This is a genomic window from Bradyrhizobium sediminis (assembly GCF_018736105.1).
Lineage (GTDB): Bacteria > Pseudomonadota > Alphaproteobacteria > Rhizobiales > Xanthobacteraceae > Bradyrhizobium.
In genome coordinates this window covers 990,001-1,442,502 of record NZ_CP076135.1, presented here as the reverse complement: position 1 = coordinate 1,442,502, position 452,502 = coordinate 990,001, and the positions used below count along the sequence as shown (strand labels likewise).

433 protein-coding genes, 6 tRNA genes and 2 pseudogenes (2 of these 441 cut by a window edge) are annotated in these 452,502 nt (G+C 64.1%); 213 read left to right on the top strand and 228 right to left on the bottom strand.

The features are described from left to right. Positions 1-1,129 carry the 5' portion of an LLM class flavin-dependent oxidoreductase gene (locus tag KMZ68_RS06960; protein WP_215615088.1) on the bottom strand. Its footprint begins 77 nt before the window's first position, so 1,129 of the gene's 1,206 nt are visible here — the first part of the coding sequence; its start codon is at positions 1,127-1,129; its stop codon lies off the left edge, out of view. Positions 1,130-1,376: 247 nt separating this feature from the next. Here KMZ68_RS06960 and napE point away from each other — a divergent pair, with 247 nt between their 5' ends. The 8 genes from napE to msrB all read left to right on the top strand — a co-directional run bounded on the left by napE (position 1,377) and on the right by msrB (position 8,150). Continuing rightward, positions 1,377-1,559 (top strand): periplasmic nitrate reductase, NapE protein, encoded by a 183-nt coding sequence (gene napE / locus KMZ68_RS06955; protein WP_215615087.1) that lies wholly within the window; start codon positions 1,377-1,379, stop codon positions 1,557-1,559. Between the two features lie 26 nt (positions 1,560-1,585). After that, positions 1,586-1,906 carry a chaperone NapD gene (locus KMZ68_RS06950; protein ID WP_215615086.1) on the top strand — a complete coding sequence of 107 codons (321 nt, stop codon included), beginning with the start codon at positions 1,586-1,588 and terminating at the stop codon, positions 1,904-1,906. An 84-nt stretch (positions 1,907-1,990) separates the two neighbouring features. Further along, positions 1,991-4,495, top strand: coding sequence for a nitrate reductase catalytic subunit NapA (gene napA, locus KMZ68_RS06945; protein WP_215615085.1), 2,505 nt, complete (start codon positions 1,991-1,993; stop codon positions 4,493-4,495). Positions 4,496-4,500: 5 nt separating this feature from the next. Beyond that, on the top strand, positions 4,501-4,971 hold the full coding sequence (locus KMZ68_RS06940; RefSeq protein ID WP_215615084.1) for a nitrate reductase cytochrome c-type subunit: 471 nt from the start codon (positions 4,501-4,503) through the stop codon (positions 4,969-4,971). Beyond that, positions 4,968-5,606, top strand: coding sequence for a NapC/NirT family cytochrome c (locus KMZ68_RS06935; RefSeq protein ID WP_215615083.1), 639 nt, complete (start codon positions 4,968-4,970; stop codon positions 5,604-5,606). The genes KMZ68_RS06940 and KMZ68_RS06935 overlap by 4 nt, the downstream gene beginning before the upstream one ends. Positions 5,607-5,735: 129 nt before the next feature. Then, complete coding sequence (locus KMZ68_RS06930) at positions 5,736-6,845, top strand: ATP-dependent DNA helicase (RefSeq protein ID WP_215615082.1); 1,110 nt, start codon at positions 5,736-5,738, stop codon at positions 6,843-6,845. A gap of 146 nt (positions 6,846-6,991) precedes the next feature. Further along, positions 6,992-7,708, top strand: a complete 717-nt coding sequence (gene msrA, locus KMZ68_RS06925; protein WP_215615081.1) for a peptide-methionine (S)-S-oxide reductase MsrA — start codon at positions 6,992-6,994, stop codon at positions 7,706-7,708. A 28-nt stretch (positions 7,709-7,736) separates the two neighbouring features. Continuing rightward, positions 7,737-8,150, top strand: a complete 414-nt coding sequence (msrB, locus tag KMZ68_RS06920) for a peptide-methionine (R)-S-oxide reductase MsrB (RefSeq protein WP_215615080.1) — start codon at positions 7,737-7,739, stop codon at positions 8,148-8,150. 139 nt (positions 8,151-8,289) lie between these two features. On the opposite strand, the gene KMZ68_RS26265 is transcribed toward msrB, so the two are convergent. After that, complete coding sequence (locus KMZ68_RS26265) at positions 8,290-9,198, bottom strand: outer membrane protein (RefSeq protein WP_442780723.1); 909 nt, start codon at positions 9,196-9,198, stop codon at positions 8,290-8,292. 17 nt (positions 9,199-9,215) lie between these two features. On the opposite strand from KMZ68_RS26265, the gene KMZ68_RS06910 reads away from it, so the two are divergent. From KMZ68_RS06910 to KMZ68_RS06900, 3 genes are all read left to right on the top strand, one after another. Further along, entirely contained in the window at positions 9,216-9,593 is a 378-nt protein-coding gene (locus KMZ68_RS06910) for a hypothetical protein (RefSeq protein ID WP_249779548.1), read from the top strand. Positions 9,594-9,998: 405 nt separating this feature from the next. Next, entirely contained in the window at positions 9,999-10,163 is a 165-nt protein-coding gene (locus tag KMZ68_RS06905) for a DUF3309 family protein (RefSeq protein WP_215615079.1), read from the top strand. Positions 10,164-10,380: 217 nt separating this feature from the next. After that, on the top strand, positions 10,381-10,677 hold the full coding sequence (locus KMZ68_RS06900; RefSeq protein WP_215603303.1) for a hypothetical protein: 297 nt from the start codon (positions 10,381-10,383) through the stop codon (positions 10,675-10,677). A gap of 86 nt (positions 10,678-10,763) precedes the next feature. Here KMZ68_RS06900 and KMZ68_RS06895 read toward each other — a convergent pair whose 3' ends face one another. The 4 genes from KMZ68_RS06895 to KMZ68_RS06880 form a co-directional block, all read right to left on the bottom strand. Continuing rightward, complete coding sequence (locus tag KMZ68_RS06895) at positions 10,764-11,306, bottom strand: DUF4112 domain-containing protein (protein ID WP_215615078.1); 543 nt, start codon at positions 11,304-11,306, stop codon at positions 10,764-10,766. Positions 11,307-11,393: 87 nt separating this feature from the next. Further along, complete coding sequence (locus KMZ68_RS06890; RefSeq protein WP_215615077.1) at positions 11,394-11,813, bottom strand: DUF5413 family protein; 420 nt, start codon at positions 11,811-11,813, stop codon at positions 11,394-11,396. A gap of 995 nt (positions 11,814-12,808) precedes the next feature. Continuing rightward, complete coding sequence (locus tag KMZ68_RS06885; protein WP_215615076.1) at positions 12,809-13,249, bottom strand: hypothetical protein; 441 nt, start codon at positions 13,247-13,249, stop codon at positions 12,809-12,811. Positions 13,250-13,675: 426 nt separating this feature from the next. Next, a complete protein-coding gene (locus tag KMZ68_RS06880) occupies positions 13,676-14,149 on the bottom strand; it encodes a DnaJ domain-containing protein (RefSeq protein WP_215615075.1) in 474 nt (157 codons plus the stop codon). 125 nt (positions 14,150-14,274) lie between these two features. On the opposite strand from KMZ68_RS06880, the gene KMZ68_RS06875 reads away from it, so the two are divergent. From KMZ68_RS06875 to KMZ68_RS06860, 4 genes are all read left to right on the top strand, one after another. Continuing rightward, positions 14,275-15,042 (top strand): SDR family NAD(P)-dependent oxidoreductase, encoded by a 768-nt coding sequence (locus KMZ68_RS06875; protein WP_215615074.1) that lies wholly within the window; start codon positions 14,275-14,277, stop codon positions 15,040-15,042. A gap of 187 nt (positions 15,043-15,229) precedes the next feature. Further along, a complete protein-coding gene (locus KMZ68_RS06870; protein ID WP_215615073.1) occupies positions 15,230-15,475 on the top strand; it encodes a helix-turn-helix domain-containing protein in 246 nt (81 codons plus the stop codon). A 120-nt stretch (positions 15,476-15,595) separates the two neighbouring features. Continuing rightward, the gene (locus tag KMZ68_RS06865; protein WP_215615072.1) at positions 15,596-16,768 is read left to right on the top strand and encodes a cytochrome P450; all 1,173 of its coding nucleotides are present in this window, start codon (positions 15,596-15,598) and stop codon (positions 16,766-16,768) included. Positions 16,769-16,930: 162 nt separating this feature from the next. Next, positions 16,931-17,137, top strand: a complete 207-nt coding sequence (locus KMZ68_RS06860) for a hypothetical protein (protein WP_215605321.1) — start codon at positions 16,931-16,933, stop codon at positions 17,135-17,137. A 7-nt stretch (positions 17,138-17,144) separates the two neighbouring features. On the opposite strand, the gene KMZ68_RS06855 is transcribed toward KMZ68_RS06860, so the two are convergent. After that, a complete protein-coding gene (locus tag KMZ68_RS06855; protein ID WP_215615071.1) occupies positions 17,145-17,372 on the bottom strand; it encodes a hypothetical protein in 228 nt (75 codons plus the stop codon). Between the two features lie 93 nt (positions 17,373-17,465). Then, positions 17,466-17,732, bottom strand: a complete 267-nt coding sequence (locus KMZ68_RS06850; RefSeq protein ID WP_215615070.1) for a DUF2277 domain-containing protein — start codon at positions 17,730-17,732, stop codon at positions 17,466-17,468. Between the two features lie 157 nt (positions 17,733-17,889). Here KMZ68_RS06850 and KMZ68_RS06845 point away from each other — a divergent pair, with 157 nt between their 5' ends. The 4 genes from KMZ68_RS06845 to KMZ68_RS06830 all read left to right on the top strand — a co-directional run bounded on the left by KMZ68_RS06845 (position 17,890) and on the right by KMZ68_RS06830 (position 19,979). Beyond that, positions 17,890-18,135, top strand: coding sequence for a DUF2188 domain-containing protein (locus tag KMZ68_RS06845; RefSeq protein WP_215615069.1), 246 nt, complete (start codon positions 17,890-17,892; stop codon positions 18,133-18,135). 81 nt (positions 18,136-18,216) lie between these two features. Next, complete coding sequence (locus KMZ68_RS06840; RefSeq protein ID WP_215615068.1) at positions 18,217-18,825, top strand: hypothetical protein; 609 nt, start codon at positions 18,217-18,219, stop codon at positions 18,823-18,825. Positions 18,826-18,878: 53 nt separating this feature from the next. Next, entirely contained in the window at positions 18,879-19,226 is a 348-nt protein-coding gene (locus KMZ68_RS06835) for an MmcQ/YjbR family DNA-binding protein (RefSeq protein ID WP_215615067.1), read from the top strand. 147 nt (positions 19,227-19,373) lie between these two features. Further along, a complete protein-coding gene (locus KMZ68_RS06830; RefSeq protein ID WP_215615066.1) occupies positions 19,374-19,979 on the top strand; it encodes a pyridoxamine 5'-phosphate oxidase family protein in 606 nt (201 codons plus the stop codon). Positions 19,980-20,091: 112 nt separating this feature from the next. Here KMZ68_RS06830 and bfr read toward each other — a convergent pair whose 3' ends face one another. The 3 genes from bfr to KMZ68_RS06815 form a co-directional block, all read right to left on the bottom strand. Further along, entirely contained in the window at positions 20,092-20,577 is a 486-nt protein-coding gene (gene bfr, locus KMZ68_RS06825) for a bacterioferritin (protein WP_215615065.1), read from the bottom strand. Between the two features lie 159 nt (positions 20,578-20,736). Further along, positions 20,737-21,000 (bottom strand): (2Fe-2S)-binding protein, encoded by a 264-nt coding sequence (locus KMZ68_RS06820; protein WP_215615064.1) that lies wholly within the window; start codon positions 20,998-21,000, stop codon positions 20,737-20,739. A 180-nt stretch (positions 21,001-21,180) separates the two neighbouring features. Continuing rightward, on the bottom strand, positions 21,181-21,459 hold the full coding sequence (locus KMZ68_RS06815; protein WP_215615063.1) for a hypothetical protein: 279 nt from the start codon (positions 21,457-21,459) through the stop codon (positions 21,181-21,183). A 169-nt stretch (positions 21,460-21,628) separates the two neighbouring features. Here KMZ68_RS06815 and KMZ68_RS06810 point away from each other — a divergent pair, with 169 nt between their 5' ends. Both KMZ68_RS06810 and KMZ68_RS06805 read left to right on the top strand, forming a co-directional pair. Next, positions 21,629-21,937, top strand: a complete 309-nt coding sequence (locus tag KMZ68_RS06810; RefSeq protein ID WP_215615062.1) for a hypothetical protein — start codon at positions 21,629-21,631, stop codon at positions 21,935-21,937. 232 nt (positions 21,938-22,169) lie between these two features. Then, positions 22,170-22,442 carry a hypothetical protein gene (locus KMZ68_RS06805; RefSeq protein ID WP_215615061.1) on the top strand — a complete coding sequence of 91 codons (273 nt, stop codon included), beginning with the start codon at positions 22,170-22,172 and terminating at the stop codon, positions 22,440-22,442. Positions 22,443-22,654: 212 nt separating this feature from the next. On the opposite strand, the gene KMZ68_RS06800 is transcribed toward KMZ68_RS06805, so the two are convergent. Further along, the gene (locus tag KMZ68_RS06800; protein ID WP_215616228.1) at positions 22,655-23,845 is read right to left on the bottom strand and encodes a lytic murein transglycosylase; all 1,191 of its coding nucleotides are present in this window, start codon (positions 23,843-23,845) and stop codon (positions 22,655-22,657) included. A gap of 80 nt (positions 23,846-23,925) precedes the next feature. Further along, positions 23,926-24,516 carry a TIGR00645 family protein gene (locus tag KMZ68_RS06795; RefSeq protein WP_215615060.1) on the bottom strand — a complete coding sequence of 197 codons (591 nt, stop codon included), beginning with the start codon at positions 24,514-24,516 and terminating at the stop codon, positions 23,926-23,928. A gap of 222 nt (positions 24,517-24,738) precedes the next feature. On the opposite strand from KMZ68_RS06795, the gene KMZ68_RS06790 reads away from it, so the two are divergent. Beyond that, positions 24,739-24,999 (top strand): BrnA antitoxin family protein, encoded by a 261-nt coding sequence (locus KMZ68_RS06790; RefSeq protein WP_215615059.1) that lies wholly within the window; start codon positions 24,739-24,741, stop codon positions 24,997-24,999. A 72-nt stretch (positions 25,000-25,071) separates the two neighbouring features. Here the strand turns inward: KMZ68_RS06790 and ettA are convergent, their stop codons facing one another. Then, positions 25,072-26,721, bottom strand: coding sequence for an energy-dependent translational throttle protein EttA (gene ettA, locus KMZ68_RS06785; protein ID WP_215615058.1), 1,650 nt, complete (start codon positions 26,719-26,721; stop codon positions 25,072-25,074). Positions 26,722-26,978: 257 nt separating this feature from the next. On the opposite strand from ettA, the gene KMZ68_RS06780 reads away from it, so the two are divergent. Beyond that, on the top strand, positions 26,979-27,185 hold the full coding sequence (locus KMZ68_RS06780) for a hypothetical protein (RefSeq protein ID WP_215615057.1): 207 nt from the start codon (positions 26,979-26,981) through the stop codon (positions 27,183-27,185). A 168-nt stretch (positions 27,186-27,353) separates the two neighbouring features. After that, complete coding sequence (locus KMZ68_RS06775; RefSeq protein ID WP_215616227.1) at positions 27,354-28,313, top strand: D-2-hydroxyacid dehydrogenase family protein; 960 nt, start codon at positions 27,354-27,356, stop codon at positions 28,311-28,313. Between the two features lie 110 nt (positions 28,314-28,423). On the opposite strand, the gene KMZ68_RS06770 is transcribed toward KMZ68_RS06775, so the two are convergent. Continuing rightward, on the bottom strand, positions 28,424-29,614 hold the full coding sequence (locus tag KMZ68_RS06770) for a L,D-transpeptidase family protein (RefSeq protein ID WP_215615056.1): 1,191 nt from the start codon (positions 29,612-29,614) through the stop codon (positions 28,424-28,426). 345 nt (positions 29,615-29,959) lie between these two features. Between KMZ68_RS06770 and KMZ68_RS06765 the strand changes: the two genes are divergently transcribed. After that, positions 29,960-30,694 (top strand): hypothetical protein, encoded by a 735-nt coding sequence (locus KMZ68_RS06765; protein ID WP_215615055.1) that lies wholly within the window; start codon positions 29,960-29,962, stop codon positions 30,692-30,694. A gap of 10 nt (positions 30,695-30,704) precedes the next feature. On the opposite strand, the gene sseA is transcribed toward KMZ68_RS06765, so the two are convergent. The 3 genes from sseA to KMZ68_RS06750 form a co-directional block, all read right to left on the bottom strand. Then, a complete protein-coding gene (gene sseA, locus KMZ68_RS06760) occupies positions 30,705-31,562 on the bottom strand; it encodes a 3-mercaptopyruvate sulfurtransferase (protein ID WP_215615054.1) in 858 nt (285 codons plus the stop codon). A 102-nt stretch (positions 31,563-31,664) separates the two neighbouring features. Next, on the bottom strand, positions 31,665-32,081 hold the full coding sequence (locus tag KMZ68_RS06755) for a rhodanese-like domain-containing protein (protein WP_215615053.1): 417 nt from the start codon (positions 32,079-32,081) through the stop codon (positions 31,665-31,667). Positions 32,082-32,205: 124 nt separating this feature from the next. Beyond that, positions 32,206-33,381: a vWA domain-containing protein gene (locus KMZ68_RS06750; protein ID WP_215615052.1), complete on the bottom strand. Its 1,176-nt coding sequence runs from the start codon at positions 33,379-33,381 to the stop codon at positions 32,206-32,208. 121 nt (positions 33,382-33,502) lie between these two features. Between KMZ68_RS06750 and KMZ68_RS06745 the strand changes: the two genes are divergently transcribed. After that, positions 33,503-33,748, top strand: a complete 246-nt coding sequence (locus KMZ68_RS06745) for a GlsB/YeaQ/YmgE family stress response membrane protein (RefSeq protein WP_215605300.1) — start codon at positions 33,503-33,505, stop codon at positions 33,746-33,748. 103 nt (positions 33,749-33,851) lie between these two features. Continuing rightward, the gene (locus KMZ68_RS06740) at positions 33,852-34,694 is read left to right on the top strand and encodes an AAA family ATPase (protein WP_215605299.1); all 843 of its coding nucleotides are present in this window, start codon (positions 33,852-33,854) and stop codon (positions 34,692-34,694) included. A gap of 118 nt (positions 34,695-34,812) precedes the next feature. Here the strand turns inward: KMZ68_RS06740 and KMZ68_RS06735 are convergent, their stop codons facing one another. The 5 genes from KMZ68_RS06735 to KMZ68_RS06715 all read right to left on the bottom strand — a co-directional run bounded on the left by KMZ68_RS06735 (position 34,813) and on the right by KMZ68_RS06715 (position 40,066). Continuing rightward, on the bottom strand, positions 34,813-36,447 hold the full coding sequence (locus KMZ68_RS06735) for a GMC family oxidoreductase (RefSeq protein WP_215615051.1): 1,635 nt from the start codon (positions 36,445-36,447) through the stop codon (positions 34,813-34,815). A gap of 18 nt (positions 36,448-36,465) precedes the next feature. After that, on the bottom strand, positions 36,466-37,059 hold the full coding sequence (locus KMZ68_RS06730; protein WP_215615050.1) for a GNAT family N-acetyltransferase: 594 nt from the start codon (positions 37,057-37,059) through the stop codon (positions 36,466-36,468). A gap of 147 nt (positions 37,060-37,206) precedes the next feature. Then, positions 37,207-38,133, bottom strand: a complete 927-nt coding sequence (locus KMZ68_RS06725; protein WP_215615049.1) for an SMP-30/gluconolactonase/LRE family protein — start codon at positions 38,131-38,133, stop codon at positions 37,207-37,209. Between the two features lie 654 nt (positions 38,134-38,787). Continuing rightward, a complete protein-coding gene (locus KMZ68_RS06720; RefSeq protein ID WP_215615048.1) occupies positions 38,788-39,621 on the bottom strand; it encodes an AraC family transcriptional regulator in 834 nt (277 codons plus the stop codon). A 142-nt stretch (positions 39,622-39,763) separates the two neighbouring features. Continuing rightward, a complete protein-coding gene (locus tag KMZ68_RS06715; RefSeq protein WP_249779617.1) occupies positions 39,764-40,066 on the bottom strand; it encodes a hypothetical protein in 303 nt (100 codons plus the stop codon). A gap of 247 nt (positions 40,067-40,313) precedes the next feature. Between KMZ68_RS06715 and KMZ68_RS06710 the strand changes: the two genes are divergently transcribed. Then, positions 40,314-40,538 carry a hypothetical protein gene (locus tag KMZ68_RS06710; RefSeq protein WP_215615047.1) on the top strand — a complete coding sequence of 75 codons (225 nt, stop codon included), beginning with the start codon at positions 40,314-40,316 and terminating at the stop codon, positions 40,536-40,538. Between the two features lie 224 nt (positions 40,539-40,762). Here KMZ68_RS06710 and KMZ68_RS06705 read toward each other — a convergent pair whose 3' ends face one another. Continuing rightward, positions 40,763-41,197, bottom strand: a complete 435-nt coding sequence (locus KMZ68_RS06705) for a cupin domain-containing protein (RefSeq protein WP_215615046.1) — start codon at positions 41,195-41,197, stop codon at positions 40,763-40,765. Positions 41,198-41,520: 323 nt separating this feature from the next. Continuing rightward, on the bottom strand, positions 41,521-42,174 hold the full coding sequence (locus KMZ68_RS06700; protein WP_215615045.1) for a glutathione S-transferase family protein: 654 nt from the start codon (positions 42,172-42,174) through the stop codon (positions 41,521-41,523). A gap of 186 nt (positions 42,175-42,360) precedes the next feature. Here KMZ68_RS06700 and KMZ68_RS06695 point away from each other — a divergent pair, with 186 nt between their 5' ends. Beyond that, on the top strand, positions 42,361-43,584 hold the full coding sequence (locus KMZ68_RS06695) for a polyhydroxyalkanoate depolymerase (RefSeq protein ID WP_215615044.1): 1,224 nt from the start codon (positions 42,361-42,363) through the stop codon (positions 43,582-43,584). A 93-nt stretch (positions 43,585-43,677) separates the two neighbouring features. Here the strand turns inward: KMZ68_RS06695 and KMZ68_RS06690 are convergent, their stop codons facing one another. From KMZ68_RS06690 to KMZ68_RS06680, 3 genes are all read right to left on the bottom strand, one after another. After that, positions 43,678-46,155: a putative bifunctional diguanylate cyclase/phosphodiesterase gene (locus KMZ68_RS06690; RefSeq protein WP_215615043.1), complete on the bottom strand. Its 2,478-nt coding sequence runs from the start codon at positions 46,153-46,155 to the stop codon at positions 43,678-43,680. 10 nt (positions 46,156-46,165) lie between these two features. Continuing rightward, positions 46,166-46,957: a substrate-binding domain-containing protein gene (locus KMZ68_RS06685; RefSeq protein ID WP_215615042.1), complete on the bottom strand. Its 792-nt coding sequence runs from the start codon at positions 46,955-46,957 to the stop codon at positions 46,166-46,168. 171 nt (positions 46,958-47,128) lie between these two features. Continuing rightward, the gene (locus KMZ68_RS06680) at positions 47,129-48,445 is read right to left on the bottom strand and encodes an O-antigen ligase family protein (protein WP_215615041.1); all 1,317 of its coding nucleotides are present in this window, start codon (positions 48,443-48,445) and stop codon (positions 47,129-47,131) included. Between the two features lie 279 nt (positions 48,446-48,724). On the opposite strand from KMZ68_RS06680, the gene KMZ68_RS06675 reads away from it, so the two are divergent. From KMZ68_RS06675 to KMZ68_RS06660, 4 genes are read left to right on the top strand one after another with little or no spacing between them, the layout of a single operon-like run. Next, entirely contained in the window at positions 48,725-48,940 is a 216-nt protein-coding gene (locus KMZ68_RS06675) for a hypothetical protein (RefSeq protein WP_215615040.1), read from the top strand. Continuing rightward, complete coding sequence (locus tag KMZ68_RS06670; protein ID WP_215615039.1) at positions 48,940-50,838, top strand: acyltransferase family protein; 1,899 nt, start codon at positions 48,940-48,942, stop codon at positions 50,836-50,838. The genes KMZ68_RS06675 and KMZ68_RS06670 overlap by 1 nt, the downstream gene beginning before the upstream one ends. Then, positions 50,825-51,808 carry a glycoside hydrolase family 26 protein gene (locus KMZ68_RS06665; protein WP_215615038.1) on the top strand — a complete coding sequence of 328 codons (984 nt, stop codon included), beginning with the start codon at positions 50,825-50,827 and terminating at the stop codon, positions 51,806-51,808. Before KMZ68_RS06670 ends, KMZ68_RS06665 begins: the two co-directional genes overlap by 14 nt. A gap of 24 nt (positions 51,809-51,832) precedes the next feature. Next, entirely contained in the window at positions 51,833-52,201 is a 369-nt protein-coding gene (locus KMZ68_RS06660) for a VanZ family protein (RefSeq protein ID WP_371737154.1), read from the top strand. Here the strand turns inward: KMZ68_RS06660 and KMZ68_RS06655 are convergent. Next, positions 52,173-53,351, bottom strand: coding sequence for an MFS transporter (locus KMZ68_RS06655; protein WP_215615037.1), 1,179 nt, complete (start codon positions 53,349-53,351; stop codon positions 52,173-52,175). The two genes, KMZ68_RS06660 and KMZ68_RS06655, sit on opposite strands and share 29 nt — an antisense overlap. A 61-nt stretch (positions 53,352-53,412) precedes the next feature. Here KMZ68_RS06655 and KMZ68_RS06650 point away from each other — a divergent pair, with 61 nt between their 5' ends. Continuing rightward, positions 53,413-54,213 (top strand): AraC family transcriptional regulator, encoded by an 801-nt coding sequence (locus tag KMZ68_RS06650; protein ID WP_249779547.1) that lies wholly within the window; start codon positions 53,413-53,415, stop codon positions 54,211-54,213. A 158-nt stretch (positions 54,214-54,371) separates the two neighbouring features. Here the strand turns inward: KMZ68_RS06650 and greA (KMZ68_RS06645) are convergent, their stop codons facing one another. Next, positions 54,372-54,854: a transcription elongation factor GreA gene (gene greA, locus KMZ68_RS06645; RefSeq protein ID WP_215615035.1), complete on the bottom strand. Its 483-nt coding sequence runs from the start codon at positions 54,852-54,854 to the stop codon at positions 54,372-54,374. Between the two features lie 261 nt (positions 54,855-55,115). On the opposite strand from greA (KMZ68_RS06645), the gene KMZ68_RS06640 reads away from it, so the two are divergent. Next, positions 55,116-56,471: a malonyl-CoA decarboxylase gene (locus KMZ68_RS06640; RefSeq protein WP_215615034.1), complete on the top strand. Its 1,356-nt coding sequence runs from the start codon at positions 55,116-55,118 to the stop codon at positions 56,469-56,471. Positions 56,472-56,484: 13 nt separating this feature from the next. Here KMZ68_RS06640 and KMZ68_RS06635 read toward each other — a convergent pair whose 3' ends face one another. From KMZ68_RS06635 to KMZ68_RS06615, 5 genes are all read right to left on the bottom strand, one after another. Beyond that, positions 56,485-57,372, bottom strand: a complete 888-nt coding sequence (locus KMZ68_RS06635; RefSeq protein ID WP_371741420.1) for an ABC transporter ATP-binding protein — start codon at positions 57,370-57,372, stop codon at positions 56,485-56,487. Then, on the bottom strand, positions 57,357-58,196 hold the full coding sequence (locus KMZ68_RS06630; protein ID WP_215616225.1) for an ABC transporter permease: 840 nt from the start codon (positions 58,194-58,196) through the stop codon (positions 57,357-57,359). Before KMZ68_RS06630 ends, KMZ68_RS06635 begins: the two co-directional genes overlap by 16 nt. Before the next feature lie 65 nt (positions 58,197-58,261). Continuing rightward, positions 58,262-59,680 (bottom strand): ABC transporter substrate-binding protein, encoded by a 1,419-nt coding sequence (locus tag KMZ68_RS06625; protein WP_215615032.1) that lies wholly within the window; start codon positions 59,678-59,680, stop codon positions 58,262-58,264. Between the two features lie 181 nt (positions 59,681-59,861). Then, entirely contained in the window at positions 59,862-60,647 is a 786-nt protein-coding gene (locus KMZ68_RS06620) for a Crp/Fnr family transcriptional regulator (RefSeq protein WP_215615031.1), read from the bottom strand. A gap of 122 nt (positions 60,648-60,769) precedes the next feature. Further along, a complete protein-coding gene (locus KMZ68_RS06615) occupies positions 60,770-61,150 on the bottom strand; it encodes a DUF971 domain-containing protein (RefSeq protein ID WP_249779546.1) in 381 nt (126 codons plus the stop codon). Positions 61,151-61,294: 144 nt separating this feature from the next. Between KMZ68_RS06615 and KMZ68_RS06610 the strand changes: the two genes are divergently transcribed. The 8 genes from KMZ68_RS06610 to KMZ68_RS06575 all read left to right on the top strand — a co-directional run bounded on the left by KMZ68_RS06610 (position 61,295) and on the right by KMZ68_RS06575 (position 67,576). Further along, entirely contained in the window at positions 61,295-62,068 is a 774-nt protein-coding gene (locus KMZ68_RS06610) for a ferredoxin--NADP reductase (protein ID WP_215615030.1), read from the top strand. A 212-nt stretch (positions 62,069-62,280) separates the two neighbouring features. Beyond that, positions 62,281-64,023 carry a fumarate reductase/succinate dehydrogenase flavoprotein subunit gene (locus KMZ68_RS06605; RefSeq protein ID WP_215615029.1) on the top strand — a complete coding sequence of 581 codons (1,743 nt, stop codon included), beginning with the start codon at positions 62,281-62,283 and terminating at the stop codon, positions 64,021-64,023. 34 nt (positions 64,024-64,057) lie between these two features. Next, positions 64,058-64,291 carry a 4Fe-4S dicluster domain-containing protein gene (locus KMZ68_RS06600; protein WP_215615028.1) on the top strand — a complete coding sequence of 78 codons (234 nt, stop codon included), beginning with the start codon at positions 64,058-64,060 and terminating at the stop codon, positions 64,289-64,291. A 3-nt stretch (positions 64,292-64,294) separates the two neighbouring features. Further along, positions 64,295-65,272, top strand: a complete 978-nt coding sequence (locus KMZ68_RS06595) for a HEAT repeat domain-containing protein (protein WP_215615027.1) — start codon at positions 64,295-64,297, stop codon at positions 65,270-65,272. A 96-nt stretch (positions 65,273-65,368) separates the two neighbouring features. Continuing rightward, entirely contained in the window at positions 65,369-65,962 is a 594-nt protein-coding gene (locus KMZ68_RS06590; RefSeq protein WP_215615026.1) for a TetR/AcrR family transcriptional regulator, read from the top strand. After that, positions 65,959-66,876 (top strand): haloalkane dehalogenase, encoded by a 918-nt coding sequence (locus KMZ68_RS06585; RefSeq protein WP_215615025.1) that lies wholly within the window; start codon positions 65,959-65,961, stop codon positions 66,874-66,876. Before KMZ68_RS06590 ends, KMZ68_RS06585 begins: the two co-directional genes overlap by 4 nt. Positions 66,877-66,904: 28 nt before the next feature. Then, a complete protein-coding gene (locus KMZ68_RS06580) occupies positions 66,905-67,135 on the top strand; it encodes a SelT/SelW/SelH family protein (RefSeq protein WP_215615024.1) in 231 nt (76 codons plus the stop codon). A gap of 9 nt (positions 67,136-67,144) precedes the next feature. Then, positions 67,145-67,576, top strand: a complete 432-nt coding sequence (locus KMZ68_RS06575; RefSeq protein ID WP_215615023.1) for a GNAT family N-acetyltransferase — start codon at positions 67,145-67,147, stop codon at positions 67,574-67,576. Between the two features lie 42 nt (positions 67,577-67,618). On the opposite strand, the gene KMZ68_RS06570 is transcribed toward KMZ68_RS06575, so the two are convergent. From KMZ68_RS06570 to KMZ68_RS06550, 5 genes are all read right to left on the bottom strand, one after another. Continuing rightward, positions 67,619-68,788: a mandelate racemase/muconate lactonizing enzyme family protein gene (locus KMZ68_RS06570; RefSeq protein ID WP_215615022.1), complete on the bottom strand. Its 1,170-nt coding sequence runs from the start codon at positions 68,786-68,788 to the stop codon at positions 67,619-67,621. A gap of 141 nt (positions 68,789-68,929) precedes the next feature. Beyond that, the gene (locus tag KMZ68_RS06565) at positions 68,930-69,178 is read right to left on the bottom strand and encodes a DUF3297 family protein (protein WP_371737109.1); all 249 of its coding nucleotides are present in this window, start codon (positions 69,176-69,178) and stop codon (positions 68,930-68,932) included. A 14-nt stretch (positions 69,179-69,192) separates the two neighbouring features. After that, complete coding sequence (locus KMZ68_RS06560) at positions 69,193-69,669, bottom strand: glutathione peroxidase (RefSeq protein ID WP_215615021.1); 477 nt, start codon at positions 69,667-69,669, stop codon at positions 69,193-69,195. 25 nt (positions 69,670-69,694) lie between these two features. Continuing rightward, positions 69,695-71,095 carry an amidase family protein gene (locus tag KMZ68_RS06555; RefSeq protein WP_215615020.1) on the bottom strand — a complete coding sequence of 467 codons (1,401 nt, stop codon included), beginning with the start codon at positions 71,093-71,095 and terminating at the stop codon, positions 69,695-69,697. Between the two features lie 115 nt (positions 71,096-71,210). Beyond that, positions 71,211-71,468: a DUF6894 family protein gene (locus KMZ68_RS06550; protein ID WP_215615019.1), complete on the bottom strand. Its 258-nt coding sequence runs from the start codon at positions 71,466-71,468 to the stop codon at positions 71,211-71,213. 302 nt (positions 71,469-71,770) lie between these two features. On the opposite strand from KMZ68_RS06550, the gene pqqA reads away from it, so the two are divergent. From pqqA to KMZ68_RS06490, 12 genes are all read left to right on the top strand, one after another. Beyond that, complete coding sequence (pqqA, locus tag KMZ68_RS06545) at positions 71,771-71,851, top strand: pyrroloquinoline quinone precursor peptide PqqA (RefSeq protein ID WP_215616223.1); 81 nt, start codon at positions 71,771-71,773, stop codon at positions 71,849-71,851. 131 nt (positions 71,852-71,982) lie between these two features. Then, positions 71,983-72,912 (top strand): pyrroloquinoline quinone biosynthesis protein PqqB, encoded by a 930-nt coding sequence (gene pqqB / locus KMZ68_RS06540; RefSeq protein WP_215615018.1) that lies wholly within the window; start codon positions 71,983-71,985, stop codon positions 72,910-72,912. An 11-nt stretch (positions 72,913-72,923) separates the two neighbouring features. Then, complete coding sequence (pqqC, locus tag KMZ68_RS06535) at positions 72,924-73,688, top strand: pyrroloquinoline-quinone synthase PqqC (RefSeq protein WP_215616222.1); 765 nt, start codon at positions 72,924-72,926, stop codon at positions 73,686-73,688. A gap of 12 nt (positions 73,689-73,700) precedes the next feature. Further along, positions 73,701-74,015 (top strand): pyrroloquinoline quinone biosynthesis peptide chaperone PqqD, encoded by a 315-nt coding sequence (pqqD, locus tag KMZ68_RS06530; RefSeq protein ID WP_215615017.1) that lies wholly within the window; start codon positions 73,701-73,703, stop codon positions 74,013-74,015. Then, positions 74,012-75,220, top strand: a complete 1,209-nt coding sequence (gene pqqE / locus KMZ68_RS06525; RefSeq protein ID WP_215615016.1) for a pyrroloquinoline quinone biosynthesis protein PqqE — start codon at positions 74,012-74,014, stop codon at positions 75,218-75,220. The genes pqqD and pqqE overlap by 4 nt, the downstream gene beginning before the upstream one ends. Continuing rightward, positions 75,210-76,199 carry a prolyl aminopeptidase gene (pip, locus tag KMZ68_RS06520; protein WP_215615015.1) on the top strand — a complete coding sequence of 330 codons (990 nt, stop codon included), beginning with the start codon at positions 75,210-75,212 and terminating at the stop codon, positions 76,197-76,199. The genes pqqE and pip overlap by 11 nt, the downstream gene beginning before the upstream one ends. A 13-nt stretch (positions 76,200-76,212) precedes the next feature. Further along, positions 76,213-76,872, top strand: coding sequence for a DUF4286 family protein (locus KMZ68_RS06515; protein WP_215615014.1), 660 nt, complete (start codon positions 76,213-76,215; stop codon positions 76,870-76,872). A 223-nt stretch (positions 76,873-77,095) separates the two neighbouring features. Then, on the top strand, positions 77,096-78,895 hold the full coding sequence (locus KMZ68_RS06510; RefSeq protein ID WP_215615013.1) for an FAD-dependent oxidoreductase: 1,800 nt from the start codon (positions 77,096-77,098) through the stop codon (positions 78,893-78,895). Beyond that, positions 78,865-80,712 carry a 2-oxoacid:acceptor oxidoreductase subunit alpha gene (locus KMZ68_RS06505; protein WP_215615012.1) on the top strand — a complete coding sequence of 616 codons (1,848 nt, stop codon included), beginning with the start codon at positions 78,865-78,867 and terminating at the stop codon, positions 80,710-80,712. The genes KMZ68_RS06510 and KMZ68_RS06505 overlap by 31 nt, the downstream gene beginning before the upstream one ends. Continuing rightward, positions 80,709-81,764, top strand: a complete 1,056-nt coding sequence (locus KMZ68_RS06500) for a 2-oxoacid:ferredoxin oxidoreductase subunit beta (protein WP_215615011.1) — start codon at positions 80,709-80,711, stop codon at positions 81,762-81,764. Before KMZ68_RS06505 ends, KMZ68_RS06500 begins: the two co-directional genes overlap by 4 nt. Before the next feature lie 190 nt (positions 81,765-81,954). Then, a complete protein-coding gene (locus KMZ68_RS06495) occupies positions 81,955-82,587 on the top strand; it encodes a hypothetical protein (protein ID WP_215615010.1) in 633 nt (210 codons plus the stop codon). A 46-nt stretch (positions 82,588-82,633) separates the two neighbouring features. Further along, entirely contained in the window at positions 82,634-83,083 is a 450-nt protein-coding gene (locus KMZ68_RS06490) for a DsrE family protein (protein WP_215615009.1), read from the top strand. 46 nt (positions 83,084-83,129) lie between these two features. Here the strand turns inward: KMZ68_RS06490 and KMZ68_RS06485 are convergent, their stop codons facing one another. Genes KMZ68_RS06485 through KMZ68_RS06470 form a run of 4 tightly spaced genes read right to left on the bottom strand, consistent with a single transcriptional unit; the run spans position 83,130 to position 87,225 of the window. Then, positions 83,130-84,152: an HlyD family secretion protein gene (locus KMZ68_RS06485; RefSeq protein ID WP_215615008.1), complete on the bottom strand. Its 1,023-nt coding sequence runs from the start codon at positions 84,150-84,152 to the stop codon at positions 83,130-83,132. A gap of 32 nt (positions 84,153-84,184) precedes the next feature. Continuing rightward, on the bottom strand, positions 84,185-84,889 hold the full coding sequence (locus KMZ68_RS06480; RefSeq protein ID WP_215605246.1) for an ABC transporter ATP-binding protein: 705 nt from the start codon (positions 84,887-84,889) through the stop codon (positions 84,185-84,187). Continuing rightward, positions 84,886-86,019, bottom strand: coding sequence for an ABC transporter permease (locus KMZ68_RS06475; RefSeq protein WP_215615007.1), 1,134 nt, complete (start codon positions 86,017-86,019; stop codon positions 84,886-84,888). Before KMZ68_RS06475 ends, KMZ68_RS06480 begins: the two co-directional genes overlap by 4 nt. A 45-nt stretch (positions 86,020-86,064) precedes the next feature. Further along, complete coding sequence (locus KMZ68_RS06470; protein WP_215615006.1) at positions 86,065-87,225, bottom strand: acyltransferase family protein; 1,161 nt, start codon at positions 87,223-87,225, stop codon at positions 86,065-86,067. Between the two features lie 384 nt (positions 87,226-87,609). On the opposite strand from KMZ68_RS06470, the gene KMZ68_RS06465 reads away from it, so the two are divergent. The 6 genes from KMZ68_RS06465 (at position 87,610) to KMZ68_RS06440 (ending at position 95,473) form a co-directional block, all read left to right on the top strand. Further along, positions 87,610-88,428, top strand: a complete 819-nt coding sequence (locus KMZ68_RS06465) for an RMD1 family protein (protein WP_215615005.1) — start codon at positions 87,610-87,612, stop codon at positions 88,426-88,428. Positions 88,429-88,664: 236 nt separating this feature from the next. After that, positions 88,665-91,511 (top strand): bifunctional transaldolase/phosoglucose isomerase, encoded by a 2,847-nt coding sequence (locus KMZ68_RS06460; RefSeq protein WP_215615004.1) that lies wholly within the window; start codon positions 88,665-88,667, stop codon positions 91,509-91,511. Between the two features lie 11 nt (positions 91,512-91,522). Beyond that, on the top strand, positions 91,523-92,560 hold the full coding sequence (gene gnd / locus KMZ68_RS06455; RefSeq protein WP_215615003.1) for a phosphogluconate dehydrogenase (NAD(+)-dependent, decarboxylating): 1,038 nt from the start codon (positions 91,523-91,525) through the stop codon (positions 92,558-92,560). Positions 92,561-92,566: 6 nt separating this feature from the next. Continuing rightward, positions 92,567-94,081: a glucose-6-phosphate dehydrogenase gene (gene zwf, locus KMZ68_RS06450; RefSeq protein ID WP_215615002.1), complete on the top strand. Its 1,515-nt coding sequence runs from the start codon at positions 92,567-92,569 to the stop codon at positions 94,079-94,081. Positions 94,082-94,145: 64 nt separating this feature from the next. Beyond that, a complete protein-coding gene (locus KMZ68_RS06445; protein ID WP_215616221.1) occupies positions 94,146-94,664 on the top strand; it encodes a gluconokinase in 519 nt (172 codons plus the stop codon). Beyond that, complete coding sequence (locus KMZ68_RS06440) at positions 94,661-95,473, top strand: Cof-type HAD-IIB family hydrolase (protein ID WP_215615001.1); 813 nt, start codon at positions 94,661-94,663, stop codon at positions 95,471-95,473. The genes KMZ68_RS06445 and KMZ68_RS06440 overlap by 4 nt, the downstream gene beginning before the upstream one ends. Positions 95,474-95,494: 21 nt before the next feature. Here the strand turns inward: KMZ68_RS06440 and malQ are convergent, their stop codons facing one another. Then, positions 95,495-97,453 carry a 4-alpha-glucanotransferase gene (malQ, locus tag KMZ68_RS06435; protein ID WP_215616220.1) on the bottom strand — a complete coding sequence of 653 codons (1,959 nt, stop codon included), beginning with the start codon at positions 97,451-97,453 and terminating at the stop codon, positions 95,495-95,497. Beyond that, positions 97,378-97,803 carry a hypothetical protein gene (locus KMZ68_RS25980; protein WP_249779683.1) on the bottom strand — a complete coding sequence of 142 codons (426 nt, stop codon included), beginning with the start codon at positions 97,801-97,803 and terminating at the stop codon, positions 97,378-97,380. The genes malQ and KMZ68_RS25980 overlap by 76 nt, the downstream gene beginning before the upstream one ends. Between KMZ68_RS25980 and KMZ68_RS06430 the strand changes: the two genes are divergently transcribed. Genes KMZ68_RS06430 through treZ form a run of 5 tightly spaced genes read left to right on the top strand, consistent with a single transcriptional unit; the run spans position 97,702 to position 108,901 of the window. After that, positions 97,702-99,603, top strand: coding sequence for an alpha-1,4-glucan--maltose-1-phosphate maltosyltransferase (locus KMZ68_RS06430; RefSeq protein WP_249779615.1), 1,902 nt, complete (start codon positions 97,702-97,704; stop codon positions 99,601-99,603). The genes KMZ68_RS25980 and KMZ68_RS06430 overlap by 102 nt on opposite strands. A 9-nt stretch (positions 99,604-99,612) precedes the next feature. Further along, entirely contained in the window at positions 99,613-102,915 is a 3,303-nt protein-coding gene (treS, locus tag KMZ68_RS06425) for a maltose alpha-D-glucosyltransferase (RefSeq protein WP_215614999.1), read from the top strand. After that, positions 102,912-105,059: a 1,4-alpha-glucan branching protein GlgB gene (gene glgB, locus KMZ68_RS06420; protein WP_215614998.1), complete on the top strand. Its 2,148-nt coding sequence runs from the start codon at positions 102,912-102,914 to the stop codon at positions 105,057-105,059. Before treS ends, glgB begins: the two co-directional genes overlap by 4 nt. A gap of 3 nt (positions 105,060-105,062) precedes the next feature. After that, on the top strand, positions 105,063-107,138 hold the full coding sequence (glgX, locus tag KMZ68_RS06415) for a glycogen debranching protein GlgX (RefSeq protein WP_215614997.1): 2,076 nt from the start codon (positions 105,063-105,065) through the stop codon (positions 107,136-107,138). Further along, complete coding sequence (treZ, locus tag KMZ68_RS06410) at positions 107,135-108,901, top strand: malto-oligosyltrehalose trehalohydrolase (protein WP_215614996.1); 1,767 nt, start codon at positions 107,135-107,137, stop codon at positions 108,899-108,901. Before glgX ends, treZ begins: the two co-directional genes overlap by 4 nt. Before the next feature lie 11 nt (positions 108,902-108,912). Here treZ and KMZ68_RS06405 read toward each other — a convergent pair whose 3' ends face one another. From KMZ68_RS06405 to KMZ68_RS26100, 10 genes are all read right to left on the bottom strand, one after another. Further along, complete coding sequence (locus KMZ68_RS06405) at positions 108,913-109,224, bottom strand: polyhydroxyalkanoic acid system family protein (RefSeq protein WP_215614995.1); 312 nt, start codon at positions 109,222-109,224, stop codon at positions 108,913-108,915. Positions 109,225-109,295: 71 nt separating this feature from the next. Next, the gene (gene ligD, locus KMZ68_RS06400; protein WP_249779545.1) at positions 109,296-111,941 is read right to left on the bottom strand and encodes a DNA ligase D; all 2,646 of its coding nucleotides are present in this window, start codon (positions 111,939-111,941) and stop codon (positions 109,296-109,298) included. Positions 111,942-112,703: 762 nt separating this feature from the next. Continuing rightward, the gene (locus KMZ68_RS06395; protein ID WP_215614993.1) at positions 112,704-113,144 is read right to left on the bottom strand and encodes a PTS sugar transporter subunit IIA; all 441 of its coding nucleotides are present in this window, start codon (positions 113,142-113,144) and stop codon (positions 112,704-112,706) included. A 62-nt stretch (positions 113,145-113,206) separates the two neighbouring features. Continuing rightward, positions 113,207-113,896: a response regulator gene (locus KMZ68_RS06390; RefSeq protein WP_215605229.1), complete on the bottom strand. Its 690-nt coding sequence runs from the start codon at positions 113,894-113,896 to the stop codon at positions 113,207-113,209. After that, positions 113,893-116,616: a sensor histidine kinase gene (locus KMZ68_RS06385; protein ID WP_215614992.1), complete on the bottom strand. Its 2,724-nt coding sequence runs from the start codon at positions 116,614-116,616 to the stop codon at positions 113,893-113,895. The genes KMZ68_RS06390 and KMZ68_RS06385 overlap by 4 nt, the downstream gene beginning before the upstream one ends. Before the next feature lie 44 nt (positions 116,617-116,660). Continuing rightward, entirely contained in the window at positions 116,661-117,266 is a 606-nt protein-coding gene (locus KMZ68_RS06380) for a K(+)-transporting ATPase subunit C (RefSeq protein WP_215614991.1), read from the bottom strand. 111 nt (positions 117,267-117,377) lie between these two features. Next, entirely contained in the window at positions 117,378-119,498 is a 2,121-nt protein-coding gene (kdpB, locus tag KMZ68_RS06375) for a potassium-transporting ATPase subunit KdpB (RefSeq protein ID WP_215614990.1), read from the bottom strand. Between the two features lie 25 nt (positions 119,499-119,523). Further along, positions 119,524-121,227 (bottom strand): potassium-transporting ATPase subunit KdpA, encoded by a 1,704-nt coding sequence (gene kdpA, locus KMZ68_RS06370; protein WP_215614989.1) that lies wholly within the window; start codon positions 121,225-121,227, stop codon positions 119,524-119,526. Between the two features lie 42 nt (positions 121,228-121,269). After that, the gene (locus tag KMZ68_RS06365) at positions 121,270-121,359 is read right to left on the bottom strand and encodes a K(+)-transporting ATPase subunit F (RefSeq protein ID WP_215614988.1); all 90 of its coding nucleotides are present in this window, start codon (positions 121,357-121,359) and stop codon (positions 121,270-121,272) included. A 13-nt stretch (positions 121,360-121,372) separates the two neighbouring features. Then, positions 121,373-121,498 (bottom strand): hypothetical protein, encoded by a 126-nt coding sequence (locus KMZ68_RS26100; protein ID WP_256443697.1) that lies wholly within the window; start codon positions 121,496-121,498, stop codon positions 121,373-121,375. Between the two features lie 327 nt (positions 121,499-121,825). Between KMZ68_RS26100 and KMZ68_RS06360 the strand changes: the two genes are divergently transcribed. From KMZ68_RS06360 to KMZ68_RS06335, 6 genes are all read left to right on the top strand, one after another. Continuing rightward, positions 121,826-122,293 (top strand): hypothetical protein, encoded by a 468-nt coding sequence (locus KMZ68_RS06360; RefSeq protein ID WP_215614987.1) that lies wholly within the window; start codon positions 121,826-121,828, stop codon positions 122,291-122,293. A gap of 72 nt (positions 122,294-122,365) precedes the next feature. Continuing rightward, a complete protein-coding gene (locus tag KMZ68_RS06355; RefSeq protein ID WP_249779544.1) occupies positions 122,366-122,650 on the top strand; it encodes a hypothetical protein in 285 nt (94 codons plus the stop codon). A 154-nt stretch (positions 122,651-122,804) separates the two neighbouring features. After that, on the top strand, positions 122,805-123,080 hold the full coding sequence (locus KMZ68_RS06350) for a hypothetical protein (RefSeq protein ID WP_215614986.1): 276 nt from the start codon (positions 122,805-122,807) through the stop codon (positions 123,078-123,080). Between the two features lie 44 nt (positions 123,081-123,124). After that, complete coding sequence (locus KMZ68_RS06345) at positions 123,125-123,568, top strand: hypothetical protein (RefSeq protein ID WP_215614985.1); 444 nt, start codon at positions 123,125-123,127, stop codon at positions 123,566-123,568. Positions 123,569-123,574: 6 nt separating this feature from the next. Further along, positions 123,575-124,540, top strand: a complete 966-nt coding sequence (gene dapA / locus KMZ68_RS06340) for a 4-hydroxy-tetrahydrodipicolinate synthase (protein WP_215614984.1) — start codon at positions 123,575-123,577, stop codon at positions 124,538-124,540. An 84-nt stretch (positions 124,541-124,624) separates the two neighbouring features. Then, the gene (locus KMZ68_RS06335) at positions 124,625-124,951 is read left to right on the top strand and encodes a hypothetical protein (protein WP_215614983.1); all 327 of its coding nucleotides are present in this window, start codon (positions 124,625-124,627) and stop codon (positions 124,949-124,951) included. Positions 124,952-124,978: 27 nt separating this feature from the next. On the opposite strand, the gene KMZ68_RS06330 is transcribed toward KMZ68_RS06335, so the two are convergent. Both KMZ68_RS06330 and KMZ68_RS06325 read right to left on the bottom strand, forming a co-directional pair. Beyond that, positions 124,979-125,227: a hypothetical protein gene (locus tag KMZ68_RS06330; RefSeq protein WP_249779543.1), complete on the bottom strand. Its 249-nt coding sequence runs from the start codon at positions 125,225-125,227 to the stop codon at positions 124,979-124,981. Next, entirely contained in the window at positions 125,224-125,535 is a 312-nt protein-coding gene (locus KMZ68_RS06325) for a hypothetical protein (RefSeq protein WP_215614982.1), read from the bottom strand. Before KMZ68_RS06325 ends, KMZ68_RS06330 begins: the two co-directional genes overlap by 4 nt. A 245-nt stretch (positions 125,536-125,780) precedes the next feature. On the opposite strand from KMZ68_RS06325, the gene KMZ68_RS06320 reads away from it, so the two are divergent. The 3 genes from KMZ68_RS06320 (at position 125,781) to KMZ68_RS06310 (ending at position 126,632) form a co-directional block, all read left to right on the top strand. Further along, positions 125,781-125,960, top strand: coding sequence for a hypothetical protein (locus tag KMZ68_RS06320; RefSeq protein WP_215614981.1), 180 nt, complete (start codon positions 125,781-125,783; stop codon positions 125,958-125,960). An 89-nt stretch (positions 125,961-126,049) separates the two neighbouring features. Beyond that, positions 126,050-126,418 (top strand): hypothetical protein, encoded by a 369-nt coding sequence (locus KMZ68_RS06315; RefSeq protein WP_215614980.1) that lies wholly within the window; start codon positions 126,050-126,052, stop codon positions 126,416-126,418. A gap of 1 nt (position 126,419) precedes the next feature. Beyond that, on the top strand, positions 126,420-126,632 hold the full coding sequence (locus KMZ68_RS06310) for a hypothetical protein (protein ID WP_215614979.1): 213 nt from the start codon (positions 126,420-126,422) through the stop codon (positions 126,630-126,632). A gap of 15 nt (positions 126,633-126,647) precedes the next feature. Here KMZ68_RS06310 and KMZ68_RS06305 read toward each other — a convergent pair whose 3' ends face one another. Further along, on the bottom strand, positions 126,648-126,905 hold the full coding sequence (locus KMZ68_RS06305; RefSeq protein WP_215614978.1) for a hypothetical protein: 258 nt from the start codon (positions 126,903-126,905) through the stop codon (positions 126,648-126,650). 231 nt (positions 126,906-127,136) lie between these two features. On the opposite strand from KMZ68_RS06305, the gene KMZ68_RS06300 reads away from it, so the two are divergent. Further along, positions 127,137-128,150, top strand: coding sequence for a magnesium and cobalt transport protein CorA (locus tag KMZ68_RS06300; protein ID WP_215614977.1), 1,014 nt, complete (start codon positions 127,137-127,139; stop codon positions 128,148-128,150). Between the two features lie 51 nt (positions 128,151-128,201). Here KMZ68_RS06300 and fdhF read toward each other — a convergent pair whose 3' ends face one another. The 6 genes from fdhF to mobB all read right to left on the bottom strand — a co-directional run bounded on the left by fdhF (position 128,202) and on the right by mobB (position 136,520). Continuing rightward, positions 128,202-130,967, bottom strand: a complete 2,766-nt coding sequence (gene fdhF, locus KMZ68_RS06295; protein ID WP_215614976.1) for a formate dehydrogenase subunit alpha — start codon at positions 130,965-130,967, stop codon at positions 128,202-128,204. Further along, the gene (locus KMZ68_RS06290) at positions 130,964-132,667 is read right to left on the bottom strand and encodes an NADH-ubiquinone oxidoreductase-F iron-sulfur binding region domain-containing protein (protein ID WP_215614975.1); all 1,704 of its coding nucleotides are present in this window, start codon (positions 132,665-132,667) and stop codon (positions 130,964-130,966) included. The genes fdhF and KMZ68_RS06290 overlap by 4 nt, the downstream gene beginning before the upstream one ends. 98 nt (positions 132,668-132,765) lie before the next feature. Next, positions 132,766-134,421, bottom strand: coding sequence for an OFA family MFS transporter (locus tag KMZ68_RS06285; protein ID WP_215614974.1), 1,656 nt, complete (start codon positions 134,419-134,421; stop codon positions 132,766-132,768). Continuing rightward, complete coding sequence (locus KMZ68_RS06280; RefSeq protein ID WP_215614973.1) at positions 134,418-134,666, bottom strand: sulfurtransferase TusA family protein; 249 nt, start codon at positions 134,664-134,666, stop codon at positions 134,418-134,420. The genes KMZ68_RS06285 and KMZ68_RS06280 overlap by 4 nt, the downstream gene beginning before the upstream one ends. A 60-nt stretch (positions 134,667-134,726) precedes the next feature. Then, positions 134,727-135,983 (bottom strand): molybdopterin molybdotransferase MoeA, encoded by a 1,257-nt coding sequence (locus tag KMZ68_RS06275; RefSeq protein WP_215614972.1) that lies wholly within the window; start codon positions 135,981-135,983, stop codon positions 134,727-134,729. A gap of 9 nt (positions 135,984-135,992) precedes the next feature. Next, positions 135,993-136,520, bottom strand: coding sequence for a molybdopterin-guanine dinucleotide biosynthesis protein B (gene mobB, locus KMZ68_RS06270; RefSeq protein ID WP_215614971.1), 528 nt, complete (start codon positions 136,518-136,520; stop codon positions 135,993-135,995). Positions 136,521-136,614: 94 nt separating this feature from the next. On the opposite strand from mobB, the gene fdhD reads away from it, so the two are divergent. The 3 genes from fdhD (at position 136,615) to KMZ68_RS06255 (ending at position 138,908) form a co-directional block, all read left to right on the top strand. Further along, a complete protein-coding gene (fdhD, locus tag KMZ68_RS06265) occupies positions 136,615-137,505 on the top strand; it encodes a formate dehydrogenase accessory sulfurtransferase FdhD (RefSeq protein ID WP_215606580.1) in 891 nt (296 codons plus the stop codon). 70 nt (positions 137,506-137,575) lie between these two features. Beyond that, complete coding sequence (gene mobA / locus KMZ68_RS06260) at positions 137,576-138,145, top strand: molybdenum cofactor guanylyltransferase MobA (protein WP_249779614.1); 570 nt, start codon at positions 137,576-137,578, stop codon at positions 138,143-138,145. A 25-nt stretch (positions 138,146-138,170) separates the two neighbouring features. After that, positions 138,171-138,908: an SDR family NAD(P)-dependent oxidoreductase gene (locus tag KMZ68_RS06255; RefSeq protein ID WP_371741419.1), complete on the top strand. Its 738-nt coding sequence runs from the start codon at positions 138,171-138,173 to the stop codon at positions 138,906-138,908. Positions 138,909-139,078: 170 nt separating this feature from the next. Here KMZ68_RS06255 and KMZ68_RS06250 read toward each other — a convergent pair whose 3' ends face one another. From KMZ68_RS06250 to KMZ68_RS06230, 5 genes are all read right to left on the bottom strand, one after another. Then, on the bottom strand, positions 139,079-141,034 hold the full coding sequence (locus KMZ68_RS06250) for a molybdopterin biosynthesis protein (protein ID WP_215614969.1): 1,956 nt from the start codon (positions 141,032-141,034) through the stop codon (positions 139,079-139,081). A gap of 13 nt (positions 141,035-141,047) precedes the next feature. Next, on the bottom strand, positions 141,048-142,169 hold the full coding sequence (locus KMZ68_RS06245) for a molybdopterin-binding protein (RefSeq protein WP_215614968.1): 1,122 nt from the start codon (positions 142,167-142,169) through the stop codon (positions 141,048-141,050). Between the two features lie 108 nt (positions 142,170-142,277). Then, a complete protein-coding gene (locus KMZ68_RS06240; protein WP_215614967.1) occupies positions 142,278-143,114 on the bottom strand; it encodes a substrate-binding domain-containing protein in 837 nt (278 codons plus the stop codon). 22 nt (positions 143,115-143,136) lie between these two features. Then, positions 143,137-143,859, bottom strand: coding sequence for an energy-coupling factor ABC transporter ATP-binding protein (locus tag KMZ68_RS06235; protein ID WP_215614966.1), 723 nt, complete (start codon positions 143,857-143,859; stop codon positions 143,137-143,139). Between the two features lie 2 nt (positions 143,860-143,861). Then, the gene (locus KMZ68_RS06230; protein WP_215614965.1) at positions 143,862-144,554 is read right to left on the bottom strand and encodes an ABC transporter permease; all 693 of its coding nucleotides are present in this window, start codon (positions 144,552-144,554) and stop codon (positions 143,862-143,864) included. A gap of 85 nt (positions 144,555-144,639) precedes the next feature. Here KMZ68_RS06230 and KMZ68_RS06225 point away from each other — a divergent pair, with 85 nt between their 5' ends. From KMZ68_RS06225 to KMZ68_RS06180, 10 genes are all read left to right on the top strand, one after another. After that, positions 144,640-145,524: a helix-turn-helix transcriptional regulator gene (locus KMZ68_RS06225; protein WP_215614964.1), complete on the top strand. Its 885-nt coding sequence runs from the start codon at positions 144,640-144,642 to the stop codon at positions 145,522-145,524. Positions 145,525-145,661: 137 nt separating this feature from the next. Then, positions 145,662-146,852, top strand: a complete 1,191-nt coding sequence (locus tag KMZ68_RS06220) for an ABC transporter substrate-binding protein (protein ID WP_215614963.1) — start codon at positions 145,662-145,664, stop codon at positions 146,850-146,852. Between the two features lie 169 nt (positions 146,853-147,021). Beyond that, positions 147,022-147,097, top strand: a tRNA-Ile gene (locus KMZ68_RS06215). A 443-nt stretch (positions 147,098-147,540) separates the two neighbouring features. Continuing rightward, complete coding sequence (locus tag KMZ68_RS06210) at positions 147,541-147,777, top strand: hypothetical protein (protein WP_215614962.1); 237 nt, start codon at positions 147,541-147,543, stop codon at positions 147,775-147,777. Between the two features lie 609 nt (positions 147,778-148,386). Next, positions 148,387-149,010 carry a hypothetical protein gene (locus tag KMZ68_RS06205; protein ID WP_215614961.1) on the top strand — a complete coding sequence of 208 codons (624 nt, stop codon included), beginning with the start codon at positions 148,387-148,389 and terminating at the stop codon, positions 149,008-149,010. A gap of 237 nt (positions 149,011-149,247) precedes the next feature. Beyond that, positions 149,248-149,457: a hypothetical protein gene (locus tag KMZ68_RS06200; protein ID WP_215614960.1), complete on the top strand. Its 210-nt coding sequence runs from the start codon at positions 149,248-149,250 to the stop codon at positions 149,455-149,457. Between the two features lie 146 nt (positions 149,458-149,603). Continuing rightward, positions 149,604-152,087, top strand: a complete 2,484-nt coding sequence (locus KMZ68_RS06195; RefSeq protein ID WP_215614959.1) for an arylsulfatase — start codon at positions 149,604-149,606, stop codon at positions 152,085-152,087. A gap of 172 nt (positions 152,088-152,259) precedes the next feature. Continuing rightward, entirely contained in the window at positions 152,260-153,741 is a 1,482-nt protein-coding gene (locus tag KMZ68_RS06190; RefSeq protein ID WP_215614958.1) for a DUF1254 domain-containing protein, read from the top strand. Between the two features lie 20 nt (positions 153,742-153,761). Then, entirely contained in the window at positions 153,762-154,214 is a 453-nt protein-coding gene (locus KMZ68_RS06185) for a DUF2721 domain-containing protein (RefSeq protein ID WP_249779542.1), read from the top strand. 36 nt (positions 154,215-154,250) lie between these two features. Continuing rightward, positions 154,251-154,553: a GNAT family N-acetyltransferase gene (locus KMZ68_RS06180; protein WP_249779541.1), complete on the top strand. Its 303-nt coding sequence runs from the start codon at positions 154,251-154,253 to the stop codon at positions 154,551-154,553. Between the two features lie 201 nt (positions 154,554-154,754). Here KMZ68_RS06180 and KMZ68_RS06175 read toward each other — a convergent pair whose 3' ends face one another. Together KMZ68_RS06175 and KMZ68_RS06170 are read right to left on the bottom strand one after the other, a co-directional pair. Continuing rightward, the gene (locus KMZ68_RS06175; protein ID WP_215614957.1) at positions 154,755-155,885 is read right to left on the bottom strand and encodes a Fic family protein; all 1,131 of its coding nucleotides are present in this window, start codon (positions 155,883-155,885) and stop codon (positions 154,755-154,757) included. A 165-nt stretch (positions 155,886-156,050) separates the two neighbouring features. Further along, complete coding sequence (locus KMZ68_RS06170; protein WP_215614956.1) at positions 156,051-156,824, bottom strand: enoyl-CoA hydratase-related protein; 774 nt, start codon at positions 156,822-156,824, stop codon at positions 156,051-156,053. Positions 156,825-156,923: 99 nt separating this feature from the next. Between KMZ68_RS06170 and KMZ68_RS06165 the strand changes: the two genes are divergently transcribed. Next, positions 156,924-158,516, top strand: coding sequence for a gamma-glutamyltransferase (locus KMZ68_RS06165; RefSeq protein WP_215614955.1), 1,593 nt, complete (start codon positions 156,924-156,926; stop codon positions 158,514-158,516). Between the two features lie 249 nt (positions 158,517-158,765). Here the strand turns inward: KMZ68_RS06165 and KMZ68_RS06160 are convergent, their stop codons facing one another. The 5 genes from KMZ68_RS06160 to KMZ68_RS06140 all read right to left on the bottom strand — a co-directional run bounded on the left by KMZ68_RS06160 (position 158,766) and on the right by KMZ68_RS06140 (position 165,588). Continuing rightward, positions 158,766-160,445 carry a flavin-containing monooxygenase gene (locus KMZ68_RS06160; RefSeq protein ID WP_215614954.1) on the bottom strand — a complete coding sequence of 560 codons (1,680 nt, stop codon included), beginning with the start codon at positions 160,443-160,445 and terminating at the stop codon, positions 158,766-158,768. A 211-nt stretch (positions 160,446-160,656) separates the two neighbouring features. Then, positions 160,657-161,709 (bottom strand): AI-2E family transporter, encoded by a 1,053-nt coding sequence (locus KMZ68_RS06155; RefSeq protein WP_215614953.1) that lies wholly within the window; start codon positions 161,707-161,709, stop codon positions 160,657-160,659. Between the two features lie 61 nt (positions 161,710-161,770). After that, the gene (locus KMZ68_RS06150; protein ID WP_215614952.1) at positions 161,771-162,346 is read right to left on the bottom strand and encodes a cytochrome b; all 576 of its coding nucleotides are present in this window, start codon (positions 162,344-162,346) and stop codon (positions 161,771-161,773) included. Positions 162,347-162,406: 60 nt separating this feature from the next. Beyond that, complete coding sequence (locus KMZ68_RS06145) at positions 162,407-163,009, bottom strand: hypothetical protein (protein ID WP_249779540.1); 603 nt, start codon at positions 163,007-163,009, stop codon at positions 162,407-162,409. A gap of 2 nt (positions 163,010-163,011) precedes the next feature. Continuing rightward, positions 163,012-165,588, bottom strand: coding sequence for a cation-translocating P-type ATPase (locus tag KMZ68_RS06140; RefSeq protein WP_215614951.1), 2,577 nt, complete (start codon positions 165,586-165,588; stop codon positions 163,012-163,014). 298 nt (positions 165,589-165,886) lie between these two features. Between KMZ68_RS06140 and KMZ68_RS06135 the strand changes: the two genes are divergently transcribed. Continuing rightward, positions 165,887-166,294, top strand: a complete 408-nt coding sequence (locus KMZ68_RS06135; protein WP_215614950.1) for a DUF4864 domain-containing protein — start codon at positions 165,887-165,889, stop codon at positions 166,292-166,294. Between the two features lie 103 nt (positions 166,295-166,397). Continuing rightward, positions 166,398-166,775 (top strand): rhodanese-like domain-containing protein, encoded by a 378-nt coding sequence (locus KMZ68_RS06130; protein ID WP_215605195.1) that lies wholly within the window; start codon positions 166,398-166,400, stop codon positions 166,773-166,775. A 13-nt stretch (positions 166,776-166,788) separates the two neighbouring features. On the opposite strand, the gene KMZ68_RS06125 is transcribed toward KMZ68_RS06130, so the two are convergent. Next, positions 166,789-168,081, bottom strand: a complete 1,293-nt coding sequence (locus KMZ68_RS06125; protein ID WP_215614949.1) for an MFS transporter — start codon at positions 168,079-168,081, stop codon at positions 166,789-166,791. 229 nt (positions 168,082-168,310) lie between these two features. On the opposite strand from KMZ68_RS06125, the gene flhA reads away from it, so the two are divergent. From flhA to KMZ68_RS06095, 6 genes are all read left to right on the top strand, one after another. Continuing rightward, positions 168,311-170,539: a flagellar biosynthesis protein FlhA gene (gene flhA / locus KMZ68_RS06120; protein WP_215614948.1), complete on the top strand. Its 2,229-nt coding sequence runs from the start codon at positions 168,311-168,313 to the stop codon at positions 170,537-170,539. A gap of 180 nt (positions 170,540-170,719) precedes the next feature. Further along, positions 170,720-171,187 (top strand): ubiquinone anaerobic biosynthesis accessory factor UbiT, encoded by a 468-nt coding sequence (gene ubiT, locus KMZ68_RS06115; protein WP_215614947.1) that lies wholly within the window; start codon positions 170,720-170,722, stop codon positions 171,185-171,187. Continuing rightward, the gene (ubiU, locus tag KMZ68_RS06110; protein ID WP_215614946.1) at positions 171,180-172,196 is read left to right on the top strand and encodes a ubiquinone anaerobic biosynthesis protein UbiU; all 1,017 of its coding nucleotides are present in this window, start codon (positions 171,180-171,182) and stop codon (positions 172,194-172,196) included. Before ubiT ends, ubiU begins: the two co-directional genes overlap by 8 nt. 6 nt (positions 172,197-172,202) lie before the next feature. Then, a complete protein-coding gene (gene ubiV, locus KMZ68_RS06105) occupies positions 172,203-173,132 on the top strand; it encodes a ubiquinone anaerobic biosynthesis protein UbiV (protein ID WP_215614945.1) in 930 nt (309 codons plus the stop codon). Between the two features lie 313 nt (positions 173,133-173,445). Further along, entirely contained in the window at positions 173,446-173,646 is a 201-nt protein-coding gene (locus tag KMZ68_RS06100; protein ID WP_215614944.1) for a hypothetical protein, read from the top strand. A 1,304-nt stretch (positions 173,647-174,950) separates the two neighbouring features. Then, positions 174,951-176,174: an ABC transporter substrate-binding protein gene (locus tag KMZ68_RS06095; RefSeq protein WP_215614943.1), complete on the top strand. Its 1,224-nt coding sequence runs from the start codon at positions 174,951-174,953 to the stop codon at positions 176,172-176,174. Between the two features lie 119 nt (positions 176,175-176,293). Here KMZ68_RS06095 and KMZ68_RS06090 read toward each other — a convergent pair whose 3' ends face one another. The 6 genes from KMZ68_RS06090 to fliI all read right to left on the bottom strand — a co-directional run bounded on the left by KMZ68_RS06090 (position 176,294) and on the right by fliI (position 182,457). Further along, the gene (locus KMZ68_RS06090) at positions 176,294-177,013 is read right to left on the bottom strand and encodes an outer membrane protein (RefSeq protein WP_215614942.1); all 720 of its coding nucleotides are present in this window, start codon (positions 177,011-177,013) and stop codon (positions 176,294-176,296) included. 166 nt (positions 177,014-177,179) lie between these two features. Further along, positions 177,180-178,601 carry a class I adenylate-forming enzyme family protein gene (locus tag KMZ68_RS06085; RefSeq protein ID WP_215614941.1) on the bottom strand — a complete coding sequence of 474 codons (1,422 nt, stop codon included), beginning with the start codon at positions 178,599-178,601 and terminating at the stop codon, positions 177,180-177,182. 337 nt (positions 178,602-178,938) lie between these two features. After that, the gene (locus tag KMZ68_RS06080; RefSeq protein ID WP_215616215.1) at positions 178,939-179,814 is read right to left on the bottom strand and encodes an anti-sigma factor; all 876 of its coding nucleotides are present in this window, start codon (positions 179,812-179,814) and stop codon (positions 178,939-178,941) included. A 36-nt stretch (positions 179,815-179,850) separates the two neighbouring features. Continuing rightward, positions 179,851-180,396, bottom strand: a complete 546-nt coding sequence (locus tag KMZ68_RS06075; RefSeq protein ID WP_215614940.1) for a sigma-70 family RNA polymerase sigma factor — start codon at positions 180,394-180,396, stop codon at positions 179,851-179,853. 206 nt (positions 180,397-180,602) lie between these two features. After that, positions 180,603-181,022: a flagellar export protein FliJ gene (gene fliJ / locus KMZ68_RS06070; RefSeq protein WP_215614939.1), complete on the bottom strand. Its 420-nt coding sequence runs from the start codon at positions 181,020-181,022 to the stop codon at positions 180,603-180,605. A 109-nt stretch (positions 181,023-181,131) separates the two neighbouring features. After that, on the bottom strand, positions 181,132-182,457 hold the full coding sequence (fliI, locus tag KMZ68_RS06065; protein WP_215614938.1) for a flagellar protein export ATPase FliI: 1,326 nt from the start codon (positions 182,455-182,457) through the stop codon (positions 181,132-181,134). A gap of 365 nt (positions 182,458-182,822) precedes the next feature. Between fliI and ctrA the strand changes: the two genes are divergently transcribed. Further along, entirely contained in the window at positions 182,823-183,524 is a 702-nt protein-coding gene (gene ctrA, locus KMZ68_RS06060) for a response regulator transcription factor CtrA (protein WP_007600544.1), read from the top strand. 122 nt (positions 183,525-183,646) lie between these two features. Here ctrA and KMZ68_RS06055 read toward each other — a convergent pair whose 3' ends face one another. The 3 genes from KMZ68_RS06055 to KMZ68_RS06045 form a co-directional block, all read right to left on the bottom strand. After that, complete coding sequence (locus KMZ68_RS06055) at positions 183,647-186,454, bottom strand: di-heme-cytochrome C peroxidase (RefSeq protein ID WP_215614937.1); 2,808 nt, start codon at positions 186,452-186,454, stop codon at positions 183,647-183,649. A 254-nt stretch (positions 186,455-186,708) separates the two neighbouring features. Further along, on the bottom strand, positions 186,709-188,508 hold the full coding sequence (locus KMZ68_RS06050) for an adenylate/guanylate cyclase domain-containing protein (RefSeq protein WP_215614936.1): 1,800 nt from the start codon (positions 188,506-188,508) through the stop codon (positions 186,709-186,711). A gap of 272 nt (positions 188,509-188,780) precedes the next feature. After that, positions 188,781-190,403 (bottom strand): ABC-F family ATP-binding cassette domain-containing protein, encoded by a 1,623-nt coding sequence (locus KMZ68_RS06045; protein ID WP_215614935.1) that lies wholly within the window; start codon positions 190,401-190,403, stop codon positions 188,781-188,783. A 236-nt stretch (positions 190,404-190,639) separates the two neighbouring features. Here KMZ68_RS06045 and KMZ68_RS06040 point away from each other — a divergent pair, with 236 nt between their 5' ends. After that, positions 190,640-191,044, top strand: a complete 405-nt coding sequence (locus KMZ68_RS06040) for a DUF350 domain-containing protein (RefSeq protein ID WP_215614934.1) — start codon at positions 190,640-190,642, stop codon at positions 191,042-191,044. A 130-nt stretch (positions 191,045-191,174) separates the two neighbouring features. Here KMZ68_RS06040 and KMZ68_RS26210 read toward each other — a convergent pair whose 3' ends face one another. After that, a complete protein-coding gene (locus KMZ68_RS26210) occupies positions 191,175-191,360 on the bottom strand; it encodes a hypothetical protein (protein WP_215614933.1) in 186 nt (61 codons plus the stop codon). Between the two features lie 103 nt (positions 191,361-191,463). Between KMZ68_RS26210 and KMZ68_RS06030 the strand changes: the two genes are divergently transcribed. After that, complete coding sequence (locus KMZ68_RS06030; protein ID WP_215614932.1) at positions 191,464-192,621, top strand: glutathionylspermidine synthase family protein; 1,158 nt, start codon at positions 191,464-191,466, stop codon at positions 192,619-192,621. A gap of 206 nt (positions 192,622-192,827) precedes the next feature. On the opposite strand, the gene KMZ68_RS06025 is transcribed toward KMZ68_RS06030, so the two are convergent. The 6 genes from KMZ68_RS06025 to chpT all read right to left on the bottom strand — a co-directional run bounded on the left by KMZ68_RS06025 (position 192,828) and on the right by chpT (position 199,480). Next, the gene (locus KMZ68_RS06025; RefSeq protein WP_215614931.1) at positions 192,828-193,697 is read right to left on the bottom strand and encodes a CheR family methyltransferase; all 870 of its coding nucleotides are present in this window, start codon (positions 193,695-193,697) and stop codon (positions 192,828-192,830) included. After that, on the bottom strand, positions 193,694-194,872 hold the full coding sequence (locus KMZ68_RS06020) for a protein-glutamate methylesterase/protein-glutamine glutaminase (protein ID WP_215614930.1): 1,179 nt from the start codon (positions 194,870-194,872) through the stop codon (positions 193,694-193,696). Before KMZ68_RS06020 ends, KMZ68_RS06025 begins: the two co-directional genes overlap by 4 nt. Before the next feature lie 76 nt (positions 194,873-194,948). Beyond that, positions 194,949-195,314, bottom strand: a complete 366-nt coding sequence (locus tag KMZ68_RS06015) for a response regulator (RefSeq protein WP_215614929.1) — start codon at positions 195,312-195,314, stop codon at positions 194,949-194,951. A 72-nt stretch (positions 195,315-195,386) separates the two neighbouring features. Further along, complete coding sequence (locus tag KMZ68_RS06010) at positions 195,387-195,857, bottom strand: chemotaxis protein CheW (RefSeq protein WP_215614928.1); 471 nt, start codon at positions 195,855-195,857, stop codon at positions 195,387-195,389. Between the two features lie 12 nt (positions 195,858-195,869). Further along, on the bottom strand, positions 195,870-198,641 hold the full coding sequence (locus KMZ68_RS06005; RefSeq protein ID WP_215614927.1) for a hybrid sensor histidine kinase/response regulator: 2,772 nt from the start codon (positions 198,639-198,641) through the stop codon (positions 195,870-195,872). A gap of 191 nt (positions 198,642-198,832) precedes the next feature. Continuing rightward, a complete protein-coding gene (chpT, locus tag KMZ68_RS06000; protein WP_215614926.1) occupies positions 198,833-199,480 on the bottom strand; it encodes a histidine phosphotransferase ChpT in 648 nt (215 codons plus the stop codon). 135 nt (positions 199,481-199,615) lie between these two features. Between chpT and KMZ68_RS05995 the strand changes: the two genes are divergently transcribed. After that, positions 199,616-200,455 (top strand): 3'(2'),5'-bisphosphate nucleotidase CysQ family protein, encoded by an 840-nt coding sequence (locus KMZ68_RS05995; RefSeq protein ID WP_215614925.1) that lies wholly within the window; start codon positions 199,616-199,618, stop codon positions 200,453-200,455. Between the two features lie 142 nt (positions 200,456-200,597). Here KMZ68_RS05995 and KMZ68_RS05990 read toward each other — a convergent pair whose 3' ends face one another. Then, positions 200,598-201,131 carry a YHS domain-containing (seleno)protein gene (locus KMZ68_RS05990; RefSeq protein ID WP_215614924.1) on the bottom strand — a complete coding sequence of 178 codons (534 nt, stop codon included), beginning with the start codon at positions 201,129-201,131 and terminating at the stop codon, positions 200,598-200,600. Positions 201,132-201,241: 110 nt separating this feature from the next. Here KMZ68_RS05990 and KMZ68_RS05985 point away from each other — a divergent pair, with 110 nt between their 5' ends. The 4 genes from KMZ68_RS05985 (at position 201,242) to KMZ68_RS05970 (ending at position 203,772) form a co-directional block, all read left to right on the top strand. Beyond that, positions 201,242-201,847, top strand: coding sequence for a DUF1134 domain-containing protein (locus KMZ68_RS05985; RefSeq protein WP_215614923.1), 606 nt, complete (start codon positions 201,242-201,244; stop codon positions 201,845-201,847). A gap of 135 nt (positions 201,848-201,982) precedes the next feature. Next, entirely contained in the window at positions 201,983-203,266 is a 1,284-nt protein-coding gene (locus KMZ68_RS05980; RefSeq protein WP_215614922.1) for a hypothetical protein, read from the top strand. A 140-nt stretch (positions 203,267-203,406) separates the two neighbouring features. Continuing rightward, positions 203,407-203,481 (top strand) — tRNA-Val (locus KMZ68_RS05975). A 60-nt stretch (positions 203,482-203,541) separates the two neighbouring features. Further along, positions 203,542-203,772: a hypothetical protein gene (locus KMZ68_RS05970; protein ID WP_215614921.1), complete on the top strand. Its 231-nt coding sequence runs from the start codon at positions 203,542-203,544 to the stop codon at positions 203,770-203,772. Between the two features lie 21 nt (positions 203,773-203,793). Here KMZ68_RS05970 and KMZ68_RS26095 read toward each other — a convergent pair whose 3' ends face one another. Further along, positions 203,794-203,922 carry a hypothetical protein gene (locus tag KMZ68_RS26095; protein ID WP_256443696.1) on the bottom strand — a complete coding sequence of 43 codons (129 nt, stop codon included), beginning with the start codon at positions 203,920-203,922 and terminating at the stop codon, positions 203,794-203,796. A 272-nt stretch (positions 203,923-204,194) separates the two neighbouring features. Here KMZ68_RS26095 and KMZ68_RS05965 point away from each other — a divergent pair, with 272 nt between their 5' ends. Next, the gene (locus KMZ68_RS05965; protein ID WP_215614920.1) at positions 204,195-204,941 is read left to right on the top strand and encodes an endonuclease/exonuclease/phosphatase family protein; all 747 of its coding nucleotides are present in this window, start codon (positions 204,195-204,197) and stop codon (positions 204,939-204,941) included. A gap of 35 nt (positions 204,942-204,976) precedes the next feature. Here KMZ68_RS05965 and KMZ68_RS05960 read toward each other — a convergent pair whose 3' ends face one another. Together KMZ68_RS05960 and KMZ68_RS05955 are read right to left on the bottom strand one after the other, a co-directional pair. Beyond that, positions 204,977-205,699 carry an HAD family hydrolase gene (locus tag KMZ68_RS05960; protein WP_215614919.1) on the bottom strand — a complete coding sequence of 241 codons (723 nt, stop codon included), beginning with the start codon at positions 205,697-205,699 and terminating at the stop codon, positions 204,977-204,979. 43 nt (positions 205,700-205,742) lie between these two features. Continuing rightward, the gene (locus KMZ68_RS05955; RefSeq protein WP_215614918.1) at positions 205,743-205,988 is read right to left on the bottom strand and encodes a PilZ domain-containing protein; all 246 of its coding nucleotides are present in this window, start codon (positions 205,986-205,988) and stop codon (positions 205,743-205,745) included. A gap of 525 nt (positions 205,989-206,513) precedes the next feature. On the opposite strand from KMZ68_RS05955, the gene KMZ68_RS05950 reads away from it, so the two are divergent. After that, positions 206,514-207,047, top strand: a complete 534-nt coding sequence (locus KMZ68_RS05950) for a hypothetical protein (RefSeq protein ID WP_215614917.1) — start codon at positions 206,514-206,516, stop codon at positions 207,045-207,047. Between the two features lie 87 nt (positions 207,048-207,134). On the opposite strand, the gene KMZ68_RS05945 is transcribed toward KMZ68_RS05950, so the two are convergent. From KMZ68_RS05945 to KMZ68_RS05935, 3 genes are all read right to left on the bottom strand, one after another. Further along, positions 207,135-208,394, bottom strand: a complete 1,260-nt coding sequence (locus KMZ68_RS05945; protein ID WP_215614916.1) for a sensor domain-containing diguanylate cyclase — start codon at positions 208,392-208,394, stop codon at positions 207,135-207,137. Positions 208,395-208,541: 147 nt separating this feature from the next. After that, positions 208,542-209,048, bottom strand: a complete 507-nt coding sequence (locus tag KMZ68_RS05940; RefSeq protein WP_215614915.1) for a hypothetical protein — start codon at positions 209,046-209,048, stop codon at positions 208,542-208,544. Between the two features lie 96 nt (positions 209,049-209,144). Next, complete coding sequence (locus tag KMZ68_RS05935; protein ID WP_215614914.1) at positions 209,145-210,689, bottom strand: acetolactate synthase large subunit; 1,545 nt, start codon at positions 210,687-210,689, stop codon at positions 209,145-209,147. A gap of 224 nt (positions 210,690-210,913) precedes the next feature. Between KMZ68_RS05935 and KMZ68_RS05930 the strand changes: the two genes are divergently transcribed. Both KMZ68_RS05930 and KMZ68_RS05925 read left to right on the top strand, forming a co-directional pair. Next, the gene (locus tag KMZ68_RS05930; RefSeq protein WP_215614913.1) at positions 210,914-211,486 is read left to right on the top strand and encodes a L,D-transpeptidase; all 573 of its coding nucleotides are present in this window, start codon (positions 210,914-210,916) and stop codon (positions 211,484-211,486) included. 81 nt (positions 211,487-211,567) lie between these two features. Continuing rightward, positions 211,568-212,383: a DUF2927 domain-containing protein gene (locus KMZ68_RS05925; protein WP_215614912.1), complete on the top strand. Its 816-nt coding sequence runs from the start codon at positions 211,568-211,570 to the stop codon at positions 212,381-212,383. A 66-nt stretch (positions 212,384-212,449) separates the two neighbouring features. Here KMZ68_RS05925 and KMZ68_RS05920 read toward each other — a convergent pair whose 3' ends face one another. Further along, the gene (locus tag KMZ68_RS05920; protein WP_215614911.1) at positions 212,450-213,622 is read right to left on the bottom strand and encodes an isovaleryl-CoA dehydrogenase; all 1,173 of its coding nucleotides are present in this window, start codon (positions 213,620-213,622) and stop codon (positions 212,450-212,452) included. Positions 213,623-213,867: 245 nt separating this feature from the next. On the opposite strand from KMZ68_RS05920, the gene KMZ68_RS05915 reads away from it, so the two are divergent. The 6 genes from KMZ68_RS05915 to mdlC all read left to right on the top strand — a co-directional run bounded on the left by KMZ68_RS05915 (position 213,868) and on the right by mdlC (position 221,487). Continuing rightward, the gene (locus KMZ68_RS05915) at positions 213,868-215,139 is read left to right on the top strand and encodes a cytochrome P450 (protein WP_215614910.1); all 1,272 of its coding nucleotides are present in this window, start codon (positions 213,868-213,870) and stop codon (positions 215,137-215,139) included. Positions 215,140-215,171: 32 nt separating this feature from the next. Continuing rightward, entirely contained in the window at positions 215,172-216,446 is a 1,275-nt protein-coding gene (locus KMZ68_RS05910) for a cytochrome P450 (RefSeq protein ID WP_215614909.1), read from the top strand. A gap of 103 nt (positions 216,447-216,549) precedes the next feature. Next, a complete protein-coding gene (locus KMZ68_RS05905; RefSeq protein ID WP_215614908.1) occupies positions 216,550-217,719 on the top strand; it encodes an acyl-CoA dehydrogenase family protein in 1,170 nt (389 codons plus the stop codon). A 9-nt stretch (positions 217,720-217,728) separates the two neighbouring features. Continuing rightward, a complete protein-coding gene (locus KMZ68_RS05900) occupies positions 217,729-218,859 on the top strand; it encodes a CaiB/BaiF CoA transferase family protein (protein WP_215614907.1) in 1,131 nt (376 codons plus the stop codon). Positions 218,860-218,867: 8 nt separating this feature from the next. Further along, positions 218,868-219,722, top strand: coding sequence for an FAS1-like dehydratase domain-containing protein (locus KMZ68_RS05895; RefSeq protein WP_215616214.1), 855 nt, complete (start codon positions 218,868-218,870; stop codon positions 219,720-219,722). 139 nt (positions 219,723-219,861) lie between these two features. Next, positions 219,862-221,487 carry a benzoylformate decarboxylase gene (gene mdlC / locus KMZ68_RS05890; RefSeq protein WP_215614906.1) on the top strand — a complete coding sequence of 542 codons (1,626 nt, stop codon included), beginning with the start codon at positions 219,862-219,864 and terminating at the stop codon, positions 221,485-221,487. A 9-nt stretch (positions 221,488-221,496) separates the two neighbouring features. Here mdlC and KMZ68_RS05885 read toward each other — a convergent pair whose 3' ends face one another. Beyond that, a complete protein-coding gene (locus KMZ68_RS05885; RefSeq protein ID WP_215614905.1) occupies positions 221,497-222,291 on the bottom strand; it encodes an SDR family oxidoreductase in 795 nt (264 codons plus the stop codon). Positions 222,292-222,316: 25 nt separating this feature from the next. After that, a complete protein-coding gene (trhA, locus tag KMZ68_RS05880) occupies positions 222,317-223,009 on the bottom strand; it encodes a PAQR family membrane homeostasis protein TrhA (protein WP_215614904.1) in 693 nt (230 codons plus the stop codon). A 180-nt stretch (positions 223,010-223,189) separates the two neighbouring features. Here trhA and KMZ68_RS05875 point away from each other — a divergent pair, with 180 nt between their 5' ends. Both KMZ68_RS05875 and KMZ68_RS05870 read left to right on the top strand, forming a co-directional pair. Next, on the top strand, positions 223,190-224,659 hold the full coding sequence (locus KMZ68_RS05875; RefSeq protein ID WP_215614903.1) for a YcjX family protein: 1,470 nt from the start codon (positions 223,190-223,192) through the stop codon (positions 224,657-224,659). Continuing rightward, positions 224,656-225,687, top strand: coding sequence for a YcjF family protein (locus KMZ68_RS05870; protein ID WP_215614902.1), 1,032 nt, complete (start codon positions 224,656-224,658; stop codon positions 225,685-225,687). The genes KMZ68_RS05875 and KMZ68_RS05870 overlap by 4 nt, the downstream gene beginning before the upstream one ends. An 87-nt stretch (positions 225,688-225,774) precedes the next feature. Here KMZ68_RS05870 and KMZ68_RS05865 read toward each other — a convergent pair whose 3' ends face one another. Both KMZ68_RS05865 and KMZ68_RS05860 read right to left on the bottom strand, forming a co-directional pair. Continuing rightward, a complete protein-coding gene (locus KMZ68_RS05865) occupies positions 225,775-228,414 on the bottom strand; it encodes a caspase family protein (protein WP_215614901.1) in 2,640 nt (879 codons plus the stop codon). Then, positions 228,411-229,991, bottom strand: a complete 1,581-nt coding sequence (locus KMZ68_RS05860; RefSeq protein ID WP_249779613.1) for a glycosyltransferase family 39 protein — start codon at positions 229,989-229,991, stop codon at positions 228,411-228,413. The genes KMZ68_RS05865 and KMZ68_RS05860 overlap by 4 nt, the downstream gene beginning before the upstream one ends. A gap of 224 nt (positions 229,992-230,215) precedes the next feature. On the opposite strand from KMZ68_RS05860, the gene KMZ68_RS05855 reads away from it, so the two are divergent. From KMZ68_RS05855 to KMZ68_RS05845, 3 genes are all read left to right on the top strand, one after another. Next, the gene (locus KMZ68_RS05855) at positions 230,216-231,952 is read left to right on the top strand and encodes an adenylate/guanylate cyclase domain-containing protein (RefSeq protein WP_215614900.1); all 1,737 of its coding nucleotides are present in this window, start codon (positions 230,216-230,218) and stop codon (positions 231,950-231,952) included. A gap of 181 nt (positions 231,953-232,133) precedes the next feature. Next, positions 232,134-232,388, top strand: coding sequence for a hypothetical protein (locus tag KMZ68_RS05850; RefSeq protein ID WP_215614899.1), 255 nt, complete (start codon positions 232,134-232,136; stop codon positions 232,386-232,388). Positions 232,389-232,695: 307 nt separating this feature from the next. Beyond that, positions 232,696-232,896 carry a cold-shock protein gene (locus tag KMZ68_RS05845; protein WP_029584170.1) on the top strand — a complete coding sequence of 67 codons (201 nt, stop codon included), beginning with the start codon at positions 232,696-232,698 and terminating at the stop codon, positions 232,894-232,896. Positions 232,897-233,044: 148 nt separating this feature from the next. On the opposite strand, the gene KMZ68_RS05840 is transcribed toward KMZ68_RS05845, so the two are convergent. Next, on the bottom strand, positions 233,045-233,629 hold the full coding sequence (locus KMZ68_RS05840; RefSeq protein WP_249779535.1) for a hypothetical protein: 585 nt from the start codon (positions 233,627-233,629) through the stop codon (positions 233,045-233,047). Positions 233,630-233,820: 191 nt separating this feature from the next. Between KMZ68_RS05840 and putA the strand changes: the two genes are divergently transcribed. Continuing rightward, complete coding sequence (gene putA, locus KMZ68_RS05835) at positions 233,821-236,826, top strand: bifunctional proline dehydrogenase/L-glutamate gamma-semialdehyde dehydrogenase PutA (protein WP_371741417.1); 3,006 nt, start codon at positions 233,821-233,823, stop codon at positions 236,824-236,826. A 272-nt stretch (positions 236,827-237,098) separates the two neighbouring features. Beyond that, a complete protein-coding gene (locus KMZ68_RS05830; RefSeq protein ID WP_215614898.1) occupies positions 237,099-238,304 on the top strand; it encodes a CaiB/BaiF CoA transferase family protein in 1,206 nt (401 codons plus the stop codon). A 90-nt stretch (positions 238,305-238,394) separates the two neighbouring features. On the opposite strand, the gene KMZ68_RS05825 is transcribed toward KMZ68_RS05830, so the two are convergent. Together KMZ68_RS05825 and KMZ68_RS05820 are read right to left on the bottom strand one after the other, a co-directional pair. After that, the gene (locus KMZ68_RS05825) at positions 238,395-240,005 is read right to left on the bottom strand and encodes a hypothetical protein (RefSeq protein ID WP_215614897.1); all 1,611 of its coding nucleotides are present in this window, start codon (positions 240,003-240,005) and stop codon (positions 238,395-238,397) included. A 160-nt stretch (positions 240,006-240,165) separates the two neighbouring features. Beyond that, positions 240,166-241,158 (bottom strand): hypothetical protein, encoded by a 993-nt coding sequence (locus KMZ68_RS05820; protein ID WP_215614896.1) that lies wholly within the window; start codon positions 241,156-241,158, stop codon positions 240,166-240,168. A gap of 252 nt (positions 241,159-241,410) precedes the next feature. On the opposite strand from KMZ68_RS05820, the gene KMZ68_RS05815 reads away from it, so the two are divergent. From KMZ68_RS05815 to KMZ68_RS05805, 3 genes are all read left to right on the top strand, one after another. Continuing rightward, the gene (locus tag KMZ68_RS05815) at positions 241,411-241,782 is read left to right on the top strand and encodes a Crp/Fnr family transcriptional regulator (RefSeq protein ID WP_215614895.1); all 372 of its coding nucleotides are present in this window, start codon (positions 241,411-241,413) and stop codon (positions 241,780-241,782) included. Next, positions 241,779-242,591 (top strand): MBL fold metallo-hydrolase, encoded by an 813-nt coding sequence (locus KMZ68_RS05810; RefSeq protein WP_215614894.1) that lies wholly within the window; start codon positions 241,779-241,781, stop codon positions 242,589-242,591. Before KMZ68_RS05815 ends, KMZ68_RS05810 begins: the two co-directional genes overlap by 4 nt. A 93-nt stretch (positions 242,592-242,684) precedes the next feature. Beyond that, the gene (locus KMZ68_RS05805) at positions 242,685-243,296 is read left to right on the top strand and encodes a glutathione S-transferase family protein (RefSeq protein WP_215605134.1); all 612 of its coding nucleotides are present in this window, start codon (positions 242,685-242,687) and stop codon (positions 243,294-243,296) included. Positions 243,297-243,420: 124 nt separating this feature from the next. Here the strand turns inward: KMZ68_RS05805 and KMZ68_RS05800 are convergent, their stop codons facing one another. The 3 genes from KMZ68_RS05800 to KMZ68_RS05790 form a co-directional block, all read right to left on the bottom strand. Beyond that, positions 243,421-243,918, bottom strand: coding sequence for a TPM domain-containing protein (locus tag KMZ68_RS05800; RefSeq protein WP_215605133.1), 498 nt, complete (start codon positions 243,916-243,918; stop codon positions 243,421-243,423). Between the two features lie 21 nt (positions 243,919-243,939). Next, the gene (locus tag KMZ68_RS05795) at positions 243,940-244,794 is read right to left on the bottom strand and encodes a TPM domain-containing protein (RefSeq protein ID WP_215614893.1); all 855 of its coding nucleotides are present in this window, start codon (positions 244,792-244,794) and stop codon (positions 243,940-243,942) included. 129 nt (positions 244,795-244,923) lie between these two features. Further along, on the bottom strand, positions 244,924-245,529 hold the full coding sequence (locus KMZ68_RS05790; RefSeq protein ID WP_215614892.1) for a LemA family protein: 606 nt from the start codon (positions 245,527-245,529) through the stop codon (positions 244,924-244,926). 226 nt (positions 245,530-245,755) lie between these two features. Here KMZ68_RS05790 and KMZ68_RS05785 point away from each other — a divergent pair, with 226 nt between their 5' ends. From KMZ68_RS05785 to KMZ68_RS05775, 3 genes are read left to right on the top strand one after another with little or no spacing between them, the layout of a single operon-like run. Next, positions 245,756-246,604: an enoyl-CoA hydratase gene (locus KMZ68_RS05785; RefSeq protein ID WP_215614891.1), complete on the top strand. Its 849-nt coding sequence runs from the start codon at positions 245,756-245,758 to the stop codon at positions 246,602-246,604. Between the two features lie 22 nt (positions 246,605-246,626). After that, on the top strand, positions 246,627-247,772 hold the full coding sequence (locus KMZ68_RS05780; RefSeq protein WP_215614890.1) for an acyl-CoA dehydrogenase family protein: 1,146 nt from the start codon (positions 246,627-246,629) through the stop codon (positions 247,770-247,772). A 13-nt stretch (positions 247,773-247,785) separates the two neighbouring features. After that, on the top strand, positions 247,786-248,982 hold the full coding sequence (locus KMZ68_RS05775; protein WP_215614889.1) for an acyl-CoA dehydrogenase family protein: 1,197 nt from the start codon (positions 247,786-247,788) through the stop codon (positions 248,980-248,982). Between the two features lie 52 nt (positions 248,983-249,034). Here the strand turns inward: KMZ68_RS05775 and KMZ68_RS05770 are convergent, their stop codons facing one another. The 3 genes from KMZ68_RS05770 to KMZ68_RS05760 all read right to left on the bottom strand — a co-directional run bounded on the left by KMZ68_RS05770 (position 249,035) and on the right by KMZ68_RS05760 (position 253,251). Further along, positions 249,035-251,362 carry a xanthine dehydrogenase family protein molybdopterin-binding subunit gene (locus KMZ68_RS05770; RefSeq protein WP_215614888.1) on the bottom strand — a complete coding sequence of 776 codons (2,328 nt, stop codon included), beginning with the start codon at positions 251,360-251,362 and terminating at the stop codon, positions 249,035-249,037. Between the two features lie 201 nt (positions 251,363-251,563). Next, positions 251,564-252,439, bottom strand: coding sequence for a dihydrodipicolinate synthase family protein (locus tag KMZ68_RS05765; RefSeq protein WP_215614887.1), 876 nt, complete (start codon positions 252,437-252,439; stop codon positions 251,564-251,566). 59 nt (positions 252,440-252,498) lie between these two features. Beyond that, complete coding sequence (locus KMZ68_RS05760) at positions 252,499-253,251, bottom strand: hypothetical protein (protein ID WP_215614886.1); 753 nt, start codon at positions 253,249-253,251, stop codon at positions 252,499-252,501. A gap of 300 nt (positions 253,252-253,551) precedes the next feature. Between KMZ68_RS05760 and KMZ68_RS05755 the strand changes: the two genes are divergently transcribed. Next, complete coding sequence (locus tag KMZ68_RS05755) at positions 253,552-255,024, top strand: GH1 family beta-glucosidase (RefSeq protein ID WP_215616210.1); 1,473 nt, start codon at positions 253,552-253,554, stop codon at positions 255,022-255,024. A 197-nt stretch (positions 255,025-255,221) separates the two neighbouring features. Then, positions 255,222-256,148: a J domain-containing protein gene (locus tag KMZ68_RS05750; protein WP_215614885.1), complete on the top strand. Its 927-nt coding sequence runs from the start codon at positions 255,222-255,224 to the stop codon at positions 256,146-256,148. Between the two features lie 21 nt (positions 256,149-256,169). Here KMZ68_RS05750 and KMZ68_RS05745 read toward each other — a convergent pair whose 3' ends face one another. From KMZ68_RS05745 to KMZ68_RS05735, 3 genes are all read right to left on the bottom strand, one after another. Continuing rightward, on the bottom strand, positions 256,170-257,135 hold the full coding sequence (locus tag KMZ68_RS05745; RefSeq protein ID WP_215614884.1) for a VOC family protein: 966 nt from the start codon (positions 257,133-257,135) through the stop codon (positions 256,170-256,172). Between the two features lie 114 nt (positions 257,136-257,249). After that, complete coding sequence (locus KMZ68_RS05740; protein ID WP_249779534.1) at positions 257,250-258,614, bottom strand: serine hydrolase domain-containing protein; 1,365 nt, start codon at positions 258,612-258,614, stop codon at positions 257,250-257,252. Positions 258,615-258,684: 70 nt separating this feature from the next. Then, positions 258,685-261,471 (bottom strand): UPF0182 family membrane protein, encoded by a 2,787-nt coding sequence (locus tag KMZ68_RS05735; protein WP_215614883.1) that lies wholly within the window; start codon positions 261,469-261,471, stop codon positions 258,685-258,687. A gap of 263 nt (positions 261,472-261,734) precedes the next feature. Here KMZ68_RS05735 and KMZ68_RS05730 point away from each other — a divergent pair, with 263 nt between their 5' ends. From KMZ68_RS05730 to KMZ68_RS05720, 3 genes are all read left to right on the top strand, one after another. After that, a complete protein-coding gene (locus KMZ68_RS05730; protein ID WP_215614882.1) occupies positions 261,735-262,154 on the top strand; it encodes a CBS domain-containing protein in 420 nt (139 codons plus the stop codon). 421 nt (positions 262,155-262,575) lie between these two features. Beyond that, positions 262,576-263,238 (top strand): hypothetical protein, encoded by a 663-nt coding sequence (locus KMZ68_RS05725; protein WP_215614881.1) that lies wholly within the window; start codon positions 262,576-262,578, stop codon positions 263,236-263,238. Further along, positions 263,235-263,501, top strand: coding sequence for an HGGxSTG domain-containing protein (locus tag KMZ68_RS05720; protein ID WP_215614880.1), 267 nt, complete (start codon positions 263,235-263,237; stop codon positions 263,499-263,501). The genes KMZ68_RS05725 and KMZ68_RS05720 overlap by 4 nt, the downstream gene beginning before the upstream one ends. Here the strand turns inward: KMZ68_RS05720 and KMZ68_RS26205 are convergent. The 5 genes from KMZ68_RS26205 to KMZ68_RS25965 all read right to left on the bottom strand — a co-directional run bounded on the left by KMZ68_RS26205 (position 263,453) and on the right by KMZ68_RS25965 (position 265,595). Beyond that, positions 263,453-264,040, bottom strand: a complete 588-nt coding sequence (locus KMZ68_RS26205) for a type II toxin-antitoxin system RelE/ParE family toxin (RefSeq protein ID WP_371741416.1) — start codon at positions 264,038-264,040, stop codon at positions 263,453-263,455. The genes KMZ68_RS05720 and KMZ68_RS26205 overlap by 49 nt on opposite strands. Next, on the bottom strand, positions 264,037-264,267 hold the full coding sequence (locus KMZ68_RS05710; RefSeq protein WP_215614879.1) for a hypothetical protein: 231 nt from the start codon (positions 264,265-264,267) through the stop codon (positions 264,037-264,039). Before KMZ68_RS05710 ends, KMZ68_RS26205 begins: the two co-directional genes overlap by 4 nt. 117 nt (positions 264,268-264,384) lie before the next feature. Continuing rightward, a tRNA-Glu gene (locus KMZ68_RS05705) sits at positions 264,385-264,459 on the bottom strand. A 140-nt stretch (positions 264,460-264,599) separates the two neighbouring features. Next, entirely contained in the window at positions 264,600-265,118 is a 519-nt protein-coding gene (locus KMZ68_RS05700) for a DUF2846 domain-containing protein (protein WP_215614878.1), read from the bottom strand. A gap of 138 nt (positions 265,119-265,256) precedes the next feature. Further along, on the bottom strand, positions 265,257-265,595 hold the full coding sequence (locus tag KMZ68_RS25965; RefSeq protein WP_249779533.1) for a hypothetical protein: 339 nt from the start codon (positions 265,593-265,595) through the stop codon (positions 265,257-265,259). Here KMZ68_RS25965 and KMZ68_RS05690 point away from each other — a divergent pair. Further along, complete coding sequence (locus KMZ68_RS05690; RefSeq protein ID WP_249779532.1) at positions 265,594-266,607, top strand: RluA family pseudouridine synthase; 1,014 nt, start codon at positions 265,594-265,596, stop codon at positions 266,605-266,607. The genes KMZ68_RS25965 and KMZ68_RS05690 overlap by 2 nt on opposite strands. Positions 266,608-266,823: 216 nt before the next feature. Next, positions 266,824-267,723: an RNA polymerase sigma factor RpoH gene (gene rpoH, locus KMZ68_RS05685; RefSeq protein ID WP_215614875.1), complete on the top strand. Its 900-nt coding sequence runs from the start codon at positions 266,824-266,826 to the stop codon at positions 267,721-267,723. Positions 267,724-267,877: 154 nt separating this feature from the next. Here the strand turns inward: rpoH and KMZ68_RS05680 are convergent, their stop codons facing one another. The 3 genes from KMZ68_RS05680 to KMZ68_RS05670 form a co-directional block, all read right to left on the bottom strand. Continuing rightward, a complete protein-coding gene (locus tag KMZ68_RS05680) occupies positions 267,878-268,501 on the bottom strand; it encodes a peptidoglycan recognition protein family protein (protein WP_215614874.1) in 624 nt (207 codons plus the stop codon). Positions 268,502-268,522: 21 nt separating this feature from the next. Beyond that, complete coding sequence (locus tag KMZ68_RS05675; protein WP_215614873.1) at positions 268,523-269,749, bottom strand: GGDEF domain-containing protein; 1,227 nt, start codon at positions 269,747-269,749, stop codon at positions 268,523-268,525. Positions 269,750-269,855: 106 nt separating this feature from the next. Then, on the bottom strand, positions 269,856-270,407 hold the full coding sequence (locus KMZ68_RS05670; protein ID WP_215614872.1) for a hypothetical protein: 552 nt from the start codon (positions 270,405-270,407) through the stop codon (positions 269,856-269,858). A 3-nt stretch (positions 270,408-270,410) separates the two neighbouring features. Here KMZ68_RS05670 and KMZ68_RS05665 point away from each other — a divergent pair, with 3 nt between their 5' ends. Then, positions 270,411-271,256 carry an SDR family NAD(P)-dependent oxidoreductase gene (locus tag KMZ68_RS05665; protein ID WP_215614871.1) on the top strand — a complete coding sequence of 282 codons (846 nt, stop codon included), beginning with the start codon at positions 270,411-270,413 and terminating at the stop codon, positions 271,254-271,256. 180 nt (positions 271,257-271,436) lie between these two features. On the opposite strand, the gene KMZ68_RS05660 is transcribed toward KMZ68_RS05665, so the two are convergent. Both KMZ68_RS05660 and KMZ68_RS05655 read right to left on the bottom strand, forming a co-directional pair. Next, positions 271,437-272,243 (bottom strand): lytic murein transglycosylase, encoded by an 807-nt coding sequence (locus KMZ68_RS05660; protein ID WP_215614870.1) that lies wholly within the window; start codon positions 272,241-272,243, stop codon positions 271,437-271,439. Between the two features lie 281 nt (positions 272,244-272,524). After that, complete coding sequence (locus KMZ68_RS05655) at positions 272,525-273,325, bottom strand: lytic murein transglycosylase (RefSeq protein ID WP_215614869.1); 801 nt, start codon at positions 273,323-273,325, stop codon at positions 272,525-272,527. A 265-nt stretch (positions 273,326-273,590) separates the two neighbouring features. On the opposite strand from KMZ68_RS05655, the gene KMZ68_RS05650 reads away from it, so the two are divergent. After that, entirely contained in the window at positions 273,591-273,947 is a 357-nt protein-coding gene (locus KMZ68_RS05650; protein ID WP_215616208.1) for a hypothetical protein, read from the top strand. 106 nt (positions 273,948-274,053) lie between these two features. Beyond that, the gene (locus tag KMZ68_RS05645) at positions 274,054-274,485 is read left to right on the top strand and encodes a VOC family protein (RefSeq protein ID WP_215614868.1); all 432 of its coding nucleotides are present in this window, start codon (positions 274,054-274,056) and stop codon (positions 274,483-274,485) included. 205 nt (positions 274,486-274,690) lie between these two features. Here KMZ68_RS05645 and KMZ68_RS05640 read toward each other — a convergent pair whose 3' ends face one another. From KMZ68_RS05640 to dnaG, 8 genes are all read right to left on the bottom strand, one after another. Continuing rightward, entirely contained in the window at positions 274,691-275,302 is a 612-nt protein-coding gene (locus KMZ68_RS05640; protein WP_215614867.1) for an HNH endonuclease signature motif containing protein, read from the bottom strand. Between the two features lie 15 nt (positions 275,303-275,317). Next, complete coding sequence (locus KMZ68_RS05635) at positions 275,318-275,716, bottom strand: hypothetical protein (RefSeq protein ID WP_215614866.1); 399 nt, start codon at positions 275,714-275,716, stop codon at positions 275,318-275,320. Further along, on the bottom strand, positions 275,713-276,054 hold the full coding sequence (locus tag KMZ68_RS05630) for a hypothetical protein (RefSeq protein WP_215614865.1): 342 nt from the start codon (positions 276,052-276,054) through the stop codon (positions 275,713-275,715). The genes KMZ68_RS05635 and KMZ68_RS05630 overlap by 4 nt, the downstream gene beginning before the upstream one ends. Continuing rightward, entirely contained in the window at positions 276,047-276,379 is a 333-nt protein-coding gene (locus tag KMZ68_RS05625) for a hypothetical protein (protein WP_215614864.1), read from the bottom strand. The genes KMZ68_RS05630 and KMZ68_RS05625 overlap by 8 nt, the downstream gene beginning before the upstream one ends. 8 nt (positions 276,380-276,387) lie before the next feature. Then, a complete protein-coding gene (locus tag KMZ68_RS05620) occupies positions 276,388-276,714 on the bottom strand; it encodes a MarR family transcriptional regulator (RefSeq protein WP_215614863.1) in 327 nt (108 codons plus the stop codon). A gap of 13 nt (positions 276,715-276,727) precedes the next feature. Next, positions 276,728-277,042, bottom strand: a complete 315-nt coding sequence (locus KMZ68_RS05615) for a hypothetical protein (protein ID WP_215614862.1) — start codon at positions 277,040-277,042, stop codon at positions 276,728-276,730. Positions 277,043-277,201: 159 nt separating this feature from the next. Continuing rightward, positions 277,202-279,337, bottom strand: coding sequence for an RNA polymerase sigma factor RpoD (rpoD, locus tag KMZ68_RS05610; protein WP_215614861.1), 2,136 nt, complete (start codon positions 279,335-279,337; stop codon positions 277,202-277,204). Between the two features lie 347 nt (positions 279,338-279,684). Next, entirely contained in the window at positions 279,685-281,715 is a 2,031-nt protein-coding gene (gene dnaG, locus KMZ68_RS05605; protein WP_215614860.1) for a DNA primase, read from the bottom strand. Between the two features lie 177 nt (positions 281,716-281,892). Between dnaG and KMZ68_RS05600 the strand changes: the two genes are divergently transcribed. Then, a complete protein-coding gene (locus tag KMZ68_RS05600; protein ID WP_215614859.1) occupies positions 281,893-282,447 on the top strand; it encodes a chlorite dismutase family protein in 555 nt (184 codons plus the stop codon). Between the two features lie 85 nt (positions 282,448-282,532). Here the strand turns inward: KMZ68_RS05600 and KMZ68_RS05595 are convergent, their stop codons facing one another. Beyond that, the gene (locus tag KMZ68_RS05595; protein WP_215614858.1) at positions 282,533-282,931 is read right to left on the bottom strand and encodes a gamma-glutamylcyclotransferase family protein; all 399 of its coding nucleotides are present in this window, start codon (positions 282,929-282,931) and stop codon (positions 282,533-282,535) included. 241 nt (positions 282,932-283,172) lie between these two features. Here KMZ68_RS05595 and KMZ68_RS05590 point away from each other — a divergent pair, with 241 nt between their 5' ends. The 3 genes from KMZ68_RS05590 to KMZ68_RS05580 all read left to right on the top strand — a co-directional run bounded on the left by KMZ68_RS05590 (position 283,173) and on the right by KMZ68_RS05580 (position 285,862). Further along, positions 283,173-283,982 (top strand): N-formylglutamate amidohydrolase, encoded by an 810-nt coding sequence (locus KMZ68_RS05590; protein WP_215614857.1) that lies wholly within the window; start codon positions 283,173-283,175, stop codon positions 283,980-283,982. Positions 283,983-284,168: 186 nt separating this feature from the next. Next, positions 284,169-284,927 (top strand): SDR family NAD(P)-dependent oxidoreductase, encoded by a 759-nt coding sequence (locus KMZ68_RS05585; RefSeq protein ID WP_215614856.1) that lies wholly within the window; start codon positions 284,169-284,171, stop codon positions 284,925-284,927. Continuing rightward, a complete protein-coding gene (locus KMZ68_RS05580; RefSeq protein ID WP_215614855.1) occupies positions 284,924-285,862 on the top strand; it encodes a sigma-70 family RNA polymerase sigma factor in 939 nt (312 codons plus the stop codon). Before KMZ68_RS05585 ends, KMZ68_RS05580 begins: the two co-directional genes overlap by 4 nt. Before the next feature lie 52 nt (positions 285,863-285,914). Here KMZ68_RS05580 and KMZ68_RS05575 read toward each other — a convergent pair whose 3' ends face one another. Further along, positions 285,915-286,889, bottom strand: a complete 975-nt coding sequence (locus tag KMZ68_RS05575; protein ID WP_249779531.1) for a DUF3592 domain-containing protein — start codon at positions 286,887-286,889, stop codon at positions 285,915-285,917. 112 nt (positions 286,890-287,001) lie between these two features. Next, on the bottom strand, positions 287,002-287,619 hold the full coding sequence (locus KMZ68_RS05570; RefSeq protein WP_215614854.1) for a LysE family translocator: 618 nt from the start codon (positions 287,617-287,619) through the stop codon (positions 287,002-287,004). A 285-nt stretch (positions 287,620-287,904) separates the two neighbouring features. Here KMZ68_RS05570 and KMZ68_RS05565 point away from each other — a divergent pair, with 285 nt between their 5' ends. The 3 genes from KMZ68_RS05565 to KMZ68_RS05555 are packed head-to-tail and all read left to right on the top strand — an operon-like array spanning position 287,905 to position 289,197. Next, positions 287,905-288,219 carry an ArsR/SmtB family transcription factor gene (locus KMZ68_RS05565; protein ID WP_215614853.1) on the top strand — a complete coding sequence of 105 codons (315 nt, stop codon included), beginning with the start codon at positions 287,905-287,907 and terminating at the stop codon, positions 288,217-288,219. Continuing rightward, a complete protein-coding gene (locus KMZ68_RS05560) occupies positions 288,212-288,688 on the top strand; it encodes an SRPBCC family protein (protein WP_215614852.1) in 477 nt (158 codons plus the stop codon). Before KMZ68_RS05565 ends, KMZ68_RS05560 begins: the two co-directional genes overlap by 8 nt. Then, the gene (locus KMZ68_RS05555) at positions 288,685-289,197 is read left to right on the top strand and encodes an SRPBCC family protein (protein ID WP_215614851.1); all 513 of its coding nucleotides are present in this window, start codon (positions 288,685-288,687) and stop codon (positions 289,195-289,197) included. The genes KMZ68_RS05560 and KMZ68_RS05555 overlap by 4 nt, the downstream gene beginning before the upstream one ends. A gap of 24 nt (positions 289,198-289,221) precedes the next feature. Here KMZ68_RS05555 and KMZ68_RS05550 read toward each other — a convergent pair whose 3' ends face one another. After that, complete coding sequence (locus KMZ68_RS05550) at positions 289,222-290,001, bottom strand: DUF2189 domain-containing protein (RefSeq protein ID WP_215614850.1); 780 nt, start codon at positions 289,999-290,001, stop codon at positions 289,222-289,224. A 221-nt stretch (positions 290,002-290,222) separates the two neighbouring features. Further along, positions 290,223-291,833 (bottom strand): acyl-CoA synthetase, encoded by a 1,611-nt coding sequence (locus KMZ68_RS05545; RefSeq protein WP_215614849.1) that lies wholly within the window; start codon positions 291,831-291,833, stop codon positions 290,223-290,225. Between KMZ68_RS05545 and KMZ68_RS26200 the strand changes: the two genes are divergently transcribed. Next, on the top strand, positions 291,832-291,924 hold the full coding sequence (locus tag KMZ68_RS26200) for a hypothetical protein (protein ID WP_371741462.1): 93 nt from the start codon (positions 291,832-291,834) through the stop codon (positions 291,922-291,924). The two genes, KMZ68_RS05545 and KMZ68_RS26200, sit on opposite strands and share 2 nt — an antisense overlap. Positions 291,925-292,010: 86 nt before the next feature. Here KMZ68_RS26200 and KMZ68_RS05535 read toward each other — a convergent pair whose 3' ends face one another. Beyond that, complete coding sequence (locus KMZ68_RS05535) at positions 292,011-292,466, bottom strand: GatB/YqeY domain-containing protein (protein ID WP_215605092.1); 456 nt, start codon at positions 292,464-292,466, stop codon at positions 292,011-292,013. A gap of 59 nt (positions 292,467-292,525) precedes the next feature. Beyond that, entirely contained in the window at positions 292,526-293,227 is a 702-nt protein-coding gene (locus KMZ68_RS05530; RefSeq protein WP_215614847.1) for an alpha/beta fold hydrolase, read from the bottom strand. Between the two features lie 160 nt (positions 293,228-293,387). Between KMZ68_RS05530 and carA the strand changes: the two genes are divergently transcribed. The 10 genes from carA to KMZ68_RS05480 all read left to right on the top strand — a co-directional run bounded on the left by carA (position 293,388) and on the right by KMZ68_RS05480 (position 305,375). Beyond that, positions 293,388-294,578, top strand: coding sequence for a glutamine-hydrolyzing carbamoyl-phosphate synthase small subunit (gene carA / locus KMZ68_RS05525; protein WP_215614846.1), 1,191 nt, complete (start codon positions 293,388-293,390; stop codon positions 294,576-294,578). Between the two features lie 160 nt (positions 294,579-294,738). Beyond that, a complete protein-coding gene (locus KMZ68_RS05520; RefSeq protein WP_215614845.1) occupies positions 294,739-295,248 on the top strand; it encodes a PaaI family thioesterase in 510 nt (169 codons plus the stop codon). Between the two features lie 484 nt (positions 295,249-295,732). Next, positions 295,733-296,410 carry a hypothetical protein gene (locus tag KMZ68_RS05515; protein WP_249779530.1) on the top strand — a complete coding sequence of 226 codons (678 nt, stop codon included), beginning with the start codon at positions 295,733-295,735 and terminating at the stop codon, positions 296,408-296,410. 126 nt (positions 296,411-296,536) lie between these two features. Then, positions 296,537-297,967: a DUF1254 domain-containing protein gene (locus KMZ68_RS05510; protein WP_215614844.1), complete on the top strand. Its 1,431-nt coding sequence runs from the start codon at positions 296,537-296,539 to the stop codon at positions 297,965-297,967. A 54-nt stretch (positions 297,968-298,021) separates the two neighbouring features. Next, on the top strand, positions 298,022-299,464 hold the full coding sequence (locus KMZ68_RS05505; RefSeq protein ID WP_215614843.1) for a DUF1254 domain-containing protein: 1,443 nt from the start codon (positions 298,022-298,024) through the stop codon (positions 299,462-299,464). Positions 299,465-299,636: 172 nt separating this feature from the next. Then, complete coding sequence (locus tag KMZ68_RS05500) at positions 299,637-300,332, top strand: class I SAM-dependent methyltransferase (RefSeq protein ID WP_215614842.1); 696 nt, start codon at positions 299,637-299,639, stop codon at positions 300,330-300,332. A 99-nt stretch (positions 300,333-300,431) separates the two neighbouring features. Then, positions 300,432-300,508, top strand: a tRNA-Ala gene (locus tag KMZ68_RS05495). Positions 300,509-300,747: 239 nt separating this feature from the next. Beyond that, on the top strand, positions 300,748-304,077 hold the full coding sequence (gene carB, locus KMZ68_RS05490; RefSeq protein ID WP_215614841.1) for a carbamoyl-phosphate synthase large subunit: 3,330 nt from the start codon (positions 300,748-300,750) through the stop codon (positions 304,075-304,077). 142 nt (positions 304,078-304,219) lie between these two features. Beyond that, positions 304,220-304,693, top strand: a complete 474-nt coding sequence (greA, locus tag KMZ68_RS05485) for a transcription elongation factor GreA (RefSeq protein ID WP_215605085.1) — start codon at positions 304,220-304,222, stop codon at positions 304,691-304,693. A gap of 262 nt (positions 304,694-304,955) precedes the next feature. Continuing rightward, positions 304,956-305,375, top strand: a complete 420-nt coding sequence (locus KMZ68_RS05480) for a DoxX family protein (RefSeq protein WP_215616205.1) — start codon at positions 304,956-304,958, stop codon at positions 305,373-305,375. Between the two features lie 70 nt (positions 305,376-305,445). Here KMZ68_RS05480 and KMZ68_RS05475 read toward each other — a convergent pair whose 3' ends face one another. Next, positions 305,446-305,925, bottom strand: coding sequence for an Lrp/AsnC family transcriptional regulator (locus tag KMZ68_RS05475; RefSeq protein ID WP_215605083.1), 480 nt, complete (start codon positions 305,923-305,925; stop codon positions 305,446-305,448). A 266-nt stretch (positions 305,926-306,191) separates the two neighbouring features. Here KMZ68_RS05475 and trxB point away from each other — a divergent pair, with 266 nt between their 5' ends. The 5 genes from trxB to KMZ68_RS26090 all read left to right on the top strand — a co-directional run bounded on the left by trxB (position 306,192) and on the right by KMZ68_RS26090 (position 310,183). Beyond that, positions 306,192-307,157 (top strand): thioredoxin-disulfide reductase, encoded by a 966-nt coding sequence (gene trxB, locus KMZ68_RS05470; protein WP_215614840.1) that lies wholly within the window; start codon positions 306,192-306,194, stop codon positions 307,155-307,157. Between the two features lie 2 nt (positions 307,158-307,159). After that, on the top strand, positions 307,160-308,083 hold the full coding sequence (locus tag KMZ68_RS05465) for a LysR family transcriptional regulator (protein ID WP_215614839.1): 924 nt from the start codon (positions 307,160-307,162) through the stop codon (positions 308,081-308,083). A 497-nt stretch (positions 308,084-308,580) separates the two neighbouring features. Further along, positions 308,581-309,498, top strand: a complete 918-nt coding sequence (locus tag KMZ68_RS05460) for a 4-hydroxy-tetrahydrodipicolinate synthase family protein (protein ID WP_215614838.1) — start codon at positions 308,581-308,583, stop codon at positions 309,496-309,498. A gap of 248 nt (positions 309,499-309,746) precedes the next feature. Further along, the gene (locus KMZ68_RS05455; RefSeq protein ID WP_215614837.1) at positions 309,747-309,896 is read left to right on the top strand and encodes a hypothetical protein; all 150 of its coding nucleotides are present in this window, start codon (positions 309,747-309,749) and stop codon (positions 309,894-309,896) included. Between the two features lie 152 nt (positions 309,897-310,048). Next, a complete protein-coding gene (locus tag KMZ68_RS26090) occupies positions 310,049-310,183 on the top strand; it encodes a hypothetical protein (protein ID WP_256443695.1) in 135 nt (44 codons plus the stop codon). Positions 310,184-310,267: 84 nt separating this feature from the next. Here the strand turns inward: KMZ68_RS26090 and KMZ68_RS05450 are convergent, their stop codons facing one another. The 3 genes from KMZ68_RS05450 to KMZ68_RS05440 all read right to left on the bottom strand — a co-directional run bounded on the left by KMZ68_RS05450 (position 310,268) and on the right by KMZ68_RS05440 (position 311,951). Next, positions 310,268-310,948 (bottom strand): ParA family protein, encoded by a 681-nt coding sequence (locus KMZ68_RS05450; RefSeq protein WP_215614836.1) that lies wholly within the window; start codon positions 310,946-310,948, stop codon positions 310,268-310,270. Between the two features lie 177 nt (positions 310,949-311,125). Continuing rightward, positions 311,126-311,437, bottom strand: a complete 312-nt coding sequence (locus KMZ68_RS05445; RefSeq protein ID WP_215605077.1) for a hypothetical protein — start codon at positions 311,435-311,437, stop codon at positions 311,126-311,128. Positions 311,438-311,621: 184 nt separating this feature from the next. After that, positions 311,622-311,951 carry a hypothetical protein gene (locus KMZ68_RS05440; RefSeq protein WP_215614835.1) on the bottom strand — a complete coding sequence of 110 codons (330 nt, stop codon included), beginning with the start codon at positions 311,949-311,951 and terminating at the stop codon, positions 311,622-311,624. Positions 311,952-312,123: 172 nt separating this feature from the next. Between KMZ68_RS05440 and KMZ68_RS05435 the strand changes: the two genes are divergently transcribed. Further along, complete coding sequence (locus tag KMZ68_RS05435) at positions 312,124-312,894, top strand: hypothetical protein (protein ID WP_215614834.1); 771 nt, start codon at positions 312,124-312,126, stop codon at positions 312,892-312,894. A gap of 35 nt (positions 312,895-312,929) precedes the next feature. Here KMZ68_RS05435 and KMZ68_RS05430 read toward each other — a convergent pair. The 3 genes from KMZ68_RS05430 to KMZ68_RS05420 form a co-directional block, all read right to left on the bottom strand. Then, positions 312,930-313,006 (bottom strand) — tRNA-His (locus KMZ68_RS05430). A 229-nt stretch (positions 313,007-313,235) separates the two neighbouring features. After that, positions 313,236-313,667, bottom strand: a complete 432-nt coding sequence (locus KMZ68_RS05425; protein WP_215614833.1) for a phasin — start codon at positions 313,665-313,667, stop codon at positions 313,236-313,238. Between the two features lie 263 nt (positions 313,668-313,930). Beyond that, a complete protein-coding gene (locus KMZ68_RS05420) occupies positions 313,931-314,335 on the bottom strand; it encodes a phasin family protein (RefSeq protein WP_215614832.1) in 405 nt (134 codons plus the stop codon). A gap of 245 nt (positions 314,336-314,580) precedes the next feature. On the opposite strand from KMZ68_RS05420, the gene KMZ68_RS05415 reads away from it, so the two are divergent. After that, the gene (locus KMZ68_RS05415) at positions 314,581-318,240 is read left to right on the top strand and encodes a PAS domain-containing protein (RefSeq protein ID WP_215616204.1); all 3,660 of its coding nucleotides are present in this window, start codon (positions 314,581-314,583) and stop codon (positions 318,238-318,240) included. A 76-nt stretch (positions 318,241-318,316) separates the two neighbouring features. Here the strand turns inward: KMZ68_RS05415 and KMZ68_RS05410 are convergent, their stop codons facing one another. The 3 genes from KMZ68_RS05410 to KMZ68_RS05400 form a co-directional block, all read right to left on the bottom strand. After that, positions 318,317-319,045 carry a CBS domain-containing protein gene (locus tag KMZ68_RS05410; RefSeq protein ID WP_215614831.1) on the bottom strand — a complete coding sequence of 243 codons (729 nt, stop codon included), beginning with the start codon at positions 319,043-319,045 and terminating at the stop codon, positions 318,317-318,319. An 80-nt stretch (positions 319,046-319,125) separates the two neighbouring features. Further along, entirely contained in the window at positions 319,126-320,004 is an 879-nt protein-coding gene (locus tag KMZ68_RS05405; RefSeq protein ID WP_249779529.1) for a transglutaminase-like domain-containing protein, read from the bottom strand. A 9-nt stretch (positions 320,005-320,013) separates the two neighbouring features. Beyond that, positions 320,014-322,245: a heavy metal translocating P-type ATPase gene (locus tag KMZ68_RS05400; RefSeq protein WP_215614830.1), complete on the bottom strand. Its 2,232-nt coding sequence runs from the start codon at positions 322,243-322,245 to the stop codon at positions 320,014-320,016. Between the two features lie 197 nt (positions 322,246-322,442). On the opposite strand from KMZ68_RS05400, the pseudogene KMZ68_RS05395 reads away from it, so the two are divergent. Beyond that, positions 322,443-322,769 (top strand): annotated as a pseudogene (locus KMZ68_RS05395) (sensor histidine kinase); the annotation flags it as partial. A gap of 12 nt (positions 322,770-322,781) precedes the next feature. On the opposite strand, the gene KMZ68_RS05390 reads toward KMZ68_RS05395, so the two are convergent. The 4 genes from KMZ68_RS05390 to KMZ68_RS05375 all read right to left on the bottom strand — a co-directional run bounded on the left by KMZ68_RS05390 (position 322,782) and on the right by KMZ68_RS05375 (position 328,207). After that, complete coding sequence (locus KMZ68_RS05390; RefSeq protein ID WP_215614829.1) at positions 322,782-325,925, bottom strand: efflux RND transporter permease subunit; 3,144 nt, start codon at positions 325,923-325,925, stop codon at positions 322,782-322,784. After that, positions 325,922-327,325 carry an efflux RND transporter periplasmic adaptor subunit gene (locus tag KMZ68_RS05385; RefSeq protein ID WP_215614828.1) on the bottom strand — a complete coding sequence of 468 codons (1,404 nt, stop codon included), beginning with the start codon at positions 327,323-327,325 and terminating at the stop codon, positions 325,922-325,924. The genes KMZ68_RS05390 and KMZ68_RS05385 overlap by 4 nt, the downstream gene beginning before the upstream one ends. Then, positions 327,322-327,729: a FixH family protein gene (locus tag KMZ68_RS05380; protein WP_215614827.1), complete on the bottom strand. Its 408-nt coding sequence runs from the start codon at positions 327,727-327,729 to the stop codon at positions 327,322-327,324. The genes KMZ68_RS05385 and KMZ68_RS05380 overlap by 4 nt, the downstream gene beginning before the upstream one ends. 97 nt (positions 327,730-327,826) lie before the next feature. Further along, positions 327,827-328,207: a hypothetical protein gene (locus KMZ68_RS05375; RefSeq protein ID WP_215614826.1), complete on the bottom strand. Its 381-nt coding sequence runs from the start codon at positions 328,205-328,207 to the stop codon at positions 327,827-327,829. Positions 328,208-328,452: 245 nt separating this feature from the next. Here KMZ68_RS05375 and KMZ68_RS05370 point away from each other — a divergent pair, with 245 nt between their 5' ends. After that, positions 328,453-329,280, top strand: coding sequence for a metallophosphoesterase family protein (locus KMZ68_RS05370; RefSeq protein WP_215614825.1), 828 nt, complete (start codon positions 328,453-328,455; stop codon positions 329,278-329,280). On the opposite strand, the gene KMZ68_RS05365 is transcribed toward KMZ68_RS05370, so the two are convergent. From KMZ68_RS05365 to KMZ68_RS05345, 5 genes are all read right to left on the bottom strand, one after another. Next, entirely contained in the window at positions 329,219-329,704 is a 486-nt protein-coding gene (locus KMZ68_RS05365) for a Crp/Fnr family transcriptional regulator (protein WP_215614824.1), read from the bottom strand. The two genes, KMZ68_RS05370 and KMZ68_RS05365, sit on opposite strands and share 62 nt — an antisense overlap. Before the next feature lie 136 nt (positions 329,705-329,840). Then, positions 329,841-330,827, bottom strand: a complete 987-nt coding sequence (locus tag KMZ68_RS05360; RefSeq protein ID WP_215614823.1) for a carbon-nitrogen hydrolase family protein — start codon at positions 330,825-330,827, stop codon at positions 329,841-329,843. A 47-nt stretch (positions 330,828-330,874) separates the two neighbouring features. Continuing rightward, positions 330,875-331,408 (bottom strand): tautomerase family protein, encoded by a 534-nt coding sequence (locus KMZ68_RS05355; protein WP_215614822.1) that lies wholly within the window; start codon positions 331,406-331,408, stop codon positions 330,875-330,877. Positions 331,409-331,582: 174 nt separating this feature from the next. Next, positions 331,583-332,626, bottom strand: coding sequence for a GlxA family transcriptional regulator (locus KMZ68_RS05350; protein WP_215614821.1), 1,044 nt, complete (start codon positions 332,624-332,626; stop codon positions 331,583-331,585). Between the two features lie 65 nt (positions 332,627-332,691). Next, on the bottom strand, positions 332,692-333,903 hold the full coding sequence (locus tag KMZ68_RS05345; protein WP_249779528.1) for an NnrS family protein: 1,212 nt from the start codon (positions 333,901-333,903) through the stop codon (positions 332,692-332,694). Between the two features lie 171 nt (positions 333,904-334,074). Between KMZ68_RS05345 and KMZ68_RS05340 the strand changes: the two genes are divergently transcribed. After that, entirely contained in the window at positions 334,075-334,797 is a 723-nt protein-coding gene (locus KMZ68_RS05340) for a Crp/Fnr family transcriptional regulator (protein WP_215614820.1), read from the top strand. Positions 334,798-334,821: 24 nt separating this feature from the next. Here the strand turns inward: KMZ68_RS05340 and hemN are convergent, their stop codons facing one another. Continuing rightward, complete coding sequence (gene hemN / locus KMZ68_RS05335) at positions 334,822-336,174, bottom strand: oxygen-independent coproporphyrinogen III oxidase (protein ID WP_215614819.1); 1,353 nt, start codon at positions 336,172-336,174, stop codon at positions 334,822-334,824. Positions 336,175-336,396: 222 nt separating this feature from the next. Between hemN and KMZ68_RS05330 the strand changes: the two genes are divergently transcribed. The 5 genes from KMZ68_RS05330 (at position 336,397) to KMZ68_RS05310 (ending at position 341,925) form a co-directional block, all read left to right on the top strand. After that, entirely contained in the window at positions 336,397-336,609 is a 213-nt protein-coding gene (locus tag KMZ68_RS05330) for a hypothetical protein (protein WP_215614818.1), read from the top strand. Between the two features lie 336 nt (positions 336,610-336,945). Beyond that, positions 336,946-338,040: a copper-containing nitrite reductase gene (nirK, locus tag KMZ68_RS05325; protein ID WP_215614817.1), complete on the top strand. Its 1,095-nt coding sequence runs from the start codon at positions 336,946-336,948 to the stop codon at positions 338,038-338,040. A 97-nt stretch (positions 338,041-338,137) separates the two neighbouring features. Further along, positions 338,138-339,028: an SUMF1/EgtB/PvdO family nonheme iron enzyme gene (locus KMZ68_RS05320; RefSeq protein ID WP_215614816.1), complete on the top strand. Its 891-nt coding sequence runs from the start codon at positions 338,138-338,140 to the stop codon at positions 339,026-339,028. Positions 339,029-339,198: 170 nt separating this feature from the next. Continuing rightward, positions 339,199-340,227 carry a Fe(3+) ABC transporter substrate-binding protein gene (locus tag KMZ68_RS05315; protein ID WP_215614815.1) on the top strand — a complete coding sequence of 343 codons (1,029 nt, stop codon included), beginning with the start codon at positions 339,199-339,201 and terminating at the stop codon, positions 340,225-340,227. A 99-nt stretch (positions 340,228-340,326) separates the two neighbouring features. Beyond that, a complete protein-coding gene (locus KMZ68_RS05310; protein WP_215616201.1) occupies positions 340,327-341,925 on the top strand; it encodes an ABC transporter permease in 1,599 nt (532 codons plus the stop codon). A gap of 135 nt (positions 341,926-342,060) precedes the next feature. Here KMZ68_RS05310 and KMZ68_RS05305 read toward each other — a convergent pair whose 3' ends face one another. Continuing rightward, positions 342,061-342,711 (bottom strand): 3-oxoacid CoA-transferase subunit B, encoded by a 651-nt coding sequence (locus KMZ68_RS05305; protein ID WP_215614814.1) that lies wholly within the window; start codon positions 342,709-342,711, stop codon positions 342,061-342,063. An 11-nt stretch (positions 342,712-342,722) separates the two neighbouring features. Further along, on the bottom strand, positions 342,723-343,442 hold the full coding sequence (locus tag KMZ68_RS05300) for a CoA transferase subunit A (RefSeq protein ID WP_215605062.1): 720 nt from the start codon (positions 343,440-343,442) through the stop codon (positions 342,723-342,725). A 295-nt stretch (positions 343,443-343,737) separates the two neighbouring features. Between KMZ68_RS05300 and KMZ68_RS05295 the strand changes: the two genes are divergently transcribed. Then, the gene (locus KMZ68_RS05295) at positions 343,738-345,693 is read left to right on the top strand and encodes an AsmA family protein (protein WP_215614813.1); all 1,956 of its coding nucleotides are present in this window, start codon (positions 343,738-343,740) and stop codon (positions 345,691-345,693) included. A 340-nt stretch (positions 345,694-346,033) separates the two neighbouring features. Here the strand turns inward: KMZ68_RS05295 and KMZ68_RS05290 are convergent, their stop codons facing one another. The 11 genes from KMZ68_RS05290 to KMZ68_RS05240 form a co-directional block, all read right to left on the bottom strand. Further along, positions 346,034-346,849, bottom strand: a complete 816-nt coding sequence (locus KMZ68_RS05290; RefSeq protein WP_215614812.1) for an ABC transporter permease — start codon at positions 346,847-346,849, stop codon at positions 346,034-346,036. Next, the gene (locus KMZ68_RS05285; protein ID WP_215614811.1) at positions 346,849-347,763 is read right to left on the bottom strand and encodes an ABC transporter permease; all 915 of its coding nucleotides are present in this window, start codon (positions 347,761-347,763) and stop codon (positions 346,849-346,851) included. Before KMZ68_RS05285 ends, KMZ68_RS05290 begins: the two co-directional genes overlap by 1 nt. Next, complete coding sequence (locus tag KMZ68_RS05280; RefSeq protein WP_215614810.1) at positions 347,760-348,935, bottom strand: ABC transporter ATP-binding protein; 1,176 nt, start codon at positions 348,933-348,935, stop codon at positions 347,760-347,762. The genes KMZ68_RS05285 and KMZ68_RS05280 overlap by 4 nt, the downstream gene beginning before the upstream one ends. Before the next feature lie 137 nt (positions 348,936-349,072). Next, on the bottom strand, positions 349,073-349,723 hold the full coding sequence (locus tag KMZ68_RS05275; protein WP_215614809.1) for a class I SAM-dependent methyltransferase: 651 nt from the start codon (positions 349,721-349,723) through the stop codon (positions 349,073-349,075). Beyond that, positions 349,720-350,610 carry a sterol desaturase family protein gene (locus KMZ68_RS05270; protein WP_215614808.1) on the bottom strand — a complete coding sequence of 297 codons (891 nt, stop codon included), beginning with the start codon at positions 350,608-350,610 and terminating at the stop codon, positions 349,720-349,722. The genes KMZ68_RS05275 and KMZ68_RS05270 overlap by 4 nt, the downstream gene beginning before the upstream one ends. A gap of 113 nt (positions 350,611-350,723) precedes the next feature. After that, positions 350,724-351,815 (bottom strand): helix-turn-helix transcriptional regulator, encoded by a 1,092-nt coding sequence (locus KMZ68_RS05265; protein WP_215614807.1) that lies wholly within the window; start codon positions 351,813-351,815, stop codon positions 350,724-350,726. 167 nt (positions 351,816-351,982) lie between these two features. Then, positions 351,983-353,104: a cysteine desulfurase family protein gene (locus KMZ68_RS05260; protein WP_215614806.1), complete on the bottom strand. Its 1,122-nt coding sequence runs from the start codon at positions 353,102-353,104 to the stop codon at positions 351,983-351,985. After that, positions 353,101-353,460 carry a DsrE/DsrF/TusD sulfur relay family protein gene (locus tag KMZ68_RS05255; RefSeq protein ID WP_249779527.1) on the bottom strand — a complete coding sequence of 120 codons (360 nt, stop codon included), beginning with the start codon at positions 353,458-353,460 and terminating at the stop codon, positions 353,101-353,103. Before KMZ68_RS05255 ends, KMZ68_RS05260 begins: the two co-directional genes overlap by 4 nt. A 74-nt stretch (positions 353,461-353,534) precedes the next feature. Continuing rightward, entirely contained in the window at positions 353,535-353,900 is a 366-nt protein-coding gene (locus KMZ68_RS05250) for an SHOCT domain-containing protein (RefSeq protein ID WP_215614805.1), read from the bottom strand. Between the two features lie 32 nt (positions 353,901-353,932). Next, a complete protein-coding gene (locus KMZ68_RS05245; RefSeq protein WP_215614804.1) occupies positions 353,933-355,234 on the bottom strand; it encodes an MFS transporter in 1,302 nt (433 codons plus the stop codon). Between the two features lie 3 nt (positions 355,235-355,237). After that, positions 355,238-355,978 carry an MBL fold metallo-hydrolase gene (locus tag KMZ68_RS05240; protein ID WP_215614803.1) on the bottom strand — a complete coding sequence of 247 codons (741 nt, stop codon included), beginning with the start codon at positions 355,976-355,978 and terminating at the stop codon, positions 355,238-355,240. Between the two features lie 72 nt (positions 355,979-356,050). Here KMZ68_RS05240 and KMZ68_RS05235 point away from each other — a divergent pair, with 72 nt between their 5' ends. From KMZ68_RS05235 to KMZ68_RS05225, 3 genes are all read left to right on the top strand, one after another. Next, on the top strand, positions 356,051-356,719 hold the full coding sequence (locus KMZ68_RS05235) for an ArsR/SmtB family transcription factor (protein WP_215614802.1): 669 nt from the start codon (positions 356,051-356,053) through the stop codon (positions 356,717-356,719). A gap of 96 nt (positions 356,720-356,815) precedes the next feature. Continuing rightward, positions 356,816-357,241, top strand: a complete 426-nt coding sequence (locus KMZ68_RS05230) for a rhodanese-like domain-containing protein (protein WP_215614801.1) — start codon at positions 356,816-356,818, stop codon at positions 357,239-357,241. 142 nt (positions 357,242-357,383) lie between these two features. Then, a complete protein-coding gene (locus tag KMZ68_RS05225; protein WP_249779526.1) occupies positions 357,384-358,703 on the top strand; it encodes a tetratricopeptide repeat protein in 1,320 nt (439 codons plus the stop codon). Between the two features lie 16 nt (positions 358,704-358,719). Here the strand turns inward: KMZ68_RS05225 and KMZ68_RS05220 are convergent, their stop codons facing one another. Then, a complete protein-coding gene (locus KMZ68_RS05220) occupies positions 358,720-360,201 on the bottom strand; it encodes a glycerol-3-phosphate dehydrogenase (protein WP_215614800.1) in 1,482 nt (493 codons plus the stop codon). Positions 360,202-360,330: 129 nt separating this feature from the next. Further along, positions 360,331-363,021 carry a sensor domain-containing protein gene (locus KMZ68_RS05215; protein WP_215614799.1) on the bottom strand — a complete coding sequence of 897 codons (2,691 nt, stop codon included), beginning with the start codon at positions 363,019-363,021 and terminating at the stop codon, positions 360,331-360,333. 296 nt (positions 363,022-363,317) lie between these two features. Here KMZ68_RS05215 and KMZ68_RS05210 point away from each other — a divergent pair, with 296 nt between their 5' ends. Then, a complete protein-coding gene (locus tag KMZ68_RS05210; protein ID WP_215614798.1) occupies positions 363,318-364,421 on the top strand; it encodes an NAD(P)/FAD-dependent oxidoreductase in 1,104 nt (367 codons plus the stop codon). 141 nt (positions 364,422-364,562) lie between these two features. On the opposite strand, the gene KMZ68_RS05205 is transcribed toward KMZ68_RS05210, so the two are convergent. Then, entirely contained in the window at positions 364,563-364,748 is a 186-nt protein-coding gene (locus KMZ68_RS05205) for a YdcH family protein (protein ID WP_215605039.1), read from the bottom strand. A gap of 236 nt (positions 364,749-364,984) precedes the next feature. On the opposite strand from KMZ68_RS05205, the gene KMZ68_RS05200 reads away from it, so the two are divergent. Next, positions 364,985-365,191: a YdcH family protein gene (locus KMZ68_RS05200; protein ID WP_029581811.1), complete on the top strand. Its 207-nt coding sequence runs from the start codon at positions 364,985-364,987 to the stop codon at positions 365,189-365,191. 63 nt (positions 365,192-365,254) lie between these two features. On the opposite strand, the gene KMZ68_RS05195 is transcribed toward KMZ68_RS05200, so the two are convergent. Next, positions 365,255-365,632 (bottom strand): response regulator, encoded by a 378-nt coding sequence (locus KMZ68_RS05195; RefSeq protein ID WP_215614797.1) that lies wholly within the window; start codon positions 365,630-365,632, stop codon positions 365,255-365,257. A gap of 217 nt (positions 365,633-365,849) precedes the next feature. Here KMZ68_RS05195 and KMZ68_RS05190 point away from each other — a divergent pair, with 217 nt between their 5' ends. Continuing rightward, positions 365,850-366,050: a hypothetical protein gene (locus tag KMZ68_RS05190; RefSeq protein ID WP_215614796.1), complete on the top strand. Its 201-nt coding sequence runs from the start codon at positions 365,850-365,852 to the stop codon at positions 366,048-366,050. A 28-nt stretch (positions 366,051-366,078) separates the two neighbouring features. Continuing rightward, positions 366,079-366,330 (top strand): hypothetical protein, encoded by a 252-nt coding sequence (locus KMZ68_RS05185; RefSeq protein WP_215605036.1) that lies wholly within the window; start codon positions 366,079-366,081, stop codon positions 366,328-366,330. Between the two features lie 77 nt (positions 366,331-366,407). Here KMZ68_RS05185 and KMZ68_RS05180 read toward each other — a convergent pair whose 3' ends face one another. Next, the gene (locus KMZ68_RS05180; RefSeq protein WP_215614795.1) at positions 366,408-367,103 is read right to left on the bottom strand and encodes a GGDEF domain-containing protein; all 696 of its coding nucleotides are present in this window, start codon (positions 367,101-367,103) and stop codon (positions 366,408-366,410) included. A gap of 235 nt (positions 367,104-367,338) precedes the next feature. Here KMZ68_RS05180 and purE point away from each other — a divergent pair, with 235 nt between their 5' ends. The 4 genes from purE (at position 367,339) to KMZ68_RS05160 (ending at position 370,170) form a co-directional block, all read left to right on the top strand. After that, the gene (gene purE, locus KMZ68_RS05175; RefSeq protein ID WP_215614794.1) at positions 367,339-367,827 is read left to right on the top strand and encodes a 5-(carboxyamino)imidazole ribonucleotide mutase; all 489 of its coding nucleotides are present in this window, start codon (positions 367,339-367,341) and stop codon (positions 367,825-367,827) included. After that, a complete protein-coding gene (locus tag KMZ68_RS05170) occupies positions 367,824-368,933 on the top strand; it encodes a 5-(carboxyamino)imidazole ribonucleotide synthase (RefSeq protein ID WP_215614793.1) in 1,110 nt (369 codons plus the stop codon). Before purE ends, KMZ68_RS05170 begins: the two co-directional genes overlap by 4 nt. A 174-nt stretch (positions 368,934-369,107) precedes the next feature. Continuing rightward, entirely contained in the window at positions 369,108-369,413 is a 306-nt protein-coding gene (gene rpsU, locus KMZ68_RS05165; protein WP_079564913.1) for a 30S ribosomal protein S21, read from the top strand. 241 nt (positions 369,414-369,654) lie between these two features. Continuing rightward, complete coding sequence (locus KMZ68_RS05160; RefSeq protein WP_249779525.1) at positions 369,655-370,170, top strand: tetratricopeptide repeat protein; 516 nt, start codon at positions 369,655-369,657, stop codon at positions 370,168-370,170. 7 nt (positions 370,171-370,177) lie between these two features. Here the strand turns inward: KMZ68_RS05160 and KMZ68_RS05155 are convergent, their stop codons facing one another. The 12 genes from KMZ68_RS05155 to KMZ68_RS05100 form a co-directional block, all read right to left on the bottom strand. Beyond that, the gene (locus tag KMZ68_RS05155) at positions 370,178-371,086 is read right to left on the bottom strand and encodes a hypothetical protein (RefSeq protein ID WP_371741414.1); all 909 of its coding nucleotides are present in this window, start codon (positions 371,084-371,086) and stop codon (positions 370,178-370,180) included. Positions 371,087-371,276: 190 nt separating this feature from the next. Continuing rightward, positions 371,277-371,561, bottom strand: coding sequence for a cupin domain-containing protein (locus tag KMZ68_RS05150; RefSeq protein WP_215614791.1), 285 nt, complete (start codon positions 371,559-371,561; stop codon positions 371,277-371,279). Between the two features lie 52 nt (positions 371,562-371,613). Beyond that, on the bottom strand, positions 371,614-373,035 hold the full coding sequence (locus KMZ68_RS05145; RefSeq protein ID WP_249779524.1) for a sodium:proton antiporter: 1,422 nt from the start codon (positions 373,033-373,035) through the stop codon (positions 371,614-371,616). Between the two features lie 43 nt (positions 373,036-373,078). Next, positions 373,079-373,885: an alpha/beta hydrolase gene (locus KMZ68_RS05140; RefSeq protein WP_215614790.1), complete on the bottom strand. Its 807-nt coding sequence runs from the start codon at positions 373,883-373,885 to the stop codon at positions 373,079-373,081. Between the two features lie 19 nt (positions 373,886-373,904). Next, on the bottom strand, positions 373,905-375,302 hold the full coding sequence (locus tag KMZ68_RS05135) for an NAD(P)(+) transhydrogenase (Re/Si-specific) subunit beta (protein ID WP_215614789.1): 1,398 nt from the start codon (positions 375,300-375,302) through the stop codon (positions 373,905-373,907). 43 nt (positions 375,303-375,345) lie between these two features. Further along, on the bottom strand, positions 375,346-375,663 hold the full coding sequence (locus tag KMZ68_RS05130) for a proton-translocating transhydrogenase family protein (RefSeq protein WP_215605028.1): 318 nt from the start codon (positions 375,661-375,663) through the stop codon (positions 375,346-375,348). Between the two features lie 145 nt (positions 375,664-375,808). Then, positions 375,809-376,939: a Re/Si-specific NAD(P)(+) transhydrogenase subunit alpha gene (locus KMZ68_RS05125; protein ID WP_215614788.1), complete on the bottom strand. Its 1,131-nt coding sequence runs from the start codon at positions 376,937-376,939 to the stop codon at positions 375,809-375,811. Between the two features lie 135 nt (positions 376,940-377,074). Further along, positions 377,075-377,227, bottom strand: coding sequence for an aa3-type cytochrome c oxidase subunit IV (locus KMZ68_RS05120; protein ID WP_215614787.1), 153 nt, complete (start codon positions 377,225-377,227; stop codon positions 377,075-377,077). Positions 377,228-377,324: 97 nt separating this feature from the next. Continuing rightward, complete coding sequence (locus KMZ68_RS05115; RefSeq protein WP_215614786.1) at positions 377,325-377,729, bottom strand: type II toxin-antitoxin system death-on-curing family toxin; 405 nt, start codon at positions 377,727-377,729, stop codon at positions 377,325-377,327. Between the two features lie 13 nt (positions 377,730-377,742). Continuing rightward, entirely contained in the window at positions 377,743-377,967 is a 225-nt protein-coding gene (locus tag KMZ68_RS05110; protein ID WP_215605024.1) for an AbrB/MazE/SpoVT family DNA-binding domain-containing protein, read from the bottom strand. Positions 377,968-378,244: 277 nt separating this feature from the next. Further along, entirely contained in the window at positions 378,245-378,832 is a 588-nt protein-coding gene (locus tag KMZ68_RS05105; RefSeq protein ID WP_215614785.1) for a dioxygenase family protein, read from the bottom strand. Positions 378,833-378,845: 13 nt separating this feature from the next. After that, positions 378,846-380,729, bottom strand: coding sequence for a M3 family oligoendopeptidase (locus tag KMZ68_RS05100; protein ID WP_215614784.1), 1,884 nt, complete (start codon positions 380,727-380,729; stop codon positions 378,846-378,848). Positions 380,730-380,868: 139 nt separating this feature from the next. Here KMZ68_RS05100 and KMZ68_RS05095 point away from each other — a divergent pair, with 139 nt between their 5' ends. The 3 genes from KMZ68_RS05095 (at position 380,869) to KMZ68_RS05085 (ending at position 386,729) form a co-directional block, all read left to right on the top strand. Further along, positions 380,869-382,380, top strand: coding sequence for a sigma-54-dependent transcriptional regulator (locus KMZ68_RS05095; protein WP_215614783.1), 1,512 nt, complete (start codon positions 380,869-380,871; stop codon positions 382,378-382,380). Positions 382,381-382,784: 404 nt separating this feature from the next. Then, entirely contained in the window at positions 382,785-384,872 is a 2,088-nt protein-coding gene (locus KMZ68_RS05090) for a L,D-transpeptidase family protein (protein ID WP_215614782.1), read from the top strand. A 258-nt stretch (positions 384,873-385,130) separates the two neighbouring features. Next, the gene (locus KMZ68_RS05085; protein ID WP_215614781.1) at positions 385,131-386,729 is read left to right on the top strand and encodes a DUF882 domain-containing protein; all 1,599 of its coding nucleotides are present in this window, start codon (positions 385,131-385,133) and stop codon (positions 386,727-386,729) included. Positions 386,730-386,928: 199 nt separating this feature from the next. On the opposite strand, the gene KMZ68_RS05080 is transcribed toward KMZ68_RS05085, so the two are convergent. Both KMZ68_RS05080 and KMZ68_RS05075 read right to left on the bottom strand, forming a co-directional pair. Further along, positions 386,929-387,201: a DUF2312 domain-containing protein gene (locus KMZ68_RS05080; RefSeq protein WP_215605018.1), complete on the bottom strand. Its 273-nt coding sequence runs from the start codon at positions 387,199-387,201 to the stop codon at positions 386,929-386,931. Positions 387,202-387,498: 297 nt separating this feature from the next. Then, entirely contained in the window at positions 387,499-387,807 is a 309-nt protein-coding gene (locus KMZ68_RS05075; protein WP_215614780.1) for a DUF1244 domain-containing protein, read from the bottom strand. Positions 387,808-388,012: 205 nt separating this feature from the next. Between KMZ68_RS05075 and KMZ68_RS05070 the strand changes: the two genes are divergently transcribed. Further along, positions 388,013-388,609 carry a DUF1036 domain-containing protein gene (locus tag KMZ68_RS05070; protein ID WP_215614779.1) on the top strand — a complete coding sequence of 199 codons (597 nt, stop codon included), beginning with the start codon at positions 388,013-388,015 and terminating at the stop codon, positions 388,607-388,609. After that, on the top strand, positions 388,606-390,042 hold the full coding sequence (gene pyk / locus KMZ68_RS05065) for a pyruvate kinase (protein WP_215614778.1): 1,437 nt from the start codon (positions 388,606-388,608) through the stop codon (positions 390,040-390,042). The genes KMZ68_RS05070 and pyk overlap by 4 nt, the downstream gene beginning before the upstream one ends. A gap of 19 nt (positions 390,043-390,061) precedes the next feature. On the opposite strand, the pseudogene KMZ68_RS05060 reads toward pyk, so the two are convergent. From KMZ68_RS05060 to KMZ68_RS04965, 20 genes and pseudogenes are all read right to left on the bottom strand, one after another. Next, positions 390,062-390,339: pseudogene (locus KMZ68_RS05060) on the bottom strand (OsmC family peroxiredoxin); the annotation flags it as partial. Positions 390,340-390,483: 144 nt separating this feature from the next. Continuing rightward, complete coding sequence (locus KMZ68_RS05055) at positions 390,484-391,953, bottom strand: hypothetical protein (protein WP_371741413.1); 1,470 nt, start codon at positions 391,951-391,953, stop codon at positions 390,484-390,486. Positions 391,954-392,205: 252 nt separating this feature from the next. Continuing rightward, entirely contained in the window at positions 392,206-392,880 is a 675-nt protein-coding gene (locus KMZ68_RS05050; RefSeq protein WP_215614777.1) for a TetR/AcrR family transcriptional regulator, read from the bottom strand. A 206-nt stretch (positions 392,881-393,086) separates the two neighbouring features. Continuing rightward, positions 393,087-394,325 (bottom strand): glycosyltransferase family 87 protein, encoded by a 1,239-nt coding sequence (locus tag KMZ68_RS05045; protein ID WP_215614776.1) that lies wholly within the window; start codon positions 394,323-394,325, stop codon positions 393,087-393,089. A 180-nt stretch (positions 394,326-394,505) separates the two neighbouring features. Then, complete coding sequence (gene ftsH / locus KMZ68_RS05040; RefSeq protein ID WP_215614775.1) at positions 394,506-396,422, bottom strand: ATP-dependent zinc metalloprotease FtsH; 1,917 nt, start codon at positions 396,420-396,422, stop codon at positions 394,506-394,508. Positions 396,423-396,635: 213 nt separating this feature from the next. After that, positions 396,636-397,757, bottom strand: a complete 1,122-nt coding sequence (gene tilS / locus KMZ68_RS05035) for a tRNA lysidine(34) synthetase TilS (RefSeq protein WP_215614774.1) — start codon at positions 397,755-397,757, stop codon at positions 396,636-396,638. A 93-nt stretch (positions 397,758-397,850) separates the two neighbouring features. Further along, a complete protein-coding gene (ybgF, locus tag KMZ68_RS05030; RefSeq protein WP_215614773.1) occupies positions 397,851-398,864 on the bottom strand; it encodes a tol-pal system protein YbgF in 1,014 nt (337 codons plus the stop codon). 164 nt (positions 398,865-399,028) lie between these two features. Further along, the gene (gene pal, locus KMZ68_RS05025) at positions 399,029-399,520 is read right to left on the bottom strand and encodes a peptidoglycan-associated lipoprotein Pal (RefSeq protein ID WP_215614772.1); all 492 of its coding nucleotides are present in this window, start codon (positions 399,518-399,520) and stop codon (positions 399,029-399,031) included. Positions 399,521-399,831: 311 nt separating this feature from the next. Then, positions 399,832-400,572, bottom strand: a complete 741-nt coding sequence (locus KMZ68_RS05020) for an N-acyl amino acid synthase FeeM domain-containing protein (RefSeq protein ID WP_249779523.1) — start codon at positions 400,570-400,572, stop codon at positions 399,832-399,834. Between the two features lie 170 nt (positions 400,573-400,742). Continuing rightward, on the bottom strand, positions 400,743-403,079 hold the full coding sequence (locus KMZ68_RS05015; protein ID WP_215614771.1) for a putative bifunctional diguanylate cyclase/phosphodiesterase: 2,337 nt from the start codon (positions 403,077-403,079) through the stop codon (positions 400,743-400,745). A gap of 195 nt (positions 403,080-403,274) precedes the next feature. Beyond that, positions 403,275-404,612, bottom strand: coding sequence for a Tol-Pal system beta propeller repeat protein TolB (gene tolB, locus KMZ68_RS05010; protein WP_215616196.1), 1,338 nt, complete (start codon positions 404,610-404,612; stop codon positions 403,275-403,277). 78 nt (positions 404,613-404,690) lie between these two features. After that, positions 404,691-405,623: a cell envelope integrity protein TolA gene (locus KMZ68_RS05005; RefSeq protein WP_215614770.1), complete on the bottom strand. Its 933-nt coding sequence runs from the start codon at positions 405,621-405,623 to the stop codon at positions 404,691-404,693. A gap of 54 nt (positions 405,624-405,677) precedes the next feature. Then, the gene (locus tag KMZ68_RS05000) at positions 405,678-406,148 is read right to left on the bottom strand and encodes a biopolymer transporter ExbD (protein WP_215614769.1); all 471 of its coding nucleotides are present in this window, start codon (positions 406,146-406,148) and stop codon (positions 405,678-405,680) included. A 96-nt stretch (positions 406,149-406,244) separates the two neighbouring features. Continuing rightward, positions 406,245-406,958, bottom strand: a complete 714-nt coding sequence (tolQ, locus tag KMZ68_RS04995; protein WP_215605005.1) for a protein TolQ — start codon at positions 406,956-406,958, stop codon at positions 406,245-406,247. 413 nt (positions 406,959-407,371) lie between these two features. Beyond that, positions 407,372-408,130, bottom strand: a complete 759-nt coding sequence (locus tag KMZ68_RS04990) for a serine O-acetyltransferase (RefSeq protein ID WP_215614768.1) — start codon at positions 408,128-408,130, stop codon at positions 407,372-407,374. 171 nt (positions 408,131-408,301) lie between these two features. Continuing rightward, positions 408,302-408,778, bottom strand: a complete 477-nt coding sequence (locus tag KMZ68_RS04985) for a DUF2852 domain-containing protein (RefSeq protein WP_215614767.1) — start codon at positions 408,776-408,778, stop codon at positions 408,302-408,304. A 105-nt stretch (positions 408,779-408,883) separates the two neighbouring features. Beyond that, positions 408,884-409,618 (bottom strand): TetR/AcrR family transcriptional regulator, encoded by a 735-nt coding sequence (locus tag KMZ68_RS04980; protein ID WP_215614766.1) that lies wholly within the window; start codon positions 409,616-409,618, stop codon positions 408,884-408,886. A 72-nt stretch (positions 409,619-409,690) separates the two neighbouring features. Continuing rightward, positions 409,691-410,107: a YciI family protein gene (locus tag KMZ68_RS04975; protein WP_215614765.1), complete on the bottom strand. Its 417-nt coding sequence runs from the start codon at positions 410,105-410,107 to the stop codon at positions 409,691-409,693. Positions 410,108-410,139: 32 nt separating this feature from the next. Beyond that, positions 410,140-410,556, bottom strand: coding sequence for a YciI family protein (locus tag KMZ68_RS04970; protein ID WP_215616195.1), 417 nt, complete (start codon positions 410,554-410,556; stop codon positions 410,140-410,142). Between the two features lie 207 nt (positions 410,557-410,763). Further along, entirely contained in the window at positions 410,764-411,309 is a 546-nt protein-coding gene (locus KMZ68_RS04965; protein WP_215614764.1) for a dihydrofolate reductase family protein, read from the bottom strand. A gap of 115 nt (positions 411,310-411,424) precedes the next feature. Here KMZ68_RS04965 and KMZ68_RS04960 point away from each other — a divergent pair, with 115 nt between their 5' ends. The 3 genes from KMZ68_RS04960 to KMZ68_RS04950 all read left to right on the top strand — a co-directional run bounded on the left by KMZ68_RS04960 (position 411,425) and on the right by KMZ68_RS04950 (position 413,534). Further along, positions 411,425-411,934, top strand: a complete 510-nt coding sequence (locus KMZ68_RS04960) for a winged helix-turn-helix transcriptional regulator (protein WP_215614763.1) — start codon at positions 411,425-411,427, stop codon at positions 411,932-411,934. 80 nt (positions 411,935-412,014) lie between these two features. Continuing rightward, entirely contained in the window at positions 412,015-412,803 is a 789-nt protein-coding gene (locus tag KMZ68_RS04955; RefSeq protein WP_215614762.1) for an SDR family NAD(P)-dependent oxidoreductase, read from the top strand. Positions 412,804-413,108: 305 nt separating this feature from the next. Continuing rightward, entirely contained in the window at positions 413,109-413,534 is a 426-nt protein-coding gene (locus tag KMZ68_RS04950; protein ID WP_371741412.1) for a hypothetical protein, read from the top strand. A gap of 339 nt (positions 413,535-413,873) precedes the next feature. On the opposite strand, the gene KMZ68_RS04945 is transcribed toward KMZ68_RS04950, so the two are convergent. Continuing rightward, positions 413,874-415,028 (bottom strand): DUF3095 domain-containing protein, encoded by a 1,155-nt coding sequence (locus tag KMZ68_RS04945; protein WP_215614760.1) that lies wholly within the window; start codon positions 415,026-415,028, stop codon positions 413,874-413,876. A gap of 92 nt (positions 415,029-415,120) precedes the next feature. After that, positions 415,121-416,995 (bottom strand): molecular chaperone HtpG, encoded by a 1,875-nt coding sequence (gene htpG, locus KMZ68_RS04940; RefSeq protein ID WP_215614759.1) that lies wholly within the window; start codon positions 416,993-416,995, stop codon positions 415,121-415,123. A 157-nt stretch (positions 416,996-417,152) separates the two neighbouring features. Between htpG and KMZ68_RS04935 the strand changes: the two genes are divergently transcribed. Further along, positions 417,153-418,367: a mandelate racemase/muconate lactonizing enzyme family protein gene (locus tag KMZ68_RS04935; RefSeq protein ID WP_215614758.1), complete on the top strand. Its 1,215-nt coding sequence runs from the start codon at positions 417,153-417,155 to the stop codon at positions 418,365-418,367. A 252-nt stretch (positions 418,368-418,619) separates the two neighbouring features. Here the strand turns inward: KMZ68_RS04935 and KMZ68_RS04930 are convergent, their stop codons facing one another. From KMZ68_RS04930 to KMZ68_RS04920, 3 genes are read right to left on the bottom strand one after another with little or no spacing between them, the layout of a single operon-like run. Beyond that, positions 418,620-420,662 carry a hydantoinase/oxoprolinase family protein gene (locus KMZ68_RS04930; protein WP_215614757.1) on the bottom strand — a complete coding sequence of 681 codons (2,043 nt, stop codon included), beginning with the start codon at positions 420,660-420,662 and terminating at the stop codon, positions 418,620-418,622. A gap of 2 nt (positions 420,663-420,664) precedes the next feature. Continuing rightward, entirely contained in the window at positions 420,665-422,329 is a 1,665-nt protein-coding gene (locus tag KMZ68_RS04925) for a hydantoinase B/oxoprolinase family protein (protein ID WP_215614756.1), read from the bottom strand. Between the two features lie 57 nt (positions 422,330-422,386). Continuing rightward, on the bottom strand, positions 422,387-423,718 hold the full coding sequence (locus KMZ68_RS04920) for an aspartate aminotransferase family protein (RefSeq protein WP_249779522.1): 1,332 nt from the start codon (positions 423,716-423,718) through the stop codon (positions 422,387-422,389). A gap of 428 nt (positions 423,719-424,146) precedes the next feature. Between KMZ68_RS04920 and KMZ68_RS04915 the strand changes: the two genes are divergently transcribed. The 4 genes from KMZ68_RS04915 (at position 424,147) to KMZ68_RS04900 (ending at position 428,038) form a co-directional block, all read left to right on the top strand. Further along, on the top strand, positions 424,147-424,584 hold the full coding sequence (locus KMZ68_RS04915) for a GNAT family N-acetyltransferase (protein ID WP_215614755.1): 438 nt from the start codon (positions 424,147-424,149) through the stop codon (positions 424,582-424,584). 438 nt (positions 424,585-425,022) lie between these two features. After that, complete coding sequence (locus KMZ68_RS04910) at positions 425,023-425,589, top strand: MOSC domain-containing protein (RefSeq protein WP_215614754.1); 567 nt, start codon at positions 425,023-425,025, stop codon at positions 425,587-425,589. A 328-nt stretch (positions 425,590-425,917) separates the two neighbouring features. Next, positions 425,918-426,802 (top strand): ABC transporter substrate-binding protein, encoded by an 885-nt coding sequence (locus tag KMZ68_RS04905; protein ID WP_215614753.1) that lies wholly within the window; start codon positions 425,918-425,920, stop codon positions 426,800-426,802. Between the two features lie 252 nt (positions 426,803-427,054). Further along, a complete protein-coding gene (locus KMZ68_RS04900) occupies positions 427,055-428,038 on the top strand; it encodes an ABC transporter substrate-binding protein (protein WP_215614752.1) in 984 nt (327 codons plus the stop codon). A 111-nt stretch (positions 428,039-428,149) separates the two neighbouring features. Here the strand turns inward: KMZ68_RS04900 and KMZ68_RS04895 are convergent, their stop codons facing one another. Genes KMZ68_RS04895 through KMZ68_RS04885 form a run of 3 tightly spaced genes read right to left on the bottom strand, consistent with a single transcriptional unit; the run spans position 428,150 to position 432,362 of the window. Continuing rightward, positions 428,150-429,400 carry an adenylate/guanylate cyclase domain-containing protein gene (locus tag KMZ68_RS04895; RefSeq protein WP_215614751.1) on the bottom strand — a complete coding sequence of 417 codons (1,251 nt, stop codon included), beginning with the start codon at positions 429,398-429,400 and terminating at the stop codon, positions 428,150-428,152. Beyond that, entirely contained in the window at positions 429,397-429,786 is a 390-nt protein-coding gene (locus tag KMZ68_RS04890) for a response regulator (protein WP_215614750.1), read from the bottom strand. Before KMZ68_RS04890 ends, KMZ68_RS04895 begins: the two co-directional genes overlap by 4 nt. Continuing rightward, positions 429,783-432,362, bottom strand: a complete 2,580-nt coding sequence (locus tag KMZ68_RS04885) for a sensor histidine kinase (RefSeq protein ID WP_215616193.1) — start codon at positions 432,360-432,362, stop codon at positions 429,783-429,785. The genes KMZ68_RS04890 and KMZ68_RS04885 overlap by 4 nt, the downstream gene beginning before the upstream one ends. A 414-nt stretch (positions 432,363-432,776) precedes the next feature. Here KMZ68_RS04885 and KMZ68_RS04880 point away from each other — a divergent pair, with 414 nt between their 5' ends. Continuing rightward, positions 432,777-434,534, top strand: coding sequence for a caspase family protein (locus KMZ68_RS04880; protein ID WP_215614749.1), 1,758 nt, complete (start codon positions 432,777-432,779; stop codon positions 434,532-434,534). A 153-nt stretch (positions 434,535-434,687) separates the two neighbouring features. Here the strand turns inward: KMZ68_RS04880 and KMZ68_RS04875 are convergent. Then, positions 434,688-434,764 (bottom strand) — tRNA-Met (locus tag KMZ68_RS04875). A gap of 297 nt (positions 434,765-435,061) precedes the next feature. Here KMZ68_RS04875 and KMZ68_RS04870 point away from each other — a divergent pair. Both KMZ68_RS04870 and KMZ68_RS04865 read left to right on the top strand, forming a co-directional pair. Continuing rightward, on the top strand, positions 435,062-436,495 hold the full coding sequence (locus KMZ68_RS04870) for a coniferyl aldehyde dehydrogenase (protein ID WP_215614748.1): 1,434 nt from the start codon (positions 435,062-435,064) through the stop codon (positions 436,493-436,495). Between the two features lie 121 nt (positions 436,496-436,616). Further along, positions 436,617-438,218, top strand: coding sequence for a GMC family oxidoreductase (locus KMZ68_RS04865; RefSeq protein WP_215614747.1), 1,602 nt, complete (start codon positions 436,617-436,619; stop codon positions 438,216-438,218). 148 nt (positions 438,219-438,366) lie between these two features. On the opposite strand, the gene KMZ68_RS04860 is transcribed toward KMZ68_RS04865, so the two are convergent. Continuing rightward, the gene (locus KMZ68_RS04860) at positions 438,367-439,128 is read right to left on the bottom strand and encodes an SDR family NAD(P)-dependent oxidoreductase (RefSeq protein WP_215614746.1); all 762 of its coding nucleotides are present in this window, start codon (positions 439,126-439,128) and stop codon (positions 438,367-438,369) included. A gap of 146 nt (positions 439,129-439,274) precedes the next feature. Between KMZ68_RS04860 and KMZ68_RS04855 the strand changes: the two genes are divergently transcribed. Both KMZ68_RS04855 and KMZ68_RS04850 read left to right on the top strand, forming a co-directional pair. After that, positions 439,275-440,060 (top strand): SDR family oxidoreductase, encoded by a 786-nt coding sequence (locus KMZ68_RS04855; protein ID WP_215604982.1) that lies wholly within the window; start codon positions 439,275-439,277, stop codon positions 440,058-440,060. Next, positions 440,061-441,050, top strand: a complete 990-nt coding sequence (locus KMZ68_RS04850; RefSeq protein WP_215614745.1) for an NADPH:quinone reductase — start codon at positions 440,061-440,063, stop codon at positions 441,048-441,050. It begins immediately after the preceding gene. A gap of 3 nt (positions 441,051-441,053) precedes the next feature. Here KMZ68_RS04850 and KMZ68_RS04845 read toward each other — a convergent pair whose 3' ends face one another. After that, a complete protein-coding gene (locus tag KMZ68_RS04845; RefSeq protein WP_215614744.1) occupies positions 441,054-441,464 on the bottom strand; it encodes a DUF3775 domain-containing protein in 411 nt (136 codons plus the stop codon). Positions 441,465-441,580: 116 nt separating this feature from the next. Here KMZ68_RS04845 and KMZ68_RS04840 point away from each other — a divergent pair, with 116 nt between their 5' ends. The 4 genes from KMZ68_RS04840 (at position 441,581) to KMZ68_RS04825 (ending at position 445,105) form a co-directional block, all read left to right on the top strand. Next, a complete protein-coding gene (locus KMZ68_RS04840) occupies positions 441,581-442,429 on the top strand; it encodes an MBL fold metallo-hydrolase (protein WP_215614743.1) in 849 nt (282 codons plus the stop codon). 118 nt (positions 442,430-442,547) lie between these two features. Further along, complete coding sequence (locus KMZ68_RS04835) at positions 442,548-443,390, top strand: fumarylacetoacetate hydrolase family protein (RefSeq protein ID WP_215614742.1); 843 nt, start codon at positions 442,548-442,550, stop codon at positions 443,388-443,390. Positions 443,391-443,582: 192 nt separating this feature from the next. Continuing rightward, the gene (locus KMZ68_RS04830; protein ID WP_215614741.1) at positions 443,583-444,197 is read left to right on the top strand and encodes a glutathione S-transferase family protein; all 615 of its coding nucleotides are present in this window, start codon (positions 443,583-443,585) and stop codon (positions 444,195-444,197) included. Between the two features lie 26 nt (positions 444,198-444,223). After that, entirely contained in the window at positions 444,224-445,105 is an 882-nt protein-coding gene (locus KMZ68_RS04825) for an MBL fold metallo-hydrolase (RefSeq protein WP_215614740.1), read from the top strand. Positions 445,106-445,327: 222 nt separating this feature from the next. Here KMZ68_RS04825 and KMZ68_RS04820 read toward each other — a convergent pair whose 3' ends face one another. Then, positions 445,328-445,870, bottom strand: a complete 543-nt coding sequence (locus tag KMZ68_RS04820) for a methylated-DNA--[protein]-cysteine S-methyltransferase (RefSeq protein ID WP_215614739.1) — start codon at positions 445,868-445,870, stop codon at positions 445,328-445,330. Positions 445,871-446,127: 257 nt separating this feature from the next. Here KMZ68_RS04820 and KMZ68_RS04815 point away from each other — a divergent pair, with 257 nt between their 5' ends. The 4 genes from KMZ68_RS04815 to KMZ68_RS04800 all read left to right on the top strand — a co-directional run bounded on the left by KMZ68_RS04815 (position 446,128) and on the right by KMZ68_RS04800 (position 448,462). Next, entirely contained in the window at positions 446,128-446,940 is an 813-nt protein-coding gene (locus KMZ68_RS04815) for an alpha/beta fold hydrolase (RefSeq protein WP_215614738.1), read from the top strand. 61 nt (positions 446,941-447,001) lie between these two features. After that, on the top strand, positions 447,002-447,574 hold the full coding sequence (locus KMZ68_RS04810; RefSeq protein WP_215614737.1) for a helix-turn-helix domain-containing protein: 573 nt from the start codon (positions 447,002-447,004) through the stop codon (positions 447,572-447,574). Positions 447,575-447,577: 3 nt separating this feature from the next. Further along, positions 447,578-447,892 carry a hypothetical protein gene (locus KMZ68_RS04805; protein ID WP_215614736.1) on the top strand — a complete coding sequence of 105 codons (315 nt, stop codon included), beginning with the start codon at positions 447,578-447,580 and terminating at the stop codon, positions 447,890-447,892. Positions 447,893-447,940: 48 nt separating this feature from the next. Beyond that, complete coding sequence (locus KMZ68_RS04800) at positions 447,941-448,462, top strand: GNAT family N-acetyltransferase (protein ID WP_215614735.1); 522 nt, start codon at positions 447,941-447,943, stop codon at positions 448,460-448,462. A gap of 28 nt (positions 448,463-448,490) precedes the next feature. Here KMZ68_RS04800 and KMZ68_RS04795 read toward each other — a convergent pair whose 3' ends face one another. Further along, positions 448,491-449,300: a class I SAM-dependent methyltransferase gene (locus KMZ68_RS04795; RefSeq protein WP_215614734.1), complete on the bottom strand. Its 810-nt coding sequence runs from the start codon at positions 449,298-449,300 to the stop codon at positions 448,491-448,493. A gap of 168 nt (positions 449,301-449,468) precedes the next feature. Between KMZ68_RS04795 and KMZ68_RS04790 the strand changes: the two genes are divergently transcribed. From KMZ68_RS04790 to KMZ68_RS04780, 3 genes are all read left to right on the top strand, one after another. Further along, the gene (locus tag KMZ68_RS04790) at positions 449,469-450,143 is read left to right on the top strand and encodes a GntR family transcriptional regulator (RefSeq protein WP_215614733.1); all 675 of its coding nucleotides are present in this window, start codon (positions 449,469-449,471) and stop codon (positions 450,141-450,143) included. A 172-nt stretch (positions 450,144-450,315) separates the two neighbouring features. Next, positions 450,316-451,116: a phytanoyl-CoA dioxygenase family protein gene (locus tag KMZ68_RS04785; RefSeq protein WP_215614732.1), complete on the top strand. Its 801-nt coding sequence runs from the start codon at positions 450,316-450,318 to the stop codon at positions 451,114-451,116. Between the two features lie 153 nt (positions 451,117-451,269). Then, positions 451,270-452,502, top strand: partial view of an NAD(P)H-dependent oxidoreductase gene (locus KMZ68_RS04780; RefSeq protein ID WP_215614731.1) — the 5' portion only. 75 nt of this gene lie beyond the right edge of the window; 1,233 of the gene's 1,308 nt are visible here — the first part of the coding sequence; it begins with the start codon at positions 451,270-451,272; the stop codon falls past the right edge of the window.

The window sequence follows — 452,502 nt, the reverse complement described above, 5'->3', positions numbered from 1 at the left end:
TCTCCTCGAGTTGGATCGCGCCGCTCATCACGCCTTTCTTCCAGGCGTCGTGCTCGGGATCTTCGCGGAATTCCGGCATCACTTCGCGGGCGAACAATTCGAGGGATTCGCAGATGTGCTCGTGGCTGTTCTTGCCGGCCTGGTTGAGCAGGATCACCTGGTCGATGTGCGAGCTGCGGAACCGGCGCAGTTTCTTCCGGAGAGTTTCGGGCGATCCGATCAGGCCGCCGCGCAATGCCGCCTCCTGCGCTTCCGGATTGTCGCGCTTCCACTTGTTGTATTCGTCCCACATGTTGACGGTGCCGGGATCGGGGCGCTGCCGGTTCTGCGACACGCCATAAAAGCGCAGCGCAAACTGGAAGAAGGTGGCGCCGTCGGCGCGCGCACGGGCCTCCTCGTCGGTTTTCGCGCACATGAAGAACGACACCAGCGCCATGTTCGGATTTATCTCGTAATCGGCGAGCTTCTTCAGCCGCTTGGTGATCGCGTTGTAATAGGCGTGCACCCAGGCGTGCGCGGCGTCGGCGCTGACGAACTGGAAGCCGAGCGCGCCGAATCCATTCTGGCCGGCGCGCTCGATGGTCGGCAACTGCGAACACGCCATCCACAATGGCGGGTGCGGCTTCTGAACGGGTTTGGGCACCACGTTGCGCAAGGGAATGTCGAAATACTTGCCGTGATGCTCGCTGCCGCCGTCCCTGAACATCGGGAAGATGGCGCGGACGGCCTCCTCGAACACTTCCTTCTTGGTCTCCATGTCGCGGCCGAACGGTGTCAGTTCGGTGATCGAGGCGCTCTCGCCCATGCCGAATTCGACGCGGCCGTTGCTGAGGAGGTCGAGCACCGCGACGCGTTCGGCGACGCGCGCGGGATGATTGGTGGTGAGCTGGAAGATGCCGTGGCCGAGCCGGATGTTCCTGGTGCGCTGGGAGGCGGCGGCGAGAAACGATTCCGGCGACGGCGAATGCGAATATTCTTCGAGGAAATGATGTTCGACCACCCAGGCATGGTCGTAGCCGAGCCGGTCGGCGGTCTCCAGCTGCGTCAGCGCGTCCTGGTAGAGCCTGAGTTCGTCGCCGGCTTGCCACGGGCGCGGCAATTGCAGCTCATAGAAGATGCCGAATTTCATGGCGTCGCTCCCGGGACCGGCTTGTTGTTAATCGTATTGTAATAGCCGCGGGAGCCGAGTCCACCGTCGCGCCAATTCCGCATGGCGGAAGCAAGTGTGGAAGGGACGTTAGGTCGCGCCGGGAGGCGGGCAAGGCGTGCTAGGATTGATTGAGATCAAGGCGCGCTATCTGATTCGAGGCTCAACATTGATCTAAAGGTACGGCCCGGATGCCGCCAATCATCATCATTTTCAAGTGAGACAGAGCATGTCGGCCACAGGCGACGACACGAGTGGACGGCTGCGCCGCAGGCGCATGGAAATCTTCGCATTTCTGTTCCTGACCGCGGTGCTGATGCCGGCCGGTGCGGTCGCGACCGTCGGCGGCTACGGGCTCGCGGTCTGGGTCTATCAGATGCTGGCCGGTCCGCCCGGCCCGCCCGCACGCTAAATCCAGCTTTTTCAGGGAATATCATCGTGGCCGGACCTCACACCGCAATCGATCGTCGGGCCCTCATCACGGGCCGTCTGCTCAGGGCGGACCAGGTGGTGGCGCCGCCCGGCGGCGAGATTGCCAGCATTCTGGTCCAGGCCCGGCCGGATAGCCTCGCCAGCGTCGAAGCCGCCATCGTGGCGCTGGCCGGATGCGAGATCTACGGCCGCGATCCCAAGGGCAAACTGGTCGTCGTGGTCGATGCGCCCGATGCCGGCGCGCTCGGATCGACCCTCAACACCATCGCGCTGCTGCCCGACGTCTACACCGCCTCACTCGTCTTTCACGCCATCGACGCAAGCTGACACAGCGCATGATCCCGAACAGCGGGAACCGGTTTTCGGAAACGATCATGCTCACACGAAAAATCTGACGTCGGGAGAACCGCCATGACCTCACCCAAACTCGATCGCCGCCAGGTTCTGAAGCTGGAGGCCGCCGCGATGGCGGCGCTGGCGGGAGGAATGAGCACGCCGGCGGTGGCGGCGAATCTGGCCACCGAACGCGCCGTGAGCGAGCTGAAGTGGGACAAGGCGGCGTGCCGGTTCTGCGGCACCGGATGCAGCGTCATGGTGGCGACCAAGGACAACCGCGTGGTCGCAACCCACGGCGACATCAAGTCGGAGGTCAACCGCGGGCTGAACTGCGTGAAGGGCTATTTCCTTTCCAAGATCATGTACGGCCACGACCGCCTCACCAAGCCGATGCTGCGCAAGACCAACGGCAAATACGACAAGAACGGCGAGTTCACGCCGGTGTCGTGGGACGAAGCCTTCGACATCATGGCGGAGAAATACAAGGCGGCGCTGAAGAAGCGCGGCCCCAGCGGAGTCGGCATTTTCGGCTCCGGCCAGTGGACGATCTGGGAAGGCTATGCCGCCTCGAAACTGTTCAAGGCCGGCTTCCGCTCCAACAACATCGATCCCAATGCGCGGCACTGCATGGCCTCGGCGGTTGCCGGCATGATGCGCACCTTCGGCATCGACGAGCCGATGGGCTGCTACGACGACATCGAACAGGCGGACGCGTTCGTGCTGTGGGGCTCGAACATGGCGGAGATGCATCCGATCCTGTGGACCCGGGTGACCGATCGCCGGCTCTCGGCGCCGCATGTCCGCGTCGCCGTGCTGTCGACCTTCGAGCACCGCTCGTTCGACCTTGCCGACATCGGCATGGTGTTCAAGCCGCAGACCGATCTCTACATCCTCAACGCCATCGCCAACCACATCATCAGGACCGGCCGGGTCAACAAGGACTTCGTCGCGGCGCACACCACGTTCAAGCGCGGCCAGACCGACATCGGCTACGGGCTTCGCCCCGAGCATCCGCTGCAGAAGAAGGCGACGGGCGCGGCCAAGGCCAACGACTCCACCGACATGAGCTTCGACGAATATGCGAAGTTCGTCTCCGACTACACGCTGCAGAAGGCGGCGGAGATGTCCGGCGTGCCGCTCAACCGCCTCGAGGCGCTGGCCGATCTCTATGCCGACCCGAAGACCAAGGTCACCAGTTTCTGGACCATGGGTTTCAACCAGCACACCCGCGGCGTCTGGTGCAACAATCTCGTGTACAACATCCACCTGCTGACCGGAAAAATCTCCGAGCCCGGCAACAGCCCGTTCTCGCTGACCGGCCAGCCCTCGGCCTGCGGCACCGCGCGCGAGGTCGGCACTTTCTCGCACCGCCTGCCCGCCGACATGGTGGTGACCAACAAGGCGCACCGCGACATCGCCGAGAAGATCTGGCTGCTGCCGGAGGGCACCATTCCCGACAAGCCGGGCTATCACGCGGTGCTGCAGAGCCGGATGCTGAAGGACGGGCTGCTCAACGCCTACTGGGTTCAGGTCAACAACAATCTGCAGGCCGGACCCAACGCCAACGAAGAGACCTATCCGGGCTTCCGCAATCCGGACAATTTCATCGTCGTCTCCGACGCCTATCCCTCGGTCACCGCGCTCGCCGCCGACCTGATCCTGCCGACCGCGATGTGGGTGGAAAAGGAAGGCGCCTACGGCAATGCCGAGCGGCGCACCCAGTTCTGGCATCAGTTGGTCCCTGCCCCCGGCGAGTCCCGCTCGGATCTCTGGCAGCTGATGGAATTCTCCAAGCGCTTCAAGATGGAGGAAGTCTGGTCGGAGGAGCTGCTCGCCAGGAAGCCGGACTACCGCGGCAAGACGCTGTTCGACGTGCTCTACAAGAACGGCCAGGTCGACAAGTTCCCGCTGTCCGACATCGAAGCCGGCTACGCCAATGACGAATCGAAGGCGTTCGGCTTCTACGTCCACAAGGGTCTGTTCGAGGAATATGCCGCCTTCGGCCGCGGCCATGGCCACGACCTCGCGCCGTTCGATACCTATCACCGCGAGCGCGGGCTGCGCTGGCCGGTCGTCAACGGGCAGGAAACCAAATGGCGTTTCCGCGAGGGCATGGACCCCTATGTAAGGCAGGGCGTCGGCGTGCAGTTCTACGGCTTCCCCGACGGCAAGGCGCGCATCTTCGCCCTGCCCTTCGAGCCGGCGGCCGAGTCCCCCGACAGCGAATATCCGTTCTGGCTGTCGACGGGGCGCGTGCTCGAGCACTGGCATTCCGGCACCATGACGCGCCGCGTCCCCGAGCTCTACAAGGCGTTCCCCGAAGCGGTGTGCTTCATGCATCCCGACGACGCCGCCGAGCTGAAGCTGCGGCGCGGCGACGAGATCAAGGTGCAGTCCCGCCGCGGCTATATCCGCACCCGGGTCGAAACCCGCGGCCGCAACAAGACGCCGCGCGGGCTGGTGTTCGTACCGTGGTTCGACGAGGCGCAGCTCATCAACAAGGTGACGCTGGACGCCACCGATCCGATTTCGCTGCAGACCGATTTCAAGAAATGCGCCGTGCGCATCGAGCGGGTGTGAATGCCATGATCAGAAAACCCGGAATCTTCCTGCTGGTGATCGCGATTGCGGCCGGATCCAGCTCGCTGCTGGCGCAAGGGCTCAATTCGGGCCTGCGCGGCTCGACCCCGCTCAACGAAGAGGGGCCTGCCGCCCCGATGACGCCGATGCGCAATACCTCGGAGAAGGAAACGCGGAACTATCCCGAGCAGCCGCCGGTGATTCCGCATTCGGTCGAAGGCTACCAGATCGACATGGACGGCAACAAATGCCTGTCCTGTCATGCCCGCGCCCGCACCGGCGAGTCGCAGGCCCCGATGGTCTCGATCACCCACTTCATGGATCGCGACGGCCAGTTCCTCGCCTCGGTGTCGCCGCGCCGGTTCTTCTGCAATTCGTGCCACGTCCCGCAGAACGTGGTGAAGGCGCCGATCACCAATGACTTCGTCGACGTCGACACCATGATCAGCCGGGCGACGCCGGGAGGACGCCGATGAGCGCGGTCGACCCGGCCGCGCCGCGCCGATCCTGGCTGGCACGTCTCTGGAATTTCATCGTCGAATTGTGGGGCGTGCTGCGCCGGCCGAGTTCGGTGTTCGGGCTCGGCCTGCTGGTGTTCGCCGGCTTCGTTGCCGGCGTGATCTTCTGGGGCGGCTTCAATACCGCGCTGGAGCTGACCAATACCGAGAAGTTCTGCACCGGCTGTCACGAAATGCGCGACAACGTGTTCGCGGAGCTGAAGACCACCATCCACTTCTCCAACCGCTCCGGCGTCCGCGCCAGCTGCCCGGATTGCCACGTCCCGCACAACTGGACCGACAAGATCGCGCGCAAGATGCAGGCGTCCAAGGAAGTCTGGGGCAAGATCTTCGGCACCATCGATACCCGCGAGAAGTTCGTCGACCATCGGCTGGAAATGGCGCTGCGCGAATGGGCGCGATTCAAGGCCAACGACTCGCTGGAATGCCGCAACTGCCACAGCACGGAGTCGATGGACATCACCAAGCAGTCGCCGCGCGCTTCGGTTGCGCATAAGCGCTTCCTGTTCACGGGCGAGAAGACCTGCATCGATTGCCACAAGGGTATCGCCCACCATTTGCCCGACATGCGCGGCGTCCCGGGCTGGCAATAGGCCCGGTTTACCCACGAATTCGCGGGCGCCTGGCTGGCCGCCGGCGGCTTGCGCCTTCGGCATGAATGGTTAGCTTGCGGGTAGTTGAGTCGCGGTCCACGGCCGCGCGACCGCCCCATTCGAGACCCCATGCCCACTTTCACGCCGCATCAGGACTCCGCGCTGAAGGCCGTCGCCGACTGGCTGAAGGCAAAGCCGGGCCGGAACGGTACGCCGCCGGTGTTCCGGCTGTTCGGCTTTGCCGGCACCGGCAAGACCACGCTGGCGCGGCACATCGCCGAAGGCGTCGAGGGCGAAGTGAAATTCGCCGCCTTCACCGGCAAGGCGGCGCTGGTGATGCGCAACAAGGGCTGCGACAACGCTTCCACCATTCACTCGCTGATCTACCGCGCCCGCGAATCCGGCGTCGAGCAGCCGAGTTTCGAACTTTGGGACGACGCGCCCGCCTCGAAAGCCAAGCTGATCGTGATCGACGAATGCTCGATGGTGGACGCCGAACTGGGGCGTGACCTGATGTCGTTCGATTGCCCGCTATTGGTGCTCGGCGACCCCGCGCAGCTGCCGCCGATCCAGGGCGGCGGCTTCTTCACCGACTGCGAGCCCGACGTGATGCTGACCGAGGTGCATCGCCAGGCGCAGGACGACCCGATCATCCGGATGTCGATGGACGTGCGCGAGGGCCGCGAACTCGACATCGGCCGCTACGGCGAAAGCCAGGTGGTGTCGCGCAACGAACTCGATCCCGACCGGGTGATGAGCGCCGACCAGGTGCTGGTCGGGCGCAACAATACAAGGCGCGCCTACAACATGCGGGTGCGGCAGAAGCAGAACATCGAGGATCCGATGCCGGTGGCCGGCGACAAGCTGGTGTGCCTGCGCAACAACCGCAAGAAGGGCCTGTTCAACGGCGGGCTGTGGCGGGTGAAGTCGCGCGCGGCGTCGAAATCCAGGATCATCACCATGCGCTTGTCGCCCGACGAGGACTTCGGCCACAAGGTGACCAAGGTCTCGGTGCGCGGCGACTGTTTCGGCGGCGCCATCGAGACCATTCCCTGGGAACAGCGCAAGCCCTACGACGAGTTCGACTACGGCTACGTGCTCACGGTGCACAAATCCCAGGGCTCGCAATGGGACGACGTGGTGCTGTTCGACGAGAGCTTCGCGTTCCAGGACAGCCGCGCGCGCTGGCTCTACACCGGCATCACCCGGGCGGCGAAGCGGCTCTCCGTGGTGGTGTAGGCTTTCATTCACGAACTCGTGTGCTTGCCGCCGTAACAAGCCCCGCCCCGTCGCGTATCTTGGGGCGTCGGGTGGAGCTACAGATTGCAAATTGCGGCTCCCGCCCCAGACTGCCCACCAATCCGCTGACACCCAGAGGAAACCCCATGTCCCGCAGCCTCAACCGCCTTTCGCTCTGCGCCGCCGCCATCGGCGCGCTGGCGATTTCAGCGTTGTCGATCGCGCCCTCGCGCGCCGCCGAAGACGCCGTGGTCATCCCCGCTCCGGCAGTTGACGTCCAGTCGGCCGACGGCATCCAGACTGCTGTGATTGCCGGCGGCTGTTTCTGGGGCGTGCAGGGCGTGTTCCAGCACACAGCCGGCGTCGTCAACGCCGTCTCCGGCTATGCCGGCGGCAGCAAGGCGACCGCCAACTACACCCTGGTCAGTTCAGGGGCGACCGGCCATGCCGAAGTCGTCGAGATCAAATACGACCCGAAGAAGATCAGCTACGGCAAGATCCTGCAGATCTTCTTCTCGGTGGTGCACGATCCGACCCAGCTGAACCGGCAGGGACCGGACTCCGGCACGCAGTATCGCTCGGCGATCTTCACCACTTCCGACCAGCAGAAGAAGGTCGCGGAGGCCTATGTCGCCCAGCTCAACGCCGCCAAGGTCTACAGGAAGCCGATCGTGACGAAGATCGGGCCGCTGGAGGCGTTCTATCCGGCAGAGGCCTATCATCAGGACTACCTGACGCTGCACCCGAACCAGCCCTATATTGCGTATAATGACATTCCCAAGGTCGAAAACCTGAAGAAGATTTTCGCCGAGAACTACATCGAGAAGCCGACGCTGGTGAGCAGCGTCAAGGTCACCAATTGACGGTCGTTTTCCATTCCAAGGAGACTCCATGCCCGACACCAAATCGATGACCGGCAAGATCGAGAAGAGCGAGGCCGAGTGGCGCAAGGAGCTGACGCCGATGCAGTATGCGGTGCTGCGCGAGAAGGCCACCGAGCGGCCGTTCTCCGGCGAGTACGAGCATGAGCGGCGCGCCGGCACCTATACCTGCGCCGGCTGCGGCCAGACGCTGTTCGAATCGGATGCCAAGTTCGATTCCGGCTGCGGCTGGCCGAGCTTCACCGCGCCGGCGGCGGAGAGCCATGTCGACGAGGAGCGCGACATCAGCCACGGCATGATCCGGACCGAAGTGCTGTGCTCGAAGTGCAACGGCCATCTCGGCCACGTCTTCGACGACGGCCCCGGCCCGACCGGGCTGCGCTACTGCATCAATTCGGCGGCGCTGAAGCTGCAGCCGAAATAGGCGCGTCGCCAGGATCGAGGACGTTGTCCGTGCGCGCGGCGCGGGACAGTTGAGCGGTAGTTCATATCTGTAGATCGCTCGCGATGAAAAAAGCCCCGGACCAACGGTCCGGGGCTTCGGCGATTCCACGGTCTAACGATCAGAACCGGTAGTTTACGCCCACGCGCGCCGTGTGGATGTCAGTGGCCGAGAAGATGTACGTCGCGCTACAGTCTGCGACCTGGCAGGCTGCCGCCGGAGTCCCGGCCGCGGACGCCGTTGTTCCACCGAAGCTGTAGTAGAGATACTCGGCGCGAAGGCTCCAATTGGCGGTGATCATCGCCTCATAGCCGGCGCCGACCGCCCAGCCCGTCTTCGTGCTGTCGAAGGATGCCGGATAGGAGCAACCGGCGCCGCCGCCGCCGCCACCGTTGCAGACCCAGGTAGCATCGGCCGAGTCGGCCCTGTAGCTGATGTTGGCCCAAGCCGCGCCGCCGGTGACGTAGAACAGGCTGGAGCCCCAACTGTAGCCGAGGCGGCCGCGCAGCGATGCCAGCCAGTTGATATCCTGCGCCATGTACTGGCTGGCGCCCGGAACGGGAGCGCTAGGATTGCAGAATGGTGTCATACACATCGGAGTTCCAGTGGCTGAGCTTTTCAGTCCGGTGCCGGTGATGTCGCCTTCAGCGCTGCGCTCAATCAGGGCATCACATCGCGCTATGTACGCAAGCTGTTCGAAAGCGAAGACACCAGCTTCTCCGATTTCGTCCGCGAGCAGCGCCTGTCGCGCGCCTATCGTATCCTGATCGACCGGCACCACCTCGTACGCACCATCAGTTCGATCGCGTTCGACTGCGGTTTTGGCGACCTGTCCTATTTCAACCGCAGCTTCCGCCAACGTTACGGATTGACGCCCTCCGGCGTGCGCGAGCTGGCGCAGCGCGGCGAATGAAAGCGTGCCAAAACATGCAAATCGCTTCGAACTTGTTTTCCGCTCCATGCGACCAAAGACCGGTCGCGCGGGGCTCTTGTTTCCCTGGTCAAGGTCTTTCGGCTTGTCCGCGCCCAAGCCCGGGAAAGTCTGAAATGTCGAAAACGTCCACGCGCCTGTTGCTTGGAATTGGCCTCGCCGGCCTCATCATGGAGAGCACTGTGATCCAGCCCGCCTTTGCCGCCGACAAGGTCTCCCTGTTCAAGGTCATCACCTCGAAGGATGAAATCGTGATCGGGATGACCGACGACGAACTGGCCAAGCTCGAAGGCAACAACGCCGGCGGGATCGCCAAGATGCTGGTCGCCAAGGGCTCGATGAGCGTGTGGCAATATGCGGTGCGCAAGGCGCCGACCGGCGACCTCGAGCAGGCGCCGCTGCGCCAGGTCGGGCTGATCGCCAGCGAGTCGCTCCGCGTCGAACCCTACGCCTCGCCGCTGAAGATCGTGCCGATCGAGGACGGCAAGAAGTAGCAAGTCGGGAATTCGACGCCCCCTTCGCTCCTGGGCAGAAACTGGGGCTTGGCAGGACGTCCGCCACAACAAGACTGTCGTCGCCCGGCATAGCCGTCCGAAGGACGGCGTCGCTTCCGCTCGCCTACAACCGGGCGATCCAGTACGCCGCGACTTCACGGCACTATGGCTGGCGTCTCTGGAATACTGGGCGGATTCAACCGGGACGTCGCCCTGGGTCGCCCGGTCAAGCCGGGCGACGACAGCAGTGTTAGTTTCAACCATCAGGGTCGCCCCAAAAGGCCGGTAGCGAGCTCACATGAGCGGCATGGTTCCCCGAGGTGGAACCATCGGCCGGGATATGCTTTGCTTGGGGTAGGCGGGGCGGCAGATTTCGTTCGCCGGCCGCCTCTCGGGGAGAGTGCCATGTCGCTCGGAACGATACTCATCATCATCCTGATTATAATCCTGCTCGGCGGCTACAGCGGCCGGTTCGGCGGTTACGGCTTCGGCATGGGCCATTCCGGAATGGGCCTCGGCGGCGTCATTCTGGTCGTGCTGGTCGTCCTGGTGCTGCTCCGCAAGCTCTGACCACGACAAAGCATTGAAATAACAGGGTTTATTTCGGAACTGGTATCGGGGTGCCCGGATTCATCATCCCGCCCGTCAGGAGTCGCATTTCTGGCAAACGGGCTTATATTATAGACTGTCCTGAAATGACGTGTGCCGGCGCGGCCTTGAACCCACCCGCACGATACGTTCGCGATTGCGAATCGCGTTCCCACGAAAAGATTAGAGGTCACTGACCATGGCTGCCTTCAGTTACAATACTGCCGCCGAGTTGTTCCCCGCCGCGATCCGCAAGAAGAAGCGGGCCGGATTCGCCTATCGGCGATTTGGCACCGCGGCCGAAGCGGTGCGCTTCGCGATCGAGGAATTGCCGGCGGATTCGCTGAACGGCGCCTATCTGCAGGTCGACGAGGCCCGCTTCGACCAGAGCGGCATCCGCACGCTCTATGAGAGCCAGGATTTCCCGCTGCCGCGCCGTCCGCGTGCGCCCGAGCCCGCGCCTGCCAGCAACGACGCCGACGCCGACGCCGCGTAACCTCACGCCTCAAAGCGCCCATGCCCTCGGATCGGCTCCGGGGGCATTGCTTTTTGCGGGTCCCGCGTTCGGTTGAGCGGCGCGGGCTAGCGCGGCTGCTTGTCCATCCAGCGCTTCAGCATCCGCACGTTACGCACATTGGCGCGGAACATGACGTCGAAGGCGTCGCCGGCGACCGGCACCAGTCCGACCACGCCGTCGAGCGCGACATTGCCGAGCATCCTTGCCGTAACATGCCAGGGCGCGCCGAGCGCGCGCGCCTCGCGCACCAGCCACAGCGAGATCGCCGTGGTGATGAGATCGCCGATCACCGGGATCAATCCGATCAGCCCGTCGATGCCGTAGCGGATATTGGTGCCGGGCACGATGAAGGCGACGTCGAGCAGCTTCGCCAGCGCATCGAGCCGCGCCATCCGCTGCTCGCGGGTGAGATCGGCAAACGGATTGGCGCTTGAATGGCCGAATTCGAAATGGAAGCCGCTGCCCTGCGGGCCGAGCGCCTCGGAGCGGATCTCGCGCCCCTCCTGATCGATGACCGGGCCGCGCGCCTGCGCGCCGCGGAACGTGGCGCCGGAGGTTCGCCCACGCCCGAGCCGCGGGGATATGATCTCTTCGTTCGACATCGCCATCACATGGTATCGCGCCGGGCGAGCGCAAGTTGCGTCACGCGGTCGCGCCTGCCGATGGCGACGGTTGCGCGGATCTCGCCGCCCGCGCTATGCCGCCGGCTGCGGTTGCGGCTCGGCGTATTTGTGCGCCAGCCATGACGCGATCGTCGCCGGGACCAGGCCCGGCAGGCCGTAAAGGATGAACTGCACGGCGCCGGAGTCCGGCCCGCGCGAGCCGAAGAGCAATTCCGACGCGACGAAGGCGAGCACGCCGATGATCAGTATCCGCACTCCCGAGCCCAGCCGTTTGACGTGGAACAGGATATCGTCCACCGCCGCCATCATCAGCGCCGGCACGATGCCGAATAGATAGGCATATTGCAGGGTTCTCGCGAACACCACGAGCAGCTTCTTGACTTCCCCGATGTTGGTCTGGGTCCAATAGCCCGAGGTGTAGGTGGTCGCCAGCAGCAGCAGAAATCCGCCGAGGAGGGGGCCGAGTGCTGCGAAGATCAGATAGCGTTTCATGATTTACCCTTGTGGATTCTGGCCAGCATAACGATTTCCGCTACGGTGCAAACCCATTTAAGCCGATCCCGGCCGCACAGGGTAGAGATTCCCTCCTCGCCCGCGCGCCCCGTCGGTGGGGCCTTGACGGCCAGCGCCGACAGCGGCGTGCCGCGGGCCTGCTCAAAGCGCGAACTGCTTCGCCGCGCGCGCAAGCGAAATCTCACGACCGCCTGCGACAAATCAACCCGACGGGCAAATTTCCGCTTAACCCGTCGGGCAAATCAGCACTACGACTTCGCGTGTCTCACCCGATGAGAGGGGCGGGTCGCGATCGTCACGAACGCGCGGTGGGATGCGGTGGACGCGGAAGTTGCGACTGACGAGCGTGACTCGAGCGGACGGCGAAGCCGTGTGGTCCTGACGCCCCGACGCTGGCGTCAAGTTCGCGGGAGGCAAAACTTCCCGTGGATGATGGTGGCAAGAAAGCCCGGTCACCAGGGAGAGCGCGCTATAAGCCGTAAACCACTGCGCAGGGAAGGCCGGATTGCCTCCGCTGAACCTGTATGCTCGTGTGCGTTCTACCCAATAACAATTGCACACGGGACCGCGGGTGCAGCGCGCACCCGGTCTTCCCTGCGCCCTCTTCTTTCAGAGGGTGACCATCGACGCAAAGCTCGGGCGCATCGCGCCGCGACAATGCGGACGCATGTCCTCTCGCTGTTTGAAATTTCGAATCCTGAAATTTGAGCGATGATCCCGCATATCGCTCACCCGAGCCGGGAGCTCACTTCACCTCTCCCGCTTGCGGGGGAGCATAGGCCGCCTTCGGCGACCATTCGTAGATAGGCACGCCGAAGCAAAGCATCGGCTATGGGCTCGAAGAGCGCGGCGGGTGGGGGAACTTCCTCCACGCGAACAGTGCGAATCGCGGCGACACCCCCACCCCAGCCCTCCCCCGCAAGCGGGAGAGGGAGCTCAGAGTCGCGTCATCGTCTGACGGCCGGCATGGCGAACTACTTTAACGTGATCGCCAGTCCGCTCAGGTCCGCGTTCGCCATCAGGCCGACCTGGCGGCCGGACAGTTCCAGTACCGCGCCCTTCTGGTTGGTCAGCACGATCGCGCGCGCGCCGCGGCCGACCGCGAGGCCCGCGCCGGCCGCGCCGTAGACGCCGGCAACGTCGGAGGGCCGGTAGATGTTGCTGACGCGGCCGCGCAGCACCGTCTTCGAGCCGCCGAACACCAGGCCGTAGTCGAGCCCGCCGGTGGACAGCGGATAGACCCGGCCGCGGAAGGTCAGCGTGCCGCTGCCGCCGGAGCCGCCGATGATCCAGCCCGCCTTGTAGATCACGAGCGACACCGAGCCCTCGTCGGCGCGCGAGGCGGAGGACAGCGTGGCGCCGGCGAAAGCGGTCAGCGCGACCAGCGCAACGCGAATGGCGGATGAGATCTTCATGGGGACGGTCTCCTTGGGATTTTGTCAGGCAGGCGCCGACGACGCAGATTGAGTCGCGTTTTGGCAAGTGTAGCCGATGGGCTGGATCGGCAAAGCGCATTCGTGTGTCCGCACTGTGATGGCCGCACGGAATTCGCCGGCGGGCGCGCGACCATGTGGCTTTGCCTACACTATGCGCATGATCGCTTGAACCTTGGCGCCGGTTCCCAACACTCACTCCATGTCCGGGCATCCCGCCCGTCATTGACCTTCATCAATGCCTGACGTCCCCGGCAGGTGTATTCGCGATGCTCGGGCCTTAGGGACGGCATGCTGAAAAAAGGTGCATCCCTGAGCCCCTGAAACTGTTCGATCGGCGGAAAGGATGGGCACGTGCGCCAACTGGCGCCGTGCCCATTCCCTTTCGGCGCGCGCCGCTCGGCACCCTCACTGCTCCTTCATCAGCGCCTCGCGCGCCGCCGACAGCGCCTGGAACTCATGCGCGCTGCCGCCGGCATCGGGGTGCGCGGTCTTGGCGACGCGCTTGTAGGCGCGGTGGATTTCGGCCGCCGTCAGGCGGCGGTCGAGCGGCAATCCGAGCAGTTGCCGGTAACGTTCGGCCGGCGTCAGCGTCTTCACCGGGATGTCGCGGCGGCCGAACCGCGGGGCGGTCAGGGTATGCAGCACTTCGCGGACGATGCCGAGACGGCGCCGCGCGGCCTCGGCGATTTCATTGTCGCAGGTTTCAGCCGCGGCATGGCGCAGGATCGGCAGCGCCTGCGCCGCCGCGTGCCGCAGCAGCACCTCGGGACTGGTCCGCGCCAGCACGTCGGCGAGGCGCGCGGCCTCGCGCCAGTCGGGCGCGGCGGCCTGCCAGATCCGCTCGATATCGAGCTGCCATTGCCTGAGCTTGCTATCCATGGCGCAACACCGGGCAAGACGAATACAACTCTCCCGGTAAAGCTTTCCGTTTGCGACCGCTCAAACTTGAATTAGCTTGTCCGAATTCAAAAACCAAAAACACCAAGAACACAGAGGAAACGCCAATGCCCCTTCTCCAAAACCACATCGCGGTCGTCACCGGTGCTGCTTCCGGCATCGGGCGCGCGATCGCGGCAGGCTACGCCCGCGAGGGCGCGCAGGTGGTGCTGCTCGACATGAACGAGAAGGCGCTCGCCGAGGCCGCGCAGGAAATTCGCAGCGCGGGCGGCAGAGCCGAGAGCTTCGTGCTCAACGTCACCAAACGCGAGGACTGCGTCGCGGTGGCGAAGAAGATCGCCGACAAGGTCGGGCAGGTCTCGATCCTGGTCAACAATGCCGGCATCGCGCGGCGCAACGGCATGCTGGGCGCGCCCGAGGCCGTGATCAACGACTGGGAAGACATCATCGCCATCAACCTCACCGGCGTGTTCAACGTGACCAACGCGTTTCTCGCGCCGTTGCGCGCCGCCAAGGGGCGCATCGTCAATATCGGCTCGATCCAGTCCTTCGTGCATCTGCGCACGCCGAGTTCGCCCGCCTACACCGCCTCCAAGCACGGCGTGCTCGGCTTCACCAAGGCGATCGCCGCCGAACTCGGCAAGGACGGCGTCCGCGTCAATGCGATCGGCCCGGGCTTCATCGAAACGCCGCTCAACGAAAAGGTGCGCGCCAGCAATCCGGAACTGGCGAAAGTGTTCATCGAGCACACGCCGCTCGGCCGCGCCGGCAAGCCGGAGGATATCGTCGGACCGGCGGTGTTCCTCGCCTCGGACCTGTCGGCCTATGTCAGCGGCACCATCGTGATGGTCGATGGCGGCTACCGGACGATCTGAGCGAGGGGGATAGGCCGGCGCCCGCCCGCAAGATATGGAACCGGATGGAACCTGGCCTCGTCCGGTTCCATGCCGCCGGCGTTAGCAATTTGTTAACCGACTCCGCGCACGTTCTGGTTGTTGGGGGTAGTTCGTTCTCGATGTTTCCGCTCCGCGATTCGGACGGGCGTTGAATCGGGAGGTGTCGATGACCCATACTGTTTCCGCGCCGCCTGTGCCGGCGCCCGCACTCGCTCCGAATGAAATCGTGCCGCTGCTGATCGGGTCCACCGTCGGCGAGGTCGAACGCGAACTGGTGCTGCAGACCCTTGGCCGCTGCGGCGGCAACCGCACCCGCGCCGCGCGCGTGCTCGGGATGTCGGTGCGCACCCTGCGCAACAAGATCCGGCAATACGTGGCCGAAGGCATCGACGTGCCCGAGCATCGGGACTAGGGCGACCGCATCCGGCTTGCCACGGAGGGCGCAACTCAGGCTTGGTATTCACTCCTGCGGGATTCGCGCTAGAGTTCCCTATAGCCGGGCGGAAAGCCCCGGGGTGGGGAGCCGAACGCCATGTCCAACGCGCCGCATTTCGATATCGACGTTGCCCGATTCTGGGCCGATCCCTATCCCGATCTGGCTGTGATGCGAAAACAGGCGCCGATCGCGTTCGTGCCGCAGCTCGGCTCCACCGTGTTCACCCGGCGCGACGACATCTTCACCCAGGAAAAGCGCATCGACGTGTTCTCGTCGCATCAGCCGGCCGGGCTGATGAACACGCTGATGGGCCACAACATGATGCGCAAGGACGGCGACGCGCACATGGCCGAGCGCGCGGCGATGTTTCCGTCGGTGTCGCCGCGCACCGTGCGCGACACCTGGAGCCGGCAGTTCCAGGCCCATGCCGACCGCATCCTCGACGAGCTGGCGCCGGCAGGGCGCGCCGACCTCTGCAAGGCGTTCGCGCTGCCGCTGTCGGCCGAGTGCCTGAAGGACATCACCGGGCTCACCAACGTGCGTTTTGCGGACATGGACGCGTGGTCGCAGGCGATGATCGACGGCATCGCCAATTACACCGGCAACAAGGAAGTGGAGGCGCGCTGCCATGCCGCCACCGCCGGCATCGACGCCGCGATCGACGACATGATCCCGGTCGTGACCAAACACCCCAACACCTCGATCCTCAGCGTGCTATTGGCGGCCGGCCAGCCGATGCCGAGCATCCGCGCCAACATCAAGCTGGCGATCTCGGGCGGGCAGAACGAGCCGCGCGACGCCATCTCCGGCACGGTCTGGGCGCTGCTGACCCATCCCGATCAGCTTGCGCTGGTGCGCGAAGGCAAGGCGAAGTGGCTCGACGTGTTCGAGGAATATGCCCGCTGGATTGCGCCGATCGGAATGTCACCGCGGCGGGTGGCAAAGCCGTGGTCCTATGGCGGCGTCGATTTCGAGCCGGAGGACCGCGTGTTCTTCATGTTCGGTTCGGCCAATCGCGACGAGGCCTGCTTTGAAGACCCCGACCGATTCGACCTCACCCGCGATACCCAGAAGAGCATCGCCTTCGGCGCCGGCCCGCATTATTGCGCCGGCGCCTTCGCCTCCCGCGCGATGGTCGCCGACGTCGCGCTGCCGAGCGTGTTTGCGCGGCTGAAAGGCCTGCGGCTCGACGAAAGCGAGGCGGTACGGATCGGCGGCTGGGCATTTCGCGGGCTGTTCAATCTGCCGGTCGCGTGGGACGCGGGCTAGCCAGCCGGTTGAGCCGGCCAGCAGCAGGCCGCCTCCGGCAAACTACGTAGGTAACTCGCCTTAAGGCATCGAGCGAAATGGCGGTCTCCGGCGTCAGCGGTTACCAAGCATCATAAGGAGCATACGGGCAGTTCTGCATCGGCCGAAGGGCGGAGGCTTGGAATGAATCACTCATTTTACAGCATCGACAGAACCACACATTTGAAGGTCGTGACCGTGGCGCTGATCGGCGCGATTGCCGTCGCCGGCATCAGCATCGCCGCCCATACCAGCGGCAGCAACGGCATCGCCCAGGGCGAACATGTCCGTGTCGTCAAGGCCGGCCAGCCCGTGATGATGACGTCGAATATTCAACTCGCCGTGCAGTAGGAACCGCTCACCGCTTCGCCGTCGGATCGGCCGGACCTTCGCGTCGTGGCAGCATGCCGATGCGCTGGAATTGCCAGCGCATGGCGCGGTACCACACATAACCGGCCACGATACCGCAGATCGTAAGCAGGATGACGTTGGCGCGCTCGAACGATCCACCCCACCACAGCATCCAGCCGGTCCATAGAACCGTGAAAGCAATGGCGCTGAGTTTCAACGAGGTTACCGGGTTCATGGTTCTCTCCGACGGCTGAATGGCTTTAGGCCATCATGAGCGCCGCCGTCCCGCCGCACCGTGAGGCGGATCACGTAACCGCCGAACCGCCGTTCAGCCAAACCGCAGCCGCGACCGCTCCTTCGCCTTCTCGGCCTCGGTCTCGCGGTCGCGCGCCGGGGCATGGGTATGCAGCGACGTCAATAGCCGCCGGGCCGAGGCCGCGACCTCGGCGACGGCGCGGTCGAAGGCCTCCGCGTTGGCCTGTGACGGCTTGTTGAAACCCGACAGCTTCCGCACGAATTGCAGCGCGGAGGCCTCGATCTCCTCCTCGGTCGCCGGCGGCTCAAAATTGAACAGCGTCTTGATGTTACGGCACATTTGTCTTCTCCCTTGCCCGCCGGCCCTGATCCCGCGTCCCCGGCAAGGACGAACGGCCGGAAGCAACCCCTACATCGCGCCCCATTTTGTCATAGAATAGGCCGGTCGTTCACCCCCCGGGTCACCGTGCCCGCGCCAGCAAAACAGCGAGTTCCCGATGAGCCACGTCATCTACCGGATCGTTCAGCACGACGACGGCTGGGCCTACACCGTCAATGGCGTGTTTTCGGAAGCCTTCAGGACCCATGCCGCAGCGCTTGCCGCCGCCAAGCGCGCCGCCGCCGAACAGCGCGTGCCCGGGCGCACCGAGGTGATCGAATACGAGACCCCCGACGGCATCTGGCACACCGAAACCGCCGCCGGCATCGACCGTCCCAACACCGATGTCGAGGACAAGGCCTAGCTTGCGCGAACGCCCCGGCCCTCCCGTGGAACGCGTCAGCCGCCACGTCGATCATCCGATGACGCGGCGAAGGAACAGCCGATGACCGAATTGATCCGCCATGGCCTTCGCCTTGCCGCAGCTTTGCTTGTCCTGGTCGGCGCCGCCTCGTCCGCCTTCGCCTGTGCCTGCTGCACCAATGCAGGCCAGCGCAACGTCGCGACGGTGGCGCTGGATTCCGGCAAGCGCCAGGAGATCGAGAGCCTGCGCTTTTCCGGCAAGGCGACGCTGTTCACCGGCGAAGGCGACGTCGAGGGGATCGAAGGCATCGCCACGCCTTCGGGAAGTTACGAAGTCACGGCCAAATGGCTGGACGACCGGCTGGTGCTGTCGTTCCGCGACAATACCGGTCACACCGGCACCTTGGCGCTGGCCCGTCCCAACACGGTGTCGGTGTTCGAGGTCGACCCGCGCGACCGCCCCGACCGCGGGCACGGGCCCGCGCTTTACAAGGAATGGAAGCTCACCGCGCCGGCCGCGGGCAGCGGCGTGTTCCGGCCCGGCATCGCGCCGCGCCAGCTGCTGACGCTGATTCTGCAAGGCGCCGGCAACAGCTGCACCAGCGCCAACGATTTTTCGCACTGGACGCTGGTGATGCAGGGACCGAAAGCCAACTACACGCTGTTCGGCGATCTCATGACGACGCAATAGCCGCCATATGCCAGGCCCGCTGCCAAGCGGCCGTATTTCGGGAGAGAGCACAGATGCCGTCGAGCCGATTTCGCCGTGTCGCGCTTTCGCTGCCTGCAGCGATTGAGGGATCGCATCAGGGGCGCACGGACTTCCGCGCCGGCAAGCGCATCTTCGCGACGCTCGGCTATCCCGACGACAAATGGGGCATGGTGAAGCTCACGCCCGAGCAGCAGTCGGTTCTGGTCGAAGCAGAGCCCGAAATCTTCCGTCCCGTCCCCGGAGCATGGGGCAAGCAAGGCTACACCAATGTGCGGCTCGCCAAAGCCGACCAAACGACGCTCAGGAGCGCCCTCACGATGGCGTGGCGCAACGTCGCGCCGAAGACGCTGCTCAAACTGCAACCAACGGCGAAGTCCTAATTCCGCGCCGCATAACATGCATCATCGCGGCAGCATCGTGATCAGCTGCTTCTTTCCCGCGGATGCCGTTCGAATGAGGCCGCGCTCGCTTTGCGGACGCGCTTCATCATGATACTTTTCGAACGCACTTCCAGCCGGAGAAATACCGTGACCGAGCTTGCCGCCAGCGACCTCAAGACGATCTATCCAGATCCATCGCCGCGCGTGATCGCGAAAGCGCGTCCGGAAATCGACGCGCATTCGGAAAAATTCATCGCGATGTCGCCGTTCTGCGTGCTTGCCACCTCCGGCTGCGACGGCAGCGTCGATGCCTCGCCGCGCGGCGGCAATCCCGGATTCGTCCACGTTGCCGGGCCGAACCGGCTGTTGATGCCCGACCGCTCCGGCAACAACCGGATCGACAGTCTCAGGAACATCGTCGAGGGCTCGGGCTTCGTGCAGCTGATCTTCTTCGTGCCCGGCATCGACGAGACGCTGCGCGTCGGCGGCAGGGGCAAGGTGTCGATGGATCCGGAGCTGATGGCGTCGATGGTGGAATTCGGCAAGCCGCCGCGCGCGGTGCTGAGCATCGACGTGCACGAGGCCTATTTCCATTGCGGCAAGGCGCTGATGCGATCGAAGCTGTGGTCGCCGGACACCCGGGTCGAACGCGCGGTCATGCCCAGCATCAGCGAGGTGATCCACGACCAGACCAGGCTGGGCGAACCGGAGCCGCAGGACATGGTCGAGGCGCGCTACAAGACGCAGCTGTAAGACAATCGAACTAACCTACGTCATGGCCGGACAAAAGTGCGAAGCACGTCTTCGCGCTTTTTGCCGGGCATGACGAGCGCAAACAAAGTCTGACGGGAACAAGAGCGTTGCCCTAGCCGCCGCTCTCGAGCCCGCCGACATGCTTCTGGGTGTAGAGCTCGAGCCCGATGCGATTGATCAGATCAAGCTGGGTTTCGAGGAAATCGATGTGGTGTTCCTCGTCCTTCATCAGGCTCTCGAACAGGTCGCGCGAGACGTAATCCTTGACGCCATGGCAATAGGTCGCCGCTTCCTGATAGAGCGTGCGGGCGCTGATCTCGGCGGCGAGATCGCACTCGATGATCTCCTTGACGTTCTGGCCGATCCGCAAGGGATCGAGCACCTGCATGTTGGGAAAGCCGTCGAGGAACAGGATCCGGTCGGTGAACTTGTCGGCGTGCTCCATCTCCTCGATGGATTCCTTGCGCCAGACCTTGGCCATTTCCAGCAGGCCCCAGTTGGCGAGCAACCGGTAATGCAGCCAGTACTGGTTGATGGCGGTGAGTTCGCTGCGCAGACCCTTGTTGAGATATTCGATGACCTTTGCGTCGCCCTGCATGATGCACTCCCGCTGCCGAGGTAAGGTGGATTTAGAAGCCTACTAGCGCAAGATCCGCTATAGTGTAAGCGGTTTGGCGACAAGATCATGCGCTATTAAGCGGCAACTGCCCGTGCCGAACGGGCCCGGATGGTGCAGGCGGGAGAATCTTTGCAGGTTTCAGGAGGCCGCGAGCGCGAACTCGGCATGGGCATGCGGCTCGGCGGCGGCCACGCTGTGCGGGCATCCGGCGCCGCAGGACTTGGCGCAGGCGCCCAGGGCATCGTCGATGATGGTCTTGATGGTGCGCGCGCACCGGCCGCATTCGGCGCTGCAGCCGAGGCAGTCATAGACCTGCTTGGGACTGCGTGGAAGATCGTCCGCGGCGTTGACGGCGTTACGGACATCGTGGTCGCTGATGACGTTGCAGGAACAAACAATCATGAAACGGCAGGGCTCATCGGTGATGCGTAAGCCTATCGATATGTAACGGCGCGGCGGGATGCAAAAAGAAAAACCGTCTTTTCAAGCGATTCCAAAGTGATCGCACATGCAGCTAGAACCGATCTAAAGAGATGCGGTTGCGCCAGATCAAATGGCGCCATTCTTGCGGGCTTTGCAGGCTCAATCGCCACCGCCGCCTCCCCCGCCATCGCCTCCCCCGCCATCGCCGCCGCTATCGCCGCCGCCTGGATTGCCCGAACTGTCGGACGTGGAACTGTCGCCGCCGAACCAGCCCGCAAGGCTCCAGCCGTCACCCCCGGCCATGCCGCCATCAGTGCCCGAACTGGCGTCGGACGAGCCGCCGACGGCCCGGCGTTTCGGCTTTCGCGTCATCAGCAGGTAGCAGATCAGGGAGGTGCCGCCGGCCGCAATTCCGAATGCCGCCATTGCGTTTGTCATTGGGTTCCCTTCCTGCAAAAAACCGGCCTTTGCGCCGCAAAAACACCGCGTCAGCCCCGATTTCGTCGCCTGTTCGGGCATGTCCGTTCATTGATCATTCAAGCAAAATGTGGAACTTTTGTCCGGACAGACGATTTGACGGTCCCGTTCAATGAGAAAGGTGAAGGCCATGAGGAAGACATTGATGGCGCTCGCTGCCGCCGCCACCCTGGCTGTTTCGGCCGTTGCCGCGCCGCAGGCCGCCGAGGCTCGCAATGGCCGGATTGCCGCGGGCGTGGCAGCCGGACTGATCGGCGGCGCCATTGTCGGCGGCGCGATTGCGTCCCAGAACGGCTATTACGGGCCGGGCTATTATGGCCCGGGATACGGCTATTACGGCGGTCCGGCCTATGTCGCCGAGCCAAGCTGCTTCTGGCAACGCCAGCGGTTCTGGGACGGTTATGGCTGGCGGGTTCGCAACGTTCGGATCTGCGATTAAGCCGTTCATCTTCATCAAGAGCATCTGCGACGCCCCGGAAACACGGCGTTTTCCGGGGCGATTTTCGTTGATGGCCTGAAAAAACCGTTTTTCCCGGCCACTGCTTCGCCAGCGTTTACCTTCGATTGACTGTTGTGCGCTCTCTAGCGAGACGGACAGTTTCGAACGCGGCGTGTGAGTCAATCTAAACCCGGCGCCGGCGCAAGGCGCCATCTCCAGGAGAGTCCAGGACATGAAGAAGACATTTGCTGCCTTCGTCGCGGTCGCAACGATCGCAGGCTCGCTCGCCGCGACGCCCGCCAGCGCGCAGCGCGGCGTGGCCGCAGGCGTGGCGGCCGGCCTGATCGGCGGCGCGATCATCGGCGGCGCCATCGCCTCCAGCCGCCCGGCATACGCCGCCCCGGCCCCGGTGTATGTGGACGACTACCCGGCCTGCCGTATGGTGCGCGAGCGCTTCTGGGACGGTTACGGCTGGCGCTATCGCCGCGTCGAGGTCTGCGACTGAGCTGACCGGCACTTCGATTACCGCATTGTGATTTTGAAACCCGGCCCCTGCGGCCGGGTTTTTCTTTTCTCGATCCTCATCCCCGCGTGAGCGCACTTGCGCTCATCGCTGGAGGAGCGGCCTCTTGGCCGCGTCTCGAAGGATGAGCGACCTCATGGTTCGAGACGCCGCGCAAGCGCACGGCTCCTCACCATGAGGGGAGATAGTTGCGCCTAGCGCACCGTGCCGATCGAACGCAGCACGGCTTCGCTCGGCCAGCAGTCCACCTTGAGCCCGGCCGATTTCTGGTAGGCACCGAGCGCCGCGCGGGTTTTCATGCCCGCCTTGCCGTCCACCTTGTCGCCGTAGAGGCCGATGCGCGTGAGGTGACGCTGCATCGCCTCGACCGCTGATGTGCGCAGTTGGGTCGAGGCCGACCACGGCGTCGCGAACGGCTGCGGGCTCAGCATGCGATCGGCGAGATGGCCGACGAACAGCACGTAGAGATCCGAAAAATTGTATTCCTTGATGACGAAGTAGTTTTTCGTGGTCAGGAACGCCGGGCCGTAGATGCCTTCGGGCTGCAGCAGCGAGGCCGGCTGCGCCTGCTCGGCGGCACTGAGCTTTTGTCCGCGCACCGGCACGAAGCCTTCGCGCTGCCATTCGCGGATCGGCTTCGTCACCTCGGGCACGCCGATGGTGCAATCGGCGCCGGCCGGCGCCCGCACTTCGTAGGCCCAGCGGACACCCGGCTGCCAGCCCTTGTTGACGAGCTGCCGGGCGGCGGAGGCGAGCGCGTCCGGGACCGAATGCCAGATGTCGACCCGGCCGTCGCCATCGAGATCGACGCCGTGCTTGTAGAGCTCGGAGGGAAGGAATTGCGTCAGCCCGGTGGCGCCGGCCCAGGACGAGCGCAGATCCTTGCGCGTCACCACGCCCTCGCCGATCAGCTTCAGCGCCAGGATGAACTCGCTGCGATACTGATCCTTGCGCCGGCCGACATAGGCCTGCGTCGCCAGCACGCGCAAACCGTCATAGGGCAGCGCGTAGCGGCCGTAATCGGTTTCGCGGCCCCAGATCGCCAGCACGATGGCGCCGGGCACGCCGAAGCGCGTTTCGATCGCGCCGAGCGCCGAGCGATGCTTCGCCATCAGCTTCTGCCCCTCCGCCGCCAGCCGCGCGATGCTCGATTCCTTTACATAGTCGGCCGGCACCTGCACGAACTCAGCCTGCGACGGCGCGCCGGTGGCGGGCCGTCCCGGCAGGATCAGATCCGGCAGTTTGTAATCCGGCGCAAGGCCGCGGGTTTCGGCGTCGAAGGTCGCGCGCGGCACGCCTTGCGCCTGCGCTTCCGGCCAAAGCGAAGCGATGAACCGGGTGAATCCGGCATCGGCGGCGCGAGCGGAATGCGGCACGCCGATCATCACCGTGGCCACCGTCAGAACAAGCGTGGCGAGTACGCCGTTGCGCAGAACCGGAACCCGATCGAATGCCATGTCGCCCATCAGTGCGAAGCGGAGTGCTTCGCCTCTTCGGAGGCAATATTCGACAGCCGGTCGACAAAGGCGATGCCGATCGCAGACAGGATGAAAATCGTGTGAATGATGGTCTGCCACATCACGCCGGTTTCGGTGTAACCGGTCTTCCCCGACGCCAGTCCGCCGGCCTCGATGAAGGTTCGCAGCAGGTGGATCGACGAGATGCCGATGATCGCCATCGCGAGCTTGATCTTGAGCACGCTGGCGTTGACATGGCTGAGCCATTCCGGCTCGTCGGGATGACCCTGCAGGTTGAGACGGGAAACGAACGTCTCGTAGCCGCCGACGATCACCATCACCAGCAGGTTGGAAATCATCACCACGTCGATCAGGCCGAGCACCGCCAGCATGATCTGCTGCTCGCTGAAATCGAATGAGTGGGCGAACAGGTGCCACAACTCCTTCAGAAACAGCACCACATAGACGCCCTGCGCGACGATCAGGCCGACATAAAGCGGCAATTGCAGCCAGCGGGAGCCGAAGATCAGCATCGGGATCGGACGTAACTCGATCCCCTTGCCTTTGGGCGGCAGGGGCGTTTCCGGCGTCATGGACATGGGGCGGGGTCTTTCCGTGCGGGAATCAGTGTGGCAATCGCGGTCATTCTAGCATCCGGATATGGCACATTCCGGACGGCCGGGGCCGAGCGGCCATTTGGCGCAGGCGGGGTGTGAGCGCAGGTCAGGGTAGCGCTTCTTTGAAGCCCATATTGCATCGATGCGCAGCTCTGTTGCGGATTATTTCAGTACGTCCGGTGAGCGCGAAGGAGCGTGCACGCTATGCCGAAGAAACTTAAACAAGTCCCCAAATTTGCCAACGAATCCCAGGAACGTTCTTTTTGGGAGTCGCACGATACTGCGGACTATTTTGACCTGAGCAAGGCCGTGCGGGTGCGCTTCCCAAACCTGATGCCATCGACCACAGCCATCTCATTGCGACTGCCTGTGAGCCTGCTGGAGCAGATCAAGATCGCCGCCAACAAGCGCGACGTGCCGTATCAATCGCTGATCAAGATGTGGCGGGCGGAGAAGGTGGGATAATAACGCCTGCCAACGACGCGTTGCCGCGAGCCCGCAACTTTCTCGACAAGTTCGGCGACATCAAACGCCAGCTCACCGCGTCAGCTTCTTGTACTTCAGCCGATGTGGGATGACGGAGTCCTGCCCCAGCCGGCGCATCTTGTCCTTTTCGTAGTCCTGGAAGTTGCCCTCGAACCATTCGACATGGCTGTCGCCCTCGAAGGCGAGCATGTGGGTGGCGATACGGTCGAGGAACCAGCGGTCATGGCTGATGATCACGGCGCAGCCGGCGAAATCCTCCAGCGCCTCCTCCAGCGCGCGCAGCGTGTCGACGTCGAGATCGTTGGTCGGTTCGTCGAGCAGCAGCACGTTGGCGCCGGACTTCAGCATCTTGGCCAGATGCACGCGGTTGCGCTCGCCGCCCGACAGGGAACCCACCTTCTTCTGCTGGTCGGCGCCCTTGAAGTTGAACGACGAGCAATAGCCGCGCGAATTGACTTCGCGCTTGCCGAGCAGGATCAGCTCGTTGCCGCCGGAAATCTCCTCCCACACGCTCTTCTTGCCGTCGAGACTGTCGCGCGACTGGTCGACATAGCCGAGGTGCACGCTCTCGCCGATCGTGATGGTGCCCTTGTCCGGCTTTTCCTGCCCGGTGATCATCCGGAACAGCGTGGTCTTGCCGGCGCCGTTGGGGCCGATCACGCCGACGATGCCGCCCGGCGGCAGCTTGAAGGTGAGGTTGTCGATCAGGAGGCGGTCGCCGAAGCCCTTGGTCAGCCCGTCGAAATCGATCACGTTCTGGCCGAGCCGCTCGGCCACGGGGATGGTGATCTGCGCGGTCTGGGTCTGCTTCTCGCTGGCCTGCTTCAGGAGTTCCTCGTAGCGCTGGTAGCGCGCCTTGGACTTGGCCTGGCGGGCCTTGGGCGAGGCCGCGATCCATTCCTTTTCGCGCTCCAGCGTGCGCTGATGCGCGGCGTCCTCGCGGCCTTCCTGCGCGAGCCGTTTTTGTTTCTGCGACAGCCAGGCGGTGTAGTTGCCCTCGTAGGGAATGCCCTTGCCGCGATCGAGCTCGAGAATCCATGACGTGACGTTGTCGAGGAAGTAGCGGTCATGGGTCACGATCAGGATCGCGCCGGGATAGTTGCGCAGATGGCCTTCCAGCCATGATACCGACTCGGCGTCGAGATGGTTGGTCGGCTCGTCCAAGAGCAGCAGGTCGGGCTGGTCGAGCAGCAGCTTGCACAGCGCGACGCGGCGGCGCTCGCCGCCGGAGAGTTTCGAAACGTCGGCATCGTCGGGCGGGCAGCGCAGCGCGTCCATCGCCTGATCGACCTTGCTGTCGAGATCCCAGAGACCCGCGGCCTCGATCTGGTCCTGCAGCTTGGTCATCTCATCGGCGGTCTCGTCGGAATAATTCATCGCCAGTTCGTTGTAGCGATCGAGGATCGCCTTCTGCTTGGCGACGCCCATCATGACGTTTTCGCGCACCGATTTGGCGGGATCGAGCTGCGGTTCCTGTTCGAGGTAGCCGACCCGCGCGCCCTCGGCGACCCAGGCCTCGCCGGTATATTCCTTGTCGATGCCGGCCATGATCCGCAGCAGCGTCGACTTGCCGGAGCCGTTGACGCCGAGCACGCCGATCTTGGCGTCGGGATAAAATGACAGATGGACGTTATCGAGCACCTTGCGGGTGGGGTAGGTCTTCGACAGACCCTGCATGAAATAGACGAACTGGCGGGCCATCGTGATCCCTTGGAAACCGTTGCATTTGTCGGAAATTTGCTGCCGCTGATGTAGCGGCGCAGCCCGCAAAGGGCAACCGCGCGCCCGGCCTTTTCCATCCGTTCACCATGGATCATTACGGGATCGACACCATGGGGCGCCTGATCCGGACAATTGAAACCTTCTTTTAACAAATCGGGCGAAAACTGGTTTTCGGCGCCCCAAAAGGGGCTCTCTCGCGGCAAAAGCCGCGCACGAAAAACGGCGGGGCCCGCGTCATGGCAACCAGCAACTCAGCCTCCCTGTCCTCCCCGGCAGCCAGCCGCCACGAGCAGGCAAGCGCTCTCGCCGAAATCCGTGACTTCTGGCGCCAGTTCTTCGCCCGGGCCTTCAACCCCTACCGGCCGGAACTGCATTATATGCGTGGCCCCGGCCCGGCCTGCCGCGCCAAGCAGAAGGCCTCGTCGAACCGCCACTCCAGCTGACCATCCCCGACCGCTGACACGGCGGCGCCGATCGGGCTGCGAGCGCTCTTGCGGCTGCGGGCGCTTTTGCGGCCGCCGGCGCTTGCACGCTGAAAGATTGCGCGCGACCATGGCAGCTCCCGGACGGCGCGTTTCCGCCCCGTCATCATCGCCATGAACGGACCTCCCATGACGCGGCTGCGCTGTGCAATTCTCGACGACTATCTCAATCTGGCCCTTGATATCGCGGACTGGTCGAAGGTCACAGATCGCGTCGACGTCACCGTATTCAACCAGCCCTTCGCCTCGCAGGAGGCCGCCGCCGCCGCGCTGAAGGATTTCGAGATCATCTGCGCGATGCGCGAACGCACGCCGTTTCCGCGGGCCCTGTTCGCGAGCCTGCCCAAGCTGAAACTCATGATCACCTCGGGCATGCGAAATGCCGCGCTCGATCTGGAGGCCGCCAAGGACCACAATGTGGTGCTGTGCGGGACGCAATGGGGCCGCGACCCCACCGCCCCCCTGACCATGGGGCTGATCCTGGAATTGACCCGCAAAATCGGCCGCGAGAACGCCCGCATGCACGCCGGCGAACCCTTGCAGAAATTCGTCGGCCTCGAGATCGAGGGCAAGACGCTCGGCGTCGTCGGCCTCGGCAAATTAGGGGCCAAGGTGTCGAAACTCGCACAGGCGTTCGGCATGAACGTGATCGCCTGGAGCCCGAACCTGACGCCGGAGCGATGCAAGGAAGTCGGCGTCGGCTACGCCAGCAAGGAGGAATTGTTCGCCAGCGCCGACATCGTCACCATCCATGTGGTGCTGAGCCAGCGCTCGCGCGGGCTGGTGGGATCGGCCGATCTGGCGCGTATGAAGCCGACCGCCTTCATCGTCAACACCGCGCGCGGGCCGATCATCGACGAGGCCGCATTGCTGCAAACCCTGCAGCAGAAAAAGATCGCGGGTGCCGCGATCGACGTGTTTTCGGTCGAGCCGCTGCCGGTCGACCACCCCTTCCGCAAGCTCGACAACCTCGTGCTGACGCCGCATCTCGGCTACGTCACCGAGGAGACCTTTCGCGCCCATTACAGCCAGATGGTCGAGGGCATCGACGCCTGGTTCAAGGGCGAGCCGGTGCGACGGCTGGCGTAGCCATCCGGTGATGAGCCCTTGCCGTCACGGCGAGAAACGGGTTGCGAGGACGAAATGAAAAAGGCCCGCTTCGGCGGGCCTTTCTTGATAGCGGTTTTCGATCCCTGACTTTACCGCACCGTCACCGGCGCCGGCAGCGGCGGCACCACGGTGGGCGCCATGCCTGGAACGGGAGCGTTCGACGCTTGCGCCGAGCCCGGCGCGGGCGCCGGCTGCGCCGAGGCGGTTGCGGTTCCCGGCGGCGGGCCGCCCGGGAGCACCACCACGCGGGTGCCGACCTTGACGCGCTCGAACAGGTCGGAGACGTCCTCGTTCAGCATGCCGATGCAGCCCGAGGAGACGAACTTGCCGATCGTCGAGGGCTGGTTGGTGCCGTGGATGCGATAGACGGTGGAGCCGAGATACATCGCGCGCGCACCGAGCGGATTGCCCGGTCCGCCCGCCATGAAGCGCGGCAGATAAGGCTGGCGCTCGATCATCTCGGTCGGCGGATGCCAGTCCGGCCACTCGGCCTTGCGGGTGATTTTCTGCACGCCGGTCCAGGTAAAGCCGTCGCGGCCGACGCGGACGCCGTAGCGGACCGCGCGGCCGCCACCCAGCACGTAGTAGAGGTAGGTGTTCGGGGTGTCGACGACCAGCGTGCCCGGCGGCTCCTTGGTGACGAAATGGACTTCCTGGCGGCGCAGGTTCGGCGGCAATTGCGCGGGCGCGACTTCAGGCTGTTCTTCCGGCGGCAGCGCGGACAGCACCAGCGGCTTGCCGTCGGCCCCCTGGCTCTGCTGAGGCTGTACCGCTCCGGTGACGCCGGCCGGGGCGCCGACCGCTTCGGGCGGGCGCAGCGTGTCGTTACCGCGGTCCGAATAAGTCTGCTGCGGCGGACCGGCGGGGCGGTCCGAATAGATCACCGGCGGCGGTCCGGCCGGCCGGCCGTAGCGCGGATCGTCAGGCGACAGGACCGGGCCGGTGGGCGCGCCACGGTCGGAATAAAGCGGCCGGGCAGGATCGGGGCGGCCATAGCGCGGATCGGCGGGCGAAAGCACCGGACCGGGGGGCAAGAGCGCCGTCGAACCCTGCGCGTTCGGCCCATCATCGTCCTCCAGCGCGTCGAAATCCGGCGCGCCCGGGAGGCGGCGCTCATCGACCACATAACCGCCGGGCGGATAGGGTGCCGGCGACGCCGAATAGACCTGGCCGGGGGTCTGCGAATAGCCCTGCGCCAAGGCAAGCGAGGATCCGAGCGAGGTTCCCGCTGCGCCCGCCGCCAAGGCAGCACAAATCGTCAGAGTGCGTTTGATCATCATCGTTCTTGTATAGTCCCCAAGCCGACACCGGACCGTTAACGGCAGATGGCCGAAGATAGCGGCGCATTCAAGACAAATCCGCGAAATCAGGCCCGATTCCGGCATTTTGTGATGAGCCGCGAGCGTCGTGGCAACGATGCCTCACCCCCGCGGAAAACGCCATCCGGCGGTGCCCGGGTCGCTGATTTGTAACAAACGTGAACGGGGCGGTTGCGATATCCTCATATCAGCCTGATTCGCTGCGTGTTGGCGGTATTTTGCGCCGCGAACCCGGCCATAGCTGTGGTCACCGCGTTCCCGCTGGCTCAAGAGCCTTCCAGACCCCTGCGAAGGCGGATTGCTTCCATGCTCCCCGGCTTTCGTTTTCTGTTCGCCGCGATCGTGCTGACGATGTCGATACTGGTGTTCGGGCTCGGAGCCGCGGCCCTGCTCCGCACCGCCCACGAGGAATTTGCCGCCAACCCCTCATGGCGCGTGCCCGAACCAAGGTTTGCCCAGCAGGACGAGGCGCCCGTCCCGGTACTGGCGATGCTGCGCCTCGAGCCGGACCCGTTCGAGCAGAAGCCATCGGACGGCGCTACGGTGGCAGGACCGGCCGAGCCTCCGGCGATTGCCGCCGTCGCCACTGAGCCTGAGAAGGTCGCCGCGCTGAACCCGCAGAATTCCAGTCCGCCGCAGGCGGCGAAGCCGGAAATCCCGGCGGCGGAACCCCCGGCGCAAGGCGCATCCGCGCCGGCCGAAGCGCCCGCCTCCGCCGACGAGACCAGGATCGCAGCCCTAGCGCGGGCCTTGCCGCCAACCGATGAAACTCCGGCACCTGAACGGGCAGCCGCGGCGGAAACCGATGTCGCCGCGACGAAAATCGCCACGTTGGGCGATCCGCCCGTCGCCATCGAGGCCGAGGCGAAGGCCGCCAGCGCCAAGCCGGACTCCAGCGTCGTCAAGAAAAGGCAGCAGGCGCGGCGGGCGGCCCAGCGCCGCCGGGCCGCGCAGCGCGCGCGGCTGGCGCGACAGCTCGCGGCTCAACAGCAGGCCGCCGATCCGTTCGCGCAGCCCGCAACGAATATTCGCAGCCGCTGAGGCTCCTTGATTATGCCGGACCGGTGGCGACCGGCGGGCCGTCCGCAGCACCCCATTCCGTCCACGAGCCGTCATAGAGCGCCGGGTTCTCGACGCCGAGGCGGTAAAGCGCGAGCGTCAGCACCGCAGCGCTGACGCCGGAGCCGCAGCTCGTCACGATCGGCGCATCGAGCTTGACGCCGGCCCCGAGAAACACGGAACGCAACTCGTCCAGCGATTTCATCTCGCCAGTCGCCGCATTGAACAGGTTGTTGTAGGGCAGGCTGAGGCTGCCGGGGATATGGCCCGAGCGCAGGCCTGGCCGCGGCTCGGCGACCTTGCCCTGATAGCGCTCATTGGCGCGGGCATCGATCACCTGCTCGGCCCGGCTCGAAAGATTGGCGACCAGCTGCTGCATGCTGCGCACGCGCCGCGCATCGAATGACGCCTTGAAGGTCGAAGGCTTCGGTGTCACCGGGCCGCTCTCGACCTTGCGGCCTTCCGCGGCCCATTTCTTCAGACCGCCATCGAGCACGCGGACCTTGCGATGGCCGAAGGAGAGCAACATCCACCACGCGCGCGGGGCCGCAACCCAGCCGCCTGCGTCGTAGACCACGACCGTGTCGTCATTGCCGATCCCGAGCGCTCCGACATCGCGGCCGAACTGGTCGGCGTCCGGAAACATGTGCGGCAGCGGATTCGAATGATCCGACACCGCGTCCACGTCGAAAAACGCGGCGCCCGGGATATGCGAGGCGAGGTAATCGTCGATCGGCAGCGGCACGACGCCCGGCATCTTGAACGACGCGTCGATGACCCTGACCTTGGGATCCCCGAGATGCGCGGCGAGCCAGTCGGTGGAGACGAGCGGATCGTGTGGCGATGTCATGTGTTTCCCGGCATCCTTATGAGCGTCATTGCCGGGCTTGACCCGGCAATCCATCACTCGAAGAAGATGGACCCGCGGGTCAAGCCCGCGGGTGACGACCTTTTAGCCCTTTGGCTTCTTCGGCTCGTACTTCTCGACCGGGCCGCCGGCGTCGCGCCAGGCGGCGAAACCGCCGGCGACATGCGCGACCGGCTTCAGTCCCATGTCCTGCGCGGTCTTGGCCGCCAACGCCGAACGCAGGCCGCCGGCGCAATGGAAGATGAACTTCTTGTCTTCCTGGAAGATCGCCTTGGCATAGGGGCTCGCCGGATCGATCCAGAATTCCAGCATGCCGCGGGTGCAGGAGAATGCGCCCGGGATCCGGCCGTCGCGCTCGATCTCGCGGGGGTCGCGGATATCGACGATCACGACGCCGTCGTCCTGCGCGGCCTGGATCGCCTCCGCGGCACTCAGGGTCTCGATCTCGGCATTGGCCTCGTCGATCAGCGCCTTGATGCCGGTGTGGATGTCCTGGGGCATTGATGGTCCCTCTCTCAATTCCGTCATTCCGGGGCGCCCGCAACGGGCGAACCCGGAATCCCGATCGGTTCATTTCCAAATTGCATCGAGATTCCGGAGCTGTCCGGAATGACGATGCTGGCGTCTAGCGCACCAGTTCCTTCATCGCGCCTTCGAGGCCCTCGATCGTGATCGGGAACATGCGCTCCGAAAACAGCCGGCGGATGATGGTGGTGGATTCCGAATAGTCCCAGTGCTTCTGCGCCACCGGATTGAGCCACACCGCGTGCGGATAGGTGCGGGTGATGCGATCGAGCCAGACCGATCCGGCCTCTTCGTTGACATGCTCGACCGAGCCGCCGGGGACCATGATCTCGTAAGGCGACATCGAGGCGTCGCCGACGAACACCACCTTGTAGTCGTGCGGATATTTATGCAGCACGTCCCAGGTCGGGGTGCGGTCGGTGAACCGCCGCTTGTTCTGCTTCCAGACGCCTTCATAGAGGCAGTTGTGGAAGTAGAAATATTCCATGTGCTTGAATTCGCTCTTCGCCGCCGAGAACAGCTCCTCGACCTGCTCGATATGCGAATCCATCGACCCGCCGATGTCGAAGAATACCAGCACCTTGACCGCGTTGCGCCGTTCGGGGCGCATGTGGACGTCGAGATAGCCGTGGTTGGCGGTCTCCTTGATGGTGGTGTCGAGGTCGAGTTCGTCGGGCGCGCCGGTGCGGGCGAATTTACGCAACCGCCGCAGCGCGATCTTGATGTTGCGGATGCCGAGTTCGACGTTGCCGTCGAGATCCCTGAATTCGCGCTTGTCCCACACCTTGACCGCGCGGTTGTTGCGGTTCTTTTCCTGGCCGATCCGCACGCCTTCCGGATTGTAGCCATGGGCGCCGAACGGCGAGGTCCCGGCGGTGCCGATCCACTTGTTGCCGCCCTGGTGCCGGCCCTGCTGCTCCTTGAGGCGCTGGCGCAACGTCTCCATGAGCTTGTCCCAGCCCATCGCCTCGATCTGCTTCTTCTCTTCCTCGGTGAGGTATTTTTCCGCCAGCTTCTTCAGCCATTCGGCGGGAATGTCCGCCTTCTCCATGGCGTCGAGCAGGCTTTCCAGCCCCTTGAACACGGTGCCGAACACGCGGTCGAACTTGTCGAGATTGCGCTCGTCCTTCACCAGCGCGGCGCGCGACAGATAGTAGAAATTCTCCACCGTCTGACCGGCGAGGTCGGCGTCGAGCGCCTCCATCAGCGTCAGATATTCACGCAAGGTCACCGGAACCTGGGCATCGCGCAGCGATGTGAAGAACTGCAAAAACATGGGCCACAGATTGCCCGCCGGACCGTGGACGTCAAGGGGCTTCCGTGCATGGAAGAGGTCTGGACCTGCCGGGTTTTTCAACTAGAATTACATCAACAGGGCTTTCAACGGGGCATCATAAATGACCATTTTGGCGGTACTCGTGATCGGCGCGATCGCCGGCTGGCTCGCCGGCCTGATCGTGCGCGGCGCCGGCTTCGGGCTGATCGGCAACATCGTGATCGGCATCATCGGCGCGTTCGTCGCAAGCTGGATATTGCCGCAACTCGGCGTCAGCCTCGGCGGCAGCGCGTTTCGCGATATCGTCAACGCCACCATCGGCGCGGTGATCGTGCTCGTCATCCTGTCGCTGGTCAGACGCGCCTGACACATCCCCTCACCCCGATGACGACCGCCGGACCGGCGGTCGTTATCCGTTCAGACCGTGGCGCGCTGGTGCGCTCAAGAACAAACAACAAGGCAAGTGTTCGATGAAATTTACCGGTACCAAGGACTACGTCGCCACCGATGACCTCAAGGTCGCGGTCAACGCCTCGATCGTGCTCGAGCGCCCGCTGCTGGTGAAGGGCGAGCCCGGCACCGGCAAGACCGTGCTGGCCGAGGAAGTCGCCAAGGCGCTCGGCGCCCCGCTCCTGACCTGGCACATCAAGTCGACCACCAAGGCGCAGCAGGGCCTCTATGAATACGACGCGGTGTCGCGCCTGCGCGACAGCCAGCTCGGCGACTCCAAAGTTTCCGACATCAGCAATTACATCAAGCGCGGCAAATTGTGGGAAGCCTTCACCCACGAGAAGCGTCCGGTGCTCCTGATCGACGAAATCGACAAGGCCGACATCGAATTCCCCAACGATCTCCTGCTCGAACTCGATCGCATGGAATTCTTCGTCTACGAGACCGGCGAGAACATCAAGGCGTCACTACGCCCGATCGTGATGATCACCTCGAACAACGAGAAGGAATTGCCCGACGCGTTCCTGCGTCGCTGCTTCTTCCACTACATCAAGTTCCCCGATGCCGACACCATGGAGCGGATCGTCGACGTGCATTTCCCCGGCATCAAGAAGCGCCTGGTTGAAGAAGCGTTGCGGATCTTCTTCGAGGTGCGCGAGGTGCCCGGGCTGAAGAAGAAGCCGTCGACCTCGGAGCTGTTGGACTGGCTCAAGCTGCTGCTCAACGAGGACATGACGCCGGAAATGCTCAGGGAACGCGACCCGCGCAAGCTGATCCCGCCGCTGCACGGCGCGCTGTTGAAGAACGAGCAGGACGTGCATCTGTTCGAGCGGCTGGCGTTCTTGAGCCGGCGCGAGGTTTAGGCGGGAGCTCTAAGCCCCGTCATTGCGAGGAGCAATGCGACGAAGCAATTCACACTTTCATCGCGGCTATGGATTGCTTCGCTTCGCTCGCAATGACGGTAAACCAGCTGCCGGCTGACTAGACGACCGCCGCTTCCGGCGCGGCCTTGCCGCGGATCATGTCCGAGGCCTTGTCGGCGATCATCAGGGTCGAGGCGTTGAGGTTGGCCGAGATCATCCGCGGCATGATCGAGGCGTCGACCACGCGCAGGCCCTGCAGCCCGTGCACGCGCAGCTGATCGTCGACCACTGCCCATTTGGCGTCGGCAGGTCCCATCCGGCAGGTGCAGCCGGGGTGGAACGTGGTGGTGCCGCGCTCCGTGGCCGCCGCCAGAAACTCATCGTCGGACTGCACGTTGGGTCCCGGGAAATCTTCGTAGGCGAAGTACGGCGCCAGCGGCGCCGACGACAGCAGCCGCCGCGCCAGCTTCATGCCGGCAACCACGGTGCGGCGGTCGAGTTCCTCGACCAGGTAATTGGTCTGGATGATCGGCGGCTGAAAAGGATCGGCCGAACGGGCGCGAACATAGCCGCGGCTTTCCGGCCGCTGCTGCCAGGAGGCCACCGTCATGCCGGGCTCGTCCTCGAGCTGGCCCTGCACGCCCTCCTTGTAGCTCGCGGGCGTGAAGGTCAGTTGCAGGTCGGAGCTCTCGGTGCTCTCGCCGGAGTGCCAGAAGCAGTAGACCATGGTCGGCGACAGCGACAGCAGGCCGCGCCGCGTGGTCGCCCATTTCAGCGCCTCCACCCACAGGCTCAGGCCCCTTCTCAGCTCGTTGATGGTCTTGATGTTCTTGACGCGGGCGACCGAACGCGGCGCGTAATGATCCTGCAATCCCTCGCCGACACCGGGCAGCGCGTGGCGCACCTCGATGCCGAGCGAGCCCAGGAGTTCCGGCGAACCGACGCCGGACAACTGCAGCAGTTGCGGCGAATTATAGGTGCCGCCGGCGAGGATGACTTCCTTGTTGGCGCGCACTTCGACCGGGGTGCCGTTGCTGCCGCCCTTGAGGTAGCGCACGCCGACCGCGCGCTTGCCCTCGAAGATGATGTTGGTGGCGTGCGCGTGCGTCCGCACGTGGACGTTCGGCCGTTTCCGCGCCGGGTGCAGGAACGCGGTCGCCGCGCTGACGCGCAGGCCGTTCTGGATGGTGCGCTGGGCGTAGGAGACGCCCTCCTGGATCGCGCCGTTGTAATCGGGATTTCTGGGAATGCCGAGGCTCATCGCGCCGGCCATGAACGCCTCGCAGAGCGGATCGCGCCAGTCCATGGTGGTGACGGTGAGCGCGCCGTCGCGCCCGCGATAGGTATCGTCGCCCTCGCCGACCCGCCGCTCCAGCCGCTTGAAGTAAGGCAGCACGTCCGGATAGCCCCAGCCGCGATTGCCGAGTTGAGCCCAGGTATCGAAATCCTGGCGCTGGCCGCGGTTGTAGATGTGGCCGTTGATCGAGGAGGAGCCGCCGAGGGTCTTGCCGCGCGGCGCGTAGATGCTGCGGCCGCCGGTCCACGGCCCGGGTTCCTGCTGGTAGGCCCAGTTGATGCTCTTCATATGGAAGGTCTTGATGAAGCCAGCCGGCAAGTGAATATACGGATGCCAGTCGCTGGGGCCTGCCTCGAGCACGCAGAGGCTGGTGCCGGCATCCTCGCTCAGCCGATTGGCGAGCACCGAGCCGGCCGAGCCCGCGCCTATGATCACGTAGTCGAATGTATCGGTCATCTTGGCTCCGGCGGTACGCTACCGCGCCTTTTCATGCAGTTGATAGGTCAGATGCACCTTCACCGTCGGCCATTCGCTGGCGATGATGCTGTAGACCACGGTATCGCGCAGCGTGCCGTTCGAGGCAATCTGGTGGTTGCGCAGGATGCCGTCCTGTTTGGCGCCCAGCCGTTCGATGCCGCGCCGGCTCTGATGATTGAAGAAATGGGTGCGGAATTCAACTGCGATGCAATCGCGCTGTTCGAATCCGTGGGTGAGCAGCAGCAATTTGCACTGGGTGTTGAGCGCGCTGCGCTGCACCCGCTTGGCGTACCAGGTCGAGCCGATCTCGACCCGCCGGTTCGGCGCGTCGACGTTCATATAGGTCGTCATGCCCGCGATCTTGCCGTCGGCATCGAACACCGTCCATGGCAGCATCGACCCCGCCGCCTGCAGCGAAAGCCGGCGGTCGATCTCCTTGCGCATGTCTTCGGCCTTGGGGACGAAGGTGTACCAGAGCTTCCACAGCTCGCCGTCCTTAACCGCCTCGGTCAGCCCGTCGCAATGATCCGGCGACAGCGGCTCCAGCCGCGCATATTGGCCGCGCAGGGTTATCGGTTCAAGCCAGGGCATTCAGTACTCCGTTTCTCTCCCCTCATCCTGAGGAGCGCTTCGCTTGAAGCGCGTCTCGAAGGATGAGGCCACCAAAATTCGCTCATGGTTCGAGACGCGTCGCAAGCGCGACGCTCCTCACCATGAGGGTTATCGCAAGCGGCACCATTACTTATTGAGAAAATTCAGCGGCAGGCCGGGCCGCGCCCAGTCCATCGCGATCAGTTCGCCCTTGCCGGACAGCGTGATGTAGGCGGTCTTCAGTTCGGGGCCGCCGAAGGCGATGTTGGTGGTGACGCGGTCGCCGGTCGGCACCTGCTCGACCAGGGTGCCGTCGGGCGCGATCACCGAGATGCAGCCGGAGATGAGGGTGGCGACACAGACATTGCCGGAAGCCTCCACCGCCAGCGAATCGAACATCTGGTAGCCGCCGAGGCCCGCGATCGGCTTGCCGCGCTCGCCGCGATAGATCACGTCGCGCGGCTTCAGCGTGCCGGGCGCGGAAAGATCGTAGGCCCACAGCCGCGCGGTGGGAGTTTCGGCGATATAGACGGTGTTCTCGTCCGGCGACAGGCCGATGCCGTTGGCCGGCAGCACGCCGTGCACGACCTCGACGATCTCCTTCATGCCGGGCTTGATGTAGTAGAACGCGCCGACATCCATGTCGCGGGCGCGTCGCTTGCCGAGATCGGAGAACCAGAGCCCGCCCTGCCTGTCGAACACCAGGTCGTTCGGCCCCCGTAACGGATGCTCGCCGCATTTATCGACGACCGTCTCGACCTTGCCGCTTTGCATATCGACGCGCTGGATCGAGCCGCCGAGATAGTCATCGGGCTGCGGCCCCGGCATGATCAGGTTGCGCGTCGGGATCCAGCTGAATCCGCCATTGTTGCAGACATACATCTTGCCGTCGGGGCCGAGCGCTGCGCCATTGGGCCCGCCCGGGATCTCGGCGACCACCTCCTTGCGGCCGTCGGGCCAGACCCGGGTCAGCCGCCGGCCGCGGATTTCGACCAGCACCACCGAGCCGTCCGGCATCACGACCGGCCCTTCGGGAAATTCGAGGCCGGTGGCGAGAACGCGAACATTGGACATGAAATCCCCCGCTTTTTTTGGCTGCAGGCGGATTCCAGGCTTCTTCCGCACGCGCAACGATTTCGTTGCGTCATGTTATGGCAAAGTCGATATCGCTTGCCAAGCAATCACCCGACCTGCGGCAGCGCAGGGCAGCGTTGCGTGCGGCCAACTGCCCAGCCAGTAGCCCATTCGAGACCGCCGGCTCGGTCCCTCGTCTGCGCGATATCTGCACAAGAATACGCAAATCCTGACCATGCCGCGCACAGGCGCTGCCAACCGGCGGCGCATCGTCAGCGAACAACCTGCCGAGACGGCCACGGCCGATCGGCGGGCGGCTGAAATCGCAACCCGCTGCAACCAGCCTTGCGCTTCTGTGAGGGAAAGATGGGACGAATCTCCGGCGCGATCTGCTTCATCCTCGCGTTGCTGACCGTGCTCAGCGTTGTCCCGGCATTCCTGCTCTTCTGCGCATGTGAACTCTCTCCCAGCTGCCTCGTCCGCGGGTTTGGGCATTTCTTGATTGGCCCGGCAGGCCTGCGCACGCCGGCCGTTGTGATCATGCTCGGTCCGCTCTTAGTTCTGCTCACATACGTCTTTGCGTTTCTCAGATGGCACAGACCCCGGGACGTACTTGACCGCAATGGTCGCTCTTTCGGCTGAGCGGCGCGGAGCCTATTCCCTGATTGGTATCCATATCTCCAGCCCGCCATTGCCGGTCAGCGGATCGAAGTTTTCGTCATAGCGCTCGAAGTTGGGCGCATCGGCGGCCTTCAGGCCGGACGACGGCAGCCACTGATTCCAGATCGTGTTGACGGTGCGGCGAATGGTCGAGATATGCTCACGGTGGGAAAACACCGCATATCTTTGTTCGGGGATGCGGAGCCTTGCGAATTCGTGCGGCAGGTCGGAAAAGTCGGAGACCTCGACGCCGGCGATGTAGTCGAAATTGCCGGCGTCGTCGGCGTTGCAGCAGACGCCGTAGGCCACCTTGCCGATCCGGCCGGGAATGCGGTCGACGGACTGGTGAAAGCGCTGCCACTGGCCGGGAATCGCGGCGCCGCTTTCGCAAGAGTAGCGCTCGCCGATGCCGGCGACGAGGAACGGCTTGCCGGTTTCGAAGCGCGGCGCTTGAAGGTTGTCGATGACGGTCGAATCCATGACGATCGGCTCCTGCAGCGTGAGGCGGTCAAGGCACGTCGAGCCGCGGACCGTTTCGGGCGTGACCCCGAAATGGTCGCGGAACGCGCGGGTGAATGCTTCGTGAGAGCCGTAGTCCGCCTCCAGCGCCAGGTTGAGGATATCGGGCGCGCCATCTGCGAGCGCCCGCGCCGCCTCCGTGAGCCGTCGCGCGCGCACATAGCGCATGACCGACAGCCCCGTCGCGGCGCCAAACGCGCGGACCATATGGAAGCGCGAGATGCCGCCGATCGCGGCGATCCCGTCGAGCGTGAGCTCGCCGGCAAGATGGCTTTCGATAAACCACAGCGCCTTCTGGGCGGGATTCATGAAGTACGGCCCTCATTCGAAGCGCCCGCATCATGATCGATTTGCAGGCGCTGCATTTGACAGTCCTTGCTCTCGGTCGCTTGCCCCGCGAAACGGGAGGACCGGCTTGTTCCGCATTGCGGAAACATCAGGTGCGCCGAAATTACTTCGCGCCCTCCTTGCCCGCCGGCGCGTCGGCCTTCTTCTTCGAATCCTCGGCCGCCTTCTGCTGCGCCGCCTGCAGATCGTCGACGGTCTTCTGCAAGGCGGCGACCGCGCTTTTCAGCGCCTCGATCTGGCGGCTGGCGGCGTCGAGCTTCTGCCGATGATCGGCGCCGAGTTTCGTGATCGTCTTCATCAGGAAATCGACGTTGCTCTGCAGGCAGCTGGTGCGCCGCTCCATGGTCTTTTCGACGGTGCAGATTTCGATGCCGGGAACGTCCTGGGCTTGCGCGTTCCCGCGCATCACGAGACCGGACGCCAAAATCACCGACGCGACGAGAACGATGCGGCCGATCATCAAAATCCCCATTCAAAAGACGCCCGTCGCGGTCAATTTGTTGCGAGGCGGCGCAAGGCGCCGACGCTATCATACTGAAACCTCATTCGCGCGTTGAGGTTTGCGGCGTTAAAAGCCTGGATCAGGGAACGGCGCTCAGGGCGCGGGAACCCAAACCGCGGCACCTCGCGCCGCGCTGAAGGAGAGATACGAAATGGCGACGCGCGAACGACGGCTGGCCGAATTCAATGGCAACGGTGAACCGCCGCCGGATCAGCCGGTTCAGGTACTTTGCGAGGATCACAGCGGCACGTACCAACTGCCGTTCGCCTGCCGCTTCATCGGTGGCGAATGGAAGAATAACGAATCCGGCGGCACCGTCGAGGCGACGGTGGTCGGCTGGCGCCTGCCGGCTTCCGGCGCTCGCACCCGGCCTTAAGGCCCGTCTTTGTGCCAGAATGCGACGGGAACAGGCGGCATCTTAAGATTCGGAACGCGGGCGGAACGAATCGCGCCCGAATCAGTGGTTGGGCTCCGTACTCCCCTGTTCACGGCTAGATATCGGCGCCGGCATGATCCAGCGCACCACATGCAGAACAGCCACGATCGGCCGCAGCCAGCGGCCGACGACAAAGGTTAATTCCTCCGGGGAAGACATATCAGTCACTTCCAGGGTGTCACCGGCGGCACCTTGTCGGTGGCCGGCGGCATGTCGACGGTCTTGAAGTCCGCCGGGCTGACGATTTCGAGATACTCCATGTCCGGCGAGTAATCGTAGAGGTAGTGCACGATCCCCGGCCGCTGATGCACGACGTCGCCGGCCTGCACCAGCGTCGGCTTGTCCTCATACATGAAGCGCGCCCAGCCCTTGGTCATGATGACGATCTGGAAATCGCAATCGTGGCGGTGCCAGCCGGTGCCGTCTTCCGGCGGCATGTCGGGATTGGCCTTGACCAGATGGCAGATCACCTGTCCGCCGGTGGCGGCCGCAATGCCGAGATCGCGGTACAGGAAGAAGTCGCGCAGGCCCCCTCCCGTGAATTCGGTATCGTCTGGTTTGACGTGAGAAAACTTGCTGACGACGGCGTGCTGATTCATCGAAGCCTCCACGGTTCTGGTTCGTGAGATCGCAACCAGGCGAGGCGTCCAGATTTTCGGCAGCGCCGCATCGTTGCGTTCACAGCTTCAGGAAGCCATGCGAAAATCGCGCCAGCCGCGCTGCACCGCGAAAAGTTCGATGGCTGCGGCCGCCAGCGCGCTGAAGCCGTTGGACCAGGTGCGGAATTGGAGTTGAGCGATTTTCTCGCCCGGCACCGCCGGTTCGGCGGCCGCGACCGCGCGACGCCCGGCGTGGCATCAAGTTGAGCAAAGCCTGCCTCCGGCCCCAGCCCTTCAAACAGGCAACGCGGCCCGGGCGCTGCCTAATATTCGACCTCGAGCTCCTCGATGTCGGCGGGCTCGGCCCTGGCGGCCTCGATCCACTCCTGCATCTCCGGCGTCGCCATGATCAGGTCGGCATAGGCCTTCAGCCGCGGCTCCAGCTTCACGTCATAGGTCATGAAGCGGGTCACGACCGGCGCATACATCGCATCCGCCATGGTGCGTTCGCCGAACAGGAACGGCCCGCCCGATTCGGCGAGGCACCCGCGCCAGATCGTGCAGACCCGGTCGATATCGGCCTGCGCGCGCGACCAGATCTTGAACCCCGGAAAATGGCCCTTCAGGTTGACCGGCAGCGAGGCGCGCAACGTGGTGAAGCCCGAATGGATTTCACCGCAGATCGACCGGCAATGCGCCCGTAAAATGCGGTCATCCGGCAACAGGCCGGCATCCGGCCTGACCTCGTTGAGATACTCGGCGATCGCCAGCGTATCCCACACGGTGGCGCCCTCATGCCGCAGGCACGGCACCAGGATCGAAGACGACAGCAGCAGGATTTCCGCCCGCGCCGACGCATCGTCCGGCGCGGTGATGATTTCGTCGAACTCCAACCCGGAAAACTTCGTCAGCAGCCAGCCGCGCAGCGACCAGGACGAATAGTTCTTGCTGCTGATGGTCAGTGTCGCCTTCGCCATATGGCTTTTCCCTCAACGCCTGCCAAAGGCCATGCGGACACCGCTCTGCCAAAGCGCCCCTCCGCAAAGTGCCCATTGTCCATGCTCCGTGCATTTTGCGCAGCAAGCGACGTGCCAGTTTGCAGGGCTGTCTGCCCCGGCCTTGGCTCCGATATTGCATGACACCGTGGGCAGGGACGGATCCGGATGAAGTCGATGATGTATCAAGCCTACCAGAACCACATGGACCTGACGGCGCCATGGCGGACGGGGGCGGCCCATGCGCTGAAATATCTCAACCTCGCGCCGCAAGGCGTCTCCGACAGACTGTTCGGGCGGCTCGCCGCGGCGCTGGAACTGATCTCGCGCACCACCCTCACCTATAGCCGCCCGCCTTACGGCATCGACAGGGTGATGATGGGCAATCAGGAACTCGAGGTGACCGAGGAAGTCGTGTACGCGACGCCGTTCGGATCGCTGCTGCATTTCAAGAAGGAAAATTCGCCGGAGCAGCCGCGCCTGCTGCTGGTGGCGCCGATGTCCGGCCACTTCGCGACGCTGTTGCGCGGCACCGTGAAAACGCTGTTGCAGGATCACGACGTCTACATCACCGACTGGCATAACCCCCGCGACATTCCGCTCGACCATGGCCGGTTCGGCCTGGAGGATTACACCGAGCATCTGATCGCGTTCATGGAGCAGCTAGGTCCGCGCTCGCACATGGTGGCGATCTGCCAGCCCTCGGTGTCGGCGCTCGCGGCCGCTGCGATCATGTCGGAGGACAATCACCCTGCCCGCCCGGCGACGCTGACGCTGATGGCCGGCCCGATCGACACCCGCATCCAGCCGACCAAGGTCAACGAATTCGCCAAGAGCAAGCCGATCAAATGGTTCGAGGAGAACCTGATCAATTACGTCCCCATTCAATGCAAGGGCGCGTTCCGGCAGGTCTATCCCGGCTTCGTGCAGCTCACCGCCTTCGTGTCGATGAACCTCGAGCGCCACATCAAGTCGCACATCGATCTGGCGCAGCATCTGGCCAAGGGCGAGAAGGAGAAGGCCGAGGTCATCAAGACCTTCTACGACGAATATTTCGCCGTCATGGACCTGCCGGCCGAATTTTACATCGAAACGGTGCGCGATGTGTTTCAGGAACATCTGCTGCCGCAAGGCAAGCTGATGCATCGCGGCCGCCCGGTGAACCCCGCCTCGATCAAGCGCATGGGGCTGATGACCGTCGAGGGCGAGAAGGACGACATCTGCTCGATCGGCCAGACCTTGGCGGCGCAGGACCTCTGCACCGGCGTGCGCGCCTATCGCAAGGTGCATCACATGCAGGCCGGCGTCGGCCATTACGGCGTGTTCTCGGGCAAGCGCTGGAACAACGAGATCTATCCGCTGCTGCGGGATTTCGTGCACGTCAATTCGTGAACTGACGGTAACCTCGTTCAGGCGTCATCGCGACGAGCGAAAGCGACGGAGCAGTCCGGTCATACTTCGTCGCTTCGACGGCAACGATAAAATCTACGCGACGATGCCGACCGGCGATTGATGCACCCCCAATAGCCGGTGCGTTTCCGTCAGGGGGACGGCCGGACTGAACAGGAATCCCTGCACCTCGTCGCAAAGCTCCTCCTTGAGGATGCGGAGCTGATCGGCGGTCTCCACACCTTCGGCGTTGGTGGTCATTCCGAGATTTCTTCCCAGACTGATCACCGCGCGGATGATCGCCAGCGAATCCTGCAGTTTGCCGAGCCCGCGAACGAAGCTCTGGTCGATCTTGATCTTGTCGAAGGGGAAACTTCTGAGATAGCTCAGGCTCGAATAACCCGTGCCGAAATCGTCCATCGAAATCTGAACGCCGTAGCTCTTGAGCTGATGCAGTCTTTCGAGAATGACCTCGCTGTCCTGAAGCAGGGTCGTTTCGGTGATTTCCAGCTCGAGTCTGCCGGGCTCGAGATGGCTGACGGCCAGGGCCGTGAACACGGTTTGAACGAGGTTGGGACTCCTGAACTGAACCGGCGAGAGATTGACCGCGACCCGGATATTCCGGGGCCAGCCCAGCGCATCGGTGCAAACCTGCCGCAATATCCATTCACCGAGCGGAATGATCAGGCCGGTTTCCTCTGCCACGGGAATGAACTCGGCCGGCGATACCATCCCGCGATCGGGATGGCGCCAGCGGATGAGCGCCTCGAACGCGATCACCTCGTTGCTGCCGACCGAAACCACCGGCTGATAGAACATCTCGAACTGCTTGCCGGCGATGGCCGCCCGCAAATCGACCTCGAGCTGGCGCCGTGCCTTGGCCCTGGCGTTCATTTCCGGCTCGAAGAAACGGCAGATCCCCCGCCCGTCGGCTTTGGCGCTGTACAGGGCCATGTCGGCGCATTTCAGCAGGTCCTCCGACAAGGAGGCGTCGCCCGGGAAAATCGCAATTCCGATGCTCGCTCCCAGCACCGCCTGATTTCCAGCGAGGTCATACGGCGCGTTCAGGGCTTCGGTCACGGCCAGCGCCAGCGCAGCCGCGCCATGAGGCTGCGGCTGCCCGCCTTGCAGGATTGCAAATTCGTCGCCGCCCAGCCGGGCCACCATTCCCTGTTCGCCGACACAGTGCTGCAGTCGCCTGGCGACTTGCCTCAGCAGCTCATCCCCGATCGAATGGCCGAACATGTCGTTGACGGTCTTGAAGCCGTCGAGGTCCAGGCCGAAGATTGCGAGTTGATCGGTAGCTGTGACTTCAAGCGCTTCGGTCAGCTTGCGCTGGAACAGGTTCCGGTTCGGCAGGTCGGTGAGAGTGTCGTATTCCGCGAGGTAGGCGATCTGCTTTTCGGCCCGCCTCCGCTCGGTAATATCCTCGTGCGTATCGACCCAGCCTCCGCCGGGCAATTCGCGCCTCGAAACCGCAATGACCCGGCCATCGGGATACTCCTGCTGATAGGAGTCCGATCCGTCGACGAAAGCGCGCCCGATGTAGGCTTTGTGGAATTGCACCGCCGAGCCCTCCGGGAAGCCATTGGCGGAGGCAATGGATTGTATCAGTCCGGACAGGCCGACGCCGGGCGTGACGTCCTGGCGAGACAGCCTGAATATTTCCAGGAAGCGGTCATTGCACAGCACCAGCCGATGCTGCGCATCCAGCATGCAGAGGCCCTGCACCATGTTGTTGAGGGCCGCATCCAGCTGCAGATGAGTCAGGCCGAGCGCGATCGCGTTGCGCTTGAAGACGTCGATGGTCCTGGCAATGTCGCCCATTTCGTCGAGGGCTTTCGTATAGGGCACATCGACGCCGAGTTCGTTGTTGCATAGCCGGTGCATGACCGCGGTGATCTTGCCGAGCCGGCTGAGGATGCGATGCTTGGCCCACAAGGTTACCGGGCCGATCAGCACGAAGGCGACCAAAGCGGATGCAACCACCCACAGCATCAGCCCGCTGGAGGCCTCCGAAAGCCGGTGGACCTCGCGATCGACCTGGCGGATTTGCTCCTGATACCGTCCCTCCATGGCGCCCTGGATGACGTTGGCCGCCTGCGCATACTCGCCCTCGCTGACCGCGAGCGCCTGCTCCTGAGCGAAATTGTGGGCGAGCATCAAGACCCGATCGCCAGCCTGACTCAATGTGGGAACATGGGCGGCGATCTGCTGCAGCAGTATTTCCCTGGTTGCATCGCTCCGCGACAATTGCGTCCGGACGCTCTCCTCGATCCGCGCATTGAGCGCCGCCACCGCCAGCCGGCTGGCTCGAATGCGGCTTCGGTCGAGCAGCGCCGGCGCGGCCGTTATCAGTGCGCGATGCTGCTCGAACAAGACCTCGAGCTCGGTGACGGTCTGGATCCCCACAACCCCTTCGCCGTAGAGCCGCTCGGCGGCGGTTCTGGTCTGGCTGGCGAAGTGGGTGGACGCGGCGGCCAGCACCATCAGCGCCGCAAGCGCGATGGCGGTAAGAAGATAGAACTTGGCGGCGATGCCGTAGCGGATCGACCTCCAAAGCCGGGACAGCATGGCGCGCTCCTCAACTGCCTTGGCGGGCGACGCGTCGAAACGCTTCGATGACCGCGCTGGCGGCAGGCGATGGATCGTCGAGGCTGACCAGGCTCAGGATCTGCTCGATCGGCTCGTCCGTCACCAACTCCACCGCGGAACTCGACTTGACGATGGCCAGCTGGGTGATGCCGATGGCTCCGGGCTCCTGCGCCACCACCTTGACGATCTGTGTACCGACCTGAACCCGGATCGCATCGGGAGCCGAAATATGCGCCGCGCCGAGCAGCCTTGCTTCGACGGAGGCCAGCACGCCGCCGCCTTCGCGAACCGCCACGACGCGGATCGGCAGATCCGGCCCGCCCAGTTGCTTCCAGTTGGAGATCTCGCCGGTCAGTATTTTTCCAATGTCCTGAAGACGCGCCGCGCGAACCGGATTGTCCGGATGAATGACCAGTGCGGCGCGGGTCCGGGCGATCTCGAACGCCTTCAATCTCTGGAACGGAAGACTTGCATCGGACCGGCGCAGGATCTCCACCTCCCGGTCAAGGGTGGTTGAAATCATCGCCAGCTCCGCGTTCTGCGCCAGCAGGGCGAGCAGCCCGAGACTCGATTTGTTCGGGATGATCTCGAGGTGGTGGCCGGTTTGAGCTTCGACCGAACTCGCGAAGGGTTGCGCTATTCCGCTCGCAAAGGTCGTCGACCCCTGCAGAACCACATCGCCGGAATGGGCCGTGCCAATGCCCGCCGCGCCGGCGACGATCGCTGCGAGAACGAGTTGAATGAATTTCACTTTAGGAAAATTGCCCGCGACCTGGCTCATAGCCCCCCCTATTCAGCGACGACTCTGACAGGGATCAGCAAAAGACCGGGTTACCAAACAGCGTAAATGGTCTTTAAACTCGGGCGCCGGGTGTCCCGCGCGCCCGTACAAATACGGACTTCAGGGCACGACCGCTTTCCCAGGCGAGGCGGGGCCGTCGAACGGCGCCTGTCAGGCGGTTCGAAACCGCGACACGTAATGCAGGCCGATCACCGACACCAGGAAGGTGAACCACACCGGATCGGCACGATCGAGGAAGAAGCTTTCAAGTGAGGCGAGGTAGATCCCGAACAGCCAGATCCGCAGGAACATCTTGCCAAGCGGCGTCCCCTGCCCGCGCGCCTCGGCGAGATCATAATCCCTCAGCGGCGCAACGACCAGAATCGCCATCATGAACAGCAGTCCGGGAATCCCGAGCGTCAGCGCGGAATCCAGATAGCCGTTGTGGCTGTGCGAGGCGATCACCACCCATTCGTGGATGCTCTCGCCGGGATCGGCGTCGCGTACGAAGTCGCTACCCCAGAACGCAAAATAGCCGTAACCGAAAATCGGGCGCTGGGCGATCGACGCGAAGGCAAACTTCCAGACTTCGTCACGTCCGGTGAAGCTGGTGTCGAACGGCAGCGATCTGCCGATGGCCGACAGGGTCGGGCTGACGACGGTGCCGATGCTCAGGAGATTGAGAACGATAAGCGGCGCATAGCACAGCACCGCCCGGACCCGAAACGTCCTTGCCGCCGCCACCAGTTCGGCAAGCACGAGGATCAATATGACAAGCGCGGTCGCACTCTTGCCCCGGGTGAAGAACAGAAAGACGACCGCGAGAGCAGTCACGAGCGGCCCGACCAGAACGGCCCCCGATCGCATCAGGTAGATCCCGACGAAGACCAGCATCGCCATCACGGCGGACGCCGTGTTCTTGTGATCGAAGACGCCGCGCCAGTCGCCGGCCAGATGATACTCCGCGACGTCGGTGGCCTGGTGAATGGAAAATCCGGGTGCCACCATGACCCCGAGATAGCAGACGGCCAGAAACGACAGCACCGCGGCGCCGAGCCACCGGTTCAATTCGCGCGCGGTCGCCGGCAGCAGCAGCACCGTTGCCGCGACTACGAACACGCAGGCGGTGAGGACAAATCGTTGCGTGGAGGCGCCGGGGTCGCGGGACATCACGAGATTGATGCAGATCCAGCTGCCGAACAGAATATAGGGCGTCGATACGAACGAACGAAGCGCTTCCGCGTGCCTTCGCATCACCAGCACCAGCGAGAGCACGGCGAGAAATCCGAACGACGCGTAGGTGAGGCCGCGTCCCTCGGCGGCATCGCCGATCGTGGCGTCGCCGAGATTGGCGAACGGCTGCAAGGAAATCCAGGGCAGCAGGAAGATGGCGATGAACAGCGCGAAGCGCAGGATGTGCGCGATCTCGATCCGGCCGACATAAAGACCAATCGGCGACTCGATCCAGAGGGCAGACAACCTGTTCACGGCAAGACTCGTCGGCTGTGGTGGATCGTCCGGAACGCTTCGTCCCGAGCGGCGTGCTAAAGCCAATACTCCAAACCTAAATTATAGAGCAGCATGCGCGCATTGGCGCCGCAATCTTCCCGTGTCGGTTAATGAACTCGCTTTAACCATGCGGCCACACTTGCCGAACGCTGCGGCGCGCTGGACCGGATATTGCGGCTGGACCGGATATTGCGGCTGGACCGGATATTGCAGAAGGCTAGCCCACATCGCCGACTCCCTCGGCGAAGGTGTGAACGCATGACGATCGGAACATATTTCGCGCGGTTTGTTCGCGCTGATGGCGTGAAGGCCGCGGCACCAACTCTTTTCGGCACAGCCGGACTGTCCGGGGTGTCCGGTTTTGCGACGGCGAAGGCCGTCTGCGGCGACCGCTCCGGCCGGATCGTTAACGCCTTGCGCGCCTCCGCCACGGAACCGGTTCCTCTCGTGCTCGCCGCCTTGAGGCGTGAATGATGAAATATCGCGCCGATATCGACGGCCTGCGGGCGCTTGCCGTCGTTCCAGTCGTTCTCTACCACGCCGGCGTTCCCGGTTTTCCCGGCGGCTTCGTCGGCGTCGATATCTTCTTCGTGATCTCCGGCTATCTGATCTGCGGCATGATCGATGCGGACATCCGCAAGGAAACGTTCTCGCTCGGGAGTTTCTACAAGCGCCGGGCGCTGCGCATCCTGCCCGCGCTGTTCGTCATGTTCCTGGTCACCAGCGTTCTGGCCTATGTCTACTGCCTGCCGGTCGAGCTCGAAGATTATGCCCGGAGCCTCGCCAGCGCGGCCGGCTCGATTTCCAACGTCTATTTCGCGGGCACCGCCGGCTATTTCGACGCTCCGGCCGAAACCAAGCCGCTGTTGCATACCTGGTCGCTCGGCGTCGAAGAGCAGTTCTACCTCATCGTTCCCTTGGCGATGCTGCTCGCCTGGCGCGTCGCACCGAAACGGGCCGGGCTGTTGTTCGCCGTGGCCGCAGTACTTTCCTTTGCGGCGGCGCTCGCGATCAGCTATCGCAACACCACCTTCGTGTTCTATCTCACGCCGTTTCGGGCCTGGGAGCTGGCGCTCGGTGCGCTGCTGTCGATTGGATTCATTCCGGCGCCCAGGACCGCATTCTGGAAAACTGCCTGCGGCGCGATGGGGATCCTGCTTCTGCTCGTCGCGATACTCGTTGGTTCGCCCTCGGCTCCGTTGCTCTTGATGACGGCGCTCGCCAGCGTCGGCGCCACGCTGGTGATTGCCTCCAGCGAAAGCGGCGTTTCGACGGTTGGACGGCTGTTATCGCTGCGGCCGGTCGCCTTCATCGGCCTGATCTCCTACTCGCTGTATCTGTGGCATTGGCCGCTGATGGTATTTCAACGCACCGACGGGCTGCTGCTTGCCAACTCATCCGGCATCGTCACCAAGCTTGCGCTGATCGCGGCCTCGACCGGCATCGCCTTCCTGTCGTGGAAATTCGTCGAGACGCCGTTCCGCTCGAAGGCTCGCGAAACCTCCAAGGCGACGGTCTTCGCCATGTCCTCCGCCGCGATGGCTTCGGCGCTGGCAATGTGTGGCCTCGTGCTGTTCGTCGGCGGCGCGCCGTTCCGCTTTCCCGAGCGTGTGGTGTCGATCGCCTCCTATCTCGCCTACGATCCCTCGGCCGCGTTCCGGTCCGGGCAATGCTATCTGGCCTCGAGCCGCCAACAGCTCGATACGCCGGCCTGCTTGAAGCTGGACGCCAAGCGGCCGAATTACCTTCTGGTCGGCGACAGCCACGCCGCCCATCTCTGGTTCGGTCTGTCTTCATCGATGCCGGAAGTCAACGTATTGCAGGCCACTGCCAGCCTGTGCCGGCCGGCCGTACAGCCCGGCTCGCGGCATGACACGCCATTTTGCCGGAGGCTGATGGACTTTGTCTTTGGCAACTTCCTCGTCAACAACAAGGTCGACAAGATTCTGCTCGCCGCGTCATGGAAGGACGAGGATCTGCCGATCCTGTCGGCCACGCTCAGGATACTGAAATCGAGGGGGTTCGACGTCACCGTACTCGGGCCGATCGTCGAATATGACAGCGCGCTGCCGCGGCTGCTTGCTGATGAAATCCTGCAAAACAATCCGGCGGTCGCCGGGACCATGCGCAAGGCCGGGGTTCTGGAGCGCGACCGGGCGATGCGGCGGGTCGTCGCGGCCGAGGGCGCGGCTTACGTTTCGGTCTATGATTCCGTGTGCCGCAACGGCGTCTGCGATGAATTCGCCGAAGCCGACATTCCCCTGCAGTTCGACGCGGGCCACCTCACGGCGAAGGGTTCGGTGGTCGTGGGGCGAAGGCTCTCAACCGCCTTTATCGGCAAACTGGCGAGGGCCGACGATGTTTCGAACTGAGCGCGCGCGCACGGCGTGGGCGCTTCTCGGCCCGGCGATCGTTGTGGCGGTTTTGGCGCTCGGCGGCATCCCTCCGGCCCATGGCGAAGTCAAGAGCATATCGCGCATCGGTTCGGACTCCGCCAAATTTGCCGGCGCCTTCGTCAACTGGGGGCCCGATGGCCGCGAACGCATGCTTCAGGCCTGGGAAAAATGGCTGAACCAGACGCCGTCGTCGGTGCTCGGCGTCGATTTCTACGCCCAATCGACCTGGGAGGATTTCTTCAAATTGAGCTGGGTGCCGGGGATGTGGAACAAGCTCAACCCGGCGCGAAACGTGGTCTGGTCGGTTCCGCTGACGGTGAAGGGAACGCCGCTCGCGGAGATCGCCAACGGCCTGCGCGACGCCGAGTTCGAGGCCGCGGCAAGAGCGATTGCCGAGGCCCAGCCGAAGGCGATCATCCGGCTCGGCTGGGAGATGAATCTCGTCGACTCCCCTTGGTTCGCCAAGGGCCAAGAGGCCGACTACATCGCCGCCTTCCGGCGCGTTGTCGGAATTTTCAGGCGGCATTCGGACGGCTTCAAATACGACTGGTGCCCGGGATGGGGCCCGCAGGAACTCGCGGCCGACCTCGCTTATCCCGGCGACGACGTGGTCGATTACATCGGTCTCGATGTCTACGATTTCAAGTATGAGGGATCGCCGCAGGAACGCTGGGACACTTATTATCTGAAAGCGCCGTTCGGCCTGCAATGGCAGCGCGACTTTGCCGCCCGACACGGCAAGCGCATGAGTTACCCGGAATGGGGCGTCGGCCAGTTCGGCGACAACCCCTTCTTCATCCAGCAGATGCATGACTGGTTCCGGAAGAACCAGAACAGCATCGCCTATGCGGCCTATTTCGACGTCGACGGATTATGGCCGACCCAGATCGACAACAACCGGTTTCCCAAGTCGCAAAAGCTTTTCCGAAAGCTTTTCAGGCATTGAGCCGATGTGAAGGACTGCAGCGTGATGAATATGCGGCGGGTTATCAGGGGCGCGGCCTGGCTCTCGATTGCGATCGTTCTCCTGGTCACGATCGTACCGATCGGTTTCCGCCCCACCACGGGGTTGTCGCCAAACATCGAGCGCTTCTGCGCGATGGCTAGCGTGGGCGCGCTGTTTGCCGCAGCCTATCCCAGGAAACTCTGGCTGATCGTGCTGGCGCTGTCGCTGGCGGCGGCGCTATTCGAGCCGCTGCAGTTCATCGCCGCCGGCCGTCATCCGAGCCTGCGCGATGTGGAGCTCAAATCGCTGGGCGCCGCGATCGGCGCTGCCGTCGGCTACGTGATCGCCTTCGCGGCAGGCGCCATCAATTCGCGCTGGTCGCCGGCACCTTGATCTCCGTCGGCAGGATGATGGCGGCGGCGATCACCAGCAAACACAGCCCGCCGAAGGCCTGCAGCATGGTGACGAAACCGCCCTGCTCGTAAAGCCACGCCACCAGGCCGACCGAAGCGCCGGCCGCGGTGAAGCCGAGGAAATAGCGCACCGAATAGGCTCTGCTGCGCCATTCCTCACTGGTGTATTTGCCGACCATGGCGTCGTTGACGGTCACCTGTCCGAACGCGCCCATCACGATGCCGATCGAAGCCAGGATCAGCGGCAGGTTCGACAGCGTCGCCGCCAGATACAGGAATGGCGCCAGCAGCAGGGACAGCGGCAGGGAGATGGCCTTCAGCGAGTAGCGGTCGATCAGCCTGCCGATGGTATATTGCGTCATCGCGCCGAACACATAGACGCAGGCCGCGATCACCCCGAGCAGCGCCGGGCTCCTGGTCATGTCGACGAGCCGTTCCGCGAACAGCTTCGGCAGCGCCACCGTCACCGCGTTGAAGGTGGTGGATATCGCGATCACCACGATGAACAGCGCCAGGATCACCCGCCACATGTCCTTCTTCGCCACCCGCGCCTGTGCCGCCGCCTGCTTGAAGCCGGAGCGGTCCTCGTGGACCACCATCCGCGCAAACGCGACGCCGATCAGGATCGTGACGATGCCGGGAATGACAAAAGCCCAGCGCCAGCCGAGATACTGGCCGATCACGCCGGTAACCAGCGCCGACGACGCCACGCCGAGATTGCCCCAGACGCCGTTCAGCCCCATCTCGCGGCCGAGCCGGTCGGCATAGGACACGATCATGGCGGTGCCGACCGGATGGTAGATCGACGCGAACAGGCCGATCGACAACAGCGCCGCGCCGAGCTGCAGCGGGCTCTGCACCAGGCCGACCGCGATCATCGACAGGCCGATCCCGGCAAAGAAGATCACCATCATGTGGCGGCGGCTCCAGCGGTCGCCGAGCCAGCCGGTCAACAGCGAGCCGGCGCCGAAGGCGACGAAGCCCGGCGTCGCGTGAGGCAACAGCTCCGAATAGGCCATGCCGAGCGCCGGCCCCATCACGATGACAGCGGCGGCAAAGATCAGCATCGAATAATGGTCGATGAAGTGGGCGGCGTTGACAAAGCCGATCACCCGGCTCGGGCTGTTCATTGGCGAATCCCGCTGTTTCCTGAAATAGGTTATACGTTGTTGAGCTGACGGGATGCGGCCAATGAATATCGCCGAAAAGCCAATTGCAGGGATCAAGGGGCGCCGTATCTCGACCGGCGACGGCGTCCACATGATTGCGAACCACTACAGGAAGGGCGTCCGGCTCGACACCCATATGCACCGCGAGGCGCAACTGGTGTACGCAGCCCGCGGCACCATGCAGGTCACCACGCCGAAGGGACGCTGGCTGGTGCCGCCGGACCGCGCCGTGTGGGTGCCGGCGCGGCTTGAACACGCCATCGACATGCTGGCGGATACGGACATGCGGACGCTGTATTTCGACCTCGCCTGGCTCGATCGGGAAGTCCGCAGCGCGAGTCTCGATGCCGAATTCGTGGTGCGGGTCTCGCCCTTGCTGCACCAGGCGATCCTGGCGCTGTTCGACGGCCGCGACGATCCTGGTCGTACCGGACTGCTGGTCAAGCTCGCCATGCTCGAACTGCATCAGGCCGAGAATTCCGCCACCTTCATTCCCCTGCCGCACGAACCGCGCTGCCGCCGCGCCGCCGACATCGTGCTCGCCGACCCCACGGGCAGCCACGAGATCGAGACGCTGGCGCGCGAGGTCGGAACCTCGGCGCGGACGCTGTCGCGGCTGTTCTCGTCGGAGACGCAGTTGAGCTTCAAAAGCTGGTGCCAGCGCGCGCGCATCGCGGCTGCGATCGAAAAACTTTCCGTCGACGCCAACGTCTCGGTCAAGCAACTCGCATCCGATCTCGGCTACGCCAGCGTGCCGGCCTTTTCGCACGCGTTCCGGCAGGTGACCGGCAAGACGCCGACGGAGTTTGCGGAGATGAGGTGAGGGATGACCAATGAGGTGAGGGATGACCAACGCCGCTCCAAATGAGATCGTCATATGCAGGCTTGACCCGCGTATCCATCATTCTTCATCAAGAGTCGTTTCGAAGTGGATGGAATACCGGGTCAAGCCCGGCAATGACGGCACCAGATGCGGGCGCGCTACGAGATCGCAATGATCTCGAGCTCCTGACCGGATGCGCCGACGACATCCCCGACAGCCTTGCCCATCAGGGACTTCGCCACCGGAGATACAAAGGAAATGGACCCGGCCTTGGGGTCGGCTTCGTCCTCTCCCACGATCCGATATTTCTGGATGCGCCCATCGTCACGCCTGAAAACCACCGTGCTCCCAAAGGCGACAATGTCGGTTGACGCAGGGTCGGCGATGACCTGGGCCGTCCGAACTCTCGCCGCGAAGTAGCGCGCATCGCGCAACGGGACCGCGGCTTGCCGCCGCCTTTCGTTGACGTCTTCGATCTTCTGCGCGGTCTCATAGGCCTCACGGGCCTCGTGGAGTTGAAATTCCAGAGCCTTCAATCCGGCTTCCGTAACGAGGTTCGGATGCGGTGAAACGGGCCGGTCGGGCAACAGCGTTTCCGATGCCGTTTCGGCACTGTCTTCCTTGGTGAAGGCAACGCTCAAGCTCGGACTCCCTTTAAGTCAATACGCCAGGAACTGCCATTGAAGATATCACGTTTGGCCTCTGCCGGCGCTACCGCTTACTTTGCATGGGGTTGTTTTCGATATTTTGGTTTGGGACCGCTACCCCCTTCGGAAACACGCGAGACAACCCGGCGGGCACGCACATGACGCCTTTTTGCTCATCCCTGCCCGCTTGATTGTGACACACTCTGCCCTAATTCTCATGTAGCATTCCACCTGATCAGGATTCGACCGCCCGGCATGAGCAGCAACGCCTTCTTTACCGACCTCCTCGCCTCGATTTCCGAGCGCGGCCGCACCCTGCTGCGGCGCGCGGGGTCGACGGACGCGAAACAGGACGTCAGCGAGTTGATCCAACTGTGCGAGGCGCTGCTGTCGGGCCGCGGCGAAGCTTCCGGCACCGCGATGGCGCGCGAGGTTCTCGACCGCTATCGCAATCTCGACGAGGCCGGCCGGCTTGCGTTCTTCGAAACCCTGGCCCGCGATTACGGCCCGGACCGGGAACGGCTTGCGCAGGCAATCGAGGCTTGGCGCAGCCAACCCTCCGACGAGGACGCCAGCGACCTGCACTTTGCGTCGGAGCCGCGGCGGCAGGAACTGATCCGGCGGCTGAACCGCGCGCCCGGTGGCACCAGCGAACTGGTGGCGCTGCGCGCCGATCTGCTCCGCCTCATGAATGGGCACGAGGATCTCGCCGCGGTCGACCGCGACGCCGTGCATCTTTTGTCTTCTTGGTTCAACAGGGGATTTCTCGTGCTGCGCAGAATCGATTGGCAGACGCCAGCGAACATTCTGGAACAGATCATCCGCTACGAGGCGGTGCATGAGATCCGCGACTGGGACGATCTGCGCCGCCGCATCGATCCCGTCGACCGGCGCTGCTACGCCTTCTTCCATCCCGCCTTGGTCGACGAGCCCCTGATCTTCGTCGAGGTGGCGCTGACCGAAGCGATTCCCGCCGCGATCGCGCCGCTGCTCGCCGAAGACCGCACCCTGGTGCCGGTCGAGCGCGCCCGCACCGCGGTGTTCTATTCGATCTCCAACACCCAGCGCGGGCTCGGCGGCATCTCGTTCGGCAGCTTCCTGATCAAGCAGGTGGTCGAGGAATTGCGGCGCGAACTGCCGAAGTTGGAGAACTTCGTGACGCTGTCGCCGGTGCCGGGTCTTGTCACGTGGCTGAAGCAGGGAAACGACGTTCCGGTCACCGACGAGGAGCGGGCGCTGCTGGAAAATCTCGACAGGCCCGACTGGTTCGAGGATGCGGAACTGGCGTCAAAACTGCGCGCGGTGCTGGAGCCGCTCGCGGCCTACTACTTCCTGAAGGCGCGCACGCCGAAGGGCCGGCTGATCGATTCGGTGGCGCGATTCCATCTCGGCAACGGCGCGCGGCTGGAGCGGATCGACTGGCTCGGCGATCTCTCGCCGAAGGGTATGCGCGAGTCCGCCGGGATCATGGTCAACTATCTCTATCGCCTCGAGGATATCGAAAAGAACCACGAGGCCTACGCCAACCAGGGCGAGGTCGCCGCTTCCAGCGCGGTGAAGAAATTGCTGAAGACCGAAGGCCGGCGGCTGCTGGACATGCGGCTGTCGTAGCCGGGTCGGGCGGTCAGACCAGGTCGGCGAGCGTCTGGCCGTGCAGGTCGATGCTCAGGCCATCCAGCGCGAGATCGCTGACCTCACCGCCCATCGCCTTGATGCTCTCCTCGCGGATCAACGACATCAGGCCGCGGCGCAGCGCCAGGAATTCCGACGACATCATCATCGACTGATGCCGGGGACGCTCGAGCGGAATGGCGATCTCGGCCTTGATCGTCCCCGGGCGTGCCGTCATGCAATAGACCCGGTCCGACAGGAAGATCGCCTCGTCGATATCGTGGGTGACGAACAGCACCGATATCTTCAGGCGCTGCCACATGTTGGTGAGAATTTGCTGCATGATGATCCGGGTCTGGGCATCAAGCGCGCCGAACGGCTCGTCGAGCAGCAGGACCTTCGGCCCGGTGGCGAGCGCACGAACGATGCCGACGCGCTGCTTCATGCCTCCCGACAGGCTGTCCGGATACTTGTTCTCGAAAGCGGTGAGCCCGGCGAGGCCGAGCAGCGTGCGCGCGGCGCGGTCCCGGCTCGACTTATCGAGATGCTTCATCTTGAGGCCGAATTCGACGTTGCCCTTGACCGTCTTCCACGGGAACAGCGAATATTGCTGGAACACCATTCCGCGATCGGCGCCGGGACCGTCCACCACTTCATCGTCGACCGTGACGTCGCCCCCGGTCGGCTTGAGAAAGCCCGCGACCGCGTTGAGCAAAGTGGATTTGCCGCAGCCGGACGGCCCGACGATCGAGACGAACTCGCCTGGGTTGACGTGGATCGTGGCGTCGCTGACCGCCTCCACCGGGCCATCCAGGGTCGGATAGCTCAAGGCGAAGTTTCTGACGTCGATGCGGCCCCTGGGAGGCTGGCTCGCGACGGTCTGGCTCATGATCGGCTCCATGGCATGACGAGGCGGCCCAGTCCGCGGATCAGCGCGCTCGATCCGAGGCCGAGTACGCCGATGCAGATCATCCCGAGCGCGATGTCGGCGTACTGCACCAGCGAGTAGGCTTCCCAGGTGAAATAGCCGATGCCGTACTGGCCGGAGATCATCTCGGCTGCGATCAGCGAGACCCAGGCCACGCCCATTCCGACGGTAAGGCCGGTGAAGATGTGCGGCAGCGATCCCGGGAAGTAGACCTCGCGGAAAATCGACAGCTCGCGGGCGCCAAGGCACTGCGCCGCCCGCACCAGGACCGGATCGACCAGCGACATGCCGTGCAGCGTGTTGACCAGGATCGGAAAGAAGGATCCGAGGAAGGTGATGTAGACGATGCTCTGCTCGTTGGTCGGCCACAGCATGATCGCCATCGGCACCCATGCAATGGCGGGGATCGGACGCAGGATTTCGGTGACCGGAAACACGATCTCGTGGGCGAGCCTGAAGCGTCCCATCACCAGCCCGAGCGGGACTGCGACGACGGCGGCGAGCGAGAAGCCGAGCAGAATGCGGCGGCAGCTCAGCATCACATGCAAGAAGAATTTCGAGTCGTGGCTGGCGCGGGCCAGGCTCTCATAGACCGCCGCCGGCGACGGCACGTTGGTGAAGCGGACGAAGAAAACCACCTTGTAGGTCGTCAGCAGATGCCAGGCGAGCAGGAACAGCGCCAGCGAGATCGCGCCGATCGCCGCGGCCCGCAGGCCGCGACGGTTGAGCTGCAGCCATCGTTTCACGTAGGTCGTCAGCGTCGGCCTGCCGACGGGCGTTGTTTCCCCCGCCGGCATCTCCCGGGTTGGCGGCGGCACGGCAGGTTCCTGCAGGTCGCGCCTGATGGCCAAGCTTTCCACGTCTAACCTCCGCTGACTGCGGTCTTCAGCGCATCGTCGAAACTCAGCACCTTGCCGCCGATCTTCGCCGCATAGGCTTCGGCGTCCTTCTTCAGCAGGAACGGCGCGATTTCGCTCTTGCCGGCGGCGTAGTAGGCCTGGTCGGCGAACAGCTTGATGCCGCGCGAGGTATCGAAGACGTAGGCGACGTTGATCTTCTTGCCCTTGGCCTTGATGTCGGCATAGGCGCCGAGCGTGCAGGCGGCGCTGCTGTAGGGCGCAATGCCCTCGCCGTCGACCCAGACCTCGCCGGCCTTGCGCGGATCGCCGATCGGCTTCTTGCAGAACTTGTCCTCGCCGGCGACTTCGTAGTTCCGGGTGCTCTTGAGCTCGGCGTCATAGTCCAGCTTCAGTTCGGCATAGGCCTTGCGGACATAGCTGTCGTCGACCCACTTCTTCGGATCGAACTCCTTCATGCGGCCGAGATTCTGCAGCACCTTGACGTCGGTGGCCGCGGCCTCGATCAGTGCCGGCTTGATGGTGGGGTCGGTGGTCATATTGCCGCCGGGACCGAGGAAGATGTAGACCACTTCCTTGTTGATGCCGGTCCACTCCTGGATCTTTTCGGCGGCGAGTTTCGGATCGGCGCGCACCCAGGCGTTGGCGGCGATGATCGCTTTGATGTAGCCGACCACCACTTCCGGATATTTTTCGGCGAAATCGGTACGAACCACGACGCCATGCCAGGTCGGCAGGTTGGTTTCGACACCGTCGAAGATCTTGCGCGCGAAGCCGCGGAACGGGAGCAGTTCGGCGAACGGAACGAAATCGGCGTGGGCGTCGATCTTCTTTTCCTGCAGGTTGGTGGAGCCGACTTCAGGGCTCTGGCTGATCAGTTGGAAATAGTCGGACGGCCACTTCCTGTCCTGCATCGCCTTCAGCATCATGCCGTGCGCGGCGGAACCGAAGGGAACGCTGACCAGTTTGCCCTTGAGGTCGGACAGTTCGTAATAGGGCGAGTCCTTGTGGACGACGAGGCCGTTGCCGGAACCTTCGAGGCTGTAGGCCGCAACCGCGATCAGCCGGCTCTTGCTCTCGGGATTGCTCTCGAAGGTGAAGCCATTCACCACCAAGGGATAGTCGCCCATCATGCCGAACTGCAATTTGTTCGCCATCATGCCATTGGTGACGGGCGGACCGGAGGTGAAGTTCTGCCACTCGAACTCGAATTTGATGTTGGCGTATTTGCCGTCCTTGGGGAGGTACTTCTCCATCAAATTGAGCTGGCGGATGATGGTGCCGACGGTGGCCGTATTCGTGGTGGTATCCTGGGTTCCGATGCCGATCGTGACTTTGGTCTGCGCGCCTGCCGGACTGGCAAGGGCGAATGCTGCTGCTGCGACGAGGACGGAAAAGCTGCGATATCCCAATTTGCAATCCATGAAAGCCTCTCGGTGGTTGATGCGCCTCGGGTTATTGCTCCCTGTTTTTCGCCATCCTTTGTCGATCCGGTCGATGCGGCAAACGTCGTCTGGTGCCGGCGGTCGATTAGTTGCCGTGAAAGACCGGGTGCTTACTCCTTGGGCAGTTTATCCGCTCAAAGCCAAAGCAATGGGCACCGGCTCAGTCACCCAGGCCTTTCATCCCCTGCAGCAGGTCGGGCCGGCGAACGATGATTTGCGACTTCCGGGACGCCACGATGCCTTTTTCCTGCAGGCGCTTGAGGCTGATCGTGACCCATTGGCGCGTGGCGCCCACCATGTGCGCGAGATCGGCATGGGTGAACGCCGCCCCAATCAGAATACCTTCGGGATCGTCGACGCCGTAAAGTTCCGTCAGGTGCAGCAACAGATGCGCCAGCCGCTCCGTGATCGATCGCGTCCCCAGCATCTGGGCCAGCGCCGAGTAGCACTTGCCCTTGAAGGTCAGCCCTTCGATCAGCCCGATCGCGAGGTTCGGCACCTCCACGACGAGCGACCGCAGTTCCTTGCCGGGAAGCTGAACGACGCTTGAATTGCTGGTGGCGACGCCAGACCATTGGTGAACGCCGGCGCCGAACACTTCCGGGCCGCCGACGAAATTGCCGGGATGCCAGTAGGCGAGCGTAATTTCGCGTCCGGAGGGAGCCGTGTAGAAAACCCTTATCCGACCGGTCTCGATGAGATAGATGCCGTCATGCTTGGTGCCCTGATTGAACAGGGTCTGGCCACGGTAGAACACCTTGCGGCGGCCGTGTTTGAGGACGGTCGCGCGTTCGCCCTGCGACAGCGCCTCGAACAGCGATGGTGCGCCGCCGAGCGACCGCGCACTTTCGGTCAGGAGCAGCGACTCTCCACCCTTCGAAGCCGCTGCCCGCGGGCGCCCTGCCGCAGGTCCCATTGCCGCGTTAGTAGCCGCATAGATCTGCATTCTGCGCTCCAGATCGGAATTATAATTCTGAAAGCGCAGCAAGCCTTATGCCAAGTTGGCAGCCCCGGCGGTACCTCCATCGGGAGACGCAGCCTCAAATAGCGCTCGTAACGGTAAGCGGACTAACCGGCCTGCAACTCGGACAAATAGCTCCACGGATAGATTCCGCGCGCGTGACCGTCCGAGAATGCAATGTTGATCGCGTAATCGCCGATCGGAGAAACTTGCGTGATGGCGATGCCGTCGAACCGGTCCGGGAACCTGCCGTCGATCCGCGCCCTGACGCAGTGAGCACATTTGCAGGCGGCGCGAAGGCTCCCGGCCTGTAGCCGGATCTCTTCCCCCTGCGCCGTCGTCAGTTCCAGAAAATCGAGATTGTCGCTGACGGCGACGTGCGCAGGGGCCGATGCGGGCGAAGCAAGCAAGGCGGACATGGCCAATTCTCCATGCCGGCATTCGACCAGCAATGCCGCCGGGGCGAGAGCAATTTGTTGCCAGACCACGCCAACTATTTCCGAAATTAATCAACCGCGATTGCTTCACCGAGATTGCGCGATCTCGTTCCCTCACCGATCAGTCGCTTCAGAAACCGGTTTCGCGACCGCAGCGTGACGCGAACCGCGACCATCGACATCGGACCGAACCCAATGAGCGCCTTCCACCGAGAAAAAGTTCTTTCCGTCCGGCACTGGACCGACACCCTGTTCAGCTTCACCGCCACCCGCAATTCCGGGTTCCGGTTCCAGAACGGACAGTTTGCGATGATCGGGCTCGAGGTCGACGGCCGGCCGCTGTTGCGCGCCTACAGCATGGCGAGCGCCAATCACGAGGAAGCTCTGGAGTTCTTCAGTATCAAGGTCGCGGACGGTCCGCTCACCTCGCGGCTGCAGAAGATCGAGGAAGGCGATACCATCCTGGTTGGCCGCAAGGCCACCGGCACGCTGGTGACCGACAACCTGCTTCCCGGCAAACGGCTGCTGCTGCTGTCAACCGGAACCGGCCTCGCGCCCTTCGCCAGCCTGATCAAGGACCCGGATATCTACGACCGGTTCGAGACCATCGTTCTGGTCCACGGCTGCCGGCAGGTCTCCGAACTGGCCTATGGCGAGCAACTGGTCGCTAGTCTCGATAATGACGAGTTCTTCGGCCCGCTGATGCGCCGGCAATTCATCTATTATCCGACGGTGACGCGCGAACCGTTCCGCAATCGCGGCCGCATCACCGACCTGATCGCTTCGGAGCAGTTGTTCCACGACATCGGCCTGCCGCCGCTGAACATCGCGACCGACCGCATCATGCTGTGCGGCAGCCCCGGCATGCTGGAAGACCTGCGGCGCAGCTTCGAGCAGCAAGGTCTTTCGGAAGGCAACCACGCCGAGCCCGGCCATTTCGTGATCGAAAAGGCTTTCGTCGAACGCTAGGCCGGCGCCCCTGACCCGCCGCGCCGCTTCCGGCAACGGAGGCCGAGTGCCGCTTTGCGTTGTCGCCACGTCGGAAATCAGAATCTCGCAACCTTTCATCGCGCTGACAACTAATTGCTATCGCCGACGGCTCGCCCGCCTATTCTGGCAAAAAGACCCGTTTCAAACTCCATGGAACGGAAATTGCTTCGATCAAGGCGAAGGAAAAAGCGATGGCGATGGACGAAATTCTCGACGGCCTCTCGGAAGTGTCGTGCGATGTCTTGGTGATCGGCGGCGGCACCGCGGGGCCGATGGCCGCGCTGAAGGCCAAGCTGAAAAATCCCAAGGCCAATGTGGTCCTGCTCGAGAAGGCCAATGTGAAGCGCTCCGGCGCGATCTCCATGGGCATGGACGGGCTCAACAATGCCGTCATTCCGGGCTACGCCACGCCCGAGCAGTACACCAAGGAAATCACCATCGCCAATGACGGCATCGTCGATCAGAAGGCGGTCTACAAATATGCCGAGCGCTGCTACTCGATCATCGAGGAACTCGACAGTTTCGGCATTCGCTTTCTCAAGAACGAGAACGGCGACTTCGCCGTCAAGAAGGTCCACCACATCGGAACCTATGTGCTGCCGATGCCGAATGGCGAGACCGTCAAGAAGGCGCTCTACCGCCAATTGCGGCGCGCCCGCATCCTGATTTCCAACCGCTACATGGCGACCCGCCTGTTGACCGGCAACGACGGCCGCATCGCCGGGGCGATCGGCGTCAACACAAGGACCGCGGAGATCCTGGTGATCAAGGCGAAATCCGTGATCCTGTGCATGGGAGCCGCCGGCCGGCTCGGATTGCCGACCTCAGGCTACATGTTCGGCACCTACGAGAACGCCGCCAATTCCGGCGACGGCTACGCCATGGCCTATCACGCGGGCGCCGCGCTCGCGAACCTCGAATGCTTCCAGATCAACCCGCTGATCAAGGACTATAACGGCCCCGCCTGCGCCTATGTCGCCGGCCCGTTCGGCGCCTACACCGCCAACAACGAGGGCGCCCGCTTTATCGAATGCGATTACTGGTCCGGCCAGATGATGCTCGAATTCTACAACGAGCTGCAGTCCGGCAAGGGACCGGTCTTCCTCAAGCTCAACCATCTTCATGAAGATACCATCAGCGAGATCGAGACCACGTTGCACAAGGTCGAGCGTCCGACGCGCGGGCTGTTTCACGAGGGCCGCGGCACCGACTATCGCGAGGAACCGATCGAGATGCACATCTCCGAAATCGGCTTCTGCTCCGGGCACAGCGCTTCCGGCGTGTTCGTCGATGATTTCGCCCGAACCACGATCCCCGGTCTCTATGCCGCCGGCGATATGGCCAGCGTACCCCACAACTACATGCTCGGCGCCTTCACCAACGGATCGGCGGCCGGCGAACATGCGATGGAATACGCCGACAGCACCGACTTTGCGAAATTCGACGCCGGCGACGTCGAGCGGGAACGCGAACGCGTGATGGCGCCGACCAAACGTGAGGACGGCATCCCGCCGAACCAGGTCGAGTACAAGGCGCGCCGTCTGGTCAACGACTATCTGCAGCCGCCGAAGGTGACGCGCAAGTTCGAGCTCGGACAGCGCCGCCTCGCCGAAGTTCGCGACGACATGGAAAACCGGATGATCGCGCGCAATTCGCACGAACTGCTGCGCGCGCTCGAGACCCAGTCGATCGTCGACTGCGCCGATATGGCGGCGCATGCCTCGCTGTACCGCACCGAAAGCCGCTGGGGCCTCTATCACCTGCGCACCGACTATCCCGAAAAGGACAACGAGAACTGGTTCTGCCACACGCTGTTGAGCAAGAAGGACGGCAAGATGACCAGCGAAAAGCGCGCGGTCGAGCCCTACATCGTTCCGATCGCCGACGAGGAAAAGGACCTGTACGACAAGCAGCGCGTGCGCGCTTCCGCCTGACATTCACCTCTAATTCGCATCCTGGAGCCGACCGATGCCGCTAGCCAGTTACCAAACCTCCGTTCCCGTCGTGGTCGACGAGGCCAAATGCATTGCCGACAAGGGCTGCACGGTCTGCGTCGATGTGTGCCCGCTCGACGTGCTGCGCATCAGCGACATGACCGGCAAGGCCTACATGGCCTACGACGAATGCTGGTATTGCATGCCGTGCGAGGCCGATTGCCCGACCGACGCGGTCAAGGTCAACATTCCCTATCTGTTGAGGTGATCTATGGCAGACCCGTTCGAAGCCTATGACGATCTCGACGACATCGACGACCGCCTGCACGCCGCCGACGCCGGCGAACGCCGCGTGGCGATCATCGCGCTGGCCAATTCCGGTGACCCCGGGGCGGTGGCGCATCTCGATCGAATGACGGCCGACCCGGATCCCGGCGTGCGCCAGCAGGTCGGCCTCGCGCTCGGCGAGTTCGACGGGGCCGATACTGCGGCGGCGCTCGCCAAGCTCGTGGTCGATCCCGAACAGGCGGTGGCGACCGCCGCGGCCACTGCCATGGCGGAACTCAAGGATCCCGACAGCGCCGATCCGATCCTGCCGCTGGTCAATCATTCCCACGCCTTCGTCAGGATGGCCGCACTGCGCGCGCTGAAGGAGCTGCGGCGCAAGGATTCGCTCAAACCCGCACTCGATGCGCTACGCGATGTCGACGCCTCGGTCCGGGTACAGGCGGTCGGCGTCATCGGCTTTCTCAAGATGGAAGAATCGATCCCTGCTCTGACCGCTGCGACTTCGGATCCGGACCCGCATGTCCGCCGCGCCGCGGTGAGTGCGCTGGCGTTCTCGCAGATGAAATCCGCCACCGATTCCATTACCCGCGCGCTGGCCGACGGTGACTGGATGGTGCGGGAAATCGCCGCCGAGACGCTCGGCACCAACGTCCACGGCCTGCAGGCGGCCGACTCGCTGATCAATTGCCTGAACGACGAATTCTGGCAGGTGCGGCTGAAAGCGGTGCGCAGCCTCGGCAAGATGAAGGTCGCCCGTGCGGTGAATGCGATCGGCGGCTGCGTCGTCCATCCGCAGGCCAACCTGCGAAAGGAAAGCGCCGCCGCGCTAGGCGAGATCGCCGATCCCGCCGGCGAAAAATTCCTGGCGCCGATCATGGAGGATGCCGATCCGGAGGTGCGCAAGAATGCGCGCTGGGCGATGCAGCGGATCCAGTCCGGCAAGAGCGCTACCGGATCGTGATCATGGCGGCCTGCGCGGCCGAGCAAATGGTGGGGTGCTTATACCGAGTGAAAATCTGCGCTTGACTATAATACGTACGTACGTATTATGCCTTCCATGCCAAAACCATCGCTCAAAGACACAATTCTCGATGCCGGCCTGAAGACGATGTTCCGCACCGGCTACAACGGCACAAGCGTGCGCGACATTGCCGCCGCGGCGGGCGCGCCCCAGGGCTCATTCACCAACCACTTCCGCAGCAAGGAGGCGTTCGCGCGCGAGGTGCTCGACCGCTATTTCGCACATGTCAAAGGATGCGTGGCCCAGGCGCTGAATGACAAGTCGCTGACGCCACGCCAGCGCCTAAGGCGCTATCTCGACATCATCACCGGCAGGCTGGAAGGCGACAATTGGAGCCGCGGCTGCCTGATCGGCGACCTGAGCCTTGAGACCTCGAGCAGCAGCGAGGCGCTCCGTGCGCGGCTGGACGAGATTTTTCAGGAGTGGCGCGCCCCGTTTGCCGCCTGCATTGCCGAGGCCCAAGCAGGGCGCGAAATCGACGACGCGTTCAATCCCAACGACCTGGCCGAGTTTCTGCTCACGTCCTGGCAGGGGGCCATCCTGCGCATGAAGGTCGAGCGCAGCCCGGCCTCACTCGAGCGCTTCAAGTCGATCGTTTTTTCAACTGTCCTGAAGGAGGTGGAGCAATGACTAACCGTTTGGAGATCGAAGTGAGCACGCGCGAGGTGCTCGGCACCACGATGGCGTTTCGTGAAGCCGGTGCGGCTAACGCGCCTGTCGTGCTGTTCCTGCACGGCAACCCAACTTCCTCCTACATCTGGCGAAACATTATCCCGCTTGTCGAATCCGTGGGGCATTGCATTGCCCCGGACCTTGTCGGATTCGGACAATCAGGACGCCCAGACCTGGATTACCGTTTTGCCGACCACGTGCGCTACCTCGACGCATTCATCGACAGCCTCGGCGTTCAATCTGCCTATCTGGTGGCGCAAGACTGGGGCACCGCGCTCGCCTTCCATCTAGCCGCACGCAGGCCGAATTTCGTGCGTGGCCTCGCCTTCATGGAGTTCATCCGCCCAATGGCCTCATGGGAGGACTTCCATCAGACAGCGGTTGCACGGGAGACGTTCAGGAAATTCCGGACGCCGGGCGTCGGCGAGCAGATGGTGCTCGAGGCCAACGCATTCGTCGAACGCGTGCTGCCGGGCTCGATCGTTCGAAAGCTCGCCGATGACGAACTTGCCGCCTATCGTGCGCCATTCCCCACAGCAGAAAGCCGCAAGCCAGTTCTTGCTCTGCCGCGCGAACTCCCGATAGCGGGTGAGCCTTCGGACGTTCACGCAATGCTTGAGACTGCTCACGCAGCGCTAAAGACCGCGCAATATCCGAAGCTGTTGTTCACCGGCGAGCCCGGGGCACTCGTCTCGCCGGCGTTCGGACGCGAATTTGCCGCTTCGCTGCGGCATTGCAGCGTGATGAATCTCGGATCCGGACTGCACTACCTGCAGGAGGATCATCCTGATGCAATAGGTCGCGCGCTTGCAGGATGGATCGCGGGAATCGAAGCCACCCGAGCGATTTCTGTATTGCCTGCCGCGGCGTGAACGCTGAAGCCAGTAGGAGGAGGTCATCATGACGGACGTATCCATCATCTATTGTCGTCCCTGCGGCTATGAGAAGCGCGCCAAGGAGGTTGCGATGGCGCTGCAGCGGCAGCTTGGAATTGTTGCAGACCTCGTGCCCGGCAAGGGTGGCGTGTTCGAAGTGTCGGTCGGCGGCAAGCCCGTGGCCCGGCGCCTGAAGGGCCATTTTCCGGACGCCGCCGAGATCGTCGCAGCGGTCCGCGCGCAGGGCGCAAGATGAGGTCATGCGATGACAATCACCTGGAGCAACAGTCGAGTCGGCGTCGATTGGCAGGAGCTTGCGGCGGTCTACCGCGCGGCGCCGCTCGGAGACAAGAACGCAGCCGACCTGGAGATCGTCTTCAGCAACAGTAGGTTCTGTTGCTTTGTCTCTGACGGAAACCGGCTTGTTGGTGCGGGCCGGGTCCTGGCGGATGGTCGTGATTGCGCCTACCTCTGCGACATCGCGGTCTTGCCGAGTCATCAGGGACTTGGGCTAGGAAAAGAGATTGTCGCCAGGCTCGTCGCGCAGTCGCAATCACACGCAAAGATAATCCTCTATTCAGTCCCAGGCCGCGAGCCGTTCTATGCAAAGCTCGGATTTTTGAGGATGAAGACAGCAATGGCAATCTTCAGAGATCGCGAGTCCGCGCTTGAGCGAGGCCATTTAGTCGAAACTTGATCTTGTCGGACTCCACACCTGGTCGTGGTCCTCACTGACACATCAGGCCGCCAGCGCCTTCATCTCCGCGTAGAGATCGGATTTTCCTTCGAAGCCGATGCCCGGCAAATCCGGCATGGTGATGTGGCCGTTCTCGACGAGGACCCCGTCGGGGAAGCCGCCATAGGGCTGGAACAGGTCAGGATAGCTCTCATTGCCGCCGAGGCCGAGGCCGGCGGCGATGTTGAGCGACATCTGGTGGCCGCCGTGGGGAATGCAGCGGCCCGCCGACCAGCCGCAGGTCTCCAGCACCTTGAGCGTGCGCTGATATTCGCAGAGCCCGTAGGACAGTGCGCAGTCGAACTGCAGCCAGTCGCGGTCGGGCCGCATGCCGCCGTAACGAAGCAGATTGCGCGCGTCCTGGTGACTGAACAGATTCTCGCCGGTCGCCATCGAACCCGGATAGAATTCCGCCAGCGCCGCCTGCAGCTGGAAATCGAGGGGATCGCCGGCCTCCTCGTACCAGAATAGCGGATAGTCGCGCAGCATTTTGGCGTAGGCGATCGCGGTCTCCAGTTCGAAGCGGCCGTTGGCGTCGACCGCGAGCTGCGCCTCGTTGCCAATCTCTTCGAGCACAGCCTCGATGCGCGTGCGGTCTTCCGCAATCGGCGCACCGCCGATCTTCATCTTGACGACATTGTAGCCGCGGTCGAGATAGCTTCGCATCTCGCCGCGCAGCATCGACAGACCCTTGCCGGGATAGTAATAGCCGCCGGCGGCATAGACGAACACGCGCGGGTTCGCCTTGCGGCCGTGACGCTCGGCAAGCAGCCGGAACAGCGGCTTGCCGGCAATCTTCGCCACCGCATCCCACACCGCCATGTCGATGGTGCCGACCGCGACCGAGCGCTCGCCGTGGCCGCCCGGCTTCTCGTTCGACATCAGCGTCGCCCAGACCCTGTCCGGATCGAGATTGTCGCCGGTCTCGTCAAGCAGGGTCTTGGGATCGGCCTCCATCAGGCGCGGCGCAAAACGCTCGCGAATCAATCCGCCCTGCCCGTAACGGCCGTTGGAATTGAAGCCGTAACCGACCACCGGCCTGCCGTCGCGCACCGCATCGGTGACGACGGCGACCAGGCTGGTCGTCATCTTGGTGAAGTCGATATAGGCGTTGCGAATGGGCGAGGAGATCGGCTTGGTGATCTCTCTGATGTCGGTGATGCGGACGGACATGGCGTTTGGCTTTCGGTTCTTCGTCATGCCCGGCCTTGTGCCGGGCATCCACGTCTTAACATGTCGTCGCGAGAAAGACGTGGATGGCCGGGACAGGCCCGGCCATGACGACGTCTGCTGTTGGCTGCATGCGAACCGGCGTCAGGACGGGGCCTTGTCCCGGAAATACGGCTCGACCGGGCCGTGGACCTTGATCGTCAGCGGATTGCCGTAGCGATCCTTGGCGTTGCCCGCGGTCACCCGCACCCAGCCCTCGCTGACGCAATATTCCTCGACGTTGGTCTTCTCGACGCCCTTGAAGCGGATGCCGACGTCGCGCGCGAGCACCTCCTCGTTGTAGTAAGGGCTCCTCGGATCGGTCGACAGGCGGTCGGGCAGTTGATCGGTCATTTGATCTTTCTCGTTCATAGCAGCGCCTCGATTTCCTTCGTCAATCCTTCCGGCGTCGCCGTCGGCGCATGCCGCGCGACCACCTTGCCGGAACGATCGACCAGGAATTTGGTGAAATTCCACTTGATCGACGAGCCGAGCAGGCCGGACTTCTCGCTCTTCAGATAGTTGAACAGCGGGTGCGCGTTATTGCCGTTGACGTCGATCTTGGCAAACATCGGAAAGGTGACGGCGTAGTTGTCGGTGCAGAACTCTCCGATCTGCGCGGCGTCGCCCGGTTCCTGGCCGCCGAACTGGTTGCACGGAAAGCCCAGCACCGAAAAGCCGCGCGGACCGAACGACTGTTGCAGCGCCTCGAGACCCCTGTATTGCGGCGTGAATCCGCACTTGCTCGCGGTATTGACGATCAGGAGAACCTGGCCCTCGAACCGCTTGAGCGGGATGTCCTCGCCTGCGAGCGACTTTGCCGTGAAATCGTGAACGCCAGCCATCAGGTTCTTTCGTCTGAAACAGCCATCAGCCCGCGGGATCGATCGCCGCCGACGGGGTTCCGCCGGCTTCGATCGCCTCGCCGGCAGCGAGGCACAGATCCTCGCGATAACGGCCGGAGACGACTTGCACGCCGACGGGAATGCGGCCCACCAGCCCCGTTGACACGGTCAGCCCCGGCAGCCCCATGAAGGGAATGGCGATTTGCGTCAGCTGCGCGTGCCAGACCCGGGCAAAAGACGCGTCATCGCGCATATCGAGCCCGTCGGGAAACGGCAATTCGCCGGACACCGGCATCAGCAGGACGGCGAATTTCTCGAAGAACTGCAGCCATTCGCGCATCAGCGTCGCGCGCCGCGTCAGTACTTTCGACAAGGTGTCGACGCCGAATGGAAAAACCTTGGTCCGGTTGCCGCGCAGGCAGGCGAGCGCGCCGGGATCGCCTTCGCGCTCGGCCGCCGCCAGTTGTGCTTCAAAGCCGTCGCCGAGCCACAGCTTGGTCTGAAGTTCCGCGGCCTCGCGCAGCGGCGGCAGCGTCTCGATCTGTTCGACCACCCAGCCCGCACGCTCCAGCCGCTTGCCGGCATCCGCAACGGCGGCTTTGACTTCCGCCACCGGATTAAGCCCATCGGGATTGAGGCACAGCGCGGCGCGCTTCGGCATCGCCGGGCCTTCCAGCGGCGCCGGCACCCACCAGGGGTCGCGCGCATCCTTGGCCGACATCGCCGCCAGCGCAATCCTGACATCGCCGATGGTACGCGCAAGCGGACCCGATACCGCTGATATCTGCGGCCCGATCGGACGCTCGGGCAGCGCCGCATTGAAGGCCGCGATGCGCCCGACGGTCGGGCGCAGGCCATGCACGCCGCAGGCATAGGCCGGATAGCGGATCGATCCGGCGATATCGGTGCCGTGCGCGATATGGCCGATGCCGGCGGCGACCGCCGCCCCTGCCCCGCCGGATGAGCCGCCGGGGGTGATGCCGGGATCGCGCGGGTTCTTGGTGTCGCCATGGATCAGGTTGGTGGTGAACCAGCGGTACGAGAATGCCGGGCAGTTGGTGCGCCCGAGAATGACGGCGCCGGCCCGGCGCAGATTGTCGACCACGGGGCTGTTGGATTTCGCGATGGCATCGCGCTGCAGCTTGAGGCCGTTGGTGGTGGCAAACCCTTCCTGATCGATATTGACCTTGACGGTGACCGGCACACCCGCCAGTGGACCCGGGTCTTCGTTGCGCGCGATCGCCGCATCGATGGCGGCGGCCTGCGCCAGCACCTCAGCCGGCCGATGGTCGACCACGGCATTGATCCTGGGATTGACCGCGTCGAGCCGGGCAAGTGCCGCCGAGGCCGCCTCCTTCGCCGAGATCTTCTTCGATTTTACCAGGGCAGCGACATCGGCGGCCGACAGACGCCAGAGATCTTCCATTGCCAACTCCATTTGCTCGATCGCTTGTAGCGCTGCGCGGCAATGGTTGTCGACCCGCCGACGGTCATCATTCCAAGGAGGGTGTCAGCGCAAACGGGAATGACGCCGGGCAATGTCAGTGTCTGGTGGGAGCGCTTTCCGGCCCGTCGAGGATCGCCTCGGTGAACGGAAACTCCAGCACGATCTCGCCCTGGTCGTCGGTCACTTCGAGGATCGCATTGAGCAGGCCGCCCTCCGCGCCTTCGAGCTTGAGCAACTCCCGGATCATGGTGCGCGCCATTTCCCAGGCGCGATCGGGATCGCGCAGTTCCTCACCTTCGGGATCTTCGATCAGTTCATCGCCGATACGGGTGTTGAAAAAATACCGGGGCATAGGGCCAAAACCACTTTCCGTTGAGGGCTCCAGCCGAAACCCGGGATATTTCACAAGTTCTTTATCCGAAGGCCGCCTGCGACCGCAGGCCGAGCCCCCATCTAAAGCCGATGCGAGCGACTTTGAACCCGTTGATCCCACATTGTTTTGACACTGACCTGCACAATCCAGTGATTTCCTTTTGCATTGCAACAAAGTTAGCGCCGCGGTTGTGCGGCAAAAGATTTCGCTGGCGAACTTTTCTTTCCGCAGTAGGCTTGTCGATGAGGGCGGAAATCGTCCGATCTGACAAGGAGAACCAAATGGCCTGGAAAGCCCCGAAGATCGTCGAAGTGCCGGTCGGCATGGAAATCAACATGTATGCGTGCGCCGTCCGGAAGTAAGCGGCTGCGACGGTTTCGTTTGACGTAAGGTGGACCTCCGGGCGTGATACGTTCCCGATGCGGGATCGTGAACGCCGCGGCGTCCACCTTCGTAGCTTTGTAGAAGCGTTGGAATTGCCAGGAGACGAAACATGCTTCGCGTCGTCGTCCTGGGCGCCGCGGCGGGTGGTGGCGTTCCGCAGTGGAATTGCGGATGTCGGGTTTGCCGAAGAGCCCGAACCGAAAATCCCGAACTTCAAAGCACCCAGGCCTCGATTGCGATCAGCGCCGACGGCGAGCACTGGTTTCTGGTCAATGCATCGCCCGACCTGCGCCAGCAACTGATCGCGACCCCGCAGCTGCATCCCAAGGCCGGACAGCTTCGTCACAGCCCGATATCGGGCGTGATCCTGACCAACGGCGAAATCGATGCGGTCGCCGGCCTGCTGTCGATGCGGGAAGGCTCGCCGTTTACAATCTATGCCCACCAGAAGGTGCTTGCGATCCTGAAGTCCAACAGCATCTTCAACGTGCTGGCCGAGAACAACGTGCGGCGCCAGCCGATCGAACCGGACCAGGCCTTCGAACCGGTCTTGCCCGGCGGCGCGCCGTCCGGCATCGAGATCTTGCCATTCGCCGTGGCCGGCAAGGGCGCATGGTATCTGGAAGGCAAGGTTCACCCCGGCGGAGACGACGGTACGGGCGACACGCTCGGGCTTCGCATCGCCGACAAGGTTTCGGGCAAATACTTCTATTTTCTCGCCGCCTGCGCCGATGTCACCGATGACCTCAAATCCCGGCTCGCCGGGGCGCCGCTGATCTTCTTCGATGGCACGGTGTGGCGCGACGACGAGTTGATCGCGGCGGGGCTGGGCAGCAAGACCGGACAAGCCATGGGACATATTGCAATGTCAGGCGATAGCGGCGCGATCGAAGCCTTGTCCGGCCTCGATATCGGCAGGAAAGTGTTTCTGCATATCAACAACTCCAACCCGGCGCTGCTGCACGATTCCGCCGAGCGCCGGCAAGCCGAGCGCGCGGGCTGGCAGATCCCCGCCGATGGAACGGAGATTACGCTGTGAACGCAATGAACCTGAATGGGATGACGGCCTTTTCGCTCGCCGGCAGCGCGCCGCTGAACAGCGCCGAGGAACTCGAAGCCACGCTCCGCCGGATCGGAGCCACCCGCTATCACAACCTGCATCCGTTCCACCGGCTGCTGCACGGCGGCAAACTGACCAAGGGCCAGGTGCAGGCCTGGGCGCTGAACCGCTATTATTACCAGAGCACCATTCCCATCAAGGACGCGGTGGTGATCTCGCGCTTTCGCGACCGCGGCATCCGGCTGGAATGGAGGCACCGGATCGAGGACCATGACGGTGACGTCGGCACCGAAGGCGGCATCGAACGCTGGCTGAAGCTGACCGAGGGACTGGGACTCGACAACGCCTATGTCGAATCCACCGAAGGCATTCTTCCCGCGACGCGCTTTGCGGTAGAGGCCTATGTGCATTTCGTCCGCGACAAGAGCCCGCTGGAGGCCATCGCCTCCTCGCTGACGGAACTGTTCGCGCCGAACCTGCATGAAGAACGCATCGCAGGCATGCTGGCGCATTACGATTTCGTCAATCCTGATATCATGAGTTATTTCAGCCGGCGCCTGACACAGGCGCCGCGCGATGCCAATTTCGCGCTCGCCTACGTCAAGCAGCATGCGGCCACGCCGGCGGAACGCGAGTTGGTCTGCAATGCGCTGATCTTCAAGACCAATGTGCTATGGGTTCAGCTCGACGCGCTGTATCATGCCTATGTCGACGGTCACATACCGCCGGGCGCGTTTGTTCCGAATGACAAATAGAGGCAATCAGCGATGGCAGGCCGCAGCCGCAACATCCGTGTCAGCGAGGCGAGCCGGCCGGTATTGCCACGGCATGCCAGGCTGAAATTCGATGAGACGCGGCAGGTCTGGGTCATCCTGGCACCGGAGCGCGTGCTGGCGCCGGACGAGATCGCGGTGGAAGTGCTGCAGCTCTGCGACGGCGTTTGCAGCGTTGCCGGCATGGTCGACCAACTCGCGGCCAAATACTCCGCCGAGCGCGCCGCGATCTCGGCCGACGTCATCGCCATGCTGCAAGACCTCGCCGACAAGGGGTTCCTCACCGAAGCGCGCGAGAAGACGTCATGAGTCCGACGCTGACCGATGCCCATGTGGTCGCGAGCGACCCCTCCGACGGGCTCGCGGTGCTGGAGGCGCGCGGCTCGACGGCGGAGGCCTTTGGAATTCCGCTCGCAGTGCTCGCCGAGCTGACGCATCGTTGTCCGCTGCAGTGCCCCTATTGCTCCAACCCGGTCGAACTCGACCGCGGCGGCAGCGAGCTGACCACCGAGGAATGGAAGAAGGTTCTCACCGAACTCGCCCAAATCGGCGTACTGCAGGTTCATTTTTCGGGCGGCGAACCCACCGCGCGCAAGGACCTGGCCGAACTGGTGCAGCACGCCAGCGATGTCGGGCTGTACTCCAATCTCATCACTTCGGCCGTGCTGCTGACGCGCGAAAGGCTTTCCGCGCTGGCGGACGCCGGGCTGTGCCACGTGCAGATCAGTTTCCAGGGCAACGAGCCTGTGGTCGCCGATCGGGTGGCCGGCCTCAAACACGCCCATGAGAAGAAGCTCGAAGTTGCGAAGTGGACGCGCGAACTCGATTTGCCGCTGACGGTCAATGCGGTGATGCACCGGCAGAACCTGCATCAGTTGTCCGACATCATCCAGATGGCGGTCGATCTCGATGCCGACCGGCTCGAGGTCGCCAACGTGCAGTATTACGGCTGGGCGCTGAAGAACCGCGCGGCGCTGATGCCGACGCTGGCGCAGATCGAGGAGACCAGCCGCATCGTCGAAGAGGCTCAAACGCGGCTGATGGGCATTCTCGCCATCGACTATGTCGTGCCGGACTATTACGCGCTGCGGCCGAAGAAATGCATGGGCGGCTGGGGCCGGCAGTTCTTCAACATTTCTCCATCAGGCAAGATCCTGCCCTGCCATGCCGCCGAATCCATCACCGGGCTGGAATTCCTGTCGGTACGATCGAATCATTCGATCGCCTGGATCTGGCGGAATTCCGAAGCCTTCAACCGCTATCGCGGCACCGGCTGGATGAAGGAGCCGTGCAAGAGCTGCGAGTTCCGGGAGATCGATTTCGGCGGCTGCCGCTGCCAGGCTTTCGCTCTGTCGGGCGACGCCGGCAATACCGATCCGGCCTGCACGCTGTCGCCGATGCACGAACAGATCTTCAAGCAGGCCGAGATCGAGGCCGCAGCCGGCAACGACCGCTTCATCTATCGAAATTTCGGCGGGGGAATGCCCGAGACGGGCGGCGGCCATGGCGCCTGACGCCGACGCAGGCAAGGCACGCGGCCACCGCTCCGATCCCTTCGCACCGCTGACATCGGAGCTGGTGCCGGTCGGCGATGGCCACGAGATCCACGTCGAGACCGTCGGCCGCGCCGATGGCATTCCGGCGGTCTATCTTCATGGCGGGCCCGGCAGCGGCTGCCAGCCCGACCACCGCCGGCTGTTCGACCCGGAACGCTTTCACGCCGTGCTGTTCGACCAGCGCGGCGCCGGGCGAAGCCGTCCCAAGGGCCGCCGCGACGACAACACGCTGCCGCATCTGATTGCGGATATGGAAACGATCCGCGAGAAATTCGGCTTTCAACACTGGATGATCGTCGGCGGATCCTGGGGCGCGACGCTGGCGTTGGCCTATGCGCAGACACACCCGCAGCGGGTCACGGGCCTCGTGCTGCGCGCGACCTTTCTCGGCACCCGAGGCGAACTCGAAGGCGCCTTCCTCGATGCGCTGCCACGGTTGCATCCCGGTCTCAGCGAAGACTTCCTCAGTGTGCTGCCGCCGGAAGAACGGGCCCAACCGCTCGATGCCTACTTCCGCCGTATTCTCGATTCCGATCCGGCCGTGCACGGCCCCGCCGCCCGCGCCTGGGGCGAGACCGAACGCATCCTTTCCGAACACACCGCAAATCGCGCCCGGCTCGATCCGGCGTCGCTGAATTCGTCCCGCGCCCTGCCCGCGACGCCGTTCATGGAAGCGCATTATTTTCGCAACGATTGCTTCATGCAGCCCGATCAGCTTCTCGATCAGGCCGGCAAGCTCAAGGGGATTCCCGGGATCATCGTGCAAGGCCGCTATGATCTGCTGTGCCCGCCGGCAACCTCGCATGCACTCGCCATGGCGTGGCGCGAAGCCGAAGTGCGTTTGGTCGAAGGCGCCGGCCACTCACTGTATGATCCCGGCGTCAGGGACGCCGTGATGAAGGCGATCGCGGACCTTGCTTCCAAAATCATTCGATAGGGACAATCCAGACATGCCGCTCGCCGGGAAGGGAATGCTGCTGACATCGATGGACATCAATCCGTCCGATGAAGCAGAGTTCAACCGCTGGTACGACCGCGAGCATCTCGAAGAGCGCGTCGCGATTCCCGGTTTCCTCGAGGCCCGGCGCTATGTCGCGCATGACGGCAAGCCGAAATATCTCAGCCTGTATTCCACCGCGACCTTCGATGTGCTCGACAGTCCGGCCTATCGCACCGCGCTGGCCAATCAGACCGACTGGTCGAAAGCCAACATCGCGCGTTTCAAGAACATGATCCGCGCGGTGGCGCGTATCACCATCAGCCGCGGCCAGGGCCGGGGCGCCGCGCTCGGCATCATCCGCCTCCGCCCGGCCGGCGATTTGGAAAAGCTGCGCACCGCATTACGGGAGCAACTTGATCCGCAAGCGCTCGACGGCATCATCTCGATGCATCTGATCGAGAGCGATCCGACGCTGTCACGGCCGATCACCGATGATCCCTCGGCCCCCAATCCCGGCGCCAGCGACTGGTTCGTGCTGATCGATGCCACGGATGTGATTGCGGTCCCGCCGGCTGCCGCGCGCATCGCCGGCAATGCCGCGGTCAAACCGCTGGTGATCACGAACAGCGTCTACAATTTGATGTGGGACCTCGCGAAAAGCGACATTTAGCGTTGCGCTGCACATGCTGCACCGCGACATAACACACGATGGCGCTCATGGCGGCCCAGCTATGAAAGCTGGAGATGAGATAAATTTGGCTTTGTGCACGCTCTGGAATGGCTCTAATAAGATAAGCCTATGATCCAATTCGAAAACCACAAGAACGCCGGCTGAGCGTTCGCGGGCAAAGATAAGGCCGCGCCTTCCTTGAAATCGCGCGGACAAGGTAGGAATGAAACCGACTGATATCTCGGCGCCGGACTACTTTCACAAAGTGGTCGACTGCCAATGGGCCTGTCCCGCGCATACGCCAGTTCCAGAATACATCCGCTTGATTGCTGAAGGCCGCTACGGCGACGCCTACATGATCAATTGGAAATCGAATGTGTTTCCCGGAATTCTGGGGCGCACCTGCGATCGTCCGTGCGAGCCAGCCTGCCGCCGCGGCCGCGTCGAGGAGACGCCGGTGGCGATCTGCCGGCTGAAACGCGTCGCCGCCGACTTCAAGGACGATGTCAAACATCGCATGCCGCGGCCATCGGCGAAGAACGGCAAGCGCATCGCGATCGTCGGCGGCGGTCCCGCCTCGCTGACGGTGGCCCGCGACCTCGCCCCGCTCGGTTATCACTGTACCGTATTCGACCAGGACCCCAAGGCCGGCGGCATGATGCGGACGCAGATTCCGAAGTTCCGGCTGCCGGATTCGGTGATCGACGAGGAAACCGACTACATCCTCAACCTCGGCATCGAGTTCAAGGGTGGCCAGCGCATCGACAGCCTGAAGAAGCTGCTCGGTGAGAACTACGACGCCATCTTCGTCGGCTCCGGCGCGCCGCGTGGCCGCGAACTCGACATTCCCGGCCGCAAGGAAGCCGCCAGCCATATCCATATCGGCATCGAATGGCTGGCTTCGGTCTCGTTCGAGCACACCAGCACGATCGGCAAGCGCGTGATCGTCCTCGGCGGCGGCAATACGGCGATGGACTGCTGCCGCACCGCGCGCCGTCTCGGCGGCGAAGACGTCAAGGTGATCGTGCGTTCCGGCTTCGAGGAAATGAAGGCCTCGCCCTGGGAGAAGGAAGACGCCCTGCATGAGGACATTCCGATCCTCAACTTCATGGTGCCGGTCGCCTTCACCCACGACAACGGCAAGCTCACCGGCGTCACCTTCCAGAAGGTGAAGGCGGAATACGACACTAATGGCCGCCGCAACTTGGTGCCGTCGGGCGAGCCGAACCAGACCATTCCCTGCGACGACGTCCTGGTCGCGGTCGGCCAGGAGAACGCCTTCCCCTGGATCGAGCGCGACTGCGGCGTCGAATTCGACAAGTGGAACATGCCCAAGGTCGACGCCAGGACCATGGGTTCGACCAATCCGAAGGTGTTCTTCGGCGGCGACGCCGCGTTCGGTCCCAAGAACATCATCTGGGCGGTGGCGCATGGCCACGACGCCGCGCTCTCGATCCACCGGCTGCTCTCGGGCGAGGACATTACCGAGCGTCCGCTGCCGGAAGTGCATGTCTCCTCGCAGAAGATGGGCATCCACGAGTGGAGCTACGACAACGACATTTCCCCCGACAAGCGCTACAAGGTGCCGCATCGCGACAAGGTCATCGCGCTGCAGGACATCCGCGCCGAAGTCGAACTCGGCTATGACGTCAAGCTGGCGCTCGGCGAGGCGCACCGCTGCCTGAATTGCGACGTCCAGACCGTGTTCGCGGCGCCCTTGTGCATCGAATGCGACGCCTGCGTCGATATCTGTCCGATGGACTGCATCACCTTTACGGAAAACGGCGAGGAAGCCGATCTGCGGACACGGTTGAAGGCGCCCTCGCTGCATCCGGACCAGGACCTCTACGTTGCTGACGGCCTCAAGACCGGCCGCGTGATGGTGAAGGACGAGGACGTCTGCCTGCATTGCGGGCTGTGCGCCGAACGCTGTCCCACCGGTGCCTGGGACATGCAGAAATACCTCATCGATATGACACACGCAGGTTCATCATGCCCGTCCAAAGCCCGATCAGCAGCGTAAACGACTTCGTCGTCCGCTTCGCCAACGTTAACGGCTCGGGCTCGGCGAGCGCCAACGAAATGTTCGCGCGCTCGATTCTGCGCCACGGCGTGCCGGTGTCGCCGCGCAACATCTTTCCCTCCAACATCCAGGGCCTGCCGACCTGGTACGAGGTGCGGGTCACCGAGGACGGCCATCTCGGCGCCCGCGGCGGCGTCGACATGATGGTGGCGATGAACCCGCAGACCTGGGACAAGGACCTCGCCTCGATCGAGCCGGGCGGCTACCTGTTCTACGATTCGACCAAGCCGATGCCGGCGTCGAAATTCCGCGCCGACATCACCGTGATCGGCGTACCGCTGACCGCCATCACCAACTCGACCTACACCGACCCGCGCCAGCGCCAGCTGTTCAAGAACATCATCTATCTCGGCGCGCTGTGCGCCCTGCTCGACATGGACCCGAAGCTGGTCGAGCAACTGATCGGCGAGCAGTACAAGGGCAAGGAAAAGCTCCTGTCGTCGAACGTCCACGCGCTGCATCTCGGCCGCGACTGGGCGCTGCAGAACCTGAAATGCCCGCTCGGCCTGCGCATCAAGAAGGCCGACAAGGTCGGCGACCGCATCTTCATCGAAGGCAACAACGCAGCAGCCCTTGGCGCGGTCTATGGCGGCGCCACGGTTTGCGCCTGGTATCCGATCACGCCGTCGTCTTCGCTTGCCGACGCCTTCACCAGCTACTGCAAGAAGCTGCGGCACGATCCCGAAACCGGCAAGGCGAAATACGCCATCGTGCAGGGCGAGGACGAACTGGCCTCGATCGGCATCGTGATCGGCGCGTCCTGGAACGGCGCCCGCGCCTTCACCGCCACCTCCGGCCCCGGCATCTCGCTGATGACGGAGTTCATCGGCCTGTCCTATTTCGCCGAAATTCCGGCCGTGATCATGAACGTGCAGCGTGCCGGCCCATCGACCGGCATGCCGACGCGCACCCAGCAATGCGACATCATCGCCTGCGCCTATGCCTCGCACGGCGACACCAAGCACGTGCTGCTGTTGCCGGAAGACCCGGCCGAAGCCTTCGAATTCGCCGCGCAGGCCTTCGATCTCGCCGAGCGGCTGCAGACCACGATCTTCGTGATGCTCGATCTCGACATCGGCATGAACCACCGGCTGTGCCGCCCGCTGAAGTGGGACGACGCCCGGCAGTATGACCGCGGCAAGGTGATGACCGCCGAAATGCTCGACGACGGCCGCGACTTCGGCCGCTACCTCGACGTCGATGGCGACGGCATCCCCTACCGCACCTATCCCGGGACCCACCCGACCAAGGGCTCGTTCTTCACCCGCGGCACCTCGCGCGACCGTTATGCGCGCTATTCCGAGGAAGGCTCGGTCTATGCCGACAACATGCAGCGGCTGGTGCGCAAGTTCGAGACCGCCCAGGACATGGTGCCGCGGCCGCTGCAGGCCAACGCCGCCAAGCCCACCAAATACGGCGTGATCTATTTCGGCTCGACCGCGCCGGCCATGGACGAGGCGATCGGGCTACTGGAGGCGAACGGGCATCAGCTTGACCGCTTGAGGATCCGCGCCTTCCCGTTCCATTCCAGCGTCGCGAGCTTCATCGCCGACCACGACTTCGTCTATGTGGTCGAGCAGAACCGCGACGCGCAGCTGCGCTCGCTGATCGTCAACGAGAACGGCATCGATCCGGTCCGGCTGGTTCCGATCCTGCATTACGACGGCACGCCGATTACCGCGCGCTTCATCGCCGGCGCCATCGGCGACCACCAGGACCAGCTCAAGCTGACCCCGCTCCGCAAGGTGAAGTCATGACCTATATCGCCAAGCCGAAATTCCATCATCCCGGCCTGCCCAAGAACGATCTCGGCTTCACCCACCGGGATTACGAGGGCAAGATCTCGACGCTGTGCGCCGGCTGCGGCCATGACTCGATCACCGCCTCGATCATCGAGGCCTGTTTCGAGCTATCGATCGAGCCGCATCGCGTCGCCAAGATTTCCGGCATCGGCTGCTCCTCGAAGACGCCCGATTATTTCCTTGGCAATTCGCACGGCTTCAATTCGGTGCACGGCCGGATGCCGTCGGTACTGACCGGCGCCAATCTCGCCAACCGCGACCTGATCTATCTCGGCGTCTCCGGCGACGGCGATTCGGCCTCGATCGGCTTCGGCCAGTTCGCGCATTCGATCCGGCGCGGCGTCAACATGACTTATATCGTCGAGAACAACGGCGTCTACGGTCTGACCAAGGGCCAGTTCTCGGCCACCGCCGACCGCGGCTCGAAGTCCAAGAAGGGCGTGACCAATACCGACAACGCCATCGATCTCGTGGCGATCGCGTTGCAGCTCGGCGCGAGCTTCGTGGCGCGCGGCTTCTCCGGCGACAAGACCCAGTTGGTGCCGCTGATCGCCGCCGCGATCCAGCACAAGGGCGCGGCGTTCATCGACGTGATCAGCCCCTGCATCGCCTTCAACAACCACGCCGGCTCGACCAAGAGCTTCGATTACGTGCGCGAACACAACGATGCGGTGAACCGCCTCGACGTCATCACCGGCCGCGAACCGATCTCGGTGGATTACGCGCCGGGCACGGTGCAGTTGGTCGAGCAGCACGACGGCTCCAGGATCGCGCTACGCAAGATCGATGCCGATTACGACGCGCACGATCGCGGCGGGGCGATGACGTTCCTGCAGAAGCACGCCGCCAAGGGCCAGATCGTCACCGGGCTATTGTACGTCGATCCCGAGTCGGACGACCTGCACAGCCATCTCGACACCGTGGAAACGCCGCTCAACACGCTCGAAGCAAAAGACCTCTGCCCCGGCACCACCGCGCTCGACAGGATTAACGCCAGCCTGCGCTAGGGCATCGTCCAACGCCGCGGCAGGACCGTCGTCCGGTCTCGGGCCGCCGGCATTCCCCGCTCCATCGGGGGAGCGGTGATTGAACGTCCCCCATACCAGCCGCGACCAAAGCATTGACCCGGCGTGCCTGGAACGCAACGCCCCGCGCTGCGTCAAAATCGCTTGCCCGGCGACCGATGGATGTATGACTATGGCCGCGAATATCAGGAAGCGCTGCTGGATCGTCACGCTGGCTGCCGCCATTGTTGGCGCCGGCGTCGCCACCGGCCACGCCGCGGAGGAAGGCATCGACAAGGCAAAGGCCGAAGCGTTCGACGTCAGATTGTTTGCCAAGCCAACCGGCAAGAAGGCCTATGCCTGCTTCGTCCGCCGCTACGATCCCGAGCACCTGGCGCGGCATCCGCTCCAGAAGGTCCAGGCGATGAAGCTCTTGATGACGGCGGAGATCCCGCCGGACGAGAACACCACCAATTATTCGTTCCGCCTCGGCGTCAAATATCGCCACCGCGCCGGCGATTTCGATTCCAGCGGCAGCTGCGGCCATGTCATCGCCGAAGACGCCGGCCATGAGATCAGGTTCGGCTGCGGGGTCGATTGCGACGGCGGCGGCATCGTCGTGGCGATGTCGAAAGACGACAGGTCCGCGATCATCCGGCTCGAACGGGTGCGTATCTGGCAGAACAACAAGCCTGACGAAGAAGCCGAGGATTCTCTGGTAGCCGGTGCCGACGACAGGATATTCCGGCTCGACCGCGTCGAGGACCGTGAATGCGCGTCGCTGGTGACCGACCGCAAGGAACTTGCGGCCATCAGGCGCAAATGACCGGCCCGCCGACAACCGCCGGGGGACACTCAGGATGGAGGATGCCATGCATCGACGCAGCATGTTGTGGGGAGCGGTTTCTGCCCTTGGCGCCGTCTTCGCCGCATCGCGCGCGAACGCCGCCGCTGACGCCGCATCTCCGGCCGAGTTGAAGGTGGTCTACCACCTCAACGACCTCGACAAGGTCTCGTTCGTGCTCGGCAACATCCAGAATCATTTCGAGGGCGTCGGCGGCCTCGACCACGTCACCATCGCACTCGTCATCCACGGCCAGGCACTGCGGGCGTTTCACTCGGCCTCCGCGAACCCTGATATCACCCGGCGCGTCGGCCAGTTTTCCAAGGCCGGGCTCGAACTCGCGGCCTGCGGCAACACCATGAAATCGCAGAAGGTCGAGCTGAAGGACTTGCTGCCGGGTTTCATCAGCGCCGACCGGGGCGGCGTGGTCCGGATCGCGGAGCTGCAATCACAGGGCTATCTCTATCTGCGGCCGTGAACCGGCATCCTGGTGTGGTCACAAACAGGTGTGGGGCGATCACCGCCTATCGATCGACGACTTGCCCAAAACGAAAAAAGACATCGGCCTTCATTCCGACCATCAGCTCTCCCGGTCCCGTCAGCTTGACCATTACTTCCACGATATTCACATCGGTCTGATTGCGCGATCCGGAAGGCTCGAGGCGGCCGGGTTCAACAAGCGGCGCGATCGAAGAGACAATTCCCTCGAACTCGCGACCCGGAAACGCCGCAGCCCGTACCGATACCGGTTGCTTCACCTTGACGGATCCGAGGTCGCGTTCGTCCAATTCCGCGCGCAGGCACAGGGCCGAGAGATCGGCGAGTTGCAGCGGTGGCTGTGGCGAACCCGGTGAAACAAGCTCGCCTGCCCGCACATTGACCTGGAGCACGGTGCCGTCGATCGGCGCGCGCACCGTCATCTTGTCGAGGGCGGATCGCGCCACCGCGTATTCCGAGCGGGCGATACTGAGCTGCCCCTCCAGGAGGCTGGGTAGAGGGCTGTCCTCCTCGGTTGTCTGGAGCTCCTCCTGGCGTTTGGTCAACTCGGCCTGGGCCCGTGCCAATGCCGAGCGGGCCGTCGTCAGGCTGTCGTCCGGCCCGCCTTTGGTTCGCCATTCGGCAGCCGCACGATCGACGATGGCGCGAACGTCATACACCGCCTGTTCGGCATCGGCCACGGCATCCCTCGCCTTGCGTCGCGCGTTCGCGCTGCCGCTTGCCGACCTTTCATCACGTGCGCGCTTGCGCAGCGCGACTTGCGTCGCGGCGGCGGCGAGCCGTGCGGCGGGTTCCCCGTCAGCGAGATGGATCAGCGGTTCGCCGGCAAAAACCCTGTCATTGGCCTTCACCAGCACCTTGTCGACCACCCCCGTGACGTCAGCCGCGACCTTGATCTGACCGGAACAGGATTCGACGCGACCGGGCGCAACGGCCTGCCATCGCTTGTCATCGGGTGAGGCGATCGTGACCCCGCTGGCCGCCAGCAAGACTCCCGCAGAGATGACCAGCCCAGCGATCGCAACCAAGGCCCTGCGGCGTTTCGACATGGATAATCGCCCCCGATGACATTCACATGCAATCATTGCAGCTCCGCGCCGCGGCGCTCCTCCCGGACAATCCGCCCGTCTTCGATATGGACGACCCGATCCGCCAGCGGCAGCAGCCGCGGATCATGCGTCACGATCAGCACCGCGCGCCCTTGTTCCCTGGCGATTCCGGCCAGGATCTTCATGACCGCCTGGCCGTTCTCGCCATCCAGGGCGGCCGTTGGCTCATCTGCAAGGATGATAGACGGATTTCCGACGATGGCGCGAGCAATCGCAACGCGCTGCTGCTCCCCGCCGCTGAGTTCGCGCGGAAACGCCTTCAACTTGTGCGGCAGTCCGACCCTGGCCAGCGCTTCGCGTGACTTGGCCTTTGCGCGTCTGGAACGCTCGCCGCGTATATCCAGGGCCAGCCGGACATTGTCGGTAGCGGACAGCGTCGGAAACAGATGAAACGACTGGAAGACGAAGCCGACATGCTCTCTCCTGAGAAGTGCGAGGTCCTCGGGTTCGGCGCCGCCGGTTGAACGCCCGCGGATACGAACCGTCCCTTCCGTCGGAGTCAGCATACATCCGAGTATCGACAGCAGCGTCGTCTTGCCGCTGCCGGAAGGTCCCATCAGCAGCGTCAGCTCGCCGCCATTTAGCGCCAGGCTTACGCCCTTGAGAGCCGCCACCTTCGCTGCGCCGCTGCCAAGGTCCTTCGACACATTCACCGCCTCGATCATGGGATCTGTCATCGCGTGAACACCATGACCGGGTCGATGCGAGTGACTTGAATGATCGCGGCGATGGCCGATCCGACACACATCACGACGGTCAGCAGAAACAGCCCGATCGTCAATCCGGGCGTAATGACGATCGGCAATGCGGTGGCCGCAGTCAGCCTCACGATGGCCTCGCCGGCAAGCGCGGCGATAGAGAAGCCGATGATGGCATTGAGGAGCGCCTGGCAGACGATCACCGCATAGATATAGCGCCGGGACGAACCCATCGCACGCAGAGTGGCGAACTCGTTCAAATGCTCTTTCGTGCTTGAATAGAGCGTCTGGGCGACAATGACGGTGCCGACGATCACGCCGAGCAATGCTCCGGCGAACAGCGCGGCGCCCGCGCCGGTACTGAACAGCCAGAAGGCTCGGCTGCGCTCGCGAAACTCGGCCGGTGTCAGCACCTCGACATCGGAGATGTTCGACAGGATTTGACGGCGGACGGAAGCCACGTCGGTGTTGGGGCTCAGGCGAACCAGAAAATAGGTGGCCTTGCCGGAGGGAACTCCGGTGTGGGCGCGCGCCCGATCGACGTCCATGAAGACGAAAGGCGTCGTGGTGAATGAACGGATGCCGTTGGTGACGACCGCAACCCGCACGAGTTGCTGGCGGATTTCGGCGGTTGCCCCGATTCCCGAAATGCCGAGCCGGTCGAAATAGGAGCGATCGACGGCGACCGCCTTGGGCGTCGACAGCGCTTCGATCCGGCCCTCCACCAGGTTCCAGGGCTGCAGGCCGCCGGACCGCAGATCCGAACCAACCACGAAAACCGGAGTCGTCGCACCACCCGGCATTCGCCAATCTGCAAATCCGATCACGACAGGAATTGCCTCCGCCACACCATTGATCGAAAGCGCGCGATATCGCTCACGCGCGTCCAGCAGCGACGGGTCCTCGAAGCACTTGGTGCCTTGCGGCATGATCCAGAGATCGGCCGACGCATGATCGATCATCGTCGTCACCATTCGTCCAAAGCCCAGATACAGACCCATCTGGACGGTTACCAGAACGATGGAGAATACGATCCCGATCACGGTCGCAATGAAGCGAAGCCGGTCATGAAACAGATTCCGGAATGCGAGAATAAGAACCAGCGGCATTGTTACGGGGACTCGATCACTTTCCGTCCAACATCAGTTCAGTCTTCACGCGCGGCGTGCTCCGCGCATGGTTGCATTCAGTCGCGAGACCGGCGGCGCACCGCCAACGGCGGCGGCGATCGACCAGCTCATGATCAGTGTACCACCGAACACAATCGCGGCCTTGCCGATCGCAAACAGATCGTTGCCCAGCAGCGCATATTGCAGCCAGACGGCAAACACGTAATGGATCAGGTACATTCGGTAGGCATTGGCTGACAGGCTGTCAAAGGCCCGCAGGCGCCAATGTGCAAAGCGCAGGCAGATCGCCAGCGAGCACAGGCAGCCCGCCGCGCAGGCGACGACAAAGCCCATGCCAGCGGCCAATTTCGCGAACAGGGAAGCATTGCCCCAATCCGCCATCGTCACCGAGGTCGGCACGGCCCAGAGCAGGAAACCGGCAAAGGCTGCGGAGAGCCATGCCGGCCAGCGCCGCGCGAGGACCCCATCGCGGTCAAGCAGGCCACGGTCGAGGCCACAGGTCCCGACCGCTACTCCCGCAAGAAAATAGACGAGGTAATGCAACGGCCGACTGGATTGAAACGAGATGGGGCCGATATTCACCCATGCGAACGGCGAAAACGCCAGTACCAGGGGCACATAGGCCAGCGCGGAGATCACCACCAGTACAACAAGGAACCGCACCGGATTGCCGCTGGCGAAGGCCGCCAGCCGGACAAGGAACTGGCCCCATCCGCGAACGAAACCATGCGTCGCGGCCGCAAGAGCATTGAATATCAACAGCATACCCAGGAACCACTGCGGCCCACACGGCCAGAACGGCAGCGCGAGCCAATGTTGCCAATATGCCTTCGGGCTGGGGTCAGTGGCAGTCGTGCGATAGGCGGCATAATACGCGAGCGGCGCAAGAAAAATGATGGCCAGCGCCATCGGCAGGCCAATCCGCAGCAGGCGGTCCGACAGAAACTTCCAGCTTCCCTTGCGCGCAAGGCTTGATGGCACGAACAAGCCCGAGAGGAAGAACATCAGGGTCATTAGAACCACGTCCTGCCAGGCGCAGAACAGGTCGAAGCCGAACCATCGCTGGCTGTCCACGATCGGAAAGGCCAGCCACAGATAAGGTTCGCTGTCGAAGGGATAGGCAGCCGGCGGCAGGGAAGCGAGGTAGGGAAGGACCGAGTGGAAAGCCAGTACGATGAGGATCACAACGGCTCGAAGATTAACGAGGGCAGTGCTTGATCCGCTCATTGCCGCGCAAGTCCCACGCCAATCCGCCAGATGACCCTCCCCGGGGATTATTCTTGCCGGTGGAAGACAAACATAATCTATCAATCGCACGCGCCTTGTCTTGATCTAGTGCAATCTGGGCGCAAATATGCTTGCAGCCAAGAAATCATCCCAGGCAATGGCATATTCATGCGTTAGCGAACGCGGCGACCGGCCAGCGACTGTTTTCTGCCATCACTTAAACGTCCGGGCGAGCGACCTCGCGCCCGCAAGAGATCGGCGGCTGGAGGGTTGATGTAACGCAAGCTGGCGCCTCTTGTAGTGTGGCATTTTTTCCAGAAGGCGGGCACTTTGAAGCAGGAAATGACTGACATCACGCCTTTACGCGCGACCTCCGAAAAGCGACAGTCCGTACGCGCGCTCCGCCTTGGCCGTCGCCTCAGGCTGGCAGGCCTCGAGGCTGCAGACCTCCATCAAGCAGAAGCGATCACGACGTCGCCCCTGATATTGCGCCTTGGCGGTGGAGGCATTGCCGCGCTGTTGCCCTACGGTACCGTTGTCCTCATCGGGGTTTCACAGGGCGAGGAAGAAGCCTTCCTGCAAAAGCTCGGCGACCGCGTCGAAAGCCGGTTGGACGCGCCGGTCATCGTTGCATCGGAGATCTCGATCGGAACGAGCGAGGGGATCTCAGGGGATATCATTACCATCCGGGACCTGTCACCGGCGCGCCTCGTTGCCGTTGCCGACGCGCTGGCCAAGAATGTCGCGCTCGCCTTTGAGGAAGAGGAAGTCCGGAACGTGCTGGAGGCGCTGGAACCGATCGCCAGCGACCTCGCCAGCTCCGGCCAGCTGCCGTGGAAACGGAGACGGATGCTGCGCACCGTGGGCCATGCCTTGCTGACCCATCATCGCCTTCTCGAACGGGTCGAGGTGGAAGAGAGACCCGAGTTGCCAAATGATGGTGAAACCGGCCGTTTGCACGACCGTCTGGCCGAAGCCTATCATTTCAAGAAACGAGCCAAGGCGTTGTCGCGCAAGCTCGACGCGGTCGAGGTAATGATGACCGCGCTCACCGAACTGATCGACGCGCAGCGCGGGATTCGGTTGGAAACGATGATCGTGCTGCTGATCATGCTCGAAATTTCGGTCTACCTCTACGACCTCTTCCTGCGCCCCGGCTGACTACTGCGCCGCGCCGCCGGCCAACGCCGGTCGCCACCGCCAGAAAAGGCCGGTTCAATCGACCTTCGAAAACCGGGATCGCCACCAAACTGCCGTCTCCCGGTGGGATCGATGGGCTGCGGGTGGCGTTATCCGGCCGGGATACGCATAATCCCTTCATCAGCTACCCACGTGTTGACAACCCGGCTTCCCGCCAGAAAAGGTGCGGGAACCCAGCTCGAACAGAACAAGGCACCATGAATCCCGTCAAAGCACTCGAAAACCACGGCCAGGCGATCTGGCTGGACTTCCTGGCCCGCGGCTTCGTCGCCAGGGGCGACCTGAAGCAGCTGATCGACACCGACGGCGTCAAGGGCGTCACGTCCAATCCCTCGATCTTCGAGAAGGCGATCGGCAGCTCGGACGAGTATGACGGCGCGATCGGCGTTACCCTGAAAAAGGGCGATCGTCCGATTGCCGAGCTGTTCGAACATCTGGCGATCGAGGACATCCGAAATGCGGCGGACGTGCTGCGCCCGGTCTACGATCGATTGAATGGCGGCGACGGCTTCGTCAGCCTGGAAGTGTCGCCCTATCTGGCGATGGATGCCAAGGGCACCATCGCCGAGGCCGAGCGGCTCTGGAACAACGTCAAGCGCCGGAACCTGATGGTCAAGGTGCCGGCGACGCCGGAAGGACTGCCCGCGATCCAGCATCTGATCGGCGAAGGCATCAGCATCAACATCACGCTGTTGTTCTCGCAGAAGGTCTATGTGCAGGTCGCCGAAGCTTACCTCGCGGGCCTCGAAAAACTCGTCAGGGACGGCGGCGATCCCTCCCGCGTCGCCAGCGTCGCCAGCTTCTTCGTCAGCCGGATCGACAGCGCGGTAGACAAGGAACTCGACGAGAAAATCGCGCGTGCCAACGACCCGAGCGAGAAGGAGCGCCTGAGCGCCCTGAAAGGCAAGGTCGCGATCGCCAATGCAAAACTCGCGTACCAGGATTACAAACGCCTGTTCTCCGGCGCGCGCTGGGACAAGCTCGCCGCCAAGGGCGCCAGGCCGCAGCGGTTGCTGTGGGCTTCGACTGGCACCAAGAACAAGGACTATAGCGACGTGCTCTATGTCGAGGAGCTGATCGGTCCCAACACCATCAACACCGTTCCGCCGGCCACGCTCGACGCCTTCCGCGACCACGGCAAGCCGCGCGACAGCCTCGAGGAAAATATTGAGGATGCCAGGCGCGTGCTCGCCGAACTCGAAAAATCCGGCATCTCGCTCGACGCCATCACGGCCGAGCTGGTCAAGGACGGCGTCAGGCTGTTCGCGGACGCCGCCGACAAGCTCTACGGCGCAGTCGCGCACAAGCGCGCCACCGTGCTCGGCGGCGGCATCGACCGACAGCAGCTCAAGCTCGGAAGCCACCTCGGCAAGGCGGTCGAGAAGGCCACCGAGGACTGGCGCGCGTCGGCCACCATCCGCCGGCTCTGGCACAAGGACAAGTCGGTGTGGACCGGCAGCGATGAGCACAAATGGCTGGGCTGGCTCGACAGCGCCGCCGCAGCCGATGTCGCCGACTACGAGGACTATGCGCAGCGCGTGAAGGGACAGAAATTCACCGATGCCGTGGTGCTCGGCATGGGCGGATCGAGCCTCGGTCCGGAAGTGCTGGCGGAAACGTTTGCGAAGAAGGCCGGCTTTCCGAAACTGCATGTGCTGGATTCGACCGATCCGGCGCAGGTCCGCACCCTGCAGGCCTCCGTCGATCTCGCCAGCACGCTGTTCATCGTCTCCAGCAAATCGGGCGGCACCACCGAGCCCAACGTAATGAAGGATTATTTCTTCGCGCAGGTTTCCAAGACCATCGGCGCCGACAAGGCCGGCCACCGCTTCATCGCGGTGACCGACCCCGGCTCCACGCTGGAGAAGGTCGCCGTCAAGCAGGGCTTTGCCCGTATCTTCCACGGCGATCCCACCATCGGCGGGCGCTACTCCGTGCTGTCGCCGTTCGGGCTGGTGCCGGCCGCGACCGCCGGAATCGATGTCAGCGCCCTGATCGGGCATTCGCTTGCGATGGTCCGCTCCTGCGGACCCGACGTGCCGCCGCACGAAAATCCCGGCGTGCAGCTCGGTCTCGCGATGGGGCTGGCCGGGCTCGAAGGCCGCGACAAGGTCACCATTCTCTCGTCGCCGAAGATCGCCGATTTCGGCGCCTGGGCGGAGCAGTTGATCGCGGAATCCACCGGCAAGGACGGCAAGGGCCTGATCCCGATCGACGGCGAACCCTTGGGCGACCCTTCGCTCTACGGTAACGACCGGTTCTTCATCGATCTCAGAACCGAAGCCGAAAACGACGCCGCGCATGACGACAAGCTCGCCGCACTGGAAGCGGCCGGCCATCCGGTGGTCCGCATCGTCATGAAATCGATCGACCATATCGGCCAGGAATTCTTCCGCTTCGAACTGGCGACGGCGGTGGCCGGCGCCGTGCTCGGTATCAATCCGTTCAACCAGCCCGACGTCGAGGACGCCAAGGTCAAGACCCGGGAACTGACTGCGGCGTTCGAGAAATCCGGTTCGCTGCCCGCCGAGAAGCCGGTGATGTCCAGCGCGCAGGCCGACCTCTTCACCGACGAGAAAAACGCCGCCGACCTGCGCAGGGCCGGCGCCGACGGCGATCTCGGCTCCTGGCTGAAGGCGCATCTCGCCCGCGCCGGCGCGGACGACTACGTGGCGCTGCTTGCCTATATCGAACGCTGTCCTGCGCATATCGGCAGCCTGCAGGCGATGCGGCTGAAGGTTCGCGAAAAGCGGCACCTTGCGACCTGCGCCGAGTTCGGCCCGCGCTTCCTGCATTCCACCGGCCAGGCCTACAAGGGCGGGCCCGACAGCGGCGTATTCCTGCAGATCACATCAGATGACGACAGGGATCTCGCGGTGCCCGGCCAGAAGGCCAGTTTCGGCGTGATCAAGGCGGCGCAGGCCCGCGGCGATTACGACGTGCTGACCGAGCGCGGCCGGCGCGCCTTGCGCGTGCACATCAAGGGCGATCTCGCAGCGGGCCTGAAAATGCTCGACGCAGCTATTCAGGATGCACTCAACTAAGGGTACTGCAGATGCAGCTCGGCATGATCGGCTTGGGGCGGATGGGCGGCAACATCGTCCGCCGGCTGATGAAGCACGGCCACTCCACCGTCGTCTATGACAAGGACCCGAAAGCGGTCGCGGCGCTCGCGGCCGAGGGCGCTGCGGGCGCTGCGGGCGCTGGCTCGCTGCAGGATTTCGTCAGCAGGCTGGAGCGGCCGCGCAGCGTCTGGGTGATGCTGCCCGCAGGCAGGATCACGGAAGCGACGATCGATGAACTGACCAAACTGATGCAGGCCGGCGACGTCATCATCGACGGCGGCAATTCGTTCTGGCAGGACGACGTCCGCCGCGGCAAGGCGCTCAGGGAACACGGCATCCATTATGTCGACGTCGGCACCTCGGGCGGCGTCTGGGGCATCGAGCGTGGCTATTGCATGATGATCGGCGGCGACAAGGCGGTGATCGACCGGCTCGATCCGATCTTCGCGAGTCTCGCACCGGGCCCCGGCGACATCCCGCGTACCGCAGGACGCGAGGGCCGCGATGCCAGGATCGAACAGGGCTATATCCACGCCGGTCCTATCGGCGCCGGGCACTTCGTCAAGATGATTCATAACGGCATCGAATACGGCCTGATGCAGGCCTATGCCGAGGGCTTCGACATCCTCAGGAACGCCAATATCGAGGCGCTGCCCGCCGAGCATCGGTTCGATTTCGACATTGCCGACATCGCCGAGGTCTGGCGGCGCGGCAGCGTGATTTCGTCATGGCTGCTCGACCTCACGGCCTCCGCTCTCGCCAAAAATCCGACGCTCGAAAGCTATTCGGGTTTCGTGGAAGATTCCGGCGAGGGCCGCTGGACCGTCAATGCCGCCGTCGACGAGGCGGTCCCTGCCGAGGTGCTCACCGCAGCCTTGTTCGCGCGGTTCCGCTCGCGCAAGGACCATACCTTTGCCGAAAAAGTTCTTTCCGCTATGCGCGACGGTTTCGGCGGCCACAAGGAGCCGCAGCAGGGTCCGGGGCCGGTGCAGCAGAACGCGCCGGATACCGTCAAGCCAAAGGCGTAAACGCCGATGCCTTCAACCCAACCGCCTCAGAAGAAGCCCGAGCCCTGCTCCTTCGTCATCTTCGGCGTCACTGGCGACCTCGCGCACCGGCTGGTGATCCCCGCACTCTATAACCTGGCGGCGAGCGACCTTCTGCCAGACAGGCTCTGCGTCGTCGGCGTCACCCGCAAGGCGATGTCGAACGAGGCCTTGCGCGACAGCCTGATGAAGGGCCTGCGCCAATTCGCCACCCGCCCGGTGGAGGACGCAACGGCCAAACGCCTTTTGGAATGCGTCACCTGTATCGCCGCCGATCCCGGGGAGCCAGCCTCGTTCGACTTCATGCGAAAAAGGCTCGACGAACTCGAAGCCGCCCGAAACACCGGCGGCAACCGCCTGTTCTATCTGGCGACGCCGCCCGATGGCTTTGCGCCGATCCCTCGTGAACTCGGTCGCACCGGCATGCTGCGGCAGGAGGGCGGCGCGTGGCGGCGGCTGGTGATCGAAAAGCCGTTCGGCACCGACCTCGCCTCGGCGAAGGCGCTGAATGCAGAATTGCTGGCGATTATCGACGAACACCAGATCTACCGGATCGATCATTACCTCGGCAAGGAGACGGTGCAGAACATCCTGGTGCTGCGCTTTGCCAACGGCATGTTCGAGCCGATCTGGAACCGCAATCACATCGATCACGTCCAGATCACGGTCGACGAAAAACTCGATGTCGGCCACCGCGGCGGCTTCTACGATTCAACCGGCGCGCTGCGCGACATGGTGCCGAACCATTTGTTCCAGCTGCTGTCGCTGGTGGCGATGGAGCCGCCGATCCGATTCGACGCCCATTCGGTGCGCGCCGAGAAGGCCGACGTGCTGGCGGCGATCCAGCCCCAGAGCGAGAGCGAAGCCCTGCAGAATTCCGTGCGCGGCCAATACCGCGCCGGAAGGATCGACAATACCGAGGTCGGGGATTACAGCAGCACCAGGGATGTCAGGCCCGGCAGCACCACGGAGACCTATGCGGCGCTGAAGCTTTCCATCGACAACTGGCGCTGGGCTGGCGTTCCCTTCTACCTGCGCACCGGCAAGGCGCTCGGCGTCAAGCGCACCGAGTTGGCGATCAAGTTCAAGCAGGCGCCGTTTGCGATGTTCAGCTGCACCCCGGTGGAGACGCTGGCGCAGAACTACCTCGTGATCGGCGTGGCGCCGACCGAGGGCATCGCGCTGCAGTTCAACACCAAGGTGCCCGGTCCCTCGATCCGGATCGACGGCGTCGAGATGAAGTTCCGCTACAAGGATTATTTCCAGGCCGAGCCGAGCACCGGCTACGAGACGCTGATCTACGACTGCATGATCGGCGACAACATCCTGTTCCAGCGCGCCGACAGCGTGGAAGCCGGCTGGAAGGCCGTGCAGCCGTTCCTCGATGCCTGGAGGAAAGCCGGCGCCAACGGTCTGCTGCCCTATCGGGCCGGCAGCGAAGGTCCCACTGAAGCCAACGCGCTGCTGGCGCGCGACGGCCGCAGCTGGCGAAAGCTGGGCTAGATGGCGCTGCCGGAGAAACGTCGTGAGTGATGAAATCGGCAAGATGCCGTGCGTGCTTGTCGTGATGGGCGTGTCCGGCTCCGGCAAGAGCACCATCGCGGACCGCCTCGCCCAACGACTGGACTGGGATTTCGAAGATGGCGACATTTTTCATCCACCGAGCAACGTCGCCAAGATGAGCGCCGGCCAGCCGCTGACCGACGAGGACCGCCGGCCCTGGCTGCAGGCGATTGCCGACGAGGTCGATCGGGCTTGCGAGGCGGACCAACATATAGTCATCGCCTGCTCCGCGCTGAAGCGCGCCTATCGTGACATTCTGGTGCATGGCCGCGACGACGTCAGGATCGTCTTTCTCGATGGCACACAGGATTTGATCGCCGCCCGGCTGGCCGCGCGCAAAGGTCATTTCATGCCGCCGGAACTATTGGCCAGCCAGTTCAGGACGCTCGAGCCGCCGGCCAACAGCGAAAATCCCGTCACCGTGTCGATCGATGCGCCGGTCGAAGCCATCGTCGATGACATCATCGCCCGGCTGGGGCTCATTCCCGCCGACAACGCCGCGAACAATCGGAACCATCCGTGACCCGCATCGCTCTGCTCGTCTCCGACGTCGACGGCACGTTGCTGACCAAAGACAAGACCTTGACCGACGGCGCGAGGGACGCGGTGCGGCGGCTGCGCGATGCCGGCATCGGCTTTACCCTCACTTCCAGCCGCCCGACCGTCGGCATGCGATTCTTGATCGAGCCGCTCGCGATCACGCTGCCGGTCGGAGCCTTCAACGGCAGTGCCATCGTCGACCCGCAGCTCAATCCGATCGAACAGCATCTGATCCCAGCAGCCGCGGCGCAAGCCAGCCTCGACGTGCTCGACGAATTCGGCGTCGATACCTGGCTGTTCACCCACGATCGCTGGCTCACGCGCAATCCTGGCGGCGAGTACGTCCCGAATGAACAACGCGCGATCCGGGCCGATCCGACCATCGTCGGGAATTTTGCGCCTTACCTGACGGCGGCCTGCAAGATCGTCGGCGCCAGCTCCGATGCCGCGCGGCTGCAGCGCTGCGAGGTTGCGATGCAGCAGGCGCTGGGCGCGCAGGCCACCGCCGTGCGCTCGCAAAGCTATTATCTCGACGTCACGCCGCCCGGCCGCAGCAAGGGGACTTTCGTGCAGGCGATGGCCAAACGCCTCGGCATTTCAACCGACGCTGTCGCCACCATCGGCGACATGGAAAACGATCTGGCGATGTTCGAAGCGAGCGGCCTCTCCTTCGCCATGGGCAACGCCGCCGACGACATCAAGAAAATGGCGACGCATGTCACGGCCTCGAATGAGGATGAGGGCTTTGCCAAGGCGGTGGATATGATCTTGAGGAATGGCGAAGCGGGCTGAATCGAGGCGGGCACCCTCCCCTCAAGTCGTCCCGCGTGACCGCTCCCGCGTTGCAGCCTTCAGCGCGGCGAGATCGATCGCAGAGGTCATCGCTTCGATCGCCACCGGCAGGCGCCGCCGCCAGTTCGGATGTTCGTTGACGGTGCCTGGAATATTGGGCTGGTCGATCACGCCCAACAGATCCTCCAGCGAAATCGCCAGCAGGCGGGATCTGGTCCGCGCCAGGAAGCCGGCGACGGCATAGAAATCATGGCTGTCGATGGCGTGGTGGCGCAGCGCGTCGCTCAGCATGGTCAGGGCGTGCCACCGCGCGTCGTCGCTTTCGCCGGGATCGATTCCGAGCGAGCGCTTCAGCTTGAGATCGCTGAACGAGCGCCAGCCGGCATAGGTCGAGAGATCGTGGGTATTGAAGGTGACCAGCGCATTGGCCGCGTAATGATCGATGCCGCGAAACGAACCCCGATCGTCGCGCTCGAACATCATCACCTGATACGACCAGATGCCCCACTCCGCCATCTTCTCGCGGAAGCCCTCCGGCACGGTGCCGAGGTCCTCGCCGATCACCACGCAGCGGTGCTTCACGCTCTCCTGCGCGGTCGCCGCCAGCAGCGCCTCGAACGGCATCTGCACATAGACGCCCTGGGCCGCATCGAACCCGTGCGGCACCAGATAAAGCCGTTTCAGGCCCAGCACGTGATCGAGCCGGATCGCCCCGGCGTGGCGCATCGACGCCCGCAGCATCTCGCGATACGGCTCGAACGAGGCGATCTCCAGTCCCGCGGCGTTGAAGCCCGCAAGCCCCCAGTTCTGGCCCGCGGTGTTGAGGGGGTCCGGCGGCGCGCCGACGGCAAGATGGCGGGAAATTGCCGATTGCTCGTTCCAGGCATCGAAGCCATCGGACTGCACACCGACGGCGACGTCGAGATAGAGACCGACCCTCATGCCGAGCCGGGCCGCAAGCTCCTTGCAGGCCTGCAACTGCCGGTCGGCGGTCCATTGCACGAATTCGACGAATTCGATTTCGGCGGCATCCGGCCCCCGGCGCAGAGATGCGCATCCGGCTTCATCGGGCTGCCGCCATTCCGCGGGCCACTCCCACCACGGCTTGCCAATTTTGTGCCGCAGCGCCTCGAAGCAGGCGAACCGCGACAGCAGCGGCGCGCGCTGGCTGCGAAACTGTTCGAAGTCTTGCCGGCGTTCGGCTTTGGGATCGGCCTTGAAGGCCTCGAAGGCAAAGCGCAGCGCCCGCCATTTCAAGGCCGCGACGCCGGCATAATCGACGATATCGCCCGCCCGCAGCCGGGCGATCGCCTCGCTATTCCCGGCGATCGCGCCGGGCTGGAATTCGGGGAGCTTTTCGACATCGATATAGAGCGGGTTCAGAAACAGCCGGCTGTTCGGCGAATAGGGGCTGCAATCGCCGGGCCGGTCGTCAAACAGCGCATGCAGCGGATTGAGCCCGATGCCGTCGGCGCCCAGACCTCCGGCCAGTTCGATCAGCCCTTCGAGGTCGGTGAAATCCCCGATCCCCCAGTTGCGCGCCGAGCGGACACCATAGAGCTGCACCGCCACCAGCCAGCAGCGGTCGAAATCGCCGCCAAAGGCCTTCGGCGGCGCGACCATCAGCGGCACTTGCTCGCTGATGCCTGATGCATCGGACAAGTGCAGCCGGTACGAACCCACAGGCAGATCCTCGGGCCAGACGATGACGCGGTCATGGGTCTCGCCCTCGGCGATAACCTTAATGCCCGCAACGGTTTTCCAGCGCAGCGGGACCGTGGCAGCCTGATTGAGTTCGGTACGAGCAGGATGGCCTGACCGGATCACCACCGCCTGGTCCAGCAGCCGGCGCGGGATGCCGGCCGGCAGCGCATCGAGGATGATTCGCAGCGCAGCCGCGTCCGTCACACGCCGGTGACCCTGACCGTCCAGGAATTCGGTCTGGATTCCAAATTTTTTGGCTCTGGCGAAAAGGTCCATTCGGCACGCAGTTTGCACGCAACGGTGAGGGGCGTCGCGAAATTCTCTAAATGCAGGAAGAGGATAGGCGTGGTTAACTCTCTGGCATCCCCGGCGTTCACCGGGAACCAATGCCCGGCGAACGGCTTTGTATATATGTCCGGAACGTCTCCTTTCCCGCAATCGAGACGGGAGGTGTTTCCCATGTCACTGGCATCACCGTGAACAAAACAACTCAAACTGTCGAGAGCGCTGGCGGCGCTTTCCATATCGAGGATGTTTACCCGCTTGTCGATGCTGGCCGCTTCCCCGTGAAGCGGATCGTCGGGGAGCGCGTCGAGGTTTGGGCGGATATTTATCGCGATGGCCATGATGTGATTTCAGTGGCGCTGGTCTGGCGCCGCGAGCGCGACCGCGAATGGCGGCGCGCGCCGATGATCCATCACAGCGACGACCGTTGGGGCGGATCGTTTGTACCGGATAGACCCGGCCGCTACATCTATGCGATCGAGGCCTGGACCGATGAATTTGCGACTTGGCGGCAGGGCTTCGAGCTCAAGCAAAGGACCGGCGCCGACCTTCCCCTCGATGCACTCGAGGGCGCGGGCATGCTGACCAAGGCGCAGGCCGGCGGACCTGCTGCGTCCGCCGTGATCCTGCGGCAATGCGAGGATTTCTTGCAGACTGGCGACACCGCGCCGCTGCTGACCGATGAATTGAAGATCGCCATGGCCGAAAGCCAGTTTCGGCCAGACCTGATGCGATCGCAATTTTTTCCGTTCGTCGCAGATAGGCCAAGGGCGCGCTACGGCGCGTGGTATGAGATGGTACCGCGCAGCCAGGGCAAGACACCCGGCCGCCACGGTACCTTCAAGGATTGCACGGCGCGGCTGCCGGATATCGCGGCGATGGGCTTTGACGTGGTCTGCCTGACGCCGATTCACCCGATCGGCGTTACCAGCCGCAGGGGCCGTTACAACGCACCGACCGCAGGTGAAGGCGATCCGGGAAGTCCCTACGCCATCGGCTCGGCCGCGGGCGGTCACGATGCCGTGCATCCGGAGTTGGGCACGCTCGCGGATTTTCGCGAGTTCATTGCCGCCTGCAAGGTGCTCGACATGGAAGTCGCGCTCGATTTCGCCGTGCAGTGTTCGCCCGATCATCCCTGGCTGAAACAGCACCCGCAATGGTTCAGACGGCGGCCGGACGGCTCGCTGCGCTATGCGGACGACCCGTCCGGGAAGCATCCGGACAACGTCAATCCCGATTTCTCGTCAGAGGACGCCGGTGCCTTGTGGAATGCGCTACGCGACGTGGTGCTGTTCTGGATCGAACAGGGTGTCAGCATCTTCCGGGTCAAGGATCCCCACACCAAACCCTTCAGTTTCTGGGAATGGCTGATCCACGAGGTTCAGCTTCGTCATCCCGAGGCGATCTTCCTCGCGGAGGCCTTTACCAGGCCGAAACCGATGAAGGCCCTCGCCAGGCTCGGTTTCACCCAGTCCTGCACCTACTTCATCTGGCGTACCCGGAAGTGCGAGCTGGAGCAGTATCTGGGCGAACTGACGGCTTATCCGGAGCGGGACTACCTTCGCCCGAATTTCTTCGTCAATACGCCCGATATCCTGCCTTATCATCTGCAGAGCGGCGAGGCCTGGATTTTCAAGTCCCGTGTCGCGCTGGCCGCCACGCTGTCCAGCGCTTACGGCGTCTACAGCGGGTTCGAGCTCCTGGAGCACGAGCCGATTGCGGGCCGTGAGGAATATCGCGATTCCGAAACATACGAGATCAAGGTGCGCGACTGGGACAGGCCCGGCAATATCAAGCCCTATATCAGCGATCTCAATCGCGCCCGCCGGCAAAACGCGGCGCTGCAGCAGACGGCCAATCTTCGCTTCATTCCGGTCGAGGACGAAAATGTCATTGCCTTCGTCAAGGAATCCGTCAACCAAACCAACAGCGTCGTCGCCGCGATTGCGCTGTCGCGCGACGCGCACGAATTCTGGCTGTCGCTCGGCAACATCCAGGTCGGTATGGCCGACGATCGCCGCAACGTCGCCGCGCTCGAGAACGTGATCACCGGCGAACGCTACCCGCTGGAGTGGGGCGGCATTCGGCTGCAGATCAATCCGATGAACGATCCCGCCCTGCTGCTTCGCTGTCTGGCGTAAGGGAGCGCCATGAATCTCTTGTCCTCCATCGATGCAACGGAGCTGCCGGTCCCCGCGCTGGATGGCGACGAGCTCTGGTACAAGGACGCCATCATCTACCAGCTTCATGTCAAGGCTTTTGCCGACAGCAACAATGACGGCATCGGCGATTTCGCCGGCCTGACCGAGAAACTCGGCTATCTGCAGGATCTCGGCGTCACCGCGCTATGGCTGCTGCCGTTCTATCCCTCGCCCGGCCGCGACGACGGCTATGACATTGCCGACTACGGCGCCATCAATCCCGATTTCGGGACCATGAAGGATTTCAGGCGCTTCATCGTCGAAGCCAAGCGGCGCGGCCTGCGGGTCATCACCGAGCTCGTCGTCAATCACACATCCGACCAGCACCAATGGTTCAAACGCGCCCGCCGCAGCGACCCGAAGTCAAGCGCGCGCAACTGGTACGTCTGGAGCGACACCGACCAGAAATATCCGGGCACGCGGATCATCTTCACCGACACTGAAAAATCGAACTGGACCTGGGATCCGGAAGCCGGCCAATTCTACTGGCACCGCTTCTTCTCGCACCAGCCGGACCTCAATTTCGACAATCCGCGGGTGGTCCGCGCGATCGTGCAGGTGATGAAGCGCTGGCTCGATGCTGGCGTCGACGGCTTCCGTCTCGACGCCATCCCCTATCTGTGCGAGCGTGACGGCACCAATAACGAGAACCTGCCGGAAACCCACGCCATCATCAGGCAGCTGCGCGCCGAGCTCGACGCCTATGCCAAGGGCAAGGTGTTGCTGGCGGAAGCCAATCAGTGGCCCGAGGACGTCCAGGAATATTTCGGCCGCGGCGACGAATGCCACATGGCCTATCATTTCCCCTTGATGCCGCGGATCTACATGGCGATCGCCCAGGAAGACCGCTTTCCGATCACCGACATCCTGCGCCAGACGCCGGATATCCCGAACAACTGCCAGTGGGCGCTGTTCCTGCGTAACCACGACGAGCTGACGCTGGAAATGGTCACCGACGTCGAGCGCGACTATCTGTGGTCGACCTACGCCAACGATCCCCGCGCCCGCATCAATGTCGGTATCCGCCGGCGCCTGGCGCCGCTGATGGACAACGACCGGCGCAAGATCGAGCTGATGAACTCGCTGCTGCTGTCGTTCCCGGGCACCCCGATCATCTATTACGGTGATGAAATCGGCATGGGCGACAACATCTATCTCGGCGACCGCAATGGCGTGCGCACGCCGATGCAATGGTCGCCAGACCGCAATGGCGGCTTCTCCCGCGCCGATCCGGCGCGGCTTTACGCCCCGACCATCATGGACCCGGTCTACGGCTACGAAGCGGTCAATGTCGAGGCGCAGTCGCGCAGCCTGTCTTCGCTGCTCAGCGCCACCAAGCGGCTGATCTCGATGCGCAAGTCAACGCTGGCATTCGGCCGCGGCACCATGACGTTCATCCGTCCGGTCAATCGCTCGGTGCTGTGCTATGTTCGCCAGTATCAGGACGAGGTCATTCTGTGCGTCGCCAACCTGTCGCGATCGGCGCAGGCGACCGAACTCGATCTCTCCGCCTGGAAGGATCGCGTCCCGCTGGAGATGCTTGGCCGGACCCGCTTTCCGGCGATCGGCGAACTGCCCTACATGATCACGCTGGCGCCCTATGGCTTCTACTGGTTCCAGCTCAAGGAGCGCGACAGGTCGGAGCATGTCGAACCTTCGGCGGTGCCGGAATTCGAGACCCTGGTGGTGCCGCTGGGGGCGACCTGGATGTCGCTGGCGCGAACCCGCAGCGTGTTCGAACGTGACGTGCTGCCGGGGCATCTGGCGCGGACCCGCTGGTATCCGGAGCGTGCGCCGCAGGCGATCCAGCCGGCCCTGACCTCGGCCATTCCATTCTGCGATATCGGCGATAACCGCCCCTGGCTCGTCTTCTTTGAGGCGACGCAACACGGCGAGACCGCCCGCTACGTACTGCCTATGCAGATCGAATGGGTGCGCTTCGACCGCGAGCGCTATAATCCCCGCGCCTTTGCGGCGGTCCGTCAGGGCGCGCGCGAGGGAACGCTGCTGGACGTCGCCACCGACCAGATCTTCATCGCGCTATTGTTGCGCAACCTTCGGGACAATCTGACCGTCGAGGAAGATGGCCTGCGCCTTGAATTCAGGCCGACCGCGCGGCTTTCGGACAAACCGATCAAGCCGCCCGAGCACATCCGCACGGTCGACACCGAACAGCCCTACAGCATCGCACTGGCGGACAACGATTATGTGGTCAAGGTCCACCGCAAGCTCGAATCCGGCATCAATCCCGAGGTCGAGATCGGACGCTTCCTGACCGATATCGCGGGATTTTCCCACGCGCCGGCGCTGCTCGGCAGCGTCGAACTGGTCAATGGCGACGACAGAAGCGCGATCGTGAGCGTGCATGCCTTCGTCGAAAACCAGGGCGATGCCTGGACTGTGACGTCGGCCTATCTCGATCGCTACATCGACGAACAGCGGCTGCTGGCGGCCAGCCAACACTTGAGTGAAAGCGACGAACAGGTGCCCTATCTGCGCTGCATGTCGCATGCCGGAAAGCGCGTCGCCGAGATGCATCTCGCGCTCGCCGCGAGCAACGGCGTGGCGGATTTCTCACCCGAACCGACCGGTTCCGGCGACGTGGCGCGCTGGATCGGCGACGTGACGACCCGGGCCGAGCGGGTGTTCGACACGCTGACGCAGCAGCGCGATGCCATCAGGGAAGCCGATCGTCCGCTGGTCGATCTGGCGCTGGCGCAGCGCGCGAGTTTGCGAGACCGCCTCACTACGCTGTTGCCGCCTGATATCGACAGCCTGAGCATCCGCCTCCATGGCGATTTCCACCTCGGACAGATCCTGATCGTCAAGGACGACATCTTCATTACCGGTTTCGAGGGTGAGCGCCGCCGCCCGCTGGACCAGCGGCGACGCAAGGCGCCCGCCGCGCGCGATGTTGCAGGCTTGATCCGCTCGATCGACTATTCGGCCACCGCGGCGCTGGAGCGCACGTTGAACGTGGCGCCAGACGAGAACGGCAGGCTCGCTGCGGCGCTGGCCGAGTGGCGTGAACGCTCTACGGCGGCGTTTCTTGCCGCTTATCGCGAAGCCATGACAAATCAGCGCCTGTGGCCGGCCGATCCGGTAGCCGCCGAGCAGACGCTGAATTTCTTTGTGCTTGAAAAAGCCTGCTACGAGATCGAATACGAACTGGCCCACCGGCCGGAATGGCTGCGCATCCCGCTGATCGGGATGATCCGAATATTGTCCGGGAATACCAACGAGGCCTCATGACCAAACTGTCCGCCGAGGCCTATGCGATCGTCGAAGGCCGCCACTCCGATCCCTTTCATTACCTCGGTTTGCATACCGAGGACGGCCGCACTGTGGTCCGCGCCTTCCTGCCGGAGGCGTCGAAGGTCGACGCGATCGACGAGCATGGCGCAACGGCGGAGCTTTCACGCATCCATGACGCCGGCCTGTTCGCAGGCGCGCTGCCGAACGGCTCCAGGCGCTACCAGTTGCGCGCCCGGTTCGGCGAGACCGTGGTCGATCTTGACGACCCCTATCGTTTTCCGCCGGTGCTGAGCGATTTGGATCTGTATCTGCTCGGCGAGGGCACCCATCAGCGGATCTACGACAAGCTCGGCGCGCATCCGATGACGCTGGACGGCGTTCCCGGAGTGGCCTTCGTGGTGCTCGCGCCCAATGCGCGCCGGGTCAGCGTGGTCGGCGATTTCAATTTCTGGAATCCGCGGCGGCATCCGATGCGGGTGCGCGGCACCGGCTATTGGGAGCTGTTCGTGCCCCACGCCGCCGCCGGCGACCACTACAAGTTCGATATCATCGGACCGCAGGGCCAGCATCTGCCGCTGAAGGCCGATCCGCTGGCCTTTGCCGCGGAGCTGCGCCCGAGCACCGCGTCCATCGTGCTGGACGAGACCAGATTGCCGCGTCCGCAGCCCGCGCCATCCGGCATCAACGCGCTGAGCGCGCCCGTCTCGATCTACGAGGTCCATCTCGGCTCGTGGCGGCGCAAAGGCAGCAACGAATGGCTGAGCTACCGCGAGCTGGCCGAACAGCTTCCGCGCTATGTCAGGGATCTCGGCTTCACCCATGTCGAATTTCTTCCCGTCAACGAGCATCCGTTCGATGGTTCCTGGGGCTACCAGCCGACCGGCATGTTCGCGCCCACCAGCCGGTTCGGGACACCGGCGGATTTTTGCGCGCTGGTCGACGCCTGCCACCGCGAAGGCCTGGGGGTAATGCTGGACTGGGTGCCCGGGCATTTTCCGGACGATCCGCACGGCCTCGGCCATTTCGACGGCACCGCGCTCTACGAGCACGCCAACCCGCTGCGGGGCCGTCACCTCGACTGGGGCACGCTGATCTACAATTACGGCCGCACCGAAGTCGTCAATTTCCTGGTGTCGAACGCGCTGTTCTGGCTGGAGCGCTATGCCATCGACGGCTTGCGCGTCGACGCGGTCGCTTCCATGCTCTATCTCGACTACAGCCGGCCCGCCGGCGGCTGGATCCCGAACAAATATGGCGGACGCGAAAATCTCGAGGCAATCGATTTCCTGCGCCGCTTCAATACCGAAGTGTTCGCGCGCTTTCCGCAGGCCACCACGGCCGCGGAGGAATCGACCGCATGGCCGCAGGTGTCGCGTCCGGTTGAATATGGCGGGCTCGGATTCGGCTATAAATGGAACATGGGCTGGATGCACGACACGCTGAACTACATCGGCAAGGATCCGATCCACCGCAAGCATCATCACGGCGACATCCTGTTCGGCCTGCATTACGCGTTCTCGGAAAACTTCATCCTGCCGCTGTCGCATGACGAGGTCGTCCACGGCAAGCGCTCGATCCTGGGGCGAATGCCCGGCGACGACTGGCAGCGCTTTGCGAACCTGCGCGCCTATTACAGTTTCATGTTCGCTCATCCCGGCAAGAAGCTGATGTTCATGGGCTGCGAATTCGGCCAGGAGCGCGAATGGAACCACGACCGCGCGCTCGACTGGCATCTGCTCGAACAGAAGAGGCACCTGGGCATCCAAAGCCTGATCCGGGACCTCAACGGGCTTTACCGCACGCTGCCGGCGCTGCACGAGCTGGACTGCGATCCATCCGGCTTCGAATGGATCGTCAACGATGACGCCGCCGGCAACGTGTTCGGCTGGATCCGCAAGGGCAGCGCTGCACGTGCCCGCTGTCTCGTCGTCATCAATTTTTCGCCGAATGTCTATTACAACTACCGTGTCCGGGTGCCGTTCACCGGCAAGTGGCGCGAGGTGCTCAATTCGGACTCCGCGCATTACGGCGGCAGCAATGTCGGGAACGTCGGCGAGGTCGAGGCTTCGGAGGGGCCCGTGCCTGAACTCAATCTCACCGTTCCGCCACTGGCCGCGATATTTCTCGTACCGGAAAGCTGACGCATGCGCCTGACAGCCGGAACGTCCTCCCGCCTCGGTGCAAGCTGGGACGGCCGGGGCACCAATTTTGCGCTGTTCTCCGCCAACGCGCACAAGGTCGAGCTTTGCCTGTTCGACAGCCAGGGCCGCCGCGAGCTCGAGCGCGTCGAACTGCCCGAGCGCACCGAGGATGTCTGGCACGGTTATCTCAACGACGTCGCGCCCGGCCAGCTCTACGGCTATCGCGTTCACGGCCCCTATGAGCCCGAACATGGCCATCGCTTCAACGCCAACAAGCTTCTGCTCGATCCCTATGCCAGGCGCCTTGCCGGCCGGCTGGTCTGGAGCGATGCGCATTTCGCTTATCGCACTGGCAGCGCCCGCGAGGACCTGTCGTTCGACCGCCGCGACAATGCGCGCGGCATGCCGAAGGCCGTCGTCGTCGACGAGACCTTCAACTGGGGCCGGCGCGAAATGCGCCCCAACGTCCCCTGGGAAGACACCATCATCTACGAGGCGCACGTCAAGGGCCTGACCCAGAAGCGCGACGACGTGCCGCCCAACCTGCGCGGCACCTATGGCGGGCTGTCGTCGCCGGCCATGATCGAGCATTTCAAGCGCCTCGGCGTCACCACCATCGAGCTCTTGCCGGTCCACGGCCTGATCGACGACCGGGTGCTGGTTGAAAAGAAGCTGTCGAATTACTGGGGCTACAACACGCTGGCTTTCTTCGCGCCGGAGGCGCGCTATGCGCAGGACAACCCGCTCGACGCCTTCCGCACCACCGTGGCGCGGCTGCATGACGCCGGCATCGAGGTGATGCTCGACGTCGTCTACAACCACACCGCCGAGGGTGACCATATGGGCCCGACGCTGTCGTTCCGCGGCATCGACAACGCCTCCTACTACTGGCTGAAGCCGGACAATCCGCGATTCTACGACGACTTCACCGGCTGCGGCAGCTCGGTCAACCTCACCCATCCGCGGGTGCTGCAGATGGTGATGGATTCGCTGCGCTACTGGGTCGAGATCTGCCATATCGACGGCTTCCGCTTCGACCTCGCCACCACGCTGGCGCGCGGTCCTGACGGTTTCGATCGCAACGCCGCCTTCTTCACCGCGATCCGGCAGGACCCGGTGCTGGCATCGGTGAAGCTGGTCGCCGAGCCGTGGGACCTCGGCTTGGGCGGCTATCAGGTCGGCGCCTTTCCGTCGCAATGGTCGGAATGGAACGACCGCTACCGCAGCACGATGCGGCGCTACTGGAGCGGCGAAGGCAGCCTGATCGGCGAAGTCTCCCGCCGCATGACCGGCTCGTCCGACCTGTTCAACCATGACGGCCGCACGCAACGCGCCAGCGTCAACCACATCACAGTGCATGACGGCTTCACGCTGGCCGATCTGTTCAGCTACAATGAGAAACACAACGAGGCCAACGGCGAGGATAACCGCGACGGATCCAACCACAATCACAGCAACAATTGCGGCCATGAAGGTCCGACCGCCGACGAGAGCATCGTGGCGCTGCGCCGTCAGCTGCGGAAGAACCAGCTGGCATGCCTGTTGCTGGCGCAGGGCCTGCCGCTGATCCTGGCCGGCGACGAGGTCGGCAATTCGCAGTCCGGCAACAACAACGCCTATTGCCAGGACAATGAAATCGGCTGGGTGAGTTGGGCCGGCCTTGGCCGCGAGGGCGATGACCTCACCGACTTCATCGGCTATATCACCGAACTGCGAAGGCGCTTTCCGCAGATCCGCGCACACCGCTGGCTCGACGGGCGGCGCGTCGACGGATCCTACGGCGTGTTGTGGCTGACCCCGGCGGCCGACGAAATGGAGGAGCAGGACTGGAATTTTCCGGAAGGCCGGTTCCTTGCTTATGTATTGGGACCGGTCGAGCATGGTCAGGCGCCGATCTTCATCGTTCTCAATGCCGCGCCCGAACCGATTGTGTTCAAGCTGCCGAAGATGGCGGAATACGCGAGCTGGCAGCAACTGTTGAACACCGCCGACGTAAAGCAGAAGGCCGCCGACTTCGCGCCGGGCAGCGAGACGACGGCACCTCCCCGCTCGGTGCTCGCCTTTGCGGGTTCGGCATGAATGAGCAACCATTCGGCGCACGACTGACGGCGGACGGTGCGTCGTTCCGGCTCTGGGCGCCGGCGGCGAAACGCGTCGACCTGCTGCTGGACAAACCGCACGCCCTGCAGCGCGGCGACGGCGGCTGGTACTCCGCCGATATCGCCGGCGTCAAGGCCGGCGCACGCTACAAATTCCGGATCGACGGCGAGATCGACGTACCCGACCCCGCCTCGGCATTTCAGCCCGACGACGTCTCCGGCCCGAGCGAGCTGATCGATCAATCCAGCTACCAATGGCGCGCGACCGGCTGGCTTGGACGCCCATGGCAGGAAACCGTCCTGCTCGAAAGCCATGTCGGCACTTTCACCGAGGAAGGCAGCTACCGCGCCATGATCGAAAAGCTCGATCATCTCGCGGCCACCGGCATCACAGCGCTGGAATTGATGCCGCTGGCGGATTTCGCGGGCTCCCGCAACTGGGGCTATGACGGCGTGCTGTGGTACGCACCCGACAGCGCCTATGGACGGCCCGACGATCTCAAGACCCTGATCGACGAGGCGCATCTGCGCGGGCTGATGGTGTTCCTCGACGTGGTCTATAACCACTTCGGCCCGGAGGGAAATTACCTCGGCCGCTATGCGCCCGCTTTCTTCACGGAGGCGCAGACGCCCTGGGGCAACGTCATCGACTATCGCGTGCCCGAGGTGCGCGCCTTCGCCATCGGCAACGCGCTGCACTGGCTGCGCCAATACCGTCTCGACGGCTTGCGGCTGGATGCGGTGAACACCATGGCCGACCCGGGTGGGCTCCCGCTGCTGCACGATCTCAGCCGCGCGGCCGGAGAGCTCGCCGCGGCGACCGGCCGGCACATCCATCTGGTCGTCGAAAACGGCGATAACCGCGCGAGCCTGCTGGATGCCGGGCAGGACCCGCCATGCGGCAAATACCGCGCACAATGGAACGACGATTATCACCACGCCTGGCATGTTTTCCTGACCGGCGAGAGCCAGGGCTATTACGGCGACTACACGAGGTCGCCGCTGCGGGACATTGCGCGGGCGCTCGGCTCCGGCTTCGTCTTTCAGGGCGAGGCCTTCGCGTTTCTGGGCGGGCGGCCGCGCGGCGAATCCAGCGGCACACTTTCTCCCACCGCATTCGTCAACTTCCTGCAGAACCACGACCAGATCGGCAACCGCGCGCTCGGCGACCGGCTCGAAAGCATCGCGAGCAGCCGCGCGATCGAAGCCGCTTTAGCGATTACTCTGCTGGCGCCTGCGATCCCGATGCTGTTCATGGGGGAAGAATGGGGCTCGAAAACACCGTTCCCGTTCTTCTGCGATTTCGAGGGCGATCTCGCCGAGGCGGTGCGCAAGGGACGACGCAGGGAGTACGACTGGGCCTATGCGACCTATGGCGACGAGGTGCCCGATCCCCTTGAACAATCGACGTTTCAATCCGCGGTGCCGGATTGGCAGGCGCGCAACGAGGAGCCGGGACAGACGCGGCTGGCGCTGGTGCGGAACCTGCTCGCGACCCGCCACCGCGAAATCGTCCCGCGGCTGGCGGGCACAGCGTTCGGCGAGGCGCATGCGGCGGACAACGGCCTGCTGACGGCAAGCTGGCGTATGGGCAACGGCGCGGCGCTCCGTCTTGAGGCCAACCTGTCGCCCGTCGACATCACCCGCCAGCGAAGCGCGATGGGCGGTACCGCCATCTGGGGCGGCGAGACCGGCGACGTGCTTCCGCCGTGGTCGGTGTTCTGGCGCCTTGCCGCAGGGTAACACCGCGCCGATCAATCCTTCTTGGTCAGCAGCAGATTGCCGCGCTGCTTGATCGCGGCCTGCGCCACTTCGGCAAACCGCAGCAGCAGCCAGGGCAGCGTGACTTCCAGCCGGACATGATCGTCGGCGACATCGATATGACCCGAAGCCGCCTGCCCGAGCGCACGAATACGGAAGATCATGCGGTCCTGCTCCCATCGCTCCTCATCGACGGTCAACACCGGCACGCTGGACGCGGCCCGTGCCAAACCGGCTTTCAGGCGGCGCACCGCCTCTTCGCGGCCGAGGCGATGTGGAATCGAAACGATGAGCGGTGCAGACATCTTGATATCCTCCAGGGATTATTAGCGCGAGATTCCGGGTTCGCGCTTCGCGCGCCCCGGAATGACGGCGGTTAGATCTTCTCCGCCAACTTCTTCATCGCGGCCCTGATCGACGACGCCGCGTCATCGTAACCCTCCCACGCCTTTGTCCGCGCCAGCAGCGCCTGCACGGTGCGCACCGTATAGCGCTTCGGATCGAGATCGCCGCGCAGCTGGGCCCATGTCAGCGGCATCGAGACGGTGGCGCCTTCGCGCGCCCGCGGCGACAGCACCGCGACCGCGGTCGCCAGGCGGTCGTTGCGGAGATAATCGAGAAAGATCTTTCCGCTGCGTAGCTTCTTCGACATGTTGAGCAGATAGCGCCCGGGATCTTCGTTCGCCATCCACCGGCAGACGCCAAGCGCAAAAGCCTTGGCTTCCTTCCAGGTCACCTGGTCCTTGGCGCCACAGGCCAGCGGCGTCACCACATGCAGCCCCTTGCCGCCGGTGGTCTTGCAGAAGCTTTCCAGCCCGAGAGCGGCGAGATGCTGCCGCATGTCCCTGGCGGCTTCGATGACGTCGGAGAATTCGACTTCCGGAGCGGGGTCGAGATCGAACACCAGCCGGCCGGGCACGTCGGGCATATCGGGCGCGCAGTTCCAGGGATGCAGTTCGACGCCGCCGAGCTGCGCCACCGCGGCGAGGCCCTCGACGCGGTCGATCTGCAGATAGGGCTTGCGGTCGCCGGAGACCTTGACCAGCTCCAAAAGGTGCGAGGTGCCGGGCATCGCGTGGCGCTGGAAGAATTTTTCCCCCTTGATGCCGTCGGGGGCGCGGACCACCGAGCATGGCCGCCCCTTGAGATGGCCGATCATCCAGCCGCCGACCGCCTCGAAATATCTGGCGAGATCGAGCTTGGTCACGCCCTTGCCGTCGCCGGCGTCCGGCCACAGCTCCTTGTCGGGCTTCGAGATGATCACGCCCATCACCTCGGCGGACCTGCCCGCCGGCGCGGACCGCACCTTGCCGGGATTGCCTGCGGCTTTGCCGGAGGGGCTGGCGATGTCCACCATGGCAGGCGTCTCCGCCTCGATCTCCTCGGCCGGCTTGTCCTGGCGCAGTCCCTTGAACGCAGCCTGTCGTATGTTGCCGTCCGCGGTCCAGCCGGCGAATTCGATCTCGGCGACCAGCTCGGGCTTCAGCCAGTGCACGTCGCGGGTCTTCTTCGGCGCATCCTTGCCGCCGAACGGGTTCTCGTCGGAACTTGCCGCCTTCAGCGCCGGCATGATCCGCCGCATCGTGTCCTGACCGAAGCCGGTGCCGACGATGCCGACAAAGGCGAGATGGTCGCCGCGATGGACGCCCGCCATCAGCGAGCGGAATTTGCCGTTGGTGGTCTTCCAGCCGCCGATCACGACCTCATGCCCGGCCCGGCACTTTGCCTTGGTCCAGCTCTCGGAACGCCCGGAACGGTAGGGCGCGCTCAGCCTCTTCGAGACGATGCCCTCCAGCGCCAGCTTGCGCGCCGATTGCAGGATGGCGTCGCCGCCGGTCTCGAAATGCTCGACATAGCGGATCAGGTTGCTCCTGCCCTTGCGGGCCTCCAGCAAGTCCTTCAACCGCTGTTTCCGCTGGCCGAGCGGCACGCTGCGAAGGTCCTCGCCGCCGGCAAACAGCAGGTCGAACGCGAAGAAGATCAGGTTGTCGGTCTTGCCGTCGGAGATCGCGGCCTGCAGCGTGGAGAAATCCGGGACGCCGTTGTGGTCGAGCGCGACGATCTCGCCGTCGACCAGCACGTCGGGCAGCGCGCTGCCTTCCCTGGCGATCGCCTTGAACTTGTCGGTCCAGTCCAGCCCCTTGCGGGTCTTCAGCGCGGCCTTGCCGCGCTCGACGCGCATCTGCACCCGGTAGCCGTCGAACTTGATTTCGTGGCACCAGCCCTGCGAGTCCGGCGGTCGCTCGACCAGGGTGCAGAGCTGCGGCGCGACGAAATCCGGCATCGCGGCGACTTTCTTGCCCTTGGTCATCGCGAGCGCCTTCGGCGATGCGCCTTTCCTCTCCGCGCGCGCCTCTGCCGCACTTCCCTCATTCGAATCCCAGACCGCGTCGGCCTTGCCGCGGCCGGCCTTCGCCAGCATGAACGGTTTCGGCGCCCTGCCCTTGCCGGCCGCGATCTCCGCCATCGTCCGTCCCGACGCGATCGACCTGTCCTCATCCAGGATCTGGTTGGCCTCGCCCTCTTTGGCGAACGCGTCGCGATGCTTGATCAGCAGCCAGTTGGTGCGGGTGCCGCCGTCGCGGTCGTGACGCATGCGCACCAGCACCCAGCTGCCGCCGAGCTTGCCGCCGTGCAGGGTGAATTTGAGGTCGCCCTTCTTGAATCCCTTTTCCGGATCGTCGGATTCCCAGAAGCCGCGGTCCCAGAGCTGCACGGTGCCGCCGCCATACTGCCCCTTCGGGATGGTGCCTTCGAAATCGCCGTAGTCGAGCGGATGATCCTCCACCTCGACCGCCAGCCGCTTGTCGTGCGGATCGAGCGAGGGCCCGCGCGCCACCGCCCAGGACTTGAACACGCCGTCAAATTCGAGCCGGAGGTCGTAATGCAGCCGGGTCGCCGCGTGCTTCTGGATCACGAACCGGCGCTGCTTCGAAGCCGCGACCTCGACCTCGCCGGAAGGCTCAGCGGTTCTTTCGAAGTCGCGCTTCTTCCGATAGGTGGACAGGCTCTTGGGGGGCACGGATCGTTCCGTTTCGCGCCGGGACATGCCGAGGATTGTAGTGTCCTGCCGCGGCTATTGGAAAGGCCCTCTCCGTCGCGATTGCGAGCCCGATGACAGGCTCCGCAAAGCAATCCATCGTGCTGCCGAGAACGACACTGGATTGCTTCGTCGCTTTCGCTCCTCGCAATGACGTCAAAACACGGCTTCGCGATCTCGCGGCCTGATGTGCCCGAGCTATGCCAGAAATTTCTGCCCCTTCCAATCAGAAGGGCGCAGGGAAGACCGGGTGCGCGCTGCACCCGCGGTCTCGCGTGCAAATGCACATAGAGAACACGCACACGAGCATACAGGTTCAGCGGAGGCAATCCGGCCTTCCCTGCGCAATGGTTTTACGGCTTATAGCGCGCTCTCCCCGGTGACCGGGCTTTCTTGCCACCGTCGCCCGCGCTCCCTAGCGCGAACTTGACACCAGCGTCGGGGTGTCAGGACCACACGGCTTCGCCGTCCGCCAGCGGCGCGCCCGTCTCGCGCGCCGCCCGCGTCCACCGCAGCCCATCCCTACGTCCGTGACGTTCGCGAAACGCCCCTCCGAGTGGAACGGGATGCGATCGATATAGACTGATTTGCGATTTCTGAAAATCAGAATATTTTTGTGTAAAGGGCTTTACAGATTTTTGGGTGATTTGCCCGTCGGGTCGGCTGGTTGAATCGGCTCAGGAAATCAGGCTGCGCGCGCATTGAATTGCTTCGTCGCGGAGACTGTCATCGGGAGCGAAGTGCTCAGGCGACCGCCGCATAAAGCTCTGTCGTATTCCTGGCGGCGCGCAAGCGGGCGAGATTCTCAGGCGGCCTCAACGTCCGCGCCACCAATGCAAGCGGCCCGATCTGTCCGCTCTCCGCGGCAGCCGGCAACAGCAGCACGAACACGATGTCCACCGCCTGCCCGTCGATGGCGTCGAATTCGACCGGCGCTTTCAACCTCGCCAGCAGCCCAAAGGGGCGCTGCAGATCCGGCAGCCGGGCGTGCGGGATGGCGACACCGCGTCCGATCCCGGTCGAGCCCAATTCTTCGCGCTTGAGCAGGTAGGGCGAGATCTGGTCGACGCGCAGGCCGAGGCTGTCGGCGGCCTTGGCCGCGAATTCCTGCAACAATAGTCGCTTGTTCGAGCCACGGACGTCAATCAGGACGTCGGTTGGCGACAGCAGATCGGAAATCTTCATGGGCGCTCCAGGAGCACGTATGGTCAACAGCATTGATCGGGCCTCAGGCCGGGAGGGCGGATCTAGTCCGCCGCCCGCAGCCGGTAGCCGATCCCGGTCTCGGTCAGAACGAATTGCGGACGCTCTGGATCGGCCTCGATCTTCTGCCGGAGCTGGCGCACATAGACCCGCAGATATTGCGCGTCGGTCAATTCGTCCCACAGCTCCTTCAAGAGAAAGCGGTGGGTCAGGACCTTGCCGGCGTGCTGCACCAGCACGCGCAGCAATTCGTACTCCTTCGGCGACAGCTTGACCTCGCGCTCGCCGACCTTGACGATACGGCGCACCAGGTCGACCGAGAGGTCGCCCGAGCGGAACACCGGGCGCTCGCCATGAACCTGCAATTGATGCCGCAGCGCCGCGCGCATGCGGGCCAGCAGTTCATCCATCCCGAACGGTTTGGTCAGGTAGTCGTCGGCGCCGAGATCGAGCGCCTGCACCTTGCCCGCCTCGTCGCCGCGGCTCGACAGCACCACGATCGGAACGCTGTCGTTGCGGCCGCGGATCATGCGCAGCAGTTCATGGCCTTGGATGTCGGGCAGGCCGAGATCGAGGATGATGAGCGCCGGATTCTGCGCCAGCAATTCCAGCGCGTTCTTGCCATTGGACGCCTCCAGGATCTCGTAGCCCTGGGTGCTCAATCCCATCCGCAGCAGCTTGCGGATCGGCGGCTCGTCGTCGATGACCAGGACCTTGATAGGCGTGGCGTTCATGCGGCGGTATCCAGCGCTTTCGATGCTGAGGGTATCGGCAGCCGGATCGTCAGCACGGCGCCGCTCCGGTCGGTGCGGTTGGCGGCCAGGATCGTACCATGCATGGCCTCGACGAAGCCGCGCGAAATCGCAAGGCCGAGGCCGGTGCCGGGGCGGACATGGTCGCCCTTTTGCGCGCGATAGAACTTGTCGAAGATCATCTCCAGTTCCGCCGGCGGAATACCCTCGCCCTCATCGAGGATCTGCAGGGAGACCCAATCTCTCTCCCGAAATCCCCTGATCGATATCGTGGTGTCGGCCGGCGCATATTTCGCCGCATTGTCCAGGAGATTGAACAGCACCTGCTCGAACAGCACCGCGTCGAGCTCCAGCATCGGCAAGTCGGCGGCGAGTTCCAGCGACACCTTGTGGCCGGCGAGAATCTTGCCGGCGCGCCGCAACCCGCTGCCGACGATCTCGCCGATGTCGTGCGGCGCGGTGTTCGGTACGATGGCGCCGGATTCCAGCTTGGTCATGTCGAGCAGATTGGCGATGAAACGGTTGAGCCGTTCGGACTCGTCGATCACGGTTGCCAGCAGGTCGCGCTTTTCCGGTTCGCTCAGCCCGCTGGCGAGATCGCGCATCGTGGAGGCGGCGCCGAGCACCGAGGCCAGCGGCGTCTTGAGATCGTGAGAGATCGAGGTCAACAGCGCCTGTCGCAGCCGGTCCGACTCCACGGTGCGCTTGACCCGGTCCATGTCCTCCACCAGCTGCACCCGTTCGATCGCGAGCGCGCCCTGATCCATCAGCGCATCGAGCAGACGGCGCTGATCCGGCGTCAGCAGCGGCCCGGTCTTGTCGTCGTCGATGCCGATGACGCCGATCGGCCCGCGTCCGGTCCGCATCGGCAGGAACAGGCGCTTGGCGCCCGGCAGCGTATCCGCGCCGCGCCCGGCCGCGCGGTCGTTACCCCACGCCCAGTTGGCGGCGGCGAGATCGGCCTGGTCCAATTGATCCTCCGGCGGATAGCCCGCCTTGACCGTAATGACGCCGTCCTCCGGCAACAAAAGGACCACCCGTACCTTCAGCATCAAGGCGGTCTGATAGGCGGTCGCCCACAACACGTCGTCCAGCGTCGCGGTGCCGGCGAGCTTGCGGCTGAAGGCATAGAGCGATTCCGTGGTCCGCACCCTGCCGATCGCGGAGACCGCCTGGGTGCGCACCCGCGCCGCCACATTGGAAACCACGATCGCGATCAGCATGAAGAAGAAGAAGGCCGCGACGTTGGTCGGGTCGGTGATCGTGAAGGTGTAGATCGGCGGCAGAAAGAAGAAGTTGTAGCAGAGCGATGCGACCACGCTCGCCAGCACCGATGGCAGCAGGCCGTAACGGACGGCGGCTGCGACTACCGCCGTCAGGAACACGAGATCGACGTTCTCGATCCCCATCCACGGATGAATCAGGAGGCCGGCGCCGAGCGCCACGGCAACCAGCAGCAGCGATATCGCATAGGGAACGGGATCGAACGGCTCCTGCCGTTCGGCGGCGCGCACCGTCTTCTTCGGCACCGGCTCCGCCGCGAGCTCCTCGCCCGCGATCACGTTGACGGTGATATTGCCGGCGCGCCGCACCAGATCGTGCACAACCGAGCCGCGCCGCAGCTCGAACCACCAGGACCGCATCGACTTGCCGATGATGATCTGGGTGACGTTATTGGCCTGCGCGAAGCCGATGATGTCGTCGGCGATCCGGCGCCCGACTCCGGGAATGGTCAGCGCCTCGGCGCCCAGCGTTTCCGCCAGCCGCAGCGTGTCGGCAAGCCGGTCCCGCTGCTCGTCGGTCAGTTGCAGGCTGCGGCGGGTCTCGATGCTGAGCGCGGTCCAGGGCGCGTGCAGGCGATCCGCCAGCCGCCTGGTGTAGCGCACCAGCCCTGCGGCGCGCGGATCCTCGCTGATGCAGACCAGGATGCGCTCGCCCGCGGCCCACGGGCCGGCGATGGCGTTGGCCTGCATATGGGTCAACAGCTGCTCGTCGACGCGCTCGGCGGTCCGCCGCAGCGCCAGCTCGCGCAGCGCGGTCAGATTGCCGGGCGAGAAATAATGCTCCAGCGCGCGCTCGGCCTGTTTGGGGACGTAGACCTTGCCCTCCTTCAGCCGCTGGATCAGGTCGTCGGGCGTGAGATCGATCAGCTCGATCGCATCGGCGCGGTCGAACACCGAATCCGGCACGGTTTCGCGCACCCGCACATGGGTGATCTGGGCGACCACGTCGTTGAGGCTTTCGATGTGCTGGATATTGACCGCGGTATAGACGTCGATGCCGCGGGAGAGCAGTTCCTCGACGTCGAGGTAGCGCTTGGGGTGGCGGCTGCCGGGAGCGTTGGTGTGGGCGAGCTCGTCGACCAGCGCGATTCCGGGGCGGCGTGCGATCAGCGCGTCGAGGTCCATCTCCTCGATGACCTGGTCCTTGTACTCGATCCGCTTGCGCGGCAGGACCTCGAGGCCATGCAGCAGCGCTTCTGTCTCCGCCCGTCCGTGGGTCTCGACCACGCCGACCACGACGTCGACCCCGGCCTTCACCTTGGCGTGAGCGCTCTGCAGCATCTCATAGGTCTTGCCGACGCCGGGAGCGGCGCCGACGAAGATCTTGAGCCGGCCGGCCTGGCTGCTTTCTCGCCGGGCTGCTTCCAGCAGGGCCTCCGGCGAGGGTCTTTTTTCAGGATCGCGGCGCTGATTTGCCATGCGGCATTATAGTCCTCGCGCCAGGCCGGGCCTAGCCGGCGTCGTTACTTGGATGCAGCCGCGTCCAGCGCCAGATTGAGCGCCAGCACGTTGACCCGCGGTTCGCCAAGAAATCCGGCGAGGCGGCCCTTGGTATTGTCCGTAACCAGTTGGCGGACGCGATCTTCAGGCATATTTCGGGCCTTCGCAACACGCGGCACCTGGAATAGCGCGGCTTCCGGCGAGATATCGGGATCGAGGCCGCTGCCCGAGGTGGTGACGAGATCGACCGGCACGGAAGCCGTGGCGTTTTCGGCCTTCAGCTTCTCGACGTCCTCCTTGATCCGGTCGTTCAGGGCCTTGCTGGTCGGGCCGAGATTGGAGCCGGAGGAATTGGCCGCGTTATACGGCACCGAGGTGGTCTTGGTCGAATCGGCCGGATCCGGGCCCGAGGTCGCCGACGGCCGGCCATGGAAGTATTTGTCGTCCTTGAATTCCTGCCCGATCAGGGCGGATCCGATCACCTTGCCGTCCTTCTCGATCAGGCTGCCTTGCGCCTGCTTCGGAAACAGCACGCCGGCAATGGCGGTCATGGCGAGCGGATAGGCGAGGCCCGTGATCAGCGTCAGCAGGACCAGCACGATGATGGCGGGGCGGATTTCTTTCAACATGATAGGTCTCCACAGAGTGTCGTCATTGCGAGGAGCGAAGCGATGAAGCAATCCATTACTTTCCTGAGGCTCGATGGATTGCTTCGCTGCGCTCGCAATAACGGTTGTGTTTCAGGCCAGGTGCAAAGCGGCGACGATGAGGTCGATCGCCTTGATGCCGATGAAGGGAATGATGATGCCGCCGACGCCGTAGATCATCAGGTTGCGGCGCAAGAGCGCGCCGGCGCCGATGGCGCGATACCCCACGCCTTTCAGGGCCAGCGGAATCAACGCGATGATGATCAGCGCATTGAAGATGATCGCCGACAGGATGGCGCTCTGCGGGCTCGCCAGATGCATGATGTTGAGTGCATCGAGCTGCGGGTAGAACGTCAGGAAGATCGCCGGGATGATGGCGAAGTATTTCGCCACGTCGTTGGCGATCGAGAACGTGGTGAGCGCGCCGCGGGTCATCAACAGCTGCTTGCCGATTTCGACCACCTCGATCAGTTTTGTGGGGTTGGAGTCGAGATCGACCATGTTGCCGGCCTCGCGGGCGGCCTGGGTGCCGGTGTTCATGGCGACGCCGACGTCGGCTTGCGCCAGCGCGGGCGCGTCATTGGTGCCGTCGCCGCACATCGCGACCAGCTTGCCCTTGGCCTGCTCGTCGCGGATCAGCTTCAGCTTGTCCTCGGGCGTCGCCTGCGCCAGGAAATCGTCGACGCCAGCTTCAGCGGCAATCGCCGCCGCGGTCATCGGATTGTCGCCGGTGATCATGATGGTGCGGATGCCCATCCGGCGCAGTTCGGCGAAGCGCTCGCGGATGCCGCCCTTGACGATGTCCTTGAGCTGGACGACGCCGAGCAGACGGCCGTCCTTGGCCACCGCCAGCGGGGTGCCGCCAGACTTGGCGATCTCATCCGAAATCGCCTGGATATCGCGGGCGATATCGGAATTCGCGGCGGACTGAAGCGACCGCACGGTGTTTCCAGCCGCAATCGTATGCGTTCCGCTTCCACCGGTGACATAGTTCAGGATCGCATCGACCGCGCCCTTGCGGACCGCGGACGCGCCGGCGTCGACACCGCTCATGCGGGTTTGCGCCGTGAACGGAATGAACGTCGCGTTGAGTTCCGCCATGTCGCGGCTACGGATGCCGTATTTCTCCTTCGCCAGCACCACGATCGAGCGCCCTTCCGGGGTCTCGTCCGCCAGTGAGGCAAGCTGGGCCGCATCGGCAAGCTCCTGCTCGGTGACGCCGCGGACGGGACGGAACGCCGTCGCCTGCCGGTTGCCGAGCGTGATGGTGCCGGTCTTGTCGAGCAGCAGGGTGTCGACGTCGCCGGCGGCCTCGACCGCGCGGCCGGACATCGCCAGCACATTGAAGCGCACCAGCCGGTCCATGCCGGCGATGCCGATCGCCGACAGCAGCGCGCCGATAGTGGTCGGAATCAGCGTGACGAACAGCGCCACCAGCACCACCACCGACACCGAACCGCCGGCATAGGCCGCATAGCTCGGGATCGTAACCGTCGCGAATATGAAGATGATGGACAGGCCCGCGAGCAGGATATTGAGCGCGATCTCGTTCGGTGTTTTCTGCCGCTCGGCGCCTTCGACCAGCTTGATCATGCGATCGATGAAGGTCGATCCCTGCGCCGCGGTGATGCGGACGCGGATCCAGTCCGACAGCACCTGGGTGCCGCCGGTGACCGCCGAGCGGTCGCCGCCGGATTCGCGGATCACCGGCGCGGATTCGCCTGTTATCGCGGCCTCGTTGACCGAGGCAACGCCCTCGATCACTTCGCCATCGGAGGGAATATTGTCGCCGGCCTCGACCAGCACGACGTCGCCGACCTTGAGGCTGGTGCCGGAGACCAGACGATAGGCCTTGTCGGAACCGGTCACGAGCTTGGCCTGGCTCTCGGTGCGGGTCCTCTTCAGCGACTCGGCCTGCGCCTTGCCGCGGCCTTCCGCGACGGCCTCGGCGAAATTGGCGAACAGCACCGTGAACCACAGCCACAGGATGATCTGGAAGGTGAAGGCGAGGTTGGCGCCGCCGGTCACGAGGTCGCGCAGGAAGATCACCGTGGTGAGTGCGGCGACGACCTCGACCACGAACATCACGGGGTTCTTGATCATCAGCCGCGGATCGAGTTTTGTCACCGCCGCGCCTATGGCGGGCATCACGATCTTCGGATCGAGCATCGCCGACACCGGCATCCGCTTGTTCAATTTATGAACGACTTCCATGGACGTAACTCCGAAATGAGTTCGATCAGAACAGGGTGTTGGCGTTGCCGGCGAGATGCTCGACGATCGGGCCGAGCGCCAGCGCCGGGAAGAAGGTGAGACCGCCGATGATCAGGATCACGCCGACAACCAGGCCGACGAACAGCCCGCCGGTGGTCGGCAGCGTGCCGGCAGACGGCGGAATCGACTTCTTCGCGGCCAGCGAACCCGCCAGCGCCATGGCCGGGATGATCATCAGGAACCGGCCGACGAACATCGAACTGGCCAGCGTGAGATTGTAGAAGAAGGTGTTGCCGGTGAGCCCGCCGAACGCCGAGCCGTTGTTGCCGGTTGCCGAGCTGAAGGCGTAGAGCACCTCGGTAAAACCGTGCGGGCCGGCGTTGGCCATCGACGCCACGGCCGGCGGAAACACCACGGCGACAGCGGTCCAGCCGAGGATCATCAGCGGCAGGATCAGGATGGCAAGCATCGCCATCTTGACCTCGCGCGCCTCGATCTTCTTGCCGACATATTCCGGGGTGCGGCCGACCATCAGGCCCGCGACGAAGATCGCCAGCACGACGAACAGCAGCATGCCGTACATGCCGGCGCCGACGCCGCCGACGATGATTTCGCCGAGCTGCATGTTGATGAGCGGAATCATGCCGCCGAGCGCGGTGAAGCTATCATGCATGGCGTTGACGGCACCGCAGGAAGCCGCCGTGGTGATGACCGCGAACAGCGATGACGCGACGATGCCGAAGCGGACCTCCTTGCCCTCCATGTTGCCGCCGCTCAGTCCGAGCGCGCTCAGCGCAGTCGTACCATTGGCCTCCGCCCAGTAGGTGACGGCCACGCCCGATATGAACAATACGCCCATCACCGCCAGGATCGCCCAGCCCTGGCGCTGGTTGCCGACCATGCGGCCGAACACGTTGGTAAGGGCTGCGCCGAGCACGAAGATCGAAAGCATCTGCACGAAGTTCGACAGCGCGGTCGGGTTCTCGAACGGGTGCGCGGCATTGGCGTTGAAGAAGCCGCCGCCATTGGTGCCGAGCATCTTGATGGCGACCTGGGAGGCGACCGGCCCGACGGCAATGGTTTGTTTCGCGCCTTCCAATGTCGTGGCATCGACATAGGCGCCAAGCGTCTGCGGCATGCCCTGCCAGACCAGGAACAGGGTGTAGACGATGCAGATCGGCAGCAGGACATAGAGAGTGCAGCGCGTCACATCGACCCAGAAATTGCCGATGGTACGCATCGAGGAACGGGAGAAGCCGCGGATCAGCGCCACCGCCAGTGCGATGCCGGTCGCCGCCGACAGGAAGTTCTGGTGGGTCAGGCCCAGCATCTGCACCAGGTAGGACAGCGTGCTTTCGCCGCCGTAGTTCTGCCAGTTGGTATTGGTGATGAAGCTGATCGCGGTGTTGAAGGACAGGTCCTCAGCGACCGCGGACTGCTCCTGCGGATTGAACGGCAACACCGCCTGCAGGCGCATCAGCGCGTAGAGAACGAGAAACCCCGCGACGTGGAACAACAGCATCGCGACGGTGTAGGTCAGCCAGTGCTGCTCCCGCTTCTCGTCGACACCGCCGATCCAGTAAAGTCCGGCCTCGACCGGGCGCAGGACTGGGGACAGAAAAGTGCCCTCACCGTTGAAGACGCGCGTCATGTACCAGCCGAGCGGCTTTGCCAGCGCGACGACGATGGCGCAGTACAGAATGATTTGAATCCAGCCAATGACAGTCATGGTCGTATGCCTTTAGATGTGCGGGATCGGCGCGCGGAGCAGTCAGAACCGCTCTGGCCGCAGCAGGGCGTAGGTCAGGTAAAACAGCAGCCCGGCGGAGACGATGGCGGCGAGTGAATAATCGAAGATCATGATCGTTCTCCCCCTAAAGCCGTTCGCAGGCATAGGCGTAGCCTATGCCCACCGCGAACAGGCCGAAGCCGAGGGCCAGCATGACGATGTCCAGCATGAGGTGCTCCTTGTCGCGCTTGTTTTTCCGGTGCGCGACCATTGCGTGTTCCCGGCAAGGCGGATTGCGGCAGATCAAGTGCGGATCAGGAAGCTGCAATCCGGGCCCTGCCCGTGTCGGTGGCTGTGAGGTGCCACTCGCCGCATAGGTTTTCGAGACGAGAGCCGCGGCGACGTTATAGGAATCTCATAAGTATCCGTCGTCCCAGCGCACGCCGGAACGACGACATAAAAGAGTAGGCCTTCCCCGCGATACCTTTATGAAATCCTTATATTTCGGGTCCCCGCCCCACCTCGCTTTCAAATGGCGTCTTGACCATCCTGCCGGTGCGGCCGTGGATCGCGGCCGCACTTGAAGCGAGATACCGCCATGTTTGCCCTTTCAGAACGCCAGCAACCCGCCGGGATCCATGACCGGCTGCGCCAGGCGCATGCCGTGACGGCAGAGCTGATATCGGACGTGATCGGCGAGACCTGCCAGCGCCTTGCGGCGATCGGCCCGACCGAAAAGACCGCGCGCATCCGGCGCCTGATCCAATCGGAGGCCTGGACCGATGCCGCGCTCGCACTGATCGATCTGGAAATACCGCAATGGCGGCTTCGCCGCATCGCCTATGACGAAGGCGAATGGCATTGCGCGCTGTCGCGCCAACGCGAACTGCCGGAGTGGCTCGACCAGTCGATCGAGGCCCGTCATGCGGACTTGCCGCTGGCGATCCTGAGCGCGTTCGTGGAGGCGAAGGCCGCGAGCGCGCCGGCGAGCCGGACCAGCGTCCCCGCCGTACCGCGCAACGCCGACGCGATCTACGAGCCTGTGCTGAGCGAAAATTTCGCCTGAGCGCCGCGAACGACGCGGGGTCGCGGCCTGCCGCGACCGGTCTCGCGAACCGTTGAGAGTGGGTTTGCAGCCTTGGTACAGCTTCCGAACCTGCCGCAGGAACTGAGATCGATCCAGGTGCTGGTTCGCTTCCTGCTGCGAATGGCCATCCTGACGGCGTTCGCCGCGTTCGGCGGCGTCGGCTTCGGCACGAGCCTTGCCGCGCTGCTGTGGATGGCTGCGATTCTCGGCGCCGTCGTCGGCGCCATCAAGCGCGAGCCGCCGTTCGACGCGGTTCTCAATCACTGGGATGAAATGATGGCCTACACGGCGCTGTGCTGCCTGGTCAGCGGATTCAACCAATCCGTCCCGGTTTGAAACGCCGGACGCGCGATCCTATACCGCACTTATGAGATCGCTGTCGGGCCGCCCTCGAATTCATATCCGGCCGGGAAGATATTGGCGGCATGAGTCAAGCAGTCTCCCGGCCATCCGGGAGCGCGCGAGGCTCACCACCGGAAGGAATACCAACGTGAAGCTCGTCGAACCTCCATCGTGCAGCTCGCTCTCTGCCATCGTCTTCATCGGCAAGAACAGCCGCGGCCACTGGGTCGCCCAGGAACAGAGCGGTCTCTATGGCGGCCTGTTCGTCAGCCGTGCGCAAGCCTACAAATATGCGCTGTTCGAGAACGGCCATCATCCCGAAACCATCGTCGAAGTCTCCCGCGGGATCGAACTCGACATGGCTGGCCGCCCCGCCTCCGATGCCCCGCAAGCAACCGGCGTGCTGGCACGGCGCTTCGCATGACAGGACGGCGCGCCAGCGTCCAGGAAAGCAGTCAGGAGAGCAAGATGAGCGAGTCCCATTCCGGTTCGAACCGCGAGCTGGTCGTCGATACCATGATCGGGCTCACACGCCTGTCCAGCCTGCATCGCGCCATCGTCGCCGGCAGCGATCGAATGGAAATGTACCTTGCGCTGCGGCGGCGCGGATTCGTTCGCGTCGCCACTCCCGAGACCTGCCGCATCGCAACGGCGCAGCACGCGGTCGGCCTGATCACGGGCCAGAACTCGCTGCAGGCTATCGAGGCTGCGCTCGCCCGGATCTCGCCGTTCCTCTGCACCAGCGCGGCCGTCGCCGTCTTGATCGATTCCCGTGAAAGCGGCTTCTGCCAGAAAATCCGCAACAAGCTGGAGCAGATGGGTTTCCGGATCGAGGCCGGTGTCCGGTGCCAGCAGGGCCTCGTGCTCTCGGCCTGCCGGCAGAGCTTCGGCCAGATGGAAAGTGCGGCGTGAAATTCCATGACGCTCCTCCCCAATCCCGCCACCTGGCTGGCAGGCTACATACCCGATCTTCCGACTCCATTTGACGAAGCCGGCGCGCTCGATCTGACCGCGTTTGCGGTACTTTGCGAACGCCAGATCAAGGCCGGCGTCACGGCGATCGTGGTCGGCGAAACAGCCGGCGAAGCCTCCACCCTGACGCCGGCCGAGCACGAAGCCATCGTTCGAGCTGCCGTCGGGATCGCGCGCGGCCGGGTCCGCGTCATTGCCGGCGCGGGATCGAATTCGACCAGCCAGGCGATCGAGTTGACCCGGCGCGCCGAAGCCGCCGGCGCCGACGCGGTTCTTTCTGTGGTGCCCTACTACAACAAGCCGATGCAGAGCGGCATTTTCGCGCACTTTCAGGCGATCGCCGACGCCGCCACGCTACCCATCATCCTGCACGACGTTCCGGCCCGGACCATCCGCGAATTGTCCGACGATACTCTGACGCAGCTCGCCCGATCGAAGCAGTTCATCGGATTGCGCGATGCGACGGGCGACATCACCCGTCCGATGCGGCTTCGGTCGCTGCTGCCTCACGGGTTTCGGCTGCTGTCCGGAGACGACGCGACGGCGCTGGCTTTCATCGCCAATGGCGGGGATGGCTGCATCTCCACGATTTCGAACGTCGCGCCGGAACTGTGCCTGGCGGTGTTCTCGAGCTGCCGGCAGGGACGGCTGCAGAGCGCGCGATACCTGCACAACCGGCTTGCGGCGCTGACATCAGCGCTTTCCAAAGAGAGCCCGGCGGCGCTCAAATATGCGCTGTGCCTGCTCGGCTTCATGTCGCCGGCCACCCGCCTGCCGATCGTCGAGTTGGCGGATCCGGCGAAAGCCGAGGTGGCGAGTGCGATCGCCGGGATCGGCGACGAGGATCTGGGCTGTCCGATCGAGAGTTGGCGCGGACCTCGCCTTCACGCGGATTCGCCTGCCAGATTGTAGAGACATATGAGTTCGAACGTTCCCGGTCTGGAATGGCACGCCAGGACATTGCGGGCATGGCAACTGGCGATCCTGCGATTCGCCGTGACCCTGGACGATGCCGACCGGCTGGCGGTGCTGGCGATCGCAAGCGAGATCGACCGGCTGGGTCCACAGCATGGCGGCAAGCCGGATTTCACGTTTTTCCGCAGAACCAGCGCCGAGCTATGCGCCGCCATCCTGCACCCGAATGAACTCACTTCCCTGATCTTGCGCCAGCATCTGGCGCGGATCGATGACGATCGTCTCAGGCGCATCTTCGCGGCCGCCGTGGACGCCGACCTGCCAAAGACGCCGCCAACCAATAAGTCTGTCAAGCGCGCCAGCGGTTTGTGGAGAGGGCTTTCTTCCCGGGGCAATCACCTGCTCTAGGTAAAGAGGGGCCGCGGCCAACCGGACTCACGCGCCGCCCGTGGAGGCGCGATCGAGGATGTGCTTCTCGCGCCATTTCGGTCCGGGCCCGCGCATATAGTGATCTTCCGGCCGGTATTTCCCGGCCGGCGCGTCAAGGGATGAAGCCAGAAGCGTCACGACGGACCTGATGGCGCTGCGGAGCGAGCAAGCCAGAACCGATGCGGTTAACGGAACCTGTCGCATATGATCCTCCACGCGAAAAAACTGAAGCTGCGAGGCGCGCGCGACGGTCAATCCTCGCGAACCGGGGAGTGGCCGGGATGGCGCGTTGCCCAATCGTGGCGGTCGTGGCGAATGCCGCGAAGTTCGAGCTCGCGCTCCATGCGGCGCAGCTTCGAACTGGCGATCGCCTCGATCAGGTTCTTCAGGAAGCCGTTAACACGCCGCAGAGCGCCGCGCGCGTGGACGCGTGCGCGCTTTCTGCTCGTCCTGGCAAAGCGGTAGTCGCCCCGCGTATCGGTTCGGGTGATGAGATACGATCGATAGGCATCGTCGTAGATGAAATCGGGATACTTGTCGTCGCTCGTGATCAAGTGAGCCATCTTGCATCTCCATGCTCGCTCAACAAGCGAGCTGTTGGTCCGAAGATGCGTGTGACGACATAGGAAATCGAGGCGGCTGTCCGGCCTCTCTCATAGCCGCGGCATAGGCGCCGCCGGAATCGCAGGCAGCGCCGGTTCGCCTCCGGGGTTCCTATATCGCTCTTATGAGATCGCGCGCCGATCCATCTCGCATTCCTACGGCTTCGCCGGCACATCATGCGCATTGGATTTGTGAGGAGGCCGCCATGGCCGCGATCACCTTCAGCACTGATACCGCGCATCCCGGACGGCTCGAAGCCGGGTTTGCGGTTCTGCGCGACATGCTCAACACGTTCGTCAGCTGCCGGATACGGCTGGCCGCAGCGGCGGCCGAACACGCCTGCCCCCGGCAGGCCGCGTCATCGTCGTCGATCAACGTCGGATGATCGCCGTGCAGCTGACAAACCCCGACCTTCCACGGCGGCGGACGCCGATACGTTCGACTGCCGCGCCCGAGCGGGGGCGCGCCGGCATCTTGCCGGCCGGCGATCCCGCAACCGCGACCTTGCAGTTTCAGGCGCTCGATCCCGACATCGTCAGCGAGGCGATCCCGGCATTCTTCATCGGCCGCAACAAGGACGGTTTCTGGGTGGCTCGGGACGCCAAGGGACGAATCGGCGGAATGTTCCTGTTCGCGAACTCCGCCCTGGCGTTTGCGAAGGAAAACAGCGAACCGGAGGGATGCGCGACGATATTTCCGTCCCATCGGTTCGAACTCGATCTGGAAAACAGCGGCAATCCGCTGGTCGACTACCTGGGACCGTTGATGCGCCTTGCGGCGTTCGCTCGGCGGCGAATAGCCGCCCTGCTGGGCTTACGGGCGCCCGGAGCAAAGGAGTTCTGAGATGACGCTGCTGACGCACAGCAACGGCCCGTTCGAATCGGCCACCTATTCATCGGGAGCGCGAAGCACCGCCGGAACAAGCGCTGCGGAAGCGCACCTGACGATGATCAAGCGCTTCTGCATCGGCGCCCTTGCGACGCTGGCGATCGGGGGCGCCGCCAGCGCTGTCGTCGCGCTGCGGGCTGCGCTGTATTTCTCGCGCCATCATTTCTGACGCAACCGCTGCGCGCTAGCTCTGGCGCAAGTAAAGCCAAGCCACCCCGATACTGGCCAGTAACAGCCCCAACCCAAGCTGCCAAAGCGGCACCGACATGGGGTCTCTCAATAGCCAGCCTGAAGCAAATATGCTGATTACCGGTACGGCAATTCGAACGATAGATGCCATGAACTCACCTCGCGCCGTTGCCGGGCGGAAAGCGAGCTTGGCCGGATTTCCTTCAGCGAAGTTGATATGAAACAACTTTCGCAGCGCCCCCTTCTCGTTCATTCCGCCGCGGCGCGAACCGGCTCCCGTACCTGCCGCAGGAACGGAGATCGATGAGGCGAGCCTGATCGGACCCGAAGCGGCTTCTATCCGGCCCTGGCCGAGTCGTTGGTTCGATGGCTGGAACACCAATGAAACGTGACTGCATTGACGGCAGGATTCCCGGTGCTAGCCTTGCCCAAAAAGCGTCGCCCCGGAGGAAGATTCAACAGCGGTCATTGAGGGACGGAAGACATGGACGCAGCATCGACAGCCGCAGGAACGACCGTGCACGTTGCCGAAGGAGTCGTCGCGGCCGGTGTCTATGTTGACGGCCGGCGCGTCGCCAACATCGCGATCGAGGAGGCCGCGAGCTGGCGCAGCAAGCCGGGCCATGTGGTGTGGATCGGCCTGCACGAACCGGATATGGCGCTCCTGAGCAGCGTGCAGCGGCAGTTCGAATTGCACGATCTCGCGATCGAGGATGCGGACCACGCCCATCAGCGACCGAAGATCGAACAATATGGTGACGCGCTGTTCATCGTGGCGCGCACCGCGCAACTCGCCGGCGAAGGCATCGCCTTCGGGGAGACCCATTTGTTTGTCGGCGAGGGATATATCGTTTCAGTCCGTCACGGCGCCTCGACGTCCTATACGCCGGTGCGTGAACGCTGCGAGAGCTGCCCACGAGCGCTCGCCCGCGGCGAGGACTATATCCTCTATGCCATCCTCGATTTCATCGTCGATAACTACTCGCCGGTGCTCGAAACCATCCACGCGGAGGTCGAGGCGATGGAGGCGCATGTGCTCGCGAGCGCGATGACCCGGGCGGAGATCGAGCGGCTTTATTCGCTGCGACGCGATCTGTTGCGCCTGCGCAACGCAGTCGGGCCCCTGGTCGAGGTCTGCCGCAAGCTCGAGCACGACAACCTGCCGATGGTGCGGCCTGCCATGCAGCCGCAGTTTCGCGATGTCACCGATCATGTCCGCACGATTCAGGAGCAGATCGATTCGCTGCGCGAGGTGCTCGCATTCGCATTCGAAGCAAGCCTTCTGATCGGCCAGGCGCAGGAGACCGCGGTCTCCAAGAAGCTCGCCTCATGGCTTGCCATCATCGCAGTCCCGACTGCGATCGCCGGGATCTACGGCATGAACTTCAAGCACATGCCGGAACTGGATTGGGAATACGGCTACTTCGCCGTGATCGGCTCGATCCTGATCGTATGCGCTGCCTTGTTCTGGCGATTTCGCCGCGTCGGATGGCTGTAAGCCAGAGATTCCCGGACGCGGTCACGCGGCGGCCGGACGATCATTTCCTATTCACTCCGCCGCGGCGCGGACCTCGGCGCGCTCGGCCTTGACCGCGCAGAACTTGAATTCGGGGATCTTGCCGAACGGATCGAGCGCGGGGTTGGTCAACAGGTTGGCGGCGGCTTCGGCGTAGCAGAACGGCATGAACACCATGTTCTCCGGCACGTCGCGGTCGGAACGCACCTTGACCTCGACGGCGCCGCGGCGGGTTTGCAGCCGCACCTTGTCGCCCGGCCAGACCTGCAGCTTCCGCATGTCCTTCGGCGACATGAACGCCACCGCCTCCGGCTCGATCTGGTCGAGCACCTGTGAGCGCCGCGTCATCGAGCCGGTGTGCCAGTGTTCGAGCACGCGGCCCGTGGAGAGCACCATCGGGTATTCGCCGTCCGGCAATTCGTCCGGCGGCGAGACATTCGCCGGCACGATCTTGCCGCGGCCGCTCGCGGTCGGGAACCCGGTGGTGAAGATGATCTCGTTGCCGGGCTTGTCGGGGTCGTCGACCGGATAGGTCACCGCACCCTCGCGCACCAGCCGCTCCCAGCTGATGTTGTGCAGCGACGGCATCACCTCTGTCATCTCGGTGAAGACGTCGGCCGGGCCGGCGTAGTTCCAGGGCAGTCCCATGCGCCTGGCGATTTCCTGGATGATCCAGAGATCCTGCCGCGCGTCGCCCGGCGGCTTGACCACCTCGCGCGCCAGCTGCACGCGGCGGTCGGTGTTGGTGAAGGTGCCGGATTTCTCGGCGAATGCCGAGGCCGGCAGGATCACGTCGGCATGAAACGCGGTTTCGGTGACGAACAGGTCCTGCACCACCAGATGCTCGAGTTTGGCCAGCGCCCCGCGGGCGTGCTGCAGATCGGGGTCGGACATCGCCGGGTTTTCGCCCTCGATATACATGCCTGATATTTCGCCGGCATGGATCGCGTTCATGATCTCGACCACGGTCAGCCCGCGCACGGGATCGAGGTCCTGGTGCCAGAGCTTTTCGAACGGTTCGCGCAGGTCGGTGCGGCCGACCGGCTGGTAATCTGGCAGGAACATCGGGATCAGGCCGGCGTCGGAAGCCCCCTGCACGTTGTTCTGGCCGCGCAGCGGATGCAGCCCGGTGCCGGGACGGCCGATCTGGCCGGTGACCAGCGCCAGCGCGATCAGGCAGCGCGCATTGTCGGTGCCGTGGACGTGCTGGCTGATGCCCATGCCCCAGAAGATCAGGGAAGCGCGCGAGCGCGCATAGATCCGCGCCACTTCGCGCAGGGTCTCGGCCGGAATGCCGCAGATCGGCTCCATCTTCTCCGGCGTGAATTCCTTGATGCGCTCTCTCAGTTCGTCGAAGCCTTCGGTATAGCCGGCGATATATTGTTCGTCGGTCAGGCCTTCGCTGATGATGGTGTTGAGCATCGCGTTCAGCATCGCAACGTCGCTGCCGGGCTTGAACTGAAGGTGCTTGTCGGCATGGCGCGACAACGTCTGCCGGCGCGGATCCATCACGATCAGCCTGGCGCCGCGCTTGGCCGCGTTCTTGATGAAGGTCGCGGCGACCGGGTGGTTCACGGTCGGATTGGCGCCGATCACGATGATGACTTCGGCGTCCATGGCCGCCGCAAACGGCGCCGACACCGCGCCGGAGTTGAGGCCTTCCATCAAGGCGGCGACCGACGAGGCGTGGCACAGCCGCGTGCAGTGATCGACGTTGTTGGAGCCGAAGCCGGTGCGCACCAGCTTCTGGAACAAATACGCTTCCTCGTTGGAGCCTTTGGCGGAGCCGAAACCGGCCAGCGCCTTGACGCCCTTCTTGTCGCGAATCTTGACGAGGCCCTTGGCCGCGAGATCGAGCGCCTCTTCCCAGGACGCTTCGCGGAAATGCGTGAAGGGATTGGCCGGATCGACCTGGTCGTTGGCGTCCTTCCTGGCATTCGGCAGCCGCACCAGCGGCTTGGTCAGGCGATGCGGGTGATGGATGTAATCAAATCCAAAACGTCCCTTGACGCAGAGCCGGTTGTGATTGGCCGGGCCGTCGCGGCCCTCGGCATAGATGATCTTCTCGTCCTTGACCTCATAGGTGACCTGACAGCCGACGCCGCAGAACGGACACAGCGAATCCACCTTGCGGTCGGCATAGGTGACGCGGGTCTGCTTGTCGTCGAGCATCACCGCGGGCATCAGCGCGCCGGTCGGACAGGCCTGTACGCACTCGCCGCAGGCGACGCAGGTCGATTCCCCCATCGGATCGTCGAAGTCGAATACGATCTTGGATTCATGACTGCGATACGCCATGCCGATGACGTCGTTGACCTGAACCTCGCGGCAGGCGCGCACGCACAGCCCGCACTGGATGCAGGCGTCGAGATTGACGCGCATCGCCGGATGGCTGGCGTCACCCTCCCAGCGCTCCGCCGAGGGAAAGCGACTTTCGGTGACGCCGGTTTTTTCGGCCCAGTGCCAGAATTTCGAATCGGGATCGTGCGAGGTTGCGCGCGCTGGCTGGTCGGCGACCAGCAATTCCATCACCATCTTTTGCGCGGCAGTCGCGCGCGGGCTCGCCGATTTGACCTTCATGCCGACGCTCGGCGTGCGCTTGCAGGAGGCCGCCAGCACCCGCTCGCCCTCGATCTCGACCATGCAGGCGCGGCAATTGCCGTCGGGCCGGTAGTCCGGCTCCGGCGAATAACAGAGATGCGGGATCTCGCGGCCCTGGCGCTTTGCCACCTGCCAGATGGTCTCGCCGTTGACGGCCTCGACCTGCTGGCCGTCGAGTTCGAACTGGATCTTCGTCATTCCGCCGCTTCCTTGAACTCGTCGGGGAAGTATTTAATGACCGTCGTGAGCGGATTCGAGGCCGCCTGGCCGAGGCCGCAGATCGACGCATCGCGCATCGCCTGGCTCAATTCGTCGAGCAGTTCACGGTTCCACACCGGCTTTTGCATCAACAGCGCCGCCTTCTGGGTGCCGACGCGGCAGGGCGTGCACTGGCCGCAGCTCTCGTCCTCGAAGAAGCGCATCAGGTTCAGCGCCGCGCCCTTCACGCTGTCCCGGTCGGACAGGATCATGACAGCGGCGGAACCGATGAAGCAGCCGTATTTCTCCAGGGTGCCGAAATCGAGCGGGATGTCGTCCATCGAGGCCGGCAGGATGCCGCCCGACGCGCCGCCCGGCAGGTAGGCGTGGAAGGTGTGGCCGTCGGCCATGCCGCCGCAATATTCGTCGATCAGCTCGCGCACCGTGATGCCGGCCGGTGCGAGTTTCATGCCTGGATTCTTCACCCGCCCAGATACCGAGAAGCTACGCAGGCCCTGGCGGTCATGGCGGCCGTGGCCCTTCCACCACTCGGCGCCCTGCTCGACGATGTCGCGCACCCACCACAGCGTCTCGACATTGTTGATCAGCGTCGGCAGGCCGAACAGGCCGACCTGGAACGGATAGGGCGGCTTGTGCCGCGGCAGGCCGCGCTTGCCCTCGATGCTCTCCAGGAGCGAGGATTCCTCGCCGCAGATGTATGCGCCGGCGCCGCGCCGCATGTGCAGCGTGGGGCCACCCGGCGGCAGCTTTGCGATCTCGCGCGTCAGGATTTCGCGTGAGGCCGGGTATTCGTCGCGGATGTAGATGTAGACCTCGGAGGCCTCGACGACATGCGCGCCGATCAGCATGCCCTCGATGAAGCGATGCGGATCGGTCTCGAGGTAGTAGCGGTCCTTGAAGGTGCCGGGCTCGCCCTCGTCGCCGTTGATCGCCATCAGCCGCGGCCCGGGTTCGCCCAGCACGGCGCGCCATTTCCGCCCCGTGGGGAAACCCGCGCCGCCGAGCCCGCGCAAGGACGCGTCGTCGAGCGCCTTCAGCAAATCCTCTTTGGCCAGTTCGGCCGCGCGCAAACGCTTGAGCAGCTGGTAGCCGCCACCGCCGAGGTAGGCATCGTAGTCGACATATTTCGGAAGATGCGCGTGGGTATCGCCGGCCTTGGCCGCCGCCAGCACTTTCGCAGCATCGGCATGATCGACGAAGTTGTGGCCGACTTCGGCCGCGGGCGCGGTGTCGCAGCGGCCAACGCAGGGCGCCCGCACCACGCGAATGCCGGGGCCGGCCGATGTCTCCAGCCCCTGCAGCAGTCTTTCCGCGCCCAGCATGGCGCAGGTCAGGGAATCGCAGACCCGGATGGTCAGCGGCGCGATATCCGGCTCGCCCTCCTTCACCACGTCGAAATGGGCGTAGAAGGTTGCGGTCTCGAACACCTCCGCAAACGACAGCTTCATCTCGTCGGCCAGCGCGGCCAGGTGGGCTGCGGAAATCTGGTGGTATTGGTCCTGGATGAGGTGCAGATGCTCGATCAACAGGTCGCGCCGGCGCGGCCGATCGCCCAGCAAAAGTGCAATCTCTTCAGCTGCTTGGGGGTCGACCTGGCGGCCCTTGGGGGTCGATTTGGCCCGTTTTCGCCCCGCGCCGGGATGCTCGAACGAGCGCACTGTCTGGACGTCATGACTCATTGAAACATCTCATTCCCAGTTTCCCCCGGTCGGCAATCCTAGTCCGTGGCATACCACATGCCAAGAAAAAAGAGTGCCATTCCGGGTGGCCGGCCCGATCAGAAGATCTTGACCGCGCTTTCCATGGTCTTCCACACACCCCACGCCAGCGGAACCCCGACCAGGGCCCAGAACAGCGCGGCCTCAACGTCGAGCCCGCCCTTGCCGATGCCGAACGAGCCGGGCTGCGCCGCCGCCGCGCTGCTCGCACTGGCCGCCTGCAGCCTCGCGACCGCCTCGGCGCTCATGTGCCATTTGGCGTCGACCGGCTTGATCAGATAGTTGCAGACCAGGCCGACGATCAGCATCGCGCACAGGATGTACATGGTGGTGTTGTAGAGCTGATCGCGCGGCACGCCGGCGGCAAGCTGCGCCTCGCGGATATAGTTCACCACGACCGGACCGATGATCCCGGCGGTCGACCACGCCGTCAGCACCCGGCCGTGAATCGCGCCGACGAACTGGGTGCCGAACATGTCGGCGAGATAGGCCGGCACCGTGGCGAAGCCGCCGCCATACATCGACAGGATGATGCAGAAGGCGGCGACGAACAGCAGTATCGAGCCCATATCGGCGAAGGTCGGCGCCAGCGCGTAAAGCGCGATGCCGAGCAGGAAGAACACGAAATAGGTATTCTTGCGGCCGATATAGTCCGACAGCGACGCCCAGAAGAACCGGCCGCCGATGTTGAACAGCGACAACAGGCCGGTGAAGCCGGCCGCGATCACCGCGATGGCTGCCTTCTGCTCGGTCGAGAGCGCGTTGAAGCTGACGCCGGGCCGGTCGATCAGGGAGCCTGCGAAGATCTCCTGCAACATCGGCGAGGCCATGCCGATCACGCCGATGCCGGCCGACACGTTCATGCACAGCACGATCCAGATCATCCAGAACTGCCTGGTCTTGTGCGCGTCGTTGAGGTGGACGTTGTACTGCGAGATCATCGCATTGTCCTGGCGCGGCGGCGTCCAGCCGTCAGGACGCCAGCCCGGCGGCGGAATGCGATAGCGGAACGCGCCGATCATCATGAAACAAAAATAGATCGCCGCCATGGCGACGAAGGTTTCCCAGGCGCCGACCGAGGCCGGGGTCATGAAATAATTCATCAGCAGGTCGGCGAGCGGCGCCCCGATCATGGCGCCGCCGCCGAAACCCATAATCGCCATGCCGGTGGCCATGCCGCGGCGATCAGGAAACCACTTCACCAAAGTGGACACCGGGGAGATGTAGCCGATGCCGAGACCGATGCCGCCGATCACGCCGGAGCCGAGCCACAGCAGCCAGAGCTGATGCAGGTAGATGCCGAGAGCGCCGATCAAGAGGCCGCCAACCCAGCACAGCGAGGCAACGAAGCCGGCCTTGCGCGGGCCGGAGCGTTCGAGCCAGCCGCCCCAGATCGCAGCGGAGACGCCAAGCAGCACGAAGAACAGCGTGTACATCCAACCCATGCTGGCGACGCGCCAGTCGCAGGTCGTCGTGAACAGCTCCTGCATCAGCGACATATCCGGGCAGGACTTCGGCGCATCCACGCCGAGGGCGCGCGACAGCGGCAGCCAGAACACGCTGAAGCCGTAGGCCATGCCGATGCACAGATGGATGCAGAGCGCCGCCGGCGGCACCAGCCAGCGGTTGAAGCCGGCGGTCGCAATCGTCCGCTCGCGATCGAGAATGCCGGCGCCGGGCAGCGCGCCCGCCTGCGCGGCCTGGCTCACGCTCATCCGGCCTGCGCCCCGGCGCTATCGATCTTCTCGATCAGGAACACGATGTGCCGTTCGGCGCGCTCGGTGATTTCGATCTTGTCGCCGGTTTCCCGGATCAGATTGGGGATGTCGATCACTGACAATGGATCGGTGCAAAGAACTTCCAGCAGGTCGCCCGGCTTCAGCGCCTTCAGCGCCTTGCGCGTCTTCAAGGCGGGCAGCGGACATTTCAGGCCGGTGAGGTCGAGTGTTGTCTGGGTCATGAGGCGAACATGGCGAAGCGGGGTCACATCGTCAACGGACAACGCCGGGCCAGCCGAGATTCAGATCAGGCTTGCATAACTAAGAAACCCGACGGTCTGGCCCGGCTGAACCTGCGTGATCTCTTCGCCGAGTTCGACCAGCCCGTCGGTGTCGACCAGCGACGACAACAGTCCCGCGCCCTCGCGCGGAAATTTTGCCGCTTCGAGCACGCCGTCGTCGCCCTTGCGCAAGCTCACCCGGACATATTCACGGCGGCCGGACTTTTTCTTGTAGGTGAAGGCGGCGCGCACCGGCATCGCAACCAGCGGCGCTTGCGCGGCACCCGCCAGCGCCAGAATGGTCGGCCGCACCACATGGACGAAGGTGACGAAACTCGCCACCGGATTTCCCGGCAGCCCGATGAACGGCGTGCCGCCGATGATCCCCATCGCCACGGGACGGCCGGGCTTGATCGCCATCCGCCACAAGACCAGCGAGCCTGCGCTTTCGACGCTGGCCTTGACGTGATCCTCTTCGCCGGTCGAAACGCCGCCGGTGGTCAGGATCAGGTCGTGGGTGCCGGCCACCTTCTTCAGGCCGTCGGCCAGCGAGGCGCGATCGTCCCTGACGATGCCGAGATCGCCGACCTCGCAGCCCAGCCGCGCCAGCATCGCCATCAGCATGAAGCGGTTGGAATCGAACAGCTGCGACGGCGCGCGCGGCGTTCCCGGCGAAACGATTTCGTTGCCGGTCGAGAACACCGCGACGCGGATGCGCCTCTTCACATCGATCTCGTTCAGGCCGAACGCGGCGGCGAGCGCAACATCCTGCGGCCGCAGCCGCCGGCCCGCCTTGAGCGCGGCAAAACCCAAAGCGATGTCTTCGCCGGCGGGGCGCACATTGGCGCCGGGCTTCAGGCCCGCCGGCAGCACTACCCTGCCCGCGTCGTCGATCCGGACATCTTCCTGCATGAACACGGTGTCGGCGCCATCGGGCATCGGCGCGCCGGTGAAAATCCGCACTGCATGGCCCGGCGGAATCGCGTTCCCGGCGGATGCGCCGGCCTGGATCCGTCCGGTCACCGCAAACGCCTGCTCCTCGCCCTGCGGCAGATCGCGGCTGCGCACCGCGTAGCCATCGACGGCGGAATTGGTGAACGGCGGCAGCGCCAGCGGCGCCGCAATGTCGCGAGCGAGTATCCGCCCGTCGGCTTGCGCGAGCGCAACCGTCTCGACCTCGCGCACCGCCGTCACCCGCGCGGCGATGATCCCGACGGCCTCATCGACCGACATCATCGGCCCGCCGAAGGCAAAGCAATCGTCGGACAACTGCGCCATCTGGCCTTCTCAGGTTCTGCCGGCGCTTCGCGCCAGCACGTCCTCGACCGGTATCGCGGACCCCTGCATCATAGCGGCAATGGCCGGGATGTCATCGAGATGGACTACCGGCAGCGTGGTCTCCACCGCCGCATCGGCGGCGATGCCGGCAATGCCGGGATCGTCGGGAAACAGCAGCGGCTTGCCGTTGGCGGCGCGATGCACCTCGATCTTGCGATGCGGCTCGGACTTGAAACCCTCGACCACGACCAGATCGACCTGCGACAGTTTGGCCAGCAGTTCCGGCAGCCGCGGCTCGGAGGCCCCCCGCAATTCGTGCATCAGGGCCCAGCGCTTGCCGGAGGACACCAGCACTTCCGTAGCGCCCGACTGCCGGTGCACCCAGGAATCCTTGCCCGGAGTATCCACATCGAAACTGTGGTGGGCGTGCTTGATCACGGAGACAAGCAGGCCCTGGCCGAGCAGATGGGGGATGACGCGGCTCAACAGCGTCGTCTTGCCGGCGCCGCTCCACCCGGCGAGCCCAATCACTTTCATCTTACTCTCCGAGCCGCCGGCGGAACCGGGCTATGCTTTGCCTCGAGGTGCTTTATATCGGCTAACGGCGAATGTCATGCTAGCCTCCCGGACTATGATGAAGATCGACAAGGCCCCTGTCCCCCTGATCGTCCCCGACCCGCACGACCCGCGGCTGACCGAGCGCGTCGCCGGGACCGACCAGACCGGGGCCGCGGTCGAGATCAACGTACCCGTCGAGCGGGCGCTGACGCTGTACCTGAACGCGCAGGAAATCGTCACCATGATGACGATCGGGGATTATCCGGAGTATCTGGCGCTCGGCTACCTGCTCAATCAGAACATGCTGAAATACGACGACGTCGTCACCGAGGTCGAATATGACGACGACCTGCAGGTGGTGGTGGTGCGCACCGAGCATCACACCAATTTCGAACAGAAATTGAAGAAGCGGACGCAGACTTCGGGCTGCGCGCAAGGCACGGCGTTCGGCGATCTGATGGAGGCCGTGGAAAGCGTGGCGCTGCCGCAGGCCGAACTGCGCACCTCCTGGCTCTACCAGATGACGCACGCGATCAACACCATGCCTTCGCTCTACCTGGAAGCGGGCGCGATCCACGGCTGCGTGCTGTGCAAGGAAGGCACGCCGGTCTGCTACACCGAGGACGTCGGCCGCCACAACGCCGTCGACAAGATCGCGGGCTGGATGTTCCGCCACGGCGTCGATCCCGCCGACAAGATCCTCTACACCACGGGCCGGCTGACCTCCGAAATGGTGATCAAGACGGTGCGGATGGGCATCCCGATCCTGGTGTCGCGTTCCGGCTTCACCGCCTGGGGCGTCGACCTGGCGCGGCAGGTCGGATTGACGCTGGTCGGACGCGCGCGCGGCAAACGCTTCATCGCGCTGTCGGGCCAGGAGCGAATCGTCTACGACCAGAATCTTGCTTTCGTCGAGGAAGAATCCGCGCGCCACAAGCGCAAAGGCGGCGAACGTGACGAGTAAGACCCCGGCGACGTCAACAGACGCGCCGGCGACGCCGGGCGTGCTGCTCGCCGGCGGGCTGGCGCGGCGGATGGGCGGCGGCGACAAGCCGATGCGCGAGATCGGCGGCCGCACCATTCTGGCGCGCGTGATCGCGCGATTGAAGCCGCAATGCGACGGCTTGATCCTCAACGCCAATGGCGATCCGGCGCGGTTCGCAAGCTTCGGGCTGCCTGTGGTGCCCGACGGCGTCGCGGATTTTCCGGGACCGCTCGCCGGCATTTTGGCCGCGCTCGACTGGGCCGCGTCCGTCAGGCCCGGGGTAGCCTGGGTGCTGAGCGCCGCCGCTGACTGTCCGTTCCTGCCGCGCGATCTGGTCGCGCGCCTGCATGCGGCGCGGATTGCGGAGAATGCGCAGCTCGCGGTCGCAGCCTCCGGCGGCCAGTCGCATCCGGTGATCGGCTTGTGGAGCGTCGACTTGCGCGAACAACTTCGCCACGCGTTGGTTGTCGAAGACATCCGCAAGATCGACCGCTGGACCGCGCGCTACCGGCTCGCCACCGTGGAGTGGCCCATTGCGCCGCTCGATCCCTTCTTCAACGCCAATACCATGGACGACATCGCCGAAGCCGAGCGGCTGGCGGCGGTGGACGGAGGCTGATTCACCGCTGGCAGGGAATGAGACCATGACCATCAAGCCGGATTTGAACGGCCGCGTCGCGCTGGTGACGGGCGGATCGCGCGGCATCGGCGCGGCGATTGCGATGGCGCTTGCCGAAGCCGGCGCCGCGGTCGCGGTGAACTACCGGGAACGCGCAGCCGAGGCCGACGCGGTGGCGGCCGGTATCAAGAGCAAGGGCGGCCGCGCGATCGCGGTCGCCGCCGACGTGTCGCGGGCATCAGCCGTCGCCGACATGGTGGACCACGTGGCCTTCGCGCTGGGTCCGATCGACATCCTCGTCAACAACGCCGGTATGGCGAGCGTGCGCGGCATCGACGACCTGACCGAGGCCGATTTCGATGCGACCATCGCGGTCAACCTGAAATCGGCCTTCCTCTGCACCCAGACCGTGCTGCCGGCGATGCGCGCCAAGAAGTGGGGCCGCATCGTCAACATCTCGTCAGGGGCGGCGCGCGGCGCCGGCGCGATCGGGGTGCACTACAACGCCTCCAAGGCCGGCATGGAAGGGCTGACGCGCGGCTATGCGGCGCGGCTGGTCAAGGAAGGCATCACCGTCAATTCGGTGGCGCCGTCGCTGATCGAAACCGACATGATGAAGGGCCGCTCCGATCTCGCCGCCCGCATCCCGCTCGGCCGGCTTGGGCAACCCGATGAAGTCGCGCAGGCGGTGCTGATGGTGCTCGGCAACGACTACATGACCGGCCAGACCATCATGCTGAACGGCGGCATGGCGTTCATTTGAGCGAGATGACGGCTCCACACTCCGCCCTCATCCTGAGGAGCGGCCACTTGGCCGCGTCTCGAAGGATGAGAGGAGAGAACGAGCCTGCTGCCATCCTTCGAGACGCCGCGCAAGCGCGCGGCTCCTCAGGATGAGGTCGGAGTTCGCGTTCCTTACATGAGAATCATGGATCAAGCCGGCCGAAACCCCGCCCCCGCCAGCGCGGCGCGGCCTTCGTCCGACGCCAGCGCCTTCAGGAACGCCTGCACCGCCGGGCGCTGCTTGCGCGCCGTCACCAGCGCAAAATCATAATGCTCTTCGGCAAAGGGAATGAAGCCGAGGCCGGCGGCCTGCGCGACCGGCGCAATCGTCATGCCCCAGTCGGCGCGGTGCTGCGCCACCGCGGCGGCGACCGCGTTGTGCGAGCGCGGCTGGTTCCAGTAGCCGTCGGGCCTGATGTCACCGAGCAGCCGGTCGATCAGGATGCGGGTGCCCGCGCCCTGGTTGCGGTTGACCATGATGCAGGCGGGATCGTCCAGCGCTGCGCGCACCGCGGCTTGCGCGCTCCGTCCATCGAAGCGCCTGTCGCGCTTGCGGAACACGATGCCCTGCATCCGCCGCCAGCCTGGCACCAGTTCAAGGCCGTCGGCAAGATACGGCGTGTTGTAGCTATCGGACTTTTCGTCGAACAGATGAATGGGGGCAAAATCGCATTCGCCGCGCTTGGCGGCGGCGAGACCGCCGAGGCTGCCGACCGCGATCGAACGGACGACGAGACCCGCATGCGCCAGCGGCGCGGTGACGAGATCGAGCCCGGTGCAATGGCTGCCGACGATGACGAGATCCGGCACCCGCACATGCGGCGTGAACAGCGTGACTTCGGCCTCGGTGCCGGCCGGCATCTGGTCGGCCAGCGCATCGATCTTCAGGAAACCGTCGGCCTGCGCGAACGAGGTGATCGCGCCGGAACCCTTGCCAGAGGGATAGGCGATCAGGCCGCTATCGCCCTCGACCAGCGACACCATGACGAATTCGGTGCGGCCGAGTTCGGAGGCGATCCGCACCGGGACTTTGGCGTTAACCCTGGCATCGGAGCGCGGCGGCAGCCCCGCCATGCGGCGCAGCACCGGCACGATCATGTCGTGGAAGGTGAACATCGCCGAGGTCGGAAATCCCGGCAGGATCACCACCGGCTTGCCGTCGCAGACCGCAAGACACAGCGGCTTGCCCGGCTTCAATGCGACGCCGTGGGCAATGATGCCGGGCTTGCCGAGCCGCGCGATGATGCGATGCGAGAGGTCGCCGGCGCCTTTCGAAGTGCCGCCGGACAGCACCAGCATGTCGTTGGCCGCAAGCGCCTTGCGCATCGCGGCTTCGAGTTGTTCCTCGTCATCGGCGACGGCGCCGAGGAATGCGGCCTCGCCGCCGTTCTCGCTCACCGCGGCGGTGACGATCGCGCCGTTGGTGTCGTAGATCGCGGCCGGGCGCAGCGGCTTTCCCGGCTGCACCAACTCGTCACCGGTCGAGATCACCGCGACGCGGGGCGCCCGCGCGACCAGCACCTGCGAAATCCCGCAGGCCGCCAGCATGCCGATCTCACGCGAACCGATCACGGTGCCGGCCCGCAGCAAGGCTTCGCCGCGCGCGATGTCGGAGCCGGCATAGGACACGAATTGCCCGGGCGAAGCGGCGCGGCGGATCTCGATCGCGCGCGGGCCCGCGGGCTGGGTGTGCTCGACCATGACAATGGCGTCGGCGCCGCGCGGCACCGGCCCGCCGGTCGCAATCGAGGTCGCGGTCCCCGACAGCACCGGCCGCACAGGTGCTGTGCCGCAGGCGATCACTTCGTCATTCAGCATCAGCCGAACGGGCGTGGCTTCTCCCGCCATCGCCAGATCGGCAGAGCGAACCGCAAAACCGTCGACATTGGAACGGTCGAACGGCGGCACGTCGATCGGCGCCACGATGTCCTCTGCCAGCGCACGGCCGAGCGCGTCGGCCAGCAGTTGTGATTCGGCAGGAACAGGGCGCGGAAACAACGCCGCCTCGAAACGAGCCAGCGCCTGTTCGCGCGACAGCACGGTCAGGAACTGGTCCTGATCGATCCCTTCGGGGTTATTCGGCAGCGGGGCTTTGGCGTTGCTCATGCTGGGGCTCTTATCATTCCCGCAGCATATAGGCATCGACCGGCGCGCCCGCAGCAAAACCTTCGGCGCCGCCTGATACCACGAGCCAGGCTTCGGCGCGGGCGATGGCATCGAGCGACAGATTGCCCGCCGCCAGCGTCACCCAGACGCCCTGCTCCCGTCTGAGCAGCACGATTTCGGCGATGCCGACGCCGGAGGCGATCTTGCGCGCCAGCGGCAAATTGAGCGTCTTGCGCGGCCGCCGCCCCGACAGCCGATCCAGCGCGGGAAGCGCCAGCGTCCACCACGCCGCGAACGCCTGGTCCGGCGCGCCCGGCAGCGCAACGACCGGCGTTTGGCCGATCCGGCCGACGGCGGAGGTGCGGCCGGGCTGCAGGGCGATGCCGTGCGCGATGCGTTTCCCGCGCTGCGCCAACGCCGTCACGGTCGCATCGGTGCGGCCGACGCCGCTGCCGCCTGTCGTCAGCAGCAGATCGCAGGCTGCCTCGGCGTCGAGCGCCTTGGCGATCGACGCCGCGTCGCGGCCGGCGGCCTCGACGCAAACGACGTCGGCGCCGGCGTTGCGGGCGCTCTCCGCGATCAGTTGCGCCGTCACGGACCGGCCGGCCGCGGGAATATTGACGAGGCGCAGGCGAGGCCGCCGTACGCTCAACTTCTCCATTCCGGCGGCACGCGCGATCAGCAGATCGCGCGGCAGCACGCGCCGTCCGACCTCTACGACAGCGGTTCCAGCGGCGATGTCGCCGCCCGCCCTGCGCACCCCCTGCCCCGGTATCGCCTCCGAAAGCACCTGAACGAGCGGTCCGGCCTGATCGACCGAGTCGGAATCGAGCACGCAGTCGCAAGCCTCAGGCAGTGAATCGCCGGCTTCGACCCAGACCGGCGGCGTCGCCAGCGGCAATGGCGAATAAGAGGACGCGCCGACGAGGTCGCGGGCGCGCAAGGCCCAGCCGTCGCCGGCTGCGATGTCATGCTGCGGCTGCGCTTGCAGCAGCGGCATGTCCGCGGCGATACAGCCGAGCGCCTGCGTCAGCGGAAGCTCGACAGGCGCAACCGGCGCAAGGCCATCGAGCAGCGCCGCGAGCGCGACGTCGAGCGGGGTGAGCGAGGCCGGCAGGCGCTGAGGTGGAGTCATGGGACAATGGTGGACCACTCATCGCTACCTTGGCAACCATCGCTCACCAAACTTGCGCCATCCCGGCGTTCGCCGGGACGACATGATGGATTCGGCTCACTGCCGTGCTCAGCTCCCCTTCTTCTCCGCATTGGGGAAGAACAGCTGCTGGCCGTCGATCTTGTAGGCCGCGATCGCCGCCTGGCCTTCGGCCGAGACCAGCCAGTCGACGAAGGCCTGGCCGAATTCCTTCTTTACGCTCGGAAATTTCTCGGGGTTCACCAGCATGACGCCGTATTGATTGAACAGCCGCTTGTCGCCTTCGACCGCGATCTCGAGCTCGCCGCGGTTCTTGAAGGAGATCCAGGTGCCGCGGTCGGACAGCACATAGCCGTTCATGGCGCCGGCGGTATTGAGCGCCGGGCCCATGCCCTGCCCGATCTCGCGATACCACGGGCCCCTGGCGGCCGCGATATCGATACCGGCCTGTTTCCACAGCGCGAGTTCGGCGGAGTGCGTGCCGGATCTGTCGCCGCGCGAAACGAACGGCGCGCTCTTGGCCTGGATCGCCTTCAGCCCTGCAACGATATCCTTGGTGCCCTTGATTCCCGCCGGATCGCTCTTCGGGCCGATCAGCACGAAATCGTTATACATCACGTCAAATCGCTTCACGCCGAAACCGTCGGCGATGAATTTCTCCTCCTGCGATTTGGCGTGGACGAACACCACGTCGGCATCGCCGCGCCGCGCGGTGTCGAGCGCCTGGCCGGTGCCCTGCGCGATCACCTTTACTTCGATGCCGGTCTTGGCCTTGAAGATCGGCAGGAGATGGCCGAACAACCCGGAATCCTCGGTCGACGTGGTCGAGGCCACCACGATCGAGCGATCCTGCGCATGGCCCGGCGCGAGACTGGCGAGCGTGCCGAGCAAGATGGCCGAGGCGAATGAGGAAAAGCGAAACGTCATCGGGAACTCCTGTTGCGGCAAATCAGATCACGAGATCGCCGCGCAGGAATGCGGCGGCTTCCTGCGTCGTCGGGTGGTCGAGAAAGTCAGCGGCAGCGCCGCGCTCGCACAGCGCGCCGCGAACCATGAAAATCACCTCGCCGGCGAGCCGGCGCACCTGGCCGAGATCGTGCGAGGCCATCACGATCTTGATGCCGGATTGCGCCGCCATCAGCACGATCTCCTCGACGCCGCGCGTCGCCGCCGGATCGAGGCTGGCGGTGGGTTCGTCGAGCAGCAGGATCTCGGGATCGCGCGCCAGGGCGCGGGCCAGCGCCAGCCGCTGTTGTTCGCCGCCGGAGAGCCGCCGCGCCGGGCGTTGCGCCAGATCGGCGAGCCCAACGCGTTCCAGCAATGACGCGACACGCGCCGCGCGTTCCCTGTGCGGCATGCCGGCCTGCGCCAGCGCATAGGCGACATTGGCCGCAGCGGTTCTGCGCAGCATGACCGGGCGCTGAAACAGGATCGCGCGCCGCACCGGCGGGCTCGCGGGCCGGCCGCCCCAGGTGACGCGGCCTGCCGACGGCGCCGCCAGCCCCATGCAGATCCGCAGCAGGGTGCTCTTGCCCGAGCCGTTCGGCCCGACGATCAGCGTCGGCGCGCCCGGCGTGATCGCGAGATTCAACCGGTCGAGGATCACGGTCGCGCCCGCCTGCAGCGTGACGCCATCGAGCACGAGGGGAAGATCGCTGGAGGGTGCGCGCATCGTCAGCCCACCTGCCGTTCCGACCAGACGCGCGTTCCCCACGCGGCGGCATTGATCGCCAGGACGATGGCGACCAGAACGAGCCCCAGTCCCATCGCCAGCGGCAGATTGCCCTTGGAAGTCTCCAGCGCCACCGCGGTGGTCATGGTGCGGGTAAATCCGTCGATATTGCCGCCGACGATCATGACCGCGCCGACTTCGGCGGCGGCCCGCCCGAAACCCGCCAGCAGCGCCGTGAGCAGGCTGAAGCGCGCATCCCACAACAACGTCATCATGCGGCCGGCCGGGCTGACGTCCATCGCCGTCAACTCGTCGCGATACTCGACCCAGAGATCCTCGATGGTCTGGCGCGCCAGCGCCGCGATGATCGGCACGATCAGGATGGTCTGGGCGATGGTCATGGCGGTCGGCGTGAACAGGATGCCCATCGCCCCGAGCGGCCCGGATCGCGACAGCAGCAGGTAGACCGCGAGCCCGACCACGACCGGCGGCAACCCCATCAGCGCATTGAGCAGCACCACCAGGACGGATCGTCCGGGAAAGCGGCTCAGGGCGAGCAGCGCGCCAAGCGGCATGCCGACGAGAGCGGCCAGCGCCACCGCGGACAGGCTGACGGCAAGCGAAAGCCGCACGATCGCGAACAGCGCGGCATCGCCGTTCAGGATCAGTTCCCAGGCGCTGGACTGGTCGGACATTGCTCCCTCCACCCGCCTTGTTCCGCATCAATTCCGCTTATGTCAACTCATTGAACAGAAGCAGAAATATGCATATGAGTGCAGGATGGAGTTTTTGACCACCAGCGAGGCTGCCGACTATGTCCGGCTCGGAGAGCGCAAGCTCTACGAACTCGTGACCTCGGGCGCGATCCCCTGCAGCAAGGTGACCGGCAAGTGGCTGTTTCCGCGCCAGGAGCTGGATCTCTGGGTACTTGCGGGACTGGCACGTCCCGCCGGCATGATCGCGGCGGACCCGCCGCCCATTGTCGGCGGCAGCCAGGACGATCTGCTGGAATGGACCTTGCGCGAATCCGGCTCCGGCCTGGCGTCGCTGACCGAGGGCACCGCGCGCGGCGTCGATCGCCTGCAGCGCGGCGAGGTGATCGCCGCGGCGGTGCATTTCCACAACGATGACGTTACCGGCGAAGACGCCAATGTCGCGGCAGTGCGCGCAATGCCGGGGCTGCACGATGCCGTGCTGGTCGGACTGGCGCGACGCGAACAGGGCCTGCTGGTTCCATCAGGTAATCCCAAACAGCTGCACAGCCTGACGGATGTTGTCGCTGCAGGCGCGCAGATGGCCGTCCGGCAGCCCGGCGCCGGCGCGCAGATGCTGCTCGATGTGCTGCTGAGGCGCGCCGGCGCCAGCCTCAAGGACCTGCGCCGGCTCGAGCCGCCATGTCTCACCGGCCCCGATCTCGCGGCCGCGATCCGCGCCGGCAGGGCCGACTGCGGCGTTGCCACCCGCGCCGCGGCGAAATCGGCGGGTCTCGATTTCGTCCCGCTGCTCTGGGAGAATTTCGACCTATTGATGCGGCAGCGCAGCTATTTCCGCCCCTCTGTTCAGGCGCTGATCGGTTTCATCGGGCAGAAGCGGCTGGCGCAGCGGGCCGCCGAACTCGGCGGATATGACCCTGCTCCCGCGGGCCAAATCCGCTTCGCCGCCTGAGCGGCCGGCCGACGCGGACCTTCCAATAGTTGCAATTGCGACCAATTGGCGCTATCGAGCGCCGAAACAAGCAATGACGGCCAACGCGCCGAAACGGTCATGGGAGGACCAGAGTGATTTCAGCCAGAACAATATCCATGCTCGGCGCATTCGCGGCCGTGGTGCTGTCATCGGCATCGGCGCTGGCGCAGGTGTCGGACGACGTGGTCAAGATCGGCGTGCTCACCGACATGAATGGACCGGCATCGACGCCGACCGGCCAGGGCTCGGTGACCGCGGCGCAGATGGCGGTGGACGATTTCGGCGGCAAGGTGCTGGGCAAGCCGATCAGCGTGATCGTCGGCGATCATCAGCTCAAGCCGGATATCGGCGGCGCCATTGCGCGGCGCTGGTACGATGTCGATCAGGTCGACCTGATCGTGGACGTGCCGGTGTCGGCGGTGGGGCTGGCGGTGCAGAACATCGCCACCGAAAAGAAGAAGCTGCTGATCGTTCACTCCACCGGCACCGCCGACTTCCACGGCAAATTCTGCTCGCCCTATGCGATGCAGTGGGTGTTCGACACCCGTGCGCTCGCGGTCGGCACCGCGCAGGCGGTGGTGAAGCGCGGCGGCGACAGCTGGTTCTTCATCACCGACGACTACGCGTTCGGGCATTCGCTGGAGCGTGACGCCGCCAGCGTCGTCACCAAGAGCGGCGGCAAGGTGCTGGGATCGGTGCGCCCGCCGCTGGCGACGCCGGACCTGTCGTCCTTCGTGCTGCAGGCCCAGGCCTCGAAGGCCAAGATCATCGGCATCGCCGGCGGGCCGCCGAACAACATGAACGAGATCAAGACCGGCGCCGAGTTCGGCGTCTTCAAGGGCGGCCAGCAGATGGCGGCCTTGCTGGCGCTGATCACCGACATCCATTCGCTCGGCCTGCCGGCGGCGCAGGGCCTGCTGCTGACGACCTCGTTCTACTGGGACATGGACGACAAGACCCGCGAATGGTCGAAGCGCTACTTCGCCAAGATGAACCGGATGCCGACGATGTGGCAGGCCGGCGTCTATTCATCCGTGATGTATTACCTCAACGCCATCAAGGAGAGCGGCACCGACGAACCGCTCAAGGTGGCGGCGAAGATGCGCGAGAAGCCGATCGAGGATTTCTTTTCCCGCAACGGCAAGCTGCGCGAGGACAATCTGATGGTTCATGACCTCATGCTGGTCGAGGTCAAGAAGCCGGAGGAGTCGAAATATCCGTGGGACTACTACAAGATCCTGGCGAAGATTTCCGGACAGGAAGCGTTCGGCCCGCCCGATCCGGCCTGTTCGCTGGTGAAGAAGTAGCCCGGATCAGCAAACACGTCGTCATGGCCGGGCTTGCCGCGGCGCACCGGATGCCCCGCTTTCGCGGGGCATGACGGCGAGAGGGACGCCCGGCATTGCCGGATCGCGGCGGTCCCTGTAAACGGTGGCGGCACCGTTGCGTGCCGCCCGCGGCGGCACTCCTGCGGCGGGGCCTGTAGCTCAATGGTTAGAGCCGGCCGCTCATAACGGTCTGGTTGCAGGTTCGAGTCCTGCCGGGCCCACCACGCTTCGCCCTGACGGGCTTCGCGTGGCGCAGCCACGCGGAGACCAGAAGGACGAAGCGTGGTGTCCGGCGTAGCTTGAGCGCAGCGAAAGCGAAGACGGACTGGAAGCTACGGGCCAAAGCGGGCTCCTCGGCCCGCGAGCTACGGCTCCGAAGGGCTCCCAACCAAAATATCGAAAACAACCCCATGCAAAGTAACAAGGGGGTCGCCGGCATGGATGCTTGACCGGCAAAAACATTTTGACACGTCGGGCAAATCACCGGCACACTTTCAACATCGCACGACTTTCAGGCCGCTCATGGCCCCGCCAAACGGCTGTTCGGCGCGATTGCAGGCTAAAAATCCCGACAATTGAAGTTGCACCGGCTCGCCGCAGCGAACGATTGCCTGCGCGTTGCCGCAACCCGCGCGCTTGCCGTGCGCGTGCCCGAGGAGAAATCGACGTGAACACAATTTCCGATCACGACGAGGCAACGGCACTGGCCGCAACCGGTCAAACCAGGGCTGCCGCAGGCGCTGTGCGTAGCGGGCGGGCGAGCACCGAAGGGCGATGCTCGCCCCTGCAGGTAAAACTCTCGCCACACGGATTCGCGATCGACCATGCGGATCCGGCGCTCGGCGAACAGCTGATGGCTGATGCATTGGGGGTCGCCGATCGCGATGCGATGCATGGTGGATGAACGCGGCCGCCCCTTGCTTCATGAGCACAAGACGTGCGGCAAGCTGTTCGATCCGGTAACCGTCTGTTCTGAATGTGGCGAGCCGATCCACGCCAAAGAAGTTGTTGTTCACGCAGGGCCGGGTGCCGCGGAAGGCGCGGCCGAGGAGTTGGCTGCTCTCTCCCCCATCATCCGTTCGCCGGCAGAGCCCAGCCGGCGAGCCAGGGAGGGCGCACAAACTCTGCAACGCTGCACTGTTCAAATCGTCAGACTGATTCGCAGCGGATCGTCTCCCGCTCATTGAAGCGATCGATGCGAAACGTCCGCCGTGCGGATGTACCTCGCCGACTCGAACTCGCCTCTCGTCCAGTTGCGCGACGCCATAGGCGAACGAGAGCTACTGGAATCGCCGCGCCGCACCCCAAAACACCAGTAAATCCAATATTCTGGCCCGGTAATTTCGAAAATTCAAATATATACAAATATAAATATAGTATTCTTATGTATTAGCATAAAATTATAATGTAATTATTGTTACTTTTTATGCTTAACCAAGCGTTAATGAATAGATTTACATGCTCAACTTCTGGTTTACCTTGATCTCATCGATCAGATTCAAGGGAAACCAAAATGCGCCAGCCGCTAAGCCTAATCTCCTCAGCCTTGCTCTTTCTCGCAGTCGGAAACAGCGGCTCGGCAGCGATTGAAAACCAACCGACACGCGCCGGCCTTGAGGCGCTGGTTCCAGGCCTCAGGGGCACCTGCCACCACCGGCCGCCGCCCGCAGAACCATTCGATCCCCCGGCGACATCCGCACTCCCTCGCCATGAAAAGTTCGTGGCCGGCGAGCATTTCAAAGAGAACATTTCACCGGGGGCCGACGCCAGAATTTCCTGGCTTGGCGCGACTTTCATGCGCCGCTTCGCCGTCAAGGTCGAAGACGATACAGATGATGTGACGTTTCAAACTCACGCTTTGAGCAGATCATCGAGCAACACCCAGATCATCGCCGAACTCGATGATCGCCATGAGACCAAACTAACCAACCTTTGGTGCCTCTTGAAACTCCAGGCCAACGGTGAAGACGGAGCGCTGCAGACCAATGCCGTTCCAAACATTTTCTTTGTGCAGGACGCCGCAGGCGTGCTCGGCGCGGTAGACGCGGTCTGGGCCGGCGCAGGATGGGAAATCGGAGCGAGCCCGGTGCAAGGACAACGCCAGTGGCCTGCAGGATCGCGCGTGATTTCCCGCTGACACATTCGGGCGACAGCCGCTCATAGCGGTCTGGCTGCAGGTTCGATTCCTGCCGGGCCACGCCAGCCTTCGCTCGCGAAGCGGCCAAGCCGCCGAGCAGATCGGGCGTCATGGCATTCAGGCTCGCCGGCTCGCTCAGGGTCAAGAGGCCGACGGCCCCGTCCCGCGTCTGCTTCACACCCGGCATGCCTGCTCTCCTTCGCGTTTGTCTTGATCGTTGGCGGTGTGCCATTGTCGGTGGCACTTCGCCAGCTCGGCGCAACGTCAAGAACAACAGGCGACACCATGGGCGACCAGTCCTCCGACGCCCAGCAGATCCGCAAGCCCGCGATATCCTCCAAGGGCGACGTCGTCGCCGCGCAGTCGCGCAAGGCCGCCGAAGTCGGCGCCGCACTGCATGTCGTCATATCTGACGATTTGGACGTTTGGACCGCTCACAATCTCTGAGTGTTTTCTGGCGGTTAGCACGGCAAGTCCAGTTGGGGCGCATTTTTCGCGCGAAGGCGAAGCATCGTTGATCTGCCTCAACGCTTCGCTTTGTAAAATTCTCCAACATAATTTTACGCGCGTCTGCTTTTCCTGGGAGGCCTGCAATGAATTTTCCTGCGATATTGGCTACGTTGTTTCTGACATCGGCGCTCTCGGCACCGGCGCTTGCACAACAAGCGCAGACGAGCGGGCCGCCGCTGGGTTCTCCAGCCGCGACCATCACTATTCCCGGTGATCAACTTCCGCCACTGCCCCCCAAGTTCGGCGGCGTGATCAACGAAACGACCAAGGACTCGAAGCCGTGGTGGCCGCCGACGGTCGTCCCGCCCAAGGGCGCACCGAACGTGCTGCTGATCATGACTGACGACTCCGGTTACGGCGTGCCGAGCACCTTCGGCGGCGTCATTCCGACGCCAGCCCTCGACCGCATCGCCAATGCCGGGCTGCGCTATACCCAGTTCCACTCGACCGCGCTGTGCTCGCCGACGCGCGCGGCGCTGATCACGGGCCGCAACCATCATTCGGTGGGCTTCGGCAACATCAGCGAATTGGCGACCGGGTATCCGGGCTATGACTCGGTCATCGGCCCCGAGAACGCGACCATCGGAAGGATACTGTCGGACAACGGCTATGCCACGTCCTGGTTCGGCAAGAACCACAACACGCCCTCTTACCTGTACAGCGCAGCAGGGCCGTTCGATCAATGGCCGAGCGGCATGGGCTTCCAATACTTCTATGGCTTCATGGGCGGCGAGTCCGACCAGTGGAAGCCATACCTCTTCCGCGATCACACACCGGTTTTCCCCTGGGTGGGTAAGCCCGACTACAACCTCGTCACCGACATGGCGGACGACGCCATCGGGTACATGAAGCAACTGAACGCATCCGCGCCGGACAAGCCGTTTTTTGTCTATTACGTGCCAGGTGCCACGCACTCGCCGCATCATCCGACGAAGGAATGGATCGACAAGTTCAAAGGCAAGTTCGACATGGGCTGGGAGAAGCTGCGCGAGCAGACCTTCGCCAACCAGAAGCGGCTCGGCGTGATCCCGGCAAACACCGAACTCACGCCATGGCCGGACTCGCTGCCGAAGTGGGACTCGCTCTCAGTCGTACAAAAGAAGATCGTCACGCGCGAGGCCGAAGTCTTTGCCGCCTACACCGCCTATAACGACCACGAGATCGGGCGCGTGATCCAGGCGGTCGAGGATATGGGCAAGCTCGACAACACGTTGATCATCTACATCAACGGTGACAACGGCACGAGTTCGGAAGGCTCGATGCAGGGCACCCCGAACACAATGACGGTCTACAATGGCGTCCTCGAACTGCCAGAGGTCGAATTGCTGCGATACTACGAGTCCTGGGGCTCGGATCAGACCTACCCGCACATGGCGGTGCCGTGGGCCTGGGCGTTCAACACTCCATTCAAATGGGTGAAGCAGGTCGCATCGCATTTCGGCGGGACCAGGCAGGGCATGGCCATCTCGTGGCCCGGCCACATCACCGACGTGGGCGGCATTCGCAGCCAGTTCCACCACGTGATCGACATCGTTCCGACGATCCTCGAAGCGGCAGGCCTTCGGGCTCCGGCCTCCGTCGACGGCGTTCCGCAAAAGCCGATCGAGGGCGTGAGCATGACGTACACGTTCGACAAAGCGAACGCCAATGCGTCGTCCAAGCACGAGACGCAGTATTTCGAGATCATGGCGAACCGCGGCATCTATCATGACGGCTGGTACGCCGGCACGACGCCGGCGCTGGTACCCTGGAAGCCGGCGGCAGGAGGACCGCTGCCCGATGTCACCTCCTACAAGTGGGAACTCTACAATATCAGCGAGGACTTCTCGCAGAACCGTGACCTCGCCGCGACGAATCCCGGCAAACTGAAGGAGATGCAGGCGCTGTTCCTGTCGGAAGCGCAGAAATATCAGGTCCTGCCGTTGGACAATACGGTCCTCACCCGCCTCCTCACGCCGCGGCCGAGCGGCACGGCGGGGCGAACCGAGTTCACCTATGTGGGCGAGAATGCCGGCATTCCGATCGCCAACGCGCCGAGCCTTCTCAACCGGGACTACACGATCACCGCCGACATCACCGTTCCCAATGGCGGCGCCGAGGGCATGATCGCCACGATGGGTGGACGGTTCGGTGGCTATGCGCTCTATCTGCTCAAGGGCAAGCCGGTCTTTGTCTACAACCTCCTCAACCTGAAGCGCTATCGCTGGGAGGGAGGTGTCGGAGCCGAAGACTGGCTGGGCCAGTCGCTCAGTCCTGGCAAGCACAAGATCGTATTCGACTTCAAGTATGACGGACCGGGACTCGGAAAGGGCGGATCCGGCGTGCTTTCAGTCGACGGCAAAGTGCTGTCGCAGCAGAAGATGGACCACTCCATTCCTTTCATGATGGCGCTTGACGAATCTCTGGACATTGGGCTCGACACCCGCACGGCGCTCGACGACAGCTACAAGCTGCCATTCCGCTTTACCGGCACGATTGACAAGCTGAGCTACAAGATCAGGCCGGAGCAACTGGCTGAGGATGATCGCAAGGTCATGCAGAAGGCCGTGACCAAAGCAAACGACTAGCCCGAGTCAGGCACAGCAGAACAGCGGGGAGCGCAAGCTCCCCGCTCCCGAACACGAGATGTTCCAAAGCTTCGCCGCACCCCTCCCACAGCTTGCGACCGAAAGACGAACGTTTCGGGCTTCGGTCAAATGAGCAGGGTCGAGCGGCGCGCCAATGAATGGGAGATCGATCATGAAATCATTTGCCGGACAGGAAAGAATTTCACTTCATCGCCGCGACCTGATCACGACCGCATTCGGTGCAGGCCTCGGCGCCGTATTGGCACCGACCACCAGCCAGGCTGCCGGCCCCCTGCTGCGGGCACTGGGCGATCTGAAGGGCGACGTGGAAGAGGAACTGGCCTACGTCCTTGCGCTGGAATGCTACGTCTATGGCTTTCCTCTCGTCATGATGGACGTGACGAAAGCGGTAATGACCGCCACGTCCAAATCCGAACAGTACAAGGCGCCAGTCAATCAGTTCGGCAGGATGCGGACTTATGTCGACCCGGATTTCAAGGACTGCGTCCGCATCAGTGTCAGCTCCCTCTGGGCGTTCTCGTTTATCGACCTGGAGAAGGAGCCCTTCGTCTATTCGCAGCCCGATACCCAGGGGCGCTATGTAGTGATGCAGGCGCTCAACATGTGGACCGACGATTTTGCCTCGGCGGGCAGGCGGACCACGGGGACCGGTGCCGGCGACTTTCTCATCGTCGGACCGAAATGGAACGGCGTTGCGCCAAGCGGCATCAAGCAGACGTTCCGTTCGACGACCCGCTATGCATCCGTCCTGGTCCAGATCGCATGCGACAGCCCAAAGGACTTTGCCGCGATCAACAAGTTGCAGGATCAACTGCAACTCACCCCGCTCAGCGCCTGGGGCAAGCCCTATACGCCGCCTTCGAACGTTCCGATCGACAGCAGTGTAGACACTACGGCGACGCCCTATGACCAGGTGCGGCTGATGACCGGCGAGATGTTCTTCAAGCGCCTGGCGGCGACGCTCAAGGACAATCCGCCCTATGCGGACGACACCAGGATCATCGACAAGCTGAAGCGGATCGGCATCGAGGTCGGCAAGGACTTCGATCCGTCCAAGGTCGATCCGGCGGTCCTCCGCGGAATCAACAGGGCGCCGGCCGAGGTCTGGTACAAGCTGGAGACAGGGCCCTACACGGCTCCCACCGTGAACGGCTGGCAGAACGTCCTCAACATCGGGCGCTTCGGCACCGACTACACGACGCGGGCATTCGTCGCCTGGTTCGGACTTGGCGCGTTGACGGCAGATGACGCGGTCTATCCGAGCGCCTTCGTCGACGGCGACGGCAAGGTGCTGGACGGCGCGGCGAAATACGTTCTCCATCTTGAGAAGGATCAGATATTCCCGTCGGAAAGCGGCGTGTGGTCCATTTCACCCTATCGCGAGAATTTCTACGTCAGGAACGCGATCAATCGCTACGGAATAACTTCGGCGATGCCGCTCAAGTACAATCCGGATGGTTCACTGGACATCTACATTCAGGCGCATTCACCGGGGCCCGAGAAGGAAGCGAACTGGCTTCCTTGCCCACCGAGCCTTCCCTTCAACCTCAGCATCCGGGTCTATCAGCCAAAGGCTGTGCTGAAGGATGGCACGTTCAAGATCCCGCCCGTTCGTCGCGTTCGCGACAGCTGATGAGATCCGGAGCATCGGGCATGGAAAGTGTGGTCCAGTTGATGCCGGTTACGCCTTCGATCGACCAACTGGCGCGAATCATCGGCAACGTAGCCGCTCCGGCTTTTCTTTTGGGGGCGGTCGCGTCGTTCATCTCGGTGCTCATTTCCCGAATCAACCGGGTGATTGACCGGGCCCAGTTCCTTCACGGCCTCGCGGAAGATGATGTCCCGAAGGCCTACCTCAAGGCCGACATTCCCCGCCTGCGGCGCCGGGCCACCCTTCTGAACCGGTCGCTGTTTTGCTCCATCCTGTCGGCGATACTCACCGCTCTCATCATCATCGTTGCTTTCATCAGTGCACTTTTCAACATCGCCCACGAATATGGGGTGGCGCTGCTGTTCATCGCCGCGCTCCTGACGTTCAGCCTATCGCTCCTCGATTTGGCCCGCGAGGCGCGGATTGCTCTTCACGACAATGACCTGCGTGCATAGCGATCAACAGCATCGGTGCCTGGTCGGGGAGTAGAGGTGCCAAGGGCTTCCCGGAATGGCGGCGGCGAGGCCACCGCCGGGCGAGCGGGGATCCGACATCTCGTCCTCGATGGCGTAAACGAGGTCGAGATTGCCTACACGTTCAAGCGCGCACTTTGGGGCCAGGGATTGGCGAGCGAAATCACGAAGGCACTGATGAACCTCGGTCTGGTGCAGCTCAAGTTGCCGTCCCTGGTCGGCGTGGTCGCTGTCGAGAATACGGAGTCCCGGCACGTTCTGGAAAGAGCAGAATTTATCCTCGAGAGGAGCGGGATATATATCACGGCGACCAGGTTGTGATTTATCGCTCACCAATCGCTGTACACGTTCCGGGACATCGGCGAAGGCCAGCAAACGCTTGACCCCCTGCCTGACGCTGCCTGACTTATCGTACACACGAAAGGATCAGAGCATTCTCTCGCCGGCGCTGGGTCACGAGCCGAAAAGCTCAACTTGAGCAGGTTACTTCCGCTTTTCGTCCGACAGCGAACACGACTCTAGCTACGCGCGCCCATGCAGTTCACGCGGCTTGGCCAAATTAAGCTGATACCGGGTGTGACGCAGCTCTCCGGTCCTGGTCAATGCGCCCTTCTCGATCAGGTCCTGCAAATCTCTTGTCGCCGTGGCACGGGACGTTCCGGTTATGCTGATATAGTTCTCTGCGCTCAAGCCGCCCTTGAAGCCGTCGATGCCTTCGCGGAATATCCGGGCGATGACTTTCTCCTGACGCTTGTTGATCGTGCCGCGATGCTTCTCGTAGAACTTCGCCTTGGCGACATAGAAATCCACGCGCCTGATGGTGTTGTTCTGGGCTTCCAGAATCGTGTTCGCAAAATATTTGAGCCAGCTGGTGATCTCGGTCTCTTTGTTATTGCGCTCCAAGGAGGCGTAGTAATCGTTACGCTTCCGCTCAATCGTATAGGCGAGCGCGATCAGGCTGGGCTGACCAAGATTTTGCGCGAGGGATTTTTCCGCGAGGGCACGGCCTATGCGGCCGTTGCCGTCTTCGAACGGGTGAATACACACGAAGTACAGATGGGTAACGCCGGCGCGCGTCAGCGGCGACAACGGATTCTTGCCTCCGGGCGCAGTATCGTTGAACCAAGTGACGAACTGCTTCATCTCGTCCGGCACACGTCTGGACGGCGGAGCCTCGAAATGCACCGTGGGTTCATGGATCGGGCCCGAGACGACCTGCATGGCTTCGGCGTGCGTCCGGTAGCCGCCGATAACCTGGATGGATGTATCGCCGCTCAGCAACATGCGGTGCCAGTCGAACATCGTCTTGTCGGCAAGTGAGTCCGCAAAGCTGCGGTAGAGATCGACCATCATTTTCGCGATGCCGCGTTCAGCCGGTGTTATGCCCGGCCTTTCTGCTCCCAACCCAAGCTGATGGCGCAGCGACGATTGAACGCTGTCGCGGTTGAGGATTTCGCCCTCGATTTCGGAGGTTTTTACGGCCTCGTCGCTGATGAGCTCGATTTTGAGGGTATCCTGGTCATCGGCCCCGATATGCTTGAAAGCGCCGATGAACTCTCCGGACTGGAGCAGGAACCGCCTTTCCAGCGGCGCCAAAGCCGTTGAATCATATGTGAAATTTGGCCAATCCGGCCTTTGCCAGTTCCAACTCATGAGCTATAGGCGCCTCTTCTATAGCTCATTATTACGTAAAAAATGAGTTATAGCAACAAATTCGATAGCTCATGGGTCTCGACGCGAGAACGTTAGAAGCGTGTCCGACGCAGCTCGAGCAAAGCAAAAGCGAAGACCGGACTGGGACTCGCAGAGCAAAGAACACTACCGCCCGCTGAACCTTGCCGCGCGCTTTTCCACGAACGCCTGTCGGCCCTCCAGCGCATCCTCGCTGCGGCGAATTTCGGCCTGCGTCTCGATTTCGCGGCGGAACTGTGCGGCGTAAGTCGCATGCTCGCTTTCCTCGAGCAGCGCGCGCGTCGCGACCAGCGCCCGGGTCGGCCCGGCGGCGAGGCGCTGGGCCAGCTTGACCGCCTCGTCGAGCAGGTTTGCGTCGTCGACGACCTGCCGCACCAGGCCCCATTCATGGGCGCGCTCGGCGGAGAGCGGCTCGTTCAAGAGCATCAGTTCGAGCGCGCGCTGGCGGCCGATCAGGCGCGGCAGCAGCCAGGTCGAGCCGAGATCGGGCACGAGGCCGATGCGGCTGAAGACCTGGATGAAGCTCGCCGAACGCGCCGCCACGATCATGTCGCCTGCCATCGCCAGGCTGAAGCCGCCGCCGGCCGCAACGCCGTTGACCGCGACCACGACCGGCACGCGGCATTCGCGCAGCGCCCGGAACGCCGGCCAATAGAAACGCATCACGCCAGCGGCGATGTCGCTGCCCAGCGCCTCCGACGCCTTGAGATTCTGGCCCGAGCAGAAACCGCGCCCCTCGCCGGTCAGCACCAGCGCCCGCACATCAGCGTCAGCGGTCATCTCGGCGATGGCCGCAGCCAAGGCACCGAGCAGATCGGGCGTCATGGCATTCAGGCTCGCCGGCTCGCTCAGGGTCAAGAGGCCGACGGCGCCGTCCCGCGTCTGCTTCACACCGGCCATGCTTGCTCTCCTTCGCGTTTGTCTTGATCGTTCGCAATGTGCCATTGTTGGCAGCGCTTCGCCAACTCGGCGCAACGTCAAGAACAACAAGGCGACACCATGAGCGACCAGTTCTCCAACGCCCAGCAGATCCGCAAACCCGCCATATCCTCCAAAGGCGGCATCGTCGCCGCGCAGTCGCGCAAGGCCGCCGAAGTCGGCGCCGCGGTGCTGGCTGATGGCGGCGACTGCGTCGACGCCGTGATCGCGACCACGTTTGCGCTCGGGGTGTTGGAGCCCTGGATGAGCGGCGTCGGCGGCGGAGGGGTGATGGTGCTCTACCGCGCCCGCGACAACCGCTACGAGGTGATCGACTACGGCATGCGCGCGCCGAACAGCCTTCGTCCCCAAGACTATCCGCTGACCGGCGAAGGTGCCGCTTCCGACATCTTCCCCTGGCCGCGGGTCAAGGATGATCGCAACCTGCACGGCCCCGGCTCGATCGCCGTGCCCGGCGTGGTCGCCGGCATGGAGGAGGCGCATCGCCGCCATGCCAGGATGCCGTGGCAGGACCTGCTGGCGCCCGCCATCGATCTCGCCGGCCAGGGCCTCTCGGTGGACTGGTGGACCACGTTGATGATTGCGAGCACCGCAGCGGACCTGCGCCGCTACCCGGCCAGCGCCGCCGCTTATCTCAAAGACGGCCTGCCGCCGAACGCGCAATGGGGCATCAAGTCGACGGTGCGGCTGCCGCAGGACCGGCTGAAAGCGACGCTGTCCTACCTCGCCGCCGAAGGCCCGCGCGATTTCTACCAGGGCGACCTCGCACGCAGCATCGCGACCGACGTGCAGGCCGCCGGCGGTTCGTTGTCGGCCGCAGACCTTGCCGCGTTCCGCGCCTACGGGCGCGAAGCGCTGGCCATTCCCTATCGCGGCGGCAAGGTCTACGCGACGCCGGAGCTTACCTGCGGCCCGACGCTGGCGCATACGCTGCGCCTGCTGCAGCAGAACCTGAAACCCGGGCGCGATGGGCCCGATGCTGCCGCCTACGCCGAATATGCGCTGGCGCTGCAATCGGCCTACCGCGAACGCCTGCAGGACATGGGCGACGCCGACGGCCGCCGCGCGCTCGGCGCCGAGCATCTGGCCCCCAGCTGCACCACGCATTTCTCGATCGTCGACCGCGAAGGCAACATGGCCGCGGTGACGCAAACCCTGCTGTCGACCTTCGGCTCGAAATTCGTGACGCCGCAGAGCGGCATCACCATGAACAACGGCATCATGTGGTTCGATCCGACGCCGGGCCAGCCGAACTCGCTGGAGCCGGGCAAGCGCTGCCTGACCAACTACACGCCGGTACTGGCAGAGGCCGCCGACGGCCGGCGGCTCGCGGTCGGCGCTTCGGGCGGACGGCGCATCCTGCCGGCGGTGACGCAATTGCTGTCGTTCGTGATGGACTACGGCATGGACCTGGAAGCCGCGATCCACACCCCGCGCATCGACGCCAGCGAAGGCGCGGTCGTGATCGGCGACGTCCGCCTGCCGGCGCAGGTGCGTGAAACCCTGCGCGGGCGTTTCGATTACGAGGAAGCCCGGGTGCAGACGTTCCCGATGAAGTTCGCCTGCCCGAGCGTGGTGCTGCGCAACGGCGAGACCAACTCAGGCGCGACCGAAATCGCGCAGCCCTGGGGCGATGCAGTGGCGGAGGGATAGGTGAAGCGCTCCGGGTAGCCGAACCCTGCCAGAGCGTTTTTCTAGCGCATTTGGATCGGGGCTTCATCCTTCGAGACGCGCGCACCGGACAGCGCAAGTGCGCTGCCGGGAGTGCGCGCTCCTCCAGCGATGAGCGCATTTGCGCTCACGCGGGGATGAGGTCTCGGACCCTCATGGTGAGGAGCGCGGCAACGCCGCGCATCTCGAACCATGAGATATCACAAGCGCAATGCGCTCTCAGCCCGCCTCCTAGCCCGCCTTGGCATCGACGCTCGCGGCCAGCGGCCTCGCCGCGGACCGCGCCTCCGGGGTGAGGACGATCCCCTCATAGCCCATGGCGGCGACCTCGCTGATGGCGGCGACGTATTTCGGCGCGCCGCCATTGTAGACGAAGTAGCGGACCTTGCCCTGTTCGTGGCCGGGGACGTTGGAGTTGTAGCCGGTGAACCAGGACTTGGCCTTTCGCATCAGCATGATCGAATACATCTTGGTGACGTGGGCGGTCCAGCGCGCCTCGGCCGCGGCCGTCGCGTCGGCGCGCGCATAGCCGCGGTCCCACATGTGCTGGAGCAGAGCGGTGCACCAGTTGACGCCGGTTTCGATGCCGCGCGGAAAGTTCGTCGACGCCGAGCCGCTCTGCGGCCCGGTCGGCATCAGCAGGTTCGGGAAGCCGTGCACCAGCATGCCGAGAAAGGTCGACGGGCCGTCCTTCCATTTGTCGAACAATTTCTCGCCGCCGACCCCGCTGATGTCGATGTGGTCGAACGCGCCGGTGATGGCGTCGAAGCCGGTGGAATAGACGATGATGTCGAAGTCGTAGTCGCGCGCGCTGGTGCGCAGGCCGGTCTCGGTGATCCGCTCGATCGGCGTCTCGCTGATATCGACGAGGTGCACGTTGCTGCGGTTATAGGCCTCGAAATAATTGGTCTCCAGCGGCACCCGCTGCACGCCGAAGCCGTGATCCCTGGGGATCAGCTTCTCCGCGACCACGGGATCCCTGACGCGGCGGCGGATGCGGTCGGCGATGTAGGCGGAGAACTCCGCATTGGCCGCCTCGTCGGTAAAGATCTCGCGGAAATTGCTCAGCCAGATTCCGAAACCGGGCTCGTCGTAGAGCCGGTCCCACAGCTTCAGCCGTTCCTCGCGCGTCACCTCGTAGAAACCGCGGCGATCGGGCTCATGCTCGAAGCCGCCGGGGGTGCGGGCGCAGGTCGCCCAGATTTCGTCGTAGCGCGAGCGGATGTCGGCCATCTCCGCATCCGAAATCGGCGAGTTGTTGAGCGGCGCGCTCCAGTTGGGCCGGCGCTGAAACACCGTCAGTTCGCCGACCTTGTCGGCGATCTCGCCGATGATCTGGATGGCGGTGGCGCCGGTGCCGATGATGGCGACCTTCTTGCCGGCCATCTCGACCGGCTGGTGCGGCCAGTAGAAGGTGTGGAACGAGCGGCCCTTGAAGCGGTCCATGCCCTCGATCCGCGGCAGCGTCGGCGCCGAGAGCAGCCCGACTGCCATGATGACGAAGCGGCAGGTCAGTTCGCGGCCGTCATTGATCCGGAGTCGCCACAGGTCGCGCGCCTCGTCGAAATGCGCCGCCTCAACCTTGCAGTTGAACTGCATGTATTTGCGCAAGCCGAACTTGTCGGCAACGAAGTTGAGATAGCGCAGGTTCTCCGGCTGGCTCGAAAACCGTTCCTTCCAGTGCCACTCGTTGAGCACTTCCCTGGAGAACGAATAGCCGTAGGTGTAGCTTTCCGAGTCGAACCGGGCGCCCGGGTAGCGGTTCCAGTACCAGGTGCCGCCGAGGTCGGAGGCCGCATCGAGCACCAAGGCATCCACCCCGAGGTCGGCGAGACGCTTGATCTGATAGATCCCAGCCACACCCGCGCCAATGACGATGACCTCGTAGTGTGACTTGGTTTCCTCGGTCATGCTCCACTCCGGTCCATGTCTTTTTTGACGTCAACGACAGACGACATCGGCGCTTTGGCGCTTTTTGTGGTCACTATACCAGCAATCCGCACTTTGCACTTGCGTCAGGACGCCAGGATTGCAGCGTGAAAATCAGCCGTAAAACATTGTTTGAAAGCGAGACGCTGCGGCACTGGCCGTCGCCGCCGCATGTCTGGCACCCGCCCGCGCGCTAAGCCGCCTCGACCCGGTCCGCGGCGCGCTGCCGCCAGATCTCGATCAACGTCAGGGAGATGGCGATGATGAGAGGGCCCAGTACGACGCCGGGCGCGCCCAGCAGCATCAGGCCGCCGACCACGGCGATGAACGAAAGCACGGTGTGCATCTTGAGCTTGTTGCCGACCAGTATCGGGTAGACGACATTGTCGACCAGGCCGACGACAATGGTGCCCCAGACCGCCAGAATGATGGCGGAGGAGTAGTTGCCGCTGAGCGCGAGGAATGCCGCCGTCGGCGCCCAGATCACAAACGCCCCGAGGAATGGAACGACGGCGAGCATTCCCATCAGCACGCCCCAGAACACCGGCGCCGGCAATCCCAGCCACCAGAACATCGCGCCACCGAGCCCGCCCTGCAGCGCGGCCACGGCCGCCGTCCCCAGCACCGTGGCGAAGATGGTGTCGACGACCCGGTCGGCCACTCGTGCGAACTCGCTTTCCGACAAGGGCAAATTCTGCTGGATGACCGCGACGGCTTCCGACCTGTCGCGCAGCAGATAGAACAGCAAGTAAAAAGTCAGGAACAGGCTGACCACGCCGGAAAACGAGGCGCTCACCACCGATCCGCTCCAGCCCGCGAGCCAAGAAGCCAGCGCCTTGACCAGATCGGGAATGTCGAGCCGCTCGCTGATCCATTGCAGCACCGGCGCGAGCCGTGGATGAGCCTCCATCGCCCGCGTCCAGCCGTGCGCATCTATCAAGCCGTTGATGACGGGCGTGCTGCGCACCGCCTCGTTGATCAGGGTACCGGCGACGAGAATGGCCGGAGCTACGACGATGATCGCCGTGATGGCGAGCGTCGCGGCCGCGGACAGACCGGGAAATCTGATTTTCTTTCCGATTCTCGCGTCGAGCGGCGAAAACAGGATCGCAAGCGTTACCGACCAGACAATCGCGGCAAGAAACGGGACCGCGAGCAGATAGCAAAGCACGGCACCGAGCGCGAGGCCCAGCGCCAGCGCGATATTCGAAATGGCTTGGCGGGTGAGCGAACGGCTTATGGGCATGGCATGTTTCCGAGGGATTCCACGGCGGGTGTCTATCCAATGTGATGCGGAATCCGCCTGCCTATCGGTCGGAATCCGATCCCGGCAGCATTCGGGCCAGCGTGCGATCGCCGAACACCCAATGATGCACCAGCGCCGCCGCAGCGTGCAGGGCTGCCAATGCCAACAACCCATGCGCCAGCAATTCGTGAATTCCCTTCAGATCGCGCGCGAAAGCGCGGTCGGCGGGCCACGGCGAAGCGATCTCGAACAGCCCGAACACCGGCAAGCCCTTCCCCCGGGCGAACTGCACCGCGATGCCGACCACGGGAGCCGCCACCAGCAGCACGTACAGCCCGACATGCGCCAGCCCGGCGCCGAGCCCCATCCAGCCGGCAAACGACCAGTCGCCGAATTCAGTGCTCTCGGCCGGCGGCGACGGATCCACCGTGCGCCACAGCAGGCGCACGAATGTCAACACGATCACCAGCAGTCCGGCGGTGATATGAATGTAAAGTCCCGCCTCCCGGGCCGGGCCCTTCGGCAACAGGTCGTCGGATACGCCGAGCACCCAGGCCAGGATCACCAGCACCACCACAAACCAGTGCAGCGACTGTGCGATGGCGCCATAGCGTGTCGGTGAATTGAAAATCTGCATGGCTGTCCAATAGCCAAAGACGGCGGGAATGCGGTTGATATGAATCAACCTGATGCGCGGCTAATGCGGCGGAACCACGCCCGGCGCCGGCTTGCCGGCAGCATCGGCGCCCGATTGGCCCGCCGGGAACGGCCGGGGCTCGACGACCGCGCCGGAAAGACGGCGATACAGATCGCGTCGCCGGGCGATCGGCCACCAGTCGTACAGGAAGATTTCGAGCGGGCGCCAGTTCGCGACCCAGCCCAGGATCAGGAAGCTCTCCTCGATCATGCGGCTGAGCGGCCTGTCGACAAAACCGCTGGCGAAGTGAGCGATGGCGAAGCACGCCATCAGCACGATCACGCCGATGCCGAGCGAACGACGGCCGATCCGGAGCAATTCGGTCAGGTCGCGCTGCAGGACGGTCGACCTGTAGGAAAAATACCTGCGGAAGGCTTCGGCCAAATCCTGCGCCGCCTTGCGCTGAAGGTCGCTTTCCGGGAAATGAACGACAATTCGGATCGGCTGATCGACCGGCAGTTCGCGCGCCCAGCCGACGATGAATTCCTCCGCCTCGCGGTCGAGGTCGCGCTCCCGAAACGGAAACGGGTCCAGGGTGTCGAAGAGCTGCGCGATCTCGTCGACACGCAGCTCGATAGCATCGTTTGTGTTTCCGGTTGTCATGGTCACCGCAACGTGAGACTGAGCCGACCGCGCGAGACGGACTTCAGGGCCTCCAGGGCAACAAGCACTACAATGCCCGCCCCCAGCGTCAAGGCGAGATCGTCGAACTGCAAGGGTGCGAAACGGAACAGCGCGCTGATGGAAGGGACCAGTAGCGTCACGCCCAGCATCACGGGCACCACCAGCAGCACCCATGCCAGCGCGGAGTTCGGCCGCCGCAGCGCCGTGATCAGCGACGCGCTGAAGGACCGGTTGACGAAAATCAGGCTGACAATGGCCAGCACCAGCGAGAAGAACGTCAGCGCCCGCACCTCCGCTTCCGGCATGCCGCGACCGAGCGCAACCAGGTAGATGACGGCGACGAGTGCAAACGCCAGCGTTCCCTGCACCAGGCTCCAACCGATCAGGTTGGCCGAGAACAGCGGCTGCTCGGGTGGACGCGGCGGACGGCGCATGACGTCGTCCTCTTCGGTCTCGGCCTCGAACACCAGCGAGCATACGGGGTCGATGATCATCTCCAGAAACGCGATGTGAATCGGCCCGAATATGATCGGCAGGCCGAACAGCAGCGGCAGCAGCGCCAGTCCCGCGATCGGCACATGCACGGCGAAGATGAACCCCATCGCCTTGAGGAGATTGTCGTAGATGCGGCGGCCGAGCCGGACCGCCCGCACGATCGAGCCGAAATCGTCGTCGAGCAGCACGATCGAAGACGCCTCGCGCGCGACGTCGGTGCCGCGGCCGCCCATCGCAATGCCGATATGCGCCGCCTTCAGCGACGGTGCGTCGTTGACACCGTCACCGGTCATGGCGACGATTTCGCGATTGGCCTTGAGCGCCTCGACGATGCGAAGTTTCTGGTCGGGCATGATCCGCGCGAACACCGTCGCAGTCCGCACGCGCTGCGCCAGTTCCTCTTCACCGAGCGTTTCGAGCTCTTCCCCGGTGACGACGTCGCTGGTGTCGAGGCCCGCCTGCCCGGCGATGGCCTTGGCGGTCGCCGGGTAGTCGCCGGTAATCATCACCACTCGGATGCCGGCCGACCGGCACTCGGCGACGGCGGCGGGCACGCTGCCGCGCAGCGGATCGGCAAGGCCGGCCAGTCCTGCGAACTCGAACGCAAACTCATGCTGCGAGGCAGGCCAGGTGTGGCCTGCAAAGCTGGCGCGGGCGACGCCGAGGACGCGCAGGCCTTCGGCGGCCATCGCGTCCCCCGAGCGCTTCAGCGCGGCAAGCTCGGCGGGGCCGAGGTGGCAAAGTTCGGCGATCGCTTCCGGCGCGCCCTTGGCCGCGACGACGAACGGCCGGTCGTCCCCGGATGATTGCCAGACCCGCGACATCGCCAGCAGCCCGGGGCGCAGCCCATAGGTGTGCACCAGCTTCCACCGGGGATCATGCAGATGTTCGGTGCCGGCCAGCCGCTCGCCGCCGAGCAGATGGAACGCCTTGTCCATCGGATCGAAGGCATCGCGCGCGCTGGCAAGGATTCCGCATTCGGCCAGGGCATGGAAGCGCTCCGGCATGGCTGCGCCTGAGGTCTCCCTCGGCCGGAAGGTCTCGTCGTTGCGGAGTCGCAATTCGGCGATGGTCATCTGGTTCTCGGTCAAGGTCCCGGTCTTGTCGGAGCAGAGCACCGTGGCGGAGCCGAGGGTTTCGATGGCGGCGGCGCGCCGGGTCAGCACCCTCGCCTGCGAGATCCGCCACGCGCCCATCGCCATGAACACGGCGAGCACGACCGGAAACTCCTCGGGCAGCATCGACATGCCGAGCGCGATGCCCGCCAGCACAGCATCCAGCCAGCCGCCGCGCATGGTGCCGTAGAGCAGCACCGCCAGAATGCTGACCGCAGCTCCGAACACGGCGAAAACGCGCACCAGACGCCGGGTCTGCGCCTGCAGCCGCGGCGGTTCGGTCTCCAACGTCGAGAGCGAATGACCGATCTTGCCGATCTCGCTGCGGATGCCGGTCGCCACCACTTCGCCCATTCCGGTCCCGCGCACCACGAGCGAACCGGAGAACACGTAAGGAAGATCATCGCCGCCGGGCCGCCGGGGATCCGAACGGACGGCCTCGGCGCGGGCGGTCTTGCGCACCGGGACCGATTCTCCCGTCAGCAGCGATTCATCGGTCTGCAGGTCGCGGCATTCGATGATCACGGCGTCGGCGGGCACCCGGTCGCCTTCGGCCAGCACGAGGACGTCACCGCGCACGACCTCGCGGCCGGTGATCCTCTTGCGCACGCCGTCGCGGATGACCAGCGCGCGCGGACTGGTGAGATCGCGCAGCGCCTCCAGCACGCGCTCGGTGCGGGTTTCCTGGATCACCGTGATCGCCACCGACAGCGTCGCAAAGACGGCAAGGATAACGGCTTCCTTCAGGTCGCCCAGCAGCAGATAGATCGCGCCGCCGCCGAGCAACAGCGCCAGCATCGGTTCGCGCACCACCTCGAGCAGGATGCGCAGCGGCGTGCGCCGGTCCGGCCTCGGCAGCTCGTTATAACCTTCGGTCTTCAGTCTGACCTGGGCATCTGCCTCGCTGAGGCCGGGTACCGGGGCGGGCGATGGCGTTTCGTCGGGCATTTCACCTGCTGGGTATTTGCTGGGTATTCATTTGGACTTTGGGCGGGATCGTACCCGGGATGCTACAGGAAGTTCGGAAGGGACCATGACCGAACTCCCGCCGGGTGACAGAAAATTTATCGACCTCGTGCTCGCGGCATTTGATTCATCGCAGAAGCTGCCGCACATTTCCCGCGGAATGCCCCCTTTTATGCATTGCCTCCGACGGAACGAAGCAGCCGTCGTGGAGCATCGTTGAACCTTGCGTGGGGCTTCCGCGTATCTGAAGGGTACGATAACCGCCAAGCGGAGCACCGTCATGCGCGCCTTCCTCCTGCTGGTCGCCTTCCTGATCGGCCTTGCCTCTCCTGCCGGCGCCGCCGACGATGTCGCGACCGCGCAGGGCGTGATCCGCTCCCAGGTCGAGGCGCTCGGCCGCGGCGATGCGGCGGCAGCCTATTCCCATGCCGCGCCCGCGATTCGGGAAATCTTCCCGCAAGCCGACATCTTCATGGCGATGGTTCGCGGCAGCTATGCGCCGGTCTATCGCCACAGGAGTTTCGAGTTCGGCAAGGCGCGCGCCGCGGACGGCAGGATCGCCCAACGCGTTCACATCGTCGACGGCGACGGTGTGGCCTGGGAGGCCCTGTATACGCTGGAGCGGCAGCCCGACGGCAGCCTGAAGATCACCGGCTGCTCGCTGCTGAAGGCCGGCCGGGCGGTGTGAGGCGCTTTCCCGGCACCAAATCTTTTTGAATTGCATTGGTCGAGAGTTGGGCGTTAGTTGCCCGCAACCGCGCATGTGCGTGCCTATCCGGGAGAAGAATCAAATGAAAACAGTGCAGGCAATGCTCGCCGAGGCCGAAGCCGTGGTTCCGCGGATCAGTCCCGAGGAAGCCAAGGGACTGGTCGGCCGGCCCGACGTGTTGTTTCTCGACGTCCGCGAACCGGCCGAGGTCGCGGCATCGGGCAAGGTCCCGGGCGCCCTCGCCATCCCGCGCGGACTGGTGGAATTTCGCGCCGATCCGGCTTCCGCTTTGCACGATGCGGCGTTCGACCGGGCCAAGACCGTAGTTGCCTACTGCGCGTCGGGCGGACGGTCGGCGCTGGTCCTCAAGACGCTGAAGGAAATGGGCTACGAAAACGTCCGCAACCTCGGCGGCTTCAAGGGCTGGCTCGATGCCGGCGGCGAGGTCGAGAAGGGGTAGTGGCGCGACGCCGCTACGCCAGCGCCAGCCGCGAGCGCGCCCGGAGCAGCAACGCCACCACGATGGCGACGTTGACGGCGTTCCAGGCGACGCCGTTGAGGAACGCCGCGGCATAGGAGCCGGTGGCGTCGAAGATCACGCCGGAGACCCAGCCGCCGCCGGACATGCCGACCACCGAGGCCATGATCACGATGCCGACGCGGGTCGCGGCCTCGCGCGCCGGCATCGATTCACGCACGATGATGGCATAGCTCGGCACGATGCCGCCCTGGAACAGGCCGAACATCGCCGAGATCACGTAGAGCGAGGTGAGGCCATCGAAGAACAAGTAGAAGAACAGCGCAAAGCCCTGCGCCACCGACCCGATCAACAGGGTGCGGATGCCGCCGATCTTGTCGGCGAGAAATCCCGAGCCGATCCGGCTGACGACGCCGAATGCCATCATCAGCGACAGCATCTCGGCGCCGCGCGCCACGCCGTAGCCGAGATCGCCGCAATAGGCGACGATGTGGACCTGCGGCATCGCCATCGCCACACAGCAGGAAATACTGGCGATGCACAACAGCGCCGTCAGCGTATTGGTCGACAGCTGCAGATCGACCCGCGGCGGCGGCGCATTCGCGTGATCGTGCGCCACGGCGCCGCCGATCTGCGCGCGCAGCACCAGGAGCACGGCCGTCATTGCCACCGCGCAGAAGATGCCGATGGCGATATGGGTGGTGCGCCAGCCCCAGGTCTGCATGCCCCAATTGACCAGCGGCGGCCAGATCGTGCCGCCGACATAGTTGCCGCTGGCGACGATGGTCACCGCCAGCCCGCGATAGCGCTCGAACCAGTGCGAGGCTTCCGCCATCAGCGGGCCGAACGTCGCCGAGGTGCCGAGCCCGATCAGGACGTGCACCGCGATGAATTGCCACAGCGTGCTGGAGAGGCCGGCAAGCACATAGGCTGTTCCCAGAAAGCCGATGCTGAGCGCCATCGCCGCCACGATGCCGAAGCGGTCGGTGATCCGTCCGGTGGCGACGCCGCCGAGACCGAAACCGAGCATGGTGAGGGTAAAGGCCAGCGACACCGCGCCGCGGGTGGCCGCAAATTCGGTCTGCACCACCGGCAGCACCACCACCACCGACCACATGCCGACGCTGCCGATCGAGCCGATCAAAACCGCGAGCGTGAGCCTCACCCAGGCCTGACCGGAGTCGGGGGTGAAGCGGCGCGAATCTCTGTGGCTGGAGGGAGCGTGCACGGGCCGCAACTTCGTCGGCCCCCGCAACGGGGTCAAGCCACATGGCGCGATATTGGGCATGCAGATGCGGTGCAACAGGGCGACGGGGGGACGATGCCAACGGGTCCGCGCAAAGCGCGGCCCGATGACAGGCTCCGCATCGAACCCGGAATCTCGAAGTTCCGGGTCCGCTTCGCGCCCCGGAACGACGTCAGGTCACCGCGTTAACCCTTTCCTAACCATATACCCGGCAAGAATTGCCGAGTGAAGAAGTCGAGTGTCGTCAGCCGCGTAAGACGGGAGAGCCCCCGTGGACGCCAGTGCGGTGCCTCACTTTCGAAACGGTGGTCCTTCGGCCGCCGCGCAGACGTTTGGCGCCCGGGACCGGCATTCGCGGGGGGAAGCAGCTACCATGGTCGATGTCACGGCGGGTCACGGCGCGGGCGCAACAGGCGGATTTCCCAGTTTTGGCGAAATGGGCCGAATCCTGAAGCGCGGCGATCTCGGGCTGGCGTTCGGCATCCTCACCATTCTGGTGGTGCTGATCCTGCCGCTGCCCTCGGTCGTGCTCGATCTGTTTCTCGCGATCTCGATCACGCTGTCGATCCTGATCCTGATGACGTCGCTGTTCATCCAGGCGCCGCTGGAATTCTCGTCGTTTCCGACCATCCTGCTGATTTCGACCATGCTGCGGTTGTCGCTCAATCTGGCCTCGACCCGGCTGATCCTGTCGAAGGGGCATGAGGGCACCGCCGCCGCCGGCCACGTCATCGAGGCCTTCGGCAATTTCGTGATGGGCGGCAATTTCGTCATCGGAATTATCGTCTTCGCGATTCTGGTGATCGTGAATTTCGTCGTCATCACCAAGGGTTCCGGCCGCATCGCGGAAGTCGCGGCGCGCTTCCACCTCGACGCCATGCCGGGCAAGCAGATGGCGATCGACGCCGACCTCGGCGCCGGCCTGATCGACGAGCGGACCGCCAAGGAGCGCCGCAAGGCGCTGGAGGACGAAAGCGGCTTCTTCGGCGCCATGGACGGCGCCTCCAAGTTCGTGCGCGGCGACGCGGTCGCGGGCCTCCTGGTCGTGTTCATCAACGTCATCGGCGGCATCATCATCGGCGTCGCCCAGCAGGGCATGGGCTTCGGCGATGCCGCGCGCACCTACACGCTGCTCACCGTCGGCGACGGCCTGGTGACGCAGATCCCGGCGCTGATCGTCTCCACCGCGGCGGGCCTCCTGGTCTCGAAGGCCGGCGTCACCGGCGCCGCCGACAAGGCGCTGATGAAGCAGTTATCCGGCTATCCGCAGGCGATGGGCATGTCGGCCGGCGTCATGCTGGTGCTGGCGATGCTGCCGGGCATTCCGATGATCCCCTTCCTCGCATTGGGCGGCGGCGCTGCCTACCTGGCGCTGTCGGCCCGCAAGAAGAGACATGCAGCCGCGACAGCCGAAGCTGTCGCGACCGCTGCTCCGGATGCCGCCGCCGCGGCCGCGGCGGCGGAAGAGCCGATCTCGACAGCGCTGAAGATCGACGATCTCAAGATCGAACTCGGCTACGCGCTGCTTCCGCTGGTCAATGGGCCCGACGGCACCGACCGCCTGACCGAACAGATCAAGGCGCTGCGCCGCTCGCTCGCGATCGAAATGGGTTTCGTGATGCCGGCGGTGCGCATCCTCGACAACGTGCAGCTGGAAGCCAACACCTACGTCATCAAGATCAAGGAGGTGGATGCCGGCACCGGCAGGATCTGGCCGAACCAGTTCATGGTCATGGACCCCGCCGGCAACCAGGTCGGGGTGCCCGGCATTCACACCATCGAGCCGACCTTCGGACTCCCGGCGACCTGGGTCGACGCCAGCCTGAAGGAGGAAGCCTCGCTGAAGGGCTATACGGTGGTGGACGCCGCGACCGTGCTCTCGACCCACCTCACCGAACTGCTCAAGAACAACATGTCGGACCTGTTGTCCTATGGCGAGGTGCAGAAGCTGTTGAAGGATCTGCCGAAGGAGCAGGGCGAACTGGTCAAGGACATCGTGCCGGGCCAGGTCACGGTCTCCGGCATCCAGCGCGTGCTGCAGATGCTGCTGGCCGAGCGCATCTCGATCCGCGATCTCTCGACCATTCTCGAGGGCATCGCCGACGCGCTGGCGTTCTCGCGCAACCCGGCGACCATGGTCGAACACGTCCGCGCCAGGCTGTCGCGGCAGATCTGCGCGCAGAACACTTCCCACAACGGCTACCTGCCGCTGATCGCGCTGTCGGCAAAATGGGAGCAGGCCTTCGCCGAGTCGATGATCGGCACCGGCGAGGAGCGCAGCCTGGCGATGCAGCCGTCGAAACTGTCGGAATTCATGACTGTGGTGCGCGACCGCTTCGAGCAGGCCGCGCGCGAAGGCGAGGCGCCGGTATTGGTGACCTCGGCGGCGATCAGGCCGTTCGTGCGTTCGCTGGTGGAACGCTTCCGCTCGCAAACCACCGTGTTGTCGCAGGCGGAAATCCACCCGCGCGCGCGGCTGAAGACCGTCGGCAGCGTCTGAACTTCGCGTTGATTTCGTGCGATTGAAGTTGCGTGTCATGCGCAGAAAATTTCTTTGCTAGAATTGTTCAAGGCTGCGGGTGACACGCTTGCTGTCGAAACATCGCGGCGCTACTGAAGCGCCATGTTGGCTTCGCCGCGCGCACCCGATCTTCCCTGGCCTCTTCCGCTGCTTCGCTTGGTGCCACTTCCGCTCCTGCAACCTATTCTCAGTCTCATCGGCACCCAGGTTGCGAAGGCCCAGCCTGACGTGTTCTCGCGCCTCGGGCCGCACGCGCAGAAATCCTTCGTCATCGATCCGACCGATCTTCCGTTCGTGCTGGTGCTGAAACCGAAACCCGAGGCTCCCGCGCTCAGCGCCTGGCGCCGCGACAGCGCACCTCATTCGCACGCGCGGATCGCGGGCTCGTTTCTCAATCTGTTCGACCTGATCGACGGCTCGCTCGACGGCGACGCCCTGTTCTTCTCGCGCAAGCTCCGCGTCACCGGCGACACCGAAGCCGTCGTCGCCTTGCGCAACGCGCTCGACGACGTCGACGGCGGGGTGGTGGAAAGCATCACCAGGGCTTTCGGTCCGCTCTCCGGCGTCGCCGCGATGACGGTCTCCCACATGCGCACGCTCGGCGGCAGAGGAAGAAACCATGAATGACCCTGTCGCCCCCCGCCGCCCCGAACTGGTCTGTCCGGCCGGCACGCCGGCGAGCCTGCGCACCGCGGTCGATGCCGGGGCCGACGCCGTCTATTGCGGCCTGCAGAACGCGACCAATGCGCGGAACTTTCCCGGACTGAATTTCTCGCCCGACGAGCTCGGAAAATCGGTCGACTATGCCCATGGCCGCGGAGCCAAGGTTCTGCTCGCCGTCAACACCTTTCCCCCGGCCGGCCAGTTCCAGCTCTGGAAGGACGCCATTGCAGTTGCGGCTTCCGTCGCGGCGGATGCAATCATCGTCGCCGACATGGGGGTTGCGGCCTATGCCGCCCGCGAATATCCGCGACTGCGCCTGCATCTGTCGGTGCAGGCCGGCGCGTCGTCGCCGGAGGCGATCCGCTTCCACTGCGAGGAATTCAACGTCAGGCGCGTGGTGCTGCCGCGCATCCTCACGGTGGCGGAGATCGCCGACATTCACCGGCAGATCCCTTGCGAGATCGAGGCGTTCGTGTTCGGCAATATCGGCATGATGGCCGAGGGCCGCTGCAGCCTGACCAATTACGTGACCGGCGTCTCGACCAACATGGACGGCGTGTGTTCGCCGGCGGCCGACGTCCACTATGAAGAAGAAGCCGACGGCACGCTGACGACGAAGCTCGGATCGTTCGTCATCGACCGCTATGGCTGCGGCGACAACGGCGGCTATCCGACCATCTGCAAGGGACGGTATTCCTGCTCGGCGCAGCCCGAGCCCTATTACGCCTTCGAGGAGCCGCGCTCGCTGAACCTCTCGGCGCTGTTGCCCGATCTGATGCGCGCCGGGGTCACCGCCCTGAAGATCGAGGGACGCCAGCGCAGCCGCGCCTATGTCAGGTCCGTGGTCGCCGCCTTTCGCAAGGCGGTCGACGAGATCATGACGGGCAAACAACCGTCGCTGACCGACCTGATCGCGCTGACCGAGGGCCACAAGGAGACCCAGGGCGCCTTTCAGAGCAAGAGCTGGAGATAACCGGACATGAGCGGCGCGCGAACCGAACTGACGCTTGGCCCGAACCTGTTCAACTGGGCCCCCGAGACCTGGCGCGACTTCTATTTCCGGATCGCCGACGAAGCGCCGGTATCCGTGGTCTATCTCGGCGAAGCCATCTGCTCCAAGCGCGCGCCGCTGTTCCGGGATCATTACGAGGCGGTTGCCGAACGCCTCCGCGCGGCCGGCAAGACCGTGGTGCATTCCACCCTCGGCGAAACCGCTTCGCGGCTCGATCGTCGGCTGGTCAGCGACGTCTGCGAGCGGACGTCGGATCTGGTCGAAGCCAACGATGCCTCGGCGGCGTTCCACTTGCGCGGTCGACCGCATTGCATCGGCCCGCTGATGAACGTCTATAACGAGGAGACCCTGCGCTTTCTCGCAGGCAAGGGCGCCCGGAATATCTGCCTGCCGATCGAACTGCCGTCTTCCGCGATCGGCGTGATCTGCGCGGCCGCAGAACCTGCGAAGGTGACGATCGAGGTTCAGGTGTTCGGCCGCCAGTCGCTGGCGCTCTCGGCGCGGTGCTATCACGCCCGGGCGCACGGCCGCACCAAGGACACCTGCCTGTTCGTCTGCGAGAACGATCCCGACGGGCTGGTGCTGTCGACGCTGGAGCGGAAGCCGTTTCTTGTCGCCAACGGCGTGCAGACCTTGTCGTGGGAATACCTGAACCTGGTCCAGGAGATCCCGGCTCTGAAGGCTGCCGGCGTTTCCCGCTACCGGCTGTCGCCGCACAGCTGCGACATGGTCCGGGTGGCGACCACCTTTCGCAGCGTGCTCGACGGCGACCTGACGGTCGCGGAAGCGTTGGCCTGCCTCGAGGAACTGCCGCTCGATGCACCGTTCTCGAACGGTTTCCATCACGGCCGCCCCGGCTACGGCTGGACCGCCCTCACCGGCACGGCGCCGCACTGAGCGGCGCAAATCAGTGCGGAAGGGATGGACTTTTCCGCCACAGGCAACTGTTTTCTTGGCCGGCGCCGATTCATCGTCCCTTCGCGCTGCGGGATGCGTAAAAGCCATAACCTACTGCAGTAATTTAATAATCTTCGATTTTGACGATTGCTGCCCTGCAACCCGATCGCGGGCGTTCAAGTCTTTTCACTGCCTTGTGATCGCCTCTTAGGAACCAAAAGCCGAATCCCTACGTTTCCAGTCCGAGGACGTTGAACCTGTCAGCGGATGCACCAGACAAATTCCGTAAGCAGGAAGGCGGCAGGAGGCTTCCATGAACCATTCGATCTACAGCGCAGATCGCTCGACCCATCTGAAGATCGTGGTCGTGGCGCTGGTTGCTGGTATCGCGGTGGCGGGCTTCAGCGTCTTGGCACGAACCACGTCAGACGAAGGATACACCCAGACCGCGCGCGTCATCAAAGCCGGCAAGCCGGTGGCGATCACCAGCGCGACCACCTCGACGGTTCGCTAACGGAATTCACGGAATTCACGCGGCTCTTTAACCAGCCCCCCAAAGTCGCCACGTGGATATTTAGAAGACCCCAACTACCCCCAAGTTGACTATGGAAAACGCCCGCTCCCCACGGGCGTTTTCTTTTTGTGGGATAGTCGTGCCGTCAGCGCCCGGCTTGACCGGCGACCCAATACTCCGGGACTTCTCGGTTGATGACTGGCGGCTTCGGAATACTGGGTCGCCCGGTCACTTGGCGCGAAGACGCGCTTCGCGCTTTTGTGGCGCGAAGACGCGCTTTGCGCTTTTGCCAAGCGATGACAGCGTGGGGGATATGGCGCCTGCGCGCACGATGACCTCACAAACACAGTTTCGCGATCTCGCGGCGCGTTTCGCCCGAGGTTTGCATGACATTGTCCCTCGAAAGAGGGAGCAGGGAATGCCGGATGCGCGCTGCACCCGCGGTCTCATGTGCAAGATGCACGAGTAAAAAACGCACACGAGCACACAGGGCAGCGGAGGCACTCCGACATTCCCTGCGCAATGGCTTTACGGCTTACTGCGCGCTCTCCCCGGAGAATCGGGCTTTGTTGTCTCCGTCGCCTCACGGAATTTGGCACCTCGGCCCGGTCGGGCTTTCCGCACCTCCGCAAGACTTGACGCCAACCCAGAGGCTGTCAGGACCACACGACTTTACCGTACGCTTCAGCACCGCTCGTCAGCACGCCCTGTGACCGCTCACGGACCGTGAAGCCCGCCCTGCCATCCCATCGCGCGCACGATGCCGCCGCGTCCACCGCATCCCATCCCAACGTTCGTGACGATGACCAACGCCCCTTCCTCGGGGACAGGATGGCGGGAGTCCTAAAAGTGATTTGCCCGACGACGAAAGCGAAATTTTGCCCGTCGGGTTGTCTTGCCGCAGCCACGGACAGCAGAAGGGGCGCCTCTGCCCGCAAAGCAATTTGGTGCACCTCGGCTATCAGCAGCTAGCTGCGACTGCGATGCAGGCGGCGCGGGTAGTTAGGGCGTGAACCCATTAAGCGAGACGCGTCGGCAAACGTCCGCTCTAGTTGGGCACAACGAACTCAACTCGGATGCAGAGCCATGTCCGAAAAGTGCCAACAGGCGCGCGCAGGATCAGCCCCAGTGACAGGCCCCGAACTAAAACAGCTACGTGACGATCTCGGTAACGCCCGCGGCTGTGCAGGCCATGATGTACTTGTCGATGGGTGCTATGTCGGTGCCGATAGCGCTATACTGCGGCGAGCACTTCGAGAATGCCGCGGACAGCTGGGGGAACTCGGCTAACCTGGGAGGAAAGCATGACTTCGTTCAACCGTCGTTCCCTTTTGGCTGGCATGGCCGCGGCCAGTGCTATGGCTCTGGCCGGTACCCGCACATCACGTGCTCAAGATACTCCGGGAGTTACCGCCACCGAGATCAAGATCGGATCCACCACGTCGCTGAGTGGCCCAGCCTCTGGGATGGGTACCATCGCGAAATGCTCGGATGCCTATTTCCGGATGATGAACGACCAGGGCGGTATCGCTGGCCGCAAGATCAATTTCATCTATTATGATGACGCCTTCAACCCGGCGAAAACAGTCGAGCAAACGCGACGGCTGATCGAAAGCGACAACGTCGCTTTTCTGTTTTCCATGCTGGGAACAGCGCCGAATTCAGCGGTGGTCAAGTACATCAACTTAAACAAGGTGCCTCACCTTCTCCTGACAGTGAACGGCGACAAGTGGGGTGATTACCAGACCTATCCGTGGACCATGGGCTTTCCGCCGAGCTCCAGGAGCGAAGCCCAGATTTTTGCCAAATACGCATTAAGTCAGAAGCCGGGCGCCAAGTTTGCTTTGCTGTATCAGAATGACGATCTCGGCAAGGATTTCGTCAACGGCCTGCGTGACGTCTTGGGCGATCGATATGAAACTCTCGTGAAGGCGGTTTCCTACGAATTCACCGATCCGACGATCGATTCACAAATTGTCACCTTACGCGCGAGCAACGCCGATGTTCTTATTTCCGGCGTCACCGCAAAATTTGCCGCGCAAGCGATCCGCAAGGTCTACGAACTTGACTGGAAGCCGATGCATTTCGTGACCAGCGGCGCGGCATCGGCATCTTCCACGATCATTCCCGTCGGGCCCGAGCGTGCCCAGGGCCTGATCACCTCGGTGTACCTCAAGGATCCGTCTGATCCAGCATGGACCGACGACGCCGGGATGAAAAACTACTTGAAATTCATGGCGAAGTACTTCAGCGACGGGAACCCGAAGGAGTTCCTCAATGTCTATGCGTACACGGTTACTTCCGTGCTGCGCAGGTTGCTTGAGCAGTGCAATGGAAATTTTGCCAGAGAAAGCATCATGCGGGAGGCCAACAATCTCCGGAATGTCGAAGTTCCAACGCTGTTGCCGGGTGTCCGTGTCAACACCAGCCCGACCAACCACCGTCCGCTGCAGCAGATGCAACTGCAACGCTGGGAGGGACAGGGCTATATTCGGTTCGGCAATATCATCGAGGGAGCAAGTCTCTAAGCAGAGGCCCCCGCAATTCGCAGCTTAACCTCATGAACAGACATCGAGGTGCAAATTGCACAAAGAAAAAGCCGCCCGAAGGCGGCTCTCAATTCTATTCTGATGGTCGTAGACGCAGATCAGAACTTGAAATTGAAGCCGACGCGACCGATGGTCGCCGTGTCCTTGAAGCGGAAACGGTAGGTATTGTCGACTAGCATCGGCGCATCGGTGTTGCCAAAGTCAACATAAAGCGCCTCAGCCTTAACGGTCCAGTTTTTGGCGACCGCGTATTCGACACCACCACCCGCGGTCCATCCAGTGCGCCAACCGCTGGTGTCAAAGACGATGTTGGGCTGTCCCGGCTCGATCACCCGGTCGTGGATGCGCCCCGTGGCGACGCCAGCGGTCAAGTAAATCAGGGCGTTGTCGAGCGCGAAGCCCGCCCGCCCACGCAAGGTCGCGAGTCCCGTCAGACTCGCTGTTTGAGCCAACCCAGTGTTAAAGGACGTTACGTGAGGGGTGGTGGCGTCGGCCGACGCCAAAGATAGGTCGCCCTCGACGCCCAATACGAGCTGCCGGAATTGCCAATTGTACCCGGCCTGGATGCCGCCGATCGCGCCGGTGGCGCTGGCGCCATAAACAGGGTGGGCCGGGAAGTCGAACCAGAAATTTGGACCAATTTCCTGACTGCTGTTGTCGGCGCGTACGCCGCCGATGTTTGCGCCGACATAAAAACCGGTCCAGCTAAAAACAGGTGCGGCGGGAGGCAACGCCTTCACAGGCAGGTCGGCCGCGGAAGCCGCGCCAATGCTGAGCAGGGCGACCGCAGCCACCGATGTTAGATACTCCGCGCGCATATCTGCCTCCGCCGCTAGCCATTACCGCGATAAGTGATACCTGCCGCCCTTGGAATTCAATCGGTTACGCCGCCAATAATCTTGCCGAATGAGGAATACCCGTGAGTGTTGCAATTTTAATACAGACGGAAAATGGATATAGATTATTTTGCCGTCATTCGGTGAATCAGGTCAGCAAATCCCTCACTCGCTCACGGACTATCTTGCCGCCGACATTGCGGGGAATTTCGTCGACGGTCCGGATAAGCCGCGGCGTCCCGTCGATGAGTCGCGCTGCGCAGAACGCGATCAGCTCCTCGCTTTCCACGGGTTCGCGCAGGACGACCGCCGCCCTGACCTCTTCCAGTCCGCCGGCGCCCGCAAAGCTGGTCACACCCGCGTCTTTCACCTGCGGGTGCGCCAGGAGCACCTGCTCGATCCTATCAGGGGCTATCTTGACCCCTCCGATGTTGATGAGATCGCCCACGCGTCCCGTGATCACCAGGCAGCCATCGGGCCTCACGAAGCCGACGTCTCCCGGATAGAACCAACGCTCTCCAGCGTCCGATGCGTTTCGATGGCCTATGTCCTCCCAGCGTCCCTGTGCCGTCGACCGCAATCGCAGGATTCCCTCATGACCCTGCGGTAGCGCCCGCCCGGCCCCGTCCAATGCCTCGATAGTGGCCCAGGGCAGCACTTGGCCGACCGCGCCCTCAACCGCCGGCAGCCGGTCCACCGGCGACCGGGCGATTTGCCCAGCCTCGGTCGTGCCATATTCCGAAATAATACGCCCGCCGAGCTTTGCCCGAGCGGTGGCTACAAGTTCGGACGTCAAGAGACTGCCGCCGACCTCGATGTGGCGCAGCGAGCCACATGGTACGAAGTGCTCGTTCTGGCATTCGACCAGCATCCGCAACTGATGCCCCGAACACACCAGATATTCGGCGCGATAGAGCGAGATCATATGCAGCGTCTCCCGGGCCACGTCCGAGAGCAGCAACGTCTTTCCGCCCCAAAGCGCTGTCAGGGCGACCGCGTAGCCCCAGGCGCCAGCAACGCTCATACCGCACATTACGATCTCGAAGTTTCCGCCGGCCATCGACATCGTCAACTGGGAAATCCACTGCTCCAGCACTCCCGGCGACAGCCAGACCGGCTTCGGTCGTCCGGTCGTGCCCGAGGACATCATGATGCAGCATTCATCGTCATCGTCGAACACCGGCGGTCGCGGCGTCGCCATGTCCGCCCCGCCGGCGAACCAATCGTCCGTGACGAGGAACTGCTTCACGCCAGGGCGGGGAGGCTCGATCCGCTCCGATGCGATCGCCTTAAGAGGCAGCGCTGCCGTCACGCTCACGTCGTCCCCCAACGCGACCGATACCAATCCTGAGCGTTGAAGGGCGATGAGCATGGCAAGATGTCGCGTGGGATTACCGACACGGATGCCGACGACATCACCCTTGGCGAGTTCCGCCTGCGCGAGCCGTATTTCGATCGCTCTCAACACGCGCGCCAGCATGCCGTAGGTTACGACCCGGTCGACGAGGACAACGGCAGGCCGTTCAGGCTCGACACGAGCATGGTAGAGCAGCGTATCGACGAAACCCATTTGTGCTCCTTGGCGTAGTGTTGACCACGCCATTCAGGCCGCGATCCGGCACAATTGCAAGCGCCGCTGATCCGGCATTTTAACAACAGAGAGCGAATGTCCGCTCAGGGTCATCGCGTCGTTTCGACCTTGGGCCAGCCACTTCCGATCTACCCCCGGTAAACGGACATTCTCAGGATGGGCCGTCAAATCTCAAATGTGCCACAACCGGGCTTGGGGCCGCGTCTGGGCAAACGCCCGATCTCCACTTTATCCCTGATAGCGGACATCACCGACCGCGGGCGCGAAGCAGTCCGCCATGACCCGCGACGCAGGTCTGCAAAGGACTTCGTCGCTTCTAGCGCGGCGGCGCGGGTGCCGCCGGCGGCACGCTCTCGATCAGCTTGCCGGTAAACACGATCGGGCCGGTGGCGACGCCGGTCGGCGAGCCGCCTTCCGGCTCGACCGTCACGGCATAGGTCGCCTTGTTCACCGTGTCGGTGTCGTAGGACGCCAGCGCCGGCCGCATCGTGAAATCGTTGCCGCCGATCACGCCCAGCGAACGCGGCCGCTGCAGCTTGTCGGAAACCAGCCACAGCTCATAGCTCTTGCCGGGCTCGGGGGTCGCGCCGACCCGGCGCACCGTGAAGTTCTTGGTGGTGCCGTCTACCGTGAGGATGAAGGCGGGCGAGCCGCTGTCCTTCTGCAGCAGGGCGACATATTGCGCCGACGGCGTCGGGGCAACCGGCGTCTTCACTTCGACGACCCGGGTCCGCACCTTCGGGCGCAGGCCGTCGGGCAGCAGATCCGGCTGGTAAAGCTGGGTCGCGATCATCGCCACCAATGCCGCGGCCATCGCGGTCGTGAGCGTCGCGATGTTGCGCCAGCGCCGGGCCTGTGCGGACAGCCGGATGACGTTGGAGGTGTCGACGGGTGCAGCGGGCGCGCTGACCTCGGGCGCCGCCGGCGGTGGCGGCGCTTCGGGAAGCACCAGCGGCGACTGCGGCTCGGAATGTCCTATCGCGGTCTTGATCTTGTCCCAGACCTCGGGCCTCGGCTCGATCGATCCGACCATCTGGTTGAGGACGCCGAGCTTCTGCTGCCACGCCTCGACCATCGCCGTGAAGTCCTTGTCGACGGACATCATGGTCTCGACCTGCGCGCGCTCGTCGGCATCGAGGGTGCCGAGGGCATATTCCGCGGCGAGCGCGATATGGTCTTCGCTGTAGGCCATCATCTAAAGTCCAAGATCTCCTAAAGCCCAAATCCTCTAAAGACCGAGACACTCCCGGATATCCATCATGCTGCGGCGCAGCCATGTCTTCACCGTATTCACCGGCGTCTCGAACTTCGCCGCCAGCTGCTCGCGGCTCCAGCCGTTGTAATAGGCCAGCAGCACCAGCTTCTGCCGGTCCGGCTCGAGCCGGCCGACGCATTCCAGGAGTCGCTTCAGCTCCTCCGTCATCTCCCGGCGCGCCAGCGGATCCGGGCTGTCGGCGGCCACTTCCATGGCCGACGGCTCCTCTTCGATCGAGACTTCGCTGCGCTTGCGCACGATGTCGATGGCCCGGTTGCGGGCGATCGACGCCATCCACGTGATCGGCGACGACAGGCCGGGATTGAATTGCCCGGCGCCGTTCCAGATCCTGACGTAAGCCTCCTGGAGCACCTCCTCGGCGAGATCCTGTCGCCGCAAGATACGCAGCACCACGCCGAAGAGTTTCGCGCGCGTCGCCGCGTAGAGCCGCTCGAAAGCGGCCTGATCCCCCTTGGCAACGGCGGCAATCAGCCAGACCAACTCAGCCGGCGTCAGCATTCAGCGTCCCCAAATCGCGATGCCCCATCGCTTCTCACATACCGGAGCGGCAGTCCTGACATGTCAGTATCATACCTCGCGCCGGAGCGGGCCACCAAGTCGCCGCTCACAGGCCTGTGGACATTCCAACGACAAACCCGCCAACGACAAACCCGGACCTTGCGGCCCGGGTTCTGGATCTTGCCGAAATGTCGGAATCGAAGCCGTCAGGCAACCGCCCCGATGCGGGCGCGCATCAGGCCGATACTGTCGAGATCGGCCTGTTCCCGGGCTTTCTCCTCGGCCCGTTCGCGGGCCTGGTCGCGCTCGTCCAGGAGCTCGACCTTCTTGAGTTCGTCGAACGCCTCGCCCAACAGGCTCTTGGCGTCTTCGAGCTGGATCCGCAATTCGTCGGCCGAGCGGGTCAGGTTTTCACGCCGCTGGATCGCGGCCTTGGCATAGGTCGGATAGGCGAAATGCGTGGGATCGTTGATCCCGGCGCGCTCCTGTTCGGTCTGGATTTCGCGCTCCAGGTCGACCGACATCCGCTGGAAATCGGCGATCATGCCCTCGATCTGGGCGACCCTTCGGCGCTTTTCGTCGACCTGAAATTTCTTCAGGCGGATCAGCGTTTCACGTGACTTCATCGACTCATACTCCCCAGAAGTCCCGGCCTGAATGCGGGACGGAACCGGCACCCCTCAGGGGCCCCGCCGGTGCAACTCGTTGTGTGGCGCGGATGATGGCCTGACAAAGTTAGCGTTCCGTTTCCAAGTCCTTCAGGATTTGCTCAAGCTGCCGATAGCCCTCGTTCAGGCCGGTGGTCTCGTCCTTGGCCTGGCGCAGGAAGCTTTCCAGGGGTTCGTGCAGCCGGATCGCCTCGTCGACCTCGGCGCTGGAGCCCTGGCGATAGGCCCCTAGCCGGATCAGTTCCTCCATGTCGGCATAGGTCGCCATCACCTGGCGGGCCCGGGTAATGGCAGGCAGATGGGCCGGATCGGCCGATTTCGGCATGGTGCGGGAGACCGATTTGAGAATGTTGATCGCCGGATAGCGGCCGCGCTCGGCGATCGCGCGCTGCATCACGATATGGCCGTCGAGAATGCCGCGGACCGCGTCGGCGATCGGCTCATTATGATCGTCGCCGTCCACCAGCACCGTAAAGATGCCGGTGATGGTGCCGGCGCCGATCCCCGGTCCGGCCCGCTCGAGCAGCTTCGGCAGCTCGGTGAACACGGTCGGCGTATAGCCCTTGGCGGTCGGCGGCTCGCCCGCCGACAGGCCGATTTCGCGCTGCGCCATGGCAAAGCGCGTCACCGAATCCATCAGGCACAGCACGTCCTTGTCCTCGTCGCGGAAATATTCCGCGATAGCCAAGGTCAGATAGGCCGCCTGCCGCCGCATCAGCGCAGGCTCATCCGAGGTCGCCACCACCACCACCGAGCGCGCCAGGCCCTCCTCGCCGAGGTCATCCTGCAGGAATTCCTGCACCTCGCGGCCGCGTTCGCCGACTAGGCCGATCACGGTGATGTCGGCGTCGACATTGCGCGCCAGCATCGACAGCAGCACCGATTTGCCGACGCCGGAGCCGGCGAAGATGCCGAGCCGCTGGCCACGACAACAGGTGAGAAAGGTATTGAGCGAGCGCACGCCGAGATCGAGCGGCGCACCGACCCGCTTGCGCGAATGCGCCGGCGGCGGCGAGTTGCGATAGGGCATTGGCGAGGCGCCCTGCGCCAACGGCCCCTTGCCGTCGATCGGCTCGCCCATCGCGTTGATGACGCGGCCGAGCCAGGACGGCGAAGGCCGCACCTGGCTTGCGGCATTGGCGATCACCGCCCGGCAGCCACGGCGCACACCTTCGAGGCCGGCGAACGGCATCACCACGGCGTTGTTGCCGGAAAAGCCGATGACCTCGGAGGGAATGAAACGGTTGCCGCCGGTATCGATGACGATGCGGGCGCCGACCGACATCGCGTGGATCGGCCCCGCGATCTCGACCATCAGGCCGCGGACGCCCACAACCCGGCCATATATATTGACGCCGTCGATGTCGCAGATCTGTTCGGCGAGGGCCTTCATTGCGAAAACCTTAAGTTTAAGCGCTTTAGGGCCCTGCCCTTAACTTCGTGTTTACCCGCATCGTTAATCATTGCGTCACTGTCTTTGGTGACTGAGAGCGCTCGCCCATCAGAAGAAGGACGAGTCGCAAGAGTCGGTTAGGCCCGTCTCTTAATGTGAAAACTGAACGGGAGTGGTTACGAAAACCTGCTTCACCGCAATATCTTAGGGCGATTCGATGAAAATTGCACTGAAAGACCTTGCGAACAGGAATCAGATTTTGTTAACCATATGTCGTCAGGATCCGAATCAGTTGTTCAAAGGCGTTTTGAGTGCCGCAAGTGCGGCCGACCTGACGCCCGGAGCGGCGACTATAGGGGACTGGCATGCGCGTTTTGCTGATAGAAGATGACAGCGCCGTTGCGCAGTCGATCGAGCTGATGCTCAAATCCGAGAGCTTCAACGTCTACACGACGGATCTCGGAGAGGAAGGCGTCGATCTCGGCAAACTTTACGACTACGACATTATCCTTCTCGACCTCAATTTGCCCGACATGTCCGGCTACGACGTGCTCAAGCAGCTTCGGGTGTCGAAGATCAAAACCCCCATTCTGATCCTCTCCGGGCTCGCCGGCATCGAGGACAAGGTCAAGGGTCTCGGCGTCGGCGCCGACGACTACATGACCAAGCCCTTCCACAAGGACGAACTGGTCGCCCGCATTCATGCGATCGTGCGCCGTTCCAAGGGCCATGCCCAGTCGGTGATCCAGACCGGCGATCTCGTGGTCAATCTCGACACCAAGACGGTGGAAGTCGGCGGCCAGCGCGTGCATCTGACGGGCAAGGAATACCAGATGCTGGAGCTGCTCTCGCTCCGCAAGGGCACCACGCTGACCAAGGAAATGTTCCTCAACCATCTCTATGGCGGGATGGACGAGCCGGAACTGAAGATCATCGACGTCTTCATCTGCAAGCTGCGCAAGAAGCTCGCCAACGCTTCCGAAGGCCGCAACTTCATCGAGACCGTCTGGGGCCGCGGCTACGTGCTGCGCGAGCCGCACGAGGTCGAAGAGCGGATCCCCGCCTGATCGAAGAGTTCTACCCGAGGGCCCGTCTGGCTCTCTCCTCCCCGACTGGACCCCGCCGCAAATGGCGGGGTTTTTGTTTGTGGGGGTCAGAAGCGCGGATGGACGCGGCAGCCAGCTTTGCCCTACAGCGTCTTCAGATACTCGATCAGGTCGAACCGCTCGTCCTCGGTCAGCATCCGGCCGATCACGCCGTTCTTGCCCGGCCCCGGCGTTCCCTCCAGCGAATGGCCGAGAACGCTGTTGCCGTGGATCGGCTTGCCGTCGCCGTCCGTCATCGAGAACAGGGTTTCGCCGGTCTTGCAGGATGTGGCGACGCGAAAACCGACGTGCTCCGGATCGAAGTCGCGGGCGCCCATGCAGAACTGCTTCGGACGCTCGGCCGCGGGCTTGAGCATCCAGTACAACGAGGGCACCGAACCGTTGTGGAGATAGGGAGCGGTCGCCCAGACGCCGTTCAGCGGGCGCGCACGATAATGCGGTCCGTTTGGCGCGGTATTGGGACAATTCTTACGCGGCCCCCACAGCGCGGCCTGATCCGCCTCCGAAAGCTTGCGGTCCTTCATCCATTTGTCGCTGACCTTGTCCACCACGATCATCAGCGCGATGGCGAACGGCATCTCCGTCGAAGAATAGGCGGGAAGATCGGCACATTTCCCCCGCGAGTCGAGGTCGCGTGCGGGCTGCAGGTTTAAGAAGCCGGGAATCTCGACCGACCGCTTTGCGAGAACATTGGCCTGGGCGGGATCCGTTCCCATGCCGGCCACGCCCTTCTGGACCGGGTTCAGCACGGGATTGGCGCTGTCGCGGTTCCTCCAGCGATCCGAGGTCCAGAAGCTCTTGTCCGGGAATTGCGTGTCGAATACGGGGTCGGCGACCGGTCCGAGATGGCACTCGACGCAGATCTCCGCGTAAATCGCGCGGCCCCTGGCGACGCGCTCGGGTTTGATCTTCCATGCCGGATCGCTGGCGAAGATTTTTGCCGGCCATTCCGGCGATTTCAGCCCGGCAAAACCTTTGGGATTTTGGCGAAGAGGATCGGGACCGCGCAACATGTCTTCGATGTAGACGAGATTGTTGAGGGCGACGGAGGAGCGGAACAACGCCTCCGGCGGAGGATTGGGCGAAAGATTGACCAGCGCGGAAACGCCGAGCGCCTCGCCGGCGTTGCGGATCAGAGGCTGCTCGATCGAGGCGTCGTATTGCGCCCACCACAACCACGGCACGGTCCAGATCGGCGGGAAACTGACCGGCGCATCAACCGCGTAAAGGTTCTTTTCATATCCGGCGAGACCCGACATCACGAGGTCGGTGTAGAAGACCTGATTGCCGATCCGGTTCAGCGCGTCGAGCCGCCCGAATCCTTCCTCGGTATCCTTCTGCTTGTTGCCGTCGAACCCTTTCCTGCTGTCGATCGCCTTCTGATAGATCTTGATCTGGGCAAGCAGGAAGTCGCGAATCTGCGTCAGCTCTTTCTTGAGCTTGTCACGCTCGTCCTTGCCGGCGTCGGGACCGAGTACCCGCGTCGCGAAGCGGTTGAAGCGGCCGGGCACCCACGTGGTGTAGGCAATGGACAGGCCGGTCGCGAGCTCGAGCTTTTTCAGGTTCACCGTGGCCGGGCCGCCGTCATAGCGCACGCTGACGCCCTTGTAATTGATATGCCCGGTGTGACAGGCCGCACAAGTCAGCCCGATCTTGTCGGCCTCGGGGGCGCCGGTGCCGGGGTTGGTGACCCCGTTCATTCGCGCGAAACCGACCGGCAGGCCGTCGAAATTCTCCGCTGGCGTCGGCTGCAAACCCGCCGCCAATTTCGGCGCCGGCTCGGTCCTGGCATCGAACGCGGCTGAATAGCCAAAGCGGCGCAGGCTCGCGGCGTCGGTATCGACGGATTTGGGGCTTGGAAGAAAGCCGAACCGCTCGAGGTAAGCGCTGTCGGCGAGCATGCCGGGCCGGGTGAACAAATGAATGCCTGGCTGTTCCAGCGCGAGAAACCAGGCATAGGGCACCGGGAAGGTCGCCGTGCCCTGGCTTGCATGGTGGAACCAGTGCCTCCTCTCCGTCGGCCAGTTCTGGTCGAGCCAATGCGCTTCCTTCGCCGGGGCGCTGTCCGGCAGCGGCGGCGGCAGCACCTGCGCCAGCGGCGGCACGATCTTGCCGACCTGGTTGGGAAATTCGGCGATCGCCACGATCGCCACGATCGCCGCGATCGCCAATGCCGCCAGCCAAACCGCGACTTTGAGGGCCTTGCGCAACGGACCGTGAGCCGGCGCCGTTGCCGGCTGCGAGGCCAGGCGCGCGTTGATGCGGTCGGGCAGCCGGCGGTCGACGAACAGCGTCCTGACCTCCGCCACGCTGAGGTAGCGGCCCTTGCCCTCACCCTTGCCCATGATATCGAGCAAGACCGGCCATTCGCCGTTCATCAGCAGCCGGTCGAACCAGCGCCGGTGCCCCTTGGCGCGCGCGAAATTCGCGTTCATGTAGGTCGTGATCTCGCTGCTCGTCAGCCCGACCTCGACTCCGCCGGACGGATCCTGCCGTTCCTTTCCGAATCCGGCGAGACGGGCGATTTCGCTCTCATGCACCTTGGCGTTCGCGTCGAGGATGCGCGAACCGACGCCATGCTTGTCCAGGGGACCATTGCGGAGCGCGTCGAGCACTGCGCCTGACCACCAGCTGCGCAACAGGCGCAAGGGGCTGAGGCCGTTGGCGATCAGGGCGACCGGGTAGGTCTTCAGGCCGACCAGTGTCTTCTGCAGTCCGGTCTTGCCGCTGGCGGCCTCGACGGTCCTGCACAGCTCCGGGATCGGCACGATGTGGCCGCCGACGAATCCTTCCGCCACGACGGCGCGCAGGAAGGGGCACGGATTGTTGGGCGAAACCGCAAGCTGCGAAACAGCGGCGCCGCCCGCCCTATGAAGGCTGTCGTCTTGCATGGATCTGAATCCTGAAAAGTCGAATTCCTGAAACGCATTATGAAAATATGAAACTGCCTCGCCCTGATTTGAAAAGGCGAATTCGCCCTGCGGCACGCTACCTTAGGCTGCAACGGAGTTTTGGCGGAATCCGAATCCGAGTCAACCAGAGGCATGGGCCGGAACAGCGTTGCCCACGGGCCTCGTGCGTCGGCCGGGGACTGCTTCGGCCTCACCGGGCCGGATTCCTAATGCTTGCGCGCGCCGGCCGCGCCTTAGGTATTGGCGGTCCGCTTCGAGCCGGACCCGACGAGGGTCAGGTTGCGCAGGGGAACGCCGGCTTTCAGAAGCCCGTCCCGGTAGTGGGCGGTGTCGGCCGGGGATTTCCAGCGGAAATTCTTCAGGTGCCGTTCGACGGTGAGGCCCGGAAAGCTGCCGAGCAGGACTTGGACGGCCTTGGCTGCTTCCTCGGTCCGATCCAATTGCGCCAGCGCCGCCGCCCGGACACAGAGCACCTGAAGATGATTGGGGTTCATGTACAGGGCTTCGCGGGCCCAGGACAGCGACGCATCATATTGCCGGAGCAGGTAGTGGCTGAACGCACTCAAGGCCGGCCACTGATACCGCGGGTCGCTGTTGCCGCGCTGCACGGCCGTCGAAAACAGTTCGATGGCCTGCCGATGTTCGCCGATCACGAGGTGACAGATGCCGAGCACGCCGCGCGCGCCCATGTCGTAGGGGTTCAATTCGACCGCCTTGCGCGCGGCGTCCATGGCGGCGTCGTGATAGCCCTCCATCGCCTGCACATAGGCCAGAATCGAAAATGCGAACGACGAACGCGGATCGAGCCGGACGCTGCTTTCCGCCAGTTCCATCGCCTCGCGCCATAATTCGCTGGTGCTCTTGATCCAGCCGAACTGCACGCCCTGCACCAGGATGGTGGCGAGATAGGCGCGCGCGATCGAAAGCGCCGGATCGAGCGCGATCGCCTCCCGGAACAATTCGATCGAGGCTTCGTAATCCGCCTTGGTCGGCTTGTAGTAATGAGAGAGCCCGCGCAGGAACCGGTCCCACGCAGTCAGATCGGTGGACGACGACCGCGCCGGCGCGGAAGCTTCGGCGCGATAGATCTCCGGGGCCAATGCCGCGCAGAGATTGGTGGTGATTTCGTCCTGCATGGCGAACAGATCGCCGATGTCGCGGTCATAGCGGCCGGCCCATATTTGCTCGCCATTCTCGGGAGCGATCAGCTCGGCGGTGACGCGAACCTTGCTTCCGGCGCGGCGCACCGAACCCTGGATCAGATAGGTTGCGTCGATTTCCCGCGCGATCAGGCGGGTGCTCAGGCTCTTGCCCTTGAAGGCGAAGGTCGAGTTCCTGCTCAGCACCCGGTAAAACGACTGCAGCGACAGGGCGTGGATCAGGTCCTCGGTGAGACCATCGGAGAAATACTCGTCGGCGCTGTCACTGAGATTCGCAAATGGCAGCACGCCGACGATCGCTGTTCGGTATTGAGCGGGCAGGTTGGTCGCGGTCTTCTGCTCGCTGCCGGCGTCGTCATATCCGACCGGCTTCCAGGTCCAGACATGCACCGGTTCGGCGATGTTCTTGAAACGGTGCGTACCGGCATCGACGAAGGGAGCGCTGAGGTGCTTGCTGGCCTCATCGTAGGCCTTGGCCGAAACGGCCACCCCGCCGGGCGCGGCAATCGCCTCGAGGCGGACGGCGATGTTGACGCCGTCCCCGAACACCTCGTCCTCGTCGGCGATCACATCTCCCATGTGAACGCCGAGACGGAATTGCATCACCCGATCCGAAGGGAGCTGGTCGTTGCGCTCCACCATCAGCGCCTGCATGGCGATCCCGGACTCGATCGCGCTGACGACGCTCGGAAACTCCAGCAGGAAGCCGTCGCCGGTGTTCTTCACCAGCCGGCCGCCGTGATTGAGAATGATCGGATAGATCGCGCTTCGATGGGCCTTGAACGCGGCGTGGGTGCCTTCCTCGTCGGCCCCCATCATTCGCGAATAACCGGCAACGTCTGCGCAGACTATGGCCGCTAGGCGTCTCTCCATCTCCTGTGCCCCTGAACTCGCAGCCCTTAGGGTGGGTGGGTGGCCGGCTGACCGATTCCTGTTGCTTTTAAACCACCTGTCGCCGCCAGACGCCAGTTCGCATGTGTGTGACAGGCGGGAAACAGCGTTGCCGCCGCGCAAGGGGCGACCTCACTGTGGGAAAAAGTTCCCCAGCAGTCCTGCGGCTGGCCGAACCGGAACGGACGATCATCGATATTTTCGTCTAAAAATTGCGCAATAAGCTCACCGACGCCTCTGCCGGCGCCGTCATCTCAGCTACGCAGGCCCGGTGCTTCCTGGCCGGTGCGCGCAACATACTCCGTGTAGCCGCCGCCATACTGATGAATGCCGTCGGGCGTCAGTTCCAGCACCCGGTTGGACAGCGCGGCCAGGAAGTGCCGGTCGTGCGAGACGAACAGCATGGTGCCCTCGAATTCGGACAACGCGCCGATCAGCATCTCCTTGGTCGCCATGTCCAGGTGGTTGGTGGGCTCGTCCAGCACCAGGAAGTTCGGCGGGTCGAACAGCATCTTCGCCATCACCAGCCGCGCCTTCTCGCCGCCCGACAACACCCGGCACTTCTTCTCCACGTCGTCGCCGGAGAATCCGAAGCAGCCGGCCAGCGCGCGCAAGCTGCCCTGCCCGGCCTGCGGAAACGAGTCCTCCAGCCACTCGAACACCGTGCGCTCGCCGTCCAGCAGGTCCATGGCGTGCTGGGCGAAGTAACCCATCTTCACGCTGCCGCCGAGCGCCACCGTGCCGTCGTCCGGCTCGGTGGAGCCCGCCACCAGCTTCAGCAGCGTGGACTTGCCGGCGCCGTTGACGCCCATCACGCACCAGCGCTCCCTGCGGCGCACCTGGAAGTCCAGCCCGTCATAGATGCTGCGGCTGCCATAACCCTTCTGCACATTTTTCAGGCTGACGACGTCCTCGCCCGAACGCGGCGCCGGCAGGAAATCGAACGCCACCGTCTGGCGGCGCCGCGGCGGCTCCACCCGCTCGATCTTCTCCAGCTTCTTGACCCGGCTCTGCACCTGGGCGGCGTGCGAGGCACGCGCCTTGAAGCGCTCAATGAAGTTGATCTCCTTGGCGAGCATCGCCTGCTGGCGCTCGAACTGGGCCTGCTGCTGCTTCTCGCTCAGGGCGCGCTGCTGCTCGTAGAACTCGTAATTGCCCGAATAGGTGGTCAGCTGACCGCCGTCGATCTCCACCACCTTGTCGATGATGCGGTTCATGAACTCGCGGTCGTGCGAGGTCATCAGCAGCAAACCCTCGTACCCCCTCAGGAACTGCTCGAGCCAGATCAGGCTCTCGAGGTCGAGATGGTTGCTCGGTTCGTCCAGCAGCATGGCGTCGGGACGCATCAGGAGGATGCGGGCCAGCGCCACGCGCATCTTCCAGCCGCCCGACAGCGCGCCGACGTCGCCGTCCATCATCTCCTGGGTGAAGCTCAACCCGGCGAGCACCTCGCGCGCCCGCCCCTCCAGGGCGTAGCCGTCCAGTTCCTCGAAACGCCCCTGCACCTCGCCGTAGCGCTCGATGATCTCTTCCATCTCGTCCGCGCGGTCGGGATCGCCCATCGCGGCCTCGAGTTCCTTCAGCTCGGCCGCCACGGCGCTGACCGGGCCGGCGCCGTCCATCACCTCGGACACCGCACTGCGGCCGGACATCTCGCCGACGTCCTGGCTGAAATAGCCAATGGTAACGCCGCGATCGATGGACACCTGGCCCTCGTCGGGCTGCTCCTGGCCGGTGATCATCCGGAACAGCGTGGTCTTGCCGGACCCGTTGGGACCGACGAGGCCGACCTTCTCACCCCTCTGGAGCGCCGCGGAGGCCTCGATGAACAGGATCTGGTGGCCATTCTGCTTACTGATATTGTCGAGACGGATCATTTTTACCTGAGGGAAAGGGAAATTGTTGCGCCGCTCTTATTCCATGTGACGCGCCCAAGGAAGGGCATTCCGGGCGGCCCAGCTACCCGTTCCCATGCCCACAGAAGAAGGCTCCCGCCTGCCCGGCCGACCCTCGCCCAGATGGCGGGTTTTTGTTTGGGGATTGAACGCAGGCCTCGCGTGCGCCGACAGAGGGATCGTGCAACCCTGCGATGGCAGGACTGAGGGCGCCCAGGATGATTCTTCAATCTCTCGCCGGATTGCCGGCGTTTCTGGTCTATTTCTGCACGGCGCTGGTCGCCGTGCTCGCCTATCTCTTCGTCTACACCCGCGTCACGCAACACGATGAGTTCCAGCTGATCCGCGACAACGTGCCGTCGGCCGCAATCACGCTGGGCTTGAGCCTGCTCGGCTTCGTGCTGCCGGTGGTCAGCGCTATTGCGCACTCCGCCAATGTCGTGGATTGCCTGATCTGGAGCGCGATCGCGCTGATCGTTCAGATCGTCGTCTATTTCATGGTCAGGATACCGGTACCGAACCTGTCGGCGCGGATCGCAGCCGGCGAGCTCGCGCCTGCGATCTGGCTCGGGCTTGCCTCGCTCGCCGCCGGCGCGCTCAACGCGGCTTCGATGATCTATTGAGCATGGCCGAGAAACCAAAAAAGGATTTCGGGAGGCGCCGGCCGGTTGCGGTCCCCGCAGCGCCGCCCGCGAAACGCTCCAACCACGTGGCGCTGCTGTTGATGGGCACCCTTGCCGTCGGCGGTGGCGCCTATGCGCTGATGCCGAGCGAGAACTGCGAGCCGAACCAGCCGGGAATGGCGGCGCCGTCGGGAACGCAGACCGGCATCGAATGCCGGTCGCGCGGATCTTCATCCAGCCGCGGCTCGTCAGGCGGGACGTCGTCGCGCAGCGGCTTCTTCAGCAGCGATTCCTCGAGCCATGCGTCATCGGGCACTTCGCCGTCCGATTCCGGATCCGGCCATGTGACGCGCGGCGGCTTCGGTGGGTTTGCGCACGCCTTCAGCTCGCATTTTTCCGGCGGCGGCTAGCGGCCGGCCATGCAGCGTATCGCCTGCCCCGAGCGTGACGACTGGCGCCAGACCGCCGAGGCAACCGGGTTTGATTTCCACACCATCGATGGCGAGCGTTATTGGGACGAGCGCGCTTACTATGCGTTCACGCTCGATGAAATCGAACGCCGGATCGAAGACCCTACCGGCGAAATCGACGCCATGTGTCTCGAACTCGTCGGCCATGCGGTCGAGGACGAACGCATGCTGCGCCGGTTGAAGATACCGGAAGCGTTCTGGCCGCTGATCTCGGAAAGCTGGCGCAACGACGCCGGCAGCCTCTACGGCCGGCTCGATCTTTGTTTCGACGGGCGCGGGCCGGCGAAACTGCTGGAATTCAACGCCGACACGCCGACCTCGATCTTCGAGGCGGCGGTGTTTCAATGGAGCTGGCTGGAACAGGCGATCGAGCGGCGCATCATCCCCAAGCGCGCCGACCAGTTCAACTCGATCCACGAGCGCCTGATCGAGGCGTGGAAGAAACTCGCCGCGGGACGCCACCTGCACCTCACCGGCGTTACCGGAAATACCGAGGATGCCGGCACGCTGGCCTATCTCGAGGACACCGCGCGACAAGCGGGCCTGCCGACCACCCTGATCGACATCGAGGACATCGGGCTGCGCGACGACGGCCGCTTCGTCGATCTCGGCAACCGCGAAATCGAGCTGGCGTTCAAGCTCTATCCCTGGGAATGGATGTTTCACGATGCGTTCGGCGCCGGGCTCGCCAGGGCGCCGACCCGCTGGATCGAGCCGCCGTGGAAGGCCATCCTTTCCAACAAGGGCATTCTGCCGCTGCTGTGGGAGATGTTTCCGCATCATCCGAACTTGCTGCCGGCCTATTTCGAGGATGATCCGGAGGCCGCACGGCTCGGCACTTCCTTCGTGCGCAAACCGCTGTATTCCCGCGAGGGCGCCAACGTGGCGCTGGTCTCAAGCGGCGTCACGCTGGTGGAGCAGCAGGGACCGTACGGCGCCGAGGGATTTGTCCGCCAGGCCCTGGCGCCGTTGCCGAATTTTTCGGATCAGTATCCGGTGCTCGGCAGCTGGCTGATCGACCACACGCCGTGCGGATTATCGATCCGCGAGGACGAAAATCCGATTACCGGCAACACCTCGCGGTTCCTGCCGCATGCGATCCTGTAATCCCGTCTGGAGCGTTTTCCAGCTTGCCCGAACCAGTACGCTTCTCGCGGGGCCTCATGGTTCGAGACGCGCGAAGACGCGCTCCTCACCATGAGGGACTGAGACCTCATCCTGAGGAGCATCGCCAACGGGTCGCGCGAATGCGCGCCCGATGACAGGCTCCGCGATGCGTCTCGAAGGATGGAGCATCTGAAGTGGAAATGGCTCTATCGCGCGGCGGCGGCAACCAGCTTCAACGCAGCCGGCGCGGCGCCGGCGCGCACGGCCCGGGCCGCGTTCGGGCGGTAAAGCCCGCGCCGCTCCGGATAGGGCTTGAAGGCGTCGGTTATTCCGACCACCGACTCGGCCGCCCCCAGCGCCAGCACGCCGTCGGGTTCGAGCATCCTTGCAAGACGTTCGAAAATGCCGGTCTTGGTGTCCTGGTCGAAATAGATCAGGACGTTGCGGCAGAAGACCACATCGAAGGTTCCGAGATGGGAGAAGTCCTGCAGCAGGTTCAACTGTCGATGCTGCACCATGCCGCGAATGTCGGCATTGAGCTGCCACAGCTCCCCGGTCTGCTTGAAATACTTGACCAGCATCTGGATCGGCAGGCCGCGCTGCACCTCGAACTGGCTGTAGATTCCCGCCTTCGACTTCTCGAGCACTTCCTGCGACAGGTCGGTCGCAACGATCTCGACCCGCCATCCCGTCAAGCCGGCGAATTCCTTCACGCACATCGCGATCGAATACGGTTCCTGGCCGGTGGACGAAGCCGCGCACCAGATGCGCAAGGCGCGGCGGCTGGCGCGCGCCTGCACCAGCGCCGGCAGCACCGCTTCCTTCAGGTGATCGAACGGAATCTTGTCGCGGAAAAAGAACGTCTCGTTGGTGGTCATCGCCTCGACCACGTCCGACGTCAGCCGGTCGGCCCCGCCCCTGAGCCTGGCCACGAGTTCGGGAATTCCGGGCAGGCCGGTCCTTCGCGCCAGCGGAATCAATCGGCTTTCAACCAGATATTGCTTGTCGGCGGACAGGTCGAGGCCGGAACGTTCCTTCAGCATCTTGCGCAGAAACTCATAGTCCAACGGCGTCACGAGCGATCTCCCGAAAACAACCGGACCAGTTTCGGCGCGATCTGACCGAGCGGCAGGATGGCGGAGCAGATCCCCGCATTGGCGGCGGCGCCCGGCATTCCCCACACCACGCTGGTAGCCTCGTCCTGGGCGATCACGCTGCCGCCGGCCGCGACGATCTCCTTGCCGCCGCGCATCCCGTCCGAGCCCATGCCGGTGAGCACGACGGCCAGAATGCCGCCCTGCCAGACATCGATCGCGGAGCTGAACAGCGGATCGACGGCCGGCTTGCAGAAATTGACCGGCGGCCCGTCATCGAGCGCGATCGCGACATCGGTGCCGCGGCGCACGACCCGCATATGGCGGCCGCCCGGCGCGAGATAGATCCGGCCTGCCTTGACGATCTCGCCGTCGACGGCTTCATGCGCCGGCCGATGGCTCGAACGGGCCAGATGCTCCGCCAGGATCGTCGTGAAGGTCGGCGGCATGTGCTGGGTGATCAGCACCGGGAAACGATCGATCACCGCGCCGATCTCGCCGACCAGCGTCATCAACGCCTGCGGTCCGCCGGTCGAGGAACCGATCAGAAGCGCGCGCGGCGCGTGGCTGCTGAACGCGCGGCGCGCCAGCGGGGCAACCGGAGCCTGCAGCGGCCGTGACAACGGCCCGCGCGGCCGATCCGGCGCCGGAAGCGGATTTGTCGCATGCCCGGGAAGATTTGGCGAAGCCGGAACGTTGCGGCGCAGCTTGGCGCCGAGCGAACGGATCTTCTGGATCAGGTCGTGGTGAAAGGTTTCGGCGGCGGCTTGCTCGCGGGTGCTTTCCGGCTTCGGAATGTAGTCGGACGCTCCGAGCGACAGCGCCTTGAAGCTGATCTCCGCGTTGCGGCGGGTCAGCGTCGAAGCCATGATGATGATGAGGTTGCGCTTCTTCGCCAGCAGCAAGGGCAGCGCGGAAATGCCGTCGAGTTCGGGCATTTCGATATCGAGCACGGCGACATCGGGATTGACGCGCTCGATCTGGTTGACGGCGTCGAGCCCGGTGCGCAGCGATGCCGCGACCACCATGTCCGGTTCGGATCCGACCCAGCGGGAAATCAGTCCGCGGATGACGACGGAGTCATCGACCACCATCACCCGTAGCGGCTCCTGCTGCGTCGAATTCGAAGTCGGGGAACTTGCCAACGCAACACTCATTAATCACCGGACGCAACTGAAAGCGGCACTAGAAAAATATCGGGGGCCGTTCAGCCGCCGGGTCGAAACAGGCAGATCAGATCAGGCCGACTTCCTGGAACTTCGCGGTGACGATGTCCTTGTCGAACGGCTTCATGATGTATTCGTTGGCGCCGGCGTGAAGCGCGCGCGCAATGTGCGCGACGTCGTTTTCGGTGGTGCAGAACACCACCTTGGGCGCGTCGCCGCCGGGCATGCGGCGCAGATTGCCGAGGAATTCGTAGCCGTCCATGATCGGCATGTTCCAGTCGAGCAGGATCGCATCGGGCAGGCCGCGCTTGCAGGCCTCGAGCGCCTTCTCGCCGTCCTCGGCTTCGATGATCTGGAAGTCCAGGCCTTCCAGGATACGCCTTGCGACTTTTCGGATGACGCTGGAGTCATCGACAACAAGACATGTTCTCATATCAGCCTCTACTTCTTCCCTATCCCAAAGGGACGTTTCCACTCAGCTCTGTGCTTTGCCCGCCGCCGGTCACTATGCCGCCAGCAGGTCGGGCACGATTTCGAGAACGCGATCGACGTCGAGGACGACCATGAGCTGGCCGTCGAGGCGATGCACGCCGCCGGCGAGCTTGGCCATGCGGGGATCGAGGTTGACGGGGTTTTCCTCGCGGCCGTCGTCGTTGAGCTTGAGCACCTCGCCGATCTGGTCGATCAGGAGGCCGTAGGATTCGCCGCGCAGGTCGACGCCGACCGCCATCGGCGGCTTGCCGTCGTCGTTCTTCGGCAGGCCGAGCCGGGCGCGCATGTCCACCACGGTGACGATGCGGCCGCGCAGATTGAGCACGCCGGCGATCTCGCTCGACGACAGCGGCACCCGGGTCAGCCGTTCCGGCATGAACACGTCCTGGACCCGGGAGATCGGCAAGCCGAACAGCTGGCCGCCGATCATCGCGGTGACGTATTCGGAGACGGCGCCTTCGGTGCTCTGGATCTTGTCGGTCATGGTCTTCTTCCTTTAGGCCGCGGCCCGGGAGATCTCGGCGGTCTGTTCCTTCAGCGCGGCGATCAGGCCGGGGCGGTCGAACTTGGCGACGTAATCATGGAAGCCGGCCAGCCGGCCGCGCTCGATCGCCGCCGGCGACACCATCGAGGACAGCGCGATGATCGGCATCGCGTTCAGGTGCTGGTCGGCCCGGATAACTTCCGCGAACTCGAAGCCGTTCATGTCGGGCATCTCGATGTCGGTCAGCACCACGTCGAAGGCCTGGCCCGAACGCAGCGCGGAGAGGCCCTCCTGGGCGCTGGGCGCCACCCGCACCTTGTAGCCCGCGGCCTTCAGCACCGGCGCCAGCATGTTGCGGAAGAACGCGCTATCGTCGACCAAGAGCACCGACTGCGCCGATGCCGAGGGGCGCATCTCCTTGCGGGAGAACCAGTCGGCGAACGCCATCGGCAGGAAGTGGCCGACGTCGATCACTTCGGTGGCCTGGCCCTTGATCACGGCCGAGCCGAGAATGCCGTCCCTGGAGCCGGCGACCTCGATGTTGAGCCGTTCCTCGACGATGTCGATGATCTCGTCGACCACCAGCCCCATCGAGCGGCCGTCATCGGCGAACACCAGGATCGGCTGCGATCCGGAGCTCTGGACGCTGACGCCCTCCATCTGCACCAGCGGCATCAGCTGGTCGCGGTACTGCACCATGTAGCGGCCGTTACTGAGCTCGATCTTGTCGGTGGCGAGCTCCTCCAGCCGGGTGACGAGCCCGAGCGGCACCGCCTTGGGCTGGGTCGAGCCGGCGCGGAACACCAACAGCGAGGTCAGCTGCTCGGCGGCGTTGGCGCGGGACGCGGCGTTCTCGTCGGCGATTTCGTGGGAGGCCGAACCCGCGGCGCCGAGCGCTTTCGCGATGCCATTGGGATCGATGATCATGATCACGGCGCCATCGCCCAGGATGGTATTGCCGGAGAACATGTCGATGTGGCGCAGCTTGGTCGACATCGGCTTGACCACGATTTCTTCGGTGTGGAACACGCCGTCGACCACGATGCCGAAGGTCTGGCTGCCGACCTGCGTCACCACGATGAAGCCGTTCTCGGGATCGGAGGAGGAGCCGTCGTCGATCTTCAGGAGCTTCTTCAGATGCATCAGCGGCAACAGCTTGTTGCGCAGCCGCAACACCGCGGTGTCCTTGATGCGCTCGATGCGATGCTCGGAATTGGCCCGCGCCCGCACCAGTTCGACCACCGACAGCTGCGGGATGGCAAAGCGGTCGCCGGCGGCTTCCACGATCAGCGCGGAGACGATGGCGAGCGTCAGGGGAATCTTGATGGTGACGCTTGAGCCCTCGCCGGCCACCGACTTGACGTCGATGGTGCCGCCGATCTGGTCGATATTGGTGCGCACCACGTCCATGCCGACGCCGCGGCCGGATACCGAGGTGACCTGGGCTGCGGTCGAGAAGCCGGGCGCGAAGATGAACTTGTGGATCTGCGCTTCCGTCATCTTCTCGAGTTCGGCCTCGCTGACGAGGCCGTTGGCGACCGCCTTGGCCTTGATCCGCTCGGTGTTGAGGCCTCTTCCGTTGTCGGCGATGCAGATGATGATGTGGCCGCCCTCGTGATAGGCGGACAACCGGATGGTGCCCTGCTCGGGCTTGCCGGCCGCGGCGCGCTCGGCCGGGGTCTCCAGGCCATGGTCGGCGGAGTTGCGCACCATGTGCGTCAAGGGATCCTTGATCAGGTCGAGCACCTGGCGGTCGAGCTCGGTGTCGGCGCCGTGCATCTCCAGTTCGATCTGCTTGTTGAGTTCGCCGGAAAGGTCGCGCACGATCCGCGGCAGCTTCTGCCAGGCGTTGCCGATCGGCTGCATCCGCGTCTTCATGACGCCTTCCTGCAGCTCGGCGGTGACGTTGGACAGCCGCTGCAGCGGCACCTTGAACTCGGTGTCCTCGTTGCGCCTGGAGATCTCCAAGAGCTGGTTGCGGGTCAGCACCAGTTCCGACACCATCGTCATCAGGTGTTCCAGCGTGTCGACGTTGACGCGGATCGACTGGTTGGCGACGGAATTCTCGGCTGCTTCGGGATCGGCAGCAGTTCTTTTCTCGGCAATGGCTTTCTTCGCCGCCGGCTTCTTCTCTCCCGCTGGCGCGGCGTGCTGCGCGGGCGCGGGTTTGGGCGCGGGCGCCACGGGAGGCGCGGCCTCGATCGCGGTCTCGCGGAACGCGCGCTCCAGTTCATCCAGCGACACTTCGCCGGGACGCAGCGGACGTTCCAGGATCTGCGGCACCAGCGTGCCCTGCGCCACCGCGGGTGCTGCCGGCACTGGCTCGGCCGGCGGAGCCGACGCTGACACGATCGGCGGAGCCGACGCTGGCGCGATCGGCGGAGCCGACGCTGACAATCCCGGCTCGAAGGCGCGCATGCTCAGTTCGACCAGGGGATCGATCAGATCCTGGTCGGTGCCCTCGGGCTCGGCCTCGGTGGCCTCGAGCCCGGCGAGAATTTCCTTGATGCGATCGATGCTGGAGAGGATCAGCGAGACGGCTTCGGAGGTGACCGGCATTCCGTCGCGGAATTTGCCCATCAGCGTCTCGCCGGCATGGGCGAGCGCTTCGAGGCGCGGCAGGCCGAGAAAGCCGCAGGTACCCTTGATGGTGTGAACCAGGCGGAAAATATTATCCAGAATCTTGGCGTTGTTCGGATCCTGCTCGAACTTCACCAACTGGTTGTCGACCGTATCCAGGCTCTCGCTGGTCTCCGTCAGGAACTCCCGCAACAAATCATCCATGAAACCGGCCTTCGAACGCACCGGCGCGCGACATCGACGCGCCTTTCGCAGTTTGGCCAGCTTCTATGCAAAGCGTTTAATATTGGTTGAGCAAATGGAAAAGAACGGGCTCAACAAAGAGATAAGACGGCTTCATTGATTCCGGGGACCGCTGTAAACGGTTGGTTAACCATGTTTACGCGCGTCACGCCTCAGGAGGCGGTCACGACCACCGCTTCGCCCTCGGGTGCGAGCACCACATTCAAGCCGCAGGCCTGCGCCAGCAGCCGGGTATAATAAGGCTGCACGGCATGGGCATCGATGGTCGAGGCCGAGCCGGAACTCAGCATATCCGCGATATTCTGCGGCATGCGGGCGTTGAGCCCGGTGGCGGCGACGCGAAAGCCTGATGTCTCGCCTTCGCCGACCGGATCGACGGTCAGCACTCCGCCGCGCGGGATGGTCTGCTGCGCAATCACCATCATGTTGAGGAGCAGCTTGACCCGGTTTTTCGGCAGCAGCACCCGCGGCAGATTCCACGCGATCGTGGTCTTGGCGTCCTCGAGATGGCCGCGCGCCATGGTCTGCGCGTCACCGAGATCGATCTGCGCGCCCGCCGATCCGGCAGCGCCGAACGCCAGGCGGCAGAACTGCAGCCGCGCCGAGGCTGTCTTGGCGCTCTTGCGGATCAATTCGAGCGCAAACTCGCGATCTTCCGGTTTGGGATTGTCGTCGAGGACCTCAAGCCCATTGACGATGGCGCCGACCGGACTGATGAGATCGTGACAAACCCGCGAGCACAATAGCGCCGCCAGTTCGAGGGCGTCGGGGGCGGGACCGGGAGACGGGGTGCCGGACATAAGATGTTCCTGGAAATCCGTGACAGACGCGGACATGGCGAATCACGCATGCTCGCTGGCTTGATACACTGCGGACGCGCGTGCTGCCAACACAAGGCGGCCCAAGTGGAAAGACGACTGTAGATGACACCGCCCATGAATGAGGCACGTTCCTCAGGCCCCGTGATCGATCGCGATGCCGCAGCCGCGCTGATGGAGCCCCTGACCGATCTCGTGGTCCGGGCCGGGGCCGCTATTCTCGCGGTCAACCGGGCCGCGATGAGGATCGAAGGCAAGCTCGATGGATCGCCGGTAACGGAAGCCGATCTCGCCGCCGACCGGATCATCGGCGAAGGGCTCGCGCGGCTTGTTCCGGAGCTGCCGGCGCTGTCCGAGGAGCGCGTCCAACTGGCGAAGCCGCCCTATGGCGGCAGTTTCTTTCTGATCGATCCGCTCGACGGCACCAAGGAATTTGTCGCCGGCCGCGACGAATTCACGGTCAATCTCGCGCTGGTGACCAACGGCACGCCGCTGCTGGGCATCGTCGGCGCGCCAGCGCTGGGATTGATCTGGCGCGGGCTGGTCGGCCGGGGCGCGGAGCGGCTGATGGTCGGCGGCACGTCGCCGGGAGTGGCCGAACCGATCCATACCCGCAAGCATCCTCCGCCCGGCGCCCCCTGGATCGTGGCCGTCAGCCGCTCGCATGGCGATCCCCGGACCGAAGCCTTCATTTCGGCGCGGCCCGGCGCGGTCCGCGAGATGCTGGGCTCGGCGGTGAAATTCGGCCGGGTGGCGGAAGGCGGCGCCGACATCTATCCCCGCCTCGCCCCGACCAGCGAATGGGATGTCGCGGCCGGCCACGCCGTCGTTACCGCGGCCGGCGGCAGGATCACGGATAGCCGGGGTGCGGCGCTGCAATTCGGCGGCGGGCGGGAGGGCTTTCTCGTGCCGGAATTCATCGCCTGGGGCGATCCTGCCGTGGCGGGCAAACCGTGAGGTGTCATTCCGGGGCGCATCCAACGGGTCCGCGCAAGGCGCGGTCCTGTTGGATGCGAACTCCGGTGCGCAATCGCGCACCGGAGAATCTCGAGATTCCGGGTTCGGTGCTGCGCACCGCCCCGGAATGACAGCGTGTGCCCTATTGCGCGAGAGTCTGCTCCAGCGCCGGCCAGCGCGCCTTCGCCTCCCGCAGGATCGGCGCCGGGTCGGCGGCGAACGCGTCGCGGTTCTCTTCCCGGCCGAACAGATAAAGCCGCTGTCCCGCAATCGCCCAGAACCGGGGGTTGCCGGCATAGGTGACGCCGCGGGCCAGACCGGTGGGATCATAGCCGCCGAACTGGGGACCGTAGATCTCGGGATGGGCGACAAAGGAAGCGCGGTTGCCCTCGTTGCGGAAACGCCAGACCGCCCCCGCCTCCGACGCCTCGAAGTCCGGCCGGCCGAGTTCGGCGCGGCCGTCGGCGAAATAGGCCACCGGATCGTACCCCTCGATGGCCAGACCGCTGTAACGGTTCATGATCACCCGCTCGGTGGTCTGGGCCCGGGCCGCCGACGGCGTGCAGGCCAGCGCGACCAGGCCTGCAAGGCAGGCCAGCAAGCCGATCAAGGCTATTCCGGGGCGAAAACGCGCTCCGCGGCCGCTGCCATTTCCTTCCTGCCGTTGTGCCGTCATAGTTGGTACCGATAACATCCGAGTCGGGGGACACCGGACGCAACCTAAATCCATGCCTGTTGGCATCAGGTTAAGGCGGCAGCCGGGATACGATACCCAGGGGTTCTTTTATGATTTTCGCATCACGCCTCGCCGCGGTAGCGCTCGCCGCGCTGATGTGCTGGACCATGCCTGCTTCCGCGCAGCAGGCGCCGCCGCCGCAATTGCCGCCACCGCAACGCCAGCCGACCCCCAACACCTATGGGCCGGACGAACTGGTCAACGCCGGACACAAGTTCTTCGGCAACGTCTCGCGCGGGCTGGCTTCGGTGATCGAGCGCGCGGTGAGCCAATGGGGCCTGCCGAACGGTTACGTCCTTGGCGAGGAAGGTTCCGGCGCCTTTGTCGCCGGCCTGCGATACGGCGAAGGCACGCTCTACACCAAGAATGCCGGCGACTTGCGGGTGTACTGGCAGGGACCGTCGGTCGGCTTCGACTGGGGCGGCGACGGCGCACGCACCATGACGCTGGTCTATAACCTGCCCGCAACCAACGCGATCTACCAGCGCTTCGTCGGCATCGACGGCTCCGCCTATATCATCGGCGGCTTCGGCATGACCGCGCTGACCGCGAACAACATCGTGCTGGTGCCGATCCGCTCCGGGATCGGGCTGCGGCTCGGCGCCAATATCGGCTATCTGAAATTCACCCCGCGCGCGACCTGGAACCCGTTCTGACGCGCCTGTTTCCTGCCTGTTACCGCGCCAGCGCCGCTCCGGTTACCGATTCACGTTAACGCTGCAATAGGCTGGCCTTTCCCCTGCCCCCCATGGCATTGTGAACAGTAGAATTTTCTCGCAGGGGTATCCTCCATGATCGAGCCGATCATGTATCTGGCGATCGGTTTTCTGGTCTCGATGCTGTTCGGGCTGATGATCGTGCCGCTGGTGCATAACCGCGCGGTGCGGCTGACGACCCGGCGGCTGGAAGCGGCGACGCCGCTGTCGATGGCCGAAATCCAGGCCGACAAGGACCAGCTGCGCGCGGAATTCGCGATGTCGGCGCGGCGGCTCGAGATGAGCGTCGAACAGCTCAAGAACAAGACCACCAGCCAGCTCGCCGAACTCGGCAAGAAATCCGATGCGATCAATCGCATGAAGCTCGAGCTTGGCGAAAAGAACGCCACGATCTTTTCGCTCGAGGCGCGCGAGAAGGCGGTCAAGGAGCAGTTGCGGGCGACCGAAGAGGAATTCACCGCCAAGACCGAATCGCTGCGCGACGCCGAGCAGGCGCTCAAGGCCAAGCAGACCGAGCTGGCCAAACTCAACACCGAACTGTCCGAGCGTTCGATGACGGCGGAAAGCCGCCAGGTCGAACTGGTGGCGGTGCGGACCCAGATCGACGCGCTCAAGAACCGCGTCGGCGACGCCGAAAAGGATTTTGCCGCCACCCAAGCCCGGCTCGAACAGGAGCGCGCCGACTCCGAGAAGGCGACACGCGAACTCGCCGAGGCGCGCAGCCGCGTCGAGAATTTGAGCCAGCGCGTCACCGATCTCGATCGCCAGCTGATCGTCCAGGTCAAGGAAGCCGAAATGCTCGGCAACCGCGTCAACGATCTGGAAGCCCGCCTTGCCACCCAGGGCAAGCTTCTGGCCGAGCGCGACGTCGAAAACAACCAGCTGCGCCAGGCGTTGGCCGCCGCCGAACACGCGGCCAAGGAAGCGCGCGACGAACTCAACACCACCAACAGCGGCAAATGGCCGGCGCTGGAAAAGCTGAAGGCCGAAAAGGCCGCCGTCGAGGAACAGCTCACCGCCGCGCGCGACGAACGCGCCAAGCTGCAGCGCGACATCAACGCCATCCAGCAGCAGGCCGAAAGCTCATGGGCGACCGAGCGCATGGAAAATGCGCTGCTGCGCGAGCGCATCAACGATATCGCCGCCGAAGTGGCAAAGCTGGCGATGCAGCTCGAGGGGCCGAATTCGCCGATCGAGGCCATGCTGGCGGCGGAACCCGAGCCGCAGCCGAAGGCGGCGAAGGCCGCCAACGGCACCGCCGCCAATACCGGCGTTTCCGAAGGTGGCGGCACGCTGGCCGAGCGCATCCGGGCGCTGCAGTCCCACGCCTCCCGCGCCCGCCAGCAGCAGCCGGGCTGAAACTTCGTCATTCAGCCGGTAGCCGGACGGCCCTTGCAGCTTGACACTATGGCCCCGCACTTCGTAAATCGCGGGCAGCGACAGCGTGTCATGTTCGCCCAAGCGCCGTGTTCCGGCCCTTGATTCTGCACGAAAATCCCGGACGCATAGCTCAGCGGGAGAGCGTTCCCTTCACACGGGAGAGGTCCAAGGTTCGATCCCTTGTGCGTCCACCATTCTGTCGGCAGCCTGCTCCCTGAAGCCAGTCATTTGCCGCGAAGCGATTGCCGGATCCGATGCCCCCTCAAAAGCTCGTCGTTCTCATCGCCAGCCTGACCGGAGGCGCGATCGGCCTGTTTGCGCCGGTGGGTGTGGTGAAATGGCTGCTGCAGACCGAGCCCGAGGATGCCGGAATCCTGACGCTGTTCTTCCTGCCGGTCTGGTGCCTGATTGTGGTCGCGGGACTGTTGAGCGGCCGCAGGCTGGGATGGCTCGCGACCGGCGGCAAGCGGGCGCTGCACAGATAGGGTAATTGATCGGCTACGCCGTCAAATCCCGAGTAGCCAAACCGCGACCACGGTCCCGAGCACGGCCAGACCGGAGATCGTCCAGCCCGTCGCGTAAACCGCACCATCGGATTCCGGCCTGTCCACCATTGTATCGTGCCAGTGGGTCATGACAGCCTCCTTGGGGGTGCCTCTGGTGGTTAAGTCTGCGCCAGCGGCGCGAGGTTCAACCCATCGACAATAATCGCGAGCTGGCCCGCAGGTTCCCGGCCCCGTCGCCGCGACCATCTTGCGCCGCACCAATGCCACCGCATCGCAGAGCCGATGGAATTCGGCGAAATTTCCGTGGGCGCCGCGCGCTTCGCTCTTGCGCCCTGCGCCTTCGTGCTGGTGAGTGGTGACGTCCGGGAAGACCGCCCCTGCCGACTTAACGTGGAGCCACTGTGAGCGCGAAGAACCTGCGAATTGCCACGTGGAATATCGCATCGAACAAGGACTACGGTGCGATTGCTGCAAGGATGGCGGAGTTGGACATCGATATTGGCGCGTTGCAGGAAGTATCGCTCGATCCGGCGGCCGACCTGCCGGTCCTGTTTGGCGGCGGGCCGGGAAATACCTCCGGCTATTGCTGGCACTTCACGCCTGCCCTTGTTCCGGAGCAGCTGGGCGGCGGCAAACCGGAATATTATGGGCTGGCGATCCTATCCAGGATTCCGCTGTCCCGAACGGCCGCGTTTCAACTGGGTCCGGCGAATACCGGTTCAGCGGTCGATGCCGAAAGCGAGCCGCGTATCCTGCAGATCGGTGCGCTGGCGCTGGAGCGGCCGGTATTCATCGGCAACACCCATCTCGCCGCCACCGCAGACTGGTCGTCGTCCGCGGTGCGGCGATCGCAAGCCGGGAAGATTGCCGGCATGCTGCGGCCGCTGGCAGCGCAGGGGCCGTTGATCCTGTGCGGCGATTTCAATGCAGAGCCGTCGAGCAGCGATCTGGCGGAGCTACGGCAGACGCTGCCCTATTTCTATTCGAGCACCGAAAGGACCTACCTCGAGGACCATGGCCGGCCGCCGATCGATTTCTTCTGCTCGTCTGCCGCGCTCGAAGCGAAGGTTTCCGTCGTCCCCGCGGACGGCTTGTCGGATCACAACATCGTTGTCGCGACCTGCTCCGGACTCGGCAGCCGCGCCTGACGCCGGGCTTCCGGCCGGCGCGCATCAATGAACGTTCAACGGCTGTCGAGCCACGCCGGCAATTCGGCGGCTGAGCCGAGGACCGCATCGGCATGGGGAGCAAGGACTGCCGACGGCGCCGGGCCGGTCAGGACACCGATGGCGACCGCGCCGGCTGCACGGGCGGCGGCAAGGTCGTGAACGGAATCGCCGACCACGGCGATTTCCGAAGCAGCCACAGCGGCGGCCTGCGCGAAGGCAAGCACCGGTCCGGGGTCCGGCTTGGCGCCAAAGCCGGAATCATATCCGGCGACGAACTCCAGAACTCCATCCAGGCCAAGCTTGCGCGCGTGAGCGCGCGCGGTGATTTCGGCGTCATTGGTGACCAGGCCGAGCCGATAGCCCCGGGCGGCGAGCGAGGCCAGCAGCGTCCCGGGATCGCCGATCGCCGTCAGATGCCGGGTGGTCGCGTCGCACAGCAGTCGATCGATCTCGGCAAACAACGTCGCGTTCGCAGGCCGCCCGAGCGCCGTCGCCCAAAGCACGCCATAGACGCTGGTCGGCTCGGCGATGAGCGGAGAATCCGGCAGCAGCCGCGGGCCGTCTTCGACAAAACGGCTCGCCGTCACCAGCCGCTGGTAGGCGGCGGCGTCGTTGCCTGAAAGTTGCTGCATCACCTCCCGAACCGCCGGGCCGAAGCTGCGCTGGAAGTCGACGAGGGTGCCATCCTTGTCGAACAGGATCGCGCGGATCGGCCCGGCCTTACCGGATTGCGTCATGTGCGATGGCTTTTCCCGAGGCAGCGTGGCGGTGCGACAAGTCTCAGCCTTCGAACCTAACGCCGATCCGGCGTTCCTTGCGCCAGACCACACGGCACGGCCGGGTAAATTCATCGGCTTCGATGACCAGAACGAACTGCTGGGGGATTCCGACCGGACTGATGACGTCGAGCGCAGCGCCTGCCTCCGAAAGGTTGCGAACCGTGCAGGAGATGCCGGCGCCGCCGCCGAACGTTATCGTTCCAGCCTTCAATACGCGGTGCCTTACCGCCTTCCGTCCCTCATCCATCGCCTTCGTCCGATATGAAGAAAATGTTACAGCGACCGCTCGCGCACAGTTGCGACTGACCCGCAGTTGCGACTGACCCCAACGCAATGCATCCACCATGATGCACGCAAATCACGATCGATCAATTCCATATTGAAACGGCAGCGGTCGCCATCCGCTTCATGGGAAAAGGCCGCTGCTGCGGTCCGAAGAACGCAGCAGCGGTCATTTTGGTTTGAGAAAGGATAGCGGATCGACAGCCACGTTAACTCCGCACCCCGACCGATCATGTAGCTCGAAGTCCTTTACGGAGACTTGCGGGAAGCTTCCGAAAGGCCGAGCGTCGCGACGAACTTCAGAGGGTTCAGGTGGTGGCGATGCCGTCTTCCGTGACGGTGCGGTTTCGGCCGGATCGTTTTGCTGCAAAAAACCGTCCACACTTATGGCAACGGAGCCGAACTTCCACTAGTCTCCCGCCGTCCCGGCCCGTCGCATTTCCAAAAAATTTCATCGACGGATTCATCGATCTTTTGATCGTCATTTTGAATGGATGGATTTCCAGTGCGCTACCACGATCAATTCACGTCACAGGGCATGCGTTGCGTCCAACAGGTGTCGTTGCTCAAGCTCTGGGAACGGCTGCGCGGCTCTCAGGAGCTTCCTCAATTCAGCACGCTGGCGGCCGAGGACATTTCGCGATCGGTCGACAAGCTTTCAATTTGCGAGGTGGTCGACACCGGTTCAGAGCCACGCTTTCGCATCGTCAAGAGCGGCGCACAATTCGAACGTATGTACCCGGAAAGACGCGTCGGGCAGTTTCTCGACGAAACCCTGTCGCCGGCGATCAGGGATCAGGCGCTCGAACATTACAGGCGGGTGGTGGCCATTCGACAGCCATCCTTCAGCTTCACGGCGGTGCGCAAGGATGACGGTCCGATCATTCGATATGAGCGGCTGTTGCTGCCCTTCGCCTGCGACGGCTCGCATGTCGGGCGCATCGTCGGCGTCATCACGCTGTTCAGCGAGGAAAACGGTTTCGACGCCAGCGACGTGACGAGCGGACAAATCATCGAGCTGTAGCAGGCAGCCGAATTGCCTTGCCGGGAGGCGGCGATCGCACGGCCATGGAAAGCGGCATCGAGGGCGAAGTGCCGCCACCTGATGCCCTCACCGCACTGCGACGATACGCGAATCCGGATTGTCGAACACGACCCGGTTCCGGCCGCTGTTCTTCGCAGCGTAGAGCGCGCGGTCCGCAGCGGCAATCACGTCCTGCGCCGAGTTGGTGGCGCCGCCTGAAATCGCCACGCCGAAGCTTGCCGTGATGGCCCTGGCTTCGCTGCCGAGGTCGACAGGTGAGACGGCGATGGCCTGGCGCAGGCGTTCGGCGGTCTTGCTGATGGTTTCAAACGTGGCGTCCACGATGATGATCAGAAACTCTTCGCCTCCATACCGGCCGAGTTGATCGCTTTGGCGAAGTGCTCCCGTGAGGCGACGCGTCACCTCCGTCAGGGCTTCATCGCCCGCCGCATGTCCCAAGGCATCGTTGATAAGCTTGAAATGATCGATATCGACCATGATCATTCCAACCGATTTATGCGTCCTGGCTGCGTCTGCGAAGGCCCGCTCCGCCAGCCGCATGATGGCGCCGCGGTTGAACACTCCCGTCAAGGCATCATGGCTTGCGGACTGTTCGAGCTTTCGCCCCTCCTCCACCAGTTGGCGGTTGCGCTCGATGATCTTCTCAAAGAGACGGCTCTTCTCGATGACCAGCGAGATCTGATTGGCGATCTGCCGGAAGACGGTCTGGTGCACGTCCCGATAGGTATTCTTTTCACGACTTGTGAAGAACAGGAATCCGATCGGCCGATGGCCGACGATAAGCGGACAGGTAAGACTGGAACGTCCCCCTTCCAGAACGATCCGCCGGGTCGAATCCGAATCGGGCTTGGCTTCCAGGTAGCTTTCCAGGTCATTGATGATACGTGGCTGGCCCGTGAGCAGGACCTGCTCCAGGCTGCTACCGGCCAGGGGCCGGGAGTATCCCGCCGTGACCTGGGCCGGGCCAAGCTGCGAACGGGCCCAAAAAGCGGTCAGGCCGGCACCGTCATCCGACAGAAACGCGCAGCCGATACGGTCGTACGGGATCAGCCCGGCGAAAGCGTCGAAGATGCGGTTCAGGACGTCTTCCAGCGAGATGCCCTGTTCCACCGTCTGGACCAGATCGACCAGTTGGAGAAGCTCCCGCTCCCGCCGGGCCAGCGCGTCCGCAAGGAGTTGCAGCTCCCGCGCGAGCCGGGCCAGCGGATCGGAATTGTCGGGACAGAGCTCGGGAACCGAGCGGCCGCTTCGCAGCTGCGTGACCCAGGCGGCGTACGCATCCACCCGTTCCCGTACCTTGTCGGTATCGGCAAGCTCGTCTGCCATCGCTGCTGGTCCACTGGGATCAATGGCAGGATTGAGCTAAAGAGCTAACTTTCAGTGAATTGGGGCTCTAAAAATGGCTGGTTGGTCCCGTCGCGATCTGGACGTTCACCCGACCTCATGTTCGGTTTCCGCCGTTTTGGCTTCATCCTACCCCAGCCCGATATCCCCGAGCCGCCCGGCCAGCCAGGCGGATTGGGCCTGGTCGACCACGCCGCCGACATAGACCTCCGAGGCGACACTCGTCTTTCCCAGCACCAGATAGAGCCCGATCCCGTAGGCGAACCACAAATGCGGATCGGTCAGCGCGCGGAGCTTGTGCCGGTCGTGATCCGGCGGCTGATGATTGGATGTCTTGCGTACTTCGATCGCGAGCAGATTGTTGGGAATCTCGCGCTGGTGCACCACGATGTCGGGATAGACGGACTTTCCGAACTCGTCGTCGGTCGAGACGATCGTGCCATGCGGCATTCGCAGCCTGCGCTCGCCGAGCCGGTTGTAATCACAGTCGACGTTCCATCCCGAAAACTGCTTTTCGAGATGCACCGCCAGCCGGTGCGTCAGCGTACGCTCGCCGACGTCCTTCGCGAACAGAAAGGCCTCGTCCGCATAGAATGCCCGAAGCGCGGCTACAACCTTGTTCAACTCGCCTTGCATGTGGCCTCCGACAGGAACACTCTAGCGCCCGACCGGAAATGCATCGAGCCTTTTCAGACTCTATGACAACTTAAAGGCGATTTGCAGTTCCGCCCTCTACATCTGCACTTCGATCAGCCGCGGTCCCTGTTCGGCGACGCCTTCGGCCAGCGCCTTGACGAAGTCGTCCGATGTGGTGACGGCGCGGCCGGGAACCCCCATGCCCTTGGCGAGCGCGACCCAGTCGAGCGTGGGGCGGTCGATCCTGAGCATGTCCTGGGCGCGCTGACCGGGCTCGCCGGCGCCGACGCCGTCGAATTCGCCGCGCAGGATCTGATAGATGCGGTTGGCGAACACGATGGTGAGGACGTTGAGGCCTTCGCGGGCCTGCGTCCACAGCGATTGCAGCGTGTACATCGCGCTGCCGTCGCCGACCATGCAGATCACCTTGCGGTCCGGGCAGGCCACCGCCGCCCCGGTCGCGACCGGCGTCGAGAAACCGATCGAGCCGCCCATGTTCTGCAGCCAGTCGTGCGGATGGGCCGCAGCAGTCGGCGGAAAGAAGCCGCGGCCGGTGGTGACGGATTCGTCGACCACGATGGCGTTTTCCGGGATCGCCATCGCGATCGCCTGCGCGATCGAGGCATGCGTCAGCGGACCGCTCGGCTTCGCCAGCTCGACCAGGGCCTGCGGTCTTGCATCCTGCGGCCTGGCGCCGAGCGCGGAAGCCAGCGCCTCCAGGGCCGCGACCGAGTTCTCGCCGCCCGAGGTCATGCGATGGACCTCGCAGCCCTCCGGCTTGAGCAGGCTCGGCTTGTTCGGGTAGGCGAAGAACGCCACGGGATCGTTGGCCTCGACCAGCACGATATGCTTGAAATCCTTCAGGATCGGCAGCGCCTGCTCGATCACGTAGGGGATCCGGTCGATCGAGAACCGCCCCCGCCCGCGCGCCATCCGCGGATTGTAGGTCTGGCCCATCACCTTGCAGCCGGTCTTGCCGGCGATCTGTGCCGCCAGCGCCAGGCCCTGCTCGGTCAGCGCATTGCCGGTCAATAGCAGCAGCGTCTGCGCGCCGCCGCGCAGCACCTTCGCGGCATTGTCGACGGCCTGCGACGAGTAGCTGGCGCGCTGGGATTCTTCCGGCACCTGGGCGATGCCATCGGCCTCGTTCCATGCGGTGTCGGCGGGCAGGATCAGCGTGGCAATCTGCGGCGGGGAGCTCCTGGCCGCGGCAATCGCGGCGGCGCCGTCCGTGGCGACCGACTTCGCGTCCGGCGAAGTTCGCACCCAGGACGACATCGGCCGCGCCAGGCCTTCGATGTCGGAGGTCAGCGGCGCGTTGAATCCGATATGATAGACCGCGTGCTGGCCGACGATATTGACGATGCCGGAATTCGCCTTCTTGGCGTTGTGCAGATTGGCAAGGCCGTTGGCGAGGCCGGGGCCGAGATGCAGCAGGGTGGAAGCCGGCGAGCCCTTCATGCGGAAATAGCCATCGGCCGCCCCCGTCACCACGCCCTCGAACAGGCCGAGCACGCAGCGCATGCCCTCGACCCGGTCCAGTGCGGCGACAAAATGCATCTCCGAGGTGCCGGGATTGGCGAAGCAGACGTCAACACCGCCTGCGACCAATGTCCGCACCAGACTTTCCGCACCGTTCATCATTCACTCCCGTTCGCGATCGTTTCTTGAAGCATCTCCTTGAGGATCAATCATTCCTGGCGGGTTTCGTCAAAGCTTTCGCGGACATTGCTGCCATCGCGCAACAGGCGGGTGCTTTTTTAACCGCAGTGTTTGAAAATCAGGCGCTCACGGGCTCGTTGCTTGCGAAACAGCGCCAGTTGTGGCCTGTCTCGCCGGGAACGGGATTTTTCGCGGGGAAGATGATGATCCGGGCTTTTGCTTTGCTGGTTGCGGCTGCGACATTGCTGACGGGCGCCGGTCATGCCCAGGCCGAGGGTTTCGACATACGCGATATCATGGGCGGCGGACCCAGTTTCGGCGCCGGCGGCTCCAGCCCGATTCGGCGGCAGACCGTGAGCTTTTCCGGCAATTATGCGCCCGGCACCATCTACATCGACACCGCCGAGCGGCGGCTTTACCTCGTGCTGCCCAATGGCCAGGCGCTACGCTACGGCATCGGCGTCGGCCGCGACGGTTTCCGCTGGTCAGGCACCCACCGCATTTCGGCAAAGAAGGAATGGCCGAGCTGGACGCCGCCCTCGCAGATGCTGAGGCGGCGGCCCGATCTGCCGCGCCACATGGCCGGCGGCGTCGACAACCCGCTCGGGGCGCGGGCGATGTATCTGGGCTCGACGCTCTACCGCATCCACGGCTCGAACGAGCCGGAGACGATCGGCCAGGCCGTATCCTCCGGCTGCTTCCGCATGACCAACGACGACGTGGCCGATCTCTACAGCCGCGTTTCCGTCGGCACCCCGGTGGTCGTGAAGAACTAGGCTTCGCTGAAGCGTGGGAACCTGTCCGGTTCACTCGATCAAGCCTTGCGCACACCCTCCGATTGCGGCAGCGTCGCTTCAATGAGCGCCCTCGATCGGTCTTGGCATTTTTTCCGGATAGTTGCGGTCATCCTAGCCGGCAGCGGATTTGAGGCCATCGTCTGGCCGCCCGTTGCTTGGGCCGAAATTCCCGCGATCGCCTCGCGCCAGCGCGCCGAAAAGAAGACCTTCACCGATGCCGAGATCATCGACGGCTTCCTCAAGACCGCCTTCGGCGCCGAATACCATCTCGCCGGCCGGGTCGACCGGATCCGGAAATATCACGCGCCGGTGCGTGTGTTCGCCGACGGCAATCGGTCGGATCGCAAGGCCCAGCTTGCAAAGATCGTCGCCGATATAGCGAGGCGCGTTCAGCACCTCGATATCGCCATGGCCGACGCCGGCGACGCCGCCAATGTCCGGGTCAAGATGGTGCGCGAACGCGATCTCAATCGCACCATCTCGACATTCTACGGCAGCGAACGAGCCCGCGAGATTCGCGGCTCACTCGATCCGCAGTGCCTGTCCGGCTTTCGCAAGAATGAAAAATTCGAGATCGAGCATTCCGACGTGATCCTCACGGTCGACAATGGCGATTTCACCTTTTTCGATTGCGCCTATGAGGAGCTGCTGCAGTCGCTGGGGCCGATCAACGACACCGCTACGGTGCCGTGGACCATGTTCAACGACAACGTCTCGATGGGGTTCTTCGACGTCTACGACCAGTACATCCTCAACCTGCTGTACGACCCACGCATCAAGGCCGGCATGACGGTGGCGGAGGTCAAGGAAGTGCTGCCGGAGGTGCTGGCGGACGTCCGGACATGGGTGAGAAAGGTCAACACTCTGCCGGAGTGATGCTCCCTGCCGTCATTGCGAGGAGCCAACGGCTCGCAATGACGGAGGATATGCCTTCGCCCGGCTCTATGCCGTTTTGTCAAACAGCTCGCGCCCGATCAGCATGCGGCGGATTTCGCTGGTGCCGGCGCCGATCTCGTAGAGCTTGGCGTCGCGCAACAGCCGGCCGGTCGGATAATCGTTGATGTAGCCGTTGCCGCCGAGCAGCTGGATGGCGTCGAGCGCGCATTGCGTCGCCTTTTCCGCAGCATAGAGAATGGCGCCGGCGGCGTCCTCGCGCGTGGTCTCGCCGCGGTCGCAGGCCTTCGCCACCGCGTAAACATAGGCGCGGGACGCATTCATCGTGGTGTACATGTCGGCGATCTTGCCCTGCACCAGCTGGAAGGTGCCGATCGGCTGGCCGAACTGCTTGCGCTCGTGCACGTAAGGCAGCACCACGTCCATGCACGCCTGCATGATGCCGAGCGGGCCCGCCGCCAGCACCGCGCGCTCATAGTCGAGGCCGGACATCAGCACGTTGACGCCGCGGCCGACCTCGCTCAGCACGTTTTCCTCCGGCACTTCGCAATTGTCGAACACCAGCTCGCAGGTGTCGGAGCCGCGCATGCCGAGCTTGTCGAGCTTCTGCGCGGTGGAAAACCCCTTCATGCCCTTTTCGATGATGAAGGCGGTCATGCCGCGCGGACCGGCGCCGGGATCGGTCTTGGCATAGACCACCAGCGTATCGGCGACCGGGCCGTTGGTGATCCACATCTTGCTGCCGTTGATGACGAAGCGGTCGCCCTTCTTTTCGGCGCGGGTCGTCATCGACACCACGTCGGAGCCGGCGCCCGGCTCCGACATTGCCAATGACCCGACATGCTCGCCGGAAATCAGCTTGGGCAGGTATTTCCGCTTCTGCGCCTCGTTGCCGTTGCGGCGGATCTGGTTGACGCACAGGTTCGAATGCGCACCATAGGACAGGCCGACCGCCGCCGAGGCGCGGGATATTTCCTCGACCGCGATGCAATGCTCCAGATATCCCAAGCCCGATCCGCCATATTCCTCCTCGACGGTGATCCCGTGCAGACCGAGCGCGCCGATCTTCGGCCACAGGTCGCGGGGAAACTGGTTGCTGCGGTCGATTTCGGCGGCGCGCGGCGCGATCTCGTTGGACGAGAAAGCTTGCACGGTTTCGCGGATGGCGTCCGCGGTTTCGCCGAGATCGAAATTGAAGATCCGGTACGCGTTGGGGATCATGGTCGGGCTGCCTCCGGGCAAATGGCGCTGGTGCTGACGCAGAGCCTTATTCTTTGGAAATAACCTTGTCACGGGCCAAAGATGCTGAGAAGGGGCCTTCCGCCCACTTGGCATGCCACGCGGCGGATTACGGCAAACTCGCCCTTGCCCTGACGCGCGCAACGGGATGTAATTCGCCCAATAATCGCCCTCCTGAGCCAATCACGGAGGGTAGACGGGATGATGGAACAACAAGGAGAGGTCCGATGCACGGAACAATCGATCATGCCGAGGATTCCCATCTGAGGGCCGCTTCCGACAAGGCATGGTCCGTTCCGCTCGCGGAAATCGACGTCAGCCAGCCCGAACTGTTCAGGACCGATTCGTTCTGGCCGTATTTCGACCGGCTGCGCCGGGAAGACCCGGTGCACTACTGCAAGGACAGCATGTTCGGGCCGTACTGGTCGGTGACCAAATACAACGACATCATGGACATCGAGACCAACCATGCGGTGTTCTCATCGGCGGCTTCGCTCGGCGGCATCACCATCCGCGACGTCGCTCCCGACCTGCGCCGCGAAAGTTTCATCGCCATGGATCAGCCGCGCCACTCGGCCCAGCGCAAGACCGTGGCGCCGATGTTCACGCCGACGCACCTCGACCAGCTCGCGATCAACATCCGCAAGCGCTCGGCCGAGTGCCTCGACAACCTGCCGAAGAACGAGGTGTTCGACTGGGTCGACAAGGTCTCGATCGAACTGACCACACAGATGCTCGCGGTGCTGTTCGACTTCCCCTGGGAGGACCGCCGCAAGCTGACGCGCTGGTCCGACATCGCCACCACGCTTCCCGGGCCTGACGGCCTGGTCGCGACCGAAGAAGACCGCCAGGTCGAACTGCTGGAATGCGCGACGTACTTTGCGAAACTCTGGAAGGAGCGCATCAACCAGCCGCCGAAGAGCGACCTGTTGTCGATGATGGCGCACAGCGACGCCACCCGCGACATGGACCCGAAGAATTTCCTCGGCAACCTGATCCTGTTGATCGTCGGCGGCAACGACACCACCCGCAACACGCTGTCGGGCAGCGTCTATGCCCTGAACAAGAATCCGGATCAGTACAAGAAGCTGCGCGAAAACCCTGACCTGATCGACAGTTTCGTGCCGGAGGTGATCCGCTGGCAGACGCCGCTGGCGCATATGCGCCGGACTGCGCTCGAGGACTTCGAATTCCGCGGCCGGCAGATCAAGAAAGGCGACAAGGTCGTGATGTGGTACGTCTCGGGCAACCGCGACGACGAGATCATCGACCGTCCCTACGACTTCATCATCGACCGGGCCCGGCCGCGCACCCATCTCTCGTTCGGCTTCGGCATCCACCGTTGCGTCGGGATCAGGCTGGCCGAGCTGCAACTCAGGATCATCTGGGAAGAAATCCTCAAGCGTTTCGACAATATTGAGGTGGTCGGCGAGCCCAAGCGGGTGTATTCGAGCTTCGTCAAGGGTTACGAGACCCTGCCGGTGCGGATTGCCGGCTGATTTCGACTGCTTCCATTTGGGATCGATCAACAATGAATATTCGGACATCCGTGAAAGCCGATAAAGCCGAACTTCAGCGCCTGGCGCGCGAAGAGGCCTATTCCACGCCGCTGAAGGATTTTCATCCCGGCGCGCCACGGCTGTTCCAGAACGATACGCTGTGGCCCTGGTTCGAACGGCTGCGCAAGGAAGAGCCGGTGCACTACTGCACCAATGCGCCGATCGAGCCCTATTGGTCGGTCACCAAGTACAACGACATCATGCATGTCGACACCAATCACGGCATCTTCTCGTCCGACGCGGCGCTCGGCGGCATCAACATCCGCGACGCCCCGGTTGGCTATGACTGGCCGAGCTTCATCGCGATGGACCAGCCAAAGCATTCGGCGCAACGCAAGACGGTGTCGCCGATGTTTACGCCGACACATCTGGATGAACTCGCAAAGCTGATCCGCGAGCGCAGCATCAAGGTGCTGGACAATCTGCCGCGCAACGAGACCTTTAATTTCGTCGATCGGGTCTCGATTGAACTGACGACGCAGATGCTGGCAACGCTGTTCGATTTCCCGTTCGAGGAGCGTCGCAAGCTGACGCGCTGGTCGGATGTCTCGACTGCGCTGCCCAAGAGCGGCGTCGTGAATTCGCCGGAGCAGCGGCGCCAGGAAATGGACGAGTGCCGGGCGTACTTCGCCAATCTCTGGAACGAGCGCGTCAATTCCGAGCCGCGCAACGACCTGATCTCGATGATGGCGCACAGCGATGCCACCCGCCACATGGATCCCGACAATCTGATGGGCAACATCGTCCTGCTCATCGTCGGCGGCAACGACACCACCCGCAACACCATGAGCGGCTCGGTGCTGGCCCTGAACGAGCACCCCGACCAGTACCAGAAGCTGCGCGACAATCCGGCGTTGATCGACAGCATGGTGCCGGAAGTGATCCGTTGGCAGACGCCGCTGGCGCATATGCGCCGCACCGCGCTGGTCGACACAGAACTCGGCGGCAAGACCATCAGGAAGGGTGACCGGGTGGTGATGTGGTACGTCTCGGGCAACCGCGACGAGGAGGGCATCGAGAGCCCCAACGAGTTCATCATCGACCGCGCCCGGCCCCGCACCCATCTGTCGTTCGGCTTCGGCATCCACCGCTGCGTCGGCATGCGGCTCGCCGAATTGCAGCTGAAGATCGTGTGGCAGGAGATGCTGAAGCGGTTCGACCGCATCGAGGTGGTCGGCGAGCCGAAGCGGGTCTATTCCAGCTTCGTCAGGGGCATCGAGTCGTTGCCGGTACGCATACCTGCATGAACAGACCGGCCTTGATCGCCGGCTTTGACCAGCCTATCCACGGCGCAGGGTTTTAACCGCGCCGCGGGCTGCCATACGCCCTCGATCCACCAGCCGAGTTCAGATGACCGCAACCGAACACCACGACGATTATGCCGATATCCGCGACGCTGTCGCCAAGCTCTGCGCCCAGTTTCCCGGCGAATACTGGCGCAAGCTCGACCGCGAGATGGCCTACCCCAAGGCTTTCGTCGATGCGCTGACCGAGGCCGGCTATCTCTCGGTCCTGATCCCCGAGGAATATGGCGGCGCCGGACTGAAGCTGTCGGCCGCGGCCGCGATCCTCGAGGAGATCCAGCGCGCCGGATGCAACGGCGGCGGCTGCCACGCCCAGATGTACACCATGGGCACGCTGCTGCGGCACGGCAGCGACGAGCAGAAGGCCAAGTGGCTGCCGAAGGTCGCCACCGGCGAGTTGCGGCTGCAGGCGTTCGGCGTCACCGAGCCGACCAGCGGCACCGACACCTCCTCGCTGAAGACTTTTGCCAAGCGCGACGACAACGGCGACTACATCGTCAACGGCCAGAAGATCTGGACCAGCCGCGCCGAATATTCCGACCTGATGATCCTTTTGGCGCGCACCACGCCGAAGGAGAAATCCAAGAAGCGCACCGACGGCCTGTCGGTGTTCATCGTCGACATGAAGGCGGCGAAGGGCAACGGGCTCACGATCAGCCCGATCCGCACCATGATGAACCACGCCACGACGGAAGTGTTCTTCACCGACATGCGGGTGCCGGCCGAAAACCTGATCGGCGAGGAAGGCAAGGGCTTTCGCTACATCCTCTCCGGCATGAACGCCGAACGCATCCTGATCGCGTCGGAATGCATCGGCGACGCCAAATGGTTCATCGCCAAGGCCAGCGCCTACGCCAAGGAGCGCAGCGTGTTCGGCCGCCCGATCGGCCAAAATCAGGGCATCCAGTTTCCGATCGCCAAGTCCTATGCGGCGATGCGCGCCGCCGAGCTGATGGTGCGGGAAGCCACCCGCAAATACGAGGCCGGGCTCGACTGCGGCGCCGAAGCCAATATGGCCAAGATGCTGGCGGCCGACGCTTCCTGGGAAGCGGCGAACGCCTGCGTGCAGACCCATGGCGGCTTCGGCTTCGCGGAAGAATACGACGTCGAACGCAAATTCCGCGAGACCCGGCTCTACCAGGTCGCGCCGATCTCGACCAATCTGATCCTGTCTTACGTCGCCGAGCACGTGCTCGGCATGCCCCGCTCCTACTGAGAACGTCCGATGCTGCCGCTCGAAGGACTGACCGTCATCGCCGTCGAACAGGCGGTCGCCGCCCCGTTCTGCAGCTCGCGGCTGGCGGATGCCGGCGCCCGTGTCATCAAGGTGGAGCGGCCGGAGGGCGACTTCGCCCGCGGCTACGACGCCGCGGCGAAGGGACAGAGCAGCTATTTCGTCTGGCTCAACCGCGGCAAGGATTCCGTGGTGATCGACCTCGCCACCAGGGAAGGCCGCGCCTCACTCGAAGAACTGATCGCCGGCGCCGACGTCCTGCTGCAGAACCTCAAGCCGGGCTCGATGGACAAGCTCGGCTTCTCGCTGGAACGCCTGAGGAAGGACTACCCGGCGCTGATCTGCTGCACCATCTCCGGTTACGGCGACGACGGCCCCTACGCCGACCGCAAGGCCTATGACCTCCTGATCCAGGCCGAGAGCGGGCTGGCCTCGATCACCGGCGGACCGGAAGGACCGTCGCGGGTCGGCATCTCGGTCGTCGATATCGCCACCGGCGCCACCGCGCATGCCTCGATCCTCGAGGCCTTGATCGCGCGCGGCCGCACCGGCAAGGGCGCCGACATCCGGATATCGATGTTCGACGTCATGGCCGACTGGCTGGCGGTGCCGCTGCTCAATTCGGAAGCCGGCAATCCGCCGAAGCGGATGGCGCTGGCCCATCCCTCGATCGCGCCCTACGGGGTCTTCCAGTCGAAGGATGGCAAGGGAATCCTGATCTCGATCCAGAGCGAGCGCGAATGGAAAAAACTCTGCGCCGACGTGCTCGATAAGCCCGACCTGCCGAACGATCCCCGCTTCGCCAACATGGTCGAGCGCGTCCGCAACCGCGCGCTCACCGACAAGGCGGTCGGCGACAGCTTTGCCGCCATGACCCGCGAAAATCTCCTGAAACGCCTGGCGGATGCCGACATTGCGTTTGCCGAGGTCAACACCATGGCCGATCTGGCCGTGCATCCGCATCTGCGGCGTATCGAGGTCGATACGCCGAACGGCAAAGTGACCTATGCCGCGCCCGCCGCGATCTTCGTCGGTGAGCCGCGTCACTACGGCGCCGTTCCCGGCATCGGCGACCACGGCGAACTTCCGAAAATCCCTCGCGCCCGGGCCACATCATCATGACCGAAGCCATCGCCGAAAAACTCGATATCGACCGCCTGCGGCAATGGATCGGCCGCACCGAGGAGGCGTCCGACATCGTCACCGCGCAACTGGTGAAGGGCCTGCGCGCCACGCTGTTCCAGGAGATCGGCAAGCCGAAGCCGGGCGACGCGGCGCCGTGGACCGTGCATTGGTGCCTGGCACAGCCGGTGTACCCGATGTCCGAACTGAGCCAAGACGGCCACCCGACCCGCGGCGGCTTCCTGCCGCCGGTGCCGCTGCCGCGCCGGATGTGGGCCGGCGGCGAACTCGAGTTTTTCGAACCGCTCCGGGTCGGCGATGAAGCCAAGCGAACTTCGCGGATATCCGACGTGACGATGAAGAGCGGCAGCAGCGGCGTGCTGTGCTTCGTCTCGGTCGAACACCTGATCACGACACAGCGCGGCACCGCGATCCGCGAGCGGCAGGATATCGTCTATCGCGACATGTCGACCGCGCAGCCGGCGGCGCCAGCCAAGGCCCCACCACCGCCACCCGTCGCGAAATACCGCGAAAGCCACATGGCCGATCCCGTGCTGCTGTTCCGCTATTCGGCGCTGACCTTCAACGGCCACCGCATCCATTACGACCGCGATTACGTCACCAGGGTGGAGGGTTATCCGGGTCTCGTCTTCCACGGCCCGATGCAGGCGGCCTTCATCGTCGAACTCGCCGCCAGGCTTCACGGCGGCAAGGCGCCGAAGAAATTCAGCTATCGCGGCGTGCAGCCGCTGTTCGAAGGCAGCGAGTTCTCCATCAACGCCAACGACACCGCTGCCGGCATGGAGCTGTGGACCGCGAATTCGGCAGGTCAGCCGACCATGAAGGGTACCGCGACTTGGTGAAGTTCGAGGACGTCATTCCGGGCTGGCGCGCTGGCACCAGACCTCAGATGTGCAATTGCACATCGGGGAATCTCGAGATTCCGGGTTCGATGCTTCGCATCGCCCCGGAATGACAGATTAATCCTCTGAGGACCCGACAATGTCCCGCAAGCCCGCCAAAACCACTTCGGCATCGGTCAGCGTCAAGCAGGCCACGCTGGATCTGTTGCGGGCATTCGGAATCAAGAAGGTGTTCGGCAATCCCGGCTCGACCGAATTGCCGTTCCTCAGCGACTGGCCAGGCGACATCGACTATGTGCTGGGCTTGCAGGAAGCCTCCGTCATCGGCATGGCCGATGGATATGCGCAAGCCACCCGCAATGCCGGCTTCGTCAATCTGCATTCCGCCGCCGGCGTCGGCAATGCGCTCGGCAATATCTACACCGCGCACCGCAACCAGACCCCGCTGGTGATCACGGCTGGCCAGCAGGCGCGCTCGATCCTGCCGCTGCAGGCCTTTCTCTATGCCGAGCGCGCGTCGGAATTTCCGCGGCCCTACGTCAAATACAGCGTCGAGCCGGCGCGGGCCGAGGACGTCCCGGCCGCAATCGCGCGTGCCTATTACGTCGCGATGCAGCCGCCCTGCGGTCCTACCTTCGTCTCGGTGCCGATCGACGATTGGACCCACGTCACGCAGCCGGTGAAAGCGCGCAGCGTCAGCCGCGAGCTCGGCCCCGACCCGAGCGCGATGAAGGCGCTCGCCGAAGCGCTCGCCGGCAGCAAGCGCCCTGCCCTGGTGGTCGGCCCCGGCGTCGATCGCGCGCAGGCGGTCGACCTGATGGTGAAGGTTGCGGAGAAGGCGAGAGCGTCCGTCTGGGTCAGCCCGTTTTCGGCGCGCTGCAGTTTCCCGGAGCGGCATCCGCAATTCGCAGGCTTCCTGCATGCCTCGCCGTCGCAGCTCTCGGATGCCCTGCGCGAGCATGATCTGGTGGTGGTGATCGGCGCGCCGGTCTTCACCTTTCATGTCGAAGGCCACGCCGCGATCTTCGACGGCGCCACCACCATCTTCCAGATCACCGACGATGCGGATGCGGCTTCGGTATCGCCACTGGGCACCAGCATCATCGCGACCATGAAGCCGGCGCTGGCGATGCTGCTGGAATGGCTGCCCGAGACCAAGCGCGCGATTCCGGCGGGGCGCATTTTGCCGCCCGCGCCGCAAGCCGGCGATCCGATCCCGGTCGAATATCTGCTGCACGCGCTCTCGTCGGTCATGCCCGGCGACGCCGTGCTGGTGGAGGAAGCCCCGTCGCATCGCCCGGCGATGCAGAAATTCATGCCGATGCGCGGACAGGACAGCTTTTACACCATGGCGAGCGGCGGCCTCGGCTACAGCCTGCCCGCCGCGGTCGGCATGGCGCTCGGCCGCCCCGGCTGCAGGACAGTCTGCCTGATCGGCGACGGCTCGGCGATGTATTCGATCCAGGCGCTGTGGACCGCGGCGCAGCGCAAGCTGCCGCTGACGATCGTGGTGATCAACAATGCCGGCTATGGTGCGATGCGCTCGTTCAGCCAGGTCATGCAGGTGCGCAACGTGCCCGGCCTCGACCTGCCCGGTATCGATTTCGTCAAGATCGCCGAGGGCATGGGCTGCGACGCCGTGCGCGTCAGCCAGTCGTCCGAACTTGCGCCCGCGCTCAGGCGCGGCCTGGCGCATGACGGCGTCAGCCTGATCGAGGTGATGGTGGATTCGGCGGTGCCGCTGCTCTACGCGCAGAAGGGCTGAAGTAGGAGTTCACTTGCCGTAACTTTCCCGCATCTTCGCCTGGATCTTAGCCATGCCGGCGATCCAGCGATCGTAATCCTCGGTCTTCTTGCGCATGTAGCCCAGCACCTGCGGGTGCGGCAAGATGACAAAGGTCTCCTGTTCGAGCCCCTTCAGCACATCCTGCGCGACCTGTTCCGGCGAGAGGTCGCCGTCGCCGGACTGCGGGCCCTTCGGGATCGAGCGCAGCATATTGGTGTCGACGCCCTGCGGGCACAGGATCGAAACCTTGATGCCGTCGGCCTTGTGCGAGATCGCGAGATTCTCCGCAAACCCCACTGCGGCGTGCTTGGTGGTCGAATAGGCCGGACTTCCGACCTGCGACAGCAGGCCGGCGGCGGAAATCGTGTTGAGGAAATAGCCACCGCCGCGCGCCTTCATGCGCGGGATCAAATGCCGGGCGGCATAGACATGCGCCATGACATGGATCGCCCAGCTTCGCGCCCAGGGCTCGTCGGAATTGCCGCCGGCATTCACCGACAGCGGATCGAAGCCTCCGCCGATGCCTGCGTTGGAGCAGAACAGCGCGATCGGGCCGAACTTCTGCTCGGTCTCCTCGATGACGTGAAGGATGTTTTTCTCCTGCCCGACATCGCATTTGAACGCCGCGCCTTGAACCGATGCGGCGACGGCTTCGGCGTGGGCATGATCGAGATCGACGACGACGACCTTGGCGGCGCCGGCGCGGTGGAAGGCTTCGCACAGCGCGCGGCCGATGCCGTTGGCGCCTCCGGTGACAACCACGACCTTACCCGCCACCTGCATCGCCAGACTCCGATTATTGAAAGCTTCAGGTCAGAACCAGATCGAGCACAGCGGTGTAATGGCAGGCCGCGCCCAGCAGCACGAAGCAGTGCCAGATCGCGTTCTGGAAACGCAGCCGCTGCCACGCATGAAAGATGACGCCGAAACTATACAGCGCGCCGCCCGCGAGCACGAACCACAGCGCCAGGCTCGGCAGCGCCGACATTACCGCATCGTAGAGCATGATGCCGCTCCAGCCCATCGCCAGATAGAGGCCTACCGCGACCCGGTCGTAGCGGCCCGGCAGCGCCAGCTTGAGCACGACGCCGACGATCGCCACGCACCACACCCCGATCAGCAGCACGACCGCGAAGACGCTGTCCTTCAATTCCATGATGATCGGCGTATAGGTCGCCGCGATCAGCACATAGATCGCCGAGTGATCGAAGCGGCGCAGCACCCATTTGGCGCGCGACACCGGCCACAGATTGTAGGTCGCCGACAGCACCAGCATGGCCAACAGCCCGGCGGCGTAGACCGAGACCACAGCCACCTGGAACGCGGTGGCGTAGACCGCGGTCAGCACGATCAGCACGGTGGCCGCGACCACGCCGCAGAACACGCCGATGCCGTGCACGACGCCGTCGGCGATCAGCTCGGCCCGGTCGTAATTCCAGAGCATGGCGCCGGCCGCATGGACGGAGGTCGAGGCGAGTTGTTTCAATTTGAAGACGGTCATGGCGCCCCGGCAGGCTTCGGTAGCGAAGCGTTAAAACATACCTCCGGGGAGGTCAACGAAGCCGGACTTCTCCGCTGCAATCGCGTCCTAAGTATGAAACTTGATTTTGCCCGGCAAATCGCCACTTTCCCTTCATTCTCCCGCCGACGGCCTCCCTCAAACCGAGTTCTCCCCGCCCGCATGGCCCTCAGTTTTCAAGATATCGTCGAGGAAGCGCGCCTGTCGGCGCGGGCCCTGAAGGACTATGGCGACCATTTTTTCAATCCGACGGTCCGGCTTGGCGTCACCGGGCTGTCACGCGCCGGCAAGACCGTCTTCATCACCGCGCTGATCCACGGCCTCACCCGCGGCGGCCGCTTCCCGATCTTCGAACCGTTCGCAACTGGACGGATCGCCCGCGCCCGGCTGGAGCCGCAGCCCGACGACGCGGTGCCCCGCTTTGCCTATGAGAACCACGTCCGCACCCTGATCGAGGAGCGGCACTGGCCGAATTCGACGGTCGATATCAGCGAGCTCCGGCTCGTGATCGACTACCAGCGGCAGAACGGCGCCGACCGCACGCTGACGCTCGATATCGTCGACTATCCCGGCGAATGGCTGCTCGACCTGCCGCTGCTCAACAAGAGTTACGAGCAATGGTCGGCTGAGAGCCTCGCGCTGTCGCGGGAGCCGCTTCGCGCCGGGCTGGCGGCGTCATGGCACGGCCGTCTCGCCACCCTGGTCGCGGAAGCGCAGGCAGACGAACAGGCGGCACTGACGGCCGCGCGGCTGTTCACCGACTATCTGCGCGCCTGCCGCGACGAACGTTTCGCCATGAGCCTGCTGCCGCCCGGCCGTTTCCTGATGCCCGGCAATCTCGCCGATACCCCGGCGCTGACCTTCGCGCCGCTCGACCTGCCGGCCGGCGGGTCAGCCCCCGAGGGATCGCTGTGGGCGATGATGGTCCGGCGTTACGAGGCCTACAAGGACGTGGTGGTCCGTCCGTTCTTCCGCGATCATTTCTCGCGGCTCGACCGCCAGGTCGTGCTGGTCGATGCGCTCTCGGCCTTCAATGCCGGACCTGAGGCGTTGCACGACCTCGAAGCGGCGCTGGCGGGAATCCTGGATTGCTTCAGGATCGGGCGCAGCACCTTCTTGAGCACCCTGTTCCGGCCGCGGATCGACCGCATCCTGTTTGCCGCGACCAAGGCCGATCATCTGCATCATTCCAGCCACGACCGCCTCGAGGCGGTGCTGCGGCGAACCGTCGGCAGGGCCGTCGCGCGCGCCGAGGACACCGGCGCCGAGATCGACGTCATCGCGCTGGCCGCGGTCCGCGCCACCCGCGAGGCGCAGGTCGCGCGCGGCCGGGACAAGCTGCCCTCGATCGTGGGGACACCCGCCCCCGGCGAGGTCGCAAACGGCGAGACCTTCGACGGCGACACCGAGGTCGCGACCTTTCCCGGCGACCTGCCGGCCGACCCGGAAGAGCTGTTCAGGGGCGACAGCGCTTTTCGCGGCCTCTCCAGCGCCTCGGCCGAAAAGACCGACTACCGCTTCCTTCGCTTCCGTCCGCCCCTGCTCGATCACGAAGGCACCGATGAGCCGGCGCTGCCTCATATCCGCCTCGACCGCGCCCTCCAGTTCCTGATCGGAGACAGACTGCAATGAGCGAGCGCCCCCATCACCGGCGGCCGGCGACCTTCAAGCTCGACGACCCCGCCGTCATCGTGACGGATCCGGACGATTCAAGCCGCCCGTCCCGCGGCACCGTGCATGTCAGGCCGGAAGCAGATCCCTCGCTGCTGCCGGTCCTGATCGAGGCGCCGCTCGTTCCCGTGCAGCGCCGCTTTCGCTGGGGCATGGTGTTCTGGAGTGCGGTCGGTGGGTTGACCCTGCTCGGCCTCGGGCTGGGCGTGACCCGCCTGATCGAGGACCTGTTCGCACGCAGCGAGAGCCTCGGCATTGCCGGACTGGCCTTTGCCATCGTCGCCGCGCTGGCGCTTGCGATCGTTATCGCGCGCGAAGCCTTCGGGCTGGCGCGGCTTGCCACGATCGAAAAATTGCATCTGCGCGCCGGCGCCGTGCTGGTCAGCGACGATCGCGCGGAGAGCCGCGCCATCGTCCGCGATCTGCTGGGCCTTGCGCACCAGAACCCGCATCTGGCGCGAGCCCGCGCCGCGCTGCAGGGCCATGCCGGCGACATCATCGACGGCGCCGACATGATCCGGCTGGCGGAGCGTGAACTGATGACGCCGCTCGACCAGGAGGCGCGCCGGCTGGTCTCGTCGGCCGCGCAGCGCGTCTCGATCGTCACCGCCGTCAGCCCGCGCGCCTTGTTCGACGTGCTGTTCGTCTTCGTGGCGTCGCTGCGACTGATCCGGCAGCTGGCGCTGCTCTACGGCGGACGGCCGGGCGCGCTCGGCATGCTCAGGCTGATGCGCCACGTCATCGCGCACCTCGCCATCACCGGCGGCATGGCGGCGAGCGACAGCCTGATCCAGCAGGTGCTCGGCCACGGCATCGCGGCAAAACTGTCGCAGCGCCTCGGCGAAGGCGTCCTGAACGGGCTGCTGACCGCGCGGCTCGGGCTTGCCGCCATCGACGTCACCCGCCCGCTGCCGTTCACCGCCCTGCCGCGTCCCGCGCTGGCGGACCTCGCCAGGGATTTGTTGCGCAAACGCGACGGCGAGGGGTGAGAGATCCGGCGCGATTTCCTAAGCCCGGTCTTTCCTTGAACTCTCATCGCGTTGCGCCGCGGCTCCAATCTCAAGCGCGCTCCCAAGTCATCGAGGACAGGGTTGACCGTTCGGAAGTACGCACGGCTTTCCTGCCGCGGGCGGGGCTGGTCGTGCAACCGGAGGCGGCGGTGGTGGCGCACGCACGACAGGAGGCGGTGGCGGTGGCGCTCGCACCACAGGAGGCGGTGGCGGCGGCGCGCGCACCACCGGCGGCGGTGGCGGTGGCGCGCGCACCACAGGCGGCGGTGGCGGCGGCGCGCGCACCACCGGCGGCGGTGGCGGTGGCGCTCGCACCACAGGAGGCGGTGGCGGCGGCGCGCGCACCACCGGCGGCGGTGGCGGCGGCGCGCGCACCACAGGCGGCGGTGGCGGTGGCGCGCGCACCACAGGCGGCGGTGGCGGTGGCGCGCGCACCACAGGCGGCGGTGGCGAAGTTGGCGGTGTAACCGCAGGTGGCTTCGGCAGCGGTTGACCGCCAACTCCGGGCGGCGGTTGTCCTGTCAGCGATTTCGGCGCTTGCCCAGGCTGCGGGGAAGAAGGCGAAGGAGTAGCCAGCGGCCGACCTGCGACTGGTGGCTTGCCGCTTACTGGCGGCAGCGGTTGACCGCCAGCGCCGGGCAGCGGTTGTCCTGTCAGCGATTTCGGCGCTTGCCCGGGGAGAGTCGTTTGCCCCGGCGCAGGGGAAGCCGAAGGAGAAGGCAGCGGCTGACCCGCGACCGGTGGCTTGCCGCTTACCGGCGGCAGCGGCTGACCGCCAGCGCCGGGCAGCGGTTGTCCTGTCAGCGATTTCGGTGCTTGCCCAGGGAGAGTCGTTTGCCCCGGCGCAGGGGAAGCCGAGGGAGAAGGCAGCGGTTGACCCGCGACCGGTGGCTTGCCGCTTACCGGCGGCAGCGGTTGACTGCCGGCGCCAGGCAGCGGCTGTCCTGTCAGCGATTTCGGCGCCGGCCCCGGAAGAGCCGTTTGCCCAGGCGGCGAAGGAGAAGGAGTAGCCAGCGGCTGACCCGCGACCGGAGGCTTGCCGATTACCGGCGGTGCGCCGGGAGATGGCGTGCCTGGCGGGGTCGTCGTCTGAACCGGGATCGCTTTTGGCGCCACCGATGGTGGCAGCGCAGGTGCGAGCAAAGCGGCAGCACCCCCGCCGGCGGGAGCAATTTTTCCGCCGGCAACAGGCGACTGCGGCTGAGACGCGGGGGGTGGCGCCGGCGGTGTGAGTGTCTGGGTCTGTCCGCCTGGCTTGGTAACCGTCACGGTATTGGTCGTGTTGTTGACGATAACCGTGTTGTGGATGTTGTTGTAGATGACGTTATTCGGCGGCGGCGCGACGTATCGCGGCGGATTGACCCACACCGGTACCGGCACGTAAACCGGAACGGGAAGCACATAGGCATAGACCGGCGGTGGCGGCGGAGCCAATTCCACGAAATAGACCGGTCGCGGCGGCAGAAAGAATACCGGCGGTGGCGGCGGCGGCGCAAATCCGAAATCCGGATCGTCGAAAACCAGCACCGGCCGTTCCACGTAAATGATCTCTTCCGGCGGCGGCGGCGGCACGTCGTAGCTGATGATTTCGAATCTCGGCGGCGGCTCGAGCGCGGCCGTCAAATATGCCAGCCGGCGCCGCGCATCATTGGCGTGGAAGCCGTTCGGATAACGGCGCAGATACGACCAGTAAGCGGCCGGCGTATCGACGCTCCGGCTGCGCCGCCACGTTATGGCCTCGCGGCGGGCGGCAACAATCGCCCGCACGCGGCGTGCCATCGGATCGTTGGGATAGGCAACGAGGAAGTTTTCATAGTCCTGCAGATTGTCGCGATCGAGCGCCGCGAGATAGGCATCCCGCGCGTCAAGATCACGGATCGGCTTCGAGCGGATCGTTGAGGTCTGTTCGGGCGAAACCTGGGGCGGAGGCGCATCCGGCGCCCGCTCGAAGAAGTAGAACGGCGCCTGCAGCTTTGAAGCATTCCATGGCACTTGCGCGCCCTTGGTGATCTCGTTCACCCGAAGCCGGATCCGGTTGAACAGATCTGTCACCGGAAGGCCGCCCTCGCGCATCATCTCTGCAAGAGCCTGGGCATAGGATGAGTACGGACCGGCCTCGTTCTGCGCAACCGTTCCAGGCGCCGCGTTGAGGGCGATCAATGTTCCGGGATCCGGCTCGACAAGGGCCAAACCGCCCGCCAGCGGGGGGCCGGATTTGGCGAAAGGATTGGCCCGAGCCCCGTCAAGAACGATGATACTCGCCTTGATGCCGAGAGCTGCAAGCGGTTTGGTGTAGTCCGAAATGCGTAACGCCTCGGAGGAGACATTCGCATCACGTGCAATGTTCGCGTCCGTCGGCACAAAGTAGTTTTCACCTTCCAGCTGCAATCCGTAGCCGCTGAGGTAGACGAATGACACCGTATCGGGGCCTGCCGCGGAGACCTTGGCGATAAAATCCCGGAACGTCTTGCGCAGGGAATCCTGATCGAGGTCGCGAACCCCGACCACGTCGAAGCCGGCAGCCTGAAGGGTTTGCGCGATCAAACCGGCATCGTTGGCGGGTGTCGGAAGGGCTCCCGCTGAGTAATTTGCGTTGCCGACGACCAGCGCGATGCGCGTTTCCGCCGCATGGGCACCGGCCAAGGCCAAATCCCAGAAAAGAAGCACCGAGAACAAGACCAATACGAATTTGCGCTGATGCTTCATGAGAAACCCGCGATAAGGAGCCGATGCAGATTACCAAGCTTGCCACTGAACGAGGTCTGAATGGAAGCGGTCAGAAATAAGGCGGGCGGCTGATCACCGCCTGCCAGCACCCGCGGGCGATAGAGCGGCGAGTCCCTTGGCGGCGAAAGCTCGGGCGTCCAACCGGTGAGCTTTTCCAGCGCGTAGGTGTCCATCACGATGCCGCGCCAGCTGCGCTCGACCCGTTCGAGCGGCTCCCTGATCGCGGTCGTCGACCGCCATACCGGGCTGGTGTTGTCGGGCTCGCGTCCGACATAGAGGCCGGCGTGGCCGCGGATCGCATTCATGCCGGGATCGCGAAAGCCTTCGAACCTGCCGCGCTCGTTGATCTGGACGACGGGGACGCGGTCCTTGAAGAACCAGCGCAGCATGGCGTAGGTCCGGTAGTCCGTGGTGGCGATCCAGGTCGCGCCGGTCTTCTGCAATTGCGCCTGCGCGCGCTCGACCACCTGCTCATAGCCCGCCTCGCCGCCGATCGGGTCGGCCCGGCCGATAAAATTCCAGGGAGCGACGACGTAATAGAGGAAGACCGCAATGACGAAGACGACCCCGGAGGCGACCGCCACCTTCGCCCAGGCAATCGTTGACTGGATCATCCATGCCGGAAAACCGTCGCGCGGCAGCATCGCGATATTGATGGCCGTGGCGGCAAATCCGGCCGGCCACATAAACATCGGCCAGGTATCGCCGACCCTCAAGGACAGCGATTTCCAGAAGAAGTAACCGAACGGAACGATCACGGCGGTCGACAGCAGAATCGCCACCGCATCGCCGCGGCGATATCCCCGCCACGCCGTCAGCGCCACGCCCGACAAAACCACCGGCAGCAGGATGAACCCGACCAGCCCGAACTGCAGCCCGATATAGTCCCCGACGGTACGGAGCGACAATTCATGGGTCGCGGTGGCGCGCACCAGCTGAAACCGGAACGAGGCCCAGTCGTGCTGATAGTTCCAGATCAGGACCGGCAGAAACACCACGACCGCAATCAGCGCCGCGAGCCACGGATACGGGCTCGCCAGCCAGCGGCCGCGCCATTTCGGCACCAGCATGAAGGCCGCGGCCGCCGGAAGCAGCATTCCGGCGGTGAATTTCGACGACAGCGCCAACCCGGCGAAGACGCCTGCGGCCAACCACCAGCGCGCATCATTGCTCTCGGTGAGCCGCACCAGCGCCCAGATCATCGCCACCGCAAACGGAATCAGCGCCACATCGGGCGAGACCTTGGCCATCAACAGCCCGTAATAGAGTGCCGCCTCCGGCATCAGCAGCACCAGCGCGACCGCGCGGACATCATGGGTCACGCGCCGGACGATATCGGCAAGCAGGAGCTGTGTGACCAGCATCGCCACGATGCCGGCAAACCGCACGCCCAGATTAGTGTCGCCGAAGATGGCGGTGCCGAAGCGGATGAACCACGCAATGACGGGGGGATGATCGAGGAAGGACAGCGCGCCCTCCTTCGACCAGGTCCAGTAATAGGCCTCGTCGGTACGTAGATCGATCGCGCTTGCGTAGATCAACCGCAGCGCCGTCATCGCCACGATGGCGGCGGCAACCGCAAGCAGTTGCCGGGAGGCAGGACTGGCCGGCCTGGCGCTGGCCTGATCGGGCGGGGTGATCATCACGGCGCTTTCTCCCCGACTCCGGTGGGGGTGTCAACTTGCAGCAGCTTCGACATCAACTCCCCATGGCGTCCGGGCCGTTCCCCCACTAACATCGGCAACATCGGCAGAACCGCAGGATTAATCGACAGGACCAGATGGCCTCATTATCCCCGGAAGCGCTCATGAAATTCGTCCGCGGCATCAGCGTCCGGCAAATCCGGCTCTGCTGCGGACTGGTATTGTTCGCCTATCTGGTCAGCCACTTCCTCAATCATGCGCTCGGCAATATCTCGATGGAGGCGATGGCCGATGGGGTCTATTACCATACCCTGTTGTGGCAATTTCTCCCGGTCGCCATGTTGTTTTACACCGCGGCACTGGTCCATGCCGGTCTCGGCCTCTGGGCGCTTTACGAGCGCCGGCAATTCCGCTGGAAGGCGATCGAGCCGCTGCAGCTCGTGCTCGGCCTGAGCATTCCGGCGCTCATCATCACCCACATTGCCGGCGTGCGGCTCGGCCAGACGCTGTTCGGGCACGAAAAGCTTTATCCGCAGGTGCTTTTTGCGTACTGGATCGTGTGGCCATACAAGATCTGGCTGATGCTTGCGGTCATGACCGTCGCCTGGGTCCACGGCTGCATCGGTCTCTATTTCTGGCTGCGCATGAAAGCGTTCTACAGGAACGCGGCGCCGTTTCTGCTTGCGGCAGCGGTGCTGGTTCCGGCGCTGGCCATGCTCGGGCTCTATCAGGCCGGGCGAACCGTCGTCGACAACGATAGCAAGGAATGGAGGGCGGAAAATCTCTCGCCCCGGCAGGTCGGCACCCAAGCCGAACAATCCGTACTGAAGAGCATCGAGGATTATTTCCTGATCGGCTATCTCGGCCTGTTGGGATTCGTGATGCTGGCAAGGGGCGTCCGCGCCATCAACGAACGCCGGGCCGGCATGGTCAGCCTGTCCTACGGCAATGGCAAGACGGTTCGCGTGCCGAAGGGTCTCAGCGTGCTCGAGGCCAGCCTGCGCAATAATGTCCCGCATGCCAGCGTGTGCGGCGGGCGCGCTCGCTGCTCCACCTGTCGCATTCGCGTGATCGGCGACTGCGCCTCGCTGCCGGAGCCCTCCAAGCGCGAGGTGTTCGTGCTGAACCGCGTCGGGGCCGGCGCGGACCCTGCCATCCGCCTCGCCTGCCAGCTCAGGCCGGAGGCCGATCTATCCTTCTTCCAGATCTTCCTGCCGCAGATCACGGCGGCGACCTTGCGGACCTCAAGTCCGTCCCGCATCGGCGAGGAACGCTATCTCGTCAGCATGTTCGTGGACATGCGCGGCTCGACCAAGCTCGCGGAAAAGCGGCTGCCGTTCGACACCGTCTTCATCGTCAACCGCTTCCTCGGCGCGGTCTCGCAGGCGGTGATGGAATGCGGCGGTCAGCCCAATCAGTTCGTCGGCGACGGACAGCTGGCGCTGTTCGGACTCGGGACGGATCCGCAAACCGCCTGCCGACAGGCGCTCAGGGCCGCGAGCCTGATCGCTGCCAATATCGACGAATTGAATCAGTTCCTCAGCCACGACCTGCATGAGCCGATCCGCTTCGGCATCGGCATTCACGGCGGCGAGGTGATCATCGGCGACATCGGCTACCGCGATCACATGGTGTTCACCGCGCTCGGCGACGCCGTCAACGTCGCCGCACGGCTGCAGGATATGACGAAGTCCCTCGCCTGCGAGGCCGTCATTTCGGAAGAAGTTCGCGTCACCGGCGGCCTTGCGGCAGATAGCCTGCCGCAGCAGGAGGTCACGATCCGCGGCCGTGCCGAGCCGATGATCGTCCGCGCCGTCGCTGATGCAAAGACGCTGTCTGCGTTGGTTAATGAATTGAACGCTATCGCGGCCTGATCGCCGCGCGGCATCGCTGTGTGATGTTTTTCACACCTGAATAGTCGTTCAGGAAATTGTCTCCGAGCCACATGCTGTTTTCTCGAACCGCGCTCCCGAGGGCCGCGACTGATGTGCGATGGGTAAGACTGAAACCGAAACGATCAACCCGCGCCACGGCGCACATTCAGGAGAACGACCAATGCTTCGCAAACTCTCTCTCGCCCTCGTTGCCGCAGCTTCCCTCAGCGCGATGGCGCTGGCTCCCACCGCGGCTTCTGCCGGCGGCGGCGGCGGATGGGGCTTCCATCATCATCACCACCACCACGGTCTTGGCTTCGGCATCGGCTTCATCGGTAGCGGCTATGGCTACGGCGACGGCGGATGCTACCAGACCCGCCGCGTCTGGACCCCCTTCGGCTACCGCTTCCGCGTCGTGAACGTCTGCGCCTGGTGATCGGAACTTCGGTTTCGATCCGGAATCCCCGGTCGCCACATGCGGCCGGGGTTTCCTGTTTTGGCCGTTCTCTTCGTAATTCGGTCAAACCGGTAAATTTGTAATCACCGGTATTTCGTCGCTTCAAATGGTCGAAGAACCGGCAAAATGCGCGAATGCACCGCGATATCGATCGTTTTCCCCCAAAATCGGGATGAGGTTTGAGCTATCAAGCCTGCCCCATCCGGCGTATCGTAGCTTCGCGGGCATGCCGGTTTGCGGGGACCGGCGGCCCGTTTTTATTTTTTGATCCCGCGGAGACGACGTGATGGCTAAGGGTACCGTGAAGTGGTTCAACGCGACCAAGGGTTTTGGATTCATCCAGCCCTCGAGTGGCGGCAAAGACGTTTTCGTTCATATTTCGGCGGTCGAGAAAGCTGGCCTTTCCTCGCTCAACGAAGGACAGACGGTGGAATACGAAGAGGTTGCCAATCGCGGCAAGACCTCGGCCGAAAACCTCAAGGTTTGAGGCTGGGAGCGCGGTCCGCAACAGCGCACTCTCGGACGTAATCCGGGAGTGAGACTTTCAAGAACATCTCAAAAGAACCGAGTGCAATGGGCAGGAGCGGACATCGCTCTTGCGCGAATTGGAATCGGCGCAGAACGCGCTGGTTCGCTCAATCTTCCTTGACCCATTTTTCAACCGTCATGACATCCGGCAGTTGCGCGTAGCCGCGCGGCCACATGTCGACGACCCATTCGACCCGGGTCGCGCGGTCGACCAGCACCGCAGTGTTGTGCGGCGTCTGCAGCACCAGCGCGTTGCCCCGGTAACGCGGGTCGCCGATCGCGTGATGCTTGAGCAGGCCCCATTGCTGCAGCACCAGCAGCAGGCTGGTGGTGTTGCGGGTGGTGTCCCAGCAATCGTAATTGTGCTTGTCGTCGAAGTAGCGGAAATCCGCCTTGGCGACGCGTCTGTCGGTTCCGAGGATCGGCCCCATGCGGCGATCGAACCAGACCACCGCCTTCTGCACCGCCGCCCGTTCCGCCGCGGCCGAGCCGCGGCCCGCCGCCATGATCTGCGTCAGGGCGTTGCGGTCGTTGGCGGTGAAATCGAGTATCTCGCGGCGCCGGCACACGAAGCCGTAGCAAACCGTCATGCGCTGCGCCGTGGGAGGAAAAATCGACACCGTGCTGTAGAGCGCCGCGACCGGCGCGCTCAGTTCCGCCGCCGTTGCTGGCGGGACAGCGGTAAACGCCAAACCCAGAAGACATGCGGCTGAACTGCAAAACCCCGAGGTCTTGCCCGGTCGGCCGGATCGTTTCCGCCTCTCCGTCAGCGCCATCGTCTGCCAGGTTCAAACCGAAAAATCCCGCGAAAACTAATGCAGCGGTTCCACGGTGCCAAGATCGGCTGCATGATAGCACCCGGAAATCTTCAGGTCGCGTGGTCATGGCATTGGAACCCCTACCCCTTCCGTCCTTTGAGGCGGCCTACGCGCCGGACGACGGCGCCATCGCCGAGCGGCTGCTCGCAACGGCCAAGTTGAGCGCGGAACAGGACGCGCGGATCGACCGCACTGCGACGAACCTGATCGGCGCCATCCGCGCCAATGACGACCGGCTCGGCGGCGTCGAGGACATGCTTCGCGAATTCGCGCTCTCCACCAAGGAGGGGCTGGCTCTGATGGTGCTGGCGGAAGCCCTGCTGCGCGTGCCGGACAGCCGCACCGCCGACCAGTTCATCGAGGACAAGCTCGGCCAGGGCGACTTCATCCACCACGAGACCAGGTCCAGCGCGTTCCTGGTCAATGCCTCGGCATGGGCGCTGGGGATGTCGGCGCGCGTCATACAGCCCGGCGAAACCCCGCAAGGCACGATCGGGCGCCTCGCCAAGCGGCTCGGGATTCCCGCGGTGCGCGCCGCCACCCGGCAGGCGATGCGGCTGATGGGCAGCCATTTCGTGCTGGGCGAAACCATCGAGGCTGCGCTGGCGCGGGCGCATGCCTCCCTTGCCACGCGCTACTCCTTCGACATGCTCGGCGAAGGCGCGCGCACCGCCGCCGACACCGAGCGCTATTTCAATTCCTATGCGAGCGCGATCGAGACCATCGGCCGCGCCGCCGATGACCGGCCGCTGCCCGACCGGCCGGGCATCTCGGTCAAGCTCTCGGCGCTGCATCCGCGCTTCGATGCCGTGAGCAGACGGCGGGTGATGGCGGAACTGGTGCCGCGGCTGATCGATCTGGCGCGCCGCGCCCGCGGCTTCGACCTGAATTTCACCGTCGATGCCGAGGAAGCCGACCGGCTGGAGCTGTCGCTCGAGGTGATCGCAGCCGCGTTCAGCGACGCCTCGCTGAAGGGCTGGGACGGTTTTGGGCTGGCGATCCAGGCCTATCAGAAGCGCGCCGAGGCGGTGATCGCCTATGCCGACGAACTGGCACGCGCGCTGAACCGGCGGATGATGCTGCGGCTGGTCAAGGGCGCCTATTGGGACACCGAGATCAAGCGCGCGCAGGAGCGCGGCCTCGACGGCTATCCGGTGTTTACCCGCAAGGCCATGACCGACCTGAATTACGTGGCCTGCGCGCAAAAACTGCTGGCGCTGCGGCGGCGCGTCTTCCCGCAATTCGCCACCCACAATGCGCTGACGGTGGCGACCGTCCTCGAACTGGCCGGCGGTGAAGACGGATTCGAGTTTCAGCGTCTGCACGGCATGGGCGAGGCACTGTATGCGCAATTGCGCGAGGATCGCCCCAGGATCGCTTGTCGCACCTACGCCCCGGTCGGCAGCCACCGCGATCTGCTGGCCTATCTGGTGCGGCGGCTGCTGGAGAACGGCGCCAATTCTTCCTTCGTGGCGGTCGCAGCCGATGATGCCGTGCCGGTGGCCACGCTGCTGCGCCGCCCGGCCGATATCATCGGCGCAGCCGGCAACGCGCGGCATCCGAATATTCGCGCTTCCCGCGATCTCTATCGGCCGCAGCGGCAAAATTCGCGCGGCATCGAGTTCGGCGATCGGGCGGCCTTGAGCGAGTTGGTTTCGGCCGTCGCTGCGGAGGTTACCCTTGAAGCGGGAAGCATCGTCGATGCGACGCCGGAACAGGTGGATGCCGCGATGTCCGCCGCGCGCGAGGGATTCAAGCACTGGAGCCGGACGCCGGCGGATCGTCGCGCGAGACTTCTCGAACAGGCCGCCAGCCTGCTGGAGCAGAGAGCCGCGCATTTCATCGCGCTGTTGCAGCGCGAGGGTGGCAAGACCCTCGACGACGCGCTTTCGGAAGTCCGCGAGGCGGTCGATTTCTGCCGTTACTACGCCGCCGAGGGCCGCGAACTGCTTGGCCATGACAAAACCTTGCCGGGACCGACCGGCGAGAGCAATCGCTTGCGGCTGCGCGGTCGCGGCGTCTTCGTCGCGATCTCCCCGTGGAATTTTCCGCTGGCGATCTTTGTCGGCCAGGTCACGGCCGCCCTGATGGCCGGCAATGCGGTATTGGCAAAACCCGCCGAACAGACACCGCTGATCGCGGCCGAAGCGGTTCGCCTGCTGCACGAGGCCGGCGTGCCTACCTCGGCGCTGCATCTGCTTCCCGGCGACGGCAGCATCGGCGCCGCGCTGGTCGCGCATGAAGGCGTCGCCGGCGTCGTCTTCACCGGCTCGACCGAGGTCGCGCGGTCGATCAATCGCCGGCTTGCCGCCAAGGACGGCCCGATCGTGCCGCTGATCGCGGAGACCGGCGGCATCAATGCGATGATCGTCGATGCGACAGCGCTGCCCGAGCAGGTCGCCGACGACGTCGTGACCTCGGCATTCCGCTCGGCTGGCCAGCGCTGCTCGGCGCTGCGCCTCCTGTTCGTGCAAGACGACGTCGCCGACCGCATGATCGAGATGATAGCGGGCGCCGCCCGCGAATTGGCAATCGGCGACCCGCGCGACCCGGCCACCCATGTCGGGCCGGTGATCGATGCCGAGGCGAAGCAGCGGCTGGAGGCGCATATCGCGCGCATGAAGCGAGAAGCCCGCGTGCATTTTGCCGGCGCCGCTCCCGACGGCAACTACGTCGCGCCGCACATCTTCGAACTGTCGAGCGCGGATCAACTGACCGAGGAAGTGTTCGGACCGGTGCTGCATATGGTGCGCTATCCAGCGGACCGGCTCGATGCCGTGCTGCAATCGGTCGAGCGCTCCGGCTACGGGCTCACGCTCGGCATTCACTCGCGGATCGACGATACCATCGAGGATGTGATCGACCGGCTCCAGGTCGGCAACATCTACGTCAACCGCAACATGATCGGCGCCGTGGTCGGCGTGCAACCGTTCGGCGGCCATGGCCTGTCCGGCACCGGCCCCAAGGCCGGCGGGCCGCATTACCTGGCGCGATTTGCGACCGAACAGACGGTGACCGTGAATACGGCGGCGGCCGGCGGCAATGCGGCGCTGATGTCGGATGGGGATTAGAAGAATTTCCGTCATTGCGAGGAGCGCACGCGACGAAGCAATCCACTCCCGTCATTCCGGGATGGTGCGTTAGCACCAGACCTCAGATGTGCAATTGCACATCGGGGAATCTCGAGATACGGGGTTCGATGCTTCGCATCGCCCCGGAATGACGCTCACAGCCCGTTGCATCGCCCACCCAACATGGTTCAAATGGCGTTCGATCCTGATCGATCGCAGCAATAATTCCAGCACACGGACAAAACCAACAAAGGCACGGGAGCGACGGCATGATGGAAAAAGGCATTTTCGAGGGCCTCAAGGTTCTGGATTGCGCGAGTTTCATCGCAGCGCCCGCGGCCGCGACCGTGCTGTCCGACTTCGGCGCCGACGTAATCAAGATCGAACCGCCGGGTTCCGGCGATCCCTACCGCAACCTGCCGAACCTGCCGGGCTATCCCGCAAGCCAGCATAATTTCGCGTGGCTGCTGGAATCCCGCAACAAGAAGAGCCTCGCGCTCGATCTCTCGAAGCCGGAAGGCCAGGCGGTGCTGCATCGCCTCGCGGCCGAGGCCGACGTCTTCATCACCAATTTTCCGCCCGCGGTGCGCGAACGGCTCGGACTGACCCATGCCCAGCTGGCCCCGCTCAACGAGCGGCTGATCTACGCGTCGTTCACCGGCTACGGCGAAAAGGGCGAAGAGGCCAACAAGCCCGGCTTCGACAGCAATGCCTATTGGGCGCGCTCGGGCCTGATGGATCTGGTGCGCGCGGATGAAAACACCACGCCGGCGCGCTCGGTCGCCGGCATGGGCGACCACCCCTGCGCGATGGCGTTTTACGGCGCCATCGTCACCGCGCTCTACAAGCGCGAGCGCACCGGCAAAGGCTCGCATGTCAGCTCCAACCTGATGGCCAACGGCGTCTGGGCCGCCTCGGTGCTGGCGCAGGCCAAGCTCTGCGGCGCGAAATTCGGCGAGCGCCGCTCGCGCGAGCACGCACTCAACGCGGTCACCAATCACTATAAATGCAAGGACGGACGCTGGATCATCCTGTCGCTGCTCAACGAGGAGCGGCAATGGCCGGCGCTGGCGCGCTGCATCGGCCGGGAGGATTTCATCACCGACGAGAGGTTCGCCACCAAGCCCGGCCGGCACGCGCGTTCGCTGGAGCTGATCAGGATATTCGACGAGATCTTCGCCACCAGGACCCTCGCCGAATGGCGGCAGATCCTCGACGGCAACGGCCTGGTGTTCGGCGTGGTCGGCATCCTCGACGACATCCCCAACGACAGGCAGATGCTGGACAACGAGGTGCTGGTGCCGTTCGAGAACGACACCATGCTGACCATCAGCAGCCCGATCTGGGTCGACGGCAGCAAGAAGGTCCAGCCGCGCAAGCCGCCGGGGATCGGAGAGCACAGCGACGAGATTTTGCGCCAGGCGGGCTACGATGATGCGGCGATCCGGCAATTGCGGGCGTCCGGCGCGGTGGCGTGAAGGACTCGGGGGTCAGCGATCCAGTACACCGCGGCCCATCGATTCCATCGCTGAGGTCTCTCGGATACTGGATCACCCGATTTCGCTAGACTAGCGGCTCCCGACGAAGCACATCCCGATCCGCGAGGTCTTGCCCGCAGGCTGGCAGGCGAGACCCCTGGCGCAGGTCCAGGCGCGGAAGCTCGGGTCGTTGTCGGCGGCCTTCGCGCTTTGCTGGTAACAATGCGCGCCCCAGCCGTCGTAATAGCCGGTGCCCGCGAGTTCTCCCAGAAATTCCGACCTCGTGCGCAGTTGCGGGCGCTCGGAAAAACCCCGCGAATAATCCGGGCTGCTGCCCCATTTGACCGAGTTGAGAATATCGCGGCGGCGAATCTGATCGCCGAAGAAATGCGGCGACGCCGGAACGACCGTCGCGTTCGAGGGTTGGGCCGCCATCCAGTCGACACCCGGGAAATGGAAGCCGCCGATACCGCGCGTCTGATGACAACCCGAACAGGTGACATCGTTCAGCCGGCGCGCGAATCCGGCCACCGAGCGGATGTTGGCGGGCGTCACCCCGACTTCCGCGACTTTCCTGAGCGCAGCAACGACGTCGCTTTCGCTGAACACGGGGGGCGTTGTGGCGCCCTCGCCCTGCACCAGGCCGAACGCCGGCTGCAGTTCCGACGGATCAAAACCGGCGGGCGTGGCGGCGATCGCCGCCTTGGCCAGAAACCGTTCGGGTATCAGAACCGTGCCGCGATCGAATTCATTGAAACGTCTGGGATCGAGCAGCCAGGCCTTGAAGTCATGCGCGAGATTCCGGTCGGCCAAAATCCGCTCGCGATCGATCTGGTTTTCCATCGGTGCTTCCTCGAACACGCGCGCCTTCGGATCGAAGCGAAACACCTTCAACAGATAATCGGTGCGGAAATCGCGCACCGGCGATTTCGGCGCATGGGCGATCTGAAGATTGGTCTCGATACGGTCGACATCGGCAGGTTCGATGAATTCGAGCGGCCCGCCCGCCGACATCAGCCTGATCGCAAATTCTGCGCCGGTCTGTTGCCATTCGGCCGAAGCGAGCCAGCGCCGGGCGATCTCCTTGCAGGTGATGGCGATACCGCCGGGAACCGGTTTCTTCTCCCCCTTCGCCCGCAGCACCACGTTCAACGTCATCGGCAGCCGTAACGATTGCGCGTTCTCGACTGCCTCCGCATCGCCTGCGCGCGTGAGCCGGTAGATCAGCCGTATCTCGCCGCAGGTTTCCGGCGACACATAGGCCCGGTCCATCCGGTTGACGATGCCTGCCAGCACGAACCGCGAGCGACGGGAATAGAGCAGGTCGCGATCGAACATCTGCCAGTCATGGGACGTACCGACGCCGATGGTTTCTCCCGGCAGACTGGCACGATGGCGCGCCACATAACGCTCGAATTCACCATCGAGCGCCCGGCGGACCGGAGCCATCGACGGCAAGGCGAACAGCTCATCGTTGAGGATGGGAGCGGCGGCCGATCCTGCCGGCGCGACCAACGGACGCAAACCGAATCCGGCGCGGTCGGGCCGGTCCGACCGGTGCTCACGGAGATCGAGTTCGCGCAATGCCAGGGGATCGGTGACCGCGGCGCCGCGCTCCAGCGCCGCGCCTTCGACGGCATGCGCAGGCCAGGCGCTGCACAGCAAGACAAGGATGATGAAAAATTGCAACGCGCGGCCCATATCCTGACAAACACCGCGTCAGAGACCTCATTCCAGGCGTCTTGCGGGCGGCGTCTTTCCGGTCGGGAAAATAGCCGAGGAACGGACGGCATGTCTCGCCGCAATCCACATCCGGTCGGGCGATCGCTTCACGTCGCGGTGAAGCGATCGGGATCATGGGCTAGCGCGCGACGACGAGGCCCTTGCTGGTCACGACCACCCAGCGGCCGTCCTGCTTGCGGATCGCATCGATCCGGCCGAGGCCCGGCACCGGATCGCCGGCATAGACTTCAAAGATTCCCTGCCGTCCCTCGATCAGGGCGCCGCCATTGCCGACATCGCGCAGCACCCAGCCTTCGACCGTCGGCAACCTCGCCAGTTCGGGCTTGGGCACGGGCAATGGAACGGGCGCCGCGACCGCCGGGGGCGAGATCGAGCCGGTGATGTCCCTGGCCGCGACAGGCGCGGCGGCGACGGGCACCGGAACGGCGCGAAGTTTTTCCACGGCTTCGCTCAGCTTGGCGAGCTTGGCGGCAGGCTCCGCCTGCGCCTTCTCGACCTTGTCGAGACGGTCGCTGGTCTTGTTGTACTGGCTCAGGCCGGCCTTGGAAGTCTGCTCGACGCCGGCCTTCAGGGCCAGGAGTTCGGCATCGATCCGCGCCACGGAGGCTTCGAGAACCAGATTGCTCGATGCGGTCGAGCCTGCGCCGGCAAAATGCTTCACACCCGCAGTCGCCAGCGCACCGCCGAGCGCGCCCGCCACCGCCGCCAGCGCCACCACGGCCGCCACGGCGGAGACCCTGCGCTTGCCGAACATTCCGGCGTTCGGCTCGGATTCGATTTCCGGACCGCTGGCCTTGCCGTCCCAGGCGCGGTCGCCGGCCGACATGATCATGACCTTGCCGGGGGAGCGCGGCGCGTCCGCCTTGGGCGCCTCAGCCTTTGGAGTTTCGGGTTTGGGAGCTTCCGCCTTGGGAGTTTCAGCCTTGGCCGCGTCCAGCCTGGGGGCTTCGCCCTGCCCGGGCGCGAGACCGGGAGATTCGACCTCGGTTACCGCCTTCGGCGTTTCCTTCAGCGTGTCCTGCGCTGTCGCCGCGGACGCGTTGAGAGCGGCCGGCCCGGCGCTGACGGATCCGGATTCACCGCTGGTCTGCTCGGCCTGTTGTTCGCTCACGTTCGAAATCTCCAGTAAAGGTTGACCATTTGGTAACTTTCATTGCTTGCGAAATCGTTACCGGGTGGGGCCTTACGAAAATTTTAGGAACTCGTCGGGGCCGGTTTTCGCCCCCGCGGGCGAAGGTGGCGGTCCGGGCCTGGCTCATGTTGCTCTGCAGTATCCACCCGGACCGTCCCGATACGTCGTTTGCGCCGCGCCATTTCCCGACTAACATGGCGGCAGCGACCAGCCAGAAGGCGGGGGTGCTCCATGGCCATCGAGAAATGTATCAACGAGTTTGATGTCGATGACGTCATTTTTGAGGAAGGCTCGACCGGGCGCGAGCTGTTCGTGGTGCTCGAGGGCAAGGTCGACATCGCCAAGATCAACGGCGCCAGCAAGACCGTCATCGTAACGCTGGGCAAGGGCGAATTCTTCGGCGAGATGGCGGTCATCGACGGTTCGGCCCGCTCGGCGACCGCGATATCCGCAGCCCCCAACACAAGGGTGATGCGGATCAACCACGCCCGCTTCGTCTATCTGGTCAGCCAGCAGCCGGCGTTCGCGCTGATGATCATGGACGCGCTCTCAAGGCGTTTGCGGGCCTCCAACGCCGTCACCTTCCGGACCGCCAACCCATGAGCGACCGCAAGCCAAGCCCGTTTCCGATCCTCCTGAGCAACGACATCTGTTCGCTGATCCAGGCGGCCGAGGACGTCTACCAGATCCGCTTCAAGAACCGCGCCGCCAATGCCTATCTGGTGCGCGGCAAGTCCCGCACCGTCATGATCGACGTCGGGCTGTCGTCGAATTATCCGGCGCTGCTGGAATGCCTCCATCATGTCGGCTGCCCGCCCGACAAGATCGACATGGTGGTGCTGAGCCACGAGCATCTCGATCACATCGGCGCCGCCTATCATTTCCACGGCCGCACCATCATCGCCGCGCACCGGCTGGCCGCCAACAAGATCATGCTGCGCGACGACTTTTCGATGCTGCGCAAAATGTTCAACGAGCCGCCGGTGCCGATCAACATCGATATCTGGCTGGAGGAAGGCAACCTGATCGACCTCGGCAATTTCCGCCTCAACGTGATGTACACGCCGGGCCACACCTCGGCCTGCATCAGCCTGTTCGATCAGGACCAGGGACTGTTGTTCGCCTCCGACACCCTGATGCCCGGCGGGGTGATGGGCGGCGTGTTCGGATCGGGCAGCATCGCCGACTACATCCAGTCGCTGGAGCGGCTGAAGGGTCTGAATTCAAGGATCCTGCTGTCCGGACACGGCCGGCTGTCCGATACCCCGCAGGACGACGTCCGGATCGCGATCCAGCGTTCGCACGGGCTGTTGTCCGACACCGCGCAACTGTTCGACGCGCTTGATGCGCGCTCGAATTTCGAGCCGATCATGCAATCGGTGCGCGACCTCAACAAGCTCGACGACGGCTGAGGCGCCTTCCATCCGTTTGACAAGTGGCCCGCCGGTCTGCTCAAAAGCAGTCAACAACGAAGCTGCCACAAGAAACATGGGGAGAGATATCTGATGAAATTCTACGACTCGGTCGGACCGAACCCGCGCATTGTCCGCATGTTCATGGCGGAAAAGGGCATCGACATCCCCAAGCAGACCGTCGACCTGCGCGGCGGCGAAAACCGGCAGGAGCCGCATCTCAAGCGCAATCCGATGGGCCAGATGCCCACCCTCGAGCTCGATGACGGCAGCTATCTGTCGGAGATCACCGCGATCTGCGAATATCTCGAAGAGAAGAATCCGAAGCCGGCGCTGATCGGCTCGACGCCGGAAGAGCGCGCCGAATGCCGGATGTGGACCCGGCGCGTCGATCTCAACATCTGCGAGCCGCTCGCCATGGGTTATCGCTTCGGCGAAGCCTTGAAATTCTTCGAAAAGCGGATCCCGGTCGCGCCGGAAGCCTCGCCCGGCCTCAAGATGATCGCGGCGAACCGCCTGAAATGGCTGAACGAACAGATGGCAGGCAAGGAATATCTGTGCGGCAAGCGCTTCACGATGGCGGACGTCCTGCTGTTCGGCTGGCTCGAATTCGGCAACCAGGTCGGCCAGCCGCTGGATCCCGCCAACACCAATATCGTGGCATGGATGGCGCGCGTTGGCGCGCGGCCGTCGGCGAAGGCGTAGCAAATTCAACTATCGTCATTCCGGGGCGATGCGAAGCTTCGAGCCTGGAATCTCGAGATTCCCCGATGTGCAATTGCACATCTGAGGTTCGCGTCCTCGACGCGCCCCGGAATGACGGCCAGACCTACATCACCACCGGCGCATCCGGCAGTTCGTTGCGGCCCGCCCCTTGCGGCGGGAAATGCGCCGCCAGGTGCCGCGACACTGCCCCGATCCCCTTGATCACGCCGCCAGCGAAATTGCCCGCCCTGAAATCGGTCTCCATCGCCTTGCAGATTTCTTCCCAGCCGGCGGCGCCGACCTTGGCGTCGATACCGCGGTCGGCGATGATCTCAAAGTCGCGATCGGCCAATAGCAGGTAGATCAGCACGCCGTTGTTGTGCGCGGTGTCCCAGATCCGCAGTCGCGAAAAAATATCCAGCGCGCGCTCCCGCGCCGGCTGATCGCGGAACAACGGAGCGCCATCGAGCGCGCCCTCCACGACGAAGCGAACCTGCCCGGAATGCGTGGCCTCGCCCGCCTTGATCGCGCGTTCGATCGAAGCCATCACCTCCGGCGGGAAAATGCGTCGTACCCGCCAGCGATGTTCAACAAGATGCCTGCCGATGCGCCTGATGCCCATATCCTACCAGCTCCCAGACATCTACCATCTCCCCGACGCGCCACCGCCACCAAAACTGCCGCCACCGCCGCTGAATCCGCCGCTCGAGCTGCTGCCTCCCGAAGACGAGCCGCCGGACCAGGTGCCGCCTCGCCCGCCTGACGACGCGATGCTCTCGCCAAACATGGTGAGGACGAACGCAATGATCGCAAGGATGATCGACAGCCCCAGCGATCCGACCAGAAGCCATGCCAGCACTCCGACCACGCCGCTCGTCGCCACCGAACCGATCAGCCTGCCCAGCGCGCTCCGCAGGATGCCGCCGACAATGAAGAGGGAAAAGATGACGAACGGATTGAAAGGATCGATATCGCTCAGCAAGCCGGAACTCTGCCGCTGCTCCGGCGCCGGCAATTTCTCGCCGTCGATGACGCGGATGATGCGGTCGACGCCGGCGGAAATGCCGCCGGCGAAATCGCCGCTCCTGAATTTCGGCGTAATGGCCTCGTCGATGATGCGTTTGGCGGTGACGTCGTTGAGCGCACCTTCGAGGCCGTAGCCGACCTCGATGCGCAGCCTGCGGTCGTCCTTGGCCACGACCAGCAGCGCGCCGTCGTCGATCTTCTTGCGTCCGATCTTCCAGGCTTCCGCCACCCGGATTGCGAATTGCTCGATGGTCTCGGGCGACGTGGTCGGCACGATCAGTACCGCGACCTGGCTGCCCTTCCGCGCTTCGAGGTTCTTCAGCGTCTGGGTCAGCGAAGCGATGTCGCCGCCGGACAGCGTCCCGGTCTGATCGACCACGCGCCCGGTGAGCGGCGGCACCGCGACGTCGGCCGCCGCCGCAAACGAGAAGCACAGCAGCAGCGCAAGAAAGGCGGCTCTTGCAGCGTTCATCGCGGCCAATTCTCAGTTGCCTGGATCATGATCCGATGAGGTTGAATTGGATCATGATCTCACCTCTCCGTTTGAGCATGATCTCTTCGGAAAACCGGTTCCCACTTTTCCGGATCATGCTCTGCCGGCCTACTTTGCCGCCGGCGCTGGACTGAAATCCACCTTCGGCGCGGTCGAGATCGCCTTTTCGTTTTCGACCGAGAAATTCGGCTTCTCCTTGTAGCCGAACGCCATCGCGGTCAGGTTGTTCGGAAAGGTGCGGATGCCGACGTTATATTCCTGCACTGCCTTGATGTAGCGGTTGCGCGCCACCGTTATGCGATTCTCGGTGCCTTCGAGCTGCGCCATCAGATCCTTGAACAAGGCGTCCGATTTGAGCTGCGGGTAGTTCTCGGTCACGACCAGCAGTCGCGACAGCGCGCTCGACAGTTCACCCTGGGCGGCAGTGAATTTCTGGAACGCGGCGGGGTCGTTGAGCACCTCCGGCGTCGCCTGGACGCTGCCGACCTTGGCCCGCGCATTGGTGACGCCGAGCAGCACGTCCTTTTCCTGCTGCGCAAAGCCCTTCACCGAATTGACCAGATTGGGCACGAGGTCGGCGCGGCGCTGGTACTGGTTGACGACCTCGGACCAGCCCGACTTGACCTGCTCGTCATTGGTCTGGATCGCATTATAGCCGCAATTGGTGAGACTCAGCGACGCCAGCGCCGCCAGCACGGTCCATAATCTGCGCATCGAAATTTCTCCCGTTGGAATTCTCCGCAAGGTAGCAGAACCGCCCGGAACTTCCACGCCGTCATTCCGGGGCGATGCGGAAGCATCGAACCCGGAATCTCGAGATTCCGGGTTCGCGCTCGTGCGCGCCCCGGAATGACGGCTGTTCTGGCCTATTTTGCGCCAATGGCCCTTGCCTATCATTTGATGAAATAGTCAACATGGCCAAAACAAGAGGAAACCGTCCATGACCGCCTATGAGACCATCATCGTGGAACGGCCGGAGCCGCGCATCGCGCGGATCGTGATGAACCGGCCCGAGGCGCGCAACGCGCAGAACCTGCAGATGACCTACGACCTCAACGCCGCATTCGATGCCGCGGTGCAGGACGATGCGGTCAAGGTCATCATCCTGGCCGGCCACGGGCCGCATTTCTCGGCCGGGCACGATCTGCGGGCCACGGGAAAGAACGAAGCCGGCGTGGATTTTCCGCCGATCGGAAATTGGGGCGGTTTCGCCGAGCCGAACGCCCATGGCCGCTTCGCCCGCGAGCAGGAGATCTACCTGCAGATCACCCGGCGCTGGCGCAATCTGGCCAAGCCGACGATCGCCGAAGTTCACGGCAAGTGCATCGCCGGCGGGCTGATGCTGGCTTGGGCCTGCGACCTGATCGTCGCCAGCCATGACGCCGAGTTCTGCGATCCCGTGGTCACCATGGGCGTGTGCGGCGTCGAATGGTTCGTGCATCCCTGGGAACTCGGCCCGCGCAAGGCCAAGGAGTTGCTGTTCACCGCCGACGCCTGGAGCGCAGAGGAGGCGCACCGGCTCGGCATGGTCAATCACGTGGTGCCGCGGCCCGACCTCTCGTCATTCGTGATGAAGCTGGCCGAGCGGATCGCCGCCAAGCCTTCGTTCGCGCTGAAGCTGACCAAGGAAGCCGTCAACCGCTCGGTCGACGTCATGGGCCAGCCCGCGGCGATCGATCAGGCGTTCGCGCTGCATCAGCTGTGTCACGCGCATAACCTGCAGGAATTCGGCATGGTGGTCGATCCCGCCGGACTGCATCCCTCGGTCAAGAAATCAGTCCAGGTATAACCGTTCGAGCAAAAGAGATCAGATGGACCTTACCTTAAGCGACGAGCAGCGCCTGCTGCGCGAAAGCGTCGACCGCTTCATCGCCGAGACCTACACCGCCGATCACCGCCGCCGCGCAGCGAACGAACCGGCAGGCTGCAGTCCCGCGATCTGGAAACAGTTCGCCGAACTCGGCTGGCTGGCGCTGCCGATCGATGAGGCCTATGGCGGGCTCGGCGCCGGCGCGGTGGAAACCGGCATCGTGATGGAAGCCTTCGGGCGCGGGCTGGTTTCCGAACCCTATCTGTCGACGGTGGTGATCGGCGCCGCGCTGGTCGCCGCCTGCGGCACCGACGCGCAGAAGCAGGCCATCCTGCCCAGGGTCGCCGACGGCTCGCTGTTTCTCGCGTTGGCGCATTCCGAACGCGCCGCGCGCTTCGATCTGGCCGAGGTCGGGACCACGGCGGTAAAGATGCCGGACGGCTGGCGCCTCGACGGCCAGAAGATTGCCGTGCTCGACGGCAACGCCGCAGGGCAGATCATCGTCTCCGCCCGGGTCGCCAACAACAACGGCGCATCCGGGAAATTGTGCCTGTTTCTCGTTCCCGCCGATACGCCCGGCCTCACGCGGCGCGATTATGCGCGGCTCGGCGGCGGCCGCGCCTGCAATCTCGATCTTGCAGGCGTCCGCCTTCCCGCCGAGGCCCTGCTCGGCGACGGCGGCGACGCGCTGGCCGCGATCGAGGCCGTGGTCGATCGTGCGATGGCGGCACTCGGTTCCGAAGCTGTCGGCATCATGCAGACGCTGCTCGACACCACGCTCGAATACGCCAAGATCCGGAAACAGTTCGGCCGGCCGCTGTCCGCCAACCAGGTGATCCGCCACCGCCTCGCCGACATGGCGATGCAGACCGACGAGGCGCGTTCGATGGCGTTGCGCGCGGCGCTGATGGTCGACGCCGAACCGGTGGCGCGCAGCCGCGCCGCCTCGGGCGCCAAGGCAAAAATCGGCAAATGCGCCCGCTTCGTCGCCGAACAGTCGGTGCAGCTGCACGGCGCCATGGGCGTCACTGAAGAGCTCGACATCGGCTCCTACTTCAAGCGGCTGCTCGCCTTCGACACCCTGTTCGGCGGCAGCGCCCATCATTATCGCCGCCACGCCGCATTGGGCGGGCGGGCGCACGCATAAAGGAGCGCCATCCATGGATCTCACCTTCAGCGCCGAGGAGCGCGCTTTCGAGAAAGAAGTCCGCGACTTCATTGCGGCCAGCCTCACGCCGGAAATGAAGCGCGCGACCGCGCTGACGCCGTCGGTGTTTTCCGATCCCGACATCGGCATGGCCTGGCAGCGAGCGCTGCACAGGAAAGGCTGGGGCGCTCCGGGATGGCCGGTGGAGCATGGCGGGCCCGACTGGACCCCGGCGCAGCGCTGGATCTTCGAGACCGAATGCGCCCGCGCCGGCGTGCCCAACGTCAACGTGATGGGCGTCAAGATGGTCGGCCCCGTCATCATCGGCTTCGGCTCGCCGGAGCAGAAGAATTTCTATCTGCCGCGGATCGTCTCAGGCGAAGACTACTGGTGCCAGGGCTATTCCGAACCCGGCTCCGGCTCCGACCTCGCCTCGCTGAAGACGCGCGCGGTACGCGACGGCGACGACTACGTCATCAATGGCACCAAGATCTGGACCACGCATGCGCACCACGCCAACCGCATGTTCGCACTGGTCCGCACCAACGACACCGAGCGCCAGCAGGACGGCATCAGCTTCATTCTGATCGACATGAAAAGTCCGGGCATCACGACAAGGCCGATCCTCACCATCGGCGGCGACCACGAGGTCAACCAGGTGTTCTTCGACGACGTCCGCGTGCCCGTCGCCAATCGCGTCGGCGAGGAAGGCAAGGGCTGGACCTACGGCAAATACCTGCTCGAATTCGAGCGCGGCTCCGGCATCGCCTCGGCCAAATTGCGCGACGCGCTGAAGACCGTCTCGGATCTGGCGGAATCGGAAGCGACCGGCCGCGCCATCGACGATCCCGACATCGCGGTGCGGATGTCGGAGATCGAGGTCGATATCGACACGCTGGAAATGACCGAGCTGCGGGTGCTGTCGGCGCTGCAGACCGGACAGAATCCGGGCGCGGTGTCGTCGCTGCTGAAACTGCGGGTCAGCGAAATCCGCCAGGCGGTGACGCGACTGGGCGTCGAGGTGATCGGCAATGACGGGCTCTATGTCGAGCCGCTGCGGCCGCTCTACAGGCTCAACGAGCAGCCTGCGATACCGGAAAACATGCTGCCGGTGGTGCCCGAATATCTCAACGGCCGCGCCTACACCATCTTCGGCGGCTCCTCGGAAATCCAGCGCGAGATCGTGGCCAAGATGGTGCTGGGGCTGTAGCCCCAGTCATTCCGGGGCGATGCGAAGCATCGAACCCGGAACGACGGAGGAACTACGCCCTCGCCGCCTTCGCGTCCCTTATCGCCTGCCAGAGCCGCATCGGCGTCAGAGGCGTGGCCAGGTTCTTGATGCCGAGTTCGGCAAGCGCATCCATCACGCCGTTGACGATGCAGGGCGTGCCGCCGATCGTGCCGGATTCGCCGCAGCCCTTGGCGCCGAGCGGATTGGTCTTGCACGGCGCGCTTTCGTCGAGCGCCACCGCGATCGGCGGAATGTCGTCGGCGCGCGGCAGGCAATAGTCCTGGTAGCTCGCGGTCAGCAACTGCCCTTCGGGGTCGTAGGACACGCCTTCATACAGCGCCTGGCCGATGCCCTGCGCGACGCCGCCGTGAATCTGCCCCGTCACCAGCATCGGATTGACGGCGACGCCGACGTCGTCGACCGTGGTGTAGCGCACGATACTGACGACGCCGGTTTCGGGATCGATCTCGAGCTCGCAGATATGGGTGCCGTTCGGCCAGCTCGGGCCGTCAACCTCGCCCTCGCTGTCGACGCTGAGCCGCGCGCCGCTCTCCTTCTTCGCGACCTCGAACAGGCCGATCCGCTTGTCGGTGCCGACTACGGTGAGCGTGCCGTCGCGATATTCGATGTCCTCGACGGAGGCTTCCAGAATGTTCGACGCCTTCTCGCGCGCCTTCGCGATCATGTCGGCGGCGGACACCGCCAGCGCGGTGCCGCCGACGAACAGCGAGCGCGAGCCGACGCTGCCGAAGCCGGTGGCCAGATCCGTATCGCCCTGCACGATGTCGATCCTGTCCATGGGGATGCCGAGCGATTCCGAGACCATCTGGGTGTAGGTGGTCTGCAACCCCTGCCCCATCGCCATGGTGCCGGAGTGCAGGATGATGCGGCCTTCGGCGGTGGCGTGCAGGCTGACCTTTTCGGTATGCGCGCGGCCGCCGGTCCATTCGATGTAGCTGGTCAGGCCGCGGCCATAGAGCAGGCCCTTCTTCTTCGCCGCCTTCTTGCGCGCGGCGAAGCCGTCCCAGTCGGCAAGCCTGGAGGCGCGCTCCAGCATGTGCGCGAACGCGCCGGAGTCATAGACCTGGCCGACGGCGTTGGTGTAGGGCAGTTGCGCGGGCTTGATGTAATTCACCTTGCGGATAGCACGCGGATCCATCCCGATCTGCCGCGCGGCGGCGTCCATCAGCCGCTCGACGATGAAGACGCCCTCCGGCCGCCCCGCGCCGCGATAGGCGCCGACCGGCGCGGTGTGGGTCATGACCGATTTGACCTCGTAATGCACCAGCGGCAGGTCGTAGACGCCGGACTGCACGAAGGGCCCGAGCACCAGCGGGATGATGTTGCCCGCCCCGGTCGAATAGGCGCCGGTGCCGCCGATCGAGCGCACCCGGTAGGCCAGCACGCGGCCCTTGGCGTCTAGCGCGAACTCGCCGGTGGAGGTGAGATCGCGGCCATGGGTGCCGCCGACGAATTCGTCGGTGCGGTCGCCGCGCCAGCGCACTTTCTTGCCGAGCTTGGTGGCGGCATAGGCCACCATGCCGTCTTCCGGATAGAGGTTGGTCTTCTGGCCGAAGCCGCCGCCGATATCGCCGACCAGCACGCGCACGCTGTCCTTCGGCCGTTTCAGCACGGCTTCGGCGAGCACGTCGCGGGTCGAACCCGGGGTCTGCGACTGCACGTGCAGGATCAGCCGGCCGGATTTCTTGTCGATCTCGGCGATGGTCGAGCGCGGCTCCATCGCGGAGGGCACCAGCCGCTGGCTGACCAGATCGAGCGAGACGGTATGCGCGGCGCCGGCGAAGGCCGCTTCGACCTTGGCGGCGTCGCCATAGCTCATAGCGGCGACGATGTTGTCGGGCGCCTCGGGCCAGACCACCGGCGCCCCCGGCTTGATCGCCTCGACCGGATCTACCACCGACGGCAGCACTTCATATTCAACCGCGATCGCCTCGGCTGCGGTCTGCGCCGCCACCCGCGACGTCGCCACTACGGCTGCGACCGGCTCGCCGGCGAAGCGCACCACCTCATGGGCGAGCAGCCGCCGCGGCGGCACCGTCATCGGCTTGCCGTCCGGCCGCATGAACACCGACAGCGTCGGGATGGTGCCGACGTCGTCGGCGACCAGATCGGCGCCGGTGTAAACCGCCTGCACGCCCGGCATCTCCGCTGCCGCCTTGCTGTCGATCGACACGATCTTGGCATGGGCATGCGGCGAGCGCAGCACATGCAGCCACAGCGCGCCGTCTTCCGGCTTGTCGTCGATGAACTGCCCCTTCCCGGTGAGCAATCGCTGATCTTCAAGACGCTTGACAGGCTGGCCCGCACCGAAACGCATGTTGCCGGGAAGAATGTTCATCAGTTGGTCCTTCGGGTCTTTTGTAACGTTGGGCGGGTTTTAGCGGATTTTGGGCGCGAAACAACCAACCGCCGTCATGCCACTTATCCCGTCATTCTGGGATGCGCCGTAAGGCGCAGACCCGGAATCTCGAGATTCCCAGATGTGCCATTGCACATCTGAGGTTCGCGTTTTCGACGCGCCCCGAAATGACGGCTGCTGCTACCCCACCTCCCGCAGCGCCGCTTCGACCACCTTGCGCTGGTCGGCGGTCAGGGCCGCCTGCGGCGGAATGGGATCGCCGACGTCGTAGCCCTGGATCGCGAGCCCGGCCTTGATGCAGGCGGCGAGGTTGAAGCGCGCGAAGGCTTCGTTGATGCGCCACAACCGGCGCTGCAGCTTCATCGCGTCGTCCCAGCGCGCGGCCTTGCAGAGATTGTAGAGTTCGACGCTTTGCCGGGGAATGATGCAGGCCGGTCCCGCCATCCAGCCGAGGCCGCCGATCAGCATCACGGCGGCCGGAATATGCGCCGACGCCGAGAACACCTTTATGCCGTCGCCGCAGCGGTTCATGATCGACAACAGCCGCCCGGTATTGGTCGAGGCGTCCTTGATGTAGCCGATCCGCGGGTGGGCCGCGAGCCGTTCGATCACGTCGAGCGTCAGGTCCGAGCGCTGGAATTGCGGATTGGTGTAGATCACCACGGGAATATCGACCGCATCCGCGATGGCGCGGAAATAGGATTCGATCTGCGCGTCCTGCACCGGAAAATACGCTTCGAGGATCGCCAGGATGCCGTCGGCCCCGAGCCTCTGGCAGGCCTTCGCCTGCGCCACCGCATCGGCCGTCGAGGTCGAGGCGACGCCGGCGACCACCGGCACCCGGCCCCTGGCGGCCTCGATCGTGGTCTGCACCACCGTCAGCCGCTGTGCATTGTTGAGATAGGCGAACTCGCCGGTCGAGCCGAGCGGTGTCAGCCCGTGCACGCCGGACTTGATCAGATCGTCGCAGAGGCGAGCAAGCACCTCGGTGCGGATCTGGCCTGTGGGATCGATGGGGGTGACGAGATAGGGAAAGACGCCGTGGAATTCAGTCATGATGGCGGACTTTAGAACCGCCGCAGCGCCCGGGTCAAATGCGTGCCGGGTGCACCCCGCTAAATGCGGCGCGCCAGGGATCGCAGGAATCCCTGGTATTCGTCATTCAGTTCCATATCCACGGCAGGGGCGAGCTTCAGCAGCGAATTGGCGATGAAGGGCTGGTCGTTGCGGGTGTCTTCCAGCGCCTCGCGCAGGACGGGAACGTTGTCCTCGATGTGCTGGAGAAAGGCCACGCCCTTCTCCAGCGTCTCGGTCCAGCGCGCGCGCGTCCATTTTGCCAGCGGATACATGATCTCGTGGACGAAATTGGATTTGCGCGCCTTCTCGAAGAAGCGCAGTCCGGTGCTCCAGTTTTCCTTGGCGCGCAGCGGCGGCGGCGGGATATCGCCGAGCAGCAATTTCTTGCCGGCCTGACCGACAAAGTCTTCCAGCGTTGCCGGAGTTTCGATCGTCGCGCGAAAGTGCCACAGGCCGGACGAGCCCGGGAACTCCTTCCCCATGCTCTCGACCAAAGCGGATTCCACCTTGTCCACCGCCGCTTTGTCGCCTTTCAGCGCTGCCGTCATGCAAAATGCGAAGATCGCGTCATCTCCTACATTCTGCACATCGGCGCGTTTCAACTGATCTTCCGACAGCCCCGGCGTGATCCCGTCATCGGGAATTCGCGCCATGCCTGCCCGCTGCGCGGTGATGAACGCGGTGATTTCCAGCCGACCCAGGAAATTGGCAATGAAGGCATCGGGCTCGACATACACGATCGCCAGATTGAGCGCTTCCTTGCGCTTTTGCAGTTCCGCCATATCCGTCATGTTTCATTCCACCATGTGGCCCTGTCACTGTCGGGAAGCCGCCGCGCCAGTCGATCCGGCTCGACAGGATTGTCGCCATTCGGACAAAGCTCCAAACGCTGATCCCGGCTACGCAAGAAACAGGCCGGGCACCCGGGCGACCGGCAGTCGCCTTGCGTTTCTTGCAAGGCATCGGATTCGTGGTTACCGAATCTCCTGTTACAGTCGCGTTCGAGATCGACGGGATTTCGGCCTGGCAGATCCCTGGGTGACGCCCGGCCCGAAGTCGGATGAGCACGAATGAGAGACGGGATGATGTCGATGTTCGCCAGGTTTTCGCGCCGGCACTTTGCAAAACTTGCGGGCTTGTCCACCCTCGGCCTGGCGGCGACGCCCGCAAAGCCCGCGGGAGGCGAGACCAAAGCCGCGCCCGAGCGGCACGCCCCCGCCGCTTTCCCGGAGGGGTTTGTCTGGGGCACCGCCACGTCGGCCTATCAGATCGAGGGCGCCGTCGATGAGGACGGCCGCGGGCGCTCGATCTGGGACACCTTCAGCCACACGCCTGGCAAGATCGAGGACGGCCACAGCGGCGATCGCGCCAACGATCACTATCACCGCTACAAGGAGGACGTTCGCCTGATCAAGGACCTCGGCGTCCGGGCCTATCGGTTCTCGATCGCCTGGCCGCGGGTGTTTCCGGACGGCACGGGTGCGCCGAACCCGAAGGGCCTCGATTTCTACAACCGGCTGCTCGATGAACTGCTGGCCAACGGCATCGAGCCCTATGCGACGCTGTATCACTGGGATCTGCCGCAAGCCCTGCAGGACCGTGTCGGCGGCTGGCAATCCAGCGACACCTCAAAGGCGTTCGCGGATTACGCGGGTTACGTGGCCGAACGCCTGAGCGACCGAGTCAGGAACATCTTCACGCTCAACGAAGCCGGAAGATTCCTGAACTTCGGTTACGGCTGGGGCATCGACGCCCCCGGACTGAAGCTGCCGGCCGCCGAACTCAATCAGGCGCGTCACCATGTCGTTCTGGCCCACGGGCTCGCCGTGCAGGCGATCCGCGCCAAGGCGCGCGCCGGCACCAAGGTCGGCCCGGCCGAGAACATCGCCGCCTGCGTGCCGGCGTTCGATACGCCGGAAAATGTCCGCGCTGCGGAGATGGCGACGCGCGAAATGAATGCGGGCTTTCTGGGCGTGATCCTGGAAGGTAAATACACCGACGGCTTTCTGGAATACGCCGGCAAGGACGCGCCGAAATTCACCGCCGAGGAGTTGAAGATCATCTCCTCGAAGAATGATTTCGTCGGCCTCAACATCTACGCGCCGCAATTCTACATTGCCGCTTCCGACCAGAAGCCGGGCTGGGCCGTGCTGCCGTTCCCTGCTTCGTTCCCGCACATGAATTCCGAATGGCTGCTGGTCGGCCCGGAGACGATCTACTGGGCGCCGCGGCTGGCCGCCAAGGTCTGGAACATCGACACCATCTACATCAGCGAGAACGGCACCTCGTCCGAGGACAAGCTCACCGCCGACGGAACGGTCAACGACCTCGACCGCATCATGTACCTGCGCAACTACCTGGCGCAGCTGCAGCGCGCGACCTCGGAGGGCGTGCCGGTGCGGGGTTATTTCCTGTGGAGCCTGATGGATAATTTCGAATGGATCTATGGATTCGAAAAACGGTTCGGCGTGTATCGCGTCGACTTCGAGACCCAGGCGCGAATGCCGAAGCTGAGCGCGTCATTCTACCGGGACGTGGTGGCGAAGAACGCGATCGGGGTGTGAAGCACAAGGCGGGCCGTCTCGCCGATGCCTTGCTTGCGCCACAACAGCGGTCGGTTCGCGTCGGACCAGTCTTTTTTCCGCCCTACTGCCTCAACATTATCCACAGGCTTTAGTGTTCAGTTTGTATGCGTGCTCCAGAGTAAATTCATGGCGGGAATTTCGAACGGAGGCGAGGAAACCCGGCAGCGAGAGCGACGATGACGCTTTACGAATTGCTCGGCGCTCTTCCGAACGATGATGCGGAAGGTCTGCGGACAGCATTCCGCAGAGCCGTCAAGGGCGCTCACCCCGATATCCGTCCCGGCGATCCCGATGCGGCCTGGAACTTCAGGCGGATCGTCCGTGCCCACGAAATCCTCGGTGACGCGGAGCAGCGCGCCGCCTACGACCATCTGCTCGATCTCGCGCACATCGAAGCAGCATCGGCGAACGGGCACGCCACCGCCGCCCGGATTCACAAGCTCGCCTCCGGCGTGATCGCGCTTGCCGCAGCCTCGGTGGTAACCGTCGGTGGCTATGTGCTGTTCATGCACATGTCGTCGGCAATGGTTGCGCCGGCAGACAGACCCGCCATGCACGCATCGGCTTCCGTCGATCCGGCACCGCCGCCGGTCACGACCGGCAAGGGCGCTTCACTGGCGAAAGACGAGGGTGCAGGCATTCCCGCCGAAGCCGGCGGGCCGGACACCGACGTCCCCAAGGCCAATGCCGGGAATATCCCGGCGGCCAAGGTCGGCCCGGCACTCGACCTCGCCACCCGCGATGCCAGGCCCTCCCGGGCGCGGAGTGCTCTCACCCACCGCAACGGCAATCCGAACCGCGCCGTCGCCGCCCCCAATCAGGCCAGCCTGCTCGATCCGAACATGACGGCCGCCCGCAACGACCGCGGCATCATGTTCCATCGGTTGCGCCGATTCGAGCGCGCCTTCGCGGACATAGCGCCGACGAACCGGGTCGAGAACCAGATCGAAAAGCCGGTCCGCGTCAAACCTGCGTCGGCGACGGCGGCCGCGCCGCGCCTCGGCCCGGCCGCCGTTGCACGTCCGGTGATACCGGTGCCCCGTCCACGAATGATGGCGCAGGATCCGTCGCGGCAGGAAAGCATGACGGCGGTGCTGCACTAACGCGCAGGGTCTCCGGGCGGCTCAGACCTTGACGAGACGCAGCCGCGTACCCCAGGGGTCGGCGGTCTCGAGCCCGTTCGCGACTGCTGCTACTTCGACACCGGCCTGACGCAGGCGCTGTTCCAGCGCCGCGAACAAATCCGGCTGCTCGATTTCCAGCGAAAACCAGGCAAGGCCGGTGGCCGCATCGTCGCGGCGGCCGGCGCCCGCGCTTTGCCAGACATTGAGACCGAGATGGTGATGATAGCGCCCCGAGGACAGGAACGCGGCGCCGTTGCGCGCGCGTGTCGGATCGAAGCCGATGGCGCCGCGGTAGAAGCCGTCGGCCTTCGCGAGATCGCCGACGCGCAGATGCATGTGCCCGATGCGCAGGCCCTCCGGCGCCGCGGCATAATCGCTGACGCTGACATCGGTGAGCGAGACGAGATCGTCGACATCGAGCTGGTCGGTCCCCATCGTCACGGTTCCGGCGTTCCATTGCCAGAGCGAGGGATCGCGATCGGCATAGACCTCGATGCCGTTGCCTTCGGGATCGTCGAGATAGACGGATTCGCTGACGCGGTGATCGGCAAAGCCCGACAGCGGCACGCGATGGATCGCGGCATGGACCAGCCAGCGCGCCAGATCCTTGCGCGTCGGCATCAGGAACGCCGTGTGATAGAGGCCGGCGGCATTGCGGGATTCGTTGGTGGCGTCCGGACGCGCCTCCAGCACCAGGAGCTTCACCCCGCCCGAACCGAGCGTCGCACCGGTGGCCGAGCGTTCCATCACGGTGAGGCCGAGCACATCGCGGTAGAAGTCCGCGACCGGATTGAGCTGGCGGACGCGCATCGTCACCATGCCGACGCGCATCGGCGTGCGGTTGGCGAAGGTCGGCCCCCCGCCGCTGCCGCCTCCCTCGGCGCGCTCCGCCGCTGCGGCAGCCGCCGCGAATGAGGAGGCTCCGGCGAGATGCAGCAAGGTGCGGCGGGTCAGGTCGAGGTTCATCGTGGGTTTCTTGCCTGGGTTGGGATCGGTTTGCGGCGGTTTATCACGCTTTCGATCCGCTGCCGCCGGCTGCGGTGCGCGTGTTCGATCACATGTGCGTTGGTCCGGCGACTTTCAGGCTGGCCTGACCGCATGACAAATCCCGCGCTCGAATTGCCGATAGGCCTTCAGGGCCTGCGGGTCGGCAAAGGGGAGGATCTGCATCATGATCACGCCTGCGACCCGCATCGTCGGATCGATCCAGTAGTAGGTGTTGAACAGGCCGGCCCAGGTCAGGCTGCCGGCGTTGCGGCCGTCCGGCACGGGGTCGACATTGATCATGTGGCCGAGCCCCCATCGCAGACGAACGCCCGGAAAAAAATCCACGTCGTTCGAAAGCGCCGGATTCGCCGTCTTGAGGATGCCGGCCTCAAGGTTGCCGATCTGGTTTGCGGACATCAGGGCGACGGTCTGCGGCCGCAGGATGCGCGTGCCGCCAAGGCTTCCGTCATTCAGCAGCGCCTGCAGCAGCGTCAGGTAATCCGGCGCCGTCGAATAGATGCCGCCTCCGCCCGTGGGCGCGTTCCGTGCGGTCGGCTTTTCCAGCGGCTGCGGCAGAAGCCTGCCGTCCGCACCCCGGACATGCAGGCTGGCCTGGCGCGCGCGCTGCTCGTCGGTGATCGCGAAGGCCGTGTCGTTCATGCCGAGCGGGCCAAGGATGTGGTCGCGAAAATACTGGTCGATGCTCTTGCCGCCGGCGATTTCAACCAGCCGGCCCACCTCATCGAGGCTGCCACCATAGGCCCATCTTGCCCCCGGCTCGAACATCAGCGGCCGGCGAGGCAGCGCCGGATGGTTACGGGCGACCTTGAGGTAGCGAACGACATTCGGGTCCCACAGCGGATAGCTGAAGCCGGAGGTGTGCGACAAGAGATGGCGCAGCGTGACGGGTTTGTGCGGCGGTCTCAGCTGCGGAAGGCCTTTCGCATCGAAGCCGGCGAGGACCTTGGCCGAACCGAGCCGTTCGTCGATGTGGGCAGCCGGCTCGTCCAGCTTCAACTTGCCCCGCTCCACCAGTTGCAAGGCCGCCACCGACGTCAGCAGCTTGACCATCGAGGCGATGCGGAAGACCGTGTCGGCCGACATCGGCGTCGCCGTGGCCATGTTGCGGGTGCCGAACGCACCCTCATAGACGACCGACCGTTCATTCGCAGCCATCGCGACGACACCCGGTATTTCACCGGCGTCGACTTTCGCCTGCAATGCCGCACCAATCTCCCCGCTCCGAACCGGCTTGCGCAGCGGCGCGGCGACGCCGTGCAGCGACGCGGCAGGAATTAAGCCCGCGACCGCAAGCCCCGCCGTTCGCAACAATGCATCACGCCGACTGAGCAAAGAATTTCTCGCTCGATTTGGCAGCGGGGATTCCGCAAAGGCCGGTCTCTCCCCAGGGGACTTCGCGCAGGCAACACATCGATAGCTTAGCTCGCGGCCGGACACTTTCCTACCCGGTCGTTATCACTTCTGGGCCGCTGCACTCCGGGGACGGAGGCAGCGCAGATTCGGGGCACTAGTGGCCGGTGGAGTGTCGGTTCATTTCCTCCAGAAGCTCGCGCATGGCATCGAACTGCGTGCCGAAGCCTTTCCAATCTCCGGACTTCAATCGCTCCACTGCCTGATTGTAGCGATCCAGCGCCTCCCGTGCCTGGCTTGCCGCCGGGCGTCTGGCGGGCATCTCCTCTGCCGTGCCCGAAACCGCCGGCGCGGCGCCGGGCTCCATGAACAGCGCCGACAAGGCTTCGGCCAGCGTCTCCTTCATCACCACATGTTCACCATAGGCTGCGATCACGCGTTTCAGCTCCGGCAGGTGTCCGTGCTCCGCCCGCAAATAGAGCGGCGTCACGTAAAGGATCGAGTTCTCGATCGGGATCACAAGCAGGTTCGCACCGCGGATCACCCGCGAGCCCATCTGGTTCCACAGCGTGATCTGCTGGGAGATATCGGTGCTCTGATTGATCCGCGCCTCGATCTGGAACGGCCCGTAGACAAGCTTCTCCTTGGGAAATTCGTAAACGATCAGCTTGCCGTAGTCGGGCCCATCGCAGCGCGCGGCGAGCCACGCGATCATGTTGTCGCGGCGGCTCGGCACCATCGGGAGCATGAGGAAGAACTCGGCATGCGGCTCCCCGGGCAGCCGCATGATGATGTAATAGGGCGCCATCACTGCGGTGCCGCCGCCGCCCGGCTGGCGCGGGAATTGCCAGAGATCTTCGCGGTTATAGAAAACCTCGGCCGCCTCCATGTGGTAGGTCTGATACAGCCGCGCCTGAATCAGGAACAGGTCCTCCGGATAGCGAATGTGCTTCTGCAAGTCCGAAGGCATGGCCGCGAACGGCTTGAACAAGCCCGGAAAGATGCGCTGGTAGGTCGCGGCGACGGGGTCGCGGGTGTCCATCAGATAGAAATCGACGGTGCCGTTATAGGCATCGACGACGACCTTCACCGAATTGCGGATGTAGTTGAGATCCAGGTCTTGCGCCGGCTGCGCGGAGGGGAAATAGGAACTCGTCGTGTAGGCGTCCTGCATCCAGAACATCCGCCCATTGCTGATGACCAGATAGGGATCGTGATCGAGCCTGAGGAACGGAGCGATCGTCCGTACCCGTTCCTGGATATTGCGCCGGATCATGATCCGGCTGTCGGCGGTGATGTAACTTGAGAGCAGCAGGTTCGGGTCGTTGAAGTAGTAGGCGAACAGGCCTCTCCACACCATCGCTCCGATCGGTACGCCGCCGGTACCGTCATAGGCGGCATAGACGTTGTCTTTCCCCTTCGGATAATCGAACTCCGGCGTGCTCCCCTTGACGATGACGTAGCTGTCGCGCTCTTCGCCGTAGTAGATGCGCGGCTCATGGATCGGAGGGCCGCCGTCCGCGACGGGAGGGATGTCGCGCAAATAGAGGAATGGCAGCCCTTCGGCGCTCTTGCGGGTGACCGGGCTCATCACCGCGCCGGTGCCGTGCGTGAACAGCACATGGCGGTTGACCCAGGTCTGGGCATTCGGCGGCAGCAAGGCGGGCCGCAGTTCGCGCGCCGAAAGCATTACGCTCTGGTAGGAGCCATCGAGCCAGTAGCGATCGACGTCGAGATGATGGAATTTGTAGTAGGTGCGGATCTCCTGCAGTTGCGCGTAGGTATCCGACAAGGGCAGCCAGTCCCATAGCCTGATATTTTCGATTGTCGCTTTGTTGGCCTCGAGCGTCTTGAAGGTAAGCTTCTGTTCGGCAGCAAACGGCTTGGCTGCGATCCGATCGAGATTGTATGCCTGCCGGGTGAGCGCGATGCTGCGTTCGATGTAGGGCTTCTCCAGCTGCAACTCGCTCGGTTTGACGAAAAATTGCCGGAACAGCACCGGGACTGCACCGGACAGCACGAACGAGCCGAGGCCGACAAGTATGAACGCGGCGGCAGGAAGCCAGTAGGTGCGCACCCGGAGGTTTGCCCACGCGGCGAACGCCGCGACGATCGAGAGCCCGATCAACAGCCACAGACCCGGTATCCCCACGTGTACGTCGGTGTAGCTTGCGCCGACGACGACGCCGTTGTCGCCATAGAGCAGCAGATAGCGGTCGAGACCGTAGGACCAGGCCTTCACGACGAAGAGGAGACCGAGCAACGCCGAACCGTGGGCAATTGCGGTCGGCGATATCGATCGGCGATGAAGGTCGTATTCGATGTCGCCATGCACCCAGTAGACCGTTGCGGCGAAGAACGCGCTCAGAACGAGAGTGAGCAGCATCCAGTTCTTGATGAGGATATAGGCCGGCAGCACGAAGAGATAGAAACCGATGTCCTTGTCGAACAGCGGGTCGTCTGCACCATAGGGGACATGATAGAAGAACTGCAGGATGACGCCCCAATTGCCGACTTCTGCCGCGGCAACCAGCAGAGCGAGCAACCCTGCACCGCCCCCGATAACCCGGGCCCATGGCAACCGATCGCGCATCAGCGCCAACAGGTCGGGGGGCGGCACGTTGCCCGCGAGATTCCAGATGAAGGCCGGGACAGATTGCGTCGGCTGCCGGCGGGCAAAACGCACCGCGAGCCATCCGTTCAGCCAAAGGATGACCGCAGTTCCCGTCCAGACCGCAAGAAGGACGACGGCTTTAGCGCCGATCGTCGTCCAGAAAACCTGCAGATAGCCGATCGAGGAAAACCACAGCCAGTCAACCAGGAAGTCGCTCGCGAGCCAAAGCAGGATCAGGCCAATGCCGACGAAGACGGCCGCAATGATCAACCCGACCACGGCGCTTTGCCTTGGCACCTTCCGTTCGGGTCCGGTAATCCCGATCGTCATAATCCAATTCTAGCAGAAATGACGGACGCTTACCGCTTGAATCATGACCGGGATCGGCGCGCCAGGGCCGCGGACCTGGATTTGCCGGGTTCCACTCATCCGCTTGCGCAGGAGGGCGGCAGCGACGGCGTTTGCCTGGTCCGATCGCGCAGGAATGATGCTTTCTGCTGCGACCTCGCGCGCGATCGGTTGTATAGTGGAGAAAGCGGGGGCTGTGCTGCATTGCATCAAGTACACCTGAAACCCAACACGGGAGTTCCGCCATGAAAGTCAAAGACGTGATGCACAAGGGTGTCGACTGGGTCAGCCCCAACACACCCGTTACCGAACTCGCGAAATTGATGCGGGGCCATGACATCGGCTGCGTCCCGATCGGGGAGGACGACCAACTGATCGGGATGGTGACCGACCGCGACATCGTCTGCAAAGGGCTGGCGAACAACGGCTTCGATGCCGGCCGCGCCAAGGCGCGCGATGTGATGACCGAAGGCATCCATTGTTGCCGGGAGGACGATGACCTCGCAAAGGCGGTGCATCACATGGAGACGCTGAAGATCCGCAGGCTGCCGGTGATCAACAAGAGCAAGCGAATGGTCGGCATGATCAGTCTGGGTGACGTCAGCCACTCGGCATCAGTTGATTTGCTGTCCGAGTGCGTCAAGAGCGTTTCGGCCCATCACTGAAACACAGCCGGCGCTGCTCTCGCGATAGCCGCCAGACCGCACGATCAATCGCACGGCACGAAAGCCGGGGCGAAGTGCTCTGCTGTGCCCGGAAGATGGCGCGCGCCGTTTGGCGCGTGCCCTGGCGAACTGGCGCGCCGCCGGTGCGCGCTGCCAAAATATCGAAAACAACCCCATGCAAAGTAGCAGGCGGCCGGCATGGATGCTTCGAAAGCAAGTTGACACGTCGGGCAAATCAGGGGCATTTCTTCACCATCCCGCCATCCTGTAAACGCCCGTCGCCCCGCAATAGCGGGCCCGTCGGTTGCGATTGCGGCTCAAAATCTTCACCCCACCATTGAAATGGCACCGCCTCGCCGCGGCGATCGCCTGCGCGTGGCCAAACCGCGCGCTTGCCGCGCGCGTGCCAGGGAATCTCGACATGAACACCGCTCCTGACCTCGTTATGCCAACCACGATCGCCGCAACCGATCCGGCCAAGGCCGCCGCAGCCCCGCGGATAAGGCTCTCGTCGCATGGATTCTCCATCGACCATCCTGATCCGGAGCTTGGCGAACAGCTGATGGCGAACGCACTGGGCGCCGCCGACCGCGAAGCGATGGATGGCATCCTCCGGCAATTGGTGAAGGCCAGCGTGAGCGGCGGGAGTCCCGACGAGGTCAACCTGTCCTTCATGATTTCGATGGTGAAGAGCATCAAGCCCCGTGATTCCATCGAGGCCATGCTGGTGGCGCAGATGGTTTCGGTTCATGTGATGGCGATGCGATGCGCCCATCACCTCGCGAATGCGGAAGACATCGCCCAGCACGACAGCGCCGCGCGCGCATTGGGCAGGCTCGCCCGCACGTTTCCCGCCCAGATCGAGGCGCTCAACCGCTACCGCAGCCATGGCGAGCCTGCCATCACCGTGCAGAACGTGTCGGTCGGAGACGGCGGCAACGCCATTGTCGGCAACGTCACGCAGCACGCAAGCGTGATCGTTTCCGACAAGAACCCGGCATCCGCGGCGCGGAATGCGCCGAAGCCCTCGGGCTCCAGGCGAAGGCGCGATTCCGCTGATGCCAAGCGGCAAGCCCAGCCATGAACGATCATGCCCGCAATACCGGCCCGATGCTGGCGAGCCCGCGTTGCGGCGCCAAAACCCGTTTCGACGGCACGTGTCGCTCGCCGGCGGTGCACGGCAAAAAGCGCTGCCGCATGCACGGCGCCGCCCAGGGATCCGGCGCGCCAAGGGCCAACCAGAACGCGCGCAAGCATGGCCTGTTCACCGGGAATGCGATCGCCGAGCGCAGGCAGATTCAGGCGCTGTTGGGGGAAGCGCGGAGGCTGCTGGAAGAGATGAAGTGAGTGGCTTTCGCAAACGGCGCGCAACCAAAAGAAATCAGCAACGGACCAATCCCGTCAGTTAACAGGCGGCGAAATTGGCGAATTGTGATGGCGCAACGCTTCGCGGTGTGCTGCAAGGACAGCGAAGTTGCGGGCAACTTTTTTAGAGGACTCTTAGGGGAGCCAAAACCGCTATGATGCAGCGTCCAATTCCGCGCCGCAGGTGCCAAAGCTGGCCCAACCCAAACGAAGATTCTGCGAGAACTCACTCCGATCGCATATTGTCGGAAGGGTCGCGCGCACCGTGGCGCACCGCGTGAATGATGATTTCGGCGTCGGTTCGCCTCGTAGAATATGAGGTATGGGTAGGGCGTCGTTGTGATGCGTCGAACGGCGGGGTCGTCGGTCAAGGCGCCAGCCAATGGGTACCGCAGGAGCAGATCAGTGACCGCGTGAATTCGCATATGGATGCGCCCAGCTCCCTGCGGGGAGCGATCGGCGACGAAGTCCAGAATCGATGCAAGATCGGCGAGCGCAGGTAGCGTATAGCGCAGCCTCATAGTCCGTGCTTGGCCCACACGGCCCGCACTTGTTCGTCGGTTGCGAATTCACCGCGCTCAGCGGCGGCCTTCGATCGGGCAACCGCCTCGCGCTCTTCAGGCGAAAGGACGACCGGCGGAGCAAGATCGGAGCCTGCAAGCTGCATGATGGCCCGCGCGATGTCATCCTGATCGTCTGACGGCAGGCGACGCACGGCCGCCACCGCTTCATCGAGGAGCTTTGTCATGGCCACAATATAAGATTGGGAGAGGTCGAAGTCGAGGAGTTGGCTGCGGCGTGGCTGGATGCGTCATCCGGCAGCTGTAGAAGGATTTAGACGGCGATATCATACAAGATCATAAAGTGGCGCTCCCTAGGGGAATCGAACCCCTGTTTCAGCCTTGAGAGGGCCGCGTCCTAACCGCTAGACGAAGGGAGCGTTGGCAGAGGGAATAGCCTCGAAATCGGCTGGCCGCAAGGCGGCCGAGGATCCTGGCCCGCGAACGAACGGCGACCCGTGGCGACCTTCAACAAGCCGGAATCGGGGTCCGAAAGCCTTCATTCCGAGGAATTCCGGTTTCAGCCCGGCTTTAGGCGTGCAATCTCCGCAGCGCCGGCGGAGGGGTCGAGACTGTAAAGGACTGCTCCCGAAAATCCGGCGCTCAGCGGGGATTGAGCACGCATCTGTTGCCCGCTGCCTCCCGCATAGGCCTGATTCAAAAGGTCCATTCCCGGAGCCCCCGTTTTCGGCACCCCGATGTTAAAATAGTACGTCCCACCGGCCTCGACCCGGGTTTCGGTTTCGAAGGCAAGTGATATTCCGTTCTGGACAGACAGTTTAAGGAGCCCTGGCGGGCGATCGACGAAGATGTAGGAGCCGTTGGTCACCGATCCTACGGGTTTTCCGTCAACTCTTATTTCAGCCGCTGGTACGGCCCCGCCCAAGGCACCGAGAACTCCCTGCTCGCGCAGGAAGTACATTCTCGCCAGCCGCGAATCCCTCAGTTTTGATTGAGATTCAATCGCTGAAGTTCCGGCGCATGCGGCCAGTTGAAGGACAGCACAAAACACCAGGACGATACGATACAGTTGCCCCATGCCCAATCTCAGCCGATGAAAACCCCATCCGACAATCTCTAAATCAGACGTTGTATTGCTTGGCAAGACTCAACCGAGGCGACCCTCTCGTCCCGGGCTTCTTGTATCGAAGCAGCAGGATTTCCATCCGCGGCCGGTTCAGGGTTCGCTGACGAATTTCAGCCTTCCGGCCGGTTTCAGCGTGCGCGCGTCGAAGGTGCGGATTTCGGTGACGCCGCCGATATCCAGCGTCAGCAGCAGCCGGTCGCCGGCGATGCCGGTTGCGACGATGCGGGCGCCCTTCGGCAGGCTGGCGGTGACTTCGGTGGCGGCGGCCGTCACACTTCCCTCGGATCGGAAAAGGCGGTAGCCGATGGCGATCAGAACGGCCGCTACCGCCAGCGCCGTGGTAAGGCCCGCAATCAGCATCATCCGCCGCACCCGCGCGAACAGCGCGGCCTGCTCGGGGGTCGGTTCGGGCGCAACGGTTTCGGTCATGCAAAGCTCGTCTTCGAATAGCGGTCAGAGGTTCAGGGTCACCGTCGCCGGCGACGAGGGATCGGCCCGGCTCGACCGCGTGCTGGCGGTGCGCCGTCCGGAGCTGTCGCGCTCGCGGCTGAAAGCGCTGATCCTGGCCGGTTCCGTCACCGCCGGAGGCGCCCCCATCCGCGACCCCGCTTATCATGTCACCGCGGGCGATACGATCACAATCGACGTGCCGGAAGCGGTCGCCGCCGAGCCTGCGGGCGAAGATATCGCGCTCGATATCGTCTACGAGGACGACGACATCGTCGTCATCGACAAGCCCAGGGGCCTCGTGGTGCATCCGGCCGCCGGCCACGAAACCGGCACCCTGGTCAACGCCCTGATCGCCCATTGCGGGGCCAGCCTTTCCGGCATCGGCGGCGTCAAGCGCCCGGGCATCGTGCACCGGCTCGACAAGGACACCACCGGGCTGATGGTGGTGGCCAAGAACGACCGCGCGCATAAATCGCTGACCGAGCAATTCGCCGACCATGGCCGCACCAACGAGATGCGGCGCGGCTATTTGGCCTTCGTCTGGGGCGTGCCGAACCGGCAGCGCGGCACCGTCGACGTGCCGATCGACCGCCACCCCTATGCCCGGGAGAAGATGGCGGTGCGCGAGGGCGGCCGCGAGGCCGTCACCCATTGGGAAATCCGGGAGACCTTCAACGGGCGCGACGGCAAACCGGTCGCCGCCCTGTTGGCCTGCCAGCTCGAGACCGGCCGCACCCACCAGATCCGGGTGCATCTGGCCCATATCGGCCACCCCCTGATGGGCGACGCCGTCTATGGCCCGCACTTCAAGACCAAGGCCAGCCACCTCGGCCCCCAGGCCCAGGCGGCCCTCGCCGGCCTCGGCCGCCAAGCGCTGCACGCATATCTTCTGGCGCTGGAACACCCCAAAACCGGGGAGATTTTGCACTGGGAAGCCGATCTGCCGGAGGATTTGCTTCTCCTGCAAGGCGCCCTGCGAGCGGCGCTATGACGCAGGCCTTCTGAAAAAGTGGCGTTATGTCAGTAGGTTATACCTGCCACACGGGGACGTGACCCCCACAATCCTTCCAAAAGCCGCTCGATTTAGTGTATGTTGCACCTGCGTTGAATATCCAACGCGGAACATCGCAGCCCGGGCGGCTTTAACACAGCGTCCGTCTGCCGGGCCCGCCGCTATCGGGGGCCTGAACCACTGGAGGGCGCTCGAATGGCCCGTACAGCTACCCTGCCGGTTCTCAACGGAGAATCCGGCCTCTCCCGCTACCTCGCCGAGATCCGCAAATTTCCGATGCTGGAACCCCAGCAGGAATACATGTTCGCCAAGCGCTGGCGCGAGCATGACGATCGCGACGCGGCACACCACCTCGTCACCAGCCATCTCCGGCTCGTGGCCAAGATCGCCATGGGCTATCGCGGCTACGGCTTGCCGATCTCCGAGGTCGTCTCGGAAGGCAATGTCGGCCTGATGCAGGCGGTCAAGCGGTTCGAGCCCGAAAAGGGCTTTCGGCTTGCCACCTATGCCATGTGGTGGATCAAGGCCTCGATACAAGAGTACATCCTGCGTTCCTGGTCGCTCGTGAAAATGGGCACCACCGCGAACCAGAAGAAGCTGTTCTTCAACCTGCGCAAGGCGAAGAGCAAGATCTCCGCGCTGGACGAGGGTGATCTCCGCCCCGACCAGGTGAAGCTGATTGCCAAGCGCCTCGGCGTCACGGACCAGGACGTGATCGACATGAACCGCCGTCTCGGCGGCGATGCCTCGCTCAACGCGCCGATCCGCGACGACGGCGAAGCCGGCGAATGGCAGGACTGGCTGGTCGACACCTCGCCCAACCAGGAAGCCATCATGGCCGAGCACGAGGAGTTCGATCATCGCCGGCAGGCGCTGAACGGCGCCATCGGCGTGCTCAATCCGCGCGAACGCCGCATCTTCGAAGCGCGGCGTCTGGCGGAGGAGCCGATGACGCTGGAAGACCTCGCCGCCGAATTCGGCGTGTCGCGCGAACGCGTGCGGCAGATCGAGGTCCGCGCCTTCGAGAAGGTGCAGTCGGCCGTCAAGGGCACCATTGCCAAACAGGAAGCGGCCGCGCTGGAAGCCGCGCACTGAGTTAGGCGGATCGAAACGAGACAGGGAAGCCGGCGGCAACGCCGGCTTTTTTGTTTTCGGGTGAACGCTTCAACAAATGCTGCGTCGTCCCGGCCTAGTGCGCAATTGCGCACTAGGCCGGGATGACATTGTTGAGAGTTCACCCCCTCATTGCCTACTCTCCCCACTGCCTCGCCAGCGTCGCCAGCGCGCAGCCTTCGCAATAGCGGGCGTCCTTGTAGTCGATCCAGTTATGGGCATAGACCCGCTCGAGCGGGATGCCGTAGCGGGCCCTCAGCAGCTTCACCAGAATTCGCCACGCCTCGATCTGCGCCTCGGTCGGGCCGCGCGCGACATCGGGATAATTGCCGGCGAATTCCACCCCGATCGAATTGGCGCCCACCACCTGGCGGAAGGTCGGGCGGTTGTCGATGTATTTGTTGTCGTTGCGGTTGGCGCCGTCGCCATGGGTCGGCACCAGATTCTCCGCCACCGCCCAGTACACCGTGCCGTCGGTTTCGACCCAGACGGTGACGCCGCGCCGCGTCGGGTTCCTGGCCTGCGCCTGCGCGCCGCCGCGCGCCGAGCCGGCCGGTCCCTCGGTCTGGTGCACGATGATGTTGCGCCAGGGATGGGCCTTTGCGACCTCGCCCCAGGGCGCCAGCCAGACCATCTTCAGTCCGGGAATGTCGGGCGTGCCCGACGCCTTCGCGATGGTCCCGAGGTCGGGCGTCTGCGCGGCGGCCGGAGCAACGATCATGATGGCGGCGAGCGCCATCGCTGGCAGGCGAACGTTCATGGCCCCAGCGTCTAGCACGCTTCACGCATGCTTGCGCAGGGCTCGCTCCGGCATCGCCGCGGGGTTGATCCCGGGCGCCAGCGGCGGGGCGGGATCGTAAACCGCGTGGCGGTTCTTGCCGTCCTTCTTGGCGGCGTAGAGCGCGTGGTCGGCGGCGGCCATCAGCCGGTCCGGGAAGTTTCCCATCTGTCTCGTCCACTGCGCCACCCCGATCGAGAGCGAGATCGGGATATCGTTGCCGACGCAGGCCTCGGCATCCTCGCGGCAGACATCCAGGATGCGGCGGGCGATCATCGCGCCCTCGCGCAAGGTCGAGGACGGCAGCACGACGCAGAACTCGTCGCCGCCGGTGCGCGCCAGCATGTCGCCGGGCCGCAGCCGGGTCTGCGCCATCAGGGTGAAATGCTGCAGGCAGGCGTCGCCCGCGGCGTGGCCATGGGTATCGTTGATCGCCTTGAAACCGTCGAGGTCGATCACCAGCAGCGAGAACGCTTCGCCGCTGCGCTCCGACCGCGCGCATTCCTCGGTCAGCCGCTGCAACAGGTGCCGGCGGTTGCCGACGCCGGTGAGATCGTCGAGCAGCGCCAGGTCGGCGACCTCGTTGCGCAGCCGGTCCATCGCCATCAGCAGGAAACCGAAATTCCACGCCATCGACAGGAACATCAGGACCAGAATCAGGACAGACTGCACCGGATTGAAACGGATGAACGAGAATTCGACGCCGGCATTGAACAGGTTGCTCACGACCCGGAAGGCATAGATGGCGATGATCAGGATGGCGACGGTGGCCGCCAGCCGCGCGCCGGGGTTGATGCGGCCGTTCTGCCGCGACAGCAACAGCTTCAGCGTCAGGATGATCGGCAGCACCTGGGCGACCGAATAGATCGCCAGCCGGATCGGCACGTTATCGTAGCCGAAGATGAAGAAGGTCATGCCGGCGCAGCCCAGGCCGGTGGTCAGCGCGGTTTGGCGCCAGCCGACCGGTTGGCCGTAGAACCGCCGGATGCCCATCGCGGCCAGGCAGGCGGCCAGAATCAGCACGGTGCCGCCGGCCAGCAGCGGCAGCAGCGAATCCACCAAGACGCGCAGGCTTGCCAGCGATGCGCCGGCGGCCGCGGCGAACGTCGAGGCGGTCCAGAACCGTGCGGCCCCGAAGCTCGGGTAGCTGCGCGCGACGTAGGCCCAGATCAGGCCGAGCGCGAGAAAATTGATGACGAACGCCGTCCACAGCGTCGGAACATTCAGCATCGCGAAGTCAGAACACCCATGGCTCTGCCTCCCCTGTTATCCAACAGCCCACCCATGACGATCCCCTTGTTGGCAACAAAGTGCAGCCGCGGCACTTAACGGACCCTCACCGCGGCGCGGCAATCGCTGCCGTGGTTTTGAAATGATGAATACGACGGGAACACTTGGCGCCACCGCACCGCTGTACCGGATCGATGCAGCCAGCGCCGCCATGTTGGCGCGGCGTTAACCGTGACGCGGCGGCGTGGCGCATGACGCCGGCGAAAAGCAGGCCAAAAACCCATAACAGCTGTGGATAACGTGATGACAGCGGCGTGACAGCGCGAGGCAGTCGCCTGCGAATCTGCTCGGATGACGATTGAGGCTGTTGCGAGGCTAGGCCCTCCCCGAGCATGCCTCGTGTCGCGTTTCCACCCATTAAACCCAAAGAGGATGCTATGGCTAAGAAAGCGAAGAAGGCGAAAAAGGCGAAGAAGGCAAAGTCGAAGAAGAAGGCCAAGAAGTAACTTTCAAGCCCGGGTGGAGCCTCAGCTCCGCCCGGGCACCCGGTGCCAGGCGAAGTGATTTTTAAAGCGGCGGGCCTTGTGCCCGCCTTTTTGATTTTGGGCTCTTCGTCATCGCCGCCCTTCAAAATCCTGTTCCCATCCTGGAGTGACATCTGATGACTGCGATCAATGGAGCAGCGGCAGCCGTGACCGGCGCCGCCAGTGGCATCGGCCGGGCGCTGGCGCTCGAGCTTGCCGCGCGCGGCTGCGACCTGGCGCTGGCTGACCGCGACGAGACCGGCCTGCAGGCGCTGGCCGCCGAGATCGGTCAAGCGCAGCAGCAGCGCAAGGTCACGGTGCACCAGGTCGACGTCGGCGTGCCCAAGCAGATCGAGGCCTTCGCGCAAGCAGCCATCGCGGCCCATCCCGGCCTCAACATCGTCATCAACAATGCCGGCGTCGCGCTGATGGGCATGTTCAACGAAGTCGACCAGGCCCAGATGGAATGGCTCTTCAACATCAATTTCTGGGGCGTGGTGCACGGCACCCGCGCGTTCCTGCCCCAGTTGTCGCAGAAGCCGGAGGCGCACATCGTCAACCTCTCCTCGATCTTCGGCATCATCGCGCCGCCCGGCCAGACCGCCTATTGCGCGGCGAAGTTCGCAGTGCGCGGCTTTTCGGAAAGCCTGCGGCACGAGCTGCAGATGGCGAACAGCCCGGTGCGGCTGTCGGTGGTGCATCCCGGCGGCGTTTCCACCAACATCGCCCGCAACTCCCGCACCGGCTCCGGCATGACCGACAATGCCCGCCGCGCGCAATCGATCGAGCGCTTCGATACGATGGCCAAGACCTCGCCGGCAGCAGCAGCGCTGCGCATCATCGAAGGCATCGAGAAGAACCAGCCGCGCATCCTGATCGGAGGCGACGCCCGCTTCATGGATTTGCTGCAACGGTTCCGGCCCGGCACTTACTGGGCGGTGCTGGCGAAGCGGATCGAGAAGATGGCGGCGAAGGGGAAGTAGGTGGTTGTCAGTCCGCGCGCGATGCGAAGCACGGCGCCCGCTCCGCCCACTGTTGTCATCCCCGCGCATGCGGGGATCCAGTAGGCCGCGGCCCATCGATTCCATCACTGCCGTCTCTGGAATACTGGATCGCCCGCTTTCGCGGGCGATGACAGTTGTGAGTGTGGCGCGTGAGAAGCGCTACTGCCCCACCAGCCGATCGGCGAAATACGCAATCGTCTTGCGGTAGATCGTGGCACGGTTCCATTCGCGCATGGCTTCGAAATTTGCGGTGCCTTCGCCATAGGGCGCGCCGTTCTTGAAGCCGCTGACGTGCAGCAGGTTGGCGGTGGAGGCCAATACGTCGGGGATGCTGTGGCGCAGGTCGACATGGCCGTTGCCGTCGAAATCGACGCCGTATTTGATGTAGGACGACGGCAAAAATTGCGTCTGGCCGATTTCGCCGGCAAACGCCCCGATCAGGTCGCGCAGGGGCAGATCGCCGCGCTGCACGATCTTCAGCGCCGCCAGGAGTTCGCCCTGGAACAATTCGGTGCGGCGGCAATCATGCGCCATGGTGGCGAGCGTGCGGACCACCGGCATCTTACCGATGTCGCCCTTGCCGTAATCGGATTCCAGCCCCCAGATCGCGACGATGATCTGCGGCGGCACCCCGAAGCGCTTCTCGATCCGCGACAGCAGCGCGGCGTGACGCTGCAGCATCTGCCGGCCGATGTTGATGCGGCCGGGACCGACCCGGGTGGAGACATATTGCTCGAAGGTCTTGTTGAAGGTGCCGCGCTGGCGCCGGTCGAAATTCAATACCGCCGGATCCTGCGTCACGCCGGAAAGCGCTTGGCTGATCACCGCCGGCGAAATCCCCGCCGCCTGCGCCTCCGCCGACATCGCCGCCACAAAGGAGTTGAAGTCGCCGCCGCAGCGGGCGGCGAAAGAGGGGGTGGAAAGGAGGAGGGCGGCGAAAAAAACGGCCGAACGAAGCTTGCGCATGCGAATCCCTTGTTACTGCTTGTTCCGATCATGCCATGGGAAAGCGGCGAGCGGCAGATGTATTCAGCGCTCTCGATCAAAACTCGTCGTCCCGGACAAGCGAGCAACGCGAGCGCCGATCCGGGACCCCAGCGTGAGCGCAATTGCGCTCATCGCGGCGCCGCGGCCGATGTTGTCAAAGCGAAATGGTTGACGGCTTCGCTTCAACAATTGCCGCCGGTGGTTATGGGTCCCTGCTCCCGTGCGCAATTGCGCACTAGGCAGGGACGACGGGGTGGCCCTCACTCGCCGCCGTCGATCTGGCGGCCCATCAGCGCGATGGCCTTCTGGTAGACGCCGGCGGCATTCCAGGCCTGGATGGCCGCGAAGTTGGGCTCGCCCGGCTGGTATCCGGCGCCCGCGCGCCAGCCGTGCGCCCGCAAGAAGTTCGCGGTCGAGGTCAACGCGTTGGCGGCGTTCTCGAGATTGCCGGTGCCATAGGCCAGGATGGCTTTGGGCATGAACTGGGTCTGGCCGACCTCGCCGTGCATGGAGCCGCGCTGGGCCGGCGAGAGCGCGCCGCGATCGATCAGTTGCAGCGCCGCGTAAAGGTGCTCGGTGAAATAGGCCGAGCGCCGGCAGTCGTAGGCGAGCGTCGCGATCGACGCGAGCATGTTCTGATTTCCGCGCTGGCTGCCGAAACCCGTCTCCATTCCCCAGATAGCGATGAGCGGTCCCGGCGGCACGCCGTAGCGCGCCTGAATGGAAGCAAACAGCGCTCCCTGCGATTGCTTCAGCGAACGCCCGCGCGCGACGATGGCCGCCCCGCCGCGCTTGGCGAGAAATTGGTCGAGCGAGAGGGAAAAGCTGCGCTGGCCGCGGTCGGCATTGATGGTCGCTTGCGCGTAGTGCGTCGCCATCAGGGCCGAGATAGTCGAGGCGCTGATGCCCTTGGCCCGCGCCTCACCGGCGAATTGCTGCTTCCAGCCTTCGTAGCCGGCGGCGGTGCTGCCGCATTGCGCGGCGTGGGCTTGTGAATTCAAACATGCGAGCATGGCCAATGTCAGGAATTTGGCCGTGGTAAATGACTTACTCTTGGTCATCAGGAAATTCCCTGAGTGGCGCTGAAGGAACACGGGATGCAATCCACTGGCTTTTACCACGTCCGACCTCGGTCTTCGAGGGCTGCGCCAATCCAGCCGGGATCACGGGGGCTCAGCCATGATTCCGTCATGACTGCCCCCCTCGCCGCACGTATCGCAATCGGCCATAATTTTGATAATCTGCCATGCATAATAATTCGCGGCCGAGGCGCGAACTGACGCGACAAGTTTTGGCTATTGCAGGCAAACGATCATGCCGAACGAAATGCAAGGAAAAGAGTCAACGTCCCGGCGTTTTCGCTTTTGGCGCGTGCCGCTGTTCCGGCTGCTCGCGATCAACCTCGGCATTGGAATAGCGCTGGCGGCGCTCGTGGTCGGCGGCCTCTTGGCGATCAATCCCGGCGGGCTGCGCGACCTGATCTTCGCCGATAGCTCGCCCGGCACGGCGCTCGGACTGCTGCTGTTCGGCTTCATCGTCACCTTCGGCTCGACCGCGATGGGCACCGCGATCATGGCGATGGGGCAGCCGCAAGCGGATGGCGATAAGCCGCCGCGGGGCACACCGACGCTGGCGACGCAGCCGATCGGCCGGGGCGCGGCGCGCGCCGGCGCCCGACACTAGGGCCAAAAGCCCGATAGAAATCCTGTAGCATGAAGCGGCTGTCGATGCGCCGTCCGTTGCCGGCCATTCGATCGTCGCGCGGGCTGGAAATTGTGAGGACCCATCCATGAGTGAAGAAGCTGTCGCGAACGAACGCAGCCCGCATTCCGGGTCGGCTTTTCAGGCCATTCGGGCGATCGACTATACGGTGATTTTCGTGCGCGACATGGCGGCGATGCGCCGCTTCTATGAAGGCATCCTCGGCCTCCCATTGTTACGAGAGCTTTCGCCGGGCTGGATCGAATATCGGCTGGGCAGCAACACCCTGGCCCTGGCGAGGCCGAGCCTGACTGCGAAGGACGTTCCAACACCCAACGGCAGCGCCTCGCTTCAGCTGGCATTCAAGGTTTCCGCTTCCGACGTCGATCAATGCGCCGACGAACTGGTGCGGCAGGGTGTCAGCCTGCTCTCACCGCCCACCGACCAGGCCTTCGGACATCGCACGCTGTTCTTCCGCGATCCCGATGGAAATCTGCTGGAGGTGTTTGCGGAGATCTAGTTGTCGGGAGGCCGACCGGGAGCCCGCGAGAAGCACCAAGGGTTACGCGGATTTGTGCTGTGCTAACCGGGGCGCAAGGTGAGAATGGGCTCGCGATCCACCTCGCCGCGGGAACAACGCTGGCGGCGCCCGTGGTCGGCGGCCTGCTGGCGATCAATCCCGGCGGGCGATGTCGCGGAATGAAATGTGGCCGGCGCGGACGGCGTCACCCGCTCGGATGCGCACTTTTTCGTGCCTGGGCTTTCCTACTCAATTGGGGGCGAACGCTGACGGACGTGTCGCGCGGAATGACACCCCCCATCACCTGCCGAAGGCGCGTGCGATCGCCTTGTTTCCAAGCCTCAATCAGTTGACGCCCCTTGTCATGTATGTTCACGGCATATGTGACAAATTGCCAATTGTTGTTTGATTTTTGCTCTACGGTTGCAAGTCCGGCAGCGATAAGGCGGGAGAAATGCAGGAGACCATCACCGGAAACCACGAGGAAATCCTTCTTGCAGGACTCGAGGAACAGCAGTCGGTCGATCGCTTCAACGTCGAAGGCGCGCGTGATCGCGACCAACATCGCCTTGTATGCGTAAATGGAGTCGGCTTTTATAGTTCCACGGTGGTAGAGTGCATGACACGTCGGGCACAGCGCTATCAAGTTGGAAGGGTCGTTACTGCCTCCATTGGAGACTTCCCAGATATGATGCATGTCGAGTGCTAGGATGTTACGGCAGGTCGGAACGGCGCAGCGATATCCCGATTCGGTCAGAACGATAACCTGCGTTTTCAGCGGCAGATTTTTGCGTTCACCGGGCTTTGCTTCACTCATCTGAGATTGCCCCAGCTATTTCGTATCACCGAGTATCGACTTAATCGTCGATTTTGGAAGGCGGCGAAAGAGGTTGCTCCACTCGAATACGATTGTTCCGTCGGCTTCGACCTTCTCCCTGATCAGATCGGCATCGCGCAGCGGCTTAAGGTGGTGGTCTAGCGCCTGCTTGCTCTTGTAATCAAATTTCGTTTGAAGATGCGACTTGGTCTTTGGCTCCTCGCACTCCTTCATAATCCTTTGTGCGTCCTTCGTCTTGAGATGTTCTTGAACATATTGTTTTACAACTGGCGCGTTTGAAATGCTCTGGATCGTTTCGATCGCGCTCAGACGATCTTTGATGGCGCCAAGCTCATCTTGAATCGGTTGCGATGATACTTCGACAGCATCTTTCTTGGGCCGCTTGTCGCTCACGACTTCTCCCCCGATTTAGTCGAGCTGTTAGCATCAATAAGACCGAAATCAGACAAGTCGAAGAGCCTAATGCGCTTCTTGTCCTGCCTAGCCTCCATCAACCCCATTGATGTGCAGCGGTTCGCCAAAGCGACAACAGCATTCGGACTCATTTTGCAAGCGATGCGCACTTGGTCCATCGACGCGTTGCCATCGAGCATTTGGTACGCCATACGCGATTTCGAATCGGGAAGCGCTGTTTCGAGCGACGTCTTTACCGGGCCGTGAGCAGCCGCGCGAATCCAATTCCGAATCTCAAGAATGGCTTCCAAAAGCTTCTCTTCACTTTGCTTATGCATTGCTCTCAAAAAAGTTTAGAGGTATCGAAAAATTCAGTTTCGGCTTCTTCGTGTCGCTAACGAGTAATTTCTCCTTGTGAAGCTTGCTGACCATGGTGCTTAAGTGACCCTGGTTCACCGATGCTGCCCTATGTATCTCAGCCTGCGTTCGATTTCCGTCCATCAAGAACACAGACTTCTGCTTGGCAGAGCTTGTGCCGACGATTTCACGTAGGGCCGCGCGCAGCTTTGCGTCGCGCTGAGCAATCTTGTCTTCGGCCAGCAATTCCAATAATCCATAGATCTTACGCAGCGTCTCCAAGATTTCGACCGAACTTTCGCTCATTAAATTTCCTATTCAAAGAAATTGGCTGGAATCGAAATTGCGAGTTGCGGCTGTTTGGGATCACCTTTCAGTAAGTCTGCAGCCTTCAGCTCCTTCACCAAGCCGCTGAGATTACCTTTACTAATGCCACAGCCCTTGGTGACGTCTGCCTGAGTCCTTGTGCCATCCAAAAGAAGGATAGCCTTTGCTTTCTTGCTTGTTGCGTTCCCGCCAATGACGAGTAACGCCTCACGAAGTTTCTTGTCGCGCTGAGCAATTGCGGGTTCGGCAATCAAGCGAAGAAGATCGCGCATCTCTGCTAGAACCGACAACATTTGTGCAGAGTGATCGCTCATTTCTTGGCGTTGCCTACATTATCGATGAGGTTCGAAGGCGCGGGAAAACCAGCTCTGGGCGCTTTTCATCAGGACCAATCAATTCCGTCTGACGTAAGGCCGTGACGAGGCGACTTAAGTTTCCCTGGTCAATGCCAGCAGCTTTTCGAATGTCAGCTTGCGAGCGCGTGCCGTCCATAAGGACGACCGCCTCTGCCTTTTGTTTACTTTTCCCAACTAGCTCCTGAAGCGATGCTCGAAGTCGCTCATCTCTCTTGGCGAGTGCGGGTTCAGCGATCAGTCGCAGCAGATCGCGAATTTCCCGCAGGATTTCAGTATCATCAGACATAGAGTGAGGATAAGGAACTAAAGTTCCCTGTCAACCCACAGTGGAACCGGAGCAGCGGGTAGATCGTAAGTTAGGACCTACGTCATCTCGGTTCGCAAATGCAAGCGGCGAGCCTTTTGGCCCGCCGCGTTCGCGCAAATTAGCTTCAGACCGGCGAAGTTAGTTGTCCAAAAAGCTCCGCAGCTTCCTCGACCTGCTCGGATGCTTCAGCTTCCGCAGCGCCTTCGCCTCGATCTGCCGGATGCGCTCTCTGGTCACCGAGAACTGCTGGCCGACTTCTTCCAGCGTGTGGTCGGTGTTCATGCCGATGCCGAAGCGCATGCGCAGCACGCGTTCTTCGCGCGGGGTCAGCGAGGCCAGAACCCGCGTGGTGGTTTCGCGCAGGTTGGACTGGATCGCGGCGTCGATCGGGAGGATCGCGTTCTTGTCCTCGATGAAATCGCCGAGATGCGAGTCTTCCTCGTCACCCACGGGGGTTTCGAGCGACAGCGGCTCCTTGGCGATCTTCAGAACCTTGCGAACCTTCTCCAAGGGCATGCCGAGTTTCTCGGCCAATTCCTCAGGAGTCGGCTCGCGGCCGATCTCGTTCAGCATCTGGCGCGAGGTGCGCACGATCTTGTTGATGGTCTCGATCATGTGCACGGGAATGCGGATGGTGCGCGCCTGGTCGGCGATGCTTCGCGTGATCGCCTGCCGGATCCACCACGTCGCATAGGTCGAGAACTTGTAGCCGCGGCGGTATTCGAATTTGTCGACCGCCTTCATCAACCCGATATTGCCTTCCTGGATCAGATCGAGGAACTGCAGGCCGCGGTTGGTGTATTTCTTGGCGATCGAGATCACGAGCCGCAGATTGGCCTCGACCATTTCCTTCTTGGCCTGGCGCGCCTCGCGCTCGCCCTTCTGCACGCCGTGCACGATCTTGCGGAATTCGCCGATCTCGAGCCCGGTCAATGCGGCCAGCGACTGGATCTCGCCGCGCAGTTCCTTGATACGGTCCTTCTCGTGATGGACGAAATTCTTCCAGCCCTTGGCCGAGAGTTTCGAGACGCGGTTGAGCCAGCGCGGATCGAGCTCCGAGCCCTGGTAGTTGCGCAGGAAATCCTCGCGCGCGACGCCGTGGCTGTCGCCGAGGCGCAGCAGGCGGCCCTCGAACGACACCAGCTTCTTGTTGATGTCGTAGAGCTGCTCGACCAGCGAATCGATGCGGGCCTGGTTCAGCCGCAGCGACTTCACCTCGACGATGATTTCGTCCTTCAGCTTCTTGTATTTGCGCTCCTGTGCCGGCGACAGCGTCTCGTTCTGCAGCTGGTTGGAGATGTCCTGCTCCTGCAGGCGGCGCAGCTTCTTGTAGTTGTCGGCGATCTTGTCGAAGGTCTCGACCACCTTCGGCTTCAGCTCGGCCTCGATGGCGGCGAGCGACATCTGGTTTTCGAACTCGTCGTCGTCCATGTCGCCTTCGGCGGCGGCCTCGGCGGGATCCTTTTCCTCGCCTTCAGGGGCTGCCGCGGGCGCGGCGCGGAACGGGGTCGGCGCCGGGGGTGCGGCGGGCGGAGCGGCAGCAGCCGGCACCGTGGCCGCGCCATTGCCGTTGGCGGCGGCGAGCGGCTGGCCGTCGGGGCCGAGCGGCGCCGCCAGCATCGCCGGGTTCATGTTGTTCTTGGCGTCGGGGCCGGCGTAGGTGGCTTCGAGATCGATGATGTCGCGAAGGAAGATCTTTCCCTCGTTGAGTTCGTCGCGCCAGATGATGATGGCCTGGAAGGTCAGCGGGCTTTCGCACAGCCCTGCGATCATCGCCTCGCGGCCGGCCTCGATGCGCTTGGCGATGGCGATTTCGCCCTCGCGCGACAGCAATTCGACGGTGCCCATCTCGCGCAGATACATGCGGACGGGATCGTCGGTGCGCTCGCCGGGCTCGGATTTCTTGACTTCGGTGACGGCCTTCTGCGTGACCTCGACCAGTTCGTTGTCGGTCTCGTCCTCGGCCTCTTCCTGTTTCTCTTCGTCGCTGTCGGCGTCCTCGGCCTCGGAGACGTTGATGCCCATGTCGGAGAGCATCGACATGATGTCTTCGATCTGTTCGGGCGAGGTGGTGTCGGAGGGCAGCACTTCGTTGAGCTGATCGAAGGTCACGAAGCCGCGCTTCTTGGCCTGCTTGATCATCTTCTTGACGGCGGCGTCCGACAGGTCGAGCAACGGCGATGGCGCGTCCGGTGAATCCTTCTCGGGGGCGTCCGCTGCCTTGTCGTCTTTTTCCTTGTCTTTCACCTGCAGCGTCTTTGCCTTGCTGGCCATTCAATGCTCTCCAAACGCGCTCATGCCGGTGCGTTGCCGCGCCCGCTTTGAATCTGCTGTCGCTAACGCATGACGACGCTTCTTCGAAACGTCGTCCCGCTCTCATCCTTGTTCGAGCATGATCCTTTCGGAAAACCGGTACCCACTTTTCCGGATCATGCTCTGACGCGGAAAGGGCGGCGCAGACGTCTCGCCACCCCCCTCAAAATTGCTCTCGACGGTTACGAGCTTCTAGCCCGCAGGCAATTAAGCTTCGATTAACCCTGTCGATCCTGTTTTTGCCGCCAAACCATGGATTTGGCGAGTCTTTTCGCGGTTCCGGGGCCGCCGTCCGCAGCATTTTTTGATCAGACGACCCGCTGGGACCTGCCGGAAGAATCGCCAAATCCCTCGATCAGGGCCTCGGTACCGTCGACTTCCTCCAGCCTGGCCTTGATATCGCGCAGCCATGCCAGATTGGCCTCACCGCCCTCGTTGCCCAAGGCCAGCTCCGCGTCCTTCAATTCCCTAAGTAATGAGTGCCATTGGCGATGCAAGGAGACGAGCTGATGCCAGGTGGCAAGAACGTCGTCGCGGGCCGCCCCGGGGCGGACGCCCCACACCGCCTGGGTCGTGATCGCCCGTTCAACTCTTTGAAGAACCTCGGAAAATCCGCGCGCTTCGAGGTCGGCCCGCATCTTCTCGGCCTGTTCTTCCGGCTCCGGGCTCTGGTGATGGTCATGAGCAAAGGCGGCGATGATGCCGGCGCGCAGCTTGTTGGCCTCCGGATGGGCCATTTCCAGCGCCGCCACCTCTTCCAGATGGTCGTGCAGCAGCCAGGGATGGTTGATCAGGGATTGCAGAATCAGCGCCTCGCGGCGGGAAATCGCGCTGCGCTGGCCGCGCATGATCGGGCTCAGCGCCAGCTGCGGGCTCGCTGCCTGGTAGGGCCCGCGATTGATGGTCTGGCTGCCGGCCGAGGCCTGCCCGCGACCGCCGCGGGCCTCGAATCGGCCCGCAGCACCGGGAGTGAACGAGCCGCGCGCCTGAAAGCGGCGGCCTGATTCGCCGCCGAAATTCCCCGCCCCGCCGCGGAAATTGCCTTTGCCATAGCCGCCGCGCCCGCCCTCCGGCGCAAACGTCCGCTGCAGGCGCTCCGCCAGATCCTGGCGATAATAGCGCCGCACCACCTCATCGCGGATGCCGTTGGTGAGTTCGCCGATCCGTGCTTCCAGCGCCGCGCGCCGCTCGGGGGTGGCAAAGCTGCCGCCTTCGAGCTCGCGCGACCAGATCACGTCGGCGAGGCCCCGCGCGGCGGAAATCACCTCCTCGATCGCGCCGCGGCCGCCGGAGCGCGCGAGATCGTCGGGGTCCTGTCCTTCCGGCAGCAGCGCGAAACGCAGGCTCTTGCCGGGCTTGAGATGCGGCAGCGCGAGGTCGGCGGCGCGATAGGCCGCCTTCTGTCCGGCCTTGTCGCCGTCGAAGCAGAGCACCGGCTCGTCCGCCATCTTCCACAGCAGCGCGAGCTGGTTTTCGGTCAGCGCGGTGCCGAGCGGCGCGACGCTGGCGGGAAAGCCGGCGCCGACCATGGCGATGACGTCGACATAGCCTTCCACCACCACCAGCGTGGCGCCGTTATGGGTGGCCTGCCGCGCCGGCGCCAGGTTGTAGAGATTGTCGCCCTTGTGAAACAGCGGGGTTTCCGGCGAGTTCATGTATTTGGCGGCGACGTCCTTCTCCAGCGCGCGGCCACCGAAGGCGATGACGCGATTGCGCAGATCCGTGATCGGAAACATCACGCGGTCGCGAAACTTGTCGTAGGGCACCGGGATGTCGTCGCCGGCGACCAAGAGCCCGGCCTCGACCATGTCCTCGACCGGAATGCCCTGCGAGCCCAAAAATTCCTTCAGCGCGAAGCGTTCGCCGGGCGCATAGCCGATCCGGAACTGCAATTGCACCGCCGGAGAGATCGCGCGGTCGGCGAGGTAGCCGCGCGCCTTGGCGCCGTTGCGCGAGGCCAAAGTGTCGGCAAAGAATTTCGCGGCGAGCTCCATCACATCGTACAGCGTCTTGCGGCGCTGTTCGTGCCGCGCGGCATCCGGGGTCGCCGCCGGCAGCGGCATGCCGGCCATCGATGCCAGCCGCTCCACCGCCTCGGTGAAGCCGACACCCTCGGTCTCCATCAGGAAGCTGATGATGTCACCGTGCTTGCCGGAGGAGAAGTCGTGGTAAAAACCCTTCTGGTCGTTGACGGTGAACGACGGCGACTTCTCCTGCTGGAACGGCGACAGCCCTTTCCACTCCCTGCCCGCCTTCTTCAACTTGACGCGCCGGCCCACGACTTCCGAAACCGGAAGCCGGGCGCGCAGCTCGTCGAGGAATTGGGGCGTAAAGCGCATAAGGGATTTGTGCCGGAGTCGTTGGCCCATGCCAACCGATCATGGATATAGGGCGGCCCGCCCGAAATACGAAGATTATTGGGCTTCTAGCCGCTATTCACAGGGCCAGACTGCCATTCCGGGATGCTTCGCAAGACGACGGCTTGAACCGCCCCCGGTTCCAAGCTTCGATGGCGCATGTTCACGACCTTCAGGGGCGGCCAGAGCGGGGCGTGGCGGATCGTCTCGATCGCGCCGGTGAAGGGCGAGTCGCTCCGCGCGGTGCCGTCGCTGTCGGTGGTGCACTCTGAGGCCGTCGCGCTGCCGCTGTTGCCGTCGCAGACCTCGTGGCGGCTGGCCGGGGTCGCCAGCCATCTGCGCTATGTCGAGCGGCCTGAGAAGACGCAGCTCGAGGCCGCGCAGGCCGGGCTCGGGCGCCCCGAGGCGAGCTGCGCGGCGCTGATCCCGATCAGGAAATCGGCGGCGTGGTGGGAGCTGACCCAGGAAGAGCGGCGGCGGATCTTCGAGGAGCAGTCGCATCACATAGCCGCCAGCCTGCAATACCTGCCGATGATCGCTCGGCAACTCTATCACTGCCGCGATCTCGGCGAACCGTTCGATTTTCTCGCCTGGTTCGAATACGCGCCGCAGAATGCGCTGTTCTTCGAAGACCTGGTGAAAGTGCTGCGTGCCACCGAGGAATGGACATACGTCGAGCGCGAGGTCGATGTGCGGCTGGTGCGGGAAATCTAGAGGTCCCTGTTTGACGCGTTTTCTTCACGCGAACCGGGACCCCACCCCGCATCAAGTGCAGGGCAGGCTTTCGCTCGAAAACGCTTCAATTCTCCAGAAACCGGCCCGAGGCGATGCGCGGCAGGCCGGTCACCGGCCAGTTGTAGACATAGGTCCAGGCTTCGCCCGCCGTCTCGTCCGAAAGCGTCACCGGCAGCATCCGCCTGAGATATTCGGTCGGCTCGGCAAACCCCTCGCCGCAGGCCTCGTACATGTCGAATTCGCGCAATAGCGCGTCCGGCTGGCGCAGCCGGTACACTTCGCCGAATACGACGTCCGCGGGATCGTCCGACAGCACCAGCCCGGGATAATGCTTTACGAGGTAAAGCCGGCCGCGGCAGCGCGCCTCGCCGACGAAATCGGCGCTGCGCGACAACAGCTGCGCCATCGGATGGTCGAAGCCGCGCATCAAGGTGCCGTAGACGAAGAGACGATCGGAGTTCATCGCCATGTCATATGCGAGCCACCGGGTCGGCGCAACGCGCCGCCCGATGACAGGCTCCGCGAAGCAATCCATGGCGCCGCATGCGAGGGGTGGATCGCTTCGTCGCATATTCGGTCTTGTGACGAATCGTCGGGAGCGGCATCGTCGCAGCGATCATCGTGATTTCGTGCAAGCAGATCCATGCCGATTGCTGCTCATTTTCCAAATCGGCATGCTGCTTCGACAGGCAACTATTGAGGATATGACGTTGGACAGCGCAGGCGGCACATCCCTACTCCTCGGACCGCAGGAGGTTACGCCGGTACTCGAGGAAAATGCGGGCGGCCGCTCGCCGTTCCTGCTCACATGCGATCACTACGGCCGCCTGATCCCGCGCGCGCTCGGCGATCTCGGCTTGCCGGAAAGCGAATTGACGCGCCACATCGCCTGGGATATCGGCATCGCCGGCGTCGCCGAGGCGCTGTCGAAACGGCTCGACGCGCATCTGATCGCGCAGCGCTATTCGCGGCTGGTGATCGACTGCAACCGGCCGCCGAGCGCGCCGAGCTCGATCCCGCACGTCTCCGAGGCGACGGCGATTCCCGGTAATCAGGACCTTGCCGCCGACGCCGCCGAGGCGCGGCGCCGGCAGATCTTCGATCCCTATCACCGCCGCATCGAGCAGGCGATCGACGCCCGCCTGCGCAAGGGTACGCCGACCGTGCTGGTGGCGCTGCACAGTTTTACCCCGGTCTATAAGGGGAGCGCGCGGCCCTGGCACATCGGCACGCTCTATCATCGCGACACACGGCTGCCGCCGCTGCTGTTGAAGCTGTTGCGCGCGGAATCGGGTCTGGTGGTCGGCGACAACGAGCCCTATGCGGTGAGCGATGCGACCGACTACACCATCCCCGTGCATGGCGAGGCGCGCGGGCTGATGAACAGCGGCATCGAAATCCGCCAGGATCTGATCGCAGCGCCCGCCGGGCAACGGCAATGGGCGGACCGGCTGGCGCGGATATTCATCGGGATCGAAGCGACGATGCGCGAGCAGCGGCTGCTGCCGGCCTGATTCCGCGGCGCGGGGAAATCAACGCGGAGGGTGACTCCTTTCCGCGGTTCCAAACGTCCTGGATTCAGAAGGCCGCGGAGCCTCGCTGGCCGCACTCCCGCCAGGGAGTGAAACCCTGGGAGAAATCGCGTATGGCGGATATTTTACACAAGGCCGGAATCAAATCGTCGTCGCTGAGCTGAACCGATGAGCCTCAAGGACAAGAACGTCGTCGTTACCGGCGGAAGCCGTGGCCTCGGCCTCGGACTGGTCGAGGCCCTGGTCGCGCACGGCGCCAGGGTGACGGTCATCGCCCGCAACATCGATGCGCTCGAGCCGGTCCGCGCCCGGCTGGGCGTCGCCACCATCTCCGCCGACGTCACGGACGAGACCGCCGCCCACCGCATCCTTGCCGAGGTCCGCCCGGACATCCTGGCGCTGAATGCCGGCGCGAAGCCGCGGATGGGCCGGCTGGACCAGCTGAGCTGGGCGGATTTCACCGCGACCTGGGACACCGACGTCAAGGCCGGGCTGTATTGGCTGCAGGCGGCGCTCAACCTGCCGCTCAGGCCCGGAAGCCGTGTCCTGGTCGGATCGAGCGGCGCGGCCGGGAACGGATCGCCGCTGTCGGGCGGCTATGCCGGCGCCAAGCGCATGCTCTGGTTCATGGCCAGATACGCCAACGGGGTCTCGGAGCAGAAGGGCCTTGGGATCCGCTTCCAGACGATCGTGCCGCAGCAGATGGTCGGCGGCACCGGCGTCGGCGACGCGGGCGCCGCCGCCTATGCGCGCGCGATGGACATCGAGCGCGAGGCGTTCCTGGCCCGCTTTGGCACGCCGATGCCGCCCCGGGAGTTCGGCGAGAAAGTCGTTTCGGTGCTGGACGATCCGAAATATGCCGAGGGCTTCGCCTTCGGGCTCAAGGGCGACACGGGAATAACAATGCTCGAGGGAGCAGCAGCTTGAGCGAAGGCCCATCCTCGCCGCCCACGGCGCGCCACGCGCAGCTCTTGGCGCTCGCCGGCGAGCTGCGGCCGGAGCTTCATCGCTACTGCGCGCGCCTGATGGGCTCGGTGATCGAGGGCGAGGACGTGGTGCAGGACACCTTTGCGCGCGCCTTCGTCGCGCTGGATGAACTGCCGGAAGACACGCCGCTCCGCGCCTGGCTGTTCCGGATCGCCCACAACCGCGCGCTGGACCTGCTGCGCAGCCGCGCGATCCGCGCGGCCGAGCCGATCGAGGCGGCCCGCGAGGTCGCCGATCCTGAGAGTTCCGATCCTGTGGAGGTGCTGATGCGGCGGGAGGCGGTCGAAACGGCGGTGTCGCGGTTCGCGGAGCTTCCGACCGTGCAGCGCAGCGTGGTGATCCTCAAGGACGTGCTCGACCAGTCGCTGGAGGAGATCGCCACCACGCTCGATCTCACGGTCAACGCGGTGAAGGCCCACCTCGCCCGCGGGCGGACCCGGCTCAAGGCCATCAACGCCCAGGCGCCGGCCGAGCCCGCGCCGCGCCCGCCGTCACCCGCCGTGGCCCGCTATGTCGCCCTGTTCAACCGGCGCGACTGGGACGGGCTGCGCGCGATGCTGGCCGATGACGTGCGGCTGATCCAGTCGACATACCCGCTGCGTGCCGGCGCCGCCGACGTCAGCATGTTCTTCGGCATCTATTCGCGCAGTGCCCCGGTGCGCGTCGCTCCCGCCTGGCTCGAGGGCCGCGAGGTGATCGCGGTCTGGGAGGAGCCTGAGGCGGTGAAGCCCAGCTACCTGATGTGGCTGGAGTGGACGGACGGCCGGATCAGCTTCATTCGCGACTACAAATATGTCCGCTACGTCATCGACGACGCGGAGCTGGTGCTGGCGCCGGGCACTGCGCCTCCGGGCGAGGGGGCCGCCCGCGGATGAGCCGCGCTCCGTTCAGCGGGATCGAAACGGCGTTGCACGCGCAGCGGCTGGTTTAGCCCGCCGTCGCGATCAGACAGGCGCCCGTCCACAATCCCAATGCGATCAGCCACAACAGCCAGCCGAATGGCACGTTCGGATTGAGCGTCGCCTCCGACGGATTGACCGGATTGACCCAGACCTTGACGCTGGCGCCGTCTTGAAAATTCATCCCCCACAGCCGCAGCACCCAAGGCGACGTCGTCTTGGAATTGCTGCTGAAGCTCGCATGCACGCCGGTATAGGCGATGTCCTTGAATCGGTAGCTGTAGGACACCTTCCGCTCATACATGACCTGGCCGCGGCGGCCGCTTTTATCAGGCGCGGCGCGGTATTCGTCGAGGCCGGACAGTTTGATGGTCCCCGGCACCACCGGCCAGGTTTTCGCCAGCGCCGATTGCCGGCGCAGCACCAGCGCGAACAGTGCCGCGACCAGGCCGAAGCCCATCAGCGCCATCACCGGCACCGACATTTGCGGATTGGTCAATCGCGAGCCGACGAATTCCGAGATGCGCTTGATGCCGACGACCGAGCCGAACACCACCGCAACCGCGATCGCCGTTCCGATGCCGAGGCAACCCCACAGCCCCTTCGGCAGGTCGCGCTCCAGCACCGCTTCGTTGGGATGCAGCGGATTGTAGTAGACCATCACGATGGCGCCGGCCGGATACTTCGCGATCGTCTCGGCAACCTGGAAATCGCCGCGGTCCTCGCCGATGCTGACGCGGTTGTTGCGCAGCTTCTTGCCGGCGACGGCATATTCGTAGACGACATTGGCGAAGTTGCGCTGCTCGAGCTTGCGCCCGCCCTCCCGCTCGCTATCGAGCACCTTGACGTCGCGCACTTCGGAATTCGAGATCACCACCCTGCCCGGCGTCGACGGCCATTCGCGGGCGGCGCGCACCTGCAGCGTCTTGTAGGCGGCGGCGACGAGGATCAACCCGAGCGGCGCAAGCAGCATCGCATAGACGAACCATGGCAGATCGGGCACCAGATTTCCCCCCAATGGAAAAAGGACGGCGGGAGCCGCCCGTCCCTCAGACGCGTCGTGGCGATGGAAGGTTCAATGCATGGAAGGTTCAATACAATGGCGCGAGAGGGTCTTATCGCGCCCGCGTCAGCGCCAGCCAGATGCCGCCGCCGATCATGAAGCCGCCGGAGATCCGCGATACCAGCCGCGTCCGGCGCGCCGAGAAGAACAACCGGGCACGGCCGGCCAGCAGCGCATAGATCGAATCGGAGATCGCGCCCGTGATCATGAAGGTGGCGCCGAGCAGCGCCACCTGCGGGAAATGATCTCTGTTCATGTCCACGAACTGCGGAATGAATGCGCCGAAGAACACCAGCACCTTGGGGTTACTGAGCAGCACCAGAAAGCCCTGCAGGAAGAAGCCGCCGCGCGGCGGGGGCGGCGGCGCATCGGCGTCAACGCCTTCCACCGGCGACCAGATCAGCTTGATGCCGAGCCAGACCAGATAGGCCGCGCCGGCAAAGCGCACCCAGTCGAACCAGTAGCCCATCGTCGCCATCAGCGAGGTCAACCCTACCGCCACGATGCCTATCACGATCGCCAGCCCGGCCTGGACGCCGGCAATGTTGGTCAGGGCCGCGCGGGTGCCGTAGCGGAGCCCGTTGGCGATCACCAGCGTAACCACCGGCCCCGGCAGCAGCGCCAGCGCGATGCAGGCGGCAACGAAGGCGAGATAGAGGTTTAGCGACATGGGCGGGACTCGTGATTCAATCGGACTGCCGGTCGATTATGCACTACCACATTGCACGGGAGAAGCCGCCCTCTTCCCCTCTCCCCTTGTGGGAGCCGAGACGAGCGAAGCTCGCTCTTGGGTGCACACGATACGAAGTATCGTGGGCGGGTGAGGGGTCTGTCTCCGTGGATAGAGACCCCTCATCCGGCGCGGACTTCGTCCACGCCACCTTCTCCCACAAGGGGAGAAGGGAAGAAAAGCGCTCCTTGACATGCAACCATTTGGTTGCCTATTATTGCTGCCATGGATGAGGTCTTCAAAGCGCTGGCCGACGCTTCGCGGCGGTCGCTGCTGGACCGGCTTCACGCCAGGAACGGGCAGACGCTGAACGAACTCTGCGACGGCCTCGCCATGACGCGGCAGGCCGTCACCAAACACCTTGGGATTCTCGAACAGGCCAACCTCGTCACCACCGTCAGGCACGGCCGCGAGAAGCTGCACTATCTCAATCCGGTGCCGATCCATCAGATCGGCGAGCGGTGGATCAGGAAATTCGAGCGCGGCAGGCTCGCCGCACTCGGCGAATTGAAACGGCAACTGGAGAAGCGTGATGAGTAAACCGGAATTCGTCTACGTCACCTACATCGAGACCACACCCGAAAAGCTGTGGCAGGCGCTGACATCGAGCGAATTCACCAAACAGTACTGGTGGGGCACCAGCGTCGTCTCCGACTGGAAGGTCGGATCGCCGTTCAAGCTGGTGATGAACGGCATCGCCACCGACGACGGTGAGGTTCTGGAGGCGGATCCGCCGCGGCGACTGTCCTACACGTTCCATCATCTGCTCAACGAGCGGGCGAAACAGGAAAAGCCGTCGCGCGTCACCTTCGTGCTCGAGCCGCACGGCAAGCTCGTGAAGCTGACACTGACGCATCAAGGTTTCGCTCCGGACAGCGTCGTGCTCGACGGCATCTCCAGGGGCTGGCCGGCGATCCTGTCGAGCCTGAAGAGCATGCTGGAGCAAGGTACGGCGCTGGCGATTCCTCTCTCCTGCATGGAGAGTCAGTCCGAGGTTCAGCAGTCATGAACATCGATCAGTTCAAGCCCGCCATCGTCTACACGATCTACATCGCATCCACCCCCGAAAAGGTCTGGGAGGCACTGATATCGGCGGAGTTCACCAGGAAGTACTTTCACGGATTCGCCGTCGAGATCGATCTGAAGGTCGGCGGCGCGTATGTCCTGCGCGCGCCGGACGGCTCGGTTCACATCAGCGGCGAGGTGATCGAATGCGATCCGCCGCGGAAGCTGACGACGACGTTCAACGTCAACTGGGACGGTCTCGCCGAACAGCTCGGCATGGAAATCGTCACTTACGAGATCGAACGCGCCGGCGATGCCGTCCGTCTCACCATGACCGAGGCCCATGAGCGGCAACTCAGCGACGACATCCTGTCCGGCGGACGGGCCGGCTGGCCCGCGATCCTGTCCAGCCTGAAGAGCCTCCTGGAGACCGGCGAACCGCTGGTCGTCAAGATGGAGCCGCCGCAACGGATGCTGGAGGCGCTGAAGAAGATGGGGATTGCGACGCCGTAAAACGTGTCGTCCCCGCGAGAGCAATTAGCCCGGCACCGGCGCAACAATCCGCCGGTAAAGGTGCCAGGTGGTGTGGCCGAGCACCGGCAGCGTCACCACGAGGCCGAGGAAATACGGCAGCGCCGAGACCACCAGCAGCACGACGATGACGGCGGCCCATCCGATCATCGGCACCGGACTCGCCACCACCGAGCGCACGCTGGTGATCATCGCGGTGATGAAATCGACGTCGCGGTCGAGCAGAAGCGGGAACGACACCACCGTCAGCGAGAACAGGACCAGCGACAGCGCCGCGCCGACCGCGTTGCCGATGGCGAGGAACCACAATCCCTCATTGGTGGTGAGCACCACGGTGATGAATTCCTTCAGGCTCGAGAACGAGGCGTTGAGCCCGATCAGGAGCGCGATCAGCAGGCGGACCTGATACATCCAGATCACGAAGATGAACAAGGTGACGAACGCCATCCAGCCGATTTCGCTGCGCGACTTCACCGTGGACCAGATGCCCGATATCGAGACGGTTTGACCGGCTTCGCGCCGGCGGCTGACTTCGTAGAGGCCGATCGCGACGAACGGACCGAGCAGCGCAAAACCGGCGGCGAGCGGATAGGCCAGATAGACCATGCCGAACGCGGTCAGGCAAAGCAGGATGATAATGCCGCCTCCGGCATAGAGCGCGCCGAAGGCCAGCCCAAACAGCGGCAGAGCCTGGAAATCGCGCAACCCCTGCCCCAGCGCCTCGGCAATATCGGCCGCCGTAATCTGCCGCACCACCGGATCGACCTTGCCGGAAATCGACGCCATCGGTTTTCCCCCTCCCTAATTTTTTGCATTGGGGCAGCCGGCAGCTTGCCGCGTATTGATCTGGGTCAAATCAGGCGGTGGTTCTCGATGAGCGCGGCAGCGGTCCAGCCTGGTCGGTCGTCGTACGCGGGCTTGACCCGCGTATCCATCAATCTTCACGAGAGTCTTGCGAAGCGGGATGGATTGCCGGGTCAAGCCCGGCAATGACGGCCGTGTGCCGCCTACCCCAGCGTCCGCAATTCCCGGCGCAACACCTTGCCGGTCGCGGTCATCGGCAGGGTGTCGGTGAATTGCACGAAGCGCGGATATTCGTGGGCGGCGAGCTGCACCTTGACGAAATCCTGGATCTCGCGCGCCAGCGCCTCGCTCGGTGCGAAGCCCGGCCGCAGCACGACCCAGGCCTTGATCGATTCGGTGCGGATCGGATCGGGAATGCCGACCACCGCGGACATCGCCACCGCCGGATGCTTCATCAGCGTGTGCTCGATCTCCGAGGGACCGACGCGGTAGCCGGCGGTCGTGATCACGTCGTCCTCGCGGCTGACATACCAGAAGTAACCGTCCTCATCCTGGATGCCGAGGTCGCCGGTCAGCAGGAACCCGCCGGCATATTTCTTCGCGGTCGCTTCCGGGTTGCGCCAGTATTCGAGCATGGTGCAGGGAACGGGCTGGCGCACGCCGATGATGCCGCGCTGTCCCCTCGGCAGTTCCTCGCCCTTGTCGTTGACGATGCGGACGTCGAAGCCGGGCGTCGCCTTGCCCATCGAGCCCGGCCGGATCGGAAACAGTTTCGAGTTGCTGCCGATCACGAGATTGCATTCGGTCTGGCCGAATACTTCGTGGGCGTCGATGCCGAAGGTGGCGCGGACCCAGTCCAGCAGTTCGCCGCCGAGCGACTCGCCGCCGGTGAAGATGGAGCGCAGCCTGACGCCTTCATGTTTGACGCCGGCCTGCCGCATCAGCTTCAGCGCGGTCGGCGGCAGGAACACGTTGCGGATGCCGTAATCGGCCATCATCTGCATCGCCGCCTGCGGATCGAATTTTCGCGCCCGATGCCCGACGATCGGCACGGCGTGATACCAGGCGGCGAACAGGGCGTTGATCAGCCCGCCGATCCAGGCCCAGTCGGCCGGCGTCCACATCAGGTCGCCGGGCTTGGGCAGGAAGTCGTGGCACATCTCGATATTGGGCAGATGGCCGAGCACGACGCGGTGGGCATGCAGCGCGCCCTTGGGATTTCCCGTGGTGCCGGAGGTGTAGATGATCACGGCGGGATGGTCGGCGGCGGTATCGACGGTCGTAAAATCGGGGGATGCCGCCTGCAGCACCGGCCAGAACGATGTTGTTCCGGCCGGCGCGGAAGCGCCGATAACGTAGATGTTCTTCAGATCCGGCAAGCGGCCGCGTATTTTCGCCAGCTTCTCGTAGCCGGCCTCGTCGGTGACGATGGCTTTGGCGCCGGAATTCGCGAGGCGAAATTCCAGCGCGTCCTCGCCGAACAAAGTGAACAGCGGGATCGACACCATGCCGGAACGAAACGCCGCCAGATGCGCGACCGGCAATTCCAGCGACTGCGACAGGAACACCGCGACGCGGTCGCCGCGAACGAGACCGTCGGCCCTCAACACATTGGCGAAGCGGCGAGAGAATTCGGCGACCTGGTCGAACGAGGTGCGCGTCGCAGCACCATCCTCATCGACATAGATCAGCGCCAGCCGATTGGTGCCATCGGCATGGCGGTCGCAGCAGGCGGTGGCGATATTGAAGCGATCCGGGATATCCCAGCGGAAGTTGCGGTACAGTTCGTCGTAACTGGAGGCTTCGGTGAGCATGCAAGCGCGCCCTTGGTCGTCCCAAAACGTTTTTCGTCATGGCCGGGCTTGTCCCGGCCATCCACGTCTCTATTGCTTGCCGTCAGTGTGAAAGACGTGGATGCCCGGCACAAGGCCGGGCATGACGAGGATGAGAGATTTTGCGACCGCTCACTCGAACCCGCAAGCGGGGCGAGGTTAAGAAGACAGCGCCGCCTTGACCATGCCGCTGGCCTTGCCGAAATCCATCTGCCCGGCGTATTTCGCCTTCAGCACTGATATCACCTTGCCCATGTCCTTCATGCCGGCCGCATTGGTCTCGGCGACCGCGGCGGCGATCGCGGCCTTGACGTCGTCGTCCGACATCTGCTTCGGCAGGTAGGCGGAAATGATCGCGATCTCCTCGCGTTCCTGCGCGGCGAGTTCGGCGCGGCCGCCCTTGTCGTAGAGCTCGACCGATTCCTGGCGCTGCTTGATCATCTTCTGGAACACGCCGAGCAGATCCGCGTCCGACAGCGGCGGCTTGCCTTCGCCGCGCGCGGCGATATCGGCGTTCTTGATGGTCGAATTGACCATGCGCAGCGTGGAGAGCTTGCGCTCGTCCTTGGCCCGCATCGCGTCCTTGACCGCGTTGTTGATGTCATCGCGCAGCATCGTCATGTCCTCTGTAACCTTCAGGGCACTGATCTAGGCCGTTCGCAGCGTCAGAACAACTAGTTCTGCAGCCATTCGGCCAGCGCCTCGGCGGTCGCCTGCGGCTGCTCCGGCTGCGGGAGGTGGCCGCAATTCGGCAGGATCACGAGTTTTGCGCCGGGAATGCCGTTCGCCATCTCGACCGACAGCGAATTCGGAATGGTGTTGTCCTCATCGCCGGTCAGCACCAGCGCCGGACACTTGATCCACGCCATCATCGGCCGGGAGTCCGGCCGGGTCATGACGGCGGTCTGCTGCCGGACAAAGGCCTCCGCCCCGACGTCGTCGCCCATGTCGTAGACCAATTGGCGCAAGGAGGTGTCGCCGCGCCGCGACGGGTGCACGAAGCCGGGAAACAGTTCATCGAGGATGGCGCGGAATTCGCCTTTTTGCGCGCGGGCGATCTGGCCGCGGCGGCGCGCGGTCGCCTCCGGCGTATCCGGCCGCGCCTGGGTGTTGATCAGCGCCAGCTTCGCCACCCGGTCCGGCGCCTGCCGCATGATCTCGAAGGCGATGTAGCCGCCCATCGAGTGCCCGGCGAGCGCGAAACGCGGCGGCGCCTCGGCCAGGATCCGGCGCGCGATGGCGCCCATATTGTCGTCGCGGATGTGGTTGGCGACCGTCACCGGCCCGAACCGCCACAAGGCCGGGACCACAGGCGCATAAATCCGCGGCGACGACACCAGCCCGGGAACGAGCAGAATCGGCATCGTATTGTCCATGCTCGGCTCCGGATTGGGCGTTTTTCGGGGCAATTCGTCCCTCAGCGGGGAACCGCAGATTAGGATGCCCGCACCTTCTGTCAAATATGCGTAAAACCGCATGTGAATCCGCGTTTTCCGGCTTTGACGCACCGGGACGCGACGACTATGTAATGCGCTCATGACATCAACAGAAAACAACCCAGCCTGGCCGGACCACAAACCGACCGCGCTTCTCGTGCTTGCCGATGGCACCGTGCTGGAGGGTTTCGGCCTCGGCGCGGAAGGCCAGGCGGTTGGCGAAGTCTGCTTCAACACCGCGATGACGGGCTATGAGGAGATCCTCACCGATCCCTCCTATGCCGGCCAGCTCATCACCTTCACCTTCCCGCATATCGGCAACGTCGGCACCAATGACGAGGACATCGAGACGGTGAACATGGCGGCGACGCCGGGCGCGCGCGGCGTGATCCTGCGCAGCGCCATCACCGATCCCTCGAACTACCGCGCCACCAACCATCTCGACCAGTGGCTGAAGGCGCGCGGCATCATCGGCATTTCCGGCATCGATACCCGCGCGCTGACCGCGCTGATCCGCAAGCACGGCATGCCCAACGCCGTGATCGCGCACGCCAGAGACGGCCAGTTCGACCTGCACGGCCTGAAGGAAGAAGCGCGCGAATGGCCCGGCCTCGAAGGCATGGACCTGGTGCCGATGGTCACGTCAGGCCAGCGCTTCACCTGGGACGAAACGCCGTGGGCCTGGGATAAAGGCTTCGGCCGGCAGACCGCGCCCGAGTTCAACGTGGTGGCGATCGACTACGGCATCAAGCGCAACATCCTGCGGCTACTCGCCGGCGAAGGCTGCAAGGTCACGGTGGTGCCGGCGACCACGTCGGCCGAAGACATCCTGGCGATGAAGCCCGACGGCGTGTTCCTGTCGAACGGCCCCGGCGATCCCGCCGAGACCGGCAAATACGCGGTGCCGGTGATCCAGAAGCTGATCTCTTCGGGCACGCCGACCTTCGGCATCTGCCTCGGCCACCAGATGCTCGGCCTCGCCGTCGGCGCCAGGACCAAGAAGATGCATCAGGGCCACCACGGCGCCAATCATCCGGTCAAGGACGAGACCACCGGCAAGGTGGAGATCACCTCGATGAACCACGGTTTTGCGGTGGACCAGGCGACCCTGCCGAAAGGCGCCACGCAAACCCACATCTCGCTGTTCGACGGCTCCAATTGCGGCATCCAGCTCGAGGGCAAGCCGGTGTTCTCGGTGCAGTATCACCCGGAAGCCTCCCCCGGCCCGCGCGACTCGCATTACCTGTTCAAGCGGTTCGCCGATTTGATGCGGGCGAACAAGCGGGCCTAAGGCTCACCCCGTCATTGCCGGGCTTGACCCGGCAATCCATCTCTTTCGAAGAATGATGGATGCCCGGATCAAATCCGGGCGTGACAAGGCGCGACTGGCGTACCAGCCAAATCCATAGTATGATGACCATCATCATAACCAGCGCCGCAGGAAAACCCCCATGGACGACCGAACCGCCCCCAAGATCGAATACGGCGTCACGCCGCTCGAGGTCATGGCGTCGATGGCGGGCCTCGATTTCGTCCGCGCCATGTTCGCCGGCAAACTGCCTCCGCCGCCGATCATGCAGACCATCGAACCGTTCGACCAGACCGCCGAGCCGGGCGTCGTCGCGTTCCACAGCATCCCGGGCTTCCGGCATTACAACCCGATCGGCTCGGTGCACGGCGGCTATGCCGCCACCTTGCTGGATTCCGCGATGGGTCTCGCGGTCCATTCGATGCTGCCGCCGGGCATCGGCTACACCACGCTGGAATTCAAGGTCTCCTTCATCAAGGGCATGACCAGGGATACCGGAGCGGTGCGCACCGAAGGCCGCACCCTGAGCGTCGGCCGCCGCGCCGCAACCGCGGAAGCGCGCATCACCGACGCCAGTGGCCGCCTGCTCGCGCATGCCACCACGACCTGCCTGGTGTTCGAGCTTCCGGCCACCTTGCCGGTCGGCAGTTAGGGAAGGCCATCGCCGTTCAATCTGAAACAGCACGTCGTTGGCTTTGACCGGCGTCACTCCGCCACGCGGCCAGTCGCTGTGACGCGGCCCGACGGGCTGAGATAATTAAAAAGCACTGGAAATGTCGCGAAGATAAATCCGCCGGCGAACGGCGCGATGGTCCCGGACAGCGAGCCCCACCGCACCACGAATTTCGAACACACGGCCCATAGCGCGACGAGACAGAGTCACAAAATAATGATCATGGCTGGCCCTCATTCCTCGGTCGTGCTAATCTTACTCTGGAGGTAGCCCGAACTCGCCCTTCAACGCCTGGCTTTTTTAGCATCTAATTTCAGCGATCCTGCTTCGATTCCGATACACCCCGGCTTTTCTTGCAGCCGATATTGCACGTTCTTCTTGAACGCGAGCTCTCGTGCCTTGCGCGCGAGCGCTTCCAAGTCGATCGATCGAACTTTTGCAAAAAGATAAAGGAATGGATGTCATGCACGTCACAAAACTGAATCAGATTTTCGGAATGCTCGCCGTGGCCGCGACATTGTGCGGCACCGAAACAGCGATGGCCCAGCACGCGGCAGCCCCGCATTCCATGAAGACAATCGGCACGCCATCTGCGCCAGCCAAACCCGAGATCGTGCCTTCGCTGTTCGTGCTCAACTCCCGCGGCGCGACGCTGCAGGGCGACACACTCACCTTGACCGGCGTAACGCCCTCTTCGATCATATTCGCCGATCGTCCGGTGCGGTCCGCGGGCCACCAGCCCACCGCCGACGTGATCGCGGAATGGGGATCGGGCGACGACAGCTTCACCAAGAACCCGCCGAACGCAACCTTGTCCGTGTTCGGCAAGGACGGCTCGGTCAAGGACGCCGTCGTCGTGCTGAAAAATCCGAAGCTCGAAGGCGACAAGCTGACGTTCAACGTTCAGACCCTCGAGGGAGACATTGCCGGCGCCGATGGTGGGGCCGCACTCTTCATCGATATCATCGGCCGGCCGTTCACGCCGATGTCATTCGCCGGCGTTGCCCGCCGCAGCGCATTCCGTGGCGCGATGTATGCCGGCGCCGCTGGCGCCGCCGCATATGGAGCGGCTGCTTACGCGGCGCCTTATCCGTATGCGCGCCCGGCGTGCGGCTATTATCCCTATCCGCCCTGCTATTGAGAGCAACGAAAGAACTGAGGTGCGCGCGGCACCTCACGATCGCGCGCGCGACATCGATACCACTCAAGGCGAATTGAATTCTCGAGATCAGCACTGCTTCCACAAGCAATAGCGGAGTTTCATCCCATGAATTTCACCCGTCGCAACCTCACGATCGGCGGCATCAGCCTGCTTGCCGGCGCCTCCATGAGCACATTGAGCCGGGCCGAGCTCGGCGAATTTCTCGGCATCGGCGAAGGACTCGAGGAGTTCGCGCTCGCTACCGACGCCTATATTTTCGGCTATCCGCTGGTGACGATGGAGATGACGCGCAGGGTCATCACCAACGTCGCCGCGCCGGTCGGCACGCGGGCGCCGATGGGTCAGATCATCAAGCTGCGTCAGTATCCCGACGCTTCCTTCCGCGACGTGACGGCGCCGAATGCCGACACGCTCTACACCAGCGCGTTCCTCGACGTCGGCAAGGAGCCGTGGGTGCTCAGCATTCCCGACATGAAGGGACGCTACGCGCTGTTTCCGATGCTCGACGGCTGGACCACGGTGTTTCAGGTGCCGGGCAAGCGGACCACCGGCACCGCCGCGCAGACCTACGCGATCACGGGCCCGGGCTGGAAAGGCACGCTGCCGGCCGGCGTCAAGGAGTACAAGTCGCCGACCAGCATCGTCTGGCTGCTCGGCCGGATCTATTGCACCGGCACGCCTGAAGACTACGCCGCGGTCCACAAGCTGCAGGACGAATTCAAGCTGGTGCCGCTCAGCGCCTACGGCAAGCCCTACACGCCGCCGGCAGGCACGGTCGATTCGTCGCTCGACATGAAGACGGCGGTGCGCGAGCAGGTCAACCGGATGGATGCGGCGGCCTATTTCACGCTGCTATGCAAGCTCATGAAGGACAATCCGCCGGCGGCCGCGGATGCGCCGCAGCTCGCCAAGTTCGCCAGGATCGGCATCGTGCCGGGACAGGATTTCGACGCCAGCAAACTCAAAGCGGATTTCGTCAAGCGTGTCCCGCAAATCGGCTTCGACCGGATCATGCTCCAGTTCAAGATCAACAAGGACATGAAGGATGAGAACGGCTGGGGCTTCACGACCAGGACCGGCATCTACGGCACCGACTATCTGATGCGGGCGCTGGTCACCGCCATTGGGCTCGGCGCCAACCGGCCGCAGGATGCCATCTATCCGACCTCGGAGAAGGACGCCGAAGGCAAGAAGTACAGCGGCGCGAACAAATATGTGATGCGATTCCCCAAGGGGCAATTGCCGCCGGCGCTCGGCTTCTGGTCGGTCACCATGTACGACGCCAATTATTTCTTCGTGAACAATCCGATCAACCGCTATTCGATCAGCGCACGACAGAACCTGAAATCCAATCCCGACGGTTCGACCGATCTCTACATCCAGAAAGATTCGCCGGGCAAGGACAGGGAATCCAACTGGCTTCCGTCTCCATCGGGCGATTTCGTGCTGATGATGCGGCTTTACTGGCCGAGCGAGAAGAGGCCCTCGCTCATCGATGGATCGTGGAAGATTCCGGCGGTGAAGAAAGTCGCGTGAGACGAACCGAAGGCGCTGTGCAAACATAGACATCCCTGAAAGAGGAGCGGGTACATGCTGACAAAACGCGATCTGCTTCGTTCCGCAGCGCTGGCTGCGATGACCGTTACAACGATGACGCCCTTCCCGGCGAACGCGCAGGCAAAAACCGAATGGCCTGACATCCGCGAGGCCAAGGCCATCGCCGAGGAAGGCTTCATCTACGGGCTGCCCATCGTGATGAACTACGCGGTCATGTACGAGTATGCCGTCGACAGGAACTCGGGGCAATTCAAGGCGCCGTTCAATCAGATCAAGAACGAGGCGCGTGTCTATACCTACAAGGACACGGCCGTCATAACCCCCAACAGCGACACGCCGTATTCGCTCTTGTGGCTCGATCTGCGCGCCGAACCGATCGTTCTTTCGGTGCCGGCTGTCGAGAAAACTCGCTATTATTCGGTGATGCTGTGCGACGGCAACACGTTCAACTACGGATATGTCGGCAGCCGCGCGACCGGCAGCGAGGCCGGCGACTATATGGTGGTTGGCCCCGATTGGAAGGGGGCCACCCCGCCCGGTATCAAGAAGGTCTTCCAGTCCTCGACCCAGTTTTCTGCCGTTGCCTACCGCACGCAACTTTTCAATTCTGCAGACATGCCGAACGTTGAGAAGATACAGGCCGGCTACAAGGTGCAGCCACTGTCGGCCTATTTGAAGCAACCGGCCACGGTCGCCGCGACCGCAGTGGACTTTCCCAGAATCGACAAGGAGATGGTGAAGAAGAACTTCTTTGAGTATCTCGACTTCGCTCTCCAGTTCGCGCCGGCGGGACCGGAAGAAAAGGAAATCCGCGCCAAGCTCGCGCGCATCGGCGTCGGGGCCGGCAAGACCTTCGACTTCAAGGAGCTTCCGCTGACCCACAAGATTGAAATCGGGCTGGGGATGAAGGACGGCGAAGAGAAAGTCGAAAGGTATCTTGCTAGCGGACAGAAAGACGTAAATGGATGGAAAATCGGATCGCTGTTCGGAGACCGGCAATTCTATAGCGGCGACTGGCTGAAGCGCGCCGCCGCCGCCAAGGGCGGCATCTATGGCAACGACGCGGTCGAGGCCGTCTATCCAATGACGAAGGCGCTTGCCAATGGCGAGGTGCTCGATGGTTCCAAATCCAAATACACGCTCACTTTTCCGGCCGGACAATATCCGCCGGTAGAGGCTTTTTGGTCGGTGACGATGTACGACGGCAAGACGCAGCTGCTGATCGAAAACCCGATCAACCGCTACCTGATCAACTCGCCGATGCTGCCGGGCATGAAGAAGAATGCCGACGGGTCGCTGACCCTCTATATCCAGAACAAATCCCCGGGCGCCGACAAGGAGTCCAATTGGCTGCCCGCGCCGGACGGCGAGATCTACCTCGTGATGCGGCTGTACTGGCCGAAGACCGAGGCGCCGTCGATCCTGCCGCCGGGCGACGGCACCTGGAAGCCACCGGCGATCGTGGCGGCGAAGTAATTGCAGCGCGGTGCCGCTGAGCTAGCGGACGCGCCCGGCTTTGCTCGCGGGGGACCTTCCTGTTAGGAACCCGGCATGACGGCATTGGACACCGGTCGCCGGACCATCTAACGCGTCATGTACCCAGCCGGCTCCCCGGCAGGAACCCCCGTTTGGCCGGACGCCTTCACCCATGGAAGACTGGATCGACTATTACGATTCCACGCATACGATTTATGCAAGCAAGCTGCATCGCGACCTGCATTTCCAGCTCATCGCCCGCGACATCATCGGCTACATCTCGTCGCCGGACGCGGTGGTACTTGATTACGCCTGCGGCGAAGCCCTCTCGGCGGCCAAGGTCGCCGACGCCTGCGGCAAGCTCTATCTGGCGGAGCCGGCGCCGGGCGTGCGCGGCCGGCTGATCGCGCGGTTCGCCCCCAACACCAAAATCCGGGTGCGCTCGCTCGATGACTTGCGGAACATGGACGAAAAATCCATCGATCTCGCGGTCATGAACTCGGTCGCCCAATACATGACGCCGGATGAACTGGACGCGGCGTTTCTCACGATCAAGCGGCTGTTGAAGCCCGGCGGCCGGCTGGTGGTGGGCGATATCCTGCGTCCCGAGGTCGGCATGGCCAGGGACGTCGCCGCATTGCTGCGCTTCGCCCTCAAGCACGGCTTCCTGAAGGACGCCCTGATCGGGCTGGTCTCCACCGCGCTGTCGGACTACCGGCAGTTGCGAGCCAAGGTCGGGCTGCAGCGCTACAGCGAAGCCGAAATGGTGGCGAAGCTGGCGGCAGCCGGATTCACCGCCTCGCGCGCCCATTTCAACATCGGCCACAATGCATGGCGGATGACTTTTGTGGCGCGGCACGCCTTTTGAGGCGCGCCCGCCGAGCTGGCCCCGCGCCTTCCTCCGCCCGGTTAAGGTTAATAGGCGGCAGGGATGGCTCACGGCGGCGTGATCGGCAATGATCAAAGCGGCCCGGTGGCGGAAAGCGTCGACGCGAGAGCAGTGCATCGCTCTTTATCCTGGTTCGAATCCAGGCCGGGCCTCCAGCCTTCGCTGCTTTGCAGCTTCGGCTGGGCTGGCCAGCCCCGAACGAAGGCTTGCCCCGCCATAGCTCGGAGAGCGAAGGCGGGCGCAAAATGCCGGTTGATTGGGGCTTTAAGACCCTTTCGCGGCTGCGGAATCTGGTCTAAAGACCACCCGCGCGCGAGGAATACGCGCTAAGGCCCAAGGGACGCGCGGCAGGCGCGCCCTTTTTTTGTGCCCAAATCCCAGTTCGCGAGACTTGATGCCCAAAAGAACCGACATCTCCACCATCCTGATCATCGGCGCCGGTCCCATCGTGATCGGCCAGGCCTGCGAATTCGACTATTCCGGCACCCAGGCGGTCAAGACGCTGAAGGACGAGGGCTACCGCATCGTCCTGGTCAATTCCAATCCGGCCACCATCATGACCGATCCGGAATTGGCCGACGCCACCTATATCGAGCCGATCACGCCGGAAATCGTCGCCAAGATCATCGAGAAGGAACGCTACGTCATTCCCGGCGGCTTTGCGCTGTTGCCCACCATGGGCGGGCAGACCGCGCTGAACTGCGCGCTGAGCCTGCGCAAGCAGGGCACGCTGGCGAAATTCGACGTCGAGATGATCGGCGCCACCGCTGACGCCATCGACAAGGCCGAGGACCGCGGCCGTTTCCGCGAGGCCATGACCCGGATCGGGCTGGAGACGCCGCGCTCGACCCAGACCAAGAGCCTGCCCGACGCGCTGCGCGCGCTCGACGATATCGGCCTGCCCGCCATCATCCGCCCCTCCTTCACCATGGGCGGCACCGGCGGCGGCATCGCCTACACCAAGGCCGAGTTCATCGAGATCGTCGAACGCGGCATCGACGCTTCCCCCACCGACGAGGTCCTGATCGAGGAAAGCGTGCTCGGCTGGAAAGAGTTCGAGATGGAGGTGGTGCGCGACAAGAAGGACAATTGCATCATCATCTGCTCGATCGAGAACCTCGATCCGATGGGCGTGCACACCGGCGATTCCATCACGGTGGCGCCGGCGCTGACCTTGACCGACAAGGAATACCAGATCATGCGCGACGCCTCGCTGGCGGTGCTGCGCGAGATCGGGGTCGAGACCGGCGGCTCCAACGTGCAGTTCGGCGTCAACCCGGCCGACGGCCGCATGGTCGTGATCGAGATGAATCCGCGGGTGTCGCGCTCCTCGGCGCTGGCCTCAAAGGCGACCGGCTTTCCGATTGCAAAGGTCGCGGCCAAGCTCGCGGTCGGCTACACGCTGGACGAGATCGCCAACGACATCACCGGCGGCGCCACGCCGGCCTCGTTCGAGCCGACCATCGACTACGTGGTGACAAAAATCCCGCGTTTTGCGTTCGAGAAATTTCCCGGCGCCTCCCACACCCTGACCACCTCGATGAAGTCGGTCGGCGAAGTGATGGCGATCGGCCGCACCTTCCAGGAGAGCCTGCAGAAGGCGCTGCGCGGCCTCGAAACCGGCCTCACCGGTCTCGACGAGATCGAGATCGAGGGCCTCGGCCGCAGCGACGACAAGAACGCGATTCGCGCGGCACTGGGCACGCCGACGCCGAACCGGATCCTGCAGGTGGCGCAGGCGATGCGGCTCGGCTGGTCGGACGAGGAGATCTTCACCTCCTGCAAGATCGATCCGTGGTTTCTCGCGGAAATGCGCGGCATCGTCGAGATGGAAGCAAAGATCAAGCGGAGCGGCTTGCCCGCCCACGCGTTCGGGCTGCGGAGCCTGAAGGCGATGGGCTTTTCGGATGCGCGGCTTGCGGTGCTTTCCGGGGCCACCGAGGCCGAGGTCACGGCGCAGCGCCAGGCGCTCGGGGTACGCCCGGTATTCAAGCGCATCGACACCTGCGCGGCGGAATTCGCTTCGCCCACCGCCTACATGTATTCGACCTATGAAGCCCCGTTCGCAGGCACCCTCGCCGACGAGAGCGCGCCGTCGGACGCGAAGAAGGTCATCATTCTCGGCGGCGGACCGAACCGGATCGGCCAGGGCATCGAGTTCGACTACTGCTGCTGTCATGCCTGCTTCGCGCTGCACGACGCGGGCTACGAATCCATCATGATCAACTGCAATCCGGAAACGGTGTCGACCGACTACGACACCGCGGATCGGCTGTATTTCGAGCCGCTGACCGCGGAAGACGTGCTGGAGATCATCGCGACCGAACGCAAGAACGGCACCCTGCACGGCGTCATCGTTCAGTTCGGCGGCCAGACCCCGTTGAAACTCGCCCGCGCGCTGGAAGCCGCCAATGTGCCGATCCTCGGCACCTCGCCCGACGCCATCGACCTCGCCGAGGACCGCGACCGCTTCAAGCGCGTGCTCGACAAGCTTCGCCTGAAGCAGCCGAAGAACGGCATCGCCTATTCGGTCGAACAGGCGCGGCTGGTGGCCGCCGATCTCGGCCTGCCGCTGGTGGTGCGCCCGTCCTACGTGCTCGGCGGCCGCGCGATGCAGATCATCCGCGAGGAAAGCCAGCTCGGCGATTACCTGCTCGGCACGCTGCCCGAGCTGGTGCCGGGCGACGTCAAGGCGCGCTATCCCAACGACAAGACCGGCCAGATCAATACCGTGCTCGGCACCAATCCGCTGCTGTTCGACCGCTATCTGTCCGACGCCATCGAGATCGACGTCGACTGCCTGTGCGACGGCAAGGACACCTTCATCGTCGGCATCATGGAGCATATCGAGGAAGCCGGCATTCACTCCGGCGACTCCGCCTGCTCGCTGCCGCCGCATTCGCTCGACGCCCGGATGATCGCCGAGCTGGAGCGGCAGACCCGGGAGCTTGCGCTCGGCCTCGACGTGGTCGGGCTGATGAACGTGCAATACGCCATCAAGGACGGCGACATCTACGTGCTCGAGGTCAACCCGCGGGCGTCGCGCACGGTGCCGTTCGTCGCCAAGGTGATGGGCATGCCGGTGGCGAAGATCGCCGCGCGGATCATGGCCGGAGAGAAGCTCGCCGACTTCAACTTGAAGAAGCGCAAGCTCGGCCATGTCGGCGTCAAGGAGTCGGTATTCCCGTTCGCCCGCTTCCCTGGCGTCGATACTGTGCTCGGTCCGGAGATGCGATCGACCGGCGAGGTGATGGGCATCGACCGCTCGTTCGAAGTGGCGTTCGCCAAGAGCCAGCTCGGCGGCGGAACCAGGGTGCCGCGCAAGGGCACCGTATTCGTCTCGGTCCGCGACATCGACAAGGTCAGGATCGCCGAGGCGGTGCGGCTGTTGTCGGAGGCCGGCTTCAAGGTGATGGCCACCTCGGGCACCCAACGCTTCCTTGCCGATTTCGGGGTACCGACCGAAAAGGTCAACAAGGTGCTGGAAGGACGGCCGCATATCGTCGACGCCATCATGAACGGCGACATCCAGCTGGTCTTCAATACCACCGAAGGTCCGCAGGCACTGGCCGACAGCCGCTCATTGCGGCGCGCTGCCCTCTTGCATAAAGTGCCATATTACACCACTCTTTCGGGCGCCGTGGCGGCCGCGCAGGGCATCCGCGCCTATCTGGGCGGGGACCTTGAGGTCCGCACGCTGCAGAGTTATTTTTCCGAAACCTGATCCTCGCGCCGGGCGGCTTCGCCCGGCAACGGATTGGCAATGAAGGCAGGCATGACTGGAACCCGCCAGTCGTGAAGGTATTCTGTTTCGGCGTTTGTGCGTGCCGCGGATTGGTCCGCATGAAGTTGAAGGACGAAGAACGATGGAAAAGGTTCCGATGACCGCGGGCGGCTATGCCGCCCTCGAAGTCGAGTTGAAGCAGCGCCAGTCGGTGGAGCGTCCGCGCATCATCGAGCACATCGCCGAGGCGCGCTCGCATGGCGACCTTTCGGAGAACGCGGAATATCACGCCGCCAAGGAAGAGCAGTCCCACAATGAAGGCCGCATCGCCGAGCTGGAGGACAAGCTGGCGCGCGCCGACATCATCGACATCTCGAAGCTCTCCGGCGACACCGTCAAGTTCGGCGCCACCGTCACTTTGGTCGACGAGGACACCGAGAAGAAGGCGGTGTGGCAGATCGTCGGCGAGCCGGAGGCCGATGCCAAGAAGGGCCGTATCTCCATCACCTCGCCCTTGGCGCGTGCGCTGATCGGCAAGAAGAAGGGCGCGTCCGTGGAAGTGATGGCGCCCGGCGGCGCCAAGGCCTACGAGATCACCAAGGTCGAGTGGCGCTAGTCTAGGAACGCGGCCAACGCACTTTCAAATTTCTGCATGAAAAGGGCCGGGATGTTTCCCGGCCTTTTTCGTTGTCCGGCCGGCAGGCCCGCCGTCCCATGACAATCGCGTGATGACACGCGACGCAACGCAGCAACACTGCACCGACAGTATTATTCCGATGCTGCTTTGCGAAGGACGGCAAATTCATGATGGCGACATGCTTTCCATCCGGCCTGCGACACGTTACGAATTGGGCGCTTTAACTTTGGGGGACACAAATATGGACACATTCGAGAAGCTTCTGGCGAAATGGCAGCCGACAGCGCTGAGCCTGTTTCGCTTCATCACCGGCTTGCTTGTGCTTCAATATGGCGTTGCCAAGATCTTCAAGATTCCGGTACTGCCCTACTTCGCCAATCCGCCACCGTTGATCATGACCGCAGGCGCCATCGAACTGGTCCTCGGCGCGCTGCTGCTGATCGGCCTGTTCACGCAGATCGTGGCGTTCATTCTCGCCGGCCAAATGGCTTTTGCTTACTTCATCGGCCATATGTTCAAGGCCGGCATCGGCGCGCCGGTATGGCATCCGCTCTTCAATGCCGGCACCCCGGCGATCCTGTTCTGCTTTGCGTGTCTGTATCTGTCCACCGCCGGCGGCGGGCCGTACAGCGTCGACGCGATGATGCGCGGCAAGCGCTGAGCGTCACTCTCAAACACAGATCGTCATTCCGGGATGGTCCGAACGACCAGACCCGGGATGACTCGTAACCTTATCCCGGCACTTTCAGTTCCAGCGGCACCGCGGCCTCGTATTTCGAGTTGTGCAGCACCAGCGACGTCCGGACGTTGCGCACATGGGGCGCCGCCGTCAGATGGGTGACGAAATCCTGGAACGTCGCCATGTCGGGCGCGACGCATTTCAGGATGAAATCGACTTCGCCCGACAGCATCCAGCATTCCCGCACCAGCGGCTCGGCGCGCACGAATTCCTCGAAGGCGCGTAGATCGGCATCGGCCTGGCTGGACAGGTGCACGGACGCGAACACCGTGACGTCGAAACCGAGCCGGCGCGGATCCAGCAAGCCGCGATAGCCCTGGATATAGCCGGCTTCCTCGAGCGTCCGGACCCGGCGCAGGCAGGGCGGCGGTGAGATACCGACGCGCTTGGCCAATTCCACATTGGTGATTCGGCCGTCGGCCTGGATTTCGGCGAGGATTTTGAGGTCGATTTCGTCAAGATTCTTCGACACGCGGGTCCAGGTCCTGGCTGACGGTGCTGGCGGGGAAAATACCGGTCACACTCTTAGCGCAGCTCGTGGAGTTTGCGCAATTTTATTGCGCGTGCGGTGCGAAATTTTTCCACTCGCGGGGAAAATTCGCCGATATGGAATGCAATTCTTGCATAGCTTGCCAGATGCCCTATCTTGGATTCGACACTTTCGGCGCCGCGGCGACGTCTTTCCATGTGCATTCCGCGAAAAGCTGACCAAATTCCCTTAAGAGAGGGATCTGCCCTATGCCTGCCCCTATCCATGCCAAGGTCGTCATCATCGGTTCCGGCCCGGCTGGCTACACCGCCGCGATCTATGCCGCGCGCGCGATGCTTGAACCGGTGCTGATCCAGGGCATCCAGCCCGGCGGCCAGCTCACCATCACCACCGACGTCGAGAACTATCCGGGCTTTGCCGATGTCATCCAGGGCCCCTGGCTGATGGAGCAGATGGAAAAGCAGGCCACCCATGTCGGCACCAGGATCGTCACCGATCTCGTCACCAAACTCGAACTGGCGCAGCGGCCGTTCCGGCTGACCTGCGACAGCGGCGAGGTCTATCTGGCGGAATCGGTCATCCTCGCCACCGGCGCGCAGGCGCGCTGGCTCGGCATGCCCTCGGAAGAGAAGTTCAAGGGCTTTGGCGTCTCGGCCTGCGCGACCTGCGACGGATTCTTCTATCGCGGCAAGGAAGTCGTCGTGGTCGGCGGCGGCAACACCGCGGTCGAGGAAGCGCTGTTCCTCACCAATTTCGCGTCGCAAGTGACGATCGTGCATCGCCGCGATCATTTCCGCGCCGAACGCATCCTGCAGGATCGCCTGTTCAAGCATCCCAAGATCAAGGTGGTGTGGGACAGTGCCATCGACGAGATCTGCGGCACCGAGAATCCCGGCAAGGTCACCCATGTCCGCCTGAAGAACGTCAAGACCGGCACGCTGACGGAAGTGCCGGCCGACGGCGTCTTCATCGCGATCGGACATGCGCCGGCGACCGACCTGGTGCTCGGCCAGATCAAGCTGAAACCGTCGGGCTATGTCGAGGTGGCGCCGAATTCGACCGCGACCTCGGTGCCCGGCGTGTTCGCCGCCGGCGACGTCGCCGACGAAACCTACCGGCAGGCGGTCACCGCCGCCGGCCTCGGCTGCATGGCGGCGCTCGAGGCCGAACGTTTCCTCGCACAACGCGCCAGCGAACGCGCAGCGGCAGAATAATCATGGCTCGAACCCGCGACGGATTTACCGATATGGATTGGGACAAGCTGAAGGTGTTTCACGCGGCGGCGGAAGCGGGCAGCTTCACGCATGCCGGCGAGCAGCTCGGCCTGTCGCAATCGGCCGTGTCACGCCAGGTCAGCGCGCTGGAGCAGGAGCTCTCGGTGTCGCTGTTCCACCGCCATGCCCGCGGCCTGATCCTGACCGAGCAGGGCGACCTGTTGTTCCGCACCGCGCATGACGTGTTCATGCAGCTGCAGGCGGCGCGCGCCAAGCTCACCGACAGCCGCGAGCGGCCGAGCGGCGATCTCAAGATCACCACCACCCCGGGCGTCGGCATCAACTGGCTGATCCCGCGGCTCGGCGAATTCACCGCGCTCTATCCGGAGATCCGGATTTCGCTGATCGTCACCGACGAGGAACTCGACCTGTCGATGCGCGAGGCCGATGTCGCGATCCGCACCCGCAAGCCGACGCAGCCGGACCTGATCCAGCGCAAGCTGTTCGCGATGGGCTTCCACGCCTATTGCTCGCCGGAATACATCAAGCGCTTCGGCACGCCGCGCACGCTCGACGAACTCGACGCGCACCGCATCATCACGCTCGCCGACGGACAGGTCGCACCGCACCTGCAGAACCGCAACTGGCTGATCGAGGCCGGCCGCAACGGCTCCGGTCCGCGCGAGGCCTATTTCAAGGTCAACAACATCCTGGGCCTGGTGCGCGCGTGCCAGCAGGGCCTCGGCATCGCCGCCTTGCCGGATTACCTGGTCGAGGAAAACAACCGCCTGGTGCAGCTGTTCGGCGAGTCGGATTCGATCCAGCTCGACACCTATTTCGTCTATCCCGAAGAGCTGAAGACGGTGGCGCGGGTGCAGGTGTTCCGCGACTTCGTGGTGAGCAAGGCGCAGCGCTGGCCGTCGTGACCTGCGAGAACCGGAAAGGCTCCGGTTTTCCATAAACCCCCGGTCACCGCATGACTGACATGCGACTTGGGCGGTTGCTGCAAGGCACCAACGCGGATCATAATGTTTGTACGCTGAGATTTCGCGCTGCGCATTTGTCCCCCTCCTCCAGCGGTGCGAACGCTCAGGTAATCCCTCTTGGAAGGTGATTGTGTCGGCCTCACGTGGCCAATACCTTAAGCCGGGCTCTTTCGAGCCCGGCTTTTTTTTGAATGACGACATTGTTGCGACAGGATTGCAGCTTGGCGGGCCGTTGACAGTTTTACCGTTGCCGATCATCATTCATTGATGATCACGATTCCGTGCACACTGGCGCTGTCGAAAAAAGCTCCCCTTCCGGGGACTGGAGATCGACGCGCGCGATAGACTTCTCGCTCACTGCCGATCCTCAAAACCCCGCCGTACGGACGGGGTTTTTTATTGTCCCGTCTCCGGCCTACCCCCAAGGAGATGGACCAATGACTGACCTTCGATCGCAATTGCAGGGCCTCTGGCTGCCGCTGGTCACGCCGTTCCGCGACGGCGAGCTCGACGAAACCTCGTTGCGCCGGCTGGTGCGACGCTATGCCGATGGACCGGTCGACGGACTGATCCTGGCGGCGACGTCGGGCGAAGGCATGACGCTCGGCATCGCCGAACTGGAGCGGGTCGTCGCGCTCGTGCGCGCCGAGATCGGCGAAAGCGGACGCTACCTGCCGATCTGTCTCGGGCTGTCGGGCGCCGGCACGCGCCAGATGCTCGATACGCTCGACGAGACCGCCGCCTGGCCGATCGACGGTTACCTGATTGCAAGTCCCTATTACCTGCGGCCGTCGCAGCGCGGCCTCCGGCAACATTTCAGCGCGCTGGCCGATCATGCCTCGTGGCCGATCGTGCTCTACAACATTCCCTACCGAACCGCGGTCAACCTGACCAACGAGACGCTGCTCGAGCTTGCGCGACATCCGAACATCGTCGGCCTGAAGGATTGCTGCGCCGACCGCGCGCAGTCCATCGACCTGCTGCGCCGCCGGCCAGCGGGCTTTCGGGTTCTGACCGGCGAGGACGCGCAATATTACGAGGCACTCAGCGACGGCGCCGACGGCGCCATCCTGCTGTCGGCGCACATCGAGACCGAGACGTTCGCCTCGGTGCGCACGCTGTTGAGGGAAGGCAACCGCGACGCCGCTCTGGCGCGCTGGGAAAGCATTGCCGAACTCACCCGACTGTTGTTTGCCGAACCGAGCCCGGCGCCGGCCAAGTACTGGCTGGCGCGGACCGGGCTGATCGAGCGCGCCGAGGTCCGCCTGCCGATGGTCGAAGTCGGCGCCGAGCTGGCGGCGCAGCTTGATGCGGAGATGGCGCGAAGAAGGGAGGCATCGCCGCAAGCGGCCTAGACGTTTTCCGCTTCAGATGCTCCATCCTTCGAGACGCATCGCTTCGCGATGCTCCTCAGGATGAGGTCTCAGTCCCTCATGGTGAGGAGCGCGTCTTCGCGCGTCTCGAACCATGAGGCCCCGCGAGAAGCGTACTGGCCTGGTTAATGCGCGGTGAATTCGAACGCTCGACTCCGAATGACGCCGCGGCGGCGTTGTTAGAATTTGAGGCTTATTGAATCCCCATAACAAAAATATGGGGGAGACCAATGACCACTCAAATCATCGCCAATGCCAAATATCCGACTTGCGAGCGGGCCCAGAGAATGCAGGACGTTCTGCTGGTGTCGTCGTTCGGCTTGTGGGCGGCCGTTCTCGGCCTGACGCCGGTGCTGGCCTATCGCCTGCTGATAAGCTGAAATGAGCGCTACAGGTGCGCATCGTCGTTAACCGGCGGTAGCACCTGTGTTCAAATGCGAGCGAAATCGCGACCGGCTTTTTAAAATTCGGCTGCTAGCGTCATCCCCACAACAAAATCAGAAACGCGAAAAATCAAAAACGCGGGGGCGTCGTGAATACTCGAGACAATACATTTCCTGAAGCGCAGGGCTTTACCACCGAGGACATCCTCTGGGCACTCGGCGTCTGGTCGGTGATCATCACCCTGTCGCCGGTGATCATCTTCTACATGCTGATGGTGGCCTGAGCAGTCACCCCTTTCGGCCCGGGCATCGCAAAAGAAAAACGCGCGGAGACCGCGCGTCTTTACAGGCCTTGCAGAGCGGCAGAACTATGCCGCCTGCTTGTGCATCGCGCCGGCCGCCGACGCATTTCCGCGGATCGCCTTCACCGAGCGTTCGATCGCAGCCCAGAGCCGGCTGATTTCCGCCGCCGCGCGGCCTTCGGCATAATACTCCCGCGCGCCTTCGCCATGGCTGAGCGCCATCAGGAGATCGGCGCGGTTGGTGATCTGGCCGCCCCACACCGGTGCACGGAACTTGGCGAGAGCTTCCCGCGCGATGGCGACGATCGGGCTTTCCGCTTCGTCGCGGCGCGCAGGTGCGCCGTTGATCACGACCGCATAGGGCTTGCGCGCGGCACGGCAGGTCTGAATCGTTTCCTGCACGGCGTTGACGTCGAAGACCCCCGGACGCGCCGGAATGATCACCATGGTGGCGTTCTTGATGGCATCGTCGACGACGGCCGACAGGTTCGGCGGCGTGTCGATGAAAACCCATTCGATGCCGTCACGCTTGGCGGCGGCGATGATGCCGCTGACGGAATTGACGGCGGTCTTGATCGGCGGTTCGTTGGTCCCGCGCAGCTTGTGCCACAGGGTCAACGACCCCTGCGGATCGGCATCGATCATCAGGCACGGTTTCGTTGCCTTATGCACGTGCGCCGCGATGTGGGCGGCCAGGGTACTTTTCCCCGAGCCACCTTTACGCGATGCGAAAACAATGACGTTCATACCTTGGCCTCCAGATTGACCCCAGGAGGTGAAAATGAATCAGCGCGCTGATTCGCGAAAGAAAAATTTACCGGCCAGCGTGGACAAGCCCCTGATTAATCAGCGGAGTGGGCTTTTGAGTCACACCTGCGCTGCAACAGAGTCAAAAGATCGAATCGTGGAGCGCCTGAAAAAGAGTCATTGCGGGGTTTTTGCGCGCTGACGCTCGATCCATTTGCGCTCAACCCAGCCGAGTGTCCTGGCCGTCGGCTTTTGCAGCACCGGCACGTCCTGCGCGAACAAAACGAGTCCGAGCGGCAGCATCCACAGCCCGAGCACCGGCAGAAAGCTCAAAGTTCCGCCGACCACCAGCAGACCGGCCACCGGAATCCGGACCAGTCGCGACGATGGCTTGCGCAGCCAAACGACGAATTGGGCCGGCCGCCGCGGCAGTTTGCCTTCGAACCAGGCAAAGTGCCGGTCCAGCTCCCTCTTATGATGATCGCTCACTGCATCTATCTCCTGACCAGGGGAAAGATGTGGATCGGCCGCCGCGCCGCAAGGCGTCAGTCTGTCGCGCCGCAAGCGAGGGGAACACATGCCGCGCCCCCGAGATCAGGGGGCAGCGGCTTCAATCCCTCCGACCGCCCGGCTGCCGCGGTCAGGTTGCATCCGGCTTCGCGGGCTTCTTCGGCTAATTCGGCTTGGCGCTAACCGGCTTTCGCGGGGAGGCCGGCTTGATGTTGAGCGGCTTGCCGGCGTTGATCGACGTGACTTCCGACGACGGCTCGGGCCGGAAATGCGCCCGGCAGCCGGGCGAGAGCTGAGACTTGTTTTGGCTCATGCATACTGTGATGCGGTCCACATCCGGGATGTAGGCGCTGCACAGGCGCATCGCATCATCGGTGCAGGCTTGCTGCTGCTCGGGCGTATAGGCCCTGCCCGCGGCCGGCCACAGCGAAACCGACAGCACCGTGGCGAGCATCAAACCAAGCTGGAACTTCGTGGACCTGACAGCCAACATGAATCCCCCCAACGGAAAGATCGGGCCTATTGCTGCCCGCGCCCGATTCCGATGGAATTGTGAGTGAACGTTGGCAAATTAGCAAGCACAGCGAGCACCAGCCTTTTGCCAGGAACGCGACAGCCTTCATAGTGGACCTCAGTTCACGCACCCAAAGATGAGGCAGCACGCATTGGCCACCGTATCCCCCACGCCGCTCAGCACCATTCTTCGCACGGTATGGGAAGACCTCGGCGAGTTGTCGGTCCGGCTGCGCAGCCAATCCATCATCGGACTCTCGGTCGTCGTTGTTTTCGAGATCATCGGTTCGGTTCCGGCGGTATCGGGCAATCGGCTGCTCTCCGAGGCCTTCGGCCTGATGAGCACGATTGCGCTACTGCCATTCGAAATTGCGATCTACCGCCTGCTGATCCTCGACGAAGCGACGGCCGGGTACCGCTTCGAAGTATCGACCGTCCGCTTTCAGCGCATGCTCGGCTGGACCGTCGTCCTGTGGGCTCTGGCCAACATCCCGATTTATCTGCCGGACGCCGTCATACCGTCCGAAGGCGCGGCGGCCGTCAGCAGCATCGCCTTGATCGTCATAGGCATCGCGGTGATGGTGCGATTGTCGATCTTGTTGCCTGCCATTGCCGTGGACGCGCCCGGCGCATCGGTCGCAAACGTCCTTGCGGACACGCGGGGTCACGCCTGGTTCATCGTGAAGGCATACCTCGCCATTGTGGCGCCGTTCGTCCTGATCGTCCTGTCGGCCGCGCTGCTCGCATGGCTCGCCGGGGCGAGCGAGATTCTCGGACGTTCCGGCAGAGTGAACCCGGCAGCAAGCGCGTTCTTCGGCGCACTCGGGTTTCTGGTGGTGACCGCGTTCATGATCGTCTCAGCGCGGCTCTTCATGAGGATCGGCGATCGCGTCAAGGGGGGAGCACAGAGCCCCGGCGAGTGAGCGCGCGGGCTTCCGAATCTTCGATACAGGAGATCTGGTACAGTTGGGTGGGCTCGAACCACCGACCTCCTGTTCCACAGACAGGCGCTCTAACCAACTGAGCTACAACTGCATCCTTGGGCCACCCCCGAAAAGGGGGTGCCGAACGGGCCGGAAACTAGGTGCAACGCCGCCCTTTGGCAAGGCCGGGAGATGCCCTGTTGTGGTCGGTCCGCAGGCGCCCGAAGTTCACGCCTGCCGGCGCCGCCGGCGGAAAATCCGCCGGCCGCCTCGGCGATCCCCGGCGAAAACAAAAAGCCCGGGCTGGCCGCCCGGGCTTTGGTAACGAATAGCCGTATCGATCAGGCGGCCGGCTTGAACAGCTTCGACGCGCTGGCCTTGATCGGCTCGACGGTTTCGGTCGCAACCTTCTGGCCGAGCTCGGCGAGTTCCTTGGTGTTGGCGGTGAAAGCCTCGAACTGCTTCTTGGCGTGCGAGGTCCACAGCTCCATCGCCTCGGTGGGCGTTTTCACGCCGATCAGCTCCTGCGCGAAGTCGAGCGTCGCCGAGGTGTTGGTCTTCATGATTTCCATCAGCTTCGCCGAATATTCGCTGGCGCCCTTGCTGGCGCTGGAGAACATCGCCTCGATGGCGCTGTTGTGGGTCTCGGCGGCATCCTTGAACTTGGCGTAGCTGTCGCGGGCCTGCGAAACGCCCTTCTCGGCGAACGCGCGGACCTGCTCGGGGACCTCGAACGGGATGATCGAGGCAGAGAAGGGATCGGAATTGGCCATTTCATGCATCCTTCGCAATCGGGTGAAAACGATGTGACCCTGGCGAACGGCCCCGGCAGCCCATCGGCCGGAAACGTCGACTTGGATCACGCAAGCTACCTCACGGGGGTACCCGTTTAGCGGGCAACGCAGAACTACACTCATATCATGTCAAATTTGTGCAGCGCAACGAAATTTAGTTTGCGCTGCCGCATAACAGGCCCCAGCTGGACGCACGTTCCGGCTGAGGATAGCCACGAAATCCACCCCTGCAGGCCATGGGCTCAGTCTTTCGGCTTGGCGGCGTCCATTGCCGCCCGGCCGGCATCCATCGCCGCCCGGCTCACGGCCTGGCCCATTTCGCTGGCCTGTTCTGCCAGCGACCGCATCTGGCTCTGCACATATTCGCTGTGCAGCCGCATCACCTCGGTCAGACCCTTGGCGTGCAGCAGCGACTGCGCATGGTCCAGCGACGCCTGGACGTTCTTTTCGGCGTAGGAGATCGCCTTGGCGCTGATTTCCCTGGCGCCGGCCCGAACCGCCTCCCCCTTCTCCTCGATCGTTCCGGCGGTCGCCTGCGCGCTGGAAACGAACTTCTCGAAGGCCTTGCGGGCCTGCTCGAAGCTCGCCTCGGCCATCGATCGCATTTCCTTCGGAATCTCGAAACGGTCACGCCCTTGTTCGCTCATGCTCTACTCCTGCTTTGGTATTCGGGGCCATCCACGGCCCCGGTTCCGTCCAACGCGGCGGCCGGGTGCAGGGTTGCACCGGATTAAGGTTATCGCGGCTTTGGATATGACTGCGTCCGCCAGGCCGTGGACCTGCCATCGCCCGCGGGCGATACTAAGGGTTCGTTAAGGCTGTCATGGTTTGGCCGCCGAAATCCGACGCCGTCGCCGATGCAAGCATTCAACCAGCCGGTCATGTCACCACGATGAACAACGCGGAATTCCAGTTGCGAGGCATCGGCGATCCGCGACTGGCGGTGCATGCGACGAGCGCGCTGCCCGCCTGGCTGTGGTCGACCGACGGCACCCGGATTCTGTGGGCCAATCCGGTCGGCGCAAGATTGTTCGGCGCCGCCAATGGCGCGATCCTGGCCAGGAAGCTTTTCGGTCCGGCGGATCAGCACCGCCGGCAGGTGGCCCAACTCGCCGGCCGGCTGCCGGCGGACGGCGCGATCCGGCTGGAGCGGCTGCGCGGCTTTGGCGCGCCGCTCGGCGCGCTGGTGACCTGCGGCTGCGCGCGGCTCGAATTTGCCGACGGCAATCACGGCATCCTGGTGGCCGCCGCCGAGCCGGTCGGCCGCGCGATGCCGCTGGTCGAACGGTTGCAGCGCCTGGTCGAAGGCATCGATTCGCCGATCGCCGCCTTCGCGCGCGACGGCATGTTCGTCGGCGCCAGCGACGCCGCGCGGCCGCTGCTGGGCTTTCGCAATCTCTCCGAGGCCGGTCTCGATGAGGCGCGCAGCGACGCGCTGAAGCAGGGCCGCGTCGAGACGCCGGTCGGCATCGGCCACATGGTGCTGCAGCGGGTCGGCAGCGGCGCCGACATCGGGCTGGTGGCGCTGATCGCGCCCACAGTCACGCCGGCCGCGCCGGAAGCAGCATCTGTCGAGCCCGCGCCCGACGCCGAGCAGCCGGTCGCACCGCCGGGCGAGGTGCCGCTGCCCGACTACGAACGACCGGCGATTTCAGGCGAGGCCCCGGCCGAGTTCGCGCTGATCGACGAGTTCGCGATGGAGCCACCGGCTGAACTCGTTGCGACTGCGCCGGCCGAACCTGTGCAGCGACCGATCGCGCCGCCGGCGGAATGGACCACACCTGGCTACGAGCAGCCGGCGGCTTCAGGCGAGGCCCCGGCTGAATTCGCACTGATCGGCGAGTTCGGCCCGTCGGCGCCCGACGAGCGGCCGGAAGCAGCAGCTGCCGAAACCGCGCCGCAGACGGTCGCGCCGCCTGGCGACCTGCCGACGCCCGACTACGAGCAACCGGCGATATCGGGCGAAGCCCCGGCCGAGTTCACATTGCTCGACGAATTCGAGGGCCCGTCAGCAGAGACCGACGCCGAGCCCACACCTCCCGGCGAGCCCTCCGAGCCCGACCTGCAGTCGGTACTGCAGCTCGACATGCCCTTCGTCGAAGCCTCGCACGCCGAGCCGCCGGCAGAAACCGCAACGCCCGATCTCGAAATTCGAGGGCAAGAACCGTCACCCTATATCGAGGCCGTTGCCGACGAACCGGCTGCGCCGACCGTCACGCCGGAGCCGGTCAAGCCGCCGTCATGGCTGGATGAGCCGACGCCGGGTACCCGCCGCCATCCGTTGCGCTTCATGTGGCATATGGATGCCGAAGGCCGCTTCGTGCTCGGCTCGGACGAATTCAGCCGCCTGATCGGGGCGCGCACCGCCGCAGGCTTCGGACGGCTGTGGAGCGAGATCGCCGAGACGTTCGGGCTCGATCCCGACGGCCGCGTCGCCAAGGCGGTCGCCACCGGCAGCACCTGGAGCAGCATCACCCTGAACTGGCCGGTCGACGGCGGCGGCCGGTTGCCGGTGGAGCTGTCGGGACTGCCGATCTACGATCACAACGGAAAGCTCGCAGGCTATCGCGGCTTCGGGGTGTGCCGCGATCTCGACGGCCTGACGCGGCTCGCCGCGCTGCGCCGCTACGAGTTCTTCAGTGCTCCGGCTGCGCCGCAGGCGCTGTCGGCCGATATCGTCGAGCCCGATCGCGCCAAAGATAGGCCCGAATCGCACGAGCCGATGGCCGATGAGACTTCACAACGAACCGATCTGGAAACGCCCGTGGAAACGCCAATCGAAACGCTCAAGAACGTTCTGCCGTTTCGCCCGATCAGCGATTCGAAATCGCCTGTCCTGACCCCGGTGGAAAACAGCGCCTTCAACGAACTCGCCCGGCAATTGTCGGCGCGGCTCGAAAGCGAGCATGGCGCTGCTGCGGCGCCCGGCGTATCCGGCGCGAGCGACGATGTTGTCGAGCCGCCGGCTGCAACCGAAACACGCGTGCCGCCCGGCGAAGCGCCGGAATGGCTGGCGCAGCCCGAGCCGCCCGCGCGCGGCGAGACCCGGCGCGACCGGGCGCTGCTCGATCTTCTGCCCGTCGGGGTCCTGATCTACCGGCTCGACCGGCTGCTGTATGCCAACCGCGCCTTCCTCGAGCGGATCGGCTACGACAGCCTGCATGCGCTCGAAGAGGCCGGCGGTCTCGACGCGCTCTATGTCGAACCCGGCGTCTCCTCCGCCTCCAGCACCTCCGATACCGGCACGCCGGTGACGATTTCCGCAAGCGAGGATTCGTCCGGACGCGCGCCGATGGCTGCGACCGACGCCAGGCTCTATACGATTTCATGGGACGACGATTCGGCGCTGGCGCTGATCTGCTCGGGCGCGCCGGCCGAAGCCGCAGCCGTCGCCGCGGCGATCGCGCCCGCCGTTGCGTCGAGTGAACCCTCCGCCGTCGGCCACGCCAATGCCGAGGAGCTCGGCGCCATCCTCGATACCACCGCCGAAGGCATCGTGATGTTCGACGCCGAGGGCAACCTCAATTCGTGCAACCGCAGCGCCGAGGCGCTGTTCGGCTATGACGGCGAAGCCCTCGTGCAGCGCAATCTCGCCGAGCTGTTCGCGCCGGAAAGCCAGCGCGTGGTGCAGGATTACCTCGAGAGCATCAAGGGCGCCGGCGTCGCCAGCCTGCTCGACCACGGCCGCGATGCGCTGGCGCGGGTGCGCGGCGGCGGCATCATCCCGGTGTCGATGACCATGGGCCGGACCCGGCCCGAGGGCCCGAATTTCTTCGCGGTGTTTCGCGACCTGTCGCAGACCAAAAAGAGCGAGAGCGAGCTGCAGCAGGCGCGGCGGCTGGCCGATCGCGCGGCCAACGCCAGGGCCGACATGCTGGCCCGGATCAGCCATGAGGTCCGCACCCCGCTGAACGCCATCATCGGCTTTGCCGAGGTGATGATCGGCGAACGCTTCGGCAGCCTCGGCAACGAGCGCTACGTCGAATACATGAAGGACATCCGCGCTTCCGGCGAGCGCGTGATCGCGATCATCAACGACCTGCTCGACCTCTCGAGGATCGAGACTGGCAAGCTCGATCTTGCTTTCACCAACCAGAACCTCAACGAGCTGGTCGAGAGCTGCGTCGCGGTGATGCAGCCGCAGGCCAACCGCGAGCGCATCATCATCCGCACCTCGCTGGCGCATGCGCTGCCGCCCGTCGTCGCCGATGCCCGCGCGCTGCGCCAGATCACGCTGAACCTGATCGGCAATTCGATCCATCTCGCCAATGCCGGCGGCCAGGTCATCGTTTCCACCGCGCTGTCGGATTTCGGCGAGGTGGTGTTGCGGGTCCGCGATACCGGACACGGGCTCAACGACAACGAAGTCGCCGCCGCGATGGAGCCGTTCCGCAACCACGCGCCGTCGGATCGGACTTCCGACAGCGGCGTCAGCCTGTCGCTGACCAAGGCGCTGGTCGAGGCCAACCGCGCGCAATTCCACATCAAGCCGGGCGCGCATTCGGGCACCCTGATCGAAGTGGTGTTCTCGCACGATATGGCGAAGGCGTAGGACGCTTGCGGAAGCCGACTTTGAACTTCGTTATGAAGTAGGCCTTCACGTCGTAGGGGTCTTGCGCAGCAACGCGCTACGGGGCTTTCGCCGATCCCTCATCTTCTGGTGATCTGAAGGAAAGCCCCGACATGGCATCGAACATATCGATGTGATCGCGAACCAGCTTCACGCCAGACACATTCTCGGCCGCCACAATGATCGCCTGCCGGAAGCGTTCATCCATGATGAAGCCATTGAGGTGCACAATTCCATCGCGCACCGTCACTCCGAGACGGAGCGGGCGCCACTCTTTCGTCTCGATCGCTGCAATCACCCGTTCCCGAATGTGATCGTCGTCCGCCGTCGGATCCGGCACATCCCGAGCGAGACTGGCGACGGCGCGAAGCAAATCAGAACGGGTCACGATCCCGACAAGCACATCTCCCCGCACGACCGGCAAACGCTTGACGTTCTGACGCTCTATCAATTGCACAATATCCTCAAGGGGCATGTCCTCCGTCGCCGTGTGGATATCCGACGTCATGATCTCCCCGACCTTCCGACCCTGTTCATGCACGAAGTCGAGCGCAGATTCGCCAGGACCCAATAAGATCCCAAGCCACCGGCCTCGCTTTCGCTGCGTCCCGATCTCCTTGCGGCGTATAAAATCACCTTCCGAAATGATCCCGATCAGCTTGCCCGTTTCGCTCGTCACGGGAAGACCACCAATGTGCTCTCGCAGCATCAAGTTTGCAGCTTCGAGTATCGGCGTCTCAGGTCTGACGGTAATCACCCTGCGTGTCATGATTTGATGTGCGCGCATTTGAAGCCCCTCCCGAGAGACCAACATTCCAGGACTTCCGTCCGACGATTGCAGCAGAGCATTCAACAACTCGACCACGTTTACAACCGAGGCGATCCGCCGCGACTGGCCCTCGCCTCACCATTGCCTGCCGACGCCGCGGCGACGCCCGGACCCGAATAGGCACGGATCGAGCGGACCTTGGCGTTCATCACGTGCCTGACGATGTATTTGAAGAGCAGACGTCGAACGCCGCTAAAATTAGGTCCTTGTTTGGCGTAAAAGCTGTCGGGATCGTCATAGATGCCGAAGTCGTTGTTCACGCCCTTGATCTGGATGAACGTGTCGGTGCCCTTCCACGCAACGGGCGGATTCATCAGGTCGTCGATCCCGACGCCGAATCCGATGAATTCGCGGGTCTCGGGAGGCAGTGTGGCCCGCAAGCCCTTGAGATAGGCAAGATCGAGAATCACCCCCTCCAGACCGATCCACCGGCCCTGGTGAAGCACCTCGGCCCAGCTGTGGATAATATTGGACGGGGCCAGACCATAGAACAGTCTGCCGACGATTCCCTTCTGCAACCGCTTGTGAATGGTGGCGCCGTGGAAACGACATGGAATTCCACACGCGCGCAACAGCGCCATCAACAAGGTGGTCTTGGTGTTGCATTGGCCGTAGCCATCCGACAGGACATGTGACGCCGGCAGAACATCGGATTCGTTGTAGCCGAAGGCGATTCGATCGCGGACGAAATCATAAATCGCGCCGATTCGTTCCCGCTCCGGAAGCCGCATCCAGGCTTGAGCCTGGACCAGGTTGCGAATGGCGGGCCCGTCAAAATCGAGAAGCCGTGTCGGGTTGAGGTATATCTCCATCGCAACCATTTGCTTTGGTAATGCGGCACTCGACCTAATGTGTTGATCGATATCAAACCAATGGTCATGGCCGATCCACACGAATTTCCAAAATAGCGCACTCAACGCCTGGGTTCAGCGCGCGTGCCCAGTGAAGGTCCATGGGTTAGCCCTCAGCAGGCGCAGCGCATTGGCGACGACGAGAAGCGAAGCCCCCATGTCGGCGGCAATCGCCGCCCATAGGCTGGCCAGGCCGGCGAAGGTCAAAACCACGAACACGGCCTTTATACCGAGCGAGAACGCGATGTTCTGTCGGATGATACGGAGGGTTCGCCTGGAATGACGTACAAGCCAGGGGAGCTTCGAGATGTCGTCGGTCATGAGCGCGACGTCGGCGGTTTCGATCGCCGCGTCCGAGCCAATCGCGCCCATGGCAATGCCCAATGTCGAGCGCGCCAACGCCGGCGCATCGTTTACCCCATCGCCGACCATCGCCACCGTGCCGTACCGCGCAACGAGTTCGTCGACCTTCCTGACCTTCTCCTCCGGCAAGAGCTCCGCATGCACTTCGTCGATACCGACCTCCCGGGCGATCGCTTCGGCCGTGACACGGTTATCGCCCGTCAGCATCGCCACATGCGCGATGCCGGCGGCGTGCAGTTGCTCGATGACGTTGCGAGCCTCCGGGCGAATGGTATCTGCAACTGCGATGACGCCACAGACATGCCGCGCATTTCCAATGACCAGGACGGTCTTGCCGTCGGCCTCCAGCATCTCCGCCTGTTGCGCGACCTCAAGCGTATCCTGGCCCCGTTCGATGACATAACGGTGCGAGCCGAGCCAGAATGGCTTTCCATCGAAGGTGCCGATCAACCCCTTGCCCGTCAGGACCCGAACGTCCGACGCCGGCGCGAGGGCGATGCCCTTGCTTTCGACGTAGCTGAGCACGGCGCGCGCGAGGGGATGGGTCGAGCGTGCCTCAAGGGCGGCGGCGCGGGCGAGCAACTCGACTTCCGTATGATCGCCAAACGGCACCACGCGCACAACCTCCGGCTCGCCGCGCGTGATGGTTCCGGTCTTGTCAACGGCGATTGCCCTCAGGCGCGCGGGAAGCTCGACGTAGGCGCCGCCCTTGACCAGTACGCCGGCTCGCGCCGACGCGGCAAGCGATGCGACAATCGATACCGGCGTGGAGATGACGAGGGCACAGGGGCAGGCGATCACGAGCAATACCAGCGCGCGATAGAACCAGGCATGCCAATCGCCGTCGATAAAAGCCGGCGGCAAGACGAAAACGAGCAAGGCCAACATCATCACCGCGGGGGTATAGACACGGGCGAATCGTTCTACCCACTGCTCCGAGGGCGCACGACGCGCATGGGCCTCTTCCACCATATGGATGATGCGGGCGAGCGTGGTATCCTCGACTGTCTTCGTCGCTTCGACCGTGAGCACACCATCGCCGTTGATCGTGCCGGCGTAGACCTCCGCATCGGGCCCTTTCTCGACCGGCACGCTCTCGCCGGTGATCGGCGCCTGGTTCACCGCGCTGGCGCCGGCGACGACACGTCCGTCAAGGGGAATGCGTTGACCCGCTTGCACGAAAAAATGGTCGCCAAGCCTGGCGTCGGCCGCCGCGATCTCTGCTTCCGATCCATCCGCGCGAATGACCCGCACGACGGGTGGCGTCAGATCGAGCAACGCCGCAATCGCGCGCCTGGCTCGCCCCACGCTCCAGCTTTCGAGCATGAGCGACAGCGCGAAGAGAAAGCTTACCGTCGCCGCCTCGAACCACTCTCCGATGGCAATTGCGCCAATGACGGCCACCGTCATCAGAAGGTTCATATCGGGACGCAGCGATTTCGCCGAGTACCAAGCCTTGACGATCACGAAGCGTCCACCGCAGACGATCGCAGCCGAATAGGCGGCAATTTCCGGCCAGGGCATTGCCTGTCCGGCGTGCGTTCCAAGCAGGCGCAACGCATCCGCCAATCCGCCGGCAAACCAGACGTGAATCATCAGGCCGACGACAACGCAGAACCCGCTGAGCGTGGTGAGCCAGACTTGGTGGCGATAGTGGGCTGCAGCCGCGTCGCGCGCCTCGTTATCCTGCGATTGCCATTCGACGGCGGTTAGGCCGGTTCGTGCCACGACCGCCCGTATTTGGCCTGCCGACACCGGAATTGCGGAATCGAGGATGGTCATCCGGCCGTTGAGCACGTCGAAAGCAAGGTTGCTCTCACCGCCGACGAGGGGACCTACCTCGCGGCGAAGCACGGCCACTTCCTCGGCGCAGTCCAATCCCTGGACCTTGAAGGAGTACCGCCGAGCCGATTCGGGCTTGGTGGGCTTGACTTCCGTACCCATGGTGCCGGTCCTGTGAATGCTATCCGCGAACGATGATCGAGCGAAGCAACGAGGACCGGACTCCACCCCAATACTTCACGACCCACCCTCTTGTATTTTGCGTGGCCGGACTGACCTTCAACAATTTTCAGGGTGCTCGTGATGGCCGCTCAGTTAGGACAATAGCAACTTTTGCCTCGCCCGGCAGCGAATTCTCCCAGATCACGCTGAACCTGATCGGCAATTCGATCCATCTCGCCAATGCCGGCGGCCAGGTCATCGTTTCCACCGCGCTGTCGGATTTCGGCGAGGTGGTGTTGCGGGTCCGCGATACCGGACACGGGCTCAACGACAACGAAGTCGCCGCCGCGATGGAGCCGTTCCGCAACCACGCGCCATCGGATCGGACTTCCGACAGCGGCGTCAGCCTGTCGCTGACCAAGGCGCTGGTCGAGGCCAACCGCGCGCAATTCCACATCAAGCCGGGCGCGCATTCGGGCACCCTGATCGAAGTGGTGTTCTCGCACGATATGGCGAAGGCGTAAGCGCCACCGGCGTCAGGCCGCGACCGACTGCATTTCCTGACTTGCGGTGCCGAGACCTGCCTGCTTGACCAAGCCGTAAATGGCGGGGATCACGATCAAGGTCAGCAGCGTCGACGAGATCATGCCGCCGATCATCGGCACCGCGATCCGCTGCATGATTTCGGAACCGGTGCCGGTGCTCCACATGATCGGCAACAAGCCCGCCATGATGGCGACCACCGTCATCATCTTCGGGCGCACCCGTTCCACCGCGCCGACCATGATGGCGTCATAGAGATCGCGCCGGGTCAGCTGGCGGCCTTGCGCCTCGCATCGCGCCTTGGTCTCCGCCAGGGCATGGTTGAGGTAGATCAGCATCACCACGCCGGTTTCGGCGGCGACGCCGGCGAGCGCGATGAAGCCGACCACGACGGCCACCGAAAGATTGAAGCCGAGCCACCACATCAGCCAGATGCCGCCGACCAGCGCGAAGGGCAGCGACAGCATCACGATCATCGTGTCGGTGAAGGCGCGGAAGTTGAGATACAGCAGCAGGAAGATGATCGCGAGCGTCACCGGCACCACGATCCTCAGCCGCGCCGCCGCGCGTTCGAGATATTCGAACTGGCCGCTCCACATCACATAGTAGCCAGGCGGAAATTGAATGCTGGCCTTCACCGCCGCCTGCGCGTCGGCGACATAGCCGCCGAGATCGCGGTCGCGGATGTCGACATAGATGTAGGTCGCCAATTGGCCATTCTCGGTGCGGATCGAGGTCGGCCCTCGCGCGGGCGAGACTTTCGCGACCTCGCCGAGCGGCACCGCGCCGCCGGCCGGCATCGGCACCAGCACGTCGTTGGCGATGGCTTGCGGATTTTCCCGCAGATCCCGCGGGTAGCGCATGTTGACGCTGAAGCGCTGCCGGCCTTCCACCGTCGTAGTCACCGTCTGACCGCCGAGCGCCGTGCCGATCACGTCCTGAACGTCCTGCACCATGATGCCGTAGCGCGCCAGCGCCGCACGGTCGGGCGTCACGTCGAGATAGTAGCCGCCGATGCCGCGCTCGGCGTATGCCGATGACGTTCCGGGCACGGTCTTCAGGACCTGCTCGATCTGTTTTGCCAGCCTGTCGATCTCGACCAGGTCGGTGCCGATCACCTTGACCCCGACCGGGGTACGGATTCCCGTCGACAGCATGTCGATGCGGGCCCGGATCGGCATGGTCCAGGCGTTGGAAACGCCCGGGAATTGCAGCGCGCGGTCCATCTCGGCGGTCAGGCTCTCGACCGTGACGCCCGGCCGCCACTCTTGCTTCGGCTTCAGGTTGACGATGGTTTCGAACATCTCGGACGGCGCCGGATCGGTCGCGGTCGCCGCACGCCCGGCCTTGCCGTAGACCGAGGCCACTTCCGGAAACGACCGGATGATGCGGTCCTGGGTCTGCATCAATTCGCCGGCCTTGGTGACGGAAATTCCTGGCAGTGTCGTCGGCATGTAGAGCAGCGTGCCTTCGTTCAGGCTCGGCATGAACTCGCTGCCCAATTGCCGCGCAGGCCAGATCGTGACCGCGAGAATGGCCAGTGATGCCACGATCACCGGCACCTTGGCGCGCATCACGCCCGCGATCACGGGCCGGTAGATCCAGATCAGGAAGCGATTGATCGGATTCCTGTGCTCGGCGACGATCCGGCCGCGGACGCAGACGATCATCAGCGCCGGCACCAGCGTAATCGACAGCAGCGCCGCCGCCGCCATCGCAAAGGTCTTGGTGAACGCCAGCGGGCTGAACAGCCGCCCCTCCTGCGATTCCAGCGTGAAGATCGGCATGAATGATACCGTGATGATCAGCAGGCTGAAAAACAGCGCCGGCCCGACCTCGGAGGCCGCCTCGATCAGCACATCGACCCGCGAGCGCCCCGGTTCGGCCCGCTCCAGATGCTTGTGGGCGTTTTCGATCATCACGATGGCGGCGTCGATCATGGCGCCGATCGCGATCGCGATGCCGCCGAGGCTCATGATATTGGCTCCGATTCCCAACAGCTTCATGGCGCCGAACGCCATCAGGATGCCGACCGGCAGCATGACGATCGCGACCAGCGCGCTGCGGAAATGCAGCAGAAACACGAAACAGACCAGCGCCACCACCACGCTTTCCTCGATCAGCGTGTGCTTGAGAGTCTCGATCGCCGCATTGATCAGGTTGGAGCGGTCGTAGACCGCGACGATTTCGGCCGAGCCCGGCAGGCTGCTGGCGATCTCCTTGAAGCGCTTCTTGACGTTCCCGATCACGTCGAGCGCGTTGACGCCGACGCGCTGCAGCACGATGCCGCTGGCGACCTCGCCCTCGCCGTTGAGTTCAGTGATGCCGCGCCGCTCGTCGGGACCGAGTTCGACCCGGGCGACGTCGCGCAACAACACCGGCGTGCCGTTGCTGGTCTTCAGCACGATGTTGCCGAGATCGTTGATGCCCTTGAGGTAGCCCTTGCCTCGGATGACGTATTCGAACTCGGAGAGTTCGACGGTGCGGCCGCCGACATCGGCATTGCTGGCGCGGATCGCTTCGCGCATCTTCTGCATGGTGATGCCGAGATCGCGCATCCGCTGCGGATCGAGGATGACGTTGTACTGGCGGACGAAGCCGCCGACGCTGGCAATTTCGGCAACGCCTTCCGCCTTCGCCAGCGCGAATTTCAGGTTCCAGTCCTGGATCGTCCGCGTGTCCGCCAGATTCAACTCTTTCGACATCACCGCGTATTGATAGACCCAGCCGACGCCGGTGGCGTCCGGCCCCATGGTCGGAGCCACGCCGGCCGGCAACCGGGAGGCGGCGCCGTTGAGGAATTCCAGCACCCGCGAGCGCGCCCAGTAGATGTCGGTGCCGTCCTCGAAGATCACGTAGACGAACGAGACGCCGAAGAACGAAAATCCCCGCACCACTTTCGATCGCGGCACGGTCAGCATCGCGGTAGTCAGGGGATAGGTGACCTGATCCTCGATCACCTGCGGGGCCTGCCCCGGATATTCGGTATAGACGATGACCTGGGTATCGGAGAGATCCGGGATGGCGTCGAGCGGCAAATGCGCGAGCGCATAGATTCCGGCGGCGGCGGCAAAGCCCGCGCCGAAGAATACCAGGAGCAGGTTGCGCGCCGACCAGGCGATCAGGCGGGCGATCATGGCTTTTCTCCCGCGTCCGAGAAGCCCTTCAACGCCGCCTTCAGATTGCTTTCGGCATCGATCAGGAAGTTGGCGGAGACGACGACCGGCTCGCCTTCGGCGACGCCCTCGCGGATCTCGACATAGCCGCCGCCGCGATGGCCGAGCTTGACGTCGCGCGGCTCGAACCGGCCCTGGCCTTTCTCGACGAACACCGCCTGCCGGCTGCCGGTATCGAGCACGGCGCTTTCCGCGACGCTCAGCACGGCCTGCGGGCTGCCGGTGTCGATCTCGGCATCGACATACATATCCGGCAGCAGCGCCGCATCTGGATTTTCCAGTTCGGCCCTGACGCGGACGGTGCGGGTTTCGCGATTGACCTGCGGATAGATCACGTCGATCTTCCCGGCGAACTCGCGGCCGGCCAGGCCGCGCGCCCTGATCATGACGGGCTGGCCTGCCTTCAGCGCGCCGAGATCGCGCTCGGCGACGTCGATCATGGCCCAGACCAGGGACGTATCCGCGACCCGGAACAGCACGTCGCCGGGCTGCGCGCGCATTCCCTCGATCGCGTTGCGTTCGAGCACGATGCCGTCGCGCGGCGCCGACCAGTCGATCGTGATCGGAACGGTGCCGCTCTTCTCCATGGCGACGATCACCGCGTCGGGAACGTCGAGGTTCATCAGCCGTTGCCGCGAACCGCGGCCGTAGACGGCGGTGCCGCCAGTGGTTTTCAAATTGAGGGTGGCGACGTATTCGGCCGCGGCCGACGAAATCAGCGGGCTGTAAATCTCCATCAGCGGCTGGCCCCTGGCGACCCTGGAGCCGGTGGTGACGTTGGCGATCTTCTGAACCCAGCTTTCCGATCGCATCGAGATCACCGAGATGCGGCGTTGGTCGAGCTGGATGGTGCCGGGCGCGCGGATCGCGGTACGGATGATCCGCAACGCCGCGGCCTCGGATTTGACGCCGGTGCGCTGGATTTTTCCGGGCGACAGCTTCACCGATCCGTCGTCGCTGTCCTCGCCTTCGTAAACGGGGATGTAATCCATCCCCATCGAATCCTTTTTCGGAGCCGGCGAGGTATCCGCCAGCCCCATCGGATTGCGGTAGTATTTGACCTTGCGATCGGCGGATGCGGCGGCCGCGGGAGCCACCGCCGGTTCGTCCTCGAAGCTCAGATCGGCGCCGGCCGGCACGGCGCGGTAGTTGCGTCCGTCAGGCGTCTGCTTCGGCGTCAGCGAGTAGAGCGGACGCCCGTCCGGATCCTGGTAATAGATCGGTTCGCCGCCCGCCTGCGCCGACGCCGGCGCAACCAGCGATGTTTTCGTCGAATGAAGGTGCCCGCGCGCACCGATCAGTCCGGCGCCTGCCGCCAACACAGCAGCGACAGCGACGCCCGCGAGGACGGCGCGTTTCACTTTTGCGCCGTGATGACGAGCTTGCCTTCGACCGTGCCTGTCTCGCCCTGGACCTTCGCGCCGATCGAGAGCAACCACCTTCCTTCCATCCCGAAGGCGGCCTTGAAGCGGTAGCTGCCGGGCTCCCCGCCGGGTTCGCGCACGACCTTGGTGGACATCTCCGCCATGCCGTCCGGCGCCATGTCGAGACGGGTGGCAAAGATGACGGCGTCGGGCACCGGCTTGCCGGTCTTCTTGTTGACGAGCTGGACCGTGACGATCCTGTCCTTGCCGGCGGTCACCGTCGGCTCGGCCAGCTTGAATTCGTAATCCTTGATGTCGGCGCGGGCGATACCGGCGGCGCCGCTCACGGCAAGACCGACGAGCGCGGCCCGGACGGCGCGCGAGCTGTTGAGCCTGTTCATTTCGAAATCCTCTGAAATCATGATCCTGCCGCCAGGCGGCATGCGACGATCCCGCGGCGTTCAAGCCGCGCGGCAACAAACGGCGCCGTGACGCCGTTCAGACCAGAATTCGAGGCGGATGTTCGGGAGGCGGGTGGCCGAGGCCATCGGGCCGGAAGTCGTTTCGCTGGAGCGCCATGCTGGCGGAAACGACGAGGAACGGATGTACGAAGGTGGCCGTCATGCCGGTGAAGCATTTCGTCATGCAGGTGGCCATCAACAGGCATTTGCTGCAGTCCACCGGCGCCTTCGATGGGCAGCACGGCATGTCACTTGCCATCTCGCCGGACATGGCCGGCGGCGACATTTCGGCCGCTATCGCTTCCATCGAGGCGTCGAGAGCCAGAGCCGCCATGACCGGCCGGGAGACCGGAGCCAATACAAGACCCGCGATCATCAGGACCGCGAGCAGCCGGTGTATGGCGATATGGCAGTTCATGCTCTCAAAATCGCACGAAATGGCGCGGATTGACAGCCTGGCGAGGCTAACGACCCCGTGATCAGTCCGTACTTTGGTTCGCGCAGCGCGACGAGGAAATCGGCTGGGCAGGGAGATATCGCGGCCGGTGCGGGGATCTGCCGCGTCCAACGGACGCGGAACGGCATAAATTTTGCTCTGTCTTTCGTCGTTTGAATACAGTCGCTCCGGTACGAGCTATTCCCTGAGCATTTGGACAAGTCGATATGCGCTGCCTTGTCGTGGCCGACCTGCATTACTCGCTGCCGCAATTCGACTGGCTGGTCAGCGCCGCGCCGAATTTCGACCTCGTGATCTTCGCCGGCGATGCGCTCGACGTCGGGTCGTTCGTCGACTTCCGCGCCCAGATCGTCGTCGTGAAGAAATATCTGGAGCTGTTGTCCGGCATCACCCGGGTGATCCTCTGCTCCGGCAATCACGACCTCGACGAACGCAGCCCCGAGGGCGAGAAGATTTCGCGATGGATCGGCGATGTCCGCGAACTCGGCGTCGCCTGTGACGGCGACAGCCTGACCATCGGCGACACCCTCTTCACGGTCTGCCCGTGGTGGGATGGACCGCTGGTCAAGCAGCGGATCGACGACCAGTTGCGGGAGGCGGCCTCAGGGCGGCCGAAGCGATGGATCTGGGTGCATCATGCGCCGCCGGCGGATTCGCCGACCAGCTGGGGCGGCAAGCGGTTCTTCGGCGACGTCGAACTGGCGCAATGGATCAAGAGCTACCAGCCTTCGATGGTGATCTCGGGCCATGTGCACCAGTCGCCGTTCATTCCCGACGGCTCGTGGTTCGATCGGCTCGGCGACACCTGGGCGTTCAATACCGGCCTGCAGCCGGGCCGCCCGCCGGTCTATATCGTGCTCGATATCGACGACGGCAGGGCGTTCTGGCTATCCGCGACCGACGCGCAATGCATCGACCTCAATGCGCCGCTGCAGCGGCCGGCGGCGCCGATCGCCGATCCGCCGGCGTGGCTCACATCCTTGGGTCGGATTGCCGATCCGATCCTGGCGAGACCTGCGTCGGCGACAGGTTGATCATGCTCTGCAGCAGATCGCCGACCATCGCGAGATGATTGCCGTGGCCGGCATATTGCCGCTTGATGTCGGCGAGATAGGTGTTGGCGACGTTGAGCCGCTGGGCCAGCATCCGCGCGATCAGGAGCGCCACCGCCGGCTGCCGGCGCAGAAACGAGGCGGCATCGTCGATCTCGTAAACGGTCGAATCCGACGCCGCGCGCACCGTCGCGGTATGGGGCTGATCGAGCAGCACCGACATTTCGCCGAGCACCGCGCCGGGCTCGGCGATGGCGGCGACGACGGTGTCGCCCTTGATGACCTCGAGCCGTCCCTCGATCAGGACATAGAGGTGACCAGTCCTGCCGCCCTCGTGCACGACGAGGTCGCCCGCGGACACGTTCCGCCTGCTGCCACCGATACAATATTCGAGAATTTCGCGCATCCGCCACACCCCAGTCCTCACGCGGCCGAGATTAGGCACGGGCCTGGAAAGCGTCGAACGGATAATGCGGGCCGTCTGCTCAAATTGTCGGCATCGACCGGCGCCGGAAGGTCCTGTTCGCTCCCTCCTCCCCGCGCTACCAAGTGCCCCGCGGATCAGCCTCATCGTGCCCGGTCGCACGATCGAGGACCCGCTGGCGCGGGCTGCGATCGACGATGAGCCGGAAGATGTCCGGGCGCGAGTAGTGTCCGCCAATATCGGTCAGGGCTTTTGCCGCGCGGACGGCTTGCAGCGACCCTTCGGCCAACAGGATCGTTTCGCCTTCGGCGGGGCCCGCAATGATTTCGCCGCGCGGATCGATGATGTAGCTGCCGCCGGTGTATTCGATGGTCGACAATTCCTCGAAGCGTTCGGGCGTATCGGAATGCAGACGCATGCCGCCGGCCGCGATGACATAGCATGATGCTTGCGAGGCGAAGGCGCGCGACAGCAGCAGCTGGCGCGGCCACAACGGGACCGTCGGCGGCGGTGCGGCAGCCGGCTCGCGTCCGGGCCAGGCGGCGACGTGAATCTGCGTTCCCTGCGCCGCGAGCACATAGCCCGGCAGCATCATGTTATGTTCCCAGCAGTTCAGGCCGCTGATGCGGCCGTAGGACCGTTCATAGGTCCGAAGCCCCACTGCGTCGCCATCGCCCCACACCGCGCGCTCGTTGAAGGTCGGCTTCAGCTTGCGGTGCCGGCCGAGAATCCGGCCATCCTTGCCGATGAACAGCAGCGTGCAGTAGACGGTTCCGCCGCTCGACGCGTCGCGCTCGACGACGCCGATCACGACATCGAGGCGGGCGTGCTCCGCCGCCTCGCAAAGCTTGTCGGTGGTGGGACCCGGTATCTCGACGGCGTTCGCCAGATACTCCGCCATCGCTTGCCACGTCAGGGGCGTCGTCGCGGCGTTGCAGAAGAACGGATAGCCCGGCAGCCACGTCTCGCCGAAGGCCGCGATCGTGGCACCCGCAGCGCCCGCCTCCCCGATCAGGCGGCAGGCTTTCTCCGTCGACGCGCCGAGATCGAACGGCACGGCGGCCGCCTGAATTGCCGCGAGCTTGAAACGATCCCTGATTGTCATGATACCTCACTGGCGGGCGAACAACAGCAGCGCGTCGGCACGAGCCGTCATCTTCCGCCCACGCCGATGCGCGCGGCGTCAAGCGCGCCCTCCAGCATTGCGAGCGCCTTGTTGCGGCGAGTTCTTGCGATCCGCTCTTCGCCAACCTTTCGTTCATGCTCGCCGGCGATGAACGCCTGGATGTCGGGGAGCGGACGGATCACGCCGCGGCTGCCCCAGTGGCCGTCGGGAAGCTCCGTCGGAAACACCCAGACGCGCGGCCCGACCTCCGCCACCGTGCCGCCTTCGGCACGCGCGACCGCTTCCGTCATCTGCTTCACCACGGCCTTGCGGATCTCTTCGGTATACTGACCTTCCGGCACCGTCGGGATGATGCGGTAACGCGGCGACGTCGCGCGCGCGCCCGCCACATAGACTTCCGCCGGCCGGTGCAGGTAGATCACGGTGACGTCGCGCGCCCGCTGGTTAGTGGCCTCGAACCCTTCGAGCGTGATCAGAATGTCGGTGAGTTCGCTCAACAGCCGCGCCTCGGCATCGGGCTTCAAGGCACCCTGGGGAATAAGCACATCGACCATCGGCATCGTAACAACCCTTTCTCTCGCTGAAACCCGCGTGGCTTGCTCGAGGTCATTCGACTTCGGGCCGGTCCAAACTAGGTGTCCGGGGCAGGATGCCGGGAGTGGCAGTATCGCCATCTTTCGAGGGAAATCGGACACGCGCCGGCGAATCGACGGGCGGTCGCAGTCTCCAGGCTGCTAATGCGACGATCGCGCTGCCTGCCCGGGCGCCGCGCTATGGCCCTGGCGGCGGCGCGAGAACCGGCGCTGGTAGTCGCGCGGCGAAAGTCCGGTTTCGCGCTTGAAAAGCCGGCGAAACGTGCTGAGATCGCCATAGCCAACGCGAGCGCTGACGGCTTCCACGTTCAGCCCCCTGGTTTCCAAAAGCCGCTTTGCCACGTCGACGCGCAGCGATTGCAGATATTGCAGCGGCGCCTCGCCCGTCGCCTGCTTGAAGCGTCGGTTGAGGGTGCGCTCACTGACCGCAAGATGACCCGCGAGCTCTCCGAGGCTGAACCCTTGCTGCAGGGACTTCTCCATCCAGCGCTGCGCCCGCGCCACCAGCGCGTCGGAATGCTGCGGCTCGTACTGCATCGTGGCGTAGGATGCCTGCGAAACGCGATTGGCGTCGATCAGCATCATCCTGCCCGTCGCCGCCGCAATGCCGTCGCCGGCAAATTGCTCCACCAGCCGCAAAGCGAGATTGAGCGACGTCGTCACCGCTCCGCTGCACAGGATATGGTTCTGCTCGGTCAGTATTTCGGACACCCGCAAGTCGACTTCGGGATAGCGCCTGGCAAACGCCTTGGCCTTGGCCCAATGGGTCGTCGCCACGCCGCCATCGAGCAGGCCCGCTTCGGCGAGAATGAAGCTGCCGGTGCAGTAGGAAGCAAGCCATGCGCCGCGCTCGTGCTGGCGGCGCAGCGCGGCAAACAACGGCCGGAGGACGTCCGGCTTGTCGAAAAAGCGCTCAATGTTGGCGATGAAGGGACCCGTCACGATCACCGCATCGGCGGTGGTTCGTGCGCTGATCGGACCGTCGACATTCACGACCTGGCCCGATGCGGTGTGCACCGGCCTGCCGTCGAGCGATTCGATGCGCCATTCGAAGAACGGCGGCGCGCCGCGGTGTTTGCCGTTGTTTTCCGCCCATATCGCGTTGGCGGCGGTGAAAACGTCAATCGATCCGGCCACGCCGGAGGCCAGAATGCCGTCGTACACCCATATCCTGATATGCCGCACGGCGATGTCCGTTATTGCCCTCTTGGGGGCAATACTGCCACCACCGGATTTGACTGGCAAGCCTCTCAGTCAGCCCGCCCAACCTTCCGCCTGGGATCGGCGCCGGCCAGCAGCGGACCGTAGGCGACCGCAAAGCCGAGGAAGGCGGCAGCCCAGGCAAAGGCGGCCAGATGCAACAGCGCTTCGCTTTGGGCGGGATGGATGACCGCGCAAATCCGCGCCAGCGCCGCGACGATGATCGCGAAATAGATCGCCTGCGTCGTGCGCGATGCCGTGAGGGCCTGGCCGGTGTGGCCGAGCGTGGCGCGGCTCATCACCGCCAGCGTCATGGTGCCGGCGGCGCCCGCCATCCAGGCATGGATGCCGGCGCTTGGCGGCACCAGATCGAACGCGGCGGCGGCGTTGAGCAGGAAGCCGAACGGCACGAAGGCGTAGCCGATATGCAGGATCAGCAGCAGCCGCTCCCGAACGGTGCGATCCCCCGCCCAGCGGGCCAGCCGCACCAGATGCAGCAGTCCGGCGAACGCCAGTGCTACGCCGGTCAAATGGCTGGAGGAACCGACGACCCAGGCTGCGAGCGTCAGCGCACTGATGGCGACCACGATCATGTCGAAGCGGCCGAACGGCGCCGGAAGCCGGCCGGGATGTTCGCGCACCAGCCAGTTGCGGGTAAAACTCGGAATGATGCGGCCGCCGATCAGCGAGATCAGCAACACCACCACCGCGATGCCGATGCGGATGCCGGTCTCGGCGAGGCCGTGGTAATGCGCCTCGAGGTGAAACGCGACGTTGCCCGCCAGCAGCAGCACGACCAGCACCACGACGTTGAGATTCTTCCAGTTGCGGCCGGCCATGATCTCGCGGGTCGCGGCGGCCGCAACCAGCAACAGAAAGCTCGCATCGACCAGCAGCGCCGCAAGCCAGCCGGTGGAGGCGGAAAACGTCACGCCGAGCCGTCCTGCGATCCAGACCAGCACCAGCACCAGCAACGGCGTGCCCTGGATCGGCAGCCGTCCGGTCCAGTTCGGTATCGCCGTGAACAGGAACCCGGTGATGACAGCCGGCAGATAGCCATAGAGCATTTCATGGACGTGCCAGTCGCGCGGCGCCAATGCCGAGGTCAGCGTCAGCTCGCCATAGAACGCCGGCAGCCAAACGAGAATGGCGAGCCCGGCATGGATCGAGCCGAGCAGGAAGAACGGGCGAAAGCTGCCGGCGAGCAGCGGCCAGCCCTGATAGACGCGAGGGCGCGACACCGCCGTCATGATTGCACCCATCTGCGATCCGCCACCTTGCGCATGACCTTCTCCACCCGTCCGAGCCGATTTCGGGATCATTTAGGGGGAAAGGCCGCGCGCCGTTGTTGTGCCAGCGCAAACTTGTGCTTGATCGGGAGCCGCAATCGCAGTCTAGATTCGATCCAAGTCGCTGATGCGACGGGAGGAACCATGGCCACAGTCGATCCTTCGCTGGTCGCCCATCTGCCGCTGTTTGCGGGATTCGGCGCGGAAGACCTCGCCGAAATTCTTCGCGAGGCCCGCTCGCTGCGATTTCCGAAGAACAGCGCCGTCTTCGAAGAGGGCGAGGAAGCGCATTCCTTCTTCGTGCTGCTGCATGGCCATGTGCGCGCCAGCAAGACCACGCAGGCGGGAGAACAGGTCGTGGTGCGCTATGTCGCACCCGGCGAGACCTTCGGCGTCGCCATGGCGATCGGCCTTGCGCGCTATCCCGCCACCGCGACCGCCGTCGACGACAGCGTGGCGCTGGCCTGGCCGTCGGCAACATGGCCGCGGCTGGTGGCGAAGTTTCCGGCGCTCGCCACCAACACCTTGCAGACCATCGGCAACCGCTTGCAGGAAACCCATACCCGCGTGGTCGAGATGTCGACCCAGCAGGTCGAACAGCGCGTTGCGCACGCGCTGCTGCGGCTCGCCAAGCAATCCGGCCGCAAGGTCGAGCACGGCGTCGAGATCGATTTTCCGATCAGCCGCCAGGACATCGCCCAGATGACCGGCACCACGCTGCACACGGTGAGCCGCATCCTCTCGGGCTGGGAGAGCCGCGGGCTGATCGAGAGCGGCCGGCAGCGCATCGTGCTGCGCGAGCCCCACAAGCTGTTCGTGCTGGCCGAGGAAGATCCCGGCGAAGGCGGATCGCCGGTCCGGGCCTGAGAGCCGGATCAGGCAGGCGCGCGTCTATACCGCCCGGCTATGGAGCTGCTTCGATCCGTCGAGATGCGCGTCGAAGGCGGCCGCCACGCTGCGGACCAGAAAGCGCGAATCGTGCGTCACCGCCAGCGAGGTGCCGTCGAGTTCGACGATCCCGTCGGAAATCAGATCCTGCAGACGCGGCGCCGATTGCAGCATCGCTTCGGCCGGAAACCCGTGCCGCGCGCAAATCGGATCGAGATCGACGCTGAAGTCGCACATGATGCGCTCGATGATCTCGGCGCGCAGCCGGTCATCGTCGGTCAAGGCGTAGCCCTTGACGGTGGCCGACCGGTCGTCGGCGATGGCCTTCTCGTAGGCGCGGGTGCCGACTTCGTTCTGCACATAGCCTTGCGGCAGCCGCCCGATGGCGCTGGCGCCGAAGCCGAGCAGGATGTTGCTGTCATCGGTGGTGTAGCCCTGGAAATTCCGGCGCAGCCTTCCCTCCCGGAACGCCACCGCCATCTCGTCGCCCGGGAGCGCGAAATGATCGAGCCCGATCTGCACATAGCCGGCCGCTTTCAGCGCGGCGGCGATCGCCTCGGACTGGTGGTGCCGTTCCAGGCTGTCGGGCAATGACGCATCGTCGATCTTGCGCTGATGCGTCTTGAAGGTCGGGACATGGGCGTAACCGAACACCGAGAACCGGTCGGGCCGAAGCTCGATGCAGCGGCGCACGGTGTCGAGGCACGACGCGACGGTCTGATGCGGCAGCCCGTAGATCAGGTCGAAATTGACGCCGGTGACGCCAACCCGCCGCAGGCCTTCGGTCGCAGCCGCGGTCTCCTCGAAACTCTGCACCCGGTTGATGGCGCGCTGGACCACGGGATCGAAGCTCTGCACGCCGAGGCTTGCCCGGTTGACGCCGCCGAAGGCGAGCGCGTCGATCATCTCGCCGGTAAGCGTGCGCGGGTCGATCTCGATGGCAATCTCGGCCGAAGGCAGCACGAAGAAGGACTGCCGGATCGATCCCATCAGTTCGATGAAGGTCTCGGGCGCCATGATGGTCGGCGTGCCGCCGCCGAAATGGATGTGGTCGACCTTGATGCGGCGATCGATCTGCCGCGACACCATGTCGATTTCGCAGCGGAGCGCGGAGGCATAGACGGCGATCGGGTCGTCGCGGCGGACCACCGAGGTGTTGCAGCCGCAATACCAGCACATCGACCGGCAGTACGGCACGTGCAGATAGAGCGAGGCGGTGGCGTGCTGCGGAATGGCCTTCAGCCATTCGGCATATTTGCCGGGGCCGATGGCGGCCGAGAAATGCGGCGCGGTCGGATAGCTGGTATACCGGGGCAACCGCTCCTGGCCGTAGCACGCGGCAAGATCTGGCCTCATTTAGTACCTGTTTCCAATGGCTTGAACCGTGACCGATCGGGGCTTTGGCTGCCCCAGGCCGCCTTCAGTAGCCGATCGAAGGGGGAGCCACCTTGCGCTCGCTCAAATCCGGCGCCGATTTGGGCGGCCGGGACAAATCCGAAGATTCCGCGCCGATTTGAGCCTGCGCAAAGCGTGAAGCGCCGTTCCGGGAGACTTTGAAGATAAATCGGAGCCGACGCCATGGGCCGCTACGTGCTGGACGCTGTGATCTGGATGCTCGGGATACGCGGCCATATCCCCCAAAATGGCGATTTCAGCCCGGTTCCGGGAGAATCTTCCTTTGGCTCCGGTTCCTCTACACTGATGCGGGCCCTGGCCGCCTTCGTCGTGACGGTCGCGCTTCTATCGCTGGCGCTGTGGGCGACCGTCTGGCTCGCCATCAAGCTGCTGTAGCGGCCCCGCAGCGAGCGCGCGACGGCGGACCCGAAAATTCAAAAATGATCCGGCCACGCGATTCATCACGCGCGGATTCTCGATGCACTTCCGTTGCGCGCAAACGCGATAACGCTCGCGCCTGAGAATTCCGCAACAGCCGTCGCATCAGTAGCCGGCAACATCAACACTCATCGACAGGATTAACGTCGCGTCACCGATTCTCGAGCGGTGACCTACGTACTGTTCCGTATCGGCTCCGCAAATTCATCGAACATTGTTGCAGCGCAAAGAGCCTTGCTGCGGAAGGCCTAGGTTGGCGTCGGTAGAGAAAACATCCAGTGAAGGAACGATCCGATGTTGACCCGCAGAGCCGCCATGTTCAGTGCAGCCGCCGCAGTCCTCATGCTGGCGACGCCAACACTTTCCGACGAACTCAAGCTGCCGCGGCAAAAGGTCGAGCTGGTCGCGCCGCCCTTCGTGCATGCGCACGAGCAGGCCACCAGGCAGGGCCCCAGGATCATGGAGTTCACCCTCACGATCGAAGAGAAGAAAGTGGTGATCGACGACAAGGGCACCACGTTCCACGCCATGACCTTCAACGGCTCGATGCCGGGACCGCTGATGGTGGTGCACGAGGGCGATTACGTCGAAGTGACGCTGGTCAATCCCGAAACCAACCAGATGCCGCACAATGTCGACTTCCATTCCGCGACCGGCGCGCTCGGCGGCGCCGAGCTGACGCTGGTCAATCCCGGCGAACAGGTGGTGCTGCGCTGGAAGGCGACGCGCACCGGCACCTTCGTCTATCACTGCGCGCCGGGCGGCCCGATGATCCCCTGGCACGTCGTCTCCGGCATGAACGGCGCGGTGATGGTGCTGCCGCGCGAAGGCCTCACCGACGGCAAAGGCCACCCGCTCAAATACGACAAGGTCTACTATATCGGCGAGCAGGACATGTATGTGCCGCGCGACGAGAACGGCAAGTTCAAATCCTACGAATCCGCAGGCGAATCCTACAACGACACCGTCGAGGTGATGCGCAAGCTGACGCCGACCCATGTCGTGTTCAACGGCAAGGCAGGCGCCCTGACCGGCAAGAACGCGCTGACCGCCAATGTCGGCGAGAACGTGCTGATCGTGCACTCGCAGGCCAATCGCGACAGCCGTCCGCATCTGATCGGCGGCCATGGCGACTATGTCTGGGAGACCGGCAAATTCTCCAACGCGCCGGAGACGGGGCTGGAGACCTGGTTCATCCGCGGCGGTTCGGCGGGAGCTGCGATGTACAAGTTCCTGCAGCCCGGCATCTACGCCTATGTCACCCATAACCTGATCGAGGCGGTCGAACTCGGCGCCACCGCGCACTTCAAGGTCGAAGGCAAGTGGAACGACGACCTCATGACCCAGGTCAAGGCGCCGGCGGAAATTCCGGCCCCCAAAACCAACTAAGAAGACCAACTGAGAAGACCAACTGAGAAGACCAACCGACAAAGCAGCGGTGCCGGCTTGAAGCCGGCACCCTCCTCCCCACCGAAGCGAGACGGCCGTGCTGATCGCATTCAAACTCAAGCTCGCCCTGGTCTGTGCCGCCGGCCTCGCCGGTCCGCTGGCGGTGGCGCCGTTGCTCGACGAGACCGGTTCATCCGGGACGACCCTTCGCGACCCGCCGGCATTCGTCGAGTTGCAGCCCGGCACGATTTCCTATCGGGTGGCCGGCGATTTTACCCGCGCGTCGAAACAGATCGAGGCGCCGCTGGCGTCGGTGCGCTTCACCCGGCCGCTGTCGATCATGAAGCATCAGGTTTCCGCCGCCGACTATCAGCGCTGTGTCGATGACGCCGGTTGCCGTCCGTTGAGCCCGGGCGTCAAACCCCTTGCCGACCGGCCGGCCGTGCAGATCAGCTGGCACGATGCCGACGCCTACGCGTCCTGGCTGTCGCGCAAGACCGGCGAGCATTACCGGTTGCCGACCGACGAGGAATGGGCCTATGCGGCCGGCAGCCGCTACAAGGACGACAGCCTGCCGGTCGACGACAACGATCCTTCGAAGCGCTGGATCGCCCGCTACGACCGCGAGTCGAACCGCGAATATGGCGCCGACAGCGAGCCGCAGTCGTTCGGCCATTTCGGCGCCAACGAGAACGGCCTCTACGACACCGCGGGCAATGTCTGGGAATGGACCAGCACCTGCTTCGTCCGCACCAGGCTTGACGACGAAGGTCGCGCGACCTCGAGGAATTCGAATTGCGGCGTCCGCGTCGCCGAAGGCCAGCATCGCACTTATGTCACGGATTTCATCCGCGACGCCCGCGCCGGCGGCTGCGCGGTCGGCGTACCTCCGAGCAATCTCGGCTTCCGGCTGGTGCGCGAGCACAAGTCCTGGATCAGCAGCGTTTCATCCGGCCTCGGCAAGGCGCTGTCGATCGCGCGGTCGTAACGTCGCGGCCGGCACGGCCGGGTCACGCATCGGCTCGCATTCTGGAATTTCTCTAAATCACAGTATGGAATCTCTCTAAAAGAAGGCTTTCGCGACATCGCGCCGCTGCGTTCTTGGTACCTGCTGCGCTACTGAGATGCATTATCGCTACCTCTGCCGGAGCAGCTTTCATGATCAAGTTTCGCGTCTTCGCCGCAACCGCTGTGTTGCTTGGTTTGGCCTCGCCTGCCATCACGACGGCATCGGCCGAGAACGGCGAAGTCAACGTCTATACCTATCGCGAAACCAAGCTGGTCCAGCCGCTGTTCAATGCCTTCACCGCGGATAGCGGCATCAAGGTCAACGTCGTCTCGGCCAGTTCGGGACTCGAGCAGCGCATCAAGGCCGAGGGCGCCAACAGCCCGGCCGACGTGCTGCTGACGGTCGACATCGGCCGCATCGACGAAGCGGTCGCGGCCGGCGTGACGCAGCCGATCAGGTCGGAGACGATCGACAAGGTCGTGCCGGCGCAATATCGCGACCCGGACGGACACTGGGCCGGCATTTCCATGCGCGCCCGCGTGATCTATGCCTCGAAGGATCGCGTCAAGCAGGATGCCATCACCTATGAGGAGATGGCCGATCCCAAATGGAAGGGCAAAATCTGCATCCGCTCCGGCCAGCACATCTACAATAACGGCCTGTTCGCGGCCTATGTCGCGCGCTACGGCGAGGCCAAGGCGGAGGAGTGGCTGCGTGGCCTCAAGGCCAATCTCGCGCAAAAGCCCTCGGGCGGCGACCGCGAGGCCGCGCGCGACGTCGCCGCCGGAAAATGTGACATCGGCATCGGCAACACCTATTATTGGGCGCTGATGATGAACAACGATCCCGAAAAGAAGCCGTGGGCGGAAGCCACCCGCGTGATCCTGCCGACCTTCCAGGGCGGCGGCACCCACGTCAATCTTTCCGGCGTGCTGCTGGCCAAGCACGCGCCCAACCGGGCCAACGGCGTCAAACTGATCGAATGGCTCATTGGCGAGAAGGCGCAGCAGATCTACGCCGACTCCAATTACGAATATCCGATCCGCGTCGGCGTCGCGATCAATCCGACGATTGCGGGCTACGGCAAGCTCAACGCGGATTCGCTGCCGATATCGAAGATCGCCGCCAACCGCAAAGCGGCCGCGACGCTGGTGGACAAGGTTGGCTTTGACAATTGATCTTTCCCGGCTTCGATTTGCCCGCGCCGTGATGCAGAGGCGCGGCCTCACGTGAACCATTCCACGCACGCCGGACGGATCGCAGCTGTCATCGCGGTGATGACCGCGATCCTGGTTGCTGCTCCCGTCGTCTCCATCGTCGCGCTGGCGATGCATCCGGCGCCCGACGTGTGGCGGGAACTCACCGCCTATGTGTTGCCGCTGGCCATGATCGATACCGCGCTGCTGCTCGGCGGCGTCGGCGCCCTGGCGCTGTCGATCGGCGCCGGCGCCGCCTGGCTGATCTCGCTGCATGATTTTCGCGGCCGCGGGCTGCTGTTGTGGCTGATGCCGCTGCCGCTGGCGATCCCGACCTATATGGCCGCCTACGTCTACGCCGACCTGTTCGAGCCGCTGGGCCTGGTCCATCGCACGCTCGCGGTGTGGTTTCCGCTGCGCGACGTGGTGGCGGTGCTTCCCAACCTGCGCTCGATGCCGGGCGCAATCGTCGTCATCGGCCTCGTGCTCTACCCTTACGTCTATCTGTCGGCGCGGACCATGTTCCAGTTCCAGAGCGCCGAATTCGGCGAGGCGGCGCGGACGCTGGGGGCCAGCCGCTGGAACGTGTTCTGGCGCGTCTCGCTGCCGATGGCACGGCCGGCGCTGGCGGTCGGTCTGGCGCTGGTCTCGCTGGAAACCCTGAACGACATCGGCGCCACCGAATATCTCGGCGTCCGCACGCTCACGGTGTCGATCTTCACGACCTGGCTCAATCGCGGCAGCCTCGCCGGCGCGGCGCAGCTTTCCTGCTTCATGCTGGCGATCGTCGCCGGCCTGATCGCGGTCGAGCGTTACGGCCGCCGCAATGTCGAGACGGAATTTTCCGCCGAAAGCCCGCGGCTGACGCCGCGAACCCGGCTCGACGGCATCAGGGGCTGGTCGGCCTTCGCCGCCTGCCTGTTGCCGGTGCTGCTCGGCTTCGTCGTGCCGGTGCTGTTCCTGCTGCAGCAGAGTTTCCGGCGCGGGCTATTGGCGAATTTCGACCTGTCGCTGGGGCGCGACGCCTTCAATTCGGTCGCGTTCGCCACCCTTGCCACGCTGATGGCGCTCGCGCTCGGATTTGCCACCATTCTGGCATGGCGCTGGCGGCCCGGTCCGCTGCGGCTGGCCGCGATGAACATCTCGCAGACCGGCTACGCCCTGCCCGGACTGGTGCTGGCGCTCGGCCTGCTGACGCCGGTGCTGGCGATCGACAACGGGATTAACGCGATTGCCGGTTGGCTGGGCCGTTCGCTGCCGGGGCTGATCCTGGTCGGCTCGGGCGCCGCCGTGGTGATCGCCTACGTGATCCGGTTCCTGGCGGTGCCGACCGGGCTGATCAAGGCCGGCTACGAACGGATTCCGCGAGACTATGACGACAGCGCACGCGCCGCCGGCGCCGGCCAGGCGACCACCATGCGGCTGATCCATTTGCCGCTGCTGCGGCCGGCGATGCTGGGCGCCGTCATCATCGTGTTCGTGGATTGCCTGAAGGAATTGCCGGCGACGCTGCTGCTGCGGCCGCTCAACGTCGATACGCTGGCGACCTCGATCTATCAGTTCGCCAGCCGCGGCAGCTTTGAAGACGGCGCGCTGGCGGCACTGTTGATCGTCGCCGCCAGCATCGGCCCGGTGGCGTGGCTGACCCGGTTCTCGGACGTGCCAAGCGGGCCGGCGTAAGCGCTCGCTGCGAGAGTTAAGGTCTCGGAATGTAGGGTGGGCAAAGCGCAAGCGTGCCCACCATCAGAACGTCGTTTGAGGCATGGTGGGCACGGCGCGAAGGCGCGCCTTTGCCCACCCTACAAATCCAGGCCCTTACACGTTCTTCAGCGCCACCCGGAAATCGGCTTCGGTCTTGGCCTTGACCTCGTCGAGCGTGACGCCGTCGGCGAGTTCGATCAGCGCCATGCCGTCCTTGCCGTGCTTGTCGATGGTGAAGACCGCGAGATCCGTCACCACCATGTCGACCACCCGCTCGCCGGTCAGCGGCAGGTTGCACTTCTTCAGGAGTTTCGGGCCGTCCTTGGCGGAGTGCTCCATCACCACCACCACGCGCTTGACGCCGGCGACGAGGTCCATCGCGCCGCCCATGCCCTTGACCATCTTGCCGGGGATCATCCAGTTGGCGAGATCGCCGTTCTGGGCCACCTGCATCGCGCCGAGGATCGACAGATCGATATGGCCGCCGCGCACCATGGCGAAGGAATCGGCCGACGAGAAATAGCTGGTGTCAGGCAGTTCGGTGACAGTCTGCTTGCCGGCATTGATCAGGTCGGGGTCTTCCTCGCCCTCATAGGGGAACGGCCCCATCCCGAGCATGCCGTTCTCGCTCTGCAGGCAGACGTCGACGCCGGCGGGGATGAAGTTCGAAACCAGCGTCGGAATACCGATGCCGAGGTTGACGTAAAAGCCGTCGCGCAATTCCTTCGCGGCGCGGGCAGCCATCTGTTCGCGGGTCCAGGCCATCAGACTTCCTCTCAGGTTGCGGCGGCAGCCGCCTCACGCTTGCGCGTGGTGCGTTGCTCGATGCGTTTCAGGCCGGTTCCGACTTCAATGATGCGCTTCACGAAGATGCCGGGCGTATGGATGTGGTCGGGATCGATCTGGCCGGCGGGTACCAGGTGCTCGACCTCCGCCACGGTGATTTTCGCGGCCGTCGCCATCATCGGATTAAAATTGCGCGCGGTCTTGCGGTAGACCAGATTGCCGGCGGTATCGCCCTTCCAGGCGTGAACGATGGCGAGGTCGCCGAACAGCCCGCGCTCCATCAGGTATTTCTCGCCGTCGAATTCCTTCACTTCCTTGCCTTCGGCGATCAGGGTGCCTACGCCGGTCTTGGTGTAGAAGGCCGGAATGCCGGCGCCGCCGGCGCGGATGCGCTCGGCCAGCGTGCCCTGCGGTGCGAATTCGAGTTCCAGTTCGCCGGCGAGGAACTGCTGGGCGAACAGCTTGTTCTCGCCGACATAGGACGAGATCATCTTCTTGATCTGCCGGGTCTCGAGCAGCCGGCTCAACCCGATACCGTCAACGCCGGCATTGTTGGACACCACGGTCAGGTTCTTGACGCCGGAGTCGCGGATCGCATCCGACAGGGCCTCGGCGATGCCGCACAGGCCGAAACCGCCGGACATGATCATCATGCCGTCCCTTAAAATGCCGTCGAGTGCCGATTTGGCGTCAGGATAGACCTTGTTCATGAAATACGACCTGATGGGAGGGAGGCTTGCGGCCCGCATGAGCCGGGATTATTAGGCGAAATCTTCGCAGTGCGTCAATGACGGGGCGTTTGCGCCGGCAGGGGCGGTCGGGGACGCCGGGATGGCCTTGAAAGCGTCAAGAAAACCTATCAAGTTGTGACGGTTGGCTCGCCGCCCGCCTCCATCCGACAGCGGCCCGGCCGCATCAACCCGGCCTCAGCTTAGCCAGACTTCAGCTAACCGGACTTCAGCTTAACCGACTTGGGTTTAACCAGACCTGGATATGTCATTGACGATGGCCCAAGGAATGAAGCGCCTCGGGATGCCGGTTGCGGCCTTTTTCGGCGTGGCGCTGATCGGCCTGGTCGCGACGTCCTGGTTGCTCAACCGGGACGCCCTGCGCCAGGCGGTCGAGGCGCAAATCCGCGCCGTGACCGGCCTCGACCTGGTCGTCAAGGGCTCGATCGACGTTTCGGTATTTCCGGGAAGCTACGTCTCGTTTCACGACGTCGGGCTGAAGGGCGGGGCGACCTCCGACCCCGCGCTATCGGTCGACGTGCTGACCGCCAACCTGCGCCTCCTGCCGCTGTTGCTGCGGCGGTTCGAGATATCGGACGTCATGATGCTGCGTCCCCGCATCAGCGTGGTCCGCGACGCCAATGGCGAGAGCAACTGGACCCCGTTCATCGACACCATCGCGCGCACCATGAAGCCGGGCGCCGAGAACCAGGTGTCGTTCTCGGAAATCCGGATCCAGGACGGCATGCTCGCCTATCAGGACGCCGCCAATCGGGTGTCGGAGAAACTCGGAGACATCGACCTTTCGCTGGCGTGGCCGTCGATCTCGCGTTCGTTCGCGGCGACCGGGCAGTTCGACTGGCGCGGCGAACGGGTCGACGGCTCGGTCAGCGTCAGCGATTTCATCGCCGCACTTTCGGGCGACCGCTCCGGGCTGAAGGCGCGGCTCGCCAGCGCGCCGCTGAAACTCGCCTTCGACGGCACCGTCGCCAACCGCACCAGCATGATGATGGAAGGCACTGTCACCATCGACAGCCCCAGCCTGCGCAATGCGCTGCGCTGGGCGGGCCAGCCGCCGCCGGGCACCGGCGGGTTCGGCCGCTTCGCGCTGAAGGCGCGCGCCAACCTCGTCGGCTCGTCGATCGCGCTGACCAACGTCAATGTCGAACTCGACGGCAATGTCGCCGAGGGCGTGATGACCTACGCCAACACCGGCCGTCAGACGCTGCAGGCGACGCTGGCCGCGGGCAACCTCGACTTCACCCCCTACATCTCCACCTTCCGCCTGCTTGCCAGCGGCGCGCGCGACTGGAACCGGCAGTTGTTCGATTTGAACGCGCTCAACACCACCGACCTCGACATGCGCCTGTCGGCCGCCAAGGTGACGGTCGGATCGTCGAAACTCGGCCGTACCGCGTTCGGCGCCAACCTGCGCAGCGGCGCGCTGGCGCTCTCCGTCGGCGAGGCGCAGATGTATGGCGGCATCGCCAGGGGCTCGTTCGGAGTCTCTCGCTCCGACGCCGTCGCCGACGTCAAGGCGCAGTTCCAGTTCATCGACGTCGATCTGCAGGCCTGCGCATCCGAATTGTTCGGCGTCACCAAGCTGTCCGGCCGCGGCAATCTCAACGTCTCGCTGGTGGCCTCGGGCGCGAGTCCGTTCGGCCTCGCCCAATCGATCGACGGCACCGCCACCCTCACCGGCCACGACGGCGCCATCGCCGGCTTCAATGCCGAGCAGCTGTTGAAGCGGCTGGAGCGGCGGCCGCTGTCCGGCGCCGGCAATTTCCGCTCCGGCTCGACGCCCTACGACAACCTGACCATCGCGGTGAAATTCAGCGAAGGCGTCGCCACTGCCGAGGATATCCGGGTCGAGGGACCTGCGGCGCGCCTGACCCTGACCGGCACCGCCTCGGTACCGGCTCGCGAATACGACATGAAGGGCATCGCCAGCCTGGTCTCGGCACCGAATGCCGCCTCGAGCTTCGAACTGCCGTTCGTGGTGCAGGGACCTTGGGACGATCCCCTGATCTTTCCCGATCCGGAAAGCCTGATCCGGCGCTCGCCGGCCTCCGCGCCGCTGCTCGACGCAGTCAAGGACCGCAAGACCCGCGACGCCGTGCGTTCGGTGCTGGAGCGCTTCACCGGCGGCGGACCAAAGCCGGCCGCGGCGCCGGAAGCGGCAGCACCCGCGCCCGCCGCCAGCGCGCCGGCCGAAGCGCCGAAGGCGAACTGAGGGTTTGCCTTAACCGCTTTTGCGGCGAAACCCACCACACATATGCCGCCGTCATTGCGAGGAGCCCTTGCGACGAAGCAATCCATGCTTCTTTCTTTGTGCAGCAAGCTGGATTGCTTCGCTATGCTCGCAATGACGAACTCCTGGCTGTTTGAAAATCGAATCGGAATGAGACTGCGTTGTCTCCGTGAAAGGAGTTCGTCATACCCGGACATGATCCGGGCATCCATCATTCTTCGTAACAAGTTGTCTCGAAGAAGGGGATCACCGGGTCGAGCCCGGTGATGACGACCTCAATCGGTGGCATCGATGGAGGCTCCGCGACGACGCAATGACGAACTTACAGCGGCGCGGCGCTCTCGCCGCGCGCGCTCGTGAGCTTCGAGGCGAACGACGCCACGACGATGACCACCGCGATCAAGGCGAGCACCAGCGTACAGATGGCGTTGATCTCGGGCTTCACGCCGAGCCGCACCTCCGAATAGATCCGGATCGGCAGCGTCGCCGAACCGGGGCCGGTGGTGAAGCTCGCGATCACCACGTCGTCGAGCGACAGCGTGAACGCCAGCATCCAGCCGGCGGCGATGGCGGGGAAGATCAGCGGCAGCGTCACGCTGAGGAATGCCTGCACCGGATTGCAGCCGAGATCCATCGCCGCCTCTTCCAGGCTGCGGTCGAGCGGCGCCAGCCGCGACTGCACCACCACGGCGACGAAGCACATCGTCAGCGTGGTATGCGCGATCGTCACCGTCCAGAAGCCGCGCTCGGCGCCGACCGCGACGAACAGCAGCAGCAGCGACAGCCCGGTGATGACTTCGGGCATCACCAGCGGCGCATAGAGCATGCCGGAAAACAGCGTGCGGCCCTTGAAGCGCTCGCCGCGCGACAGCGCTACCGCTGCGAGGGTGCCGAGCAGCGTCGCCGATGTGGCCGAGACCGCCGCCACCTTAAGGCTCATCCAGGCCGCATCCAGCATGGCGCGGTCATGCAGGAATTCGCGGTACCAGCGCAGCGACCAGCCGCCCCACACCGTGACCAGCCGCGACGCATTGAACGAATAGATCACGAGGATGACGATCGGCAGGTACAGGAACGCCAGGCCGAGCGCGAGCGAGACGACGTTGAACGGCGAGATCCGGTTGAGCGGGCGGGCCATCAGCTGCTGCCCTCGAGCTGACGCCGCTGCAGCCGGTCGTAGAGCGCGAGCGGCGCCACCAAGAGCACCAGCAATACGACAGCGGCGGCGGAGGCCACCGGCCAGTCCTTGTTGGTGAAGAATTCCAGCCACAGGGTCTGGCCGATCATCATTGCATTGGAGCCCGCCAAGAGATCCGGGATCACGAATTCGCCGACGATCGGAATGAAGCAGAGCAGCGCGCCGGCGCCGACGCCCGGCAGCGACAGCGGAAACGTCACCAGCCAGAACGTGCTGCGCGGCGAGGCGCCGAGATCGCTCGCCGCCTCCAGCAGCGCAGGGTCCATCCTGGCCAGCGTCGCATAGAGCGGCAGGATCATGAACGGCAGATAGGAATAGACGATGCCGAGATACATCGCGCTGTCGGTCGACAGCCACACCACCGGCGCGGCGACCAGATGCAGCGCCAGCAGGATTTGGTTGAGCAGGCCGTCATGCTGCAGGATGTTGATCCAGGCGTAGATGCGGATCAGGAACGAGGTCCAGAACGGCACGATCACCAGCATCATCGCGATGGATTGCCAGTGTCGCGGCAGCCGCGCCATGCCGTAGGCGATGGGGTAGCCGATTCCGAGCAGGATCGCCGTCGAGACTGCGGCAACGATCAGGCTGCGCAGATAGGACAGGATGTAGAGATTGTCGGAAATCAGCAGGCGGAAATTGTCCAGCGACAGTTGGGCGGCGGCCGCCTTCAGCGCGGCCGCGCCCAGCGTCAAATCGAACACCGGCAGATAGGGCGGCTGCGCCACCGCGGTCTGCGACAGGCTGATCTTCAGCACGAAGCCGAACGGCACCAGGAAGAACAAGGCCATCCACAGGTAGGGCGCGATCGCGGCGAAGCGCGCCGGGCGGGCGAAGATGCGGCGGGCGCTCATTGCTCCAGCACCACGCAATCGTCGGGCGTGAACCACGCCACCACGCGCTGGCTCGGGCCATAGGCGTCGATATCGATCCGCGCCGTGTTCGCCATCGACGAACGCAGCACCGCGCCGGAGTCGAGCTTCACCTTGTAGGTGGTGAAGCCGCCGAGATAACCGACATCGGTCACGACGCCTTCGAGCCGGTTGATGGCATGGGCATGGTCCGCATCCGGCACCGGGCCGCGGCGCGACAGCTTGACCTTCTCGGGGCGGATCGCAACGCTGACATTGGCTTTCGTGACCGGCTGGCGCGGCCCGGCGACCGTGATGGTTCCGGCGTCCCGCGTCGAAATCGCCAGGCGATTTCCCTCGTTCGACGCCACCTGCCCCTCGAACAGATTGACGTCGCCGACGAACTCGGCGATCCAGCGCGAGTTGGGAGCCTCGTAAAGTTCGCGCGGCGTCGCCACCTGTTCGAGCCTGCCGTGATCCATCACGCCGATCCGGCTCGCCACCGTCATCGCCTCTTCCTGGTCGTGGGTGACGATGATGAAGGTCATGCCGAGCCGCCGCTGCAGATCCATCAATTCGAGCTGGGTGCTCTCGCGCAGCTTCTTGTCGAGCGCGGCCAGCGGCTCGTCGAGCAGCAGGATCTGCGGGCGGCGCGCCAGCGAGCGCGCCAGCGCCACGCGCTGCTTCTGGCCGCCGGAAAGCTGGTCGGGCTTGCGCTTCTCGAGGCCCTCGAGCTTGACCAGCGCAATCATCTCGGCGACGCGGGCATCGATCGCGGCGCGCGCCATGCCGGCGCGCTTCAGTCCGAACGCGATATTGTCGCGCACGGAAAGATGCGGAAACAGCGCGTAGTTCTGGAACATCATGTTGACCGGCCGCTGATGCGGCAGAACCTGCGCGATGTCCATGCCGTCGAGCAAAATCCGGCCCTCGTCCGGCGTCTCGAAACCGGCGATCATCCGCAGCAGCGTGGTCTTGCCGCAGCCTGATGGGCCGAGCAGCGCGAAAAATTCACCGGCCCTGATATCGAGCGAGACCCGGTCCACCGCGCGGAAGCCGCCGAACTTCTTCACCACCGCGTCGATGCGCAGCAATGGCAGGTCGGGTTCGTCCGCCTGCGGCGCAGGTTTCGATACCGCCTCGCCGGCGCCGATGTTCGGTAGGTCCTCAGCCATGTTCCCCGCCAGCCCGATCACCGACCACGCTAGCGGCGGATCGGCATCGGCTCAACCGGTACGCGGGGCGCGGCCACAACATTATCGGGGCGTTGATCGCGTCTCCGGCAAGGTTCGGCAGGTAACGGGGGTCCTCATCAATCGGCTGATAGGGGCGAGCCGATGCCGCCGGAATGACTGCGGCAGGCGCACCCTTCATACATGTAGGACATGGTGCGGGGCCCTGGCGCGTATTCCGCCTGCAGGCTGGTCAGATCGAAGCCGGCGACACGGACGAGTTCGTCGATCTTGCGGTCCAGATGGCAACCGCCTGCGATGCGGCGCCAGGCCGGCGTGATCCGGTGCTGCCAGAGTTCGATGCCCGGCTCGGGCGACAGTCCGTGCTCGACAAAGCAGAGAGTGCCATCGGGCTTGAGTACCCTGCGCATCTCGCGCAACGCAGCCAGCGGATCCGGGATCGAGCAAAGCGTCCATGTCATCACAATGGTATCGATGCTGTCATCCGCAAGCGGGATCGCGGTCGCAGAGCCCAGCAGGAGGTCAACGGGCACCGCCGATGCCGCGGCACGCCGGCGCGCGATTGCCAGCAGTCTGGCCGAAGGATCGAGCCCGTAGACCAGCTCCACCTGCTTGCCATACAGCGGCAGATTCAGTCCCGAGCCGACGCCGATTTCGAGCACGCGTCCACGGGCGGCGGCGATTACCTCGCGGCGATATTTCGTGAGGTGCTTCTGTCGCATCACCAGATCGAGAATGGGCGGCAGTATCCAGCGCTCATAGAAATTCATCGTCGTTCCTCATTCGCTCTCCAGCCCGCCAGGGCGATGGCCTCAAGCGATTCCCCGGCTCGGCTTTCCGCTCCGACCTGTGGGGCGTAGGTGAGGCTATCAGGCATCCCATTGTCCGGGGTCATCAATTTGGTGCGCGCCCGGTATTCCGGATGCTCGGTTCCCATCAATCGATCCCACCACGTAAAGTATAGCCCGAAATTCCGTGGCGCGTGCTCGTGGTGCATGTCGTGGTGGGTGACCATCGTCACGAGCCCCAGTATCGGACGATCCGCCCAGCCCTTCGGAAACAGCTCGTAGCCGCAATGACCGATGGCATTGCGCAGCATCATGTGGGCCGTGAATGCGAACAGGCCGCCGACGTGCATCGGGACGATTGCGACGAACATCGGCATGAACAGCGCGTGGATCAGGGCTTCGCCCGGATCGAACGCGTAGGCCGTCCACGGGGTCGGATTGTGCGAGCGATGGTGAGTGGCATGCACTCTCCACAGCAGCGGCACGCGGTGCATCAGCCGATGCACCCAGTAGAAATAGGCATCCTGCACCACGATCATGGCAACGACGCTGCCAACGAAGTAAGGCCAGCCAAAAAGGGAAACGTCGGTGTAGACCTGAAATACGCCATGCATCGTCCCGATCCCGATCGATGTCCCGACAGTCGCGAAGATGCAGACCGTCACGAGCGAATGACCGATCTCCCGCCAGATCTGACCGGCCGGCGGGGTACTTCCCCGGATCTTCCGGGCTGCCAGTCGCGACCGGAAGAGCACCCAGATGAGAAGGAATACGGAGCCGGCACCGATCAGATAGCGGGCGAGGTCGCCGGCAAAAATATATGGCCAGATTTGGCGGAATTCAGCGAGGATCGATGCGAATTGCGTCATGGGGCGGAACTCTCCTTGCGTTGGTCCTCCACGAGAACCGCCGCCGGAACTAGCCGCTAAACCCCAGCCCGTCCGCTCGAATTCTGGCCAAATGCGGTCGATTTCGAAATCGGCTAGCTTTTTTCAGATTCGACTTGCCCTTTGATGCCGCGCGCCTCCGCCAGCGCGATGCTTCGGTAGGCCGTTGCGGACTGACCGGTTTCGGCACGGAAGGCGCGATTGAAGGGAGGCAGCGAGGCAAAGCCGGAGTCGAGCGCGATGGTGAGCACCGGCAAATGCGCCAGCTGGGGGTCGCGCAAGACGGCTTTGGCGGCGGCAATGCGATGCCGGTTAACGTAAGCGTTGAAATTGCTGTGGCCGAGCGCCTCGTTGATGTGTTTGCGCAGACGATGCTCCGGCACCCCCAATCTCCTGGCCAGCGCGGCGATCGTCAAACCCTGCTCGAGATACAGCTTGTCGATATTGATGGCACGCTCCAGGGCCGCGGCAAGGGTTTCATCAATCAGCCTCTGGCGATCCAGAACCGGAACGGATTCTGCCTGTCTGGCAGCCGTCATGCTTTGAAACGCCAGGCGCGATGTGGACGCGCTGAGCAACCATGCCGCCGCCGCTGCCGCGAGGATCGAAACAAATACGGATTGCAGCGCCAGCATCCAGGCCTCGGCAGGCCGCCCGGCAAGGGCGACCTCGGCCACCGCAATCCCGACAGCCGCCAGAGTTCCACCGATCAGAAAAAGCAGCCTGAACCGCCTCCGGCTCTCCGAGAGGTCGTTGTCATAGCCGCGCCAGGCCAGCAGTAATATGTGAGCGTCGAGGGTCAGAATGATGAGGTTATGGACGATAGCGAGCGCCTGCCCAAGCGCGGCGTATTCAAGAAGGCGGGATCCGAAACGGGCGAAACCCAAGGCCAGCACGGCTATCAGGACACCGGCATGGAGCGCCTCGAGGCGAAAGTCGTCCTCGAGCAGCGCCAGCGCGAACCACCAGAAAAACACGCTGTTGCCGATGCATAGCGGCAGCAGCAACGAGCCGACACCCCAGCCCCCAAGAGCGCCCGAGCACGACATGTAGGCGGCGGTCCCGATCGCAAACAGCGCGCCCAAGCGCGCCCGCAAATCGGACCTTGCGTCGCGCAGCAGCAGGAACGCGGTCAGCAGCGCCAATGTGACGGCGGCTGGCCGGAAGAAACCGTCGACCTCAAGCATTGGGCAGGCTCGAACGCATCACCACTCATCCCGACAACAGGCCGCGCTCGCTGCGACAGACATCAATGATGTTCTAACAACGGCTGCCGCCGGCGTCGACTCCGGAAGGCCTGACATGGCAACGCCTTCTTCAAAGTCTCCCTCGATCCGCCCCATAGCGATACAGGTCAGAGGGCGCCACTCAGGCGTTCGGCGACCGCGTCGATTTCCTCGCGCGTGGTTCCGCGCCCGAGGCTGAAGCGGATGGCCCCCATGCCCACTTCGGGCGCGACGCACATCGCCGCAAGGACGGGCGACAGTTCGATGCGGCCCGAATGGCACGCCGAGCCCGTCGAGGCGGCGACGCCGTCCAGCCGTTCCAATATCTCGCCACCGGCGCGGCCGATGAAGGAAACATTGAGCGTGTTCGGCAGGCGATGCGAAAGGTGTCCGTTCAGAGCGATGCGATTGCCGAACCGTGACTGCAGTTCGCGCCAGAAATGGTCGCGCAAGGCGCGCACCCGATCCATCGGCGAGAGATCGCGCGCCAGCTCGCAAGCCTTGCCGAGACCGACCGCCAGCAACGCGCTCTCGGTCCCGGCGCGCCGCCCGCTCTCGTGTCCGGCCCCGTGAATGAGCGGCTCGATCAGAACGCCACGGCGAACGAACAGGGCACCGACTCCCTTGGGGGCGTAGAGCTTATGCCCGGCGACCGAGAGCAGGTCGACGCCGAGCCCGTTCACGTCTGTCGCCATCTTGCCGACCGATTGGGCGGCGTCGGTATGAAGCAGGATGCCATGATCGCGGGCGATGCGCGCGCACTCCTCAATCGGCTGGATGGTGCCCACCTCGTTGTTGGCGTGCATGATGCTGACGAGGATGGTGCGCGGCGTGATGGCCCGGCGCAGGTCATCGGGATCGACGCGCCCGAATCCATCTACCGGCAGATAGGTTATCCGCGCGCCCAGGCGTTCGAGAAAGCGGCACGGTTCGATGATAGCCGGGTGTTCGATCCTGGTAGTGATGATGTGATCGCCACCGCTGCGCCGTGCAAAAAACACGCCTTTGAGCGCGAGGTTGTTGGCCTCGCTGCCGCCGCTGGTGAAGACGACTTCATCATCCTCACAGCCGAGCAGGGCCGCAATTTGCCCACGCGCCCTTTCAAGCGCGGCTTTCGCCGGCGCGGCGGCCCAATGCCCGCTCGACGGGTTACCGAAATGATCCGCCAGAAACGGCATCATTGCAGCGGAGACTGCCGGATCGATCGGCGTGCTGGCGTTGTAGTCGAGATAGATGCGTTGCGCGGTCAAAACACCAGAACCTTGTCAGCCGCGATCGTTTCCGCCGCGAGTTCATCCATGGTGCTCCGGCGCGCGCCCGGCACGACGGCAGATTCTTCGAGGCCGCGCGCATCCATGCAGGTGCCGCACAGAAGCACCTTGCCGCTGCCGGCGAGCAAGCGCTTCAGCATTCGTTCGACATTGTAGTAGCCGTCCGGCGTCTTCTGGCCCGCCTTGCCGGCAACGACCGCGTCCGCCATGAGGAACACGATCACGCTCGCCTGTGGATCGCTCTTGAGCAGCGCCTGCGCCAGCCGCAGGCCATTGTAGACCCGTTCGGTACCGTAGGGCGGGTCATTCAGGATGAACAGGATCTGCACAGGCATCCTTCCTTCTCTCTATCGAGCAAGCCCGGTCGGCATGCGGTTTCCGCATCAGCCGATCGTCCAATGCGGGCAGCTCAATCGCCGAGCACGCGCCGCCGCTGCTCGAACTCCTCCTTATCGATCTCGCCCCGCGCAAAGCGCTCCTTGAGAATGTCGAGGGCGGAGCGACCCGGCGGCATGTAATGCGGCGGGATTGTTCCCTGCCATGGGCCACCGGCCCAGCGTGCGAGCAGGACTACGGCAGCGATCAACGCCGTAAGTACGAGGATCATGAACAGCGGACCGAGTATCATGGCGTACCCTCCTCCACCCCACCACATCATATGCGGCCCATAGGCGTATCTGTCGGCGTCCGAGGACGTCTGCGCCCATGCCGCGCTGGATAAAAGCGCGAGAGCGGCCCCCGCTGAGGCGACGATCTTGGTCAAAGCTTTTGGCATTGGTTGCCTCCATCTTTGCAGTCATTAAATTGCTATTTTAATTGACCGAGGGGTTTTGGATCTTGCGCAAGATCAAGAGAGAGGCTCGCACGCTCGCGCATCAGCACGGCCACGACGACACCGGAAAGAAACGTCAGTGCGGCGATTGCCCCGATCGCCCACGCCATCCCGAAAATATCGGCGATGATACCCGCCGAGAGCGCGCCGATGGCATAGCCGAGGTCGCGCCAAAAGCGGTAGACGCTGAGCGAGCGCGCCCGCCACGTCGGATGCGAGGCGTCGGAGACGGCCGCAATCAGGCTCGGGTAGACCATCGCCGTTCCGAGTCCGAGCAGAAGGCTGCCGACCAGCCACCATTGGTATTGGCACGTCGCGGCGGTGAGGAACAGGCCGGCTGACTGGATCCACATGCCGGCGACGATCAGGCCCTTGCGGCCCCAGCGATCGCTCAAGGGACCGGTGGCGACCTGCAGGATTCCCCATGTCGCGGGATAGATCGCCTTCAGAACGCCGATGCGCTCGACGCCGAGGCCGAAGGAGGCAAAGAACAGCGGGAAGATGCCCCAGCTCATGCCGTCGTTGAGGTTATTGACGAGACCGGCCTGCGACGCGGCGAAGAGATTGCGGTCCCGGAACGAGGTGAGGACGAAGATTTCACGAAAGCTCATCGAAGTCGGTGGCTTTGAAGACCCGGCGGCTTCGAGCCGAACGTGTTCACGCGTGTCGCGGACCAGCGCGATCGACAGCAAGGCCCCCAGGACCGCATAGCCGATACCGAGATAGATCGGCACCGGCCGAAGACCGTATCGGGAGGCGAGATAGCCGGTGAGGAACGCCGTGACACCTACGGCGAGATAGCCGGCGAACTCGTTGAGGCCGACCGCAAGGCCGCGCGACTTCGGCCCGACCAGATCGACCTTCATGATCACCGTCATCGACCAGGCAAGCCCCTGATTGATGCCGAGCAGCGCATTGGCCGCAATGATCCATCCCCAACTCGGGGCCCACATGATCATGAAAGGAACGGGCAGCCCGACCAGCCAGCCGAGGATGAGGACACGCTTGCGGCCCCAGTTATCGGCGAGCTGCCCGGAAACGAGATTGGCAAGGGCCTTGATCACGCCGAAGCTGACGATGAAGGATACCACGATCGTCGTCGAGGCAATGCCGAACTCTTCCGATCCGATCAGCGGCACGACCGTTCGTTCGATCCCGACCATGCCGCCGACAAAGGCATTGATCAGGATGAGCAGCGCAAACTGCCGCCAATTCTCCTTGAGCCCGAGCCTGACACGCGAGCCCGTCGGCTGTGAACTCGATGGCGATTCGCTCATCGGTCAGGCTGCCGCGGCCGTTGCACCGGAATTCGCTGCCCTCAGCGCGGCCGCCTTTTGCGGAGCCGGCGGAATCTCGGCGAGCATGAAACGGATGAACTCGGCCTGCTCTCCGATCCTGAACGCCTCGTTGTAGCGTCGCTCGAAGCCGATGGTCGACCAGGGCTTGCCGCTCAGACGCCGGCCGCACACCGAGCCGGCATAGGCGCCGGGCAGAACCTCAACATAGTCCGGCAATGCCTTCAGCCGTCCCACGCTGTGGAACAGGTCCTTTGCGCCCTGCTCGGCGCTGACGGCGAGTTCCGTGCGGCCGAGGTCGCCGACCATCAAAGTGTGTCCGGTCAGCACGAACCAGGGCTCGTCGGCCCGGGTGCGATCGCTCACGAGAATACAGATGTGTTCCGGGGTGTGGCCCGGCGTGTGCAGCACTTTCGCAATGACGTTGCCGAGCGGAAGCTCCTCTCCGTCGCGCGCTGCCCTGAACGGAAATGAAACTTCCGCGCGCGCCCCGAGCACATATTCCGCACCGGCCGCCTCGGCGAGTTGCCGCCCCACCGAGAGATGGTCGGCATGAACGTGGGTGTCGATGACAAAGAGGATGCGCATCCCGGCGGTCTCTGCAGCACGCAGGTAGGGCTCGACCTCGCCGACGGGATCGACGACCGCACCGGCCGCGCGTCCGCCGCAGCCGAACAGATAGGAGATGCCGACGGGCTCATGGTGCAGGAATTGCCGGATGATCATGGCTTGCGCTCCTGAGTTCCCCGAGGTAAATACATTCAATCATTCAGTTGAATGTTTCATTGAGGGGAAGCCGTGTCAAGCGTCGGACCTAAACAAGCGATCTTTGCCGGCCTGGCGGAAGTGGCGCAGGCGCTCGGCCACCCTCACCGGCTGGAGTTGCTGGAGCACATCGCCCAGGGCATGCGCAGCGTTGAAGAGCTTTCCGCACGGGCCAATCTGAGCTTCGCCAACACCTCGCGGCACCTGCAAATCCTTCGGCGCGCGCGCCTCGTCGACACCGAGCGTCGTGGCAAGCACGTGCTGTACCGGCTCGCCGGCGACCATGAGGTGGTGGACCTGATGCGGGCGCTCGGGCGTGTCGGCGAGCGCAACGTAGCCGAAGTCAGTCGCATCATGACCGACTACTTCCGTGCTCGCGACGCGCTGGAGGCTGTGTCGAGAGAGGATTTGGTCTCCCGGCTGCGCGATGGCCTTGTCACCGTCCTCGACGTACGTCCCGAGGACGAGTTTGCGCTCGGGCATCTTCCCGGCGCGTTGAATATCCCGCTTGGCAAGCTGGAACAGAGGTTGAGTGAGCTTCCGGCGAACCGCGAGGTCATTGCCTATTGCCGCGGTCCTTATTGCGTTCTCTCGTTCGAGGCGGTCGCAGCGCTGCGCGCGCGAGGCTATCTCGTCCGTCGGCTCGAGGATGGCTATCCCGAATGGAAGGCTGCGGGTTTACCGACCGAAGCCGTGGCCTGAACAAGGCGACACCCAACAGATGCCGTTGACGCCACACCGCGCGAAAGCGATGGCGCCAACCAGCATCCAGGATCATTGCAACAAGGAGCGAGCGTTATGACCTTTGCAAACCGCATGTCGGCAGCCCTGCTGGGCGCGACGCTCCTGTTCAGTCCGGCCTTTGCCGGGAGCCCGGCCGTCAAGGCCATGCAGGATTACATGGAGTTCGCTCCCTATGAGGCGGGCATCATTGTGCCGCAGCAGCTTTCGAAGGAAATTTTCGATAGCATTGTGTTCATCGACACGCGCGATGGCGCACAATTCGCCGCAGGCTCGATCCCGGGCGCGCGCAATATCGAATGGCGCGAGGTGCTCAGCCGCATCGACGAAATCCCCAAAGACAAGAAGGTCATCCTGTTCTGCAACACCGGCAGCCTCTCCGCCCAGGCCGCATTCGCGCTGCGGGTTGCGGGACGCGACAATGTCCTCGTACTGCAATCCGGTTTCGACGGATGGAAGAGGGACGCCGCCTACAAACCCTGAGAACCGAGGCGGCAACTTGAATGAGGGCGCGTCTCAACCGGCTCTTGGCAGCCGCCGCCGCTCGCCTCGACTCCTCCGGGGTTCACAGTCAGCCGGTCTCGTGCTGCAATACATTCCGATGTTTGTTTCGCGGGGAGAGAAAATGAACCGGGACCGCTATGACCTGCCGCTGACCACCGGGTCCGACCGCGCCGCGGCATTCTATCGTGATGGCGTCGACTGCATGCTGGCGGCCTGGAACGGCGCCGACGCCGCCTTCGACCGCGCCATTGCCGAAGATCCCGATTTCGCGCTCGCGCATGCCGCACGCGCCCGCATTCACCAGATGAACATGGAGATCGCCGAGGCCCGCGCCGGCGCGGCGCGCGCCCGGCAGCTGGCGGCCGCGGCAAGTCCGCGCGAGCGGCGGCACGTCGAGATCATGGCGGCAACCATCGAAGGGCAGTCGAAAGCGGCATTGTCGGGCGCCGAACAGCATCTCGATGAGTTTCCGCGCGACGCCCTGATCCTCTCGCTACTGCTCGGCGCGTTCGGCCTCTATGCCTTTTCCGGCCGCGCCGACCATGACGCGGCGAAGCTCGCGATCTGTCAGCGTCACGCCAGCCATTACGGCGAAGATTGGTGGTTCCTGACCTATCTCGGCTGGTCGCATACCGAAGCCGGCGATGCCGGCATCGGCCGCACGCTGACCGAACGGGCTTTTCCGCTGCGGCCTGCCAACGCCAATGCCGCGCACGGGCTTTCCCATGCACTGTTCGAACAGGGCGAGCCGGAAACCGGCCGCGCGTTTCTTTCGTCCTGGCTGAAGACGCATGAACAGGCGAGCTTCCTGCATGGCCATCTGTGCTGGCACGTCGCGCTGACCGCGATCGAAGCCGGCGATCCGGACGCTGCGCTTGATATCTACCGGCGGCAGATCAGGCCGGCCGGTTCGCCGTACCCGCCTCTCAACGTGTTGACGGATACGGCGTCGCTGCTGTGGCGGCTCTCGCTGGCCGGCCAGCCGGGGCTGGCGCCGCACTGGCGCGAAGTGATCGCCTATGGTGATCGATTCTTTCCCCAGGCGGGCGCCCATTTTGCCGATGTTCACTATGCGCTGGCGGCGGCGGCAACCAGCCCCGACGCCTTGCAGAAGAGGCTGACGCAAATGGAAGCGCGCGCGGCCGACGGCAGGCTCGCCCCGGGCCCCGGCGCGATCGGCCTCTGCCGCGGCATGCAGGCTTTCGCCGAAGGCGATCATGAGCGCGCCGTCCGCATCCTCGAACCGCTGATGCCCGAATTGGTGCGGATCGGCGGCAGCCATGCCCAGCGCGAATTATGGGAGGACACTTTCATCGTGGCGTGCCTGCGCGCCGGACATGGCGACAGGGCAGCGCGGATGATCTCCGAGCGGCTGCACCGCAGGCCGTCGAGGCGCGACCAAGGCTGGTTGCAGGAAGCCCGGCCAGCGGCGCCGTCCTGAGCCCGTATCCCGGGATTCACGATGCCTTGCACGAAGCCTTGCATGATTCCTTGGCGGCCATGAACGCCGCCAGCGCGTCGCGATCCGCCGACGGCATGGTGAGGCCGAGTTTCGAGCGCCGCCACAGAATGTCGTCCGGGAAGCGCGCCCATTCCTTGGCCATGAGATAGCGCACCTCGGCTGCGGTCAGTTCCGGCCCAAAGGCCGGACCGAGATCGGTCCGCTCTTTGGCGTCGCCGAGCACCATGTTGAGGCGCGTGCCATAGGCGGCGACCATGCGCCGGGCCTGAGGCTCGGCGAGAAACCGCCAGCGCTCCATGGCCGCATCGACCTCGGCGTCAAAGCGCTCCCAGGCAAAGTCGCCGCCCGGCAGCGGCGTCTTCGCGGTCCAGCGCGGCGACATCGGATAGAACGGCGTGAGCTTTGACACCGCGCGCTCCGCGCGCAACCGCGAGGTCGTGACGTCGCCGCCGAAGATCGTCACCAGCGGCGCCTTGCCGCGCGGGCGGTCGAACGCCATCGCGCCATCGCGCGCCGGTCCCGCCACCAGGTTGGCGCCGGACACGGTCCTGATCACATCGACCAGCTCGAGCCGCTCGCGGAAATACCGGTTGGCGGCGTCGCAGAGATAGGCGACATCGCCCGCGGCCATCGACACGATCGCCGGGTCGCCCCTGAAGGCGTGGCCGACGGTGCCGATCAGCGTGAAATCGCGTTCATAGGGGCTTGCGAAGATCAGCCGACGGTCGCTGTTCTGGAAAACATAGACATTGTCGGTATCGAACAGCCGCCTGACCACGATCTGGCTGATCTGGACCGTGCCGACGCGAGGCGGCGGCATGCGCAACACGGTTTCCGCCACCGATGCGGTCCAGGCGCCGGCCGCATTGACCAGGGCGCGCGCCGTGATCACCTGGCGGTGACCGCGATCGATCACCGCCAGCCGCCAGATATCGAGCCGGTCGGCGCGGACGCAGCGCGCGCCGGTCCGGATCACGGCGCCGCGCTCCGCGGCATCGACGGCGTTGAGGACCACCAGCCGGGAATCGTCGACCATACAGTCGGAATATTCGAACGCGGTGCCGATCGGCCGCTGCAGCGCGTTGCCGTACGGATGGTGGGTGATATCGATCGTCGCCGACGCCGGCAGGCGCGGGCGCGAGGCAAGGCGGTCGTAGAGCAAGAGCCACGCTCGCAGCACCCAGGGCTGACGCCCGTCGGAATGGGCGGGGATCACGAAGCGGGTCGGGCGCACCAGATGCGGCGCGGTCCGCAGCCAGGTATCGCGCTCTTTCAGCGCCGCCCGCACGCGAAAGAACGCCCGGCGCTCCAGCACCGACAGATCGCCATGGATCAGCCGCGGCGAGGCCTGGGATGCGCCGGCGCCGAGGTCGCCCTGCTCCAGCAGGATCACCCGCAAGCCGCGTCCGGCGGCGTCGCGCGCGATGCTGACGCCGTTCAAACCTCCGCCGATGACAGCAAGATCGTAATCCGCCATGCGCAAGCTATAGCGTTTTCAGGCGGAGCCTGTCCCGCACTTGATGCCGGATGGATACCGGTTCGCATAAAGAAAATGCGTCAAACGACAAGATCGCGCCTCGATTCCGATTCAATCAGAACAGAAGCTCTAGCCGGTCTTGCGCGTGGGCTCCATCGTATCGCCGAGGTTGCGGCCGACCAGCGCGGCATACTGGCCGATCGGCGCGGGCCTGCCCAGGAAATAGCCCTGCACCGCGTCGCAGCCCGAATCGGCGAGGAAAGCAAGCTGCTCCTGGGTTTCCACGCCCTCGGCGACGATCGACATTTCGAGGCCGTGGCCGAGACCGATCACGGCGCGCACGATCGAGGCCGATTGCGGATTTCGCCCGAGATTGATGACGAAGTCGCGGTCGATCTTGATCTTGTCGAACGGAAACGCCTGCAGGTAGCTCAGCGAGGAATAGCCGCTGCCGAAATCGTCCATCGACACCCTCACGCCGAGCGTCTTCAGCCGCCGCAGCAGCGCCAGGCCGCGATCGAAATCCTCGATCAGCACGCCCTCGGTGATTTCCAGTTCGAGCCGGCCCGGCGCGAGACCGGTTTCGAGCAGGATCGAGTGCACGAGGCCGACCACGTCGCCGTGCATGAACTGCGCCGGCGACAGGTTGACCGCTATCTGCAGCGGCATCGGCCAGGAGGCGGCCTCGCGGCACGCCTCGCGCAGGATCCATTCGCCCATTTCGACGATCAGCCCGCTTTCTTCCGCGAGCGGGATGAAATCGCCCGGCGAAACGAAGCCGCGCACCGGATGCATCCACCGCGCCAGCGCCTCGAAGCCGATCACCTTGCTGCCGGCGACGGTCTGGTGCGCCATCGCCTGCGGCTGATAATGCAGCGAGAGTTCGCCGTTCCTGATCGCCACCGACAGGTCCTGGTGCAGCACCCGGCGATCGCGGATCTGCTGGTCCATCTCGGGCTCGTAGATGCTGATCGAGCCGCGAGATTTCGCCTTGGCGCGGAACAGCGCCGCACCGGCATTGGCAAGCAGGGAAGCCGCGTCCGCTCCGTTATGCGGGAAGATCGAGATGCCGGTGGTGCAGCCGGTACGCACCGATTTGCCGTCGATCAGGAATTCGCTGGACAGCGCCTCGGCAAGCTGTTCGGCCAGCAGCATCCCGGCGACCGGCTGCTTGCCGTCGATGATCATTCCGAACTCGTCGCCGGACAGCCGGGCGACGACACCGCCGCGCGCCGAGTCCTGGATCCGGCGCGCTACTTCGATCAGGAGCTTGTCGCCGACTGCATGGCCGAACACGTCGTTGATTTCCTTGAGGCCGTCGAGGTCGACCGACAGCACCGCGAATTCCTCATCTGTGCCTGCGCAGGCCTCGATCATCTGCGCCAGCGCCTGCAGGAAGGCGGCGCGGTTCGGCAGGTCGGTCAGGCCGTCATGATACGCCATATGTGCCATCCGCGACTCGGTCTGGCGGCGGTCGGTGACGTCCTCATGGGTCTTGATCAGGTATTGCGGCTCGCCGGCATCGTCGAGCACCGTCATGCGGCGCGTCAGGAACAGCCGCAACCCGTCCTTGGTGGAAATCGGATGTTCCTCGGTGAGCAGGCCGCGCTTCCTGATCGCGGCCTCGTCGCGCGCGATGATCAGCTTGGCTTCCCTCGGATTGAAGATATCGGCTGCCGTCAATCCGGTGGCGTCCTCGCGCCGCCGGTTGAGAATGGTCTCGGCGCTGCGATTGGCCAGCAGATATCGCCCGTCGCTGACGCGCTCGACGATCAGCGACACCGGAATGTTGTCGACCACCAGTTCGAGGAATTTCTTGGTGTTCTCGAGCTCCTTGGAAAGCGACCGGCGGTCGGTGACGTCGTCGAACAATGCGATCAGGAATTCCGGCCGGTTCTTGTCGTCGCGCGCGACCACGCGGACGCTCGAGAGAACGCGCTTCTCCGAGCCGCGCTCGACCGCAAATTCGCTGCGAAACTGCCCCTCGGGCGAGTTGAGCGCCGCCTGGTCCGCCGACTCTATGCTTGCCGTCGTCTCGGGGCGGAAAATCTCATCGGCGCGCTTGCCGATGATATGGTCGCGGGAAAAGCGCGAGAACCGTTCGAACGCGCGGTTGGCGAAGATGTAGCGGCCGTCATCGATATTCTTGGCGGCGACACAGACCGGGACATTGTCGAGCACCGATTCCAGGAACTGCTTGGTCGAAGCAAGCTGCCGCGAAAGCTTGCGCTGCTCGCTGCAATCCTCGTGGGTTCCGACCGTCCCTCCGTTCGGCAGCTGAAACAGTTTGGCGATGACCGCCCGTCCGTTGGGCAGTTCAGCGACATGGCCATCCGGCTGGCGAGCCTGCCGGACAAATTCCTCGAAGCTGGCGGTAAGCTGCCCGCGCTGCCGCCTCAGTTCGATCAGGTCCCGCCCGGTCATGTCCTTTCGGATATCGGCACGCGTCAGCCCATAGATCTCGAGAAAGCGATCGTTGCAGAAGACGACGCGGTTCTGCGCATCCGTCATCATCACGCCCTGGCTGAGGTTGTTCAGGGCCGAGCTGACGAAGGCATTCCTGCGCAACTGCGCACGCTTGACCTTGCGCAGCGCCGAATGCACCCACAACGCGATCGCGGCGAGAAAGGACGCGATGACGATGCCGCCGATCAGCAGTTCCCAGATCATGCTGGGATCGGCGGAGCCGACGTAACTCGGCGGCGCAAAGTCACCGGATGCGGCCCAAGCGGATGCGGACGGCACAGCGACGGCTGCGCAAGCGACGGCCCACGCAGGAATCAGAATTTTGCCGCCTGCCTGCCAATTCTTGTCAGCCATCAGTCACCCGCGGATTTCTGCGGCGGAGTGTCTAACCTGACGGGTTTGGATCGGGTAAACGTCTACCCTTACAACCCAAAAATGTGACTTAAATTACGGCAATTGCCCTGACATGATTAATGCTTCACTAACGGAGCGCGGCCTGGCAAGCATTCCGACACGAATTCAACGGGTTCCCCGTGAACATCGCCTCAACCGGGCGATGATCGGCCGGCGAGATTGATCGCGGACGCGCGGCCGTCCACAAGGGCGCACACGGGGTCGAAGGGCCGGCAACTTGCGGATCAGATTTTCGAATGGACAAGGTTGAGTGCGTTGTAATCGGGGCGGGGGTGATCGGCCTCGCCGTCGCGCGGCGGCTGGCGCAGGCGGGCCGCGAGGTAATCGTGCTGGAGGCCGCCGAAGGCATCGGCACCGTCACCTCCTCCCGCAACAGCGAAGTGATCCACGCCGGCATCTACTATCCGGCCGGCAGCCTGATGGCGCGGATGTGCGTCAGCGGCCGGCGGGCGCTCTATGAATATTGCCGGGAGCACGGCGTTCCCCATCGCAATTGCGGCAAGCTGATCGTCGCAACCACCCCGAAGGAGACCGAAAAGCTGCAGTCGATCCGGGCGCATGCCGAGGCCAACGGCGTCGCCGATATGCAAACCCTCTCGGGCGATGCCGCGCGAGCCCTGGAGCCGGCGCTGAACTGCGACGCCGCCCTGCTCTCGCCTTCCACCGGCATCGTCGACAGCCACGCCTACATGCTGGCATTGCGCGGCGACGCCGAGGATGCCGGCGCGGCGTTCGCGTTCCATACACCGCTGCTGCGCGCCAGGGTGACGGCGGGCGGAATCGAACTCGACGCCGGCGGCGACGCGCCGATCGGCCTCGAATGCGGGCTTCTCATCAATGCCGCGGGGCTCGGCGCGTCCGCGGTCGCGCGCAGCATCGACGGCATGCCGATCGGCCTGATACCGCCGGCCTATCTCGCCAAGGGAAACTATTTCAGCTGCAGCGCGCGGGCGCCGTTTTCGAGATTGATCTATCCAGTGCCCGAGCCCGGCGGGCTCGGCGTCCATCTCACCCTCGACATGGCCGGCCAGGCCCGGTTCGGTCCCGACGTGGAATGGATCGATGCTATCGACTACGCCGTCGATCCGGCGCGGGCCGAACGATTTTACCCGGCGATCCGGCGGTATTGGCCGACGCTGCCTGACGGCGCGCTGATGCCGAGCTATTCCGGAATCCGGCCGAAGATCGTGCCGCCGGCGGTGGCCTCGCAGGATTTCCTGATCCAGGGCCCACGGGATCACGGCGTCGCCGGGCTGATCAATCTGTTCGGGATCGAGTCGCCGGGGCTGACTTCCTCGCTGGCGATCGCGGACCATGTCGGCGAACTGGCAGGGGTATGAGCTTTTGCCGCGTAGCTTCGGCGACGTCGCGCGAAAGCAACCTGCTCCCGAAGACAACTCATCCGAAAACAACTCAGGGGTGAGCGCTACCGCGCTCATCCCGAGATAATGGTGGGATATTCCGAGGCTGCGGCGGCGAGGCTAGTGCAGCGTTTCGCCCGCGGTATGCCTCAACCGCTCGATCGCGTCCTTGACCATCAATTTCCGGCGCTTCAGTTCGACAATTCGCAGGTCGTCCGTTGAAAGGTGTACGAGAGCTTCATGCAATTCGTTTTCAAGAACTTTGTGTTTCCGTTCAAGTTCAACGAGATGCGCCTGAATTGCCATACGAAACCTCCTCGGTTGAATGAGACCTCAGATTCGATCCGGACGAGGAAGTGTACACGAGCCGGGGAAGCTGTCGATGGAAATCAAAATCCTGCGCTCATATTTCGCAGCCATGTGTAACCAATCGTGAGTAGGGAACCGCGCCCGCTTGCGCGAGGGACCGGCAAGGAGGATATTCTCCCAGCGGCTTCCCTAACCTTTCGCAACCTCATCGCGTTTTTCAGTTAACGTACACCATGACCGACGAAGATGAGCGCGAGCTCGAAACCGAACTCGCACGGCTGCAGCAGGAGCACCGCGACCTCGACGCGGCGATCGACGCGCTGCATCAGTCGCCCGCGCCGGATTTGTTGCGGCTGCAGCGGCTGAAGAAGCGCAAGCTGCAGCTGCGCGACCGCATCGCGTTCATCGAAGACCAGATCACGCCCGACATCATCGCGTAGCCCGTCATTCCGGAACGCGCGACGTGTTCCGGAACAGGCAACGTTCGCCGGAACGGCGCTCACTCACCCACCCATCAACTCGCGCAGCACGCCCGTCACCTGGTTCGGGCTGTAGGGCTTTGGCAGGAACCGGCCGCCTTCGGGCAGATCGCTTTCCCCGACAAGGTGGTGGCCGGAGGTGGCGACGATCTTGATCGGAGGCCAGCGGCCCCTGACCGCGCGGGCGAGTTTCAACCCGTCCATCGAGCCGGGCATCTGGATGTCGGTAAACACGACCTTGATGTCCGGACGGGTTTCGAGAATTTCGATCGCCTGGTCGGCATTGGCGGCTTCGAGAACTTCGAACCCGGCTGCCCTGACCATGTCGGTCGCGTCCATTCTCAGCAGAAACTCGTCCTCGACGATCAGCACCACGATTGTTCTGGTTTCGGCCAGACCCATACGTCCCACTCCTTACGAATAAGCCATTAAGCGCTGGATATTGTTTTCGTTCCCGCACCGGACTTCCGAACCGCGCCACCGCTGGCGGTGCCGTGCTCGCCCTGTCCTCGGCAGGGTGCAGTGGAAAACCGCCGACCGCCCCATCAGGAGCAGCTTGACTCGATGAGAACAAAATAGGAACATTCCCGCCGCCCCTCAACAGACCGGGAATTTCGCCATGTCCGAATCTGCTGCCCTGCCCGATATCGATCGTTACGAACAGGCCTGCGACCAGGCGATCGCCATGTGCGACGGAAACCTGCGCAGCACGATCAAGGCGCTGATCATGGCGAACGAATATCTGGAAACGGAATTGCAGGAACTGCAGGCGGCGGTCGCATGCGGCTGCGCGCCGCGCACCAACAGCGACGCCGCCTGAGCGATCAACCGAAGCCGGAGCGACTCCGATGGCCGATGTCACCTATTACGTTGCGATGCCCTTCCTGCAGGACGACACCGGTTCGCCGGTCGCGGGTGCGGCGGAAGAATGCCAGAGTTCGTCGGGCGCGTTGCGGCGCGCGGAAGCCTTGTCGCGGGTCGCAGGCTCGATCGGCGCGGTCGCGTTCAGCCGCACCGGCGATCCCATGATCGGCGAATTCGGCGACGCTCAATTGATCCGGAAATTCGGCAGCGTGCCGGACGATCTGAGCGGGCTGTAGCGCGTATTCCGCAAAAGCCGGAACCGGTTTTGCGACGAGAACACGAGCAAAATCAGGGTTAGCCGCAGCTTATCGCATTACGTTTCGTGCCGCCGCTGTGCCTTGCGCACATACATCGCGCTGTCGGCTTCTTCCAGCGCCCGGCCGGCTTCCGCATGCGGCCCGAGAATGGCGACGCCTGCCGACGCGCCGGCCGTGATGGTGCGGCCGCGAAAGGTGAAGCTGAGCCGGTCGACGGCCTGCTCCAGTGCGGCTGCCTTGGCCCTCGCATCGGTCTCGCTCAGGTTCCACAGCAACAGCGCGAACTCGTCGCCGCCCAGCCGCCCGATCACGTCGGACGAGCGCACCTGGCTCAACAACGCCGACACCACGGCCTTCAACACCTGATCCCCCGCAGCGTGCCCGAAGGCGTCATTGATCGGCTTCAGGCGATCGACGTCGAGCACGATCAGCGCGCCGCTGGCATGATAGCGCTTGATATAGGCGATCGAGCGATGGAGCTCGCGCTCGAAGCCGCGGCGGTTGGGAATATCCAGCAGGAAGTCGATATCGGCGGAAGTCTGCAGTTCCTCGATTCGCGCCAGGGCCTTGGCGAGCTGGGCCCGGAGCCGGCGGATCGTCAGTCTGGCATCGTCGGGCGCGGCCGAAAGCCGGGGCAGCGACGCCGTTACCTTCGCCGCCCTGGTGCGCTTTGGGGCGGCCTTGCGTCCCGCCGCGCTGCTTTTGCGGCGTTTCGCGGGGCCCGGAGCCGTCGCCCTGGTTTTCTTCTTCATGGGCATCCTCGGGGCCTGATCCAGCTTCACTGAATCGGGCCCCTGGTTGGTTGTCTTGCGCATGATCTTTTCCGAAAACCGGTATCCACTTCTCGGGATCATGCTTTAAGAAGGCTTGCCGGAATTCACCAAGACAGGATAGTCCATTCCGGACCCCTTGCCACGCCTTGGCCAGACCTCGGGCCGATCCTATAATCCGGCCTATGTTTTTGGATTCCCGAAAAGAATTGACCTCATGACCGCCCCCGTCGCCATTATCATGGGAAGCCAGTCCGACTGGGAAACCATGCGCCATGCCGCCGAGACGCTCACAGCCCTCGGGGTTGCCTGCGACAAGCAGATTATCTCGGCGCACCGCACCCCGGACCGGCTATTCGCCTTTGCCAAGGGCGCCAAGGCCTCCGGTTTCAGGATCATCATCGCCGGCGCCGGAGGTGCTGCCCACCTGCCGGGCATGGCCGCATCGCTGACGGAACTGCCGGTGTTCGGCGTTCCCATCGAATCCAAGGCGTTGTCCGGAGTCGATTCGCTCTATTCCATCGTCCAGATGCCCGCGGGCGTTCCGGTCGGGACGCTGGCGATCGGCAAGGCCGGCGCCATCAACGCCGCGCTGCTCGCGGCCAGCGTCCTCGCGCTGAACGACCCGGCGCTGGCGGCAAGACTGGCGGCCTGGCGCAAGGCGCAGGCCGAGGCGGTGGCCGCGCGCCCGGAGGGTTCTGCGTGACGGCCTCACATCGGGTGAAGCTGAAGCCCGGCGACACCATCGGAATTCTCGGCGGCGGACAATTGGGCCGGATGCTGGCCATGGCGGCGGCGCGGCTCGGGCTGCGCTGCCAGGTGTTTTCGCCGGACCCTGATTCGCCGGCGTTCGATGTGGTGCTGAACGCGACCTGCGCCGAATATGCCGATGTCGAGGCGCTGGAACTGTTCGCAGGCGATGTCGACGTCATCACCTACGAATTCGAGAACGTGCCGGCCGCGACCGCGATGGTGCTGGCGGCGCGGCGTCCGGTTTTGCCGGCGCAGAAGATCCTGGAAACCACGCAGGACCGGCTGATCGAGAAGGACTTCGTAAAGAAGCTCGGCATCGCCACGGCCGACTACGCCGATGTCTGCTCGATCGAAACCCTGCGCGCCGCCATCGCGCGCATCAAGCTTCCCGCCGTCATCAAAACCCGCCGCTTCGGCTATGACGGCAAGGGTCAGGCCATCATCCGCGAGGGCGACGATGTCGTCCAGGTCTGGCAGGACCTCGGCACCAAATCTGCGATCCTCGAAGCCTTCATTCCGTTCGAGCGCGAGATCTCCGTGATCGCCGCGCGTTCGGCCGACGGTGCGGTTGAATGCTACGACGTCACCGAAAACGAACATCGCGATCACATCCTGAAGATCTCGCGCGCGCCGGCCGATATCCCGGAAGCGCTGGCGGCAGAAGCGCGCGGCATCGCCGAGAAGATCGCCAGCGCGCTCGACTATGTCGGCGTGCTGGGTGTCGAGATGTTCGTGGTGCAGGGAGCGGCCGGGCCGCAGGTTCTGGTCAACGAAATTGCGCCGCGGGTGCACAATTCCGGGCACTGGACGCTCGACGGCGCGACGATCTCGCAGTTCGAGCAGCATATCCGCGCCATCGCCGGCTGGCCGCTCGGCAAGCCGGTCCGCCACGGCCCGGTGACCATGACCAACCTGATCGGCGACGATATCAACGACTACGAGCGGTGGCTGACCGTGCCCGGCGCGACCGTGCATCTCTACGGCAAGGGCCCGGCGCGGCCGGGCCGCAAGATGGGGCATGTGACGCTGGTCGGCGCCGTACCGCCCAAAACCGGCTGATCGGGATCAAAAAAGGCTGATTTGGCTCCGCAAACCCGGCTCATTCGGGGTCCCGCCGGTGGACATTGCCGGCTTTGTCTGATACATCCGCGCGCTCAGGGTTAAGGGCTTGGCCTTTCGCCAGTCTTTCGCTTTACCAGAATTCAAATCCGACCAATTGAAAGAGGATGCCGCGTGCAGGTTCTCGTTCGCGATAACAATGTCGATCAAGCCCTCAAGGCGCTGAAGAAGAAGATGCAGCGCGAGGGTATCTTCCGCGAGATGAAGCTCCGCGGCCATTACGAAAAGCCCTCCGAAAAGAAGGCCCGTGAAAAGGCCGAAGCCGTGCGCCGCGCGCGCAAGCTGGCCCGCAAGAAGCTGCAGCGCGAAGGCCTGCTGCCGATGAAGCCGAAGCCGGTGTTCGGCGCCGGTCCCGGCGCAGAGCGCGGCGGTGCTGGTGGCCGTGGCGGCCCGGGCGCCGGTCCGCGCGGACCGCGCTGAGCCGAAAAACCACCGAATCGAATCCGACAGCGCGGGCCCTTGGGTCCGCGTTGTTGTTTTTGGTCAATGCATTTTCCGGCGCGGCGAGCTACCAATGCTGCACTAGCCGCGCGAGTATTCTGCAAAAATGGTCATTCCGGCGCCTTTTGTATTTTCCGAAATTGCGCGTTCCGGCAGCCGCACATCGGCGCTGATCGCGGTGCTCGCCATTACCCTTTGTGGATGCTCCTTCGATCTGAGTTTGTGGTCATCGTCGCCGGAGAAGGAGGCGCCTGCGAAGGCGGCCCCGGCGGAGACCGGCGCCGGCGACGCGCAGGCCGCCACCGCGCGGGCGCAGACGCTGGCAAAGTCTGGAAAAACCGAAGAGGCGCTGGCTGAGTTCGGCAAGGCGATCGCGATCGATCCTCACCATGCGGAAGCGCTGTACAACCGTGGCCTGCTCTACCAGCGGCAACGGCAGCATCAACTGGCGATCGACGATTTCAGCTCGGCCAACGGGCTGACGCCGCAGCGGGCCGAACCATTGCTCGGCCGCGCGATCAGTTACATCGCCATGGAAAGGTTCAAGGAAGCCGCGGCCGATCTCGACGAGGCCGTGCAGGCCGACCCGCAGAACGCGCAGGCCTGGAGCACGCGGGGGCTGGCCTATGAGCGCCTCGGAGACAAGGACAAGGCCAAGGCCTCCTATGCCCGGGCGCTGGCCATCCGTCCCAAGGACGAAGCCGCGCGAACCGGCCTGGCGCGCCTCGGCGGCTAGACCGGAACTATTTCGGCAATACCGCGTGGAACACCGATTTGGCCGCCGACAGCACGTCTTCGGCAACCGTGGTGCGTTCGCGGACCGCCGGCCCGGTGGCTTCGGCGCGCAGATCGAGCGGCCGCGAGGGGATCTCGGCCGGCGGTGTCGGGCGGCCCGGATCGTCGCTTCCCGCGGCCCCATATGGCGGCCTCGGCGAGGAGGCGGCCTGCGCATCGAGCGTCTCGTTGGGGGGCGGCGCGGAAACCATGATCGGCGGCGGCAGCGGCCGGACCGCGGGCGCAACGCGGGGCGCATCCGGGGTGCGGACGGCTTCCGGCGCACGCGCGGCATCCTGGACCCGTGGCGAAGCTTCGTTGCTGCCGCGCAGCCGATCGATCGCGGCGCGCGCAAGATCGTTGGCGTCGCGGCGCTCGTCGGCAGCGCTCGCGGCGTCAGCCGGCGGAGGCGTGGCAGGCGCCGACACCACCGGCGCGACAGCCGGGGCCGGCGCGGTCTTCGCGACGGTCCTTTCGCGCGGCGCAGGCTGATGCCGCCGCGGCTCGACCGGGATCGCGGCGGTCTCCGTCGGCTTTTCGACGATGTTTTCTGCAGGCTTTTCAGCGGCGGTCTTCTCGAGGATGGCTTTTTCGGAAATCCCCTTCGCCGTCACGCCGGGCCCCCGGACGTTGGCGAGATCGGAGGATGCCTCGGGCGCCTTGGGAGAAGCCTTGGCGGATGTCGTAGCAGATGACTTGGCGTCTGCCTTGGCGTCCGCCTTTGCAGCCTCGGGAGCTGCAGTCGAAACCACGGCGGCCGGGGTGTCCGCGCTTGGTTTGGCCACGATGTAATGATTGACGATGTAAGCCCCGATGACGGTCGCCGCCACCGACGGCAGAATGTCCACCGCAAACTTCGTCAGATACTTCTTCAGCATGCCGGCAACTCCCCGCACCGGTTTTGATGCGGGAACTTTGAGGCGCATTAAGGGATCAACTGCGACAGATCGGTGGCAATCGGCTGATCCGGCGCAACAATCCGTTCACAGCCGCGTCAGCCGGCCGGGGATCGCAAAGCGGCTCAGGTCGGTGCCAGGCCCGCCAGTCCCCTCGCCCCGGGGCGAGGGCCTAAGGCTTCAGCTCGACTTCCAGGAACACGATTTCGCTTGAGGTCTCGTTGAGCACGTCGTGCTCGACGCCGGCCTTGCGGAAATAGGATTTGCCTACCGCGAGCTGCGCCTTGGAGCGGTCGCCGTTGGGCGCCACGATGGTCATTTCGCCCGAGGTCACGGGAACGATGACATAATCCATCCCGTGGGTGTGATGGCCGGTGGCGCTGCCCGGTGCCAACCGCCACTCGGTGACGCGGACCTCCGGGGTATCGACCTGAACGTCCGATTTGGCGCTGATCATCGTTGGGTTCTCCAAGTCGCGGCGGACAGACTTTCAGGCATCCATACCGCACTCAATGCAGCTTGAGAACAGGCGCGACCGGCAGCAAGGTCAGCAGCAGAAACAGAGGTACCAGGATTGCGCCGGCCCGCAGCAGATAGCCGAAGAAACTCGGCATCCTGATCCCGCGTTCGGCCGCGATGGCCGCGACCATGAAGTTTGGCGCGTTTCCGATATAGGTCAGCGCGCCCATATAGACGGCGCCCATGGAAATCGCCGCCAGCGTTCCAGCAAGCTCGCCCATCAGTTCGCGCGCATCGCCGCCGGCAAGCTTGAAGAACAACAGATAGGTAGGCGCGTTATCGAGGAACGCCGACATCACCCCTGTGTACCAGAAATAGGCAACCTCATGCGGGGTACCGCCGCGGTCCGTCACCGCGGTGAGAAGCCAAGCGAAGGCGCCGTTCCGGCCGGCATCGAGCATGGCCAGCACCGGAATAATGGCCGTGAAGATGCCTGCGAACAGTTTGGCCACTTCCCTGATCGGCTCCCAGGTGAACCCGTTCGCCTCACGATGCTCGTCGTGCGTCCACCACAACGACAGCAATGCGATCGCGACCAGCAGCCCGTCGCGCATCAGATTCTGCAACTGCAGTCTGGTGCCGAGAATATCGACCGCAACGCCCGGGCGCCAGCTGGCCGACAGCAGGATGCAGCCGATGATGGCGGCTATCAGCACGACGTTGACGAAGCCGCGAATGCGAACCGGGTCTGCTGGTTCGATCCGGCCGTCGATCGGCTCACTTCGAAAGCGCCAAAGGTCGAACGCGACGAACATCGCCAGCAGCAGCCCGGCGACGATGGCGGTCTGGATCCAGAGATTCCTGGTGGTCCAGAAGAAATCAACGCCGTTCAGAAAGCCGATGAAGAGCGGCGGATCGCCCAACGGGCTCAATGCGCCGCCGACATTGGCGACGAGAATGATGAAGAAGATCATGACGTGAACGTTGTATCGGCGCGAGACATTGGCGCGGATCAACGGCCGGATCAGGATCATGGCAGCGCCGGTGGTGCCGACGATGCTGGCCATCGCGGTGCCGAGCGCGAGAATGGCTGCATTATTCCACGGCGTGCCCCTGATATCGCCGCTGACGAGAATGCCGCCTGCGACGGTGTAGAGGGCGAACAGCAGCACGATGAAGCTGAGATATTCGCCCAGCATGGCGTGAACGAACGCGGCCAGCATCACCGAACCGCCGGCCAGCCACGCGATCGACGCCAGCGCCGCAGCAGACCACGCCGCGGCGATCTTTCCATAGTGGGCGTGCCACAGTTTCGGAAACAGCAGCGGCCCGAGCGCAATCGACAGCAGCAGGCCGGCGAAGGGCAGCGCGAATGGCAACTTCATGGCCGCGCCGTCGAGCGTGGCTGCGTGCACGTCATGAGGCAGCATGACGAGTACCGAAGTGGCGAGCGTCAGGCCCCGCGCTTTCATGCCATCGCATCCATGGAGTTTGAGCGTTCGGCAGCCACTGTCGTCATAGCTTTGAACCACCGATGAATCGTCGCGCCGTTCCAAGCGCGCCAAAGCTGTCGAGATCGTTGTGGCCGCCTTCGGGGAACCGGACGAACCGCTTCGGTTCATGGGCGAGTGCAAACAGGCGCTCGCCGAAGGCTGTCGGGATCGTGAAGTCGCGGCCGCCGTGCATGATCAGGAGGGGGGCCGTTACCCGCGCGATGCGCTGGTCGGAGCGGAACGGATCCCGTATCATCAGGCGCATCGGGAAGATCGGAAGCAGCGAAGCGGCGACATCCGCGGTCGAGGTGTAAGGCGCCTCCAGGATCAGTTTTCCGACCGGTTGTTCCGCAGCCAGCGCCACCGCCACGCCGCTGCCGAGCGAAAAGCCCCAGGCGACTATTCTGTCGGCACTGTATCGCGCCGTGGTGAAGGAATAGGCCGCCGCAGCATCCCTCAGCAGCCCCTGCTCGCTCGGATGTCCGCTCGAGCCGGCATAGCCGCGAAAGGACAGCGCGACGATGCCGGTCCCGTCAGCGATGAGGTCGAGAAAGCGGCCGAAGAACCCGGCGAGGAAATCGCCGTTGCCGTGGAAATAGAGCACGACCGGATGTCCCGGTCTGGCCGGAACATGCCAGAGGATGACCTTCTCGCCGTCATCGGTGGTCAGCAGATGTTCTTCGGCCTGCGGAAAGCCTGCGGCTGCCGGCGGCGTGCGCGCGACCTGCGGAATCGGAAACAGGAACGACCGCTGCAGCAGGAACAGGGCGGCGAGGCCGCCGACATAGCCGACCGAAACGACGATCAGGAGCCATTTCAGGACGGTCATGCGCTCTCGTTGTTTGAGCTTACATCCCCTTGACGATGTTCTCGGTCATCTTCTTGGCGTCGCCGAGCAGCATCATGGTGTTGTCGCGGTAGAACAGCGGATTGTCGATGCCGGCATAGCCCGAGGCCAGCGAGCGCTTGATGAACATCACGGTGCCGGCCTTCCAGACCTGCAACACCGGCATGCCGTAGATCGGCGAGGTCTTGTCTTCCTCGGCCGCCGGATTGGTGACGTCGTTGGCGCCGATCACGAAGGCGACGTCGGCCTGGGCGAATTCGGAATTGATGTCCTCGAGTTCGAACACCTCGTCATAGGGCACGTTGGCTTCGGCCAGCAGCACGTTCATGTGGCCGGGCATGCGGCCCGCGACTGGGTGGATCGCGTATTTGACCTCGACGCCTTCCTTCTTGAGCTGATCCGCCATCTCGCGCAGCGCATGCTGCGCCTGCGCCACCGCCATGCCGTAGCCGGGCACGATGATGACCTTCTGCGCGTTCTTCATGATGAAGGCGGCATCGTCGGCCGAGCCCAGTTTCACCGGGCGCACTTCGCCGGTGCCACCGCCCGCGGCCGCGGTCTCGCCGCCGAAGCCGCCGAGGATGACCGAGATGAAGGAGCGGTTCATCGCGTGGCACATGATGTAGGACAGGATCGCGCCCGACGAGCCGACCAGCGCACCGGTGATGATCAGCGCCGAATTGCCGAGCGTGAAGCCGATGCCGGCGGCGGCCCAGCCGGAATAGGAGTTCAACATCGAGATCACGACCGGCATGTCGGCGCCGCCGATCGGAATGATCAGGAGCGCGCCGAGCACCAGCGCGATGATGGTGATGACCCAGAAGTCGACTGCGCTGCCGAACATCACGAGGCGGACGATGAACACCACCAGCGCCACGCCGAGCGCGATATTGATGAGGTGACGCGCGGGGAGGATGATCGGCGCGCCGCTCATGCGGCCCGACAGTTTCAGGAACGCAATCACCGAACCGGTGAAGGTCAGCGCGCCGATGGCGACGCCGAGTGACATTTCGACCAGGCTGGCGCCGTGGATATGGCCGGGCTTGCCGATGTCGAAGGCTTCGGGCGCATAGAACGCGCCGGCCGCCACCAGCACCGCGGCCATGCCGACCAGCGAGTGAAACGCCGCGACCAGTTCCGGCATCGAGGTCATCGGCACCCGGCGCGCGATCACGGCGCCGACGCCGCCACCGATGGCGACGCCTAGGATCACCAGCACCCAGGCAAGACCGTCCGCCGGCGGATGGCTCGCGAGCGTGGTCGCGACCGCGATCGCCATGCCGATCATGCCGAAGAAATTGCCCTGGCGGGATGAGGCGGGACTGGACAGCCCCCGCAGTGACAGGATGAACAGCACACCCGCCACGAGATACAGTACTGCAGCCAGATTGGCGTTCATCTCAGGTCCCCCATTGTCTTCGTCACCCCGAGGTGCACGCCGCTCACTTTGCCTTCTTCTTGTACATCGCCAGCATGCGCTGGGTGACAAGGAAGCCGCCGAAGATATTCACACAGGCGAAGACCAGCGCGACGAAGCCGAACCCGCGCGCCCAGCCGCTGCCGCTTGAGATCATGGGAACGCCGACCGCGAGCAGCGCGCCGACCACGATCACCGAGGAGATCGCATTGGTCACCGACATCAGTGGCGTATGCAGCGCCGGGGTCACCGACCACACCACGAAATAGCCGACGAACACGGCGAGCACGAAAATCGACAGCCGGAACACGAAGGGGTCGACGGCCTGCGCGATATGATCCATGGCGGCTCTCCTGTTAGCTCGTCATTCCGGGGCACGCCGCAGGCGTGAACCCGGAATCCAGAGATTGTCTTGCGGTCGAGATTCCGGGTTCGCCTGTTCGAGGCACCCCGGAATGACGAAGCGATTGCTGATCACGCGGTCTCATTCACGCGCTCTTCGGCTGGAAGTTCGGATGAATGACGGTGCCGTCCCTGGTCAGCGCGGTCGCCTTCACCAGTTCGTCGTCCCAGTTCACCGCGAGCGACTTGCTGGCCTTGTCGACGAGGGTCTCGATGAACGAAAACAGATTGCGCGCATAGAGGCTCGAGGCCGATGCCGCGACGCGGCCTGCGACATTGGTATAGCCGACGATCTTGACGCCGTCGGTATCGACCACTTCGCCGGCTTTGGCGCCCTCGACATTGCCGCCGCGCTCGACGGCGAGATCCACCAGCACCGAGCCGGGCTTCATCGACTTCACCATTTCCGCGCTGACGAGCTTCGGCGCCGGGCGGCCCGGGATCAGCGCCGTGGTGATGACGATGTCCTGCTTCTTGACGTGCTCGGCGGTCAGCGCGGCCTGCTTGGCCTGATACTCTTTCGACATTTCCTTTGCGTAGCCGCCGGCGGTCTGGGCGTTCTTGAATTCCTCATCCTCGACCGCGAGGAACTTGGCGCCGAGACTTTCGACCTGCTCCTTGGTGGCGGGCCGCACGTCGGTCGCGGTGACGACGGCGCCCAGCCGCCGCGCGGTCGCGATCGCCTGCAGGCCGGCAACGCCGACGCCCATCACGAACACCTTGGCCGCCGGGATGGTGCCGGCCGCCGTCATCATCATCGGAAAGGCGCGGCCGAAGGCTTCTGCCGCCTCGATCACGGCGCGGTAGCCGGCGAGATTGGCCTGGCTCGACAGCACGTCCATCACCTGGGCGCGGGTGATGCGCGGCATCAGTTCCATCGCGAATGCCGAGATGCCGGCCTCCGCCATCGCCTTCAGCGCGGCGTCGTTGCCGTAGGGGTCCATGATGGCGATCACCAGCGCGCCGCGCTTGTACCTGGCCAGTTCGGAAGCTTCGGGCCGCTTCACCTTGATGATGATGTCGGCGTCCTTCAGCGCGTCGGCGCTGACGGTGGCGCCGGCCGTGGTGAATTCGGAATCCGGCAGGCCCGACTTGATGCCCGCGCCCGGCTCGACCGCGATATCGACGCCCAACGCCCTATATTTTTTCACCGTGTCCGGCGAAGCGGCGACCCGCGGCTCGGATGGATCGATTTCCTTGGCGACGGCAATCTTCATGGGGCCTCCGGCGGCGCGAGCAGCACGCTGCGCAAGCAAACTAGCGCTTATTGCGCAAGGATGGATACCCGGTTTTGAGACCGGAAGGCGGGCAGTCTTTCCAATCGCCGCCGGGTGGCGGCGACCGGGCAGCGATCAGGTCAGGAAAATCGCCATCATGGCCACGATGAAGATGACGGCAGCGGTGCCGTACTTCACCAGCATGATGAAACCTTCATAGGTCTGCTCATGGGCCGGATAATCGTTGCCGTCGGCGGTCGTGTAGGCCACTTCGCTATGCTCTGCCATCGGTATCCCCAGTCAGGTTTCGGCTCTGGCGTGGCAATTACCGCAAACCACCCGGAAGGGCAACGGCGACCGGCGGTTTGTGCACCTCCGGCGGCCGTTACTTGCCCGGCTCGGCCGGCCAGTTGTCCCTGATCCAGCGGGTCAGGCTCTCCTCGCTGACCTCGCCGGCGGCGAGGGAGAGGATGATCGCTGTGGCGTGCGCCGGTTGAGGGTCAAAGGGGACGCCGTTCTTGAGCAAGAAAACCATCATGGCCATGAAAGCGATGCGTTTGTTGCCGTCGACAAAGGCGTGGTTTTTCGCCAGCCCAAATGCATAGGCAGCGGCAAGTTCGGCCATGTCCGATTGTTCGTAACGCCATTTGTTGATCGGACGTTCAAGGGCCGATCGAAGCATGCCTTCGTCGCGCAGGCCGGGGGCTCCACCGAAGCGACGCAACTGCCGGCTATGGATCGCGATGGCCTGCTCGTAGCTGACCCAAAGCGGCTCTTTCGGCTCGCTCACCTGGCGCTCCCGGTCATTTTGCAAGCGCCGCGAGCGTGTCCTTGTACTTGTCCATAATCTGGTCGGCGATTTCCATGGTCTTCTCGAAGTCGGGATCGTAGGGCATCGCCTGAAATCCCCCTCCAGCGAGCTCGGTGATGTGCAGTTCCTGGCCTCGCTTGAGGTCAAGCCGTTGCATCAACTCGCGGGGCAAGAGAAGGCCGTCGGAATTGCCGATCTTCTTGATTTCGATCTTCATTGGAAACCTGTTCTTTGAAGTTGGCACAGCTACCGCCGAGCTCGTTATACAATTGTATAACATGCTTTGCTGGTCTGTTCAACAAACGTTTTACGTTCGCCCAAGCCTCTCGCGAAAATACCTGGCAGCGTCGCGGTCGGAAACAGTTTCGGACGCTTCAGCGCCATCGCCCGAAAATCGTGCGCGGTACCGGCGGCCGGACCCGATACGCTCGAGCGAACGGCGAGCCCAGGCAATTGATCGGCTCATCGGCGCCGGAAACGCTGACCCGAAGCGCCTAATCGAGCACGAAGTCGAACCGGCCGGCGAGCCATCCCGCGTTCTTGGCCGTGCGCACCAGCAACTCGTGGCGAAAGAGGCCGTCGGAACGGTTCTGCGACTCGCCGGGGAAATAGAGCTGGGTGGTCAGCACGCGGCCGCCGCGCGGCTGCACCTTGACATGGATATGACGCGTGCGGCCGGCATAGGCGCCGGGCACAATGCTGCGCAGTCGATAGCGCCCTTCGGGGTCGGTGAACTGATGGCCGCGCAGGCGGAAGCCGGAATTGTCATACCGGCCTTTATCGTCGGCCTGCCAGAAATCCAGCAAGGCCCCGGCGTGCGGTTTACAGCCGCGGGACAGCACGAAGCCAACCAGTTCGATCGGCTGCCCCGCCATGCCCGTTTCGAGCAACTCGATCCGCTCCGGCGAGGACGGCTTGAAGAACGGCCCTTCGGTCTGCCGCAATGTTGCCTGGTCGCCGTCGTGGCAGGCGGGCGTGAGCGGAAGCGGAACCTCAGCGAGGCCGCTTTCGATCGCGAGCCATGAACCGGCCGCGAACACTCCCGCTCCGAGTACGGCGCGTCGCGTCGGCGTGTCGATCATGAGCGCGACCTCGTCAGCCCATGGTTTCCAGCTCGTCGATCATCCCCGAGATCACCGACAGTCCGCCGTCCCAGAATTTGGGATCCTTGGCGTCGAGCCCGAACGGTTTCAGCAGTTCGGAATAATGCTTGGTGCCGCCGGCCGCCAGCATCGCCAGATAGCGCTCGGCAAAGCCGCCTTGCGCGTTCTCATAGACCGCATAGAGCGAGTTCACCAGGCAATCGCCGAACGCATAGGCGTAGACGTAGAACGGCGAATGGATGAAGTGCGGGATGTACATCCAGAAATTCTCGTAGCCCGGCCGGATGTCGATCGCGGGTCCCAAGCTCTCGCCCTGCACGCTGAGCCAGATCTCGCCGATCCGCTCGGCGGTCAATTCGCCGTTCTTCCGTTCGGTGTGAATGGCGCGCTCGAACGAATAGAACGCGATCTGCCGCACCACGGTATTGATCATGTCCTCGACCTTGCCGGCGAGCAGCGCCTGGCGCTGCCTGGCGCTGCTGGTCTCCGCCAATAGCCGCTTGAAGGTCAGCATCTCGCCGAACACGCTGGCGGTTTCCGCCAGTGTCAGCGGCGTCGGCGCCATCAGCGCTCCATTTTTCGCCGCCAGCACCTGATGCACGCCATGACCGAGTTCATGGGCGAGCGTCATCACGTCGCGCGGCTTGCCCTGATAGTTCATCAGCACGTAGGGGTGCGCCGACGGCGTGGTCGGATGCGAGAACGCGCCCGGCGCCTTGCCCGGCCGCACCGGCGCGTCGATCCAGCGGTCGGTGAAGAAGCGCTCGGCAATCGCGGCCATCTCCGGCGAGAAGCCGCGATAGGCTGACAGCACCATGTTCCTCGCCTCGGGCCAGGCGATGCTGCCGGTGGTGGCAAACGGCAGCGGCGCGTTGCGATCCCAGTGCGCGAGCTTCTTCCTCTTGAACCAGCCGGCCTTGAGCCGATAGTAGCGATGCGACAGTTTTGGATAGGCCGATCGCACCGAGCCCGCCAATGCATCGACGACCTCGCGCTCGACGCGATTGGCGAGATGCCGGGAATCCGCGATATCCGCAAAGCCGCGCCAGCGGTCGGAAATCTCCTTGTCCTTGGCGAGCGTATTGGTAATCAGCGCAAAGGTCCGCTCATTGGCCTTGAAGGTCTTCGCCAGCGCCTGCCCCGCCGCCTTGCGCTTGGCCGGGGCGCGGTCCTGCAGCAGGTTCAGCGTCGGCTCGATCGCCAGTTCCTTGCCTCCGACCTTGAAGCGCAGTCCCGAGATGGTCTGATCGAACAGCCGGTTCCAGGCGGCATAGCCGCTCTGGGATTTTTCGTGGAACAGCTGCTCGACGCGATCCTCGAGTTGATACGGCTTGTCCTTGCGCAGATCCTCGATCCACGGGCGATAGTGCCCGAGTTCGGACGTCGCCATCGCGCGTTCGATCACCGCATCGTCGACGCGGTTGAGTTCGAGCGCGAAGAACAACAGATGCACCGACGCATTGGTCAGCCGCTCCGAAACGTCGCCGTAGAATTTCGTGATCGCAGGATCGACGCTGTCGCCGGCATGAATCAGGCCGGCATAGGACCCAAGGCGGCCGGCGAGATCGTCGATCGCCTCGTAGCGCCTGACCGCTCCGGCAAGCCATTTGCCGCCGTCGTCCCTGGCCGCCCCTTCCGCGAGCTTGCCTTTGTAGTCGGTCTCAAACGCGACGCATTCGGCATCCATCTTTTGCAGGTCACGGACGATTTCAGGCGCGTCGATCCCGGAATAGAGATCGGCCAGATTCCATTCCGGCAGTTTGCCGGGCTTGGCTGCGGCCTTCGGCCCGACCTTGGATTTGGCCGCGGATTTCGTGGCGGTCGATTTGCGTTGAGCGGTCGATTTGCGAAGGGCGGACGAGGAGCGCGAGGTCATCTTGCTGGAAACCTGTGTTCAACCGGAGAAATGGCGGCTTTGGAATGGATGCGGGACGGCAAGGTTTAAGCGGGCGTTAATCGGCATCGGCGAGAGTGCCCCGATTCGAGACAGATAGTTGTAACGTGCGGGGAAAGCCATGGCTGCGACCATTTTGATTGCCGATGACGATGCGGTGGCGCGCCGCCTGGTCGAAAACATGGTGCAGAAATGCGGCTACGAGACGGTCGTGGTCGAAAGCGGCGATGCCGCGGTCGCCGCGCTGACCGCGCCGGACGCCCAAGCCATCGACGCCGTCGTGCTCGACCTGGTCATGCCCGGCCTCGACGGCATGGGCGTGCTGGCCAAAATCCGCGAAGCCGGCCTCAACGTCCCCGTCATCGTGCAGACCGCCCATGGCGGCATCGACAATGTGGTGTCGGCAATGCGCGCCGGCGCCCAGGACTTCGTGGTCAAGCCGGTCGGGATCGAGCGGCTGCAGGTCAGCTTGCGCAACGCGCTCAACGCCAGCGCGCTGAAAGGCGAATTGCAGCGCATCCGCCACAGCAAGGAAGGCCGGCTGACCTTCGCCGACATCGTCACCCGCAGCGAGACCATGGCGGCCGTGCTGCGCACCGCGCAAAAGGCCGCCGCCTCGACCATTCCGGTGCTGATCGAAGGCGAATCCGGCGTCGGCAAGGAGCTGTTCGCCCGCGCCATCCATGGCAGCGGCGAACGCAAGTCGAAGCCGTTCGTGGCCGTCAATTGCGGCGCGATCCCCGACAATCTCGTGGAGTCGATCCTGTTCGGCCACGAGAAGGGCGCCTTTACCGGCGCCACCGAGCGCCACACCGGCAAGTTCGTCGAAGCCAGCGGCGGCACGCTGTTCCTCGACGAGGTCGGCGAATTGCCGCTGGCCGCCCAGGTGAAACTGCTGCGCGCGCTGCAGGAGGGCGCGGTCGAGGCGGTCGGTGGGCGCAAGCCGGTCAAGGTCGACGTCCGCATCATCTCCGCCACCAACCGCAGGCTGCTCGACCAGGTCAAGCACGGCAAGTTTCGCGAAGACCTGTTCTATCGCCTGCACGTGCTGCCGCTGACGATCCCGCCGTTGCGCGCGCGGCGCGAGGACATTCCGCATCTGCTGCGGCATTTCCTGGCGCGGTTCTGCGCCGAGGAAAATCGCCCGATCACCGGCATCAGCGGCGAGGCGATGGCGCACCTTTCGCAGCTCGAATGGCCCGGCAATATCCGCCAGCTTGAGAACGCAGTCTATCGCGCCGTGGTCATGAGCGACCACGACCAGCTCGGCCTGGCCGATTTTCCGCAAAGCGCGGCGCAGTCGCCTTCGGCGCCGGACCCACACCAGCATGCCGAGCCCCTGATCGTCAGTCCGGCTTTCCATTCGACGGTGCCCGCGATGGTATCCGGTAATGAAATACCTATCGCTCCGCTCCCGTCCACGGGCACGCTGGCGATGCTGACGAGCGCCGGCGAGATGCGGCCGCTGGAGGAGATGGAGAACGAGATCATCCGCTTCGCGATCTCGCATTACCGCGGCCAGATGTCCGAGGTGGCGCGGCGCTTGAAAATCGGCCGCTCGACGCTCTACCGCAAGCTCGATGAGGCCGCCGCAAACGATCCGGCCACCGGCGGCGCGAGCGAGGCAAACTAGACGCAGGTCCGATTGTGGCGATCAGGTGTCCGCGAAACAGCCCAAGAACATTCAGGAACATCGGCTATTCCAGAACCTTTGAACCGTTGCCTGACGGTGACAGACAAAGGGAAAAGACCGTGGCAAAAGGGCGCAATCCGTTGCAAAGGGGGTTCTTTGAAGTCAGTTTGTCGTGACTTGCCCCGGGTGGCGCTGGCTGCATCAACGGGGCGCATGTATCGTCTGCGTATGAATCGTAGCGTGCAGGCGTAGCAACTGGAGAGACCTGGAACACGTTCAGGAGCGAACTGATCACGTCACTGAATGTTGCTTCCGAACCAACAAGGCCGGCGCTTTAGCGAAAGCTGTACGGACGATATCAGAACTGCTCCATGCCGGGGCGGTTTCGCCCAAGGGGTGTGACGATGCGTGACTGTTCGAAGAACCGTGCTGGATATGACCGCGTGCTGATGGCTGTCGCGGCGACCTTCCTCACGGTATCCGCGACCTCGGCACTGGCTCAGGGCGGTCCCCGCAGCAGCGCCGCGGAACTCGCGATCGATGCGGCGATCCCGCGTCCCGAACCCGCCAACGTACCACCCCCGACCGCCGCCGATTTCAAGCTGGACTCCACCGCCTCGGTGCCCGATGCGGCCAAGGCCACCGAGCCCAAGACGACCACCGAGAAGACCGCCGAACCGAAACCGTCGGATACCGCGACCGCTCCCGCCGCGACGCCGCCGGCTGCGGCCGCCGCAGTGCCGGCCGCCGAGCCCGTCAAGGCCGCAAGCAACGTTCCGCCCGCGGACCAGCCGGTCGCCGACAAATTGCGCGACATGCTGGGCGCGAAATCGCTGCGCTATTTCGACCGCAAGGCCGAACGTGCCGCTGTCGAGAAGTTCTACACCGCGCGCGAATACGCACCGGTCTGGACGCAAGCCGGTGCCCTGACCGCCGGTGGCAAGGGCGTCATTGCGCGGCTCAAGGATGCTGCCGCCGAGGGCCTGAACGCCGCCGATTATCCGGTGCCGGATTTCGCCGCCGCGGCCACGCCGGACGCGCTTGCCGAAGCCGAGTTGAAGCTGACCGCCAGCATGCTGGACTACGCGCGCCAGGCGCAGAGCGGCCGGATGCACTGGTCGCAGGTCTCGGGCGACATCCTCTATCCCGAGCATCCGACCGACCCCGCCGAAGTGCTGGCGAATGTCACAGCAGCCAAGGACGCATCGGCAGCGCTCGCGGGCTACAACCCGCCGCACAAGCTCTACAAGGAATTGAAGGCCAAGCTCGCCGAATTGCGCGGCCAGGGCGACGGACCGGTGATGCAGATCGCCGAAGGCGCGCCGCTGGCGTTCAAGGCAGCCACCAAGAAGCAGCCAGCAGTCACGCCGGAAGATCCGCGGGTGCCGCAACTGCGCGCCAAGCTCGGCATCACCGAAAACCCCGACGACACCCATTACGACGCCAAGGTCGCCGAAGCCGTGCGCAAGTTCCAGGCAGGCGCCGACCTCAAGGCCACCGGCGTACTCGACGACAAGACCGTCAAGGCGATCAACAGCCCGAAGCGCGACCGACAGATCGATACCGTGATCGTCAACATGGAGCGCTGGCGCTGGCTGCCGCGCCAGCTCGGCGTCGCTTCGCTGAACAACGCCTATGTCATTCTCAACATCCCCGACTTCACGCTCAAGGTGATGCAGGGCGGCGCGCCGGTCTGGACCACCCGCGTGGTGACCGGCAAGCCGGGATCGCACGCCACCCCGATGCTGACCGAGACGATGAAGTTCATCACGGTCAACCCGACCTGGAACGTGCCGCCATCGATCATCTACAACGAATACTTGCCGGCGCTGCAGCAGGATCCGACCGTGCTGCAACGCATGGGCCTGCGGCTCGAGCGCGCCCGTGACGGCAGCATCCACATTTCGCAGCCGCCCGGCGAAGCCAATGCGCTCGGCCGCATCCGTTTCAACTTCCCGAACAAGTTCCTGGTCTATCAGCACGACACGCCGGACAAGCATCTGTTCGCCAAGGAAGAGCGCGCCTTCAGCCATGGCTGCATGCGGGTGCAGAATCCGGATCAGTACGCCGCGACCCTGCTCAACATCGTGATGCCGAACGACAAATACACGCCGGAAAAGATCCGCAGCATGTACGGCCGCAGCGAGATCGACCTGAAATTCCCGACCCCGCTGCCGGTCAACATCACCTACCAGACCGCGTTCGTGGACGACGCCGGCAAGCTGCAATTGCGCAAGGACCTCTATGGCCGCGACGCGCAGATGCTGGCCCTGCTCAAGAACTCCAGGAACAGGGATCTGGAGAACGTCGTCGCGCATGCCAATCCGAGCTATGCCCGGCCCAGCGGATCGGCACTGCCGTCCAACGTCGCCTTCAACAACGACTTCGGCAGCTCGTCAGGACCGTCGTTCTTCGAGCGGCTGTTCGGCGGACCGTCCACGCCGCCGGCCCCGGTCGGCCGTCCGCAACAGCGCCGGGTGATCACCCGCTGATCGCTTCGGTCTTTTGCGATTTTTGTAAATTCTTAAACGAAATCAACGATCTCTCCTGACGGGAGAGATCGTTTACGTTAACCATTCTCCACCTGGATTTAACCTGTGGGCACTTTTTCGCCACACTCGACGGGTTAGGTTAAGCCGACTTGGGGGGTGGGACTAAAATCTCAAATAACCCACCCAGCGTTAAGACTGCGTTAACCCTCTTCCGCCACACGGGGTAGCGGAAGAGTTCCTCGATCGGTCGTCCTCTGGGTGGGCTCATTCGTGCTGTCTGGTTTCGCACGCCAATTCAATTCGCTGTCGTTTCCGAAGGCCGGGTGTCATGCCGGGCTGACATCCCTTTTGCTCCTGGCGGGAGCCGGGGCGGTGCAGGACGCGACCGCGCTCAACGAAACCCGCACCCTCTCGTTCCACCACACCCATTCCGATGAAGACCTGACCGTCACCTTCAAGCGCGACGGGCGCTACGACGAAGAAGCGCTGAAAAAACTCAATCACTTCCTCCGCGACTGGCGCAGCCAGGACCACACCACGATGGATCGTCGCCTGTTCGACATCCTCTGGGAAGTCAACCGCGACGTCGACGGCAAGAAGCCCATCAACATCATCTCATCCTACCGCTCCCCCGCCACCAACGCGATGCTCCGCCGCCGCTCCTCAGGGGTGGCGCGCTTCAGCCAGCACATGCTCGGCCACGCGATCGATTTCTACATCCCGGAAGTGCCGCTCGAGCAGATTCGCTACGCCGGCCTTCGCCTGCAACGCGGCGGCGTCGGCTTCTATCCCACCTCGGGATCGCCCTTCGTCCATCTCGACACCGGCAGCATCCGTCACTGGCCGCGCATGAACCACGACCAGCTGGCCCGCGTCTTCCCGAACGGCCGCACCGTGCATGTTCCTTCGGACGGCAAGCCGCTCAAGGGATATGAGCTCGCACTCGCCGACGTCGAGAAGCGTGGCAATGGCGATGACGTCTCGAGCAAGAGCAAGCCCGGGCTGTTCGCCGCCCTGTTCAAGAGCAAGTCGAACGACGAGGATGACGAGGGCGCCAGCGCTCCCGCCGCCCGCGAGAAGGCCGCTCCGGCCAGCGTAGTGGCGTCAGCCGCTCCTGCCAAAGCCGCCGACCCCGTGCCGGTGCCGCGCGCCAAGCCCGCCGCATCGACGCTGCAGCTCGCCTCGGCCGACGCCCAGATCGTCCAGCCGTCGAAACCGAAGCAGACCGCTTCGGCTGAGAAGACGACCGAACCGAAGCCGCAGACGCCCGCCGACATCATCAACGCCCGCGGCTTCTGGGATGCAGCGCCGAAGCAGGCCACGCCCGAGCAGGTCGCCGCCATCAACGCCCGCAAGGCCGTCAATTCCGCCGACCCGCAATCGACCGCCAGCGTTTCCGAAGCCTTCAAGAAGGCGCTGGCCTATGCGCCGGCGGCTTCCTCGCCGGTCGACCGTACCAATATCGTGGCAGCCAGCGCGCCGATCCCCCGCAGCGCCCGCCCGGCCCCCCGCAATCCGGCGGCCGCGACGACGATCGATACGGTGGCGGTCAAGGGAGCGCAGGGGCAGCCCGGCCTGATCGCGACCTCGACGCGGATCGCGGCTTTCAAGGGCAACGACATCTGGATGCGCGCCATGATCCTGGCGCCGAGCGCGAGCACGTCGATGTCCGCGACCGTGCTGGGCGACGCCGACATGACGATCATGCGCGCTTATTTCGTCAAGCCGCAGGCGATCGTCGCCATGAGCTTCTCGGACGATCCGCAGCTGGGCCTGGTCACCGACCGGTTTACCGGATCGGTCACCGCGAAGCTCGCGACCCAGTCGTTCGTGATGCGGACCGCTTCGCTGCGCTGAGCGCTCGTCGAACGCGGTCGCAGGCGTAACTCTTTCCACATATTCGGTGTCGTCCTCGCGAACGCGAGGACCCATACGCCGTGTCCTGTCGTTGGCGTACGGTGTCAGACACCTGCTGCCATTGGAAAGGCCGCGGATTTTGGGCCCCTGCTTTCGCAGGGGCGACGAGAGCTGAGTTTGCTCGGAAGGGGCTAACGCCTCACAGCATCCCCAGCGCCTGCATGTAGGTTTCCAGGATGGTTTCCTGTTCGGCGCGCTCGTTGGCGTCCTGCTTGCGCAAGCGAACGATGGTGCGCAGCGCCTTGACGTCGAAGCCGTTGCCCTTGGCTTCCGCATAGACGTCGCGGATGTCGTCCGAGATGGTCTTCTTTTCCTCTTCCAGCCGCTCGATGCGCTCGATGATGGCCTTGAGCTGGTCTTTCGCGAATTTGGTCGCGGGTTCTTCCTTGACGGCAGCGGCAGTAGTGGCCATCGGGTACTCCTGAATGAACTGATGGTTGAGGTGTGGGGAGAAGCGCCGCACGCTGATCCACGCACCGCATCCCGAAAATGACCCTCAAGAGTGGCGCGCCTTGCGTCAAGGCACCATCGCGCTCATCCACAGCGCGCCCACAGGAGAAAGATTCCCGTTCTCTCTCATCGTCATGCCCGGCCTTGTGCCGGGCATCCACGTCTTGGCAGGCGAGCCGCAAGAAAGACGTGGATGGCCGGGACAAGGCCCGGCCATGACGGAAAATCGAATGGATGAGAAGAAGAACCTGAGGAAAGCTTAGTGCCCGTGCCCGCCATGGGCTTTCTTCATCGCCTCGAGCTGCTCGGGCGTGGCCTTGCCCTGATAGGTCGACTTCCAGGTCTCGTAGGGCATGCCGTAGACGGCCTCGCGGCTCTCGTCCCGGGTCATCTCCGCTCCCTTGGCGTCGGCCTCTTCCTTGAGCCAGTTGGACAGGCAGTTGCGGCAGAAGCCGGCCAGATTCATCAGGTCGATGTTCTGGACGTCGGTGCGGGAGCGCAGATGCGCGACCAGCCGCCGGAAGGCCGCCGCTTCGAGTTCCGTTCTGGTCTTGTCATCAATCGCCATGGCCGCCTCGCCGTCGTTTTCCGGGAATGACCCGGAGGATATTGATATTAGGTGGGAGTTGTCACAGATTTTGCCATATCGCAGCGTTAAGAGGGAATTCATGGGCGGAATTCGGCTGCCCGTTGCCCGAAAGCGGCGTTTTCCGCCGCCGAGAGCCGCCGCTGGCGTTCGCGAAATCCTCAAGGAATTGATATAGCTTCACTAAATGATCGCAAGAGATTCCCACCGCCACCATCCCCTTCCCGCTCGCATGACCGCCGGTCTGGTCCCGGCGCTGGCGCTTGCGGCGATGTGCCTGTGGAGCGGTCCGGCGGCAGCCGACTTCCGGCTCTGTAACAATACGTCGAGCCGGGTCGGCATCGCGCTCGGCTACAAGGACGCCGAGGGCTGGACCACCGAGGGCTGGTGGAACGTATCCTCGCGGAGCTGCGAAACCCTGCTGCGCGGGACGCTGGTCGCCCGGTTCTATTACATCTACGCGCTCGACTACGACCGCGGCGGCGAATGGTCGGGGCAGGCTTTCATGTGCTCGCGCGACAAGGAATTCACCATCAAGGGCACCGAGAATTGCCTGGCGCGGGGTTTCGACCGCACCGGCTTCTTCGAGGTCGACACCGGGGAGCAACGCGCCTGGACCGTACAACTCACCGAAGCCAACGAGCAGCCCGCGCAGCGGGTACCGGGAATTCCGGGAACGGTCGGTCCGGGCGGCCCCGGAAACCTTCCGGGCATGTCCAATCCACCGGGCGGGACGGCTCCGGGCGCGTCTGGTCTGCAGCCAGCGCCCGGGACCAAACCATGAGACGTCTGCGCCGCATCAAGATCCTGGCAACGCTTGGCCCCGCATCTTCCGACAGCGCGATGATCCGCCGCCTGTTCGAGGCCGGCGCCGACGTCTTCCGCATCAATATGAGCCATACCTCGCACGACACCATGCGCGAGCTGGTCAAGACCATCCGCAATGTCGAATCGAGCTACGGCCGTCCGATCGGCATCCTGGTCGACCTGCAGGGGCCGAAGCTCCGGCTCGGCTCGTTCGCCGATGGCTCGATCCAGCTCAAGAACGGCGAGAGTTTCGTGCTGGATTCCGACAAGACGCCGGGCGACCACAGCCGCGTCCAGCTTCCGCATCCGGAAATACTGGCGGCGCTGCGGCCGGGCCACGCGCTGTTGCTCGACGACGGCAAGGTGCGCCTGATCGTGGAAGAGACCTCGCCCGAGCGCGCCGTCACCCGCGTCGTGATCGGCGGCAAGATGTCGGATCGCAAGGGCGTCAGCCTGCCCGACACCGACCTGCCGGTCTCGGCGATGACGCCAAAAGACCGCGCCGATCTCGAGGCAGCCTTGGTGACGGGCATCGACTGGGTGGCGCTGTCGTTCGTGCAGCGCGCCGAGGACGTCATCGAGGCCAAGAAGCTGATCCGCGGCCGCGCTTCGGTGATGGCCAAGATCGAAAAGCCGCAGGCGATTGACCGGCTGCCCGAAATCATCGAAGTGTCCGACGCGCTGATGGTGGCGCGCGGCGATCTCGGCGTCGAACTGCCGCTGGAGCGGGTGCCCAGCCTGCAGAAACAAATGACGCGGCTGGCGCGGCGCGCCGGCAAGCCGGTGGTGATCGCAACCCAGATGCTGGAATCGATGATCCAGTCGCCGGTGCCGACCCGCGCCGAGGTCTCCGACGTCGCCACCGCGGTCTATGATGGCGCCGACGCCATCATGCTGTCGGCGGAATCGGCGGCCGGTAAGTTTCCGGTCGAAGCGGTCTCGACCATGAACCGGATCGGCGAAGAGGTCGAACGCGATCCGACCTATCGCGGCGTGCTGACGGCGCAGCGCGCCGAGCCGGAGCCGACTGTCGGCGACGCCATTGCCGACGCCGCGCGGCAGATCGCCGAAACGCTCGATCTGTCCGCGATCATCTGCTGGACCAGTTCGGGCTCGACCGCATTGCGCGTCGCGCGCGAGCGGCCGAAGCCGCCGGTGGTGGCGATCACGCCGAACCTCGCCACCGGGCGCAAGCTGTCCGCGGTCTGGGGCGTGCATTGCGTGGTCGCCGAAGACGCCAAGGATCTCGACGACATGGTCAGCCGCGCCGGCTCAATCGCGTTCCGTGATGGATTTGCCCGCGCCGGCCAGCGCGTCATCATCGTCGCCGGCGTGCCGCTCGGCACCCCCGGCACCACCAACATGGTGCGCATCGCCTCCGTCGGCCCGGACGGCGACGCGGACATGTGAAGGCCTCGTCATTCCTGAGCGCGTCCAGCGTGATCTCGGTGTTGAGCAGCTTCGAGACCGGACAACCGGCCTTTGCCTTGCCTGCCAGCTCCTCGAACGTCGCCTTGTCGGCGCCCGGGATTTTCGCATTCAGCGTGAGATGCACCGGGTTGATGGCGAACCGTCGCCCTGCTTTTCCAGCGTGACGTCGCCCCTGGTTTCCATCTGCTCGGCGGTGAGCCTGGCTTTGCTGAGTATCAGCGACAGCGCCATCGTGAAGCAGGCGGCATGGGCCGCGCCGATCAATTCTTCCGGGTGAACAATTGAGCCCTGCCAAACGACTAATGCGGCGGATCAATTCACGATGGTTTTTGAAGCGAAGCCTGCTACCTCCGGACCAGTGGACATGCCTCGATATCCACGTTGTCGGCGCCAGGGATGCGGTCGCACGCGCGCGATGCGTCAAACTCCAGACCATAGGCACCAAGCAGGTCGTTTCGCGGCGGGCTCCCTTGAAGGTAAAGAGCCCTCACGCCTCCTGCGAGCGGATGGGCAAGCCCCCAACGAATGCGATGGTCGAGCAACCCGCCCGGCGCAATAGGCATCAATATATCGGACAGCTGGTAGGCACGTGAGGCGGGCGGCAGCAACGGAACAACGTATCCGATCGGCTTTTGAAGTATCAGATAGGTCGCAGGCGTCAGCAAGGTGCCGGCGACCTGTGGCCGATAGGGATCGGGACCAAGGGCGTCGCGACCAATCGGCAGACTGCGACCAAATTACGATCGCCAGTGCGACGATGACGGCCGAAACATCGGTGACAGATGAAGTCCGCGGTCCCGTTGGGCCATATAGCGCTTCGATCAACCGCGACAGCAACAGCACGATGAGCGGTGCGGTCATCAATTCGAGCGCAATCGCATAGCGATGGATCGAAAACGTCAGCAGCCACATCCCGTACGTGACCGCGAAAAACAGCAAGAATTGCTTGTCCCGTTGCCGAAAAACCTGGGCATTCCGAAGCAGGCTTGCGCCAACCGCCATCGCAAACAGAACCATGATGACTGCAAAGCGCGGATCCCGGAATGCCCACTCCGAGGAGCGATGATCTCCGATCAGCCAGTAGAATGGATAGGCGGCGGCATCCAGAACGCCGTGCGGCCTGAAACGACGGTCGAGAAACGGCGCCAATGGAGCTTCGGAAGAACGGAAGACCGAATTGAAATATGGAAAGACCGGATTGCCGAATTGCTCCCAAAGCCTCCAGGCCCACGCACCTCCTGTCGCAATCGCGCCCATCGCGCTTCCCGCGGCGAACGCGCCCATCGCCCCGAGCGGACTGCCGACTGCCAGCAGCGATGCCCCGGCGCCGATCAGGAACGTGATGTTGGTCAGCTTCAATCCGACCGCAGCGCCGACCAGCAGACCGGCTATGAAAAGGCGAGCAACTCGCCGCTCGCTCGCAAACAACATCAGGTCAAGGCCCGCGATAATGGGCAGGGCGCAGAGGATGTCGGCAAAGCTGGTGCCGACCTCCGACAGCGTCATCGGGCCGAATGCCGCGACGACGACTGATGCCAAGATGATCCAGTTACTGGCGGAGGAGGTTCCGAGCAGCGTGCGCGATCCCCACCAGATGAGGGCGAGGTTGAGGCCATGAATGGCGCCAAGCAGGACCCCCCAAAGCGGCGCACCGACATAATGCCGCAACAGATAGGCGGGCAGGTAAGGCAGAGGGTTCAGAAATGTCTGAAAGCCGCCCGGCGCGACATCTACATCGAAGCGGCCGTTCAGCAGGGCAAAGGCACCGTATTCATGGTAGTTTCGCCAGTCCCAATTGATGTCTTCACCGCTAAACCAGGTGTAAAGGGCACCGGCGAGAAGCGATCCAAGGATCACGGCCGGCACTGCAAGGTTTTTGCGCGCAATCATAGATTTTCTGCGTCCTCGCGAATCCAGTCCGCATAGGCGCAGAGAGTTGTGAAGAAATTACAACTTTTGATTGAATTGTTCGCCGCGGTAAACGCGGCCCCACCCTGCGTTGGTGGTGTCAAGGCACTTTCGAGCGCGCTTGCTTCGACGACAGGCCGCTGCCCGCCCCTGCCGCGCATGCGCCGTGTGGTTCATTCGGGATCCGTTTCGCGGTTCCCCGACAGCGCTTGGAATTGAATTTGCGCCTTCGCGCTACGCCCCGACCAGCGCCTTCGCCGGCAGCACCGCCTGGACCACGAGGCCTCGGGCGCGGGCGTCCATCACGCCGACGGCGCGCAGCGCCAGCAGCGTCACGGTTTGAACGGCGTCACGCAGTTTCGCGGGATCATCCATGGTATCCGGCGCCAGCGGCCCGACCAGCGATTCATGCAGCGCGCCGAGCAGCGCGCTGGCGGCGAGTGCCGTGTCCTGCGCGGGCAGATGCCCGGCGCGAACCGCGGCGTCGATCCGGGCAGCGATCTCGCCAGCGATCTCGCGGCGGCTGGCGAGCCTTGAAGCCGTGACGTCGACATCGACCGGTTCGGCCAGAATGCCCCAGGCGAGCTTGCGCTGCGACAGCACATGCACCGCGACCGTGGTGACGGCCGCAGCCAGCGCCGAGGACGGCCCGGGAGCGGCGTCGGCGGCGCGGCGGATCGCGGCCAGTTCGTCGCGCGAGACTTCGGCGATCAGTTCCGAAATCAGATCCGCCTTGGAAGGGAAATAGCGGTAGACGGTGCCGGCCGCGACATTGGCGCGGACCGCGACCGGAGCGATCTGCACTGCGGCCATGCCGCCCTCGGCGGCGGCATTCCGCGCCGCCGCCAGAATGGCGCTGCGCCGCGCCGCCAGCCGCTTCACTACCTGATGGGTTCGCCGATAGACCATGGCGCGCGTTTCTCGTCCCGGCATGCGCTCAAGGCCAAACCGGGCCCGGTCCTGAACGTGTGCGTCTTCAGTTGTTCTGCGCGATCTGGCACAGATCGCTTTGAAGAACTGAACACCTATTCAGGCCTGATGACAATACGAATCGCAGCCCTCTTGAGGAAGATTTGCAGGGCGCAGCCTCGATACCCCGCGAAAACCCGGCGAGGTCAAAATGCGCTCGATCGCTGGGCAAGGCCGCCGTCGGGCGACGCCGCCGGCCGGCTGCGCCAAAGCCCGCAGCGGCGCGCGATCAATCCCGACACGATCAGCGTGGCCGCGAATCCCGTCGGCGCCCTCACCAGCGGATAAAACATCAGCAACGCCGCCACCAGCCCGAGCGCAGGCAATTCGTGGCGCGCAAAGCCCCGGCTCAATCCGATGCGGACCAGGAACGCCACCGCAATCGCCAGCACCATGACGTCGTAGAGGAACAGATAGGGCGTGATCAGCAATGTGCCGGCGGCGAGCGCCGCGGCCTTCAACGGATAGCTGACGCGGCTGCGCCACATCAGTGCCAGCAACACCGCAACCGTGCCGCTCAGGATCCATTGAAACACCCATGCCAGTTGTTCGGCGCCGCCGAAATGCCGAACCAGCGCGAAGATGCTTTGCATCTTGCCCCAGGGCGCGCGGCCTTCGGTCAGGAAGGCCTGCGAAAACATCGGCATCCAGTGAAAGAAGGCCTGCCAGCTCTCGGTGCCGAACGCGAGCCAGGACAGCGCCGCCATCGCGACGGCAACGATCCCGGCCGTGACGAACACCGTCCACTGAGACGCTGCGATCAGCACCAGCGGAAACAGGAGCCCGTATTGCGGCTTGTAGCTCAATAGCCCGAGGCAGATGCCGGCGAACACCGGCCGCGCCGGCAACCAGTACAGCGCGCCGCCGATCAGCGACGCCGTGAGGAAGCCATTCTGCCCGACCAGCGTGTTGGTGAGCACCACCGGAAACGCCGCCGCCAGCAGCAGGCCGAACGGCCGCCCGACGATCGCACGCATGACGGCGAGGTAGGGCACGAGGCTGATCGCAGCCCAGCCGATGAAGGCCGCCGCATAGGGAAAATGCACCAGCAGGCTCGCGACGAGCAAGAACGGCGGCGGATAGTGCCAGGCGAAGTTGCCCTCGTAGCTGCGGCCGAGCACCGCGACCTGAACCTGTTTCTGGATCTCCCAGTCATAGGCCCAGGCGGGATGGCCATCGAGCACCAGTTTGCCGGCGGACCAGACGTTGACGAAATCGGTCGGGATACCCAGACCCTTTTCGTCGAAGATCCACCAATGGGCGAAGAACGCCGTTGGGAAGAACGATGCATTGATGACGAACAGCGCAAAGCACACGTTGACCAGCGCCGCCGGGATGGTGCTGCGCTCGCCAGGAAGTGTCGCGGCGGATACGGGCGTGGCCATGCAAGGTCCCTTGCGCGCGCCGCAGCCTCGCGGGAAACGCGCGCCTTCACCAATAGGCAAACAGCCCTTAAGAAATCTTAAGGTCTTGGGGGCGTGCCGGCGGGATTGTGAGGATGGTGCGCATCAACAAAAAACGCGGCGTTGCCGCCGCGTTCTTGAAATCAGCAATCACAGGCCGCTTTACGCCTGCGGCTGCGGCTCCAGCCCGGCGTCGGGACGCGGGCGCGGCTTGCCGGCCGGCGGCACCGCCGAGGCGCGCGGGGTGGTCGGCTCGAGCACCGACTCGCGGTTCGGCTTCTTGCCGTTGAGCAGATCGATGATCTCGTCGCCGCTCAGGGTTTCGAATTCGAGCAGGCCCTTGGCCAGCGCTTCGAGGTCGCCGCGCTTCTCGGTCAGGATCTTGGTGGCTTCGTTGTAGCCTTCCTCGACCAGCCGCCTGATTTCGCTGTCGATCTTCTGCACGGTGGCTTCAGACGCGTTCTGGGTGCGCGATACCGACATCCCGAGGAAAACCTCATCCTGGTTCTCGCCATAGGATACGGTGCCGAGTTCTTCCGACAGACCCCAGCGCGTCACCATCATCCGGGCCAGCCGGGTGGCCTGCTCGATATCGGAGGCCGCACCCGAGGTGACCTTCTCGCGGCCGAACACCAGTTCTTCGGCGACGCGTCCGCCCATCATGATGGCAAGGCGCGAGGTCATCTGCTCGAGCGACATCGACAGCTTGTCGCGCTCGGGCAGCTGCATCACCATGCCGAGCGCACGGCCGCGCGGAATGATGGTGGCCTTGTGGATCGGATCGGTCGCAATCACGTTGAGGCCGACGATGGCATGGCCGCCTTCGTGGTAGGCGGTCAGCATCTTCTCTTCCTCGGTCATGACCAGCGACTTGCGCTCGGCGCCCATCATGACCTTGTCTTTGGCTTCCTCGAACTCGGCCTGGGTCACCATGCGCTTGTTGCGGCGCGCGGCGGTCAGGGCGGCTTCGTTGACGAGGTTCATCAGGTCGGCGCCGGAGAAACCGGGCGTGCCGCGGGCGATGGTTTTGAGGTTGATATCCGGCGCCAGCGGCACCTTGCGGACGTGAACCTTGAGGATCTGTTCGCGGCCGACGACGTCCGGATTCGGCACCACCACCTGGCGGTCGAAGCGGCCGGGGCGCAGCAGCGCGGGATCGAGCACGTCGGGACGGTTGGTCGCGGCGATCAGGATCACGCCTTCATTGGCCTCGAAGCCGTCCATCTCGACCAGCAACTGATTCAGCGTCTGCTCGCGCTCGTCATTGCCGCCGCCGAGACCGGCGCCGCGATGGCGGCCGACCGCATCGATTTCGTCGATGAAGATGATGCAGGGCGCGTTCTTCTTGGCCTGCTCGAACATGTCGCGGACGCGAGAGGCGCCGACGCCGACGAACATTTCGACGAAGTCGGAGCCCGAAATCGTGAAGAACGGCACGTTGGCTTCGCCGGCGACCGCGCGCGCGATCAGCGTCTTGCCGGTGCCGGGAGGGCCGACCAGAAGCACGCCGCGCGGAATCCGTCCGCCCAGCCGTTGATATTTGCCGGGATCGCGCAGGAATTCGACGATCTCCTGCAGGTCCTGCTTGGCCTCGTCGACGCCGGCAACGTCCTCGAACGTCACCCGGCCATGCGCTTCGGTGAGCATCTTGGCCCGCGACTTGCCAAAGCCCATCGCCTTGCCGGCACCGCCCTGCATCTGCCGCGACAGGAAGATCCAGACGCCGATCAGCGCGATGAAGGGTAGCCAGGAAACCAGCAGCGACACGAACCACGGCACGTTGTCGCCGGGCGGTTTCGCGGTGATCGAGACCTTGCCGTTATAGAGGCGCGAGACCAGCGTCGGGTCGTTCGGCGCATAGGTCTGGAAGCTCGAGCCGTTGGTGAAGGTGCCGTGGATTTCCGGCCCCTGGATGACGACGTCGCGGACGTGATTGGCGTCGACCTCGGTCAGCAGCTGCGAGAACGAGATGTCCTGCGAGGACGCGCGCTGACCCGGATTCTGGAAGAGCGTGAACAGTGCCAACAACAGCAAAACAATAATGACCCAGAGGGCGAAATTGCGCAGATTGGCGTTCATTGATCTTCCTTCGTGGTCGCGCGGATCGCGGCCTTATGTCCTTGGGCAAGCACGAGGGAATCCCCCGGTCGGCTGCATTACAATCTAGGTGCCGCCCCGGTCGATGCCAAGGGAACCACGCAGGACTATTTAACGCATCCTAGCCGGATTCCTGCTCAAATAATGGCGGTAAAATCGGTGTTTTCCGGGGTGGTTAAGACTCCGATCCGGCCGCTATTCCGGCCGGCGGCGGCGCGGCGGCGCCGGCTCGACGCGAATCCGGCCGCCGGTCAGGCTCACCAGCGCCCCGGCGAGGGTCTGTTTCAGCCCAGGCCGAATCATTGGCCGATTTCCTGGCCGATCGGGCTTCGGCCGGCGGCTTTCGGGCTTTTCCGCCACCGCTTGGTCGAGGGCCACCAGCAGGGCTTCGACCTTACCGAGTTCCGCCGGCCCCTCATGGCCGAACCGCTCGATCGCGCGCTTGAGCAGCCGAAGCCGGATTTCCTCGGGCATGGCGGCAAAGGCCGTCGCGTCAAAGGTCTTGGCATCAAGGGAATTGGCATCAAGGGATCTGGCGCCGGGTCCGGCACCCGAGACGATGCGGTCCCGCAGCGCCAGATAGCGCTCGGCGCCATCGGCCAGCACTTCCACCGCGGCGTTGGCCCGGGCCAGCCTTTGAGCCAGCCGCGCCAGGTTGCGCGCATCGCCGCCCTCGGCGGCGAGCGCGGGCATCAGGGCGCGCAGCCGCGGACGCGTGAAGCTCACATCGCGGTTGGTCGGATCGTCGGCGAAGCCGAGCTTGGCCTTGTGCAGCGTCGCGATCAGCCGCGACTTCGAAACGTCGAGAAACGGGCGCGCCAGCCGCACGCCGTCGCGTTCGGTTTCGTGCGCCATCGCCGCAAGACCATGGATGCCGCTGCCGCGCAGCATCCGCATCAGCAGCGTTTCGGCCTGATCGTCGCGGGTGTGCGCGGTGAGGATGTGGGTGGCGCCGCTCTGCCGCGCCGCCTTCGCCAGCAGGCGGTAGCGCGCGACGCGCGCCGCCGCCGGCAATCCGGTGGTGGGCTTCGGGCCGGTCCAGCGCAGCGTGCGATGCTCCAGATCGAGCGTGCGCGCCAGCCGCTTCACCTCACGCGCCTCGGCGGCGGCTTCCGCGCGCAGGCCATGATCGACGGTAACGGCGACCAGGCGCGGACCGCGCGTCAAAGCGCTGCGCCAGCGCGCCGCGAGCCACATCAAGGCGATTGAATCGGGGCCGCCGGAAACCGCGAGCAGAAGCGCAGGCGCGGTTTTCCAGTCCGCGAACAGACGTTTCGCGTCGCTCACCGAAATCGGGAAATCGTCGTCGTCGGGCATGGCTCCGCCGACCATAGCGCTTTCAGGCGAAGTGGGTACCGGTTGGCTTGAAGAAAACGCGTCGAAACAGGATTTTGCCGAACCCGAAGGACTTTAGCACTTGATCCGTTTCTGCTCACGGTCGACGGCCGCTTTGACGCCGCCCGAGGCGCGGGGATATTTCCGGATCACCTCGCCGAGCGCCGCACAGGCGGCTTCCTTCTCTTTCAGCGCCGCCAGCGACTGGCCGAGCCGCAGCAGGGCGTCGGGGGCCTTCGCCGATTTGTCGAATTTGGTGGTCACTGCGAGGAAGGATTCCGCGGCGTCACGATAGAGCTGGCGCTGGAAGAAGCTCTCGCCCAGCCAGTATTGCGAATCCGCCATCAGGGGATCGCTGGGGTATTTCTGCGCGAAGCTGCGCATGGTCTCTTCGGCCAGTGCGTAGTCCTTGCGCTGCATATAGCCGATGCCGAGGTCGAACTCGTCCTTCGGGGTCGCCGACGGCGGCAGCGTCGTTAGCGCCGCGCCCGCGCCGGGACTTCGCGGCGCCTGCGGCGGCAAGGCGCCGGGTGGATTGCGCTGGCCTCCGGTGTTCGCCAGATCGAGCGGTTCGCCCGCTCCGCGGCCGCCGGGAGCGCCGATCGGCGCCTCGGCCGGCATCGGCAGCTGGCCGCCGCCCAGCGCGCGCGGCGCGCCGGGGGCATTGGGATTCTGGGCGGGATCGAACGCGTCGCCACGGCGCCGGCCCGGTGCCGCCGGCACGCCCTGTGGCGGTTCCTGGACGATCGGCGCCGGCGCGGCAATCTGCTGGTCGTGAGCCGGTTGGGGCTGCCGCAGCGGGGGCTGCACCGGCGGGGCGGCCGCGACGCCGGGCTGGGGCGGGGCAATCGGGGACTGGCCGGGCGCGGCTTGCGCGCCGCCCTGGAGCGCCCTCAGGCGCTCCTCGAGCTGCCGGTTGCGGTATTGCAGTTCCTCGTTCTGGCCGGTGAGTTGCCGCAGCTGGTTCTCGAGCCGCTGGATCCGCATTTCCAGGTCGGTATCGTCCGACTGCGCAAAGGTCTGGGATGACAGCGCCAGCATCGCGGCGATCGCCGCGGCGCGGGCAATTCCATGAAATCTGGATGACATTTTGGCCTGACGACGGGATCGGCGTGACATCGAAAGCGGAACCACATTGAGAGAGCGAGTACGCCAGAATTGTGACTGAGACAGACTACCGGCGGAAACAGCCTGCCCAAAACGAAACCGGCGCCCCTGGGGCGCCGGCGAACAACTTTGCGGGAGGCGAACGCTTACGAGCTGGCGTTCAACACCGTGACGGCACGGCGGTTCTGCGACCAGCAGGAGATGTCGTTACAGACCGCGACCGGGCGTTCCTTGCCGTAGGAGATGGTCCGCATCCGGCTCGGATCGACGCCGCGCGAGGCGAGATAGCTGCGCACCGACTGGGCGCGGCGCGCGCCGAGCGCGATGTTGTATTCACGGGTGCCGCGCTCGTCGGCATGGCCTTCGATGGTAAAGGCATAGCGGTTATAGGTCTGCAGCCACTGCGCCTGCTTTTCCAGGGTCGCGATCGCCTGCGGCGACAGCTCGGTCTGGTCGCTCTCGAAGAACACGCGGTCGCCGACATTGACCACGAAATCCTGCTGGCTGCCCGGGGTTGCCGCACTCGCCATTGCGCCCTCGGCGCCGACGTTCTTGTTGGCGCAAGCGCCCATCGACAGCGCCACCGCGAGCACCGCGGCCAGCTTCAATCCCTGGAGGATACGCATCTGGTATTTCATTCCGGAGCCTCCACGCTCACGTTTTTCGACTGTTGTCCGGTCTACAGGGCGATGGTTAAGCGAACGTTCCGTCAACCTTGATGGGATGTTGCCAGACCCGATCAAATGCCGACAAACGGCGAAAAGCAATCGCGATAGTTAATGATTTGTAAATGTGGCGCGAGGGTGAAGGCAAGCGCGCGCGGGACCGCCATGACCGGTTTTTCGGCCGACGGAATCGAATCGCAGGGTTGAGTCCGGCAAACCGGCGGCCCGGAGACCGGCCCGGTGGTCCGGGTCGAAGCTCCAGAATCGAGTCTCCAGAGTTCGGTCTAGGTGCCGATCTGGCAGGGCTGCGGGGCAAGCGAGGTGCCCTCGAACGGAGCGACATCGGCCGGCGCCGAGCGGCGTTCGAACAACATGCGTCGTTCGAAGGCGGTCGAGCGCATCATGGGATAGCGCTCGAAAACCTTGTCACGCATGGTTGGGAAATCCGCCGCCATCAATCCGACCGGCTTCAAAAGGCCCGGGAAGAAACGCGGCTCGGCAATGGTCCTGTGCAGGAACACGCGGCGATAAAACGCCTGGTGCTCGGCGCGAACGATCGCGAGCCCGATATCGGCGTTGAAATATTCGCACGCCATATAAGCCAGGCGAAGCGTCACATAGGGCAGCTCCGGAAACCGCCTCGCCTTGTCGGGATCGGCAACGAACCGCGCCGGATCGATGATGACCTGGCCCCGATCGAGCATGGGGTTGAGGATTTCGCCGAACGCCTCATTCGAACAGGACTGCCGCCATTCGGACGTCAGCACGCTGATCCGGACGGAGCTATAGAGTTCCCCGAAAAGGTAAACGCCAAAGGTCCATGAGTTGGGCAGATCGTCATACTGATCGGTGACGCGCTGGTCGGCGGAGGGCTGGACCGCCCCCTCGCGCAGGTAGGCCCGGTACCGAAGGTTGTAGATCTTCTCTTTTTCCTCAGGCGTCTGCGCCAGACGATAATCGACTTGATCCAGCAGGTCCGAACTCCGTCCCATAGCCGCGATAGATGGTTCGGCTGCGGACCTCATGCGATACTCCTTACGACTTCCCAACAACTTATGCGCGTAGGAGAAAAGATTAACAGCTTCTTAACGAAGATGCAAAGGAATCGAGGTGTTAGGGTTAACCCGAACGGCTTGAATTATGTGCCGGACAGCGCAGCCGGGGAAGCAATTCCATTTTGCGGGCTGCGGGGAATTCAGGCGATCGATCGTGAAGGCAGCACCAGCACCTGCGGCTCCTCCGGCAGGCGGCGGCCGTGGGAAGCATTCAGCAGCTGGCGCACCCGCACCGCCGGCACCGGCCGGCTGAACAGGTAGCCCTGCGCCTCGGTCACGGTGCCGTCGGCGCTGATCAATTCCAGTTGCTCGTTGGTCTCGATGCCCTCGACCACGACCGACATTCCGAGATCGGCGGAAAGCCGCGCCACGCCGCGCAGCAGCGTCAGCGGACGATCGGTATCGATGCCTTCCAGGAACGAACGGTCGATCTTCACCTTCTGCAGCGGGAAATTGTGCAGATAGCTCAGGCTCGAATAGCCGGTGCCGAAATCATCCAGTGAGATTCTCACCCCGAGCGCGTGCAACTGGGACAGCACGTCGTGGGTCAGTTGGGTGTTGCGCAACAGCGAGCTTTCGGTGATCTCGATTTCGAGACGGTGCGCGGGCAGGCCGGAGACCTCGAGCGCATACCGGACCTCGCTCAGCACGTCGCGCTGATGGAACTGCTGCGGAGAGAAGTTGACCGCGACGCAGACGGCTTCGGGCCATTTCATGCATTCCATGCAGGCCTTGCGCAGGATCCAGCGGCCGAGGTCGACGATGAGACCCATATCCTCGGCGACCGGGATGATGTCGATCGGGGAAACCGTGCCCCGCACCGGATGATTCCAGCGCAGCAGCGCTTCGCAGGTCGCGATCCGCCCCGACTTGAGATTGACCAGCGGCTGATAGAACAGCTCGAATTCCTCGTTGGCCAGCGCCTTGCGCAGGTCGAGTTCCAGGATGCGGCGCGCCTCGACGGTTTGCGCCATCTCGTCGCGGAAGAAGCAGAAGGTTCCGCGGCCGTCCGCCTTGGCGCGGTAGAGCGCCATGTCGGCGTTCTTCAACAGCGTATCGGCGCTCATGCCCGGCGCCGTCATCGCGATGCCGACACTGGCGCCGATCTCGACCAGGTGGTTGTCGATCTTGTAGCGCTCGCTCAGGTGCTCGACGATCCGCCGGGCGAGAATGGCGGCTTCCTCGTTCGATTTGATGTTCTGCTGGAACACCACGAATTCGTCGCCGCCGAAGCGCGCCACGAAATCTTCCGGGCGCAGCATGGCGCGCAGCCGGTCGGCGACCGCGCACAACAGCTGGTCGCCGCAGGGATGCCCCAGGGTGTCGTTGACCTGTTTGAACTGATCGAGGTCGACGAACAGCAAGGCCGACAACTGATCGGCATCGTGCGGTATCGCCAGCAGACGCTCGATCTCGTCGCGGAAATTAACCCGGTTGGGAAGCGCCGTCAGTTCGTCGTAACGCGCCAGATGCGTAATTCTGGCTTCCGCATTGCGCCGCTCGGTGATGTCTTCCAGCAGCATGACCGCGCCGCCGCCGGCCATCGGCTGGAACGTCCAGGACAGCGACCGGCCTCTGGCCACGTCGGGATCGGTGGTGATGATGTCCCTCGCCTGGGTATTCTCGATTTCCGAAAGGATCATCTTGCCGCTCGCGGCCGAAACCGATCCGCCGGTGACACAGGCCGCGATGATGTCGCGCGCGCTGGCACCGCGCTCCACGAGATCGTCGGACAGGTTCATCATGGCGCTGAAGCGATGATTCATGACGGCAAGCCGCCCGTCGGCCGCGAACATGCACAGGCCGTGGGGCATGTTGTTCAGCGCGGTATCGAACTGGCCGGCTAGAGCCGCTTCCCTGAAACTCGAGGTCAGCGCCTTGACGAAGATGGCATGAAGACTGAGATTGATGCCTTTCAGGCCGATGAAGAACAACACCAGCAACACGGCGAGGCCGATGTAATAGAATCCGCCATTCAGCGCCAGCGCCAGCGACATCGGCCCGCACGCCAGCAGGATGTGATATTGAACGAGCCTCGGGCGGCCGTAGTTGCGGGCCGCGGCTCCGGCGGTGTAGCCGACCGTCACGGCGACGCTGAGCATATGCGCGACGGTATCGTCGCTACCGAGAATGGTGATGAAGCACCAGACGCCGAGCACCCCGGCGTATATCATGGCGCCGACGGCGTAACGCGGCTCCAGATGCTTTGCCTGATTGAACGTCAGCACCGACGTGCGGCGTTCGTATTTGCGCATCTGAAACGCGCGGATGGTGCCGATTCCGACGATCAGAACCGCGCACGGCCACAGCAGCAGATTGCCCGTCTTGAGCGCCGTCATCACCGCCGCGGTCGCTGCGGAAGCCGAGCCGATCAGCATCGGCCAAAAATTCTGCAACATGGAATCGACCAGAGCCGCGTACAATACGGGCTCGAGTTCTTCCTGATTGCTTCGCTTTTTCTGATCGACCAACTGCATCGCGCGCGCATACGTCCTTTTTCAGGGCGTAGTTCTACCTGCCGCAGATGAAGTCTTTCTGAGGGAATATCGTTACCGTATCCTTTTCACGGTCTTCGAAAAACGGAAATGTGCCCGCTAATTCAGCAAGCTAGGCAAGCTTTGCCGGGCACCGGCAGCGGCGTTGCGCCAAAGCGGAGGGTGTCGGCGCCGAATTCAGGATAACAGCGGCGACCAGGCCGGATCGGACGCGAACCCCGGGGTCGGAACCTTCTGTTCATTACGTCCGGAAATGTCCACCGTGTAGAGCGAAGGTCCGCCGCTGCCGCCGGGATCGCGGAAGAACATCACGACGCGGCCGTTCGGCGCAAAGGTCGGGCCCTCATTGTGGAACCCGGAGGTGAGAAGCCGCTCGCCCGAACCGTCGGTCTTCATGATGCCGATGGAAAACTGTCCGCCGCCCTGCTTGGTGAAGGCGATGTAATCGCCGCGCGGCGACCACACCGGCGTCGAATAGCTCCCCTCGCCGAACGATATGCGCTGCGCCGGCCCGCCGGTCGCCGCCATCACATAGATCTGCGGCTTGCCTCCGCGGTCGGATTCGAAACAGATCCGTGTGCCGTCGGGCGAATAGGACGGCGAGGTGTCGATCGCCGGCGTGTCGGTCAGGCGGGTGGTCGATTTCGAGCGCAGATCCATCACGAACAGGTTCGAATTGCCGCCCTGCTGCAGGCTCATGATCACGCGCTGGCCGTCCGGCGAGAAGCGCGGCGAGAACGACATGCCGGGAAAATTGCCGACGATCTCGCGCTGCCCGGTCTCGATGTTGAACAGGTAGACGCGCGGGTCGCCCTGGCCGAATTCCATATAGGTGATTTCCTGGGTCGACGGCGAGAACCGCGGCGTCAGCACCAGATCGGCGCCCCTGGTCAAATAGCGGACGTTGGCGCCGTCCTGGTCCATCAGCGCCAGCCGCTTGACGCGCCGCTCCTTGGAGCCGGTCTCGTCCACGAACACCACGCGGCTGTCGAAATAGCCCTTCTCGCCGGTCAGGCGCTCGTAGATCTGGTCGGAAATGATATGCGCGATCCGCCGCCAGTATTCCGGCGAGGTGAAGTACTGCTGGCCAGCGAGCTGCTGAGCGGTGTTGACGTCCCAGAGGCGGAATTCGGCCTTCAGCCGCCCGTCGTTCTGGCGGGTCATGCGGCCGGTCACCAGCGCCTGCGCGTTGATGGTCTTCCAGTTCTGGAACTGCGGCGCCGCGTCGATATTGATGACCTTTTCGATGTAGGCCGCCTGGTCGATCGGCGCGAACAATCCGCTGCGCTTGAGGTTGTTGGTGATGACCTGGGTCACGCCGACGCCGACCTCGGCATCACCAGGCGTTCCCGCCGCAAAGTTCGGGATTGCGATCGGAAGCGGCGCGAAGTCGCCCTCGGGAATGACCACCCGCTTTGGCCCCTGGGCGAAGGCATTGCGGGCGGAGCCGCCCGTCACCATGCCGAGCGCGGCCATTCCAGAAATCAGCTGCCGGCGGCTCAGGCGAAACGGCATCTCAGGCAATTCGTTCTTGTCAGTCATTGTTTGCGGACTTCGTTCCATATTGGCGGTCGTCGACAGCGCGACCGGCTTTCAAGTCTTTCGCTCGGTGAACACCGGCGCAAAATATTTCCATTCATCGAAATAGGCCGCGGGCAGCTTGTACGGCTGGCACTCGATGATCGCGCGCAAGGCGCTCTCCTGATAGACGCGCAGGTAAGGCGTGGCCGGCGTGCCTTCCGGAACCGGCATGCCCTCCAGCGTGCCGTCGCGCTTCAATCTGATCGCGAAAACGGCCTCGGATTTCTGGGCCTCGATACCACCATAGGGCTTCTTCCAGCAGCGCTCGACCTGCGACTGGAACATCGCGCCCCATGTCGCGGAATTATCGGCAGCCTTGCCCTTGGCGAGGCCGAGCGCGGCGTTGGAATTCAGCGTGTCGCCGGTCACCGCCTGCCTCGAGGGATCGCGCTTGTCGAGCAGGGCTGCGATCTTCGACTGATCGAAGTGCCGCTCGGTCTTGGGTTTGGCCGGCTCGGGCGGCTTGGCGGCCTGCACCGGCGGTTTCGGCGGCTTCTTCTCTTCCTTCTTGATCGCTTCCGCGATCGGATCGACCTTAGGGTCGGGCTTCTTTTCGACCGGCTTCGGCTCTTCCTTCGGCTTGGCCTCGGCGATCGGCTTCGGCGGGTCGGGTTTCTTCTCGACCTGCTTTTCCTCGACCTTCGGCGTCGGCGGCGGGGCGGTGTCGGTCACGACCGGCGCCTTTTCGGTGATCTTGCCGACGGCGTCTTCGACGGGCTTGGCCTCGGCGACTTTCTCCACGAGCGGCTTGGGATTTTCCTTCTTGCCGGTCTTCATGCCGGCCATGACCTTGGCGAGCTGGTCGGACGAAATGACGTCCACCGGCACCGACTCTTCCGGCATCAGGTCGAAGGCCTTGGACGAAAACGACACCAGTCCCCACCCCAGCACGAGGACGTGCAGGGCAACCGAGGCAACCAGCGTCTTGTCGACCTTGACCTTCACTTCAGCTTTCCCGCTCCGCCTTCAGCCGAAGGCTGATCTGGTGCCGCCTCACGATCAACCCCCCTGCTCGGGAATGATGACGATATTCGCCTTGAAACCCGCGGTTCGAATGGTGCCCAGCAATTTCATCATATCAGTATAGCAGACGTCCTTGTCGCCGCGCAGATAGACGACGCTCTCGGCGTCGGACCGCGTTCCCCGGATCGCCTTGATTTTCGGCGGCAAGTCGGCGGCCGAAATCAGCGTATCCCCAAGGTAGAGCTCGACATTCGAATTGCAGCTTCCACCGGTGCGCTTGACGGACAACGTCAACGGCGGCTGGTTGGATGCCAACGACTTGCCGCCGCTGGCGACCGGCAGGTCGATATCGATCGTCGACGTCATCAGCGGCGCCGCCACCATGAAGATGATCAGCAGCACCAGCATGACGTCGACCATCGGCGTGACGTTGATCTCGGCCATCACCGGCTTGCGCCGGCCGCGGCGCCCGCCGCCGCCGGACGAACTTGCCATGTTCATCGCCATGATCTGCTGCTCACGATCTGCCCATCATATACCGCCCCTCACGCCGTTTGTCCGGGGGCATGATCTTGTCCGAAAACCGGTTTCCACTTTTCGGGATCATGCCCGTTCGTCGATCTGGCGCGACAGGATCGCTGAAAATTCGTCGGCGAAGCCTTCCAGCCGCTGGGCCTGGCGGTTCACCTCGGAGGTGAACTTATTGTAGAAAATAGTCGCCGGAATTGCGGCGATAAGGCCGATGGCGGTGGCAAACAGCGCCTCCGCGATGCCCGGGGCCACCACCGCCAGGGAGGTATTCTTGGAGGCCGCAATCGACTGGAAGCTCGACATGATGCCCCAGACCGTGCCGAACAGGCCGACGAAGGGACCCGCCGAGCCGACCGTCGCCAGCACCAGGAGCCGCCGTTCCAGGCGTTCCACTTCGCGGGCGATCGAGACGTTCATGACCTTCTCGATCCGCATCTGCAGCCCGGCGAAGGACCGCGACTGGCTTTCGAACGATCGCTTCCATTCGCGCATCGCCGCAACGAAGCACGCCGCCATCGATTGCGTCGGCTTGGCCGACAGCGCGCGATAAAGCTCCTCGATCGACTGGCCGGACCAGAACGCCTGTTCGAAACGGTCCATAGCGCGCTTGGTGCGCGCATACAGGAATATCTTGTCGATCGCGATCGCCCAGACCCAGACCGAGCAGGCGAGCAGCCCCAGCATGACCGTTTTCACGACCCAGTGGGCCTGCAGGAACAGGGTGATCAGCGATACGTCGGTGGATGCCAGCGGCAAGGCTGACTGAGCCACGTCGGCGGGATTCATGTCCGGTATCCTCTCAACGCAAGTGTCCCACATCCCCCGGGAGCAATTGGCTGCCGGTTCCACAGCCGCGCGTCAGCCGCGGCGGTAAACGCCAGCGCGAGAGCCTTGTTGTGTGTCGCATGGGGGGCCCGTCCAAAGCCGGATCCTGCATCCCCTGCCAACATGTCAAAACGAGGGCTTTTCGCGCGTCATTACGTCCCTAACCAGACGCTAATCATGGTTAACGGGCGGTTACCAAAGGGGAATTCGGCGGCGTCAAATGGCGGCGGCGGAACATAGCCATCCGGCGCCCCCCGACCCGGCGCGAGGCCTGCCGCAGGGTGCTTTCAAAAATCGCGAAAACAACCCCATGCAAAGTAAGGATGCACGTGTTCCGAGAAGGAAATCAGCCGTCGTCCCATCCCCCTCGCGCCCTAACGGGATACCTCTTCGGGGCAGTTGATAAGGCGCGCCGGAATTCCGAGAGCGGTACAGCCGCCCGGCACGTCGCTGGTCACCACCGCCCCGGCGCCGACCTTGGCAAAGTCGCCGATGTGAACATCGCCGAGAATGGTTGCTCCGGAGCTGAGCAAGACGCCTTTGCCGATCCGCGGGGCGCGATCCGGATTTTCCGGCTTCCGTCCGATCGTCACGCTCTGCATGATCGTCACCTCGTCACCGATGGTGACGAACGCGCCGACGATGATGCCGGTGGCATGATCGAGAAAAACCGACGTTCCGATCGACGCCGAGGGGTGGATGCTTACTTGAAGGGAATCGGATGACAGGCTTTGCAGCATCAAAGCGAGGTCGGTGCGGTCCTGACGCCAGAGCCAATTGGACACGCGCCAAGCCTGCAGGGCGACGTATCCCTTGAAGTTCAGGAGCGGCGGCAACAGTCCGGTCGTCGCGGGATCGTGGATGGCAATGCCTTGCAGATCGCGGCTCACTGCATCGATCAGATCGGGCGCGGCGCGAAACACCTCACGGGCAACGCGGGAGAACTGCTGGCGGTCGGCCGCGCCCTTGCCCAGTCGTTGGCCGATTTGATGAGCCACCGCGCTACCGAGGTCAGGGTGATCGAGGATCGCGGCCGATAATGAGCCGCTAAAACCGGGATCGCTGGCGAGGACGGTTTCGGCCTCACGGCGAACGGACAGCCAAAGCTGGTCGCCTGGTGCAATTGCGTTCATGCCGTTCGCCCTGGATCGCGCCGGTTCGAAATTTAAGCCGCATTAAGAAACAGCACCAGCACAAAGGGAAGGCGCAAAAGCAAACCGCCCGTCTGCTTTTCGCAAACGGGCGGCTCGTTGCCGTCAGGCGCTATGGGGGCACCGCGCCTGAGGCTTTGGCTTTCGGAGAACTCAGCCCTGGGGCTGATCGTTCGGCGGGGTCGGACGCTGCTTGTGCTGCGCCATGAACTGGTCGAACTCGGCCTTGTCCTTGGCGTGGCGCAGGCGATCGAGGAAGTCGCGGAATTCGACCTGCTCTTCCTCGAGGCGCCGCAACGTTTCCACGCGGTATTCGTCGAAGGCGCGGTTGCCGCTCGACGGCGGGCCGCCGAAGCCGAAGCCGCGGCGCTCCATGCGGCCGCGCATCCGCTCCATCTTGTCCTGCATCCGCTCCATCTTGTTCGACCAGCGGTCCTGATGACTCCAGCAACCCATTTTTCTGCTCCCGAGTGTGAAAAAGAGAAGGGCAAGCCCGATCGGCCACCAGATGATGAAGCCGAGCACGGTCACGGCGATCCAGCCGGGGTGCCAGGGCGAATCCAGCATATGCGGGCGGTGGGGCTCGCTATCCGGGCCGCGCCATCGATTGACATCTGCGGTGTAGGCCATTTCCCTCTCCATGACGGCATCACGCCGTTGTGAATGTAAATAACATTTACATACCTAAACCATCCCGGATTTTTGTCAAGCCGGGCGCCAGCGGCGCCCGCGAATTTATTTTGGGGTGCCCCAGGGACCTGATGGCGCGCCTGCGGGCGGGACGGGCGGCGGAGTGGCCGCCGCCGGGTCGTTCTGGCCGGACGGCCTGCGGTCGGTCGGGAAGCCGAGACCGCGCAGATAGATCAGCACCTGCGCTTCCAGGAGATCTTCCGGCGACATCGGCAGCTTGCGGCGTGCGGCGTCGCCGCGTCCGAACAGCGACGCCACGCCGTGCGACATCGACCAGATATGCAGGGCCATCATCATCGCCGGCGGCCGCGGCACGCCGGGCGGCGCCAGCGCCGCAAGGCGCTCGGCAGCGGCGCGGATGATGCCGAAAGCGCGTTCGCTGGCGGCCTGCAATGTCGGATTATGGTCGACGGGAAGCCCCGATTCGAACATCGCCGAATAGAACGCCGGCTCGTTGCGGGCAAAAGCGAGGTAGGCCTTGCCGACCCGTTCGAACGCCGTGACGGTGTCCGGACGCCCGTCATCCCAGGCTTGCGTCAGCGTCGCCTCGAACTGCTCGAAGCCGCGCTGGGCGATCGAGGAAAGCAGTTCGTCGCGGTCGCGAAAATGCCGGTAGGGTGCGGCCGGGCTGACGCCGGCCATCCGCGCGGCATCGGCAAAGGTGAAGCCGGCCGCGCCTTTTTCCGCAATCAGCCCGAGCGCCGCCTGCAGCAGCGCCTCCTTCAGATTGCCGTGGTGGTAGCCGCGCTCGGCGCGGCGCTGTTCCTTGCGCCAACTCATGTGAAAGGCTTTTACATGAGCCGGCGGCAAAGGTCACTAGCGGCGTACTCCGGGAACGGCCGCTCATAGAGATTAACGCCCGCTCGCCTCTCGCAGCTCGGCGAACCCGGCGGCCGCCTGCTGCACTTCCTCCGAAAAATCGGTCATTTCCTGCACCTGGCGGATTTCGATGATCTCGTTCTCGGAGGCCGGGCACTTCGTGGCCCAGGCGATCGCCTCGTCGCGCGAGGCCACCTCGATCATCCAGTAGCCGCCGAGCACTTCCCTGGCTTCCGCGAAGGGACCGTCGGTCACCAGCGGCTTGCCGGTTGCAAACGACACCCGCGCGCCCATCGACGGCGGATGCAGGCCGTCGAGCGTGATCAGGACGCCGGCGTCGTTCAGGGCCTCGTTGTATTTCATCATCGCGGCCACCCGCCCGGGGTCGAGCTGGATATCCGGCGGCGCGGTCTCATAGCCCAAGGGAATCATCAGCATCATGAATCGCATGGTCGGCGGTCCCTTGTTGCAATCGCCCGCTTCTATTTCTTCCCCACTTGGGCGCGCAGACGCTCCTCCTGCTCGCGCAGTTCGGGCGTCAGCGCCACGCCGAAATCCTCGGCATCGAAAATCTGCCGGATTTCGATTTCCGCGCCGCCGTCGAACGGGGCGCGCTTCATCCATGCGATCGCCTCGTCGCGCGACTTCACCTGAATCAGCCAGAACCCGGCCACCAGATCGTTGGTCAGGGGGAACGGACCATGGCTGACATCAGGCGTTTTTCCGGAATATTTGATCCGGGCCCCCTTCGGCGTCGGGTGCAGGCCCTCGCCCGCCAGCATGACGCCGGCCTTGACCATCTGTTCGTTGAACTTGCCCATCGCGGTCAGCAGTTCCGTGCTCGGCATGACGCCTGCTTCGCTGTCCTTGCTGGCCTTCACGATCACCATAAATCGCATCGTCACGCTCCGGTTCTGTCATGGGCCGGTTCCGCTGGTTGCCTGCCGAACCGTCGCTCGTCAACAAGACGAGCGGGACTTTGCGGCACCGACATGTCCTGCGAAATTATTTTGGAGGTAATTGCGGAGCCTGCGTGGGCGACAGACCCATCTCCCTCATGGTGAGGAACACGTTGGCAGCGCGTGATCGGACATCGTGCCCTCCCGTCATGTCGCCGGTTCGTAGCGCAAGATCACGACGCCGGTCGAGTGCGCCCGCGAGTCGATCAGCCTGAGCTTGACGCGCTCGCCCGGCTTGAACAGCGGCGTACCGCCGCCGAGGATGACCGGGTTCAGCGCGATCCGGAATTCGTCGATCAGCCCGTGCGGGATCAGGCTTGCCGAAAGGTCCGCGCTGCCGAACAGAAAGATATCCTTGGCGCTCTCGCGCTTCAGTCGGGCGACCGCGCCGGGCAGGTCAACGCCGAACGCTTGCGTGTTGTTCCAGTCGGATTTTGCCAGCGTGCGCGAGAACACATATTTTGGCGACGCATTCATGAAGTCCGCGACCTCGCCGGCAGCGTTCGGCCAGTAGTTCGCCATCAACTCATAGGTGACGCGGCCGAACATCAACCCGCCGGCGGATTTCAGCTGCTCGATCGAGAGCGCCTCAAGTTCCTCGCCCCAGACATCCTCATGCCAGGAGATGTCGCGGTTCGGCCCTTCGAAGAAACCATCCAGCGTCATCAGATTCCACATGATCAGCTTCGCCATACCGCCCTCTCTCAAACCGTTCTCATTTTGCAACTGGTTGTAGTTTGATGTCATTTGGTGCAATATTGCAAGCGGTTTTTCCGTGGCATTTCCGCCGCATGTTCTGGACAGCGTCATGACCGAGCAAAAGCGCTCTGGCTGCCCGATCAACCTCACGCTCGAGGTGGTCGGCGATAAATGGAGCCTGCTGATCATCCGCGACATGATGTTCGGCAACCGGCGGCATTTTCGCGAGCTGTTGACCAAATCCGAAGAAGGCATTTCCTCCAACATCCTCGCCGACCGGCTGAGGACACTGCTCGACCAGGGCATCATCACGCGCGACGACGACCCCAGCCACAAGCAGAAGGGAATCTACTCGCTGACCGGCCAGGGCATAGAACTGCTGCCGATTCTGGCGCAGATGTCAGGCTGGGGATTCAAATATCTGCCCGTGACCGAAGAACTCGGCATCCGCGCAAAACTCTTGAGCGAAGGCGGCCCGAAAATGTGGGCGGAATTCATGGACGAATTGCGCGAGATTCACCTGGGCGTGAAGCGGCGCCGGAAAGCGGGGCCGAACGTCGGGGAACGCTTGCAGGCGGCGTACCAGAAAGTGGTGGCGAGAAAGGCGAAGACGGGATAGAGGCGCCCGCACCGATCCGGGACACGGCCATCGGCATCGGTTATAGAGACGCAAATTCATCAATCGCGAATGGAACACCGATGCCCCCTGCCCCGCAAAAAGTCGCACTCGTCACCGGCGCCGCGCGCGGCATCGGGCTCGCGGTGGCCAAACGGTTTCTCGCCGAGGGCTGGCGCGTGGCGCTGCTCGACATCGAGGGCGCGCTGCTGCAGGGCGCGGTCGCGGGGCTTTCCAACCCCGACGCCACGATGGCGCTGCATTGCGACGTCTCCGACGCCGCTGCCGTGGCGGACGCCCTCACCCAGGTTGGCCAGCGCTTCGGCCGGCTCGACGCCCTGGTCAACAATGCCGGCATCGCGGTGTTCGCGCCGCTGTTGGAAACGTCGGACGCGGACTGGAGCCGGATCCTGCAGGTCAACCTCACCGGGCCGTTCCTGTGCACCAAGGCGGCCGCACCTTTGATGCGCGAACATGGCGGCGGCGCCATCGTCAACATCACCTCGATCTCGGCGGTACGCGCCTCGACCCTGCGCTCGGCCTACGGCACCAGCAAGGCCGGGCTCGCGCATCTGACCAAGCAACTCGCCGTCGAGCTGGCTTCGCTCGGCATTCGCGTCAACGGCGTCGCGCCCGGCCCGGTCGAGACCGCGATGGCCAAGCAGGTCCACACCCCGGAAATCCGCGCCGATTATCACGACGCCATCCCGCTCAACCGTTACGGCCTCGAAGAGGAACTGGCGGAGGCGGTGTTCTTCCTGTGCAGCGACCGCGCCAGCTACATCACCGGGCAAATTCTCGCCGTCGACGGCGGTTTCGATGCCGCCGGGATCGGCCTGCCGACGCTGCGCGGCGAGCGGCGCAACGGGTAGAGCGTTTTCAAGCTCGCACGAACCAGTACGCTTCTAGCGGGGCCTCATGGTTCGAGACGCGCGAAGACGCGCTCCTCACCATGAGGGACTGAGACCTCATCCTGAGGAGCATCGCCAACGGGTCGCGCGAATGCGCGCCCGATGACAGGCTCCGCGATGCGTCTCGAAGGATGGAGCATCGGAAGTGGAAATGGCTTTAGCCGTCAGCGCCGGTTGACCCTGACGGAACCTTGTCCGGCGGATCGCGGTTGACTAATTCATCCGTGATCGTTTTGGAGAAGCCGCTCATGATGCGATCGGCCGTCATGAAAACAATCCTTCTCGCAGCCGTGCTGGGGGCAACGATCCCGCCGCCGGCCGGGGCCGAGATCCGTATCCTCTCCAGTCCGGGCGGCGAGGTCGGCCCGTTTCTCGAACTGTTCGAGCGCGTGCGCGCCTCGGGCGAACGCGTCGTGATCGACGGGCCGTGCCTGTCGGCCTGCACGCTGGTGCTGAGCACGGTGCCGACCGACCGCATCTGCGTGACGCGCCGGGCGGTGCTCGGGTTCCACGCCGCGCGATCGATCGACCGGCGCGGCCGCATCTCAGCCGAGCCGGAAGCATCCAGGCTGGTGCTGGCCGCATATCCCTCCGCCGTACAAGGCTGGATCAGCCGCCGCGGCGGATTGACCTCGCGCCTGCTGCTGTTGCGCGGGCGCGAACTCGCGGCGATCTATCCTGCGTGCCGGTGAAGCACCTGATTTCGCGGAGCCTGTCATCGGGCGGCGCTTCGCGCCGACCCGTTGGCTCTCTCAGTGTCGTCCCTGCGAACGCAGGGACCCATAGCCACCGTCGTTTGTTGTTGCAGAAGGTATCTCACGCCTGCGTCTCACCGATGGGCCGCGGCGCCGCGATGAGCGCAATTGCGCTCACGCTGGGGTCCCTGCGTTCGCAGGGACGACGCAAGAGGGTTTAACCGCACACATGCCTTCGCGATCTCGTGGCGCCCGAAGTCTTCCACGACCCTCAGACGGCGCACCGGACAGCGCAATTGCGCTGCCGGGAACGCGCCTCCTCACCATAAGGGACTTTCACGCCGCCATCGCTTTCAGCGCGGATGCCGCCGAGGCGTAGCCGCCGCGCGCGCCGTCGATGAAATGCACGTGGTCGCTGCGCAGCGCCGAGGGCGTGAAGCAGGTCATCATCGCCGCGTCCTGCCGGTGCAGGCCATAGTGCACGGTTCCCGCCGCAGCCGCCGCGGCCAGGACTTTCGTCAGCGCGCTTTCCAGCTCCGGCGTGCAGTCGAGGATCATGCGCAATCCGTCGTCGTATTTGCGGAAGTCGGAATTCTCCACCACCTGCCGCACATAGGTCTTCGGCACGAAGCCGCCGACGCTGATGCCGAAGCGCATGATGACATAGGCGAACAGCGTGTTGGCGAGCACGAAGGCGCGCCGCCGCAGCAGCGACCCGCCGCGCCCCGCGCGTGCTTCGTACTCGACTCCGGCCGGCGGCCATTTCAGCGGCGGGCCGTCCGGCGGCACCGGCCGCCCGGCATCCGGGCTGCGCTCGACCAGCGCGACGAGGTTCTCGATGACTTTCCGAAAGGCTGAAGGCTCGGCAGCGCGCGCGGGCACCACCAGCACCGACAGGATCAGTCCGCGCGCGGACGGAATTTCCTCGAACCGGCACGACAGGCCGGTGAGATCGGGCTGGGTGCCGGGCACGGCCTTCTCCACCGCGAACTCGCCGCGCTTCATCGCGGCTTCCGCCCAGCCGAGGCCACCGCCGGAAAACATCGCATAGGAAAGATTGGCCGACGGGCCGAACCGGGCGACGCGGACATCGAGGCCCTGCGCCCGCACCGCCGCAACCGGCACCAGCGCCACCCGCATCACGAGGTCGAGGCTCTCCTCGACCCAGGTTGCGGTCGCCGCCATCGCCTCGCGGGTGCGTTCGAGATCGCCGGGCGCGACCGCGAAGCTCGCGCCGTCGCCGCCAAACACGAAGGGAAATTCGCGCCCCTCCAGCGCATTGGCGACCGCCGCGATCACAGAGGCGCCGGCCATGTTGACCGCCTTGTAGCGCGCCTGCGCGATCGCCCTGGTCGATTCCACGATATCGGCGATCCCGATGGTCCAGTCATCCGGCAGCGCCGAATACAGCGCAGGCTCCATCAGGCTCGCAAAACCGCGAAAGACCGGGATGGAGCCGTAGAAGGTGTCGTGGCCGGTGGGTGTGGTCATGGCTGTGGAAGCGCCCCTGTGCAAACCCTCTATCAGATACGGTCAACCCTTGCATTTGGGTTCATGGCATTGAACCAAACCCAGCCTCCGATTTACCCGTCCGCCTTCGCCACCCCCTGCAGCACCAACCGGTTGAGCCGGCCGGCAAAGGCCGCCGGGTCCTCCGGCAATTCGCCGTCGAGGATTTGCGCCTGCTCCAGCAGCAGGAACGACAGGTCGGCGGACGCGGCGTTGTCGGCGGAGATCGCCGCCACCAGCGGATGCCGCAGATTGATCTCGAGGATCGGCTTGGAGCCGGCGCCGCGATTTTGCCGCGCCAGCAGGCGTTCGAGCTCGCGGTCAGGACCGTGGCTGCCGGCGACCAGACACGACGCGCTCGAGGTCAGCCGCTGCGAGGCGCGGACGTCGGAGACGCGCTCGCCGAGCGTCGCCTTGATCACGGCGATGATCGAAGCCTCGTCGGCGTCCGGTTTGGTCTCGTCCTTGTGCTCGTCGAGCAGCGGGATCAGGCCGAAATCGATATCGCCCTGGCTCAGCGACTTCAGCGGCTTGCCTTCGAAATCAAGGGCTGCCGAGGTCCAGAACGCGTCGACCGGATCGGTCAGCAGCAACACCTCGATGCCGCGGGCGGCGGCCGATTCCAGCTTGGGATTGGACTTCAGCCGCTCGATGCTGTCGCCGGCCAGGAAATACACCTCGGTCTGGTTGGGCTTGAGGTCGGCGATATATTGCTTCAGCGAGCGGTTCTCGCCAGCGGTGGTGGTGAAACGCGACAGCGCCAGCAGCTTCTCGCGCCGCTCGAAATCCTCGTAGATGCCTTCCTTGATGACGGGGCCGAAGGCGTCCCAGATCTTGGCGAAATTCTCCGGCTCCTTGTCGCCGAGCGTTTCCAACTCGCTGACCACGCGGCCGGTCACCGCCTTGCGGATCTGCGCCAGCTGCGGATTGTTCTGCAGCATCTCGCGCGAAAGGTTGAGCGGCAGGTCCTCGCTGTCGACCACGCCGCGGATGAAGCGCAAGTAAGCCGGCAACAGGTCGGCATCGTCGGTGATGAAGACACGGCGGACATAGAGTTTCACCCTGCCCTTGCGCTCCGGCTCGAACAGGTCGAACGGCTTGGTCGAGGGCGCAAACAGCAGCACCGCATAGGAATAGCGGCCCTCGGCGCGGTAATGCAGCGTCATCGCCGGCTCGTCGAAGGCGTGCGCGATCTGCTTGTAGGCCGTGGCGTAGTCTTCCGGCTTCAACTCCGACTTCGACCGCTGCCACAGCGCGCTCGCCGAATTGATCTGGCTCGGCTCGCCTTCTTCCGGCACCAGCTGAATCGGAAACTGGATGTTGTCGGAATAGGCGCGGACGATGCGCTCGATCTCGTGCGTCTCGAGATATTTCTTCGCGTCGGGCTTGAGGTGCAGCACGATCTCGGTGCCGCGCGCGATGCGTTTTGCGTCTTCCTCGCTGCCCGGCGCGATTTCGAAACCGGACCCGCCCGACGAGGTCCAGGTCCAGACCTCGCCGGCGCCGGCGCGGCGGCTGGTCACCACGATGCGGTCGGCGACCATGAAGGCGGAATAGAAGCCGACGCCGAACTGGCCGATCAGGCCGGCGCCGTCCTTGGCCTCGGTCAGCCGCGCCAGGAATGATTTGGTGCCGGAGCGGGCGATGGTGCCGAGATGGTCGATCAGCTCCTGCCGGTCCATGCCGATGCCGGTATCGACAACGCTGAGCGTATCGGCCTTCTTGTCCGGCACGATGCGGATCTCGGGCGGCGCCCCGTCCGCGATCAGCGCAGGGTTCGCGATCGCCTCGTAGCGCAGCTTGTCGCAGGCGTCGGAAGCGTTCGAGATCAATTCGCGCAGGAAGATGTCGGTTTCCGAATAGACCGAATGCACCATCAAGTGCAGCAGTTCGGCGACCTCGGCCTGGAACGGCTGGGAAACGGGGGCGGTGTCGGCAGTGGTGGTCATTGTCGATCTCGCTTGATGTACGGTGCGGTGGATTGCGGAAAATTCCGATATAGCGATACCATCCTCGATGGCAAGTTCTGTGGCCCCGTGAGAAACGAAAACAGGGACCGGCGAACGGCGCGATCCGGTCCCGAACCAAGAAACATAAGGAAACGCCATGACGAAAACATCGAAAGTAACCAGCGTCGAAATCCTCGCCTGCGACGCGGGCTGGCGGAACTATCATTTCGTCAAGCTGTCGACCGAGGACGGCGTGGTCGGCTGGAGCGAGTATGACGAGGGTTTCGGCGCCCCCGGCGTCGGCGCCGCGATCCAGCGCCTGTCGGGCCGCGTGGTCGGGCAGAACGTGTTCGCCCATGAGAGGATCTTTGCAGAACTTACCGCGGCAACCCGCCCGGCCACCGGCGGCGTGGTGGCGCTGGCGCTGGGCGCGATCGAGAACGCACTGCTCGACGCCAAGGGCAAGCTGCTGGGCGTGCCCTGCTACGAGCTGCTGGGCGGCAAGATCCGTAACCGCGTCCGGGTCTACTGGTCGCATTGCGCCACCTGGCGCATCAATCATCCGACCTGGTATACGCCCGCCATCACCAGCCTCGACGGCGTCAAGGCGATCGGACGCGAGGTCCGGGAGAAGAAATTCACCGCGCTGAAGACCAACATCTTCACCTATGCCGACGGCAAGCCGCAGGGCTGGCGGCCCGGTTTCGGCTCGCCGTTCGAGCCGGAGATCAACGTCGACCGCAAGGTGTTGCGCGACCTGCGCATGCATCTCGAAGCGATCCGCGACGGCGCCGGGCCCGATGTCGATATATTGTTGGACCTCAATTTCAACGCCAAGACCGAAGGTTACCTGAAGATCCTGCGCATGATCGCCGATCTCGACATGTTCTGGGTCGAGATCGACAGCTTCAACGCGGAAGCGCTCGGCTACATCAGGCGGCAGAGCCCGCACCCGATCTCGTCCTGCGAAACGCTGCTCGGCCTGCGCGAATTCCTGCCCTATTTCCGCGAGCAGGCGATGGATGTGGCGATCATCGACACGCCGTGGAACGGGGTGTGGCAGTCGATGAAGATCGCAGCCTCCGCCGAAGCCCACGAGGTCAACGTCGCGCCGCATAATTTCTACGGCCACCTCTGCAGCATGATGAACGCGCATTTCTGCGCGGCGGTGCCGAATTTGCGGATCATGGAAATCGACATCGACCGGCTGGCCTGGGACGACGAGCTGTTCACGCATCGGCCCGAGATCGTCGACGGCTATCTGGTGATCCCCGACCGGCCCGGCTGGGGCACCGAACCGAACGAGGAGGCGCTGCGCGCGCATCCACCGAAGGGGCTGGGCGGGCTGTTGAATTACGGGAGGAAGACGTAGCGCAATTTTCGCTTCATGGCTTCATCCTTCGAGACGCATCGCTTCGCGATGCTCCTCAGGATGAGGTCTCAGACCTCATGGTGAGGAGCGCATCGGAGTTTATCATCGGGCCGCGCTTCGCGTGGACCCGTTGGCGCGTCTCGAACCATGAGGCCACGGATGAGGGGGACTATCCGCAAGTCCGAATGCGCGGAGGCACCCCCACCCCTGCCCTCCCCCGCAAGCGGGAGAGGGGGAAGTGGTCCCGTCGTATCAACGCAGCTCAATATCCAGCCAGCCCAGCGCATTCACGCTGACCCTGTCACCTTCATTGACCACGACCGTGGTGGTCTCGGCCTCGACGATGGCGGGGCCCGCCAGCGCGTGGCCCGGCCGCAGATCGTCGAGCGCATAGACCGGGACCTCGCACCATTTGCCGAACCAGGCCTGCCGCGTGGCTCGCGGCGCGCAAGGCGCGGCTGACGGTGCCGGTTTGGCATCCTGGTCGCGCTGCGAGACTTCGCCGATCGCAGCCACCCGCGCATTGACGAACACCACTTCCTGGTCGCGCGAGGCGTAGGTGTAGAGTTCTTCGTGGCGGCGATGGAAGCGATCCTCGATTCCGTCGACCACCGAGGCCGCGTTCCAGTCGAGACCGTCGAGCGCAACATCGATCTCGAAAATCTGCTCGCCGTAGCGCATTTCCGCCGAACGTTCCGTCGTCATCTTGCCGCCGAACCAGGCGCGCAGACGGCCGGTGGCCTCGCGTTCCAGATCGCCAAACAGCTTGCGCGCCTCGTCTGCCGAAATGCGCGCGCCGGCGCCGTAATGGGTCCGGCTCACTTCGTAGCGCAGGTCGCTGGTCAGCATGCCCCAGGCCGACAGCACCGAGGCCGCCACCGGCACGATGATGCGCTTGATGTCGAGTTCGCGCGCGACCTCGGCGGCATGCAGGCCGGCTGCGCCGCCGAAACTCAACAGCGCAAATTTTCGGGGATCGACGCCGCGGCGCAGGGTCATCAGCCTTATGCCGTCGGCCATCTTCAGGTTGATCATCCTGAAGATGCCGGCGGCGGCCTCATACCGCGACAGCCCCAGCGACGCCGCGACGCGGTCGACGGCAGCTTCCGCTGCCGCAGCGTCCAGCGGACGCTTGCCGCCCATGAAAGCCGCGGCATCGAGATAGCCGAGCACGACATTGGCGTCGGTGACGGTGGCAGCTTCGCCGCCATTGCCGTAGCAGGCCGGTCCCGGCACCGAGCCCGCGCTTTCCGGGCCGACGCGCAAGGTGCCGCCGGCATCGACCGACGCGATCGATCCGCCGCCGGCGGCGATGCTGGCGATGTCGAGGCTGCGTAGCGCAATGCGTTCGCCGGCGAGCGATCCGTCGGCCGACAGCGAGGCACTGCCTTCCGAAACCAGCGAGATATCGGTTGAAGTGCCGCCCATGTCGAACGGCACCAGATCGGGGATGCCGAGCAGTCCGGCGCAGCGCCTTGCGCCGGAAATGCCGCCGGCGGGACCCGACAGCACCGTGCCCGCGGCCAGCCGCGAGGCTTCCTCCACCGGCGCCATGCCGCCATGCGACAGGATGATGAAGAGCGAGCCCTCGAAGCCGGCTTCGTGAAGGCGCTGCTCCAGATTGGCCAGATAGTGCCGCACCAGCGGCCGGACATAAGCGTTCACGATCGTGGTCGAGACGCGCTCATATTCCTTGATCTGCGGCAGCACGTCGCTGGAGCGGGAAATGCTGATCTCGGGCAGTTCGCGCGCCAGCCGTTCGACGGCGGCGAGTTCGTGCACCGGGTTGAGATAGGAATGCAGGAAGCAGACCGCGACCGAAGTAGCGCCGGAGCGGCGGATGGCGGCGATGGCCTGATCGAGCGAGCTGTCGTCGAGGGGTATCGCGACCTCGCCATTGGCCTTGAGCCGCTCCTTCACGCCGAACCGCCGTTCGCGCGGCACCAGCGGCTGCGGCGGCGGCGAACGCAGGTCGTAGCGGTCGCCCTTGAGACCCTCGCGCATCTCGATCACGTCGCGATGGCCCTCGGTCGTCAGCAGCGCCACCCTGGCGCCCTTGCGCTCGAGAAGCGCGTTGGTCGCAACCGTGGTGCCGTGCACGATCCGGTCGGTTTGCCCCAACATTGCCGCGCGCGTCAGTTTCAATCGCCGCGCCAGTTCTTCCAGCCCCGCCATGACGCCGACCGACTGGTCCGCCGGCGTCGACGGCGATTTCGCGAAAATGGTTTTGCCGTTCTCGTCGATGGCGACCAGATCCGTGTAGGTGCCGCCGACGTCGATTCCGATGGTGAACATGGTCAGGCGCCCTGCTTCGCGTCGGCGGCCACAAGTCCCTGTTCGCGGTCGCGCGCACGGGCATCGGGCGATCGCTGTTCCGGCGGTCCCCAGCCTCCGCCGCCGGAGGAACGAATTTCGAGGCAATCGCCGGGACGAATCTCGATACCGACTTCCTTGGTGCGCAGCACGCGCGGGGTGCGGCCTTCGGAGATCAGCCGGTAATCGTGGGGAACGCCTTCCTTGCCGCCGAGCATCCCGCACGGGCCGTAGCGCACGCCGTCGCCGGCGGTGTTGGCGCGCGCCGGCTTTGCGGTTTCCAGCACCAGATCGAGCGCGACGCCGAGGCCGCCGCGAAATTGGCCGTCGCCGCCGGAGTTTTCGCGGAACTCGTGATGGCGGAAGTAGAGTGGAAACCGCACCTCGGCGACTTCGATGCTGCCGAACTTGATGCCGCCCACGGTGTGCCATTCGCCGATCGACGACCAGCCGTCGCCGCCGGAGGAAGCGCCGCCGCCGGGGCGGGCCTGAAACATGTGCCAGATGAAATTGCGCCCCGAGCGCGGATCCTCGCCCTGGATCGCGATCCGGAAGCGGCGGCTCCAGCCGGCCATGGCGCGGTCCGGACAGGACGCCGACATCGCCTTGACGATGGCCTCGACGATCTCGTTGGAGGGATGGCTGGTGCACAGCGTCACCGGCCGGCCCGGATCGGCCCAGACGATGGTGCCTTGTTTGGCGATCACCTTCAACGGCCGCAGCGCGCCGGCATTCTTCGGGATATCGGCGTCGATCAGATAGGCAAAGGCCATCACCACCGCCGCCTGCATGTTGGCATGCGAGGAATTGACGAAACTGGTCGTCTGCGGATCGGAGTCGGAAAGATCGATTTCGATGTCGCTGCCCTGTTTGGTGACCTTGGCGGCGATCCGGATGTCGCTGCGGCCATGGCCGTCGTCGTCGAGAAAGGCCTCGCCGTGGAACACGCCGTCCTTCCAGGTCGAGATCACGGCGCGGGTCTGCGCCTCGGCGGCGTCCAGAATGGTTTCCACCGCGGCTTCCACGACGGGGGCGCCAAACTCGGCAAACAGCCGCGACAGCCTGCGTTCGCCGAGATGCGCCGCGCCGACCATCGCCGCGAGGTCGCCGCGGAATTCGCGGGGGTTGCGGATGTTGAGCGCCAAGAGGTCGAGCAGGTCGTCGCGCAGCTTTCCGGCCTCGTACAGTTTTATGGGCGGGACGCGCAGTCCTTCCTGATAGATCTCGGTGGCGGCGGGATTGTAGCCGCCATGGGTGGCGCCGCCGATGTCGCTCTGGTGGGCGCGGACGATGGTCCAGAGCAGGCGCCGCTCGCCGTCGAAGATCGGCACGAAGGCGGTGAGATCAGGCAGATGGCTGCCGCCGTGATAGGGATCGTTGAGCAGGATGACGTCGCCCGGCTCGACGTCCTTGAAGCGCTGCTCGACCGCGAGCGTCGCCCAGGGCAGCGCGCCGACATGCACCGGGATGTGGTCGGCCTGCGCGATCAGGCGGCCGCTGGTGTCGCAGATCGCCAGCGAAAAATCGCGGCTGGAATTGAGGATTTGCGAATAGGAGGTGCGAAGCATGGCTTCGCCCATTTCCTTCACGATCGAGCTCAGGCGGTGCTGGACGACGGATCGCGTGATGGGGTCGATCTTGCTGGACATGGGTTGTTGCTGGGGCTGTTGCTGGCAAAAAATGGCGGATTGATCAAGTGACGCCGGTCAGGCCGAAGCCGCCACCTCGGCGAGCGCTTCCGAGGCCGCGGTGACGATGGTGTCGATGTCCTGATCGGTCATCGGCGTCGACAATGCCATCAATCCATAGCCCGCCGCCAGCACGCCGCGATTGAGCAGACCGCGATTGAAGATCGCCTGCCGCTGCGCTTCCACCTCAGTGAGATAGGCCGAGCGGTAATCGCGGATCGGGCGATCGGCGAAATGGATTTTCAACAGCGAGCCGAGCCCGACGGTGCGGCCGGGCACGCCGTGGCGACGAAAGGCCGCGTCGATGCCCGTGCGCACCGCCTCCCCGATCGCATCGAGCCGCACGAAGGCGGCTTCATCGAGCAATTCCATCGCCGCCAGCCCTGCGCGCATCGTCACCGGATTGGCCGAAAACGTCCCGCCATGGGGCAGCGCCGGCTTGCTCGAAGTGGGATCGAACACCGCCATGAATTCCCGCTTTCCCCCGACCGCGCCGACCGGAAAACCGCCGCCCATGATCTTGCCGAGCGTGGTGAGATCAGGATCGATCTCCCACAGCCCCTGCGCGCCGCGATAGCCTAAGCGGAAGGTGATGACCTCGTCGAAGATCAACAGCGCGCCGACTTCGCGCGTGACCGCGCGCAGCGCCGCGAGATAGGCCTTGTCTGCGGGCGCGAGCCCGGCGCGGTTCGGCATGGGATCGACGAGCACGCAGGCCAGTTCCGCGCCGTGCTCGCGGATCAGGCTAACCGCTGCCTCGGCATCGTTGAAGGGAATGGTGATGACATCGGCCAGCACATTGTCCGGCGTGCCCTTCGCATACGCCACCGAAACCGGCGCGTTGCGGCCCCAGGCCTCCGGCGTGGGATCGAGGCTGACTTCGGCGTAGTCGTAGGAACCGTGATAGGCGCCCTCGCATTTGGCGATTTTCGGCCGGCCGGTGAAGGCGCGCGCGGCCTTCAGCGCCATCATCACGGCCTCGGTGCCGGAATTGGTGAAGCGCACCCGCTCGACGCCGGGCAATCGCGCCACCAGCAATTCGGCGAGATCGATCTCGGAGGCCGTCGGCAGCCCGAACGCCGATCCCAGCGCCAGCTGTTTGGTCGCCGCCGCCACCAGCACGGGGTGCGCATGGCCGTGGATCAGCGAGGTGAAATTGTTGATGCAGTCGATATAGCCGTTGCCGTCGACATCGATCACCCGGCAGCCCTCGCCGCGCGCGGCATAGATCGGATAGGGCTTCATGAACACGGTGGTGCGCGTATTGCCGCCGGGCAGGCTGGCCAGGGCGCGGGAGTAGAGGTGGTGGGAGTTTGACTTAATATCCGGATACATCTCGGCTTCATCCATGGCGGGGCTTATAAGCCCCTGTGCATTATCACTCCACAGAGCGAGCCTGCTATCTTTTTGAGCAGAAGCACGCCGGGCGGCGCGGATCATGCATAAAGCGAATCGGCCGTTTCGACTCGGCACAATCAGACTCTATTGAAGGCTGTATGTGGCGCTGCATTACTTTACAATTGCGGACGATTCGCTGTCGGGTTGTCCCGACCATAAGGCGCTGCAATTCTTAGCTCAACTAATCGATTCCGCCTTGGATCTTGATCGCGACGACGGCAATGACAAGGCACTGCGGGTCTTCCGGCTGGCACGCGCGGGCCTGATTTATCTTTCGCTGGGAATGCACAGCGAAGGAAAGCGCCGCTCCAAAGACATCCCGCCGAAAGACTTGCGGCGCCGATGCACCTGGGCCTTTGGGAAGATGAATGGAAGGTCTGATGGTCGAACTGGCGGAAGCGGGCAACGTGACGCCGGGCCACCCGGATATTCGTCAGCGCATGGAGTGCAGTCCCAAGGCGAGGTTTACAAAGCATTACGTTGCCAGACACGAGGGCATCGAGATCGGCTTTGTCGCGGTGGACGTAATTCCGGAGGCGGACTTCCTCGTCCTGTACGAACTCTTTATCCTCGCGTCTTTCAGGGGACGAGGGCTAGGCGCGCTGGTGCTCACGGAGGTCGAACGTTTCGCCAGTCATCTAGAATATCCGTGCATCACGCTCTATCCTTCGCCACTTGAGCCTCATTTTCCGGTGGAGCGCCTCGTCGCGTGGTACAGGCGACAGGGTTATTCGCAGCGCAAAGAGTCCCCATTGGAGCTTGAAAAACGCATCGCGATCGATCGGCAGAACCCAGGTCTTCGACAGTGTCGCGCATGAGATAGCGCAACGCCGATGTTGTGCAGCAATTGGAGCATCCACGTATCGCACCAAGTAGCGGTCGCACATGCGGGCAAAATATCCGCAACATCCTGATTATCATATCAATATTGAGATTAGTTCGAGGCGCTTGCACCACATGAAAAGTCCGCCAATCGGCGAGCGTCGCTCGCACGGCGGTGGGTTACGCCTTCGGCGAGCCGCCCAACACCCTAAACCTTTTTCCCACGCAGCGGATTGAAGTCAACGTTCGCGTCCCACCAATCATCGAAGCGCTTGTCGACCGCGATCGTGTTCGCGTCGATCTCCCAAAAATAAAGTAGTTCGATGGATTTCCCTGTCGCCTAGCCACCACGCACAGACGGCGATTTTCCCCCAGTGCAAATTCTATTGCCGGACGGCACAATCGTGAGGAGTGGTTCAGGTGACGTTGACAGAGTGCTGTCAACGTTTTTCAAGCGCAACGTTACTCTGGGGCAGGCAGCGCCAGATGACTTCACTATCGACAGTTACCACCCCGACAGAGACGCGGTTGTTGCTCAGAAGCTCGGAGCCGCCTTCTTTGCCGAGCTAGGAGTGGAGTCACCGGTTCGGATCAGTTCGTTCTTCGATGTGTTTCCCCTCTCGGTGATGACGTCGTCCACGCTCGCGCGGTTGGACGAGGTGCGACCTCAAAGCCGCTTCGACCAACGTAGATTCCGTATGAACGTGATTGTCAAAACCGAGCGAACTGGGTTCGTTGAGAACGGTTGGATTGGTCGCGCGCTCGGGCTTGGTGAGGGGGCCCGGATAAACGTGGCGGTGCCCGATCCCAGGTGTGTGATGATAACGGTTGCGCAGGACGGTCTACCCAAGGATACGGACATTCTGCGCACGGTGGTCGAGCACAATAGAGTACAAGTGGGCGGCTTTGGCCAATTGCCTTGCGCCGGGGTGTACGCTGTGGTGGCCGCGCCCGGAACGGTACGAATTGGCGACCGTGTCCTACTGAATTCCGTAGAATAGGCTCTCTGCGGCCCATGTCTGCAGTTGGCAGCACTGAACGGACCTCCTCGCATGTCCGCTCTGCGGTCGCTATCGGGGGGAAAGCAGACCTGAGGTGGACTGCCCGTTTCGGCAGCTTTTGACCCATTTCGGAAGTCGGGGGTGTCACAATCGCCCAGTTCCCCCTTCCATGTGCCAAGTCCACGCGGTTACAGTGGCGCTTTCGTTCTGGGGTACGGGCATGCGGCGACGCGAGTTCATTGGATTGATCGGAGGTACCGTTGTCTTGCGTCCGGCAGCAGCCAGGGCGCAGCAGCAGCCTCAGCGGACGCGACGCATCGGTGTACTCATGCCGCTCGCCGCCGACGACCCGGTTGCGCGCGCACGCATTGGAGCCTTCGTGGAAGGTCTGCAGCAACTGGGTTGGATCGACGGTGGCAATGTGCGGATCGAGTATCGCTGGGCTGTGGGCGATGCTGAACGCACGCGTAGCGATGCCGCGGAACTAGTCGCGCTTACGCCAGACGTAATCATGGTCACGAGCAGCCTGCCTACCGTGTCGGTGCAACGGGCAACGCGCACATTACCGATAGTGTTCGTGCTAGTTGCCGATCCGGTGGGGGCCGGTGTCACAGATAGCATGGCCCGGCCCAGCGGCAATGCAACGGGGTTCACCCCATTCGAATTCACGACGGCGGTAAAGTATCTTGAACTGCTGAAGGAGATTACGCCGGGTCTGACGCGGGTCGCGGTCACCGTCGACTATAATGCGGTAGGCGCGATTGGACAGTTAGAAGCGATCCGTTCCGCAGCGCCGGCAATGGGGGTCGAGGTCAGCCCCTTCGATGTGCGCAATGCCGGAGAAGTAGAGCGGGCGCTGGCAGCGTTTGCGCGCGGCTCGGATGAAGGCTTGATCGTCACGGCCATTGCGGCCGCTAACATTCATCGCGATCTGTTCATATCGCTCGCGCAACGCCACCGGCTGCCGGCGATTTATCCGTATCGCACCAACGTCACCGCCGGAGGGCTGGTCTGCTATGGGCCCGATCAGTTCGATATTTACCGGCGTGCTGCTGGCTACGTCGATCGTATTCTGAAGGGTGCGAAGCCAGCCGACCTGCCGGTGCAAGCGCCGACGAAGTACGAACTGGCCATCAATTTAAGGACTGCCAAATCACTCGGGCTAGCTGTACCGCCGGCGCTGCTTGCGCGTGCCGACGAAGTGATCGAGTAAGGCTTGTAACTTCCTCCTTTGGCACTTTTCGAACATGCAGGTGCAGTCCTCCCATGTCCGATGTTGAGGGATCAGCAGACTTGGCCCAGACGCGTCCCGGTCGCGTCCACCTCTACGTGCATTATGGAAGCGCAGTTCGAGGCCGTCACGGCAGCTTTTGACCCAACTGACATTGGCCGTGCCCTACCGCAATGGTTTGATTTCGATCTTAGCTCTAAGATACTATGCTGCCTCTTGAGCTTGGGGACGACCATGAAGCGACGCGAGTTCATCGGGCTTATCGGCGGGACAGCGGCGTGGCCAGTGGTAGCGCGAGCGCAGCCGGCCGGACGGATGCGACGCATTGCTATACTTATGGACCTGCCGGAAAATGATGCTAGCCGGCAGCGTGTAGCGGCCTTTGTTCAAGGACTTGTCGATCAGGGTTGGCGCGAAGGTCGCGATGTGCAGATGGATATCCGATGGGGAGCCAATTCTCCTGAAAACATCCGTAAGGCTGTGGCTGAATTGCTGGCACTGGAACCTGATATTATTCTGACCTCCGCGAGCGGGGCTACGGCTGCGATGCGGCAGGCATCCGCGACGATTCCAATTGTGTTTGTGCTCGTTACCGATCCCGTGGGTGCAGGTTTCGTCGACAGCCTCGCGCGCCCTGGTGGGAATCTGACGGGGTTCACCCTGTTCGAATACTCCATCGCCGGAAAGTGGCTGGAATTGCTCAAGGAGATTGCTCCGACAATTAGGCGTGTTGCCGTTCTTCGTGATGTTGGTGTCGCCGCAGGTTCCGGTCAGTTCGGCGCAATTCAGGCGGCGGCATCGTCGCTAGGGGTCGAGCTGCAGCCGTTAGGCCTTCGCGATGCAGACGAGATCGACCGCGGCATTTTAGCATTCGCCCCGGGCCCAAATGACGGATTGCTCGTAACGGCATCGCCATTGGCGAGCGTGCATCGTGAGAAGATCATTTCTGTCGCGGCTCGACATCGGCTGCCGTCAGTATTTGCGTATAGGCACTTCGTGGCTGCCGGCGGTCTTGTCGCCTACGGGCCCGATCTGCTCAGTCCAATGCCCCGTGCCGCGAGTTATGTCAGTCGCATCCTTAAGGGCGAGAAGGCCGCTGACCTCCCCGTGCAAGCGCCGACTAAGTACGATTTGGTCATCAACTTGAGGACCGCCAAGGCGCTCGGCCTCAGCGTTACGTCAACGCTTCTGGCCCGCGCCGACGAGGTGATCGAATGAAGCGGGGAGAGTTAATAGGGAGAACGCGGCCACTTCTCGGAAGAGCCCGTCCAGGCGCGCGATGTGTAGGCCGATAGTATCTCGATTGGTGGAAGTGCGAACCCAGGTTTGCTAATCAAGTTGGATCCGGACGCCCTTTGCGCCGTTGAGCAACCGCTTGAGGTGGAACCCGGCCAACGCATCGTCGGCATGCCGGCCAACAAGGGCCGCAAAAGCCGGCATCGCTGCGGCATCGACGGCCTCAAGCTTAGCGAAAGCATCAGCGTATTGCGCGGTAAAAGGTGCTTTGAACAGCGAGTCACGTAGGGGTTCAAATGCTCGAAGGGGCTCGCTACGACCGCGCAGCATGATATCGCCGACTGGCCGTCCCTGAAAATCTCCGGAGCCGTCGGCTGCCGCGGCGCTGACGCAGATGCGGGTCCCGAGATGCTTGTTGGCGGCCTCGAGCCGGGCTGCTGTGTTGATGGTGTCGCCATAGGCGGTGTAGTCGAAGAACTTGCTGCCGCCGAAATTGCCGACCAGCGCCGGCCCGGCATGAACGCCGATCCGCGTGATGCCAAAATTGATACCCTTCTCTTTCCAGCGTTCGCGGAATGCCTCGGCCCAGATGTCGAGGTCATGAGCGCAGGCAATGGCGCGCCTAGAATAGTCCGGCTGCTCGCCGGGCGCATTGAACAGCACCTGGATCGCATCGCCGATGATCTTGGCGACCGTGCCCTCATGCGCGAACACGACATCGGTCATGCCGCCGACATACTCGTTGAGCAGCGCGCCCAGCACGTCGGGTGCAGCGGTCTCGACCAGCGATGTGAAGCCGGTGATGTCAGTGAAGATGGTCGCGATCTCGCGCCAGTGCACCTCCATGCCATCGCTGTCGCCGATGGCCGCGAGACGGCTGGCGATCTGCGGCGAAAAATACCGCGACAGCGAAGCATGCGCACGCTCAGCCTCGGCCTGGCGGCGGCGGGTCTCGCGCATGGTCTCGACGTGACGGATGGTCTTGTTGATCGTCATTTCGAGATCGCCGAAATCGATTGGCTTGGTCAGGAAGTCGAAAGCGCCGCGGTTCATGGCGGTGCGGATGTTGCTCATGTCCCCGTAAGCCGAAACGATGATGGTCGATTTCTTATCCTCGGCTTCCTGCAACTTGGCCAGCAGTGACAGCCCGTCCATCCGGGGCATGTTGATGTCGGATACCACGAGGTCGACATGCGGATGCTGCTCGATTGAGGCGAGCGCCTCGATGCCGTCGTGGGCGAACATGAACGCCACCGCGCCGTCGCGAATCTGCCGCCGAAATTTCTGCAGCACCAGAGCCTCTAGATCGGGTTCGTCATCGACGACGAGGATTGTCGCGGTCATGCTGCTTGCCCTAGCCTGGCGTCGATCTCGTGTCGCAGCAGCGCAAAGTCGATCGGCTTGGTTAGCAGTCCGACGGCGCCGCTCTCGATCGCCTTGCGGCGGGTTTCGGCGTCGCCATAGGCGGTGATCATGATGACAGGCACTTCTGGCCGCTCGGCGCGCACCTTCGGCAGCATTTCGAGCCCGCTCATGCCGGGCATGTTGATATCGGACAGGATCAGGATCAGCGACGGGTCCCTGATCTCGGCCGCGCGCAGCAACGCAGCCTGCGCCGACGAGGCGAATTCCATCGTGAAGCGTCCCGATTTCAGATCGCGGCGGAACTGCTGGCGAAACAGTGCTTCGACATCGGGCTCGTCATCCACGACGAGTATGTAAACGCTCAATTCTCGCCTCCAATTATCGGCTGTGCCGCCCCGCTTCGGGGCAGCGTAATGACGAATTCGGTGAACTGGGCGGGCTGGCTGGCGACATCGATGGTGCCACCGTGCTGCTTCACGATGATGTCGTGGCTCATCGACAGGCCGAGGCCGGTACCTTCGCCCACCGGCTTGGTCGTGAAGAAGGGGTTGAACATCTTCTCCTTCACTTCGGGCGGGATACCGGTGCCGTTATCGCGAATCCGGATTTCCACCTTGTTCCCCAGGCTCTTAGTGGTCGCGCTCAAGACCGGCTCAAAGCCCTCCTCGCCGCTCTCCTTGCGCTTGGTGGCGGCATAGAAACCGTTCGAGATCAGATTGAGGAAGACCCGGGTAATCTCCTGCGGATACAGGTCGATCTGGCCCGCCGCGGGATCGAAGTCGCGATTCAGCGTGATGTTGAAGCCGGCCTTTTCGGCGCGCGCACCGTGGTAGGCCAGATTTAGGCTTTCCTCGACGATCGCGTTGATGTCGGCGGGGCGATGCTCGCCTGAACCCTCTCGCGAATGCAGCAGCATGTTCTTGACGATGGAATCCGCCCGCTTGCCGTGCTGCACGACCTTTTCGAGGTTGCCCTTCAGCATGTGGGTGAGCTCGTCGAGTTCCTCGCGGGTCTTGCCGTCGAGCGCCGCCGGTTTCAAAACGTCGTTCAGCTCGTCGATCAATTCTCCCGATAACGCCGCGAAATTGTTGACGAAATTGAGCGGATTCTTGATTTCATGGGCGATGCCGGCGGTGAGCTGGCCGAGCGACGCCAGCTTCTCGGTCTGAACAAGGCGGTTCTGCGCGGTGCGTAGTTCGTCGAGCGAAGCGGAAAGCTCTCTCGTGCGCGCCTGCACCTGTTGAAAAAGCCGGACGTTGGAAATCGCAATCACCGCCTGGTCTGCGAACGTCTTCAGTAGCTGGATGTGATTTTCGTTGAACGAACCGGCTTCAACTCTGGTTTGTCCAATCATGCCGATCGGTGATCCGTCGTGGAGCAAGGGAATGAACAGCATGCTGCGATAGCCGCGCAGGCTGGCCAGATCGCGCAGCGAAGGCTCGAGTTCCGTGTCCGGAATGCGGACGGTTTCACCGCGACGGACGGCTGGTCCGAACGGCAGATTGGAAAGCGGTCTGGGAAAATACGCCATCAGCGCGGCGTCAGCTTCAGGATTGGTAGGGGTGAAGGCAGATAAATGGACGTCGTCATCAACGATGCTGAGTACCGTCGTCGATAACCCTTGCACCAGCTGGTTCGACCGCTCCGCGATCGCCTGGAACACCGGCTGCACGTCGTCAGGCGAACTGGCGATGACCTTGAGAATATCGGCCGTCGCGGTTTGCCGCTCTAGCGATTCGCTTAGCTCGGACGTCCGCTGTTCGACCCTGTTCTCGAGGTCCGCATAGGACTCCTGAAGCCGCGCACCCATGTCGTTGAATTGATTGGCAAGGCCCTCGAGTTCGTCGCCGGTCCTGATCGAGATGCGCTGGGCGAAATCCCCACCGCCGATCCGCTCCGCACCCGCGCTCAGCGCTCTGATCGGGCCGACCATGCGGCGGGCCAGAAAGACCCCGGCCAGCATGGCGAAGATCAATGCGCCCGCGAGCACGATCGCCAACCGCTGCAACGCCAGATAAAGCGATGCATAGGCTTCCTGCACCGGCAACTCGACGAACATGGTCCAACCCAGCGGCAAAATTGGCGCAGATGCTGTCAGCACCTCCTGGCCCTGGATATTCGGCGAGCCCTGCAGCGCATCGGCGTCGTTCGCACGGCCGGCGCGGGCAGCTTGGACCTGCACTAGCTTCGACATGTCGGTGTTGCGCAGCACCAAGCTGATATCGGGATGTGCGATCAGACGCCCTCCCGAACCCACGACATAAGCGTGGCCTCGCTCGCCGACCTTGATCTGCGAAACCACGTCCCAGATGAGCTTCAGATTGACCTCGGCGATGCTGACGCCGGCGTCCTTGCGGTTACCGGCCAGCGACAGCGTCATATAAGGCTCGGACTCCCGGCGAAAATAGACCGGCCCGTAATAGACCTTGTTGGCGACCACCTCGGTGAATTTTGGATCCTTTGAGAGGTCTAGGCCGGAGTCCACGACATCCATGGCGAGACGCGACACCCGCAAACGCTCCTTCCCAGTCGAATCGACCTGCGACAGTTCGGTGATGGCCGGCACTTGGCGCAGTAGCCGGAGCGCGTCGAACCGGCGATCCTGCGGCGAGCCCGCCGACCAGGGTAGCTGCGTGGTCCAGCCGAGCTGGCTTTCGATTTCCTTGATGAACTGACCGATTTTGGCGGCGGCGGCCTCGGCTTGTTCGTGCTGAATCCGGATCAGGGCCGCCTTGTGCTCGCGGTAATAGAAAAAAACCTCAAAAATTCCGTTGGAAAGCAGCGCCACGCCCACCACGGCGACGAACAGCGCGACATATTTTGCGAACAGGCGGGCACGGATTTTCGGCCCCTGGGCTGCCTGCGTAGACGGCGAGGCCGCCGTGGCCGAAGCGGCCAGCGTGCGTCCTTCCGAACTGTCCGGATGCAGGGAAATGGTCATCTTCGCCAAGATAGCAAGAAGGCCTGGGCTTGTCTCCCGCGGAAGCGCCAACAATCCTCGGCCTAACAAGGGCCGAGTTCGGCGATCCCCGGCTGCTTGTTACTCTTTGAGCCAACCAGACCGCGGACTCTTGCAGGCGTTTGGTCGTTTGATGCGCGAAGCCGCCAGGGACAATCCCTGTGCTACGACAGCCGACGTTTTGACTCTTCCAGCTCGGGATCGATAATGTGACATTGATCACGTTTTCCAACCGTAATTCGTGATCAAGAGTCGCCGACAATGCGTGCTGATGAGGGAGACGTTGGGCAGGTCTGAGATTATCAGCTCTTCTACTCTGAAAAAAATCCACTGATGATCTTCGTTGCCTATTTGAGGCACAATGGTTTTTGAATAGCCGGCCGTCCGGGGGGACCTATGACTCAGCTGAATTACTTCTTTGCCGGAGCCTTGTTGGTTTCAACCCTTGTCGGCACTGCGGCCGCATCGGCCGCTGACCGAGTCGCTCTTGTAATAGGGAACGGCACTTACCACAAAGTGCCGACGCTTCCCAACCCGACGCGCGACGCGGCCGACATCAGCAAGGCTCTCGAAAGGCTGAATTTCAAAGTAACCCAAATCAGCAACGGAACCGCCGCTGAAATGAGGAGGGCCATCGTCGAATTTGGCCGTAACACGGAAGGCTCCGATATGGCGGTCGTGTTCTACGCCGGACACGGCATGGAAGTAGGCGGGGAGAACTGGCTGATACCCACTGACGCCGAACTCCGCAGCGACACCGACGTTGAAAGCGAGGCTGTCAGTCTTCGGTCGATCAACCTTCAAGTGTCGAAAGCGCGCCAGCTCGGGCTCGTTATTCTCGATGCCTGCCGCAATAATCCATTCGCAGCCAAGATGCAGCGTTCGCTGCGCACGCGGGCTGTGACTCGCGGCTTGGCCCCGACCGAGCCCACAGACAACGTTTTGGTGGCTTATGCCGCCCGTGACGGCACCACGGCCAACGATGGAGATGGACGAAACAGCCCTTTTACTGCGGCGCTGCTTCGCAACATCGAGACCCCTGGCCTTGAAATATCGTTCCTGTTTCGGAACGTTCGCGATGAAGTCATGTCGGCGACCAAGCGAGAGCAGCAACCATTCGTCTATGGCTCGCTTTCCAAGGAAGCTATCTATCTGAAGCCACTCGCAACTGCACCGGCGCAATCGACTCCGGCTCCGTCCGAAGCGCCCGTAACGACAGAAGACGAGCGGGCCTGGAAGGCTATCAAGACTTCAAGCGATGCGAGTTTATATGAAGACTTTCTGAAGCGATTTGCATACAGCCCTCACGCCGCCGAAGTTCGTCAACGACTAGCTAATTTGAAAACAAAGCAAGTCGTCTCGATTGCCCCGCCAGTTGCTATCGCACCATCCGCCGCGGCGCCAACGGAGACAATTGCAAAGCTTTCAGTAGAACGAGATTCCAACAAGCCGATTTCGAATTCCGCTGAAGGCAACGTCCGCAACTTGTTTGCGCCAGAAGACGCGCAACGCGTAGCGGCGATGGGAACATATCTGAAGCTAAAGATGCCAGCCTTCGCAATCGGAGAAACGAAGGTCGATGTTCCAGCATCCTTCCGACGGTACGTCGGCATATGGGTGCTTAAAGATGATTCCGGAAAGGATCGCCAAAGAATGCTGATTCTGACCGAGGTGTCTGGTGATCTGGCGCTAGGGTATCACGTTTATGGGCCTCCAGGTACCCGTACGCCAAGTGGCGAGCCTGCTGGCTATGTATTTATTGCAGGAAAGATTTCTGACAACGTGCTCCGATTCAATTCTGGGAAATACCCGGTAGAGGTAAAGCTCAGTGAAGCCAATGCAATGACCATGCAGTTTACCGATCCCGACCGAAAGTCAAAAGGCGCCATCTTTAGACTCACCCCACTTTGGCAGTTGATCCCAGTTGTTTGCAAAGCTGGGTTCAAAGTGGGCGATGACAACACGTGTGAACCAAACAAGGTACGGGGGTCTACTGTTCGCAGACCTGAAGCGTCCGGAAAAGCAACTCCCGCCGCTCCGACACCGCCGCGCACCGCTGGTGGATCAACCATGGAAGAGCGCTATCGCGCCTGTAGAAAACTCGTGAAGGGCTTTGCGCAGCGGGAAGCTTGCGCCCGAAACGGCTCAATCTAGATTTGAGGTGCGACGTTATCGAGCCGAAGACGCCTACTGGGGCTGCGGACCGGACCTTGGCTTCGGTGGCGCCACGGTGGCGACACGACACAAAATAAGAAAGCCGCCCCGAAGGGCGGCTCTCAAAAACCGATTACGAATCAGTATCTTGTTTGGTTGCGGGGATAGGATTTGAACCTATGACCTTCAGGTTATGAGCCTGACGAGCTACCGGGCTGCTCCACCCCGCGATAAACCGTTGCGCGCCTTCAGGAAAACGATACCGAAGCGAATCTGGCCCAACGCCCGGGGGCGCCGATTGATCTGGTCCGGAGGCTTCCTGAGAAGGCTGCCCTTGGCTGACGCCATCGGGTGCGAGCGGTATGTACCAATGCGAACCCGCTTTGGAAAGGGCCGAGGGCGATCTTTTGAGCTTTTTATGACGGCCGAACCGCGCATTTGTTGCGCCAGATCAGGCCGCGCAGGGCGCTCTTGCCAGAAACATCGCAAAAGCCCAGCTTCCGGCCAGGGAACCCGAAGGAAACGCCATGGACCAGTCACTGAAAAGCCCTGGGCAAAACGCCCTGGAGGACGCCTTTCACCGCCTGTTCGAACTGACCCGGACCCAGCCCGCGCCCGGGCTGGCCGAGCGGCTGGACCGGCTGGCGCGGCTGCGCGCGGTGGTTTCGGACAATGAAGCCCGCTTCGAGCAGGCGATCTCGGCGGATTTCGGCCATCGCTGCTCGATCGAGACCACGATCGCCGAAACCATGATGCTGCTGGGCGAGATCAAGCACGCCGCCAAGAGCCTGAAGCAGTGGATGGCGCCGAAGCGGGTGGCGACCTCGCTGCAGTTCTTTCCCGCCAAAAACCGCCTGATGCCGCAGCCGCTCGGCGTGGTCGGCATCATCGCGCCCTGGAATTATCCGCTGCAGCTGACGCTGGCCCCCGCGATCGGGGCGATCGCCGCCGGCAACCGGGTGATGATCAAGCCCAGCGAACTGGTGCCGCGATTTTCCGCGCTGCTCAAGGAGGTGATCGCGGCCAGGTTCAGCGCCGACGAGATCATCGTCACCGGCATCGAGGACGAGATCTCGAAGGCGTTCGCCTCGCTGCCGTTCGATCATCTGATCTTCACCGGCTCGACCCGGGTCGGCCGCCTGGTCGCGGAAGCCGCCGGGCGGAATCTGACGCCAGTCACGCTCGAACTCGGCGGCAAGTCGCCTGTGATCATCGACCGCTCCGCCGATCTCGGCGAGGCCGCCGAGCGCATCGCCTACGCCAAGCTGCTCAATGCCGGCCAGACCTGCATCGCGCCCGATTACGTGCTGGTGCCGGAAGCCTCCGTGCAGGATTTCGCCGACCGGCTGCAGGCCAATATGCAGCGGATGTTCGGCACCGATCCTGCCAACAAGGACTATACCTCCATCGTCTCCGACCGGCATTACGCCAGGCTCGAAGGCCTGGTGGCGGACGCCGCCGCCAAGGGTGCCCGGATCATGCAAGGCGCAAGACCCGACGATCCCGCGTGGAAATCGAAACGGAAATTCCCGCCGGCCATCGTGGTCGGCGCGACATCCGGGATGGCGATCATGCAGGAAGAGATCTTCGGGCCGCTGCTGCCGGTGATGGGCTACAGGGACGCGAGCGAGCCGGTGGCCTATGTCAACAGGCACGACCGGCCGCTGGCGCTGTACTGGTTCGGCAAGGACGATGCGGCGCGCGACGAGGTGCTGGACCGCACCGTGTCCGGCGGCGTCACCGTCAACGACTGCCTGTTTCACTTCGCCCAGATGTACCAGCCGATGGGCGGCGTCGGCGCGTCCGGCACCGGCGCCTATCACGGCGAATGGGGGTTCAACACCCTGAGCAAGCTGAAGCCGGTGTTCTATCGCTCGCCGTTCAACCGCCTCGCCGATCTCTATCCGCCCTACGGCGCCAAGGTCGCGCGGCTGCAAAAGATGCTGCGATTTTTGTCGTAGTGCTAAGACCGTCATTCCGGGATGGTCCGAAGGACCAGACCCGGAATCTCGAGATTCCGGGTTCGATGCTTCGCATCGCCCCGGAATGACCAACAAGAATCAAAGTGGGGGGGAAATACGCGTGACGGATACAGTGGATTTCGTGGTGGTGGGCGGCGGCTCCGGCGGCTGCGCGGTGGCGGGGCGTCTCTCCGAGGATCCGAAGACCTCGGTGGCGGTGCTGGACGCCGGCGGCAAGAACGACAATTGGGTGGTGACCACACCGTTCGCGCTGGCGCTGATGGTGCCGGGCAAGATCAACAACTGGGCGTTCGATACGGTGCCGCAGAAAGGCCTCAACGGCCGCATCGGCTATCAGCCGCGCGGCAAGGGGCTTGGCGGCTCGTCCGCGATCAACGCCATGGTCTATATCCGCGGCCACCGCTCGGACTACGACCAATGGGCCTCGCTCGGCAATCCCGGCTGGTCGTTCAACGACGTGCTGCCCTATTTCAAGCGCTCCGAGAACAATGCCGATTTCGGCGGCGAGTATCACGGCAAGGACGGGCCGCTCGCGGTCAACAAGCTGCGCACCGACAATCCGGTGCAGCAGATCTTCCTGCAGGCGGTGCAGGAAGGCCAGTTCCGCTACCGCGAGGACTTCAACGCCGATGAGCACGAAGGCCTCGGCATCTACCAGGTGACGCAGAAGAACGGCGAACGCTGGAGCGCGGCGCGCGCCTATATCCACCCGCATATGGGCAGCCGCGCCAATCTGCGCGTCGAAACCAACGCGCATGCGACCCGCATCCTGTTCGAAGGCAAGCGCGCGGTCGGCGTCGAATACCGGCAGGGCAAGGAGCTGAAGCAGATCCGCGCGCGGCGCGAGGTGATCGTCTCCTCCGGCGCGTTCCAGACCCCGCAACTGCTGATGCTGTCGGGTGTCGGCGACGCCACAGCCATCGGCAAGCACGGCATCGGAAGCGTGCATCATTTGCCCGGCGTCGGTCAGAACCTGCAGGATCACCCCGACTTCGTGTTCGGCTACATGTCGGACAACCCGAACTTCAACGGCATCTCGCTGGGGGGCATTCCGCGGCTGCTGCGCGCCATCAGCCAGTACCGCCGGGAACGCCGCGGGCCGATGACCTCGAATTTCGCCGAGTGCGGCGGTTTCCTGAAGACCCGCCCCGACCTCGACGTGCCCGACATCCAGCTGCATTTCGGCATGGCGATGGCCGACGACCACGGCCGCAAGCGCCACAGCGGCACCGGCTTTTCCATGCACGTCTGCCTGCTGCGGCCGAAGAGCCGCGGCAGCGTCGCGCTCGGCGGCGTCGATCCGTTTGCCGCTCCCCTGATCGATCCGAACTTTCTTGGCGATGAGGCGGATCTGGAAACAATGGTCGCGGGCTTCAAGGTCACGCGGCGGCTATTGGAGACGCCGGCGCTGCGCGCCCTGCAGCAGAAGGACATGTTCACCGCAGGCGTCGAGACCGATGACCAGATCCGCGAGCTGCTGCGCCAGCGCGTCGACACCGTCTATCACCCGGTCGGCACCGCCAGGATGGGCAGCGACCCGATGGCCGTGGTCGACGCCAAGCTGAAGGTCCATGGCCTCGAAGGCCTGCGCGTCGTCGACGCCTCCGTGATGCCGACCCTGATCGGCGGCAACACCAACGCGCCGACCATCATGATCGGCGAGAAGGCCGCCGATCTGATCAAGGCGGAGATGCGAGGGTAATTGATTCTCGCCGCATGCGCGATCCTCGTCCTGAGGAGCGCGCTCTTGCGCGCGTCTCGAAGGACCAGCCGCGCGCTCGTCTCCATCCTTCGAGACGCCGCGCGATGCGCGGCTCCTCAGGATGAGGATCGTGCGCGTGGCAGGCTCGCTACGTCAGCAGGAACCCGCCGTCCACCGTCACCACGCTGCCGGTCATGTAGCGCGAGGCGCTGGAGGCCAGCAGCATGATGGCGCCGTCGAGATCGGATTCGGCGCCGATGTGGCGCTGCGGAATCCGCTTGGCCAGCCGCTCGCCTGCGGGCGTCGACCAGAATTCGTGGTTCATCTCGGTATCGATATAGCCCGGCGCCAGCGCATTGACGCGGATGCCGTTGCCGGCGAGTTCCAGCGCCATCGCCTTGGTGGCCTGGATGATGCCGGCCTTGGAGACGGTGTAGGGCGACAGGAACTTCATCACGCCGAAGCCGAGCACGGAGGCAACATTGACGATATTGCCCTCCTGCTTGCGCGCGATCATCCGCCGCGCCAGCTCGGTCGCCGCGAAATAGGCGCCCTTGAGGTTGGCGTTGATGACGGCGTCCCAATCCGCCTCGGTCTGGTCGACCGCGAGCTTTTCGATGGCGATGCCGGCATTGTTGATGAGCACGCTGACCGGGCCGAGGGCCGATTCCGCGCTGTCGAATGCTTTGGGGATCGAAGCGATGTCGGTGACATCCATCTGCACCGCGACGGCGCGGCCGCCCTTGGCGCGGATCTCATCCTCCAGGCTCTTCAGCTTGGCGGTCTGGCGCGCCGCCAGCACCACCGCGGCGCCATGGGCCGACAGCACGCGCGCGAACTGCCGTCCCAGCCCTTGGCTGGCGCCGGTGACGAGAATGACTTCCTTGCTGACGTCGAACAGGCCGGACATGACGAATTTCTCCAAGCGTGGTATGCGCGCCTTGATACAGACGATTTCGGCCCGCGCAAAGCCGGGGTCTTATCAGGGCCGGTGATGTTGGCTAGAGTGGCCGCGTCAGGCTTTTCAAAAACATCCGAAAAAACGGGAGTGAGATAGTGGATCTTGGAATCAAAGGCCGCCGCGCCATCGTCTGCGCATCGAGCAAGGGGCTGGGCCGCGCCTGCGCCATGGCGCTCGCCAACGAAGGCGTCGATGTCACCCTGACGGCGCGCGGCGCCGAGGCGCTGAAGAAAACCGCCGACGAAATCCGCAAAGCCAATCCCGGCGTCACCGTAACCGAGGTGGTCGGCGACATCACCACGCCGGCGGGCCGCGAAGCCGCGCTGAAGGCCTGTCCCGATCCGGATATCCTGGTCAACAACGCCGGCGGCCCGCCGCCCGGCGATTTCCGCAACTGGACCCGCGACGACTGGATCAAGGCGATCGACGCCAACATGCTGACCCCGATCGAGCTGATCAAGGCGACGGTGGACGGCATGATGGCGCGCAAATTCGGCCGCATCGTCAACATCACTTCGGCGGCGGTGAAGGCGCCGATCGAGGTGCTGGGCCTGTCCAACGGCGCGCGCGCCGGCCTCACCGGCTTCGTCGCCGGCATTGCGCGCAAGACCGTGATCAACAACGTCACCATCAACGGCCTGCTGCCGGGCCCGTTCGACACCGACCGCCTGCGCGGCGCGGTCGCGAAGACGGAAGCCGAGCGGCGCGGCATCACCGTCGACCAGTTGCTGGCGGAGCGCGCCAAACTCAATCCGGCCGGGCGCTTCGGCGACCCCGAGGAATTCGGCCAGGCCTGCGCGTTTCTGTGCGGCGCCAAGGCCGGCTTCATCACCGGGCAGAACATCCTGCTCGACGGCGGCGCGTTCCCGGGCACGCTGTAAGTGAAGGCGGTCTGGTACGAGCGCACGGGCGCCGCGCCCGATGTGTTGACCTTTGGCGAGATGGCAACGCCGGTGGCCGGCCCCGGCGAAGTCCGGGTCCGGCTGGAAGCCTCCGGGATCAATCCCGCCGATGTCGGCCGCCGCGCCGGCAGCTATCGCGCGATGGAGTTCCCTCGCGTGATCCCCGACAGCGACGGCGCCGGGATCGTCGATCAGGTCGGCGACGGCGTGACGCGGCTCAAAGTCGGTCAAAGGGTCTGGCTGTTCAACGGCCAGCGCAACGGCCGCGCCTTCGGCACCGCGGCGGAATATATTGCGCTGGCGGAGCATCTGGTGACGCCGCTGCCGGACAGCGTGTCGTTCGCGGCCGGCGCCACGCTCGGGATTCCCGGCATGACCGCGTGGTGCTGCCTGTTCGGCGACGGGCCGGTTGCGGGCCAGACGGTGCTGGTCACCGGCGGCGCCGGCGCGGTCGGCCACTATGCGGTGCAGCTGGCGAAATGGGGCGGCGCGCGGGTAATCGCCACCGTCAGTTCGGCGCTGAAGGCGGAACAGGCGCGGCTTGCCGGCGCCGATCTCGTGATCGACTACAAGACCGAGGACGTGGTGGCCAAAGCGATGGCCTTTACGGACGGGCGCGGCGTCGATCGCGTGGTCGATGTCGACTTCGGCGGCAACATCGCCACCACGCTGAAGCTGATGGCGGTCAATTCGACCATTGCCGTCTACGCTACCCAGGGCAACCGCAATCCCGTGGTGCCGATGCGCGAGCTGATGGAGAAATGCATCGCGCTGCGCGCGCTGGTGCTGTTCGCGCTGCCGCAGCCTCTGCTGGCGGCGGCGCAGGCCGACATCTCGAAATGGCTCGCCGCCGGAAAGCGCATCCACAACGTCGCCGCGCAGTTTGCGCTGTCGGACACCGCGCAGGCCCACCTCGCGGTGGAGAAAGGCGACAAGCTCGGCACCGTCATCGTCGACTGCGCGCGCTGATCCTCACACCGGCGTGGTGCGCTCGTCGGTCCAGGTCTCGCCGAACGCATCGAGGCCCTCGGCGAGATAATCGCTGACCAGGGGTTCGCCGAGCAGGTAGCTGGCGGTGCGATTGTTGCGGCCGTCGGCGGCCTCGCGGCGCAGATCGTCCCAATCCTCGATGGTGCCGTCGCCGCGCCCGAGCCGCATCAGGGCGACCAGATCGATCTGCTCGTCCTCGCTCATGGCGTTGATGAAGCCGGTGATCTCGCCCACCACGGGGTCGTCGGCATTATCCTCGAGCACGTCGATCATGTTGTCGTCGGCGGCGTTCGAGCCGGAATCCGGATCGGAGTCCCCCTCCTTGACGTCGAATTCCCGCATCTTCTCGATCAGAAAGCGAACCTTTTCGGCCGAAATGGCTAGTTCTGGCATGCTCCGCTCCTCTTTTCCGTGCCCGACCAACGCGCTCCGAGACGAGATGATCCATTGCGCAGACTTCAGGAAACCAGCATCTTTGCCGCCAACAAACAAGATACGGGGAATACCGGATGCGTTGGACCATAGGCCGGGTCAAAATCACCAAAATCGTCGAATTGGAGACGGTCGGAAGCACAAGATTCATCCTGCCACTGGCCACCAACGAGGAAATCCGGAAGCACCCCTGGCTCATCCCGCCTTTCGCGACCGACGAAGGCCGGCTCAAGATGTCGATCCATTCGCTTGTCGTGGAGACGCCGTCGCGGCGGATCGTGGTCGACACCGGGCTCGGCAACGACAAGGAAGGCCGCAACGTGCCGACCTGGAACAACCGGAAAGAACCCTTCCTCGAAACCATGACGGCGGCCGGCTTTCCGCCCGACAGCATCGACACCGTGCTGTGCACGCACCTGCATGTCGACCATGTCGGCTGGAACACCAGACTGGCCGGCGGGAAGTGGGTGCCGACCTTCGCCAACGCGCGCTACGTGTTCGGCAAGACCGAGTATGAGCACTGGCGCGACCACAGCGACGCGCCCGACAAGGTGGCGGTGTTCAATGATTCCGTGAAGCCGATCGCGGATGCCGGCAAGGCCGATCTGGTCGCCAGCGACGCCCGGGTCTGCGACGAAATCACCCTGATCCCGACGCCCGGCCACAGCCCGGGCCACATGAGCATCCACATCCAGTCCGCAGGCGAACAGGGCCTGCTGACCGGCGACGTCGCCCATCACCCCTGCCAGATGGCGCATCTCGACTGGTCGTCGACCGCCGATTCCGACCCCGCCCAATCGGTCGCGACGCGGCGCGAGCTGTTCTCGCGCTTTGCCGACACGCCGACGCTGGTGATCGGCGGTCATTTCAACGCCGGCCATATCAAGCGCGACGGCGACGCCTTCAAATTCGTGGCCCTGGCGTGAACCTGGCTCCCTCGGGATGAAGAGGGCTGCAATGCAGCGCGCAGTCCGTGGTTGAATTTCCCGGCGCGCTGTTCCATGAAGCATTCAAGCCAATAAAACCTTCAAAAGGGAGCGAGAAATGAAGCTGGTTCGTTACGGGGCAAAAGGCCAGGAAAAGCCCGGCCTGATCGACAAATCGGGCCAGTTGCGCGATCTCTCCGCGCACATCAGGGATCTCGATGGCGAGGCCTATTCGCCGGCCTCGCTGGCCAGGCTTGCCGCGCTCGATCCGTCCAAGCTTCCGGCCGTCAGCGGCAACCCGCGGTTCGGCGCGCCGGTTACCGGCATCTCCAAATTCGTCGCCATCGGCCTCAACTACAGCGACCATGCCAAGGAAACCGGCAATCCGATCCCGTCGGAGCCGATCTTCTTCATCAAGGCCAATACAGCGCTCTCCGGCCCCAACGATCCGGTGGAGAAGCCGCGCGGCTCGACCAAGCTCGACTGGGAAGTCGAAATTGCCGCCATCATCGGCACCCGCGCCAAATATGTCTCCGAGGCCGACGCGCTCAATTACATCGCCGGCTACTGCGCCTGCAACGACGTTTCCGAGCGCAATTTCCAGATCGAGCGCCTCGGCCAGTGGACCAAGGGCAAGTCGCACGACACCTTCGGCCCGCTCGGCCCCTGGGTCGCCACCAAGGACGAAATCCCGGACGTGCAGAAACTGTCGATGTGGCTCGACGTCAACGGCCAGCGCCGCCAGACCGGATCGACCTCGACCATGATCTTCAACATGGCGAAATGCATCTCCTACGTTTCGCAGTTCATGACGCTGCTGCCCGGCGACATCGTCACCACGGGCACGCCGCCCGGCGTCGGCACCGGCATGAAGCCGCCGCAGTACCTCAACGTCGGCGACGTGGTCACGCTCGGCATCGAAGGCCTCGGCGAACAGCGCCAGGAAATCATCGCGGCGTGAGGTAGCTGTCCTCATCCTGAGGAGCGCGTCTCGCGCGCGTCTCGAAGGATGAGCCAAGAGGACGGTCACCCTTCGCGGCTCGAAGGGTGACGGGAGATAATTCATTGCTGCCTATCCTTCGAGACGCGCGCCAAACGGCGCCCTCCTCAGGATGAGGGTCGTGGTTTTGGACGCTATTCAAGGAACAACAACATGAAACTCTCGTTCTCCCCGGCCTCGCCGTTCGCCCGCAAGGTGCGTATTGCCGCGATCGAACTCGGGCTGATCGATCGAATCGAGTTCATCCCGGCGACCGTGGTGCCGGGCCAGCCCAATGACGAATATTCGAAGATCACGCCGCTGAAGAAGCTGCCGGTCCTGATCCTCGACAACGGCGACGTCATTCTCGATTCCTACGTCATCGTCGAATATCTCGACGAACTGGCCGGCGGCGGCAAGCTGATCCCGGCTTCAGGGCCGATGCGCTGGAAGGTAAAGACCGAGCACTCCATGCTGCAGGGCATGCTCGATTCGATGCTGCTGTGCCGCTACGAGAACCTGGTGCGGCCGGAGCCGCTGCGCTGGCAGGCGTGGGCCGACGACCACTGGGCCCGGGCCTGGAACGGCATGGCGCGATTCGAGAAGCAGGCCGACACGCTGTTGCGCCCGCTCGACATCGCGCAGATCGCGCTCGCCTGCGTGCTCGGCTATGCCGATTTCCGCTTTGCCGATTGCGGCTGGCGCAAGGCGTTTCCGAAACTCGACGCCTTCCATCAGAAGATGCTGGAGCGGCCGTCGGTGAAGATCTCGCTGCCGCCGCCGGCTTGAAGCAGGACATTGCCAGGGAAGTTTCCATGAGTCTCAAGTTCACCGTCGGCGATCTCACCATCCACCGCATCATCGAGCAGGAAACCAGCTTCCTGCCGGTGCTGGACATGTTTCCGGCACTGACGCCGGAGCAGCTTGCGGAGAACCGGGCGTGGATGCGAGAGGCCGGCGCGCTCGACGCCAGTGACACGCTGGTCCTGTGCTTCCAGTCCTACGTGGTGAAGACGCCGCATCACACCATCCTGGTCGACAGCTGCATCGGCAACGACAAGCCGCGACCGCTGCGGCCGAAATGGAACATGAAGACCGACAACGGCTACATGCGGGCGCTGGCTTCGGCCGGCTTTTCGGTCGACGACATCGACTTCGTGATGTGCACGCATCTGCATGTCGATCACGTCGGCTGGAACACGCGGCTGGAGAACGGCCGCTGGCTGCCGACCTTTCCGAACGCGCGCTACGTGTTCGGCAAGAGCGAGTTCGACTACTGGACCGAGCAAAACGCCAAGGCGGAAGTACCTCCCTTCGCCGACAGCGTGCTGCCGGTGGTCGCGGCCAAACAGGCCGAACTGGTGCGCGACGATTACGAGATCGGCGATCACCTGCGCATCCTGCCGACGCCGGGTCACACGCCGGGGCACATGGCGTTCGCCTTCGGCCGCGGCAGGGATCTCGCCGTCGTCAGCGGCGACCTGATGCACACCCCGCTGCAGACCCGCTATCCCGAACTGTCGCCGAGATTCGACGTCGATGCGGCGCAGGCGGCGAAGACGCGGCGCGCTTTCCTGGAGCGCTATTGCGATACCGATACGCTGTGCTGCACCGCGCATTTCCCTTCGCCGTCCACCGGGAAGATCCGCCGCTCGGGCAAGGGTTTTACCTGCGAGGCGGTGGCGGGCACAATCTGATTTCTTCGGTTTGGAATTGTACGCGCCGCGACCTCGGCTCACCTCGCCCCGCCTGCGGGGAGAGCATAGGCCGCCTACGGCGGCCGTCCTTGAAAAGAACGCCGAAGCGAAGCTTCGGCTATCGCGTAGCGCCGGGTGAGGGGGATTCTCCGCGAGTCCGAATGCGTGGAGAGTCCCCCTCACCCCGACCCTCTCCCCGCAAGCGGGGCGAGGGAGAAGGATCTAGTCGAACAGACTCGGCGTGTGATTGACCACCGCGCCTTCGATCGCCAGCATCTTCAGTTTCGTCACCACGCCGCCGTTGGCGGAGAAGCCGCCGGGCTTGCCGCCGGCGGCGAGTACGCGATGGCACGGCACCACGATCGGACAGGGATTGCGGCCGAGCGCCTGGCCGACGTCGCGCGACAGCTCGACGCCGCCGAGCCGCCTGGCGATATCGCCGTAGGTCATGGTCTTGCCCGGCGGGATGGTGCGGGCGATGGCGTAGACGCCGCGGTTGAATTCGGGAACGCCGTCGAGATCGAGCACGATGTCCGTGAGATCGTTCGGCTTGCCCGCGAGCAGCTCGACGATGCCGTCGATCGCGCGCTGCACTTGCGCCGGCGGCGGCGCCTCCGCGATATCGCCGTGGCTCTGGCGGATCCGGGTACGGGTCTTGTCCTCGCTGCCCATCGGCAGCTGCACGCCGCTGATGCCGCGCGCGCCCCAGACGATGCCGCAGCGGCCGATCGCGGTGTCGAAGATTGCAAAAGTGTGGCCGGTCATGGCTGGCTCCGGATCTGATCGCCCCATGCTGTGAGCTTGATGCTGGCCCGGAAGATAGGCTTGGAGATTGTTGCGATCCACCCGGATTCCGCGGGAACTTGGTGCCGTCCCCCGCGAAAGGTTTTCGCTCCGGCTTGACCCGGTGACCCATCTTTGAAAGGCGGTTCTTTGCGAAGACGGATGGATACGCGGGTCGAGCCCGCGTATGACGTCCGGGTGTGTACAGGCGCCAATACCCAGCCCCCGCGAGACCCCGCATGCAAACCCTTCACGTCAACGGATACGACATGGCCTATCTCGAGGTCGGCGAGGGCCCGCCGCTGGTATGCGTGCACGGTTCGCTGTGCGACTTCCGGATCTGGTCGGCGGTGCTCGGACCGCTGTCGCAAAGACATCGCGTGATCGCGGTGTCGTTGCGGCACTTCTTTCCCGAGCATTGGGACGGCGTCGGTGACACCTATTCGATCGCGCAGCATGTCGACGACGTCACCGCCTTCATCGAGAAGCTGGACGCCAGGCCGGTCGACCTGATGGGGCATTCGCGCGGCGGGCATATCGCGTTTCGGGTCGCACAACGCCGGCCCGACCTGTTGCACCGGCTGATCCTCGCCGAACCCGGCGGCGAACTCGACGCTTCGCTCGATCCGGCCTTCAAGCCCGGGCCCTCGCCGCTGGCGGCGCGGTTCGCCGTATCGGCCGAGAAAATCGCGGCCGGCGATATCGACGGCGGGCTGGCCTATTTCATGGATACGCTGGAAGGCCCCGGCGCCTGGAACCGGCTGCCCGCGACGCCGAAGCAGCTGTTGCGCGACAATGCGATGACGCTGATCGGCCAGGTCAGGGACGAGCGCCCGCCGTTCTCGAAAGCCGACGCGGAAGCGATCAGGACGCCGACACTGTTCATCGGCGGCGCCAACACCAAGGGCGCGCTGCCGCAGGTGCTGCACACCCTGGCGGCCCATGTGAAGGGGTCGAAGACGGCAATGATCCCCGGCGCCACCCACCCGATGTTCGAACAGGCGCCGCAGAAATATTGCGAGATCGTGCTGGAGTTTCTGGCCGCGCATTGAGCGCGCCGGACGGCCATTGCCGGCCCTTGCCCGGGACGGACTTTTCTATTATACGAAACGTATGTCTATTATAGGAGACGATACCGGCACCCGGATCGCCCGACGGCTTCGGCTGGAGCGGGATGCGCGGGGATGGTCGCTGGCGGACCTCGCCGAACGGTCGGGGGTTTCCAAGGCAACCATCAGCAAGATCGAGCGCGAGGAATTGAGCCCCACCGCGGTGATCCTGGTGCGGCTGGCCAGCGCCTTCGACCTCACCCTCGCCGGGCTGCTGGTGCGCGCCGAGGGTGACGGCGTCCAGCCGCTGCTGTCGCGCGCCGCCGACCAGCCGGTGTGGCGCGATCCCGCCACGGGATATTCGCGCAGGCAGGTGTTCGCCCGGCCCGACCATCCGGTCGAAGTGATCCAGGTCGAAATGCCCGCCGGGAAGAAAGTGGTGCTGCCGGCCTCCTCCTACGCGCGGATCCGTCAGGCGGTCTGGGTGCAGTCGGGCCAACTCGTCATCATCGAGAACGGCGAGCGCAATGTGCTGGCCGCCGGCGACTGCCTCGGATTCGGCGCGCCCGCCGAAACCACCTTCGCCAACGAAACCAAGAAACCCTGCAGCTATCTCGTCGTGCTCGCGCGGAGCTAGTCGATGGCCGCGATCGAAGCCAAAGCCTCGGACGCGCCGGTCGGCCACAATGGCGGGCCGCCGCTGGAGCAGGAGCATCGGCCGGAATGGGGCGACGGCGGAATCGGAAACTACTTCTACTGGAAGGCGGCGCACCGCGCGGCCTGGCACAACGTCTCGCCCGGAATCGTCATGTTTCGCCTGCGCAAGGCCGAACGGCTCGGACTCACCTACGAGGAATACACCTTGGAAATTCTGGAACGCGGCCGCCATCTCCAGATCGAGGACGTCGAAAGAATTGCCGAGATCAAGACGGCGCGATCGTTGAAGCGCAAATGAGCGAACAGGACCGCAACAAGGCTGCTTTGATTCACCGGGATCCACCCTATGTCCGCAATCGAAATTAGCGCGCTGAACGCCTCGCCCGATATTCTGAGGATGCTGAGCGAGATCCTGATCGAGACGGTCGCGAACGGCGGATCGGTCAGCTTCATGCATCCGCTGCCACAGGATGCGGCAGGCGCATTCTGGGACGGCGCGCTGGCAGCGGCCGGCCGCGGCGAACGCATCATCTTCGGCGCCTGGGATGGCGATGTGCTCGCCGGCACCGTCACCCTGCTGCTGGATTGTCCGCCCAATCAGCCGCATCGCGCCGAGATCGCCAAGATGATGACCCGGCTCAGCCATCGCGGCCGCGGCGTGGCCACGGCCTTGATGCGGGCCGCCGAGGATCTGGCGGTCCAGCGAAACCGCACGCTGCTGGTGCTGGACACCGCGACCGACGGCGGCGCGGCGGGACTGTACGAGAAACTGGGCTTCGCATTGGCTGGCGAGATTCCGGGCTATGCCCTGAAGCCGCATGGGGGCCTGACGGGGACCCTGATCTACTGGAAGCGGATCGGCGCCTGAGACGATCGTCGGCGACAGGTGAGCGCGGTCATCGTGGCTTGGTCGCGGAAAACACGATCGCCTGAAGCGGCATACGGCCGTTGCCGAATTCACGCCGAACCGCTTGCAGCATCGCGTCAACGATGCGTTGGGGTTCGACGCCGCCGCGCGCCCGGATCTGCTCGATCAGCGGATTGCCGTAGACCAGGGCCTGCGCAAAACCCGCCATGTCCGCAATCGCCTTGTTCAGCCTGACGACGGCAATGCCGAGATCATCGAAACCCGCCGCGAGCAGCATCTCCTTGATCGGATCGATCTGGTGGCAGGAGAACGGCACGTTGTAGAACTGCGGCGGATCCGCCGGAAAGAAACTTCCCGCGACCTCGTGCGCGATCCGGCCGAACGAGTTGTGGCGATGGGAATCCCAGACGCTGAACAAATAGCGGCCGCCGGGGACGAGCACACGCCACACCTCTGCGCAGGACCTGGCCTTGTCCGGAAAAAACATGATTCCGAACTGGCAGACCACCGCGTCGAAACTTGCGTCCGCGAAGGGAAGCGCCACGGCGTCGGCCGGCTGGAACGCGACGCGCTCGCCGGCCCGGAACTTGGCGCGGGCGATGTCGAGCATCGGCGGATTGAGATCGGTCGCGGTCAGCTGAGCATCCGCGGGCAGTGCGTCGCGCAGCCTGCGGGTGACGATGCCGGTGCCGGCCGCCGTCTCCAGCACCCGCAACGGATTGCCGGCAGCGGCGCGCTGCGCGATGTCGGCGGCGTAGTCGGTGAAGATGTTGGGGCCGAGGCCCTGATCGTAGTATTGCGGGATACTGCCGATGAAGCCGGCCGCGTCGTTGCTCATGACGAACCTCCGATCGCCCCGGCCGCAGCATAGCGCGAGGCCCCGGGCCAACAAGCAGCCGACCCCAAGGTTCGATCCGGGACCACCAGCCTACACTTGACCCCGCCGCGCCCCCTCGATATGTTGCACGGGATACGGAATTCCGTATTCCGAATGAGGATGGCCGGCATGATCCCGTTGAACCCGCTGCCCAACCTGATCGACCAGGCCTATGCGCGGATTCTCGAAGCCATCATCGACCGCACGCTGCCGCCGGGGCAGCGCATCCGGCAGAACGAACTCGCTGAAAAGCTCGGGGTGTCGCGCCAGCCGGTTTCCCACGCGCTGCACCTGTTGCACCGGCAGGGCCTGGTCGCCGAAAGCGGCCGCCGGGGTTTTGAGGTGACGCGGCTCGATCCCCTGCGCATCCGCCAGCTCTACGAAGTGCGCGGCGCCATCGACGCGCTGGCGGCCCGGCTCGCGGCCGGGCGAGCCAGGACCGATGCTGCCGGACGCGCGCGGCTCGAGGCTGCGCTGCAGGCCGGGTGCGCCACGAACCGCGAGGCGCCGCTGGCGAGGCTGATCGCGCTCGACGTCGATTTCCATCGCGCGATCTATGCGCTGTCCGGCAATCCCGCAATCGAGGAAATGATCGCGCCGCAATGGCCGCATATGCGCCGCTCGATGGCGACGGTGCTGGCCGAACTCGACTATCGCGAAAGCGCCTGGGCCGAGCACGAGACCATTGCCGCGCATATTCTTTCCGGCAACGCCAGGGCGGCCGAAGGCGCGGCGCTGGCGCATGCGCTCGGCGCCGGACGGATGACCGAGGAGCGACTGAAGGCGACCGATCAGGCGGCGTAAAGACCGGATGTCCTCATCCCGAAGAGGTGCGAAGCGCCGTCTCGAGGGATGAGCCAGGAGGCATCCTGGTTCGAGACGCGCCAACGGGTCCGCGCGAAGCGCGGCCCGATGATAAACTCCGACGCACTCCTCACCATGAGGGGAGAGAAACAAGAACCAAGGGAGGAAACCGATGAAACTCACTCCAGAGCAGATCGACTATTTCAATCGCGAGGGCTGGCTGTTCCTGCCGGAATTGTTCAGCCAGGAGGAGGTCGACCTGCTGGCGCGCGAGGCCATCGGCATCTACGACACCAAGCGCCCGGAGGTGTGGCGCGAGAAGAGCGGCGCACCGCGCACCGCCTTTGCCGCCCATCTCTACAACGAGGCGTTCGGCCTGCTCGGCGCGCATCCGCGCATGATCGAGCCGGTGGAACAGATCTTCGGCGAGAAGGTCTACATGCACCAGTACAAGATCAACGCCAAATCGGCCTTCACCGGCGACGTCTGGCAGTGGCACCAGGACTACGGCACCTGGAAACGCGACGACGGCATGCCGCAGCCGCGGGCGATGAATATCGCGATCTTCCTCGACGAGGTGATGCCGATCAACGGCCCGTTGATGCTGGTGCCGAAGAGCCAGCACGCCGGCGACCTCAAGGCCTCGCACGACCTCGAGACCACCTCTTACCCGCTGTGGACGCTGGACGAGGAAACCGTGACGCGGCTGGTGAAAGAGGGCGGCATCGTCGCGCCGACCGGCAAGGCCGGCGGCATGCTGATGTTTCACGGCAATCTGGTGCACGGCTCGGCCGGCAACATCACGCCCTATCCGCGCAAGATCGTCTATCTCACGCTCAACGCCGTCTCGAACTACATCCGCACCCCGACGCGGCCGGAATATATCGCCCATCGCGACTTCACGCCGATCAAGACCGTGGACGACGATGCGCTGCTGCGTCTGGCGCGGGTGCATCGCCAGGCGGCGGAGTAACCTCTCACCCGTCATCCCGGGGCGCGCTGAAAGCACGAACCCGGAATCTCGCGTAAATCATCTCGGGATTCCCCGATGTGCTATTGCACATCTGAGGTCCACGCGAACACGCGTGGCCCGGAATGACGCGAGTGAAAATTTGATCGGATTCCCATGAACCTCTCCCATCTCCTCAACGCCCGCCGCGCCGCCGGCAAGCCGGTCCGCGTCGCGCTGGTCGGCGCCGGCAAATTCGGCTCGATGTTCCTGTCGCAGGTGCCGCACACACCGGGACTGGAAGTGCCCGTCATCGTCGATCTCGACCGCGATCGCGCCCGCGAAGCCTGCCGCACGGTCGGCTGGGACGAGGCGCGGATCGCGGCCACCGCCTTCACCGACGATGGCGTGCGAGCCATCGCAGGCGGCGCGATGGACGTGATCGTGGAGGCCACCGGCAATCCCGCGGTCGGCATCCGGCATGCCCGCGCGGCGATCGCGGCCGGCAAGCATATCGTCATGGTCAATGTCGAGGCCGACGTGCTGGCGGGGCCGCTGTTGGCGGAGGAAGCCCGCAAGGCCGGCGTGGTCTATTCGCTGGCCTATGGCGACCAGCCGGCGCTGACCTCCGAAATGGTGGACTGGGCCCGCGCCACCGGCTTTCGCGTGGTCGCCGCCGGCAAGGGGACAAAATATCTGCCTGCCTATCACGACGTCACGCCAGCCGGCGTCTGGGGCCATTACGGGCTCACCGCCGGCGAGGCGCAGTCGGCCGGCATGAATCCGCAGATGTTCAACTCGTTTCTCGACGGCACCAAGTCCGCCATCGAGATGGCGGCGATCGCCAATGCCACCGGGCTCGATGTGCCCGGCGGCGGGCTGCTGTTTCCGCCCTGCGGCGTCGACGACCTGCCGCATGTCATGCGGCCGCGCGACAAAGGCGGCGTGCTGGAGAAATCCGGCGTCGTCGAAGTGGTGTCGTCGCTGGAGCGCGACGGCCGGCCGGTGTTCCGCGATCTGCGCTGGGGCGTCTATGTCGTGCTGGAAGCGCCGAACGATTACGCCGCGGACTGTTTCAGGCAGTACGGCCTGAAGACGGATTCATCGGGTCGCTATGCTGCGATGTACAAGCCGTATCATTTGATCGGGCTGGAGCTGAACATCTCGATCCTGTCGGCGGCGCTGCGCAACGAGCCGACGGGGCAGCCGCACGATTTCTGCGGCGACGTCGCCTCCGTCGCCAAGCGCGACCTGCGCGCCGGAGAAGTGCTCGACGGCGAAGGCGGCTATACGGTGTGGGGCAAACTGATGCCGGCCGCGGCCAGCCTTGCGGCCGGAGCGTTGCCGATCGGGCTCGCGCACCGGCTGAAGCTGAAGAACGATGTCGCCCACGGCGCCGTGGTGCGCTGG

Excerpts from the sequence above, each read along its gene's own strand:
- KMZ68_RS06020 (WP_215614930.1), bottom strand. The coding sequence starts at position 194,872 with ATGAGTGTTGCGTTGGCAAGTTCCCCGACTTCGAATTCGACGCAGCAG.
- KMZ68_RS05755 (WP_215616210.1), top strand. The coding sequence starts at position 253,552 with ATGTTCGCCAGGTTTTCGCGCCGGCACTTTGCAAAACTTGCGGGCTTG.
- greA (WP_215605085.1), top strand. The coding sequence starts at position 304,220 with ATGGAAAAGGTTCCGATGACCGCGGGCGGCTATGCCGCCCTCGAAGTC.
- KMZ68_RS06930 (WP_215615082.1), top strand. The coding sequence starts at position 5,736 with ATGCCCACTTTCACGCCGCATCAGGACTCCGCGCTGAAGGCCGTCGCC.
- KMZ68_RS05600 (WP_215614859.1), top strand. The coding sequence starts at position 281,893 with ATGTTCACGACCTTCAGGGGCGGCCAGAGCGGGGCGTGGCGGATCGTC.
- KMZ68_RS04815 (WP_215614738.1), top strand. The coding sequence starts at position 446,128 with ATGCAAACCCTTCACGTCAACGGATACGACATGGCCTATCTCGAGGTC.
- KMZ68_RS05255 (WP_249779527.1), bottom strand. The coding sequence starts at position 353,460 with ATGCCTGTGCAGATCCTGTTCATCCTGAATGACCCGCCCTACGGTACC.
- KMZ68_RS05110 (WP_215605024.1), bottom strand. The coding sequence starts at position 377,967 with ATGAAGATCGAAATCAAGAAGATCGGCAATTCCGACGGCCTTCTCTTG.
- KMZ68_RS06140 (WP_215614951.1), bottom strand. The coding sequence starts at position 165,588 with ATGCCCGACGAAACGCCATCGCCCGCCCCGGTACCCGGCCTCAGCGAG.
- KMZ68_RS06190 (WP_215614958.1), top strand. The coding sequence starts at position 152,260 with ATGAAATCATTTGCCGGACAGGAAAGAATTTCACTTCATCGCCGCGAC.
- KMZ68_RS06875 (WP_215615074.1), top strand. The coding sequence starts at position 14,275 with ATGCCCCTTCTCCAAAACCACATCGCGGTCGTCACCGGTGCTGCTTCC.
- KMZ68_RS06780 (WP_215615057.1), top strand. The coding sequence starts at position 26,979 with ATGGCAACCAGCAACTCAGCCTCCCTGTCCTCCCCGGCAGCCAGCCGC.
- KMZ68_RS06845 (WP_215615069.1), top strand. The coding sequence starts at position 17,890 with ATGAGCCACGTCATCTACCGGATCGTTCAGCACGACGACGGCTGGGCC.
- KMZ68_RS06475 (WP_215615007.1), bottom strand. The coding sequence starts at position 86,019 with ATGCCGCTGGTTCTTATTCTCGCATTCCGGAATCTGTTTCATGACCGG.
- KMZ68_RS05520 (WP_215614845.1), top strand. The coding sequence starts at position 294,739 with ATGGACGACCGAACCGCCCCCAAGATCGAATACGGCGTCACGCCGCTC.
- KMZ68_RS05700 (WP_215614878.1), bottom strand. The coding sequence starts at position 265,118 with ATGGGGCAACTGTATCGTATCGTCCTGGTGTTTTGTGCTGTCCTTCAA.
- pqqE (WP_215615016.1), top strand. The coding sequence starts at position 74,012 with ATGAGTCCGACGCTGACCGATGCCCATGTGGTCGCGAGCGACCCCTCC.
- carB (WP_215614841.1), top strand. The coding sequence starts at position 300,748 with ATGCCCAAAAGAACCGACATCTCCACCATCCTGATCATCGGCGCCGGT.
- KMZ68_RS06790 (WP_215615059.1), top strand. The coding sequence starts at position 24,739 with ATGCCGAAGAAACTTAAACAAGTCCCCAAATTTGCCAACGAATCCCAG.
- KMZ68_RS06160 (WP_215614954.1), bottom strand. The coding sequence starts at position 160,445 with ATGACCGAGGAAACCAAGTCACACTACGAGGTCATCGTCATTGGCGCG.
- KMZ68_RS05205 (WP_215605039.1), bottom strand. The coding sequence starts at position 364,748 with ATGGCAATTCAGGCGCATCTCGTTGAACTTGAACGGAAACACAAAGTT.
- KMZ68_RS05760 (WP_215614886.1), bottom strand. The coding sequence starts at position 253,251 with ATGACGGATATGGCGGAACTGCAAAAGCGCAAGGAAGCGCTCAATCTG.
- KMZ68_RS06600 (WP_215615028.1), top strand. The coding sequence starts at position 64,058 with ATGCCGCTAGCCAGTTACCAAACCTCCGTTCCCGTCGTGGTCGACGAG.
- KMZ68_RS05720 (WP_215614880.1), top strand. The coding sequence starts at position 263,235 with ATGAACGATCATGCCCGCAATACCGGCCCGATGCTGGCGAGCCCGCGT.
- KMZ68_RS06850 (WP_215615070.1), bottom strand. The coding sequence starts at position 17,732 with ATGTGCCGTAACATCAAGACGCTGTTCAATTTTGAGCCGCCGGCGACC.
- KMZ68_RS05730 (WP_215614882.1), top strand. The coding sequence starts at position 261,735 with ATGAAAGTCAAAGACGTGATGCACAAGGGTGTCGACTGGGTCAGCCCC.
- KMZ68_RS06935 (WP_215615083.1), top strand. The coding sequence starts at position 4,968 with ATGAGCGCGGTCGACCCGGCCGCGCCGCGCCGATCCTGGCTGGCACGT.
- KMZ68_RS05230 (WP_215614801.1), top strand. The coding sequence starts at position 356,816 with ATGACCTTTGCAAACCGCATGTCGGCAGCCCTGCTGGGCGCGACGCTC.
- KMZ68_RS05305 (WP_215614814.1), bottom strand. The coding sequence starts at position 342,711 with ATGGCCTGGACCCGCGAACAGATGGCTGCCCGCGCCGCGAAGGAATTG.
- KMZ68_RS05545 (WP_215614849.1), bottom strand. The coding sequence starts at position 291,833 with ATGCTCACCGAAGCCTCCAGTTACGACGAACTGTACCGCAACTTCCGC.
- KMZ68_RS06800 (WP_215616228.1), bottom strand. The coding sequence starts at position 23,845 with ATGATCGGCGTGCCGCATTCCGCTCGCGCCGCCGATGCCGGATTCACC.
- KMZ68_RS06090 (WP_215614942.1), bottom strand. The coding sequence starts at position 177,013 with ATGCGCGCGGAGTATCTAACATCGGTGGCTGCGGTCGCCCTGCTCAGC.
- KMZ68_RS06865 (WP_215615072.1), top strand. The coding sequence starts at position 15,596 with ATGTCCAACGCGCCGCATTTCGATATCGACGTTGCCCGATTCTGGGCC.
- KMZ68_RS05625 (WP_215614864.1), bottom strand. The coding sequence starts at position 276,379 with ATGAGCGAAAGTTCGGTCGAAATCTTGGAGACGCTGCGTAAGATCTAT.
- KMZ68_RS05920 (WP_215614911.1), bottom strand. The coding sequence starts at position 213,622 with ATGATCCCCAACGCGTACCGGATCTTCAATTTCGATCTCGGCGAAACC.
- KMZ68_RS06485 (WP_215615008.1), bottom strand. The coding sequence starts at position 84,152 with ATGTCGAAACGCCGCAGGGCCTTGGTTGCGATCGCTGGGCTGGTCATC.
- KMZ68_RS04885 (WP_215616193.1), bottom strand. The coding sequence starts at position 432,362 with ATGACCATTTCCCTGCATCCGGACAGTTCGGAAGGACGCACGCTGGCC.
- KMZ68_RS05885 (WP_215614905.1), bottom strand. The coding sequence starts at position 222,291 with ATGCAGGTGGCGGGTAAGGTCGTGGTTGTCACCGGAGGCGCCAACGGC.
- KMZ68_RS05155 (WP_371741414.1), bottom strand. The coding sequence starts at position 371,086 with ATGCTGAAGAAGTATCTGACGAAGTTTGCGGTGGACATTCTGCCGTCG.
- KMZ68_RS05180 (WP_215614795.1), bottom strand. The coding sequence starts at position 367,103 with ATGAAGAAGAAAACCAGGGCGACGGCTCCGGGCCCCGCGAAACGCCGC.
- KMZ68_RS06480 (WP_215605246.1), bottom strand. The coding sequence starts at position 84,889 with ATGACAGATCCCATGATCGAGGCGGTGAATGTGTCGAAGGACCTTGGC.
- KMZ68_RS06840 (WP_215615068.1), top strand. The coding sequence starts at position 18,217 with ATGACCGAATTGATCCGCCATGGCCTTCGCCTTGCCGCAGCTTTGCTT.
- KMZ68_RS06900 (WP_215603303.1), top strand. The coding sequence starts at position 10,381 with ATGGCTGCCTTCAGTTACAATACTGCCGCCGAGTTGTTCCCCGCCGCG.
- KMZ68_RS06710 (WP_215615047.1), top strand. The coding sequence starts at position 40,314 with ATGGCGACGCGCGAACGACGGCTGGCCGAATTCAATGGCAACGGTGAA.
- KMZ68_RS05280 (WP_215614810.1), bottom strand. The coding sequence starts at position 348,935 with ATGGCTGAGGACCTACCGAACATCGGCGCCGGCGAGGCGGTATCGAAA.
- KMZ68_RS05150 (WP_215614791.1), bottom strand. The coding sequence starts at position 371,561 with ATGATCAGCGCCAAATCGGACGTTCAGGTCGATACCCCGGAGGTCCGC.
- KMZ68_RS06170 (WP_215614956.1), bottom strand. The coding sequence starts at position 156,824 with ATGGCCGGTGTGAAGCAGACGCGGGACGGCGCCGTCGGCCTCTTGACC.
- trhA (WP_215614904.1), bottom strand. The coding sequence starts at position 223,009 with ATGACCGTCTTCAAATTGAAACAACTCGCCTCGACCTCCGTCCATGCG.
- mobB (WP_215614971.1), bottom strand. The coding sequence starts at position 136,520 with ATGAAAGTGATTGGGCTCGCCGGGTGGAGCGGCGCCGGCAAGACGACG.
- KMZ68_RS05225 (WP_249779526.1), top strand. The coding sequence starts at position 357,384 with ATGAACCGGGACCGCTATGACCTGCCGCTGACCACCGGGTCCGACCGC.
- KMZ68_RS06235 (WP_215614966.1), bottom strand. The coding sequence starts at position 143,859 with ATGCGCGCACCCTCCAGCGATCTTCCCCTCGTGCTCGATGGCGTCACG.
- KMZ68_RS05765 (WP_215614887.1), bottom strand. The coding sequence starts at position 252,439 with ATGACTGAATTCCACGGCGTCTTTCCCTATCTCGTCACCCCCATCGAT.
- KMZ68_RS06305 (WP_215614978.1), bottom strand. The coding sequence starts at position 126,905 with ATGAACGAGAAGGGGGCGCTGCGAAAGTTGTTTCATATCAACTTCGCT.
- KMZ68_RS05535 (WP_215605092.1), bottom strand. The coding sequence starts at position 292,466 with ATGCTGCGCGATGACATCAACAACGCGGTCAAGGACGCGATGCGGGCC.
- KMZ68_RS05640 (WP_215614867.1), bottom strand. The coding sequence starts at position 275,302 with ATGAGTGAAGCAAAGCCCGGTGAACGCAAAAATCTGCCGCTGAAAACG.
- KMZ68_RS05915 (WP_215614910.1), top strand. The coding sequence starts at position 213,868 with ATGCACGGAACAATCGATCATGCCGAGGATTCCCATCTGAGGGCCGCT.
- KMZ68_RS05020 (WP_249779523.1), bottom strand. The coding sequence starts at position 400,572 with ATGAGGTCCGCAGCCGAACCATCTATCGCGGCTATGGGACGGAGTTCG.
- KMZ68_RS05665 (WP_215614871.1), top strand. The coding sequence starts at position 270,411 with ATGACTGCGATCAATGGAGCAGCGGCAGCCGTGACCGGCGCCGCCAGT.
- KMZ68_RS04880 (WP_215614749.1), top strand. The coding sequence starts at position 432,777 with ATGACTCAGCTGAATTACTTCTTTGCCGGAGCCTTGTTGGTTTCAACC.
- KMZ68_RS05125 (WP_215614788.1), bottom strand. The coding sequence starts at position 376,939 with ATGAAGATTGCCGTCGCCAAGGAAATCGATCCATCCGAGCCGCGGGTC.
- KMZ68_RS05365 (WP_215614824.1), bottom strand. The coding sequence starts at position 329,704 with ATGCGCGAAATTCTCGAATATTGTATCGGTGGCAGCAGGCGGAACGTG.
- fliJ (WP_215614939.1), bottom strand. The coding sequence starts at position 181,022 with ATGAAGTCACGTGAAACGCTGATCCGCCTGAAGAAATTTCAGGTCGAC.
- KMZ68_RS05080 (WP_215605018.1), bottom strand. The coding sequence starts at position 387,201 with ATGGCCACTACTGCCGCTGCCGTCAAGGAAGAACCCGCGACCAAATTC.
- carA (WP_215614846.1), top strand. The coding sequence starts at position 293,388 with ATGACATCAACAGAAAACAACCCAGCCTGGCCGGACCACAAACCGACC.
- KMZ68_RS06380 (WP_215614991.1), bottom strand. The coding sequence starts at position 117,266 with ATGTTGAAAGAAATCCGCCCCGCCATCATCGTGCTGGTCCTGCTGACG.
- KMZ68_RS04965 (WP_215614764.1), bottom strand. The coding sequence starts at position 411,309 with ATGGCGAAGCTGATCATGTGGAATCTGATGACGCTGGATGGTTTCTTC.
- KMZ68_RS05560 (WP_215614852.1), top strand. The coding sequence starts at position 288,212 with ATGAGTAAACCGGAATTCGTCTACGTCACCTACATCGAGACCACACCC.
- KMZ68_RS06835 (WP_215615067.1), top strand. The coding sequence starts at position 18,879 with ATGCCGTCGAGCCGATTTCGCCGTGTCGCGCTTTCGCTGCCTGCAGCG.
- KMZ68_RS06255 (WP_371741419.1), top strand. The coding sequence starts at position 138,171 with ATGACCATCAAGCCGGATTTGAACGGCCGCGTCGCGCTGGTGACGGGC.
- KMZ68_RS06635 (WP_371741420.1), bottom strand. The coding sequence starts at position 57,372 with ATGGAGCCGATCATGAGCCAGACCGTCGCGAGCCAGCCTCCCAGGGGC.
- KMZ68_RS06870 (WP_215615073.1), top strand. The coding sequence starts at position 15,230 with ATGACCCATACTGTTTCCGCGCCGCCTGTGCCGGCGCCCGCACTCGCT.
- KMZ68_RS05725 (WP_215614881.1), top strand. The coding sequence starts at position 262,576 with ATGAACACCGCTCCTGACCTCGTTATGCCAACCACGATCGCCGCAACC.
- KMZ68_RS05960 (WP_215614919.1), bottom strand. The coding sequence starts at position 205,699 with ATGACGCAATCCGGTAAGGCCGGGCCGATCCGCGCGATCCTGTTCGAC.
- KMZ68_RS05450 (WP_215614836.1), bottom strand. The coding sequence starts at position 310,948 with ATGAACGTCATTGTTTTCGCATCGCGTAAAGGTGGCTCGGGGAAAAGT.
- KMZ68_RS05075 (WP_215614780.1), bottom strand. The coding sequence starts at position 387,807 with ATGGCGATTGATGACAAGACCAGAACGGAACTCGAAGCGGCGGCCTTC.
- KMZ68_RS06150 (WP_215614952.1), bottom strand. The coding sequence starts at position 162,346 with ATGCAGATTTTCAATTCACCGACACGCTATGGCGCCATCGCACAGTCG.
- fdhD (WP_215606580.1), top strand. The coding sequence starts at position 136,615 with ATGATGAAGATCGACAAGGCCCCTGTCCCCCTGATCGTCCCCGACCCG.
- KMZ68_RS05340 (WP_215614820.1), top strand. The coding sequence starts at position 334,075 with ATGGCCACAGTCGATCCTTCGCTGGTCGCCCATCTGCCGCTGTTTGCG.
- KMZ68_RS05650 (WP_215616208.1), top strand. The coding sequence starts at position 273,591 with ATGCAAGGAAAAGAGTCAACGTCCCGGCGTTTTCGCTTTTGGCGCGTG.
- KMZ68_RS05345 (WP_249779528.1), bottom strand. The coding sequence starts at position 333,903 with ATGGGTGCAATCATGACGGCGGTGTCGCGCCCTCGCGTCTATCAGGGC.
- sseA (WP_215615054.1), bottom strand. The coding sequence starts at position 31,562 with ATGACATCGCCACACGATCCGCTCGTCTCCACCGACTGGCTCGCCGCG.
- KMZ68_RS06705 (WP_215615046.1), bottom strand. The coding sequence starts at position 41,197 with ATGAATCAGCACGCCGTCGTCAGCAAGTTTTCTCACGTCAAACCAGAC.
- KMZ68_RS04950 (WP_371741412.1), top strand. The coding sequence starts at position 413,109 with ATGAAAACAATCCTTCTCGCAGCCGTGCTGGGGGCAACGATCCCGCCG.
- KMZ68_RS05245 (WP_215614804.1), bottom strand. The coding sequence starts at position 355,234 with ATGAGCGAATCGCCATCGAGTTCACAGCCGACGGGCTCGCGTGTCAGG.
- KMZ68_RS05930 (WP_215614913.1), top strand. The coding sequence starts at position 210,914 with ATGATCCGGGCTTTTGCTTTGCTGGTTGCGGCTGCGACATTGCTGACG.
- KMZ68_RS04905 (WP_215614753.1), top strand. The coding sequence starts at position 425,918 with ATGCCGCTCGCCGCCGACGACCCGGTTGCGCGCGCACGCATTGGAGCC.
- rpoD (WP_215614861.1), bottom strand. The coding sequence starts at position 279,337 with ATGGCCAGCAAGGCAAAGACGCTGCAGGTGAAAGACAAGGAAAAAGAC.
- KMZ68_RS05745 (WP_215614884.1), bottom strand. The coding sequence starts at position 257,135 with ATGAACCTCGACCTGACCCGCCGCACCTTGCTGCATCTCGCCGGAGCC.
- KMZ68_RS06280 (WP_215614973.1), bottom strand. The coding sequence starts at position 134,666 with ATGACCCAGACAACACTCGACCTCACCGGCCTGAAATGTCCGCTGCCC.
- KMZ68_RS05415 (WP_215616204.1), top strand. The coding sequence starts at position 314,581 with ATGAACAACGCGGAATTCCAGTTGCGAGGCATCGGCGATCCGCGACTG.
- ubiU (WP_215614946.1), top strand. The coding sequence starts at position 171,180 with ATGAATGACCCTGTCGCCCCCCGCCGCCCCGAACTGGTCTGTCCGGCC.
- KMZ68_RS05925 (WP_215614912.1), top strand. The coding sequence starts at position 211,568 with ATGAGCGCCCTCGATCGGTCTTGGCATTTTTTCCGGATAGTTGCGGTC.
- KMZ68_RS06730 (WP_215615050.1), bottom strand. The coding sequence starts at position 37,059 with ATGCCCTGGCTTGAACCGATAACCCTGCGCGGCCAATATGCGCGGCTG.
- KMZ68_RS04975 (WP_215614765.1), bottom strand. The coding sequence starts at position 410,107 with ATGCGATTCATGATGCTGATGATTCCCTTGGGCTATGAGACCGCGCCG.
- KMZ68_RS06310 (WP_215614979.1), top strand. The coding sequence starts at position 126,420 with ATGACGCTGCTGACGCACAGCAACGGCCCGTTCGAATCGGCCACCTAT.
- KMZ68_RS05135 (WP_215614789.1), bottom strand. The coding sequence starts at position 375,302 with ATGAACGCCAATCTGGCTGCAGTACTGTATCTCGTGGCGGGTGTGCTG.
- KMZ68_RS06765 (WP_215615055.1), top strand. The coding sequence starts at position 29,960 with ATGCTCCCCGGCTTTCGTTTTCTGTTCGCCGCGATCGTGCTGACGATG.
- KMZ68_RS06005 (WP_215614927.1), bottom strand. The coding sequence starts at position 198,641 with ATGGATGATTTGTTGCGGGAGTTCCTGACGGAGACCAGCGAGAGCCTG.
- KMZ68_RS05850 (WP_215614899.1), top strand. The coding sequence starts at position 232,134 with ATGCTTCGCAAACTCTCTCTCGCCCTCGTTGCCGCAGCTTCCCTCAGC.
- KMZ68_RS05995 (WP_215614925.1), top strand. The coding sequence starts at position 199,616 with ATGAATGAGGCACGTTCCTCAGGCCCCGTGATCGATCGCGATGCCGCA.
- KMZ68_RS06585 (WP_215615025.1), top strand. The coding sequence starts at position 65,959 with ATGACTAACCGTTTGGAGATCGAAGTGAGCACGCGCGAGGTGCTCGGC.
- KMZ68_RS04860 (WP_215614746.1), bottom strand. The coding sequence starts at position 439,128 with ATGTCCGGCCTGTTCGACGTCAGCAAGGAAGTCATTCTCGTCACCGGC.
- bfr (WP_215615065.1), bottom strand. The coding sequence starts at position 20,577 with ATGCAGGGCGACGCAAAGGTCATCGAATATCTCAACAAGGGTCTGCGC.
- KMZ68_RS05510 (WP_215614844.1), top strand. The coding sequence starts at position 296,537 with ATGAATTTCACCCGTCGCAACCTCACGATCGGCGGCATCAGCCTGCTT.
- KMZ68_RS06230 (WP_215614965.1), bottom strand. The coding sequence starts at position 144,554 with ATGTCCGACCAGTCCAGCGCCTGGGAACTGATCCTGAACGGCGATGCC.
- KMZ68_RS06700 (WP_215615045.1), bottom strand. The coding sequence starts at position 42,174 with ATGGCGAAGGCGACACTGACCATCAGCAGCAAGAACTATTCGTCCTGG.
- KMZ68_RS05120 (WP_215614787.1), bottom strand. The coding sequence starts at position 377,227 with ATGGCAGAGCATAGCGAAGTGGCCTACACGACCGCCGACGGCAACGAT.
- KMZ68_RS06820 (WP_215615064.1), bottom strand. The coding sequence starts at position 21,000 with ATGATTGTTTGTTCCTGCAACGTCATCAGCGACCACGATGTCCGTAAC.
- KMZ68_RS06685 (WP_215615042.1), bottom strand. The coding sequence starts at position 46,957 with ATGAGCCAGGTCGCGGGCAATTTTCCTAAAGTGAAATTCATTCAACTC.
- kdpB (WP_215614990.1), bottom strand. The coding sequence starts at position 119,498 with ATGGAAGTCGTTCATAAATTGAACAAGCGGATGCCGGTGTCGGCGATG.
- KMZ68_RS05240 (WP_215614803.1), bottom strand. The coding sequence starts at position 355,978 with ATGATCATCCGGCAATTCCTGCACCATGAGCCCGTCGGCATCTCCTAT.
- KMZ68_RS05210 (WP_215614798.1), top strand. The coding sequence starts at position 363,318 with ATGGACAAGGTTGAGTGCGTTGTAATCGGGGCGGGGGTGATCGGCCTC.
- KMZ68_RS06385 (WP_215614992.1), bottom strand. The coding sequence starts at position 116,616 with ATGGCAAATCAGCGCCGCGATCCTGAAAAAAGACCCTCGCCGGAGGCC.
- KMZ68_RS06205 (WP_215614961.1), top strand. The coding sequence starts at position 148,387 with ATGCGCCAGCCGCTAAGCCTAATCTCCTCAGCCTTGCTCTTTCTCGCA.
- KMZ68_RS06390 (WP_215605229.1), bottom strand. The coding sequence starts at position 113,896 with ATGAACGCCACGCCTATCAAGGTCCTGGTCATCGACGACGAGCCGCCG.
- KMZ68_RS06405 (WP_215614995.1), bottom strand. The coding sequence starts at position 109,224 with ATGTCTGCACCGCTCATCGTTTCGATTCCACATCGCCTCGGCCGCGAA.
- KMZ68_RS05595 (WP_215614858.1), bottom strand. The coding sequence starts at position 282,931 with ATGAACTCCGATCGTCTCTTCGTCTACGGCACCTTGATGCGCGGCTTC.
- dapA (WP_215614984.1), top strand. The coding sequence starts at position 123,575 with ATGACGCTCCTCCCCAATCCCGCCACCTGGCTGGCAGGCTACATACCC.
- KMZ68_RS05530 (WP_215614847.1), bottom strand. The coding sequence starts at position 293,227 with ATGGACAATACGATGCCGATTCTGCTCGTTCCCGGGCTGGTGTCGTCG.
- KMZ68_RS06095 (WP_215614943.1), top strand. The coding sequence starts at position 174,951 with ATGACTTCGTTCAACCGTCGTTCCCTTTTGGCTGGCATGGCCGCGGCC.
- malQ (WP_215616220.1), bottom strand. The coding sequence starts at position 97,453 with ATGGACCTTTTCGCCAGAGCCAAAAAATTTGGAATCCAGACCGAATTC.
- KMZ68_RS05645 (WP_215614868.1), top strand. The coding sequence starts at position 274,054 with ATGAGTGAAGAAGCTGTCGCGAACGAACGCAGCCCGCATTCCGGGTCG.
- trxB (WP_215614840.1), top strand. The coding sequence starts at position 306,192 with ATGCCTGCCCCTATCCATGCCAAGGTCGTCATCATCGGTTCCGGCCCG.
- KMZ68_RS06735 (WP_215615051.1), bottom strand. The coding sequence starts at position 36,447 with ATGACCGATACATTCGACTACGTGATCATAGGCGCGGGCTCGGCCGGC.
- KMZ68_RS04870 (WP_215614748.1), top strand. The coding sequence starts at position 435,062 with ATGGACCAGTCACTGAAAAGCCCTGGGCAAAACGCCCTGGAGGACGCC.
- KMZ68_RS05865 (WP_215614901.1), bottom strand. The coding sequence starts at position 228,414 with ATGAAGCATCAGCGCAAATTCGTATTGGTCTTGTTCTCGGTGCTTCTT.
- KMZ68_RS06720 (WP_215615048.1), bottom strand. The coding sequence starts at position 39,621 with ATGAATCCCGCCCAGAAGGCGCTGTGGTTTATCGAAAGCCATCTTGCC.
- KMZ68_RS06125 (WP_215614949.1), bottom strand. The coding sequence starts at position 168,081 with ATGCCCAATATCGCGCCATGTGGCTTGACCCCGTTGCGGGGGCCGACG.
- KMZ68_RS05935 (WP_215614914.1), bottom strand. The coding sequence starts at position 210,689 with ATGAACGGTGCGGAAAGTCTGGTGCGGACATTGGTCGCAGGCGGTGTT.
- KMZ68_RS04805 (WP_215614736.1), top strand. The coding sequence starts at position 447,578 with ATGGCCGCGATCGAAGCCAAAGCCTCGGACGCGCCGGTCGGCCACAAT.
- KMZ68_RS05295 (WP_215614813.1), top strand. The coding sequence starts at position 343,738 with ATGGCCCAAGGAATGAAGCGCCTCGGGATGCCGGTTGCGGCCTTTTTC.
- KMZ68_RS26095 (WP_256443696.1), bottom strand. The coding sequence starts at position 203,922 with ATGACCCACTGGCACGATACAATGGTGGACAGGCCGGAATCCGATGGT.
- putA (WP_371741417.1), top strand. The coding sequence starts at position 233,821 with ATGGCATTGGAACCCCTACCCCTTCCGTCCTTTGAGGCGGCCTACGCG.
- KMZ68_RS05375 (WP_215614826.1), bottom strand. The coding sequence starts at position 328,207 with ATGAACTGCCATATCGCCATACACCGGCTGCTCGCGGTCCTGATGATC.
- ftsH (WP_215614775.1), bottom strand. The coding sequence starts at position 396,422 with ATGAACGCCAATCTGCGCAATTTCGCCCTCTGGGTCATTATTGTTTTG.
- KMZ68_RS05655 (WP_215614869.1), bottom strand. The coding sequence starts at position 273,325 with ATGACCAAGAGTAAGTCATTTACCACGGCCAAATTCCTGACATTGGCC.
- KMZ68_RS06360 (WP_215614987.1), top strand. The coding sequence starts at position 121,826 with ATGTTTGCCCTTTCAGAACGCCAGCAACCCGCCGGGATCCATGACCGG.
- chpT (WP_215614926.1), bottom strand. The coding sequence starts at position 199,480 with ATGTCCGGCACCCCGTCTCCCGGTCCCGCCCCCGACGCCCTCGAACTG.
- KMZ68_RS06675 (WP_215615040.1), top strand. The coding sequence starts at position 48,725 with ATGACGATCGGAACATATTTCGCGCGGTTTGTTCGCGCTGATGGCGTG.
- KMZ68_RS05770 (WP_215614888.1), bottom strand. The coding sequence starts at position 251,362 with ATGAACATTCTTCCCGGCAACATGCGTTTCGGTGCGGGCCAGCCTGTC.
- napA (WP_215615085.1), top strand. The coding sequence starts at position 1,991 with ATGACCTCACCCAAACTCGATCGCCGCCAGGTTCTGAAGCTGGAGGCC.
- KMZ68_RS06890 (WP_215615077.1), bottom strand. The coding sequence starts at position 11,813 with ATGAAACGCTATCTGATCTTCGCAGCACTCGGCCCCCTCCTCGGCGGA.
- KMZ68_RS06740 (WP_215605299.1), top strand. The coding sequence starts at position 33,852 with ATGAAATTTACCGGTACCAAGGACTACGTCGCCACCGATGACCTCAAG.
- KMZ68_RS06185 (WP_249779542.1), top strand. The coding sequence starts at position 153,762 with ATGGAAAGTGTGGTCCAGTTGATGCCGGTTACGCCTTCGATCGACCAA.
- KMZ68_RS06590 (WP_215615026.1), top strand. The coding sequence starts at position 65,369 with ATGCCAAAACCATCGCTCAAAGACACAATTCTCGATGCCGGCCTGAAG.
- tolB (WP_215616196.1), bottom strand. The coding sequence starts at position 404,612 with ATGCCGTTTCGCCTGAGCCGCCGGCAGCTGATTTCTGGAATGGCCGCG.
- KMZ68_RS05330 (WP_215614818.1), top strand. The coding sequence starts at position 336,397 with ATGGGCCGCTACGTGCTGGACGCTGTGATCTGGATGCTCGGGATACGC.
- pip (WP_215615015.1), top strand. The coding sequence starts at position 75,210 with ATGGCGCCTGACGCCGACGCAGGCAAGGCACGCGGCCACCGCTCCGAT.
- KMZ68_RS05620 (WP_215614863.1), bottom strand. The coding sequence starts at position 276,714 with ATGAGCGATCACTCTGCACAAATGTTGTCGGTTCTAGCAGAGATGCGC.
- KMZ68_RS05315 (WP_215614815.1), top strand. The coding sequence starts at position 339,199 with ATGATCAAGTTTCGCGTCTTCGCCGCAACCGCTGTGTTGCTTGGTTTG.
- KMZ68_RS05400 (WP_215614830.1), bottom strand. The coding sequence starts at position 322,245 with ATGGGTACGGAAGTCAAGCCCACCAAGCCCGAATCGGCTCGGCGGTAC.
- KMZ68_RS05910 (WP_215614909.1), top strand. The coding sequence starts at position 215,172 with ATGAATATTCGGACATCCGTGAAAGCCGATAAAGCCGAACTTCAGCGC.
- KMZ68_RS05505 (WP_215614843.1), top strand. The coding sequence starts at position 298,022 with ATGCTGACAAAACGCGATCTGCTTCGTTCCGCAGCGCTGGCTGCGATG.
- KMZ68_RS05190 (WP_215614796.1), top strand. The coding sequence starts at position 365,850 with ATGTCCGAATCTGCTGCCCTGCCCGATATCGATCGTTACGAACAGGCC.
- KMZ68_RS05050 (WP_215614777.1), bottom strand. The coding sequence starts at position 392,880 with ATGGTCTATCGGCGAACCCATCAGGTAGTGAAGCGGCTGGCGGCGCGG.
- KMZ68_RS05945 (WP_215614916.1), bottom strand. The coding sequence starts at position 208,394 with ATGGCAGACGAGCTTGCCGATACCGACAAGGTACGGGAACGGGTGGAT.
- KMZ68_RS05870 (WP_215614902.1), top strand. The coding sequence starts at position 224,656 with ATGAGCGAGCGCCCCCATCACCGGCGGCCGGCGACCTTCAAGCTCGAC.
- KMZ68_RS05825 (WP_215614897.1), bottom strand. The coding sequence starts at position 240,005 with ATGGGCCGCGCGTTGCAATTTTTCATCATCCTTGTCTTGCTGTGCAGC.
- KMZ68_RS06445 (WP_215616221.1), top strand. The coding sequence starts at position 94,146 with ATGGGCGTGTCCGGCTCCGGCAAGAGCACCATCGCGGACCGCCTCGCC.
- glgB (WP_215614998.1), top strand. The coding sequence starts at position 102,912 with ATGACCAAACTGTCCGCCGAGGCCTATGCGATCGTCGAAGGCCGCCAC.
- KMZ68_RS05195 (WP_215614797.1), bottom strand. The coding sequence starts at position 365,632 with ATGGGTCTGGCCGAAACCAGAACAATCGTGGTGCTGATCGTCGAGGAC.
- KMZ68_RS05265 (WP_215614807.1), bottom strand. The coding sequence starts at position 351,815 with ATGCTTGAGGTCGACGGTTTCTTCCGGCCAGCCGCCGTCACATTGGCG.
- pqqA (WP_215616223.1), top strand. The coding sequence starts at position 71,771 with ATGGCCTGGAAAGCCCCGAAGATCGTCGAAGTGCCGGTCGGCATGGAA.
- htpG (WP_215614759.1), bottom strand. The coding sequence starts at position 416,995 with ATGACCACCACTGCCGACACCGCCCCCGTTTCCCAGCCGTTCCAGGCC.
- KMZ68_RS06580 (WP_215615024.1), top strand. The coding sequence starts at position 66,905 with ATGACGGACGTATCCATCATCTATTGTCGTCCCTGCGGCTATGAGAAG.
- KMZ68_RS06670 (WP_215615039.1), top strand. The coding sequence starts at position 48,940 with ATGAAATATCGCGCCGATATCGACGGCCTGCGGGCGCTTGCCGTCGTT.
- treZ (WP_215614996.1), top strand. The coding sequence starts at position 107,135 with ATGAATGAGCAACCATTCGGCGCACGACTGACGGCGGACGGTGCGTCG.
- dnaG (WP_215614860.1), bottom strand. The coding sequence starts at position 281,715 with ATGCGCTTTACGCCCCAATTCCTCGACGAGCTGCGCGCCCGGCTTCCG.
- zwf (WP_215615002.1), top strand. The coding sequence starts at position 92,567 with ATGCCTTCAACCCAACCGCCTCAGAAGAAGCCCGAGCCCTGCTCCTTC.
- KMZ68_RS06895 (WP_215615078.1), bottom strand. The coding sequence starts at position 11,306 with ATGGCGATGTCGAACGAAGAGATCATATCCCCGCGGCTCGGGCGTGGG.
- KMZ68_RS06665 (WP_215615038.1), top strand. The coding sequence starts at position 50,825 with ATGTTTCGAACTGAGCGCGCGCGCACGGCGTGGGCGCTTCTCGGCCCG.
- treS (WP_215614999.1), top strand. The coding sequence starts at position 99,613 with ATGAATCTCTTGTCCTCCATCGATGCAACGGAGCTGCCGGTCCCCGCG.
- KMZ68_RS06135 (WP_215614950.1), top strand. The coding sequence starts at position 165,887 with ATGCGCGCCTTCCTCCTGCTGGTCGCCTTCCTGATCGGCCTTGCCTCT.
- KMZ68_RS06640 (WP_215615034.1), top strand. The coding sequence starts at position 55,116 with ATGAGCAGCAACGCCTTCTTTACCGACCTCCTCGCCTCGATTTCCGAG.
- KMZ68_RS04970 (WP_215616195.1), bottom strand. The coding sequence starts at position 410,556 with ATGCGATTTATGGTGATCGTGAAGGCCAGCAAGGACAGCGAAGCAGGC.
- pqqB (WP_215615018.1), top strand. The coding sequence starts at position 71,983 with ATGCTTCGCGTCGTCGTCCTGGGCGCCGCGGCGGGTGGTGGCGTTCCG.
- KMZ68_RS06725 (WP_215615049.1), bottom strand. The coding sequence starts at position 38,133 with ATGTCCAATGTTCGCGTTCTCGCCACCGGCCTCGAATTTCCCGAAGGG.
- KMZ68_RS05515 (WP_249779530.1), top strand. The coding sequence starts at position 295,733 with ATGCACGTCACAAAACTGAATCAGATTTTCGGAATGCTCGCCGTGGCC.
- KMZ68_RS05440 (WP_215614835.1), bottom strand. The coding sequence starts at position 311,951 with ATGTTGGCTGTCAGGTCCACGAAGTTCCAGCTTGGTTTGATGCTCGCC.
- KMZ68_RS06320 (WP_215614981.1), top strand. The coding sequence starts at position 125,781 with ATGGCCGCGATCACCTTCAGCACTGATACCGCGCATCCCGGACGGCTC.
- KMZ68_RS05570 (WP_215614854.1), bottom strand. The coding sequence starts at position 287,619 with ATGTCGCTAAACCTCTATCTCGCCTTCGTTGCCGCCTGCATCGCGCTG.
- KMZ68_RS04900 (WP_215614752.1), top strand. The coding sequence starts at position 427,055 with ATGAAGCGACGCGAGTTCATCGGGCTTATCGGCGGGACAGCGGCGTGG.
- KMZ68_RS05500 (WP_215614842.1), top strand. The coding sequence starts at position 299,637 with ATGGAAGACTGGATCGACTATTACGATTCCACGCATACGATTTATGCA.
- KMZ68_RS05675 (WP_215614873.1), bottom strand. The coding sequence starts at position 269,749 with ATGCTGAATGTTCCGACGCTGTGGACGGCGTTCGTCATCAATTTTCTC.
- KMZ68_RS04845 (WP_215614744.1), bottom strand. The coding sequence starts at position 441,464 with ATGCCAGAACTAGCCATTTCGGCCGAAAAGGTTCGCTTTCTGATCGAG.
- KMZ68_RS04840 (WP_215614743.1), top strand. The coding sequence starts at position 441,581 with ATGCGTTGGACCATAGGCCGGGTCAAAATCACCAAAATCGTCGAATTG.
- KMZ68_RS06815 (WP_215615063.1), bottom strand. The coding sequence starts at position 21,459 with ATGACAAACGCAATGGCGGCATTCGGAATTGCGGCCGGCGGCACCTCC.
- KMZ68_RS05630 (WP_215614865.1), bottom strand. The coding sequence starts at position 276,054 with ATGCATAAGCAAAGTGAAGAGAAGCTTTTGGAAGCCATTCTTGAGATT.
- KMZ68_RS04915 (WP_215614755.1), top strand. The coding sequence starts at position 424,147 with ATGGTCGAACTGGCGGAAGCGGGCAACGTGACGCCGGGCCACCCGGAT.
- KMZ68_RS05090 (WP_215614782.1), top strand. The coding sequence starts at position 382,785 with ATGCGTGACTGTTCGAAGAACCGTGCTGGATATGACCGCGTGCTGATG.
- pal (WP_215614772.1), bottom strand. The coding sequence starts at position 399,520 with ATGAAATACCAGATGCGTATCCTCCAGGGATTGAAGCTGGCCGCGGTG.
- KMZ68_RS05970 (WP_215614921.1), top strand. The coding sequence starts at position 203,542 with ATGCCCCCTCAAAAGCTCGTCGTTCTCATCGCCAGCCTGACCGGAGGC.
- KMZ68_RS05290 (WP_215614812.1), bottom strand. The coding sequence starts at position 346,849 with ATGGCCCGCCCGCTCAACCGGATCTCGCCGTTCAACGTCGTCTCGCTC.
- KMZ68_RS06770 (WP_215615056.1), bottom strand. The coding sequence starts at position 29,614 with ATGATGATCAAACGCACTCTGACGATTTGTGCTGCCTTGGCGGCGGGC.
- KMZ68_RS06325 (WP_215614982.1), bottom strand. The coding sequence starts at position 125,535 with ATGGCTCACTTGATCACGAGCGACGACAAGTATCCCGATTTCATCTAC.
- KMZ68_RS05785 (WP_215614891.1), top strand. The coding sequence starts at position 245,756 with ATGACCGCCTATGAGACCATCATCGTGGAACGGCCGGAGCCGCGCATC.
- KMZ68_RS05480 (WP_215616205.1), top strand. The coding sequence starts at position 304,956 with ATGGACACATTCGAGAAGCTTCTGGCGAAATGGCAGCCGACAGCGCTG.
- KMZ68_RS05830 (WP_215614898.1), top strand. The coding sequence starts at position 237,099 with ATGGAAAAAGGCATTTTCGAGGGCCTCAAGGTTCTGGATTGCGCGAGT.
- KMZ68_RS06290 (WP_215614975.1), bottom strand. The coding sequence starts at position 132,667 with ATGAGTCATGACGTCCAGACAGTGCGCTCGTTCGAGCATCCCGGCGCG.
- KMZ68_RS05145 (WP_249779524.1), bottom strand. The coding sequence starts at position 373,035 with ATGAAAGCGCGGGGCCTGACGCTCGCCACTTCGGTACTCGTCATGCTG.
- KMZ68_RS06695 (WP_215615044.1), top strand. The coding sequence starts at position 42,361 with ATGAAGTCGATGATGTATCAAGCCTACCAGAACCACATGGACCTGACG.
- KMZ68_RS26100 (WP_256443697.1), bottom strand. The coding sequence starts at position 121,498 with ATGGTCGCGCACCGGAAAAACAAGCGCGACAAGGAGCACCTCATGCTG.
- KMZ68_RS06560 (WP_215615021.1), bottom strand. The coding sequence starts at position 69,669 with ATGGCTGGCGTTCACGATTTCACGGCAAAGTCGCTCGCAGGCGAGGAC.
- KMZ68_RS06880 (WP_215615075.1), bottom strand. The coding sequence starts at position 14,149 with ATGGATAGCAAGCTCAGGCAATGGCAGCTCGATATCGAGCGGATCTGG.
- KMZ68_RS05100 (WP_215614784.1), bottom strand. The coding sequence starts at position 380,729 with ATGACCTCGCGCTCCTCGTCCGCCCTTCGCAAATCGACCGCTCAACGC.
- KMZ68_RS06490 (WP_215615009.1), top strand. The coding sequence starts at position 82,634 with ATGCATCGACGCAGCATGTTGTGGGGAGCGGTTTCTGCCCTTGGCGCC.
- msrA (WP_215615081.1), top strand. The coding sequence starts at position 6,992 with ATGTCCCGCAGCCTCAACCGCCTTTCGCTCTGCGCCGCCGCCATCGGC.
- KMZ68_RS05185 (WP_215605036.1), top strand. The coding sequence starts at position 366,079 with ATGGCCGATGTCACCTATTACGTTGCGATGCCCTTCCTGCAGGACGAC.
- KMZ68_RS06690 (WP_215615043.1), bottom strand. The coding sequence starts at position 46,155 with ATGCTGTCCCGGCTTTGGAGGTCGATCCGCTACGGCATCGCCGCCAAG.
- KMZ68_RS06100 (WP_215614944.1), top strand. The coding sequence starts at position 173,446 with ATGAACCATTCGATCTACAGCGCAGATCGCTCGACCCATCTGAAGATC.
- KMZ68_RS06910 (WP_249779548.1), top strand. The coding sequence starts at position 9,216 with ATGTCGAAAACGTCCACGCGCCTGTTGCTTGGAATTGGCCTCGCCGGC.
- KMZ68_RS05420 (WP_215614832.1), bottom strand. The coding sequence starts at position 314,335 with ATGAGCGAACAAGGGCGTGACCGTTTCGAGATTCCGAAGGAAATGCGA.
- KMZ68_RS06250 (WP_215614969.1), bottom strand. The coding sequence starts at position 141,034 with ATGAGCAACGCCAAAGCCCCGCTGCCGAATAACCCCGAAGGGATCGAT.
- KMZ68_RS05585 (WP_215614856.1), top strand. The coding sequence starts at position 284,169 with ATGAGCCTCAAGGACAAGAACGTCGTCGTTACCGGCGGAAGCCGTGGC.
- fliI (WP_215614938.1), bottom strand. The coding sequence starts at position 182,457 with ATGAAGGCCCTCGCCGAACAGATCTGCGACATCGACGGCGTCAATATA.
- KMZ68_RS05810 (WP_215614894.1), top strand. The coding sequence starts at position 241,779 with ATGAGCGACCGCAAGCCAAGCCCGTTTCCGATCCTCCTGAGCAACGAC.
- KMZ68_RS05990 (WP_215614924.1), bottom strand. The coding sequence starts at position 201,131 with ATGACGGCACAACGGCAGGAAGGAAATGGCAGCGGCCGCGGAGCGCGT.
- KMZ68_RS05855 (WP_215614900.1), top strand. The coding sequence starts at position 230,216 with ATGGCCTCATTATCCCCGGAAGCGCTCATGAAATTCGTCCGCGGCATC.
- KMZ68_RS06225 (WP_215614964.1), top strand. The coding sequence starts at position 144,640 with ATGGAGTTTTTGACCACCAGCGAGGCTGCCGACTATGTCCGGCTCGGA.
- KMZ68_RS05615 (WP_215614862.1), bottom strand. The coding sequence starts at position 277,042 with ATGTCTGATGATACTGAAATCCTGCGGGAAATTCGCGATCTGCTGCGA.
- KMZ68_RS06570 (WP_215615022.1), bottom strand. The coding sequence starts at position 68,788 with ATGTCCGTCCGCATCACCGACATCAGAGAGATCACCAAGCCGATCTCC.
- KMZ68_RS04935 (WP_215614758.1), top strand. The coding sequence starts at position 417,153 with ATGACGAAAACATCGAAAGTAACCAGCGTCGAAATCCTCGCCTGCGAC.
- KMZ68_RS04985 (WP_215614767.1), bottom strand. The coding sequence starts at position 408,778 with ATGGCCTACACCGCAGATGTCAATCGATGGCGCGGCCCGGATAGCGAG.
- KMZ68_RS04960 (WP_215614763.1), top strand. The coding sequence starts at position 411,425 with ATGACCGAGCAAAAGCGCTCTGGCTGCCCGATCAACCTCACGCTCGAG.
- KMZ68_RS05360 (WP_215614823.1), bottom strand. The coding sequence starts at position 330,827 with ATGACAATCAGGGATCGTTTCAAGCTCGCGGCAATTCAGGCGGCCGCC.
- KMZ68_RS05425 (WP_215614833.1), bottom strand. The coding sequence starts at position 313,667 with ATGGCCAATTCCGATCCCTTCTCTGCCTCGATCATCCCGTTCGAGGTC.
- KMZ68_RS05940 (WP_215614915.1), bottom strand. The coding sequence starts at position 209,048 with ATGCAAGGCGAGTTGAACAAGGTTGTAGCCGCGCTTCGGGCATTCTAT.
- KMZ68_RS05000 (WP_215614769.1), bottom strand. The coding sequence starts at position 406,148 with ATGGCGATGAACATGGCAAGTTCGTCCGGCGGCGGCGGGCGCCGCGGC.
- KMZ68_RS05285 (WP_215614811.1), bottom strand. The coding sequence starts at position 347,763 with ATGAGCGCCCGCCGCATCTTCGCCCGCCCGGCGCGCTTCGCCGCGATC.
- KMZ68_RS06620 (WP_215615031.1), bottom strand. The coding sequence starts at position 60,647 with ATGCAGATCTATGCGGCTACTAACGCGGCAATGGGACCTGCGGCAGGG.
- KMZ68_RS05465 (WP_215614839.1), top strand. The coding sequence starts at position 307,160 with ATGGCTCGAACCCGCGACGGATTTACCGATATGGATTGGGACAAGCTG.
- KMZ68_RS05460 (WP_215614838.1), top strand. The coding sequence starts at position 308,581 with ATGACTGACCTTCGATCGCAATTGCAGGGCCTCTGGCTGCCGCTGGTC.
- KMZ68_RS05275 (WP_215614809.1), bottom strand. The coding sequence starts at position 349,723 with ATGAATTTCTATGAGCGCTGGATACTGCCGCCCATTCTCGATCTGGTG.
- KMZ68_RS05980 (WP_215614922.1), top strand. The coding sequence starts at position 201,983 with ATGATCGAGCCGATCATGTATCTGGCGATCGGTTTTCTGGTCTCGATG.
- tilS (WP_215614774.1), bottom strand. The coding sequence starts at position 397,757 with ATGCCCGACGACGACGATTTCCCGATTTCGGTGAGCGACGCGAAACGT.
- KMZ68_RS05900 (WP_215614907.1), top strand. The coding sequence starts at position 217,729 with ATGCTGCCGCTCGAAGGACTGACCGTCATCGCCGTCGAACAGGCGGTC.
- KMZ68_RS06715 (WP_249779617.1), bottom strand. The coding sequence starts at position 40,066 with ATGCGCGGGAACGCGCAAGCCCAGGACGTTCCCGGCATCGAAATCTGC.
- KMZ68_RS05690 (WP_249779532.1), top strand. The coding sequence starts at position 265,594 with ATGCAAAGCTCGTCTTCGAATAGCGGTCAGAGGTTCAGGGTCACCGTC.
- mobA (WP_249779614.1), top strand. The coding sequence starts at position 137,576 with ATGGGCGGCGGCGACAAGCCGATGCGCGAGATCGGCGGCCGCACCATT.
- KMZ68_RS05200 (WP_029581811.1), top strand. The coding sequence starts at position 364,985 with ATGACCGACGAAGATGAGCGCGAGCTCGAAACCGAACTCGCACGGCTG.
- KMZ68_RS05815 (WP_215614895.1), top strand. The coding sequence starts at position 241,411 with ATGGCCATCGAGAAATGTATCAACGAGTTTGATGTCGATGACGTCATT.
- KMZ68_RS05015 (WP_215614771.1), bottom strand. The coding sequence starts at position 403,079 with ATGCAGTTGGTCGATCAGAAAAAGCGAAGCAATCAGGAAGAACTCGAG.
- KMZ68_RS05680 (WP_215614874.1), bottom strand. The coding sequence starts at position 268,501 with ATGAACGTTCGCCTGCCAGCGATGGCGCTCGCCGCCATCATGATCGTT.
- KMZ68_RS06755 (WP_215615053.1), bottom strand. The coding sequence starts at position 32,081 with ATGCCCCAGGACATCCACACCGGCATCAAGGCGCTGATCGACGAGGCC.
- KMZ68_RS26200 (WP_371741462.1), top strand. The coding sequence starts at position 291,832 with ATGCAAGCGCGCCCTTGGTCGTCCCAAAACGTTTTTCGTCATGGCCGG.
- KMZ68_RS06505 (WP_215615012.1), top strand. The coding sequence starts at position 78,865 with ATGCCCGTCCAAAGCCCGATCAGCAGCGTAAACGACTTCGTCGTCCGC.
- KMZ68_RS06145 (WP_249779540.1), bottom strand. The coding sequence starts at position 163,009 with ATGACAACCGGAAACACAAACGATGCTATCGAGCTGCGTGTCGACGAG.
- KMZ68_RS06495 (WP_215615010.1), top strand. The coding sequence starts at position 81,955 with ATGGCCGCGAATATCAGGAAGCGCTGCTGGATCGTCACGCTGGCTGCC.
- KMZ68_RS05805 (WP_215605134.1), top strand. The coding sequence starts at position 242,685 with ATGAAATTCTACGACTCGGTCGGACCGAACCCGCGCATTGTCCGCATG.
- KMZ68_RS05550 (WP_215614850.1), bottom strand. The coding sequence starts at position 290,001 with ATGGCGTCGATTTCCGGCAAGGTCGATCCGGTGGTGCGGCAGATTACG.
- KMZ68_RS05215 (WP_215614799.1), bottom strand. The coding sequence starts at position 363,021 with ATGGCTGACAAGAATTGGCAGGCAGGCGGCAAAATTCTGATTCCTGCG.
- KMZ68_RS05780 (WP_215614890.1), top strand. The coding sequence starts at position 246,627 with ATGGACCTTACCTTAAGCGACGAGCAGCGCCTGCTGCGCGAAAGCGTC.
- KMZ68_RS06660 (WP_371737154.1), top strand. The coding sequence starts at position 51,833 with ATGAATATGCGGCGGGTTATCAGGGGCGCGGCCTGGCTCTCGATTGCG.
- KMZ68_RS05750 (WP_215614885.1), top strand. The coding sequence starts at position 255,222 with ATGACGCTTTACGAATTGCTCGGCGCTCTTCCGAACGATGATGCGGAA.
- KMZ68_RS05860 (WP_249779613.1), bottom strand. The coding sequence starts at position 229,991 with ATGACGGCGCTGCGGTTGATCTACGCAAGCGCGATCGATCTACGTACC.
- KMZ68_RS04930 (WP_215614757.1), bottom strand. The coding sequence starts at position 420,662 with ATGTTCACCATCGGAATCGACGTCGGCGGCACCTACACGGATCTGGTC.
- KMZ68_RS06940 (WP_215615084.1), top strand. The coding sequence starts at position 4,501 with ATGATCAGAAAACCCGGAATCTTCCTGCTGGTGATCGCGATTGCGGCC.
- KMZ68_RS06010 (WP_215614928.1), bottom strand. The coding sequence starts at position 195,857 with ATGACCGACAAGATCCAGAGCACCGAAGGCGCCGTCTCCGAATACGTC.
- KMZ68_RS05140 (WP_215614790.1), bottom strand. The coding sequence starts at position 373,885 with ATGACCGTCCTGAAATGGCTCCTGATCGTCGTTTCGGTCGGCTATGTC.
- KMZ68_RS06155 (WP_215614953.1), bottom strand. The coding sequence starts at position 161,709 with ATGCCCATAAGCCGTTCGCTCACCCGCCAAGCCATTTCGAATATCGCG.
- KMZ68_RS04800 (WP_215614735.1), top strand. The coding sequence starts at position 447,941 with ATGTCCGCAATCGAAATTAGCGCGCTGAACGCCTCGCCCGATATTCTG.
- KMZ68_RS05310 (WP_215616201.1), top strand. The coding sequence starts at position 340,327 with ATGACCGCGATCCTGGTTGCTGCTCCCGTCGTCTCCATCGTCGCGCTG.
- KMZ68_RS05555 (WP_215614851.1), top strand. The coding sequence starts at position 288,685 with ATGAACATCGATCAGTTCAAGCCCGCCATCGTCTACACGATCTACATC.
- KMZ68_RS05875 (WP_215614903.1), top strand. The coding sequence starts at position 223,190 with ATGGCCCTCAGTTTTCAAGATATCGTCGAGGAAGCGCGCCTGTCGGCG.
- KMZ68_RS06650 (WP_249779547.1), top strand. The coding sequence starts at position 53,413 with ATGAATATCGCCGAAAAGCCAATTGCAGGGATCAAGGGGCGCCGTATC.
- KMZ68_RS06275 (WP_215614972.1), bottom strand. The coding sequence starts at position 135,983 with ATGGCGCAGTTGTCCGACGATTGCTTTGCCTTCGGCGGGCCGATGATG.
- mdlC (WP_215614906.1), top strand. The coding sequence starts at position 219,862 with ATGTCCCGCAAGCCCGCCAAAACCACTTCGGCATCGGTCAGCGTCAAG.
- KMZ68_RS05590 (WP_215614857.1), top strand. The coding sequence starts at position 283,173 with ATGACGTTGGACAGCGCAGGCGGCACATCCCTACTCCTCGGACCGCAG.
- KMZ68_RS05660 (WP_215614870.1), bottom strand. The coding sequence starts at position 272,243 with ATGCGCAAGCTTCGTTCGGCCGTTTTTTTCGCCGCCCTCCTCCTTTCC.
- KMZ68_RS06605 (WP_215615029.1), top strand. The coding sequence starts at position 62,281 with ATGGCGATGGACGAAATTCTCGACGGCCTCTCGGAAGTGTCGTGCGAT.
- KMZ68_RS06595 (WP_215615027.1), top strand. The coding sequence starts at position 64,295 with ATGGCAGACCCGTTCGAAGCCTATGACGATCTCGACGACATCGACGAC.
- KMZ68_RS05270 (WP_215614808.1), bottom strand. The coding sequence starts at position 350,610 with ATGACGCAATTCGCATCGATCCTCGCTGAATTCCGCCAAATCTGGCCA.
- KMZ68_RS05045 (WP_215614776.1), bottom strand. The coding sequence starts at position 394,325 with ATGGCCACGCCCGTATCCGCCGCGACACTTCCTGGCGAGCGCAGCACC.
- KMZ68_RS04835 (WP_215614742.1), top strand. The coding sequence starts at position 442,548 with ATGAAGCTGGTTCGTTACGGGGCAAAAGGCCAGGAAAAGCCCGGCCTG.
- KMZ68_RS06855 (WP_215615071.1), bottom strand. The coding sequence starts at position 17,372 with ATGAACCCGGTAACCTCGTTGAAACTCAGCGCCATTGCTTTCACGGTT.
- KMZ68_RS06810 (WP_215615062.1), top strand. The coding sequence starts at position 21,629 with ATGAGGAAGACATTGATGGCGCTCGCTGCCGCCGCCACCCTGGCTGTT.
- pqqD (WP_215615017.1), top strand. The coding sequence starts at position 73,701 with ATGGCAGGCCGCAGCCGCAACATCCGTGTCAGCGAGGCGAGCCGGCCG.
- KMZ68_RS06245 (WP_215614968.1), bottom strand. The coding sequence starts at position 142,169 with ATGACTCCACCTCAGCGCCTGCCGGCCTCGCTCACCCCGCTCGACGTC.
- msrB (WP_215615080.1), top strand. The coding sequence starts at position 7,737 with ATGCCCGACACCAAATCGATGACCGGCAAGATCGAGAAGAGCGAGGCC.
- KMZ68_RS06030 (WP_215614932.1), top strand. The coding sequence starts at position 191,464 with ATGCAGCGTATCGCCTGCCCCGAGCGTGACGACTGGCGCCAGACCGCC.
- KMZ68_RS06080 (WP_215616215.1), bottom strand. The coding sequence starts at position 179,814 with ATGGCCTACAGCGAAGACCATATCGCGCTCGCCGCGGAATATGCCCTC.
- KMZ68_RS06015 (WP_215614929.1), bottom strand. The coding sequence starts at position 195,314 with ATGAGAACATGTCTTGTTGTCGATGACTCCAGCGTCATCCGAAAAGTC.
- KMZ68_RS06565 (WP_371737109.1), bottom strand. The coding sequence starts at position 69,178 with ATGACCGATCAACTGCCCGACCGCCTGTCGACCGATCCGAGGAGCCCT.
- KMZ68_RS04945 (WP_215614760.1), bottom strand. The coding sequence starts at position 415,028 with ATGACCACACCCACCGGCCACGACACCTTCTACGGCTCCATCCCGGTC.
- KMZ68_RS06655 (WP_215615037.1), bottom strand. The coding sequence starts at position 53,351 with ATGAACAGCCCGAGCCGGGTGATCGGCTTTGTCAACGCCGCCCACTTC.
- pyk (WP_215614778.1), top strand. The coding sequence starts at position 388,606 with ATGAGACGTCTGCGCCGCATCAAGATCCTGGCAACGCTTGGCCCCGCA.
- KMZ68_RS25980 (WP_249779683.1), bottom strand. The coding sequence starts at position 97,803 with ATGGCCATCGCGATAAATATCCGCCCAAACCTCGACGCGCTCCCCGAC.
- KMZ68_RS06130 (WP_215605195.1), top strand. The coding sequence starts at position 166,398 with ATGAAAACAGTGCAGGCAATGCTCGCCGAGGCCGAAGCCGTGGTTCCG.
- KMZ68_RS05455 (WP_215614837.1), top strand. The coding sequence starts at position 309,747 with ATGACCACTCAAATCATCGCCAATGCCAAATATCCGACTTGCGAGCGG.
- KMZ68_RS04980 (WP_215614766.1), bottom strand. The coding sequence starts at position 409,618 with ATGAGTTGGCGCAAGGAACAGCGCCGCGCCGAGCGCGGCTACCACCAC.
- KMZ68_RS06085 (WP_215614941.1), bottom strand. The coding sequence starts at position 178,601 with ATGGGTTTCGTCGATACGCTGCTCTACCATGCTCGTGTCGAGCCTGAA.
- napE (WP_215615087.1), top strand. The coding sequence starts at position 1,377 with ATGTCGGCCACAGGCGACGACACGAGTGGACGGCTGCGCCGCAGGCGC.
- KMZ68_RS05380 (WP_215614827.1), bottom strand. The coding sequence starts at position 327,729 with ATGAACAGGCTCAACAGCTCGCGCGCCGTCCGGGCCGCGCTCGTCGGT.
- KMZ68_RS05790 (WP_215614892.1), bottom strand. The coding sequence starts at position 245,529 with ATGCGCAGATTATGGACCGTGCTGGCGGCGCTGGCGTCGCTGAGTCTC.
- ctrA (WP_007600544.1), top strand. The coding sequence starts at position 182,823 with ATGCGCGTTTTGCTGATAGAAGATGACAGCGCCGTTGCGCAGTCGATC.
- KMZ68_RS06165 (WP_215614955.1), top strand. The coding sequence starts at position 156,924 with ATGAGCGACCAGTTCTCCAACGCCCAGCAGATCCGCAAACCCGCCATA.
- KMZ68_RS06860 (WP_215605321.1), top strand. The coding sequence starts at position 16,931 with ATGAATCACTCATTTTACAGCATCGACAGAACCACACATTTGAAGGTC.
- KMZ68_RS06625 (WP_215615032.1), bottom strand. The coding sequence starts at position 59,680 with ATGGATTGCAAATTGGGATATCGCAGCTTTTCCGTCCTCGTCGCAGCA.
- KMZ68_RS05710 (WP_215614879.1), bottom strand. The coding sequence starts at position 264,267 with ATGACAAAGCTCCTCGATGAAGCGGTGGCGGCCGTGCGTCGCCTGCCG.
- KMZ68_RS26205 (WP_371741416.1), bottom strand. The coding sequence starts at position 264,040 with ATGAGGCTGCGCTATACGCTACCTGCGCTCGCCGATCTTGCATCGATT.
- purE (WP_215614794.1), top strand. The coding sequence starts at position 367,339 with ATGACCGCCCCCGTCGCCATTATCATGGGAAGCCAGTCCGACTGGGAA.
- KMZ68_RS06885 (WP_215615076.1), bottom strand. The coding sequence starts at position 13,249 with ATGAAGATCTCATCCGCCATTCGCGTTGCGCTGGTCGCGCTGACCGCT.
- KMZ68_RS05955 (WP_215614918.1), bottom strand. The coding sequence starts at position 205,988 with ATGGATGAGGGACGGAAGGCGGTAAGGCACCGCGTATTGAAGGCTGGA.
- KMZ68_RS06515 (WP_215615014.1), top strand. The coding sequence starts at position 76,213 with ATGCCGCTCGCCGGGAAGGGAATGCTGCTGACATCGATGGACATCAAT.
- glgX (WP_215614997.1), top strand. The coding sequence starts at position 105,063 with ATGCGCCTGACAGCCGGAACGTCCTCCCGCCTCGGTGCAAGCTGGGAC.
- KMZ68_RS05950 (WP_215614917.1), top strand. The coding sequence starts at position 206,514 with ATGGATGGATTTCCAGTGCGCTACCACGATCAATTCACGTCACAGGGC.
- KMZ68_RS05355 (WP_215614822.1), bottom strand. The coding sequence starts at position 331,408 with ATGCCGATGGTCGATGTGCTTATTCCCCAGGGTGCCTTGAAGCCCGAT.
- KMZ68_RS06240 (WP_215614967.1), bottom strand. The coding sequence starts at position 143,114 with ATGACGTTTCGCTTTTCCTCATTCGCCTCGGCCATCTTGCTCGGCACG.
- KMZ68_RS06905 (WP_215615079.1), top strand. The coding sequence starts at position 9,999 with ATGTCGCTCGGAACGATACTCATCATCATCCTGATTATAATCCTGCTC.
- KMZ68_RS05800 (WP_215605133.1), bottom strand. The coding sequence starts at position 243,918 with ATGGGCATCAGGCGCATCGGCAGGCATCTTGTTGAACATCGCTGGCGG.
- KMZ68_RS04925 (WP_215614756.1), bottom strand. The coding sequence starts at position 422,329 with ATGTCCAGCAAGATCGACCCCATCACGCGATCCGTCGTCCAGCACCGC.
- KMZ68_RS05795 (WP_215614893.1), bottom strand. The coding sequence starts at position 244,794 with ATGAACGCTGCAAGAGCCGCCTTTCTTGCGCTGCTGCTGTGCTTCTCG.
- ybgF (WP_215614773.1), bottom strand. The coding sequence starts at position 398,864 with ATGTCATCCAGATTTCATGGAATTGCCCGCGCCGCGGCGATCGCCGCG.
- KMZ68_RS04825 (WP_215614740.1), top strand. The coding sequence starts at position 444,224 with ATGAGTCTCAAGTTCACCGTCGGCGATCTCACCATCCACCGCATCATC.
- KMZ68_RS05735 (WP_215614883.1), bottom strand. The coding sequence starts at position 261,471 with ATGACGATCGGGATTACCGGACCCGAACGGAAGGTGCCAAGGCAAAGC.
- KMZ68_RS06750 (WP_215615052.1), bottom strand. The coding sequence starts at position 33,381 with ATGTTTTTGCAGTTCTTCACATCGCTGCGCGATGCCCAGGTTCCGGTG.
- gnd (WP_215615003.1), top strand. The coding sequence starts at position 91,523 with ATGCAGCTCGGCATGATCGGCTTGGGGCGGATGGGCGGCAACATCGTC.
- KMZ68_RS05390 (WP_215614829.1), bottom strand. The coding sequence starts at position 325,925 with ATGATCGCCCGCCTGATCGCCTGGTCGGCGCGCAACCTGCTCCTGGTA.
- KMZ68_RS06500 (WP_215615011.1), top strand. The coding sequence starts at position 80,709 with ATGACCTATATCGCCAAGCCGAAATTCCATCATCCCGGCCTGCCCAAG.
- KMZ68_RS06220 (WP_215614963.1), top strand. The coding sequence starts at position 145,662 with ATGCTCGGCGCATTCGCGGCCGTGGTGCTGTCATCGGCATCGGCGCTG.
- KMZ68_RS05055 (WP_371741413.1), bottom strand. The coding sequence starts at position 391,953 with ATGATTGCGCGCAAAAACCTTGCAGTGCCGGCCGTGATCCTTGGATCG.
- KMZ68_RS06510 (WP_215615013.1), top strand. The coding sequence starts at position 77,096 with ATGAAACCGACTGATATCTCGGCGCCGGACTACTTTCACAAAGTGGTC.
- KMZ68_RS06175 (WP_215614957.1), bottom strand. The coding sequence starts at position 155,885 with ATGAGTTGGAACTGGCAAAGGCCGGATTGGCCAAATTTCACATATGAT.
- KMZ68_RS05070 (WP_215614779.1), top strand. The coding sequence starts at position 388,013 with ATGATCGCAAGAGATTCCCACCGCCACCATCCCCTTCCCGCTCGCATG.
- KMZ68_RS06610 (WP_215615030.1), top strand. The coding sequence starts at position 61,295 with ATGAGCGCCTTCCACCGAGAAAAAGTTCTTTCCGTCCGGCACTGGACC.
- KMZ68_RS05670 (WP_215614872.1), bottom strand. The coding sequence starts at position 270,407 with ATGTCACTCCAGGATGGGAACAGGATTTTGAAGGGCGGCGATGACGAA.
- KMZ68_RS06795 (WP_215615060.1), bottom strand. The coding sequence starts at position 24,516 with ATGTCCATGACGCCGGAAACGCCCCTGCCGCCCAAAGGCAAGGGGATC.
- KMZ68_RS06550 (WP_215615019.1), bottom strand. The coding sequence starts at position 71,468 with ATGCCCCGGTATTTTTTCAACACCCGTATCGGCGATGAACTGATCGAA.
- KMZ68_RS06395 (WP_215614993.1), bottom strand. The coding sequence starts at position 113,144 with ATGAAGATTTCCGATCTGCTGTCGCCAACCGACGTCCTGATTGACGTC.
- tolQ (WP_215605005.1), bottom strand. The coding sequence starts at position 406,958 with ATGAATCCCGCCGACGTGGCTCAGTCAGCCTTGCCGCTGGCATCCACC.
- KMZ68_RS06745 (WP_215605300.1), top strand. The coding sequence starts at position 33,503 with ATGACCATTTTGGCGGTACTCGTGATCGGCGCGATCGCCGGCTGGCTC.
- KMZ68_RS04895 (WP_215614751.1), bottom strand. The coding sequence starts at position 429,400 with ATGACCGCGACAATCCTCGTCGTCGATGACGAACCCGATCTAGAGGCT.
- kdpA (WP_215614989.1), bottom strand. The coding sequence starts at position 121,227 with ATGACTGTCATTGGCTGGATTCAAATCATTCTGTACTGCGCCATCGTC.
- KMZ68_RS05095 (WP_215614783.1), top strand. The coding sequence starts at position 380,869 with ATGGCTGCGACCATTTTGATTGCCGATGACGATGCGGTGGCGCGCCGC.
- KMZ68_RS06345 (WP_215614985.1), top strand. The coding sequence starts at position 123,125 with ATGAGCGAGTCCCATTCCGGTTCGAACCGCGAGCTGGTCGTCGATACC.
- KMZ68_RS06195 (WP_215614959.1), top strand. The coding sequence starts at position 149,604 with ATGAATTTTCCTGCGATATTGGCTACGTTGTTTCTGACATCGGCGCTC.
- KMZ68_RS04990 (WP_215614768.1), bottom strand. The coding sequence starts at position 408,130 with ATGAACGCAATTGCACCAGGCGACCAGCTTTGGCTGTCCGTTCGCCGT.
- KMZ68_RS05250 (WP_215614805.1), bottom strand. The coding sequence starts at position 353,900 with ATGCCAAAAGCTTTGACCAAGATCGTCGCCTCAGCGGGGGCCGCTCTC.
- KMZ68_RS05220 (WP_215614800.1), bottom strand. The coding sequence starts at position 360,201 with ATGGCGGATTACGATCTTGCTGTCATCGGCGGAGGTTTGAACGGCGTC.
- KMZ68_RS04785 (WP_215614732.1), top strand. The coding sequence starts at position 450,316 with ATGAAACTCACTCCAGAGCAGATCGACTATTTCAATCGCGAGGGCTGG.
- KMZ68_RS06050 (WP_215614936.1), bottom strand. The coding sequence starts at position 188,508 with ATGGAGAGACGCCTAGCGGCCATAGTCTGCGCAGACGTTGCCGGTTAT.
- KMZ68_RS05300 (WP_215605062.1), bottom strand. The coding sequence starts at position 343,442 with ATGAACAAGGTCTATCCTGACGCCAAATCGGCACTCGACGGCATTTTA.
- fdhF (WP_215614976.1), bottom strand. The coding sequence starts at position 130,967 with ATGACGAAGATCCAGTTCGAACTCGACGGCCAGCAGGTCGAGGCCGTC.
- KMZ68_RS06285 (WP_215614974.1), bottom strand. The coding sequence starts at position 134,421 with ATGAGCGTGAGCCAGGCCGCGCAGGCGGGCGCGCTGCCCGGCGCCGGC.
- KMZ68_RS04820 (WP_215614739.1), bottom strand. The coding sequence starts at position 445,870 with ATGACCGGCCACACTTTTGCAATCTTCGACACCGCGATCGGCCGCTGC.
- KMZ68_RS04920 (WP_249779522.1), bottom strand. The coding sequence starts at position 423,718 with ATGGATGAAGCCGAGATGTATCCGGATATTAAGTCAAACTCCCACCAC.
- KMZ68_RS25965 (WP_249779533.1), bottom strand. The coding sequence starts at position 265,595 with ATGACCGAAACCGTTGCGCCCGAACCGACCCCCGAGCAGGCCGCGCTG.
- KMZ68_RS05130 (WP_215605028.1), bottom strand. The coding sequence starts at position 375,663 with ATGGATCATATCGCGCAGGCCGTCGACCCCTTCGTGTTCCGGCTGTCG.
- KMZ68_RS04810 (WP_215614737.1), top strand. The coding sequence starts at position 447,002 with ATGTCTATTATAGGAGACGATACCGGCACCCGGATCGCCCGACGGCTT.
- nirK (WP_215614817.1), top strand. The coding sequence starts at position 336,946 with ATGTTGACCCGCAGAGCCGCCATGTTCAGTGCAGCCGCCGCAGTCCTC.
- KMZ68_RS06300 (WP_215614977.1), top strand. The coding sequence starts at position 127,137 with ATGGACGCAGCATCGACAGCCGCAGGAACGACCGTGCACGTTGCCGAA.
- KMZ68_RS04790 (WP_215614733.1), top strand. The coding sequence starts at position 449,469 with ATGATCCCGTTGAACCCGCTGCCCAACCTGATCGACCAGGCCTATGCG.
- ettA (WP_215615058.1), bottom strand. The coding sequence starts at position 26,721 with ATGGCCCGCCAGTTCGTCTATTTCATGCAGGGTCTGTCGAAGACCTAC.
- KMZ68_RS06805 (WP_215615061.1), top strand. The coding sequence starts at position 22,170 with ATGAAGAAGACATTTGCTGCCTTCGTCGCGGTCGCAACGATCGCAGGC.
- KMZ68_RS06460 (WP_215615004.1), top strand. The coding sequence starts at position 88,665 with ATGAATCCCGTCAAAGCACTCGAAAACCACGGCCAGGCGATCTGGCTG.
- KMZ68_RS05370 (WP_215614825.1), top strand. The coding sequence starts at position 328,453 with ATGCGCTGCCTTGTCGTGGCCGACCTGCATTACTCGCTGCCGCAATTC.
- KMZ68_RS05105 (WP_215614785.1), bottom strand. The coding sequence starts at position 378,832 with ATGATCGACACGCCGACGCGACGCGCCGTACTCGGAGCGGGAGTGTTC.
- KMZ68_RS06630 (WP_215616225.1), bottom strand. The coding sequence starts at position 58,196 with ATGCCGGCGGGGGAAACAACGCCCGTCGGCAGGCCGACGCTGACGACC.
- KMZ68_RS04795 (WP_215614734.1), bottom strand. The coding sequence starts at position 449,300 with ATGAGCAACGACGCGGCCGGCTTCATCGGCAGTATCCCGCAATACTAC.
- KMZ68_RS06045 (WP_215614935.1), bottom strand. The coding sequence starts at position 190,403 with ATGATCCGTCTCGACAATATCAGTAAGCAGAATGGCCACCAGATCCTG.
- KMZ68_RS06055 (WP_215614937.1), bottom strand. The coding sequence starts at position 186,454 with ATGCAAGACGACAGCCTTCATAGGGCGGGCGGCGCCGCTGTTTCGCAG.
- KMZ68_RS05985 (WP_215614923.1), top strand. The coding sequence starts at position 201,242 with ATGATTTTCGCATCACGCCTCGCCGCGGTAGCGCTCGCCGCGCTGATG.
- KMZ68_RS06040 (WP_215614934.1), top strand. The coding sequence starts at position 190,640 with ATGATTCTTCAATCTCTCGCCGGATTGCCGGCGTTTCTGGTCTATTTC.
- KMZ68_RS06775 (WP_215616227.1), top strand. The coding sequence starts at position 27,354 with ATGACGCGGCTGCGCTGTGCAATTCTCGACGACTATCTCAATCTGGCC.
- KMZ68_RS05845 (WP_029584170.1), top strand. The coding sequence starts at position 232,696 with ATGGCTAAGGGTACCGTGAAGTGGTTCAACGCGACCAAGGGTTTTGGA.
- KMZ68_RS05565 (WP_215614853.1), top strand. The coding sequence starts at position 287,905 with ATGGATGAGGTCTTCAAAGCGCTGGCCGACGCTTCGCGGCGGTCGCTG.
- KMZ68_RS05410 (WP_215614831.1), bottom strand. The coding sequence starts at position 319,045 with ATGCGCGCACATCAAATCATGACACGCAGGGTGATTACCGTCAGACCT.
- KMZ68_RS04955 (WP_215614762.1), top strand. The coding sequence starts at position 412,015 with ATGCCCCCTGCCCCGCAAAAAGTCGCACTCGTCACCGGCGCCGCGCGC.
- KMZ68_RS06575 (WP_215615023.1), top strand. The coding sequence starts at position 67,145 with ATGACAATCACCTGGAGCAACAGTCGAGTCGGCGTCGATTGGCAGGAG.
- KMZ68_RS05905 (WP_215614908.1), top strand. The coding sequence starts at position 216,550 with ATGACCGCAACCGAACACCACGACGATTATGCCGATATCCGCGACGCT.
- KMZ68_RS06365 (WP_215614988.1), bottom strand. The coding sequence starts at position 121,359 with ATGATCTTCGATTATTCACTCGCCGCCATCGTCTCCGCCGGGCTGCTG.
- ubiV (WP_215614945.1), top strand. The coding sequence starts at position 172,203 with ATGAGCGGCGCGCGAACCGAACTGACGCTTGGCCCGAACCTGTTCAAC.
- KMZ68_RS04830 (WP_215614741.1), top strand. The coding sequence starts at position 443,583 with ATGAAACTCTCGTTCTCCCCGGCCTCGCCGTTCGCCCGCAAGGTGCGT.
- KMZ68_RS06465 (WP_215615005.1), top strand. The coding sequence starts at position 87,610 with ATGACTGACATCACGCCTTTACGCGCGACCTCCGAAAAGCGACAGTCC.
- KMZ68_RS06075 (WP_215614940.1), bottom strand. The coding sequence starts at position 180,396 with ATGCTGACGCCGGCTGAGTTGGTCTGGCTGATTGCCGCCGTTGCCAAG.
- rpoH (WP_215614875.1), top strand. The coding sequence starts at position 266,824 with ATGGCCCGTACAGCTACCCTGCCGGTTCTCAACGGAGAATCCGGCCTC.
- KMZ68_RS06555 (WP_215615020.1), bottom strand. The coding sequence starts at position 71,095 with ATGGAAGATCTCTGGCGTCTGTCGGCCGCCGATGTCGCTGCCCTGGTA.
- KMZ68_RS05775 (WP_215614889.1), top strand. The coding sequence starts at position 247,786 with ATGGATCTCACCTTCAGCGCCGAGGAGCGCGCTTTCGAGAAAGAAGTC.
- hemN (WP_215614819.1), bottom strand. The coding sequence starts at position 336,174 with ATGAGGCCAGATCTTGCCGCGTGCTACGGCCAGGAGCGGTTGCCCCGG.